At 66.6% G+C, this 370,401-nt stretch carries 329 protein-coding genes, 1 tRNA gene, 2 pseudogenes and 2 riboswitches (2 of these 334 cut by a window edge); of the genes and pseudogenes, 196 read left to right on the forward strand and 136 right to left on the reverse strand.

Going from position 1 to position 370,401, the window contains the following annotated elements:
• From AC1DKR_RS06495 to rpmH, 4 genes are all read right to left on the reverse strand, one after another.
• Positions 1–1,204 carry the 5' portion of a polysaccharide deacetylase family protein gene (locus AC1DKR_RS06495; protein ID WP_478031872.1) on the reverse strand. Its footprint begins 1,466 nt before the window's first position, so the window shows 1,204 of its 2,670 coding nt (coding positions 1–1,204); its start codon is at positions 1,202–1,204; its stop codon lies off the left edge, out of view.
• Positions 1,205–1,333: 129 nt separating this feature from the next.
• Complete coding sequence (yidC, locus tag AC1DKR_RS06500) at positions 1,334–3,049, reverse strand: membrane protein insertase YidC (RefSeq protein ID WP_025875582.1); 1,716 nt, start codon at positions 3,047–3,049, stop codon at positions 1,334–1,336.
• Positions 3,049–3,543, reverse strand: coding sequence for a ribonuclease P protein component (gene rnpA, locus AC1DKR_RS06505; RefSeq protein WP_025875580.1), 495 nt, complete (start codon positions 3,541–3,543; stop codon positions 3,049–3,051). Before rnpA ends, yidC begins: the two co-directional genes overlap by 1 nt.
• 5 nt (positions 3,544–3,548) lie before the next feature.
• Positions 3,549–3,689, reverse strand: coding sequence for a 50S ribosomal protein L34 (gene rpmH, locus AC1DKR_RS06510; protein ID WP_006404565.1), 141 nt, complete (start codon positions 3,687–3,689; stop codon positions 3,549–3,551).
• A gap of 254 nt (positions 3,690–3,943) precedes the next feature.
• On the opposite strand from rpmH, the gene dnaA reads away from it, so the two are divergent.
• The 18 genes from dnaA to AC1DKR_RS06600 all read left to right on the forward strand — a co-directional run bounded on the left by dnaA (position 3,944) and on the right by AC1DKR_RS06600 (position 22,708).
• Positions 3,944–5,275, forward strand: a complete 1,332-nt coding sequence (gene dnaA, locus AC1DKR_RS06515; RefSeq protein WP_025875573.1) for a chromosomal replication initiator protein DnaA — start codon at positions 3,944–3,946, stop codon at positions 5,273–5,275.
• A 276-nt stretch (positions 5,276–5,551) separates the two neighbouring features.
• Entirely contained in the window at positions 5,552–6,652 is a 1,101-nt protein-coding gene (gene dnaN, locus AC1DKR_RS06520) for a DNA polymerase III subunit beta (RefSeq protein ID WP_005411731.1), read from the forward strand.
• A gap of 928 nt (positions 6,653–7,580) precedes the next feature.
• The gene (recF, locus tag AC1DKR_RS06525) at positions 7,581–8,675 is read left to right on the forward strand and encodes a DNA replication/repair protein RecF (RefSeq protein WP_223497362.1); all 1,095 of its coding nucleotides are present in this window, start codon (positions 7,581–7,583) and stop codon (positions 8,673–8,675) included.
• A 112-nt stretch (positions 8,676–8,787) separates the two neighbouring features.
• Entirely contained in the window at positions 8,788–11,247 is a 2,460-nt protein-coding gene (gene gyrB, locus AC1DKR_RS06530) for a DNA topoisomerase (ATP-hydrolyzing) subunit B (protein WP_478031876.1), read from the forward strand.
• A 67-nt stretch (positions 11,248–11,314) separates the two neighbouring features.
• A complete protein-coding gene (locus tag AC1DKR_RS06535) occupies positions 11,315–12,160 on the forward strand; it encodes a CPBP family intramembrane glutamic endopeptidase (RefSeq protein WP_428704854.1) in 846 nt (281 codons plus the stop codon).
• A gap of 71 nt (positions 12,161–12,231) precedes the next feature.
• A complete protein-coding gene (locus AC1DKR_RS06540) occupies positions 12,232–13,038 on the forward strand; it encodes a M48 family metallopeptidase (RefSeq protein WP_478031879.1) in 807 nt (268 codons plus the stop codon).
• 131 nt (positions 13,039–13,169) lie between these two features.
• Entirely contained in the window at positions 13,170–14,357 is a 1,188-nt protein-coding gene (locus tag AC1DKR_RS06545; RefSeq protein ID WP_312786561.1) for a tetratricopeptide repeat protein, read from the forward strand.
• 143 nt (positions 14,358–14,500) lie between these two features.
• On the forward strand, positions 14,501–15,169 hold the full coding sequence (locus AC1DKR_RS06550) for an energy transducer TonB (protein ID WP_089241905.1): 669 nt from the start codon (positions 14,501–14,503) through the stop codon (positions 15,167–15,169).
• A gap of 94 nt (positions 15,170–15,263) precedes the next feature.
• Complete coding sequence (gene exbB, locus AC1DKR_RS06555) at positions 15,264–16,025, forward strand: TonB-system energizer ExbB (RefSeq protein ID WP_025875552.1); 762 nt, start codon at positions 15,264–15,266, stop codon at positions 16,023–16,025.
• 57 nt (positions 16,026–16,082) lie between these two features.
• A complete protein-coding gene (locus AC1DKR_RS06560) occupies positions 16,083–16,508 on the forward strand; it encodes an ExbD/TolR family protein (protein WP_012509603.1) in 426 nt (141 codons plus the stop codon).
• Positions 16,509–16,511: 3 nt separating this feature from the next.
• A complete protein-coding gene (locus tag AC1DKR_RS06565; RefSeq protein WP_004132666.1) occupies positions 16,512–16,925 on the forward strand; it encodes an ExbD/TolR family protein in 414 nt (137 codons plus the stop codon).
• Positions 16,926–17,073: 148 nt separating this feature from the next.
• Entirely contained in the window at positions 17,074–18,534 is a 1,461-nt protein-coding gene (cls, locus tag AC1DKR_RS06570) for a cardiolipin synthase (protein ID WP_312786749.1), read from the forward strand.
• 40 nt (positions 18,535–18,574) lie between these two features.
• Entirely contained in the window at positions 18,575–18,835 is a 261-nt protein-coding gene (locus tag AC1DKR_RS06575) for a membrane protein (protein ID WP_025875543.1), read from the forward strand.
• A gap of 9 nt (positions 18,836–18,844) precedes the next feature.
• Entirely contained in the window at positions 18,845–19,588 is a 744-nt protein-coding gene (locus tag AC1DKR_RS06580) for a pyridoxine 5'-phosphate synthase (protein ID WP_478031886.1), read from the forward strand.
• A gap of 301 nt (positions 19,589–19,889) precedes the next feature.
• Complete coding sequence (locus tag AC1DKR_RS06585) at positions 19,890–21,002, forward strand: PA0069 family radical SAM protein (protein ID WP_478031888.1); 1,113 nt, start codon at positions 19,890–19,892, stop codon at positions 21,000–21,002.
• A gap of 139 nt (positions 21,003–21,141) precedes the next feature.
• Positions 21,142–21,750 (forward strand): hypothetical protein, encoded by a 609-nt coding sequence (locus AC1DKR_RS06590; protein ID WP_133119372.1) that lies wholly within the window; start codon positions 21,142–21,144, stop codon positions 21,748–21,750.
• A gap of 24 nt (positions 21,751–21,774) precedes the next feature.
• Positions 21,775–22,368 (forward strand): hypothetical protein, encoded by a 594-nt coding sequence (locus AC1DKR_RS06595; RefSeq protein ID WP_394197773.1) that lies wholly within the window; start codon positions 21,775–21,777, stop codon positions 22,366–22,368.
• Positions 22,369–22,525: 157 nt separating this feature from the next.
• A complete protein-coding gene (locus tag AC1DKR_RS06600) occupies positions 22,526–22,708 on the forward strand; it encodes a hypothetical protein (protein ID WP_478031891.1) in 183 nt (60 codons plus the stop codon).
• Positions 22,709–22,744: 36 nt separating this feature from the next.
• Here AC1DKR_RS06600 and AC1DKR_RS06605 read toward each other — a convergent pair whose 3' ends face one another.
• From AC1DKR_RS06605 to AC1DKR_RS06615, 3 genes are all read right to left on the reverse strand, one after another.
• Entirely contained in the window at positions 22,745–23,452 is a 708-nt protein-coding gene (locus tag AC1DKR_RS06605; protein ID WP_025875531.1) for a 2OG-Fe(II) oxygenase, read from the reverse strand.
• 108 nt (positions 23,453–23,560) lie between these two features.
• Complete coding sequence (locus tag AC1DKR_RS06610; RefSeq protein WP_478031894.1) at positions 23,561–24,577, reverse strand: class 1 fructose-bisphosphatase; 1,017 nt, start codon at positions 24,575–24,577, stop codon at positions 23,561–23,563.
• A gap of 210 nt (positions 24,578–24,787) precedes the next feature.
• The gene (locus AC1DKR_RS06615; RefSeq protein ID WP_478031897.1) at positions 24,788–25,990 is read right to left on the reverse strand and encodes an amino acid aminotransferase; all 1,203 of its coding nucleotides are present in this window, start codon (positions 25,988–25,990) and stop codon (positions 24,788–24,790) included.
• A 171-nt stretch (positions 25,991–26,161) separates the two neighbouring features.
• Between AC1DKR_RS06615 and AC1DKR_RS06620 the strand changes: the two genes are divergently transcribed.
• Positions 26,162–28,276: a TonB-dependent receptor family protein gene (locus tag AC1DKR_RS06620; RefSeq protein WP_478031899.1), complete on the forward strand. Its 2,115-nt coding sequence runs from the start codon at positions 26,162–26,164 to the stop codon at positions 28,274–28,276.
• Between the two features lie 116 nt (positions 28,277–28,392).
• On the opposite strand, the gene AC1DKR_RS06625 is transcribed toward AC1DKR_RS06620, so the two are convergent.
• Entirely contained in the window at positions 28,393–28,719 is a 327-nt protein-coding gene (locus tag AC1DKR_RS06625; RefSeq protein WP_025875523.1) for a hypothetical protein, read from the reverse strand.
• Between the two features lie 141 nt (positions 28,720–28,860).
• Between AC1DKR_RS06625 and AC1DKR_RS06630 the strand changes: the two genes are divergently transcribed.
• From AC1DKR_RS06630 to ligD, 3 genes are all read left to right on the forward strand, one after another.
• Entirely contained in the window at positions 28,861–29,259 is a 399-nt protein-coding gene (locus tag AC1DKR_RS06630; RefSeq protein ID WP_025875521.1) for a hypothetical protein, read from the forward strand.
• Positions 29,260–29,404: 145 nt separating this feature from the next.
• Complete coding sequence (gene ku / locus AC1DKR_RS06635; protein ID WP_312786830.1) at positions 29,405–30,334, forward strand: non-homologous end joining protein Ku; 930 nt, start codon at positions 29,405–29,407, stop codon at positions 30,332–30,334.
• Between the two features lie 3 nt (positions 30,335–30,337).
• On the forward strand, positions 30,338–32,815 hold the full coding sequence (gene ligD, locus AC1DKR_RS06640) for a DNA ligase D (protein ID WP_478031901.1): 2,478 nt from the start codon (positions 30,338–30,340) through the stop codon (positions 32,813–32,815).
• Positions 32,816–32,886: 71 nt separating this feature from the next.
• On the opposite strand, the gene AC1DKR_RS06645 is transcribed toward ligD, so the two are convergent.
• From AC1DKR_RS06645 to adh, 3 genes are all read right to left on the reverse strand, one after another.
• On the reverse strand, positions 32,887–33,276 hold the full coding sequence (locus tag AC1DKR_RS06645) for a hypothetical protein (RefSeq protein ID WP_394197176.1): 390 nt from the start codon (positions 33,274–33,276) through the stop codon (positions 32,887–32,889).
• 105 nt (positions 33,277–33,381) lie between these two features.
• On the reverse strand, positions 33,382–34,410 hold the full coding sequence (adhP, locus tag AC1DKR_RS06650) for an alcohol dehydrogenase AdhP (protein ID WP_025875513.1): 1,029 nt from the start codon (positions 34,408–34,410) through the stop codon (positions 33,382–33,384).
• A 74-nt stretch (positions 34,411–34,484) separates the two neighbouring features.
• Positions 34,485–36,014, reverse strand: coding sequence for an aldehyde dehydrogenase (gene adh, locus AC1DKR_RS06655; protein WP_025875511.1), 1,530 nt, complete (start codon positions 36,012–36,014; stop codon positions 34,485–34,487).
• Between the two features lie 222 nt (positions 36,015–36,236).
• Here adh and AC1DKR_RS06660 point away from each other — a divergent pair, with 222 nt between their 5' ends.
• Positions 36,237–38,087 carry a sigma-54-dependent Fis family transcriptional regulator gene (locus tag AC1DKR_RS06660; RefSeq protein ID WP_313445722.1) on the forward strand — a complete coding sequence of 617 codons (1,851 nt, stop codon included), beginning with the start codon at positions 36,237–36,239 and terminating at the stop codon, positions 38,085–38,087.
• Positions 38,088–38,138: 51 nt separating this feature from the next.
• Here the strand turns inward: AC1DKR_RS06660 and eda are convergent, their stop codons facing one another.
• Positions 38,139–38,777: a bifunctional 4-hydroxy-2-oxoglutarate aldolase/2-dehydro-3-deoxy-phosphogluconate aldolase gene (eda, locus tag AC1DKR_RS06665; RefSeq protein ID WP_033832654.1), complete on the reverse strand. Its 639-nt coding sequence runs from the start codon at positions 38,775–38,777 to the stop codon at positions 38,139–38,141.
• Positions 38,764–39,783, reverse strand: coding sequence for a sugar kinase (locus AC1DKR_RS06670; RefSeq protein WP_363734144.1), 1,020 nt, complete (start codon positions 39,781–39,783; stop codon positions 38,764–38,766). Before AC1DKR_RS06670 ends, eda begins: the two co-directional genes overlap by 14 nt.
• Before the next feature lie 285 nt (positions 39,784–40,068).
• On the opposite strand from AC1DKR_RS06670, the gene AC1DKR_RS06675 reads away from it, so the two are divergent.
• Positions 40,069–42,831, forward strand: coding sequence for a TonB-dependent receptor (locus tag AC1DKR_RS06675; RefSeq protein WP_478031905.1), 2,763 nt, complete (start codon positions 40,069–40,071; stop codon positions 42,829–42,831).
• A gap of 136 nt (positions 42,832–42,967) precedes the next feature.
• Positions 42,968–46,771 (forward strand): LamG-like jellyroll fold domain-containing protein, encoded by a 3,804-nt coding sequence (locus AC1DKR_RS06680; RefSeq protein WP_478031907.1) that lies wholly within the window; start codon positions 42,968–42,970, stop codon positions 46,769–46,771.
• A gap of 96 nt (positions 46,772–46,867) precedes the next feature.
• On the opposite strand, the gene AC1DKR_RS06685 is transcribed toward AC1DKR_RS06680, so the two are convergent.
• Genes AC1DKR_RS06685 through AC1DKR_RS06695 form a run of 3 tightly spaced genes read right to left on the reverse strand, consistent with a single transcriptional unit; the run spans position 46,868 to position 50,124 of the window.
• Complete coding sequence (locus tag AC1DKR_RS06685; protein WP_080277671.1) at positions 46,868–47,455, reverse strand: cysteine dioxygenase family protein; 588 nt, start codon at positions 47,453–47,455, stop codon at positions 46,868–46,870.
• A 51-nt stretch (positions 47,456–47,506) separates the two neighbouring features.
• Positions 47,507–49,144 (reverse strand): carboxylesterase/lipase family protein, encoded by a 1,638-nt coding sequence (locus AC1DKR_RS06690; protein ID WP_478031913.1) that lies wholly within the window; start codon positions 49,142–49,144, stop codon positions 47,507–47,509.
• The gene (locus AC1DKR_RS06695; RefSeq protein WP_282280378.1) at positions 49,141–50,124 is read right to left on the reverse strand and encodes an alpha/beta hydrolase; all 984 of its coding nucleotides are present in this window, start codon (positions 50,122–50,124) and stop codon (positions 49,141–49,143) included. The genes AC1DKR_RS06690 and AC1DKR_RS06695 overlap by 4 nt, the downstream gene beginning before the upstream one ends.
• 157 nt (positions 50,125–50,281) lie before the next feature.
• Here AC1DKR_RS06695 and AC1DKR_RS06700 point away from each other — a divergent pair, with 157 nt between their 5' ends.
• From AC1DKR_RS06700 to AC1DKR_RS06740, 9 genes are all read left to right on the forward strand, one after another.
• The gene (locus AC1DKR_RS06700; RefSeq protein WP_117309136.1) at positions 50,282–51,109 is read left to right on the forward strand and encodes a 2-keto-4-pentenoate hydratase; all 828 of its coding nucleotides are present in this window, start codon (positions 50,282–50,284) and stop codon (positions 51,107–51,109) included.
• A gap of 39 nt (positions 51,110–51,148) precedes the next feature.
• Entirely contained in the window at positions 51,149–52,153 is a 1,005-nt protein-coding gene (locus AC1DKR_RS06705; RefSeq protein ID WP_025875493.1) for a TRAP transporter substrate-binding protein, read from the forward strand.
• A gap of 10 nt (positions 52,154–52,163) precedes the next feature.
• Positions 52,164–52,697: a TRAP transporter small permease gene (locus tag AC1DKR_RS06710; RefSeq protein ID WP_363734150.1), complete on the forward strand. Its 534-nt coding sequence runs from the start codon at positions 52,164–52,166 to the stop codon at positions 52,695–52,697.
• A 3-nt stretch (positions 52,698–52,700) separates the two neighbouring features.
• Positions 52,701–53,984, forward strand: coding sequence for a TRAP transporter large permease (locus AC1DKR_RS06715; RefSeq protein ID WP_025875489.1), 1,284 nt, complete (start codon positions 52,701–52,703; stop codon positions 53,982–53,984).
• Positions 53,985–54,001: 17 nt separating this feature from the next.
• Positions 54,002–55,591 carry a family 43 glycosylhydrolase gene (locus AC1DKR_RS06720; RefSeq protein WP_442244269.1) on the forward strand — a complete coding sequence of 530 codons (1,590 nt, stop codon included), beginning with the start codon at positions 54,002–54,004 and terminating at the stop codon, positions 55,589–55,591.
• A 38-nt stretch (positions 55,592–55,629) separates the two neighbouring features.
• Positions 55,630–56,688: a LacI family DNA-binding transcriptional regulator gene (locus tag AC1DKR_RS06725; RefSeq protein ID WP_025875485.1), complete on the forward strand. Its 1,059-nt coding sequence runs from the start codon at positions 55,630–55,632 to the stop codon at positions 56,686–56,688.
• A gap of 243 nt (positions 56,689–56,931) precedes the next feature.
• On the forward strand, positions 56,932–57,780 hold the full coding sequence (gene kduI, locus AC1DKR_RS06730; RefSeq protein WP_478031916.1) for a 5-dehydro-4-deoxy-D-glucuronate isomerase: 849 nt from the start codon (positions 56,932–56,934) through the stop codon (positions 57,778–57,780).
• Between the two features lie 82 nt (positions 57,781–57,862).
• Positions 57,863–58,618, forward strand: coding sequence for a 2-dehydro-3-deoxy-D-gluconate 5-dehydrogenase KduD (gene kduD / locus AC1DKR_RS06735; RefSeq protein ID WP_312109515.1), 756 nt, complete (start codon positions 57,863–57,865; stop codon positions 58,616–58,618).
• 102 nt (positions 58,619–58,720) lie between these two features.
• Positions 58,721–59,821: a GDSL-type esterase/lipase family protein gene (locus AC1DKR_RS06740; RefSeq protein ID WP_478032177.1), complete on the forward strand. Its 1,101-nt coding sequence runs from the start codon at positions 58,721–58,723 to the stop codon at positions 59,819–59,821.
• A 25-nt stretch (positions 59,822–59,846) separates the two neighbouring features.
• Here the strand turns inward: AC1DKR_RS06740 and AC1DKR_RS06745 are convergent, their stop codons facing one another.
• Both AC1DKR_RS06745 and phhA read right to left on the reverse strand, forming a co-directional pair.
• Positions 59,847–60,497 carry a DMP19 family protein gene (locus AC1DKR_RS06745; protein WP_363734154.1) on the reverse strand — a complete coding sequence of 217 codons (651 nt, stop codon included), beginning with the start codon at positions 60,495–60,497 and terminating at the stop codon, positions 59,847–59,849.
• A gap of 91 nt (positions 60,498–60,588) precedes the next feature.
• Entirely contained in the window at positions 60,589–61,482 is an 894-nt protein-coding gene (gene phhA, locus AC1DKR_RS06750; RefSeq protein ID WP_025875475.1) for a phenylalanine 4-monooxygenase, read from the reverse strand.
• A gap of 125 nt (positions 61,483–61,607) precedes the next feature.
• Between phhA and AC1DKR_RS06755 the strand changes: the two genes are divergently transcribed.
• Together AC1DKR_RS06755 and AC1DKR_RS06760 are read left to right on the forward strand one after the other, a co-directional pair.
• Positions 61,608–62,090: an Lrp/AsnC family transcriptional regulator gene (locus AC1DKR_RS06755; protein ID WP_025875473.1), complete on the forward strand. Its 483-nt coding sequence runs from the start codon at positions 61,608–61,610 to the stop codon at positions 62,088–62,090.
• Between the two features lie 104 nt (positions 62,091–62,194).
• On the forward strand, positions 62,195–64,201 hold the full coding sequence (locus AC1DKR_RS06760; RefSeq protein WP_363734156.1) for a hypothetical protein: 2,007 nt from the start codon (positions 62,195–62,197) through the stop codon (positions 64,199–64,201).
• A gap of 35 nt (positions 64,202–64,236) precedes the next feature.
• Here the strand turns inward: AC1DKR_RS06760 and AC1DKR_RS06765 are convergent, their stop codons facing one another.
• Positions 64,237–65,229, reverse strand: a complete 993-nt coding sequence (locus AC1DKR_RS06765; protein WP_478031920.1) for a patatin-like phospholipase family protein — start codon at positions 65,227–65,229, stop codon at positions 64,237–64,239.
• A 144-nt stretch (positions 65,230–65,373) separates the two neighbouring features.
• On the reverse strand, positions 65,374–66,378 hold the full coding sequence (locus AC1DKR_RS06770; protein ID WP_363734158.1) for a TIGR00266 family protein: 1,005 nt from the start codon (positions 66,376–66,378) through the stop codon (positions 65,374–65,376).
• 159 nt (positions 66,379–66,537) lie between these two features.
• Here AC1DKR_RS06770 and AC1DKR_RS06775 point away from each other — a divergent pair, with 159 nt between their 5' ends.
• Positions 66,538–68,808, forward strand: a complete 2,271-nt coding sequence (locus AC1DKR_RS06775) for a TonB-dependent receptor (RefSeq protein WP_478031925.1) — start codon at positions 66,538–66,540, stop codon at positions 68,806–68,808.
• A 113-nt stretch (positions 68,809–68,921) separates the two neighbouring features.
• Here the strand turns inward: AC1DKR_RS06775 and AC1DKR_RS06780 are convergent, their stop codons facing one another.
• Complete coding sequence (locus AC1DKR_RS06780) at positions 68,922–69,761, reverse strand: acid phosphatase (protein WP_478031927.1); 840 nt, start codon at positions 69,759–69,761, stop codon at positions 68,922–68,924.
• A 233-nt stretch (positions 69,762–69,994) separates the two neighbouring features.
• On the opposite strand from AC1DKR_RS06780, the gene AC1DKR_RS06785 reads away from it, so the two are divergent.
• Both AC1DKR_RS06785 and AC1DKR_RS06790 read left to right on the forward strand, forming a co-directional pair.
• On the forward strand, positions 69,995–70,873 hold the full coding sequence (locus AC1DKR_RS06785) for a hypothetical protein (protein WP_478031929.1): 879 nt from the start codon (positions 69,995–69,997) through the stop codon (positions 70,871–70,873).
• An 11-nt stretch (positions 70,874–70,884) separates the two neighbouring features.
• On the forward strand, positions 70,885–72,084 hold the full coding sequence (locus AC1DKR_RS06790; protein ID WP_478031931.1) for a DUF4785 domain-containing protein: 1,200 nt from the start codon (positions 70,885–70,887) through the stop codon (positions 72,082–72,084).
• Positions 72,085–72,130: 46 nt separating this feature from the next.
• On the opposite strand, the gene AC1DKR_RS06795 is transcribed toward AC1DKR_RS06790, so the two are convergent.
• Positions 72,131–72,925 (reverse strand): ABC transporter ATP-binding protein, encoded by a 795-nt coding sequence (locus AC1DKR_RS06795; protein ID WP_363734361.1) that lies wholly within the window; start codon positions 72,923–72,925, stop codon positions 72,131–72,133.
• Between the two features lie 179 nt (positions 72,926–73,104).
• Here AC1DKR_RS06795 and AC1DKR_RS06800 point away from each other — a divergent pair, with 179 nt between their 5' ends.
• The 7 genes from AC1DKR_RS06800 (at position 73,105) to AC1DKR_RS06830 (ending at position 81,351) form a co-directional block, all read left to right on the forward strand.
• Positions 73,105–74,307: a DesA family fatty acid desaturase gene (locus AC1DKR_RS06800; RefSeq protein ID WP_191078303.1), complete on the forward strand. Its 1,203-nt coding sequence runs from the start codon at positions 73,105–73,107 to the stop codon at positions 74,305–74,307.
• Positions 74,304–74,639, forward strand: coding sequence for an EF-hand domain-containing protein (locus AC1DKR_RS06805; protein WP_025875455.1), 336 nt, complete (start codon positions 74,304–74,306; stop codon positions 74,637–74,639). Before AC1DKR_RS06800 ends, AC1DKR_RS06805 begins: the two co-directional genes overlap by 4 nt.
• A 228-nt stretch (positions 74,640–74,867) precedes the next feature.
• The gene (locus tag AC1DKR_RS06810) at positions 74,868–75,686 is read left to right on the forward strand and encodes a hypothetical protein (protein WP_478031934.1); all 819 of its coding nucleotides are present in this window, start codon (positions 74,868–74,870) and stop codon (positions 75,684–75,686) included.
• 82 nt (positions 75,687–75,768) lie between these two features.
• Positions 75,769–76,581 carry a bifunctional DNA-formamidopyrimidine glycosylase/DNA-(apurinic or apyrimidinic site) lyase gene (gene mutM / locus AC1DKR_RS06815; protein WP_478031936.1) on the forward strand — a complete coding sequence of 271 codons (813 nt, stop codon included), beginning with the start codon at positions 75,769–75,771 and terminating at the stop codon, positions 76,579–76,581.
• A 69-nt stretch (positions 76,582–76,650) separates the two neighbouring features.
• Complete coding sequence (locus AC1DKR_RS06820) at positions 76,651–77,214, forward strand: ECF-type sigma factor (RefSeq protein WP_478031938.1); 564 nt, start codon at positions 76,651–76,653, stop codon at positions 77,212–77,214.
• An 18-nt stretch (positions 77,215–77,232) separates the two neighbouring features.
• The gene (locus tag AC1DKR_RS06825; protein WP_478031942.1) at positions 77,233–79,698 is read left to right on the forward strand and encodes a serine/threonine-protein kinase; all 2,466 of its coding nucleotides are present in this window, start codon (positions 77,233–77,235) and stop codon (positions 79,696–79,698) included.
• Positions 79,699–79,746: 48 nt separating this feature from the next.
• Positions 79,747–81,351 (forward strand): OpgD/OpgG family glucan biosynthesis protein, encoded by a 1,605-nt coding sequence (locus tag AC1DKR_RS06830; protein WP_478031944.1) that lies wholly within the window; start codon positions 79,747–79,749, stop codon positions 81,349–81,351.
• Positions 81,352–81,388: 37 nt separating this feature from the next.
• Here AC1DKR_RS06830 and AC1DKR_RS06835 read toward each other — a convergent pair whose 3' ends face one another.
• Positions 81,389–82,093 (reverse strand): SEL1-like repeat protein, encoded by a 705-nt coding sequence (locus AC1DKR_RS06835; RefSeq protein WP_312112400.1) that lies wholly within the window; start codon positions 82,091–82,093, stop codon positions 81,389–81,391.
• A gap of 98 nt (positions 82,094–82,191) precedes the next feature.
• The gene (locus AC1DKR_RS06840; protein WP_099819678.1) at positions 82,192–82,812 is read right to left on the reverse strand and encodes a thymidine kinase; all 621 of its coding nucleotides are present in this window, start codon (positions 82,810–82,812) and stop codon (positions 82,192–82,194) included.
• A gap of 102 nt (positions 82,813–82,914) precedes the next feature.
• On the opposite strand from AC1DKR_RS06840, the gene AC1DKR_RS06845 reads away from it, so the two are divergent.
• Positions 82,915–84,891 (forward strand): UvrD-helicase domain-containing protein, encoded by a 1,977-nt coding sequence (locus tag AC1DKR_RS06845; protein ID WP_025875440.1) that lies wholly within the window; start codon positions 82,915–82,917, stop codon positions 84,889–84,891.
• A gap of 262 nt (positions 84,892–85,153) precedes the next feature.
• Positions 85,154–85,681 carry a GNAT family N-acetyltransferase gene (locus tag AC1DKR_RS06850; RefSeq protein ID WP_478031952.1) on the forward strand — a complete coding sequence of 176 codons (528 nt, stop codon included), beginning with the start codon at positions 85,154–85,156 and terminating at the stop codon, positions 85,679–85,681.
• Between the two features lie 26 nt (positions 85,682–85,707).
• Here the strand turns inward: AC1DKR_RS06850 and AC1DKR_RS06855 are convergent, their stop codons facing one another.
• Complete coding sequence (locus AC1DKR_RS06855) at positions 85,708–86,358, reverse strand: YceH family protein (RefSeq protein WP_478031954.1); 651 nt, start codon at positions 86,356–86,358, stop codon at positions 85,708–85,710.
• 102 nt (positions 86,359–86,460) lie between these two features.
• Between AC1DKR_RS06855 and AC1DKR_RS06860 the strand changes: the two genes are divergently transcribed.
• From AC1DKR_RS06860 to AC1DKR_RS06880, 5 genes are all read left to right on the forward strand, one after another.
• Positions 86,461–87,384: a 5'-nucleotidase, lipoprotein e(P4) family gene (locus AC1DKR_RS06860; RefSeq protein WP_428709476.1), complete on the forward strand. Its 924-nt coding sequence runs from the start codon at positions 86,461–86,463 to the stop codon at positions 87,382–87,384.
• On the forward strand, positions 87,381–88,106 hold the full coding sequence (pyrF, locus tag AC1DKR_RS06865; RefSeq protein ID WP_478031956.1) for an orotidine-5'-phosphate decarboxylase: 726 nt from the start codon (positions 87,381–87,383) through the stop codon (positions 88,104–88,106). Before AC1DKR_RS06860 ends, pyrF begins: the two co-directional genes overlap by 4 nt.
• A 514-nt stretch (positions 88,107–88,620) precedes the next feature.
• Positions 88,621–89,574 (forward strand): hypothetical protein, encoded by a 954-nt coding sequence (locus AC1DKR_RS06870; protein ID WP_363734180.1) that lies wholly within the window; start codon positions 88,621–88,623, stop codon positions 89,572–89,574.
• The gene (gene plsB, locus AC1DKR_RS06875) at positions 89,574–92,210 is read left to right on the forward strand and encodes a glycerol-3-phosphate 1-O-acyltransferase PlsB (RefSeq protein ID WP_025875424.1); all 2,637 of its coding nucleotides are present in this window, start codon (positions 89,574–89,576) and stop codon (positions 92,208–92,210) included. Before AC1DKR_RS06870 ends, plsB begins: the two co-directional genes overlap by 1 nt.
• On the forward strand, positions 92,207–92,557 hold the full coding sequence (locus AC1DKR_RS06880; RefSeq protein WP_478031959.1) for a hypothetical protein: 351 nt from the start codon (positions 92,207–92,209) through the stop codon (positions 92,555–92,557). The genes plsB and AC1DKR_RS06880 overlap by 4 nt, the downstream gene beginning before the upstream one ends.
• A gap of 109 nt (positions 92,558–92,666) precedes the next feature.
• On the opposite strand, the gene AC1DKR_RS06885 is transcribed toward AC1DKR_RS06880, so the two are convergent.
• Positions 92,667–92,870 (reverse strand): YdcH family protein, encoded by a 204-nt coding sequence (locus tag AC1DKR_RS06885; protein WP_478031961.1) that lies wholly within the window; start codon positions 92,868–92,870, stop codon positions 92,667–92,669.
• A gap of 90 nt (positions 92,871–92,960) precedes the next feature.
• On the opposite strand from AC1DKR_RS06885, the gene ttcA reads away from it, so the two are divergent.
• The 3 genes from ttcA to AC1DKR_RS06900 are packed head-to-tail and all read left to right on the forward strand — an operon-like array spanning position 92,961 to position 95,638.
• Positions 92,961–93,857 (forward strand): tRNA 2-thiocytidine(32) synthetase TtcA, encoded by an 897-nt coding sequence (ttcA, locus tag AC1DKR_RS06890; RefSeq protein ID WP_025875419.1) that lies wholly within the window; start codon positions 92,961–92,963, stop codon positions 93,855–93,857.
• 36 nt (positions 93,858–93,893) lie between these two features.
• A complete protein-coding gene (locus tag AC1DKR_RS06895) occupies positions 93,894–94,799 on the forward strand; it encodes a recombination-associated protein RdgC (RefSeq protein WP_025875418.1) in 906 nt (301 codons plus the stop codon).
• A 59-nt stretch (positions 94,800–94,858) separates the two neighbouring features.
• A complete protein-coding gene (locus AC1DKR_RS06900) occupies positions 94,859–95,638 on the forward strand; it encodes a M48 family metallopeptidase (protein ID WP_025875417.1) in 780 nt (259 codons plus the stop codon).
• Between the two features lie 413 nt (positions 95,639–96,051).
• Here AC1DKR_RS06900 and AC1DKR_RS06905 read toward each other — a convergent pair whose 3' ends face one another.
• Positions 96,052–96,921 (reverse strand): methylglyoxal synthase, encoded by an 870-nt coding sequence (locus tag AC1DKR_RS06905; protein ID WP_312787034.1) that lies wholly within the window; start codon positions 96,919–96,921, stop codon positions 96,052–96,054.
• A 154-nt stretch (positions 96,922–97,075) separates the two neighbouring features.
• Between AC1DKR_RS06905 and AC1DKR_RS06910 the strand changes: the two genes are divergently transcribed.
• Entirely contained in the window at positions 97,076–99,508 is a 2,433-nt protein-coding gene (locus AC1DKR_RS06910) for an ATP-binding protein (protein ID WP_414716112.1), read from the forward strand.
• Here AC1DKR_RS06910 and AC1DKR_RS06915 read toward each other — a convergent pair.
• The 3 genes from AC1DKR_RS06915 to AC1DKR_RS06925 all read right to left on the reverse strand — a co-directional run bounded on the left by AC1DKR_RS06915 (position 99,494) and on the right by AC1DKR_RS06925 (position 106,245).
• Positions 99,494–100,939 (reverse strand): FAD-dependent oxidoreductase, encoded by a 1,446-nt coding sequence (locus tag AC1DKR_RS06915; RefSeq protein WP_312786732.1) that lies wholly within the window; start codon positions 100,937–100,939, stop codon positions 99,494–99,496. The genes AC1DKR_RS06910 and AC1DKR_RS06915 overlap by 15 nt on opposite strands.
• Before the next feature lie 103 nt (positions 100,940–101,042).
• Positions 101,043–105,497 carry a glutamate synthase large subunit gene (gene gltB, locus AC1DKR_RS06920; protein WP_442243942.1) on the reverse strand — a complete coding sequence of 1,485 codons (4,455 nt, stop codon included), beginning with the start codon at positions 105,495–105,497 and terminating at the stop codon, positions 101,043–101,045.
• A gap of 358 nt (positions 105,498–105,855) precedes the next feature.
• Positions 105,856–106,245: an I78 family peptidase inhibitor gene (locus AC1DKR_RS06925; protein ID WP_223497403.1), complete on the reverse strand. Its 390-nt coding sequence runs from the start codon at positions 106,243–106,245 to the stop codon at positions 105,856–105,858.
• Positions 106,246–106,361: 116 nt separating this feature from the next.
• Here AC1DKR_RS06925 and AC1DKR_RS06930 point away from each other — a divergent pair, with 116 nt between their 5' ends.
• On the forward strand, positions 106,362–107,420 hold the full coding sequence (locus AC1DKR_RS06930) for a DNA topoisomerase IB (RefSeq protein ID WP_363734190.1): 1,059 nt from the start codon (positions 106,362–106,364) through the stop codon (positions 107,418–107,420).
• 3 nt (positions 107,421–107,423) lie between these two features.
• Here AC1DKR_RS06930 and AC1DKR_RS06935 read toward each other — a convergent pair whose 3' ends face one another.
• Entirely contained in the window at positions 107,424–107,732 is a 309-nt protein-coding gene (locus AC1DKR_RS06935; RefSeq protein ID WP_478031967.1) for a hypothetical protein, read from the reverse strand.
• 217 nt (positions 107,733–107,949) lie between these two features.
• Here AC1DKR_RS06935 and AC1DKR_RS06940 point away from each other — a divergent pair, with 217 nt between their 5' ends.
• Positions 107,950–109,068, forward strand: a complete 1,119-nt coding sequence (locus AC1DKR_RS06940) for an SDR family oxidoreductase (protein WP_478031970.1) — start codon at positions 107,950–107,952, stop codon at positions 109,066–109,068.
• On the opposite strand, the gene AC1DKR_RS06945 is transcribed toward AC1DKR_RS06940, so the two are convergent.
• Positions 109,065–110,144, reverse strand: a complete 1,080-nt coding sequence (locus tag AC1DKR_RS06945; protein ID WP_478031972.1) for a serine hydrolase domain-containing protein — start codon at positions 110,142–110,144, stop codon at positions 109,065–109,067. The two genes, AC1DKR_RS06940 and AC1DKR_RS06945, sit on opposite strands and share 4 nt — an antisense overlap.
• A gap of 229 nt (positions 110,145–110,373) precedes the next feature.
• On the opposite strand from AC1DKR_RS06945, the gene AC1DKR_RS06950 reads away from it, so the two are divergent.
• Together AC1DKR_RS06950 and AC1DKR_RS06955 are read left to right on the forward strand one after the other, a co-directional pair.
• A complete protein-coding gene (locus tag AC1DKR_RS06950) occupies positions 110,374–110,760 on the forward strand; it encodes a BlaI/MecI/CopY family transcriptional regulator (RefSeq protein WP_025876036.1) in 387 nt (128 codons plus the stop codon).
• A gap of 3 nt (positions 110,761–110,763) precedes the next feature.
• Positions 110,764–112,707 (forward strand): M56 family metallopeptidase, encoded by a 1,944-nt coding sequence (locus AC1DKR_RS06955; RefSeq protein WP_478031975.1) that lies wholly within the window; start codon positions 110,764–110,766, stop codon positions 112,705–112,707.
• 86 nt (positions 112,708–112,793) lie between these two features.
• Here the strand turns inward: AC1DKR_RS06955 and AC1DKR_RS06960 are convergent, their stop codons facing one another.
• The 4 genes from AC1DKR_RS06960 to AC1DKR_RS06975 all read right to left on the reverse strand — a co-directional run bounded on the left by AC1DKR_RS06960 (position 112,794) and on the right by AC1DKR_RS06975 (position 118,016).
• Positions 112,794–113,117: an I78 family peptidase inhibitor gene (locus AC1DKR_RS06960; protein ID WP_025876032.1), complete on the reverse strand. Its 324-nt coding sequence runs from the start codon at positions 113,115–113,117 to the stop codon at positions 112,794–112,796.
• Positions 113,118–113,206: 89 nt separating this feature from the next.
• The gene (locus tag AC1DKR_RS06965; RefSeq protein WP_363734197.1) at positions 113,207–114,226 is read right to left on the reverse strand and encodes a ribonuclease H-like domain-containing protein; all 1,020 of its coding nucleotides are present in this window, start codon (positions 114,224–114,226) and stop codon (positions 113,207–113,209) included.
• The gene (locus AC1DKR_RS06970; RefSeq protein ID WP_099786314.1) at positions 114,223–116,712 is read right to left on the reverse strand and encodes a DEAD/DEAH box helicase; all 2,490 of its coding nucleotides are present in this window, start codon (positions 116,710–116,712) and stop codon (positions 114,223–114,225) included. Before AC1DKR_RS06970 ends, AC1DKR_RS06965 begins: the two co-directional genes overlap by 4 nt.
• A gap of 83 nt (positions 116,713–116,795) precedes the next feature.
• Complete coding sequence (locus AC1DKR_RS06975) at positions 116,796–118,016, reverse strand: hypothetical protein (protein ID WP_363734199.1); 1,221 nt, start codon at positions 118,014–118,016, stop codon at positions 116,796–116,798.
• Between the two features lie 249 nt (positions 118,017–118,265).
• Here AC1DKR_RS06975 and AC1DKR_RS06980 point away from each other — a divergent pair, with 249 nt between their 5' ends.
• On the forward strand, positions 118,266–118,781 hold the full coding sequence (locus AC1DKR_RS06980; protein WP_363734200.1) for a hypothetical protein: 516 nt from the start codon (positions 118,266–118,268) through the stop codon (positions 118,779–118,781).
• Positions 118,782–118,818: 37 nt separating this feature from the next.
• Positions 118,819–119,484 carry a hypothetical protein gene (locus AC1DKR_RS06985; RefSeq protein WP_312787229.1) on the forward strand — a complete coding sequence of 222 codons (666 nt, stop codon included), beginning with the start codon at positions 118,819–118,821 and terminating at the stop codon, positions 119,482–119,484.
• A gap of 164 nt (positions 119,485–119,648) precedes the next feature.
• Here the strand turns inward: AC1DKR_RS06985 and AC1DKR_RS06990 are convergent, their stop codons facing one another.
• The 9 genes from AC1DKR_RS06990 to AC1DKR_RS07030 are packed head-to-tail and all read right to left on the reverse strand — an operon-like array spanning position 119,649 to position 131,987.
• Positions 119,649–121,454, reverse strand: a complete 1,806-nt coding sequence (locus AC1DKR_RS06990; protein WP_478031981.1) for a hypothetical protein — start codon at positions 121,452–121,454, stop codon at positions 119,649–119,651.
• Positions 121,451–123,616: a hypothetical protein gene (locus AC1DKR_RS06995; protein ID WP_428704901.1), complete on the reverse strand. Its 2,166-nt coding sequence runs from the start codon at positions 123,614–123,616 to the stop codon at positions 121,451–121,453. The genes AC1DKR_RS06990 and AC1DKR_RS06995 overlap by 4 nt, the downstream gene beginning before the upstream one ends.
• Positions 123,613–124,734, reverse strand: a complete 1,122-nt coding sequence (locus AC1DKR_RS07000) for a BatA domain-containing protein (RefSeq protein ID WP_478031983.1) — start codon at positions 124,732–124,734, stop codon at positions 123,613–123,615. Before AC1DKR_RS07000 ends, AC1DKR_RS06995 begins: the two co-directional genes overlap by 4 nt.
• Positions 124,731–125,627 carry a DUF58 domain-containing protein gene (locus AC1DKR_RS07005; protein WP_428704903.1) on the reverse strand — a complete coding sequence of 299 codons (897 nt, stop codon included), beginning with the start codon at positions 125,625–125,627 and terminating at the stop codon, positions 124,731–124,733. Before AC1DKR_RS07005 ends, AC1DKR_RS07000 begins: the two co-directional genes overlap by 4 nt.
• Before the next feature lie 7 nt (positions 125,628–125,634).
• Positions 125,635–126,618, reverse strand: coding sequence for an AAA family ATPase (locus AC1DKR_RS07010; RefSeq protein WP_336023091.1), 984 nt, complete (start codon positions 126,616–126,618; stop codon positions 125,635–125,637).
• A 13-nt stretch (positions 126,619–126,631) separates the two neighbouring features.
• Positions 126,632–127,339 carry a DUF4159 domain-containing protein gene (locus AC1DKR_RS07015; protein ID WP_164280074.1) on the reverse strand — a complete coding sequence of 236 codons (708 nt, stop codon included), beginning with the start codon at positions 127,337–127,339 and terminating at the stop codon, positions 126,632–126,634.
• On the reverse strand, positions 127,339–128,673 hold the full coding sequence (locus AC1DKR_RS07020) for a TldD/PmbA family protein (RefSeq protein WP_312786490.1): 1,335 nt from the start codon (positions 128,671–128,673) through the stop codon (positions 127,339–127,341). Before AC1DKR_RS07020 ends, AC1DKR_RS07015 begins: the two co-directional genes overlap by 1 nt.
• Positions 128,674–128,693: 20 nt before the next feature.
• The gene (locus AC1DKR_RS07025; RefSeq protein ID WP_478031988.1) at positions 128,694–130,328 is read right to left on the reverse strand and encodes a TldD/PmbA family protein; all 1,635 of its coding nucleotides are present in this window, start codon (positions 130,326–130,328) and stop codon (positions 128,694–128,696) included.
• 27 nt (positions 130,329–130,355) lie between these two features.
• Positions 130,356–131,987 (reverse strand): TldD/PmbA family protein, encoded by a 1,632-nt coding sequence (locus AC1DKR_RS07030; RefSeq protein ID WP_363734209.1) that lies wholly within the window; start codon positions 131,985–131,987, stop codon positions 130,356–130,358.
• A gap of 692 nt (positions 131,988–132,679) precedes the next feature.
• Here AC1DKR_RS07030 and AC1DKR_RS07035 point away from each other — a divergent pair.
• Complete coding sequence (locus tag AC1DKR_RS07035; RefSeq protein WP_312786494.1) at positions 132,680–133,294, forward strand: DUF938 domain-containing protein; 615 nt, start codon at positions 132,680–132,682, stop codon at positions 133,292–133,294.
• 88 nt (positions 133,295–133,382) lie between these two features.
• Here AC1DKR_RS07035 and AC1DKR_RS07040 read toward each other — a convergent pair whose 3' ends face one another.
• Positions 133,383–137,069, reverse strand: a complete 3,687-nt coding sequence (locus tag AC1DKR_RS07040) for an indolepyruvate ferredoxin oxidoreductase family protein (protein WP_478031991.1) — start codon at positions 137,067–137,069, stop codon at positions 133,383–133,385.
• Positions 137,070–137,240: 171 nt separating this feature from the next.
• Here AC1DKR_RS07040 and AC1DKR_RS07045 point away from each other — a divergent pair, with 171 nt between their 5' ends.
• Positions 137,241–137,876 (forward strand): tetratricopeptide repeat protein, encoded by a 636-nt coding sequence (locus tag AC1DKR_RS07045; protein WP_033832697.1) that lies wholly within the window; start codon positions 137,241–137,243, stop codon positions 137,874–137,876.
• A 585-nt stretch (positions 137,877–138,461) separates the two neighbouring features.
• Here the strand turns inward: AC1DKR_RS07045 and AC1DKR_RS07050 are convergent.
• Positions 138,462–139,946 (reverse strand): AAA family ATPase, encoded by a 1,485-nt coding sequence (locus AC1DKR_RS07050; protein ID WP_140227952.1) that lies wholly within the window; start codon positions 139,944–139,946, stop codon positions 138,462–138,464.
• A 123-nt stretch (positions 139,947–140,069) separates the two neighbouring features.
• Here AC1DKR_RS07050 and AC1DKR_RS07055 point away from each other — a divergent pair, with 123 nt between their 5' ends.
• From AC1DKR_RS07055 to AC1DKR_RS07095, 9 genes are all read left to right on the forward strand, one after another.
• Positions 140,070–140,699, forward strand: coding sequence for a ParA family protein (locus tag AC1DKR_RS07055; protein ID WP_025875994.1), 630 nt, complete (start codon positions 140,070–140,072; stop codon positions 140,697–140,699).
• Positions 140,700–140,736: 37 nt separating this feature from the next.
• Positions 140,737–141,213, forward strand: coding sequence for a SixA phosphatase family protein (locus tag AC1DKR_RS07060; protein ID WP_032977995.1), 477 nt, complete (start codon positions 140,737–140,739; stop codon positions 141,211–141,213).
• Between the two features lie 4 nt (positions 141,214–141,217).
• Positions 141,218–141,835 carry a YceI family protein gene (locus tag AC1DKR_RS07065; RefSeq protein ID WP_033832699.1) on the forward strand — a complete coding sequence of 206 codons (618 nt, stop codon included), beginning with the start codon at positions 141,218–141,220 and terminating at the stop codon, positions 141,833–141,835.
• Positions 141,832–143,889: a phospholipase D family protein gene (locus AC1DKR_RS07070; RefSeq protein ID WP_025875988.1), complete on the forward strand. Its 2,058-nt coding sequence runs from the start codon at positions 141,832–141,834 to the stop codon at positions 143,887–143,889. Before AC1DKR_RS07065 ends, AC1DKR_RS07070 begins: the two co-directional genes overlap by 4 nt.
• 10 nt (positions 143,890–143,899) lie before the next feature.
• The gene (locus tag AC1DKR_RS07075) at positions 143,900–144,334 is read left to right on the forward strand and encodes a hotdog fold thioesterase (protein WP_025875986.1); all 435 of its coding nucleotides are present in this window, start codon (positions 143,900–143,902) and stop codon (positions 144,332–144,334) included.
• A 119-nt stretch (positions 144,335–144,453) separates the two neighbouring features.
• A complete protein-coding gene (locus tag AC1DKR_RS07080) occupies positions 144,454–145,245 on the forward strand; it encodes a lysophospholipid acyltransferase family protein (protein ID WP_312110958.1) in 792 nt (263 codons plus the stop codon).
• Between the two features lie 7 nt (positions 145,246–145,252).
• A complete protein-coding gene (locus tag AC1DKR_RS07085; protein ID WP_100554514.1) occupies positions 145,253–146,287 on the forward strand; it encodes a YheT family hydrolase in 1,035 nt (344 codons plus the stop codon).
• 56 nt (positions 146,288–146,343) lie between these two features.
• Positions 146,344–148,422, forward strand: coding sequence for a tetratricopeptide repeat protein (locus AC1DKR_RS07090; protein WP_478031995.1), 2,079 nt, complete (start codon positions 146,344–146,346; stop codon positions 148,420–148,422).
• Positions 148,423–148,432: 10 nt separating this feature from the next.
• Entirely contained in the window at positions 148,433–149,044 is a 612-nt protein-coding gene (locus tag AC1DKR_RS07095; RefSeq protein ID WP_312108258.1) for a YbhB/YbcL family Raf kinase inhibitor-like protein, read from the forward strand.
• Positions 149,045–149,154: 110 nt separating this feature from the next.
• Here the strand turns inward: AC1DKR_RS07095 and AC1DKR_RS07100 are convergent, their stop codons facing one another.
• From AC1DKR_RS07100 to AC1DKR_RS07110, 3 genes are all read right to left on the reverse strand, one after another.
• Entirely contained in the window at positions 149,155–149,625 is a 471-nt protein-coding gene (locus AC1DKR_RS07100) for an META domain-containing protein (RefSeq protein WP_309909205.1), read from the reverse strand.
• A gap of 140 nt (positions 149,626–149,765) precedes the next feature.
• Positions 149,766–150,593: a DUF4377 domain-containing protein gene (locus AC1DKR_RS07105; protein WP_478031998.1), complete on the reverse strand. Its 828-nt coding sequence runs from the start codon at positions 150,591–150,593 to the stop codon at positions 149,766–149,768.
• A 73-nt stretch (positions 150,594–150,666) separates the two neighbouring features.
• Entirely contained in the window at positions 150,667–151,461 is a 795-nt protein-coding gene (locus tag AC1DKR_RS07110) for an undecaprenyl-diphosphate phosphatase (protein WP_033832703.1), read from the reverse strand.
• Between the two features lie 219 nt (positions 151,462–151,680).
• Between AC1DKR_RS07110 and glnA the strand changes: the two genes are divergently transcribed.
• The 11 genes from glnA (at position 151,681) to AC1DKR_RS07165 (ending at position 163,931) form a co-directional block, all read left to right on the forward strand.
• Positions 151,681–153,090 (forward strand): type I glutamate--ammonia ligase, encoded by a 1,410-nt coding sequence (gene glnA / locus AC1DKR_RS07115; protein WP_059063220.1) that lies wholly within the window; start codon positions 151,681–151,683, stop codon positions 153,088–153,090.
• A gap of 347 nt (positions 153,091–153,437) precedes the next feature.
• Positions 153,438–153,776: a P-II family nitrogen regulator gene (locus AC1DKR_RS07120; protein WP_004134334.1), complete on the forward strand. Its 339-nt coding sequence runs from the start codon at positions 153,438–153,440 to the stop codon at positions 153,774–153,776.
• A gap of 22 nt (positions 153,777–153,798) precedes the next feature.
• A complete protein-coding gene (locus tag AC1DKR_RS07125) occupies positions 153,799–155,229 on the forward strand; it encodes an ammonium transporter (RefSeq protein ID WP_312786329.1) in 1,431 nt (476 codons plus the stop codon).
• A 233-nt stretch (positions 155,230–155,462) separates the two neighbouring features.
• Positions 155,463–156,209 carry an N-acetylmuramoyl-L-alanine amidase gene (locus AC1DKR_RS07130; protein WP_478032002.1) on the forward strand — a complete coding sequence of 249 codons (747 nt, stop codon included), beginning with the start codon at positions 155,463–155,465 and terminating at the stop codon, positions 156,207–156,209.
• A 116-nt stretch (positions 156,210–156,325) separates the two neighbouring features.
• On the forward strand, positions 156,326–157,480 hold the full coding sequence (gene mltA / locus AC1DKR_RS07135) for a murein transglycosylase A (RefSeq protein WP_478032004.1): 1,155 nt from the start codon (positions 156,326–156,328) through the stop codon (positions 157,478–157,480).
• Between the two features lie 109 nt (positions 157,481–157,589).
• Positions 157,590–157,892 carry a hypothetical protein gene (locus AC1DKR_RS07140; RefSeq protein WP_033832709.1) on the forward strand — a complete coding sequence of 101 codons (303 nt, stop codon included), beginning with the start codon at positions 157,590–157,592 and terminating at the stop codon, positions 157,890–157,892.
• 82 nt (positions 157,893–157,974) lie between these two features.
• Positions 157,975–160,020: a TonB-dependent receptor gene (locus AC1DKR_RS07145; protein ID WP_478032006.1), complete on the forward strand. Its 2,046-nt coding sequence runs from the start codon at positions 157,975–157,977 to the stop codon at positions 160,018–160,020.
• A 76-nt stretch (positions 160,021–160,096) separates the two neighbouring features.
• Positions 160,097–161,158 (forward strand): two-component system sensor histidine kinase NtrB, encoded by a 1,062-nt coding sequence (locus AC1DKR_RS07150; protein WP_033832857.1) that lies wholly within the window; start codon positions 160,097–160,099, stop codon positions 161,156–161,158.
• Positions 161,151–162,599, forward strand: a complete 1,449-nt coding sequence (gene ntrC / locus AC1DKR_RS07155; RefSeq protein ID WP_223497434.1) for a nitrogen regulation protein NR(I) — start codon at positions 161,151–161,153, stop codon at positions 162,597–162,599. Before AC1DKR_RS07150 ends, ntrC begins: the two co-directional genes overlap by 8 nt.
• Before the next feature lie 93 nt (positions 162,600–162,692).
• Positions 162,693–163,265: a superoxide dismutase family protein gene (locus AC1DKR_RS07160; RefSeq protein WP_447944449.1), complete on the forward strand. Its 573-nt coding sequence runs from the start codon at positions 162,693–162,695 to the stop codon at positions 163,263–163,265.
• Between the two features lie 33 nt (positions 163,266–163,298).
• A complete protein-coding gene (locus AC1DKR_RS07165) occupies positions 163,299–163,931 on the forward strand; it encodes a superoxide dismutase family protein (protein ID WP_208081703.1) in 633 nt (210 codons plus the stop codon).
• 54 nt (positions 163,932–163,985) lie between these two features.
• On the opposite strand, the gene AC1DKR_RS07170 is transcribed toward AC1DKR_RS07165, so the two are convergent.
• A complete protein-coding gene (locus AC1DKR_RS07170; protein WP_312111439.1) occupies positions 163,986–164,426 on the reverse strand; it encodes a hypothetical protein in 441 nt (146 codons plus the stop codon).
• Between the two features lie 152 nt (positions 164,427–164,578).
• Complete coding sequence (locus tag AC1DKR_RS07175) at positions 164,579–165,466, reverse strand: hypothetical protein (protein ID WP_025875947.1); 888 nt, start codon at positions 165,464–165,466, stop codon at positions 164,579–164,581.
• 93 nt (positions 165,467–165,559) lie between these two features.
• Here AC1DKR_RS07175 and AC1DKR_RS07180 point away from each other — a divergent pair, with 93 nt between their 5' ends.
• A complete protein-coding gene (locus AC1DKR_RS07180; RefSeq protein WP_088100805.1) occupies positions 165,560–166,855 on the forward strand; it encodes an acetyl-CoA C-acetyltransferase in 1,296 nt (431 codons plus the stop codon).
• A gap of 127 nt (positions 166,856–166,982) precedes the next feature.
• Here the strand turns inward: AC1DKR_RS07180 and AC1DKR_RS07185 are convergent, their stop codons facing one another.
• The 3 genes from AC1DKR_RS07185 to AC1DKR_RS07195 form a co-directional block, all read right to left on the reverse strand.
• Positions 166,983–168,290: a heme biosynthesis HemY N-terminal domain-containing protein gene (locus AC1DKR_RS07185; protein ID WP_442243971.1), complete on the reverse strand. Its 1,308-nt coding sequence runs from the start codon at positions 168,288–168,290 to the stop codon at positions 166,983–166,985.
• Positions 168,291–168,296: 6 nt separating this feature from the next.
• Entirely contained in the window at positions 168,297–169,277 is a 981-nt protein-coding gene (locus AC1DKR_RS07190; protein ID WP_428704921.1) for a uroporphyrinogen-III C-methyltransferase, read from the reverse strand.
• 104 nt (positions 169,278–169,381) lie between these two features.
• A complete protein-coding gene (locus AC1DKR_RS07195; protein ID WP_442243973.1) occupies positions 169,382–170,170 on the reverse strand; it encodes a uroporphyrinogen-III synthase in 789 nt (262 codons plus the stop codon).
• A 33-nt stretch (positions 170,171–170,203) separates the two neighbouring features.
• Here AC1DKR_RS07195 and AC1DKR_RS07200 point away from each other — a divergent pair, with 33 nt between their 5' ends.
• The 5 genes from AC1DKR_RS07200 to AC1DKR_RS07220 all read left to right on the forward strand — a co-directional run bounded on the left by AC1DKR_RS07200 (position 170,204) and on the right by AC1DKR_RS07220 (position 173,294).
• A complete protein-coding gene (locus AC1DKR_RS07200) occupies positions 170,204–170,671 on the forward strand; it encodes a YiiD C-terminal domain-containing protein (protein WP_089242022.1) in 468 nt (155 codons plus the stop codon).
• Between the two features lie 32 nt (positions 170,672–170,703).
• Positions 170,704–171,135 carry a hypothetical protein gene (locus AC1DKR_RS07205; protein WP_312107391.1) on the forward strand — a complete coding sequence of 144 codons (432 nt, stop codon included), beginning with the start codon at positions 170,704–170,706 and terminating at the stop codon, positions 171,133–171,135.
• Between the two features lie 57 nt (positions 171,136–171,192).
• A complete protein-coding gene (locus AC1DKR_RS07210) occupies positions 171,193–171,630 on the forward strand; it encodes a rhodanese-like domain-containing protein (protein ID WP_025875933.1) in 438 nt (145 codons plus the stop codon).
• Between the two features lie 99 nt (positions 171,631–171,729).
• Complete coding sequence (secB, locus tag AC1DKR_RS07215) at positions 171,730–172,248, forward strand: protein-export chaperone SecB (protein WP_025875931.1); 519 nt, start codon at positions 171,730–171,732, stop codon at positions 172,246–172,248.
• Between the two features lie 20 nt (positions 172,249–172,268).
• Positions 172,269–173,294 carry an NAD(P)H-dependent glycerol-3-phosphate dehydrogenase gene (locus AC1DKR_RS07220; protein WP_312787535.1) on the forward strand — a complete coding sequence of 342 codons (1,026 nt, stop codon included), beginning with the start codon at positions 172,269–172,271 and terminating at the stop codon, positions 173,292–173,294.
• A gap of 96 nt (positions 173,295–173,390) precedes the next feature.
• Here AC1DKR_RS07220 and AC1DKR_RS07225 read toward each other — a convergent pair whose 3' ends face one another.
• Positions 173,391–173,867 (reverse strand): YybH family protein, encoded by a 477-nt coding sequence (locus AC1DKR_RS07225; RefSeq protein ID WP_312787534.1) that lies wholly within the window; start codon positions 173,865–173,867, stop codon positions 173,391–173,393.
• Positions 173,868–173,975: 108 nt separating this feature from the next.
• Here AC1DKR_RS07225 and AC1DKR_RS07230 point away from each other — a divergent pair, with 108 nt between their 5' ends.
• Positions 173,976–174,662 (forward strand): hypothetical protein, encoded by a 687-nt coding sequence (locus tag AC1DKR_RS07230; protein WP_478032012.1) that lies wholly within the window; start codon positions 173,976–173,978, stop codon positions 174,660–174,662.
• Between the two features lie 30 nt (positions 174,663–174,692).
• Here AC1DKR_RS07230 and AC1DKR_RS07235 read toward each other — a convergent pair whose 3' ends face one another.
• Positions 174,693–175,061 (reverse strand): hypothetical protein, encoded by a 369-nt coding sequence (locus AC1DKR_RS07235; RefSeq protein WP_312786275.1) that lies wholly within the window; start codon positions 175,059–175,061, stop codon positions 174,693–174,695.
• 506 nt (positions 175,062–175,567) lie between these two features.
• Between AC1DKR_RS07235 and AC1DKR_RS07240 the strand changes: the two genes are divergently transcribed.
• Positions 175,568–175,909 (forward strand): hypothetical protein, encoded by a 342-nt coding sequence (locus AC1DKR_RS07240; protein WP_478032014.1) that lies wholly within the window; start codon positions 175,568–175,570, stop codon positions 175,907–175,909.
• A 196-nt stretch (positions 175,910–176,105) separates the two neighbouring features.
• Here AC1DKR_RS07240 and AC1DKR_RS07245 read toward each other — a convergent pair whose 3' ends face one another.
• Positions 176,106–176,693 carry a CPBP family glutamic-type intramembrane protease gene (locus tag AC1DKR_RS07245; RefSeq protein WP_478032016.1) on the reverse strand — a complete coding sequence of 196 codons (588 nt, stop codon included), beginning with the start codon at positions 176,691–176,693 and terminating at the stop codon, positions 176,106–176,108.
• A 361-nt stretch (positions 176,694–177,054) separates the two neighbouring features.
• Here AC1DKR_RS07245 and AC1DKR_RS07250 point away from each other — a divergent pair, with 361 nt between their 5' ends.
• Together AC1DKR_RS07250 and AC1DKR_RS07255 are read left to right on the forward strand one after the other, a co-directional pair.
• The gene (locus AC1DKR_RS07250) at positions 177,055–178,830 is read left to right on the forward strand and encodes a hypothetical protein (protein ID WP_478032018.1); all 1,776 of its coding nucleotides are present in this window, start codon (positions 177,055–177,057) and stop codon (positions 178,828–178,830) included.
• A gap of 179 nt (positions 178,831–179,009) precedes the next feature.
• Positions 179,010–180,206: a GAF domain-containing sensor histidine kinase gene (locus AC1DKR_RS07255; protein ID WP_478032021.1), complete on the forward strand. Its 1,197-nt coding sequence runs from the start codon at positions 179,010–179,012 to the stop codon at positions 180,204–180,206.
• A 39-nt stretch (positions 180,207–180,245) separates the two neighbouring features.
• On the opposite strand, the gene AC1DKR_RS07260 is transcribed toward AC1DKR_RS07255, so the two are convergent.
• Positions 180,246–180,944: a hypothetical protein gene (locus AC1DKR_RS07260; RefSeq protein WP_154881298.1), complete on the reverse strand. Its 699-nt coding sequence runs from the start codon at positions 180,942–180,944 to the stop codon at positions 180,246–180,248.
• Between the two features lie 156 nt (positions 180,945–181,100).
• Positions 181,101–181,370 carry a hypothetical protein gene (locus AC1DKR_RS07265; protein WP_025875897.1) on the reverse strand — a complete coding sequence of 90 codons (270 nt, stop codon included), beginning with the start codon at positions 181,368–181,370 and terminating at the stop codon, positions 181,101–181,103.
• Between the two features lie 525 nt (positions 181,371–181,895).
• On the opposite strand from AC1DKR_RS07265, the gene AC1DKR_RS07270 reads away from it, so the two are divergent.
• The 7 genes from AC1DKR_RS07270 (at position 181,896) to AC1DKR_RS07300 (ending at position 186,074) form a co-directional block, all read left to right on the forward strand.
• On the forward strand, positions 181,896–182,468 hold the full coding sequence (locus AC1DKR_RS07270) for an OmpO family porin (RefSeq protein WP_025875896.1): 573 nt from the start codon (positions 181,896–181,898) through the stop codon (positions 182,466–182,468).
• A 115-nt stretch (positions 182,469–182,583) separates the two neighbouring features.
• A complete protein-coding gene (locus AC1DKR_RS07275) occupies positions 182,584–183,351 on the forward strand; it encodes a helix-turn-helix domain-containing protein (RefSeq protein ID WP_394197305.1) in 768 nt (255 codons plus the stop codon).
• Positions 183,352–183,420: 69 nt separating this feature from the next.
• A complete protein-coding gene (locus AC1DKR_RS07280; protein ID WP_478032023.1) occupies positions 183,421–183,789 on the forward strand; it encodes a VOC family protein in 369 nt (122 codons plus the stop codon).
• Positions 183,790–183,813: 24 nt separating this feature from the next.
• Positions 183,814–184,140: a hypothetical protein gene (locus AC1DKR_RS07285; RefSeq protein WP_312786270.1), complete on the forward strand. Its 327-nt coding sequence runs from the start codon at positions 183,814–183,816 to the stop codon at positions 184,138–184,140.
• A gap of 13 nt (positions 184,141–184,153) precedes the next feature.
• Positions 184,154–184,417 carry a hypothetical protein gene (locus AC1DKR_RS07290; RefSeq protein WP_478032025.1) on the forward strand — a complete coding sequence of 88 codons (264 nt, stop codon included), beginning with the start codon at positions 184,154–184,156 and terminating at the stop codon, positions 184,415–184,417.
• Positions 184,418–184,522: 105 nt separating this feature from the next.
• Positions 184,523–185,497, forward strand: a complete 975-nt coding sequence (locus AC1DKR_RS07295; protein ID WP_059063175.1) for a Dyp-type peroxidase — start codon at positions 184,523–184,525, stop codon at positions 185,495–185,497.
• 160 nt (positions 185,498–185,657) lie between these two features.
• Positions 185,658–186,074 carry a TonB C-terminal domain-containing protein gene (locus AC1DKR_RS07300; protein ID WP_478032027.1) on the forward strand — a complete coding sequence of 139 codons (417 nt, stop codon included), beginning with the start codon at positions 185,658–185,660 and terminating at the stop codon, positions 186,072–186,074.
• A gap of 108 nt (positions 186,075–186,182) precedes the next feature.
• On the opposite strand, the gene pnuC is transcribed toward AC1DKR_RS07300, so the two are convergent.
• The 7 genes from pnuC to AC1DKR_RS07335 all read right to left on the reverse strand — a co-directional run bounded on the left by pnuC (position 186,183) and on the right by AC1DKR_RS07335 (position 195,096).
• Positions 186,183–186,767 (reverse strand): nicotinamide riboside transporter PnuC, encoded by a 585-nt coding sequence (gene pnuC, locus AC1DKR_RS07305; protein ID WP_025875884.1) that lies wholly within the window; start codon positions 186,765–186,767, stop codon positions 186,183–186,185.
• Complete coding sequence (locus tag AC1DKR_RS07310) at positions 186,764–188,941, reverse strand: TonB-dependent siderophore receptor (RefSeq protein WP_478032029.1); 2,178 nt, start codon at positions 188,939–188,941, stop codon at positions 186,764–186,766. The genes pnuC and AC1DKR_RS07310 overlap by 4 nt, the downstream gene beginning before the upstream one ends.
• Before the next feature lie 70 nt (positions 188,942–189,011).
• Positions 189,012–189,107, reverse strand: a riboswitch (TPP riboswitch).
• Positions 189,108–189,262: 155 nt separating this feature from the next.
• Complete coding sequence (locus tag AC1DKR_RS07315; protein WP_478032032.1) at positions 189,263–190,390, reverse strand: phosphotransferase enzyme family protein; 1,128 nt, start codon at positions 190,388–190,390, stop codon at positions 189,263–189,265.
• A 129-nt stretch (positions 190,391–190,519) separates the two neighbouring features.
• Entirely contained in the window at positions 190,520–190,930 is a 411-nt protein-coding gene (locus tag AC1DKR_RS07320) for a glycine zipper 2TM domain-containing protein (RefSeq protein WP_059063181.1), read from the reverse strand.
• Positions 190,931–191,174: 244 nt separating this feature from the next.
• On the reverse strand, positions 191,175–193,208 hold the full coding sequence (locus AC1DKR_RS07325; RefSeq protein ID WP_478032035.1) for an XVIPCD domain-containing protein: 2,034 nt from the start codon (positions 193,206–193,208) through the stop codon (positions 191,175–191,177).
• A 107-nt stretch (positions 193,209–193,315) separates the two neighbouring features.
• Positions 193,316–194,251 carry a hypothetical protein gene (locus tag AC1DKR_RS07330; RefSeq protein ID WP_032978087.1) on the reverse strand — a complete coding sequence of 312 codons (936 nt, stop codon included), beginning with the start codon at positions 194,249–194,251 and terminating at the stop codon, positions 193,316–193,318.
• A 206-nt stretch (positions 194,252–194,457) separates the two neighbouring features.
• Positions 194,458–195,096 (reverse strand): response regulator, encoded by a 639-nt coding sequence (locus AC1DKR_RS07335; protein WP_282280333.1) that lies wholly within the window; start codon positions 195,094–195,096, stop codon positions 194,458–194,460.
• Positions 195,097–195,171: 75 nt separating this feature from the next.
• On the opposite strand from AC1DKR_RS07335, the gene AC1DKR_RS07340 reads away from it, so the two are divergent.
• On the forward strand, positions 195,172–198,786 hold the full coding sequence (locus AC1DKR_RS07340) for an ATP-binding protein (protein WP_478032038.1): 3,615 nt from the start codon (positions 195,172–195,174) through the stop codon (positions 198,784–198,786).
• Here AC1DKR_RS07340 and AC1DKR_RS07345 read toward each other — a convergent pair.
• On the reverse strand, positions 198,780–199,181 hold the full coding sequence (locus AC1DKR_RS07345; protein ID WP_478032039.1) for a c-type cytochrome: 402 nt from the start codon (positions 199,179–199,181) through the stop codon (positions 198,780–198,782). The genes AC1DKR_RS07340 and AC1DKR_RS07345 overlap by 7 nt on opposite strands.
• Positions 199,182–199,247: 66 nt before the next feature.
• Positions 199,248–200,924 carry an electron transfer flavoprotein-ubiquinone oxidoreductase gene (locus AC1DKR_RS07350; protein ID WP_478032042.1) on the reverse strand — a complete coding sequence of 559 codons (1,677 nt, stop codon included), beginning with the start codon at positions 200,922–200,924 and terminating at the stop codon, positions 199,248–199,250.
• A 307-nt stretch (positions 200,925–201,231) separates the two neighbouring features.
• On the opposite strand from AC1DKR_RS07350, the gene AC1DKR_RS07355 reads away from it, so the two are divergent.
• Complete coding sequence (locus AC1DKR_RS07355; RefSeq protein ID WP_099844637.1) at positions 201,232–202,395, forward strand: acyl-CoA dehydrogenase family protein; 1,164 nt, start codon at positions 201,232–201,234, stop codon at positions 202,393–202,395.
• A 118-nt stretch (positions 202,396–202,513) separates the two neighbouring features.
• On the opposite strand, the gene AC1DKR_RS07360 is transcribed toward AC1DKR_RS07355, so the two are convergent.
• Complete coding sequence (locus tag AC1DKR_RS07360) at positions 202,514–202,993, reverse strand: tRNA (cytidine(34)-2'-O)-methyltransferase (protein WP_100461853.1); 480 nt, start codon at positions 202,991–202,993, stop codon at positions 202,514–202,516.
• Positions 202,994–203,063: 70 nt separating this feature from the next.
• On the reverse strand, positions 203,064–203,540 hold the full coding sequence (locus AC1DKR_RS07365; protein WP_313251988.1) for an XAC0231 family protein: 477 nt from the start codon (positions 203,538–203,540) through the stop codon (positions 203,064–203,066).
• A 404-nt stretch (positions 203,541–203,944) separates the two neighbouring features.
• Between AC1DKR_RS07365 and AC1DKR_RS07370 the strand changes: the two genes are divergently transcribed.
• From AC1DKR_RS07370 to AC1DKR_RS07385, 4 genes are all read left to right on the forward strand, one after another.
• Positions 203,945–206,794: a M16 family metallopeptidase gene (locus tag AC1DKR_RS07370; protein WP_478032046.1), complete on the forward strand. Its 2,850-nt coding sequence runs from the start codon at positions 203,945–203,947 to the stop codon at positions 206,792–206,794.
• A 144-nt stretch (positions 206,795–206,938) separates the two neighbouring features.
• A complete protein-coding gene (locus AC1DKR_RS07375; protein ID WP_025875855.1) occupies positions 206,939–207,256 on the forward strand; it encodes a DUF4156 domain-containing protein in 318 nt (105 codons plus the stop codon).
• 102 nt (positions 207,257–207,358) lie between these two features.
• On the forward strand, positions 207,359–208,375 hold the full coding sequence (locus tag AC1DKR_RS07380; RefSeq protein ID WP_025875853.1) for a 3-oxoacyl-ACP synthase III: 1,017 nt from the start codon (positions 207,359–207,361) through the stop codon (positions 208,373–208,375).
• Between the two features lie 125 nt (positions 208,376–208,500).
• Positions 208,501–209,391 carry an alpha/beta fold hydrolase gene (locus AC1DKR_RS07385; RefSeq protein ID WP_117309258.1) on the forward strand — a complete coding sequence of 297 codons (891 nt, stop codon included), beginning with the start codon at positions 208,501–208,503 and terminating at the stop codon, positions 209,389–209,391.
• A gap of 117 nt (positions 209,392–209,508) precedes the next feature.
• Here AC1DKR_RS07385 and AC1DKR_RS07390 read toward each other — a convergent pair whose 3' ends face one another.
• Complete coding sequence (locus AC1DKR_RS07390) at positions 209,509–209,934, reverse strand: YkgJ family cysteine cluster protein (protein WP_025875849.1); 426 nt, start codon at positions 209,932–209,934, stop codon at positions 209,509–209,511.
• A 102-nt stretch (positions 209,935–210,036) separates the two neighbouring features.
• Between AC1DKR_RS07390 and oleC the strand changes: the two genes are divergently transcribed.
• The 3 genes from oleC to AC1DKR_RS07405 all read left to right on the forward strand — a co-directional run bounded on the left by oleC (position 210,037) and on the right by AC1DKR_RS07405 (position 212,955).
• Positions 210,037–211,695, forward strand: coding sequence for an olefin beta-lactone synthetase (gene oleC, locus AC1DKR_RS07395; protein ID WP_478032048.1), 1,659 nt, complete (start codon positions 210,037–210,039; stop codon positions 211,693–211,695).
• On the forward strand, positions 211,692–212,678 hold the full coding sequence (oleD, locus tag AC1DKR_RS07400; RefSeq protein WP_025875844.1) for a 2-alkyl-3-oxoalkanoate reductase: 987 nt from the start codon (positions 211,692–211,694) through the stop codon (positions 212,676–212,678). Before oleC ends, oleD begins: the two co-directional genes overlap by 4 nt.
• A gap of 121 nt (positions 212,679–212,799) precedes the next feature.
• The gene (locus AC1DKR_RS07405; RefSeq protein WP_025875842.1) at positions 212,800–212,955 is read left to right on the forward strand and encodes a DUF1328 domain-containing protein; all 156 of its coding nucleotides are present in this window, start codon (positions 212,800–212,802) and stop codon (positions 212,953–212,955) included.
• A gap of 85 nt (positions 212,956–213,040) precedes the next feature.
• Here AC1DKR_RS07405 and ddlA read toward each other — a convergent pair whose 3' ends face one another.
• Positions 213,041–214,138 (reverse strand): D-alanine--D-alanine ligase, encoded by a 1,098-nt coding sequence (gene ddlA / locus AC1DKR_RS07410; protein ID WP_478032050.1) that lies wholly within the window; start codon positions 214,136–214,138, stop codon positions 213,041–213,043.
• Positions 214,139–214,631: 493 nt separating this feature from the next.
• Here ddlA and AC1DKR_RS07415 point away from each other — a divergent pair, with 493 nt between their 5' ends.
• The gene (locus AC1DKR_RS07415; RefSeq protein ID WP_478032052.1) at positions 214,632–215,267 is read left to right on the forward strand and encodes a ubiquinone biosynthesis accessory factor UbiJ; all 636 of its coding nucleotides are present in this window, start codon (positions 214,632–214,634) and stop codon (positions 215,265–215,267) included.
• Positions 215,264–216,919: a ubiquinone biosynthesis regulatory protein kinase UbiB gene (ubiB, locus tag AC1DKR_RS07420; RefSeq protein WP_363734272.1), complete on the forward strand. Its 1,656-nt coding sequence runs from the start codon at positions 215,264–215,266 to the stop codon at positions 216,917–216,919. Before AC1DKR_RS07415 ends, ubiB begins: the two co-directional genes overlap by 4 nt.
• 50 nt (positions 216,920–216,969) lie before the next feature.
• On the opposite strand, the gene AC1DKR_RS07425 is transcribed toward ubiB, so the two are convergent.
• The 4 genes from AC1DKR_RS07425 to AC1DKR_RS07440 are packed head-to-tail and all read right to left on the reverse strand — an operon-like array spanning position 216,970 to position 220,103.
• Complete coding sequence (locus tag AC1DKR_RS07425) at positions 216,970–217,755, reverse strand: YaiO family outer membrane beta-barrel protein (protein ID WP_312786675.1); 786 nt, start codon at positions 217,753–217,755, stop codon at positions 216,970–216,972.
• Between the two features lie 5 nt (positions 217,756–217,760).
• Positions 217,761–218,366, reverse strand: coding sequence for an LbetaH domain-containing protein (locus AC1DKR_RS07430; protein ID WP_394196925.1), 606 nt, complete (start codon positions 218,364–218,366; stop codon positions 217,761–217,763).
• On the reverse strand, positions 218,353–219,492 hold the full coding sequence (locus AC1DKR_RS07435) for a glycosyltransferase family 2 protein (RefSeq protein WP_223487170.1): 1,140 nt from the start codon (positions 219,490–219,492) through the stop codon (positions 218,353–218,355). The genes AC1DKR_RS07430 and AC1DKR_RS07435 overlap by 14 nt, the downstream gene beginning before the upstream one ends.
• On the reverse strand, positions 219,492–220,103 hold the full coding sequence (locus AC1DKR_RS07440) for a PIG-L deacetylase family protein (RefSeq protein WP_312786673.1): 612 nt from the start codon (positions 220,101–220,103) through the stop codon (positions 219,492–219,494). Before AC1DKR_RS07440 ends, AC1DKR_RS07435 begins: the two co-directional genes overlap by 1 nt.
• 309 nt (positions 220,104–220,412) lie before the next feature.
• Between AC1DKR_RS07440 and AC1DKR_RS07445 the strand changes: the two genes are divergently transcribed.
• Positions 220,413–220,994, forward strand: a complete 582-nt coding sequence (locus AC1DKR_RS07445; RefSeq protein ID WP_363734364.1) for an O-methyltransferase — start codon at positions 220,413–220,415, stop codon at positions 220,992–220,994.
• Positions 220,995–221,146: 152 nt separating this feature from the next.
• On the forward strand, positions 221,147–221,890 hold the full coding sequence (locus tag AC1DKR_RS07450) for a pseudouridine synthase (protein WP_478032056.1): 744 nt from the start codon (positions 221,147–221,149) through the stop codon (positions 221,888–221,890).
• 76 nt (positions 221,891–221,966) lie between these two features.
• Here AC1DKR_RS07450 and AC1DKR_RS07455 read toward each other — a convergent pair whose 3' ends face one another.
• The gene (locus AC1DKR_RS07455; protein ID WP_032978115.1) at positions 221,967–222,485 is read right to left on the reverse strand and encodes a DUF2059 domain-containing protein; all 519 of its coding nucleotides are present in this window, start codon (positions 222,483–222,485) and stop codon (positions 221,967–221,969) included.
• Positions 222,486–222,619: 134 nt separating this feature from the next.
• Between AC1DKR_RS07455 and arfB the strand changes: the two genes are divergently transcribed.
• The 3 genes from arfB to dcp all read left to right on the forward strand — a co-directional run bounded on the left by arfB (position 222,620) and on the right by dcp (position 225,926).
• Positions 222,620–223,051 carry an alternative ribosome rescue aminoacyl-tRNA hydrolase ArfB gene (gene arfB / locus AC1DKR_RS07460; protein ID WP_025875829.1) on the forward strand — a complete coding sequence of 144 codons (432 nt, stop codon included), beginning with the start codon at positions 222,620–222,622 and terminating at the stop codon, positions 223,049–223,051.
• A gap of 4 nt (positions 223,052–223,055) precedes the next feature.
• Positions 223,056–223,658 (forward strand): lysophospholipid acyltransferase family protein, encoded by a 603-nt coding sequence (locus tag AC1DKR_RS07465; protein WP_025875827.1) that lies wholly within the window; start codon positions 223,056–223,058, stop codon positions 223,656–223,658.
• 111 nt (positions 223,659–223,769) lie between these two features.
• Positions 223,770–225,926, forward strand: a complete 2,157-nt coding sequence (dcp, locus tag AC1DKR_RS07470) for a peptidyl-dipeptidase Dcp (RefSeq protein ID WP_025875824.1) — start codon at positions 223,770–223,772, stop codon at positions 225,924–225,926.
• 125 nt (positions 225,927–226,051) lie between these two features.
• Here dcp and AC1DKR_RS07475 read toward each other — a convergent pair whose 3' ends face one another.
• Both AC1DKR_RS07475 and AC1DKR_RS07480 read right to left on the reverse strand, forming a co-directional pair.
• Positions 226,052–226,498, reverse strand: coding sequence for a hypothetical protein (locus AC1DKR_RS07475; protein ID WP_025875822.1), 447 nt, complete (start codon positions 226,496–226,498; stop codon positions 226,052–226,054).
• A 3-nt stretch (positions 226,499–226,501) separates the two neighbouring features.
• Positions 226,502–226,903: a hypothetical protein gene (locus AC1DKR_RS07480; RefSeq protein ID WP_032978120.1), complete on the reverse strand. Its 402-nt coding sequence runs from the start codon at positions 226,901–226,903 to the stop codon at positions 226,502–226,504.
• Positions 226,904–227,136: 233 nt separating this feature from the next.
• Between AC1DKR_RS07480 and lepB the strand changes: the two genes are divergently transcribed.
• The gene (gene lepB, locus AC1DKR_RS07485; RefSeq protein WP_478032058.1) at positions 227,137–227,763 is read left to right on the forward strand and encodes a signal peptidase I; all 627 of its coding nucleotides are present in this window, start codon (positions 227,137–227,139) and stop codon (positions 227,761–227,763) included.
• A gap of 120 nt (positions 227,764–227,883) precedes the next feature.
• The gene (locus AC1DKR_RS07490) at positions 227,884–229,140 is read left to right on the forward strand and encodes an MFS transporter (protein ID WP_478032060.1); all 1,257 of its coding nucleotides are present in this window, start codon (positions 227,884–227,886) and stop codon (positions 229,138–229,140) included.
• A gap of 104 nt (positions 229,141–229,244) precedes the next feature.
• Here the strand turns inward: AC1DKR_RS07490 and AC1DKR_RS07495 are convergent, their stop codons facing one another.
• Both AC1DKR_RS07495 and AC1DKR_RS07500 read right to left on the reverse strand, forming a co-directional pair.
• Complete coding sequence (locus AC1DKR_RS07495) at positions 229,245–230,153, reverse strand: LysR family transcriptional regulator (RefSeq protein ID WP_033832746.1); 909 nt, start codon at positions 230,151–230,153, stop codon at positions 229,245–229,247.
• Between the two features lie 334 nt (positions 230,154–230,487).
• The gene (locus AC1DKR_RS07500) at positions 230,488–231,456 is read right to left on the reverse strand and encodes a LysR family transcriptional regulator (protein WP_363734279.1); all 969 of its coding nucleotides are present in this window, start codon (positions 231,454–231,456) and stop codon (positions 230,488–230,490) included.
• 109 nt (positions 231,457–231,565) lie between these two features.
• Between AC1DKR_RS07500 and aceB the strand changes: the two genes are divergently transcribed.
• The 4 genes from aceB to AC1DKR_RS07520 all read left to right on the forward strand — a co-directional run bounded on the left by aceB (position 231,566) and on the right by AC1DKR_RS07520 (position 238,476).
• Entirely contained in the window at positions 231,566–233,188 is a 1,623-nt protein-coding gene (aceB, locus tag AC1DKR_RS07505) for a malate synthase A (RefSeq protein WP_363734280.1), read from the forward strand.
• 69 nt (positions 233,189–233,257) lie between these two features.
• Positions 233,258–234,559, forward strand: coding sequence for an isocitrate lyase (aceA, locus tag AC1DKR_RS07510; RefSeq protein WP_180164504.1), 1,302 nt, complete (start codon positions 233,258–233,260; stop codon positions 234,557–234,559).
• A gap of 362 nt (positions 234,560–234,921) precedes the next feature.
• Complete coding sequence (locus AC1DKR_RS07515) at positions 234,922–235,962, forward strand: GGDEF domain-containing protein (RefSeq protein ID WP_478032064.1); 1,041 nt, start codon at positions 234,922–234,924, stop codon at positions 235,960–235,962.
• A 15-nt stretch (positions 235,963–235,977) separates the two neighbouring features.
• On the forward strand, positions 235,978–238,476 hold the full coding sequence (locus AC1DKR_RS07520) for a putative peptide modification system cyclase (RefSeq protein WP_442243994.1): 2,499 nt from the start codon (positions 235,978–235,980) through the stop codon (positions 238,474–238,476).
• 7 nt (positions 238,477–238,483) lie between these two features.
• On the opposite strand, the gene AC1DKR_RS07525 is transcribed toward AC1DKR_RS07520, so the two are convergent.
• Entirely contained in the window at positions 238,484–238,768 is a 285-nt protein-coding gene (locus tag AC1DKR_RS07525; protein WP_080277674.1) for an NHLP-related RiPP peptide, read from the reverse strand.
• On the opposite strand from AC1DKR_RS07525, the gene AC1DKR_RS07530 reads away from it, so the two are divergent.
• Positions 238,767–238,892, forward strand: a complete 126-nt coding sequence (locus AC1DKR_RS07530; RefSeq protein WP_258223209.1) for a hypothetical protein — start codon at positions 238,767–238,769, stop codon at positions 238,890–238,892. The two genes, AC1DKR_RS07525 and AC1DKR_RS07530, sit on opposite strands and share 2 nt — an antisense overlap.
• Positions 238,889–240,052: a putative peptide maturation dehydrogenase gene (locus tag AC1DKR_RS07535; protein WP_478032067.1), complete on the forward strand. Its 1,164-nt coding sequence runs from the start codon at positions 238,889–238,891 to the stop codon at positions 240,050–240,052. Before AC1DKR_RS07530 ends, AC1DKR_RS07535 begins: the two co-directional genes overlap by 4 nt.
• Positions 240,053–240,076: 24 nt before the next feature.
• Here AC1DKR_RS07535 and AC1DKR_RS07540 read toward each other — a convergent pair whose 3' ends face one another.
• Genes AC1DKR_RS07540 through AC1DKR_RS07550 form a run of 3 tightly spaced genes read right to left on the reverse strand, consistent with a single transcriptional unit; the run spans position 240,077 to position 244,868 of the window.
• Positions 240,077–242,059: an acetyl/propionyl/methylcrotonyl-CoA carboxylase subunit alpha gene (locus tag AC1DKR_RS07540; protein WP_478032069.1), complete on the reverse strand. Its 1,983-nt coding sequence runs from the start codon at positions 242,057–242,059 to the stop codon at positions 240,077–240,079.
• 26 nt (positions 242,060–242,085) lie between these two features.
• Entirely contained in the window at positions 242,086–243,696 is a 1,611-nt protein-coding gene (locus AC1DKR_RS07545) for a carboxyl transferase domain-containing protein (RefSeq protein WP_478032072.1), read from the reverse strand.
• An 8-nt stretch (positions 243,697–243,704) separates the two neighbouring features.
• Positions 243,705–244,868: an isovaleryl-CoA dehydrogenase gene (locus AC1DKR_RS07550; RefSeq protein ID WP_025875795.1), complete on the reverse strand. Its 1,164-nt coding sequence runs from the start codon at positions 244,866–244,868 to the stop codon at positions 243,705–243,707.
• 159 nt (positions 244,869–245,027) lie between these two features.
• On the opposite strand from AC1DKR_RS07550, the gene AC1DKR_RS07555 reads away from it, so the two are divergent.
• From AC1DKR_RS07555 to AC1DKR_RS07565, 3 genes are all read left to right on the forward strand, one after another.
• Complete coding sequence (locus AC1DKR_RS07555; protein ID WP_025875794.1) at positions 245,028–245,636, forward strand: TetR/AcrR family transcriptional regulator; 609 nt, start codon at positions 245,028–245,030, stop codon at positions 245,634–245,636.
• A 151-nt stretch (positions 245,637–245,787) separates the two neighbouring features.
• Positions 245,788–246,306: a c-type cytochrome gene (locus AC1DKR_RS07560; RefSeq protein WP_088100772.1), complete on the forward strand. Its 519-nt coding sequence runs from the start codon at positions 245,788–245,790 to the stop codon at positions 246,304–246,306.
• 228 nt (positions 246,307–246,534) lie between these two features.
• Positions 246,535–247,974 carry an ExeM/NucH family extracellular endonuclease gene (locus tag AC1DKR_RS07565; RefSeq protein ID WP_478032075.1) on the forward strand — a complete coding sequence of 480 codons (1,440 nt, stop codon included), beginning with the start codon at positions 246,535–246,537 and terminating at the stop codon, positions 247,972–247,974.
• A gap of 56 nt (positions 247,975–248,030) precedes the next feature.
• Here AC1DKR_RS07565 and AC1DKR_RS07570 read toward each other — a convergent pair whose 3' ends face one another.
• Positions 248,031–248,888 carry an EamA family transporter gene (locus tag AC1DKR_RS07570; protein WP_478032077.1) on the reverse strand — a complete coding sequence of 286 codons (858 nt, stop codon included), beginning with the start codon at positions 248,886–248,888 and terminating at the stop codon, positions 248,031–248,033.
• 43 nt (positions 248,889–248,931) lie between these two features.
• Between AC1DKR_RS07570 and AC1DKR_RS07575 the strand changes: the two genes are divergently transcribed.
• The 8 genes from AC1DKR_RS07575 (at position 248,932) to AC1DKR_RS07610 (ending at position 258,717) form a co-directional block, all read left to right on the forward strand.
• Positions 248,932–249,603, forward strand: a complete 672-nt coding sequence (locus AC1DKR_RS07575; protein WP_447944485.1) for an alpha/beta hydrolase — start codon at positions 248,932–248,934, stop codon at positions 249,601–249,603.
• On the forward strand, positions 249,600–250,700 hold the full coding sequence (gene zapE, locus AC1DKR_RS07580) for a cell division protein ZapE (protein ID WP_059064012.1): 1,101 nt from the start codon (positions 249,600–249,602) through the stop codon (positions 250,698–250,700). The genes AC1DKR_RS07575 and zapE overlap by 4 nt, the downstream gene beginning before the upstream one ends.
• A 588-nt stretch (positions 250,701–251,288) precedes the next feature.
• Complete coding sequence (locus AC1DKR_RS07585; RefSeq protein ID WP_478032080.1) at positions 251,289–253,700, forward strand: ribonucleoside-diphosphate reductase subunit alpha; 2,412 nt, start codon at positions 251,289–251,291, stop codon at positions 253,698–253,700.
• A 539-nt stretch (positions 253,701–254,239) separates the two neighbouring features.
• Positions 254,240–254,923, forward strand: coding sequence for a hypothetical protein (locus AC1DKR_RS07590; protein WP_165375997.1), 684 nt, complete (start codon positions 254,240–254,242; stop codon positions 254,921–254,923).
• A 66-nt stretch (positions 254,924–254,989) separates the two neighbouring features.
• A complete protein-coding gene (locus AC1DKR_RS07595) occupies positions 254,990–256,012 on the forward strand; it encodes a ribonucleotide-diphosphate reductase subunit beta (RefSeq protein ID WP_478032082.1) in 1,023 nt (340 codons plus the stop codon).
• A 431-nt stretch (positions 256,013–256,443) separates the two neighbouring features.
• Positions 256,444–256,695: a hypothetical protein gene (locus AC1DKR_RS07600; RefSeq protein ID WP_447944487.1), complete on the forward strand. Its 252-nt coding sequence runs from the start codon at positions 256,444–256,446 to the stop codon at positions 256,693–256,695.
• 446 nt (positions 256,696–257,141) lie between these two features.
• Positions 257,142–257,546, forward strand: a complete 405-nt coding sequence (locus tag AC1DKR_RS07605) for a hypothetical protein (protein WP_312786613.1) — start codon at positions 257,142–257,144, stop codon at positions 257,544–257,546.
• A gap of 28 nt (positions 257,547–257,574) precedes the next feature.
• Positions 257,575–258,717 (forward strand): XVIPCD domain-containing protein, encoded by a 1,143-nt coding sequence (locus AC1DKR_RS07610; protein ID WP_478032085.1) that lies wholly within the window; start codon positions 257,575–257,577, stop codon positions 258,715–258,717.
• Positions 258,718–258,745: 28 nt separating this feature from the next.
• Here AC1DKR_RS07610 and AC1DKR_RS07615 read toward each other — a convergent pair whose 3' ends face one another.
• The gene (locus AC1DKR_RS07615) at positions 258,746–259,381 is read right to left on the reverse strand and encodes a LysE family translocator (RefSeq protein ID WP_447944489.1); all 636 of its coding nucleotides are present in this window, start codon (positions 259,379–259,381) and stop codon (positions 258,746–258,748) included.
• A 92-nt stretch (positions 259,382–259,473) separates the two neighbouring features.
• Between AC1DKR_RS07615 and AC1DKR_RS07620 the strand changes: the two genes are divergently transcribed.
• The 3 genes from AC1DKR_RS07620 (at position 259,474) to AC1DKR_RS07630 (ending at position 261,935) form a co-directional block, all read left to right on the forward strand.
• Positions 259,474–259,884, forward strand: coding sequence for an acyl-CoA thioesterase (locus AC1DKR_RS07620; protein WP_025875773.1), 411 nt, complete (start codon positions 259,474–259,476; stop codon positions 259,882–259,884).
• Between the two features lie 43 nt (positions 259,885–259,927).
• Positions 259,928–260,731 carry an NAD-dependent protein deacetylase gene (locus AC1DKR_RS07625; RefSeq protein WP_478032088.1) on the forward strand — a complete coding sequence of 268 codons (804 nt, stop codon included), beginning with the start codon at positions 259,928–259,930 and terminating at the stop codon, positions 260,729–260,731.
• 100 nt (positions 260,732–260,831) lie between these two features.
• On the forward strand, positions 260,832–261,935 hold the full coding sequence (locus AC1DKR_RS07630) for an NADH:flavin oxidoreductase/NADH oxidase (RefSeq protein WP_478032090.1): 1,104 nt from the start codon (positions 260,832–260,834) through the stop codon (positions 261,933–261,935).
• A 3-nt stretch (positions 261,936–261,938) separates the two neighbouring features.
• On the opposite strand, the gene AC1DKR_RS07635 is transcribed toward AC1DKR_RS07630, so the two are convergent.
• A complete protein-coding gene (locus AC1DKR_RS07635) occupies positions 261,939–262,850 on the reverse strand; it encodes a LysR family transcriptional regulator (RefSeq protein WP_478032092.1) in 912 nt (303 codons plus the stop codon).
• A gap of 194 nt (positions 262,851–263,044) precedes the next feature.
• Between AC1DKR_RS07635 and AC1DKR_RS07640 the strand changes: the two genes are divergently transcribed.
• Genes AC1DKR_RS07640 through purU form a run of 3 tightly spaced genes read left to right on the forward strand, consistent with a single transcriptional unit; the run spans position 263,045 to position 265,365 of the window.
• Positions 263,045–263,578, forward strand: a complete 534-nt coding sequence (locus tag AC1DKR_RS07640; protein ID WP_478032094.1) for a hypothetical protein — start codon at positions 263,045–263,047, stop codon at positions 263,576–263,578.
• Between the two features lie 6 nt (positions 263,579–263,584).
• Positions 263,585–264,457, forward strand: a complete 873-nt coding sequence (locus AC1DKR_RS07645; protein ID WP_447944492.1) for a hypothetical protein — start codon at positions 263,585–263,587, stop codon at positions 264,455–264,457.
• A gap of 56 nt (positions 264,458–264,513) precedes the next feature.
• Positions 264,514–265,365 (forward strand): formyltetrahydrofolate deformylase, encoded by an 852-nt coding sequence (gene purU / locus AC1DKR_RS07650; RefSeq protein WP_478032181.1) that lies wholly within the window; start codon positions 264,514–264,516, stop codon positions 265,363–265,365.
• A gap of 121 nt (positions 265,366–265,486) precedes the next feature.
• Here purU and pncA read toward each other — a convergent pair whose 3' ends face one another.
• Together pncA and AC1DKR_RS07660 are read right to left on the reverse strand one after the other, a co-directional pair.
• Positions 265,487–266,113, reverse strand: a complete 627-nt coding sequence (gene pncA / locus AC1DKR_RS07655) for a bifunctional nicotinamidase/pyrazinamidase (protein ID WP_442244002.1) — start codon at positions 266,111–266,113, stop codon at positions 265,487–265,489.
• 57 nt (positions 266,114–266,170) lie between these two features.
• Entirely contained in the window at positions 266,171–266,842 is a 672-nt protein-coding gene (locus AC1DKR_RS07660; protein ID WP_312786999.1) for an epoxyqueuosine reductase QueH, read from the reverse strand.
• 141 nt (positions 266,843–266,983) lie between these two features.
• A riboswitch (cobalamin riboswitch) is annotated at positions 266,984–267,214 on the reverse strand.
• A 142-nt stretch (positions 267,215–267,356) separates the two neighbouring features.
• Between AC1DKR_RS07660 and AC1DKR_RS07665 the strand changes: the two genes are divergently transcribed.
• Positions 267,357–269,207 (forward strand): RpoH suppressor, encoded by a 1,851-nt coding sequence (locus tag AC1DKR_RS07665; RefSeq protein ID WP_478032096.1) that lies wholly within the window; start codon positions 267,357–267,359, stop codon positions 269,205–269,207.
• Positions 269,208–269,256: 49 nt separating this feature from the next.
• Here the strand turns inward: AC1DKR_RS07665 and AC1DKR_RS07670 are convergent, their stop codons facing one another.
• A complete protein-coding gene (locus AC1DKR_RS07670; RefSeq protein ID WP_394196892.1) occupies positions 269,257–270,210 on the reverse strand; it encodes a DUF1028 domain-containing protein in 954 nt (317 codons plus the stop codon).
• A 115-nt stretch (positions 270,211–270,325) separates the two neighbouring features.
• Here AC1DKR_RS07670 and AC1DKR_RS07675 point away from each other — a divergent pair, with 115 nt between their 5' ends.
• Entirely contained in the window at positions 270,326–270,763 is a 438-nt protein-coding gene (locus AC1DKR_RS07675; protein ID WP_099844655.1) for a hypothetical protein, read from the forward strand.
• A 338-nt stretch (positions 270,764–271,101) separates the two neighbouring features.
• On the opposite strand, the gene AC1DKR_RS07680 is transcribed toward AC1DKR_RS07675, so the two are convergent.
• Positions 271,102–272,469, reverse strand: coding sequence for a helix-turn-helix domain-containing protein (locus AC1DKR_RS07680; RefSeq protein ID WP_447944496.1), 1,368 nt, complete (start codon positions 272,467–272,469; stop codon positions 271,102–271,104).
• Between the two features lie 114 nt (positions 272,470–272,583).
• On the opposite strand from AC1DKR_RS07680, the gene AC1DKR_RS07685 reads away from it, so the two are divergent.
• The 5 genes from AC1DKR_RS07685 to mmsB are packed head-to-tail and all read left to right on the forward strand — an operon-like array spanning position 272,584 to position 278,124.
• On the forward strand, positions 272,584–274,089 hold the full coding sequence (locus tag AC1DKR_RS07685) for a CoA-acylating methylmalonate-semialdehyde dehydrogenase (protein ID WP_025875748.1): 1,506 nt from the start codon (positions 272,584–272,586) through the stop codon (positions 274,087–274,089).
• Positions 274,090–274,104: 15 nt separating this feature from the next.
• Positions 274,105–275,271, forward strand: a complete 1,167-nt coding sequence (locus AC1DKR_RS07690) for an acyl-CoA dehydrogenase family protein (RefSeq protein ID WP_363734302.1) — start codon at positions 274,105–274,107, stop codon at positions 275,269–275,271.
• Positions 275,268–276,065, forward strand: a complete 798-nt coding sequence (locus AC1DKR_RS07695) for an enoyl-CoA hydratase (protein WP_363734303.1) — start codon at positions 275,268–275,270, stop codon at positions 276,063–276,065. Before AC1DKR_RS07690 ends, AC1DKR_RS07695 begins: the two co-directional genes overlap by 4 nt.
• A complete protein-coding gene (locus AC1DKR_RS07700; protein ID WP_478032098.1) occupies positions 276,062–277,237 on the forward strand; it encodes an enoyl-CoA hydratase/isomerase family protein in 1,176 nt (391 codons plus the stop codon). The genes AC1DKR_RS07695 and AC1DKR_RS07700 overlap by 4 nt, the downstream gene beginning before the upstream one ends.
• Entirely contained in the window at positions 277,234–278,124 is an 891-nt protein-coding gene (gene mmsB / locus AC1DKR_RS07705) for a 3-hydroxyisobutyrate dehydrogenase (RefSeq protein WP_004136647.1), read from the forward strand. Before AC1DKR_RS07700 ends, mmsB begins: the two co-directional genes overlap by 4 nt.
• Before the next feature lie 208 nt (positions 278,125–278,332).
• Here mmsB and AC1DKR_RS07710 read toward each other — a convergent pair whose 3' ends face one another.
• Together AC1DKR_RS07710 and AC1DKR_RS07715 are read right to left on the reverse strand one after the other, a co-directional pair.
• Positions 278,333–278,758, reverse strand: coding sequence for an organic hydroperoxide resistance protein (locus AC1DKR_RS07710; protein WP_478032101.1), 426 nt, complete (start codon positions 278,756–278,758; stop codon positions 278,333–278,335).
• Between the two features lie 111 nt (positions 278,759–278,869).
• A complete protein-coding gene (locus AC1DKR_RS07715; RefSeq protein WP_223497492.1) occupies positions 278,870–279,850 on the reverse strand; it encodes a cation diffusion facilitator family transporter in 981 nt (326 codons plus the stop codon).
• 210 nt (positions 279,851–280,060) lie between these two features.
• On the opposite strand from AC1DKR_RS07715, the gene AC1DKR_RS07720 reads away from it, so the two are divergent.
• From AC1DKR_RS07720 to AC1DKR_RS07730, 3 genes are all read left to right on the forward strand, one after another.
• Complete coding sequence (locus tag AC1DKR_RS07720) at positions 280,061–281,515, forward strand: SulP family inorganic anion transporter (protein WP_478032103.1); 1,455 nt, start codon at positions 280,061–280,063, stop codon at positions 281,513–281,515.
• Positions 281,516–281,707: 192 nt separating this feature from the next.
• Positions 281,708–282,577 (forward strand): lysozyme inhibitor LprI family protein, encoded by an 870-nt coding sequence (locus AC1DKR_RS07725; protein WP_478032106.1) that lies wholly within the window; start codon positions 281,708–281,710, stop codon positions 282,575–282,577.
• Between the two features lie 63 nt (positions 282,578–282,640).
• Positions 282,641–285,406 carry a peptidoglycan-binding protein gene (locus tag AC1DKR_RS07730; protein WP_478032108.1) on the forward strand — a complete coding sequence of 922 codons (2,766 nt, stop codon included), beginning with the start codon at positions 282,641–282,643 and terminating at the stop codon, positions 285,404–285,406.
• Between the two features lie 54 nt (positions 285,407–285,460).
• On the opposite strand, the gene AC1DKR_RS07735 is transcribed toward AC1DKR_RS07730, so the two are convergent.
• Positions 285,461–286,039 (reverse strand): hypothetical protein, encoded by a 579-nt coding sequence (locus AC1DKR_RS07735; protein ID WP_312787150.1) that lies wholly within the window; start codon positions 286,037–286,039, stop codon positions 285,461–285,463.
• Positions 286,040–286,184: 145 nt separating this feature from the next.
• Between AC1DKR_RS07735 and dusA the strand changes: the two genes are divergently transcribed.
• The 4 genes from dusA to AC1DKR_RS07755 all read left to right on the forward strand — a co-directional run bounded on the left by dusA (position 286,185) and on the right by AC1DKR_RS07755 (position 290,000).
• The gene (gene dusA, locus AC1DKR_RS07740) at positions 286,185–287,216 is read left to right on the forward strand and encodes a tRNA dihydrouridine(20/20a) synthase DusA (RefSeq protein ID WP_223497497.1); all 1,032 of its coding nucleotides are present in this window, start codon (positions 286,185–286,187) and stop codon (positions 287,214–287,216) included.
• A gap of 212 nt (positions 287,217–287,428) precedes the next feature.
• Positions 287,429–287,797 (forward strand): hypothetical protein, encoded by a 369-nt coding sequence (locus tag AC1DKR_RS07745; protein WP_025878314.1) that lies wholly within the window; start codon positions 287,429–287,431, stop codon positions 287,795–287,797.
• Between the two features lie 72 nt (positions 287,798–287,869).
• Positions 287,870–288,553: a response regulator transcription factor gene (locus AC1DKR_RS07750; protein WP_004136763.1), complete on the forward strand. Its 684-nt coding sequence runs from the start codon at positions 287,870–287,872 to the stop codon at positions 288,551–288,553.
• A 22-nt stretch (positions 288,554–288,575) separates the two neighbouring features.
• Positions 288,576–290,000, forward strand: coding sequence for an ATP-binding protein (locus tag AC1DKR_RS07755; protein ID WP_032978238.1), 1,425 nt, complete (start codon positions 288,576–288,578; stop codon positions 289,998–290,000).
• A gap of 85 nt (positions 290,001–290,085) precedes the next feature.
• On the opposite strand, the gene AC1DKR_RS07760 is transcribed toward AC1DKR_RS07755, so the two are convergent.
• Entirely contained in the window at positions 290,086–290,877 is a 792-nt protein-coding gene (locus AC1DKR_RS07760; RefSeq protein ID WP_312787152.1) for a M90 family metallopeptidase, read from the reverse strand.
• Positions 290,844–291,119, reverse strand: coding sequence for a hypothetical protein (locus AC1DKR_RS07765; RefSeq protein ID WP_088100739.1), 276 nt, complete (start codon positions 291,117–291,119; stop codon positions 290,844–290,846). The genes AC1DKR_RS07760 and AC1DKR_RS07765 overlap by 34 nt, the downstream gene beginning before the upstream one ends.
• Before the next feature lie 143 nt (positions 291,120–291,262).
• On the opposite strand from AC1DKR_RS07765, the gene birA reads away from it, so the two are divergent.
• From birA to AC1DKR_RS07805, 8 genes are all read left to right on the forward strand, one after another.
• On the forward strand, positions 291,263–292,228 hold the full coding sequence (birA, locus tag AC1DKR_RS07770; protein ID WP_363734318.1) for a bifunctional biotin--[acetyl-CoA-carboxylase] ligase/biotin operon repressor BirA: 966 nt from the start codon (positions 291,263–291,265) through the stop codon (positions 292,226–292,228).
• Entirely contained in the window at positions 292,225–292,956 is a 732-nt protein-coding gene (locus tag AC1DKR_RS07775) for a type III pantothenate kinase (RefSeq protein ID WP_025878323.1), read from the forward strand. The genes birA and AC1DKR_RS07775 overlap by 4 nt, the downstream gene beginning before the upstream one ends.
• Positions 292,957–292,965: 9 nt before the next feature.
• Complete coding sequence (locus tag AC1DKR_RS07780; protein WP_105163274.1) at positions 292,966–293,799, forward strand: SPOR domain-containing protein; 834 nt, start codon at positions 292,966–292,968, stop codon at positions 293,797–293,799.
• A gap of 41 nt (positions 293,800–293,840) precedes the next feature.
• Positions 293,841–293,916: transfer RNA gene (locus AC1DKR_RS07785), tRNA-Thr, on the forward strand.
• Positions 293,917–294,210: 294 nt separating this feature from the next.
• A complete protein-coding gene (locus AC1DKR_RS07790; protein ID WP_478032111.1) occupies positions 294,211–294,522 on the forward strand; it encodes a hypothetical protein in 312 nt (103 codons plus the stop codon).
• A gap of 261 nt (positions 294,523–294,783) precedes the next feature.
• Positions 294,784–295,236, forward strand: coding sequence for a CPBP family glutamic-type intramembrane protease (locus tag AC1DKR_RS07795; protein WP_478032114.1), 453 nt, complete (start codon positions 294,784–294,786; stop codon positions 295,234–295,236).
• Between the two features lie 302 nt (positions 295,237–295,538).
• Positions 295,539–296,480: a tape measure protein gene (locus AC1DKR_RS07800; protein WP_478032183.1), complete on the forward strand. Its 942-nt coding sequence runs from the start codon at positions 295,539–295,541 to the stop codon at positions 296,478–296,480.
• 2 nt (positions 296,481–296,482) lie between these two features.
• Positions 296,483–297,034, forward strand: coding sequence for a DUF4376 domain-containing protein (locus tag AC1DKR_RS07805; RefSeq protein ID WP_478032116.1), 552 nt, complete (start codon positions 296,483–296,485; stop codon positions 297,032–297,034).
• Positions 297,035–298,015: 981 nt separating this feature from the next.
• On the opposite strand, the gene AC1DKR_RS07810 is transcribed toward AC1DKR_RS07805, so the two are convergent.
• Positions 298,016–298,879, reverse strand: a complete 864-nt coding sequence (locus AC1DKR_RS07810; RefSeq protein WP_478032118.1) for an SEL1-like repeat protein — start codon at positions 298,877–298,879, stop codon at positions 298,016–298,018.
• Positions 298,880–300,954: 2,075 nt separating this feature from the next.
• Here AC1DKR_RS07810 and AC1DKR_RS07815 point away from each other — a divergent pair.
• The 5 genes and pseudogenes from AC1DKR_RS07815 to AC1DKR_RS07835 all read left to right on the forward strand — a co-directional run bounded on the left by AC1DKR_RS07815 (position 300,955) and on the right by AC1DKR_RS07835 (position 304,878).
• Entirely contained in the window at positions 300,955–301,497 is a 543-nt protein-coding gene (locus AC1DKR_RS07815; RefSeq protein ID WP_478032120.1) for a hypothetical protein, read from the forward strand.
• A 558-nt stretch (positions 301,498–302,055) separates the two neighbouring features.
• On the forward strand, positions 302,056–302,376 hold the full coding sequence (locus tag AC1DKR_RS07820) for a hypothetical protein (protein WP_478032122.1): 321 nt from the start codon (positions 302,056–302,058) through the stop codon (positions 302,374–302,376).
• Positions 302,363–303,521, forward strand: a pseudogene (locus AC1DKR_RS07825) (IS3 family transposase). Before AC1DKR_RS07820 ends, AC1DKR_RS07825 begins: the two are co-directional and overlap by 14 nt.
• 132 nt (positions 303,522–303,653) lie before the next feature.
• Positions 303,654–304,574: an arginase gene (gene rocF / locus AC1DKR_RS07830; protein WP_478032124.1), complete on the forward strand. Its 921-nt coding sequence runs from the start codon at positions 303,654–303,656 to the stop codon at positions 304,572–304,574.
• A 166-nt stretch (positions 304,575–304,740) separates the two neighbouring features.
• Positions 304,741–304,878, forward strand: coding sequence for an entericidin A/B family lipoprotein (locus AC1DKR_RS07835; RefSeq protein WP_019661832.1), 138 nt, complete (start codon positions 304,741–304,743; stop codon positions 304,876–304,878).
• Positions 304,879–304,954: 76 nt separating this feature from the next.
• On the opposite strand, the gene AC1DKR_RS07840 is transcribed toward AC1DKR_RS07835, so the two are convergent.
• Positions 304,955–305,518 carry a hypothetical protein gene (locus AC1DKR_RS07840; RefSeq protein ID WP_478032126.1) on the reverse strand — a complete coding sequence of 188 codons (564 nt, stop codon included), beginning with the start codon at positions 305,516–305,518 and terminating at the stop codon, positions 304,955–304,957.
• Positions 305,519–305,712: 194 nt separating this feature from the next.
• On the opposite strand from AC1DKR_RS07840, the gene AC1DKR_RS07845 reads away from it, so the two are divergent.
• On the forward strand, positions 305,713–305,934 hold the full coding sequence (locus AC1DKR_RS07845) for a CsbD family protein (RefSeq protein WP_089241428.1): 222 nt from the start codon (positions 305,713–305,715) through the stop codon (positions 305,932–305,934).
• A gap of 78 nt (positions 305,935–306,012) precedes the next feature.
• Here the strand turns inward: AC1DKR_RS07845 and AC1DKR_RS07850 are convergent, their stop codons facing one another.
• Positions 306,013–306,819, reverse strand: coding sequence for a hypothetical protein (locus AC1DKR_RS07850; RefSeq protein WP_229979091.1), 807 nt, complete (start codon positions 306,817–306,819; stop codon positions 306,013–306,015).
• A gap of 108 nt (positions 306,820–306,927) precedes the next feature.
• On the opposite strand from AC1DKR_RS07850, the gene AC1DKR_RS07855 reads away from it, so the two are divergent.
• The 4 genes from AC1DKR_RS07855 (at position 306,928) to AC1DKR_RS07870 (ending at position 311,573) form a co-directional block, all read left to right on the forward strand.
• Positions 306,928–308,223, forward strand: a complete 1,296-nt coding sequence (locus AC1DKR_RS07855; protein ID WP_478032128.1) for a tryptophan--tRNA ligase — start codon at positions 306,928–306,930, stop codon at positions 308,221–308,223.
• Between the two features lie 135 nt (positions 308,224–308,358).
• Positions 308,359–308,655, forward strand: coding sequence for a hypothetical protein (locus AC1DKR_RS07860; RefSeq protein WP_100461916.1), 297 nt, complete (start codon positions 308,359–308,361; stop codon positions 308,653–308,655).
• A 183-nt stretch (positions 308,656–308,838) separates the two neighbouring features.
• Entirely contained in the window at positions 308,839–309,771 is a 933-nt protein-coding gene (locus tag AC1DKR_RS07865) for an MBL fold metallo-hydrolase (protein WP_478032132.1), read from the forward strand.
• 149 nt (positions 309,772–309,920) lie between these two features.
• A complete protein-coding gene (locus AC1DKR_RS07870; protein ID WP_478032185.1) occupies positions 309,921–311,573 on the forward strand; it encodes a M28 family metallopeptidase in 1,653 nt (550 codons plus the stop codon).
• A gap of 243 nt (positions 311,574–311,816) precedes the next feature.
• Here the strand turns inward: AC1DKR_RS07870 and AC1DKR_RS07875 are convergent.
• Together AC1DKR_RS07875 and AC1DKR_RS07880 are read right to left on the reverse strand one after the other, a co-directional pair.
• Positions 311,817–312,151: pseudogene (locus AC1DKR_RS07875) on the reverse strand (hypothetical protein).
• A gap of 31 nt (positions 312,152–312,182) precedes the next feature.
• The gene (locus AC1DKR_RS07880; RefSeq protein WP_025878340.1) at positions 312,183–313,517 is read right to left on the reverse strand and encodes an MFS transporter; all 1,335 of its coding nucleotides are present in this window, start codon (positions 313,515–313,517) and stop codon (positions 312,183–312,185) included.
• 220 nt (positions 313,518–313,737) lie between these two features.
• Here AC1DKR_RS07880 and yedA point away from each other — a divergent pair, with 220 nt between their 5' ends.
• On the forward strand, positions 313,738–314,643 hold the full coding sequence (gene yedA / locus AC1DKR_RS07885) for a drug/metabolite exporter YedA (protein ID WP_025878341.1): 906 nt from the start codon (positions 313,738–313,740) through the stop codon (positions 314,641–314,643).
• The gene (gene rarD, locus AC1DKR_RS07890; protein ID WP_025878342.1) at positions 314,640–315,539 is read left to right on the forward strand and encodes an EamA family transporter RarD; all 900 of its coding nucleotides are present in this window, start codon (positions 314,640–314,642) and stop codon (positions 315,537–315,539) included. The genes yedA and rarD overlap by 4 nt, the downstream gene beginning before the upstream one ends.
• Before the next feature lie 135 nt (positions 315,540–315,674).
• Here the strand turns inward: rarD and AC1DKR_RS07895 are convergent, their stop codons facing one another.
• The 5 genes from AC1DKR_RS07895 to AC1DKR_RS07915 all read right to left on the reverse strand — a co-directional run bounded on the left by AC1DKR_RS07895 (position 315,675) and on the right by AC1DKR_RS07915 (position 323,515).
• A complete protein-coding gene (locus tag AC1DKR_RS07895) occupies positions 315,675–318,533 on the reverse strand; it encodes a TonB-dependent receptor plug domain-containing protein (RefSeq protein ID WP_154879137.1) in 2,859 nt (952 codons plus the stop codon).
• A gap of 425 nt (positions 318,534–318,958) precedes the next feature.
• Positions 318,959–320,275: an ABC transporter permease gene (locus tag AC1DKR_RS07900; protein ID WP_223497510.1), complete on the reverse strand. Its 1,317-nt coding sequence runs from the start codon at positions 320,273–320,275 to the stop codon at positions 318,959–318,961.
• A 13-nt stretch (positions 320,276–320,288) separates the two neighbouring features.
• On the reverse strand, positions 320,289–321,446 hold the full coding sequence (locus tag AC1DKR_RS07905; RefSeq protein ID WP_032978283.1) for an ABC transporter permease: 1,158 nt from the start codon (positions 321,444–321,446) through the stop codon (positions 320,289–320,291).
• A gap of 14 nt (positions 321,447–321,460) precedes the next feature.
• Positions 321,461–322,150: an ABC transporter ATP-binding protein gene (locus tag AC1DKR_RS07910; RefSeq protein WP_025878346.1), complete on the reverse strand. Its 690-nt coding sequence runs from the start codon at positions 322,148–322,150 to the stop codon at positions 321,461–321,463.
• 117 nt (positions 322,151–322,267) lie between these two features.
• Positions 322,268–323,515 carry an efflux RND transporter periplasmic adaptor subunit gene (locus AC1DKR_RS07915; RefSeq protein ID WP_032978286.1) on the reverse strand — a complete coding sequence of 416 codons (1,248 nt, stop codon included), beginning with the start codon at positions 323,513–323,515 and terminating at the stop codon, positions 322,268–322,270.
• 202 nt (positions 323,516–323,717) lie between these two features.
• On the opposite strand from AC1DKR_RS07915, the gene AC1DKR_RS07920 reads away from it, so the two are divergent.
• The 4 genes from AC1DKR_RS07920 to AC1DKR_RS07935 are packed head-to-tail and all read left to right on the forward strand — an operon-like array spanning position 323,718 to position 327,210.
• Positions 323,718–324,614: an ABC transporter ATP-binding protein gene (locus tag AC1DKR_RS07920; protein WP_312786185.1), complete on the forward strand. Its 897-nt coding sequence runs from the start codon at positions 323,718–323,720 to the stop codon at positions 324,612–324,614.
• On the forward strand, positions 324,611–325,390 hold the full coding sequence (locus tag AC1DKR_RS07925; RefSeq protein WP_447944509.1) for an ABC transporter permease: 780 nt from the start codon (positions 324,611–324,613) through the stop codon (positions 325,388–325,390). Before AC1DKR_RS07920 ends, AC1DKR_RS07925 begins: the two co-directional genes overlap by 4 nt.
• Positions 325,391–325,396: 6 nt before the next feature.
• Positions 325,397–326,611 carry a sensor histidine kinase gene (locus AC1DKR_RS07930; RefSeq protein ID WP_478032141.1) on the forward strand — a complete coding sequence of 405 codons (1,215 nt, stop codon included), beginning with the start codon at positions 325,397–325,399 and terminating at the stop codon, positions 326,609–326,611.
• A complete protein-coding gene (locus AC1DKR_RS07935; RefSeq protein ID WP_025878350.1) occupies positions 326,608–327,210 on the forward strand; it encodes a response regulator transcription factor in 603 nt (200 codons plus the stop codon). The genes AC1DKR_RS07930 and AC1DKR_RS07935 overlap by 4 nt, the downstream gene beginning before the upstream one ends.
• A gap of 512 nt (positions 327,211–327,722) precedes the next feature.
• Here the strand turns inward: AC1DKR_RS07935 and AC1DKR_RS07940 are convergent.
• The 10 genes from AC1DKR_RS07940 to AC1DKR_RS07985 form a co-directional block, all read right to left on the reverse strand.
• Positions 327,723–328,259, reverse strand: coding sequence for a cytochrome b (locus AC1DKR_RS07940; protein ID WP_312107335.1), 537 nt, complete (start codon positions 328,257–328,259; stop codon positions 327,723–327,725).
• Complete coding sequence (locus AC1DKR_RS07945; protein ID WP_478032144.1) at positions 328,256–329,362, reverse strand: catalase family peroxidase; 1,107 nt, start codon at positions 329,360–329,362, stop codon at positions 328,256–328,258. The genes AC1DKR_RS07940 and AC1DKR_RS07945 overlap by 4 nt, the downstream gene beginning before the upstream one ends.
• Before the next feature lie 168 nt (positions 329,363–329,530).
• Positions 329,531–330,898: a leucyl aminopeptidase family protein gene (locus AC1DKR_RS07950; protein ID WP_223483447.1), complete on the reverse strand. Its 1,368-nt coding sequence runs from the start codon at positions 330,896–330,898 to the stop codon at positions 329,531–329,533.
• Positions 330,899–330,901: 3 nt separating this feature from the next.
• Positions 330,902–331,630: an HAD family hydrolase gene (locus AC1DKR_RS07955; RefSeq protein ID WP_478032147.1), complete on the reverse strand. Its 729-nt coding sequence runs from the start codon at positions 331,628–331,630 to the stop codon at positions 330,902–330,904.
• Positions 331,631–331,692: 62 nt separating this feature from the next.
• The gene (locus AC1DKR_RS07960; protein ID WP_032978295.1) at positions 331,693–332,163 is read right to left on the reverse strand and encodes a hypothetical protein; all 471 of its coding nucleotides are present in this window, start codon (positions 332,161–332,163) and stop codon (positions 331,693–331,695) included.
• 97 nt (positions 332,164–332,260) lie between these two features.
• Positions 332,261–333,367: an AI-2E family transporter gene (locus tag AC1DKR_RS07965; protein ID WP_025878356.1), complete on the reverse strand. Its 1,107-nt coding sequence runs from the start codon at positions 333,365–333,367 to the stop codon at positions 332,261–332,263.
• A gap of 67 nt (positions 333,368–333,434) precedes the next feature.
• The gene (locus AC1DKR_RS07970) at positions 333,435–333,872 is read right to left on the reverse strand and encodes a protein sip-5 (protein WP_363734339.1); all 438 of its coding nucleotides are present in this window, start codon (positions 333,870–333,872) and stop codon (positions 333,435–333,437) included.
• On the reverse strand, positions 333,869–334,339 hold the full coding sequence (locus tag AC1DKR_RS07975; protein WP_025878358.1) for a phage holin family protein: 471 nt from the start codon (positions 334,337–334,339) through the stop codon (positions 333,869–333,871). Before AC1DKR_RS07975 ends, AC1DKR_RS07970 begins: the two co-directional genes overlap by 4 nt.
• Positions 334,340–334,347: 8 nt before the next feature.
• Positions 334,348–334,710 (reverse strand): hypothetical protein, encoded by a 363-nt coding sequence (locus tag AC1DKR_RS07980; RefSeq protein ID WP_025878359.1) that lies wholly within the window; start codon positions 334,708–334,710, stop codon positions 334,348–334,350.
• 104 nt (positions 334,711–334,814) lie between these two features.
• Positions 334,815–336,248: a Do family serine endopeptidase gene (locus AC1DKR_RS07985; protein ID WP_025878360.1), complete on the reverse strand. Its 1,434-nt coding sequence runs from the start codon at positions 336,246–336,248 to the stop codon at positions 334,815–334,817.
• Between the two features lie 489 nt (positions 336,249–336,737).
• Here AC1DKR_RS07985 and AC1DKR_RS07990 point away from each other — a divergent pair, with 489 nt between their 5' ends.
• Together AC1DKR_RS07990 and AC1DKR_RS07995 are read left to right on the forward strand one after the other, a co-directional pair.
• Positions 336,738–337,652 (forward strand): histone, encoded by a 915-nt coding sequence (locus AC1DKR_RS07990; RefSeq protein ID WP_363734342.1) that lies wholly within the window; start codon positions 336,738–336,740, stop codon positions 337,650–337,652.
• A gap of 137 nt (positions 337,653–337,789) precedes the next feature.
• Positions 337,790–338,479: a hypothetical protein gene (locus AC1DKR_RS07995; protein ID WP_312108962.1), complete on the forward strand. Its 690-nt coding sequence runs from the start codon at positions 337,790–337,792 to the stop codon at positions 338,477–338,479.
• Between the two features lie 15 nt (positions 338,480–338,494).
• Here the strand turns inward: AC1DKR_RS07995 and AC1DKR_RS08000 are convergent, their stop codons facing one another.
• The gene (locus tag AC1DKR_RS08000) at positions 338,495–338,854 is read right to left on the reverse strand and encodes a DUF1428 domain-containing protein (RefSeq protein ID WP_223497518.1); all 360 of its coding nucleotides are present in this window, start codon (positions 338,852–338,854) and stop codon (positions 338,495–338,497) included.
• A gap of 279 nt (positions 338,855–339,133) precedes the next feature.
• On the opposite strand from AC1DKR_RS08000, the gene AC1DKR_RS08005 reads away from it, so the two are divergent.
• Positions 339,134–339,706, forward strand: coding sequence for an OmpO family porin (locus AC1DKR_RS08005; protein ID WP_025878364.1), 573 nt, complete (start codon positions 339,134–339,136; stop codon positions 339,704–339,706).
• 191 nt (positions 339,707–339,897) lie between these two features.
• A complete protein-coding gene (locus tag AC1DKR_RS08010) occupies positions 339,898–340,575 on the forward strand; it encodes a response regulator (protein WP_312786448.1) in 678 nt (225 codons plus the stop codon).
• 5 nt (positions 340,576–340,580) lie between these two features.
• Here AC1DKR_RS08010 and AC1DKR_RS08015 read toward each other — a convergent pair whose 3' ends face one another.
• Positions 340,581–340,970 carry a DUF6165 family protein gene (locus AC1DKR_RS08015; protein ID WP_223497520.1) on the reverse strand — a complete coding sequence of 130 codons (390 nt, stop codon included), beginning with the start codon at positions 340,968–340,970 and terminating at the stop codon, positions 340,581–340,583.
• A 165-nt stretch (positions 340,971–341,135) separates the two neighbouring features.
• Between AC1DKR_RS08015 and AC1DKR_RS08020 the strand changes: the two genes are divergently transcribed.
• Positions 341,136–341,834, forward strand: coding sequence for a TorF family putative porin (locus AC1DKR_RS08020; RefSeq protein ID WP_223497521.1), 699 nt, complete (start codon positions 341,136–341,138; stop codon positions 341,832–341,834).
• On the opposite strand, the gene AC1DKR_RS08025 is transcribed toward AC1DKR_RS08020, so the two are convergent.
• Positions 341,831–342,979: an MFS transporter gene (locus AC1DKR_RS08025; protein ID WP_478032187.1), complete on the reverse strand. Its 1,149-nt coding sequence runs from the start codon at positions 342,977–342,979 to the stop codon at positions 341,831–341,833. The two genes, AC1DKR_RS08020 and AC1DKR_RS08025, sit on opposite strands and share 4 nt — an antisense overlap.
• Before the next feature lie 144 nt (positions 342,980–343,123).
• Here AC1DKR_RS08025 and AC1DKR_RS08030 point away from each other — a divergent pair, with 144 nt between their 5' ends.
• Positions 343,124–344,011: a LysR family transcriptional regulator gene (locus AC1DKR_RS08030; protein ID WP_363734347.1), complete on the forward strand. Its 888-nt coding sequence runs from the start codon at positions 343,124–343,126 to the stop codon at positions 344,009–344,011.
• Here AC1DKR_RS08030 and AC1DKR_RS08035 read toward each other — a convergent pair.
• Complete coding sequence (locus AC1DKR_RS08035) at positions 343,980–344,447, reverse strand: YehS family protein (RefSeq protein ID WP_033832824.1); 468 nt, start codon at positions 344,445–344,447, stop codon at positions 343,980–343,982. The genes AC1DKR_RS08030 and AC1DKR_RS08035 overlap by 32 nt on opposite strands.
• Positions 344,448–344,532: 85 nt before the next feature.
• On the opposite strand from AC1DKR_RS08035, the gene AC1DKR_RS08040 reads away from it, so the two are divergent.
• Together AC1DKR_RS08040 and AC1DKR_RS08045 are read left to right on the forward strand one after the other, a co-directional pair.
• Positions 344,533–345,027 carry a hypothetical protein gene (locus AC1DKR_RS08040; protein WP_313251602.1) on the forward strand — a complete coding sequence of 165 codons (495 nt, stop codon included), beginning with the start codon at positions 344,533–344,535 and terminating at the stop codon, positions 345,025–345,027.
• An 88-nt stretch (positions 345,028–345,115) separates the two neighbouring features.
• Complete coding sequence (locus tag AC1DKR_RS08045) at positions 345,116–345,868, forward strand: SDR family NAD(P)-dependent oxidoreductase (RefSeq protein ID WP_025878372.1); 753 nt, start codon at positions 345,116–345,118, stop codon at positions 345,866–345,868.
• Between the two features lie 86 nt (positions 345,869–345,954).
• Here AC1DKR_RS08045 and AC1DKR_RS08050 read toward each other — a convergent pair whose 3' ends face one another.
• The 4 genes from AC1DKR_RS08050 to AC1DKR_RS08065 all read right to left on the reverse strand — a co-directional run bounded on the left by AC1DKR_RS08050 (position 345,955) and on the right by AC1DKR_RS08065 (position 350,075).
• Positions 345,955–346,848: an SPOR domain-containing protein gene (locus tag AC1DKR_RS08050; protein WP_428704063.1), complete on the reverse strand. Its 894-nt coding sequence runs from the start codon at positions 346,846–346,848 to the stop codon at positions 345,955–345,957.
• Between the two features lie 21 nt (positions 346,849–346,869).
• Positions 346,870–348,558 (reverse strand): arginine--tRNA ligase, encoded by a 1,689-nt coding sequence (gene argS, locus AC1DKR_RS08055; RefSeq protein ID WP_312787502.1) that lies wholly within the window; start codon positions 348,556–348,558, stop codon positions 346,870–346,872.
• A 114-nt stretch (positions 348,559–348,672) separates the two neighbouring features.
• A complete protein-coding gene (radC, locus tag AC1DKR_RS08060; RefSeq protein WP_312111696.1) occupies positions 348,673–349,377 on the reverse strand; it encodes a RadC family protein in 705 nt (234 codons plus the stop codon).
• Between the two features lie 71 nt (positions 349,378–349,448).
• Entirely contained in the window at positions 349,449–350,075 is a 627-nt protein-coding gene (locus AC1DKR_RS08065) for a response regulator (RefSeq protein WP_428704062.1), read from the reverse strand.
• Between the two features lie 225 nt (positions 350,076–350,300).
• Between AC1DKR_RS08065 and coaBC the strand changes: the two genes are divergently transcribed.
• From coaBC to AC1DKR_RS08080, 3 genes are read left to right on the forward strand one after another with little or no spacing between them, the layout of a single operon-like run.
• Positions 350,301–351,566, forward strand: coding sequence for a bifunctional phosphopantothenoylcysteine decarboxylase/phosphopantothenate--cysteine ligase CoaBC (coaBC, locus tag AC1DKR_RS08070; RefSeq protein ID WP_313251261.1), 1,266 nt, complete (start codon positions 350,301–350,303; stop codon positions 351,564–351,566).
• Positions 351,563–352,051 carry a dUTP diphosphatase gene (gene dut, locus AC1DKR_RS08075; protein WP_442244035.1) on the forward strand — a complete coding sequence of 163 codons (489 nt, stop codon included), beginning with the start codon at positions 351,563–351,565 and terminating at the stop codon, positions 352,049–352,051. The genes coaBC and dut overlap by 4 nt, the downstream gene beginning before the upstream one ends.
• A 12-nt stretch (positions 352,052–352,063) precedes the next feature.
• Positions 352,064–354,412, forward strand: coding sequence for a phosphomannomutase/phosphoglucomutase (locus tag AC1DKR_RS08080; RefSeq protein WP_478032154.1), 2,349 nt, complete (start codon positions 352,064–352,066; stop codon positions 354,410–354,412).
• Positions 354,413–354,607: 195 nt separating this feature from the next.
• Here AC1DKR_RS08080 and AC1DKR_RS08085 read toward each other — a convergent pair whose 3' ends face one another.
• The 8 genes from AC1DKR_RS08085 to pyrE all read right to left on the reverse strand — a co-directional run bounded on the left by AC1DKR_RS08085 (position 354,608) and on the right by pyrE (position 364,067).
• On the reverse strand, positions 354,608–355,321 hold the full coding sequence (locus tag AC1DKR_RS08085) for a response regulator transcription factor (RefSeq protein ID WP_478032156.1): 714 nt from the start codon (positions 355,319–355,321) through the stop codon (positions 354,608–354,610).
• Complete coding sequence (locus tag AC1DKR_RS08090; RefSeq protein ID WP_478032158.1) at positions 355,302–357,962, reverse strand: ATP-binding protein; 2,661 nt, start codon at positions 357,960–357,962, stop codon at positions 355,302–355,304. Before AC1DKR_RS08090 ends, AC1DKR_RS08085 begins: the two co-directional genes overlap by 20 nt.
• 51 nt (positions 357,963–358,013) lie before the next feature.
• Positions 358,014–358,658, reverse strand: coding sequence for a potassium-transporting ATPase subunit KdpC (kdpC, locus tag AC1DKR_RS08095; RefSeq protein WP_223497533.1), 645 nt, complete (start codon positions 358,656–358,658; stop codon positions 358,014–358,016).
• Positions 358,655–360,715 carry a potassium-transporting ATPase subunit KdpB gene (gene kdpB, locus AC1DKR_RS08100; RefSeq protein ID WP_025879421.1) on the reverse strand — a complete coding sequence of 687 codons (2,061 nt, stop codon included), beginning with the start codon at positions 360,713–360,715 and terminating at the stop codon, positions 358,655–358,657. Before kdpB ends, kdpC begins: the two co-directional genes overlap by 4 nt.
• 9 nt (positions 360,716–360,724) lie before the next feature.
• Complete coding sequence (gene kdpA / locus AC1DKR_RS08105) at positions 360,725–362,434, reverse strand: potassium-transporting ATPase subunit KdpA (protein ID WP_223497535.1); 1,710 nt, start codon at positions 362,432–362,434, stop codon at positions 360,725–360,727.
• Between the two features lie 12 nt (positions 362,435–362,446).
• Positions 362,447–362,539 (reverse strand): potassium-transporting ATPase subunit F, encoded by a 93-nt coding sequence (locus AC1DKR_RS08110; RefSeq protein WP_005407770.1) that lies wholly within the window; start codon positions 362,537–362,539, stop codon positions 362,447–362,449.
• Positions 362,540–362,713: 174 nt separating this feature from the next.
• Positions 362,714–363,388, reverse strand: coding sequence for a hypothetical protein (locus tag AC1DKR_RS08115; protein ID WP_223497536.1), 675 nt, complete (start codon positions 363,386–363,388; stop codon positions 362,714–362,716).
• 19 nt (positions 363,389–363,407) lie between these two features.
• Positions 363,408–364,067 (reverse strand): orotate phosphoribosyltransferase, encoded by a 660-nt coding sequence (gene pyrE, locus AC1DKR_RS08120; RefSeq protein WP_089241329.1) that lies wholly within the window; start codon positions 364,065–364,067, stop codon positions 363,408–363,410.
• 163 nt (positions 364,068–364,230) lie between these two features.
• Here pyrE and AC1DKR_RS08125 point away from each other — a divergent pair, with 163 nt between their 5' ends.
• The 3 genes from AC1DKR_RS08125 (at position 364,231) to AC1DKR_RS08135 (ending at position 366,640) form a co-directional block, all read left to right on the forward strand.
• Positions 364,231–365,031 (forward strand): exodeoxyribonuclease III, encoded by an 801-nt coding sequence (locus tag AC1DKR_RS08125; protein ID WP_312108738.1) that lies wholly within the window; start codon positions 364,231–364,233, stop codon positions 365,029–365,031.
• Entirely contained in the window at positions 365,028–366,332 is a 1,305-nt protein-coding gene (locus AC1DKR_RS08130; protein ID WP_428704059.1) for an AmpG family muropeptide MFS transporter, read from the forward strand. The genes AC1DKR_RS08125 and AC1DKR_RS08130 overlap by 4 nt, the downstream gene beginning before the upstream one ends.
• Positions 366,333–366,409: 77 nt before the next feature.
• Entirely contained in the window at positions 366,410–366,640 is a 231-nt protein-coding gene (locus AC1DKR_RS08135) for a hypothetical protein (protein ID WP_223497538.1), read from the forward strand.
• 89 nt (positions 366,641–366,729) lie between these two features.
• On the opposite strand, the gene AC1DKR_RS08140 is transcribed toward AC1DKR_RS08135, so the two are convergent.
• Positions 366,730–367,857, reverse strand: coding sequence for an anhydro-N-acetylmuramic acid kinase (locus AC1DKR_RS08140; RefSeq protein WP_478032170.1), 1,128 nt, complete (start codon positions 367,855–367,857; stop codon positions 366,730–366,732).
• Positions 367,858–367,921: 64 nt separating this feature from the next.
• A complete protein-coding gene (locus tag AC1DKR_RS08145; protein WP_478032172.1) occupies positions 367,922–369,391 on the reverse strand; it encodes a peptidoglycan DD-metalloendopeptidase family protein in 1,470 nt (489 codons plus the stop codon).
• Positions 369,392–369,558: 167 nt separating this feature from the next.
• On the opposite strand from AC1DKR_RS08145, the gene tyrS reads away from it, so the two are divergent.
• Positions 369,559–370,401, forward strand: the 5' portion of a protein-coding gene (tyrS, locus tag AC1DKR_RS08150; RefSeq protein ID WP_312108731.1) for a tyrosine--tRNA ligase. The gene runs 366 nt beyond the window's last position; only the first 843 of its 1,209 coding nucleotides appear in the window; it begins with the start codon at positions 369,559–369,561; the stop codon falls past the right edge of the window.

Below are 370,401 nucleotides of genomic sequence, written 5' to 3' on the forward strand. Positions count from 1 at the left end.
GCACGCGCTGCACGATCGATTCGGGCACCGGGTCGGCCCAGTCCATCGAATCGATGTTCCACATGATCGACTTCAGGCCCGCCTCGTTGAGCAGCTGCAGGCCTTCGGCGTTCCGTGCGCCATACGGGAAGCGGAACAGCGGCGCGCGCTTGCTGTCCACGTCCTTCAGCAGGGTATCGGTGTCCAGCACCTGCTGGCGCAGCGCATCACCGGTGGTGCGCGACAGCTGCGCATGGGTCAGGCTGTGGTTGCCGACGGCGTAGCCCTCTTCCATCAGGTTGCGGCTGATCTTCGCCATCGGGCCGAGGCTGACCTTGCCGTCGGTGTCGACCTTGCCCAGGTTGCGACCGACCTCGAAGAACACGCCCGGTACGTCGTAGCGCTTGAGGATGGCCACCACTTCATCGGTATAGGCCTTGTGCGGGCCATCGTCGAAGGTCAGCACCACCGTCTTCGGCGGCAGATCGCGGCCGAAGATCTCGCGGTCGCTGTCCTTCATCGACATCGGGTACGGCTCGATCACGCCGTAGTCGCGCAGGATCGCTTCGCGGCTGTAGTCCTTGTGCAGGTGCGCGATGTAGTCGTCCCACTTCTCGCGCTTCAGTTCGATGGCACGGGTGCGCTCGAAGCGGCTGAAGATGCGGGTCAGTTCCTGGTTGTAGTTGCGCTCGATCTCGTCCAGCGCCTCCAGATCTTCGCCGATGCGCTGGTGCAGCTTCACCGCCGGCAACGAGGAGTCAGCGCCGATGCGTTCGTGCAGGTCACGCAGCACCTCGCGGAACGCCAAGCGATCGGCATCGAACAGTTCCGGTGCCGACTCGATGTAATCCAGCACCGTGCCCAGGGTTGCGAAGCGCTGCGGGCTGGTGCCGCGCAGCAGCGTGTCGAACTGCGCGGCAATGGCGCTGCGCTGTTCCAGGCCATCGTGGAACAGCTGCTGGCCGATGCGGGTGGAGGTGGTGCGATCGGCCTCGGACTGCTGTTCCTCATCGGCCAGCAGCACGATGATCCGTCGATAGCCGTCGAGCTGCTTCTGCAATGCGCCCAGCAACGGCGCGGCGGCCGGGTCGGCGGCGGCAGCGGCCTGTGCGCTCGGCTGGGTGACTGCCGCCGGTGCCTGCGCGTCCTTGTCGCTGCAGCCGGCCACGAGCAGGGTCAACAGCAGGCTGGGCAGGAACAGGCGGAACGACGGCGCACGCAGCATGGCGGACTCGAACAAAGGGGAATGGTGTGCCGGCGATTCTAACGCCGCATGCGAAAAGCCCGCCTTGCGGCGGGCCTTTGCTGGGCCAGCCGGCCAGCGGCCGGCTCTACCCGTCGGCGCAGACGCGCCTTACTTTTTCTTGGCCGGAGCGGTAGCTGCCGTGGCCGGCACCGGATCGCTGCCGTGGCGCTTGGTCATCCACCACTGCTGCAGCAGGCCCAGGCCACCATTGACCACCCAGTACAGCACCAGGCCGGACGGCATGAAGGCCATCATGACGCCGAACACCAGCGGCATGAACTGCATCATCTTCTGCTGCATCGGGTCCATGCCCGGTGCTGGCGTCAGCTTCTGGGTGAACCACATCACCGCCACGTTGATCACCGGCAGGATGAAGTACGGGTCACGGGCGGTCAGGTCCTGGATCCAGCCGAACCAGGGCGCCTGGCGCAGTTCGACCGATTCCACCAGCACCCAGTACAGGGCGAAGAAGATCGGCATCTGGATGAGGATCGGCAGGCAGCCGCCCATCGGATTGATCTTTTCCTTCTTGTACAGCTCCATCATCGCGGTCTGGAACTTCTGGCGGTCATCGCCATAGCGTTCCTTCAGCTGTGCGATGCGCGGCTGGAAGCGACGCATCTTGGCGCCACTCTTGTACTGCGTCGCCGACAGCGGGTACAGCACGATCTTCAGCAGCACCACCAGACCGACGATGGCCCAGCCCCAGTTGCCCACCAGCTTGTGCACCTGGTTAAGCACCCAGAACAGGCCCTGGCCGATCACCGCCATCATCGAGAAGCGGCTGTAGTCGACCACACGGTCCAGACCCGGCACGTCTTCCTTGGCGATCAGGTTGACCAGCTTCGGGCCGACCCACAGGCGGGCCTCGGTGCTGGTGGACTGGCCCGGGGCCACGGTGAAGGCCGGGCCACGTGCTTCGATCAGGTCACGACCGGCCACCTGCGACAGCACGTAGTGTGCGGTCTGGTCCTTCTGCGGGATCCAGGCGGTGAAGAAGTGGTGCTGCAGCATCGCCAGCCAGCCGCCGGTGATGTTCTGGTTCAGCGCGCCATCGTCCAGATAATCCTTGAACGCACGACGCTGGTACTTCTTGTCGTTGTCGTACCAGGTGGCACCGTTGAAGCTGAACGAGTCCGGGTTGGTCATGCTCCGCGACAGGATCGTCGGGCTGCGGTCCAGGGTGCGGTAGACGTAGCCGTTCCACGGTGCGGCGCCGGCATTGCTGACTTCATCCTTGAAGCGGATCGCATACTCGTTGCGGCCCACGATCAGGGTGCGCTTGATGGTCACGCCGTTGTCGGCGGTCCATACGAACGGAACCTGCAGTTCGTTCTGGCCCTTGGCCAGCACGAAGTCGCGGGTGTCACCGACCAGCTTGAAACCGTCGGCACCCGGCACCGGGGTGTTCTTGTCTTCGCTGGCCCAGCCGCTGATCGCGCTGTAGGGATGCGCGGGATCTTCGGTCAGCAGGCGCACCGGCGGGCTGCCTTCGTCCTTGCTCTGCGGGAACTGCAGCAGTTCGGCGTCGAGCACGCGGCCGCCATCGAGCTTCAGGCGCAGCACGTCGGTGGTGATGGTCACGGTCTGTGCGGACGGGGTGGCGCTGGCCTGGGCCTGTGCAGCGGCCTGACCCGGGGCACCGGGAACCTGCGCGCTGGGGATGCTGCCCGGGGACGCACCGGGGACGCTCTGGGCGGCGGCCGGGGCCGAGCTGGTCGTCGGCGCCGGGGTCGGGGCGGACTTCTCACGGCTCCACTCCATCCACAGCAGCACGGCCACCATCAGCCAGGCAAAGATCAGGAAAACACGGGTCTGGTTCATCAGCAGGCAGGCTCAGCGGGGCCGGGACGCGGTGCCGGCTCGGTGACGGAGGAAATGGCAATGCCATCAGGCGGCGGCATTGTGCCGTCCACGCCCGGCGCGGGCAATGCGCGCAGGCGCCGCAGCAGGCGCAGGAAGGCCTGGCGGATATCTTCGTTGCTGGCATGACGCGCAGCAGTACGAGCCACGACGACGAAGTCGCCTGGCTGTATGTCGGTTCGTGTCTGACGCAAGGCGTCGCGCAGGACGCGCTTGATCCGGTTACGCCCAACGGCGTGAGGATCGACCTTGCGGGAAACCGCCAGACCCAGCCTGGCCGGCCGGTCAGCCGGTAGCCAGTGCAGGGTCATCAGCGGATCGGACACACGGCGGGCGCCGTTGAAGACCGTTGAATATTCGGCACGCGTGCGAACCCGCGCAGAGCGAGGGAATCGCTTGCGCGGGTCTGCAGTATTCACTGTCGAATGGATTGCGTCTGCCGCTGGATGCGGCATGGCAATCAGGCGCTCAGGACTTTGCGGCCCTTGGCGCGGCGACGCGACAGGATCTTGCGGCCGTCAGCGGTCTTCATACGGGCACGGAAGCCGTGGTCGCGCTTACGCTTGAGGTTGCTGGGCTGGAAGGTGCGCTTGGTGGCCATGTGGGCCTCTCGTATGAATGGGACGGAAAGAACCGGAAATTTTAGAGAGGTGTCCCCCCTCCCGTCAACCCCTGTCTGCTACGCCAATTCACCGGGCTGTGCAATAGCTGTGGATCTTTTTGTGAATAAGTAGGGGACAAGCATTCCGAAGGCGGGCGCTCGGTGGTAGGCTGAGCCATCCATTTCCCCCCTTTCAGGCCTGTGTTTGGGCGCCTTTTCGCGCCTATGCATCGGCCACCGGACAATTATTGCTGATGGATGCCTGGTCACGTAGTCTCGAGCGACTCGAGGCGGAGTTCCCGCCCGAGGATGTTCACACCTGGTTGAAGCCGCTGCAGGCAGATCTGCGCGCTGACAGCCTGGTGCTGTATGCACCGAATGCCTTCATTGTCGATCAGGTGCGCGAACTGTACCTGCCGCGGATCCGCGAGCTGGTTACCCACTTTGCCGGTTTCGGCGACGTATTTCTTGAAATCGGCTCGCGTCCGCGGCCCGTGGACGCGCAGATCGCGCCGGTTTCCAGCCATTCGGCGCAGGCGCCAGTGCAGCCGCAGGTTCCCTTTGCCGGCAACCTGGACAACCACTACACCTTCGCCAACTTCGTGGAAGGCCGCAGCAACCAGCTGGGTCTGGCCGCAGCATTCCAGGCGGCGCAGAAGCCGGGCGACCGCGCGCACAATCCGCTGCTGCTGTACGGGGGCACCGGCCTGGGCAAGACCCACCTGATGTTCGCCGCAGGCAACGCGATGCGTCAGGCCAATCCGGCCGCCAAGGTGCTGTACCTGCGTTCGGAACAGTTCTTCAGCGCGATGATCCGGGCCTTGCAGGAAAAGACCATGGACCAGTTCAAGCGCCAGTTCCAGCAGGTCGACGCGCTGCTGATCGATGACATCCAGTTCTTCGCCGGCAAGGATCGCACCCAGGAAGAGTTTTTCCACACCTTCAACGCGCTGTTCGATGGCAAGCAGCAGATCATCCTGACCTGCGACCGCTATCCGCGCGAAGTCGAAGGCCTGGAAGCGCGCCTGAAGTCGCGGCTTGCCTGGGGCCTGTCGGTCGCCATCGAGCCGCCGGACTTCGAGACCCGCGCGGCGATCGTGCTGGCCAAGGCCCGCGAGCGTGGTGCCGAGATTCCCGATGACGTTGCGTTCCTGATTGCCAAGAAGATGCGCTCCAATGTGCGCGACCTCGAGGGTGCGCTGAATACCCTGACCGCCCGCGCCAATTTCACCGGCCGTGCGATCACCACCGAATTCGCCCAGGAAACCCTGCGCGACCTGCTGCGCGCCCAGCAGCAGGCGATCAGCATTCCCAACATCCAGAAAACCGTTGCCGATTACTACGGGCTGCAGATCAAGGATCTGCTGTCCAAGCGTCGGACCCGGTCGCTGGCCCGTCCGCGCCAGGTTGCCATGGCGCTGACCAAGGAACTGACCGAACACAGCCTGCCCGAAATCGGCGACGCCTTTGCCGGTCGCGATCACACCACGGTGCTGCATGCCTGCCGGCAGATCCGCACCCTGATGGAAGCCGACGGCAAGCTCCGCGAGGACTGGGACAAGCTGATCCGGAAGCTGAGCGAATGATGCACGTACGCCGATAAGGCGTCACCGCATAAAACGGTGCAGAATCCGGTAGCAAGCGCGGGACAGGGTGTGGATAAAAACGCCGTTGGATTTCCCGGAAGATTTATCCACAGCTTTCCCCACCCCTTGGGGGCTGGTAATGCAGAGGGTTTCGAAGCCTGAAACCCTTTTGTTTACAAAGACTTAGCTGTGTTTTCCAGCGATTCTGGCTCTACCAGCACCACCAAGCTTTTGATTTATTCCACATTTTTTTAAAGCATAGGGGCACGGAACCACATGCGTTTCACACTGCAGCGCGAAGCCTTTCTCAAGCCGTTGGCACAGGTCGTCAACGTGGTCGAACGCCGCCAGACCCTTCCGGTTCTGGCCAATTTCCTGGTGCAGGTGCAGAACGGCCAGCTGTCGCTGACCGGTACCGACCTGGAAGTGGAAATGGTGTCGCGGATCGCGGTTGAAGATGCCCAGGACGGCGAAACCACCATTCCCGCCCGCAAGCTGTTCGAGATCATCCGCGCCCTGCCTGATGGCAGCCGGATCACCGTCTCGCAGACCGGTGACAAGATCACCGTGCAGGCAGGACGCAGCCGCTTCACCCTGGCCACCCTGCCCTCCAACGACTTCCCGTCGGTGGACGAAGTGGAAGCCACCGAGCGTGTCGCGATCGGCGAAGCCACGCTGAAGGAGCTGATCGAGCGCACTGCGTTCGCGATGGCCCAGCAGGACGTCCGCTATTACCTCAACGGCCTGCTGTTCGACCTGCGCGGTGATGCGCTGCGCACCGTCGCCACCGACGGCCATCGCCTGGCCCTGTGCGAAACCGATCTGGCCAAGCCCAGCGGTTCCAAGCGCCAGATCATCGTGCCACGCAAGGGCGTGACCGAACTGCAGCGCCTGCTGGAAAGCGGTGATCGCGAGATCGAATTGGAAGTCGGCCGCAGCCACGTTCGCGTGAAGCGCGACGATGTCACCTTCACGTCGAAGCTGATCGACGGTCGCTTCCCGGATTACGAGGCAGTGATTCCGATTGGTGCCGACCGCGAGGTGAAGGTTGATCGCGAAGCACTGCGTGCCTCGCTGCAGCGTGCTGCGATCCTCTCCAACGAGAAGTACCGCGGCATCCGCGTGGAAGTTTCGCCGGGCAACCTGAAGATCAGCGCGCACAACCCGGAGCAGGAAGAAGCCCAAGAAGAGATCGAAGCCGACACCACGGTCAGCGACCTGGCCATCGGCTTCAACGTGAACTACCTGCTGGATGCCCTCTCCGCCCTGCGCGACGAGGAAGTGATCATCCAGCTGCGCGACTCCAACTCCTCGGCGCTGGTGCGTGAATCGAGCAGCGAGAAGTCGCGTCATGTGGTGATGCCGTTGCGTCTCTGACAGCTTCGCCGTTCCACGTGGAACACATGGACGCCCGGGAGATCCGGGCGTCTTTTTTTTTGTTCCACGTGGAGCATCGTTGCGAATGCCACCGCCGCCCTCGTGGCTCCTGCCGATGAGAGCATCCGCGTTGCCCTGATTGATTGTCGGCGCATGGAACCCATGGTCCGGCGAATCCAGTTGTGGAATCCACGTGCTGAGATGACGAGACACGTTGGATATGAGCACGCAGCGGAATCCGATGCAGCAGCTTCCGCCTGAGTGCTGACCTCTCTGTCCACAGGCCTCATTCGTGGGAATTCGGAGCTTCCCTAGCTTCTAAATCTGGGTATAAATCAAAAGCTTGGTGGTGATGGTAGGGCCAGATTTTATGTAAAATTAGGCTATGTTGATGATTTAGAAGGATTTTATAGGGCTGAAACCCCCTGTATATAGGCCATCAAGCCTGGGTGGGAACCTGTGGATAGTTTTGCAGCCGAGGAAATATGTCTTTTTTATCCACAGTTCGCCCACACCTTGTGTATAAGTCATACAGGCCCGCTGTGGATGGCGTGGAACTGCCGCTTTGAATTTCTTGAAATCTGTGGAACCTGGCAGGGGCGTTGGTCGCAGATTTCAAGGAATTTGAGCAGCACTGGCTGCGACCTCGGTGCGAAGTCAGGCCGTGAGCCGGAGCCATGGTCTTCGGAATGGCGAAATCTGGACGCCTTGAGCCTTGGCTTCCTGCTGGATTTGAACGATTTCGGCCACTGTCTCCGGTGGCCTCCACACCGGCAGGCCCCCGCCACGTGGAACCCGTGTTCTCCAAGGCTGCAACCAGCCGCTGATGTCGGTCCACATCCATCCACGATGGCTGGCTTGACCAATGCAGTAAGCTGGGTGATTCCCCGCCCCTCTACCGCCATGTGCGGATGGTCTGTCGCATCCCATGCAGATTCGTCGTCTTGCCCTCCACCAGTTGCGTCGTTTCGATGCGGTGGAGCTGTCGCCCCAGCCAGGGGTGAATCTGCTGACCGGTGACAACGGCGCTGGCAAGACCAGCGTCCTTGAAGCGTTGCATCTGATGGCCTATGGGCGGAGTTTCCGCGGGCGGGTACGCGATGGCCTGGTGCGTCAGGGCCATGAAGCCCTGGAAGTCTTCGTGGAATGGGACGAGCAACGCGGTGATCTGCCCGCGCAGAGGCGAAAAGCAGGGTTGCGGCATAGTGGGCAGGAGTGGAAGGGGCGGCTGGATGGCGAAGACGTCGCCCAACTCGGAAACCTGTGTGCCGCCCTGGCGGTGGTGACCTTCGAACCGGGCAGTCACGCCCTGGTGAGTGGTGGTGGCGAACCGCGTCGGCGCTTTCTGGATTGGGGCCTGTTCCACGTGGAACCAGACTTTCTCTCCTTGTGGAGACGCTATTCGCGGGCGTTGAAGCAGCGCAATGCCCTGCTCAAGCAGGGCGGGCCGTCGCGGATGCTCGATACTTGGGATCACGAGCTGGCCGAGGCGGGAGAACCGCTGACCAGTCGTCGGCAGCACTACCTGGAGCGGCTGCAGTCTCGAACGATCGCATTGGCCGAGGCATTGGCTCCGCAACTCGGAATCGTCGGCCTGAATCTGAGCCCCGGCTGGCGCCGACACGAGGTTCCGCTGGCAGATGCGCTTCTGCTGGCGCGCGATCGCGACCGTCAGGCGGGTTACACATCGCTTGGCCCGCACCGGGCGGACTGGAGCGTCGCGTTCCAGAGCATCCCAGGGCGCGATGCGCTGTCACGCGGCCAGGCCAAGCTCACCGCCCTCGCCTGTCTGCTGGCGCAGGCGGAGGATTACGCCGAGCAGCGTGGCGAGTGGCCCGTCATCGCGCTCGACGATCTGGCCTCGGAGCTGGATCGCACCCACCAGGCCCGGGTATTGCACCGCCTGTTGGCAGCGCCGGCGCAGATATTCATCACCGCAACAGAAACGCCCGCAGCACTGGAGACTCTGAGCAACATCACCCGGTTCCACGTGGAACATGCACAGATCGTGGCTGTGCCATAGTGGGCACGGCAAGGCCGCTCAGCCCCGGCTGGTATAATTCAGGCTGCTATCCCTTCATTCTCGGCACATCGCTAAAAGCGGTGTCCGACCTGCGGAGCCTACGGCAAGCGCAATGACCGACGAACAGAACACCCCGGCAAACAACGGCAACTACGACGCCAACAGCATTACGGCCCTGGAAGGCCTGGAGGCTGTCCGCAAGCGCCCAGGCATGTACATCGGCGACGTCCATGACGGCACCGGCCTGCATCACATGGTGTTCGAGGTCGTCGACAACTCGATCGACGAAGCCCTCGCTGGCCATGCTGACCACGTGTCGGTGACGATCCATGCCGACGGCTCGGTTGGAGTGTCCGACAACGGTCGCGGCATTCCGACGGGCAAGCACGAGCAGATGAGCAAGAAGCTCGACCGCGACGTGTCTGCTGCCGAAGTCGTGATGACGGTCCTGCACGCAGGCGGCAAGTTCGACGACAACAGCTACAAGGTTTCCGGCGGCCTGCACGGAGTGGGTGTCAGCGTGGTCAACGCGCTGTCGCAGAAGCTGGTCCTGGATATCTACCAGGGCGGTTTCCACTACCAGCAGGAATACGCAGACGGCGCAGCGCTGCACCCGCTCAAGCAGGTCGGCCCCAGCACCAAGCGCGGTACCACCCTGCGCTTCTGGCCGTCGGTAAAGGCTTTCCACGACAACGTGGAATTCCACTACGACATCCTGGCCCGTCGCCTGCGCGAATTGTCCTTCCTCAATTCCGGCGTCAAGATCGTGCTGGTGGACGAGCGTGGTGATGGCCGCCGCGACGACTTCCATTACGAGGGCGGCATCCGCAGCTTCGTGGAGCATCTGGCGCAGTTGAAGACGCCGTTGCATCCGAACGTGATCTCGGTAACCGGCGAATCCAACGGCATCACCGTGGAAGTGGCGTTGCAGTGGACCGACTCCTACCAGGAGACGATGTACTGCTTCACCAACAACATTCCGCAGAAGGACGGCGGTACCCACCTGGCCGGCTTCCGTGGCGCGTTGACCCGCGTGCTCAACAATTACATCGAGCAGAACGGCATCGCCAAGCAGGCCAAGATCAACCTGACCGGCGATGACATGCGCGAAGGCATGATCGCGGTGCTGTCGGTCAAGGTGCCGGACCCGAGCTTCTCCAGCCAGACCAAGGAAAAGCTGGTCAGCTCGGATGTGCGCCCGGCCGTGGAAAGCGCATTCGGCCAGCGCCTGGAAGAGTTCCTGCAGGAAAACCCGAACGAAGCCAAGGCCATCGCCGGCAAGATCGTCGACGCTGCCCGTGCCCGCGAAGCCGCGCGCAAGGCGCGTGACCTGACCCGCCGCAAGGGTGCGCTGGATATCGCCGGCCTGCCGGGCAAGCTGGCCGACTGCCAGGAAAAGGATCCGGCGCTGTCCGAACTGTTCATCGTCGAGGGTGACTCGGCAGGTGGTTCGGCCAAGCAGGGCCGCAACCGCAAGAACCAGGCGGTGCTGCCGCTGCGCGGCAAGATCCTCAACGTGGAACGTGCACGCTTCGACCGCATGCTGGCGTCCGACCAGGTGGGTACGCTGATCACCGCGCTGGGCACCGGCATCGGTCGCGACGAGTACAACCCGGACAAGCTGCGTTACCACAAGATCATCATCATGACCGACGCCGACGTCGACGGCGCGCACATCCGTACCCTGCTGCTGACGTTCTTCTACCGTCAGATGCCGGAGCTGATCGAGCGCGGTTATGTCTATATCGGCCTGCCGCCGCTGTACAAGATCAAGCAGGGCAAGCAGGAGCTGTACCTGAAGGACGACCCGGCGCTGGACAGCTATCTGGCCAGCAGCGCGGTGGAGAACGCTGGGCTGGTGCCGGCCGGCGGCGAGCCGCCGATCGATGGCGTGGCGCTGGAAAAGCTGCTGCTCGCCTACGCTGCCGCGCAGGATACGATCAACCGCAATACCCACCGTTACGATCGCAACCTGCTCGAAGCGCTGGTCGACTTCATGCCATTGGAACTGGAAAACCTGCGCAATGCAGGTCCTGGCGAAGGCCTGGACGCGCTGGCCAAGCACCTTAACCAGGGCAACCTCGGCAGCGCCCGTTTCACCCTGGAACTGCAGGAACCCAACGAGCAGCGTCCGGCTGCAGTGCTGGTCACGCGCAGCCACATGGGCGAACAGCACATCCAGGTGCTGCCGCTGTCCGCGCTGGAAAGCGGCGAACTGCGCGGCATCCACCAGGCAGCGCAGCTGTTGCACGGTCTGGTCCGCGAAGGCGCGGTCATCACCCGTGGCGCCAAGTCGATCGAGGTCGAATCGTTTGCGCAGGCCCGCAACTGGCTGCTGGACGAAGCCAAGCGCGGCCGTCAGATCCAGCGATTCAAGGGTCTGGGTGAAATGAATCCGGAACAGCTGTGGGATACCACCGTGAATCCCGATACCCGTCGCCTGCTTCAGGTGCGCATCGAAGATGCGGTCGCCGCTGACCAGATCTTCAGCACCCTGATGGGTGATGTGGTCGAACCGCGTCGTGACTTCATCGAAGACAACGCGCTGAAGGTCGCCAACCTGGATATCTGACACAATCGGATGGTGGCCGGCGCGCGGGGAGGCGCGCCGGCTTTTGTCCCTTGATCACAGGTAATCGATGTCCGCTTCCGCCCCGGTTTCCGCTCCGCCGCCGGTTCCACCGGCTACTGTCACGCCCCGCGCCTCCTCGCCGCTGGCGGGCTTCTTCATCGATCTGGGAATCGCCGCCGTCACCCTGTTCGGGTTGAGCCTGGTCAGTGGCCTGATCTGGGGGCTCTACCGCGGCATCGTTGTGGGATACGCCAGCGGCAAATCCGGCGGTGGCACGCCTGACCCGGCAGCGGTCACCCAGCAGCTCGGCCAGCCCGGTGCTCTTGGGCAGATCCTGATGGCATTGGTCGCTACCGGCGGCGCAGCACTGCTGGTGTATTTCTGGCGCCGACCGGCCAACGCCGCGGAACGCCAGCGTTCGCGCGACGCGCTCCGTCGCCCCTCCACCTGGGGTTGGACCCTGCTGGTGGCCAGCGCGATCGTGATCGGCAGTAACGGTATCGCCTTCGTGGCCAAGCAGATGGGCATCGAGCCGGTGCCGACGAATCTCGAACTGATGCAGAACGCGGTTGCCCGTTTTCCGCTGTTCCTGACGTTGTTCGCCGTGGTACTGGCACCTGCCTACGAGGAACTGCTGTTCCGCCGGGTTCTGTTCGGCCGCCTGTGGCAGGCCGGCCGGCCGTGGCTGGGCATGATACTGAGCAGCCTGGCGTTCGCGCTCATCCATGAAATTCCCGGTACCAGCGCCAATGGCCCGGCCGAGATCGCCCAGCTCTGGCTGGTCTATGGCGGCATGGGTGCTGCATTCTGCTGGCTGTACCGCCGCACCGGCACCTTGTGGGCGGCCATCGCCGCACATGCACTGAACAATGCCGTGGCGCTTGCGGCCCTGGTGTTTTTCGGGGCAACGTAAGGCGCTGTCCGCTTGACGAAAGATTAAGCAGGCCCGTTAGACACTGGGCTTCTGAACACGGGGGTGGGTCCATGAAACTACTGCTGTTGGCCATCGTCATCACCACTCTGGTCAGCGCCTGCGCGACCACCACCTCGCCCACCGGCCGTCGGCAGATGGTGGGCGGTGTGTCGCAGGCACAGCTGGACCAGCTGGGTGCGCAGGCATTCGCTGAAACCAAGCAGAAAGAGAAGATCAGCAGCGACGGCCGCCAGAACGGCTACGTGCAATGCGTGGTCAACGCGCTCGTCGCACAGCTGCCGCCTCAGTACCGTGGCGTACGGTGGGAGACGGCGGTGTTCGTCGACAAGGAACCGAACGCTTTCGCCCTGCCCGGCGGCAAGGTCGGGGTCAACACCGGCATCTTCAGCGTCGCAAAGAACCAGGATCAGCTGGCGGCGGTGATCGGCCATGAAATCGGCCACGTGATCGCTCGCCACCATGAAGAACGCATCACCCGGCAGATGGGCGCGCAGACCGGATTGGCGGTGCTCGGGGCGCTGGCCGGCGCCTATGGCGGAGAGGGTGCGGCCAGCACGGTCAACCAGCTGGGCGGGATGGGGGCGCAGACCGCGTTCCTGTTGCCCGGCTCACGCACCCAGGAGAGCGAGGCTGACGTGATCGGTCAGCGGTTGATGGCCGAGGCCGGATTCAACCCCGCCCAGGCCGTCGATCTGTGGCAGAACATGATGGCCGCCAGTGGCGGCCGCAGCCCGCAATGGTTGTCCACCCATCCCGATCCAGCCAATCGGATCAGGGAGTTGCAGCGTGATGTGCCGGCGCTGGGCCCCGTCTATCAGCAGGCGCAGGCGGCCGGACGCCGGCCAAAGTGTGGCTGAGTGCGCAGATTCATGCTGTATTGCAGCACATAAAACGATTTCTCACGCCATCTGTTTCTGATACGTTTGGCGGCTCAGATTTTTCTGACAGTCCGACTTTGCCGCTACCGGCGGTTCGATCGAGGTGAACGATGATTTTCCGTAACCACAAAGCTGTGCTTTCCGTCCTCATCGCCACTGCCCTGACCGGCGCCGTGGTCACTGACGCGTTCGCGCAGTCCTCGCGTTCGTCCGAGCGTGGCAACCGCGGCGGCAAGCAGGCCAAGGCCGAAGTGCTGTTCCCGAACGCGACCCGCCAGGAACCGGCAGCGAAGTCGTCGGCCAAGCTGGGCAGCAAGCTGCAGAAGATGATTGACAGCTACAACAAGGAAAAGTTCCCGGAGACCCGCACGCTGGCCGACGAGATCCTGGCCGCCGAGGGCGCCAACGAGTACGACAAGTCGCTGGCCGCGCAGCTCGCCTCCCAGGCCGCCTACCAGACTGACGACACCGCAGCCGCCATTGCTTACCTGAAGCAGGTGCTGCAGTTCAACGGCCTGGACAACAACGGCCACTTCCAGTCGATGCTGATGCTGGGCCAGCTGCAGATCCAGGAAGACAAGACCGCTGAAGGCCTGGCGACCCTGGACAAGTACTTCGCCGAGAGCAAGTCGACCAAGCCGGAAGAGCTGATCATCAAGGGCCAGGCGCTTTACCAGCTGGAGCGCTACCAGGAAGCGATCCCGGTGCTGAAGCAGGCCATCGCCGGCGCTGCCGAGCCGAAGGACAACTGGAACCAGCTGCTGATGGCCGCGCTGTCCGAAGCAGGCCAGACCGGTGAGGCCGTGCAGGCCGCCGAAGCACTGGCGGCCAAGAACCCGAATGACAAGAAAGCGCAGCTGAACCTGGCCAACATGTACATGCAGGCCGATCAGATGCCGAAGGCCGCCGCGGTGATGGACAAGCTGCGCAGCAGCGGCCAGCTCACCGAAGAGCGCGAGTACAAGCAGCTGTACTCGATCTATGCCAACACCGAGAACAAGGAAAAGGACGTCATCGCGGTCATCAACGAGGGGTTGCAGAAGGGCATCCTGAAGCCGGATTACCAGGTCTACCTGGCGCTGGCCCAGTCCTACTACTACTCCGACCAGGTGCCGCAGGCGATCGACGCGTGGCAGAAGGCCGCCCCGCTCTCCAAGGACGGTGAGACCTACCTGAATCTGGCACGTGTTTTGCACAGTGAAGGTCGTGTCCCGGAGGCCAAGCAGGCCGCCCAGCAGGCGCTGGCGAAGGGCGTGAAGAACCAGGCTGATGCCAAGAAAATCATCAACCTGAAGTAAGTAGGAATAACGCCTGAACGCCTGCCCAGTTGATGCGCAAGCGCTCAGGATTGGTATAAGCTTGGAGGTTCCTGCGGTGTCATGCACCGCTGATCAGGGATCCCGCCCCCGGGATTCCGGCCCCACTATTGAGCTCTTGGCGCATGACGGAACAACTAGTCGTTCACCGGTACGAACAACCCGATGACTCGGGGCTGAGCTGGCCTCGCATCGTCGGTATCGCGTTTGTAATCGCCCTGCATCTGGCGGCCTTCATGATGCTCCTGATTCCCGCCGTGGCTCCCAAGGCCGTGACGGAGAAGGAGCGCAACGTCATGGTGACCATCGTCGACGCACCGCCGCCGCCGCCGCCACCGCCGCCGCCGCCGCCGCCGCAGGACACCCCGCCGCCGCCGGTGAAGAATCTGTCGCCGCCGAAGCCGTCGCCCGTCCCGCCGCCGCCGCAGGCGCCGGTCGTCGACGTGCCGGAACCGCGCGCGAACGATATCGTCACCCCGCCGTCGCCGCCGTCGCCGCCGGCACCGCCGACCTCGATCGAGGCCAGCGTGGACATCTCGTCGAAGGCCATGAATCCGCCGCGCTATCCGCCGGCCGCCTTCCGCGCTGGTATCCAGGGCGAAGTGATCCTGATCATTGATGTCGATGCCCAGGGCAACGTCACCAATGTCACGGTGGAAAAGTCCAGCCGTAACCGCGATCTGGACCGTGCTGCGATGGAAGCTGCCCGCAAGTGGCGTTTCAACGCCGCCGAAGCTGGCGGTAAGAAGGCTGCTGGCCGCGTCCGCGTCCCGGTCAACTTTGCGCTGAACTGATGCGCCCGGGTGGCCGCCTGGCCACCCTCGCCTCCAGTTCGATTGTTTAGCTTAGCTACACCCTTTATCACCACACACAACAAAGGTAAGCGTCATGCTGCAGGAAATTTTCATCGCCGCTGCTGCCGGGGGCAATCCGTCCAACGCCCTGTCGCAGATGGGCTTCGAGCATCTGATCCACGAAATGACCACCAAGCCGGGTGATTTCGCGGTTTCCTGGGTCGTGCTGCTGACCCTGGTCGTCATGTCCGCCATGTCCTGGTACTGGACTGTCATCAACATCTTCCGTGCTACCCGCCTGAAGAGCGCCGCTGATCGCGTCGTCAGCCTGTTCTGGGATACCCCGAACGCGCAGGACGCCATCCGTGCAATGGAAGAGCAGCCGGCTTCCGAGCCGTTCTCGAAGATCGCACTGGACGCTGCACAGGCTGCTGCGCACCACCAGCGTGCTGAAGGCGGCGCTGTCGGCGGCGTGGGTGAGAACCTGAGCCGTTCGGAGTTCGTCGACCGCGCTCTGCGCCAGGCCGTGACCCGCGAAAGCAACAAGCTGCAGTCCGGCATGACCCTGCTGGCCACCGTCGGTGCAACCGCTCCGTTCGTCGGTCTGCTGGGTACCGTGTGGGGCATCTACGGCGCGCTGATCAAGATCGGTGCCACCGGCTCCGCTTCGATCGACGCCGTTGCCGGCCCGGTGGGTGAAGCACTGATCATGACCGCCATCGGTCTGTTCGTCGCGATCCCGGCCGTGTTCGCCTTCAACTTCTTCAGCAAGATCAACAGCGCGACCATCAGCAAGTTCGATACCTTCGCGCACGACCTGCACGACTTCTTCGCCACCGGTTCGCGCGTCCGCTAATTGCGACGCGCTGTACCCAGCGAGAACGTAGTCACCAAGATCTAGACGGAGCCCGTTATGGCTTTCAGTAGTGGTAACAGCGGCGGCCCCATGGCCGACATCAACGTTACGCCCCTCGTGGACGTGATGCTGGTGCTGCTGATCATCTTCATCATCACGGCGCCGCTGATGTCCCACAAGGTCAAGGTGGATCTGCCGGAGGCCAACCTGGTCCAGAAGCCGGACGACACCAACGACCGCAAGGGTCCCATCACCCTGGCAGTCAAGGAAGACGGTTCGATCTACTGGAACGACGAAGAGATCAACAAGCAGACTCTCGAGTCGCGCTTGGCGACCGCCGCCCAGCAGACCCCGCAGCCGCCGTTGAACCTGCGTGGTGATCGCACCACCAAGATGCGCGTCATCAACGAGATGACCAAGATCGCGCAGGAACAGGGCATGCTGGACGTCGGCTTCGTGGCGACCAAAGAGAAGGGGCAATAAGCCATGGCATTCAGTAGTGGTGGTGGCAAAGGCCCCATGGCAGACATCAACGTCACGCCCCTCGTGGACGTGATGCTGGTGCTGCTGATCATCTTCATCGTCACCGCGCCGATCATGACGTACCCGATCGCCGTGGACCTGCCGCAGCGCGTGCTCAACCCACCGCCGCAGCTGGTCGAACCGCCGCCGCCGATCGAGTTGAAGATCGACGCCAGCAACCAGGTCTCGTGGAACAACAGCCCGATCAACGCAAGCGAGCTGCAGCAGCGGATGGAGCAGGAGGTCCAGCGTGACCCGACCAACCAGCCGGAACTGCGGATCGATGCAAGCCCGGATTCGGAGTACGACGTGATGGCCAAGGTTCTGGCCGCCGCGAAGAATGCTCAGATGAAGAAGATCGGCTTCGTGCAGCAGTAAATCGCTACACCGCAATACATCAGTCATGACGCGACTGCAGACGCCCCTGGAAACAGGGGCGTCTTTTTTGTGCGTGCATGCATCTTCCTGGCAATGCCGTTGGCAATGAATGCCTCTGGCCGGTGCCTGTCCCCGCTATGATCTGCGGATGCTCGCCCTCTTCGATTCCGTGCGCCATTGGCTTGATGGCATCGCCCACCTGGGAACGATCCTGGCCGTGGCCTATCTGCTGTATCTGCTGGCGTTGACGGGCTGGATCATGCTGCAGAAGCGCGAGCCGGTGGCCACGCTGAGCTGGATCCTGTCGCTGGCGCTGCTGCCCTACCTCGGCCTCTTCATCTACTACCTGCTGGGCCCACAGAAGGTGAAGCGGCAACGGCTGCGGCGCGGTCGCGCGCGCTCGGGCATGGAGCACTACAGCGATGTCTGCCCGCCCGATGCCGACTGCACCGAACTGGCCAAGATCGCGCAGGCGACCACCGGGCTGGCGCCAAGCACGGCCACCGAAGTGACCTGGCTGGTCGATGGCGCGGCCACCTATGCCGCGCTGCTGGAAGCGGTGGCGCAGGCGCAGGACCATGTACATCTGGAGTACTACATCTTCAATCCCGACCACGCCGGCACCGCGTTGCGGGATGCGTTGGTGGAACGGGCCAGCGGCGGCGTGCAGGTGCGGCTGCTGCTGGACGCGGTAGGTTCTTCGGCCGTGCGCCAGCGCTTCCTGCAGCCTTTGCTGGATGTGGGAGCGGAGGTGATCTGGTTCCATCCGCGGCAGCTGTTGAAACCATTCAAGCGACCCTGGTTGAACCTGCGAACGCACCGCAAGCTGGTGATCGTCGATGGCCGGCTGGCGTTCACCGGCGGCATCAACATCACCGACGACGAAGACGAAAGCCGCAACCCTAATGCCTACCGCGATCTACACATGCGCCTGCGCGGGCACGTGGTGCGCAGCCTGCAGCTGGTGTTCGCCGAGGACTGGCTGTACGCCAGCGGCCAGGACCACTCGCGGTTCGATATCGCCCGGCTGTGGCCCAGCGACATGCCCCTGCGCGGCGACGGCGCGATCAACGCGCAGGTGCTGGTGTCCGGCCCGGATTCGGGATGGGAGACCATCCATCGCCTTCATGTGGCGGCCATCCAGGAAGCACGTGAGCGGGTCTGGCTGGTCACCCCCTACTTCGTACCCGGCGAGGCGGCGCGGATGGCGCTGACCTCGGCCGCACTCGGTGGCCTGGACGTGCGCATGCTGGTGCCGAAGATGAGCGACTCCTGGTTCGTGACCCAGGCCGCACGTTCCTATTTCGACGAACTGCTGCATGCGGGAGTGAAGATCTACGAGTACGGCCCGCGCATGCTGCATACCAAGGCGTTCATCGCCGACGACGATGTCTGCATCGTCGGCAGCGCCAACTTTGATCACCGCAGCTTCCGCCTGAATTTCGAGCTGTCGATGATGATCAGCGACCGTGGCCGGGTGGCGGAACTGTCTACGTTGCTGCAGTCCGAATTCGAGCGTGCCACCCGCGTACACGACCAGGCAGGACGCTCGCTGTGGCTGCACCGGTTGCCCGAAGCCTTCGCGCGATTGGCCTCGCCGCTGCTGTGAGGCAGCGCTACACTGCGGCGGTGGCCCGGGGAGACTGACAATGTACTGGCTGTACCTGCTGCTGGCGCTGGGCTGCTTCGCCTTTGCGCTGAAAACACCGAACATGGGCCTGATGTCACTGGCCCTGCTGGGCACCCTCGCCTTCCTGCTGGCATGGGTGCGCGGTCGATACGCGGCACGCTTCGGCGACCTTCAGCGTGATCCGGCGACACTGGTGGACAGCGATGAACTCAGGCGTCTGCGCGAGCAGGCCAAGGTTGCTCCGGCCGACGGCAGCGACCCTCCCTCTCACTCCCCGTAGTCCCGTTCCATGACCCAGCTCAGCGTCAACGTCAACAAGATCGCCGTCCTGCGCAATTCGCGTGGCGGTGCCGAACCGGACGTGGTGCGTGCCGCCCAGGCCTGCCTGGATGCCGGCGCGCATGGCATTACCGTGCACCCGCGGCCCGACCGCCGCCACATCACCGCCGAGGACGTGCTGGCGCTGTCGGCGCTGACCCGTGCCCGTGGTGTGGAGTTCAACATCGAAGGCAACCCGTTCGCGCCGCCGCGTGAGGGCTACCCCGGGTTGCTGCCGCTGTGCGCGCAGACGCGCCCGGCGCAGGCCACGCTGGTTCCCGATGGCGATGGCCAGATCACCTCCGACCATGGCTTCGACTTCGAACGCGATGCGCAGCGGTTGCGCCCGCTGGTGGCCGAGCTGAAAGCGATGGGATGCCGGGTGAGCCTGTTCGTGGATGCCGGCAACCCGCTGCTGGAGCACGCCGCCGATGTCGGCGCCGACCGCGTCGAGCTGTACACCGGCCCCTACGCCGAGGCCCATGCTGCCGGCGACGCCCGCGCCATGCTGGAACTGTTCGCCACCGCCGCGCGCCGTGCACAGGCCGTCGGCCTCGGTGTGAATGCAGGGCACGATCTGTCGCAGGACAACCTGCGTGACTTCCTGGCGGCCGTGCCGGAGGTGCTGGAGGTGTCGATCGGCCACGCGCTGATCGGCGAGGCGCTGTACGACGGCCTGGATGCCACGGTGAAGGGCTACCTGGCACTGCTGTAGGAGTGCATGGGACTTCCCCGGCAGATTGAAGCCCGAAGACGTGCGGCAGGTCCCGTGTTTCGGCCTGGCAAGCGCCCCTGTAGCCGATCTTCCCATCGCAGTTGCTGAGACACCCGTGGCCCATGCTGGCCTGCCGCGGCGATGGCGCGCGCCCGGGCCCAAGCCAGACGACCCTGTGGACAAGTCTGGGGTCAACGTGTCGCCCCATGCGCCTGCGCGCCTACAGCTACGTGAATCCTGGCCGCTTGCGCTGCCTGTGGTTAGCAATAATACTAATAGCCCGTAACGGCCGGAGGGCAATATGCAGCACCCCCCTCGCAACACCCAGGCCGCCATCAAGGGCCGGGGTTCCACGTCCCATCTCGCGGGGCGTTTTGAAAGCACCGTCAGCGAAGCGGTGGACGACGGCTGGGCAGTGGACGACAGCGAGGAGTTCCTCGCCCCGCGCCTGCGCACCGAAGTACGCGCGGAGACCGCCCGCAGCATCATCAGCCGCAACAGCTCCCCGGACGTCGGCTTCAGCCAATCGGTGAATCCGTATCGCGGCTGCGAGCATGGCTGCTCCTATTGCTTCGCCCGCCCCTCGCATGCCTATCTGAACCTGTCGCCTGGCCTGGACTTCGAGACCAAGCTGTTTGCCAAGACCAACGCGCCACAGCTGCTGCGCAAGGAACTGTCGAAGCCGGGCTACGTGCCGCAACCGATCGCGCTGGGCATCAACACCGACGCGTACCAGCCGATTGAACGCAAGTTCAAGCTGACCCGCCAGCTGATCGAAGTGATGCTGGAGACGAAGCATCCGTTCTCGCTGATCACCAAGAATGCGCTGGTCGAGCGCGACATCGATCTGCTCTCACCACTGGCGGCGGAGAACCTGGTCAGCGTGCATTTCTCGGTGACATCGCTGGATCCGCATCTGTCGGCGAAGCTGGAGCCGCGCGCCTCGGCACCCCATGCGCGGCTGCGTGCGATGAAGCGCCTACACGAGGCGGGCATTCCGGTGGGCGTGATGGTTGCGCCGGTGATTCCGTGGATCAACGACAGCGAACTGGAAGCCGTGCTGGAAGCCGCGCACGACGCCGGCGCCAGCACTGCAGGCTACGTGCTGCTGCGCCTGCCGCTGGAAGTGGCACCGCTGTTCCGCGACTGGCTCGAAACCCATCATCCCGATCGCGCCGCGCATGTGATGAGCACCATCCAGCAGCTGCGCGGCGGCAAGGATTACGACAGTCAGTTCGGCACGCGCATGCGCGGCCAGGGTGTTTACGCAGATCTGTTGAACAACCGCTTCAAGCTGGCGCGCAAGCGGCTGGGCTTCAACGCGCAGAACAGCCATTGGCCGAAGCTGGATTGCAGCCGGTTCGAGAAGCCGTTGCCGCCGAAGGTGGATACGCCGCAGGGTTCGCTGTTCTAGAGCACTGGACCGCTGTGCGATCTACCGGCAACAATCTGCACTTGGCCGGAGGGCCTGCAAACCAGGGAAGGGAGCAGATGGGTTACCTACGATCGGCGATGGCGCGATTCGGTCCGCATGGCGACGAATCGATTTGTCCATGAAGCGTCTACCTGCCCTGGGCTGTGGTGCGTTTCTGTTTGCCTGCAACGCCGATGCGGAAGCTGCCCGTGCGTTTGTGGTTGAAGACGCTGCCATGCGTGACCTCGCCTGCCTCGGAGTGGAGCCCCGCCAGCTGCTCTTTTCCTGTCACCAGATCGTTGCCGGCAACAATCGTGTGGTCGGGCTTAGACGATTCCGGTCTTCGTGGCGGATCGACCATTCCACATTCAGCAAGCTCACGATCCAGCTCCCTGCTGATGCGAAGGCAGGAGACCGATTCGCTGCCGCAGGCGATCGAGTACGGATGTTCCATAGCAGCGGTTCCAGCGCATTCGCCGGAAAGACCGGCTGCTACGGAGTACCCGTCGCAGGGCAGATCACCGTGGTCTCCACCGGAGATTTCGGCATCGAGATCCAGATCGACGCAACGTTCCGCGCCACAAGCCCACTGCAATGGCCGGGAGAGTGCGACGCACCGACGACGGTGTCAGAGCGTTTGAGAGCCTTGCCGCTGTCGCTGCAGCATCTTGATGCATGGACGGGAGCGCATGATCCGGACGCATCACCCTTCGATCAGGCACACCCCTCCAATCGCTTGCATGACTGAACTCAGATCAGCAGTTTCTACACGATGAAACGTACTTGCTGCCTTCCGGCCAGCGCTCTCATGCTCTGCCTTGTGGCCCTGCAGGCGCAGGCCCGCGACATCCACGAATGCATCGTCGTTCCGCAGGCCACGATCGTAACTGACATGCCGGCTGGCCTGGACGAGTTCGAACAGCGACTGTGGATGGCGAATACAGGTCAGAGGGTGCGCAAGGGCACGGACACCCTCCTCCTGCTGCGCCTCTTCTCGGAGTCGCCGGGCGTGATCGATTCCCAGCAGTACATCAAGATCACGGGCAGCCTGAAGCGATACGCGCCTTCGTCGAAAGGGACGCCGGAGGTGGTGGATGCGCGCTTGACAAGTGGCGGCGCGGGCTTCGCGCACAAGGGAGACTACTGGCTGTCCGATTCAGCGGACGTCGAACTACATCAGCCGCACAAGGGCGATAGTCAGATCGAAGTCAAAGTGACGGCTGTTGGGTGGAACAGCTATCGAAAAGAAGACCGTTCCTTCTATCTCCAGTTCACCTGTCAACTGAAGGAAATCCCTGTCGAGAAGCTCAGTGCCTGGCAAGGAGGAAACGACGATCTCTGGGGATCCTTTGGACCCGCCAGATAGCTGAGCGTCATCAATCTGTACCCAGCAACCACTGCACGCTATGAAACAGACAAGCGCCAGCTACGGGGACTGGAGAGAGGAGAGTTCAGCATCGTGGATGCGGAACAGCTCCGCCTACTGGTTCAAGTCCATTTTTCCGGACCCATAAGCGCATGGCGTGAAGATCATCTACTGGCTCGGCATCGCGTTCCTGTGGATGCTTCCGTTGAACGTTCTGCTGCTGACGGCCGGCACGCTGATGTCGGGTGAGGCGCTTGGAGAACAAGAGTTCGTCGGCCTGGGTGTGGCCGTGTTCGGTACCATGGCGGGCGCGATTCTCTATCGCCGCCGCCCGCGGTAGCGCCGAGCAAGCGAGCGTTAGCAGCACGCGCGACCCTTACCCTCCAAACAACTTCTGCGCGCTCTGGAACAGGATCCAGCTGGTGGCGATGAACTTGTCGCCGCCCTGCGGCCGGTTGCCGCGATGGGTATGGGTGAATGCAGTCGGCGCGATCAGCAGGCTGCCGGTGCGCGGGGCGATCTTCCTCCCCTGGAACAGGAACTCGGTTTCGCCTTCTTCGAAGTCGTCGTTGAGGTACAGCGTCCACAGCACATGCCGGTGCAGCGTCTCGGCCTGCGCGTCCTTGGGGTACAGCTCGCAGTGCCAGTACGGGTAGCCGCCCTCGCCCGCCGCGTACCATTGGAGGTTGATTGCGCCCGGGCGCAGGCAGGTGCGCGCCAGATCCGCCAGCTGCTCCGGCGCCATGTCGGGGAAATCCTCGGCCGACAGGCGTCGCGGCTGGCCGTTGCTGTCCTGGATCTGCAACATCAACGGCGCGATCAACGCCTGTGGATAACGGCGTAGATAAGTCTGCAGACCCGCAAATACCGCCTGTTGCAGCTGCTGGTCCACATCCTGCCAGCCGTCCACACCGCTGATCCGCAGATCCTTGCTGTGCTTGAGTTCCGGGAACACACCGCTGCCCACCGCGCCGGGTTTCAGGCCCTGGCTTGCACGCATGCGCGCGACGATCGCAGCGCACACGTCGCTGGGGACGGCGTTGTGGATGACCTCGATGAAATCGACAGGGCCCGGCTCGTGCATGCGTGCATTCCTTCGACGGCAAGGGCTTGATGGTGCCGTTTGCAGCTGCTGCTGTCACCCTGCGGTCATGTCATCAATCTGCCATGACCGCTGTAGGGATGGCCGCTGTCAGACGCTCTTCGCGTCATGCTCCTGGTGATAACGCACGGCCTCGGCGACCTCTTCGCGCGAACCGAGGAATACCGGCACGCGCTGGTGCAGCTGGTCGGGTTGCACATCGATGATGCGCTCGCGACCGGTCCAGGCAGCGCCGCCCGCCTGCTCCACCAGCAGGCCCATCGGGTTGGCTTCGTACATCAGGCGCAGCTTGCCGGCCTTGCCCGGCTCCTTCTTGTCCCACGGGTAGATGAAGATGCCGCCGCGGGTCAGGATGCGATGCACGTCGGCGACCATGCTGGCGATCCAGCGCATGTTGAAGTTCTTGCCGCGCGGGCCTTCCTTGCCGGCCAGCAGATCTTCCACGTAGGCCTGCATCGGCGCTTCCCAGTGCCGCTGGTTGGACATGTTGATGGCGAACTCCTGGGTGGCCGCCGGGATCTGCATGTTCTCGGTGGTCAGCAGGAACTCGCCGGTTTCGCGGTCGAGGGTGAAGGCGTGGGTACCGTGGCCGACGGTCAGCACCAGCTGCGTGCTGGGCCCGTAGATGCAGTAGCCGGCGGCGATCTGCTTGCTGCCCGGCTGCAGGAAGGCGTCATCGCCCGGCAGTTCGACGTTGGTCGGGCAACGCAGCACCGAGAAGATGGTGCCGACGGAGACGTTGACGTCGATGTTGGAGCTGCCATCGAGGGGATCGAACAGCAGCAGGAAATCGCCACGCGGGTAGATGTCCGGCACCGGCTGGCTGTGGTCCATCTCCTCCGATGCGCAGGCGGCGAGGTGACCGCCCCAGGCGTTGGCTTCCAGCAGGATCTCGTTGCTGATGACATCCAGCTTCTTCTGCGCTTCGCCCTGCACGTTGCCGGTACCGGCGTCGCCGAGCACGCCACCGAGGGCGCCCTTGCTGACGGCGATGGAGATGCTGGTGCAGGCGCGGGCGACGACCGCGATCAGCTGGCGCAGGTCGGCGTTGATGCGACCGGCGTGCTGCTGCTGGATCAGGAAGCGGGTCAACGAGGTACGGGACATGGGCGGGCAGGTCTCGGCAACGGGAAAACGCCTATTGTCGCTGGTCTGACTTGCGCGTGGGTGAGCGGGGGTAGGCGTAATCGTTTCCAGAGGCATTGCGGTCGTGGCGCCTTCCCTTCGTCGAGGCGCGCGGGAGGGCGAGACAAGGCAGGAGCAAAAACAAAGGCGCCTTTCGGCGCCTTTGTTTCCACAGCTTGCTGGAGCGGTCGATCAGCTCTTGGCGACGGTGGCCACGGCTTTGGCAACGTATTCCAGGTTGTTCTGGTTCAGCGCGGCCACGCAGATGCGGCCGGTGCCGACGGCGTAGATGCCGAACTCGTCGCGCAGGCGCTCGACCTGTTCGCGGCTCAGGCCGGAGTACGAGAACATGCCGGCCTGCTCGTTGATGAAACCGAACTGCGGGGCACCGGCGGCGGCCAGCTTCTCGACCAGGCCCTGGCGCAGGGCGTGGATGCGCTCGCGCATCTCGGTCAGTTCCTGCTCCCACATCGCGCGCAGTTCCGGGTTGGTCAGCACGCCGGCAACCAGTGCAGCACCGTGCGTGGACGGGCTGGAGTAGATCGTGCGGATCACGCGCTTGACCTGCGACTGCACGGCCTTGGCGTCAGCGGCGGTCGGCGCCACCATCGACAGCGCACCCACGCGCTCGCCATACAGCGAGAACGACTTGGAGTACGAGTTGGTGACGATGAAGCTGTCGATGCCGGCCTCGGCGATGATGCGCACCGCGGCGCCGTCCTGCTCGATGCCCTTGTCGAAGCCCTGGTAGGCCATGTCGATGAAGGGGAACAGCTGGCGGTCCTTCAGCAGCTGCGCGACCTGCTTCCACTGGCTGACGGTGAGGTCGGCGCCGGTGGGGTTGTGGCAGCAGGCGTGCAGCAGCACCACGGTGCCCGCTTCCAGCTTGCCCAGGTCGGCCAGCAGGCCGTCGAAGTTGACGCCATGGGTGGCCGGGTCGAAGTAGGTGTAATCGACCACCTCGAAACCAGCGGCGCTGAACACGGCGCGGTGGTTTTCCCAGCTCGGGTTGCTCAGCGCGACGGTGGCGTGCGGCAGCAGCTTCTTCAGCACGTCGGCGCCGACGCGCAGCGCACCGCTGCCACCGACGGTCTGCGCGGTGGTGACGCGGCCGGCAGCCAGCAGCGGCGAATCTTTTCCGAACACCAGCTCACGGGTAGCCTGGGTGTACGCCGGCAGGCCATCGATCGGCAGGTAGCCGCGCGGTTTGGCTTCGTTGGCGAGCTGCTGCTCGATCTGCTTGACGGCGCGCAGCAGCGGAATGCGGCCGCTCTCGTCGTAGTAGATGCCCACACCCAGGTTGACCTTGGTCGGGCGGCTGTCGGCGTTGTACGCCTCGGTCAGGCCCAGGATCGGGTCGCCTGGGACCAGTTCCACGTTTGCAAAGAAGGACACGGCGGTACTCGTTCGGTAGACGGAAAGGGGGAGGAATTGCGCCACGCGGCTTGCGGCTTTTCGGCCGGAAACAGCCCATCGTAACAAAGCCTGCCGGGGCTGGCCGCCGCCATCGTCATCCGCCTGCCCGTACCATGGCGTGCGTTGCCGCCCGATCCATCAACCTGAATCATGAATTCCGCCGCACGACGTCATTGCCTGCCGCTGTCCGCCCTGCTGCTGTCGCCTTTTTCGGTGGCGGCCGCGCCCTCGCCCACCTCACTGCCGGCGGTGCAGGTGCAGGCCGCGCGGGTGCCGGGCGTGGATCCCTTCGCCCTGCCCGCCAGCCTGGATACGGTGTGGATCGATGCCGACCGTACCGGCCCCAACACGCAGCTGTCCGAGGCGCTGGGCGGGGTGCCGGGCCTGCTGGCCCGCGACCGGCAGAACTTCGCGCAGGACACCCAGCTGTCGATCCGTGGCTTCGGCGCCCGTTCGACCTTTGGCGTGCGCGGGGTGCGGGTGCTGATTGATGGGGTGCCGGCGACCATGCCCGACGGCCAGGGCCAGCTGTCGCACGCCAGCCTGCTCGGTGCCGAGCGCATCGAGGTGCTGCGTGGGCCGTTCTCGGCGCTGTACGGCAACTCGTCCGGGGGCGTGCTGCAGGTGTGGAGCGCGCAGGGCCAGGCCGGTGACCCGTGGCGGCTGCGGGTGAATGCCGGTGCCAACAACACGCTCAGCGTCGGCGCGCAGCTGCGTGGGGCAGGCAAGGGCATCGATTACAACGTGGCCGCCAACCATTTCAGTACCGACGGTTGGCGTGACCACAGCCGTGCGCGCCGCGAATCGTTGAACGCGCGGTTGGGCACCGAGCTCGCTGGCGGCCGCCTGGAACTGCTGCTCAACGCGCTGCATGCGCCCAACGCGCAGGACCCGCTGGGCCTGACCCGCGCGCAGGTGGCGGCCGATCCGCGCCAGGCCACGGCGGTGGCTGAGCAGTACAACACCCGCAAATCGGTGCGCCAGCAGCAGGCAGGCCTGCGCTGGACCCGGGAAGCCGGTGCGCAGCGCTGGCAGCTGATGGGCTATGCCGGGCAGCGCGCGGTGACCCAGTACCTGCCGATTCCGCCGGGACCGCAGGCCAACCCATTGCACGCCGGTGGCGTGATCGACCTGGATGGCGGCTACGGCGGGCTGGACGCGCGCTGGGGCTGGAACGGCGATCTGTGGGGGCGACCGCTGGATCTGGTGGTGGGCGTGAATGCCGATCGCCAGCGCCAGCACCGCACCGGCTACGAGAACTTCGTCGGCACCATCGTGGGGGTACGCGGCCGCCTGCGTCGCGACCAGATCGACATCGTGCAGAACGTGGACCAGTTCGCCCAGGCGTGGTGGCGATGGAGTCCGCGCTGGTCGCTGCTGGCCGGGGTGCGCCACAGCGCGGTGCGCTTCGAATCGGATGATCGCTACATCGTCGGGCGCAATCCGGACGACAGTGGTCGCCGTCGCTACCAGGCCACCACGCCAGTGGCGGGTGTCAGCTTCGAGGCAAGCCCGCAGTGGCGCCTGCACGCGGCGATCGGACGTGGTTTTGAAACCCCGACGTTCAACGAGCTGGGCTACCGCGCCGACGGCCAGGCCGGGCTGGCGCTGGATCTGGCGGCCGCCCGCAGCCGCAGCCTGGAAGTGGGCAGCAAGTGGCACGCGCAGGATGGAAGACAGCTCGATGTGAGCCTGTTCCGTGCAGATACTGACGATGAACTGGCCGTTGCCAGCAGCACCAATGGTCGCAGCACGTACCGCAACATCGGCCGTACCCGCCGCCAGGGTGTGGAGCTGCAGTACCGGCAGCCGTTGGCCGAGCAGCTGGAGCTGCAGCTGGCCTGGACCTGGCTGCAGGCGCAGGTGCGTTCGCCCTATCTGGCCTGTGCGGCCAGCAACTGCGCAGTGCCCGACACCGTGGTTGCCGCTGGCAGCCGCCTGCCCGGCGTGCCCCGGCAGCAGGCGCATGCCCGCCTGCAGTGGTCGCCGGGGGACTGGCAGTGGGCGCTGGAAGCTGCCGCCAGCAGCGATGTGGTGGTGAATGACATCGCAACCGAGCGCGCACCGGGATACGCGCTGCTGAACCTGGACGCCGGTCGCCGCTGGACGCTGCAGGCGGGTGACCTGCGTGCATTCGCACGTATCGACAACGTGCTGGACCAGCGCTACATCGGCTCGGTGATCGTCAACGACGGCAACGGCCGGTTCTTCGAACCGGGGCCGGACCGCCGCGCCAGCGTGGGCCTGCAGTGGTCATGGCGCTGAAGCGGTAGCGCCGGCCGTTGGCCGGCATCGCTCCGTGCAGGACGTCAGGAGGTTGCCGGCCAGCGGCCGGCACTACCCATCAATCCATCGATCGGCGGCCTTGGCCGGCATCGCGATCAATCCGGGGCCTTGGCGGGTACGAACGGCGAGGTTGGATCGCTGGCCGGGAAGGTCTCTTCCAGCGCCTCGTCCTGGTTGTCGCTGGCGTGCTGCTTGCGCTCGCGCCGCTTCAGCGGACTTTCCTGGCCACCGCGATTGCGGTCACCGCAGTCCTTGCGGTCCTGGGCGGCCTGTTCAGGCCGGCGCACGACGGGCAGTACGCCTTCGTCCGGTGTCGACATGCCGGCGCCACGGTCCTCGGCGTCGGCCAGATCGTGTTTGCCGCGCTGCTCGCCCGGCTCGGGGGTGTGGTTCTCACGCAGGGGGTCACGGGTGGTGGTCATGGGGCGTTCCTCCGGTAGGCCTCCACTAGAGCGCGGACGAAGTAAAGCCACTGCGAACCTGGCGTCATGAACATCTTTGTCACGACTGGATAACGGCGGCGCGCGTATTCCTGCCCACCCGCCCTGCTGCAGGAGCCGGCCATGCCCCGTCTTGAACGCCCCGCCCCGTCCGTGTTCAACGCCCTGCTGGATCCCCTTGGCCAGCGCAGCACGCAGCGCCGCACGCGCCGCCTGGAGGATCCGCAGGCGGTGGCGCAGGATTACCTGCAGTACATGCTGAGCGACTACGAGGAACGCCGCGGGCAGGGGCATCGCAACTGGCGCGATCTGTGCCCGGTGTACGCCTTCGCGTTGACCACCCATGCCGCTGACTGGCCGCGTGGCGGTGAGGCCGATACGAGTGGCGAACTGGCCGAGCACTGGGACCAGATGCGCGGACAGTCGCGCCTGAACTGGGCACAGGCGCAGCCGGTGGTGGAAGATGCCTGGCGCGCGCTGGACCATATCCCCGCCGCTGCGGTGAGGCCGCTGCTGCAGTAGTGCCGGTCGCTGGCAGGCATCGCCTGGATTCAAGGAGCTGCCGGCCAGCGGCCGGCACTACCGCATGGTCTGCACGTAGCCGACACGGTTGTTTCACGGTAGCCGGCTGAAGCTGGCTACCCCTGCTGAAACACAGGTGCGCATCATGGCCCGCCCGATCTGGACCGGTACGCTTTCGTTCGGCCTGCTCAACGTACCGGTCTCGCTGATGTCCGGCGAGCGCAAGGTCGACCTGCACTTCCGCATGCTCGATTCGCGCGATCGCAAACCGATCCGCTTCGAACGGGTCAACGCCGACACCGGCGAGGAAGTGCCATGGAAGGACATCGTCAAAGCCTACGAGTACGACAAGGGCAGCTATGTCGTGCTGGAGGAAGACGATATCCGTTCGGCGGCCCCGGAGAGCCATGAAACGGTGGAGGTGGAGACCTTCGTCGACGCCACGCAGATCGATCCACGCTACTACGAAAAACCCTATCTGCTGGTGCCGGGTAAAAAAGCCGAGAAAGGCTACGTGCTGCTGCGGGAAACACTGCGCAGCACCGGCAAGGTCGGTATCGCACGGGTGGTGGTGCGCACGCGCGAGTACCTGTGCGCGGTGATGCCCAACGACGACGCACTGGTGCTGATGATCCTGCGTTATCCACAGGAACTGGTCGAGCCTGACGACTACAAGCTGCCCAGTGGAAAGCTCGCTGACTACCGCATCACCAGCAAGGAAACGGCGATGGCCGAGCAGCTGATCGAGTCGATGGCCGGCGACTGGGATCCCTCGCAGTACCACGACGAATTCCGCGAGCGCCTGCAGCAGGTGCTGAACAAGCGCATCAAGTCCAAGGGTGGCACCACCAAGGTGGAGGACGAGCCGGCACCGCGCGAGGACGCCAGCACCAACGTGGTGGACTTCATGGCATTGCTGCAGAAGAGCCTGGATGCCAACAAGCGCACGCCGGCCAAGAAGGCAGCAGAGCGCAAAGCACCGGCCAAGAAGACAGCGGCGAAGAAGGCACCGGCAAAAAAAGCCCCTCCGAAGAAGGCTGCAAAGAAAACCGCCGCGCGACGCAAGGCAGGTTGAGCCATGTCGTTGCATCAGTACCGGCGCAAGCGTCGGCTGGGCGGAGGCAGCGGGCAGACCCCCGAGCCGGATGAAGCGCCCGCACAGGGGAACCCGAAGCGACGGCCGATCTTCGTGGTTCAACTGCACCACGCCAGCAGCCGCCACTACGATTTCCGCCTGGAAATGGATGGCGTGCTGAAGAGCTGGGCGGTGCCGAAAGGGCCGTCGCTGCGGGTGGGTGAGAAGCGCCTGGCGGTGGAGGTGGAAGACCACCCTCTTTCCTATGCCGGCTTCGAAGGTGACATTCCGGAAGGACACTACGGCGCCGGTCACGTCGATGTGTTCGACCACGGCAGCTGGGCCTGCGAAGGTGATCCGCTGCAAGCACTGGCTGCGGGCAAGATCGACTTCGTGCTGCACGGGCAGCGCCTGGCCGGTGGCTGGAAACTGGTACGCACGGCGATGAAGGGCCGCCAGGTGCAGTGGCTGCTGATCAAGCGCGATGACGCGCAGGCACGGGATGCGGAGGCGGACGATCTGCTGGACACGCCAGCGCGAACATCCGCGAAGAGGTCCCGGGTTTCAGCGAAGAAGACGGCTCCAGCGCCACGTGCCGCACACCCACGCAAGGCCGATGCACGCTGGCATGCGCGCGCGCTGCAGCTGGACGGGGCACGCGACAAAAGCTACCCGCACCAGTTCAAGCCACAGCTCACCGATCACCGCGACACCGCGCCCGATGGCGAGCGTTGGCTGCATGAGATCAAGTGGGATGGTTACCGGTTGCTGGCCGATCTGCACGAAGGTGAGGTGACGCTGCGCTCGCGCAATGGCCTGGACTGGACGGCTGACTTTCCCGACGTGGTGCAGGCCGTACAGGCGCTGCCGGTGCGCGATGCGCGCCTGGATGGAGAACTGGTGGTGCTGGACGACAACGGCCGCAGCGACTTCGCCGCGCTGCAGCGGGTGATCGACGGTAGTTCGAAACAACCGCTGCGCTTCATCGTGTTCGATCTGCCGGGCGTGGCCGGGGTCGACATCAGCCGCGCGCCGCTGCTGCAACGCAAGGCACTGCTGAAGGAACTGATCGGCGATGCAGTTGGCACGCTCGCCTTCAGCGAGCACGTCATCGACCATGGCCCTGCCGTGTTCGAGGCCAGCGGCAAGGCGGGTTTCGAAGGTATCGTCAGCAAGCAGGTCGATGCGCCTTACGTGAACACCCGCGCACGCAGCTGGGTGAAAGTGAAGCACGAGGACACCGATGAATTCCTGATCATCGGCCACACCGCACCCAAAGGCTCGCGGGTGGGATTCGGTTCGCTGCTGCTGGCCACGCCGGACAAGGGCGGCCTGCGCTATGTCGGCCGCGTCGGTACTGGCTTCGACGATGAGGGGCTGCGCGCGCTGGCGGCCACGCTCGCGCCGCTGGCGGTGAAGGAGGCGGTGCTGGAGCTGCCGGCGCACGTGCCGTTCCGTGCGGCCAGCGTGCGCTGGGTCAAGCCGGTAACGGTGGCCGAGGTCGCGTTCCGCGGCTGGGGCAAGGAAGGGTTGCTGCGCCAGGCCAGCTTCAAGCGGCTGCGCAGTGACAAGAAGAAGGAGGACCTGGCGATGAGTGCAACACCGGCCGATGACGGCGACGACGTTGCCATCACCCATCCCCAGCGCGTGGTGTTTGCGAAGAAGAAGCTCAGCAAGGGTGATGTCGCCGACTACTACCGGCAGATGGCACGCTGGATCCTGCCGGAAATCAGTGGACGGCCGCTGTCGCTGCTGCGCTGTCCCGACGGCGTCGGCAAGGCCTGTTTCTTCCAGAAGCACCACGGCCAGGGCCTGGGCGACGCCGTGCATGCAGTGCCGCTGCAGCAGAAGAGCGGGCGCGAGGACTACGTCTATATCGATGACGAACGCGGGCTGCTGCAATTGGTGCAGATGAACACCCTGGAGCTGCATCCCTGGGGGGCGACGGTGGCCGACCCCGAGCATCCCGACCGGCTGGTGTTCGATCTTGATCCGGGTGAGGGCGTGAGCTGGGCCGACGTCAAGCGCGGCGCGCGCGATGTGCGCGATCGACTGCAGGAGACCGGGCTGCAGAGCTTCGTGCGGTTGTCCGGTGGCAAGGGCGTGCATGTGGTGGTACCACTGCAACCTGCGGCCGACTGGGAGGACGCGAAAGCGTTTTGCGAAGCCTTCGCGCAGGCGATGGCCGAACAGGCGCCGGACCGCTACGTGGCGACGATGAGCAAGGCCAAGCGCAGCGGCGTGATCTTCATCGACTGGCTGCGCAATACACGCGGTGCGACCAGCGTGTGTTCGTGGTCGCTGCGTGCGCGGGATAGCGCGGGCGTGGCGGTGCCACTGCGCTGGGAGGAGCTGGCGCGGGTGAGTGCTGCCGATGCGTTTCCGATGGACAAGGCGTTGGCACGGGTGAAGCGATTGAAAGCGGATCCGTGGCAGGGTATCGACGCGTTGAAGCAGACGCTGCCGACGCTGCAGCGGTAGTGCCGGCCGCTGGCCGGCARCTGCAGGATCATCGAGGTTGCCGGCCAGCGGCCGGCACTACCGGTATCCGCTCAGCGCCGATCGCGCGATGCGCGGCGGCCGAACCACCAGCCCAGCAGCAACTGCACCGGCAGCGAAACCAGCAGGCCGATGACGAACCAGTGCGGGAAGTCGCCGCCCATCACCCACAGGCCATAGCCCGTGCCGAGCACCAGCAGTGACCAGATCGAGGTGCCATGCGCGCGTGGCCAGCACGGCGCGTAATAGGTGGCGAAGGCAACGGCGGCGATGCCACCCAGCACGGTGAATGCCAGGTCCCAGCCGAGCTGGGCCTCACTTCCCGGCGTCATGCGCAGCAGCGATGGCAGCCAGCCCGCGGCACTGCTGACAAGGGCCAGCGCGAGCAGCGCGCCGATCAGCGCGAGCAGGGAGAGAAAGACGGTCTTGAGCGTGCCGGGCATGCGCGCATTGTACGACCGCCGGGGTGCGCGGCGCTGCCGGCAGATCGGCATGGCCGCCGCGCCCGTGGGAGAGGGAGACGGGCACGGCGGCCATGCACAGGGGGGTCAGGCAGCGAAGTCGATCACCACGCGGCCTTCGATGGTGCCGGCGTGCATGCGCGCGAACACCTCGTTGACGTTCTCCAGGCGGTCGGTGCTGACCGTGGCGGCAACCTTGCCTTCGGCGGCGAACTGCAGCGATTCCTGCAGGTCCAGGCGGGTGCCGACGATCGAACCGCGCACGGTGACGCCGTTGAGCACCATGCCGAAGATATCCAGCGGGAAGTTGCCCGGTGGCAGGCCGTTGAGCGAGACCGTACCGCCGCGCCGCACCATTCCCAGCGCCTGTTCAAACGCCTTGGGCGAAACCGCGGTGACCAGCGCACCATGCGCGCCACCGATCTCCTTCTTCAGGAACGCAGCCGGATCGGTGGTGCGCGCGTTGACGGTGACCTGTGCGCCCAGGCGCCTGGCCAGGGCCAGCTTGGCGTCGTCCACATCCACCGCTGCCACGTTCAGGCCCATCGCGCGGGCGTACTGCACGGCCATGTGGCCGAGGCCGCCGATACCGGAAATGGCCACCCAGTCACCGGGCTTGGTGTCGGTGACCTTCAGGCCCTTGTACACGGTGACGCCGGCGCACAGCACCGGTGCGATCTCCACAAAGCCCACTTCCTTCGGAAGCAGGCCGACATAGTTGGCATCGGCCAATGCGTACTCGGCGAAGCCGCCGTTGACCGAGTAGCCGGTATTGCGCTGCGTTTCGCACAGCGTTTCCCAGCCGCCCAGACAGTGTTCGCAATGGCCACACGCCGAGTACAACCAGGGGATGCCGACCCTGTCACCTTCCTTGATGTGCCCTACCCCGCCTCCCACGGCCACGACGTGCCCCACGCCCTCGTGGCCGGGGATGAACGGCGGGTTCGGTTTCACCGGCCAGTCGCCCTCGGCGGCGTGCAGGTCGGTGTGGCAGACGCCACAGGCCTCGATCTTGACCAGCACCTCGCCCGCCCCCGGGCGCGGTACCACGACTTCCTCGATGACCAGCGGCTTGCCGAACTCACGGACGACGGCGGCCTTCATGGTTCTGTTCATGCGTGCTTCTCCGTAGTGCGCTTGCAGACAGGATGGCGCCGGCCCCATGCCCGCGCCTTGATCCCGATCAATCCTCAGAAGAAGCCGAGCTTCTTCGGTGCGTAGCTGACCAGCAGGTTCTTGGTCTGCTGGTAATGGTCGAGCATCATCCGGTGGTTCTCGCGGCCGATGCCCGACTGCTTGTAGCCACCGAACGCGGCGTGCGCCGGGTAGGCGTGATAGCAGTTGGTCCATACCCGCCCGGCCTGGATCGCGCGGCCCACGCGGTACAGTCGCGCGGCATCGCGGCTCCAGACGCCGGCACCCAGCCCGTACAGCGTGTCGTTGGCGATCTGCAGTGCTTCTTCTTCGGTCCTGAACGTGGTCACCGACACCACCGGCCCGAAGATCTCCTCCTGGAACACGCGCATGCCGTTGTGGCCCTTGAACACGGTCGGCTGCACATAGAAGCCGCCGGCCAGGTCGCCACCGAGCGCGGCTCTGTCACCGCCAATCAGCACCTCGGCGCCTTCCTCGCGGCCGATGGCGATGTAGGACAGGATCTTCTCCAGCTGTTCGCCCGATGCCTGCGCGCCCACCATGGTGTTCGGGTCCAACGGATTGCCTTGGCGGATCGCCGCCACGCGTTCGAGCACACGCTCCATGAAGCGTTCGTAGATCGATTCCTGCACCAGTGCGCGCGACGGGCAGGTGCACACCTCGCCCTGGTTGAAGGCGAACATGACGAAACCTTCCACTGCCTTATCGAGGAAATCATCGTCCTCGGCCATTACGTCGGCGAAGAACAGGTTCGGCGATTTGCCGCCCAGCTCCAGCGTCACCGGAATCAGGTTCTGGCTGGCGTACTGCATGATCAGGCGGCCGGTGGAGGTTTCACCGGTGAAGGCGATCTTGGCGATGCGCGGGCTGCTGGCCAGCGGCTTGCCCGCCTCCAGGCCGAAGCCGTTGACCACGTTGAGCACGCCCGGCGGCAGCAGGTCGCCGATCACCTCCATCAGCACCAGGATCGACGCCGGGGTCTGCTCGGCAGGCTTGAGCACCACGCAGTTGCCGGCGGCCAGCGCCGGCGCCAGCTTCCAGGCCGCCATCAGCAGCGGGAAGTTCCACGGGATGATCTGCCCGACCACGCCCAGCGGTTCGTGGAAATGGTAGGCCACGGTGTCGTCGTCGATCTGCGACAGGCTGCCCTCCTGCGCACGCAGGCAACCGGCGAAGTAGCGGAAGTGGTCGGCCATCAACGGCACGTCGGCGTTGAGCGTCTCGCGGATCGGCTTGCCGTTGTCCCAGGTCTCGGCGTGGGCCAGCAGTTCCAGGTTCTGTTCGATGCGATCGGCGATGCGGTTGAGCAGCAGCGCACGGTGGGCGGCCGATGTGCGGCCCCAGGCGTCCTTTGCGGCGTGCGCGGCATCGAGTGCGGCGTCGATGTCCTCGGCGTTGGAGCGGGCAACTTCAGTGAACACCTGGCCGTTCACCGGCGAGATGTTGTCGAAGTACTGGCCGCTGCGCGGGGCGATCCATTCGCCACCGATGTAGTTGCCATAGCGCGGCTTGAACAGGGAGCGCGGATCGGTGGCATGCGGGCGGGTGGACGGTACGGCGTTCATGACGGCTCCTGCGATGGACGTGGTGCATCCACAGCCGCAAAGACGATGCCAACTGTGGCCTGCTGCGCTGCATCACGCCTTCATCGCCCGGCTCTCGGCCATCCTGTCGCGCACCCTGCGGCAGCGCAGCAGGCGCGGCCGTTGCAGGCCGACGCGGGGTGTGCTGTTAATCGGGACAGGTCCCGCAACAACTGTCGCAATGTGCGACACAGGAGGCTGTCGGTGTCCCCGCTTGCTCCCGATCCCCGCCTGGGAAGTGCCCGGCGCAGTTTCTTCGAGCGCGGCGCTGCTCCCGTCGGCGCGGTGCCCGAGGCGATCCTGCATTCCTGGCAACGCTGCCAACGGCACGGCCTGCTGGTGGATGCGCAGCCGGCCGCCGAACCATTGACCGACAACCGCCTGCGCGAACTGCGCCAGCGCCGCGAGCGCCTGTGGCGACAAGCGCGCCCGGAGCTGGATGGACTGGCTGCGGAAATGACCCACAGCGGCAGCATCGTGCTGCTGACCGATGAAGACGGCTGGATCCTCGACGCCGAAGGCAGTGCCGGTTTCCTCGACAAGGCGGGTCGTGTCGCGCTGATGCCGGGCATGCGCTGGGACGAGGGCACGGTCGGCACCAACGCGATCGGCACCGCGCTGGTCGACGGGCGCGCGCTGCAGGTGCGTGGCGGCGAGCACTACTTCGCCCCGCACGGCATCCTCACCTGTTCGGCCGTGCCGATCCTGGATCCCTACGGGCAATGCCTGGGTGTGCTCGATGTGTCCGGCGACGCGCGGTTGCCACACGTGCACGCGCTGGCGCTGGTGCGGCAGGCGGTAGCGCAGATCGAGCACCGCGGTTTCGCCGACGGCCTGGCCGACTGCGAGCTGCTGCGCCTGCATCATCAACCCGCGCTGCTGGGCAGTGCGCGCGAAGGCGTGCTCGGCTTCCGCGGCGGTCGCCTGGTCGCGGCCAATCGTGCCGGCCTTGCCTTGTTCGGGCTGGATCGCCAGGACATCGGACGCACGCCGTACGAAGCGCTGTTCGAACAACCGCTGTCGCGGCTGGCAGATGACGGCGTACTGCTTGATCGCCAGGGCCGTCGTCTGTACGGCGTGCGCGAGGCCCGTGCGTCGCGACGCAGTGTGGCTACGCCTGGACCGACCGCGCCGTTGCCGGCGAGTGCGCAGGGCCCACTGTTCGATAGCGGGCAGCAACAACAACTGGCCACCGCAGGACGCGTGCTGCAGGCCGGGTTGCCGGTGCTGCTGCAGGGCGAGACCGGCACCGGCAAGGAAGTCTTCGCGCGGGAACTGCACGCACGCAGCACGCGTGCGGGAAAGCCCTTCGTCGCGGTGAACTGCGCGGCGCTGCCGGAAGGCCTGATCGAAGCAGAGCTGTTCGGCTACGAGGAGGGTGCCTTTACCGGTGCGCGCCGGCAGGGCAGCCCGGGCCTGCTGCGGCAGGCCGAGGGCGGTACGTTGTTCCTCGATGAGATCGGCGACATGCCGCTGGCGCTGCAACCGCGCCTGCTGCGCGTGCTGCAGGAACGCGAGCTGTCACCGCTGGGCGGCGGCAAGCCGGTGAAACTGGATTTCGCACTGGTCTGCGCCAGCCACTGCGAACTGCCGCAGGCGGTGGATGCCGGCCGCTTCCGTGCGGATCTGTATTACCGCATCGCCGACCACGTGGTGACCCTGGCGCCGTTGCGGCAGCACCCCGATCGCGCTGCCGTGGTGGATGCCCTGTGGCAGCAGCTGGGACAGGGCCATGCGTTGTCGTCGCAGGCCCGCGCGGCGCTGGCCGCCCATGCCTGGCCCGGCAACCTGCGCCAGCTGAGTGCCTGCCTGCGCACGCTGGCCGCACTGGCTGAGCCGGGGCAACCGGTGGGCCCGCAGCTGCTGCCCGCGGACGTACGTGCTGACACGCCCACCGCGCCAGCAGTGCCTGCCAGCGGGGCATTGGAGGAAATCGCCGAGGCGGCCATGCGCCAGGCGCTGGCCGAGTGCCAGGGCAACGTCAGCGCGGCCGCCAAGCGGCTGGGGATCAACCGCAGCACCCTGTACCGCCGGCTGGGTACACCACGCGGCTGAGCGGATGCGCTGGCGCCGGGTCTGTGCCCGGCTCCAGCAGGGGCCGAGGGATCAGCCCGCCAGCACCGCGGCCTCGCGTGCCAGGCGCTCGACGCTGTCCCAGTCGCGGGTCTGCATCAGCGCGGCGGTGGTCAGCCACGAACCGCCCACGCACAGCACGTTGGGCAGATGCAGGAACTGGCTGGCGGTCTGCGCACTGATGCCGCCGGTCGGGCAGAAGCGCACATCGCCGAACGGGCCGTGCCACGCCGACAGCATCGCGGCACCGCCGGCCTGCACCGCAGGGAAGAACTTGAAGGTATCCAGGCCATGTTCCAGGCCGACGATCAGCTCCGAACCGGTGGCCACGCCAGGCAGGTAGGGCAGATCGGCATCACGCGCGGCGGCATACAGCCGCGGGGTCGCCCCGGGCGACACCGCAAAGCGACCGCCGGCCTGTTTCACCGCCTGCATCTGCGCGGCATCGAGCACGGTGCCGGCACCAATCACCGCATCCGGCACGGCGTCGACCATCGCCTTGATGGCTTCCAGCGCCCGCGGCGTGCGCAGGGTCACCTCGATCACCGGCAGGCCGCCACGGAACAGCGCCTGCGCGACCTGTACCGCATCGTCGATGTCATCGGGGGTGAACACCGGAATCACCGGTGCCAGTTTCAGTACCGCACGAACGCGTGGATCAGCGCCGGACATCGAATCGCTCCTCGCCCATCAGGGCCAACACATCAGCTTCGCTGACGGGATTGAAATCGCCGGGAATGGAATGCTTCAGGCCCCCGGCGGCCAAGCCGAAGCGCACGGTGGCGTCGGCATCGAAGGTCGACAGGATGCCATGCAGGATGCCTGCCGCGAAGGCATCACCGCCGCCGATGCGGTCGACGATGCCCTGCAGCTGGCGTACCGGGGCCTGTGCGCGGGTGCCATCGCGGCCGAGCAGCAGCGCGCCCAGCGCATGGTGGTCCACGCTCAACGTCTGGCGCTGGGTGCAGGCCATCCACTGCAGCTGCGGGAACGCTTCGAACGCGGCCGCTGCCGCCGCTTCCACACGCGCGACCACGTCGGCCTGTTCGAAACGCTGGCCGAGGATGACTTCGATATCGCGGTAGTCGGCGAAGACGATGTCGGCCTGCGCGAACAGTTCGTGCAGGATCGCCCGCGCATCGCCCCCCCAGCGCTGCCACAGCTTCGGCCGGAAGTTGCCATCGAAGGACACGCGCACGCCCAGTGCACGCGCAGCGCGCGCTGCGGCCAGGGTGGCCTGCGCCACGTCCGCGCCCAGCGCCGGGCTGACCCCGGACAGGTGCAGCCACTGCGCGCCCTGCAGCAATGCGGGCCAGTCGTAGTCGGCGGCGGTGCTGTTGGCGAATGCCGAATCGGCACGGTCGTAGACCACTTCGCTGGCCCGTTGCACCGCGCCGGTGGTCAGGAAATACAGACCCATGCGGCCTTCGGCATCTTCGCGCACGCCGCGCGTGTCGACCCCATGCCGGCGCAGTTCGGCCAGCGCATGCGCGCCGAGCGCGTTGCCGGCAACGGTGCTGACCATGGCCACGTCATGTCCAAAGCGGGACAGCGAGACAGCCACGTTCGCCTCGGCGCCGCCGACATGCACCTGCAGCTGCGGCGACTGCAGCAGCAGTTCGCGACCGGGCGCACCCAGGCGCAGCAGCAGTTCCCCGAAACACACGATACGACCCATTTCTGCTCCTTCACGCGTGCCGCCCGCATGTGACACTGGGCGGCGTGGTAGTGGACCACGCGTGGGGCGTGGAATTGGCTAGCGGTGTCATTTCAATCCCGCCCATCCTTGCCCTTAGCCTACCAAACTGTTGGAGCCATTGTCCTGCAAGCGTCTTGGAGACATTTCAGATCTGTTGCGGTGCAAGATGCCGGATCGGGAACGTGCTGTTAACGTCCGGCCTGACCAGCGGTGTCATTCCGCTGAAACAGCCGCGATACCAGACCTTTGGGAGAGGGGAAAGGCATGCATTCTCGGAACCATGAAAAAAAGACACCGGTTACCTTGCTCGCGTTGGCCGTCGCACTGGCCCTGGCAGGCAACGCCGGCGCGCAGCAGCAGAGCGTCAACCCGAACGCCACCGACCTGGATACGGTCACCGTCACCGGCTACCGCGCCAGCGTGGAGAAGGCGCTGGACATCAAGCGCGGCGAAGCCGGCGTGGTCGATGCCATCGTTGCCGAGGACATCGGCAAGTTCCCGGACCTGAACCTGGCCGAGTCGCTGCAGCGCATCCCGGGCGTGGTCATCACCCGCGAGGCCGGCGAAGGCCGCAACATCTCGGTGCGTGGCCTCGGCCCGGAATTCACGCGCGTGCGCATCAATGGCATGGAAGCGCTGACCACGGTCGGCGCCGGTGACCAGAGCGGCGGCACCAACCGCGGCCGTGGCTTCGACTTCAACGTGTTCGCCTCGGACCTGTTCTCGCAGCTGCTGGTGCGCAAGACCGCCTCGGCCGACGTCGAGGAAGGCTCGCTGGGCGCCACCGTCGATCTGCGCACCGCGCGCCCGTTCGACTACGACGGGTTCACCTTCGCCGCCAGTGGCCAGGCCAGCTACAACGCGATGGCCGAAAAGGCCGATCCGCGCATTGCCGCGCTGGTCTCCAACACCTTCGCCGATGGCACCTTCGGCGCGCTGCTGTCGGTGGCCTATTCCGAGCGCCAAGCGCTGGAGGAAGGCTCCAACACCGGTCGCTGGGCCAACGGCCCGAGCAACGGCAACTTCGCCGCGTCCTCGCCGTTCGCCGCCGCGCGTGGCGCCGATGTGTTCCATCCGCGCTTCCCGCGCTACGTGCAGATGGAGCATGAGCAGAAGCGTCTGGGCGTGACCGGTTCGTTGCAGTGGAAGCCGAACGACGCCACCGAGATCTCGCTGGATGCGCTGTACTCGAAGATCGACGCAACGCGCGACGAGCACTACATCGAGGCGATTTCCTTCAGCCGTGGCGCCAATGCGAGCGCACGCCTGTCGGGCAAGCCGACCACCATCGTCAAGAACGGCGAGATCCGCGACAACGCACTGCTCTACGGCGAATTCGACAACGTCGACATCCGCACCGAGAACCGCCACGACGAGTGGAGCACCGAGTTCAAGCAGATCGCGCTGAACGGCCAGCACCGCTTCGGTGATGACTTCACCCTGTCCGGCAAGATCGGCATCTCGCGCTCCAAGCACGAGAACCCGGTGCAGACCACCGTCATCATGGACAAGTACGACGTCAAGGGCTACAGCTACGACTACCGCGGCAACAGCCGTGCGCCGATCCTCAACTACGGCATCGACCCGACCAATCCCAACGGCTGGGAACTGGCCGAGATCCGCCTGCGTCCGCAGTACGTGGACAACGACTTCGACACCGGCCAGATCGACTTCAACTGGAACATCAGCCCGGGCTTCCGCCTGAAGGGCGGCGTGCTGGCCAAGGACTACACGTTCAAGACCGTCGAACTGCGCCGCGCCAGCGAACTGGCCGTGCCCAACTTCGCCGGCGGCAACAAGATCGTGCCGGTGAACCTGACCGAGCAGGCCGGACTGAAGGGCATCAGCGGCAGTCCGTCGAACTGGGTCGTGCCGGACCTGGATGCGATCGCCGAACAGCTCGACATCTACAGCAACAGCGGCACTTTCGCCGTCGCCCCGCGCGCCAACAACGTGCGCAGCGTCGAAGAGAAGGACCGAGGCGCCTACCTGATGGGTGAGTTCTCCACCGAACTGGGCTCGCTGCCGTTGTCGGGCAATTTCGGTGTGCGCTACGTGCGCACCAAGCAGTCGGCCACCGGGCAGTCGACGCTGGCCAACGGCACCGTCGAAACCACGGTCAGCCGTACCTACGATGACACCCTGCCCTCGTTCAACCTGGTGGCGGAAGTCACCCCGGACTTCCTGATCCGGCTGGGTGCGGCCAAGGTGATGAGCCGTCCGGGGCTGGGCAGCCTGACCCCGGGCGCGACGGTGGCCGTGGCCGGTGGTGCACGCACCATCTCCAGCGGCAACCCGATGCTGGATCCGATCCGCGCAACCAATGTCGACCTTGGTTTCGAGTGGTACTTCGCCGAGGGCGCAATGGCCGGCATCGGCCTGTTCTACAAGGACATCGAGAGCTTCGTACAGACCACCCGCGAAGTGCGTCCGTACAGTGACAGCGGCCTGCCGGCTTCGCTGCTGGTCGGCACCGGCGCCTCGGCCACCGATGACTTCACCTACAGCAAGCCGGTCAACACCCCGGGCGGCGAACTGCACGGCGTGGAGGCCAACTACACCCAACCCTTCACCTTCCTGCCGGGCAAGTGGGCCAACCTGGGCATGCAGTTGAACTACACCTGGGTGGAATCGAAGATCCAGTACATCAACGCGGCCGGGCAGCCGGTGATGAAGACCGACCTGACCGGCCTGTCGAAGTCGTCGTGGAACGCCACGCTGTTCTATGAAGGCGAGAAGTTCGCCGGGCGCATCTCGGCCACCAACCGCGATGACTACCTGACCCAGGCACCGGGCCAGGAAACCGGCTTCAACCTTGATGGCTACCATGGCATGACCGGTACCACGGTGTTCGATGCATCCATCCGCTACAAGATCAGCGACCAGCTGGAACTGAGCCTGGAAGGCATCAACCTGACCAACGAAGCGTCCGACGAGTGGGTGTACTCGCCGCTGACCGGTCGCCTGCCGCTGCAGTACACCGAGACCGGCCGCCAGTACCTGCTGGGGCTGCGCTACAAGTTCTGAGCAACGCCGACGGCGTGCCACCCGGCACGCCGTCGTTCGCCACGACCGCTGCTGCGCCGCAAGGTGCCGTCGCGGCGTGGCCTTGCTACGGTCCGGCGGCCCTCGCCGGCCGTCGCCCGTTGAAAGGAAACGCCTGATGCCGCACCGCTCGACCCTGTCCCGCTGCCTGTTGCTGGCGGTGGCCCTGGCTGCCGGCCCCGCGATGGCCGCCGCCGATGCGCCCACGCTGCTGTTCCATGTCGATGCCGGCAAAGGCCTTGAGGCCGTGGTGGCGCAGGGTGAGGCGGTGCCGAACTTCCGCGACAAGGTCGACATCGTCGATGACGGAGCGCGCGGCAAGGCCATCCAGTGGCAGGACGACGGCGTGCTGGCCTGGGATGCACCCGGCAACATCCTCGCCCAGCGTGGCACCCTCGCCTTCGACTGGCGCGCGCGCTACGCGGTGGGTGAAGCACCGTTCGTAATCTTCCGCGTCGGCTATGCCGACCACAGCAGCTGGGACATGGCCTGGCTGCGCATCGACTGGAACGGGCATGGTTTCGATGCGTTCGTCACCGATGCCAACCTCGCCCGCACGCGCGTGTCGTTCCGCATGGACACGCCGCCACGTGCGGACCAGTGGCTGCACCTGGCCTTCGCCTGGGACGAAGACCAGGGTGTACGCCTGTTCGTCGATGGCCGCGAGGTGGCGCGTGTGCAGGCCAGCGGCGATTACGATGCCGCGCTGGACCAGCTCGGCCTGGCCGGGCGGGTGATGGCGCCCTACCAGGTGCAGAGCCGCTACAACTTCCTGCGTGGCAGCGATTTCCAGCACATCCGCGTGTATGACCGCATGCTCGATGCTGCGGCCGTCAGTGCGCTCGCGCGCGGCAAGGCCGCCGAAAGCGCCGTTGCCAGCGCTGCCGATGACCGTGCCTGGCGCCATCGCTTCGGCTGGGAAGGCGCGTCGCCACCGCCATTGACCGCAGCCAGCACGCGCATCCGCAAGATCGAATTCGACGATGCCCGCGACCTCAAGGCGTGGATGTGGAAGGCCACCGACGGCATCGCCGAGACCACCTGGCCCGGTGTCTACAACCGCTCGCGCCTGCCCGGCCGCAACGACTATTTCCAGTTGCCGGACTGGAACACGTATGTGGAAAGCGGCCAGCATCTGGACCTGACCGTGCCGGCCGGCGAGACCGTCAACCGGGTGGAGATCCGTGGCGCGGCCTTCGGCACGCTGGCCCATGGCCGCGATGCCGCGCACGCCACCCAGGTGCTGGCGACGCGTCCGCAGGGTGTGGTGCGCAGCGTGGACGACATCCCCGCACAGACCGGTGGCGTGCTGCGCTTCAGCAACGTTGAACAGGAAACGCCGATCCAGGAGATCTGGGCGTATGGCGTAAGCGAAGGTGCCGAGCCCGACGGCACGGTCAAGCAGACCTATGTCATCGACAGCCAAGCACTGCCGGACTACACCAACCTGGACACACTGCGCCGCTACATCGAAGGCCGCTACCCGGCGGCCGAACGCAGCACGGTGATGGCGCTGCCCAAGGGGGCGGGCTCGCGCCGGCGCCCGGCCGATTCGTTGCCAACGCAGCCCAAGCCCATCGTGCACGTGCTGATTCCCTCCGGCGTGGGCGATGCGCCGGCCAACCAGCCGTTGATCCGCAGCTGGGCCTACAGCTGGGAGAACATGCATGACGGCCTGGATGGCGTGGCCATCGATATTCCCGCGCTCGACCTGCCGGCCACGCACGATGGCCTGATCCCGCTGAACCTCCGCATCAAGGATCCGATCTGGCCGGCGCGCGACATGATCGATGTATCGGTCTCGGTGCAGCCGGGGCAGAAGCGCACGCTGTGGCTGGACCTGCGCGACCGCATCCTCACCGCCGACAGCCTGTGGTTGAGCATCGCCTCGGCTGCGCCCGGCTTCGACGCCAAGGCACTGGACGGTGCGCAGGTGCGGCTGGTGTTCAAGCCACGCGCCGATGCGCTCAAGGAGCATGTGGCCGACCGCTTCAACCAGGTGCGCGACAACTGGGGCTTCCTCGTGGAGGAACACACCACCTCCAAGCGCCAGCGCCTGTACGCGCGCGTCTACGCGGACCTGAGCGATCTGCTGCGGGTCGACCCGGACCATGAGCTGGGCCGGTTGTACTGGAACTACATCAGCTACAACAGCCAGGGCCGCCCGCCGTACACCGCGCCGGAGGTGCCCAAGGGCGTACCGGCGTGGGCCTTCCACCAGGTGCAGGACCTGGCGCAGGTGCGGCAGTTCGTCGACTGGTGGATCGATCAGCGGCAGGTGGCCTACGGCGATTTCGGTGGTGGCATCTCCGATGATTCCGACCTGACCCAGCAGTGGCCCGGCCTTGCCCTGATGGGCGTGCAGCCGGACCGCCTGAATGCCTCGCTGACCGCATTGTCCGACGCGGTGTACCGCAACGGCATGTTCAGCAATGGCCTGAGCACCATCGAGACCGACGAGCTGCATGCCTACGAGGAAGGCATCAACACCAACAGCGCGATGCTGTACCTCAACTGGGGCGATCCGCTGACCCTGGAACGGCTGATGGAAACGGTGAAGGCGTTCGACGAGTGCATCATCCTGCGCAACCCGCAGGGCCATGTGCTGTTTTCCAGCAACTGGTTCGGTGGCAACAAGGTCTACCGTGAACCCAACTGGCAGTGGCAGAAGCCGTACTCGTTCCCGGTGCTGCACCCGGCTTTCCTGCTGGGCCAGTACAACGCCGACCCGACCGGGCGCCGGCTGGTGATCGGCCTGGCCGATGGCTATCTGGCCCACGCCGGCACCGACGACAAGGGCCGCTTCACCCTGCCCAACGAGATCAACTGGGCGACGGGTGAGACCCGTGGTGGCGAACTCAACAACGGTTCCGGCAGCGGTGACACGATGCACACCTTCTGGGCGGCATGGCGCTGGACCGGTGATGCGAAGTACCTGCAGGCACTGGACTATCGTGTGCAGCGCGGCGGCCCCGGCGCGCTGGCCAACCTTGGCGAGAACTATGTAGAGGCACTTGGCCGGCAGCAGGACTGGTACCCGCTGCTGACCGCCGAGGCAGATGCCGGAAAGACCGGTTTCGCCAGCCTGATGGCATGGCAGGCCAGCGGCGACCGGAAGTACATCGACGCGCTGCATGCCGAGGGCCTGCAAGCCAAGGCACAACGCGCGTACATGAACACCGAAGGCCATTGGTGGTCCGACCGGGTGGAAGCACCGAGCGAGTTCCTGCAGCGTGCGCGGCTGGGCGGCATCGCCCTGAAGCGCAACCAGAGCTGGCCCGGGCACACCGTCAGCTGGCGCTTCGATCGTGAGGGCGCCGCGGAACAGGTGGCACTGCTGGTGCATGCTCCCTCGCGTGAGCGCTTCACGATCACCAGCCACAACCTCGGTGCGCGCGTCATCGCCGCCGACATGACCGGCTGGAACGTGGGCAGCGGGACCTGGCGCGTGCGCAGTGGCGTGGACGCCGATGGCGATGGCCGCATCGACGGTACGCCGCGCCAGCGCACGGTGCAGCTGGAGACGAGTGCGTCGGTACCGATGCAGTTCCAGCCCGGTCGCACCGAGGTCTTCGAATTCGAGCGTGTGTCTGCGGGCACGCCGGTGGAAATGCGTCCGGACCTGGGTGTGGGCCGTGGCGATGTGCGGGTGGACGGGCGCCAGGTACACGTGACCGTGCACGGCCTTGGGCATGTGGCCAGCGGTGTGGGCGTGGCGATACTGGAAGATGCGCGGGGCCGCGAGATCGCACGCACCGAAGTGCCGGCGATCACAGCACCAACCGATCTGCTGCCGAAGACGGCGGTGGTGTCGTTGCCATTGCCGGCAGGGGGGCGCGGTGGCCTGCGCGTGCGTGTTGCGCTGGCCGATGGCGGAGAGGAAGTCACGCGGCTCAACAATGTGGTGGATGTGCCGCGATGAATTCCGCGTTCCGCCGGGCATGGCCCGGCGCTACCGATGAATCGGTGGGACACAAGCCCTGATAGATAGCGCCGGGCCATGCCCGGCGCAACGCAATCAGGACGCCTCGGTCTCCATCACCTTCACCCGGCGCTGGTACCAGCCGTCATCCAGCGGATCGAACACCGCGCTGCGCTCCATCACGCCCTGGTAGACGTGCACGGACACTGCCACGTCCTCGTCGCTGGCGTTGCGCAGCGTGTGGTACTCGTGCGGCGGAATCAGGCTGCCGGCGCTGCCACGGTGCCCGTACAGCGTGTCCTGCGCAGCGAAGCGGTGACGCTCGCCACGCTGTTCCAGCAGCGCGTACGGGGTCACGATCAGCTCGCCCTGCCAGACGCCTTCCACGCACCACATCGCATCGTGGTCGTGCAGTGGCGTGCCCTGCCCCGGGCCCCAGCACATCGCGATCACGCTGTAGCCCAGCGTGGCGCTTCGGTACAGTTCACGGCGCGCGTAATGACCATCCACGGGGCGACGTACGCAGGGCGGCAGCTCGATCAGCGGATCGACGATGGCTTCACGCAGCACCCGTTGCAGCGCACCGGTGATCGCCTGCGGATCGACCAGGCAGACGGCGGCATCAATCCCTGCAATCAAGCGCTCGCGGCCGGTGAACGGCGGTGGCGTGAACATCGCTTCCATGAACCGACTCTAGCCGAGGCGGGTTAACAGAATGTTTGCACCGCGGTGTCATCACTGCGTGCCGCGCTGCACGAACGGCACTTTTGCATAGAGCGCGCGCTCTCCCGCGCGTGGATCGTCAACCATGCGGCTGTGACTCATGCGGCTGTGACTATCGAACAGCATCGTCTGCCGGTATGGCAATGAATACGGGGCCCATTGCGACATTCCTGCGTGATTCGGATCACCGGAGCGCGCAAACGCAATCAGGGCATCGCTCATCGTCGCCGCCAGTGCCTTGGCGTCTTCACCACCGCCAGTGCGTGCACCGGGCAGACCGGCGTTGTCGAACACCAGCGGAATATCCAGCGTGTGGAACGCGCGCAGGCGTCCCTCTTCCACCGGTGATGGCCAATCGAGCTGGTAGGCCCAGGTGGGTGCGGCCCCGGTTGCCTGCCGAGCGCGTGCTTCCAGTTCCTCCACCGCACCACGCCACGAGCGGCCGGCGGTGGTGGCCGCGAAGAACACCTCTGAGGGCGTGTAGTGCGGATACAGGCGTCGATACTCTGCGATCACCACCGAGGGCAGCAGATCGACGAACTGCTGCTTCTCCAGCTGCGCCGGCAGATCCTCCCAGGTCAGCCTGAAGTTGGCCGGGTCGTTGCCAAGGAACGCGCGCGTCTCATCGCGGGTGTTGCCGATCACCATCGGAATCGACGCGGACTGCGCCGGTGCCTGTGGCCAGAACGGGTGCACCGGCAGCACCACCTCATCCAGTACCGGGCCGAAGTACAGCGCGCTGCTTTCCACCCGCGAAGGATCACGTGCGCGGGTGGCGGCCAGCAGCTCGGTCGCCGGCAGTCGCAGCAACGCCTGCAGGTCGCGCGCGTCCACGGCTTCCATCGCAATCGAAGCCCGTTGCGCCGCCGCACGTGGACCGGCGGCGGTCACCTGCTGCCCGCTCATCGTCCACGCGCGCTGGAACAGGCCTTTCGCTGCGGGCATCGCCATCAGTGTGGCGATCTTGGCGCCGCCACCGGATTGCCCGAACACGGTGATGTTGCCGGCGTCGCCGCCGATCACCGCCGCATGCTCGCGCACCCACTGCAGCGCCTGCACCAGGTCGAGCTGGCCGACGTTGCCGGAGGCCGCATAGCGCGGATCGCCGAGCGCGCCCAGGTACAGGTAGCCGAAGGTGTTCAGGCGATGATTGACGGTGACCACCACCACGTCGCCGCGTCGGCACAGCGCGCTGCCGTCGTACAGCGGATCGCTGCCAGAGCCGTTGTTGAAGCCACCGCCATGGATGTAGACCAGGATCGGCCGCTTGCCGCCGTCGCCCAGTGCCGGCGTCCAGACGTTGAGGAACAGGCAATCTTCGCTGCCCGGCCCGTCCGCCCCGGTCTGTGGCGCGGATGCGGCATATTCCAGGGCGTCGGCGATACCACGCCAGCCCGTCTCGCGCCGTGGCGGCTGGAAACGGTAGGCGGAGGTGTCAGCGCCATAACGCAGACCGCGGAACACGTGCACGCCGTGCTCGCGCTGGCCACGCACGCGGCCGCCACGCAGGCGTGCCACCACCTGTGTGTCATCACGTGGCCCAGGCACCGCGGCGGCAGGAAGCGCTGCGAGGGTGGCCGTGGCCAGCGCCCAGCGTGCACTGTCGCGCAGGAAACGACGGCGCTGCAGGTTGGCATCCGCCTGGTTCAATGTGCCGCCTCCGTCGCCTGCAGCCAGCGTTGTGCCAGCAGCGGCCACACGGCCAGCGTTGAATCAGGCGGCATGCGCATGCCGAAGCCATGGCCGCCATGGGCGAACAGGTGCAGTTCGTGTTCGACACCCGCCTTGGCCAGTGCCTGCGCCATCACCTCGCTGTTGTGCACGTTGACCACCCGATCGTCGTTGGCATGGATCAGCAGCGTCGGCGGCATGTCCGCGCGTACGTGCTGCTGCATCGAATACTGCGCGGCCAACGCCGCATCGGGCTGCTCGCCCAGCAGGCGTCCGCGTGAGCCGCTGTGTGCATGCGCGCCCATGTCGATCACGGGATACACCAGCACCGCGCGTGCGGGACGCGCGCTGAGGCGATCGATGGCATCGCGTGGCGGGTAGACCGGCGCATCGAAACCGGTGGCCAGCCGTGCGGCCACATGGCCGCCGGCGGAGAAGCCCATCACCGACACGCTGTCGGCATCCAGCCTGCGCCGTGCGGCCTGGTCGCGCACCACGCGCAGTGCGCGCTGCGCGTCGGCCAGTGCCGCCTGGCGGTCGCGGCCGGCCTGCGGCAGGCGGTAGCGCAGCACGAACAGGGTGTAGCCGGCACGGTCCACCCACTCCGGCACCAGCGCGCTGTCCTCCTTGTCGATCACCACGCGCTGGTAGCCGCCACCGGGAATCACCAGCAGCGCGCGGCCGTTGGCACGGGCGGGCGTGTGCACCAGCAGGTAGGGCGCATCGACCTGGTCGATGAAGCGATCGGGGTGGGCCGGATCATCGCTGCGCTCGACCACGCGCGCCGGCCGCGCCGTGCCCGTTTCACCGGGGACCTGCCCCGCCGGCCACAGCGGCAGCTGCTCGCCAGCAAGCTCCCGGCCCAGGTGTTCGCCTGCGCGCAACGGCACATCGGCCGCGGATGCGGGGACGGTCAGCAGCAGGCCTGACAGCAACAACAGCACACGGGAAAAACGCATGGTGGAAAGGGCTCCAACGGGGAGACAACAGAGTGGCCGAGGTCACCCGCAAGCGCTCGTGATGCGCTGCGGCTTGCACGATGACACCGGTTTACCATATACACCTCCTGCAGACGCTGTCGATGGGCAGTGCAACAACGCCAGAGGGAGACCGTTCTTGAGCAACGAACACGGCATACATGGGCAGACGCCGGCGCCGGACGATGCGGCCGCGATCGCCCACGCTTTCACCACCGCGCGCCGCGGCGGCCAGGCCCTGCCCGGCTTCCCGGGCCTTGTCCCGCCTGACCTGGTGGCTGCCTACCAGGTGCAGGATCTGGCCATTGCCAGCTGGGATGACCAGGTGGTGGGCTGGAAGGTCGGCTACATCGCCGCCGAGCGCCGCGATGCGTCCGGGGACGACCGCCTGCTGGGCCCGGTTTTCTCGCGTCAGCTGAAAAATGCTACCGGTGGAACAGTGGACATTCCGGTGTTCGTCGGCGGCTTCGGCGCGGTCGAGGCGGAGTACGTGCTGGAGCTGTTGGAGGACGCTCCCGCCGCACAGCTGCACTGGACGCCCGAGCAGGCTGAAGCGCTGCCGGCGCGCCTGTACATCGGCGTGGAAGTGGCCAGCAGCCCGCTGGCGACGATCAACGAACTCGGCCCGCGCGTGGTGGTGTCCGACTTCGGCAACAACAACGGCCTGGTGCTGGGGCCGGAGATTGCCGATTGGACCGCCCGCGACGAAACCGACCTGCGCGCCGAAACCCTGATCGAGGGCGAGGTGGTCGGCACGGGTGGTGCCACCCGGCTGCCCGGCGGCCTGCGCGCGGCGTATGCGTTCGCGTTGTCCCGTTCGGCGCTGCGTGGCCGGCCGTTGCGACGGGGCGACCTGATCGCCACCGGCAACGCCACCGGCATCCATGACATCACCGTGGGGCAGACGGCGCTGGTGCGGTTTGCCGGCTTCGGCGAAATTGCCTGCAGGGCCGTGCCGGCCGGGTAACCGCCGCACGATCCGGTGAACACGCGCGGGAGGGCGCAGATGATCACACGACGACATTTCCTGGCCGGCGGCGCTGCTGCGCTGGCCACTCCGATGCTCGCGGCCTGTGGCCGTGGGCCCGCCGATGCCATTGACGGCGGCCAGCTGCTGACGGCCACCGACGTGCACGTGGCCGACTATCCCACCGTGACCGCGGTGAAGTGGATCGGCGAAACCCTGCAGCGCGAAAGCAACGGTCGCCTGCGCCTGCGGCAATACCATTCCGGCCAGCTCGGTCGCGAATCGGAAGCGATCGACATGGCCCGTTTCGGTGCCATCGACATCACCCGCGTGTATGCCGGTGCATTGAACAACGCCTTTCCGCTCACCCAGGCGCTGTGCCTGCCGTACGTGTTCGAGTCGGTGGCGCACCAGCGCGCCGCACTGGATGGCGGCATTGCCGATGCGGTGCTGCGTGGCTTCGAGAGCCGCGATCTGGTCGGCCTGGCCATCTATGACTCCGGCGCACGGTGCTTCTACAACACCAAGCATCCGATCGTGCAGCCCGGTGATCTGCACGGGCTGAAACTGCGTGTGGCGTCCTCGGACATCTTCATCCAGCTGATGCGCCTGCTCGGCGCCAACCCGACGCCGATGTCGCTGGGCGATACGTTCTCCGGCATGGAGACGCACATGATCGATGGCGCCGAGAACAACATGCGCAGCTTCCACTCCAGCCGCCACTTCGAGGCCGCGCACTACTGGTCGCAGAGCGATCACTCGTATGCGCCGGACGTTCTGTTGATGTCGCGCGCCAGTTTCGAGCGCCTGCAGCCGGCCGACCGCCAGCTGCTGCTGGAGACCGCGCGCGCCTCGGTGAAGGTGATGCGCGAGCAATGGGATGCGTCCGAAGATGCCGCGCGCCGCGCGGTGCTGGCCTCGGGCGTGAAAGCCAACGAGGTGGACCTGCCCGCCTTCCGCGCCGCCGCCCAGCCGCTGCTGCAGCAGTACCTGCAGCAACCCGAGCTGGCTGCGCTGGTCGCCCGCATCCGTGCCGCCGCCTGAGGACACTGCCATGACCGAGACGACGATTTCCACCGGATCCGGCCCCGGCCAACGCCTGCTGGACCGCATCGCCGACATCGCCATCCATGTTGCCGTGGCCGCGCTGCTGGGGCTGGTGGTGGTGCAGGGCTGGCAGGTGTTCGCCCGCTACGTGATCAACGATTCGCCCAGCTGGACCGAGCCGGTGACCCTGCTGCTGCTGGCCACCGCAATGAGCCTGGGCGCGGCCTGCGGCGTGCATACCAATCGCCACTTCGGCTTCTTCCTGCTGCACGCCTACATGGGCGCCGGCCTGCGTCGGGTGGTGGATGTGTTCACCCAGCTGGTGGTGGCCGTGCTGGGCGGCTTCATCGCGTTCTGGTCGGCCGACCTGCTGCTCGATGGAATGGACATCAAGACCGCAGGCGCCAACCTGCCGCAGAGCATCAACTACCTGCCGCTGGCCGTGGGCGGTGCGCTGATGCTGTTGTTCGCGCTGAACCGTGCGTGGAAAGCGCTGCATGCCACGGCAGCCGATGCCGACGACGCTGAAGGAGATCGTTGATCCATGGGCATCACCATCCTGTTCTCTGTTTTTGCCGCGCTGCTGCTGTTGGGCGTGCCGGTGGCCTACGCGCTGGCCGCCGCCGCGCTGGCCACCCTGCTCTACCTGGACATTCCCAGCATCGTGCTGGTCCAGCAGATCTCCGCAGGTACCGGTTCGGCCTCGCTGATCGCCATTCCACTGTTCATCTTCGCTGGCGAGATCATGATGCGCGGCGGCATCTCCGAACGCCTGATCGCCCTGGCGTCATCGCTGGTCGGGCGCATGCGCGGCGGCCTGGGCCAGGTCTCGATCCTGTCCTCGCTGTTCTTCGGCGGTGTATCCGGCTCGGCCATCGCCGATGTGTCGGCGGTGGGCGGCACGATGATTCCGCAGATGGTCAAGCGTGGCTACGACCGCGATTTCGCGGTCAACGTCAGCATCACCGCTGCGCTGGTGGCGCTGCTGGTGCCGCCGTCGCACAACCTGATCCTGTTCTCGGCTGCGGCCGGTGGTGGCCTGTCGATCGCCGACCTGTTCGCCGCCGGCATCGTGCCGGCGCTGCTGATGACCCTGGCGTTGATGATCACCGGCTACGTGGTCGCGCGTCGCCGTGGCTATGGCGTGGAAGTGTTCCCGGGCTGGCGCGCGGTACTGCTGCGCATCGTCTCTGCCTTGCCCGGCCTGGGCCTGGTGGCGCTGATCTTCGTGGGTATCCGCGCCGGCATCTTCACTGCGGTGGAAAGCGCGGCCATCGCCGTGGTCTACGCCCTGCTGGTCACCACCGTGCTGTACCGGCAGCTGCGCTGGCGCGAGTTCTTCGACACCGTCATCCATGCCGCGCGCAGCACCGGCGTGATCCTGTTCGTGATCGCCACCGCGGCGGTGTTCGGATGGCTGCTGGCCTACCTGCAGGTGCCTGCGGCGGCGGTGGACTTCCTGCAGTCGTTCGCGCACAGCCAGTTCATGGTGCTGCTGATGATCGTGGTGATGCTGCTGCTGCTGGGCACCTTCATGGACCTGGCACCGATGATCCTGATCTGCACGCCGATCTTCCTGCCGGTGGCCAAGGCCTATGGCATCGATCCGATCCACTTCGGCCTGGTGCTGGTGCTGACCGGTGGCCTCGGCCTGGTCACGCCGCCGGTGGGCTCGGTGCTGTTCATCGGTACCGCCATCGGCAAGATCAGCGTCGGCCAGAGCATGCGCACGATCTGGCCGTTCTGGTTCGCCGCGCTGGGCGTGCTGCTGATCGTCACCTTCTTCCCGTCGCTGTCGCTGTGGCTGCCCGCCGCGCTGCGCGCCTGATGAGCGGAGGCGATCACATGACATCGACGCTGCACCGCGCTGCTGCAACCGCCCTGCTCGGCCTGCTGCTGGCCGCGTTGCCTGCCCTGGCTGCCGACCCCGCGCCCGCGCAGTGGAAGCGCGGCATCGAGCACCAGCGCCAGGGCGACCTTGGCAACGGTACCTTCCTCAACCCGGTGCTGGCCGGTGACAGGCCCGATCCGTCGGTGCTGAAGGACGGCGAGGATTACTACCTCACCCTGTCTTCGTTCGACGCCTATCCTGGCCTGCCGATCTGGCACTCGCGCGACCTGGTCAACTGGCAGCCGCTCGGCCATGCGATCACGCAGAACGTCGGTGCGATCTGGGCGCCGGACATCGTCAAGCACCAGGGCCGCTACTTCATCTACTTCCCGGCGCGCACCGGTGAGCGCCGCAGCAACTTCGTGGTCTGGGCCGATGACATCAAGGGCCCGTGGAGTGCGCCGATCGACATCGGCCTGGGCGGCTACATCGACCCCGGCCACGCGGTTGGCGAGGACGGCAAGCGCTACCTGTTCCTCAGCGGCGGCGACTACGTGCAGCTGGCCGATGACGGCCTGAGCGTGGTGGGTACGCCCAAGCATGTGTACGACGGCTGGCGCTACCCGGAAAGCTGGGACGTGGAGGCCTACGCGCAGGAAGGCCCGAAGATCCACTTCCGCGATGGCTGGTACTACATGACCACCGCAGTGGGCGGCACCGCCGGCCCACCGACCGGGCACATGGTGATCACCGCGCGCTCGCGCTCGATCCACGGCCCGTGGGTGAACGCGCCGAACAACCCGATCATGCGCACCCGGTCGGCCGCTGAACCATGGTGGTCGCGTGGCCACGCCACGGTGATCGAAGGCACCGATGGCCGCTGGTGGATGATGTACCACGGCTACGAGAACGGCTTCTGGACGCTGGGCCGGCAGGCGCTGCTGGAACCCATCGAATGGACCGCCGATGGCTGGTTCGTGGCCAAGGGCGGCGATCTCGGGCAGCCGCTGCGCAAGCCATCGGGCAGCGCGCTGGCACCGCACGGCATGGCCCTGTCCGATGCTTTCACCGGCCGTACGCTGGGCCCGCAGTGGGCGTTCTTCAACCCGGCGCTGGATGAATACCGGCGCCTGCACTTCAGCGGCGACGGCCTGGTGCTGCAGGGCAAGGGCAGCACGCCGCGCGATGCCTCGCCGCTGACCACCATTGCCGGTGACCCGGCCTACCAGTTCGAGGTGCAGATGGAGATCGCCCCCGGCGCGGTGGGCGGTGCCCTGCTGTTCTACAGCGACCGCTTGTACGTGGGCGTGGGCAGCAACGGCGAGCAGTTCGTCATGCACCGCTACGGCGAGGAGCGCCCCACCCGGCTGGCGGCCAGCGCCAAGGGCGGCCGGCTCTGGCTGCGGGTGACCAACAACCGCCACATCGTCACCATCCATTCCAGCGCCGATGGCCAGACCTGGCAGAAGTATCCGGTTCAGATGGAAGTGTCCGGTTACCATCACAATGTGGCCGGCAAGTTCCTGGCACTGAAACCGGCCCTGTATGCGGCCGGCAACGGTGCGGTAACCTTCCGCAGCTTCCGCTATCGCGCGCTGGACTGAGCGCGCGCTGGAATCCCCAGGCTTATCGGGTTCACTACATGTCAGTGCGCAACAAGAACGATGCCGCTACGCCGGCATTGGCAAAGGGCAAGGCCGCCACGATCAATGACATCGCGCGACTGTCGGGTGTATCCAAGAAAACGGTTTCAAGGATCATCAACAACTCGCCGCTGGTGCGCAAGGACACGCGCGACAAGGTGGAAGCGTTGATGCGCGAAGTCGGCTACACCCCCGACCCGCTGGCCCGTGGCCTGGCCTTCCGCCGCTCGTTCCTGATCGGCATGGTCTACGACAACCCCACCGCGCAGTACATCGTGGACATGCAGTACGGCGCGCTGGATGCGCTGCGTGGCTCCAGCTTCGAACTGGTGGTGCACCCCTGCGACAGCCGTAGCCCGGGCTACATCGACGGCGTGCGCCGCTTCGCCCAGCAGCAGAAGCTGCATGGGGTGATCCTGGTGCCACGCGCGTCCGAAGACCAGGCGCTGGCGGACATGCTGGACGAGATCGGCTGCCGCTTCACCCGCGTGGCTGCGCTGCCGCTGGATGAAACCTCGCAGATGGTGGTCACCCACGACCGCGACGGTGCCGCCGAAGCGGCCGACTACCTGCTTTCGCTGGGCCACCGTGACATCGCCCTGGTGACCGGCCCCAGTGCATACCGCTCGGCGCACGAACGCACCGCCGGCTTCATCGAGGCGCTGTCGCAGCGTGGCATCGAGCTGCCGAAGGATCGCATCATCGAGGCCGGCTACACCTTCGAATCGGGTGTGGCCGCCGCCGAGAAGCTGCTGCTGGGCAAGCGCCGGCCCACCGCCATCTTCACCGGCAACGATGAAATGGCCGCCGGTATCTACAAGGTCGCGCTGCGTGCGGGCATCAACATTCCGCGCCAGCTGTCGATCGTCGGTTACGACGACAGCCCGCTGGCCTCGCGCCTGTGGCCGTCGCTGACCTCGGTGCGCCGGCATACCCGCGACACCGGCCGCACCGCTGCGGCCATGCTGATCCAGCCTGAAGGCCAGCCTGCGCTGCAGATCGCCAGCGTGCGCCCGCACCTGATCGTGCGCGATTCCTGCCAACCGCCCGAGGATTGATCCCGCAGGGATCAATCCTGTAGGTCACGACCGTTGGTCGTGACACCTTCACGGATCAGTCCGGTAGGTCACGACCGTTGGTCGTGACACTCCACCCGCCCTCCCCCCATCGATCGCACCCTGCCGATGCCGTCCAACCGCCATCGTGCAGCGCAAAATGACACCGGTTTCCTGTCTGGCTAGAATCGACCGTGAACCGTGCCGGGGCCGAACCATCGGCCCGCCCCCTGCTCTGGAGAAGCCATGTACTGCAAGACCCATTACGCCACCCATCCCGACGCCATCAAGGGCGCCAGCAACGATCAGCTGCGCGAGCTGTACCTCCTCGATGGCCTGTTCAACGCCGATGCGGTGACCCTGAAGTACACCCACTACGAGCGCTTCGTGCTGGGCGGTGCGGCGCCGATCAACGGCCCGCTGTCGCTGCCGGCGCAGACCGAACCGGCGTCGGCCGCTGGCCATCCGCTCCTGGAGCGTCGCGAGCTGGGCATCATCAACGTCGGCAGCGGCACCGGTACGGTCACCGTCGATGGCACCGTGTACACGCTGGGGCCGAAGGATGGCCTGTACGTGGCGATGGGCAGCAAGGACGTCGTCTTCGCTTCGCAGGACGCCGCCAACCCGGCGCAGTTCTACCTGGCCTCGACCCCGGCGCATGCGCGCTTTGAAACCAAGCAGTTGTCGATCAAGGACGCAGTGGCACTGGATCGCGGCGCGCTGGAAACCAGCAACGAGCGCACCATCTACCAGTACATCGTGCCGGCCACCTGCCAGTCCTCGCAGCTGCTGCTGGGCCTGACCGTGCTCAAGCCGGGCAGCGTCTGGAACACCATGCCGCCGCACCTGCACGACCGCCGCAGCGAGGTCTATTTCTACTTCGACCTGGGCGACAGCGACCGCGTCTACCACTTCATGGGCGAGCCGGACGCACAGCGCCACATCGTCATCCAGAACAACGAAGCGGTGGTGTCGCCGCCGTGGTCGATCCACATGGGCGCCGGCACCAGCAACTACGCCTTCATCTGGGCGATGGGTGGCGAGAACCTGGACTACACCGACATGCACGTGCTGGACATCTGCCAGCTCAAGTAAGCGCCGGGCGGCCACCGCGCACGCCGTGCCGGTGGCCACCTGCCCCGCATCACGCACGCCTCTACCAAGGAACGCATACGCAATGACCAACCCCTTCAGCCTGGAAGGAAAAGTCGCTCTGGTAACCGGTGGCAATACCGGCCTGGGCCAGGGCATCGCAGTGGCGCTGGCTGCCGCAGGCGCCGATGTCGCCGTGGCCGGCATCGCCCCGCCCACCGAAACCATCGAGAAGATCACCGCGCTGGGCCGCCGCTGCCTGGCGGTGGAAGCCAACCTGATCAGCATCGAGCCGGTCGAGCGCGTGGTGCGCGAAACGCTCGAAGGCCTGGGCGGGCTGGACATCCTGGTCAACAACGCCGGCCTGATCCGCCGCGCCGACGCCGTGGACTTCAGCGAGCAGGACTGGGACGACGTGATGAACGTCAACATCAAGTCGGCCTTCTTCATCTCGCAGGCTGCCGGCCGCCACTTCATCGCCCAGGGCAGCGGCAAGATCATCAACATCGCCTCGATGCTGTCGTTCCAGGGCGGCATCCGCGTACCGTCGTACACCGCCAGCAAGAGCGGCATCGCCGGCATCACCCGCCTGCTGGCCAACGAGTGGGCGGGCAAGGGCGTGAACATCAACGCCATTGCGCCGGGCTACATGGCCACCGACAACACCGCCGCGCTGCGCGCCGATGCAGACCGCAACAAGGCGATCCTTGAGCGCATTCCGGCCGGCCGCTGGGGCAAGCCCGAAGATCTGGCTGGTGCGGCAGTGTTCCTGGCCTCGTCGGCGTCGGATTACATCAACGGTGCGGTGCTGCCGGTCGATGGTGGCTGGCTGGCGCGGTAATGCTTGGCTTTCGGTAGTGCCGGCCACTGGCCGGCATTTCCACCGATGTGCAACGCATCCATGAGGTTGCCGGCCAGCGGCCGGCACTACCAGGGCCCGGCCATGCGGAAACTGTTGTTGCTGTTGCTGCTGTCGAGCGCCGCCGCGCATGCGGCGCCGGTGCGATTGTTCATTGCCGGTGACTCCACTGCGGCCGAATACGGGCCCGAGCGTGCGCCGCAGGCGGGGTGGGGCCAAGCGCTGCAGAGCTACCTGGATCCGGCGCGCTTCGAAGTGCGAAACCACGCCAAGGGTGGGCGCAGCACGCGCAGCTTCATCGACGAAGGACGCCTGGATGCCATTGGGCGCGAACTGCGTCGTGGCGATGTGCTGCTGATCCAGTTCGGCCACAACGATGCGAAGTTCGAAGACCGCACACGCTACACCGATCCGGACAGTGATTACCCGCGGATGCTGATGCGCTACGTGCAGGTGGCGCGTGACCACGGTGCCACGCCGGTGCTGGTCACGCCGGTGGCACGGCTGCTGTACGACTTCGGTTCGCTGCTGGATACGCACGCGCGTTACACGTTGGCGATGCAGCAGCTGGCCACACGCGAGCACGTTGCACTGATCGACCTCAACGACCGCAGCATGCGCTGGATCCGGGCGCTGGGCGAGCAGGGTGCACGCCCGTACTTCCTGTTCGTGCCGGAACAGCACAAGGCCGACGGCACCCACTTCAGCGTAGCCGGTGCCAACGCGGTGGCGTGCCTGGTGCTGCGCGAGGCGGTGCAGGTTCTGCCGGCGCTGCAGCCTGCACTGGTGCGCGATATCGACTGCGACGTTATGGGGGTGGGGCAGGGCGGCGATCCTGCGCGTGCCTCACAGGTGGTGCACGAAGACACGCTGGCGCGCGCACAGCCGGGCCCGCATGGCGGCGCCGGGCCGACCACGGCGTACCCGTTCTTCGCCGATGCGCAGGGCCTGCCGTTCGTGCTGCGCAAGCGGGTGCTGCACAAGGGCGCGGGCATCGGCCTGCATCCGCAGCACAAGGATGAGATCTACTACATCGTGAGCGGGCAGGGCAGCTATGTGCTGGATGGAAAACAGCACGACGTGCGTGAGGGGCATGCGTTGCTGACGCGCAAGGGCAGCAGCCATGCGCTGCAGCAGGTGGGCGAAGAGGATCTGGTGGTGCTGTTGGCGTATCCGCGTAACTGAAAAAGCAGCCGAGCATGGCTCGGCGCTACAAGGGCTCAGGACCGAATTGCTGCAGGCCAAGCCGCGCCAGATCTTCGGGACGCTCGAAGTAGGCTTCGTCGAAGGCATGCAGCGCCTCCTGCTCCTGTTCGGTCATCGCGCCGTACAAGTCGGTCAGTTCCTTGATCGCAGGATCATCTTCCAGTCGATCGAGCAGCCCGCGCATGCCGGCCAGGATCGCGTGCGTCTGCACTGCCCCCATCGCCTGCAATGCGCGCAGCGCCAGCTGGCAGGTCGGGTCGCCCCAGTTGCACAGGAACTGCATGAAGCCGCCGTTGTTGATGTCCGCTTCCATCCGCCACAGCGCCACCAGCTGCTGGTCTTCATCGGACAGCGCATCGAGCGACCATGCGGCCGCCTTCAGGCGCGCCAGCGCGGCTTCATAGCGGTCATCCCACACTTGGTTCGGAACATCGACCAAGCCGCGTTCCTGCGCCGGCAGCAGCGCGGGCCAGTTCACGCCCAGCCCATCGGTCGTGAGCAGCCACTGCGCGCGCTGTTCAGCCGTGGCCTCGAACAGCGCAGGCACCCAGCGCAACGGCTGCCGGGTGCGGCGGCCGTCGGCCAGGGTCAACAGGATGAAGTCGTCATCGAAGGCGACGTCGGTCGCGCGCAGGGTGGCAAACACATCAGTCATGCCGTGCAGGATAGCGGAGACCCAGGATTGGCCCCCTAATCTTCAAAAGCTGCAGACGCTTTTGAAGTTTAGCCGGACCTCGGCTGTCGCCTCACACATCCCCACCATCAGCCCAGCCTTCGCCCGTGCCGGCCTGGAACACGCGGTCGTCGGCCTGCACGTCGCCCGCCGGCAGGTGCGCCTGGTCGGCCAGCGCGGCATAGATCGGGGTGAAGTCCGGCGACGTCGCCTGCATCAGCTGCTCGAAGCTGTCGATGACGAAGTAGGTCTTCTGGAAGGTGTCGATGCGGTAGCGCGTGCGCATGATCCGCTGCAGGTCGAAACCGATGCGGTTCGGTGCGGCGGACTCAAGCGAGTACAGCGATTCGCCCTTCGACGAGACGATGCCGGCACCGTAGATGCGCATGCCTTCGGGCGTGTCGATCAGGCCGAACTCCACCGTGTACCAGTACAGGCGGGTCAGGTTCTGCAGCGCCTCCGGGCCGATCGCATGTGCTTTGACGCCGCCGCGGCCGTAGGCCTCCATGTAGTTGGCGAACACCGGGTTCATCAGCAGCGGCACGTGGCCGAACAGGTCGTGGAACAGGTCCGGTTCGGCGATGTAGTCGATCTGGTCGGGGCGGCGGATCCACCACGTCACCGGGAAGCGGCGGTTGGCCAGATGGTCGAAGAAATCCAGTTCCGGCAGCAGGCCTTCCACGCCGACCAGGGTCCAGCCGGTGGCCGCGCCCAGCACTTCATTGAGCTGGTCGAAGCGCGGGATCATGTGCGCGCTCATGCCCATCTCGTCCTGCGCATCCAGGAACTCCTGGCAGGCGCGGCCGACCAGCAGTTCGCGCTGGCGCTGGTACAGCGTGCTCCAGGTGGCGTGGTCGTCGGCGGTATAGGTGTCCCACGGCTGCTCGACGAGCGCGGTGGTGTACACCGGCACGTAGCCCTTGTCGGTCTGCTGGTGTTCGACGCGGCGGGGCTGGGCGAGGTCCATGGAAGACTCCTTGACGGGATACCCACGATGCTAGGGCAGGGGGCGCGCAACAGGGTTGCAAAAGTTGCGCGGATTGACCTTGTTGGCGCAATATCCTTGCGTACTCACCATGTTGCGGGGCAACAATGGCCGGAGAAGTCCAGTTCGATCGCACGGATATACGTCTGCTGGCTGAAATCCAGCGTGATGGTCGCGCCACCAACGCGGAGCTGGCGACGCGGGTGAACCTGTCGCCGTCGGCCTGCCTGCGCCGCCTGCAGCGGCTGGAAAGCGAAGGGGTGATCGTCGGCTATGGCGCGCGCCTGGAGCCCCGCCGGCTCGGCCTGGGGCTGCAGGCGTTCGTGCGCGTGCAGCTGGAAAAGCATGACCAGGCTGCGATCGGGCACTTCGTCGACAGCGTGCAGGCCTGGGATGAAGTGGTGGCCTGCCACGCCCTGACCGGCGACATGGACTATCTGCTGCATGTGTATGTGCGCGATCTGGAGCACTTCTCGCGTTTCCTGCTGGACAGGCTGCTCAACGCCGGTGGCGTGGCCGATGCCAATTCCAGCTTCGTGCTGCGCACGGTGAAGGGTTTCCAGGCATTGCCGTTGTCGCAGTTGGAATGAACCGGCTGCCGGGCGATTTGACGGCGGCGGACGGGTAGTCGAGCATCGCTGCCTTGCGGCGCGTGCACGCGCAGGTGCCGCCGTGTTCTTCTTCGATTGCAGGCATGTCCGATACTCCGCACCCGGTGCTCCACACCCTTTTCCTGCCGCTGCAGCGCAAGACGCTGGCGCGTTTCATCGGCCATGGCACGGCGCCGCAGACGGCGCTGGAACAGGCCGGCCTGATGGCTGCGCTGCTGTGCCGCCAGCGCCTGCATTCACCGGCGCAGGTCGAACGCCTGCTGCACGATGCCTGTGCGCTGTTTGCCGCCGACAGCAGCGCTGCGACCACGCATCTGGCGGGGCAGGGCGGCGGCGCGCAGCCGGAACTGGATGCTTGGCTGTCCGACCTTGCTGCCAACGGCGTGCTGCTGGCACCGGCGGAGATCGCCCAGGCCTTCCTCGCCAGTTCACCGCAGCACTACCCGGGATTGGCGCTGCAGCAGGCCTGCCAGGAGACGCTGAGCGAGCATTCCATTCGTTTTCCCGCAGCCTTTGGCAGCGAGGAGGACGTCGCCGATGACGCTGTCGAGGCGGCAGATGCCGATACGCACGCGATCGAGCGCAACGGCCTGTACACCTCCGAACAGGCGCGAGTGCTCCGCACGATCGCCGCCAATCCGGACGAGCTGATCGACCTCGACGGCTACGCCGGCACCGGCAAGGGGCACCTGGTGTTGGCGCTGATGGATGCGCGACCGGGCCGCTATACCTACGTGGCGCCCATGCGGGGGCAGGTGGAGGCGTTCCGTGCCCGCGTACGCGGCGAGACCGCCAAGCGCCTGCTGACCCAGATTGAGTTTGCCAACCTGCTTGCGCAGCACGCAGCCCGCACTGGCAGGACCGGCGGCTTCGTGGCGACCTACCGTATCAGTACCTTGTCGGCACGCGAAATCGCGGCCCGGATAGGCCTGCAGGGCGTCGGCAGCAGAACGCCGGAACAGATGCTGAGGACCGCACTCGATGCCATCACCCTGTGGTGTGCATCGTCGGCCACCAGCCTGCAGCCCTGGCACTTCAAGCGCACGGTGCACTGGTCGATGATCAACGCCGAGCCCTATATCGCCGCCGCCGAACACGTCTGGCGTTGCATGTTCGACAGCGCCACCCAGCGCGGCGGCTGCCTGAGCCTGACCACGGGCCACATCGGCAAGTGGTTGGCGCTGCGTGGCGTTGCCCCGCCAGTGGAAATGGGGATGCTGCTGATCGACGAGGCGCATGACCTCAGCCCGTCATGGCGGCAGTTGCTGGCCGCGCATGCGCCGGGCGTGGTCAGTCTGGGAGATCCGCACCAACGCCTGAGCGGAAGCGTGCCACGCTGGAACGCGGCCAAGGTGGTGGAGATGCACCAGTCGGTGCGGCAGGGCAGCCAGGTCGACGGTCTGGTCAACCAGGCGCTGGCGATGGACTACCTCGGGCGCGACAGCGGGCCGTTCATGGGCGCGACCGACCGCGCCACCGGCGTGCTGCACTATGCAGACTGGTCGCAGGTGCCCGACGGCGGCATCCGCATCTACGGTGACCTGCTGCGGCTGATGCAGGACGCGGCGCGGCTGCACGTGCGTGGCGCGCGGGTGCACATCCATCCGTCCACGCTGCGACTCCTGAACGCGGCCCTGCGCAAGCCGATCGAGGCATGGAACACGGTCCGCGAAGGTGGCTCCCTGCGCGACTGGGAGCGCGTGGTCGAACAGTTCCAGGAGCGCGGCGAAGGCGCACTGGCTGACCTGTTCAGTCGCAGCGACAGCCCGCAGACGATCATGCAGACGCTGCAGGCCCTGGTCCCGGCCGAGGAAAGCCAGCTGGTGCTGTGCCTGGCCGAACATGCGAAGAATCTGCAGTTTGAAGTTGTTTCGATGTCCGACTGCTGCTTCAGGGCGAAGCCGGCCGAGCGCTCCAGGCACAGTCCGGTGCGTGCCGCCTATGTCGCGATGACCCGTGCCAGTCGACAGCTGTGGGTACCGGAAGGGGCGATGGAACACCTGCAGACGAGCGCTGCCCAGCATGAATCGGCCAAGCAGGAACAGCAGCTCGAACGCCAGCACGCCGCCGGGCATCGCCCGCGGCGTTGACCACGGCGCCGCTCAGCGGCGGCGCCCTGCAGCCCTCAGCACTTTTCCTTGCGGCCCATCAGCTTGCCCAGGCGCGAAGGCTCGTCGCACTTGGGCGCCGCCACCGGTGCCGGTGCCAACGCCGCGGCACGGGCCTTCTGCAGCTGCTGGATCTTGGCGCGGATCTGCGGCATCGCCGCCATCGCGGCCTTCTCGCCTTCCAGGATGGCCGTGCCACGCTGGCTGAAATCGGCAGCACCGATGTCCAGCACCTTCGGCCGGATCACGATGTCGGCGCGCGCCAGTTCCTGCTCGCCCAGACGCTGGCCCATGATCGAGATCGACTGGTTGACGATGCCGAGCATGCCGGTCGGTGCCTTGCCGCTGGCCTTGCTGGAGATGTCCACGGCGATCACGAACTCGGCACCGAGCTGCCGTGCGGCATCCACCGGCACTGGGCTGACCACGCCGCCGTCGATGTAGTTGCGGCCACCGATCTTCACCGGCTCGAACACGCCGGGGATGCTGCTGGACGCGCGCACCGCCTGGCCGACGTTGCCGCGCACGAAGATCGAACGCTCGCCGGTTTCCAGTTGGGTGGCGACGGCGGCGAACGGCTTCTTCAGGCGCTCGGTCGGGCGGTTGGCCACCTGTTCGTTGACGTAGTCCTGCAGCTTCTGGCCCTGCACCAGGCCACCGGAGAACAGGCGCACGTCGCGGATGCTGGCTTCATCCAGCGCCACCGCCTTGCTCTGCATCTGGAAGGCATCCATGCCGCTGGCATACAGGGCGCCGACCACGCTGCCGGCGCTGGTGCCGGACACCACCACCGGTTCGAAGCCGTTGGCCTCGAGCATCTTGATCACGCCGATGTGCGCAAAGCCCTTGGCCGCGCCGCCGCCGAGCGCGATGCCGATCTTCACCGGCTTGGCCTGCGGAACCACGGTGGGCTGCGCGGGCGGGGTGGGGCGGACCTCTTCACCACCACAACCGGCCAGCAGGCCAATCAGGGCGACGGACAGCAGCACGCGGGGGCGGAACAGGCTCATCGGCAGTGCGCTCGCGGCGCCGGATTCAGGAAAGGGCGCCAGCATACCGAAGGCGTGGCGGAGCGGGCAGGGTGGGGGGATTCCCCATTCATGAAATCACCTGCCGCCGACTGGGTAGTGCCGGCCGTCCAGCCTCCGGGGCACTCAGCCCAGCAGCGAACTCTCGCCGCGGCTCTTGCCGCCGCCCTGCGGCGCGGCCATCCACATGCGGCCGGCCAGGCGCGAGAACGGCAGCGACTGCAGCCAGACCTTGCCCGGCCCGGTCAGCGTGGCCAGGAACACGCCTTCGCCGCCGAACAGCACGCTTCGGATGCCTTTGACCCGGCGCACGTCCATGTCCACGGTCGGGTGGTAGGCGACGATGCAGCCGGTATCGACATCCAGGCGTTCGCCAGCGGCCAGCTCACGCTCGACCACGCAGCCGCCGGCATGGATGAACACCCAGCCGTCGCCTTCCAGCTTCTGCATGATGAAACCTTCGCCGCCGAACAGGCCGGTCATGATCTTGCGCTGGAACTGCACACCGATCTGCACGCCGCGCGCGCCGGCCAGGAAGCTGTCCTTCTGGCAGATCAGGCGCCCGCCGTGCTGGTCCAGCTTCATCGCCAGCACGGTGCCGGGATAGGGCGCGGCGAAGGCGACCTTGCCGCGGCCCGGGCCGGTCTGCGTGTAGACGGTGGCAAACAGGCTCTCACCGGTCAGCACGCGCTTGCCTGCGGCCATCACCTTGTCCATGAAACCGCTGCCCTGGCCACCGCGTGCGCCTCCGCCGAAGACGGTATCCATCTGCACCGAAGCGTCCTTGAACATCAACGCGCCGGCCTCCGCCACCGCACCTTCGCCAGGGTCCAGTTCGATTTCCACGAACTGCATTTCATGGCCGACGATGCGGAAGTCGATGCGGTCGGCACGGCTGCCGGTTGACGCAGTTGTCACTGCGGGCGTGACTGCAGGCATCGGCGGCGGCGCTGTTGTGGCGGTGCTGGCCTGCTGCAGGGCAACGATTTCGGACACCGGTGTCCACCCTGTCATGCCCTGGCACCAGGCCAGCGCGCGCGGATTGGCCTGGGCAAAGCGGCGCGCGGCCTCCTCGTCGAACGGACCGACACGGTCGGCCTGGCCGGGAGCATGGAAGTACCACTGGGTCATCGCAGCAGGTCCGTTGCGGGGGAAAACCCCGAGTCTAGCGGCAGCTTCCGGCGGCGCGCGAGGCGGCCATGAACGATCGGCATTTGCGAGGCAGGTGCTGTATTGCAACAATTATCTGGTAGCGCCGTTTTACCACCCCTCCAAACACAGCCTACCGCCATGTCCCCGACCCGTACTTCCCGTGGCCGCTCTCCGGTCGCGCGCCCGCTCGTTGTCGCTCTTTCCGCCCTGCTGCCGCTGGTAGCAGCCGCCCAGGAAACCCCCGCCGCCAAGGATCCGGTCGCCCTCGATGCGCTGCAGGTGACTGCACAGCGTCGCGTCGAGAACGCCAAGGACGTGCCGGTTGCGATCAGCGCGATCCAGGGCGAAAAGCTCGACGTGCTCGGTTCGGCGGGCGATGACATCCGCTTCCTTGCTGCGCGCGTGCCGAGCCTCAACATCGAGTCTTCCTACGGCCGTGCCTTCCCGCGCTTCTACATCCGCGGCCTGGGCAACACCGATTTCGACCTCAACGCTTCGCAGCCGGTCTCGCTGGTGTACGACGATGTGGTGCAGGAAAGCCCGCTGCTGAAGGGCTTCCCGCTGTTCGACCTGGCCGGTGTGGAAGTGCTGCGCGGTCCGCAGGGCACCCTGTTCGGGCGCAACACCCCGGCCGGCGTGGTCAAGTTCGATTCGGCGCGTCCGTCGCAGGATGCCGATGGCTACGTGCGCGTGGGCTATGGCACCTACAACAGCTGGAACGTGCAGGGCGCCTACGGCGGCCCGCTGACCGACCGCTGGTCCGCACGCGTGTCGGCCATCTACCAGCGTCGCGACGACTGGGTCGACAACACCCGTGCCGGTGCGCCCAACAGTGGTTTCGAGGGCTATGACGAAGCCGCCGGCCGCGTGCAGTTCCTGTACGAAGGCGATGATTTCGAAGCGCTGTTCAACCTGCACAAGCGCAAGCTCAACGGCACCGCCCGCCTGTTCCGCGCCAACATCATCGAGAAGGGCGGCAATTCGCTGGTCGAGAACTTCGACCGCGACAAGGTCGCCAACGATGGCGTCAATTTCTCCGACCTGGAAACCTGGGGCGGCAGCGCGCGCCTGCAGTGGAACCTCGGTTCGGTGACCCTGCATTCGATCACCGGCTATGAGACCGCCGAATCGCTCAACCGCGGCGACATCGACGGTGGCTACGGCGCCGCGTTCCTCGGTGCCGGCAACTCCGGCCCGGGCCTGATTCCGTTCTCGTCCGAGTCGGCCGACGGCCTGCCGCACCACCGCCAGTGGACCCAGGAATTCCGCGTGGAATCCAACGAATGGGGTCGCTTCGACTGGCAGGCCGGCGTCTTCTACTTCGATGAAGACGTCACCATCAACAACTTCAACTACGACTCGCTGACCCCGGGCAACCCGCAGACCGGCCACGTCGTGCAGCAGCAGCGCAACAAGGCGTGGGCGGTATTCGCCTCGGGCGACTTCGATGTCACCGACCGCTTCAAGCTGCGTGCCGGTGTGCGCTACACGCAGGACAAGAAGGACTTCAGCGCCAGCGTGCTGCAGGCCGTGCCGTTCGGTACCCCGGTCAGTGGCCCGTACCTGGCCAACACCGACGTCAATGACGTCAGCTGGGATGTCAGCGGCGTGTACAAGCTGACCGACAACGTCAATGCCTATGCCCGCGTGGCCAAGGGCTTCCGTGCACCGTCGATCCAGGGCCGCCTGGCGTTCGCGCCCGGTCTGTCGCAGGCCGATTCGGAGAAGGTGATTTCGTACGAAGCCGGCATCAAGGCCGATCTGTTCGAGCGTCGCGCGCGCCTGGGCTTCAGCGTGTTCCGCTACGACGTGGACGGCCAGCAGCTGATCGCCGTCGGCGGCGGCAACAACACCGCTACCCTGCTCAACGCCGACAAGACCATCGGCCAGGGCGTGGAGCTGGACCTGGAGGCCTACTTGGCCGACAACGTCCTGCTGACCTTCGGCAGCAGCTACAACGACACCGAGATCAAGGACAAGAACCTCGCGGTGGCGGTCTGTGGCGGCGGCTGCACCATCACCGACCCGACCACCATCATCAATGGTGGCACCTACGCCCTGGTCAACGGCAATCCGCTGCCGCAGGCGCCGAAGTGGATCCACAACGCGACCCTGCGCGTGGGCTTCCCGCTCAGCGATGGCAGCGAGCTGTATGCCTACACCGACTGGGCCTACCGCAGCGCGGTCAACTTCTTCATCTACGAGTCGCCGGAATTCCGCGGCCGTAGTTCGCTGGAAGGTGGCCTGCGGCTGGGTTACAACTGGGACTACGGCCAGTACGACGTGGCCGTGTTCGGCCGCAACCTGACCAACCAGACCCGTGTGGTGGGTGCGATCGACTTCAACAACCTGACCGGCTTCCTCAACGAGCCGCGTACCTGGGGCGTGGAGTTCACCGCGAAGTTCTGATGCGGTTGCTGCAGTGATGCAATGAAGAAGGGCCGGCGCAATGCCGGCCCTTCTGTTTTCACCGCAACCGGTAGCGCCGGTCGCTGGCCGGCAACGATCAATCCGGCGCGCGCTTACAGCGCGCTCTGCGGGCGCACCTTCAGCACCGCGTTTTCGGTGGTGCAATCACGGCTGGAATGCAGGCCGGCCTTGCGCGCGGCAGCGATTTCCTTGCGTGCGGCCAGCAGATCCTTGTTGAACGCGGCGTTGTCATGCAGGCGGGCAACGGCGGTTGCGCCCATGAAGCGGCCTTCGAGGATGTCGCTCTGCCAGTGCACGTTGCACACCAGGCGGCTCTCGCCGTAGTTGCGGCCACGGGCCTGGATGGCATCGGCGCGGTCCGGTGCGATCTCCGACAGGATCAATGCCCATGCCCAGCCGATCGAGGTGTGGCCGGACGGGTAGGAGCCGTTGCTGCGCAGGCCCTCCTCATCCTTCGGCGAGCAGGTCGGCTCGCCGTTGACCATGAAAGGACGCGGGCGCTGGTACTTGTTCTTGGCGGCCTTGGTGGCAGCACTGGCGTCGATGCGGCTGCGCTCCAGCAGGCGGTACAGGGCCGGGGTCTTCACTGCATCGACGTCGATGTCGGCGGCGCAGGAAAAGTGGTTGGCGCCTTCCGGGAAGCCGAGTTCGGCATCGACACTTGCCTGGGCGAAGCGCGGGCTGCCGCGCAGCGCACGTGCCTCGCGGCTGACCTGCTCATCCAGTGCGAAGGCAGCCGAGCCGGCCGCCGGTGGTGCCGGCACGAGATCGATGCTGGCCGGCACTGCGGTCTTGTCCAGGTAGCCCACGGCCTTGGTGGTGATGTTGGCTTCGACGGCGGTCGGCTTGCTGGTGGTGGCGGCACAGCCGGCCAACGACAGCGCGATGGCCAAGCCGAGCAGCGGACGGGCAGGGGAAAGGATCGACGACATGGGCAGACTCGGGAAGGGAACTCGCCGGCCATGATCGCAGCCTCGATTGTCGGCCGCAGCGTCCATCGGTCATACGGCCAGACCCGGCATGGTCCGCCGCTGGGCGGTGAAAACCGTCATCAAGTGTCGGCAATCTCCTGAATCCGGGCGCAGCGCACGGACTTTCACACGCTGCCGCCATGAGCATCAGCTCACAGCCGGGCCGGGGGGATCCGCTGAAAGGGAGAGAAGCGATGCGCAGCACCGCAACAGGAAGTACCGTTCTGGCCGTCGTTCTCGCGTTGGCGACCGCCCCGGCGCAGGCCGCCGAGGTCTACGGCGTCGCCTTCGTGCACGGCACCGGCGCGCAGACCAATGCCACACAGGATTACTGGCAGCCGGCGATCATCGACACCGTCCGCCAGGGCCTGCCGAACAGCAGCAACTATGTGGTCATCAACTGCGACTTCACCCAGTACATGTGGAAGCCGGAAGCGGCCGGTTGCCTGGCCAACCAGCTCACCAGCTTCATCGACAGCCGTGGCATCACCCAGCTGGTAGTCATCACCCATTCCAACGGCGGCAACGTGATGCGCTGGATCCTGTCCAACCCCACCTACGACAGTCGCTACCCGAAGATCATCAACCGGGTGCGCAAGGTCACTGCGCTGGCGCCCTCGTCGGCAGGTACGCCGCTGGCCGACGCCGTGCTCAACGGCAACACGTTCGAAACCTCGCTGGGCTGGCTGCTGGGCTACAAGAGCGACGCGGTGCGCATGCAGCAGGTGGGACACATGGCCACCTACAACGCGCAGAACCTGTACGGCACCGCCGGCCGCCCGGCCCTGCCCAAGCCGTTCCGCGCAGTGGTTGGCAGCGATGTCGAATCGGCGGTGTGGGACAGCAACAGCTACTGCGGTGGCTACGCCGCCAACGTCGGCCTGGAGTTCACCCAGAACTGGCTGTCGTCGTGCTCGGACGGTTTCCTTGAATGCAGCAGCCAGAAGGCGGCCGGCACCCTGTGGTTCACCGACAAGGCGCGCACCCAGGGCGCCGAGCCGCTCAGCCACAACCAGAGCCGCCGCGAGTGCTTCGGCCTCGGCAGCATCCTGCGCAACGACCTGACCCAGTGAGGGAGATGACCATGACGATCCATTCCACCTTGCTGGCTACCGCCGTGCTGGCAGTCCTTTCCAGCGCATCGGCGCAGGCCGCGCAGCCGCTGCGCGTCGCCGCTGGCGACCAGATTCCCGCTGGCTTGGTTGCCGCGCCGCTGCCGGCCGATGAAAGCGAGCACGCGCCGCTGGCCTTCGCCTGGGCGCTGGACCCGACGCAACCACTGCAGGCCCCGGGCCCCCAGGCCGCCATCAGCCGCAGCTACTGGCAGCAGGTCGACGGTGCCGAGCTGCAGCGCGGCCTGGAACTGCCGCTGAGCGCACCCGATGCGGTGATCCAGCTCAGCCCGGCACCGGGCGCCCGCGCGCTGCCGGCCAGCGCGCTGCAGGTACGTGATCCGGCGGGGCGCAGCAGCGTCGCGCGCAGTGTCGATGCACGCCAGCTGCAGGATGCGGGCATGCCGGTCAACGATGGCAGCAGCATGCTGCGTACCGGTACTGCCAGCGCAGCTGGCGCTTACCGCCTGCAGAGCGCGCAGGCACAGGGCCGCTACGTGGTGCAGGTACTGGAGCCCAACAGCCCGCTGCGGTTGGAAGTGCAGGCCAGCCAGGCGCAGGTGCTGGCCGGTGGCAACGTGCAGCTGCAGGCGCGTCTGCTGGAAGACGGTGCCAGCGCAGCGACGTTGCGTGCACGGCGCGGCAGCCTCGGCGGTGAAGCGCTGCTGGTTGCACCCGATGGCCGCAGCTGGCCGCAGCGGCTGCTGCGTACCACCGATGGCAGCCTGCGTGCACAGGTGAGGATTCCGGCCGAGGCCAGCAACGCACAGGGCCTGTGGGAGCTGCAGGTGTTCGCCCAGGCCGACGGCGTACTGCGCGACGGCAAGGTCGCCTTCGCGGTGGCCAGACCGACCGCCCGCTTCGTCGGCCAGGCCACGCCCGATCCGGCCAGCCGCCAGGTCAGCCTGCCGCTGCAGGTGGCCGCTGCCGGCCGCTACGAGGCGCGCGGCACCCTGTATGCCACCGCAGCCAACGGCCAGTTGCAGCCGGTGGCGCAGGCCCATGCCGCAGCGTGGTTCGATGGCCCGGGTCGCGGCGCGCTGGTGCTGCCTTTCGACCAGGCTGCGCTGCCTGCCGGCTTCGGTGCGCCCTATGAACTGCGCGACCTGCAGCTGCAGGACCAGAGCCGGATGGCACCGATCGAGTCACGCGCGCTGGCATTGCGGTTTTGAAGCAGCGTGTGGCGGGCCGGACATCCGGCCCGCCACCGATGCGCTGTCACTCCGCGTACGCGGTCAGCCGCCCTTCCTGTTCCAGCACCGTGATTGAGCCGCCGAACACGGCTGACAACGGTTCGTCGCGCAGCAGCTCGGCGCGCGCCCCATCGGCCAGCACGCGACCGTCGCGCAGCAGCACCACGCGCTCGATCTCGGGAATCACTTCCTCGATGTGGTGGGTGACCAGCACCAGGGTGATGCCCTGCTGCGCAAGCACGCGCATGGTGGCGATCAACTGCTGGCGGGCCACCAGGTCCAGCCCGGTGGAGGGTTCATCCAGCAGCAGCGCCTGTGGTCGATTGACCAGTGCGCGGGCGATCAGCACGCGGCGGGTCTCGCCGGCCGACAACTCGGCATAGGCACGTTCACGCAGGGCCGATGCGCCGGTCATCGCCAGGGTCTCGCCGACCCGGATGCGCATGTCCGCGGTGACCTCGCGGAAGGCCGGCACCACGTAACTGGCGAAGAACCCCGACAGCACCGCCTGCTCCACCGTCAGCCCAGGCATGTCGGCCAGGTTGCTGCTGAGGTCGCCGGTGACGATGCCCAGCTGCGAACGCAGCCTGTCGACCTGCCAGCGGCTCTGCCCCAGCACTTTCACCGCCACCGTGCCGTCGGCCTGTGCCAGCGGGTACAGCTCGCGGGTGATCAGCTTGATGAAGGTGGACTTGCCACAGCCATTGGGACCGAGCAGCGCGGTGTGCTGGCCCTGGGCGATGCGCAGGCTCAGCGCGTGCAGGACCTTCACCTGGCCGCGCATCACGCTGGCGCGGTCCAGTTCGATCAAGGGCGGCAGGTCCCCGGCGGGCGGGGCAGGGGGTGTGGCGCGGGTGCGCGGATCAAGGCTCGACAACACGGGTCCCCAACTGTGAACGAAGCCACGGAATGGCGCTGCCAATCCAGCGGTGCAAGGTGCAGTTTGCAACGCAAGCGCCCATGATGTCTTCCATACCTGTGTCGCTCTGGAGAGCCGCCATGCCTGATGCCCTGATGTCCCTGCTGACCGGTGGCGTGCTGGGCCTGGGCTGGTGGCAGCTGGCCCTGGTGCTGCTGGTCTTCACCCAGCTCACGATCTTCTCGGTCACCCTCTACCTGCACCGCAGCCAGGCGCATCGGGGCGTGGACTTCCACCCGGTGGTCGCGCACTTCTTCCGCTTCTGGACCTGGCTGACCACCTCGATGATCACCAAGGAGTGGGTGGCGATCCATCGCAAGCACCACGCCAAGGTGGAAACCGAGGACGACCCGCACAGCCCGGTCACCCGTGGCATCGGCCAGGTGTTCTGGCGCGGCGTGGAACTCTACCGCGAAGCGCGCGGCATGCGCGCGGACATCGAACAGTACGGTCGCGGCACGCCGGACGACGCGATCGAGCGCCGCCTGTACACCCCCTATGCCACGTTCGGCCCGGTGCTGCTGTTTGCGATCAACACGGTGCTGTTCGGCCTGCCGGGCATCGCCCTGTGGGCGATCCAGATGGCCTGGATCCCGTTCTGGGCCGCTGGCGTGGTCAATGGCCTGGGCCACTGGTGGGGCTACCGCAACTACGAGTCGGCCGACACCTCCACCAACCTGACGCCGTGGGCGTTCTGGATTGGTGGCGAGGAACTGCACAACAACCACCATGCGTTCCCCAGTTCGGCGCGCTTTGCGATGCGGCGCTGGGAATTCGACATCGGCTGGAGTGCGATCCGCCTGCTGCAGGCATTGCGCCTGGCCAAGGTCCTGCGTGTCGCGCCGGCCATGGACGTGCGCCCGAACATCGCCGTGCCCGACGCCGATACCCTGAAGGCACTGCTGTCGCATCGCTTCCAGGCGATGACCGACTACCAGCGCAACGTGTTCATGCCGGCATTGCGCGAGGAAGCACGACACGCGGGTGCCAAGCTGCGCCGGTTGCTGCCGCGCCGGCTGCGTCGCGGCCTGGTCAACGACGGCCGCTGGTTGAAGCCGGACAGCCGCGCCCAGCTCAGCGAATGGGTCGCCCAGCGCCCGCGCATCCGCACCCTGGTGGAATATCGCGCGCGCCTGGCAACGCTGCTGGAAGCACGCGGCCACGATGCCGCCGAGCGCCTGCGTCAACTGCAGGCCTGGTGCCGCGAGGCCGAGGAAAGCGGCATCGCCGCGCTGCAGGCCTATGCCGCGCGACTGAAGGGCTACACCCTGGTGGGCGGATGAGGGCTGCGCTGACGGCATTGCTGCTGGCCGCCGTGTGCGCACCTGCCGTGCAGGCCCAGGTCAGCGACACTGCCAGTTACCTGCAGCGCATGGACAGCGATGGCGACGGCAAGGTCAGTGAAGCCGAGTACCTGCAGTGGATGCTGTATGCCTTCGATCGCATGGACCGCAACGGCGATGGCGTGCTGACCGCCGACGAGCTGCCCGGTGGCAAAGGCAGGGCCATCACCCGCGAACAGCAGCGGCAGGTGATCGTGCAGCGCTTCCACAAGCAGGACGCCAACGGTGACGGATTCCTGGATGCACGGGAACTGGCTGCACCGCCGCGCTGAGCGGCGCCAGTCGTAGCGTGCCCGGCTAAAGTTCGTCGGCGCGCTGCCGATGGTCTCTACGACTCGAACCCGGCGTACCGGTCGATCAGCAGAGACAGTGCGGGCTTGGCATGTCGACCGTGATGGAACGCGGTTGTGGGGACATGGAGGTTGGAGCAGTGCCGTTGCGATGATCGCTGCGCGTTGGGATCGCCCGCACTGACCTGACCGATGCCCAAGACCCCCCCAATGAATGCCAAACCTACCCTTCTCACCGCCATTCTGCTTGGCGGCGTCGCCTGGGCTGCACCGGCACTGGCCGACGAGCCGGCTATAGCCGTGGCGGCCGACGCCGAACCGCAGCAGGCCTCGGATACCGCACCGGCAGCACCTGCCTGGGAACATCGGGTTCCGACCAGTACCAAACTGGAGACCAATGCCGATGGCCAGCCGATCGGCGACCGGACGCTGCGTCTGGTGCAGCGTTCCACCACCGGCAAGGTCATCGCAGCACAGGCTGCCGTATCGCTGTTCGCCGGTGTCATAGGCGGCAGCGGTTTCAGGAAGGACCAGCTGAAAGGTACCCGTGTGGACACCGTGCCGAACCCGGCCTTCAGTTCGATGGAGCAGCAGGCACGTGCGGCCTTGGCGGCCTACTTCAGCGCCCATCCCGGCGCCATCCCCGAGCAGTCGCGGCCGGTGCAGGTCACCGTGGGGGACTTCACCCTGATCTACAAGGAGCTCGGCAATGCCGGGACCGAATACGAACTGCGCCAGAACGTGGACCTGGGCTTTCCATACCGACGCAAGCTGCCGACCATGCGCCTGACCGGTGGCGAAGGCGCGCATTGCCGCATTGCCGAACCGGTCTCGGCGTCGCTGGAAGCGTGGCAGGCCGATGACTACGCGTTGGCCCGGCAGACTGCCGAGCGCTACGCCGAAGCGTGCGTGGCCAGCTTCGCCGCCACACTGCCGACCCTGTTCCCGGACGGCACCCCGGCGGCGACCGTGGCGCCGCCGCCAGAGGCCACCGACGCGGCCTCGGCCGAAGTGGGCCAGCAGGCCTGATGGCGGCACGCCGCCGGGGTGCGTTGCACCCAGGCAGTGATGGCCGCGCTGCCCGCAGGGCAGGAGGGCATAGAATCGTCCCATGCCTGAACTGCCCGAAGTAGAAACCACCCGCCGCGGCCTGGCGCCGCATCTGGAAGGCCGCCGCGTCCATGGCGTGATCCTGCGCCGTGCCGACCTGCGTTGGCCGATCCCGCCGGAAGTGGCCGAGCTGCTGCCCGGCCAGCGCATCGAAGAGGTGCGCCGCCGCGCCAAGTACCTGCTGCTGGATACCGCCATCGGCAGCGCCGTGCTGCACCTGGGCATGTCCGGCAGCCTGCGCGTGCTGCCCGGCGACACCCCGTTGCGCGCGCATGACCATGTGGACATCAGCCTGGACAACGGCCGCCTGCTGCGTTTCAACGACCCGCGCCGCTTCGGCAGCCTGCTCTGGCAGCCGGCTGGCGAGATCCACCCGCTGCTGCAGGGGCTGGGCCCGGAGCCGCTGGACGACGCCTTCGACGGCGACTACCTGTTCGCCCGCAGCCGCGGCCGCAGCGCGCCGGTGAAGACCTTCCTGATGGACCAGGCGGTGGTGGTCGGGGTGGGCAACATCTATGCCGCCGAGAGCCTGTACAAGGCGGGGATCAGCCCGCTGCGCGAGGCCGGCAAGGTCACCCGCGAGCGCTATCGGCGGCTGGCCACGGCAGTGAAGGAAACGCTGGACTACGCCATCACCCGCGGCGGCACCACCCTGCGCGATTTCATCAGCCCCGACGGCGCGCCGGGCTACTTCGAGCAGGAGCTGCTGGTCTATGGCCGCGATGGCCTGCCGTGCCCCGGCTGCGGCCGCCCGCTCAAGCACGCCATGATCGGCCAGCGGTCAAGCGTGTGGTGCAGTCGCTGCCAGCGCTGAACGTCTTCATGCGCTGCACACGCGCAGCGCTATAGTCCAGCCGACATCCGCTGCGGGGGAGCGTTGGCGATGGACGAAGGCCCGGATATCACCGTCTGGCTGGATGCTGCGCGCGGTGGCGACCGTGCCGCGCTCGACCGCGTGCTGACCACCCTGTACCAGGAACTGCACAGCATGGCGCGGCGGCAGCTGGCCGGGCAGCAGGGACGCACCCTGGACGCGACCTCGCTGGTCCACGAGTCCTACCTGAAACTGCTGGGCAGCCGCGGTGCGGCACGCTTCGAGGACCGTGCGCACTTCTTCGCCTATGCAGCGTCGGCGATGCGCAGCGTGGTCGTCGATTACGCGCGCAACCGCTTGGCGCGCAAGCGCGGGGGCGATCTCAAGCGGGTGGCCGAGATTCCCGAGAACAGCAGCAGCGGCGTGCGCCTGGACGAGGACCTGCTGGCTCTCGATGTTGCGTTGGAGCGCCTGCAGGCCGTCGATGCGCACCTGGCCAAGGTCGTGGAGCTGCGTTATTTCGCGGGCTTGTCCGAGCTGGAGATCGCCGAGTTGAGCCAGCGCTCGGAACGCAGCATCCGCCGTGACTGGCAGAAAGCGCGGCTGTTCCTGCTGGCCGCGATGCGCGACTGAGTCGCCGCCACCCACATCATGGATACCGCCCGCTGGCAGCAACTGTCGTCCTGGCTGGATCAGCTGCTGGAGCTTGCGCCAGAGGCCCGGCAGCTGCGCCTGCAGCGCGTAAGCGCGCAGGACCCGACGCTGGGCCGCGAGCTGGAATACCTGCTGCAGCAGGAGGCCGACAGCCACGAGTTCATGGCCCAGCCGCTGTGGACGGCCACATCGCCGGGCCGTGCCGGAAGCGAGATCGGCCCCTATCGCCTGCTGCGCCCGCTCGGCGAAGGCGGCATGGGCGAGGTCTGGCTGGCCGAGCGCTGCGATGGCCTGTACCAGCGCCAGGTCGCACTGAAGCTGCTGCGCAGTGGCGTCGCCGATCCGGGCCTGCGCCAGCGCTTCGGCCGCGAGCGGCAGATCCTGGCCCGCCTGCAGCACCCGCATCTGGCACAACTGCTGGACGCCGGGGTGGACCAGCATGGGCAGCCCTACCTGGCGCTGGATTACGTGGAAGGCGAGCCGATCAGCGACTACTGCCGGCGCCTGCAACCGCCGCTGGAAACGCGGCTGCAGCTGATGCTGCAGGTCTGCGCGGTGGTCAGCCATGCGCATGCGAACCTGGTGGTGCACCGCGACCTGAAGCCCTCCAACATCCTGGTACGCGCCGATGGCACGGTGAAACTGCTCGACTTCGGCATCGCCAAGCTGCTCGACCACGACGATCCGAACGCGGCCCATCCGGCTACCGAAATCCGCGCGTTTACCCTGCACTACGCCGCGCCGGAGCAGGTGCGTGGCGAGGCGGTGACGACCCTGACCGACGTCTATTCGCTGGGCGTGGTGCTGTTCGAGGTGGTCACCGGGCACAAGCCGTATCGGTTGCGCCGGCACAGTGACGCGGAATGGGAGCGCTCGATCCTGGATGTGCAGGCACCGCGTGCCTCGGCGCTGCTGCAACGGCTGGCCGCCGAGCCGGGAGCACCGAGACGGGCGCTGCTGCGGCAGGCCAAGCGACTGCGTGGCGATCTGGACGTGCTGCTGGAAAAGGCCCTGCAGAAAGACCCGCAGCAGCGCTACAGCTCGGCCGAAGCACTGGCCGGCGACCTGCGCCGCTACCTGCAGGGGCAGCCGATCCAGGCGCGTCCGCCGGGCGTGGGTTACCGGGTGCGAAAGTACGTGGGCCGCCATCGCTGGGGCGTGGCGCTGGCCGGGCTGGCCGCGCTGGCCCTGTTGGGGACCACGTCCTTCGCCCTGTGGCAGTTGCGCCAGGCGCGGGCGGAAATGGCGCGTGCGCAGGCCATGCAGGATTTCACTGTTGGCCTGTTCGACAAGGCGGCCAGCCAGCGCCACGGCCATTTCGACGTGCCGCAGCTGCTGGCCACCGGCCAGCAACGGGGCGAAGCCGAACTGGCTGACCAGCCGCTGGCGCTGGCCGAGCTGCAAGGGGTGATCGGCCGCCTGCGTATCGGCCTGGGCGACTACCAGCTGGCGCTGCAGACCCTGGACCAGCAGCGCCGGCTGCTGCAGGAGGTGGGCGAGGTGCCGCCGGCGCTGCAGATCGAGGCGGTTACCCAGCGCGGGCGTGCACTGCGCATGCTCGGCCGAGGGCGCGAGTGCCTGGCGCACCTGCAGCCGCTGCAAGCATTGGCGGCCAGCCAGGCGGCGGCATTGCCGGCGGCGGTGGCCGAGTTCCACAGCCAGCTTGGGCGTTGCCAGGCCCAACTGGGTGACGCCGATGCGGCGCGACGTTCGTTCCAGCAGGCGCTTGCGCTGCGCCACCAGGGGATGGTCGAGCGCTTCGGGCGTGCTGAATCACTGGCCGATCTGGCCGCCCTGGACGCCACCGCCGGACGCCTGCCGGCCGCGCTGGCGGGGTACCGGCAGGCGCTGGCCCTGCTCGGCCAACGCGCCGACGCCAGCAGCCCGCAGGTGATCAGCCTGCATCGCCAGCTGGGCGATGTGCTGGCCCGGCAGGGCGACACGCAGGCCGCAGCGGCCGAGCTGGAGCTGGCCTGGCAGGCGGCACAGGAGGCATGGGGACCGCGCCACCCGGAGGCACTGGTGGTCCGCCGTGCACGCGCGCTGCTGGCCCTGCAGCGTGGCCAGCACGCGCTGGCCGGCCAGGAACTGCGGCAGGTGCAGGCCCAGCTGCTCGGCGCCCTGGGCCCGGACCATCGCGAGATCGGCTACGGCGAGTTCGCGCTGGGGAAGTGGGCCAGCGCCAGCGGCGACCCCTCGGCGGCGGCAGCGCACTATGCCCGCGCGGTGGCGATCTGGCGCCAACCGGATCACGTCGCCCTGCTGCCGCAGGCGCTGCTGGCACAGGGGCAGGTCCTGCAGCAGGCCGGCCAGATCGCGCAGGCCCGTACCGTGCTGGCCGAGGCACGGCAGCTGCTGCTGGCCCAGCGCGGTCCGCAGGCACCGGCCCTGCAGGAGCTTGATGCCCGCCTTGCGGCATTGGCACAGGCTGAACAGGGTATCGAGTCCACCGCTGCCCGTTAACGTTTGTCTGCCTATGATGGCCGACCTTTCCTTTGCTCCCGCGCCTGCATGCAACGACGCGACTTCATCCGCAATGCCTCCCTGGCCCTGGCCGCCTTCGGCCTGCCGTCACTGCCGGCCTGCGCGGCCAGCAGGAGTGGCCAGCTTGGGCTGCGCCGGCTTGGCCAGCCGCAGCCGTTCGATTTCGCCACCCTGAAGGGCCAGGCGCGCGCGCTGGCACAGGCGCCCTACCAGAGCCACAAGCGGGTGCTGCCGGGCAAGCTGGAGGCGCTGGACTGGGATCAGTACCAGTCGATCGGCTATCGCCAGGACCACGCCCTGTGGGCCGACCAGCCGGGTAAGTTCCAGGCCAAGTTCTTCCACCTGGGTCTGTACTTCCATTCGCCCGTGCGCATGTACGACGTGGTCGACGGCAAGGCGCAGGAACTGGCCTATGACGGCGCCGCGTTCAACTACGGCAAGAGCGGGTTGAAGAATGGCGAGCTGCCGGCCGACCTCGGCTTTGCCGGGTTCCGGCTGAACACGCGCAAGGACACCGACCGCGATTTCGCCGCGTTCCTGGGTGCCAGCTACTTCCGCGCAGTGGGTAAGGAAGGCCAGTACGGCCAGTCCGCGCGGGGCCTGGCCATCGACACCGGCATGGGCAAGCCGGAGGAATTCCCCGACTTCATCGCCTATTACCTGGAACAGCCTGCGGCCGACTCGGACACCATCATCGTCTATGCGCTGCTGGATTCGCCCAGCGTGGCCGGTGCCTACCGCTTCGCCGTCACCAACGGCGACGTGCTGCTGATGGACATCGACAGCGCGTTGTACCCGCGCAAGGCGATCGAGCGCCTCGGCATCGCCCCCTGCACCAGCATGTACCAGGTGGGCGAGAACGACCGCCGCATGGGCTGGGACTGGCGCCCGGAGATCCACGATACCGACGGCCTGTCGCTGTGGACCGGCGCTGGTGAATGGATCTGGCGGCCGCTGCTGAACCCGCGCAACCTGCGCTTCAACATGTTCGTCGACCGCAACCCGCGTGGCTTCGGCCTGCTGCAGCGTGACCGCAACTTCGACCATTACCAGGACGACGGCGTGTTCTACGAGAAGCGTCCGTGCCTGTGGGTGGAGCCGAAGGGCGACTGGGGCGAGGGCTCGGTGCAGCTGGTGGAGATTCCTACCGTCGATGAAACCTTCGACAACATCGTGGCCTTCTGGAACCCGAAGGAAAAGCCGCAGCCGGGCCAGGAACTGCTGGTCGGCTACCGCCTGTACTGGGGCGCACAGCCGCCGGCGCATACGCCGCTGGCCCATTGCGTGGCCAGCCGCACCGGCCTGGGCGGGGTGATCGGCAAGAAGCGCGAGTATTTCTCGTGGCGCTTTGCGGTCGACTTCGAAGGCGGCGAACTGGCCAGCCTGATCGACAAAGCCGATGTCGAAGCAGTTGTCGAAACCAGCCGTGGCCGGGTGGAGATCGTCTCGGCGCGGCCGTTGCGCGAGATCAAGGGCTACCGCGCGATGTTCGACCTGGTGCCGCCGGAGGGCAGCAGCGAGCAGATCGACATCCGCCTGTACCTGCGCAGTGGCGGCAAGACCCTCACCGAAACCTGGCTGTACCAGTACACCCCGCCGCCGGCTGGTGCGCCGGAGCGCACGCTGTACTGATGCATTGCGGTGCCGGGCAAGTCCCGGCATCGTCGTTTCAGGGCTTGCTGTCGGTCGCGTGCGACTGGGTCGGCACGCCCACCTCCACCGTGCCACGGCGGATCTTCATCCAGGTCTCGTCCTGCCAGCGCTCGTACTGCTTCGGATCCCAGTACTTGGGGTCATACAGGCGGTCGGCCTTGATCGTGCGGGATATGCCGCCGTCCATGTACACGATGTCCACATTGTTGGACATCGAGCCTACGCGGCTGCCGGTCATCTCGCGGCGCCCCTTCCTCAGTACTTCGGCCATGCGCGGGCGGGCGACCTCGTCGCCATACTCTGCTCGCAGCGCACTCGCCTGCGCCCGCGCGGCGTCGTGCTGTTCCAGCGGCAGGGTCGCCCAGTACTCGTTGCGCAGGTCCACGAACAGCGGGTAGCCGCGCTCGGCTGCCACTTCCATCCATGCATAGGCCATGACGGGATTGCGCGGCTGTTCAACGCCATACCAGTACATCTCGCCCAGGTAGCCCTGCGCGGGTTTGTCGGCATAGCGTGCGGCCAGCCGGAAGTTGTCCATCGCGCCGTTGATGTCGTTGCGGCGCAGGGCGTTGACACCCCACTGCCGGTACATCATGTCCGGATGACTGTCCATGAAACCCGCGCCCATCACGGCCGCGTCCTCTTCACCAGACGGGCGCTCGGCCGCAGTGGCGAACAGGGGCAGGAACAACACGGGAAGCAACAGCAGGGCCGGGCGCATGACGGACATCCAGTTCGGCAGCAGGTAGTGCCGCAGCCTAGGCCCGACCACGCGCCCTTGTAAACCGCAGGACGTCATGGCCCGTGAAGCGCCAAGCACTACAGCGGCAGCGGTGCCTGCGCAGGATCGATCCGCCCCTCGCCACGGGTGATCTTCTTGAACTCGGCGCGGCTGACCGACACGTAGCGCTCGTTGCCGCCGATCTCCACCTGCGGGCCGTCCTGCACGGCATGGCCATGTTCGTCCACGCGCACGGTCATGGTCGCCTTCTTGCCACTGTGGCAGATCGTCTTGATCTCCTGCATCTCGTCGGCCCAGGCCAGCAGGTACTGGCTGCCCTCGAACAACTCGCCGCGGAAATCGGTGCGCAGGCCGTAGCACAGCACCGGGATGCGCAGCTGGTCGACCACTTCGCTGAGCTGCCAGACCTGGCTGCGGCTGAGGAACTGCGCCTCGTCCACCAGCACGCAGCCCAGCGGCCCATTGGCCTGCAGATCCTGCGTGACCCACTGCTGCAGGTCGGTGTCGCGTTCGAAGGCCATGCCGTCGGCGCGCAGGCCGATCCGCGAGGCGACCACGCCCGCGCCGGCACGGTCGTCCAGGCGCGGGGTCAGGATCGCCACGCGCATGCCGCGCTCGCGGTAGTTGTGCGCGCTCTGCAGCAGGGTGGTGGTCTTGCCGGCGTTCATCGCCGAATAGTAGAAATAGAGCTTGGCCATCGGCCGATTGTACGACGCCACCCGGCGCCGGCCGAAGCCGTTCAGCAAGCCCACCGGCCGGCGGCTGTGGCCGCCACCAACGCCCGCTACAATCGCACCCCAATGCACGGTCTCAATCCCCCCCAAGCTGCCGCCGTCCTCCACATCGAAGGACCGCTGCTGGTGCTCGCCGGCGCCGGCAGCGGCAAGACGCGCGTGATCGTGGAAAAGATCGCCCACCTGATCGGCTGTGGCCGCTACCCGGCCAAGCGCATCGCCGCGATCACCTTCACCAACAAGTCGGCCAAGGAAATGCGCGAGCGCGTGGCCAAGCGCCTGCGCGAGCAGGATGCCGATGAAGTGACCATCTGCACCTTCCATGCGCTGGGCCTGAAGTTCCTGCAGATCGAGCATGCCGCCGTCGGGCTCAAGCGCGGTTTCTCTATCTTCGATGCCGATGACGCGGCCGCGCAGATCAAGGACCTGATGTACGGCGCCAAGCCGGACGACATCGAGGACATGAAGAACCTGGTGTCGCGCGCCAAGAACGCCGGCCTGTCGCCGGAGCAGGCGATGGCCGCTGCGCGCAGCAACCGCGAGAAGGAAGCGGCCGGCATCTACGAGCGCTACCAGTTGCGCCTGAGCGCGTTCAACGCAGTGGACTTCGACGACCTGATCCGGTTGCCGGTGCAGATCCTGGAAGAGAACCCGGAGATCGCGCTGGCCTGGCGCGAGCGCATCGGCTACCTGCTGGTCGACGAATGCCAGGACACCAACGATGCGCAGTACCGCCTGCTCAAGCAGCTGGCCGGTGACAAGGGCAACTTCACCTGCGTGGGCGATGACGACCAGTCGATCTACGCCTGGCGCGGTGCCAACCCGGAAAACCTGCAGCAGATGGGGCGCGATTACCCGGCGCTGGAAATCATCAAGCTGGAGCAGAACTACCGGTGTTCCAACCGCGTGCTGCGTGCGGCCAACGCGCTGATCGCCAACAATCCGCACGAACACCTGAAGAAGCTGTGGAGCGACCAGGCCGACGGCGAGCGCATCCGTGTGTGGGAGTGCCGCAACAGCGAACACGAGGCCGAGAAGGTCGCCGCCGAGATCGCGTTCGTAGCGCAGACGCGCAACGTGCCGTGGAGCGATTTCTGCATCCTGTTCCGCGGCAACTTCCAGTCGCGTCCGCTGGAAAAGGCCATGCAGCTGCTGCGCATCCCCTACCACCTGACCGGCGGCACCATGTTCCTGGAGCGCCAGGAAGTGAAGGACACGCTGGCCTGGCTGCGGCTGCTGGTGAACCCGGACGACGACACCGCGTTCCTGCGTGCGGTGCAGTCGCCCAAGCGCGAAGTCGGCGCCGGCACCCTGGCCAAGCTGGCCGAACTGGCCTCGGAAAAGGACATGCCGATGGCGCAGGCCGCCGAGGCGATCGGCGCGCTGCAGCAGCTGCCACCGCGCGCGGCCAACAGCCTGGCGCGCTTCACCGACATCCTGCGTGACCTGCGCGCGCAGACGCGGCAGATCAGCTCCGGCGACATGATCCGCAAGGTCGCCAAGGAATCGGGCCTGCTCAGCGAGCTGCGGCAGCAGGCCAAGGAAGAGGCCAGCTACCAGCGTCGCGCCAACAACATCGAAGAACTGGCGCAGTGGTTCGAGGGTGGCCCGCGTGGTGCCACCGCTGCCGATCTGGCCGGCCAGTTGGCGCTGTTGTCGCGCAGCGACAAGGACGAGGGGGGCAACCAGGTGCGGATGATGACCATGCACGCTTCCAAGGGCCTGGAATTCCCCTACGTGTTCATCGTCGGCTGCGAGGACGGCGTGCTGCCGCACCAGGTCAGCCTGGACGAGGGCAATCTGCAGGAAGAGCGGCGCCTGCTGTACGTGGGCATCACCCGCGCCAAGATCCAGCTGTGGATGAGCTACAGCAAGCTGACGCGCAAGTTCGGCGAGCACGTGCGGCTGAAGCCGAGCCGTTTCTTCGAGGAGATCCCGGCCGAGGAGATCCAGCGCGATGGCGCTGATCCGGTGGCGGATGCGGCGCGGAAGAAGGAGCGGGCGACGGCGGGGTTGGCGGCGATCGAGGCGTTGTTCGACTAAGGCGCTCCAACGGCGCCCCCCTCCGTGGTGGAGCGCGCGTTGGCTACGCGGTGTGGCTGGTCGGGGTGGGTTCGCGGGGGACGCCGTGAACCCGTCCCTGGGGGCTTAGCCGCGCCATCCATGGCGCGGATACCCCCGCGAACCCACCCCGACCGGCCTCTGACAGATTCCGGGCGCGTCCTGCCACGGAAAAGAAAAAAGAAAATCAAAATCAACAGCCGGGCGTTGAGGCAGAATCGGGGTTTCGGCTGGAGGTCTGCGCGTGCATCCCATTGAAAGCGAACGCCTGCGGCTGCGGGCCATTGAACCGGACCGTGATGCGGTGCCGATGCTGGCGCTGCTCAACGATCCGGGCTTCGTCCGTTTCATCGGTGACCGCAACGTGCGCGACGAAGAGCAGGCGCGGGAGTACATCGCGCTGCGGGTGCTGCACAGCTATGCGTTGAATGGCTTCGGCATGTATGCGATCGAGCGGCTGTCCGATGGTGCGTGGCTGGGCAACGCCGGGCTGGTACGCCGTGAGGGGCTACCGGCACCGGATATCGGCTACGCGGTGCTGTCGGAATTCGCCGGGCAGGGCTATGCCAGCGAGGCGGCGCGGGCGGTGTTCAATCACGCACGCACGGCGCTGGGCCTGCAGGATCTGTATGGCATCACCGATCTGGACAACGACGTCTCGGCGAAGGTGTTGCTGGGTCTCGGCATGCGCGAGCGCGGGGTCATCCAGCTGCCGGGCATTGAAACACCCAGCCGGTTGTTCGCTACCTTGGGTGCGGCCGACGTCCAGTAGTGCCGGGCCATGCCCTGCGGGCTGCTTCAGCCGCGCAGCTCCGCCAGCTGCGCCTGCAGCTCGGCCACGGCCGCTTCCAGCTGGGCCACACGCTCAGCCAGGCCGGGGTCGGCAGACTCTGCACCGCCGCCACTGCTGGCGTACTTCGCCGCCAACGCAGCGCCGTCCACTTCACCGCACAGCAGGTGCATGTAGCGGTCTTCGCGTTGGCCGCTGGCGCGCGGCAGCACCACCAGCAACCCGCGCTGCTGCAGCCGCTCGATGGCGTGGCGGGCTTCGTCGGTATCGGCGAAGCGGTGCAGGCGTTCGCTGCGTGTGACCAGCTCGCCCAGGGTCTGCGGCCCGCGCAGCAGCAGCTGCGCCAGCAGCACGGTCTGCTGCCGGGTCAGGTCCAGCGCGGCCTGCAGGCGGTGTTCGTAGCGATCGGCGCGCGAGGAGAAGTGCTGGCGGGCCAGGCCCAGCGTCTCCAGCTGGCGCAGCGCATGCTGCACGCTACCGGCATCGACGTTCATCACCGGCTCGCGGGCGGTCTTCTGGTTGGCGGCCGACTGCGCGGCGTTGACCGTCAGCGGATAGGTGTCCGGGGTGGTCGCTTCCTTCTCCACCAGGCAGCCCAGCAGGCGGGCCTGCACGGCGTCGAGCAGGGGAACGTCGGGGGTCGGGGTGGAATCGGTCATGGCGGCCTTCGCAGGGACAACGGGTCAACCATCAAGCATAGCCGTCCCGGGGCCGCCTTTGCCGGTAAAATGGGCCGGTATATCTGATTGCCGGTGATCTTCATGCGTCGTCCCGTTTCCCTGTCCCTGACCCTGCTCGCCACCGCGGCGCTGGGCTTGTCCGCCTGCAAGCGCGTGGACGCGCCTGCCGCCGACGCCGCTGCGCCGGAGGCTCCGGCCGCCGCTGCCAAGGCTGAAGGCACGTCCGATCTGACCGCCAACGACAACCTCAACGCGGTGCTGTGGATGCAGCGCGCGCAGGAGTACAAGGCGATCACCGAGCAGACCTACCGTGCTGCCGCCGACCACCTCGATGTGGCGCTGAAGGAAGCCCATTGGGACGCGCTGGTGCCGGAAGAACGCGGCAACGAGGCCAAGGGCCTGAAGCCGGCGGTGGTGCTGGACGTGGACGAGACCGTGCTGGACAACTCGCCCTACCAGGCGCGCCTGGTCCGCGACGGCAAGGAATACGATGAAATGACCTGGGACCAGTGGGTGGCCGAAAAGAAGGCCAAGGCGATCCCGGGCGTGGTCGATTTCGCCAAGGCCGCTAACGCCAAGGGCGTGACCCTGCTGTACATCTCCAACCGCGCCGTGCACCTGAAGGACGCGACCCTGGCCAACCTGCGCGAGCAGGGCCTGCCGGTGGCCGACGACAGCGTGTTCCTCGGCCTGGGCACCGTGGTTGAAGGCTGCGAGCAGGCCGGCAGCGAGAAGAACTGCCGCCGCCGCCTGGCCGGGCAGAAGTACCGCGTGCTGATGCAGTTCGGCGACCAGCTGGGTGACTTCGTCGAAGTGACCGCCAACACCAACGACGGCCGCGATGCGCTGCTGCAGCAGTACCACGACTGGTTCGGCGAGCGCTGGTGGATGCTGCCGAACCCGACCTACGGCGGCTTCGAACCGGCGCAGTTCAACAACGACTACAGCCAGTCGCGCCAGGCCCGCCACGACGCCAAGCGCGCTGCCCTGGACTATGCACCGTGAGCTGCGCGCCGCTGCCGCTGCGCGATGAAGAGCGCCTGATCTTCGCGCTGGACGTGCCTGACCGCGTGCAGGCGCTGGACTGGGTCGAGCGCCTCGGCGACAGCGTGGCGTTCTACAAGATCGGCATGGAACTGCTGGCCTCCGGCGAGTACTTCCAGGTGCTGGACGAGCTGGCTCGCCGTAACAAGCGCGTGTTCGTCGACCTGAAGTTCTTCGACATCCCGGCCACTGCCGCTGCGGTGATCAAGCGCCTGTCGCAGTGGCCGGTCAGCTACGCCACCATCCATGGCTGGCACCCGGCGATGATGGAAGCCTGCGCGGCCGCCAACAGCGGCGACATGCGCCTGCTGGCGGTGACCGTGCTGACCTCGATGGGCCGCCCGGACCTGGCGCAGATGGGCATCGACCGCGAGCCGGTGGAGGTCGTGGTCGAGCGCGCGTTGGCCGCACAGGCCGCTGGTATCGACGGTGTGATCGCCTCCGGCCAGGAAGCGGGTCCGATCCGCGCCGCGACCGGCGCCGGTTTCTCGATCGTGTGCCCGGGCATCCGCCCCGGTGGCCCGGTCGGCGATGACCAGAAGCGTACCGTGGGGGTGGCGCAGGCCTTTGCCGATGGCGCCGATGCCATCGTGGTCGGTCGTCCGATCCGCCTGGCATCTGATCCGCAGGCCGCCGCACGCGCGATCCAGCAGGAAATCGCGACGGCGTTGGCCACGCGCTGAGCACCGCCGCGAAGGCGGCCACGGCGGCACCACGAACGCCATCCCGTCGAATGCGGGGTGGCGTTCTCGTTTATGCCTGTTGCCCTGACGCACCCGGCCCGGGCCGGGGAAACGGTGTGCCGGCGACCGCGACGTTTATGCCCGAATCGCCGGAAAACATGCCGTAGATTTCATTGAAGGGATCTGGTGACGCGACCGATCCAATAAAATCAATGAGTTGAATGTTGTTTTGTCATGTGTTGCGTTAACTTTGTGGGCAGCGTAGGATCGCCGCCATCCGGTCTTCGGACCGGACATGCGCCACAACACTGTCCACCGGCCTTGCGCCGGTTTGAAGAGTCTGCGATCCCTGTGATCCGGGCTCTTTTTTTTGTCCGCCCGGTACGGAGAGGCCCGTCGGCGCGCGGCATGGAGCCACCGCGCAGTCGGGTCATGGCAGAAACCGTGACGGCCCGGCTTGCCGCTGTCACGTCGCAGGCCGCAAGATGCGGACCGGTCCGGGGAGTCCGATTGCATGAGCGTTGTAGTGCGAGGAAGGTCTGCGCGGGGATGGGGGCTGGCGGCCATGCTGCTGCTGGCCATCGCCGCGTGCCGTGAATCCGGCAGTGATCCGGCCGCCGCGCCGGCCGAACCTGTCGCCGCAGTACAGGCGATGGCGCGACGGCTGGCCGAGGACGATCTGGTCGGCTATGCGAAGCTGTCGGTGCCCCCCAGCCAGTATCAGCGCCTGCAGCAGGCATGGGCCGACGGCCACAGCCAGTGGCCGCTGACCGGACTGCCGCTCGGCGACCAGTTGCTGCCGATGCTGGCGGCGCTGCGTGAGCCCGGTGCCAGCGTGCAGCTGCAGCGCAGTTTCGACCGCCAGCTGGCTGGCCAGGCCCGCGCCGTACGTCAGGCCGCGCAGTCGATGGGCAACTTCGGTGTGCAGTACCTGCGGCACCAGAAGGGTTATACGCCCGGCCAGCAGGCGCACTACATCCAATTGGTACAGACCCTGGCGGCCTGGGCACAGGACGCGCCCATCAGCGACCGTGCCAGGGCCCGCAGCAGCATCGCCGCCCTCGTAGGCGCCGCGGCCAAGGTCGGTTTCCATGACGACGCCGGCCTGCAGGCCGCGGGCATGGAAGGCAGCCTGCAGCAGCTGGCGCCGTTCATCCAGACGGTGAAGGCCGTGCTGGCCAGCTACGGGCTGGGCGTGGACGAGGCGCTGCGCAGCGTGCGTGGTGAGCTGTTGTCGGTGGAAGGCGACAATGCCCTGGTGCGCCTTCAGTACGAGCTCGCCGGCCGCGCGATGACCGTGCAGGTGCCGCTGAGCCGGCGTGAGGGCCACTGGTACCTGACCCGCACCTTGGCCGATACCGACGCCCTGCTGCGTCAGGCTGATGCGGCGCGCGCCGCCGCTGCTCCGGACCCTGTCACCCCCCCGGCAACCGATGGGGAAGCGGCAACGCCATCGGCTAAGCCATAATGACGTCGATGTCGAAACAGAACCCGCTGCCGTTCCCCGGCGAAGAATCCCAGCCGACGCCCGCCGACACGGCGCCGGCGTCCCCCTCGACCGACGCCGGCACGCCGCCGGCGGCGACGCCCGTGCACGCGCGTCCTGCCGGCCGCCGCCCACTGTGGGCGCGCCTGCTCGGGCGCCTGGTGGAGCCATGGTTGTCGCTGAAGATCGAGCCGGAAGACCCGGGACAGTACAACGATGGCCGCCCGGTCATGTACGTGCTGGAAGATTACGGCCTGTCCAACGCGCTGATCCTGGACAAGGCCTGTCGCCAGGCCGGTCTACCGTCGCCGCTGGTACCGCTGGCCGGTGACCCCACCGGCCGCAAGCGCGCCTATCTGGCCCTGTCGCGCCGCAGCTCCAGCAACTCGCTGATTCCCGAGCAGCGCGGCGCCAAGACCCATTCCGATTCGCTGGCCAAGGTCCTGCAGGCCCATCGCGTGCGCGACGACCTGGATGTGCACCTGGTGCCGGTGTCGATCTTCGTCGGCCGCGCCCCGGACAAGCAGAGCGGCTGGTTCGCCGTGTTGTTCTCGGAAAACTGGGCGCTGGTCGGCCGCTTCCGCCGCCTGCTCGGCCTGCTGCTGAACGGCCGCAACACCATCGTCCGCTTCGCACCGCCGATCTCGCTGCGCAGCACCGTCGACGAGGGCCTGGAGCCCGAGCGTACGGTGCGCAAGCTGCAGCGCGTGCTGCGTACCCATTTCCGCCGCATCCGCGAGTCGGTGATCGGTCCTGACCTGTCGACCCGGCGCCTGCTGGTGGACCAGGTGCTGGCCGCCGAGACGGTGCGCGAGGCGATCGCCTCGCAGGCCAAGCGCGACAACAGCAAAACCAGCGATGCCTGGAAGAAGGCGCACGCCTACGCCTGGGAAATCGCCGCGGACTATTCCAGCCCGGTGGTGCGCTCGGCCAGCTTCATGCTCAGCCATGTGTGGAACCGCATCTACGCCGGCGTGCTGGTGCACCACCTGGACAAGTTCAAGGCCGCAGCGCCGGGCCACGAAGTGGTCTACGTGCCCAGCCACCGCAGCCACATGGACTACCTGCTGCTGTCCTACCTGCTGTACGACCGCGGCATCGTGCCGCCGCACATCGTGGCCGGCATCAACCTGAACCTGCCGGTGGTGGGCACCCTGCTGCGCAAGGGCGGTGCGTTCTTCATCCGTCGCTCGATCCGCGGCAACGCGCTGTATTCGGCGGTGCTCAGCGAGTACGTGGCGCAGCTGGTCGCCGGCGGCTATTCCATCGAGTACTTCGTCGAGGGCGGGCGCTCGCGTACCGGCCGGTTGCTGCAGCCCAAGGGCGGCATGATCTCGATGACCCTGCGCGCGTTCCTGCGCCAGCCGCGCAAGCCGGTGCTGTTCCAGCCCATCTACATCGGCTACGAGAAGCTGATGGAGGGCGGCAGCTACCTGGATGAACTGTCCGGGCGGCCCAAGGAGAAGGAATCGATCTGGCAGCTGCTGTGGGGCATCCCCAAGGTGCTCAAGCAGAACTACGGCCAGGTGGTGGTGAACTTCGGCGAACCCATCGCGCTGAACGATGTGCTGGCCGAGAAGGCTCCGGAGTGGGGTGGCGAGGCGGTGTCCGAGGACGAGAAGCCCTCGTGGCTGTCGACCACCGTCGACACCCTGGCCGAGCGCATCCAGGTGCGCATCAACGGCGCCGCCGACGTCAATCCGATCAACCTGCTGGCGCTGGCGCTGCTGTCCACGCCCAAGCATGCGATGGGCGAGGCCGACCTGATCGCGCAGATCGAGCTGTGCAAGACCCTGCTGGTGGAGATGCCGTATTCGGGCCGGGTGACGGTGACCCCGCACTCTCCGGAGCGGATCATCGCCCACGCCGAAGAGATCAACGTCCTCACCCGCATCAAGCACCCGCTGGGCGACGTGCTCAGCGTCAGCGGCGATACCGCGGTGCTGCTGAGCTACTTCCGCAACAACGTGGTGCACCTGTTCACCGCGTCGTCGTGGGTGGCCTGCTGCTTCCAGAACAACCGCCGCATGAGCCGCACCGGCCTGGTCCAGCTGGGCCGCACGGTGTACCCGTTCCTGCAGGCCGAACTGTTCCTGCCGTGGACCGAGGACGAGTTCGCCCAGCGCATCGACCAGACCATCGACGTGTTCGTGCGTGAGGGCCTGCTGCAGAACGTCAACGAAGACGACGGCGGCATCCTTGCGCGCAACACCGGGCAGACCGACGAAGTGTTCCGCCTGCGCGCGATCGGCCATTCGCTGCAGCAGGCGTTCGAGCGCTATTACATCGCCATTTCGGTGCTGGTGAAGAACGGCCCGGGCACGCTCGGCGCCGCCGAGCTGGAGAGCCTGTGCCAGCAGGCTGCACAGCGCCTGAGCCTGCTCTATGCGCCGGCCGCACCGGAGTTCTTCGACAAGTCGCTGTTCCGCGGCTTCATCCAGAAGCTGCGCGAGCTGCGCCTGGTGTGGCCGGACGAGAACAGCAAGCTGCTGTTCGACGAGCGCCTGGATGCCTGGGCCAAGGATGCCAAGTTCATCCTCGGCCGCGAACTGCGCCACACCATCGAACGGGTCAGCCCGGAAGCGGCGCGCCCGGACGAACCGGCACCGCAGGATTGAACCTGCGGCGCCTGTCGGGCCTGGCCGCGTTGATCGCGGCCGGAGGCCTTGCGGCTACTTCGGCGCAGGCTGCAGAAGCCTGCGTGGACGACAACCTGCCCGGGCGCTTGGCCGATGCGCCGGTGCGCCTGTGTATCGAGGCCGGGCAACCGGTGCGCTACCGCTTATGGTTGGCCGGCGAGGTGCGCATCAGCGGTGATGAATCCGCCGCTCGCCAGAGTCTTGCCGGTGACTGGTACGGGCACCCGCTGGGTCTGCGCTGTTCCGGTGCCGACAACGTGCGCCACTGCGACCTGACCGTGGACGGTGAGGCGGCCTGGAGTGCGGAGCTGGCCCTGCCGCGTTGATGCAGAGCCCCATCCACGCATGGCGTGGATCCATAAGCTGCCGCTGTGCCATCGGCGTTCGGGGCGGCGTAGGCCAGTAGATCCACGCCATGCGTGGATGGGCCACCGGTTACGCCGGTTCGTCCGGAATCTGCAGGCTTTCCAGCTTGGTGATGCAGTCCTTCAGCTGCAGCTTGCGCCGCTTCAGGCGCTTGAACTCCAGCTCATCTTCGCCGTTGGCGGCCATGCGCGCGATCTGTTCATCCAGCGACCGGTGCTCGGCGCGCAGGGCGACGAGGTGTTCGATGATTTCGGCGGGGTTGTAGGTGTCCACGGTCTCCGAGCATACACAGCGACGATGACTGCCGGGAGAGGGGAATCCCGACCCCGGGTCCGGGCTGCCACAAGCCGGTAGAATGGCACCATGTCCGCCGTGATCTCCCTGCCCGATCCCCCGCAGCGCGTTCCGCGCGATCCGCGCGTGGACGGGCTCGGGGCGGACAAGCTGGGCAAGCGCCTGCGCCGCCAGGTCGGCCAGGCCATCGCCGACTTCGGAATGATCGAAGCAGGCGACAAGGTCATGGTCTGCCTGTCCGGCGGCAAGGACAGCTACACCCTGCTGGACATGCTGCTGCAGCTGCAGAAAAAGGCGCCGGTGCCGTTCGAACTGGTGGCGGTGAACCTGGACCAGAAACAGCCGGGTTTCCCCGCGCACGTCCTGCCGGAGTACCTGGCCGGGCTGGGCGTGCCGTACCAGATCATCGAGCAGGACACGTATTCAGTGGTCAGCCGGGTCATCCCGGAAGGCCGCACGATGTGTTCGCTGTGCTCGCGCCTGCGCCGTGGCGCGCTGTACAACCACGCCAAGGCACATGGCTTCAGCAAGATCGCACTGGGCCACCATTGCGATGATGTGGTGGCCACGTTCTTCCTGAACCTGTTCCACCACGCCAAGCTGGCCGCCATGCCACCGAAGCTGCTCAGCGACGATGGCCAGCACGTGGTGATCCGCCCGTTGGCGTACGTGCGCGAGCACGACATCGCGCAGTACGCGCAGGCGCGCCGTTTCCCGATCATTCCCTGCACCCTGTGTGGCAGCCAGGAAAACCTGCAGCGTCGGCAGGTCGGCCTGATGCTCAAGCAGTGGGACCAGGACCATCCGGGGCGCATTGAACAGATCGCACGTGCAATGGCCGACGTGCGACCTGCGCAGCTGGCCGATGCCGCCCTGTTCGATTTCATGGCCCTGGGCCGCCGTGGCGATGCGGCGCATGCCGATGCCTGGCCGGCCGACGCAGTTCCCGAGACGCCTGCCGTTTAAGGTCGGGCGCCCTTCTTCTTCAGACACCGGAATTCCATGTTCTTTCGCAACCTGACGTTCTTCCGCTTCCCGACTGCCACTGATTTTTCCGAAGTCGACACCCTGCTGCCGCACGCCCTGCTCAAGCCGGTGGGCGCACTGGAAATGAACTCGCGTGGTTTCATCTCGCCATTCGGCCGCGAAGAGAAGGAAGTGCTCTCGCACCGCATTGCCGAACACCTGTGGCTGACCGTCGGTGGCGAGGACAAGATCCTGCCCGGCGCGGTGGTCAATGACCTGCTCGAGCGCAAGCTGGAGGAGATCGAAGAGAAGGAAGGCCGCCGCCCCGGTGGCCGCGAGCGCAAGCGCATGAAGGACGACCTGCTGCATGAACTGCTGCCGCGCGCCTTCGTGAAGTCCTCGCGCAACGATGCCTTCATCGACCAGCTGCACGGCTATGTGGCGGTGGACACCTCCAGCCGCAAGACCGGCGAATACTTCATGTCCGACATCCGCGGCCTGCTCGGCAGCTTCCCGGCGATGCCGCTGAACGCCGAAGTCGCGCCGCGTTCGATCCTGACCGGCTGGATCGCCGGCGAGCCCCTGCCCACCGGCTTCAGCCTGGGCGAGGAGTGCGAGATGAAGGACCCGGTGGAAGGCGGCGCGGTGGTCAAGTGCCAGCACCAGGAACTGCGCTGCGACGAGATCGACAAGCACCTGGATGCCGGCAAGCAGGTCACCAAGCTGGCCCTGGTGTTCGAGGACAACCTGTCCTTCGTGCTGGGCGACGACCTGATCGTGCGCAAGCTGAAGTTCCTGGACGGCGCGCTGGACCAGCTGGAACATGCCGACGAAGACGGCCGCCGTGCCGAGTTCGACGCCCGCTTCGCCCTGCAGAGCGCGGAGATCCGTCGCCTGTTCCTCCTGCTTGAAGAAGCCTTCAAGCTCAGCAAGGCTGACTGAACAGGCAGGCCGTCGGCCGCCGGTCATCCGGCGGCCTCGCACGGCGCTATGCTGGGACCATGAGCCGTCTGCTGCGCCGCCTGATCTCGCCGGTCCCACCCGCCACCGTGCAGCGCGATACCGTTCGCCTGCGCCTGGAGGATGTCGAGATCGAGATACTGCGCGTGCGTGATCCACGCGCGCGCCGGATCAAGCTCAGCGTCGATGAGCGCGGCGCACGACTGACGTTGCCGCCGCGTGCCAGCCTGGTGATGGGCGAGCGCTTCCTCGAACTGCATCGCGAATGGCTGGGGCTGCAGCTGCGCCACTACCAGGGGCATGGTCTGCCCGCCGCGTTGCAGCCCGGCGTTGAAGGGGTGCTGCCGCTGCGCGGCGAGTTGTTGCCACTGCGCTGGCAGGAAGGCCGCTACGCACGGCTGGAAATCGACGAACACGGTGCCTGCGTGCAATGGCCGAGCCGGGGCGGCGATGCGACCCTGCGCCGCCTGCTGCGCGAATTCTATGAAGCACAGACCCGCGCCGATGTCGGCCGCTGGTTGCCGAAGTACCTGCCCGGCCTGCCGCGCGCGCCCAGCCGCCTGCGGTTGAAGGTGATGTCCTCGCAATGGGGCTCGCTGGCCCCTGACGGCAGCATGGCGCTGGACCTGGCACTGGTACTGGGCCGTCCCGCCGCCTTCGAGTACGTGCTGGTGCACGAACTCTGCCACCTGATCCAGGCCAACCACTCGCCCGCGTTCTGGCACGAAGTGGAACAACGCTTCCCCGACTGGCGCGAGCAGCGCGACTACTTCCAGCTGGAAGGGCGACGCCTCAAGGCCATGCTCCGGCAACTGCTGTAGTGCTGTGATTTTGTAGAGCCGAGCCATGCTCGGCTATCGCGCACGGCGTGGATATTCAGCCATCGCGACCAAGAGCAGCCGAGCATGGCTATGCCGGTCGTCCTGACCGGCACCCTCCGGGCCGTCGCAAGCGACGTTGGCAGCGGCTCCTGCCGCTACCTTCGGCACTACAGAAGCGCGCACAGCGCGCGACCCGCTTTGCTCCTGCTCTTCCTCTTCTCTTCCGTGGTCAGCACGGAAACCATCCGTGGCCGGGCGGGGTGGGTTGCGCAGGGGCGTAAGCGCCATGGATGGCGCGCCCGAGCCTACAAGGACGTATTCACGGCGACCCCTGCGCAATCCACCCCGCCCGGCCAAGCACGGCTTTTGATCTGCACGGCCACCACGAGGGGCTCAGCCGTTGGCCGCAAACCTCATCGACCCGCACGCAGGGCCGCAGCCTCCGCCCACCGCGCCGCCACGCGCGGTGCAGTGATGCATACCGCCTGATCGGTCACCGTGGTCACCGCCCGCTCCAGCAGCTGGATGTCCGCTTCATGCTGGCGCGCCACATGCGGATCCTCGAAGAAGATCGCACGCTGGCAACGACCTTCCAGCACGCGGTCGGCAATCTGCGCATCGCCCCCCATCGGACCGCTCTGGTAGCGCGTCACCCATGCCGTATCCGCGGGCCAGCCGCGGCTCCAGGCCAGCTCGTTCAAGCGCTGGCCGGTGGTACCGGTGGCTACACGTTCGCCGAAACGCGCCAGCACGTCGAAGTGTTCATCGGCGAACGCCAGCATCGCCGGCTTCATCGCATCGTGTGCGATCAACGCCAGCGTCTGCCCTTCGAACGCATGCAGGTCGTCGGCGCCGGCATCGGCGGCCAGGCCAGCATGGACGCGCTCCACCTCGATCCAGTCGCGGGCGGTGGCCACGGTGGAAATGAAAGGCTTGCCGTGGATCACGCACTGGCGCTTGAGCGCGGTCGCCTCGGGGAACACCGAGGAAGGATCCACCGGATCCATCAGATAGACCGCACCGTCCAGCGTACGCTCGGCGCCCATGCCCACCACTTCGGCCACCAGCTTCATCAACCCGCCTTCGCGACCGTACGGATAGCGCTGCAGGCCGTCGTAACCGGCAAGGAAACCGTTGCGCTGGATCGCATCGTGGGTACGTCCGACCGCACACAGCGTCACGCCCAGTTCGCGCAGCCCGGGTTCGCTGGCGCGCAGCCAGCGGAACAGTGCCGCGCGCGCGTCGTTGTGATGGAGACGGTTGGCGGCCAGGCCGATGCGCATCGAAAGCTCCGGGATCGGTAGAAGCGGCAGTGTATGTCGCTATTGACGGTTTCGGAGGGTTTTACAAATTTCCTCATTGTTGCTGGGAAGCGCGTCGCTAGCGTGACGGGAGGTCGTACCGCGATGCGGCCATGCCCCTGCATGCGACATGAGGATGTCCACCGTGAATGTCGCTGGCCCGTTGGCCCGCATCGTCGCCCTGTCGCTGTTGTCAGCACAGGCCTGGGCCGGACAGTGCGAAGGCCCCATCCTGCTTGCCTACCCCGCTGACCGTGCACCGTTGTCATCCAGTCTGGACGACACGCCACAGGGCCTGGTGGCCGTCTACCTGGCGCTGCTGCAGGAGCAGTACCCCACGCTGCGCGCCACACCGGTCGCGGCGCCGGCGCTGGCCGCCGGCGCGCTGCCTGCCGGGACCCAGGCCGTGCTTGGCTGGCCGCGTGCGCAGAAGCCGAAAGGCTGGATGGCCAGCGTGCCCTACCTGCAGGTGCCGCAGGTGATCGTGCGACGCCCCGACGCGCTGCCGATCATCGGCCTCGACGGACTGCACGGCCGCGGCGTGGCCAGCCCCGACATCGTGCCACTTGCCCGGATGCTGGAGGAGTCGGGTGCGGCCGTGCCGCTGCTGCAGGTGGCGACATTGGACACGGCACTGCGGCTGCTGAGCAGCGGCCAGGTCGATGCGGTGGTGGGCAACCTGGTGGACGTGGAAGCCACGCTGCGCAATCAGCCGGGCGACGCGCTGGACGTGGCAGCGCCGGCCGGCTTCAGCGATGCACTGGTATTGGCCGCACTGCCGGCGTGCGCGCATCTGGTGGCCCGCTTCAACCAGCTGCAGGCAGGCATGACACAGGAGCAGCGCGAGGCATTGCGGGCACGCTGGATCGTGACGTCCCCTCGTCGCGGCCACGCGCCGGTGTCGCCCCTGCGCGGGTCGATCGCTGTGCTGCTGGTGCTGCTGACGATGGGCCTGGTGTATGCGTTCGGCTACTGGCGGCTGCACCGCGAAGGCCTGCGCAGGCAGGCCCTGGAACAGCGCCTGCAGGACGTCACCGCCAACCTGCCGGCGGTGGTGTACCGGGCGCGGCGCAGCAGCACCGGCGAGTACAGCGTTCCCCATATTGCCGGCGACGTGCACGCGCTGTTCGGGATCAGCGTGGATACCGCGCGGGTCGACCATGGCAGTCTGCTGGCCGCAGTCCATCCGCAGGACCGCCGCTCGGTGCTGGCCTGCGTCGACGCCGCCGCACTGGTGCGCGGGCCCATCGACATCACTTTCCGCACGCGCGGCCCCAACGGCTGGCGCTGGGTACGTTCGCACGGGCGACCGATTGCCTGCAGCGACAGCGGCGTGGAATGGAGCGGATACTGGATGGATGTCACCGAGGCGCGCGCACGTACGCAGGCGTTGAACGATGCCCGGCGTGACGCGGAGCAGGATGCCGCCGCGAAGACCCATTTCCTGGCCACCATGAGCCACGAGATCCGCACGCCGATGAGCACGCTGCTGGGGATGCTGGAGTGCCTGGGCAGCGGCGCACTGGATGCGCGCCAGCGCCAGGTACTGGCGACCATCGATGATGCCGCGCAGATGCTGCGACAGATCCTCGATGACGTGCTGCACAGCCAACGCCTGCAGTCGGGGCCACGGTCACCGCAGTGCCTGCCCACCGATCTGGCCGGACTGCTGCGGGCGGTGCAGCGCCTGCTGGCTCCGGTGGCGGCAAGCAAAGGTCTGCATCTGCGCTGCGAGGTGGATCCCGCGCTTCAGCGTGGGTCGTTGGCGGATGCGCTGCACCTGCGCCAGATCCTGTTCAACCTGGCGGGCAACGCGCTGAAATTCACCTTGCAGGGTGGGGTGGACCTGCAGGTGCGGGTGCTGCACCAGCGCGAGCATGGCCAGCAGCTGCGGCTGCAGGTGACCGACACCGGCGTGGGCATCAGCCGCGAGCGCCAGCGGGCGGTGTTCGCAGCGTTTACCCAGGCCGATGCCTCCACCACCCGGCGCTTCGGCGGCAGCGGCCTGGGCCTTGCGATCTGCCGGGAACTGGCGGCGTCGATGGGCGGGCAACTGCACCTGTGCAGCACGCCGGGCGCGGGCACCACGGTGTGGCTGGACCTGTACCTGCCGGCCTGCGACGCGCCATCGGCGGAGCATCGTGGCGAGGCCGCTGACCTGCCAACGCTGCCGCCGGTGCGGGTACTGGTTGCCGAAGACCATCCCACCAACCTGCAGCTGCTGGTCCGGCGCCTGCGGGAACTGGGCCTGCAGGTGCATGCCACCGCCAATGGCGAGCAAGCCTGGCAGGCGTGGCAGACACAACGGTTCGCGTTGGTCATCACCGACTGCCACATGCCGGGCATGGACGGCTTTGCCCTGGCCCGCGCCATCCGCGCCGATCCACGGGACGATGCAGCACGGGTACCGATCATCGCGTTGACCGCCAGCGTCCTCGACAGTACCCGCCAGGCCTGTCACGACGCCGGCATCGATCGCTTCATCGCCAAGCCGGCCGACCGCCCAGCACTGCATGCCACCCTTGCCGCAGTACTGATGCCGCCGGTCGGTCTGTCAGTGCGCCAGTAGCCGCGCGATGCTGGCAGCGGCGTCGCGACCTTCGGCCACCGCGGTCACCACCAGGTCGGCACCGCGCACCGCGTCACCCCCGGCGAACAGGCGCGGATGGGCGGTCTGGAAGGGCAGCTTGCCCTTGCCTCCGGCGAGGATGCGGCCGTTGGCCTGGCCCTCCACGCCATGCTCGGCCAGCCACGACGGCACGCTGGGCGAGAAGCCGAACGCGATGATCACCACGTCCGCTTCCAGCAGCGACTCGCTGCCCTCGATCTGTACCGCGTTCTGGCGGCCGTTGGCATCGGGTTCGCCCAGGCGCGTCTCGATGACGGTGACGCCGATCACTTCGTCATCGGCGCCGGCTTCGATCGACAGCGGCTGGCGGTTGAACAGAAAGCGCACGCCTTCCTCGCGCGCGTTGGCCACTTCGCGCGCGCTGCCTGGCATGTTGGCTTCGTCGCGGCGGTAGGCACAGGTGACCTTGGCCGCACCCAGTCGCACCGCGCTGCGCACGCAGTCCATGCCGGTGTCGCCACCGCCGAGGACCACCACGCGCTTGCCATTGAGGTCGGGCAGGGCGATCTGGTCTTCCCAGCCGGCGATCGGGCGGCCCTGCGGGTCATCACCGCCGACGATGCGGCTGTTCTGCACCAGGAACGGCAATGCCGGCAGCACGCCCTTCAGGTCCTGGCCGTCGAGGCCACCATCGGTGTAGCGGTAGGCGCCGGTACCGACGAACACCGCATCATGGGTGTCCAGCAGCTGCTGCAGGCTGATGTCGCGGCCGATCTCCACGCCGAGGCGGAACTGCACGCCCATGCCTTCAAGCACGTCGCGACGACGACGGATCACGTCCTTGTCCAGCTTGAAACTCGGGATGCCGAACTGCAGCAGGCCGCCGACCTGTTCGTAACGGTCGTAGACCACTGCGGTGATGCCGGCATGCGCCAGGCGGTCGGCACAGGCCAGGCCTGCGGGGCCGGCACCGATCACGGCCACCGTGTGGCCGGTGGGCTGCACCGCCGTCATGTCCGGCCGCCAGCCGGTGGCCAGTGCAGTGTCTACGATGTACTTCTCCACCGCGCCGATGGTCACTGCACCAAACTCTTCCAGCGTGCAGCTGCCCTCGCACAGGCGATCCTGCGGGCACACCCGGCCGCACACTTCCGGCAGCGGGTTGGTGCTGTGGCACAGCGTGGCCGCTTCATGGATGCGGTTCTCCTGCACCAGCTGCAGCCATTGCGGAATGGCGTTGTGCACGGGGCACTTCCAGCTGCAGTACGGGTTGCCGCAGTCCAGGCAGCGGCCTGCCTGGTACTGCGCCTCTTCCTTGCCGAACTTTCCGTACAGCTCACCCCAGTCGCCGGAGGTGCGCAGTTCGACCGGGATGCGCTGCGGCATGGTCCGGGGCAGGTCGAGGAACTGGAAGGCGTGCTTGCGGCTCATGGCGGACTCTGTGGATTTCCGGATGCCGGCCAGCGGCCGGCACTACAGCGGTGGGGAGGCCGGTGCGCCCAGTGCATGCGGCGCATCCGTCACGTGCGGTGTGTCACGCCGCGCGGCGAAGGGTTTCGGTCAGCGACTCGATGCTGGCGGCCTTGGGTTTGACCAGCCAGAACTTGCCGATGTAATCGCGGAACTCGTCCATGATCTGCTGCGCCCAGATGCTGCCGGTCAGTTCGCGATGACGGCCGATCAGGCGGTGCAGGTGCTGGCGGTAGTTCTCGAACCCTTCGGCGGAGACGCGATGGATGTCGATCAGCTCGTGGTTGTAGCGGTCGACGAAATCGCGGTCCACGTCCAGCACGTAGGCCAGGCCACCGGTGAAGCCGGCACCGAAGTTGAGGCCGACTTTGCCCAGCACCAGCACCACGCCGTCGGTCATGTACTCGCAGCAGTGATCGCCTGCGCCTTCCACTACAGCCAGTGCGCCGGAGTTGCGCACGGCGAATCGTTCACCGGCACGGCCAGCGGCGAACAGCTCGCCACCGGTTGCGCCGTACAGACAGGTGTTGCCGATGATGGCGGTGCTGCGTGCCTCGAAGCGTGCGCCACGCGGCGGACGCACCACCAGGCGGCCGCCGGCCATGCCCTTGCCGACGTAGTCGTTGGCTTCACCCTCCACTTCCAGGTGCAGGCCGCCGACGTTGAAGGCGCCGAAGCTCTGTCCGGCGCTGCCACGGAAGCGCAGTTCCAGCGGCGATTCGGCCATGCCCTGGTTGCCGTGCGTGCGTGCGACGGCGCCGGCCAGGCGGGTGCCGATGCTGCGGTCGGTGTTGTGGATCAGGAAGCGATGCTCGCCACCGCGCTTGTGTTCGATGGCCTCGGCCAGCAGGCCGTCCATCTGCGTGGCCAGGCTGTCCGGAGATTCATACAGGCGCTGTGCGGCGCAGTGGCTGCCCGGGTAACTGGCGTCGGCCAGCAGCCGCGACAGGTCCACGCGCACGTCTTCGCGCGGCGAGACCTCAAGCTGGCGCAGCAGGTCGGTGCGGCCGACGATTTCCTGCAGCGAACGTGCGCCCAGCACCGACAGCCAGCCGCGTACTTCCTCGGCCAGCAGGCGGAAGAAGTTCTCCACGCGCTCGGGTTGGCCGGTGAAGTGGTTCTCGCGCAGGCGTTCGTCCTGGGTGGCCACGCCGGTGGCGCAGTTGTTGAGGTGGCAGATGCGCAGGTACTTGCAGCCCAGCACGATCATCGGCGCGGTGCCGAAGCCGAAGCTGTCCGCGCCCAGCAGCGCAGCCTTGACCACGTCCAGGCCGGTCTTCAGGCCGCCATCGGTCTGCAGCAGGGTGCGCCCGCGCAGGTCGTTGGCCACCAGCGCTTGGTGCGCCTCGGCGATGCCCAGTTCCCACGGCACGCCGGCGTAGCGGATCGAGCTGACCGGCGAAGCACCCGTACCGCCGTCGTGGCCGGAAATGGTGATCAGGTCAGCACCGGCCTTGACCACGCCCGCCGCGATCGTGCCGACGCCGGCATGGCTGACCAGCTTCACCGACACCAGCGCGGTCGGGTTGACCTGCTTGAGGTCGTAGATCAGCTGCGCCAGGTCTTCGATGGAGTAGATGTCGTGGTGCGGCGGCGGCGAGATCAGGCCGATGCCCGGCCTGGCATAGCGCAGGCGTGCGATCAGTTCATTGACCTTGTGCCCGGGCAGCTGGCCGCCCTCGCCGGGCTTTGCGCCCTGGGCGACCTTGATCTGCAGCACTTCGGCGTTGACCAGGTATTCGGCGGTGACGCCGAAGCGGCCCGAGGCCACCTGCTTGATCTTGCTCCGCTTGTCGGTGCCATAGCGCGCCGGGTCTTCGCCACCTTCGCCGGAATTGCTGCGGCCGCCGAGGCGGTTCATCGCAATGGCCAGCGCTTCATGCGCCTCGGGCGAGAGCGCACCGAGGCTGATCGCGGCGGTATCGAAACGCGGGAACAGATCGCTGGCCGGTGCCACTTCGTCCAGCGGTGTCGGCGTTGCCGCCGGCACCAGCTGCAGCAGATCGCGCAGCGCCGACGGCGGGCGCGCATGCACGGCATCGCAGTACTGCTGCCACGCACGCGGGTCACCGCTGCGCGCTGCGCGCTGCAGGGTGGTCACCACGTCCGGGTTGTACATGTGGTACTCGCCGCCGTGCACGTACTTCAGCAGGCCGCCGACATCCACGCCCTGCTGGGCGTCCCAGGCCTGCGCGCATAGTTCACGCGCGTCGGTATCCAGCCGCGCGAAGCCGGCGCCACCGATGCGCGAAGCGGTATCGGGGAAGCACAGCTCCACGACCTCAGGCTCCAGGCCGATGATCTCGAACAGCTGCGCACCGCGGTAGCTGGCCACGGTACAGATGCCCATCTTCGAGATGATCTTGGACAGGCCCTTGTAGATGCCCTTGCGGTAGCGGCGGCCGATCTGCGACTGCTCGCCGCCCTTGCTGAGCTTGAGGATGCCGCGACGACCCAGGTCGAACAGGGTCTGGTAGGCCAGGTACGGGTACACCGCCGTGGCACCGAAGCCGAGCAGGCAGGCCATGTGATGCGCGTCGCGCGCGGTGCCGGTCTCGACGATCAGGTTGACGTCGCAGCGCAGGCCCAGCCGTGACAGGTGGTGGTGGATGGCGCTGGTGGCCAGCAGCGCATGCACCATCGGCCGCCCGGCCACCGGGTAGCGGTCGGACAGCAGCAGCATCACCATGCCGTCGCGCGCAGCCTGTTCGGCTTCGACGCAGATGCGTTCGATGCCGGCACGCAGGCCTTCCTCTTCGCTGTAGGACAGGTCGAGCAGGCGGTTGGCCTGCACGTACTGGTCCATCTTCAGCAGCTGGCGCAGCTTGCGCTGGCTCAGCACCGGCGAGTTGAGGATGACGTGGTTCACCGTCTCCGGGCCGGCATGGAAGATGTTGGTCTCCTTGCCGAGCTGGGTGGACAGCGACATCGCGCAGTCTTCGCGCAGCGGGTCGATCGGCGGGTTGGTGACCTGCGCGAAGGCCTGGCGGAAGTAGTCGTACAGCGGACGGCTGCGCTGGCTGAGCACGGCCATCGGCGTGTCATCGCCCATCGAGCCGGTGGCTTCCTGCTCGGTCTCGGCCAGCGGCCGCAGCACCTGTTCCACTTCCTCGCTGCTGAGCTGGTACAGCTTGTGGTAACTGCGCAGCGTGCCTTCGTCGAATGGCTCTTCCACCAGCGACGGATCGATCAGTTCGGTCTGCAGGTAGGTGACGCCCTGCTGCAGCCACTGCTTGTACGGTGCACGGCCGCGGTTGATGCGGTCGATGGCCTCCGAATCGAGCAGGTCACCGCGCTTGAGGTCGATGGCGATCATCTCGCCCGGGCCGAGCTTGCCCTTGCGCACCACGCGCTCGGTCGGTACTTCCCAGACGCCTGCTTCAGAGGCGACCAGGAAGTGGCGATCAGCGGTCAGCATCCAGCGCGCCGGGCGCAGGCCGTTGCGGTCGAGGGTGCACACCGCGTAGCGGCTGTCGCAGGCGACGATGCCGGCCGGGCCGTCCCAGGGTTCGCTGTTGAGGCCGTGGAACTCGTAGAACGCGGCCAGGTCCGGGTCCTTGAACTCCAGCGACTGCGTTGCCGGCGGTACCAGGATGCGCAGCGCCTGGATCAGCTCCATGCCGGCGGACACCATCAGTTCCAGCATGTTGTCCAGGCTCTGCGAATCGGAGCCGTGCATGGAGATGACCGGATCGAACTCGCCGATGTCGAAACGGGGCGTCTTCCACACCTTGCTGCGCGCCTGCGCCCAGCGCCGGTTGCCTTCGATGGTGTTGATCTCGCCGTTGTGGGCGAGCATCCGGAACGGGTGCGCCAGCGGCCAGCGCGGCAGCGTATTGGTGGAGAAGCGCTGGTGGAACACGATGGCGCTGGAGGCCAGTTCGCGCCGTTGCAGGTCCGGGAAGAAGCGGCTGAGCTTGTCCGGCAGCACCATGCCCTTGTAGCTGATGGCGTTGGGGCTGAGCGTGGTGACGTAGTAGTCGGCATGCGCGCGCAGCAGCTGCTCGCTGCGGCGTCGGGCCAGGAACAGGGCCAGGCCGAAGCCGGCGTCATCCTGGCCGACGCCCGCATCGACAAACACCTGTTCGATGCGCGGCAGGGTGTCGCGTGCCAGTTGGCCGCAGACGCTGTCGTCGGTGGGTACTTCGCGCCAGCCGGCCACCCTGCAGCCCACCGCCTCGATCTGCTGCTGCAGCTGTACGCGGCAGGCCTGCGCGGCGTCGGCATCGTGCGGCAGGAACACCAGGCCCGCAGTGAAGCGCGCGCCGACGGCGATGCCGGCTTCGCTGGCCAGCAGTTTCAGGAAGGCATCGGGGCGGCGCAGCAACAGGCCGCAGCCGTCACCGGTGAGGCCGTCGGCAGCGACACCACCACGGTGGGTCATGCGCGAGAGCGCAGCGATGGCGGTATCGACCAGCAGGCGCGAAGGCTGGTCGTCGAGCTGGGCGACCATGCCAAATCCACAGGCATCGCGCTCGGAGCGCGGGTCGTAAAGCCCTTGGCGGTTGCGGGGGGCCATCTCTACCTCGATGCAGATTGAAATGAACGGGGACACTCCTGCCCGCTCTGTAGAGCACGCCCTGTACGTCATGGTGGAGTGTGCCGCGCATGGCGCGGCCCGTCGGGAAGCCGCTTGGCGCACGCCCATACGGCGTTGCTCACCTTGCGCAGGCACTCGCCTGCGCGGCGGCGCGCGCCTTGTCTGGCCGCACGCCAAGTGTCTTCACACTCACCCTGACGCACACGCCGTGCTCTTCCTGGAGCGCATCATGAGGCCACCGGATGCCTCGACTAGATCACAGGTTGCTGCAACGCCGCAATACACGGTTGCAGGCGCAACCAAAGCGCCGGCAAATGCTTTGCCGGCGCGGGGTTCCTCAGCCGCAGCGGACGCCGCTGACCACGTCCTTTGCGTCCACTTCGATGTTCAGGCGGTCGCCCAGGAACTCCATCGTGGTGACGTCATTGGGGTGCAGCACGCGCAGCTGCTTGGCCGCGGCATCTTCCTGGGCCTGCTTGCCGAGCGTCTCGGTATAGGGCTGGCCGACCAGGCTCTGCACCTGGCTGGCGTCACAGTTGCCGACCGGCGGTGCTTCGGTGGCCTTGCCGGCTTCGTCGGCCGGGGCCTTGGCGGCCTCGGCGGCCTGCTGTGCGTGGGCGGTGGCCGAATCCTGCTCATCCAGCGACGGCGCCTGGCAGGCGGTCAGGGCCAGCACGGCCGGCAGCAGCAGGGCGGAGAGGGAACGGGCGCGGATCGGGAACGACATCATGACTCCGGAATGGAAGGGACGGTGAAAGGCCGAGCATAGCGGCGAACCCGCCCTCACGTGTTTGTCTTGCGTTATTGACGTGGCCACGCCGCGCCGATCGGCAGACTGCAGGCATGCCAGCAACCTCCTCACCCGAACGCACCGCCGCGCGCGCCGCCGGCCTGCGCTACGTCGATGACACCCAGCCTGGTTTCAGCCGCGTCCGCGCCGGTAAAGGCTTCTCCTATCGCGATGCCGATGGGCACGCCGTGCGCGATGCCGCCACGCTGCAGCGCATCCGTTCGCTGGCCGTGCCCCCGGCCTACACCGCCGTGTGGATCTGCGCGCATGCCAACGGCCATCTGCAGGCGACCGGCCGCGACGCACGGGGGCGAAAGCAGTACCGCTACCACCCCGATTGGGCGGCCGTTCGCGATGCGGGCAAGTTCGACCGCACCATCGCCTTCGGGGAAGGGTTGCCGAGCCTGCGCCGGCGGCTCAGCCGCGACCTCAAGCGCAGTGGCTTCCCTCGTGAGAAGGTACTCGCGGTGGTGGTGGCGCTGCTGGCCGACACGCTGGTGCGGGTGGGCAACGAGACCTATGCCAAGGAAAACAAATCCTACGGCCTGACCACCCTGCGCAACCGGCACCTGGACCTGCTGCGCGGCGGCCGCGTGCGGATGCGTTTCCGGGGCAAATCAGGACAACTGCATGAGGTGACAGTGGGCGACCGCAAGCTCGGCGCTCTGGTGCGCGGCGTGCAGCAGCTGCCGGGGCAGGCGCTGTTCCAGTACCGCGACGACGAGGGTGTCGTGCAGCCGGTGGATTCAGGGGCGGTGAACGATTATCTGCGCGAAGTGATGGGCGAAGACTTCACCGCCAAGGACTTCCGTACCTGGGGCGGAACGCTGGCGGCCGTGCAGACCTTCGCCGCTACCGGGCTGCCAGAACCGGCCAGCCAGCGCGCGCTGGCCAAGGCGCAACGCGAGGTGGTGTGCCAAGTGGCTGCGCGGCTGGGCAATACGCCAGCGGTATGCCGCAAGGCCTACATCGATCCGTGCGTGTTTGCCGGTTGGGAAAGGGGCGAGCTGACTGCACTGGCGGGCCTGCGCGGCCCGCGGCAGTGGGAGCAGGCGACATTGAAGGTCCTGCGCCGTGCGCGCCGCCTGGCCAAGCGCGCCGGCGCGTCGTAACGGTCAGCCGCAGTAGATGGCAGTGATGTTGTTGGTGCGGCCCTTCTCGATGGTGAGTCGTTCACCGCCTTCGCTGGCGGGCGGCACACGCGGACCGTCGTGACGCAGCACCTGCACGTGCAGGCTGTCGCTGTCGACGCGGGCGCGCTCGACGGTCGCATCCGATGCCGCCAGGCCCACCGCGCCGCGCACCATATCGGAATGGCACTGGCCGGAAATCACGCCATCGATGGGCTGGATCTGGGCGATGGGGCTGCTGCTGCAGGCGGCGAGGGCGAAGCAGACGGCGGCGGTGGCAATGGCATGTTTCATGGGGGGCGTTCCTCGTGTTGTGGCCTGCAGGGTGCGACGACACGCGTGGTGGCGGAATGAATGCCGTGCACGCGATGGACACAATGCGCTCACTGCCGCCAACAGCCTGCGTGGAGACACTGCACGAGCGGCGCACGCCGCCCCCGGTACTGCGGCGCACGCGCCCCGGTAGTGCCGGCCGCTGGCCGGCAACCCCCATCCTCCCGAGGAGACCTGCATGGCCACCACCAAGAAGACCCCCGCCCGCCGCAAGGCATCGCCGAAGGTACGCAAAGGCACCCAGGCAGCGCCAGCCGCCGCCGAAGCCACCACGTCCGAGCGCCCGCGCGTGGTGAAGACCGCCACCCGCAAGGCCGCCGCTTCCGATCCGCGCGCGGCGCGTGTTGCAGCACGGCAGCGGCGCCTGCAGGACCAGGAAAAAGCGAAGGATGTACGCGTAGCGAAGAAGGCGGCAAAAAAGAAGACCGCCACCCAGGCCGGGCCGCGCCATCAGCCGGAGAAGATGCCGGCGCAGCAGCTGGCCAAGCCCGGCCACGAGCACGCACTGGAACTGGCCCCGCGCTTCCTGGCCCCGGACTACATTGGCAGCGGCAAGCTGCAAGGGATGCGGGCGATCGTCACCGGTGGTGATTCCGGCATCGGCCGTGCGGTGGCGGTACTGTTCGCCCGCGAAGGCGCCGACGTTGCCGTGCTGCATCTGGACGAAGCCAAGGACGCCGAGTTGACCCGCCAGTATGTGGAAAAAGAGGGCGGTCGCTGCGTGGTGATCGCTGGCGACGTACGCGACCCCCGCTTCTGCAACAAGGCCGTCAAGCAGGTGGCCAAGGCGTTTGGCGGCATCGACATCCTGGTCAACAACGCGGCGTTCCAGCTGCACTGCGAACGGCTGGAAGACCTGGAAGATGCGCATCTGCAGGAAACCCTGCAGACCAACATCGGCGGCTACATCCAGATGGCGCGCGCAGTGCTGCCACACCTGGGCGAGGGCGCCAGCATCATCAACACCGGTTCGGAAACCGGTCTGTTCGGCAGCAAGGCATTGATTGATTACTCGGCCACCAAGGGCGCGATCCATGCGTTCACCAAGGCGCTGGCCAGCCAGTTGCTGCCGCGTGGCATCCGGGTCAACTGTGTGGCGCCCGGCCCGGTGTGGACGCCGTTGAACCCGGCCGACAAGCAGGCGAAGGATGTGGCCGAGTTCGGCAAGGACAGTGACATGGGCCGGCCGGCACAGCCCGAAGAACTGTCGCCGGCCTATGTGTTCCTGGCCTCGCCGGCCTGCGCCAGCTACATCAGCGGGGTGATCCTGCCGGTGATGGGCGGGCCGCGCGGCTAGCGCGCGGCAGCAACACCCTTGGGCGCGGCAGTGTAGAAGCCGGCGATGCGCGGTATGAACTGCTGCGGATTGGCACCGACCAGATTGGTCAGTACGACAACGGCGAGGTCGCGCTCGGGATAGACGATGAAGGCCGAGCGCGCACCGCCCATGCCACCCACCTGCAGGTCGGGTGCGGTGTTGAACACCGGCCAGCCTGCGGCCCAGTCACCGGCGCTGCCGTCGTTGAGGCGCTCGGCCGTCCACATCTGCTGCACCGCGCGCTGCTCCAGCAGGCGTCCCTCCTGCAATGCAGCCAACCAGCGCGCGGTGTCATCGGCCGTGGTGAGGATGCCGCCCCCGGCCCACAGGCTGGGCGGCATGTCGTAGAACCAGTGCGACAGGCGTGGCGTCGCATCCTTTGCATCGGTGGCGCGTGGCAGGTAGCTGTACATCGTCGCCGCATCCGGGATCAGGTCGTAGCTGTCGCCAAAGGTGGTGCGTGCCATGCGCGCGGTGGAGAACTGGCCGGTGGCCAGAAAGCGTTCGTAGGGCATGCCGGATTGCCGCGCGATGATCCGCGCCAGCAGCAGGTAGTTGGTCTGGTTGTACTGGAAGCGCTCGCCGGCCCTGGCCTCTGCCGGCAGCGCGCGGACCGCCTGCCATGCATCCTGTTCCGAGCCACCGCCCAGCAATCCCTCTGCATCGAGGATGTCGGGCAGGCCGGAGGTGTGGGCGAGCAACTGGCGCACCCGCACTGCCCGCCAGCTTTCGGGCAGGTCGTCGAGATAGCGCGAGATGGATGCGTCCAGATCCAGCCGCCCATCCTGTGCAAGCTGCGCCAACGCGACCCCAGTGAAGGATTTGGTGGCCGAGTTGAGCGGGAACCGGGTGCTGCGGGTGGCGACCACACCGTTCTCGACGTTGGCCAGTCCGTAGGTTTCCGACAGCACCACCTGGCCATCCTTGACCACGGCGATCTGCAGGCCCGGGATGCGCTGTTCCTGCATGGTCTGGCGGATGAAACGACGGGTCTGGTCGTTGGCCTGGTCCTGGTTCGCGGAGACGGCGGCGAAGGGCAGCAGGCTGATGATCATGAGCAGGGTTCGTAGCGTCTGGCGAGGCATGCGGGGTCCCGGAGGGCGTAAGGATCGGCGGCGATGACGGCTGCCGCAGGCGACAGGCCATGGGGCGGATGCGCGCCCGGCGTGAAAGGTTTAAGCCGGCCGCGCGCCCTACCGTTCGTCGGCCCATGACTTCCGGGGGGTTGACTACAGGTGTCGTCATGGCAACAGTAGCGACACGTGTAGTCAAGGGAGTGTTGTCATGCGTGGCAAGACCATCGGGGACCAGGAACTGGCCCTGCTGCAGTATGTGGATGAGCAGGCACCGGCCAGCGTCGGCGAGGTCGCCAGCGGCTATGGCGAACCGCGCGGACTGGCCCGGTCCACGGTGTTGACGATGATGGAGCGCCTGCGCGCCAAGGGTTACCTGCAGCGCAGGCAGCAGCAGGGTGTCTACCGTTACCAGCCCACCCGTGGCCCGGAGAGCGTGCTGCAGGGCGCCGTTGCCCAGTTCGTCGACAACACGCTGCAGGGCTCGGTGTCGCCATTCGTGGCGTACCTGTCGCAGCGGCAGAAGGTCAGCGACAACGAACTGGCCGAACTGGAAGCGCTGGTGGCCGAACTGCAGTCGCGTCGCCAGGAGGACTGAGCCATGGATACCTCGATGTTGATTCCGATGCTGGAACGGCTGGGTTGGACCAGCCTGCAGACCGTGCTGCTGGTGGCGCTGGTGTACCTGCTGTGCCGCGCGCTGCCGGCACTGTCGGCGGCCACCCGCTGCCGCTTGTGGTGGCTGGTATCGCTGCAGGCCGTGGTCGGCCTGTTGTGGAGCCAACCGCTGCAGCTGGCCTGGTTGCCCGCACCCGATGCGATGGCAATGACGACCGTGGATCTTGCGGCGGACGCGATATATACGATGGCACCGGAGGCATCGGCGCACCTGCTGGCGAACACGCCGATGGGTGATGCCGGCAGCACCCCGGTGGCCTGGTGGGCGTTGGCACTGGCCGCGCTGTGGATGTCCGGCGTACTGCTGATGGCGTTGCGGACCTTTGGCGAATGGCGCCGTTGCCGCGCGCTGCTGGCGTCGTCGTATCCGTGCGAGGACCAGGCGCTGGTGCAGGCGCTGCAGCTGGCCTCGGATGCGCACGGCCTGCGCCGCGCGCCGCGCCTGTGGATGAGCGACCAGGTGGACGCGCCGCAGCTGGTCGGGCCGTTCCGTCCGGTGCTGCTGCTGCCGGCGGGAATGAACGCGCTGCAGGGCGATGCGCTGGACCTGGCGCTGACCCACGAGCTGCAGCACCTGCAGCGTCGTGACCTGCAGTGGGGGCTGCTGCCTGCCTTGGCCCAGCATCTGTTCTTCTTCCATCCGCTGCTGCGCCTGGCCGTGCGCGAATACGCCCAGGCCCGCGAGGAAGCCGTGGATGCGGCGGTGGTCGGCCAGCACGGTGCCAGCCGCCATGCCTATGGCCGGTTGCTGCTGCAGCTGGGTGTGGCGCCGCAGCCACACCTCGGCGTGGCCAGCGCAGCGCCCAGCACCACCAGCCTCAAGCGCCGCCTGCTGTCGCTGCAATCGCACCGGGCGTGCCCACGCCTGCTGGCCGTCGGCTTGACGCTGGTTGTGTTGGCCGTGGGCGTGGCGCCGATGCGGCTGGTGGCCGCGCCGGTCCCGCCTGCACCGCCGGCACCGCCGCGCGCTGTGCCCGCGCCGCCGCCGCCGCCCGCAGCACCCCCGGCACCGGCAGCGCCGCCTGCCGCAGCGGTACCGGCAGAGCCGGCCGACTGGGCCGAGCCGGCAGAACCCGCCGAGCCTGAGGAACCTGCCGACGTCAATGAAGACGAGGAGCAGGACGCAGGCACCCATGCGCACTCGCAGACCACCATCGTCACCCATGGCCAGCTGGATCTGGGTACGCCGCCACAGCAGGCCTTCGTCCTCGTTGATCACGGCCAGGCGTTCGCCAATGCCGGCATGGACGATGTGATGCAGGCGCGCAGCCGGCTTGGTGACGGCCCCGCCCTGTGGTTCCGCCAGGGCGACAAGCGCTACGTCGTGCGCGATCCGATGCTGATCCAGTCGTTGCAGCGTGCCTATGCCGGCGCCGTCGACCTGAGCCGCCAGCAGAGTGAACTGGGGCGCCAGCAGAGTGTGCTGGGTCGTCAGCAGGGCCAGCTCGGCCGCGAGCAGGGCGAGCTGGGCAGGCTGCAGGGCGAAGAGGCGCGTGAAATCGCCCTCGCAGCCGCACGGGCTGCACGCAGTGCGATCAACGATCGCGACATCAATCGCGAAGCGGCAGCCGAAGCGGCGCGGGCCACCCGTGGCGCGGTGGACGATGCGAAGATTGCGCGCCAGGCCGCGGCTGAAGCACAGCGCGCATCACAGGTTGCCCGCAACCAGGCGCTGCAGTCCGAGCGTAGCCGCGAGATGAGCCGACTCGCCAGCCAGCAGGCCGCGCTGGGAAGCCAGCAGGCGGCACTGGGCAGTCAACAGGCCGCGTTGGGTGAGCGTCAGGCACGGCTGCAGGCACAGGCAGCGAAGCAGGCAGAGCAGGTCATCGCGCGTGCCCTGGCCAGCGGCAAGGCCGAGCGGCTCTGACAGAGCGGTAGCGCCGGGCCATGCCCGGCGAGCGCAGCGGCGCGTATGCGAATGGAATCCGCCGGGCATGGCCCGGCGCTACCCCATCAACCGCAGCTGGCGCGCTCGATACGGTTCTGTGCGTCCACCTGCACGGTCACCCGGTCCTGGCGGAAGTCCATGGTCACCGCCATCCCCGGTTTGACCACGCGTGCGTTGCGCGCGCCACTGTCGGCCACCAGCTTCTTGATCGTCGCTTCGTCGGCGGTCTTGCCGGTGAATGCGTCCAGCGCCTCGGGGCGGCACTCCTGCGGACCATCGGACACCTTGGCCGGCAGGCTGCCGGCATCGGCAGAGGCGTTGCCACCGGCATGGCTGCAGGCGGCCAGCGGCAGGATGGCCGCAAGCAGCAACAGGGGGGATCGACGCATGGCAGTACTCCTGGGTGGTGTTCAGTAGCGGCAGTGTCGCCGAGCCCTGTGTCAGTGATGTCAACGCGGCCTGGATCCGCCCTCTCCGTTCATCCGCTTACCAGCGCCAGGGTCTCCCGTTCGCGCTGCTCTTCCCGCACCAACCGCTGCAGCAGCAGCGCCAGGGTCACCACGTCCTGGTGGTTGTGGTCGGCCACCCGGCGCAGATTCAGCGCATCGCCGCCGCGCAGGAAGCGCAGCCATGCGGCGGGGGCTTCCGAGCCGGGCAGGTCATCTTCGCGCACCACGCGCAGCAGTTGCCGCTCGATGGTGGACAGCTTGCAGTTCTCCCACGTACCGCGGTAACGGCGGCGGGTGGGATACAGCAGGTCGACGTGGTCCAGCGCGGTGATGGGATCGGCCTGCCGGGCCAGCCGGTAGCGCGTCTTCAGCAGTGGGGCGTCGTAGCTGCGGCCGTTGTAGCTGCAGAACACGGTATGCGGCTGCAGCCAGCTGGCGAAGGCGGCCAGCATCGCTTCCTCGGCAGCCATCGTCGACATCAGCAGCTGGCGGATGCGCAGGCCTTCGCCATGCTGCGGGCACACATGCCAGTCGGCCGCGCCGATCATGAAGGCGCGGGTGCCGGTGCCGCCGGCCAGGCCGGTGGTCTCGGTATCGAAGAACAGCAGGTCACGCGCAGCCACGTGCTCACCCTCGCGCTTGGCGAAGGCCAGCGACAGCGGCATGGCGGGAATCGGCTGCGGCAGCAGTGACTCGATCAGGAACAAGCCGGGCGCGATCTCGTTGCCGGGCAGCTGACGGTCCTGCGCGCTGGCGCGGACCGGCGCGGGGCCACCCCGCGAGCGCATGCCAAGCAGGCGATGCAGGCCGCCGACCTCGGGCCGTCGCAGTGCTGGCGGCGCAGGTGCGGTGGTGGCAGTGCCGGTCGGCTTGTGGCGGATCTCCTGTTCCACCCAGGCAAACACCGAACGCTCGGCCGGTGGCTGCCGCGCATCGTTGGCGGCCACCCGTGCCGGCGGCGTCTGCTGCGCCGGCGCGGCAGGCGTGGCTGCTTTCGGGTCACCCGCCTGCTTCCGCAGCAGGCGCAGCTTGTCCAGGCTCAGGCTCACGGGGCGATCAGCTCCATCGGGTCGCGCGTGCTCACCACCACATCGGCCACCTGCTGGCAGGCCTGCGCATCGAACAGGTCGAGCACGCGCAGCGCCAGCGCACGTGGCGAGGTTTCATCCTGTTCCTGCGCGGCCAGCACCGGACCGACGCAGGCCGGGCAACCCGCCTTGCAGTCGCAGCGCTGTACCAGTTCGCGCGCGCGCTGCACCAGCTCGGCCTGGCGCTGCCACAGCGGCTCGCTCAGGCCGACGCCACCGGGGAAATTGTCGTACAGGTATACGGTCGGCACGAATTCCTGCAGCAGTTCCACCGCGCCAGGCTCGCCATCGCTGCCCCGCAGCTGGCCGCGCCCGCTCTGGTCGGCAATCGCGATCCAGGTGCCATCGCCGTTGCCCACCGACTTCTGCAGGTCGCGCGCATCGGCCATCACCGCCACCGTGGCTACGATGTGCAGTGCATAGGCGGCGCCGAGGAACCCATCCAGCGCATCCTGCTTGCTGGCGAAGGCGCGCAGCAGCAGCGCCTGCGGCAGCTGCCACCACACCGCGGTGGTGTGCAGTTCCTGGTCGGGCAGGTTGACCGGGCCGTAGCCGATGTTCTCGTGGGTGTAGTAGCGGATCTTCTTGTAACCGGCCACGCGGCGCACCACGTGCACTTCGCCATGGTGCGAATCACCACGGCCGGCCACGCCGCCATCGAAACGGTCCAGCACCTTGAGCTTGGTGAAGTCGATGCTGTCGGTGTAGTAGTCCACGTGGGTGCGGGTGACGTAGGCCTTGCGGCCTTCCCAGTCCAGCGTTTCCACCTGGTAGGGCGTGGACTGCACCATGTGGATGGCGCCCTCGTACAGGGTCAGCGCGGCAGCGGAGTAGTCCACCTCGGCGATGATCTGCTGGCGGCCATCGCTGCGGTCGACCACGACGAAGTTGCCATCGGCCACGGCGCGCAGGCTGACTGCGTTGGCCGGATAGCTGTCGGCGATCCACTCCCAGCGTTCGCCTTCGCGGTGGATCACTTCGGTTTCGGCCAGTGCTTCAAGGAACACCTCCGGATCGATCGGGCCGAAGCCATCGCCGACCCGGAACGGCAGTTCGAACGCCGCGCAGCGGATGTGATCGAACAGGATCAACGGCTGGTCGGGCGCGATGCGTGCGTGTTCCGGCGACGCCTCGGCGAAGAAGTCCGGATGGCGCACCACGTACTGGTCCAGCGGCTGCGAACTGGCCACCATCACTCCGAGTGCTGGCTGCTGGCGGCGTCCGGCGCGGCCGAAGCGCTGCCAGGTGGCAGCCACGCTGCCGGGATAACCGTTGAGGATCACCACGTCCAGGCTGCCGATATCCACGCCCAGTTCCAGCGCCGAGGTGCTGACGATACCGTCGATGTTGCCCGCCCGCATCGCACGCTCGGTCTCGCGGCGCTCGGTGGGCAGGTAGCCGCCGCGGTAGGCGCGGATGCGTGGTGGCTTGCGCGGGTCGTGGTCGAAGATGTCCTTCAGGTACTTGGTCAGCACCTCCACCATCAGCCGGGTCTGCGCGAACACCAGCGTTTTCAGGCCGGACTTGATCGCGATGCGGGCGATGCGGTTGCTCTGCGAGCGCGCCGAGGCACGCAGGCCCAGGTCGGGGTTGATCACCGGCGGATTCCACAGCAGCACCTGCTTCGGCCCGCTGGGTGCACCGGATTCGGTGATGGCGGTGACCGGTGCTTCGATCAGCGCCTCGGCATGCGCCTGCGGGTTGCCGATGGTGGCCGAGCACAGGATGAACTGCGGTTGCACCCCGTAGAACGCGCAGATGCGCTTGAGCCGGCGCAGCACGTTGGTGACATGGCTGCCGAACACGCCGCGATAGGTGTGCACTTCGTCGATGACGATGTAGCGCAGGTTCTCGAAGAACTGCGCCCACTTGGTGTGATGCGGCAGGATCGCCTGGTGCAGCATGTCCGGGTTGGAGACCACGATGTCGCCATGCAGGCGGATCGCCTGCCGCGCGTCGCCCGGGGTGTCGCCGTCGAAGGTGAAGGCCTTCACCCCGAGGTCGCCGGCGCGGTTGAGCTCCAGCAGTTCGGCCACCTGGTCCTGGGCCAGTGCCTTGGTCGGGAACAGGTACAGCGCCTTGGCCTTGTCCTGCATGGCGGCGCTGACCACCGGCAGGGTGTAGCACAGCGACTTGCCGCTGGCGGTGGGGGTAACGATGGCGACGTGGTCGCCACGCTGGCTGGCCTCCCATGCCTCGGCCTGGTGACTGTAGAGCTGCTCGATGCCGCGTGCCTTCAGCGCGGCGGCCAGCGCCGGTGGCACGGAATCGGGAATCGGCGCATAGCGGCCTTCGCGGCCGGGAATGGCGAAGCTGCCGGTGATGCGATCCTGGTAGCGGCGCTGCAGGCGTGCACTGAGCAGTGCGCCATCGCGTGCGGGCAGGCCATCACGGGTGGCGAGCTGCTGCTCCGCATCGGCGGTGCGCTTGGCGAGTTCGTAGGCCATGGGAAGTGGATTTTCAGGGGATCACATGGCACCACAAATGGGTCTCACGATGTGAGACATCCGCAGCGGGCGGCGTGAACCATTCAGCGCGTTGGTGGCATGCGTGCAGCCAGTGCCGCGCTGCGCCGTGCGTGGCACCGCAGGTGCCGGCGCCACCGATGGATGGCCTGCACCAGATGCCACAGCCCGGTGGCGGCGGTGAGCGGCCACCACACTCCATGCATCAGCCTGAGCGCATCACGGGTGTGCTGCCGGGAGATGCCCGCCGGCAGTTCGACGAACATTCCGCCGAACAGCAGTACGCACAGCATCAACCCCAGCCATGCCAGGCTCCACGTCGCCCCAGCGGAGGAAAACCGGACACGGTCCTCGGCCAGGGACCACTCCCGGCCCGCGCCCAGGACCATGCCATCGCATTGGCGGATATCCAGTGTGAGGTGCTGCCCACTACGGAAACGCTTGGACGCCAGCCACTCCGCAGGCAGCTGCACGCGGTGGTCGCTGCCCAGTAGCCAGCAGGGCGGATGGTGTGGGTGCAGCATGAGCTTGTTGAGCCTGCCGCTGAGCTGCAGAACCGGTTGCGGCGCACCTGGGCCACGCTGGCGTGGCCATGCCATCCACACGGCGGTGCCGGCCACGGCGCACAGCGGAAGACCCAGCAACAGCCGCCACCACAGCGCGACGTCGATCTGCAGCGCGGGCAGCGCCGCCAGCGCAAGCAGCGCGATGACAATGCCCGGCCAGCGAACGCCATCACCCCGGCGCATCGCCACTTCGGCCGCCGTCTCCAGCCGCTGTCCGTGGACCGCGCACGCAGCAATTGGCCGCACGATGCGCCGTTTGCGTTGCAGTGGTCCCTCAAAGGCGGCCGCATGCTCGGCTTCCTCGGCAGCCACCCGGTGCCGGGCACCGACAATGTGGAATCCATTCAAGCGGACTACCAGAGCGGCGTCGCCAGCCAGGACGACCTCTGCGTGATTGTCTACGGCAACATGCTGCCAGGCATCGAATGGCAGCAGCACGGCAACGTCACCGAGCCAGGCCGAATGGAAGGGGCGGTTGCCGAAGCCAGACGGCCCGCTGAAAGCCCCCGACAGCACGCGCACCTGTGTGTCGTGCGTCCGCCCGCTGAGCGCACGCAGCGTGGCAAGTGCAGCATCTTCATCTTCGGTGAGCGGACGTGAGGGGGGATTGCGCCGCAGCAGGTGCAGGGCATCGCGTGCATCCGACGCCCACTGCAGGTAGCAGGCCACCAGCATCGCCAGCAGCACCGCAAGCAGGAGGAGGGTCGCAGCGGGCGACATCAGCAGCATCCCAGCAGGCGTGAGTGATCGCAGCAGCGGGGCGGTGGCAGGCTCATCGGCGTGCAGGTGCTCAGAGGGGCCTGCAGGCTCATGGCATGCTTCGGCGTGCGCAATGCAAATCATTGCAAGGTGCGTGGCGGCTGCGCGGAACCGTGAGGACGGGCACAAGCTGAACGCCGGCGGCGCTTCCAACGAAATCTGAAGCCCGCATCCGTATCCTCGACACTTGGACGCAACAGGCAAGGGCGGATGGCTGTGGCAAAACGCGCAACGCAGGGAGCACTTCTGGCCAGCCTGCTGCTGGCCGGCATCGCGCAGGCGCAGCAGGCGCCGGTGGCAGTGCCCGATCCTGCCCCTGCAGCCGCCGCAGACGCACCGGTGGCAACCACGCCGGTTTCCAGCACCCTGCCGCAGGACACCGTCACCACGCTGGGCGAAGTGCGCGCGCTCAAGCCCGAAGACGACCAGCCGCTGGACCTGTACCGCTTCAAGAACCCGATGCGCGCGGAGAACAACCGCTTCAGCCGCGACTGGAGTGAGCCGCCCTCGCCCGAGCAGGTCAGCATGGGCGGCGGTTACATCATGATGGGCGTGGTCAAGGGCGTGATGGCTGCGGCCAAGGGCCTGAACAAGATCACTGGCGGCCCGGACCAGATCCAGTCGGCCATCGCCCGGCCGCCACCGGAACTGAGCGCCGAGCAGCAACGGCGCGCGCTGCAGTTCTGCGCCCAGCAGGATGGTTGCGGCGCACCGCCGGAGAAGTAGGCGTTATCCTGCGGGCCTTCCCTTCGAGGCTGCCTGGATGCTGCTGCGTACCCTGTTCCTGCTTGCAACGCTGAGCCCGCTTGCCGCGTTCGCCAGCGACCTGACCGATGGCGGTTCGTGCCGCAATGGCGCGTTCCCTTCGGAACAATCGGGCTTTGCCCTGGCCAAGGTGGTGGGCACGCCGCGCCTGTACCTGCTGGGCGACATGGACGGCTGCCCGGCCAAGGGCGAACCCGCCTGCAGCCAGCGCAGCTACGTGGTGAGTGGTGACACGGTGGTGACCGGGCGTGATCTTGGTCGCTACCGCTGCGCGTTCTTCCCGAACAAGGTGGGTGGCAGCGCAGGCTGGGTGGATCGCAGCAAGCTGCAGGCGTTGCCGGTACCCGCGCCGACGCTGCAGGCCTGGTCCGGAGACTGGAAGGACAGTGACAACGGCCTGCGCATCCGCGTGCGTGACGGCCAGCTGCACGTGGAAGGCGATGCCTACTGGCCCTCGGCCAACCCGACACCGGCAGAACGCCCGGGCGGCCCGAACATCGGCGCGGTAAGCGCACAGGCAGTACCGCGTGGTGCCCAGGTCGACTTCGTGGAGGACACCTGCACGGTGCACGCGCAGCTGCTGGGCGATGTGCTGATCGTGGCCGACAACAGCGAGTGCGGCGGCATGAACGTGCGCTTCAACGGTGTGTATCGGCGCAAGTAGAGCCACGCCTTGCGTGGATGAAACGCGCGGACGGCCCGGCGCCAACCAAGGCGGGCATCTACCCTGCACGGCATCAGTAGATCCACGCCATGCGTGGATGGTGTTCGCGACTCAATCGGTGGGGTCAGAGCCCTTTCGCAGGCGAAAGGGATCCGACCCCGGGATCAGCGTCGGCGCTCCAGCCACCACAGCAGCGATGCGCACAGTACGAACGCCAACCACCACGGCCAGCGCGGCCCTGGTACACGCTGGCTCGCCTGCGCGGTTGCCGGCGCCGCAGTGGCCAGCCGCTGCGCGGTGGCATCCATCATCGCCTGCCGGTGCAGGGCAGGGGCCTGCTTCGGATCGAACACGTAGCGCCACTGCGTGCGGTCGCCGTGCTGCAGGCGCTGCCAACCGGCCTGGCGCGGCCACCAGCCCGCGCATCGTGCTGTGCTGGTGGTGCTGTCGACGATCAGCGGCACGCCATCGCCGCGTCCGTCGAAGGCCCGCAGCGGTGCCTGCACGCCGCACAGTGACTGCCGCTCGCCGGCCCAGGCCAGTGCCTGTGGCGACCACGGTCCTTCGGTACCGGGCTGCGCGCGAGCGAGGGAGGTGAACACCGTGCTCCACAACTCACCGTGGCGATCCTCGCGACCGGCCAGTACCCAGCGCCAGCTGTCAGTGATCGGCAGCAGCCCGATGCGTCCCTTGCCAACGGCGCGCCACCCACCGATGGGCTTGCTGTCGCGATCCTGCAGCAGGGGGCGGCTGTCGGCTGCCTGCAGCGCCAGGTACTCCAGCGCCTGCAGCGCCGCGGCGTGCGACGCGCGGTCGGCGTCTTCGCCATCAGCGGTGGGCAGAGTGCCGGCGGCAAGCGGCCCGCGACGTGCCTGCAGCATCGTTGCGTCACCCTCGCCGGGCATTGCCGCAACCTGGCTGCCGGCATCGCCCTGCACGGGCAGGCCGAGATCGCGCAGGCGTTGCCGTGCGCTGGCTGATGGCGCGCCGGTACTGCGCACCAGCAGGCCCAGGCCATCGCGCAGGGCCTGGCGCACGGCCGCCAGCTGAGCAGCACCGAGCGCGGCCAGGCTGCGTTCGTCGAGCAGCAGCAGATCGCTGCGCGCCAGCGTGGAGGCGTCCAACGCCACGTTGCCGTCGCCCAGGCTGAGGCCTGCGCCGGTCTCGGCCTGCACCTGTACGCGGATGCCGGCATCGGTGGCCCAGCGCCGCAGGTACTTCAGTTCGGCGCCGGGGGCAGCCGAGCGCACCAGCACGCGCAGCGGAGCGGCGGCCAGTGTCTGCTGCGGCACCGGCACGCTGTCGGCCACATGGCCCTGCGCATCCAGCAGGCGCAGCTGGAACACGCTGCGGCCCTCGGCGCGGGCGATGCCGCTGAGCTGTACACGGCCATCCTCTGCCAGCGTTGCACGATCGACCACCGCACCGGCCGGGTCCAGCAGTTCGGCCTGCGCTCGGTCTACGCCGCGTGCCTGTGCGTGTACGTCGAAGCGCGCACCGGGAGCGGTGTCCACGGGCGGCTGCAGGGCGATCCAGCCGTTGGCTGCAGGGGGTGCCTGCCAGCGCGTGTCAGCGGGCAGTGCGGCATCGCGGTCACGCGCGGCCAGGCCGGCACCGATCAGTGTCACTGTGGAGGACGGATAGCGGCGCAGTGCGGTGGCCAGGTCCGGCACGCGCGCTGCACCGGCCATATCGGTTGCTTCCGGCAGCAGCACCCGGGTGCTGCCGGTGGGCAGTGCACCGGTCCTGTCGGCCCCGGCGCCGATCACCACCAGGCCGGCCAGGGAAGCGCGCTGTGAGGGCGGCAGCAGGCAGACGTACAGCAGCGCAGCGGCGGCCGCCTGCAGCGTGAGCACGGCGATAAGACGGCCGCGCCTCTGCGTGGGCGAACGCAGCTGGCGTGCACTGGCGACGAGCACGATCAGCGCCAGCGCCACTGCGACCCACACGTTCAATGGCGATGTGCTCATGGCTGTGCTTCCAGAGCGTCGAGGTAGCGCTGCCCCATGGCATCGGCCGCACGGCGTCGCATCACCTGCGGCAGTGGCCGCTGCAGTGCGCGCCACAGCTGCGCGCGCAGGCGCTGCCGGCACTCGGTGCAGCCGGGGTCGATGCGTAGTTGTTCGATGGCGGCGGCCAGGTCCAGTGCATCGGGCAGGAACGCGTTGTTGCGCTGCTGCCAGGTGGCCAGCATGTCCAGATCGGGCGTGCCGTCCTCGTCGCCCAATCGCTGCCAGGCCTCGACGACGGCCGGATCGGGCGGCGTGCGCGCGGTCAGCGGCAGGTCGCCGCTGGCCAGCCCGGCACGGTCGCCGCTCAGGCGCCGGCTCTCGTCGATCGGCGGCAGCTCCGGGCCGACGCGCGCCAGATAGATGCGCTCGGCCTGCTGCACCTGCTTGATGAACGCCAGCGCCTTGTAGGCAAACGGCAGGGCCTGCTCGGGGCGGCCCTGGCGCAGCTCGCCTTCGGCCGACCACATCTGGTCCAGCGCGGCCTTCAAGGTGGCGCGTGTCTGCGGGTCAAGCAGCGTCGCCGCCTCGGCGTGGTCGTGGGTATGCCCGTACTCGGACAGCACGTCGGTGGCGCTGCCGAACACCGGTGGCGTGTCATTGCCGCTGGCTGCGCCACCGTGGTCGTGGCCGTGCTCGTCGTGTGCGCCGGCCTCGGCGCCGTGACCTTGCTCATGATCGTCATCGTGTGCGTCTGCCGCCGGCGTATCGCTGGTGGGCAGGTCGCTGGTCGGCGGTGGCTTCGGTGCGCCCTCGCTTTCTTCGCCCAGGAACTGGCCGTAGCGCAGGCGCAGGATGCGCTGGTCGACGCCGATCGCATCGCTGCGCTTGACGAAGGTATCGGCGGCTACGCTCCGGCGTTCGCGGATCAACGCCTCGGCGTCGATGATGATCTGCCGCTGGCTGCGGAAGTACGCGGGCAGGGTCTTCTTGATGCGGCCTTCCAGTTCGGCACCGAGCACGGCCTCGGCGCTGGGCAGGCGCAGGATCACGCTGCTGCTGCGGCCGACCTGTGCTGCCGGCGCGTGGTTGTCGCGCACTTCCAGTTGGGCGATCACATCGTTGCCGGGCTGTGCGCCCAGCGCGGCCAGATCAAGGGTATGGGCAAAGCGCCGTGCCTTCGCCTCGCCACTGCCGCTGAGCGTCACGCTGCGGCGTACGAAGGTGATGTTCTCGCCGCTGCCCTGAGTGATGGTGATCGACAGCGTCGCCTGCGCGGAGACGCCATGATCGTCGCTGGCCTCGAAGCGCAGCGTCCACTGCCGTTGCCCGGGGGTGCCCAGCACCAGGCTGGTGCCAGGCTCGATCACGCGCACCGTCGGCGCACGGTCGGCGACCACGTCGAGCCGATGCAGGCGGGTGTCGGCCAGCGCCGGTTCGCTGACCACGCGATACAGCACCGGGGTACGCGCTACGTCCTGCGCCTGCCATTCACCATTGCGCTCGCGCAACGGAAGGCGTCGACCGTCGTGGAACTGCAGCCAGGCGTTGCTGGGTGCACGGTCGAAGCGCAGTGACCAGGACAGGCGACTGTCGGCGGCGACCTTGGCGTCGAGTGCGTTCTGCGTACGCGTGGGTTGGCCGGTGTAGGCCGGTGCGTCGATGCGCAGTCGAGTGGACTGCAGGCGCAATGGACCGGCCTTGGCGCTGCTTTGCGGCGAGGCAGGCGCCGTTGGGCGCGGTGCGCCGCTGCGCGGCCAGCCCAGTGCCAGCACAGCGACGGCGATGCCGCCAATCCAGCACAGCGCCACTGCCCTGCGTGGCCAGCGTGGTCGCAGCTCGGGGAGGTTGTGTTCAAGCGCAGCCAGCACGTGCGTGCGCTGGCGCTGCTGCAGTGGGTTGAGCGCAGCGCCATCGGCAAACAGCAGATCGGCGCTGTCTTCGCTGGCGCCACTGGCATCGAGCCTGCGCTGCAACCAGCGTCGGTCCAGCTGCCGGGCGCGCATCGTCGCTGCGGCCGCAATGATCAGCAGGGCCACGGTTGCCACGACGCAGGCGATATCGAAACCGGACACGCGCAGCGCGAGTGCCGCTGACGCCAGCGCCCACGGCAGGCCCAGCAGCAGGGTGATCGCCGCGCGGCGCCGACGTGCGCGCTGCCATGCCTGTTGCAGCGCCTTCATGGTGCAGCCCTGCGTCGCGCGCTGCTCGCCATCCAGCGCTCAAGCGCGAACAGCAGCACGATCACCAGCAGCAGCCAGGCGGTGGGTTCGCGCACGGGCGGCGTTGCGGCAGGCAGGGGCGCCTGGCGTGGTGCCTGGTCCTGCGCATCTCCCAGCCGCGGCGTTGATGGCGGTTGCAGGGCCTGCAGCAGGTCGCGCGGCAGGCCGTCATCGCGCAGTGCACTGTTGCGGGCCACGTTCCATTCGCCGGGCAGATGCAGCAGGCGGCCCTGGCCGATGCGCTGCTGCCACAGCAGCGGTGCATTGTCTGCATCGCGCAGCAGTACGGGTGCACCCGCTGGCGGTTTCGCAGCGGTCAGCACCGTGCCGCCCTGCCGCAGCCAGCGCTGCCAGGTGCCAGGCAGCGCATCGGTGGCGGTCCATACGCCGATCTCGCCGCGGGCAGGCAAGGCGTCGTCGGCCAGGGGGGCCGCCAATGGTTGCGTGCCCCACGCGTGCTGCAACGCGCCCAGCCATTGCAGCGCAGCGGCCGGTGCATCGCTGCGCGTACGCAGGCGTGGTGCCGGGGAAGCGTGTGGCGGCGCGGTGATGGCCAGCGCGTGTGGCTGCCACTGCACCTCGCGCGACAGCTGCAGGCGGGCACCGTCAAGGCCGGGCAAGGGGTCGGGTACGTGTACGGTCAGCGCGGTGCCGGCCGGCAACTGCGCGTCCAGCTCGCGCAGCAGGCTGGGCAGGGCAGCAGTGTCTGCCGGCGCGGGCTGGTCGATGGTGGGAAAGCCCGGCGCCAGCCAATGCCAGTTGCGCGCATCGGTGCTGCCGCGCAGCGCGGTCGCGTCCAGGCCCGGTGCCACCACCGTCCACGCTGCCGGCACGGGCGCAGGACCGGTCAGCGCCGGGCGCGCCAGCAGCAGGGCCAGTGCGGCCAGCAACAGCAGGCGCACCAGCAACAGCGGCCAATCATCGAAGCGGATGCGCTGGCGCGGTCGCACCTGGGCGCGCAGCCAGCGCAGCGCAGCGAAATCCAGCGGCGTGTAGGGATGACGGCGGGCGAGGTGGATCAGCAGTGGCAGCAGCCATGCGGCCAGCGCGGCCAGGCCCAGCGGGAACAGCAGGCTCATGCGCCGCCCCTGCGGCCGAACAGCGCCTGCAGCGGCTGGTCCAGCGGCTGATCCAGCCAACCGGTCGCGCAGGCGATGCCACTGGCCTGCAGGCGCGACTGCAGCGCGGCGCGCGCCTGGGTGAAGCGCTGCAGGTAGTCGGCGCGGATCGCAGCGCCATCGCCGAGAAGTTCATCGCCCGTTTCCGGATCGCGGAAACGATGGCCTGCGTCGAAGGGGAAATCGCGCTCGTCGGCCGTCAGCACCTGCAGCAGCATCACCTCGCGGCGGGCGCTGGCCAACTGCTCCAGCAGCACGATGCCCGCGTCGTCGAAGCCATCGCCGATGGCCAGCAGCAGATCGCCGGGGCGCACGCGCTCCCACAGCGGTCGCAGCCGCTCTGCGGCCGGCCATGCGCCGCGCGCCTGCAGGGCATGCAGCTGCAGATGCACGCGGTCGCGCTGGCGCGCGCCATGCGCGGCCGGCACCAGCTGCAGGCCTTCGCCGTTGATCGCCAGCAGGCCGAAGCGATCACCCTGCTGCAGCGCCAGCTCGACCACGCAGGCAGCCAGCTGCCGCATGTGATCCAGGCGGCTGCGTCCGGGCGCTGTACGGTCGGACTGGCCAGCCGAGGCCGTGGCATCGAGCAGCAGCCAGACGGTGATCGGGCTTTCGCGCTCGGATTCGCGCACGAAGAAGCGGTCCGAGCGCGCATACAGCTTCCAGTCGATCTGGCGCAGTTCGTCACCGGGCTCGTAGGCGCGGTACTGGGCGAACTCCAGGCCGGCGCCGCGGCTGCGGCTGGCATGTTGGCCGATGCCGCTTGCGCCGCTGGCCAGGCGTGGCCACAGCCGCAGCGCACGCAGTCGCGCACGCAGGTCGGGTGGCAGCAGCAGCGGCGTGCCTGCGGTCACCAGTGCATCAACCCGGGAAGGGAACGGCCTGCAACAGTGCGGCGACCACATCGTCGGCGCGCTTCTGCTCGGCTTCGGCCGCGAAGGACAGCAGCAGGCGATGACGCATCACCGGTGCGGCCAGTGCCTGCACATCCTCTCGGGTGGCGGCGAAGCGTCCCTGCAGCAGTGCGCGCGCCTTGGCGGCCAGCACCAGCGACTGCCCGGCACGCGGACCTGCGCCCCATTTCACCCACTGGTTGATCGCCGCCGGTGCGCCCTCGCCGGGACGGCTGGCGCGGACCAGGCGGGTGATCCAGGCCAGCACGTCGGGGCTGACATGCACCTGGCGCACCGCCGCCTGCAGCGAGATCACCGCTTCGGCATCCATCACCTTCGGCACGCTTTCCGTGGCACCGCCGGTGGTCTGTTCGAGGATCTGCCGCTCTTCTTCCTCGCTGGGGTAATCGACCAGCACATGCAGCAGGAAGCGGTCCAGCTGTGCTTCGGGCAAGGGGTAGGTACCGGCCTGTTCGATCGGATTCTGCGTGGCCAGCACGAAGAACGGCGCCGGCAACGTGTAGGTCGTGCCGGCGTAGCTGACCGTACGCTCCTGCATCGCTTCCAGCAGCGCCGCCTGGGTCTTGGGCGGGGTGCGGTTGAGCTCGTCGGCCAGCAGCAGGTTGGTGAAGATCGGGCCCTGCTGGAAGCGGAAATGGCGATGACCGGTGCCGTGGTCTTCTTCCAGCAGTTCGGTGCCCAGGATGTCGCTGGGCATCAGGTCCGGGGTGAACTGCACGCGCCTGAACTGCAGTTCCAGTGCCTGCCCCAGCGAGCGCACCAGCAGGGTCTTGCCCAGCCCCGGCGCGCCTTCCAGCAGGCAGTGGCCGCCGGCCAGCAGGCCGATCAGCAGCTGCTCGACCACGGTGTGCTGGCCGACCACGGCGTGGGCCAGGGCGCTGCGCAGCGCGTGCAGGCGCGGCAGCAGGGAATCGAGGTCGGGGGAGGTCATGGGCGTGGTCCGTTCAATTGTTCAATGCGTACATCACGATGTTGACGCCGAAGCGGGTGTTGTCTTCGGCCAGGAAACGCTTGTTGCGCCAGTCGTAGTCCCACTCGCAGCCGTAGTCCTTGTTGCTGTAGAGCAGACCCAGCCGGCCATCGACCTCGATGCCTTTCAGGTAGTCGTGCACCAGGTCATCGCCCCAGCCGTTGAGCTCGAAGCTGGTCGCGGGCGGGCCGTCGGGGAAGCGGAAGAAGCTGCGGTACAGCGCGTGGCTGTTGGGCAGTTTCTGCAGCGCCTTCGGCCCGAACAGCCGGCCCATCTGCGCTTCGAACGAGGTGGCGAACAGGCCGTCGATGTCGTGGTTGCAGTCGTCGACGAAAACAAAGCCACCATTGCGCACGTAGCGCACGAAGTTCTGCCGTTCGGCGGCGTTGAACTCGACCAGGGTGTGCCCGGCCAGGTAGCAGAAAGGCGCTTCCAGCATGCGCGGGTCGGCCAACGCCACCACGCGTTCCTGCGGGTCCACCCGCAGGGAGGTGTAGTCGATCAGCGAGGTGATCAGGTTGGACGGCATGCGCGCGTCCACGTCCCAGTCACCGGAGTCGTACTGCAGGCGGGTGAACCAGAAGTCGTAGCGCGAACTGCGCGGGCCTGCCTGCGCCCATGCCGGCAGCGCCGCCGCCGAAGCGGCAGCAACCAACCAGCGCAGGCAGGCCCGCCGATCCATCAGACCGCGTCGGACAACGAGGTAAAGGTGAAATCGCGCAGCTTCATCGGCGGAATCATCATCACGAAGTTGGATTCGTCACCGGCCACGCGCACCGGCTTGCCCAGCTCTTCGATGTTGTTGAGCATGATCACCGGCGATTCGTTGAAGCGGAAGTTCTTCACCGGGTACTTGATCTGCCCGTTCTCGATGTAGAAGGTGCCATCGCGGGTCAGGCCGGTCAGCAGCACGGTCTGCGGATCGACCATGCGGATGTACCAGGTACGGGTGACCAGGATGCCCTTCTGGGTGCCGCGCACGAGATCGGCGGTGCTCTTGTCGCCACCGCTCATCAGCAGGTTGCCGGGCGTGGCCTTGGCGGTCTTGCCCTGCTTCTGCGCCCAGAAGCGCGAATAGTCGAGGTTGGCGATCTTGCCGTTCTCGATGATGGCGATGCGCTCGCGCGGCATGCCTTCGCCATCCCACGGCAGCACCGGCGCCTCGGCGTGCCACGGGTCGGCATGCATGTTCACGCGCGGATCGTAGACCTGCTCGCCCAGCTTGTTGCCACCGCCCTTCTTCGACAGGAAGCTGCGCCCTTCATCGGCCGAGCGCGCGCTGAAGAAGTTCATCATGAAGCTGATCAGGCCCGCAGCCGCCGCCGGCTCCAGGATCACCGTGTACTTGCCGGGCTCCAGTGCCTTGGCTTCCTGCGACTCGGTCGCCTTGCGCATCGCGATGCGGATGTCCTGGTCGGCCTTGAAGTCGGCCGCATCCTTCAGGTTGCGACCCACCCAGCCCGAGCCACGGCCATCCTCGGTGCGCACGGTGCAGGTGTAGTCGAAGTTGGTGCTGCGCTGGTAGCCGAAGTTGCCGTTGCTGTTGGCCGTGGCGTAGAAGCCTTGGCCGTCTTCGAGGAAGCCTGCAGCGATCAGCCCGTTGCCACGGCACGGCGCGATCGAATCGGCGGCAACCTTGGCGCGGAAGGCCGGATCAATGGCGGCGGTGGATTCGCTGAAGGTCGGGCTGGGGCGGTAGGTCTGCTTGCCGATGGCCGGCATGAACTCCGGGTTTTCCGGGGCCAGGCGGGCCAGGTCTTCGGCGCGGCGCACCACGCGCTGCAGCGCGGCGTCGTCGAACTCGTTGATCGAGGCAGTGCCCACGCGCTTGCCGAAGGCCACGGTGACGGCCAGCTCGGTGTTGTCGACGATGCCACTGGTGGACACGTTGTTCAGGGCGAACCGGATGTTGCCGTTGATGGAACCGGCCAGTACGGCCGTGCACTCATCGGCCTTGGACAGGGCGATGACCTTGTCGAGGATGGCCTTGGCCTGGGCTTCGGTGAAGATACTCATGTGTAAGGGCTCCTGACCGGTCAGCCGAGGCTGCGTGCGGTGTTGATGACGTTGATGCCGTTGAAGCGCGCGGTCGAGGAACCGTGCGAGACCGCCGAGACCTGGCCGGGCTGGCCCTTGCCATCGAAGAACGAACCGCCCAGGCGGTAGTCGCGTTCATCGGCCACGGCGCTGCAGGCATTCCAGAATTCCGGTGTACGGATCTGGTAGGCCACGTCTTCGAGCATGCGGGTGATCTTTCCGTTCTTGATCTCGTAGAACAGCTGGCCGCCGAACTGCGCGTTGTAGCGCTGCTGGTCGATCGAGAACGAACCATCCCCGATGATGTAGATGCCGTTCTCCACGTCCTTGATCATGTCCGACACGCTCAGCGGCGACTTGCCCGGCGCCATCGACACGTTGGCCATGCGCTGGAACTGCACGCTGGACCACGAGTCGGCATAGCAGCAGCCATCGGATTCGGTCTTGCCGAGGATGTGGGCCTGGTCGCGGATGGTCTGGTAGTCGACCAGCTTGCCGTTGCTGATCAGGTCCCAGCGCTTGCACTTCACGCCTTCATCGTCGTACGCGACCGCGCCGAGGCTGCCCGGCTGGGTCTTGTCGGCAAAGATGTTCACGCGCTCGCTGCCGTACTGGAAATGCTGCTCGCGCTTGTCCAGGGTGGCGAAGCTGGTGCCGGCGTAGTTGGCTTCGTAGCCGAGCACGCGGTCCAGTTCCAGCGGGTGGCCGATCGACTCGTGGATGGTCAGCCAGGTGTGCGACGGATCCAGGATCAGGTCGTACTTGCCGGGCTTCACCGACGGCGCCTTCAGCTTCTCCTGCGCCTGCTTGGCCGCCGCGATGGCATCTTCCTTCATGTCGTAGGACGAGCCGTAGTTGACCACGCCATTGGGCGTGAGCACCTTGCCGGCAGCTGCGCCATCGAGGTACTCGTAGCCCAGGCCCATCGGTGCGGACAGGCCTTCGCGGGTGCGGAACTTGCCGCTGGCCTTGTCGATGGCGGTGATCGTCATCGGTGCCCAGATGCGGTGCACGTCCTGGTCGATGTAGGAACCGTCGGTGGAGGCGAAGTACTTCTGCTCGTTCACCAGGAACAGCATCGAGTTGACGAAGCTGGCGCCGGCGCCCATCGCCGCGGCGTTGACGTCCAGCAGCAGGTCGACCTTCTCCTTGATCGGCACCTCCATCGCATTCTTGCGGATCGGCGTCTTCCAGCTGACCTCGCCCACGCCCGGCGCCTTGGCCAGCTGCACCGGCGCGGTCTGCACGCCCGCGTTGGCCTTGGCGATCGCCGCCGCCTGCTGCGCGGCACGGGCCACGTCGGCGGTGCTGAGCGCATTGGTGGCGGCAAAGCCCCAGGCGCCGTTGACGATCACGCGGATGCCCACACCGGTGGACTCGGTGTTGACCACGTTCTGCACCTTGTCCTCGCGGGTGATCACGAACTGCCGCAGGTAGCGGCCGATGCGCACGTCGCAGTAGGTGGCGCCGGCGCTGCGCGCAGCCTGCAGGGCGGCGTCGGCCAGGCGCTTCTTCAGCGCAGGGTCGAGGCTGGACTGCAGTTGCTCGGCGGCGATCGCCTTGCCGAAGAACGACGGCACGATCAGGCCGCCAGCGGTAAGCCCGGTCAGGGCCAGGAAGTCACGTCTGTGCAAGGCTGCTCTCCATGAAGGACGGGTGGCTCAAGCGCCGAGACTGCGCGCGGTGTTGATGATGTTGATGCCGTTGAAACGGGTGGTGGACGAACCGTGCGAGACCGCCGACACCTGGCCGGGCTGGCCCTTGCCGTCGAAGAACGAACCGCCAAGGCGGAAGTCGCGTTCATCGCAGATGGCGCTGCAGGCGTTCCAGAACTCCGGCGTGCGGATCTGGTAGGCCGCATCCTCGACCATGCCGGTGATCTTTCCGTTCCTGATCTGGTAGTACAGCTGGCCGCCGAACTGCGCGTTGTAGCGCTGCTGATCGATGGAGTACGAGCCGCGGCCGTGGATGTAGATGCCGTTCTCCACGTCCTTGATCATGTCCTCCACGCTGAGCGGCGTCCTGCCCGGCGCCAGCGAGACATTGGCCATGCGCTGGAACTGCACGCTGGACCACGAGTCGGCATAGCTGCAGCCATGCGAGGCGTCGCGGCCGAGGATGTGCGCCTCATCGCGGGTGGCCTGGTAGTCGACCAGGATGCCGTCGCGCACCAGGTCCCAGCGCTGGGTCTTCACCCCTTCGTCGTCGTAGCCGACCGCGCCGAGGCTGCCCGGCTGGGTCTTGTCGGCGAAGAAGGTGACGATGTCGCTGCCCCAGCGGAAACCGGCATCGCGCTTGTCCAGGGTGGCGAAGCTGGTGCCGGCGTAGTTGGCCTCGTAGCCGAGCACGCGGTCCAGTTCCAGCGGGTGGCCGACATTCTCGTGGATGGTGAGGAACAGGTTGGACGGATCCAGCACCAGGTCGTACTTGCCGGGCTTCACCGAGGGCGCCTTCAGCTTCTCGCGCGCCTGGCGGGCGGCGGCGATGGCGTCCTCGACCGGGTCATAGGAATCGCGGTACGCAGTGATGCCACCGGGCAGCTGCACCTTGCCGCGTGCATCGCCATCAAGGAACTCGTAGCCCATGCCCATCGGCGAAGACAGGCCGGCGCGGGTGCGGAACTTGCCGCTGGCCTTGTCGATGGCGGTGGCGGTGAACGGCAGCCAGATACGGTGGATGTCCTGGTCGATGAACGAACCGTCGCTGGAAGCGAAGTACTTCTGCTCGTTGACCAGGAACAGGGTGGAATTGATGAAGTCGGCACCCGCATTCAGTGCGGCCGCATTGAGCGCCAGCAGCAGCTCGACCTTGTCCTGGATGGGCACTTCCATCGCATTGCGGCGGATGGGCGTCTGCCAACGCACCTCGCCGACCGGCGGGGTGGGCGCCAGCTGCACCGGGCGGGTCTGGATGCTGGCATTGGCGCGGGCGATGGCGGTGGCCTGTTCGACGGCGGTGCGCACCGCCGCTTCGGTCTGCTGGTGGGTAGCGGCGAAACCCCAGGCACCGTTGACGATCACCCGCACGCCCACACCGGATGATTCGCGGTTGGTCACGTTGCCGACCTGGTGCTCGCGGGTGATCACCGACTGGTTGAGGTAGCGGCCGATGCGCACGTCGCAGTAGCTGGCCTTGGCCGAACGCGCGGCGGCGAGGGCGACCTCGGCCAGGCGCCGGCGCTTGGCCGGGTCGACCGGGGCCAGCAACTGCTCGGCGGCGATCAGCCGCGAATGCGGCAGGACCAGGCCCGCCAGGCCCAGACCGGAAAATGCCAGGAACTCACGTCGTTGCACTGCGTCTCTCTCTCACTTCCGTGCGGCCGGCAAAGGACCGATCCGATCACGTCAACTCCTCGACTTTCGCCAGCGGCGGACATTCGGGCAAGTGACTGCAGTCATGGTCGGGGAGGGTTTCGGCAGGGCTTGCAGCCCTGCACCTGCTGTAGTGCCGGCCGCTGGCCGGCAACCTCAGCAGCAACGTCAACGTCAAAAGCGGGCATTCCGTGGGTGGGCGGGGCGGTGTCGGAGTGCGGGGACGCCGTGAATCCGTCCCTGGAGGCTTGGCAGCCGCATCCATGCGGCTGACACCCCACACCGCCCCACCTCTGACAGATCTCCGCGGCTGTTGGTAGGTGTCGACCTTGGTCGACACATCTGTCAGGTATCGAAATAAATCTGGGGTCAGATCTGTTTTCCGCAGGAAAACGGATCTGACCCCAAGAGCCGTTCCAGCAGATCGCGGAAAACTGTCGAAGGCGGGAGGGGTCCGGTGGCGGGGGTGTCCGCGGCATGGATGCCGCGGCCAAGCCCCCAAGGATGGGTTTACGGCGTCCCCCGCCACCGGACCCAACCCGCCATCCCACAGGAAGCCAGCTTCTGCTGTTGCTCTGGCAGTTGCCGCGGCCTCTGCAGGTGCAGGGCGCAGCCCTGCCGAGCAATACCCCCCTCGTGCACAATGAGGCCGACCCCGCCTGGACGCCGTCTCGATGTCGAGCAAGCCGTATTCAGAAGCCTGCGAACGCAACCGCGAACCGATCGCCGCTGCGCTCGACCCGTGGATGGGAGATCGCCACCGGGTGCTGGAGATCGGTAGCGGCACCGGCCAGCATGCCGCTTTCTTCGCCGAGCGCTGGCCATGGCTACGCTGGCAGCCCAGCGACCATCCGGATCATCTGCCCGGCATCGAGTCCTGGCGCGCGGAGGCGGCGCTGCTGAACCTGCTGCCGCCGGTGGTGCTGCAGGTGGAACTGCCGCCAGCGCCCGGCCTGAGCTTGCCGGAAGGCAGCATGTTCGACGCCGCATTCAGTGCCAACACGCTGCACATCATGAGCTGGCAGCACGTGCAGGCGCTGTTCGCCGCGTTGCCGCCCCTGCTGCGCCACGGCACGTTGCTGGCGGTGTACGGCCCGTTCAACTACGGCGGTCGCTACACCAGCGACAGCAATGCGCAGTTCGATGCGTGGCTGAAGGCGCGTGATCCGCGCAGCGGCATCCGCGATAGCGAAGCGGTGCAGGCGCTGGCCGCAGACAACGGCTTTACCCGCTTGGGGGACGTGGCGATGCCGGCCAACAACCGCCTGCTGCTGTGGCGGCTGGGCTGAACCACCGGTAGCGCCAGCCGCTGGCCGGCAACACATTGTCCGGGAAGGGCAGATGCCGGCCAGCGGCCGGCACTACCACCTGCCGCTATTACGCCACCTGCACGATATGCAGCGCCTTCGGGTTGCGCCACTGCGCCAGCAGCACCGCTTCGCGCGCCTTGGCCTTCTCGAAGTGCGCTTCCTTGACGTGACCGAAGCCGCGGATGTGCTCGGGAATGCTGGCGATCTCCACCGCCAGCGCCAGGCGGTCGTCATCCAGCCCGTCCAGCAACACCTGCAGGGTCGCCTCGTAATCGGTGATCAGCTGGCGCTCCATGCGACGCTCTTCGGTGCGGCCAAACACATCCAGGCGACCGCCACGCAGGAACTTCAGCTTCGCCAGCAGGCCGAACGCCTTGAACATCCACGGGCCGTATTCCTTCTTCTGCAACCGGCCCTGTTCGTCCTTCTTGGCGAACAGCGGCGGTGCCAGATGGAAGCGCAGCTGGTAATCGCCTTCGAACTGCTGCTGCAGGCGGCGCTGGAAATCGCCGCTGGTGTACAGGCGCGCCACTTCGTACTCGTCCTTGTACGCCATCAGCTTGAACAGGTAGCGGGCCACGGTTTCGGTCAACGCGGTGGAACCGCCGATGCGCTCGGCTTCGGCCGCGCGTACGCGCTCGACCAGGCTGCGGTAGCGGTTGGCGTAGGCCGCATCCTGGTAGTCGGTCAGGAAGGCCGAGCGGCGCTCGATCATCTCGTCCAGCGAGCGCGACAGGCGCGCGTCGTCCAGCGGCAGGAAGGCGACATCACCACCGTGCGTCGGCAGTCCACGCAGCTCGCGCTCGTCACCGGTGTTGCGCGGTGCGGCGGTGGCGCCCCACTCGTTGCCTTCCCATTCGCCCGGCGGCAGCGCATGCAGCGGCCCGGGCGTGTTCTCGGTGTCGGTGTGGCGGTTGCGCACCAGGCCGGCGGCCTGCTGTACGGCCTGCGGATCGACCACGGCCAGGCGGCCCCACGCGAAGGCCTGCTGGTTCATCGCCACGGCCGCGCCGTTGAGTTCGATGGCACGCATCAGCGACTCGAACGACAGCGGCACCAGGCCCTGCTGCCAGGCGTAGCCGAGGATGAACAGGTTGGCGGCAATCGCATCACCGAGCAACGCGGTGGCCAGCTGGGTTGCGTCCAGCAGCAGCGGCTCCTCGCCACCCAGGGCCACGCGCACGCCGGCGATGATGTCGGCGGCGGGGAACTGCATGTCCGGGCGGGTGGTGAAGGTGCCCGGCATCGCTTCGTAGGTATTGAGCACCACCTGCGAACGGCCGGCGCGTACCTTCGACAGTGCCCAGTAGTCGTTGACCACCACCATGTCGCAGCCCAGCACCAGATCGGCTTCACCAGCGGCGATGCGCACCGCATGGATGTCGTCCGGGCGGCGGGCGATGCGGATGTGCGTGGTCACTGCGCCACCCTTCTGCGCCAGGCCGGTCTGGTCGAGCACCGAGGCGCCCTTGCCTTCAAGGTGACCGGCCATGCCCAGCAGGGCGCCGATGGTCACCACGCCGGTACCGCCAACGCCGGTGATCAGGATGTTCCAGGGTTGCTCCAGGGTGCCGCGCACCACCGGTGCCGGCAGGTTGTCCAGCAGCGTGGAGGCATCGCGCTTGCTGCCCTTGCGCGGTTGCCCACCGTGCACGGTGACGAAGCTCGGGCAGAACCCGTTCACGCAGGAATAGTCCTTGTTGCAATTGGACTGGTCGATGTCGCGCTTGCGACCGAACTCGGTCTCCTTCGGCAGCACCGACACGCAGAAACTCTTCTTGCCGCAGTCGCCGCAGCCTTCGCAGACCAGCGAGTTGATCATCACCCGCTTGGCCGGATCTTCCAGCTTGCCGCGCTTGCGGCGACGGCGCTTCTCGGTGGCGCAGGTCTGTTCGTAGATCAGGATCGAAACACCCTTCACTTCGCGCAGGCGCTTCTGCACCGCATCCAGCTCGCTGCGGTCGTGGAATTCCACGTCGCTGGGGAAATGCTCGCGCTGGCGCGTCCACTTGGCGATGTTGTCCGACAACACCATGATGGTGTGGATGCCCTCGGCCCGCATCTGCTTTGCGATGTCCGGCACGCTCAACGGGCCGTCCACCGGCTGCCCGCCGGTCATCGCCACCGCGTCGTTGTAGAGGATCTTGTAGGTGATGTTGACGCCGGCGGCGATCGCCTGGCGGATGGCCAGCGAACCGCTATGGAAATAGGTGCCGTCGCCCAGATTCTGGAACACGTGCTGGGTATCGGTGAACGCGGCCTGCCCGGCCCACGTCACGCCTTCGCCACCCATGTGGGTGAAGGTGTCGGTGCTGCGGTCCATCCAGGTCACCATGTAATGGCAACCGATGCCGGCCAGCGCACGCGAGCCGTCCGGCACGGTGGTGGAGGTGTTGTGCGGGCAGCCGGAGCAGTAGTGCGGCACGCGCGGGAAGCTGGCGCGCGGCAACGCAAGCTCGGCTTCCTTCTCCTGCATCCACTGCAGGCGCTGCTCGATGGATTCGTTGTTGAAGAACTTCTGGATGCGGCGACCGATCACGCCGGCGATGGTGGCCGGGGTCAGTTCGCCGGTGGACGGCAGGATCCACTCGCCGGCCTCGTCGTACTTGCCGACGATGGACGGGCGCTGGCCCCAGCTGGCCGGCCAGTTGAAGAACTGCTCCTTCATCTGGCGCTCGATGAAGGCACGCTTCTCCTCCACCACGATGATGTCTTCCAGGCCCTGCGCAAAGCGCGCGATGCCTTCCGGTTCCAGCGGCCAGGTCATGCCGACCTTGTACACGCGGATGCCGATGTCGGCGCAGGCATGCTCGTCCAGGCCCAGGTATTCCAGTGCCTGCAGCACGTCCAGGTAGCTCTTGCCGGTGGTGACGATGCCCAGCCGCGCACGCGGCGCGTCCATCACCACCTTGTCGATGCCGTTGGCACGCGCGAAGGCCTGCGCGGCTTTCACCGCATAGCGGTGCAGGCGCATCTCCTGGTCCAGCGGCGGATCGGGCCAGCGGATGTTGAGGCCGCCGGCGGGCATGTCGAAGTCCTCCGGCAGCACGATGCGCCGGGCCAGCGGATCAACCTCGACCGAGGCCGACGATTCCACCGTCTCGGCGATCGTCTTGAAGCCGACCCAACGCCCGGTGTAACGGCTCATCGCCCAGCCGAGCAGGCCCATGTCGAGGATGTCCTGCACGCCGGCCGGGTTCAGCACCGGCATCATCGCGCTGACGAATTCGTCCTCGCTGCCATGCGGCAGCGTCGAGCTGCGGCAGGCGTGGTCATCGGCGGCCAGTGCCAGCACACCACCATGGCGCGAGGTGCCGGCGGCATTGGCGTGCTTGAACACGTCGCCGCAGCGGTCCACGCCCGGGCCCTTGCCGTACCACATGCCGAACACGCCCTGCACGTTGGCGCCGGGGAACAGGTTGGTCTGCTGGGTACCCCACACCATGGTGGCACCCAGGTCCTCGTTGAGGCCCGGGGTGAACTTCACCTTGGCCGTTTCCAGGTGCTTGCGCGCGCGCCACAGTTCCAGGTCGAAGCCGCCCAGCGGGCTGCCGCGATAGCCGCTGATGAAGCCAGCGCTGTCGATGCCCGCAGCCTCGTCGCGCAGGCGCTGCATCAGCGGCAGCCGCACCAGCGCCTGCACGCCACTCAGGTAGATCCGCCCTTCGTTGCGGGTGTACTTGTGGTCGAGCGTGTAATCACGGTCGAGCAGGTCGGCGGAAGCGGGCGAGGTGAGTTGCGCGGTACTGGTCATGGCTGGCCTGTCAGGATCGGCTGGCACCGGCCGCGCAGGTGCACGCGGCGGGAAAGGCGCGAATTGTAACAGTGGGGGGCCAGGGCCCCCGGCACTCGCGCCGGGGCCGTGCTGGGGTTAGGATCGGGGAGAGAGAGGGAGGGTTGGTGTTTCAACCTTGGGGGAATTGGGATGTCAGTTGCAGGACAGTTCCTGGCCGGCGTGTTGCTGGTTTCGGGAGCGGCCACTGTGTGGGCCGCGCCGGCATTGCCGGCACCGCAGGAGTTCTATTTCGACAGCGACGCCGCTGCCGCGCCGATCACGGTGGTGCAGGGTGAAGGCGAAGACCTGGTGGCACAGCTGCTGAAGCATCGCGAGCGTGGCCGCAAGGGGCTGGAAGCCACGGCGCAGCTGGCGTCGGTGGCCATCGCGCAGGGGCGCGCGGAACTGGGCGACAAGCTCTATCGCGAGGCACTGGCCGAGGCGCCGGTGCAGAGCGCGCTGGGCCGCAGCGTACGCTGGAACTATGGCTGGGACCTGTTGCGGCAGGGCCAGGCGCTGGCCGCGCTGGAACAGTGGCAGGCCGCTGCCAGCACCCTGCGCAGCAATCCGGGCTGGGTACCGCCGAGCTATGCGTTGGCGCTGTGGCGGGCCGGCCAGCAGCAGGAGGCGGTGAAGTGGTATGCCGCCGCCGTACGGACCGAGCCGGGGCAATGGCGCGACAGCAGTCATTACGCGCAGCTGTTGCCGCAATGGCGCGATGACGAACGCGCGACCTTGGCCGAAGTACAGCAGGCCTGGGCGGCCGCACCTCCAGCCTGGCCCTGAGGGTGGGGGTTCGGCCGGGTTGCACCCGGCACCCGCAGAGGCAACGGCCGAAGCAACAGCAACAGCCGAAGCAACAACGGGCTTCCTGCGGGATGGCGGGGCACTGTGGGTTTGCGGGGCCGCCGTAAACCCATCCATGGGGGCTTGGTCGCGGCATCCATGCCGCTCACACCCCGCAAACCCACAGTGCCCCGCCTTCGACAGATTCCCGCTGCTGTTGGTAGGTGTCGACCTTGGTCGACACGTAGATCCACGCCATGCGTGGATGAATCTGCATCGGAGTCGAATTATCGATATCTGATCGAAATGCAGCCGAGCGTGGGCTCGGCGCTACAAAAAGCGGCCAGCCAACCGCTTTTGTTTTTGCTCTTCTTTTTTCTTTTCCGTGGCTGATCGCCCCCGGAAACTGTCAGAGGTCGGGCGGGGKGGGTTCGCGGGGGTGTCCGCGGCATGGATGCCGCGGCCAAGCCTCCAGGGACGGATTCACGGCGTCCCCCGCGAATCCACCCCGCCCGACCAAGCGCGGCTTTTGATTCTTGCGGCCAACCAGCAGCCACGAGGGGCTGCGCCGTTCGCAGGAAACCCTCAGTCGTCCGCGGACACCGTGCGCCCCGACGCCCACTCCCGCAATGCCGCCACCTGCTCGGCCATCAGCACCGACAACGGCCGTGTCGTGCGGATCTCGCCCATCAGCAGTTCGGTATCCAGCGGCCGGCCTTCGGCATGCGCCGAATACAGCCCGGCCACGATCGCCTGCTCGATCTCCGCACCGGAAAACCCGTTGGACGCTGCGGCCAGTGCCGGCAGCGCGAAGTCGTCGGCATTGAGCTGGCGCCGTCCCAGGTGCAGCCGCAGCAGTTCCACGCGCACATCGGCCGAGGGCAGGTCGACGAAGAAGATCTCGTCGAAGCGGCCCTTGCGCAGCAGCTCGGCCGGCAGCTCGTGCACCTGGTTGGCGGTGGCCACGATGAACACCGGCGCCTTGCGCTCGGCCATCCAGGTCAGCAAGTAGCCGAGCACGCGGCGCGACACGCCGCCATCCTCGGTGCCTGTGGCCAGGCCCTTCTCGATCTCATCCATCCACAGGACGCACGGCGCCAGCTGCTCGGCCGAGGCCAGCGCCTGGCGCAGGTTGGCTTCGGTCTCGCCGTGGTACTTGTTGTACAGCGCGCCCACGTCCAGGCGCAGCAGCGGCACGCCGAAGCCGGCGGCGGTGGCCTTGGCCAGCATCGACTTGCCGCAGCCCTGCACGCCCAGCAGCAGCATGCCGCGCGGCGGGTCCAGCCCGGCCGGTGCCGAGCCGGCGATGAAGGCGACGCGACGCTGGTTGATCCAGCGCTTGAGCCGGTTGGCGCCGGCCACATCGCCGAAGCGCGCGCTGTCATGTTCAAAGAACAGGTGGCCGCTGCGGTTGAGCAGCTCGAACTTCAGCCGCGCCAACTGTGGCAGGTCATCGTCGCGCAGCGCGCCATCGGCATAGATCAGCTGCCGCGCGATGCGCCGCGCATCGACCAGGCTCAGGCCCTGCAGGTTCTTCAGGATCTTCTTGACCGCCTCGCTGTCCACTTCCACCCGGCGCCCGCCGTGTTCGCGTGCATAGGCATCGGCTTCCTCGCGCAGCATCTTCAACAGCGCATTGGCGTCGGGCAGGCGCGGGTTGAAGCGCACCGCCAAGGCTTCCAGTTCGGCCGGCAGTTCCACCTTGGCGCCGATCAGCACCAGTACGTGCGGTTCGCTGTGGCGGCGCTGGATCAGGTCGCGCAGGGCGCGCTGGTGGCTGGCGTAGCCCAGGTAGGGGTGGAAATCGAGCAGCAGGTACACGCCGCGCTGGTCGGCCTGGCGGATCATCTGCAGTGCGGCGCTGGCATCGGGCGGGCCGACCGGCTCGTCCTCGCGCTCCAGGTCGATGCGACGCAGGCCCTCGGTGATCGACCAGCGGTGCAGGGCCCGCCAGACATGCATCAGCGTCTGCCGGAACAGCTCGACGATGCGACCCTCATCCTGGGTCTCGACCACGATCAACGGCGTGTTGGCGCGGATCAGCGCGCTCAGGTCCTGCAGTTCGCTCATGGCGGTTCGATCCTTCGGGGGCGCCACGATAGCAAAGGCCGAGGGCACTGGTTCAGCACGGCTCTACCTTCCGTCACCATCGGCGGTGTACGCTCGGGGCACGTACCCGGAAGCGAGGCTGGCATGAAGACGATCCTGGTGGCCGGTTCCAAAGGCGGGGTGGGCAAGACCACCATCGCCACCCACCTGGCCGCGTACGCGGCATTGCAAGGCAAGGCCACGGTGATCGCCGATGCCGACCCGCAGGGCTCCAGCACCCGCTGGGCACAGCGCCGGGCCGGGCTGGAAAGCGCGGTGCTGCCGATCGACGTGTACCGCAAGAAGCAATGGGCGCAGAAGCTGCCCGACGGTACCGATACCGTGGTGATCGATGCACCGGCCGGCGCGCTGGCCGACGATATCCCGCATTTCCTCGACGCTGCCGATGCCGTGGTGGTGCCGGTGCTGCCCTCGGCACTGGACATCGAAGCCATCGTCGGCTTCCTCAACAGCCTGGCCCAGGTGCCCCGCGTGCACAGCCGCAAGCTGCCGGTCGGGCTGGTGCTGAACCGCACCAAGCCCTGGACCCAGACCTCGCAGCAGGCCCTGCAGATGCTGGCTGACTGGCCCTATCCGGTGGTCGCCCAGCTGCGCGACAGCCAGAGCTATGTGGTCATGACCGGCCTGGGCCGCAGTCTTTTCGATTACCGCTCCGCCCAGGTGCGCGAGCACCAGGCCGACTGGGAACCCCTGTTGTCCTGGCTGAAGCTGTAACAGCCGTAGGTCTCCATCCCTTCATTGGAATCCCGCAATGCGCGAACTGATCCTGCTCCGCCACGCTCACGCCGAACCGGCCACCACCGGCCAGGCCGACCTCGACCGGCCGTTGTCGCCGGTGGGGCTCGCTGAAGCCGAAGCCGCCGGCAAGTGGCTGAAGGAGAACAACCTGCTGCCGGACTGCGTGCTGTGTTCACCGTCGCGGCGGACCCGCGAAACCCTGGAAGCGGTGATGGCAGCCATCGGCTATGTCGAAAAGCGCCTGGAAGACCGCATCTACGAGGCCACCCCCGGCACCCTGGCCGCGCTGGTGGACGAGCGCCGTGACCTGGATCGGGTGCTGATTGTCGGCCACAACCCCGGGCTGGAGCAGCTGGTGGCGCTGATGACCGATGGCACCAGCAGTGACTACCGTGGCATGCCGCCGGGCGGCGTGGCCGTGCTCGGTTTCGCCCGCGAGGCGACGATCGAGCCGGGCGTGGCCAGCCTGAACGCCTTCTGGTGGCCGTGAGCCGATGAGGTTGGCGTTGCCGGGCCGCTGCCTGCTGCCAGTCGTTCTGGCGATCGGCCCGGCCTGGGCTGCCACACCGCCACCGACCGCGCTGCCGGCGGTCGTGGCCGAACCGCCGCGTACGCTGCAGCTGGATGTGGTGCGCTCGCAGATCGGTTTCGAAGTCCGCACCCGCTTCGGCCAGCGCATCGAGGGCGTGTTCCCCCGTTTCGAGGGGCGTATCGAGGTGCTGTCCGATGGCCGCCACCAGGTCCACCTGAAGATGTTCACCCGCACCGTGGAGATTCCCGGCAAGGACCGCTATACCGGCTGGATGCGCGGCCCCGAGTTCTTCGACGCCGGTCGTTACCCGTTCGTGGAGTTCGACTCGCTGCCGTACTGGCCGGAGACGGTTGCCGAGGGCGGCGGTATCGACGGCCGGTTGACCCTGCGCGGGGTCAGCCATCCGGAGACGCTCAAGGTCGAGAAGGCGGAATGTGCCCGACCCGGCTATGATTGCGACGTCGTCAGCCGCGGTACCGTGCAACGAGGTCGGTATGGCATGGACAGCTGGCAGCTTGCCTTGAGTGACCGAGTGACTTTCGTATTGCGTGCGCGCCTCAGCGAGGCGCCGAAACCGTGAATCCCTTGCTGCGTGTATTGGCGCTGGCAACCGTGTTGCTGGGCAGCGGCTGCGCGTCGCTGTCGCATGCCCAGCGTGATCGCGCCGAGGCGATTGCCGTGCAGGCGCGCTCGACCCAGGTCGATTGCCAGCAGGCCGACCGCTGCGCGCTGGATTCGCCCCTGCGGGCACTGGCCGGCCGGGCGTTCAGCGAATCGACCCCGGACCAGCCGCGGCACTACGCCACCCTGCTGGACGAGGGCGAAGGTGCGCTGGTCGCGCGCCTGAACCTGCTGCGCAGCGCCACCCGCAGCATCGACCTGCAGACCTACATCTTCGACAAGGACGACAGCGCCCGCCTGGTCATCGACGAGCTGCTGGCGGCATCGCGGCGCGGGGTGAAGGTGCGGTTGCTGATCGACCAGCTTTCGGCGATCTCCGACCTGCAGATCCTCGGCGCACTGGCCGGTGCCCACGAGAACTTCCAGCTGCGGGTCTACAACCCGACCTTCGGCAAGGCCCGTCTGAACTACTTCGACTATGCCGGCAGCGTGCTGTGCTGCTTCCGCCGCTTCAACCAGCGCATGCACAACAAGCTGCTGGTGGTTGACGATGCGATCGGCGTGGTCGGTGGGCGCAACTACCAGGACGACTATTACGACTGGGACCGCGAATACAACTTCCGCGACCGTGACGTGCTGATCGCCGGCCCCGAAGCACGCGCGATGGCGGCCAACTTCGATGCCTTCTGGCGCGCGCAGCGCAGCGTGCCGGCCGAGCGCCTGAACGATGTCGGCCGTACCCTGCTCAAGCAGGGCGTGCCGCTGCTGCCGCCGGCGCAGTTCCGCAGGCCCGAGCGGGTGGAGCGGGTCAGCGAGGAAGCCAACGACGTCGCCTTCGTCACCCGTTCGTTCGTCGATACCGCCCTGCCGGTCGCCTCGGTGCGCTATGTGGCCGATCTGCCGCGCAAGCACCGGCGTGAGCGCGCCGACGCCCCACTGGCCGGGCAGCATGTCACCGAGCCGCAGCTGGACGCACTGATTTCCAGTGCGCAGCACGAAGTGATCCTGCAGACGCCCTACCTGGTGCTGTCCAAGCCGGCACAGAAACTGTTCCGCGAGCTGCGCAAGCGCCCGCAGCCGCCGCGCGTGGTGGTATCCAGCAACAGCTTGGCCGCCACCGACAACCCGATCGTGTATGCGCTGTCCTACAAGTACAAGCGGCGCAACATGCGCGAGCTGGGCTTCAACATCTTCGAATTCAAGCCGTTCCCGCTGGATGCCCCGGTCGATTACCGCAACCTGCTGCCCGACCCGATCGCAGCGCCGGGCAGCGATACCGGCCGCAATCCGCTGCTCGGTGGCAGCGCGGCGGGCAGCAATGCCGGTGGCGGTAGTGGTGGTGATGCGGTGGCCGCTGCGGATGTGGACGACCGGCCGGCGCGGGTGATCCATCCGCGTACCGGCAGTGCGTATGAGAATGCCCGTGCGCGCCGGCGTGCTGCCGGCAGCGAAGTCGAGACCCGCCTGCTGCGTACCGAAACGCGCCCCTCGTTCCTGGGCAGCAAGGCGGTCAACAAGCCGCTGCCGGTCACCCGCAAGGGCGCGCGCATGGGCCTGCATGCGAAGTCGCTGGTGGTCGACCGCCGCATCGGCGTGGTCGGCACCCACAACTTCGATCCGCGCAGCGAGAACTACAACACCGAAGGCGCGGTGATCATCGACGATCCGGCCTTCGCCGAGCAGCTGGCCCAGAGCATCCTGCGCGATACCCACCCGCAGAACTCCTGGACGGTGGCGCCGCGTGCCAAGCCGCCGGTCCTGTCCGGCCTGAACTACAGCGTCGGCAAGGCCTCCGAGGCGCTGCCGATCCTCGACTTCTGGCCGTGGCGCTACGCCACCGACTACGAGTTCAAGCCCGGCCCGGACTGCCCGCAGCCACTGCCGCGGCAGAGCGCCGATTTCCACCGCTGCTATGTCGCGGTGGGCGACTTCCCCGAGGTCAACGTCGGGCCGAAGTGGCTGCTGGTGCGCATGCTGACCGCATTCGGCGCCGGCCTCGTTCCCATCCTCTGAAGGTAGCCGCATGACCCAGGTATTCCGCGAAGCCGTTTCCATCGAGCAGCTCAACGCACTCAGCCGCAATACCGCCATCGATACCCTTGGCATCGTCTTCAGCGCCGCTGGCGAGGACTGGCTGCAGGCGACCATGCCGGTGGATGAGCGCACCCGCCAGCCGTACGGCATCCTGCACGGTGGCGCCTCGGTGGTGCTGGCCGAAACCCTCGGCAGCAGCGCCGGCAATCTCTGCGTGGATACCGCCAAGCAGGTCTGCGTGGGCCTGGAGATCAACGCCAACCACGTCCGCGCCGTGCGTTCGGGTACGGTCACCGGCACCGCGCGCGCGGTGCACGTGGGCCGCAGCACCCAGCTGTGGGAAATCCGCATCGAGGACGAGCAGGGCCGGCTGGTCTGCATCTCGCGGCTGACCCTGGCCGTGGTGGCGGCCGGGCACGGTTGAGCCGTCGCGGCATCGGTGACGGCGGCGGAACCCAGCGTTCCCCGCCGATGGCCGCCGTCAATGAGACTTATGGCCGAATTCGGCTGGCAGCGATGGCAGCCCTCCGGTATCGTGCGTGGATGACTTCCCCCACTCCGGCCCCCCGCGGCGGCGTGGCGCGTGTGTGCCGTTACCTGTACCGCGTACCGCTGCTGTTGGTCCACATCACCGTGTTCCTGCCGCTGATCCTGATCGGCATGCTTCCGCCATGGGGCGAGCTGCGCGTGGGCGACGATACCTTCGGCGCCAAGGTGGTGAACTGGTGGCAGGGCGGGCTGATGTGGATCTTTGGCTTCCGCCTGTCGCGCGTCGGCCAGCCGCTGCCGGGCGCAGTGCTGTTCGTCGCCAACCATGTCAGCTGGGTCGATATCTCCATCCTGCACAGCCAGCGCATGATGGGCTTTGTCGCCAAGCGCGAGATCGCCAGCTGGCCGGTGGTCGGTTGGCTTGCCGGGCGCGGCCAGACCATTTTCCACCAGCGTGGCAACACTGAATCGCTCGGTGGGGTGATGCAGGTGATGGCCGACCGCCTGCGCGCCGGCAAGGCGGTAGGCGTGTTCCCGGAAGGGCGTACCCGCGGTGGCCACGACGTTGGCCCGTTCCATGCGCGCATCTTCCAGGCGGCGGTCGAAACCAGCGTGCCGGTACAGCCGGTGGCGCTGGTCTATGGCGTGCGCGGGAATGCACAGACCATCGTGGCCTTCGGCCCGGGCGAGAGTTTCTTTGCCAATTTCCTGCGCCTGCTCGGTGAGCCGGCGCGGCCTACCGAAGTGCATTTCCTGGAGCCGATCGGCACCCAGGACCTGGAAGGCCGTCGGCGCATCGCGGAAACTTCGCGCGCGCGCATCGTGGCGGCCATGAGCGGGGATTGAGGCCATGGTGGCCGTGTTTCCGCCACCGACCCTCGACGCTGATGCGCCGATGCTCACCGCGTCCGACTATCAGCCGCCGCGCTGGCTGCGCAATCCGCATCTGCAGTCGATGCTCAGCTCCAGCCGCATGCGCCTGCAACGTGGCCTGCTGCTGCTGGCCGCCACCGGCGCTGTCAGCGAGGAGTTGATCCTCGATGGTGGTGAGGGTGTGCGCCTGCAGGGCTGGCACAGCCATGTAGAAGGGCGCGAACCGCGCGGCATCGCCCTGCTGCTGCACGGCTGGGAAGGCAGCGCCGAATCCAGCTACATGCGCATGGCTGCTGCCCGCATGCTGGAGCAGGGGTTCGACGTAGTGCGGCTGAACTTCCGCGACCACGGCAACACCCATCATCTCAATCCCGGCATCTTCCACTCCAACCTCATCGACGAAGTGGTGCACGCCGCAGGCGATGTCGCCCAGCGCTGGCCCGATCTGCCGCTGGTTGCGGCCGGCTATTCTCTGGGGGGCAACTTCGTGCTGCGGCTGGCCCTGCGCGCGCCGGCCGCCGGTGTACCGCTGCAGCACGTGGCCGCGGTCTGCCCGGTGCTCGACCCCGGGCTGACCATGGAGAACATCGAGAACGGCCCGGCGATGTACGACTGGTATTTCCGCCGCAAGTGGGCCGGCTCGCTGCGTCGCAAGCGCGATCTGTTCCCCGAACTGAGCGACTGCGACGACCGTGTGCTGAACATGGACATCCGTTCGCTGACCGCCTGGCTGGTCGAACGGCACACCACGTTTGGTTCGTTGCAGGCCTATTTCGATGGTTACTCCATCGCCGGCAACCGCCTGTCCACGCTGCAGGTGCCTGCTGACATCCTGATGGCGCAGGACGATCCGGTGATCCCCTACGCGACCTTCCGCGATTGGCAGCTGCCGCAGCAGGCGCGGCTGGAAACCGCCTGCTGGGGCGGTCACTGTGGCTTCCTGGAAAACTGGCGCGGCGATGGGTTCTCCGAGCGCTGGGTCGCACAGCGCCTGCGGCGGGTCCTGCCGGGCTGAACCGGCACCGGCGCGCGGCCCGCTACAATGCGGGTTTGACCTTGAACCGGACGGCCATGCAAGACCAGATCCTCCAAGCGTTGCGCCAGAACGATGCCGGCCAGGCCGTGCAGCTGGCCCAGGCGTGGACCCGTGACGAACCCGGCAAGGCCGAGGCCCACCGCTGGCTGGCGCTTGCGCTGCAGCAGCAGGGCCAGGCCGAGGCCGCGATGGAGGCGTTGCAGCAGGCGCTGCAGCTGGCGCCCGATGATGCGCAGCTGCACCTGCAGCACGCCGGCCTGCTGCTGGCGCTGCGCCAGTTCGACGGGGCCGATGAAGCCCTGCTGCGCACCACCGGGCTGGACCCCAACGCCTTCCCCGCCTACCTGATGCAGGCGCACCTGGCCGTGGGCCGCAACGATTTCGACGAGGCCCAGCGCCTGTCGACCCTGGCATCGCGGCTGGAGCCGGACCATCCGGAACTGCTGACCATCGATGGCATGGTCGCGCTGCGCCGTGGCGATGCCGACCGCGCGCTGGCCCTGCTGTCGGCGGCCAGCCAGGCGCTGCCGGACGATACCCGCGTGCTGTACGCACTGGGCTTTGCCTATCTGGGCAAGGACATGCTGGCGTTCGCCGAGCAGGCGTTCCGTCGCGTACTCGCGTTGAACCCGAAGATGTCTTCGCTGCACGGCATGGTGGTACAGCTGGCCTCGCGCCAGGGCAACGTGGAGGCCGCCGCCGAGGCAATGCAGCTTGCGCTGCAGCAGCCGGAGCTGGACGTGCCGCCGATGCGCCGCCTGGCCGGCGAACTGGCTCTGCGCAGTGGCCAGCCGCTGCAGGCGCTGGAGCACCTGCTGCCGCTGCTGGAATCGCTGCAGGGTGACCGCCAGGTGCTGCAGCTGCTGCTGATGTCCTGGCAGCGCCTGGGCCGCGAAGATGAAGCTCGCACACGCCTGGATGACGCTCTGGAAAGCAATGACCAGCTGCATGACCTGTGGCTGGCACGACTGGCCGTGGAAGACGTCGGCAGTGCCGGCGCCGTAGCCGTCGTGGAGCGCTGGATGGCAGCGATGCCCGGCCACCTGCCGGCGCTGGAAGCGCGCATGCGCCTGCATGACATGGCCGGCGAGCATGAGCAGGGCGAAGCCATCGCCGAGCGCATCACCACCCTGGAACCGGGCCGCGTCAGCGGTGAAAGCCGTCGCGTCGAGGGGCTGCTGCAGCGTGACCCGGCCGCCGCCGTGGAGCGCGTGCAGGCCCTGATCGCACAGGCACCGGAGGGACACCGCGCTGATCTGCGGACCTGGCTGGGCGAGATCCAGGATCGCGCCGGGCAGCCGGAAGAAGCGCTGCGTACGTGGATGGCGCTGCAGACCGACCAGGCTTCGCAGCGGCTGCCGCTGCCGCCGCAGGCCAAGGCACCGCCGAGCTGGCCGGAGATGGCCAGCATCGACGAAGCGACGCGCGACAGCGGCTCGGCGCCGATCTTCCTGTGGGGCGCCCCGGGTTCGGGCGTGGAGCGGGTGGCAACCGGCCTGGCCGCTGCCAGCCCGGTGCTGCGCAGTGATCGTTACACCGCCACGCCACCGGACGATGCCTTCCAGAACTACAACACGCTGCAGGACCTGGCGTCGGGCGTGCTGAGCCCGGAACGCCTGGTCGAGCGTTGGCGCGAGCACCTGCCCGCCCGCGGCCTGGAAAGTGACACCGTGATCGACTGGCTGCTGTGGTGGGACAACGCGCTGTTGTGGGCATTGCGCCCGCAGCTGCCGCAGGGTCGCCTGCTGCTGGTGCTGCGCGACCCGCGCGACATGCTGCTGGACTGGATCGCCTATGGTGCCGCCGCGCCGCTGGCGATGACCTCGATGGCCGAAGCCAGCCAGTGGCTGGTGCGTTCGCTGACCCAGATCGCCGCGCTGCACGAGGAAGATCTGTATCCGCACGTGCTGCTGCGCATCGACGACATCGGCAACGATGCGCATGCGATGGCCGACCTGCTGGGCCGCGTGTTCGGGCGTCCGATGCCGCCGGCTGCACAGCTGGGTGCACCGCGCCTTCCTGCTGGCCACTGGCGCAGGTATCGCGACGTGATGGGCGCCGCGTTCGCCCAGCTCACCCCGGTCGCGGTGCGGTTGGGTTACCCGGAAGAGTGAGGAGCATCTGATGCAACTGAGCAGTCACAGCCTGGTCAACGGTGCGCCGATCGACCGTGAGTTCGCCGCCGGCGATGCCGCCGGCTTCGCCCCCGACCGCAACCCGCACCTGGCCTGGAGCGGCGTGCCCGATGGCACCCGCTCGTTCCTGCTGGTGTGCGTGGACCCGGACGTGCCAACGGTACCGGAGACGGTCGGCCGCGATGACATGAGCGTGCCGCGCGATCAGCCGCGCGGCGATTTCGTGCACTGGGTGATGGCCGACATCCCGGCCTCGGTGCAGGAGATCGCCGCTGGCAGCTGCAGCGATGGCTTCGTGGTGAAGGGCAAGACCGCGCCGGCCGGCCCGGCCGGCAGCCGTCAGGGCCTGAACGATTTCACCGGCTGGTTCGCCGGCAATCCGGACATGGCCGGTGATTACCTCGGCTACGACGGCCCGTACCCGCCGTTCAACGACGAGCGCGTGCACCGCTACTTCTTCCGTGTGTTCGCGCTGGATGTGACCACGCTGTCGTTGCCGGAACGCTTCACCGCCGCCGATGCGTACCGTGCAATGCACGGCCACGTACTGGCCGAAGCGGCGCTGCACGGCACCTACACGTTGAACCCGGCGTTGGCCTGATAACAGCCTTCGGGTAGTGCCGGCCGCTGGCCGGCATCCGCTGTACGTGGCAGCCGGCCAGCGGCCGGCTCTACCCACCAGCGAAGAAGGGCGGCCAGTGGCCGCCCTCTTCATTTCGCCGGCTGCGGCGCGGGTTTGAACACCAGCACTTCGCCCTTGGCATTGCGCACGACCAATGCACCGGTGTCGTCCAACGCGAGGGTGGGTGCGGTATCGCGACCGTGAAACAGCGTTTCGGCTCGCCGTTCCTGCGCATCCACCTTGGGATTGATGCACAGCGCGGTGGTCCGGATGCCGCTCTCCAGGATCAGCCGGTCGTCCTGCAGGTGGTAATGACTGCTGGCCTGGTTGCACAGGTTCAACTCGCTCATGTAGCCGGGCTGGAAGCGCAGCGTGTACGGCGCCCGGCCCCTGACGAACAACGCGTCGATACGCTTGCCCTGCGCGTCGGTGGCGCGCGTGAGCTGCCACGGATGGGCTTCAAGCTGGTCGGTGGTGGGTGTGCTGGCGGCGCGTGCACTGCTGCCAATGCCAATGCCGATGGCCAGCCAGGCCAGTGTGAGCATGTACGTCCGTTTCATGCCGATCTCCCTGATGCATGTGGGTAGTGCCGGCCGCTGGCCGGCATGTTCCGCAGGTCGCCTGAGCTGTGTGCAGCCGCCGGCCAGCGGCCGGCCCTACCCACAACGAAGAAGGGCGACCTCGCGGCCGCCCTTCTGCATTACTTCTTCTCGATGGCCGACTCGACCACCATGTCCAGCACGTACGCCTGCGACGGCGCATCGGCCGGCGGGTTCTTCACTTCGTAGCGCTTCACACGCACCACGTTGCGCACGCCGTCTTCGTGGGTGTAACCCTCGATGTTGCCGTAGAAGTTCTCGAACTTGCCCGGCTCGCCCTGCTTCAGGCCCTTGTCGTCGAACTTCACTTCGCGCACCTGCAGGCACTGGTAATCCGGGATCAGCGGGTGCGAGCACTTCTCGGTCTTCGCAGCCACTTCCAGGAACACGGTTTCGCCGGCGCCGCCATAGCGCGTTTCAGCGGTCGGTTCCGGGTTGAACACCAGCACGTCGCCCTTGGCGGTGGTCAGGGTCAGCACGCCGTTGGCATCCTGTTCGGCCTTCAGTTCGCCCTGCAGACGGCTGGAGACGGCTTCGTCCAGCGCCATCAGCGCCTTGTCGGTGCAGGCCATCATGGTCGAGGCCATGGCGCTGACGCTCAGCTTGCCGTCGGCCAGGGTGTAGCCGCCGCCCATGCGGTTGCAGGTGTTGCTGACCGACAGGCGGCCATCAGCGAAGTCCAGGGTGACCGGCTTGTCTTCGCGGGCGAACAGCGCATCGATGCGCTTGCCATCGGCCGCGGTGGCCTGCTGCAGCAGCCAGTGCTGGCTCTGCAGGCGCTGCGCATCCAGGTGTGCCAGCGCCTTCTGGTCGCCGGCCTTGGCCGCGGCCGGGGCCAGATCGTCACCGCCGGTTCCGGCCGGGGCAGGGGTCTGGCTGCAGGCGGCCAGCAGGGCCAGCGGGAGGAGCAGGGTGAGCTTGCGGTTCATGGTGATTCTCCTTGGGGAACCGAGGGGGAAACGGACCGGGGCCGGCAACGGGGTTCCCGTGCCCCGGCGCTGTTCAGCTGCCGGATGGCAACCACAGCAGCAATGCAGCGCCCAGGGCGATGCGGTAAATCGCGAAGGCCGTGAAGCGATGCGACTTGATGTAGCCCATCAGCCACTTCACTACGACGAAGCCGGTGATGGCTGCGGCAAGGAAGGCCACGCCAACGTCGGTCCAGTTCTCGCTGCCCAGGTTCCCTTCCTTGGCCAGTTCCAGGAAGGTGTAGGCGCTGGCGGCGAACATGGTGGGAATGCCGACCAGGAACACGAACTCGGCAGCGGCCGCGCGGCGGCTCAGGCCCAGCAGCATGGCCAGGAAGATCGCCGAGGCCGAGCGCGAGGTACCGGGGAACACGCCGGCCAGCACCTGCGCCAGGCCAACACCGATGGCCACCGTCCAGGTCACCTGGTCGCGATCGGGCAGGCGCGCGGTATAGGCCTCCACCAGCAGCATCCAGATGCCGCCGATGATCAGCGCCCAGGCCACCGGGCTGACGGTTTCCGGCAGCGACCAGCCGGCCTTGCGCACCACCAGGCCGACCACGGCGGTTACCAGGAAGGCCGCGCCGAGCTTGAACACGTACTCGCGGTTCTCGCGCTGGCCGAAGCCGGTGGCCAGCTGCAGCAGGCGCTGGCGGAACACCAGCACCACGGCCAGGATCGCACCGGCCTGGATGATGATGTTGAAGAAGTCCGATCGCGCGCCCAGCCAGTGCTGGGCGATCAGCAGGTGGCCGGTGCTGGAGATCGGCAGGAATTCGGTCAAGCCTTCGAGGATGCCCAGCAGCAGGGCGGAGAGCAGGTCGGACATGGACGGTGCGGGCGCGGGCGGCGGAAGAAGCCCGAGAGAATAGACGATCCATGCCGCACCAAACGGGTGCGTGCGGTAATCCGCGCACCCGTTTGGTGCATGTGCTTCTGCACCGCCCTGGGGCAGGCGCTTTGAAATCAACAACTTGTGAAGGCCGAAAAGTTGGCACGGTCGTTGCTGTACCTCAGCAGGCATTCATTCCCATCCGAGGTCGTACCGATGTCCGTGGAAAACGTTGAGAAGCTGATCAAGGACAACCAGATCGAGTTCGTCGATCTGCGTTTCGTCGACATGCGTGGCGTCGAGCAGCACGTCACCTTCCCGGTCAGCATCATCGAGCCGTCGCTGTTCGAAGAAGGCAAGATGTTCGATGGCAGCTCGATCGCCGGCTGGAAGGGCATCAACGAATCGGACATGGTGCTGCTGCCCGATACCGCCAGCGCCTACGTCGACCCGTTCTATGCCGATCCGACCATCGTGATCAGCTGCGACATCCTCGACCCGGCCACCATGCAGCCGTACGGCCGCTGCCCGCGCGGCATCGCCAAGCGCGCCGAGGCCTACCTGAAGTCTTCGGGCATCGCCGAAACCGCGTTCTTCGGTCCGGAGCCGGAATTCTTCATCTTCGATTCGGTCCGTTTCGCCAATGAAATGGGCAACACCTTCTTCAAGGTCGATTCGGAAGAAGCCGCCTGGAACAGCGGCGCCAAGTACGACGGCGCCAACAGCGGCTACCGTCCGGGCGTGAAGGGCGGTTACTTCCCCGTTCCGCCGACCGACACCCTGCACGACCTGCGTGCGGAGATGTGCAAGACCCTGGAACAGGTCGGCATCGAAGTGGAAGTGCAGCACCACGAAGTGGCCACCGCCGGCCAGTGCGAGATCGGCACCAAGTTCAGCACCCTGGTGCAGAAGGCCGACGAACTGCTGCGGATGAAGTACGTCATCAAGAACGTCGCCCACCGCAACGGCAAGACCGTCACCTTCATGCCCAAGCCGATCGTCGGCGACAACGGCAGCGGCATGCACGTGCACCAGTCGCTGTCCAAGGGCGGCACCAACCTGTTCTCCGGCGACGGCTACGGCGGCCTGAGCCAGCTGGCGCTGTGGTACATCGGCGGCATCTTCAAGCACGCCAAGGCGATCAACGCCTTCGCCAACTCGGGCACCAACAGCTACAAGCGCCTGGTGCCGGGCTACGAAGCCCCGGTGATGCTGGCCTACTCGGCGCGCAACCGTTCGGCCTCGTGCCGCATTCCGTGGGTGTCCAACCCGAAGGCGCGCCGCATTGAAATGCGCTTCCCCGATCCGATCCAGTCGGGCTACCTGACCTTCACCGCGCTGATGATGGCCGGCCTGGACGGCATCAAGAACCAGATCGACCCGGGCGCACCGAGCGACAAGGATCTGTACGACCTGCCGCCGGAAGAAGAGAAGCTGATCCCGCAGGTCTGCTCCTCGCTGGACCAGGCGCTGGAAGCGCTGGACAAGGACCGCGAGTTCCTCAAGGCCGGTGGCGTGATGAGCGATGACTTCATCGATGGCTACATCGCGCTGAAGATGCAGGAAGTGACCAAGTTCCGCGCGGCGACCCACCCGCTGGAATACCAGCTGTACTACGCCAGCTGACCGGCTGCGATGGCGGTGGGTAACCCCTCCCACCCGCCGCCATCGCATCCGTCTTTGCGGCTGGGGAGCCGCAGGGCGGGCTCCGGCCCGCCGTGGTAGAGCGGACCATTGGTCCGCTGCATTGGAAACGCGGGCCCTTGGCCCGCAGATCCAGGGGCAAGAGAGAGACCGGACACGCGACATGGGCCGCCCTCCCTCCCGCGTCGGCCGTGCAAGGAGAGAGGCACGGCTGTCCCGGCCCGGTTCGTGTCCGGTGCAACAGCCACGGCCATCACCACGATGGCCCGTGGTTGCCTGATGCCATCGCGCGTTCGCGCGCTGGCCCCATCCACCATCGGGACATGCGCATGAAACTGATCTCCGCCATCATCCGACCGTTCAAGCTCGACGAGGTCCGAGAGGCCCTGTCCGATGCCGGCGTGTCGGGCATCACCGTGACCGAAGTGAAAGGCTTCGGCCGCCAGAAGGGCCACACCGAGCTGTATCGCGGTGCCGAGTACGTGGTCGACTTCCTGCCCAAGATCAAGATCGAAACCGTGGTCACCGACGAACGTGCCGATGCAGTGATCGAAGCGATCCAGTCATCTGCAGGCACCGGCAAGATCGGCGACGGCAAGATCTTCGTGACCGCTGTCGAGCAGGTCATCCGCATCCGCACCGGCGAAATCGGCGCCGACGCGCTGTAAGCCCCCTTCCGGAGACTCCCCCATGAAGATGCGCCTTCTCACCGGGTGGCAAGCCCGGTTCCATCTGGTGTGCCTGCTGATGCTGTTCAGTGCGCTGGCCGCCGGTGTCTGGCCAGGCAGTGCACATGCCCAGGCCCAGGTCACGCCGCTGCAGAGCGAAGCCGTGGCCGTCGAGCCCTTGCAGGACCCGACCGCCGCTGCGCCTGCGGCTGCCGAAGCGGTGGCCGCGCCCGCCTATGACCACGGCGACGTCGCCTGGATGCTCACCTCCACCCTGCTGGTGCTGCTGATGGTGGTACCGGGCCTGGCCCTGTTCTATGGCGGCCTGGTGCGTTCAAAAAACGTGCTGTCGGTGCTCAGCCAGATCCTGGTGGTGTTCTCGCTGGTGCTGCTGTTGTGGGTGGCCTATGGCTACAGCGCAGTGTTCAGCGCCGGCAATCCGTTCTTCGGCTCGTTCACCGAATTCGCCTTCCTCAAGGGCTTCACCCCGGAGTCGGTGGGCAACACGCCGATCAAGGGGCTGCCGGACTACCTGTTCGTCGCCTTCCAGTCGACCTTCGCCGGCATCACCACCGCGCTGATCGTCGGTGCCTTCGCCGAGCGCATCAAGTTCCGCGCAGTGCTGCTGTTCTCGGCGCTGTGGTTCACCCTCAGCTACATCCCGATGGCGCACATCGTCTGGGGTGGTGGTTACCTGGGTGAGATGGGCGCTATCGATTTCGCCGGTGGCACCGTGGTGCACATCAACGCCGGTGTGGCCGGTCTGGTGGCTGCATGGTTCGTCGGCAAGCGCCTGGGCTACGGGCAGACCGCGTTGAAGCCGCACAACGTGCCGTTCACCTATATCGGCGCGATGCTGCTGTGGGTCGGCTGGTTCGGCTTCAATGCCGGTTCCGCCGCTGCCGCCGACACCGTCGCCTCGCTGGCCTTCCTCAACACTGTGCTGGCGACTGCTGCAGCGGTGCTGGGCTGGACGCTGGTTGAAGCGATCAGCAAGGGCAAGCCGTCGGCACTGGGCGCGGCCTCGGGTGCGGTGGCAGGCCTGGTTGGCATCACCCCGGCGTGCGGTACCGTCGGCCCGCTCGGCGCGATCGTCATCGGCCTGGTTGCCGGCGTGGTCTGCGTGTGGGGCGTGACCGGCCTCAAGCGTCTGCTGAAGGTGGACGACACCGCCGACGTGTTCGGTGTGCATGGCGTGGGCGGTATCGTCGGCGCGATCCTCACCGGTGTGTTCAGCGCGCAATCGCTGGGCGGCACCAAGGCCGATCTGGATATCGGCCATCAGGTATGGGTGCAGGTGGTCAGCGTCGGCCTCACCGTGCTGTGGTCGGCCGTGGTGACCGCAGCCATCCTGCTGCTGGTCAAGGTGGTGGTCGGCCTGCGGGTGACCGAGGAGGCCGAGCGTACCGGCCTGGATGTCACCTCGCATGGTGAATCGGCCTACGAGGCCTGATGCATCTACATGGTGGGTGCCGACGGTTGGTCGGCACTGCACCTGCTCTGGTAGGTGCCAAGCTTGCTCGGCACTGCTCCTGCTCTGGTAGTTGCCAAGCTTGCTTGGCACTGCACCTGCTATGGACTGCTCTGCTCTGGTGGGTGCCGACCGTTGGTCGGCACGCTCGGTGGCCCAGCCAAGCATGGCGTGGCTCTACTGCATCGTCCGGGCTTATCGCGCACAATCGGGGCATGCACCCGATCCGCACTTCCCTGATGCTCTCGGCCTGCCTGCTGCTGGCCGCCTGTGCCTCCACGCCGCAGGAAACCCGCAACCCGCTTGCCACCTGGGTGCCGTCGCCGAACCAGAACGCGCGCACGCCGGTCATCATCGTCATCCACCACACCGAGCAGAAATCGGTGCAGCAGAGCCTGCACACGCTGCGTACCGCCAACAGCGGCGGGCGGGTCAGTGCGCATTATCTGATCGGCGCCGATGGCCATCGCTACCAGCTGGTGGCCGATGAGCGCCGCGCCTGGCACGCCGGCTCCGGGCGCTGGGGCACCATCACCGACCTCAACTCCGCGTCCATCGGCATCGAGCTGGACAATGACGGCCGTACGCCCTTCAGCCCCGCGCAGATCGAAGCGCTGATCGTGCTGCTGCGCGATCTCACTGAACGGCTGAACATCCCTCCGCGGCAGGTGATCGGTCACGCCGACCTGGCGCCGACGCGCAAGGAAGATCCCAGTCGCTTCTTCCCGTGGCAGCAGTTGGCCGAAGCCGGCTTCGGCGTGTGGCCGCGCGCTGCCGATGGTGCTGCGCCGGAAGGCTTCGATGCATGGGCCGCGCTGGCGCGCTTCGGCTATCCGCTCGACAACCGCGAAGCAACGGTACGGGCGTTCCACCGCCGTTTCCGTGGCAGCGACACCCTGCCGAAAGCCCTCGACGCCGAAGACGCGCGCATCCTGCATTCGCTGTTGCTGCAGACCCCGTAGCCGGTAGCGCCGGGCCATGCCCGGCGAGCGCACCGCGCGGGATCCGCTTCTCGCCGGGCATGGCCCGGCGCTACCCAAGGTTGCCGCGCCACCATCGGCCCCACTACATTGCGACGATGATCACTGTTACGTCGCCGCGCGCGCTCCTCACTTTCTTGGCCGTTGCCCTGCTTGCCGGCTGCGCCACCACGGGCACCCGGCCTGAAGCGCCGGCCGCTGCCAAGCCCGCTGCCGCCACCTACGCCAAGGTCGACTGGAAGGCTCTCCCGGCCGTATCCGATACCGACCTGCAGGCCGGCTTCGCCGCTTGGCGCAGCAGCTGCACCCGCCTGAAGAACGATGCGACCTGGGCCAAGCCCTGCGCGACCGCCAGCACCGTGTCCGACAAGGACGCTGCTGCGATCCGCGCATTCCTGCAGCGCGATCTCGATGTCTATTCCCTGCGCGCCGGCGGCCATCGCGCCGACGGCCTGATCACCGGCTATTACGAGCCCATCTATCCGGGCAGCCTCACCCGTACCGACACCGCCACCGTGCCGGTGTACGGCACACCCGATGATCTGGTGGTGGTGCAGCTGGACAGCGTCTATCCCGAACTGAAGGGCAAGCGCCTGCGCGGTCGCGTGGAGGGCAAGGTGCTCAAGCCCTACGACGATGCCGGCAGCATCGCCAGCAGGGGGGCCAAGGCGCCGGTGCTGGCCTGGCTGACCGATCCGATGGACCTGCAGCTGCTGCAGATCCAGGGTTCGGGGCGGGTGCGCCTGGCCGATGGCAAGCAGGTGCGGCTGGCCTATGCCGAACAGAACGGCCATCCCTATCGCGCGATCGGCCGCTGGCTGGTGGAGCAGGGCGAGCTGAAGAAGGAGGACGTCACCATGGACGCGATCCGCGCGTGGGCGAAGGCACATCCGACGCGGGTACCGGAACTGCTGCGCAGCAATCCCAGCTACGTGTTCTTCGTGCGCAGCGCGGACAGCCCGGAAGGTCCGCGCGGTTCGTTGAACGTGCCGCTGACCGCCGGCTACAGCGTGGCGGTGGATCGCACCGTGGTGCCGCTGGGCAGCCTGCTGTGGCTGTCCACCACGCGCCCGGACGGCACGCCGGTGGTACGCCCGGTGGCCGCGCAGGACACCGGTGGCGCCATTGCCGGCGAGGTACGTGCCGATCTGTACTGGGGCAGCGGCGATGCCGCCGGCAAGCTGGCCGGCGACATGAAGCAGAAGGGCAACCTGTGGCTGCTGTGGCCGAAGGGTGTGGCGTTGCCGCAGTAGGTCAGCAGGGGTCAGATCCCCTTCCGCAGGAAAGGGATCTGACCCCCATATGCCTGATAATGGCGCCATTCCGAACTTTCCGGTCGCGCATGCGGCCAGGACCCATGCAATGAAATACGCAAAGAACAACGCAAAATCCAACACGAAGAAGTACTACAAGCACTGGGCCGAATCGGGCCTGGGCAAGGGCAACGTGCTGATGGAAGCCCGTGGCGAGAAGATCGTGCGCCAGGTGGAGATCTACGGGGCCAAGGTCGTGTGGGCCGATGAAACCGGCCAGAGCGATGACCGCTTCGTGCTGGCCGACCAGCCGGTGTCGTTCATGGATTTCGACGAAGACGACGAGATCAGCGCGCGCGAGTTTGAAATTGCCTGGAAGAAGGCCCGGGAAGCCACCGGCTACCCCGTTTAAGGGCGAGGGGCCCGCAATCATCGGATGGCTGGCGGAATCGAAATGTTATAAAGTTTCATTTCCAGCCTCCCGCCCGCCCCTGATGAAGACTCCCACGCTGGTGGCCGCGCTCGCGGCCGCCCCGTTCGCCCCTGAAGCATTCGCCCAGTCCGCCGACGCCGCGCTCACCCTGGGCAAGGTCGATGTGCACCAGCACAGCGAGGGACAACTGAGCGCGCACCAGGTGCTGACCTCGGTGGACGTGCTGGTCGCGGACCAGATCGAAAGCCGCAATGTGTCGCACAGCTGGGAACTGCTCGGGCAGATGCCCGGCATCCAGCTGACCGAAACCCGGCAGGGCGCCGAATCGGGCAAGGTCAGCTTCCGCGCCTTCAACGGCGAGGGCTACCTCAATGCGATCAAGACGCTGATCGACGGTATCCCCAGCAACGTCAACAGTGGCAACCAGCGCTTCATCGACATGCTGTTTCCGCTGGAAATCAGCTACATCGAAGTGGTGCGCGGTACCAACGATCCTCGCTACGGCCTGCACAACATCGGCGGCAACGTGAACTTCGGCACGCGCCAGGGCGGCACCTACACTGACGCGCGGCTGGCCTATGGCAGCTACAACACCCGCGATGTGCAGCTGGCGGTGGGCCGCGAAGCCGACGGCTTCGCGCAGAACTACTTCGTCGGCACCCAGGCCAGCGACGGTTACCGCGACCACGACAGCTCGAAGAAATACGCGCTGGGCGGCAAGTGGTTCTTCGGCTCGCTGGAGGAGGGGCTGCGCATCGGCCTGACCGCGCGCGCCTACCATCACGAGGCCGACGAACCCGGTTTCATGACCGCGGAAGAGCTGCATGCGGGCCGCCGCCGCAGCGACCTGCGCAACGCCAATGACGGCGATGACCGCGACATGCGCCAGTTCGCCGCGCACCTGGACATGAAGCTGTCCGACGCGCTCACCTTCGGCACGCGGCTGTACTACAACCGCTATGAAGACGACCGTCGTGTGACCTTCAGTGACCTGCCCAGCGGCAACCTACCGCGCCAGCGTCGTGTCTGGGACGAGCGCCAGACGGGCCTGCTCGGCACGCTCACCTGGCAGGCCAGCCCCATGCTTACCGTGGAAGGCGGGCTGAACTACGAGCAGCAGGACAACGGCTACCGTCGCGAGCGCTACGCCTACGCCGAGCCCACCGATTTCAGCCAGGCACCGGCACGCGTGCAGAACAACGACCGCCACAGTTTCGACAACTGGGGCGCTTACGTGCAGGCCATCTACCAGCCGGTCGAAGCGTGGAAGATCGTGCCGGCCTACCGCGTGGACCGTTTCAGCGGCCAAACCCGGCTGATGAACGGCGCCACCGGCCGCCTGCAGGACTACGGCAGCATCGGCCAGCCCAAACTGAGTGTCATCCACAGCCTGGGTGAGCACACCCACGTCTACGCCAACTGGGGCCGTACCTTCCAGGTGCTGACCGGTTCCACCGCGCCGGCCTACCTCACCCCGGGGCAGGCACCGATGCAGCCCTCCACCAACACCGGCATGGAGCTGGGCCTGAAATTCCAGCCCTTCGCCGGCAGCCAGGCCCGGCTGGCGGTATGGCAGCAGGACGCGGAAAACGAAGTGTCCAACATGCCGGCCACCGGCACCACGGTCATGCTGGGCAAGACCCGCCGCCGCGGCGTGGATGCGCAGATCAGCGCGCAGCTGGGTGACGCGTGGACGCTGTGGGCCTCGCATGCCTACCAGGAGGCGAAGATCACCCGCGACGACCGCGCCGCCGACGTGACCCTGCAGGGACGCGAAGTGGCCGCCACCCCGCGCCACATCAGCAACCTCGGCCTGGACTACCAGGCCAGCGATGCGCTGCAGCTGGGCCTGCAGGCACGCGCGCAGGGCGATTACTACCTGGAAGAGCGCAACGTCACCGGCAAGTTCGGCGGCTTCGCCGTGCTCGACCTCAGCGCGAAGTATCAGATCACCCCGGCCTGGAGCGTGGACCTGCAGCTGAAGAACGTCACCGGCCGCGACTATGCCTACGCGTGGTACGACAGCTTCTTCTGGGACAGCGCCCGGCCGATGTTCTCGCCCGCCCCGGGCCGCGCGGTCTTCGTTGGGCTCAACATGAAGCTGTAACCCGCAAGGGGTCAGAGCCCTTTCCGCGAGGAAAGGGCTCTGACCCCACACCCACGTTTTGCACTACATTGGTGCAATGTCCGACCCCGCGCCCCCGCCGTCCCTCGATGCCCTCGGCACGCCGCTGGCCTGGGCCGGGCCCGATGGCCGCATCGCCGGCTGCAACCCGGCCTTCGCGCGCTGGCTGGGCGTCAGCGGCCGGCGCCTGCTCGGTCAACCCTTGGCCGCGCTGGAAGTGCAGGGCGAGGCGCTGGCCCATTTCCTGGCCCGCGACGAGCGCGACAGCCTGCGCCTGAACCGGCTGGCGTTGGCGCTGCCGGGCGAAGCCGCGCGTTTTGCCGAAGGCTGGATGAGCCGCCGCGACGATGGCGGCTGGCTGCTGGAGGCGCATCCGGTCGATGAGTTCCCCGGGCTCGACCCGACCCAGGCCCTGCCCAGCGCGCTCAGCGCAGCGCTGAAGGGCCTGGCGCACGAACTGCGCAATCCGCTGGCCGGGTTGAAGGGCGCCGCACAGCTGCTGGCCCGCCGCGCGGCGCAGCGCGATGCCAGCGAACGCGAACTGATCGACCTGATCGGCTCGGAGATCGAGCGGCTCAATGGCCTGCTGGAGCAGCTGCTGTCACCGGCGCCGGCCGCGCCGCATGCGGCGCTGAACATCCACGCCGCGTTGGAGCGGGTGCTGCGCCTGGCCGAGAACGAGGCCGGCTGGGCGGTGCGCCTGCAGCGCGACTACGACCCCAGCATCCCCGAATTCGATGGCGACGCCGATCGCCTCACCCAGGCGGTATGGAACCTGGTGCGCAATGCCATCCAGGCCGGTGCCGGCAACATCACCCTGCGCACCCGCGTTGAACACGGTGTGCGCATCGCCGAGCAGCTGCACACCCTGGCGTTGCGGCTGGAAATCGCCGACGACGGCCGTGGCGTGCCCGAAGAACTGGCCGAACACCTGTTCCTGCCCCTGGTCAGCGGTCGCGCCGAAGGCACCGGCCTGGGCCTGGCGCTGGCCCAGCAGGTCGCGCGCGAGCATCGCGGCACGCTGACCTACCGGTCGCGCCCGGGCCATACCGTATTTACCTTGCTGCTGCCGATCGGCAACGGCACCGCCGCCGCCGAGGAGGCCCCGCGCGATGTCTGAGTCTTCCGCGTCCCCGCCGTGCATCTGGGTGGTCGACGATGACCGCGCCGTGCGCTTTGTGCTGTGCACCGCGCTGCGCGAGGCCGGCTACCAGGTGGTCGACTTCGACAGCGCCGCTCCCGCATTGCAGGCACTGGCTGATAGCCCGCCGCCTGCGCTGCTGTTCACCGACGTGCGCATGCCCGGCGACGATGGCCTGGTACTGCTGGACAAGCTGAAAGCCGCGCTGCCGCAGCTGCCGGTGGTGGTGATGTCGGCCTACACCGACGTCGCCAGTACCGCCGGTGCGTTCCGCGGCGGCGCGCACGAGTTCCTGTCCAAACCGTTCGACCTCGACGATGCGGTGGCGTTGGCCCAGCGCGTGCTGCCTGCCGTGGCGCCGGCGATGGCCGCGCCCACGCCTGCTGCAGAAGGCGCCAGCGACCAGCCGCCGCAACTGGTGGGCGATACGCCACCGATGCGCGCGCTGTTCCGCGCCATCGGCCGCCTCGCGCAGGCGCCATTGGCGGTGCTGATCATCGGCGAAACCGGTACCGGCAAGGAGCTGGTGGCCAATGCGCTGCACCGCGAATCACCGCGTGCGCAGCATCCGTTCGTCGCGCTGAACACCGCCGCCATTCCCGCCGAGCTGCTGGAAAGCGAGCTGTTCGGTCATGAAGCGGGTGCGTTCACCGGCGCGCAGCGGCGCCACATCGGCCGCTTCGAGCAGGCCAACGGCGGCACCCTGTTCCTCGATGAAATCGGCGACATGCCGTTGCCGTTGCAGACACGCCTGCTGCGCGTGCTCGCCCAGGGCGAATTCTTCCGCGTGGGCGGACGCGAACTGATCCGTGTCGATGTGCGCGTGGTCGCCGCCACCCACCAGGATCTGGAAGGGCTGGTCGCGCAGGGAAAATTCCGAGCCGACCTGCTGCACCGCCTGGACGTGGTGCGCCTGCAGCTGCCGCCTCTGCGCGAGCGCCGCGAGGACATCGCGCAACTCGCCACCACCTTCCTGGCTGCTGCCGCGCGCAGGCTCGATACGCCGCCCAAGCGGCTGACCGCCGCCGCCCTGCAGGCGCTGCGCGAGCACGACTGGCCGGGCAACGTCCGCGAACTGGAAAACGTGTGCTGGCGCATGGCCGCACTGGCTGCCGCCGATACCATCGGTGTGGCTGATGTTGATACCGCGCTCAACCGCGCCCGCAGCCGGCGCAGCAGCACGGCCGCCGGTGACCCGGGCCAATGGGAAGCGCTGCTGTCCGAATGGGCACGCCGGCAGCTGGCCGAGGGCACCGAGGGCCTGCACGCGCAGGTGCGCGAACGGGTCGACCACGCGCTGTTGGAGGCCGCCCTGCAGATCACCCACGGTCGTCGTGCCGAAGCCGCCGCGCGCCTGGGCCTCGGCCGCAATACGCTTACCCGCAAGCTGGGCGCCGGTCGCCGCCGCGGCGGCCATTGAACGGTGCCTGCACGCGATCCTCGCACCCGCTTGCCGAACTGTTGATCCTCCATGGACGATGCCGTCCGTAGTGTTACCTGCAAGGAGTCCTCGATGCGTTTGTCCTTCGCCCTTCTGCCGCTGTCCGCTGCCGTGCTCCTGTCTGCCTGTGGCAGCGCACCGAAGAAGAAGCCGCAGCCCACACCGCCGCCGGTGGTCACCACGCCCGTGGCCCAGCTCGCCGAAGCCAACCTGGCGCCAGCCTCAGCCAGCATCGTCAGCGGCCGTCTGGTGTTGAAGACCGAAAGCGGTGGCGTGCATTTGACCGGCCTGGTCGGCGGCCTGCAGCCGATGCAGCAGGCCGGTTTCCACATCCACGAGCGCGGCGACTGCAGCGCGGTTGACGCCAGCAGCGCCGGCAACCACTTCAATCCCGCCGGCGTCGCCCACGGTCGTGCCGGCAGCGGCAAGCACCACCTGGGTGACATCGACAACCTGCAGGCCGACGCGCAGGGCCGCGCCAACATCGATGTGCATCTGAAGGGCGTTACCCTGGGCGGAGGCGCCGCCACGGATATCGCCGGGCGTGCACTGGTCGTGCATGCCAGGGCCGACGACTATCGCAGCCAGCCCGCCGGCAATGCCGGCGTCCGCATCGCCTGCGGCGTGATCCGGGTAACCCGCTGATCACACCACCGGCATTTCCCAAGGAGAGTTTCCATGCGTCTGATCCACACTTCGCTGTTCGCGGCCATCGCTGCACTGGGCCTTGCCGCCTGCAACCAGCAGCCGGCAGCACCGGCAGCCGAAGCCCCGGCCACCACCCCGGCCGAAGGTTCGGCAGCGCCGGCCGACCCGGCCACTGCACCGGCTACCGCAGCGGCCCCGGCAGCCGATGCCTCGGCCACTGCCGAACTGGCACCGACCCAGGGCAATGAAACCAAGGGCTCGATCACCTTCAAGCTGGTCGACGGCAAGGTGCACGCATCCGGCCAGATCAGTGGCCTGAAGCCGGGCAGCGAGCACGGCTTCCACATCCACGAGAAGGGTGACTGCAGCGCGCCGGACGGTATGAGCGCCGGCGGCCACTTCAATCCGGGCAAGCAGGACCACGGCAACGTGGCCACTGATCCGCACCACGGTGGCGACATGCCCAACATCAAGGCCGACGACAAGGGCGTAGCCACCATTGATGGTCCGGTGTCGAGCAACGTCAACATCGGCAAGGGTGATGATTTCGACATCATCGGCCGCGGCCTGATCGTCCACGCCGACGCGGACGACTACAAGACCCAGCCGACCGGCAACGCCGGCGCGCGACTGGCGTGCGCGGTGATCAAGAAGGCCCCGTAAGAAAACGAAAACGCCGGCGCAAGCCGGCGTTTTCTCTCTCACTGCACCGTCTTCCTACAACGGCGCCGCAGCCAATCGCTTGGCCTGCGTCGCCAACGCATCACAGGTTGCCGCGTTGCCTTCGCAGAGCGTGGATATCTTCCGGGTGCGCCGGAACGGATGCTCCCGGTCCCAGCCGATCGCCGTGCGCATGCGCACCACCGAAGGCGCCAGCGCATGTGGCGCGGTGAACAGCACCCAGGTGGTGGCAGTGTAGTCTGGATCGTTCTCGACGCTCTTCTTGCTGGTTTGCAGCAGGCTCATGCCGGGGGGCGTCGGCAACGGCAGTCGCTCGACATCCTTGCGCTTGGGCAGCTGTTCAACGAATGCGGCCACGTTGGCGTATTCCAGCGGCTGGCTGTCATCGCCGCCGCGCACCGGAGCAACCGCATGGGTGAGGCCCGACAGTGCAAGGCCCAACAGGCAGAAGGCACCGCGGCAAACAGCAAGGGTCATCCGGAAATCTCCTGAGGTAGCCGGCAGCCGCACTTCCGCGCAGTCGAGCCACGCACGGCCGCGCTTCGGTCGTACTGAGCCGAGCATTGCCCGGCTCTATAAACAGGTATCGACGCCGGACACGCATCGCCCGGCGGATGGGTATCGACAGATCAGCGCGCCAGCAGCTCGCGCGCGTCCTGCCCGGCTTCGCAATGCACGAACAGCACCGGCACACCGTGCGCTTCCAGCACTGCGGCCATCTGCCGCTGGCGCATCAGGAACTGCTCGTAGATGCCCTGCAGTCGCTCGCAGTCGCCCTTGCCGTGGTTGTAATGCGCGCACCAGCCGGCCGGGTCGAACAGCGCCATGCGCGCTTCGCCCTGCGTATAGCGCAGCAACGGCTCGGGCGCGTCACTCAGCCACTCGTCCTGGCCCGGGGCCATGATCGCGGTTTCAATCAGCGGCCACAGTGCGGCCAGGCCTTGGTTGTCGTACTGCATCGACATCATCGCGGCCAGGTCGTTCACGGTGAAATAGCGTGCGTGCTCCACGCGCGCACCGAACGTGTTCTGTGCCATCAGCGCGGTATCGGCATGGGCCATGCCATTGGCCAGCAGCACCTCTTCCAGCGCATCGGCCACGGCCGTCGTGGTGGCCACGTCGGTACCGGTCAGCAGGAACGGCACCACCCGCAGGCCACCGCCTACCAGGGTAGCGTCGGCCTGGAACGGCAGCGGCACATCACCGCTGGCGTCGGCGCCGAAGGCCAGCACGCGCGGGCCCTGGTTGCTGCCGGGCGCGCGCATCTGCAGTTCTTCCAGGCGGCGATGGATCGGCCAGCCCGGGCGAAGCACTTCGGCCGGATCGAAATGGGCGGCGGCGAACACCAGGTCCAGCTCGGCCACCTGTGGCACCAGCTTGGACAGGTCGCGGCCGACGCGTTCGGCCAGTTCACCGGCCTGTTCAGCGCTGAGCACCGCCTGGCGGGGGATTTCGCCGCCGGCCAGTTCCAGGGCCAGCACGCCAAGGGCATTCATCGCAGGGTCGGGTTTGCTCATGGTTCCACGGTTGGCCCATCACAGGGCGGCAGCTACACTTGGCCCCATTATGCCTGCTCTGTCGTGCAGGCCATGTTGCAGACACCCTCATCCATGCCAGGTATCTCCATGCCCAACGCTCGTCCCGTCGCCATCCTCGGTGGCGTCCGCATTCCGTTCTGCCGGCAGAACACCGCGTATTCGGATGTCGGCAACCTCGGCATGTCGGTGCGTACGCTGGGAGCGCTGGTCGAGCGCTTCGGCCTGCACGGCCAGCAGCTGGGCGAAGTAGCGATGGGTGCGGTCATCAAGCACTCCAGCGACTGGAACCTGGGCCGCGAAGCCACGCTGTCCTCGGGCCTGTCGCCGTTGACCCCCGGCATCACCCTGCAGCGCGCCTGCGGCACCTCGCTGGACAGCATCATCACCGTTGCCAACAAGATCGCCCTGGGCCAGATCGAGTCCGGCATCGGCGGTGGTTCGGACACCACGTCCGACGTGCCGATCGTCTACGGCAAGAAGCTGCGCGCGCGCCTGCTGGCGGCCAACCGTGCCAAGAGCACTGGCGACAAGATCCGCGCACTGACCTCCGGCTTCAAGTTCGCCGAGCTCAAGCCGGAGTTTCCGGGCGTGGCCGAGCCGCGTACCGGCAAGAGCATGGGCGACCACTGCGAGGACATGGCCAAGGAGTGGAACATCTCGCGCGACTCGCAGGACGAGTGGGCGGTGTCTTCGCACAAGAAGCTGGCCGCAGCCTATGAGCGCGGCTTCTTCAATGACCTGATCGCACCGTTCCGCGGCGTCGAGCGCGACAACATCCTGCGTGCCGACACCTCGCTGGAGAAGCTGGCCACGCTGAAGCCGGCCTTCGACAAGGTGTCCGGCCGTGGCACCCTGACCGCAGCCAACTCCACCCCGCTGACCGATGGCGCCGCCGCCGTGCTGCTGGCCAGCGAAGAGTGGGCACGCGCACATGGCCACGAGCCGCAGGCCTACCTGCGCGACGCACACGTGTCGGCCGTCGATTTCGTGCACGGCGAAGGCCTGTTGATGGCGCCGACCGTGGCCGTGCCGGAGATGCTCAAGCGCAACGGCCTGACCCTGCAGGACTTCGACATCTACGAGATCCACGAAGCCTTCGCCGCACAGGTGCTGTGCACCTTGCGTGCGTGGGAGAGCGAGGATTACTGCCGCAACCGCCTCGGCCTGGATGCGCCGATGGGCCGCATCGACCCGGACAAGATCAACCTGCTGGGTTCGTCGCTGGCCACCGGTCACCCTTTCGCCGCCACCGGTGCACGCGTGATCGCCACGGCGGCCAAGCAGCTGGCCGAGCGCGGCGGTGGCCGTGCGCTGGTGTCGATCTGCACCGCCGGCGGCATGGGCGTGGTGGCGATCGTCGAACGTTGAACGCCACGGTAGTGCCGGCCGCTGGCCGGCAACGTTGGAATTGAAAACGCCGCCCGATGGGCGGCGTTTTCGTTGATTGCATCCCCTGGTGGGTGCCGACCGTTGGTCGGCACACCTTCAGCCAGGGTCACGGCATCCGCGGGTTGCCGAACGCGTCGCGCTCCTCATTGGCGTCGTACACCGGCGGCAGCGGTGCAATCGACTGCTCCTCGACGGTCGCATGCAGTGGCGGGTCAACTACCGCTGCCGGTGCACGCACCAGCGCCACGCTGTCTTCGCCACGCTGCAGGCGCAGCGCGTTGGCCAGGCACTGCGCGGCCAGCACGTGTTCGCCACGTTGCGCGAAGGCTTCGCCCAGCGCTTCCCACGCAGGGGCGCCGGCACCCGCGGCGATGGCTTCATGCAGGAACGCATCGGCCGCGTCCCACTGTTGCTGCGCCAGCGCGATGCGGCCCTGGGCCAGGCGCAGGGCGGCCGAGTCGTCGTGCACGTTGCGCCAGCGCTGCAGGTTGGCCTGGCGCGTGGCCAGACGTTTGGCCGGCAGACGGCCATACACGGCCACCAGTTCGTCATCCCAGCGGTGGTCCAGCGCCTGCTCAAGCGCCAGCAGTGCCGGTTCGTCCCAGTCCAGTGAAACCGCACGGGTGGCGTAGGCGGCAACCACGTCCGGTGTCGGTCGCAGCGCCTTCGGCGTGGCTTCCCACTGCGCAGCAAGGGCGTTGACGTCGCCCGCTTCCAGCAGCGCTTGTGCGGCCAGGCGTGCTTCCAGCTCGCTGCTGGCCTCGGCCGGCAGCACCTTGGTCTGGCGCAGCGCGCCCAGCTGGCCGTAAGCCTCGTGCGCGCGGCCAGCACGTGCCAGCGCTTCGGTACGCAGCCACAGACCACGCGGCGGCAGCGGCTGGATCGCGGCCACATCCAATGCGTTGATCGCATCCACCGGCAGATCGTTGGCCAGCAGCTGTTCGGCACGCAGCAGTGCCTGCAAGGTCGCATCGCTTTCGCCCAGGCGCTGCAGCAGCGCCTCGGCAGCGGGTGCATCGGCCCGCACCTGCGCGCTGCGCACGGCATTGGCCAGGGCAACCCCGCTCACTTCCGGATCCTTGGCGGCGCCATCCAGCAGCTTCTCGGCGCGCTGCCACTGGCCATGCTCGTAGGCCAGCAGACCATCGATCAGGCGCACCCGGCCCTGCTTGCGGCGGTAGCGGCCCCAGGCACGGAACGGTGCGGCGATCAGGCTCCACAGCAGCCACAGCACCAGCACGCCGATCACCGACAGCAGCGCTACCTTCGGCAGGTTGCTGTGGTAGTCGTAGCCGCCATAGCGCAGGGTCACTTCGCCGTAGCGGTTCAGGTCATCGGTACCGAGCCATTGCGCGGCAACTACGCCAATGGCCACTGCCAGCAACAGCACGACCAGTGATTGCAGGGGTTTCATACGGGCTTACCTCCGGTCGGTCTGGGTACGCAGTTGTTGCAGAGTGCTGCCAAGCACGGTGTCATCGGCCTGCAATGGCAGCGAGCGCAGGGCATGGAGTTCAGCACGTTGCGCGCGCAGGTCCGGTGAATCCGGCCAGCGCCGCTGCGCCCAGAGATCGATTCTGTTCAGCGCGGCATCGCGGCCGCTGCCATCGCCGCGCTCGATCGCTGCGCGGGCCAGGGTCAGTTCCAGCTGCAGCGCCGTGTCGATGGTGGTGCGCTCGGCTGAGGTCAGCGGGCCGTTCAGACGGCTCGGAGTGATGTCCACGAAGGGCGCCAGCGCAGCCTGCCACCACGGTTTTGCGGCGTTGTCGGCCGGCGTCTGCGCGATCTGCGAAGGCAGGCCCTGCAGGGCCTTGCCCAGCGCGTCCAGGCGTTGCAGTGACAGCACGCGCGGGCCAGCGCCCAACGCATCCAGCGCGTTGCGTTCCTGCACCAGTGCCTGGCGCAGGTTCAGGCCATCGCTGTCGGGCAGATCGGCCAATGCAGTGGCGGCCAGCGCATACAGCCGGCGTGAGCCCTCCACGTCATCGGCGAAGGCCAGCCGCTGTGCGGCCTGGGTCAGCAGCAGTTCGGCCTCATCGCGCTGCACGGCCTGACGGCCCTGGTTGGCGCTGTCGGCCAGCTTGGCCAGATTCTCTTCCAGCAGGGCACTGCGTTGCGACAGGCCCAGCACTTCGTCGCGCAGCACCCGGTTGGTGGTGGCCGCATCCTGCAAGCGCTGGCTGGCAGCGCGCTGGTCGCGGCGCAGGGCCTCGACCGTGCCCTCCAGCCCCTTCAGCTGCACGGCGGTGGTCTGCGCCTGCGCCAGCTGGTCGCTCTGCTGCTTCTGCCAATAGTGGTAGCCGGCATAGCCGCCCGCGCCCAGCACCGCCAGCACGGCAAGCGGCAGCAGCCAGCGCAGGGGGCGATGGGGCGATGGAGCGGGCGGCAGAGTGTCGTTCATCGGGCTTCCTTGTCGGCGGCAATGCCGGAACAGATCCGGCAGGCAGCGTTGCGCACAGCATCACTGTTGCCGACGACACCGGCAAGCCGCTGCCGGGTGCCTGTTCAGGTCGCTGCCGGGCCGGTGAGCGCAGTGTGTGCAGCGGCCATCAACTGAGCGCTGGTAGGGCCCTCGCTGCGCACCACCCGGGTCAGCCCCAAGGCCTGCGCCTGCATGCCCAGCCGGTCGCTGGCAACCAGCGCGATCGCGTTCGACCGCAGCCGCTGCTGCCAGTGCGCAGGCAGCTGCTGCCAGAAACGCTGCAATGCCTCGCCGCTGCTGATGGCCAGCAGCCAGGGTGTCGGAGAACGGGCCAAACGCGCCAGCATGCGCCGTGACAAGCGCAGCGGCAGCCGTCGGTAGACATCGGCGCGGGTGATCTGCGCGCCAGCGGCCTGCAACTCAGCGGCAATCAGGCCCCGGCCTCCCGGTGCGGTCACCAGCCCGATCTGCATGCCCCGCACATCGCCCAGCACCGGCATCGCCAGCAGGCCCTCGCTGTCCATCCGCTGGGGCGCATGGACGTCAGCGACGCCATGCGCCAGCAGGGCACGCGCGGTGCCTTCACCCACCGTCAGCCACGGGCTGCACTGCGCCGCCGCCAGCGGCAGCAGGCTGGCGGCCGCCGCGACGGCCGCCGGGCTGGTGAAAACTACCCGATCGCTGGTCAGCGCCCGTTGTAATTGCTGCAATGCGGCAATGTTCTGCAGACGTTGCAGCCGCCAGGGCGAAAGCGCGACGGTACGGCCTCCCAGCGCTGCTGCGGCGTGGCGCAGCGCCGCTTGCTGACCCTGCGGGCGCAGTGAGATCAGGGTCCAGCCAGTGGGTATCGTATGGTTGGCCATTCCCGTCATTATGCGGGCCCTTTGTTGTCGTGGTTGCTGCTGATGGCTGTTGATGCCCTGACCTCTTCGCTGGCTGCCCTGCAGGACGTGCTGGACTGCATGCCGGCGGTCCGCGCGATGCAGATCCGCCTGGATGGCTATGCCGACGGCGTGCTGCGCATCACCGCGCCGCTGGTGGCCAACGTCAACGACAAGGGCAACGCGTTCGGCGGCAGCCTGGCCTCGGTGCTGACCCTGTCCGGCTGGGCACTGGTCAGCCTGCGCCTGCGCCTGGCCGGCCACGACGCCGAGGTCTACGTGGCCGACAGCAACCTGCGCTACCTGGCGCCGGTCTATGAAGACCTGCATGCCCACGCAGAAGCCACCGGAAGCGGCGCCTGGGACACCTTCCTGGCCACGTTCCGCCAGCGCGGCAAGGCCCGCATCAGCATTGTCGCGACCCAGCCCGGCGCCGATGGCAAGGCCGCGGCCGAATTCAGTGGTCGTTTCGTTGCCTTCGCCAAAGGGTAGGATGGCAGGCTGACGCCCTGCGGAACCCACCGATGCGCCGCCTCATCCAGATCCTCCTGTGTTCCCTGCTGCTGCTCAGCGCCGCCGCCGGTGCTGCCGCCGACGACCTCAGCCGCAAGCAGCGCAAGCTGCTGGAAGAGACCCAGATCGCCTACGGCGCCACCATCCGCTGGGGCAGCATGGACGATGCCATCGGTTACTTGGACCCGCAGCTGCGCAAGACCAAACCGCCGACCGAGTTCGAACTCAATCGCTATGCGCAGCTGCGCGTGTCGTCCTACCGCGAGCGCAGCACGGCAGCGCTGGAGGGCGGCCTGGTCGAGCGCCGGGTCGAGATCGGGGTGATCAACCAGAACACCCAAGCCGAGCGCACCGTGGTAGTAACCGAGCGCTGGCGCTGGGATCCGGAAGCCAAGCGCTGGTGGCAAAGCGCAGGCCTGCCGGACCTCTGGCAGGGGCAGTGACGGGTCGCGTCCGGCTTGTGCGACAATCGGCGCCCGCTTAATCGACCCGTGACCTGAGTGAATTACGAAGAGTTGCTGGCCTTCGCAGGCCGAAACCCGATGCTGTCCGCGGCCCTGGTCGGCCTGACCGTGGCCCTCATCGTCACCGAAATCCGCCGCCTGTTCCGGGGCTTCAAGGGCATCAAGCCCGCCGAACTGACCCAGCTGATCAACGCGGGCGGCACGGTGGTGGTTGATCTGTCGCCCAGCGCCGATTTCGAAAAGGGCCACATCGCCGGCAGCCGCAGTGCCCAGGCCAGCGCGTTCGGCCCCGAGCACAAGCTGGTGGCCAACGCCAAGCAGGCCCCGGTGGTACTGGTGTGCCGCAGCGGCAACGCGTCCGAGACCGCCGCCAAGGCGCTGAAGAAGGCCGGCTTCGAGAAGGTCTTCGTGCTCGACGGCGGCATCCCCGCGTGGCAGCAGGCAGAACTGCCGCTGGTCAAGGGCCGCAACTGATAGCAGGCGGTGGCGGATGTGGCCTTGTTTGCGCCCTCCGCCGCCCCCATCGCAGTAATTCGACCATCGTTTTCATTGCATTCACTGGAGTTACTGGAAATGTCCGAAGAGACCACCAACGGCGCTGTCGCGCCGGTCGATGCCGCCACCGGCCCCGCGTTCACCGTCGAGAAGATCTACGTCAAGGACGTTTCCTTCGAGTCGCCGAATGCCCCGTCGATCTTCAACGACCAGGTGCAGCCGGAACTGCAGCTCAACCTGAACCAGCAAGTCCAGCGTCTGGGCGAGAATGCCTTTGAAGTCGTGCTGGCCGTGACCCTGACCTGCCAGGCCGGCGAGCGCACCGCGTACGTGGCCGAAGTGAAGCAGGCTGGCGTGTTCGGCCTGGTCGGCCTGGACCCGCAGTCGATCGACGTGCTGCTCGGCACCCAGTGCCCGAACATCCTGTTCCCGTACGTGCGCCAGCTGGTCAGCGACCTGATCCAGGCCGGCGGCTTCCCGCCCTTCTTCCTGCAGCCGATCAACTTCGAAGGCCTGTACGCAGAAACCCTGCGCCAGCGCCAGGAGCAGGGCGACGCACCGTCGCTGGCTGACTCCGAGCCGGCCGGCAACGCCTGATCCCGGCCGCGACGTCACGGATGAGCACTACCGCTGACAAGATTGCCGTACTCGGCGCCGGTTCCTGGGGAACCGCGCTGGCGACGCTGCTCGCCCGCCACGGTCGCCAGACCGTGCTGTGGGGGCGCGATGCCTCCGTGGTCGAGGCCATCGACCAGCGCCACGAGAATCCGCGCTACCTGCCGGGCATTCCGTTGCCGGAATCGCTGCGCGCCACCACCGACCTCGCGTCGGCGGTGGAAGGTGCCGCCTGGATCCTGGTGGTGACCCCGTCGCATGCATTCGGTGAAACCGTGCGCGCGCTGGCACCGCTGCGTCCGGCTGGTGCTGGCGTGGCCTGGGCAACCAAGGGCTTCGAGCCCGGCTCCGGCCGCTTCCTGCATGAAGTGGCGCGTGAAGTGCTGGGTGAGGACGTGCCGCTGGCCGTTGTCACCGGGCCGTCATTCGCCAAGGAAGTAACCCTGGGCCTGCCGACCGCGATCACCGTGCACGGCGACGTGCCCGAGTTCGCGCAGACGGTGGCCGAGGCGATGCATGGTCCGGCGTTCCGCGCCTATACCGGCGACGACATGGTCGGTGCCGAGCTGGGCGGTGCGATGAAGAACGTGCTGGCCGTGGCCACCGGCGTCGCCGATGGCATGCAGCTGGGCCTGAACGCCCGTGCCGGCCTGATCACCCGTGGCCTCAACGAGATGCTGCGCCTGGCGGCAGCGATCGGCGCCAAGCCGGAAACGCTGATGGGCCTGGCGGGGCTGGGCGACCTGGTGCTGACCTGCACCGGCGACCTGTCGCGTAATCGCCGCCTGGGCTTGGCCCTGGGCCGCGGGCAGACGCTGCAGGACGCCATCCGTGAAATCGGTCAGGTGGTCGAGTCGGTGCAGACCGCAGACGAAGTGATGCGACAGGCGCGCCGTCATGGTATCGACCTGCCCATCTCTGACCGCGTGCGCGCCGTGCTGCATGGCGAGCAGACCCCGGAAGAAGGATTGCGTGCGCTGTTGGCACGCGAACAGAAGCCGGAGTATCCGGATACGCTGTTCAAGTGAATCGAAAACCCCGGCCCAGTGCCGGGGTTTTTTTCTGTGCGTGCGCGAAACCCATCCACGCATGGCGTGGATCTACTGCGGAACCCGCAGCGCCCATCACCGCGACCGCGGCGGCGTGTTGGTGTTGTCCATGTCCGAAAAAATCATCCACGGCCCACCCGCCACGCGCTTCAACGTCAGCGTGAACTTTCCGGCATCACCCACGTTGCTGCCGTAGGTGTAGGCACCAATGATGTAACCGGTGGATTCCTCTGCGGCATAGGCCAGCGCACGCAGCCGCAACGGGCTGCTTCCCTGGCCGGCATACGCTGCCTCGATTGCCGCGCGCCCGCGCACAGGCGGCTGGTTGCTCTGCAGGATGAAACCGTCCTCGGAGAAAAGCCCTGCCAATGCCTTCGCATCACCCGTGCGCCACGCCTGTTCGTAATCGCGCAGCACCCGATCCAGCGCAGCGGGCAGGGCGACATCGGCAAGGTGTGCGGCGGGCGAGGGCGCAGCGGCCTCCTGCGCAACGACAGGCGCGGCCACCAACAGGCCACTGATGAGAATCACGGCAAGTCTTGAACGGCACATGCGTCTGCATCCTGGCGGTGATGGAAGGCGTGACTGCCAGAGTATCCGTCTTGGCTGGCGGGTAGAATCACGCGGGCGCCAGCTGGGCGAATGCATACAGGACAGGGAATGACGTCTCGAATGATTGGAATGGCGGCGATGGTCGCGTTGCTGGCCGCGTGCACGCAGACGCCGGCACCCGCACCGGACGTAGGCACCGCTGCCGCGCCCGCCGCTACCGCCGCACCGGCGACCGAAGCTCCAGCCGCCACCGCTACGGTGGTCGAGAACGAGCCGTCCATCGAAGACGGCGTGGACCCTTCGGTGTGGGACAACGAAGGTGAGCCGGAAGGAGAGACCCCCGGCGCGGAGCTCACCTGCAAGGACAATCCGCTGGCCACCTATTTCTTCACCCTGGTCGGCGGCAACACCGTGGACGACTGCGGCCGCAAGGACCCGAAGGTGCTGGCCGCGTTCAATGCCCTGATGAAGAACACTGTGGCGGCCGAATCGCCCGACAAGAGCATCCCCTCCCTGCGCGAACGCCTGCTGAGCGGTCCCAGCGGGCCTGGCGAACTGATGGTGCTGCAGGGCGAGCCGTGGTGGCTCTACACCGCTTGCCAGGCGCACCAGTGCCCGACCACCGCGTTGGCGATGCTGTACTCACCGAGCCAATCGAAGATGGTCGGTCGCCTTACCGCCCGCTGCAAAGTGTGGTGGCTGGGCGAGCCGACTGCGGAGCAGCGTGCCCTGATCGATCGCGAGCGGCCGGTGGACGAGGCGATGCTGAAGGAAGAAGGCGATCCCTGCGAATGATGGGCGGTAACGCCGGAAGATTTTCCGGCGTTACTCTTCCGGCCGCATCCGTGCGCTGACCTGCGCGGTCAGCGCCAGGCACGCCATCATCAAACCCTCCATCACCCGATCGCCCACGTATTCGCCGTCCGGGCCGTTCTGGCGGACCCGCTCGGCCGCCAGCAGCATCTCCAGCGCGATGCGCAGGCCTGCCAGTGCGCAGTCCGCATCGGCCAGTGCCATGCGCCGGCCGGGCATCTGGTGACGCTCCGGCCAGGGTTGGCCATCGGCAGCTGCGCCTTTGCCAATCCGCGTCAGGGTGGCGATGAAAGCCGTGGGGTCGAGCGCAGGCGTTTGTTCCGGTGCCCCATCGTCCGCAGCGCGATAGGGGTGGGGGCGGGGGAATTCCGGTGTGGTCATGGCTCGAGCTCCGTGCAGGACAGACGGTAGCCGCCACACAAAGGTGGCGGGCGGAGACGTGGCTCGAAAACCGGGCTTCTGTTGAACCGGCAGGCACAAGGCCTCCACGCTCCGCCCGCCATAGCCGGCAGACGGATTGCCGGCCGGCGCCACACGGGGTGACGCCGGCCGGCAAGCGTAATCAAACAGAAGCACGGGTTTTCGAGGCCCGGCCATCTTTTCTTGATGGCCCGTCATCTGTACCGCTGCCACTGCGTAGCGCCAATCAGAAGAGTTGCATTCAACGCTTGATGCAAGACGCTTTCGGCATTCTTGCATGCTGTTAAGCCGCCCCAGACGCCGATGGCGCAAGGGCCCTGAGCGATAGAGGGATATGCGACATGCGTCGTGGTTGTCAGCGTAGTGCGCTGTCACCTCAGCGAGGCAATGACGACAGAGCCGCCAAAAAGCGGGCGCAACTGGACTAAGCTCCTGTCGTGCTGCAGGAGGTCGTTTTGCAAAAACCCTTGATCATCACCCTGGAAGCGGCCTTTGCAGGATTCACCTTCCTTCCCTGGTTCGCGTGGGCGAGCAACAGCCTCAATCCGAAGCTGATTCTCCATGCAGATCATGTGGAGTATCGCGTTCTTCGGACGCGCACCCGGCCCTACAGCGAGATCGCCAGGGTGGACTATCGGAAAGCCCCCGGAACCGAGAATGTTGTGCTGGAGTTCCACGCAGCGAAGATGACTTTCATCGCCAATACCGGATTGGTTGGGCGGACCAGGGAAGCCATCACGCTGCTGCACCAGCAGGGCTGCCCGCTTTCAGAGCGCGCGCAGGCGTTGTTGTTGCCTACCGGCCCGTAGATCCGACATCTGCCCAGCCCTCCCTTGCTCAAGCGTCTCATCAGTGACCAAAACAGCGCGCACTTCGGGAGTTGTCGTAATTTTTTTGCCCGAAGACAGATTTGGCGCAGCCAATAGAAGCTTTCCCCTTTCTTTCTGCAGCTTTCGACGTTCGGACATGCATTCAATGGCAATCGTAGTGTTGCCCGATGTCCAATTAGAAAACGCTCAGTCCGAAAGCACCCGTGAAGTACCAAGAGGTAATGATGACGTTACATAGCCCGTGACTAACTGCCCTCTGGGTCGTTGTCATCCGAAGCTTGATGGCCGTCATGCATAGGATCATGGACGCCAGGAATGCCCAGAGGAATGCCCCTTTATGCGCAAACGCAAAGAGGGCGGAAACCATGACGGAAGAGGCGATGTAGTGTAGCCCGCCGAGGCCGCGCAACAGCAAATGGCGGGCCACCTTCTCTTCGAAAAGCGGCGCGGTCAGCGCGGTCGAGAGTAGACCCTGCAGCAGCGGCAAGACGGGCACATCGGTCAGATCCTTGAACTCTGTTCTTTGAATCGATGGGTATGCAAAGAACAACACCCACAGACTTGCCAAAAGGATGCCAAGCGCAACGCACGAGACGGTTGATCGCGGCCCCCACTTCATTCCCTTCTGATCTGGGAAAGTGAAATGAAGGAACAGGAAGATCATCAATTCCACTGTCGGCCTGGAGAACGGCACATCCAAGTGCCTCCCTAACGCAGACAGGATCCCGGCCAGCAAAACTGCGCCAATGCCCGCGACCAGCATCGCAGATCGTTCATCCAATCCTGCGCCTTCTAGAATCCTCCTCATCTGATACTAGTTGTGCAGACCGCCAGAGGCAGCTCAGACGGGGCTCCTGGCTTAGCCAATTGCCTTGAGAGCCAGATCCAAAACGCCGAGGTCATTGACCGGCGCGACTTCAATACATTCCTGCTCACAAGCGCAATCCGCCGCAGTCAAGCCAATCCATCCTCTTGGCCTCCAAAACTTTGGCGCGAAATAGCTCTCGTGACATGTCGCATCCTTGCCCCATTCATCCTTCGTCTAAATTGATATCAGCGGGGCGCCACGAGTGTCAACGATTATGAAAATGCAGGCTCCCTGAGCCACAGGAGCACTCGCCGAAATGGCCCATCTGCATGCTACGGTGTCGGCTCGACAACAGGCTGGCCGGTGCATCTTGACGCGCGCTCTTGAGTATCTCTTCGCCTGTATCCTGGCGTGCTTCAGCGTCGACGTGCTGGCGTCGAATGACGGGCCGTTGCCTGAATCGCTGAATGCCGGCGACCTGAGCGGCACAAGCAGCGAGCAGGGGCCGTTCACGCACCCCATCAACCGGCAGGCGGATGCGCCGCTGGTTGCGATGGGAAACGACGGCAAGCGCTTGCAATACGGTCTTTACCGCGAACGCGGTGCCAGCAGCGCACGCAATATCGTTCCGGATTTTTCCCGCGCAGGTTATCGGGGAGGTGGCGTCAGTCTGCCCGACCGAGCGAGCATTCCTGTGATCGAAGTTGTCGAGCCAAACACTAATGGTGACGACTACCCGCGCATCCAGGCCGCAATCGACGCGGTCGCCGCACGGTCCAGTGACCACCGCGGCCTGCGCGGTGCAGTCCTGCTGCTGCGCGGCCGCTATACGCTGAGTCAGACGCTGGTCATTCGATCCAGCGGCGTGGTGCTACGCGGCGAAGGTCGCGGTGCCGACGGCACAGTGATCCGCTCCGGGGTCCGCGAGCAGCAGGGCAGAATCATTGATCTGGGCGAGAAGGAATCGGCGGCGCCGCGCGCAGCCCGCGACGCGCGCCGAACCGCGATCACCATGGACTACGTGCCCGTGGGGGCAATGCGGATCACTGTGAGGTCCGCAGCGGGCTATCGCGTTGGTGACACTGTGGCCATCGTCAGGGAGCCCAATGCCCGATGGCTCGGCCCCGAAGGTATCGATACTGCGCGCTACCGCTGGACTCCCAGTGATTACGCGGTGTACAGCGAACGGGTTGTTACCGCGGTGAAGCATGACACGCTGACCCTCGATGCACCGATCATGGATGCCATCGAGACGCGCTTCGGTGGGGGCCGCATCTATCGCACGAACCCCAGCCGCATCTCCGAGGTTGGCGTCGAAGATCTGCGCGTTGAGGGCAATCCTGAAACCAGTACGGTCAACGGCACCGCCGATACCGGCCCGTTCACTGCCATCCGTCTCGGCGCGATTCGCGATTCGTGGGTACGCAATGTCACCGTGCGCTATGTGTCACATGGGTTCGTTACCCGAAGCGGCGCCTACTTCAATACCCTCCAGGATATTGCCTATCTCGACCCGCGCTACGGCGAAACCCAAGGCGCGCGCCGCTATGTATTCCTGTATGAGGGAAACTCCGCCTTCAACCTCATCCAGCGCTGCTACAACCAAGGTGGTAGACATACTTTCGTCATCGGCGCGCGGGTGCCTGGCCCCAACGTATTTCTGGACTGCCTCGCTGTAGGCGACAGCAACGACAGTGGTCCGCATCACCGCTGGTCCACCGGCACCCTGTACGACAACACCAAGGGTTACATGCTGCGGGCACAGAACCGGCGGTACAGCGGAACGGGTCACGGTTGGGCGGGCGCACAGCAAATGTTCTGGAACACCGAGCACGACATCTACGTCGTCCAGGCGCCGCCGTTCGCGATGAACTGGAGTGTGGGACAGGTCGGCTCTATCGCCGCGGGCAAGTTCCCGCCAGAGGAGCCGGCCGGCATCGTGCAATCGATGGGGCAGGTCGTTACGCCACGCAGCTTGTATCTGCAGCAGTTGCGTGATCGCTTGGGCGAACAGGCGGTGGTCAACGTCACCACTGAAGAGCAACGCAACGGACGCATCTGGGATAGCCTGTCAGCTGGTGCGGGGGAATAGCGCTCGTTTCAAAGAAAGGCCCCTGAAGTAAATGTCCAGTACCGGCCAGAACCGGTCGTTTACCTAAGGCAGGGGCTCATCGGCCCTCCACGGCTTAGCCTGAAAAGGCCGCAACCGCCCTCGAATCAGCCTTCACCCGGGTTCCATGGGATGATGCGCTGCCCACCGGACGAACGACCATGCAGAAGCTGACGGACCCCCATCTGCTGGACGACATCGCCGAGATTGGTCGAATCCAGGCCGTGCCGCGTATCCTGGAGACCGTAGCCCACATCACGGGCTCACGCTTCACCGCCATTGCCCGCGTGACCCAGACCACCTGGACCGCCTGCGCCACGTTCGACACCCTGGGGTTTGGGCTTGTTCCCGGTGGCCAACTGGTGCTCGAAACAACCATCTGCGATGAGATCAGGCAGTCGGCGACGTCGGTGGTATTTGCGCATGCGAGCAAGCACCCGGTTTACGCCACGCATCACACGCCGCGGATCTACGGGCTCGAGAGTTATGCGTCCGTTCCCATCCATCGGCCGGACGGAAGTTTCTTCGGCACACTCTGCGCGATTGACTCGGCACCGGCCAGCTTCGACGTCGCCCACGTGCAGAGATCCATGGAGCTGCTGGCCGATCTGGTAGGAAGCTACCTCGACAAGGAAGATCGCCTCGAGCGAGCGGAAACTGCGCTCTCCGACGCGCACCGCGTCGCCGACCTGCGCGACCAGTTCATCGCCGTGCTGGGTCATGACCTGCGCAGTCCTCTGCAGGCAATCAGCATCGCCGCGGAGTCGCTGGCATCTGAGCTGAACGCTGAGGGTCAGCAACGAATGCTCGCGCACATCGCCTCAGGCGTTGCCAGAATGGATGGACTGATCAACGACGTGCTTGATTTCGCCAGGGGGCGTCTGGGCGGCGGCATTCCCATCGCGCTGCAGCTGACAAGCACGCTGGAAGAAGACCTGAAACGGGTTGTGGAAGAGGTGGCAATCGCCACTGGCCGCCAGGACATCAAGGTCCACATAAAGATAGACGACGACGTGGTCTGCGACCCGAGCAGATTGGCACAGCTCCTGGCCAACCTGCTCACCAATGCAGCGGTACACGGAGAGCGCTCGTCCCCGATTACGCTGACCGTTCACTCCGAGCCGGAAATGCTCACGCTCGACGTACACAACGAGGGACACATTCCATCAGCGAGGTTGGACGCGATTTTCAGCCCATTCTCACGTGAAAAGAGTGAGCGTCCGCGGCCGGGTCTCGGCCTCGGCATCTACATTGCGTCGGAGATCGCGCGGTCCCATGGCGGCACGCTGGAGGTGGAGTCCAGTGCGGCCGCCGGCACCTTGTTCACGTTCAAGATGCCCAGGCTGGAGCTTCCGTAACGGTCTGCCGCGACCAGGTCCGCAGCCTTCAACGGGGTTTCATTTGCGGGCGTGTCGCTCGTCTTTTTCATCCACGTCCTTCGCAGCCGCGCGACTCTGCGCGAACTCCGGGAACGTTTCTTCGATCGAGTCCTTGTCCGGCAGCACGTAGAACACGCCGCCTTTCTCAAACGTGGGATGCACGATCTGCTCGTAGAACCCGGGCGAGACATTGATGCAGCCGTGGGTGACACGGTTGTCGTCCGGTGTGGCGGATGCCAGTCGTTCGCTGCGCTTCTCTTTCGGGGTGCCCGGGGGAAGCGGGTGCATTGAAACGGCGGAATCGTAGTCCACCCACAGCACGCGTCCGGCGTCCTCGGACGGGCCATAGGCGCCAATGAAACGACCCGCCGGGGTGGTGCGGTCGTGGCCGGGAATCGCGCTCAGTGCGAGCTTGGCGACGCCGGGTGCCGAGTGATCGCCGATGGCCGAACCAAACAGCGCTGGCGCTGCGCCGCGCAGCTTGCCGTCACCGCCGAAGACCAGGACCTGCGCAGCCGCCTTGTCCATGATCGCGAACGGATAGCCCTGGTTGTCCTTGCTGGCCACGACCCAGCCGGCCAGTTCAATCACCGTATCGGACACTTCCTGGCCCTGCGGAAGTTCATCGGCGGCGGTCGCCGTTTCCGTGGGTGCGTCCTTGGCTTCCTTGGCGTTCCTGGCGCTGGCTGCGCCGGTTCCTGCCAGTGCCAGCGCGATGGCCAGCGTGGCCGATACGGCCCGACGTGCAGGGAGTGAGTACGTACGAATGGGACGGCTCCTTCGGATGACGACCGAGAGGCTGAAAGACACCAGTGGCCGGTGAAGGCCACTGGTGTCTGGTTCAAGCGTTCATCAAAGTGGGTGGGAGAGCGGTTACCCGCGCGGCTTGCGGCCGGGGACCCTTTCGAGCTGCTGCACGCGGCCTTCGATCTGATCCAGACGCTGGTTGGCCTGCTGTGCAGACTGGTTGGCGGATTCGGCGCTCTGCGCCGCGCCCTGCACCTTCACGTCGAGCTGGTCGAGACGCGAGTTGATCGTTGCAAATTCGTCTTTGTAGGTGGCGCAAGCACCGAGGCTTACGGTAGCAACGATGGCTACGGTGACGGCACGTGCCGCGTTGATTTGCTGCTTGGTCAGGAACATTCCACTCCCTCCTTCGTCTGGGGAGTCTGGAATATAGCGGCGTTTGTTCCCGCCGCTGCGAAGTGCTTTCAGCTGCAGTTGGAAGACGTGGATGGCCTGTGAAGGTCGCGCAATCAGCAATCCTTAACAAGCGGGAACAAGCGAGCTCTGCTGCATCGGTTGATGTCCTTGTGCCACTTCAATCTCTCCAATTCATCAGCCTGAAGCCGACTCATGTTGTTCCTCTCAATGGCTGCAGATGAGCGTGGCGCACAACATCGACGCGCGCACCGCGCTTCCGTGCGTGCAGACCCCCGTGCGATCAATGACCGAAGCGGCTCGGGAGGTCGGCGTGCATCCAGCGAGCTACTACACGGCGCATCGAGAGTTCCCTGAACAGGAACCTCATTCATGTACCGGTCAGTTCAATATTCAGGGCCGATTTCATCAACAAACGGATAATTCACACCTGTCGAACGCCTCTTCTCTCTCCCCCTCCCGAGGGGCGTTCGACGAAACCAAAATAATTAAAGGTGTATCCCGATGATCAAGAATTCGCTGCTTGCCCTGGGTCTGTTGGCCGCGCTGCCGTTCGCCGCATCGGCTGCCGATGGCCTGTCGTACAACTACGTTGAAGGCGGCTATGTGAACACCGATGCCAAGGGCGGCGACGCTGATGGCTGGGGCGTGAAGGGCTCGGTTGCCGTGCACCCGAACTTCCACATCTTCGGTGATTACAGCAAGCAGGAAACCGACACTTTCAAGAACGATGTCGACCAGTGGCGCATCGGTGCCGGCTACAACTACGGCATCGCACCGAACACCGACCTGGTGGCTCGTGTTGCATACCAGAAGTTCGACATGAAGCACGGCCTGGACTTCAACGGCTACTCCACTGAAGTGGGCGTGCGCACCGCGTTCAACCCGTACCTGGAAGGCTATGCGCTGGCCGGTTACGAGGATTACAGCAAGAAGCACGGCATCAACCCGGACGGCGAGTTCTACGGCCGCGTCGGCGCCACCGCCAAGTTCAACCAGAACTGGGGCCTGAGTGGTGAAGTGAAGCTGGCCAAGGCCGGCGACCGCGAGTGGTTCGTGGGCCCGCGCTTCAGCTGGTAACAAACGCCTGTCGTTAGTGCGTGTAACTGGCGTGTGATCTCTCTCCCACACGCCAGCGAAGCCCGGCCTCGTGCCGGGCTTCTCTTTTTCCGGCATCGCTTTGCCACAATGGGGCATGGGCGATCCCTCCACTCCCGCTGGCACCGGCTCGGCCTACCAGGAACACCTGGCGCCTGCGCCGCTGCGTGGCCAGTTCGGCCAGCTCTGGCAGAGCCAGTTGCCTGCTGACGCCAGTGGCAACATCACCGTGCTGCCCGATGGCTGCGTGGACATTCTCTGGCGTGACGGTGCGCTGTTCGTGGTGGGGCCGGACCGTACCGCCGCACACCCGCAACTGGCCCCCGGGGCACAGGTGCTGGGCGCGCGGTTCCGGCCAGGCCAGGCATCGGCTGCGCTCGGCATCGACTTGTCCGGCATCGTCGGCCAAGCCGTGCCCCTGATCGAATTCAATGCCCGCTGGGCGACTCAGGCTGCGACCTGGATCGGTGACGCCGCGCCCGACCAGCGCCTGCAGCGCCTGGCTGACAGCCTGCAGCGGAACATGCCGGCGGCCGTGCTGGACGAACACACCCGCCGCGCGCATGCGCTGTTCGCGCACGCTGCCAGAGGCGATGCCAGCATCGACGCACTCGCCGCACATCTGGCCATGAGCCCGCGCACCCTGCGTCGCTTCAGCCAGACGCAGTTCGGTTACGGAGCAAAGTCGCTGGAGCGGATCCTGCGTCTGCAGCGGTTCCTGCGCCGCAGCCAGGCCCAACCGGCGCATAGTCTGGCGATGCTGGCCGTGGAGGCGGGCTATGCCGACCAGGCCCACCTCAGCCGCGACGCCCGCGAGCTTGCCGGCCTGACGGCAAGCGCGCTGCGCCAGCAGTGGGGACGTTGATGGCCGTTTCGTTCAAGACCCGGGCCCGACCCTGACCGATGCTGGGCGCTCCAACCACGGAGCCGCACCATGAGCCACGCAGACACCACCACTGCCGAACGCCGCATCGACAACGTCGAATTCAACGTCGCCGACATCGCCCGCAGCAAGCAGTTCTATGGGCAGGTCTTCGGCTGGTCCTTCACCGACTACGGCCCGGCCTATACCGAGTTCGATGACGGCCGCCTCAAAGGTGGCTTTGTCGCCGACGAGGCAGTGACGCCCTCAGGAGGCGCGCTGGTCATCGTGTACTGCGCGGACCTTGCCGACGCGCAGCAGCGCATCCTCGCAGCGGGCGGCGAGATCGTGCAGGCGGTGTTTGCCTTTCCCGGCGGCCGTCGCTTCCATTTCCGCGATCTGGACGGCTACGTGCTGGCGGTGTGGAGCGACGCCAGCTGATCCGTCTGCCTCTACAATCCGCCAATGGAAACGCACATCGACGCCTATGTAAGGCAGGCCGACGGCAACTGCATCAAGGTGGTGCTGTTCAATGGCCGCTCGCGGGCCTCGCTGCAGGCGCTGGGCTTCACCGCTGGCGAAGAAGACACCCTCACCCTGCCGGTCCCCGACGATGCAGCCAAGGCCGCCGTCTTCCGCCGCCTGCGTGATCTCGGCGTCGCCTTCTCGGCGGGCAGGGAGTGGTGCCCGGCCGACGTGTTCGAGCATCTCCGCGATGGCGGTGTGCTGGAGGGACCCTACCAGCGGGTTGCGTGGCGCACGCCTCGGCAGTTCACCGTGACCACGGCGTAGCCACAGCATGGACGTGATCGAGATCGATGGAGCGAATCTGCTGCGCGATGCTGCGGACGGCTGGCAGCTGCAGGTGTCCGTGGTCTCGCAGGACCGCACGCGGCTGGCCTGCATCCTTCGTGTCGGGCAGCGCTTTCGCGTCGAGCGGTTCCTGCGCGGACACATGCGGCCGCAGTGGCACGGGGAGTGGTGGTTGCAGCAGCCGCAGCACTCGATCACCGACAGCGGGCTGCAGGCACAGGTGCTTGCCGACGAGTGGCTGGCGCCCGTCGGCTGACCACCGCGAACTGAGAACCGCTCCGTCGCCGGCAAGGTCGTTCCGCTATGATCGCCCGCACATTGCCGCAGGCGATGTGCCCGCCTCAAGCCAGCAGGAACCATCGTGAACGCCCAGCCCGCACCCATCACCGCCCTCAACCACACGCTCGACAACGAGCCGCAGCAGATCACCGCGCCGCTGACCCATTCGGCCGCGTTCCTGGTGCTGACGGTGAAGGACGATGCGGCATCGCTGGCGAAAGTGCGCGAGGTGCTGGCCAGCACCGATGACCTGATCAAGAACACTGCCATCCGCGAGATCGAGCGCACCTTCACCTGCAACGTGGCCATCGGCCACCGCGTGTGGGCGCCGCTGGTGGGCAGTACGCCGCCGCGCGAGTTGAAGCCGTTCCAGGAAGTGAAGGGTGCGACCCACACGGCAGTCTCCACGCCGGGCGACCTGCTGTACCACATCCGTGCACGCACGATGGATCTGATCGTGGCCTTCGAGCGCAACCTGATGATGGCCTTCGGCGATGCGGTGGACGCGGTGGATGACGTGGCCGGTTTCCGCTACTTCGACGGCCGCGACCTGCTCGATTTCGTCGACGGCACGGCCAACCCCGAAGGCCTGTCACTGCCGGAGGCGACCATCGTCGGCGACGAGGATCCCGACCATGCCGGTGGCAGCTACGTGGTGGTGCAGAAGTACCTGCACAACCTCGATGCCTGGCGTGCGCAGAAGACCGAGGCGCAGGAGGCGATCATCGGCCGCACCAAGCACGACAACATCGAGCTGGACGACGCACCGGCCGACGCGCAGAAGTCGCACAAGACGCTGTGCACCATCGAGGATGCCGACGGCGAGCACGAGATCCTGCGCGACAACATGCCCTTCGCCAATCCGGGGCGCGGCGAGTACGGCACCTACTTCATCGGCTACACGCGCCGGCTGTGGGTGATCGAGAAGATGCTGGAGCGGATGTTCATCGGCAATCCCGCGCCGCTGCACGACCGCATCCTCGATTTCTCCACCGCGACCACGGGCGTCACCTTCTTTGCGCCCTCGCGCAAGGTGCTGGCCGACCTGGGCGACTGATCACGCCGGGTGGGGCAGCCAGGTGGATCCACGCCATGCGTGGATGGATCAACCGGTTGCCCGGAACAGCCACGCATGGCGTGGCTCTACTGCGCCGCCATCTGCCTGTCATCTACTGCGCCGACCATGACGCGTTGGGATGGACGTGGAGACGTGGGTGATGGCTTCCGCAGGAAACAAGCGCACCTCGCGCCGTGGCTGGCGCCCGTTGGCATGGTTGCTGGGCCTGTTGGCGCTGGGGAGCGCCAGCGTGTCCGCACAGGACGCGCCTGCGCATTGGATGGCCTATGCCGCCTCCGTCAGCGGCGAGTTGCAGCAGCGTCTGCAGCAGGAGCAGGATCCGCACGCGCAGCGCCTGCCGGCCTGGCTGCAGGAACACCCCGATGCGCCGGCGCCGTTGGTGGTGAGCGTGTGGATCGCCGGCGATGGCGCCATCTCGAAACTGGAATTCGACAGCCTGGGTGATGCACGGGTCGATGCCGATCTGCGTGCGGCGCTGCAGGCCACGCCGTTGCCGGCGGCGCCGCCGAAGGACATGCGACAGCCATTGCGATTGGGGCTGACCCTTACCCAGTAGAGCCACGCCATGCGTGGATGCCGGGCATCGGTAGACGCCAACCTTGGTTGGCGCTCACCTGCCGACCAAGGTCGGCATCTACCAAACGCAGCCACGCATGGCGTGGCTCTACTGCGCAGGTACTGCCTGCGGCTCGCGCGCGGCGGCGCGCCATGCCCGCAGCCCGAACAGCGCCAGGCCCAGGAAGAACACGTACAACGCGGCGGTCACGTGCAGCGATTTGAACAGATAGGCGCCCACGTAGACCACGTCCACCACGATCCACACCCACCAGCAGGCCGTGTGCCGGCGTGCCTGCCACCATTGCCCGACCAGGCTCAGTGCAGTCAGCATCGCGTCCAGCCACGGCAACGCTGCATCGGTGAAGGTGTGCATGCCGGCGCCAAGCGCCACGCCGCCACACAGGCCGATGGCCAGGTCGCGCAGCAGCTTGCCGCGCGCCAACGGCACGATGCGGATGCTGCCTTCATCGGCGGCGTGCTGGCGCCAGTTGATCCAGCCGTAGACCAGGAAACCACCAAAGGCGACCTGCAGCAGCGTGTCCGAGTACAGCTTGGCTTCGGCGAACACCGCGCCGTACAGCGCGACCGACAGCAGGCCGACCGGCCACGCGGCCAGCCGTCGCTTTGCCATCAGCCACACCCCGAGGATGCTGAAGAGCGCGGCAGTCCACTCGAGCGCGACGCCGCTCACAGCGCGAACGTCACCGACAGGCGCGCCTGCCGCGGCGCACCCGGGAACAGGTAGTAGTCACCGCCGCTGCTGCCGGTGTCGCGCCAGTAGAAGCGGTTGAACAGGTTGTCCACCGACAGGTTCCAGCTGACCGCACGGTCGTGCAGGCGGTGCTGGAAGCGCAGGCCGGCGTCGAACACCGAGTAGTCCGGTGCGCGCACACCGCCGTCGGCGCGGGCCACGTTGGAGGAGGCATAGCGCCAGCCACCCGTCACATCCAGGCCTTCAACGAACTGCAGCGCGTAGGCCAGGTGCACGCTGGCGCGCACCTTGGGCACGTTCACCAGCTGATGGCCTTCATAGGCCGGGGTGCCGGTATCGCGTGCGCGCGCCTGCAGCACGCTGGCGCTGGCGACGATCTGCAGCGCGTCGGTCAGCTGGCCGTTGGCGGTCAGTTCCAGGCCGGTATGGGTCTGCTGGCCTTCTTCGACGAAGGTGTAGCCGACGTCGCTGCCGTCGGGCTTTGCGTACTGGTAAGGCTGGGAGGTGCGGAACACGGCCGCGCCCAGGGTGAGGGCGTCCACCGGCACGTACTTCACGCCCACTTCCAGCTGCCGCGACTGCATCGACGGCAGGAAGGTATCGGCGTTGGACGTCCAGAACGGTGCTTCCTGGCCCAGCGAAATGCCGCGCACATAGCTGGCGTAAGCATTGAGCTGGTCGGTGGCCTTCCACACCAGCGCGGTCTGCGGCAGGAAGCGCGACAGGCGGCTGTGGCGCTGCGGCGTGCCGCGCTTGTCGTAGGCGCGCTCGTCCAGGCGCACGAAGCGGCCGCCGGCCAGCCACTGCCAGTCATCGCCGAAGCTCATCCGGTCCAGCGCGAAGAACGCGGTCTGCCGGCTGTCCAGGCGCCGTGCCGATGCACCCGGCATCTTCGGCGAGGGCTCGAACACCGGCACCTGCACGTCGTGGATGTTGCTGGTGCCGACGTACTCGTTGACGCTCGGGCGCTTGTCGATGGTGCGGCGGAAGTAGTCAGCGCCGATGCTCAGCTGGTGGCCGACGCTGCCGGTCTCGAAACTGCCGCGCAGTTCGGCACGGGCCTGCTGGTTGCGGCGGGTGTCATCCGGGCTGCGGTAGTCGTAGACGTCGTAGTCGCCGTTGGGGGCGAAGTAGTTGCCCGGCACGCTGCCGTCTGCGCACCCTGCGGTGTAGTAGCAGCCGTAGGCGAAGGCGACGTTGTCATCGATCACCGAACGGCTGTGGCCGACCGAGACGCGCGACTGCCACGCATCGTTGAAGTCATAGGTGTGCAGCGCGGTGATGTTGGTGCTGGCAATGTCCACCGGCCGCTGCCACGGCTGGTAGCCGAGCAGGCGTTCGCGGTCGACGCCGCGTGGCAGGTCGCGCGCGCCCAGCAGCTGGAAGCCGGACACCGAGCGCTGCGAGCTGGTCTGGTAGTTGGCATCCACTTCCAGCTTGCCGTGTTCGCCGATCAGCCAGTCGGTGGCCAGCGAATAGAAGTTGCGGCGACCGTCGGCATGCTCGACGTAGGAATCACTGGCATCCCAGGCGGCGTTCAGACGCACGCCGAAGCGCGGGGTCAGCCAGTGGCCGACATCCACGGCTGCATAGCGCGAGCCTTCCGAGTCGATGCCCAGGGTGACCGTGCGCACTTCCGCCGGGCGCTTGCCCACGTAGTTGATGATGCCGCCGGGTGCCATCACGCCAGCCGCGAGGCCGGCTTCGCCCTTGAGGATCTGCACTTCCTGGATGTTCTCCAGCGCCAGGCGCTGCTCGCCGGCGATGGACATGCCGTTGAAGCGGTAGCCGGTGGCCGCATCCAGCGCGAAGCCGCGGATGGCGATGTTCTGGTAGTAGCCCACCGGCGCATAGGCATCGCCCAGCGAGGCATCATTGCTGGCCAGCTCGGACAGCGAACGCACCTGGCGGCGGTCGAGGTAGTCGCGCTCCAGCACATTCACCGAGGCGGGGGTGTCCTTCCAGGAGCCGCCGCCGAAGGCGTTGACGCGCGAGGTGTCGGCCTTCGGTTTGCCGGCCTGCACGCGCACCGCCGCCAGTTCGGTGGGCGAGGAGGGCGCATCAGCGGCGCCGGTGCCTGCCTCGCTGGCGTACAGCGGCAGGGCGGCGCACAGGGCGAGGGCGAGCAGGGTGGGGCGCAGGCAGCGGTTCATTCGATTCGTCTTCAGACAACAAGGGAGACGAAGCGACGGCGCGCAGGTGCACCGGCCCATGACGGGGGTGTGGCTGCGGCTCAAAGCTCCCTACGCCGGTGCAAACCGGATCAGGTTCCAAGGGACTCTCTCAGCCTGGCAAATCCAGGCACCCCCGCTTCAGGTGACCATTTCACTACAAATGGTACGGATTTGCGAGCTACCGCCCTTCAGCCGGGGTCAGATCCCTTTCCAGCGGAAAGGGATCTGACCCCGGCTGAGCGCATCATCGACGCATGGCGTCGATCTACTGAGTACCCCGCGTGTTGGGTGGCTCGCGGCTCACGCGGCGGCGTGCAGGGCAGCCAGCAGGGCCTGGCCGGGGGCCGTGGTGAACCACGCCGGATGCCCGAGCATGAACGGCTGCCAGGCCACATCGGCGTTCGCGGTCGATCCGGTGACGCCCTCGAAATACTCCACTTCGGACAGAGCGAAGTCGAAATGCACCATCGGCAGCAGGTCGGCCAGCAGGTGCACGCGCGTGGGCGACAGCGGCAGCTCCTGCCGATAGCCGTCCAGCAGGGCCAGGGCGATGTCGATGCGCACAGCATCGGTGCCGCGCTCCAGTTGCAGCCAGGCCACCGCGTTGCGTTCGATCGCCGTGGCCAGGTCGAACAGCGCGCTGGTGGGCGAGGCCAGGCCGAAATCGAGCACCGTGGCAATCGTGCCGTCGTCGTTCCACAGCAGGTTGGAGACGTGCCAGTCGTTGTGCGCCCACAGCCGCGGTTCGTCCTGCAGGCGCGCGGCCAGGCCGTGGTGCCAGGGCAGCACATCGCGGCGCAGCTGTTCTTCCCAGGGAATGCGCGCCAGGTAGCGGGCCAACCCGGGGCGGTTGCCGAGGTCGGCCTTCAGCGCGGCGATCGGGTCATCGGCGCGGATCAGGTCGTCGCGTGCCACCAGCAGATGGGTGCCGCGCTGCGGGGCGTGGTAGCTGGCGGCCGCGCGGTGCAGCGTGGCCAGCATTCTTCCTGCCTGGTGCGCCTGGGCGATGTCGGTCAGTGGTGACCATGACGGCAGTTCGCGATACAGGTCCTTGCCGGCGCCCACCGCATGCAGTTCGTAGGTCCACGGGCCGTGCTCGAGTGCGGTGCGGCCGTCGTTGCTGGCCAGCACCTGCACCACCGGCAGCGCGTGGCGGGCCAGATGCGCGATGAAACGATGTTCTTCTTCCAGGGTTTCAGCGCTGCGCACACTGTGGTGGTGGCGCTTGATGAAGACCGGACCGCCGGTGCCGTCGACGATGGCCGCGGCCGACAATGGACGCGGGCTGTGCCAGCGCAGCGTGCTGTCCGCGCCCAGCTGCGGAAAGTGGCCACGCAGCCAGGTGATCTCCTGTGCGTCGATCGCCGGCCAGTCGGCGGCGACCTCGTCGTTGTTGAGGCCCTGCACGCGATGGGGGGAAGAAGTCATGCCACGGCCGCTGGTGATTAAAGGAACATCCAAGGCTGCGCATTCAACGCCATGGACGCCACAGACGCAAACGGGCGGGTCATCGACCCGCCCGTCAGGGACGCCACGTGCGGCCTGTGGCCGGCGCGCTTACCAGCCGCGATGGCGGCCGCGGTCGTGGTAGTAACGGTTGTCATGGCGCTCGCGCTGCCAGCGACGGTCATCGCGGCGGTCGTAGCCATAACCGCGGTTGTAGCCCCGGTCATAACGGCGGTCGTAGCCACGGTCGTAACGGCGGTCATAGCGCCCGTCGTAGCGTCGATCATGGCGGTCGGAGGTGGTCAGGTTGCCGATGGCGCCGCCGGCAACCGCGCCGCCGACGGTGGCAGCCGGATCGCCGTTGGAGATCAGGTGACCCGCCACGCCGCCGACGACGGCACCGACCACGGTGCGCTTGTCCTTCCTCGACATCGCGCTGGCATCACTGACCACGGCCACGCCGGCAAGAAGTGCCAGGGCCATCGCCAGACCACGGAAGCTGAGTGCGGAAGTGCTGAGCATGTTGGGTTCTCCTGTGAGGTGCATGCCACGGTGGGCAGGGAGGGCGCTGGGCGCCCCGGCTGCCGTAGGGACCACGCTGGTGCCCGGACATTGCCGGAACATTGCGCGCGATCCCCGTGCGGCTTGCGCATTCATCTAGCGTCAGGCGGCATGAAGCGAGGCTGAAAGCGCTGCGGCCGCTCAGCTGCCAGAAAGGAAAAGGGCCGCAGTACGCGGCCCACCCTTGGTCTCCCCCGGGCCTGGCTCAGTGGCCCATGGCGCGCTGAGCCTGCTTCACCTGCTCCTGCTGGGCGTCCTGCTGCTGCAGGACATTCGGTGCACCGTGCACCGCACCACTGCTGAGCGCCATGCTCTGCTCGCTGGCAGCGCGGGTATCCACCGCCGCGCGGCAGGCGGCCGGGTCGCCGGCGGCGCCCTGTACGGCAAACATGCGCTCGCCGTTGGTGCTGGGCACCACCGAATCGATGCGCTGCATGCCGCTGGCCTGTGCTTCCTTGGTCAGTGCGGCGGCGGCGGCCTCCAGTGCATGGCGGTCCTTGAAGGTGCCTGCCGGCAGGCCCTCCATGCCCTTCACGGCCTGGTTGTACATCGGGTTCTGCGGATGGCGCTCGTCATTGAGCAGCGGGCGCTCGCGCGCGTCCTTGATCGCATCCAGCGTCTTCGGGCCGATGATGCCGTCCACCGCCAGGCCGTTGTCCTTCTGCAGTTGGCGCACGGCAGCCTCGGTGTTGCGACCGAACTTTCCATCCTCGACCAGCGGCTTGCCATCAGCACCCACATAGCCCAGGTGGCCCAACTGTTCCTGCGCCCTGCGTACACCTTCGCCGTGCGCACCCTGCTTATGCACTTCGTTGCTGGTCTGCGGCTTTTCCTGCGCTGCCGGCTTCGGCTCGGCCGCACCCTTGGCCTGCGCCTGCGCCTGCTCGTGCGTCTGGCTGCGGTTTTCCAGCAGGTCGCGTGCCTGGTGCAGCGGATCGGAGGCGAACAGCTTCCAGTTCGGGTGGTCCTTCACCTGCTTGAGGTAGTCCTCCACCGGCATGGTATGCACGCCCAGCTTGCCGGTCGACTGGCTGATCAGCAGCTTGTCGGTGTTCGGGTCACGCACCACCATCACGATGTGGTCGATGCCATTCCAGTGCTCGTGCTTGGTCTTGGCCGTATCCAGGCCGATCACCATGCCTTCCTTCAGCGCATCCGGCTTGAGGATGTCGTCGCGCTTGAGCAGCACGCCGGAGTCCTTGTAGGCCTCATGCACGATACCGCCGGAGCCGGCGAAGCCCAGCTTGATCTTGTCGGCGTCGGCGAACACCGCATGGCCGGCTTTCTGGTTGATCTCATCCTGGGTCTTGTTGAGCATCGTGCCGACCCAGCCAGAGCAGTCGATGTAGCCTTGGTCGACGTTCTTGCCGGTGACACCCTTGCCACGGTAGTACTGGCTGGACTCGATGTTGATCGCGTACTTGACGTTGTCGTACTTCACGCCGGCGTTGTAGGCCGCATCCAGCGAAATGCCGGGTGCATCCGGCTTGGCTGCTGCGGCCGTGGCGGTAGCGGCGATGGCTGCGGCACCGGCGGCGACAGCGGCCTGCGCGGCGGGGGTCACGGTCTGCGCCGGTGCGGCCTGCACCGGTGCCGGACGCGCCTGGGCCTCGGTGATCGGTGCGATGTTCTTTTCCGGGATGCTGATCGCGTCGTACTTGCGGTCGTAGTACTGGGCGAAGGTGCTGGCCAGGTCGCGATCATTCATCGTGCGCATCTCGGCGCGCGTATGCCCGGTCAGCGCTTCGACGTCACCGCCGATCTGGCCCATGATGCGCGGGCGCATGTCGATCGGATCGCCATGGCCGTCGCGCACGACGCCGAACGTGCCGGTGGCGATCGCGGTCTGGATCGAACCGTAGCCGGCCGCACCCTGCTGGTGTGCCAGATACAGGTCAAGGCCGCTCGGCTTGTCATCACCGGACAGGTAGGGATGGCCGGTGCGGTCATGGCGCTTTTCCATGTCCACCAGGTTGCGCTTGAACATCTCCGCTGCCGCTTCGGTGTTGCGGGTCGGGTCGTACTCGTGGCCGGTCAGGCCGTACTGCTTGGCCGACGACGGCAGGAACTGGAACAGGCCCTTGGCATCGGTCTTGTCGTTGTGCGCGCGCTCGTTGAAGCGGCCACCGGTCTCGATGTGGGCAAAGCGCAGGAAGTCCTCGCTGGCGATGCCCTTGCGCTGTGCCACCTGCTCGATGATGTCGAGAACTTCCTTTTTGCTGTAGTCACGTTGTGCCATGACACTTCCTCTGGGGTTGATGGAGCGGCCTTTGCCGCGATACGCCAACCGGACTCATCCGTGAGTCTTCAACATGTCGGTCAACAGGTGCTGCGGGGTGGTGCGTCTTACTTTTCGACGTAGGCCTTGCGGGCGGCGTCGTAGTGGTACTGGCGTGCATCGGCCGCACCCAGCGCACGGGTCTGGCCCGGGCCGGAAATGGTGGTGCCGGTGGCGGTGACCGTGATGGTGGGCAGGTCGCTGCCGGCGACGGCGCTGAAGGCCAGTGCGCCCCGGTTGCTGACGCACGGCATCACCTGGCCCTCGTCGCAGGCGGCTGAATTGTCTTCGCCGGTGATCACCGTGCCCGCGCTGGCCCAGACCTGGCCGTCTTCGGACTTCTCGTAGTCCGGGTTGAATACCAGCACGGTGTAGCTTTCGATGCTGGTACCGGTAGCGAAGGTGCTGGTCGGCACCGCCAGCACCAGCTTGCCGGCCGGAGTGCGGTATTCCAGCGGCTTGCGCTTGCTGTCGATGTCCGGCGCGGTGCCATAGGCGCCGACGGTACCGATCCACGGTTCGGCGCCCTTGAACACCCAGGGACGATCCGGCTTGTCGCCGGTCAGGGTGAAGGTGGCCTCGGTCAGGGTGACCTGGCTGTCCGGACCGGCTTCGTCTTCGCCGGGCTTGCCGTACTTCTGCGGTGTGTTCCAGGCAAAGCCGGTGTAATAGCGGGTGCCGGCCAGTTCGAAGGCATGGCCGAACCAGAAGGTGGCGACACTGCCATTGGCTACTTCATACGAAACGGCGCCATCGCCGTCGACGTCGTAGATGAAATACAGCACGCTGCCGGCATCGGGGGGCGTGGCGGTGGCCGTGGTGGCGGGTGTGGCGGAGCTCTGCATCGGGGCAACATCCTGTCGTGGCGCGGTGGCGCCCTGTGGTGACGCGGTCGAAGGCGAGGGGGTGCAGGCGCTGGCAAGCAGCGCAACGAGCAGGCCGGCGAACGTCGCACACAGGCGTGGGCGGACACGGGCCAAGCGGGATTCCGGAAGGATCTTCATGCACCTCTCCATGGTTTGCGGGCGTCGGGCAGGAAGGCCAACGCAGAACACGCCCCGCCCTCGATGAGGGGGAACGTCGTGATGAGCCGGTCGATTCCTTCGACCTCGCATAGGAAAACCCATCGGCGCGGATGATGGCACAGATGCGACGGCGATCACAGGGGGGGCAGGGAGGAGCCTCCCGCCAGAGAACTGCGAACGGTGTCTCAGATCCTGCCGTCGCGCAGGTAGTCGAACAGCTCCGCGTCGCCCTTCAGCCCGAGCTTGAGCATGGCGTCACCCTTCTGGCGGCTGATGGTGCTGACGCTCTTGTGCAGCTGCAGCGAGATTTCCTTGACCGTCATGCCGGTGCCGAGCAGCCGCAGCACCTCCACTTCGCGCGGCGACAACGGCTTGCCATCGCCCTCCCGCATGCGCCAGCTGCCGGCCTCCTCCACCCGCTCGCGCAGGCTGCGGCTGATGTAGGACTGGCCGCGATAGACCGCCTGGATCGCCTGCGGCAGTTCATCCATCGACGAACTCTTGTCGACCAGGCCGAGCACGCCGCTGTCGAGCACCATGCGCAGGATCGCCAGGTTGTTGGAGACGCTGAGCATGAGCACCGGCAGGTCGGGATGGCGGCGGCGGATCATGCCGATCATGGCGAAGCCATCGGCCTGCGGGCTGCCAGGCATCGAGTAGTCGGTGACCAGCAGGTCGCAGGGCTGGGTCGTCAGCAGGGTCATCAGCGCCTGGGCGCTGTCGGCCTCGCCAACGACTCGGCCAACGCCGCTGGATTCGATGACGGCGCGGGTACCGATGCGGACCACGGGGTGATCGTCTGCGATGATGATGCGCAAGGTCATGCTCTAGTATGGCCACCGGCACGCCGGACCGCGACCGTCGCGGTCCCTGGCAGGACTTCCAGGAGATCGTTGCAGATGCGCAGCTGGGCGGCTCGTGGACTGATCCTGTTGACGACCCTGCTGGCGCTGCCGGCGCTGGCCCAGCCTGCGTCCACGCCGGGGCCGTTGCCGCTCAGCCCCCTGCAGCGCGAGTACCTGGCCGCACATCCTGTTGTCGTTGTTGGACAGTATGACAGTGGCTGGCCTCCTTTTGAGTCGATCCAGGACGGGAAGCAGGTGGGCCTGGGCCCGGACTACCTGACGCTTTCGGCCCGGCAGCTTGGCCTGAAGGTGGAGACGCGCCGTTTTGCGGACTGGCCCTCCGTGCTGGATGCGGCATGTCGCGGCGAGATCGACGTGGTAATGAACATCGCGCTCAGCGCCGAGCGTACCCGTTGCATGGTCTACACCGCTGCCTATGCCGAGGCACCGTTGGCCATGGTCGGACGTCCCCAGGACCTGCGTGCATCGGAAGCCCCCGATCTTGATGGCCTGCGCGTTGTGGTCGAGCAGGACTTCATGACCGGACCGCAGGTGCGTGCGCGGTTCCCAAGGGCACGACAACTTGTCGCAGACAACACGCTGACGGCCTTGCGTATGGTCAGAGACGACAAAGCCGACATTTTCATCGGCAATGCCTACGTGGCAACGGAACTGATCGCCGCCAACGGGTTGAAGGGTGTGGCGTTGCTGCGGCCCAGCGATCTGCCGCCGGAGCAGTTGCATTTCGGTGTGCCCAACAGCAAACAGCCGTTGTCCGAGGCACTGGACCTGGCGCTTGCCGCCGTCAGCGAAGCGCAGCGTGACGCCCTGGCGCAGCGCTGGCTGCCACCGCCGCAGTGGTCGGCGTCGGCGCAGCTGGCATTGAGCCAGGCCGAGAAACGCGTGCTGCAGCAACCCTTGAAGATCGGCTTTGCGCCCAACGCCGCGCCGCTGTCGTTCGCCGACAGGAATGGCAAGCCCAGTGGCCTGACCAACGAATACCTGCAGCGCCTGCTGCAGGCCGGCGCCAACCTGCAGGTCGAAAACAGCCATGACTGGTACGAGGTGCGCGAGAAGGCGCGCCGCGGGGAACTGCAGGCGGTGATCGGCATTCCTGCCGATTCGAACTATCTCGGGCCGGAATGGGTGTTCAGCCAACCCTTCATCACCGTGCCCAATGTGATCGTCACCCGCACTGACAGTCCGTCGATGCTGGGTCTGTCGGACCTGGACGGCAAACGCGTGCTGCTGTCCGATCCGGAGCGCATCCGCGGCTATGTGCAGCAACAGGCGCCTTCGGTGAAGATCGTCGCCGCGCGCAGCGCTGAACAGGCCCTGCAACGCCTTGCCGATGGTGAGGCCGATGCCTACGTGGGCAACCTGGCGCTGGTCGACCAGTTGCTGCGCACCCGCTTTCCGGGGCGCCTGCAGCTGGCCGCACCAGCCGGATTCAACGACCAGCTGACACTGGCCGTGGAGCGCCGCCATGCGGCCCTGGCAACGACCTTCGACCGCCTGCTGCTGCAGATGGGCCCCCGCCGCCGCGAAGCCCTGCGCGGCGATTGGCTGTCGGTGGAATACCGTGGGGGGGTGGACTGGGGCACGCTGCTGCGCTGGGGTCTTCCCCTGTTGCTGGTGCTGGCCACTGCGGTGGCGGTGCATGGGCTGGGCCACTGGCGGTTGCGCCGCGAAGTGGCCGGCCGCCGTGAGCTGGAACAGCGCCTCGCCGAGGTGACCGACAACCTGCCAGCCATCGTTTACCAGGCCCGCCGCGAAGCGGATGGCACCCTGAGCTTCCCCTTCATTGCCGGCGATGTGCAGTCGATGTTCGGCATCAGCCGGCAGCAGGCGGAGTCGGATGGACAGGCGCTGCTGGCGTGCATCGATGCCGAGGACCGCGAAAAGGTGCTGCACGCGATGGACCTCGCGGCGCGCAACTTTGCACCGCTTTCCTTCGAGTTCCGTATCCATCGCGACGGAAGCGCGCCCTGCTGGGTGCGCAGCCAGGCACATCCGTATTCAACGGAAGCGGGCGCGGTGACCTGGAGTGGCTACTGGGTGGACGTGAGCCAGGCGCGCGCGCAGGCCGACGCGCTGGCCGCAGCGATGGTCGAAGCCGAGCAGGCTGCAGCAGCGAAATCACGCTTCCTGGCCACCATGAGCCATGAAATCCGCACACCGATGAGCGGTGTGCTGGGTATGTTGGAAGTGCTGGCGCATTCGCCGCTGGACGCCGAACAGCAACGCATCCTCGGCGTGATCGAAGACTCGGCGCAGATGCTGCGGCAGATCCTGGACGACATCCTCGACTATTCGCGGATGGAAGCGGGCGCGCTGCGCCTGGAGCCGGTACCGCTGCCGGTGCGGCCACTGCTGGAAGGGGTCCATCGATTGTTGTTGCCGCAGGCCACGGCGCGCGGGCTGGATCTGCAGCTGGACATCGACGAACAACTGGCCCAGGCCCATGAAGTGGATGGCGTGCGCCTGCGCCAGATCGTGTTCAATCTGCTCAGCAACGCCATCAAATTCACCGTGAAGGGCTCGGTGCGGCTGCAGCTGGAGGTGTTGGGGCCTACTGCCGAGGATGGCAGCCAGCCGCTGCGCCTGAGCGTCACCGACACCGGCATCGGCATCGGCATCGCGCCGGAACAGCTGCCGACCCTGTTCGAACCCTTCACCCAGGCCGGTGCGTACATCCAGCGCGACCATGGGGGCACCGGGCTGGGCCTGAGCATCTGCCGGCGCCTGGTGCAGAAGATGGACGGCGAACTGAAGCTCGAAAGCACGCTGGGCGAAGGGACGCGGGTTGACGTGCTGCTGTCGCTGGTGGAGGCGCGCAGCGAGGATGTGATCGCGCTGCAGGCCGAGCACCAGCAGATCGCGCTGCTGCCCCCTGATCTGCGCCAGGCACGGGTGATGGTCATTGAAGACCATCCCACCAACCAGGCGATGATGGCCTGGCGCCTGCAGCAGCTGGGCGTGCCGCACGTGCTGGTCGATGACGGGCAACAGGCACTGGACCGGCTGGCGGAGGAATCCTTCGATCTGGTCATCACCGATTGCCGCATGCCGGTGCTGGATGGATTCGGCTTCACCCGCCTGCTGCGCGAGCGCGAGGGCCGCAACGGCCAGCCGCGGATGCCGGTGCTGGCGCTGACCGCCAGCGTGCTTGACGATGACGCACGCCGCTGCCGCGAAGCCGGCATGGACGACGTGCTGGCCAAGCCATTGTCGCTGGCGACGCTGCGGCAAGCGCTGCTGCGCTGGTTGCCGCGCGCCGAGGGTGCTGAAGATGACCAGGCCGCGGTGGACAGCGACGATGAGCCCGAGGGCGACGAGGGGCTACCCGACCTGGCGACCCTGCAACGGCGCTTCGGTTCGCGCGAGATCGCCCGGCAGCTGCACGACAGCCTGGTCAAGGCCAGCAACGAGGACATCGCGGCCCTGCAGCGCGCGCTGCACGAAGGCGACCGGCTGACGGCCGCGCTGCACCTGCATCGGCAGGCCGGTGCGCTGGGGGCGGTGGGTGCACGCGGCCTGGCCGATCGCGCCAACGCGCTGGTGGAACGGTTGCAGGCCGCGGGCGATGCAGAGGTCGCATCGGCGGTTGCCGACGCCGGGCAGTTCGTGGCGCATCTGCAGCACCAGCTGCAGCGCCTGGCTCACTGAGCCGCGTGCTCCTGCAGGTAAGCGATCACCAGCGCGCGACGCTCGGCGCTCGGGAAGGCGTTGTACATGCGCGTGCCGGGTACCAGATGGGTGGGCGACTGCAGGAAGGTGTCCAGGGTCTGCGCACTCCACACGAAGTCGGCGCGGCGCATGCCCTGCGAGTATCCGTAGTCGGGCAGGCTGCCCGCACGACGGCCGACCACCCCATGCAGGTTGGGACCGAAGCGGTGGATGCCGCCGGCATTGACGGTATGGCAGCCCGCGCACAGTTCGAACGCGCGCTGCATCGCCTGCTGGCGCGCCTGTTCGGGCGTGCTGGGCGCAGCGGGCGGGCGCTGGCACGCACTGGCGACGAGGATCGTGGCAACAGCGGGAAGCAGGCGAAGGGCACGCATGGGCGAGCAGGATAACGGGCGCACGCGCCGTGGGGCTGCGACCGGCCGTCGCAGCCCCATCGCCGGTCACATGCCGGAGTAGTTCGGGCCGCCGCCGCCCTGCGGGGTCACCCAGACGATGTTCTGGGTCGGATCCTTGATGTCGCAGGTCTTGCAGTGCACGCAGTTCTGCGCGTTGATCTGCAGCCGCGCATCGTTGCCGTCGCCGACGAATTCGTACACGCCCGCCGGGCAGTAGCGCGCTTCCGGACCGGCGTACTCGGTCAGGTTCACCTTCACCGGGATGCTCGCATCCTTCAGCGTCAGGTGGCTGGGCTGGTTCTCGTCGTGGTTGGTGCTGCTGAGGAACACCGAGCTGAGGCGGTCGAAGGTCAGCACGCCATCGGGCTTGGGATAGGCAATGCGCGTGTGCTTGGATGCCGGCTCCAGGCAGGCGTGGTCCGGGATGCTGTGGCGCAGGGTCCACGGCGGGTTGCGCACGCCCAGCTTCGGCAGCAGCCACTGCTCGATGCCGGTCATCAGCGTGGCCACGGTCTGGCCCTTCTTGAACCACTGCTTGAAGTTCTTGGACAGCTTCAGTTCGTCGTGCAGCCAGCTGGTTTCAAAGGCGGCCGGGTAGGCGCTGAGCTCATCGTGCTGGCGATCGGCCACCAGCGCGTCGAAGGCGGCATCGGCGCACAGCATGCCGGTCTTGATCGCGGCGTGGCTGCCCTTGATGCGGCTGACGTTGAGGTAGCCGGCTTCGCAGCCGACCAGCGCGCCGCCCGGGAACACGGTCTTGGGCAGCGACATCAGGCCACCGGCGGTGATCGCACGCGCGCCGTAGCCGATGCGGGTGCCGCCTTCCAGATGCTTGCGGATCGACGGATGGGTCTTGAAGCGCTGGAATTCCTCGAACGGGCTCAACCACGGGTTCTTGTAGTCCAGGCCGACCACGTAGCCGATGGCAACCTTGCCGCCGTCGGCGTGGTACAGGAAGGCACCGCCGTAGGTGTCGGTATCCAGCGGCCAGCCGGCGGCGTGCACCACCAGGCCCGGTTCATGCTTGGCCGGGTCGATCTGCCACAGCTCCTTGATGCCGATGCCGTAGGCCTGCGGATCCTTGCCTTCGTCCAGCTTGAAGCGGCTGATCAGCTGGCGGCCGAGGTGGCCGCGCGCGCCTTCGGAAAACACCGTGTACTTCGCATGCAGGGCCATGCCGCGTTCGAAGGCCGGACCGATCGTGCCGTCCTTTTCGATGCCCATGTCGCCGGTGGCGACGCCGATCACCGCGCCGTCATCGCCGTACAGCACTTCGGCGGCGGCGAAGCCGGGGAAGATCGCCACTTCCAGCGCCTCGGCCTGCTGTGCCAGCCAGCGGGTGACCTCGCCCAGGCTGATGATGTAGTTGCCTTCGTTGTGGAAGCACTCGGGCAGCAGCGCGTGCGGGGTGGTGCGCGCGCCGGTCTCGCTGAGGAACAGGAACTCGTCGCGGGTGACCTTCTGCTTCAGCGGTGCGCCGCGCTCGGACCAGTCCGGGAACAGTTCGGTCAGCGCGCGCGGGTCCATCACCGCGCCGGACAGCACGTGCGCGCCCGGTTCGGAGCCCTTTTCCAGCACGCAGACCGACAGTTCACGGCCCGCTTCGATCGCGCGCTGGCGCAGGCGGATCGCAGTGGCCAGGCCGGCCGGACCGGCACCGACGATCACCACATCGAATTCCATTACTTCACGCGGGGGCAGGGCGTTGGCTTCAGCACTCATCGATTGCATGACTCGTGGGTAGTGCCGGCATCGGGGCCACCGGCGGTTGCCTGGGAATCGCGCGTGCGACCACGGCGAAACGGTTGTTTGAATGTTGTCAGGGTACCGGGCCGCGCGTGATCGAGCTAGATCGACGATGTTCACGCGATGATTGCTGCAATGCAGCGTAATGCGCGGGGTCTGGAACGTGCCGACCTTGGTGGGCGCGAGCGGAAACACCAGCGCCTACCAAGGTCGGCCTCTACCAGCACACCAACTCCGCCCGGATGGCCGACAATGGCGGCAGTCCCGACTGCGTGTGAGTGCCATGGCTTTGGATCCGTACGACCTGTTCGATGTCCGTTCCCTGCTCAGCGAGGAGGAGCGCGCGGTACAGGAGAGCGTGGCCCGCTTCACCAACGAGCGCGTGCTGCCGATCATCGGCGATGCCTTCGATCAGGCACGGTTCCCGTCGGAGCTGGTGCCGGAGATCGCCTCGCTTGGGCTGCTCGGCGCCACGCTGCCGGCCGAGTACGGCGGCGGTGACCTTGGCGCGGTCAGTTACGGGCTGATCTGTCAGGAGCTGGAGCGCGGCGATTCGGGCCTGCGCAGCTTCGTGTCGGTGCAGAGCTCGCTATGCATGTACCCGATCTTTGCTTACGGCAGCGAAGAACAGCGCCGGCAATGGCTGCCGGCGATGGCCCGCGGCGAGTTGATCGGCTGCTTCGGCCTGACCGAGGCACATGGCGGTTCCGACCCGGCCAGCATGAAGACCCGCGCGGTGCGCGATGGCAGCGACTGGCGCATCAACGGCAGCAAGATGTGGATCACCAGCGGACCGGTGGCCGACCTGGCCATCGTCTGGGCACAGACCGAAGACGGCATCCAGGGCTTCGTGCTGGAGAAGGGCATGCCCGGCTTCACCACGCAGGAGATCAAGCACAAGATGAGCCTGCGCGCGTCGCTGACCGGCGCGCTGTTCTTCGACGACGTACGCGTGCCCGACAGCCACCGCCTGCCGAACGTTAAGGGGCTGAAGGGGCCGCTGGGCTGCCTGACGCAGGCGCGTTTCGGCATCAGCTGGGGCCCGATCGGCTCGGCCATCGCCTGCCTGGATGAAGCGCTGGGGTATGCCAAGGAGCGCGTCCTGTTCGGCCGTCCGCTGGCGGCCACGCAGAGCGCGCAGATCAAGCTGGCCGACATGGCCCGGCGCATCACCATGGCGCAGCTGCTGGCGTTGCAGCTCGGCCGACTGAAGGAAGCCGGGCAGGTGCAACCGCAGCAGGTCAGCCTTGCCAAGTGGAACAACTGCCGCATGGCGATCGACATCGCCCGCGAATGCCGCGACCTGCTGGGCGGCGCTGGCATCACCACCGAGCACGTGGCGATCCGCCATGCGCTGAACCTGGAATCGGTGATCACCTATGAAGGCACCGAGACCGTACACCAGCTGGTGATCGGGCGTGAGCTGACCGGCATCAACGCGTTCTGAAATCCATCCACGCATGGCGTGGATCTACCGGGATGGCGGTAGTCGCCAACCTTGGTTGGCGCTCCCGTGCCGACCAAGGTCGGCATCTACCAGACGATCATCCACGCATGGCGTGGATCTACTGGCCGCCGGCAAACCCATGCTGGCGCCACGCCTCGTACATCACCACCGCAACGGTGTTGGACAGGTTGAGGCTGCGGTTGTCCGGCCGCATCGGCAGGCGCAGCCGGCGACCATCGGGCAGGGCATCAAGCACGTCCTGCGGCAGGCCACGACTTTCCGGGCCGAACAGGAAGGCATCACCGTCTTCGAACGCCACGCTGTCATAGCGGACGCTGGCACGCGTACTCAGGGCGAACAACCGCTTCGGTGCGATCCGCGCCAGCGCAGTGTCCAGGTCCGGATGCACCTGCAGGCGCGAGTACTCGTGGTAGTCCAGGCCGGCGCGCTTGAGCTGCTTGTCTTCCAGTGCGAAGCCGAGCGGCTCGACCAGGTGCAGCTGCGCGCCGGTGTTGGCGCAGAGCCGGATCACATTGCCGGTGTTGGGCGGGATTTCCGGTTGGAACAGGATCACGTGGAACTGGGGCGCGGCATTCATCGGCGCAGTGTACCTGCGACGGCGGCCGCCTTTACGACGCACGCCCCGCGCGGGGCAGGGCGGACGTCGCTTACGGGCGCAGCAGGACCTGGGCGGTTTCGGCAGCGAAGGCCTGCAGCTGGGCGGCGCTCGGACGCACCTGCAGGGCCGGCAGGTTGACGATCACCTGGTTGGCGACGCTGGTGGCGGCCGCTGCCAGGGTGGCGGCGTAGCGCTGGGCTTCCTGCTCGGCAGCCAGGGCGACACGCTGCTCCAGGCTCGGGCGCACTTCAACCGAGGCCAGGGTGGTGATCGGCAGTGCGGCGGCGACCGGGCTGGCGATGAAGCCGCCGCGCTCGGCCAGCTGGTCGACACTCGGACGCACTTCGACAGTGGCCAGGGTCGGGATGCCGCTGGCCTGTTCCCAGGCCTGCTGGACCAGCTGGTCGGCGGCCGGGCGGACCTGCACGGTGGACAGGGTCTTGATGGATTCGGAGGCCTGCACCGACGAAACAACCGCGGTGCCGGCGATCAGGGCGATGGCGATGGCAATGGTCTTGGCGTTCATGACGGGGCCTGTTTAGTGTTGGTGAGCGGTGGTGTGGTAGTAAGGTAGAACACCAGTTCTGGGGATGCAAGCGGAATTTTCGATTTCCTGCTTGTGTTCAGTCTTCAGTCAGCTTTCGTCTGAAGCCCTTCCTGGCGCAGGAAGTACAAAGCAATCCCCGTGCCAACTTTTAGTCGTTGATTCATAAGGGTTTTATGGATCGCCGAAAGTGTCCGCAGGGCGGACACCTGTCCATTCCGGGGCTGCGGACACTGTCCGGACGTGAATCACCGCCGTTCGTGACCCGGGAACGGCCAATCACGAAGGCCGATGGGGCCGATCACCCCCAGTGACTGGTGGCCGATACCGGTGGCCGCACGCCCGCGCTAGGATCGGGATTCACCTATGTGACCAAGGACCCGGATATGTCGCTCACCCTGCGCCCGCGCGCCGCGCTGCTCGCTGTTGCTCTCAGTACTGCTCTCGGCACGCTTGCGCCGACCTACGCGCTGGCGGCCAAGCCGGCCGCGACCAGCAAGGTCGATATCCCGTTCGAGCAGTTCACCCTGCCCAACGGCCTGCGGGTGGTGGTGCATACCGATCGCAAGGCACCGATCGTTGCGGTCAACATCTGGTACCACGTCGGCAGCAAGGACGAGCCCGCCGGCCGTACCGGCTTCGCGCATCTGTTTGAACACCTGATGTTCCAGAGCAGCGAGAACCACGACGGCGAGTACTTCGAACCCTTCAAGCAGGTGGGTGCGACCGGCCAGAACGGCACCACCAATACCGACCGCACCAACTATTTCGAGAACGTGCCGACCACCGCGCTGGACATTGCGCTGTGGATGGAATCGGACCGCATGGGCCATCTGGTTGGCGCGATCGACCAGGCTGCGCTCGACGAACAGCGTGGCGTGGTGCAGAACGAGAAGCGCCAGGGCGAGAACCAGCCCTATGGCCAGGTGTGGGAACAGCTCAACCGCGCGCTGTATCCGGTGGGCCACCCGTACCACCACAGCGTGATCGGCTCGATGAACGATCTCAACGCCGCTTCGCTGGACGACGTCAAGACCTGGTTCCGCACCTGGTACGGGCCGAACAACGCGGTGCTGGTGCTGGCCGGTGACATCGATCTGGCCACGGCCAAGGAAAAGGCCGCCAAGTACTTCGGCAGCATCCCGGCCGGCCCGACGATGGCGCAGCCGAAGGTGGACGTGGCCAAGCGCCCGGCCGACACCCGCGAGGTGATGACCGACAAGGTGCCGCAGGCGCGCATCTACCGCGCCTGGAACGTGGCCCAGGTCGGCACCACCGACGTCGACCAGCTGCAGCTGCTGGCCTATGTGCTCGGCGGCGCCAAGTCTTCGCGCCTGAGCCAGCGCCTGCAGCACCAGGACAAGCTGGTCGACAACATCAGCGCTGGCGCCTACGCCTCGCAGCTGGGTTCCAACTTCATGGTGATGGCCACGGTGAAGCAGGGCCAGGACCCGGCCAAGGTCGAAAAGATCATCGATGAGGAAATCGAGCGCCTGCTCAAGGAGGGCCCGACCGCCGAAGAACTGGCACGTGCCAAGACCGGCTCCCGGGCAGGTTTCATCCGCGGCATCGAGCGCATCGGCGGCTTCGGCGGCAAGGCAGACGCGCTGGCCGAATGCACGGTCTACACCGGCGACCCGGGCTGCTTCCGCACCTCGCTGGCCAACATCGACAAGGCCACCGCTGCCGACCTCAAGCGCCTGGGCGCGCAGTGGCTGGACAAGGGCAGCCACACCTTGGTGGTCGAGCCGGGTGAACGCGTTGCGCTGAAGGAAGATCCTTCGCAGGCGCCGAAGCCGTTCAACGTGCCGGCCGTGGACAGCAAGTACAGCACCCTGCCCGAGCAGGTGGACCGCAAGGCCGGCGTGCCTCAGACCCGCGAGTTCCCGCAGTTGAAGTTCCCGGCCCTGCAGCGCGCCACGCTGAAGAACGGCACCCAGGTGGTGCTGGCCGAGCGCCATGAAATTCCGGTGGTGCAGTTCAGCTACCAGTTCCCGGGCGGTTTCACCGCTGACCAGGGCCGCAAGCCGGGCACCGCCAACTTCACCATGAGCCTGATGACCGAAGGCGCCGGCAAGCTGGGGTCGCTGGCCTTCGCCGATGCAGCCGATGCGCTGGGTGCGGACCTTGATGCGTCCGCCGGCCTGGATTCGGTGGATGTGGAACTGTCCGCGCTGAAGGAGAACCTGGTGCCGTCGTTGGCGCTGTATGCCAGCCTGCTGCGCGAGCCGCGCTTCGAGCAGAGCGAGATCGACCGGGTCAAGGCGACCTGGATCGCCGGCATCCAGCAGGAGAAGGTCAATCCGGGTGCGGTGGCGATGCGCGTGCTGCCGCCGCTGCTGTACGGGAAGGGCCATCCGTACGCGATCCCGTTCACCGGCAGCGGTGACGAAGCGGCGATCAGCAGCCTGGGCCGCGAGGACCTGGTCGACTTCCACCGCGACTGGCTGCGTCCGCAGGACGGCACCCTGATCGTGGTTGGCGATACCACCCTGGCCGAGATCGTGCCGCTGCTGGACAAGCAGCTGGGCGACTGGAAGGCCACCGGTGATGCGCCGACGATCAAGGCCACCACCGCCGTGGCGCTGCCGAAGAGCCCGCGCGTGTTCCTGATCGACCAGCCGGGCGCGGTGCAGGCCAACCTGTTCGCCGGCCAGGTCGTGCCGCCGTCCAGCGACGCCAGCTCGACCCGCTTCGACATCGCCAACGGCGTGATCGGTGGTGACTTCACTTCGCGCCTGAACATGAACCTGCGCGAGGACAAGCACTGGTCCTACGGCGCCCGCACCAGCGCCAGCAACACCGTGGGCCAGCGCCCGTGGATGGCGATGGCACCGGTGCAGATCGACAAGACCGGCCCGGCCATGGCGGAAATGCGCAAGGAGATCGCCGAGTTCGCCAACGGCAGCAAGCCGGCGACCGACGCGGAAGTGGCGCGCATCCGCAACATCCAGACGCTGAGCCTGCCCGGCGCCTACGAGACCGCCAGCGCGGTGGCCGCGACCATCGGCACGATCGTGCAGTTCAAGCGTCCGGACGACTACGTGCTGCGCCGCAAGGCCGAGATCGAAGCGATGACCCCGGCACAGGTGCAGCAGGCGGCAGCGGAGATCAAGCCGCAGGCGCTGACCTGGGTGGTGGTGGGTGACCTCAAGCAGACCGAAGCGGCCGTGCGCGCCTTGAACCTGGGCGAAGTGACCGTGATCGATGCCGAAGGCAACCCGGTCAAGAAGTAAGGGATGTGCCTGCCCGCTCCGGCGGGCAGGCCTCCGGTGGTAGTGCCGGCCGCTGGCCGGCAACCTCACGATGGGGGCTCACCGGCTATCCCTGATTCAGACGGTTCAGGCACACTCCTGACATTCCCTTCCAGGATCCTGCCCATGCGCGTTCTGCTGCTGTCGTCCCTGTTGCTCACCGTCACCGCCTGCACCTGGGTGCCGATCGAACCGGCCGGCAAGGCGACCCGCGTGCTGCCGGCAGGCCCGGTACCGGCCGGCTGCATCTCCAAGGGCGAAGTGGTGGTGACCGTGAAGAGCAAGGTCGGCTTCTACAACCGCAACCCGCTGCGCGTGCAGGAAGAGCTGGAAACCCTGGCCCGCAACGAGGCCCCGACCACCGGCGCCAATGCCGTGCAGGCCGCTGCGGCCCCGGCCGATGGCAGCCAGCGCTTCGCCGCCTTCCAGTGCCCGCCGCGCTGAATCCTTCACCATACGGCCAAGGCTGAATTCGTAAAGATGCGGTGAAGGGCCGGGGGGTTATAGAATAGCGCCCCCTTTGCCTGAGCCTTGGCGCTAACCTCGATGCTCTTCAAGAATGTCTCGATTGCCGGCCTGGCTCACGTTGATGCGCCGCACACGCTGACGACCAAGGAAATCAACGAACGCCTGCAGCCGACGCTGGATCGCCTTGGTATCCGTACCGACGTCCTCGGCGACATCGCCGGCATCCACGCGCGCCGCCTGTGGGACAACGGCGTCCTGGCGTCCGATGCGGCCACCATGGCTGGCCGCAAGGCGCTGGAAGACGCAGGCATCGATGCGACGCAGGTCGGCCTGTTGATCAACACCTCGGTCAGCCGTGACTACCTGGAGCCGTCCACCGCTTCCATCGTGTCCGGCAACCTCGGTGTCAGCGACGAGTGCATGACCTTCGACGTCGCCAATGCCTGCCTGGCCTTCATCAACGGCATGGACATCGCTGCGCGCATGCTTGAGCGCGGTGAGATCGACTATGCGCTGGTGGTGGATGGCGAGACCGCCAACCTGGTGTACGAAAAGACCCTGGAGCGGATGACCGCGCCGGACGTCACCGCCGACGACTTCCGCAACGAGCTGGCGGCGCTGACCACCGGTTCCGGTGCAGCCGCGATGGTGATGGCCCGTTCGGAGCTGGTGCCCGACGCGCCGCGCTACAAGGGTGGCGTGACCCGCTCGGCCACCGAGTGGAACCAGCTGTGCCTGGGCAACCTGGACCGCATGGTCACCGATACCCGCATGCTGCTGATCGAGGGCATCAAGCTGGCCCAGAAGACCTTCACCGCCGCCAAGATCGCACTGGGCTGGGCCGTGGAAGAGCTGGACCAGTTCGTCATCCACCAGGTCAGCCAGCCGCACACCGCTGCGTTCATCAAGAATTTCGGCATCGACCCGAAGAAGGTCATGACCATCTTCGGCGAGCACGGCAACATCGGTCCGGCCTCGGTGCCGATCGTGCTGAGCAAGCTCAAGCAGCTGGGCAAGCTGAAGAAGGGCGACCGCATCGCGCTTCTGGGCATCGGCTCGGGCCTGAACTGCTCGATGGCTGAAGTGGTCTGGTAAAAAAGTCACCGCTGACCTGCTGCGCGCCGTCCGCACCTGCCAGCCAATCGCTCGCGACGGACAGCGATGATGTTTCCAAGTGTCCAAGGGCCGGTTCTACCGGCCCTTTCTACAGGTGCGATCCGATGTCCCAGCTTCCCGGTTACCCCGCCCACCCGCAGCGTTTCGAGGTTCGCCCCGGCCTGTCGATGAACTATCTCGACGAAGGCCCGCGCGATGGCGAAGTGGTGGTGATGGTGCACGGCAACCCGTCGTGGAGCTATTACTGGCGCACGCTGGTGGCCGGCCTGTCGGACAGGTACCGCTGCATCGTGCCGGACCATATCGGCATGGGCCTGTCGGACAAGCCCGACGACAGCCGCTACGCGTACACGCTGCAGTCGCGGGTGGATGATCTGGATGCGCTGCTGAAGCATCTGGGCATCACCGGCCCGGTGACGCTGGCCGTGCACGACTGGGGCGGCATGATCGGCTTCGGCTGGGCGCTGTCGCACCACGACCAGGTCAAGCGCCTGGTGGTGCTCAACACCGCCGCATTCCCGATGCCAGCGGCCAAGAAGATGCCGTGGCAGATCGCGCTGGGCCGGCACTGGAAGATCGGCGAGTGGATCATCCGCACCTTCAATGCGTTCTCCTCGGGTGCCTCGTGGCTGGGCGTGGAGCGGAAGATGCCGGCCGATGTGCGCCGCGCCTACGTGTCGCCGTACAACAGCTACGCCAACCGCATCAGCACCATCCGCTTCATGCAGGACATTCCGCTGTCGCCGGCCGACAAGGCGTGGTCACTGCTGGAGCGCGCCGGCAAGGCGCTGCCGTCGTTCGCCGATCGACCGGCCTTCCTCGGCTGGGGCCTGCGTGATTTCGTGTTCGACCATCACTTCCTGAAGGGCTTCCAGGCGGCGTTGCCGAAGGCGCAGGTGCATGCCTTCGAGGATGCCGGCCACTACGTGCTGGAAGACAAGCATGAAGTGCTGGTGCCGGAGATCCGGGCGTTCCTGGACGCGAACCCGATCTGAAGAGTGTGCCGACCAACGGTCGGCACCCACCGGGAGAATGAACGGGTGGGTGCCGGCCGCTGGTCGGCACGCCTGGGGAAGGGATGGGTGGGTGCCGACCGTTGGTCGGCACGCATGTCATGCCGCGATCGGCGCCTGTGGCGAGGGGCTGTTGCCGTTGTCGTCCGGGTGGTCGTCGTCGTTGTCCGCGCCATCGCGCCAGCGCCAGTCGGCCAGGGTCAGCGGATCCAGCCCATAGGCGATGCGGGCCTTGTCGCACTGCGGGCTGGCCTTGCCGTACTCCCACGATGCATCCACCTCGCGGCACACGCTGGGGCGGTTGGGGTGGATCGTGCAGCGCGAATAGACGCCGATCTGCGCGTCCAGCGCGACGCAGCGCACCGGCTTGGAATGGGTGCCGCGCATGCACAGGCGGTGCGGGTCGAGCACCTCGGTGAGCTGGTGCGGCACGCCGCCGGGGGTGACCTCGTCCGATTCCATCCAGTGGAAGGCCACGCGGTACTGGGTGCAGCAGGCGCCGCAGGTCATGCAGGGATGTTGCATGGGCAAGCCGCCTCGGGCGGCATCGGGGAAGGGACGAGGATGCGGATTTTCCACGCTGGCGGCCGCCGCGCAAGAAATTCCGTAAGCGGCGACAATGAACGGATGAACCGATCCTGCAACATCGCCGCGCGGCTGCCCGAGCTGGCGCGTGAACGCCCCGACCAGATCGCCATCCGCTGCCCCGGGCGCCGCGGCGCCGGCAACGGCATGGCGGCCTACGACGTGACCCTGGATTACCGCCAGCTGGACGCCCGCAGCGATGCGATGGCGGCCGGCCTGGCCGGTTACGGGATCGGCCGCGGGGTGCGCACGGTGGTGATGGTGCGGCCGTCGCCGGAGTTCTTCCTGTTGATGTTCGCCCTGTTCAAGCTGGGCGCGGCGCCGGTGCTGGTCGATCCGGGCATCGACAAGCGCGCGCTGAAGCAGTGCCTGGACGAGGCACAGCCGCAGGCCTTCATCGGCATCCCGCTGGCCCACGTGGCGCGGCTGGCGCTGCGCTGGGCGCCTTCGGCGACCCGTCTTGTCACGGTCGGTCGCCGCCTGGGCTGGGGCGGTACCACGCTGGCCGCGCTGGAGCGTGCCGGCGCCAACAGCGGCCCGATGCTGGCCGACACCGATGGCGAGGACACGGCGGCGATCCTGTTCACCAGCGGCTCCACCGGCGTGCCCAAGGGCGTGGTCTACCGCCACCGCCACTTCGTCGGCCAGATCGAGCTGCTGGGCAGCGCCTTCGGCATGGAGGCGGGCGGGGTGGACCTGCCGACCTTCCCGCCGTTTGCGCTGTTCGATCCGGCACTGGGCCTGACCTCGGTGATTCCGGACATGGACCCGACCCGGCCGGCCCAGGCCGACCCGGCGCGCCTGCATGACGCCATCCAGCGTTTCGGCGTGACCCAGCTGTTCGGCTCGCCCGCACTGATGCGGGTGCTGGCGCGGCACGGGCGGCCGTTGCCGACGGTGACCCGGGTGACCTCGGCCGGTGCGCCGGTGCCGCCGGACGTGGTCGCCACCATCCGCAGCCTGCTGCCGGCCGATGCCCAGTTCTGGACACCGTATGGCGCCACCGAGTGCCTGCCGGTGGCCGTGGTCGAGGGGCGCGAGCTGGAGCGTACGCGCGCGGCCACCGAGGGCGGTGCCGGCACCTGCGTCGGCAGCGTGGTCGCACCGAACGAGGTGCGCATCATCGCCATCGACGATGCGCCGCTGCCGGACTGGTCGCAGGCGCGCGTACTGGCCGTGGGCGAGATCGGTGAGATCACCGTGGCCGGGCCGACCGCCACCGACAGTTATTTCAACCGTCCGCAGGCGACGGCGGCGGCGAAGATCAGCGAAACCCTGGCCGATGGCAGCGTCCGCATCGTGCATCGCATGGGCGATGTCGGCTACTTCGATGCGCAGGGACGGCTGTGGTTCTGTGGCCGCAAGACCCATCGCGTGGAAACCGCCCACGGACCGCTGTACACCGAACAGGTCGAGCCGGTGTTCAACATCGTCCCCGGCGTGGCACGCACGGCGCTGGTGGGCGTCGGCGCGGCCGGTGCGCAGGTGCCGGTGCTGTGCGTGGAGCTGCAGCGTGGCCAGTCCGACAGCCCTGCTCTGCGCGAGGCGCTGCATGCCACGGCCGCTGCGCGTCTGCCCGAGATGAAGCTGGAACACGTGCTGATGCATCCGGCGTTCCCCGTCGATATCCGTCACAACGCCAAGATCGGCCGCGAGAAGCTCGCCGTCTGGGCCCGCGCCGAACTGGAGAAGCGCGCATGAAGATCCTGGTCACCGGTGGTGGTGGTTTCCTTGGCCAGGCGCTGTGCCGTGGCCTGGTCGAACGTGGCCACCAGGTGCTGGCATTCAACCGCAGCCACTACCCGCAACTGCAGGCGCTGGGCGTGGGCCAGATCCGCGGTGACCTGGCCGATCCGCAGGCGGTGCTGCATGCGGTGGCCGGCGTCGATGCGGTGTTCCACAACGGTGCCAAGGCGGGTGCGTGGGGCAGCTATGACAGCTACCACCAGGCCAACGTGGTCGGCACCGACAACGTCATCGCCGCCTGCCGTGCGCATGGCATCGGCAGGCTGGTCTACACCTCCACGCCCAGCGTGACCCACCGCGCCACGCACCCGGTGGAAGGACTGGGTGCGGACGAAGTGCCGTATGGCGAGGATTTCCAGGCGCCCTACGCGGCGACCAAGGCGATTGCCGAACAGCGCGTGCTGGCGGCCAATGACGCGACCCTGGCAACCGTGGCGTTGCGTCCGCGGTTGATCTGGGGCCCGGGCGACCAGCAGCTGGTGCCACGCCTGGCCGATCGTGCACGTGCTGGCCGTTTGCGCCTGGTGGGCGACGGCAACAACAAGGTCGATACCACGTACATCGACAACGCCGCGCTGGCGCATTTCCTCGCCTTCGAGGCGCTGGCACCGGGCGCGGCCTGCGCCGGCAAGGCGTACTTCATTTCCAATGGCGAACCGCTGCCGATGCGCGAGCTGGTCAACAAGCTGCTGCAGGCGGTGGGCGCTCCAACCGTGGACAAGGCGATCAGCTTCAAGACGGCGTATCGGATCGGCGCGATCTGCGAGCGGCTGTGGCCGCTGCTGCGCCTGCGTGGCGAGCCGCCGCTGACGCGCTTCCTGGCCGAGCAGCTGTGCACGCCGCACTGGTACAGCATGGAGCCGGCGCGCCGTGATTTCGGCTACGTGCCGCAGGTCAGCATCGAAGAAGGGCTGCGACGACTGAAGGCCGCATCATGACGGCGGCATCACCGCGCTGAAGCCTTCATTACGCGCAGAGATCGCCATCACCGGTTGCACACCGGCAGATGCGCAGGATGGACACAACGCCACCCACGGCCGACCACCTGCGAGGAGCACCATGCTGCATTACGCCGTCATCTTCTTTGTCATCGCCATCATCGCCGCCGTGCTCGGTTTCTCCGGCATCGCCGGTGCCGCCAGCAACATCGCCTGGATCCTGTTCGTGGTGTTCCTGGTGCTGGCGGTGATCTCGATGTTCCGCAAGCGCACATGACCGCTTGAGCAGTAGTGCCGGCCGCTGGCCGGCAACCTCGATTACCCGGGGTTGCCGACCGGCGGCCGGCACTGCCGAAGCGCGGTCAACGCACCGCGCTATGCAATCCGCGATCGGCTTCGTGGCGTTCCAGCGCCAGTTCAATCAGGCGGGTGATCAGCGTGGTGTAGTCGACGCCACTGGCACCCCACAGCTTCGGATACATGCTGATGCGGGTGAAGCCGGGCAGGGTGTTCACTTCGTTGATGACGATCTGGCCATCGGCGGTGAGGAACACATCGACCCGCGCCATGCCGGCGCACTCCAGCGCCTGATAGGCCTGCAACGCGATCTGCTGGATACGCGCCTGCGTTGCCGCATCGATTGCGGCCGGCACCACCACTTCAGCACCGTCTTCGTTGATGTACTTGGTGTCGTAGGCATAGAACTCGTCGTGCAGTACGACCTCGCCACAAATGCTGGCCTGCGGCCGCTCATTGCCGAGCACCGCACATTCGATCTCGCGGCCGACTACGGCCGACTCCACCAGGACCTTGTGGTCGTAGCGCAGCGCGGTCTGCAATGCCGCAGCGAAACCCTCTGCATCCTTGACCTTGCTCACGCCCACCGATGAGCCCTGGTTGGCCGGCTTGACGAACAGCGGCAGGCCAAGCACTTCGATCAGCGCCGCGACATCGACCACATCGGCTTCATGGCGACGGATGCACACCCAAGGCGCCACCTGCAGGCCCGCATCACGCAGCAGGCGCTTGGTCACGTCCTTGTCCATGGCCACCGCAGAGCCCAGCACCGGCGAACCGACGAAGGGCAGGTTGGCCATGCGCAGCAGCCCCTGCAGCGCACCGTCCTCGCCCAGCGGGCCGTGCACGATCGGCAGCACCACATCGATCTGCCCCAGCGCGCTGCCCGCATCGGTCGGCTGCAGCTGCGCCTGCTCGGTGCCGGGCAGAACCGCCAGCGCGGTACCGGAAGGATGCAGGGCGATGCGCGCCGGATCCTCGGCATTGAGCAGGAAGGTGTCCGGCTGGCTCAGGTGCCACTGGCCCTGCTTGTCGATGCCGATCAGCACCGGTTCGAAGCGCTCGCGGTCGAGCGCGTCGAGAATGTTCTTCGCCGACTGCAGCGAAACTTCGTGTTCGGAAGACCTGCCACCGAAGATGATGCCAACCCGTGTCCGTGCCATGGAAATGCGATGTCCTGTGCGTTGCGTGGCTCCATAGCATGAACCTTCGTCGGCCTTCCGCGTGAGGCACAGATGAACCAGAAATCCCTTCGCACGCGTCAATTGCGCATGCCCCTGATCTACCGTGTCGACCAAGGTCGACACCTACCAACCGACTGAGGTTGCCGGCCAGCGGCCGGCACTACCGCAAATGGCTACCGGAAACCTGTCGAAGGCGGGGCGGTGTGGGTTTGCGGGGTGTGAGCCGCATGGATGCGGCGACCAAGCCCCCAAGGGTGAGGGCGCTTTGCTTGCGGAGCACTGCTTCGCAAGTGCCCGAACGCACAGCCGCCAGCGGCTGGGCCGGACCGCGGAGCGGGGTTCACGGCGGCCCCGCAAACCCACACCGCCCCGCCTCCCCACAGGACGTCGGCTTTTGATGTTGCCGTTGCGTCTGCGGGTGCCGGGCGGCAGCCCGGCCCAAGCCCCCCACCCACGCAGGTAGAATGCGCACATGGCTCTTTCCCTGCTCAAGTCCCTCAAGCCGGTCGCTGGCCGTGCCCTGCAGATCGCCCTGAACCGCGCGCTGGCGCTGGATCCGGATACCCGCCACGCACTGGCCAGCCTCGACGGTCGCCATATCGACCTGACCCTGGACGCGCCGCCGCTGGCAATGCGCATCAGCGTTGACGGCGACCAGTTGCGGGTTGGCCCGGTGGATGCGCAGGAAGCGGACCTGGCCGTGCGCAGCAGCCTGTCCGGCGTGCTGGCACAGCTGCCGCTGCTGGCGCGTGCCCGCCAGGGCGCTGACAACGGCAAGGGGCGCGTGCGCGTGGCCGGCGATGCCGAGCTGGCGCGCCGCCTGCAGCAGCTGGCCAAGGGCTTCGATCCCGACTGGCAGCAGCCGTTCGTCAGCGTGTTCGGCGACGTGCTGGGCGTGCAGGTGGCCAACACCCTGCGCAGCGCCCTGCAGCATGCCCGCCAGGGTGCGATCGACCTCGCCCATAGCGCCGCTGAATTCATCACCGAGGAATCGCGCGACGTGGTACCACGTGCCGAGCTGGATGCCTTCCACGATGACGTGGACGTGCTGCGCGACGATGTCGAGCGCCTCGGCGCACGCGTGCAGCGCCTGCGGGGTGCCGCATGAAGGCGCTGCTGCGGGCCAGCCGCATCGGCCGGGTGATCCTGCGTTACCGCCTCGACGACCTGCTGCAGGGCACCCCGGCCGAGCGCTGGCTGCGCCTGGCCAAGCCGTTCGTGCCGCGCGCATCGGCCGCCATCGCGGCACAGTCGCGGGGTGCACGCCTGCGACTGGCGCTGCAGGACCTGGGGCCGATCTTCGTCAAGTTCGGGCAGATCCTGTCCACCCGTCGCGACCTGGTGCCGCCGGACGTGGCCAATGAGCTGACCCTGCTGCAGGACCGGGTCAAGCCCTTCGACGGCGAGACCGCACGCCGCATCGTCGAGGAAGCGCTGGGCCTGCCGGTCAGCGAAGCCTTCGCCAGTTTCGATACCGAGCCACTGGCCTCGGCGTCGATCGCGCAGGTGCACGCGGCCACCCTGGCCGACGGCCGCCAGGTAGTGGTCAAGGTGCTGCGCCCGGGCATCGAAAAACAGATCGACGCCGACATCGCCCTGCTCAACTCGCTGGCGACGCTGGTCGAGCGCGCCCATCCGCGCGCCGACAAGATCCGCCCGCGCGAAGTGGTGGCCGAGGTGGAGAACACCCTGGCCGCCGAGCTGGACCTGCAGCGCGAAGGCGCCAATGCCAGCGTGCTGCGCCGTTTCTGGGAGAACTCCGACGACCTGTACGTACCGGAGGTGATCTGGAGCCATACCGCCGAGCGCGCGCTGACCCTGGAGCGCGTATGGGGCATTCCTTCCGACGACATCGCCGCGCTGGACAAGGCCGGCATCGACCGCAAGGCGCTGGCCGCCAAGGGCGTGCGGGTGTTCTACACCCAGGTGTTCCGCGACAACTTCTTCCATGCCGACGCGCACGCCGGCAACATCTGGGTCGACATCGATCCGATGCGCCGCGACAACCCGCGCTTCATCGCGCTGGACTTCGGCATCATGGGCCAGCTCTCGCAGGAAGATCAGTACTACCTGGCCGAGAATTTCATGGCCATCTTCAACCGCGACTACCGCCGCATCGCCGAATTGCACGTGCAGGCGCGCTGGATGCCTGACAACGTGCGCATCGATGATCTTGAAGCGGCGGTGCGTTCGGTATGCGAGCCGTACTTCACCCGCCCGCTGTCGCAGATCTCGCTGGCCGAGGTGCTGATGAAACTGTTCCGCGTGGCCCAGCGCTATCAGTTGACGTTGCAGCCGCAGTTGATCCTGCTGCAGAAGACCCTGCTCAACATCGAAGGCGTCGGCCGCCAGCTCGATCCGCAGATCGACATCTGGGCCGTGGCCAAGCCGGTGCTGGCGAAGATCCTGCGCGAGCGCTACAGCCCGCGCCGCGTGGTGCGCGAGATCGGCAAGCGCCTGCCGGAAATCATGACCCATGCGCCGGACATGCCGCGCCTGGTGCACGCCTGGCTGACCCAGCAGGTGGAAGGTCGCCATGAGCTGGCGATGCGCTCGCGCGATCTGGTTGCGCTGGATGCCAGCGTGCAGCGCCTGCAGAAGCATGCGGTCGGTGCGATCACCGGCGTCGGCCTGCTGGCGATTGCCGCATTGATGTACGTGCTGCAGCCGCCGGGCTGGTACTGGGGCGACGTACCGGCGTGGAGCTGGGTGTCAGGTACGGTTGGCGCATTCGCATTGGCGCGTGCGTGGTGGCGATGACCGCAGCCTGCTGAAGCAGCGACGACGGCGGACCGTCGTCGCCGATGGGCTTACCAGCGGTAGCCCAGGCCCACCTGCGAATGCAGGCTCTGGAAACGATCCAGGCGCGTCTTGTGCCAGGTCTTGCCCAGCCCGACGTCGAGTACCAGGTGCTCTCCCAGCGGCTGGCTGCGGCGCAGGAACACGCGCCGGGCATCGTGCTCGCGCAGCAACAGCGGATCGGCCTCGGCGCTGTAGCCGGAGGTGCCGCTGCCCAGCCACAGTTGGGTCGAGCCACGCCCCTGGGCATCTTTCAGCCGTAGCGAAACGGTGGTGCCGTACCCGTCGGGGCCGTTGGACTGGCGATGGCGCTCATGCTTGATCGAGGCCATCACCCGCGGAAAGTAGTGCGAAGCACCCACCGACCAGCCGCTCACGTAGCCGCTGCCGTGGTACTCGGCGTACTTGCCGCCCACGCTCAGCACGGTCTGTCCGGCCACCTTCCACAGCATGTCCTGGTTGATCTGGCGGTTGACGAAGACCGGATCGTCGTTGGACGCAATCACCGACGTACGCGTGGCGACGGTGGCTGACCAGTCGTGATGCAACGAACCCTGCACCCGGTTTCCGCTGTAGCGCGAAGTGCCGTAATCGCGCTCGCCGTGGGCCAGGCCCAGGTGCCAGCGGCTGGCGCCGGTGCGACCTGCCACATCCATTGTCTGCACGTCGCGCTTGCCGAAGCCTTCGTTGTAATCGGTGTGGTCCAGCTGCAGGGAAACACGGTCGACGCCGGCATGGGCGCTGGCGGCGGCCAGCAGCAGGGCGCACGGCAGTACGCCACGATTGATGAATCGCATGGTGATTACTCCAGGGGTTGGGAATGCAGGTGTTGCAGCAGGCGATAGCGGCCTGCGGGCAGGTTCCGTTCCACGGTGATCCGCGGACCGAACTGGCTGCCCGGTGCGACGATGCGACCGGGCAGGATGATCACGCCGACGCCCAGCGCCGCGCCTTCGCCAATCCATGCGCCGAGCTTGTCGCGCTGGCTGTCGACGATCTGGCCATCGACATGCACGGCGATCGACGCGCCGTCGAGGCGGTGATTGCTTGTGCGTACGAGAGCGCCAAGATACGCGTCGTCGTCGATGCGGCTGTCACCGATGAAGCACTGCGGACCGATGCTGACCCGCTGGCCGACCACGGCGTTCTTGAGTTCGCTGGCAAAGCCGATGCGGGTGCCATCGCCGATACGCAGCGGACCACGCAGCAGCGCATGATTGCCGATCAGACAGTCGCGTCCGATCAACACCGGACCCTGGATGTGGGCGCCGTGGCAGATGCGGCTGCCGACGCCGACACTCACCGCGCCGCGTACCGTGGCCTGTGGCGATATGTCCGCGCATGGATCGAGGTGGGGCTGTAGCAATGCCAGTTCGCTGGCCATTGCTTCCAGTTCACTCCACCACATGCGGATACCTCGTTGGCTTGTCGCGTGCGGGCTCGCGGCCGGTGAACAGCCCCTTCAGTCCGTGGATCAGCCAGACCGCATAGGCCAGCAGCACATACAGCACGGAGAACGCTGCGGCCGGTACCAGCCATGGACGCCGGTGGTGCACGGCACTGACCACACCCAATGCCATCACGATGCCGATCCAGACCAGCGGCACCATCGCCACTACCAGGCCAGCGGGGCCATGCACCGTAGCGGCGCCAAATCCCACCTGCAGCCCAGCGGCGATCCCCACCAGCGCCAGCAGGATCATCGGCAGGATGCTGAAGAGCCCGAAGCGGGTCAGCAGCAACCGCCGATGCAGGCGCATGCATACGGCGTAGCCGACGATCCAGCGCCGCCAGCGTCGCCATTCCTCCACCAACGTGCTGCATTCCTGCGGGTACACCACGCAGCGGATGCTCTGCCGCACCTTGTAGCCCTGGGCCACCAGCGACCAGGACATGTCCAGGTCTTCGACCCGGGTGCGGTCGGAAAAACCTACCTTGCGCAGCACGCTGGTGCGGAACAGCCCGCAGGAGCCGGAGACAATGAACGGCGCTCCGCCGAGCCACTGCTGGAAGCTGCGCTTGATGACGATCATCGGCAGCTTCAGGCTGGCCCGCACGTGCGGAAGAAAGCCGGCGCCCTGCAGGCAGGACGATGGCACACCACCCACTGCGTCGGCACCCCGTTCGATTTCCGCCAGCAGGTGGCCCAGGCCGGTACTGCGCGGATCGATGCGGGTGTCAGCATCGGTCAGGAACACCTGGGCGGTGGCCACATGCTGCAGCCCGTGCATCAACGCGCCGCCCTTGCCCGTGTTGGACTGGTGCACGGCGAGCAGTCGCCCCGGCCATTGCAGCTGCAGTGCGTCCAACACCTGCGCGGTGGAATCGGTGGAGCCATCGTTCACGCAGATCACCCGCGCGATGTACGGATTCTGCAGCAGATCGGTGAGCGAACGCTGCAGGCATGGTGCTTCGTTGTAGGCCGGCACGATCGCATCGATGCTGCGCAGCTGCCCGCTGGGCCTGCGCGTTGCGTGGACCAGCAGGCGCACGACGATGAAGGCGCACATTGCCAGGAACAGCAGGGTCTTCATCACAGCACCAGCCGATGGGGCAGGAAGCCCTCGCTGGGGCCGATGCCCACCTGCTGGCCGCGGAACTGGGCATGGCAGCGCAGGTGGCTTTCCTGCATGTAATGGCGATCGCCCTGGCTGGCGTGTTCGCGTAGTGCGCGGATCTTCAGCTCCAACTGCACGCTGATGTCTTCAAACACCTGCGGTGCGAACTGCGGCAGCGTGCTTGGGCTTTCGTAGCACAGGATCTGCGGGACGCTGCGACAGGCGACGATCGAGGCTTCATGGACGGTGCGATGATCCTGGTGATGGTCTTCACCGCACATCGTGTAGACGCGTTGCGGTTGGATGGCTTCGCACGCCTGTTCCAGGGCGCTGATGATGGCGTTGCGGCAGGACGGGAAACAGGTATCCGGGAAATCATGCTGCAGCACTTGCCGGGCGCCGAGTTGCCGCAGCGCGCGATGCGACTCGTCGCTGCGATCAGCGCCATCGCGACAACCGCGTCCACCCCGGCTGAGTACCAGGGCATGGATGCGGGCGCCGGCGAAGGCGAGCTTGGCCAAGCTGCCGCCACAGCCCAGTTCGATGTCATCAGGGTGGGCGCCGATTGCCAGGATGTCGTGGGCCATGGCCATGTCCTTGCGGGAATCCAGGGGAAATGCGGCAGATGCGTTGAATGCACTGCTGCGGGCGCGGACTATCGCAATGGCCCGGTGAAACAGGGACTAAGAAAATTACGAAAATGTGTCGACGCTCCCCCCAGGCTTTGCTGCGCAACGAGAAGGACAGGTGCAGCGTCCGCCACCGACTGTTGACGGTGGAGTCCATAGGAGGTGGATGACGTCAATGCGCGGATACGGACACGCGCTGTGGAAGCAGCGAGAATGGTGCTGGCGCATCGCCATCCGGCGATTGCCCGTACCGCGGAGATCGAGCCGATGGACCTGGCTGCACTGAAGGATGAACTGGCCCGCTTCGGCACCAGCAACGATGCGCGCGAAACCGAGCGCGACCGCCGCATGCTCAACATCACCGCCGACACCGGTGAACTGCTGTCGGTGCTGGTGCGTTTCGGCAACGCACGGCGCGTGCTGGAGATCGGCACGTCCAACGGCTATTCCACGTTGTGGCTGGCCGAGGCCGCCGCTGCCATCGACGGCCACGTAACCACGCTGGAGTTCGCCGCCGACAAGGTGGCGATGGCCCGCACGAATTTCGCCCGCAGTGGATTGGGCGAGCGCATCAACCTGGTCCACGGTGATGCCGGGCAGTGGCTGGCGCAGGCCGACGAGGGCTGCATCGACCTGCTGTTCCTGGATTCGGATCGCGGGCAGTACGCGGGCTGGTGGCCGCAACTGCGTCGGGTACTGCGCCCCGGCGGCCTGCTGGTGGTCGACAACGCCACCTCGCATGCCGGTGAGATGGCGCCGCTGCGCGCCCTGCTGGCCGCCGACGCGGCGTTCACCACCAGCCTGGTGCCGGTGGGCAATGGCGAACTGCTGGCGCTGCGCAACACCTGACCGGGCGTCACCCCGGTAGCACGGGTCGCTGGCCTGGTGCGGTAGTGSCGGCCGCTGGCCGGCAACCGCAGTCATCGGGCGACCTCGACGTCGACGTTGCCGGCCAGCAGCCGGCACTACCCTATTCAGCGTGTCATCCGGATAATCGCGCGGTGAGCACCGAACCTGACACCCTCGCCGCGGTCGAGATTGAAACCGCGCCCCTGCAGCTGCTGCACCTGGATGAACGGCTGGCCGTGGTCAACAAGCCGGCCGGGCTGATGGTCCATGACAGCAAGCTGGCCCGTGGCGAAGATGATTTCCTCGCCGATCGCCTGCGCGAGCAGCTGGGCCGGCCGATCTTCCTGGTCCACCGCCTGGATCGCGCCACCAGCGGCTGCCTGTTGCTGGCCTTCGACCGTGATACGGCCAGTGCGCTGGGCAAGTCGCTGATGGGCGGGGAGGTAAGCAAGGATTACCTGGCCGTCTGCCGTGGCTGGCCGGCCGAGGAGGCGTGGCAGGTCGACCACGACCTGGACGGCGGTCCCGGCAAGCCGGTGAAGAAGCCGGCGGTCACCGACTTCCAGCGCCTGGCTACCGGCGAACTGTCGGTACCGGTGGGCGAGTTCACCAGCTCGCGCTATGCGCTGCTGCGCTGCCAGCCGCTGACCGGGCGCTTCCGGCAGATCCGCCGGCATCTGAAGCACCTGTCACATCACCTGATCGGTGATACCAGCCATGGTGATGGCCGGCACAACCGCAACTTCCGCATGCAGGGTGTGCACCGCATGCTGCTGCACGCCGAGCGCCTGCGCTTTCCGCATCCGGATGGTGGCACGGTGGATGTGTGCGCGCCGGTCGACGGTGAATTCCAGAAGGCGCTGGACCTGTTCGGCTGGCAGGTCGTCGACGCCTGAGGGTGGTGCCGGCCGCTGGCCGGCAACTGTGCGATTCCAGAAGTCCAGAGGTTGCCGGCCAGCGGCCGGCACTACCTCACTTCTTTTCCGGCTCGTTGACGATCGCTTCCAGATCCTTCTGCAGATCGGCGAACAGCGGCTGCATGCGCGTCTGGATCGCCACCATCACGTTCTGCATCAGCGCCGGGGTCTTGTCGAGCAGGCTCTGGCCGGCCGGGCTCTCGTAGAACTCGGCCATGGCCAGCACGTCTTCCTTGCTGAAGGTCTTCTTGTACAGGTCCACGTACATCGGCCGCAGCTGCTGCCACGACAGTGCCTGGCGCAGGGTCTGGCTGGTACGGGCCTGGATGCGCTGCAGCTGTTCCTGCTGCTGGGCGTTGAGCTTGCGCTGTGCGGCGACCTGCTGGAACTGCTGCTGCTGCATCGCTTCGATCTGCGGCAGCATGGTGTCGATCATGCTCTGCGCACGCGAGGCCGACAGCAGGCGGTTGATGTCGCCATCGGTGGGGGCTGCGGCCAGCACCGGCGCGCTTGCTGCGGCCAGCACCAGCAGCAGGGTCGCGCGGCGCAACAGGGAGGGAACGAAGCGGATCATGCGGAGCGTCCTGCAGTACACGGGATGGCAAGCATACCCCCGGCAAAGGCGAAGGCGGCGTGTTCGGTGCCTGATCGGCGGCATACGGGGCGTGATGGCAGCCACGGCAACGCGGCTGCCGCTACAATGCGCGGATGGGCAGTGGACCGGTCATCATCAGCGCGCAGCTTGAAATCCCCGACGGCGAGATCGTCGAGCGTTTCGTGCGTGCCAGTGGTGCCGGCGGCCAGAACGTCAACAAGGTCTCCACCGCGGTGGAACTGCGTTTCGACGTGGCCGGTTCGCCCTCGTTGCCCGAGCCGCTGCGCGAGCGCCTGTTGGCGCGGCGCGACCGGCGCATGACCGGCGAAGGCGTGCTGGTCATCGACGCGCAACGTTTCCGCACCCAGGATCGCAATCGCGAGGATGCGCGCGAGCGGCTGGCGGCCTTCATCCAGGCCGGGCTGAGCGTGCCCAAACCACGCAAGGCCACCAAGCCGACCTTCGGGTCGAAACTGCGTCGTCTGGACGCCAAACGCGGGCGCGCGCAGATCAAGCGCGGGCGCTCATCACGTGACTGGGAGTGATTGCTTGAACAACCCGACGCCGTTGCTGCCGGCCATTCCGCCGAACATGCCGCAGGTCAAGCCCAACCGTTTCCTGCGCTGGCTGGCGCGCTGCACGCTGCGCATGGGCGGCTGGAAAGTGACCGGTACGCTGCCGAACGTCCCCAGGCTGGTCTTCATCATCGCTCCGCATTCGTCCAACTGGGACGGGCTGTGGGGCATGGCCGCCAAGATCGCACTGGGCATGAAAGTGAAGGTGCTGGGCAAGGCCTCGCTGTTCTGGTGGCCACTGGGCCCGCTGCTGCACAAGCTGGGCGTGATCCCGCTGGATCGCAGCTCGCCGCAGGGCACTGTCGGCCAGGCCGTGGACCTGCTGCGCAACAACGAGAAGATGTGGTTCGCCATCACCCCCGAGGGCACCCGCAAGGCCGTGAAGGACTGGAAGGCCGGCTTCCTGAAGATTGCGCGGATGGCCGACGTGCCGATTCTGGCCGCGTATTTCCACTACCCGGAAAAGACCATCGGCATCGGCCCGCTGTTCACGCCGACCGGCGATGATGCCGCAGACATGGCGACCATCCGCGAGTTCTACCGGCCCTGGATCGGCAAGACCCGCGGCACGGTCTGAGCCGGCCGCCGCCGGCAGCGTAGACGCCACGTCCGGCACATGCCGGGCGCCCGTGACAGGAGTAGGGTGGACGGCTGCCATCCCGTACCGTCTGCCCAAGGAGCGTTTTACATGTCGCGTACCGTAGTCCTGGCCGCCGCCATCAGCCTGGCGCTGGCGGCCTGTTCCGGCAAGGAGTCCACCCCCGTGTCCGAAGCCCAGAATGCACCGGCCCAGCAGCCGGCCGAAGCCTCCACCAATCCGCTGCTGACCGCCAGCAGCCTGCCGTTCCAGGCACCGCCGTTCGACAAGATCAAGGACAGCGATTACCTGCCGGCCTTCGAAGAAGGCATGCGCCAGCATCTGGCCGACGTGCGCAAGATCGCCGACAGCGCCGAGCCGGCCACCTTCGACAACACCATCGTGGCGATGGAGCGCAGCGGCGAGACCCTGACCCGCGTGTCGCGCATCTTCTTCGGCCTGGTCCAGGCCGACACCAACGATGCCCGCCAGAAGATCCAGGAAGAAGTGGCGCCGAAGCTGGCCGCGCACCAGGACGAGATCAACCTCGATCCGAAGCTGTTCGCGCGCGTGAAGTCGCTGTACGACCAGCGCGAGACGCTGGGCCTGGATCCGGTGCAGAAGCGCCTGGTCGAGCATTACTACGACGGCCTGGTGCGCGCCGGCGCGCAGCTGTCCGACGCCGACAAGGCGAGCCTGCGCAAGCTCAACGTGGAAGAAACCACGCTGTCCACCCAGTTCCACACCCGCCTGGTGGCTGCAACCGCCGCTGCTGCGGTCGTGGTGGACGACAAGGCCAAGCTGGCTGGCCTGGACGAGGGCGCGGTCAACAATGCCGCCGCCGCCGCCAAGGACCGCAAGCTGGATGGCAAGTTCCTGCTGCCGCTGCAGAACACCACCCAGCAGCCGGTGCTCGGTTCGCTGACCGACCGCGACCAGCGCGCCGCCGTGCTGAAGGCTTCGGAAACCCGTGCCGAGCGTGGCGATGCCAACGACACCCGGCAGACCGTGCAGCGCCTGGCCCAGCTGCGTGCGCAGAAGGCCAAGCTGCTCGGCTTCGACACCTTCGCCGACTACCAGCTGGGCGACCAGATGGCCAAGACCCCGGCGGCCGCACTGAAGCTGCTGACCGACACCGTGCCTGCCGCCACCGCCAAGGCGCGTGCCGAAGCCGGTGAGATCCAGAAGGTGATCGACGCCCAGAAGGGTGGTTTCCAGGTGGCCGCCTCGGATTGGGATTTCTACGCCGAGCAGGTGCGCAAGGCCAAGTACGATCTGGACGAGTCGCAGATCAAGCCGTACTTCGAGCTGGACAACGTGCTGCAGAACGGCGTCTTCTACGCCGCCACCCAGCTGTACGGCATCACCTTCAAGCCGCGCACCGACATTCCGACCTACAACCCGGACATGAAGGTGTACGAAGTGTTCGACAAGGACGGCACCTCGCTGGCCCTGTTCTACACCGACTACTTCAAGCGTGACAGCAAGTCCGGTGGCGCCTGGATGGACGTGTTCGTCGAACAGGACGGCCTGACCGGTGCCAAGCCGGTGGTCTACAACGTCTGCAACTTCACCAAGCCGGCCGCTGGCCAGCCTGCGCTGATCAGCTTCGACGACGTCACCACGATGTTCCATGAGTTCGGCCATGCACTGCACGGCATGTTCTCGAACGTGAAGTACCCGTCGATCGCCGGCACCGCCACCTCGCGCGATTTCGTCGAGTTCCCGTCGCAGTTCAACGAGCACTGGGCGCTGGACCCGAAGGTGTTCGCCAACTACGCCAAGCACTACAAGACCGGCGAAGCGATGCCGCAGGAACTGGTCGACAAGATCCTCAAGGCGCGCAGCTTCAACCAGGGCTATGCGACCACCGAGTACCTGTCGGCGGCACTGCTCGACCTGGCCTGGCACACGCAGAAGGCCGATGCCCCGCTGCAGGATGTCGGCGCCTTCGAAGCCAGCGCGCTGAAGAAGTTCAAGGTCGACCTGCCGCAGGTGCCGCCGCGTTACCGCACCACCTACTTCGACCACATCTGGGGTGGCGGTTACTCGGCCGGCTACTACGCCTACTTCTGGGCGGAAGTGCTGGACCATGACGCCTACCAGTGGTTCACCGAACACGGTGGCCTGACCGCCGCCAACGGCCAGGAATTCCGCGACAAGATCCTCTCGCGCGGCAACAGCGTGGAGCTGTCGACCCTGTACCGCGATTTCCGCGGCAAGGACCCGTCGGTGGAGCCGCTGCTGAAGTTCCGCGGCCTGAAGTAAGCGCGGCCTGAAGTACGAAAGAAAAAACGGCGGGGGCAACCCCGCCGTTTTTCGTTGTGCTGCTCATCCACGCATGGCGTGGATCCATGTGTCGACCAAGGTCGACACCCACCAAGAGCAGGCCATCACGTCCCTACATGCACCCGGTTCGCCTGCTCGGCCAACCCCAGGTGATCCAGCGCGATATCCAGCGCCAGTACATAGCTTTGCGCGCCGTACCCGGCGGCGATGCCGAGGCGCTGGCCCACGCCAGCCGGCAGGCACGGCTCGGCCACCGCGCCATCGTCATGCACCTCCACGTACGCGTTGTGCAGGTACGGCAGCAGCCGCTGCAGGCGCAGGCTGTCGGCACATGCGCCCGGATCCAGCAGCGTCACCTCGCCACGGCTGTGATCGGCCACGCGCAGCGCGTCCAGCAGTTCCTGCTCCGAACCGCAGGCGCGGATCGCCACGCTGGTGCCCGCATCGATCGCGCGGTGCACCAGTGATTTCAGTACCGGCGCCGGCAGCGGCGCGGCGGTGCGGATCAACGCGCCAGCCGCTTCCGGGCCACGGATGATGAAGATCGACATGGCTCAGCCCTCCCGTGCCAGGCGACGGCTGACGATGGCCAATGACAGCGGATAACCCGCCTGCTGGCTGCGCTGGTCGACCACCACGGCGGCCGGGCCGTGCTGCAGGCGCAGGCGCGCCTCCAGACCGGGCTGGTGCGGCGACTGCAGTTCGATGTACTCCGCCGGCAGACCGTCCAGCGCTGCCTGCAGCGCACCACCCTCGGCACACCATTGCGCCTCGTCGGCGACGCCGACATCAAGCAGCACCCAGTCCGCGGTGCGCGCCTGCGGCTGGCACAGGCACTGGCGCACATCGGCCAGGCTGGCGCAGTCGGTGCACAGCACCGGATGGCCGGACAACTCGGCCGGCAGCAGCGGACGCGGCACCGACGGCGACGCATGCCGGATCACCAGGAGGGTCATACAACACCTTGCGCAAAGCGCCCTGCGGCGCGGTAGGCACACGATGCGCGTGGGGGCCGTAAAGGTGCGATGCCCGGTGCCCGGCCCGGGCGTAAAACCTTCATAACGTCCGGCCGGAATGCACCCGGTGGATGCCGACCGTTGATCGGCACGGGCATGGAGACCGGCATGATGCCCGGGAACCTCACGCCTTCCCTTGCGGTCTGACGCCCACCCACCACCCGGAGCCTGACATGGATGCTGTAGCCCGTCCGCCGTTCCCAGAGCGCGCGCTCACCTGGCTGAAGAAGGAGGCACTGCCGCTGCTGGTGATGCTGGGCCTGCTCGCTGCCGCCCGCGACACCCTCGCCAATCACTACGTCGTGCCCAGCGGTTCGATGCAGCCGACGCTGCAACCGGGTGACCGGGTGGTGGTGGACATGCGCGCCTACGGCCTGCGCCTGCCGTTCACCAGCCAGGAACTGCTGGCTACCGGCACGCCGCAGCGTGGTGAGGTGGCCGTGTTCGATTCACCGGCCGACGGCACCCGCCTGATCAAGCGCGTGGCCGCAGTAGCCGGCGACCACGTGCAGCTGCGCGATGGCCACCTGAGCATCAACGGCCAGCCGCTGCAGATCGCTGACCTGGCCGACACCGAAGCTTTCGGAGAGCGCCGCGCCAGCCTCGATCTGGACAGCGGCGGTGGCCCGGACATCGCGGACCTGCAGGTGCCCACCGGCAAGGTGCTGGTGCTGGGCGACCATCGTGGCAACAGCTTCGACGGTCGCTTCTTCGGCTTCGTCGATGCGGACAAGATCTATGGCCGCGCGGTGGCGGTGTACTACCGCCGCGGCGACGGCTTGGAGTGGCAGCGGTTGTAAGCTTATCGATATGCCAGAAGTATCAATCATGACCTATCAGGTTATGGATCGACTGGATGGACGGGCCTAGTCTGGGGCCCGTCCCCTCCAATCCGGCCGCCCCCACGGCCCACCGCTCCCATGACTGGCGATACTCCGGCGGCCCTCGCCGACCGTCCCCGTACTGACGACGCTCCCGTCGACACCCGCATCCAGCAGGGAACGCCGGCCTTCCGCCGCACCGCGCTGGCGCTGTTTTTGGCTGGCTTTTCGACCTTCGGGCTGCTGTACACGGTGCAGCCACTGCTGCCCGAGTTCAGTCGCCACTTCGGTGTGTCTGCTGCCGGCAGCGCGATGTCGCTGTCGCTGACCACCGGCACCCTGGCCGTGGCCGTGCTGCTGGCGGGCATGCTGTCCGATGCGGTCGGCCGGCGCCCGCTGATGATCGTTGCGTTGCTGGCGTCGGCCACGCTGTCGCTGTGCACCGCACTGGTCGACGACTGGGCCACGCTGCTGGTGCTGCGCACCCTGCTGGGGCTGGCGTTGAGCGGTGTGCCAGCGGTGGCGATGACCTACCTGGTGGAAGAGATGGACAGCCGCGCGCTGGGCCTGGCGATGGGCCTGTACATCGGCGGCAACGCCATCGGTGGCATGAGCGGGCGCCTGCTGGCCGGCATCATCGCCGACCACTGGGGCTGGCGCTGGGGCATCGGCGTGGTCTCGATCATCGCCATGGCCAGCACCGTGCTGCTGTGGCTGCAGCTGCCGCCGTCGCGCCACTTCCAGGCCAGTCGCAGTGGCCTGCGCCAGCTGCCCGCGCGCTGGCGCACGCTGTTCGCCGATCCCGGCCTGCCGTGGCTGTTCGCCACCTCGTTCGTGCTGATGGGTGTGTTCGTCACCCTCTACAACTACCTCGGTTACCACCTGCTGGCGCCGCCGTACCACCTCAGCCAGACCGTGGTCGGGTTGATCTTCAGCGTGTATCTGGTCGGCACCTTCAGTTCGGCGTGGATGGGCCAGCAGGCCACGCGCCATGGGCGCGGTCGCATCCTGTCGATCTCCTTCGGCCTGATCGCCGCCGGCATCGTGCTGCTGGCGATGCCGTGGCTGCCGGCGATGGCGGTCGGCATCGCGCTGGTGACCTTCGGTTTCTTCGGTGGCCATTCGGTGGCCAGCAGCTGGGTCGGCAGTCGTGCTGGTTCGATGCGTGCGGAAGCGTCGGCGCTGTACCTGTTTGCCTACTACCTGGGCTCGAGCGTGCTGGGCGGCGTGGGTGGTCTGGCCTATGCCGCGTGGGACTGGCTGGGCGTGTGCGCATTCGCCGCGCTGTTGACCCTGATCGGCGGTGGCATCGTGTGGGCGCTGCAGCAGCGCGCGCCGCAGCCGGTGACCGCCTGACTTCCTGCAAAGGGTAGTGCCGGCCGCTGGCCGGCAACCTCGTGACCTGCGCAAGCATCGTGCAGTTGCCGGCCAGCGGCCGGCACTACCGGGCACCGGTCGGGTCAGCTTTCCGCAAACGCCTCGCGCAGCAGCCCGGCGAAATTGCGGATCAACGGCGTCACCCCCTCGCGGCGCCACGCCAACTGCACTTCCGAATGCGCGCCGGCATCGGCCAGCGGCACGAAGCGCGCACCTTCCACCCGGATGTGGTCGCACGACGAAGGCAGGATCGCCGCACCCAGTCCCGCAGCGGCCAAGCTGATCAGCGTCGAAGCCTCACCGGCCTCCTGCACGATGCGCGGCGTGAAGCCCGCCGCCGCACACAGCGCGATCATGTGGTCATGGATGCCTGCTCCGGCGCTGCGGCGGAACGCCACGAAGGGTTCCTGCGCCAGATCACGCAACGCCAGCGTGCCGCCTTTCGACAGGCGACGCAGGGCAGGGTGGTCGGCATGCACGATCAACGCCAGCGGATCGACGAACAGGCTGTGCGCCACCAGCTCGGCCGGCAGCGTGCGCTTGCGGATGATGCCCACATCCAGGCTGCCATCGAGCAGCGCGTCGATCTGCTGCAGGGTGTTCATCTCGCTCAACTGCAGCCGCACCTGCGGATACTGCTGGCGGTACTGCAGGATCGAACGCGGAATCTGCGGTGACAACGGCGTGGCCCGGGTCAGGCCGATACGCAGCTCACCCTGCTCGCCACGCTGCGCGCGCTGCACTTCATCCACCGCCGATTCCACCTGCTGCACGATGCTGCGCGCACGTTCCTGCAACAGTTCCCCCGCAGCCGTCAGCTGCACACGCCGGTGGCTGCGCACGAACAGGCGCGCACCGATCAGTTCCTCCAGCTGCCGGATCTGCTGGCTGAGCGGCGGCTGCGACATCCCCAACCGCTCGGCGGCCTGGCCGAAGTGCAGGGTATCGGCAACGGCGAGGAAGTAACGCAGATGGCGGAGTTCGATGGACATGCATGCAGTCTATCCAGCCCGACCCCACGAGTCCCCATCCACGCATGGCGTGGATCTACCGAAGTTTTCGATCCCTACCAAGCAGGGGTCAGAGCCCGTTGCGCAGCAACGGGATCCGACCCCGACAGATCGCAGGAATCTGTCAGAGGCGGGGTGGTGTGGGTAGGCAGGACCGTTGGCGCCATGGATGGCGCCATCGAGCCCCCAGGGAAGGGTTTACGGCGTGTCCTGCCCACCCACACCACCCCGCCATCCACGGAATGCAGGCCGTTGCCGTTGCCGTTGCAGTTGACGTTGCTTCGGCAGGTGCAGGGCGCAGCCCTGCCGACACCCCTTACCGCTCCGAATGCCCGCTCTGGTCGTAATCGCGCGGACTGAACAGCTCCGGCTGGATCAACTCGACGAACGCCCGCGCCTGCGCCGACAGCGCCTTGCCGCGCCGCACGATCACCCCATAACTCCGCTCCGGGAACCAGCGCTTCATCGACCGTGCGGCCAACCGTTCGCGGTCAGCATCGTTCAGGCACAGCGCCGGCACGATGGAAATGCCCATGCCCATCGCCACGTACTGCTTGATCACTTCCCAGCCGCCCACCTCCAGCGCAACGGTGTAGGCGATGCGGTGACGCTGGAACACCTGGTCCACCAGCCGGTAGGTGATCTGCCGTTTTGGCGGCAGCACCAGCGGGTAACGGGCGATGTCGGCCAGTTCCAGCTCGCCACCGCTGGCCAGTGGATGGTCATGCGGGGCGATCAGGACCTGTTCGAAACGGTAGGCCGGCGCATAGCTGAGGTCGGCCGGCACATCGGTCATCGAGCCGATCGCCAGGTCGGCGGCATCCTCGCGCAGCAGGTCGGTGCCGTCGGCGCTGATGGCGTTGTGCAGGGTCAGGCGTACGTCAGGGTAATGCTGGCGGAAGCGTTCGACGATCTTCGGCAGCAGGTACAGGATGGTCGAACTGTTGGCGGCGATGTTCAGCTCGCCCGCGTCCAGCCCGCGCACCTTGTCGCGGAAGCGCGCTTCCAAGCCGTCCAGGCTCTCCACGAGCGGCTGTGCCATTTCATACAACAGCTGGCCCTCGCGACTGGGGACCAGCCGCCGGCCGCTGCGCTCGAACAGGGGGACTCCCAGCTCGCGCTCCAGCGCCTGCAACTGCAGGCTGATGGCCGGTTGGCTGACGAAAAGTGCCTCAGCCGCCCGTGAGACCGAGCCCAGGCGCACCGTCTGGCAGAACGCGCGCAGCGGCTTCAGCCGATCGGATTTGTAGGAAAAACGAGGACTTGGCGAGGTGCGTGTGGTCATGGCGTCACAAGTATTAGCACAAGTTATGTAAAGCATTGCAAAAACTGTTTTGTCAAATATAGGGCTCCAGCCGCACGGTGGAGTCGTTCCCCCACGCTGGAGTTCTGCCATGTCCGCCGTCGCTTCCGCTGTTCCCTCCACCGCCGCCAAGGCCACGCCGGGCATCGCCCTGGCGACCCAGGTGGCGGGCCAGGCCACCGTGCTGCCGGCGCCGTTGCTGGCCCTGCTGGTGTCCCTGCACCGGGCAGTGGAACCCGGTCGGCAGGCGCGGCTGCAGGCCCGTCGCGAGCGCCAGGCGTTCTTCGACCAGGGCGGCCTGCCGGACTTCCGCCAGGACACCACCGCGATCCGCAGCGGTGACTGGACGGTGGCGCCGCTGCCGGCCGCGCTGCAGGACCGTCGCGTCGAGATCACCGGCCCGACCGACCCGAAGATGGTCATCAACGCGCTGAACTCCGGCGCCAAGGTGTTCATGGCCGACTTCGAGGATTCGACCTCGCCGACCTGGCGCAACCTGCTGGCCGGTCAGCAGTCGCTGGCCGCTGCGGTGCGCGGCGACCTGCAGTACACCGCACCCAATGGCAAGCATTACGCACTGCGCCCCTACGATGAGCAGGCGGTGCTGATCGTGCGTCCGCGCGGCTGGCACCTGGACGAAAAGCATGTGCGCGTGGATGGCCAGTTCCTCGCCGGCGGCCTGTTCGACGCGGCGGTGTTTGCCTTCCACAATGCGCGCGCGCTGCAGTCCAGGGACCGCGGCCCGTATTTCTACCTGCCGAAGCTGCAGAGCATGGAAGAGGCGGCGCTGTGGGAAACCGCGCTGTCGCACATCGAGGGCATGCTCGGCCTGCCGCACGGGCAGATCAAGGTGACCGTGCTGATAGAAACGCTGCCGGCAGTGTTCGAGATGGATGAGATCCTGCACGCCCTGCGCGATCGCATCGTCGGCCTCAACTGCGGGCGCTGGGATTACATCTTCTCGTACCTGAAGACCTTCCGCCGCCACGCTGACCGCGTGCTGCCCGAGCGTGGCCAGGTGACCATGACCCAGCCGTTCCTGAAGGCGTATTCGGAACTGCTGATCCAGACCTGCCATCGCCGCGGTGCACACGCGATGGGCGGCATGGCCGCGCAGATTCCGATCAACAACGATGCCGCCGCCAACGAGCAGGCGATGGCGCGGGTGCGTGCCGACAAGCTGCGCGAAGTGACTGCTGGCCACGACGGCACGTGGGTCGCCCATCCGGCGCTGATTCCGGTGGCGATGGCAATCTTCGACGAGCACATGCCCACGCCCAACCAGCACCACGTGCTGCGCCAGGATGTGCGCGTGGGTCGCGATGAACTGATCGCGCGGCCGCCGGGCACGATCACCCGCGCTGGCTTCGAAGGCAATGTCGAAGTCTGCGTGCGCTACCTGGCCGCATGGCTGGATGGCAACGGCTGCGTGCCGATCCACCACCTGATGGAGGACGCGGCCACCGCCGAAATCAGCCGCAGCCAGCTGTGGCAGTGGCTGCATACCCCGGGCCAGCAGCTGGACGACGGCACTGCCATCGATCTGGCGCTGCTCGATACCACCCTGGCGCAGCTGCCCGCGCGCCTCGGCGACACCTCGGCGCTGCCCGGTGGCGGCCGCATCGAAGAAGCCATCACCCTGCTGGCCGAGTTGAGCCGCAGCAACGAACTGACCGACTTCCTGACCCTGCCGGCGTACGCGCGCATCGACTGACCGCTGCATGCCGGTTTTCCCGCCGCTTCCTTCCCCGCTGCATCCGCACGAACCGAACTGGAGATAGACATGAGCACGCTGCCCACTGCCGAACAGATCCAGCACGACTGGGACACCAATCCGCGCTGGGAAGGCATCCAGCGCAACTACAGCGCCGCCGACGTGGTGCGCCTGCGTGGCACCGTCCATATCGAGCATTCGCTGGCCCGGCTGGGCGCGGAAAAGCTGTGGAAGTCGCTGCATGAGCGTGACTTCGTCAACGCGCTCGGCGCGCTGACCGGCAACCAGGCCATGCAGCAGGTGAAGGCCGGGCTGAAGGCGATCTACCTGTCCGGCTGGCAGGTGGCGGCCGATGCCAACCTGGCCGGGCAGATGTACCCGGACCAGTCGCTGTATCCGGCCGATTCGGTGCCGGCAGTGGTCAAGCGCATCAACAACACGCTGCTGCGTGCCGACCAGCTGCACCATGCCGAAGGCAAGGATGACATCGACTTCCTGCAGCCGATCGTGGCCGATGCCGAAGCCGGCTTCGGCGGCGTGCTCAACGCCTTCGAACTGATGAAGGCGATGATCGAAGCCGGTGCGGCCGGTGTGCACTTCGAAGACCAGCTGGCCTCGGTGAAGAAGTGCGGCCACATGGGCGGCAAGGTGCTGGTGCCGACCCGTGAGGCGATCGAAAAGCTCAACGCCGCGCGCCTGGCCGCCGACGTGCTGGGTGTGCCGACCCTGCTGGTGGCGCGTACCGATGCCGAAGCCGCCGATCTGCTGACCAGCGACATCGATGCGAACGACACCCCGTTCGCCACCGGTGAGCGCACCGTGGAAGGCTTCTACAAGACCCGCAATGGCCTGGACCAGGCCATCAGCCGTGGCCTGGCATACGCGCCCTATGCCGACCTGGTGTGGTGCGAGACCGGCAAGCCGGACCTGGAATTCGCGCGGAAATTCGCCGAGGCGATCCACGCCAAGTTCCCGGGCAAGCTGCTGGCCTACAACTGCTCGCCCAGCTTCAACTGGAAGAAGAACCTGGACGACGCCACCATCGCCAAGTTCCAGAAGGAGCTGGGCAGCTATGGCTACAAGTTCCAGTTCATCACCCTGGCCGGCTTCCATGCACTGAACTACGGCATGTTCAACCTGGCCCACGGCTATGCGCGTCGGCAGATGAGCGCCTTCGTGGAGTTGCAGGAGGCCGAGTTCGAAGCGGCCGAGCGCGGCTTCACCGCGGTCAAGCACCAGCGCGAGGTCGGTACCGGCTACTTCGATGCGGTGACCCAGGCGATCCAGCAGGGGCAGTCCTCGACCACCGCGCTGACCGGCTCGACCGAGGAAGAGCAGTTCCACGGCGAGCGCAGCGAACGCGCCGCGTGATCCGGTAGGGCCGGCCGCTGGCCGGCAACCACACGATGCTCCGGGCGCTGCGTGGCAGCCGGCCAGCGGCCGGCTCTACCAGGGCCGCGGATCCGATCAGGGTGGCCAGGGAAGGGCCAGACGACGCCGGCAGATCGGGGGATCTGCCGGCGTCGTTGTATCTGTGGCCGCTGCGACAATTGGCGTCGCGGCGTCGCCAAGATATTGATATGGCTTGCTTTCCTTCTGCCGCCAACACGCGTGAATGGGGCATTTCCCTGCGGTTGAAGCGGAGCGCTACATCTTCACAAAAATGAGAAGCGGCGCACAGTTTGATTCACTGATATGCTCCGCGGCTCACCAGGGGACGCTGGGTGCAGGGAATGACCGGCAGGGGTGCGGCCGAGAACATCGACATGACAACCGGTATCGCCAAGGTGGCGATGGCCGAGATCGTGCATGCGCTGCTCTCCGAAGAAGAGGTTGCCCTGTTCGCCCGGTTTGCCCAGCCCTGCAGGCTGCAGGCGGGCCAGTGGCTGTTCCAGCGCGGCCATCGCGGCGAGTGCATGTATATCATCCTCGAAGGCCTGATCGAGCTGGATTTCGGCGAGGACCTGGTGCTCAAGACGCTCGGGCGGCATGAGTTCTTCGGTGAGCTCGGCCTGTTGATGGGCGACCATCCCCGCAGCGCCAGCGCGCGGGTGATGGCCGATTGCCACGTGCTGGAACTGGGGCCGGCGGATTTCCACCGCCTGGTCGAGTCCGACCCGGGCCTGGTGGCCTACTTCCTGCGGCGCACGATCCTGCGCGTTCTGACCAACGAGCAGGCTCTGATCAGCCAGCTGCGGCGGCGCAACCATGACCTGGAAGCCGCGTTGGACAACCTGTACATCACCACCCACCAGCTGACCCACACGCGTGAGCTGGTGCGCACCGACGAACTGACCGGCCTGCACAACCGCCGCGGCCTGGCCCTGTACCTGCAGGAATGCCGCACGCAGGAAGAAGGATTGCCGCAGGCGCTGTTGCTGATCGACTGCGACCGGTTCAAGCAGATCAACGACCGCCATGGCCACCAGGCCGGTGACCGGGTGCTGCAGAGCATGGGCAACATCCTGCGCTCGATGGCCGGTGAACATGATTTGGCCTGCCGCTTGGGCGGAGATGAGTTCTGCCTGATCCTGCGCCGGGGCAGTACCGAGATCGTGCAGCACGCTGCCGAGTTCATCCTCAGCGCGGTGCACGGCCTGCTGGAGCGCAGCCATGGCACCCCGCACGTCAGCCTGGCCAGCATCGGGGCCAGCCTGCTGGCCCCTGACGCGGACTGGAGCGAGTGGTACGCTCGCGCCGATCGTGCGCTGTACCAAGCCAAGCGCGCAGGCGGCAACTGCCTGCGGTGGACCGATGGTCCGGATGGACAATGAGCGGAGATCCAGGCGATGAATGGCGACAACGGAACGTCGACCCCGCATAACGCCCAACTGCGGGCGCTGCTTTTTACCGACCTGTGCGATTCGCTGCAGCTGGTGGAGCGTATCGGCGATGTCGCCGCCGCCGAATTCTTCCAGCAGCATGACCGCCTGGTCCTGGGGCTGCAGCAGCACTGGAACGGCCAGCTGATCGATCGGTCCGATGGATTGTTCGTTCTGTTTGAGCGCCCCATCGATGGCATTGGTTTTGCCATTTCCTATCAGAACGCCGTCGACGCGATGGGCCACGAGCGCGGCATCGTGCTGCGCGCGCGCGCCGGCCTGCACGTGGGTGACGTGCTGTTGTGGGACAACAGTGCCGAGGCCGTCGCCCACGGCGCAAAACCGGTGGAAGTCGAGGGTCTGGCCAAGCCCATGGCCGCGCGTTTGATGCAGCTGGCGTGGCCTGGACAGGTGCTGCTGTCCTCAGCGGCCGAACAGATGGCGCGGCGGGCCGGCAGCGAGTTGCCTTGGACGGCGGACGAACTGCGTTGGAAGGATCATGGCCTTTGGCGCTTCAAGGGCATCGGCGAACGCCAGCAGGTGTTCGAAGTCGGCATCCGGGGCCGCGCGCCGCTGCGCCGGCCGCGCTCGGGTGACAAGGCCTGGCGGGATCTGCCGCTGTGGCGTCGCCCCGCTGCGCTGCTGACAGAGGCGACGCTGGCGGTGACGCTGGCCGTGGTGATGTGGGCGCTGTTGCGGCCAGCGCCGGCGATCGCGTTCGCCGAGCGCGACTGGGTGATCCTGGCGGCGGTCAGCAACAGCACGGCCTACCCGCAGCTGGATTCCAGCCTGGAACAGGCGCTCTACATCAGCCTGGGGCAGTCGCGCTTCGTCAATATTCTCAGCGAACTGAAGGTGCGTGACACCCTGCAGTTGATGCAGCGCCCGGCCAATGCACGGCTGGACCGTGCACTGGCGATCGAGGTCGCGTTGCGCGATGGCGCGCGCGCGGTGCTGATGCCCAACGTGCTCGAACTCAACGGCAAGGTGCGGGTGGGTGTGGAGGTCGTGGACCCACGTAGTGGGCAGACGGTGTACACGCATTTCGCCGATGGCAATGGCCTGGATTCGATCCTGGCTTCCACCGATACCGTGGTGAAGGCACTGCGCAGCGACCTGGGTGAGGCGCTGCACGATGTCAGCCGCGAGCAGAAACCACTGCCAACGGTGGCCACCGCCAATCTTGATGCGCTGCATGCCTATGCCAAGGGCAGCGATGCGTTGGCGCAGGAGCGTTTCGACGAAGCGTTGCTGTTCTTCCAGCAGGCCACTCGCCTGGATCCCCAGTTCACCTTTGCCTACATCGGGCAGATGCGGCTGCAGTACGCCATGGGCAACGTGTCGGCGGCTGGCGAACTGTACCGCCAGGCGGTGTCGGGGCGCACGCGCTTGAGCGCGCGCGACCAGCTGTACCTGGACGCCTGGGGTGCGGATTTCAGTGGTGCACCCCCGCAGCGCAGTGCGGAAAAGTGGCGGATGCTGACCCAGCTGTATCCGGACGATCCGGCCGGCTGGATGAATCACGCGATGGCCCTGTTTGCCTATGGCGACTATGACGGCGCGCTGGCCGACATGATGCCGCTGCTGGAACGCCATCAGACGCATCGCGCGCTGGTCCTGTCCTTCGTTGGCCGCACCCAGCTTGCGCGTGGCGAGGTCAAGGCCGCCGTCGCTGCGTTCAAGGAAGCAGGCGCGTTGCCGAACTGGCACGGCGACATGCTGGAGGCGGTCGCGCTGCTGCTGGATGGGGAGGTACAGAAGGCGCACGAACGCAGTGAAGCCATCACGTCGCGCGGGCTCGGCGCACGCATGGAGTACAGCGGGCTCCTCGCCCTGCAGGGGCGGGCCAATGATGCGGCCGCTGAGATGACGCAGGCCGTGAAGCAGTGTGCCGATGTGCCGGAGCTGTGCGACATCCTGGCCCTGCAGTCGCTGGCATGGACTGCACAGGCCGACGGCAGCGGGTCCCGGCTGCAGTACGCACGATTGCTGGACCGCACCCTGGCGGCAGTCGATGAGGGTGTCGGCGCCGCACCGCGCCATCGCGCTTTCATTGCGCTGTCGGTGGCCTACCACTTGCAGCGCGCCGGCCTGGACGCCGAGCTGCGCTCCCGCCGGCCTGCACTGCAGGCGCTGGTTGAACGCAGTACTGACCCGCGGCTGCAGGAACTATGGCTGCTGCTTCGCGCGCGTGGTGAGCTGGATGCCGGCAATGCAGAGGCCGCTTCGGCACTGTTGAAGCCGCTGGCCAACGGCACGCTGTACCAGTGGCATGTACTGCAGCTGGATATCGATCGCGCGCTCGGCCGCGATCTGGCCGTGCAGCGCCGGGAGCGCTGGTTGCGCCAGCGCACGGGCATGGCCTTCGCCGAAGACGCCGGTGCCCTGGTTCTGCTGCCATTGAATGTGGCCGACGCGCGCCGGCTGGCCGATGCGGCCAGCCCGCAGCAGGCAGGAGCACCCTGAGGGGGCGTCAGTCCTGCAGTCCCTTCAGGCCGCTTTCGAACATGAAGGGCACCTTGAACGGTCCCGTGGCGGCCAAGCGCTCGCTCAGCAGCGCCGCCGCCTGGGCAAATTCCTCCTTGCCGCCCAGCGAGTCCAGCGGCGTGTTGCAGGCGGCCACGCTGTCGGCGTCTGCGCCCAGCGTAATCAGGGCCTTCGCCGGGTCGGCGGCAAACGCGCTGCGGAAGGCATCGTCGCTGGCCAGGTGCTTGAGCAGGGTCTGGACCACTTCAGGGGAAAGAGGAGAACGGGACATGGTTCACTACCGGCAGGGAGGGGAAAAAAACAGTATCGGCTGGGCGCAGCGGGAATTGATGGTGCGTATCAGCCACCACGCTATCATCGCCGGCCACCCACGCTTCCGGATGCGCATCGAATGAACTTCCGTCGCTGCAGGACGATGATCGTCGAACCGCTGGAGCGGGCGCGTTTCGACCTGGATGCGCTGCTTGCCGGCGGCAGTGGCGTTGGCTTCGAACAATCCTTGCAGGTACGCGCCGCGCATCTGCCGGAGCCACGCACGGTCGATGCGGTCAGCTGCCTGTGGCTGCTCCAGTGCAGCGCGGAGCAGTGGCAGCCACTACCGGCAGAGCCGCAGGCACGGCAACGCGTGCTGTCGCTGCTGGAGCAGGGCCTGCTGGTCAGCGATGATCCGGTGCATGCCGAGGCAGCAGCGGTCGAACAGCAGGTACGTGACAGCCAATGGTGGCCGCTATCGGCGCTGCACTACCAGCACTCGCGATGGGATGGCGTGGACAGTGTCGGCGACATGGAGCGCAGCCAGCTTATGACCGCGCAGGACCTGGTGCGCAGCTTCGGCCCGCCGCCCGCCGAAGCGCCGGCCCGGCTGCCCGGTGCACGGCCCTTGCCACGCTGTGACGAGGACCCGATGCAGGCGCAGCTGCAGGCGCGTGCGACCTGCCGCAACTTCGACGGTGCGCGCTCCGTGCCGTTGCCGATGCTGGCCCGGCTGCTGCAGCAGGTGCTGATGGCGCAGGCGCAGGTGGAAACCGAACCCGGTGTGCGCTTCCTCAAGAAGAACATTCCATCGGCCGGCAGCCTGCATCCATTGGAAGCGTATGTAGTGGCGCGCAATGTGGAAGGACTGCCGCCGGGCCTCTATCACTACCATGCCACCGCACACGAACTGGGCCCGATAGCGGTGCCGCCCGGCGACCTGGACAGCTTCTGCCAACGCCTGCTGGCCGGTCAGCACTGGTTCGCCAACGCCCCGGTGCAGCTGATCCTGGTGTGCCGCTTCGAGCGCATGTTCTGGAAGTACCGTGGCCACGCCAAAGCCTATCGCGCGATTACCCTGGATGCCGGCCACGTATCGCAAGCGCTCTACAGCGCGGCAACCGTGCAGGGGCTGGGCGCATTCGTCACCGCAGCGATCAACGAGGTCGAGGCCGAGCGGGCGCTGGGCCTGCAGCCGATGGCCGAGGGCGTACTGGCGGTCTGTGGCGTGGGCTGGCGTGCAGCCGAGCGTGTGACGGCCGAACTGGACCCGCTTGGCCAGGTGTGGCCGGTCACGCGTTGATCGACAACGCGTGACCGGACGGCATCACGCCGCTTCGAAATCGACCAGCACCGCACCGTCGCCCACCTGGTCACCCGCCTTGGCGCGATAACCCTTCACCGTACCGTCGGCCGGTGCCTGCAGGGTGTGTTCCATCTTCATCGCTTCCAGCACCACCAGCGGCGTGCCGCGCTTCACCTGCGTGCCTGCCGCCACCAGCGTTGCCACGATCCTGCCGGGCATGGGTGCCAGCAGGCTGCCGGCGTCGGCGCTGGCCTGTTCCGATTCGCCCACCGGGTCGTGCAGGGTGAAGCGGTGCTGGCCATCGCTGCCGAACAGATACAGCTGGTCGCCGTCGCGCTGCAGCTGCAACCGCCAGCGACGGTCGTCCAGTTGCACCAACAGGGTGTGGCCATCGGCATGGCCGACGACCTGTTTCGGCGCGGCGTCATCGCACTGCACGCGCCAGCCATCGGCCGTGGCCCACACCTTCAGCGTGTGCGCCCGCTCTCCCTGCTGCAGTGGCACCACACGCGCGGCAGGGGCGCCCAACCGCCAACCATCCTGTGCCTGCCACGGCGAATGCGGGTCGCGCACATCGGCGGCAGCGGCCGGTGTGCTTGCCACCGCGGCGATCGCTGCCAGTTCCCACAGCGCCTGCTCACCGTCACCGGTGACCGCCAGTGCGGCCTGCTCGCGCTCGATCAGCGCGGTATCCAGCTTGGCGTTGGCGAACGAGTCGGTCTGCACCAGGCGCCGCAGGAAACCGGCATTGGTGGTTACGCCCACCACCTGGCAGTCGGCCAGGGCCTGGCTCATGCGCCGCAGCGCGGCGTCGCGGTCCACGTCCCAGACGATCAGCTTGGCGATCATCGGGTCGTAGTACGGGGTGATGCTGTCGCCTTCTTCCACACCAGTGTCCACCCGCACGTTGGCCGACGGGGTCGGCAGGCGCAGGCGGCGCAGGGTGCCGGTGGAGGGCAGGAAGCCGCGGTCGGCATCTTCGGCATACAGGCGTGCTTCGAGAGCGTGGCCGTGGATGGCCAGTTCGTCCTGGCGCTTGGGCAGCGGCTGGCCAGCGGCCACGCGCAGCTGCCATTCCACCAGGTCGGTGCCGGTGATGAACTCGGTGACCGGGTGTTCGACCTGCAGCCGGGTGTTCATTTCCATGAAGTAGAAATCGCCGTCCGGGCCGGCGATGAACTCCACCGTGCCGGCACCGACGTAGCCCACAGCGCGCGCGGCATCGACGGCGGCCTTGCCCATCGCGGCGCGGCGGTCGGCGCTCATGCCCGGGGCCGGCGCTTCTTCCAGCACCTTCTGGTGGCGTCGCTGCACCGAGCAGTCGCGCTCGAACAGATACACCGCCTCGCCCTGGCCACCGCCGAATACCTGGATTTCGATATGGCGCGGGCGCTCGACATACTTCTCGACCAGCACGTGGTCGTTGCCGAACGCCGAGGCCGCCTCGCGCTGGCAGCTGGCCAGCGCATCGACGAAGTCCTCGCTGCGCTCGACCTTGCGCATGCCCTTGCCGCCGCCGCCGGCGCTGGCCTTGATCAGCACCGGATAGCCGATGCCGTCGGCCTGGGTGCGCAGGAACGCCGGCGCCTGCTGGTCGCCGTGGTAGCCCGGCGTCAGCGGCACGCCGGCCTTGGCCATCAAGGCCTTGGCCGCGCTCTTGTCGCCCATCGCGCGGATCGCACTGGCCGGCGGACCGATGAAGGTGATCCCCGCCGCGACGCAGGCGTCGGCGAAGTCGGCGTTCTCGGAGAGGAAGCCGTAGCCGGGATGGATGGCCTGCGCGCCGGTGCGGCGTGCGGCATCGAGGATGGCATCACTGCGCAGGTAGCTCTCGCGCGCGGCCGCCGGGCCGATGTGGATGGCTTCGTCGGCCAGCCGCACGTGGCGCGCATTGCGGTCGGCATCGGAATACACCGCCACGGTGGCGATGCCGAGGCGGCGGCAGGTGGCGATGACGCGGCAGGCGATCTCGCCGCGGTTGGCGATCAGGACTTTGCTGAACATGGCAACAGACTCGGTCATGGCACAGGTCACATGCGGAACACGCCGAAGCGCGTCTGCTGCGGGGGAGCGTTGAGGCTGGCCGACAGGGCCAGGGCCAGTACCCGGCGGGTATCGACCGGATCGATCACGCCGTCGTCCCACAGGCGCGCACTGGCGTAGTACGGGTGGCCCTGCTGCTCGAACTGGTCGCGGATCGGTGCCTTGAACGCCTCCTCTTCCTCGCCCGGCCACTGCCCACCCTTGGCTTCGATGCCATCGCGCTTGACCGTGGCCAGCACGCTGGCGGCCTGTTCGCCGCCCATCACGCCGATGCGTGCGTTCGGCCACATCCACAGGAAGTTGGGCGAGTACGCGCGGCCGCACATGCCGTAGTTGCCGGCACCGAACGAGCCGCCGATCACCACGGTGAACTTGGGCACCTTGGCGCAGGCCACGGCCATCACCAGCTTGGCGCCGTCCTTGGCGATGCCACCCTGTTCGTACTTGCGGCCGACCATGAAGCCGGTGATGTTCTGCAGGAACACCAGCGGAATGTTGCGCTGGGTGCACAGCTCGATGAAGTGCGCGCCCTTCAGCGCGGACTCGGAGAACAGGATGCCGTTGTTGGCGATGATGCCGATCGGATAGCCGTGCAGATGGGCGAAGCCGGTGACCAGCGTGGCGCCATAGCGCGGCTTGAACTCATCAAAGCGCGAGCCGTCGACCAGTCGCGCGATCACTTCGCGCACGTCGTAGGGCTTGCGCGTATCGGCCGGGATCACCCCGTACAGTTCGTGCGCCGGCAGCAGCGGTTCTTCCACCGGCTGCAGTGCCATCGCGGCTTCGGGCTTGCGCCAGTTGAGCTGGGCGATGATCGCGCGCACCCGTGCCAACGCCTGCAGGTCGTTGTCGGCCATGTGGTCGGCCACGCCGGAAATGCGCGTGTGCACGTCGGCACCGCCCAGTTCTTCGGCCGTCACCACTTCACCGGTGGCCGCCTTCACCAGCGGCGGGCCGCCGAGGAAGATGGTGCCCTGCTCGCGCACGATCACCGTCTCGTCGCTCATCGCCGGCACGTAGGCACCACCGGCGGTGCAGCTGCCCATCACGCAGGCGATCTGCGGGATGCCCTGCGCGGAGAGATTGGCCTGGTTGTAGAAGATGCGGCCGAAATGGTCGCGGTCGGGGAACACCTCGTCCTGCAGCGGCAGGAAAGCACCACCGGAATCGACCAGGTAGATGCACGGCAGGTGGTTCTGCTCGGCGATCTCCTGCGCGCGCAGGTGTTTCTTCACTGTCACCGGGTAATAGGTGCCGCCCTTGACCGTGGCATCGTTGGCCACGATCACGCACTCCACGCCGCTCACCCGGCCAATGCCTGCGACCACGCCGGCGGCGGGCACGGCATCGTCATACATGCCGTGTGCGGCCAGCGGTGCGATCTCCAGGAACGCGCTGCCCGGGTCGAGCAGCGCATCGATGCGGTCACGCACCAGCAGCTTGCCGCGTGCGGTGTGCTTGGCGCGCGCCGCCTCGCTGCCGCCCAGGGCGGTGCGGGCGAGGGTGGCGTGCAGGTCGTCGACCATGGCCTGCATCGCCGCGCGGTTGCTTTCAAACGTTTCGCTGCCCGGTTGCAGCTGGCTGCCTAGGATGCTCATGGGGTGCCTTACAGGGTGCGCTGGAACAGTTCGCGGCCGATCAGCATGCGGCGGATCTCCGAGGTGCCGGCGCCGATTTCATACAGCTTGGCGTCGCGCCACAAGCGGCCGGTCGGATATTCATTGATGTAGCCGTTGCCGCCAAGGATCTGGATCGCCTGGCCGGTCAGCCACGTGGCCTTCTCGGCGGCGTACAGGATCGCGCCGGCCGCATCCTGGCGGGTGGTACGGCCCTGGTCGCAGGCGCGCGCCACGGCATACACATAGGCGCGGCAGGCACCAAGGCCCACGTACATGTCGGCGATCTTGGCCTGGATCAGCTGGAAGCTGCCGATCGGCTCACCGAACTGGTGGCGTTCGTGCACGTACGGCATGACCACGTCCATGGCTGCAGCCATCAGGCCCAGCGGGCCGCCGGACAGCACCACGCGCTCGTAGTCCAGGCCGGACATCAGCACGCGCACCCCGCCGCCGACCGCCCCCAGCACGTTTTCTTCGGGAATCTCGCAGTCCTGGAACACCAGTTCGCAGGTGGGCGAGGAGCGCATGCCCAGCTTGTCCAGCTTCTGCGCGGTGGAGAAACCCTTCATGCCCTTCTCGACCAGGAACGCGGTGATGCCCTTGGCGCCGGCTTCGACATCGGTCTTGGCGTACACCACCAGCACGTCGGCGTCGGGGCCGTTGGTGATCCACATCTTGTTGCCGTTGAGCACGTAGCGGTCGCCGCGCTTGTCCGCGCGCAGCTTCATCGACACCACGTCCGAACCCGCACCCGGTTCGCTCATCGCCAGCGCGCCGACCTTGGCGCCGCTGCACAGGTCCGGCAGGAAGCGCTGCTTCTGCGCTTCGGTGCCGTTCTTGCGCAACTGGTTCACGCACAGGTTCGAGTGCGCGCCGTAGGACAGGGCGATGCCGCCGGAGGCGCGGGAGATTTCTTCCATCGCCACCACGTGGGCCAGGTAGCCCATGCCGGTGCCGCCGTATTCTTCTTCCACGGTCAGGCCCAGCAGGCCCTGTTCGCCCAACTTGGGCCATAGTGCCAACGGGAACTGGTTGGTCGCGTCGGCCTCGGCCGCGAGCGGCGCGATCTCGGCAGCGGCAAAATGGGCCACGCTCTGGCGCAGCAGGTCGATATCTTCGCCGAGGTCGAAGTTCAGGGATGGCACGTGCATTGCGATGGCTCCGCGAGGGAAGGTGGGGAATGGACGCACCCGGAAGGGGAAGCGGGCCGCTGTTCACAGCAGCAGCCCGCGCGGGCGATTGGACCCCAGCGTAGCGGGGTTCGGGTAAGAAGTGAATACAAATTCAAAAATTGAAACCAGACTCAGAACATGGCCTACAAACGCTCAGCATTGATGGAAGAACGCCTGGCCGGGGCCCGTGAACGGATCCTGCTGGCCACCCGCGAACTGGTCGCCACCGGCGGCTGGCGCAACGCGCCGGTAACCGCCGTGGCCACCCAGGCCGGGGTCTCCACCGGCTTGATCTACCGCCACTTCCCGTCCAAGGCCGAGTTGTTCGTGGAGGTGCTCAATGCTGCCGTGGCCCACGAGGTGGCGATCATGGAACGCATCGCCAGTGCGCCGCAGCCGGCCAGCGTGCGCCTGCGCCAGGCCATCACCGCCTTCGTCCGCCGCGCCCTGGCCGGCCCGGGCCTGGCCCATGCCTTCATCGTCGAGCCGGTGGATCCGGATGTGGAAGCCGAGCGCATGCGCGGCCGCCGTGCCTTCGGTGACGTGTTCCTGCGCCTGGTGGAAGAGGGCGTGGCCGCCGGTGAACTGCCGGCGCAGGACGCGCATGCTGCCGCCGCCTGCTTGGTGGGTGCCTTCACCGAAGCGATGGTCGGCCCGACCGCGCCCAGCCGCGAAGCGCACCGCGACGAAGACGCGCTGGTCGAGGCCATCTGCAGTTTCTGCCTGCGGGCTGTTGGCGCAGGGTGATGCCGCTGTTGCGCGTTCGTCGGGGTGCCGCCGCATGCTGCGCCGCACCAGCCCTGACGCCTGTTGTCGTGCGCGGCGTGCGTTCTATACTCGGCCCATCACGCAGTCGCTCAGCCGTGGTCCAACGACTATCAGCCAGGGGTAACGAAGAGTGCGGAATTACGATCTGGAGTTCCTGAAACGCTTCTCCATGGTGATCGCGCTGTTGATGGCCATCACCCTCGGTCTGATCCTCCTGGCCGCGTTCATCCACACCCGGATTCCGCCCGAGGTGTCGCCCACCGCCGCCAAACGCACCGAACAGCGCATTTCGCCTACCGGTGCGGTGTACGCCGGCAGCACCGGCGCGGCCGCGCAGGCTGCTGCGCATGCCGCCGCGCTGGCCAAGGCCGCCTCGCAGGTGGCCTACGGGGGTACCAAGGACGGCAAGGTGATCTTCGACAACCTGTGCACCGCCTGCCATACCACCGGCGTGGGCATGGCGCCGACGCTGGACCACTCGCACTGGGACAAGCGCCTGGCGCAGGGCAAGGACACCCTCTACAAGCACGCCATCGAGGGCTACACCGGCCCCGACGGCGGCATCATGCCGCCCAAGGGCGGCAACCCGGCGCTCACCGAGGAGCAGATCCACGCCACCGTGGACTGGATGCTGGGCAATCTGAAGTAGCGGACGCCGCCGCGTCCGCTGGTAGTGCCGGCCGCTGGCCGGCAGCCTCATGATCTTTGGTAGTGCCGGCCGCTGGCCGGCAGCCACGCATCGCATGAAGGTCATGAGGTTGCCGGCCAGCGGCCGGCACTTCCCGGCTTTGCCCACCAAGGCCGGAACCCCGCCGCCCAGGCGGGGTTTCGCATTTCAGGGTTAGTCTGTGCGCCTCTTTCGTGGAGTCGTCTGTCGATGCGTCGCCGTTCCCTCGCCCTTGCCCTGTCCCTGCTGATGCCGGCATCCGCTTTCGCCCAGGCCCAGCCGCAGGTTGCGCCGACCTCGGCGCCTGCGCCACGCAGCCCCGCCACCGTCACCCTGGCCGCCGCGCCGGCCGACTGGCGTGCACTGGATGGGCAGCACGTGCGCATCGCCGCGCCGCTCACCCTGGCCGGCACTGATGGCCTGGAACGCTTCGGCCAGCTCACCGTCGCCTTCGATGGCCGCCTGTGGCAGCCGACCGAAGTGGCCGCGCCCGGCAGCGCTGGTATCGAACAGGTGATGGCCGACAACCAGCGCCGCCGCCTGCTGCTGGACGATGGCAGCGATGCGCGTGATCCGGCCAGCGTCGGTTACCTGCCGGGCAATCCGGTGCTGCGTACCGGCATGCAGCTGCGCAACGTGGAAGGCACCGTGCGCGTAGATGCACAGGGTCGCCCCAGCCTGCAGGTCGACGGTGTACTGAAGCTGCCGGAACTGCAGCGCCCGGCCGTGCCGACCGTGCCCGGCCGCCTGCACATCGCCGCCTTCAACCTGGAGAACTTCTTCAACGGCGACGGTCAGGGCGGTGGATTCCCGACCCTGCGCGGCGCGCGCACGCTGGACGAGCACAAGGCGCAGGTCGGCAAGCTGGTCGCCACCGTCAACGCGCTGGGTGCCGATATCGCCGCGCTGATGGAACTGGAGAACGATGGTTACGGACCGCAGTCGGCCATCGCCGAACTGGTGGATGCACTCAATGCCGGTCTCGCGGCGGACAAGCAGTGGGCATTCGTTGATGCGGGGCAAGGCCCCGGCAGCAATCCGATCCGCGTCGGCATCATCTACCGCAAGAGCGAATTCAAGCCGCTCGGCACGCCGCTGACCAAGCTCGACGGTCCCTTCGTCGAACACAGCCGTGCGCCGCTGGCACAGGCCTTCCAGGGCAAGGGCGCACCGTTCATGGTGGTCGCCAACCACTTCAAGTCCAAGGGCTGCCGTGATGCCAGTGGCGCCGACGCCGACCGCAATGACGGGCAGGGCTGCTGGAACGCCACCCGCGTGGAATCGGCCAGGCAGCTCCACACCTGGGTGCAGGCCGAAGCCGCGCGCCTGAAGGTGAAGGACGTGGTGCTGATGGGCGACTTCAACGCCTACGCGATGGAAGATCCGATCCGTACCCTGCACGACCTGGGCTGGCAAGATGCCTTCAAGGTGGCCAAGGTCGAACAGCCCTACAGCTACGTCTACAACGGCTACACCGGCCGCCTCGATCACGCGCTGCTCAGCCCGACCATGGCCAAGCGCCTCGCCGGCGCCGCCGAGTGGCACAGCAATGCCGACGAGCAGGACGCCAGCGGCTACCAGGGCCGCAACGTGCAGGGCCCGTGGCGCAGCTCCGACCACGACCCGCTGCTGCTGGGCTTCGACAAGTAAGTCCTCGCCGGGGTCGGATCCCATTCCCACGGAATGGCTCTGACCCCGGGCATCACTTACCCCCAGGCGATCAACCCGATCGCCAGCACCGCCAGCGCCAGGCCGGCCCGGTTCCAGCGCGTGGTCGGCTCGCCGAAGGCGAACACACCCACCAGCGCACCCAGCACCACCACGCCGATGTTCATGCCGGCGAACACGGTGGCCGGGCTGTCCGGCATCGACTGGTGCGCATGCACGTAGAACAGGATGTTGCCGCCATTGAGCAGGCCCAGCAGTGCACCCGCACCCAGGTTGCGCCAGGCCAGGCGGCTGCGCCCACTGAAATGCCGCCACAACTGCAGCGCCAGCATCAGCATGAAGGCCACGCTGAAACTGGCCAGCACCGCGGCCATCGACGGCGTGCCCGACAGCGCCACCTGCTTCAGCAGCACATCCACCACCGCAAAGCCGGCCCACACGCCCAGCAACCAGCCCCAGCCGCCGGCTGAAGCGGCCACCGCGGGACCGCGCGGGCGCAGGCTGATGGCCACCATCGCCAGCAGGCCCAGGCCCAGCCCGACCAGCTTCCACGGCGTTGCGGTCTGCCCGAAGAACAGGAACGCCGCCGCCAGCGACAGCAGCAGCGACAAGCGCTGCGCCACGTCACTGCGGACGATGCCGGCCACCGCCACCGCGCGGCCCAGCACCAGGAAGATCGAGGGCAGCACCACCGCCAGTGCCAGCAGCGAAACCCACGGCGCATGCGGGGCGCGCAAGGCGTCCAGCGGCGGCTGCAACACCACTGCTGTCATCGTCGCGGCGACCAGATAGTTCCAGGTCACCATCTGTGCAACATCCAGCTGGCGACGGCCAGCCAGCTTCAACAACACCGAAACCAGCACACTGCAGATCACGGCCAGGGACAGGTAGAACATGGGGCGGGCACAGGGCTGGGGCGGGGGACGTTATCATGGTGCCATGCACAAGCCCTCGTTCCCTGTCGCCGCTGGCGAAACCGCATGCCTGGTGCTGGATGGCCCGGTTGGTCCGCTGGAAGTGGTCGTCGACCTGCCCAAGGCCGATGTGCCGATGCAGCCGATCGTGGCCGTCATCTGCCATCCGCTGTCCACCGAAGGCGGCACCCTGCACAACAAGGTGGTCACCATGACCGCCACTACCCTGCGCGAGCTGGGTATCGCCACGGTGCGCTTCAACTTCCGCAGCGTCGGCGGTTCTGCCGGTGAATTCGACCATGGCCTGGGCGAGCAGGAGGATTTGAAGGCTGTTACCGCCTGGGTCCGCCAGCAGCGTCCCGACGACCGACTGTGGCTGGCCGGCTTCAGCTTCGGTGCGTTCGTTTCACTGAAGGCCGCCGCCGAGCTGCAGCCCGAAGCGCTGATCTCGATCGCGCCGCCGGCGGGCCGGTGGGACTTCGGCGGCATTGCGCCGCCGGCCCGCTGGCTGGTGATCCAGGGCGAGCAGGATGAAATTGTCGACCCGCAGGCCGTCTACCAGTGGTTGGACACCCTCGATGCGCCGCATGAGCTGGTGCGCATGCCGGACACCAGTCACTTCTTCCACCGCAAGTTGATCGACCTGCGCGGCGCGCTCACCCACGGCGTCAAGCATTGGCTGGGCACGGCGGCATGAGCGAGGTGGAACTGACCCCGACGCAGCGCTACGCGGCCGGGGTGGAACGCGGCGATTGGCAGAACGACCCGGCCCAGCATGCGGCGTTGGCCGAGCTGGACCGGATCCACCTGGCCCTGGTGGACAGCGCCGAGGACGGCTGGCTGGACCGCCTGTCCTCGTTCTGGAAGAAACCCGAGCCGGTCAAGGGCCTGTACTTCTGGGGCGGAGTCGGCCGCGGCAAGACCTTCCTGGTCGACCTGTTCTACGACGGCCTGCCGATCAAGCAGAAGTACCGCACCCACTTCCATCGGTTCATGCGCAACGTTCACGAGCGCCTGCGCGAGCACCAGGGCCAGAGCGATCCGCTGGCGAAGATCGCCCAGGAATGGCGCAGCAACCTGCGCGTGCTGGTGCTGGACGAATTCTTCGTCACCGACATCGGCGATGCCATGCTGCTGGCGCGCCTGCTGGAGCGGATGTTCGCCGAGGGCGTGACCCTGGTCACCACCTCCAACACGGCGGTGGAAAACCTGTACCTCAACGGCCTGCAGCGCGAGAGCTTCATGCCGGCCATCGGCCTGCTGCAGCGCTACTGCGTGGAGCTGTACGCCGAAGGCACCGAGGACTACCGCATGCGCGCGCTGACCCGTTCGCCGGTGTACCGCGCGCCGCTGGCCGCCGACAGTGACACCTGGCTGGCCACGCGCTGGGGCGAACTGAGCGGCGGCCAACCGGCCAAGGCGGGCAACATCGAGATCGAGAGCCGCAAGATCCCGGTGCGTGCGCGTGGCAAGAGCATTGCCTGGTTCGACTTCGCCGCGCTGTGTGAAGGCCCGCGTGGGCCGTCGGATTACATCGAGATCGCGCACGAGTTCAACACCGTGCTGCTGGGCGGCATTCCGGCCTTTGATCGCCTGAACGAGGATGCCGCGCGCCGCTTCGTCAACCTGATCGACGAGCTGTACGACCGCCACGTCAATCTGGTCTGCACCGCCAGTACTTCACCGGTCGAGCTGTACACCGGTACCCGGCTGCAGGGCGCGTTCGAGCGCACGGCCTCGCGCCTGATCGAAATGCAGAGCGCCGAGTACCTGGGTACCCCGCACCGGGCGTGAGGGATAGTGCCGGCCGCTGGCCGGCATCTGCTCGATGTTTCCAATGGGCATGATGTTGCCGGCCAGCGGCCGGCACTACCTGATGCCGCCCCGTCCACCGGCTGCCCACTGTCTGCCCACCACCTATCCACAGACTTGTCCCTCGCCTGCGTGGTCCTGTCATGTGAAGCTGGCATTGTTCTGCTGGTGGGGTGCTGATTACCGCTACCACGACGCTTTTCGGGCTTGACTGCGCAGCCCGTTCCAGCAGGTCCAAAGCGTCCAAACCGGGCGCCGCTGGCACGATCCTTGCGGCGCAAGGGATTGCCGAATTTCACTACATTTGGCGTTGACGGACCCAGCTACCCCCACTATCTTGTGGCTGTCGGCGTTGGGGACCCCAAGCCGCCGGGTCCACGGAATGGATCGCCGGAGCCTCCGGTGATGCCCCTCCACGCCCGCAGCGGCACCGGTCAGCACTGCCAGCAGCAGCCACAGGCGCAGGTCTCAATTCCTGCGACACCGGTCTGCCACTCTGGGGTGTCACGTCCCGGGCCGCGTCATCCGATGCACCGAGCCACCATCCATCACGCCAAGAGGACACACGCCGTGACCACCGAGACCAGCGCCACCATCGAGAAGGAAAGCGAATTCCTGTTGACGTCGCCGCCGACGTCCAACGCGATGAGTGTGACCAAGCGCAATGGCACGACCGAGCTGGTGGATCTGAACAAGATCGTCCGCGCGGTGCAGCGTTCCTCCGAAGGCCTGCACGCCGTCGATCCGATGCGTGTGGCCACCCGCACCATTTCCGGCCTGTACAACGGCGCCACCACGCAGGAGCTGGACGAACTGTCCATCCGCACTGCGGCGCTGCTGATCGGTGAAGAACCCGAGTACGGCCGCCTGGCCGCGCGCCTGCTGGCCAACTTCATCGCCAAGGAAGTGTCCAACCAGGAAATCCACGCGTTCTCGCAGTCGGTGGGTCGTGGCCACGAAGTGGGCCTGATCAACGACCGCCTGCTGAACTTCGTGCAGACCAACGCACGCAAGCTCAACGATGCCATCGATATCTCGCTGGACCTGAACTTCGATTACTTCGGCCTGCGTACCCTGTACGACCGCTACCTGCTGCGTCATCCGCACACCCGCAAGGTGATCGAGACCCCGCAGCAGTTCTTCCTGCGCATCGCCAGCGCGCTGAGCGAGGACGTGCCGGAAACCCTGGCGCTGTACAAGCGCATGGGCAACCTGGACTACCTGCCGTCCAGCCCGACCCTGTTCAACTCCGGCACCACCCACGAGCAGCTGTCCTCGTGCTTCCTGCTGGACTCGCCGCAGGATTCGCTGGAATCGATCTATTCCAAGTACGGCGACATCGCCCAGCTGTCCAAGTTCTCCGGCGGCATCGGCGTCAGCTACACCCGCGTGCGTTCGCGTGGCTCGCTGATCAAGTCGACCAATGGCCACTCCAACGGCATCGTGCCGTGGCTGAAAACCATGGATTCGTCGGTGGCTGCGGTGAACCAGGGTGGCAAGCGCAAGGGCGCGGCCTGTGTGTACCTGGAAACCTGGCATGCCGACATCGAGGACTTCCTCGAGCTGCGTGACAACACCGGCGACGAATCGCGCCGTGCGCACAACCTGAACCTGGCCAACTGGATCCCGGACCTGTTCATGAAGCGTGTCGAATCGGACCAGGAATGGTCGCTGTTCGATCCGCGCGTGGTGCCCGAGTTCACCGACCTGTTCGGCGAAGCCTTCGAGGCCGCCTACCTGCAGGCCGAAGCACAGGGCAAGGCCAATCGCACCATCTCCGCACGCAAGCTGTACTCGCGGATGATGCGCACCCTGGCCGAGACCGGCAACGGTTGGATGACCTTCAAGGACAAGTGCAACCGCGCCAGCAACCAGACCCTGCGCGCTGGCAACGTGATCCACCTGTCCAACCTGTGCACCGAAATCCTGGAAGTCACCTCGGCTGAAGAGACCGCGGTGTGCAACCTGGGGTCGATCAACCTGGGCAACCACTTCGACGGCAACGGCGAGTTCGATTTCGACAAGCTGGCCGACACCGTGCGCCTGGCTGTGCGCCAGCTGGACCGCGTGATCGACCTGAACTTCTACCCGATCGAATCGGCACGTCGCGGCAACCTGCGCTGGCGTCCGGTCGGCCTGGGCTGCATGGGCCTGCAGGACGTGTTCTTCCGCAAGCGCCTGCCGTTCGATGGCGCCGAAGCCCGCGCGCTGTCGAAGAAGATTGCCGAGACCATCTACTTCCACGCGCTGGAAACCTCGGTCGAACTGGCCCAGGAACGCGGCAAGCACCCGTCCTTCGCCGACACCCGTGCGGCCAGCGGCGAGCTGCAGTTCGATGCCTGGAACGTGGTGCCGGAAGACTCCGCGCGCTGGGATGCCCTGCGTGAGCGCATCAAGGAACACGGCCTGCGCAACTCGCTGATGATCGCGATTGCCCCGACCGCCACCATCGCCTCCATCGCCGGTTGCTACGAGTGCGTGGAACCGCAGGTGTCCAACCTGTTCAAGCGCGAGACGCTGTCCGGTGACTTCCTGCAGGTGAACCGTTACCTGGTGAACGAGCTGAAGAAGCTGGGCCACTGGACCCCGGAAATGCGCGATGCGATCAAGCTGGCCGACGGCTCGATCCAGGCCATCACCCAGATTCCGGAAACGCTGCGCCACGTCTACCGCACTGCATGGGAACTGCCGATGCGTTCGCTGATCGACATGGCCGCCGACCGTGGCGCCTTCATCGACCAGTCCGCCTCGCTCAACCTGTTCATGGAAAGCCCGAGCATCGGCGCGATGTCCTCCATGTACATGTACGCCTGGAAGCAGGGCATCAAGACCACCTACTACCTGCGTTCGCGTCCGGCCACCAAGATCGCCAAGACCACCGTCAGCCACACGGCCAGCGTTGCGCCGGAAAAGGTGTTCAGCCCGGAGGAGGCCATCGCCTGCTCGCTGGAGAACCCGGAAGCCTGCGAAGCCTGCCAGTAAAAAAGAAGGGCCCCGAGCGGTAACTCGGGGCCCTTCTGATGCTTCACAAAACATCCAACGTTTGGTCAGGGTGTTCTTGCTCTGCTACTTCGTCTAGGAAGTTCGACAACTATACCTTTTCTGCAATTCGAAAAGGTTAGACGCAGATCAAGATTCGAGACCAAGCCCCCTGAATCGTTAAGAGGCTTGATCATGAGTAGAAATACTAAAACTAGCTCCGCTTCGGCTGCCTCGTTGGCGGCACGGACTCTCAACAATGGAAGCTCGTCCGGACTTGAGCGATCTCTCGCTGCCTCGGTGTTGGCTCAGCGTGGGACTGCCAGTCAAACCGGAGCTCGAATGGAAGAGCGTGCAGGCCGCGCATTGAACAACGATCGATCGTCTGCCACCACGCGTACATTGGCAGCAAGCTTGGTGTCACAGTCGAACAAGGCTCGATAGCAGGACCTAGCTGGGCTACTTCAAGTAGCCCAGCCCTTCTAGATAGCTTAGTCATCGGTTGTACAAACAATCTCAGCACGATTCCAAGGAGTTAGCTAATGCAAGATCCTCGAATCAGTTTGAATAAGCTTGGTGAATACATGACGGCGCCGACCCCGTCGCGACGTAAACGTATTGTTTCAGATCAACGGACACCGCAGCCCTTTATTGCTGCGCGCTACAAAGATGCTCGAGAGGCGATTGTTGATTTCGTCGTCTCCGGTATGAGTGATCGTGCCGGGTTGTTATCCGTGGCTTCTCGGCTTCGCAAGAGCCGCGAGGGTTCTGAGTTCGCGATCAATGATCGAATCGCCTCGGCCGACGCCATTGAGAGCTTTATTGAGGCTGTTGGTGACATTGATCTCGGTGACTGCATTGCTGTGTCTATGCCAGGTACGACTTCCCAAGGTATGACGATCTCTGGTGTGTACGTATCTGTCCGGCCTGATATCTATCTGCGGAACTGGATGACTGGCGAGATTGAAGGGGCTCTCAAGCTTCATTTTCCCAAGACTTCGCCTTTGACCTCAGCTGGCGCGGAGTACGTTGCTACGGCGATGCGTGTTTACATGGAACTCGAGAAAGGTAACTCGCATGTGGATCACCGCAAGTGTTACGTCGTTGATGTGCCGACCTCATCCGTGACCGTTGCGCCGAAGGCGCACGTCAGGAAGATGAAGGACATTGAGGCGGCATGCGAGGAGATCGCGATCCGGTGGTTTAGCGGATCAGCCGCAGCGTAGTTTTGGACTAATATTGGACCAGTCGCCGGGCCACCTTGGCCCGGCAGAAATTGAAGAGATATAGAAATGACATCAGCCACCCGCAAGCAGATGCTGCTCGATCCCGGTTTTGAACTGACCCTGCGCCCGATGCGCTACCCGCAGTTCTATGACATGTACCGGAACGCGATCAAGAACACCTGGACGGTGGAAGAGATCAACTTCCAGATCGACATCAGCGACCTGCACAGCAAGATGTCGCCGGGCGAGCGTCACCTGATCCACCGCCTGGTCGCCTTCTTCGCCACCGGTGATTCGATCGTGTCCAACAACCTGGTGCTGAACCTGTACCAGCACTTGAACGCGCCCGAAGCGCGCATGTACCTGTCGCGCCAGCTGTATGAAGAAGCGTTGCACGTGCAGTTCTACCTGACCCTGCTGGACAACTATCTGCCGGATCCGGACGAGCGCGTCAAAGCCTTCGCCGCGGTGGAGAACATCGACTCGATCAAGAAGAAGGCCGATTTCTGCTTCAAGTGGATCGACTCGATCCAGGACCTGAAGCGCATCGAGACCCGCGACGAGCGCCGCCAGTTCCTGCTCAACCAGATCTGTTTCGCTGCGTGCATCGAAGGCCTGTTCTTCTTCGCTGCGTTCGCCTACGTGTACTACTTCCGTTCGCGCGGCCTGCTCAATGGCCTGGCCTCGGGCACCAACTGGGTGTTCCGCGACGAAAGCGCGCACATGGATTTCGCCTTCGAGTGCGTGGACGTGATCCGCGAGGAAGAGCCGGATCTGTTCGACGATAAGATGAAGCAGGATGTCTACGACATGCTGGCCGAAGCCATCGAGTGTGAAGTGCAGTTCGCCGAGGACGTGCTGTCCGGTGGCGTGGCAGGCATCTCCACCCGTGACATGCGCCAGTACCTGCAGCATTGCGCCGACAACCATTTCCATCGCCTGGGCATGGAGCGCAAGTACAACGTGCGCAACCCGCTGAGCTTCATGGAACTGCAGGACGTGCAGGAACTGACCAACTTCTTCGAACGCCGCGCCTCGGCCTACCAGGTGGGCGTGAAGGGCGAAGTCGCCTTCGACATGAACTTCTGATCGAACCGGTCAGGTGTGTTGCGTCGAAAGACCCCGGCCACCGCCGGGGTTTTTTGTATTTACGGTCGTGCGACGCGCGCAATGACGTAATCCGCATCGATGGTTGATAACGACCCTGCGCGTCGGCTCCGCCCGCAACGTGCAGGCATGTCGCGTAAGCCACTGGAAACACGCTGTTTCCGCTGCACATCATGGCGCGCTGCTGGCGTACCAGCAGCCGGGACTGCAATCCCGTGAAAGAAGTCAGAGTTAGGCTCATCAACCGTCGCCGGCATTGTCCGGTGGCGGTTGGTGGACCGTCGCACGCCTATGGCGGGCGATGCGTTGGAGGGCGAGAGCCCACCGGTTCTTCACTGACTTCTTTCCGGGATTGCAGCCACGCATCGTCCGCCACCCTCACCGGTGGCCTGATCCGTAGTGGAGGCACCACCATGAGCACCGATCCGACGAACGCGCATGAACTCAACCACCTGCTGCTGCGTCTGCAGCGCCTCATGCAGGGCATTGAAGGCACGGCGCTGCTGCTGTGCGATCACCAGCTGGCGCAGGCCAACGGCGAAACCTCGCCGCTACAGGGCAAGCGACTGGCCGATGCCACGCACGCGATGCTGTGTCTGGCCGTCAACGGCCGCCGCTGCGCCGAAACGATGGCGCAACTGGTCGCCGAACCGACCGTGCACTGAAGGTAGCGCCGGGCCACGCCCGGCGAGCGCGCAGCGCGGGAGGTTCTCGTAGTGCGGCAGGCAGTGCGCCGGGCGCGGCCCGGCGTTACCGCCGCCCATCCACCGCCATGCGCACCGCCAGCCCGGCAGAGGGCTTCGATATACCGAGCCGACGTGTCACATCGGCGCTTGAGTGCCCACGGCCAGTGACCTGCTTGACTCCGACGTCGTGCTAGATTCGCGAAAGTGGGACTCCCGCGAGAGGTACTTTCATGGATGCATCGGTCGAGAAATGCACTTCTTCATCAAAAGGTGGACTTCGGCGCCGCCCCTGGGTAGCAGGGTATCGCTGCCTCACAATCACTATTGCAGCGTTGGTACTGTCAGCGTGTTCGAGCGGTGCACGCCCAACCCCCTCGCATCATTTGAATCAAAGACAGTCCGTCAAATCAGGGAGTGAAATTGGTATGGAGCGATTCAAGTACGACATCGAGCGTTTGGCAGGCGTGCGTTTTGATGATGTCGACGCATTGAATGAACAACTTCACACGCACCTGGGTGCACCGACGCGACAGGGCCTGCGGGACGAGCGGGTCGCAGAACGCGGAAGGTTGGGCGACCTTGAGGTCCGGAACATCACCCTGAGAAGTGTTCCCGACGATCCTGCGCATGCGAAGCTGACATTTGATGTCGCGCCACCCAGCATTCTGCTCGAGGAGATCATCTGGGAGGACTCCACCCTATACCCCCCTCACCCCGATGCGCCTGGCTCCCGCCCTTACTGGTCCGCGAAGGTGAACGGTGCTGAGGTCGTCCTCAGTCTCGCCCCAGACAACGTGACACTGACCCGCGTACTGATCAGTCACCGCTGATCCCCTGTCATTGCGAAGGAGCCGCGCCATGGAGCGTACTGAAGAAGTTGGACTGCCACAGTCGCAGGAGGGGGGGCGCCCTGGCGCCGCACGTCGTCCAGCATCGCCATCGGCCGACCCCTCGTTGGCGCCGCTTCTGGCGAAATCCCCAACACTCCGAGCGGGTCTCGCACAGGCCGAACGCGACGATCTTGATAACGTCTGGGGACAAGCCGGTATGGGCACCTATCTTGTTCCCCGTGAGAAGATCGTTATTGACGAAAACGCGATTGGGCAAGGCTCCCGAATCGCACGTTCACTTTCTCACGAAGTTGGACACCATCTCTTCACCGAAGGCCCGGATCGGACTTCCAAGCAATCCTATGTAAACAGCATGTTGCGAGGAGAAGCCGCCGCGACGCTCAGCAATGTCCAGATCCAGCGCGAAATTGTCGCCGCTGGTGGTCCGGACATTGGCGTTTCCGGCACAGGTAACCGGCCACAACAATATGGAGCCATTGCGGCGGAACTCCAGGCCGGACGGATCAACCGTAGCCAAGCACTGGATCAGATCGCCGAGGTTTTCAAGACGGAGACTCCGTCTGTTGGTCCTCATGCGAACTACGAGCTTTACTACGGCGCATATTATGACCAGCACATAGCGCCCTCGCAGCGGCAGCGACGACGCAGGCCAGAGCCAGAACTTGACGCCGAGCGCACCGCAGTTGCGGAGAGAGTTGGCACTCCCGCCGACGACTCACCGTCGCTACATCGAGTGTCTTCTTCAACAGCTGAACTTGGCGATGCAGACCGTGCTCTCTATATGCAGATCAGGGCTGGTGTGGAACGCTTGGACACCGAGCATGGGAAGCCGTGGGACGAGTCGAGTCAGCGCATGTCCGCAAGCCTGCTGGTACTGGCGAAGGAGCAGGGGCTTTCGCGGGTTGACCATGTTGTGCTCAACAACCCGACAGAAAGCCTGGCTCGTGGGGAGAGGGTCTTCATAGTGGAGGGGGCAATGGATGATCCTGCCCATCGCCGAGGACACATGAATACGATGGATGCGCTTCGTGCGCCTGAAGCGGAGTCGCTTCATCGTGCTGATGCATTGAGTCAATCGCAAGCAGCGATCCTTGAACAACAGCCGGCACAGCTTGTCCATACGCAGGAAAGTCCATCGTTCTTGAGATAGGAGTATCGCTGCGGTATCGGAAGGGTCATCACCGCCGCCCATCCACCGCCATGCGCACGGCCAGGCCGGCCAGCACCGTGCCCATGAACCACCGTTGCACCGCCTGCCAAATGGGGCGGGCGGCCAGGAAGCCGGCGATGCTGCCTGCCATTATCGCGATCACCGCGTTCACGCTCACGCTGACCAGCAGCTGGGTGGAGCCCAGCACCAGCGACTGCATCAGCACTCTGCCCTCGCTGTCCGGGTGCAGGAACTGCGGCAGCAGGGACAGGTACATCACCGCGACCTTGGGGTTCAGCACGTTGGTCAGGAAACCCATCGCGAACAGCTTGCGTGGGCCGTCCACCGGCAGGTCACGCACCGCGAACGGCGAGCGGCCGCCGGGCTTCAGCGCCTGCCACGCCAGGTACAGCAGGTACAGCGCGCCGCCGATGCGCAGCGCGTCGTAGGCAAACGGCACGGTCATCAGCAGCGCGGTGATGCCCAGCGCCGCGCACAGCATGTAGAACACGAAGCCCAGCGCCACCCCGCCCAGCGAGATCAGCCCGGCCATGCGGCCCTGGCAGATCGAGCGCGAGATCACGTAGATCATGTTCGGCCCGGGTGTCAGCACCATGGCCAGCGAGACAAGGGCGAAGGCCAGCAGGTCGGACGTGGCGGGCATGGTGGGTTCACACAGTGGGGGTGCCGAAGTGTAGCGCCGCCTGCATGCTACCTGCCTTAAAATCCGTCTCACCCCACACCCGAACCGCCCCCATGACCCCCATCCCCGAGACCGTGCCGCCGACCGAAGTGCGCATGGCCGAAATCGTCTTTCCCAACCACACCAACCACATGGGCACCCTGTTCGGCGGCCAGGCGCTGGCATGGATGGACAAGGCCGCCTTCCTGGCCGCCGCCCGCTACTCGCGCCGCACCGTGGTGACCGCGCGCAGCGACCAGGTCGATTTCAAGCTGCCGATCCGCATCGGCCAGATGGTGGAGACGATCGGCCGCATCGTCGAGGTTGGCCGCAGCTCGATGAAGGTCGAGGTGGAGCTGATCGCCGAGGACCTGCACAGCGGCGAGCGCAAGCTGTGCACCCGCGGCCACTTCGTGATGATCGCCCTGGGCGACGATGGCCACCCGGTGACCGTGCCGCAGCTGCCCGGCGCGCCGGCGGCCTGAGCCGATGCTTGCGGGGGCGCCGATGCGCCCCCATCTGGCTGTCATGACCCCGCCGCTGACCGACTTCATCGACCGCGCCCAGCGCCTGTTCGTGCTGACCGGGGCCGGCTGCAGCACCGCCTCGGGCATCCCCGATTACCGCGATGCCGATGGCCAGTGGAAGCGCACGCCGCCGGTGACCTACCAGGCCTTCATGGGCGAGGCCGCCACCCGCCAGCGCTACTGGGCGCGCAGCCTGCTGGGCTGGCCGCGCTTCGGCCAGGCCCGGCCCAACGGCACCCACCAGGCGCTGGCCGCACTGGAGGACAGCGGCAAGCTGCAGGTGCTGCTGACCCAGAACGTGGATGGCCTGCACCAGCGCGCGGGCAGCCAGAACGTGATCGACCTGCATGGCCGCCTGGACCTGGTGCGCTGCATGGGCTGCGAACGCCGCAGCGAGCGTGAGGCGTTGCAGCAGCGGCTGCTGCAGGCCAACCCCGGCTGGGAATCGCTGCAGGCCGGTATCGCGCCCGACGGCGATGCCGATCTGGAAACCGACTTCTCCGCGTTTGCTGTGCCGGACTGCCTGCACTGCGGTGGCCTGCTGAAGCCGGACGTGGTGTTCTTCGGCGAAAACGTGCCGCGTGAGCGCGTGGCTGCGGTGCACGACCACCTGCAGCAGGCGGATGCGGTGCTGGTGGTGGGCTCCTCGCTGATGGTCTATTCCGGCTTCCGCTTCGTGCAGGCCGCGGCCAAGGCGGGTCTGCCGGTGGCCGCGCTGAACCGTGGCCGCACCCGTGCCGACGATCTGCTGCAGTTCAAGGACGAGCGCGACTGCGCCGAGGCGTTGGCCGGCTGGGTGCGCTGACCGTCTGTGGCTTCCCACGAAACAGCGATCCACCCACACGGTTGATCTATCGGCCGCACAGCGGTGCAATACGCACCCCCTTTGGTACACCCCCACTGCCGTGAGCCAGCTGTTTTCGCCGATTTCCTTCGGCCCCCTGACCCTGTCCAACCGCATCGTCGTCGCGCCGATGTGCCAGTACTCTGCCGAAGACGGCCGCGCCAGCGACTGGCACGCCATGCATCTGGGCAACCTGGCGCAGTCCGGTGCGGGCCTGTTGATCCTGGAGGCCACCGCGGTCGAAGCGCGCGGCCGCATCAGCTGGGCCGATCTGGGCCTGTGGGACGACGGCACCGAAGCGGCCCTGGCGCAGGTGCTGGCCAGCGTTCGCCGCTGGTCGCCGATGCCGCTGGGCGTGCAGCTGGGCCATGCGGGCCGCAAGGCGTCGGTGAATCGTCCCTGGGACGGCGGTGGCCAGCTGCCGGCCGATGATGCACTCGGCTGGACCACGGTTGCGCCGTCGCCGCTGCCGTTCCATGCCGCCGACCCGGCACCGCAGGAACTGGACGAGGCCGGTATTGCCGAAGTCGTTGCCGCTTTCGCCGCCAGTGCGGTGCGCGCCGAGCGCCTGGGCTTCGAGCTGATCGAGATCCATGCTGCACACGGCTACCTGCTGCATCAGTTCCTGTCGCCGCTGAGCAACCGCCGCACCGATGGCTACGGCGGCTCGCTGCCGAACCGCCTGCGGATGCTGGTGGAAGTGTTCGACGCGGTGCGTGCCGCAGTGTCGGACAAGGTCGCCGTAGGCGTGCGCATCTCCGCCAGCGATTGGGTCGAGGGTGGCTGGGACATCGTGCAGAGCGAGGCGCTGGCACAGGTGCTGGACGCGCGCGGCTGCAATTTCCTGCATGTGTCCAGCGGCGGCCTGCACGAGCGCCAGAAGATCAGTGTTGGCCCGGGCTACCAGGTGCCGTTCGCGGCGGCGATCAAGGCCAAGAAGGTGCGCATGCCGGTGATCGCGGTGGGCATGATCACCGAGCCGGAGCAGGCCGAATCGATCCTGCGCCACAACCAGGCCGATGCCATCGCACTGGCCCGCGGCATCCTGTACGACCCGCGCTGGCCGTGGCACGCCGCTGCTGCACTGGGCGACAGCGTGGTGCCGGCACCGCAGTACCTGCGCTGCGAACCGCGCGACGCACGCGGCGTGTTCAGCCCGCGCTGAGTACTACACTTGCCAGGCCGGCGGCAGGCCGGCCTGCAGGTGCTCGAACAGCGCGCGGATCTTGGCGGTGAAATCGCGGCGGTCGCTCACGCAGAAGTAGACGTCCATCGGTTCCGGCTGCCAGTCGGTGCCGCAACCGAACACGCACTGCAGGCGACCATCGCGCAGGTAGGGCTCGGCCACGAACGCCGCCAGCCGGGTGATGCCGGCACCGGCGGCGGCCAGCTCGGCCAGCGCATCGATGTCATCGCAGACCATGCTCGGCGGCAGCGCGGCATCCACCCGCTCGCCGTTCTTCAGCAGGCCCCAGCGCAGCGGCCGGCCATCGGTGGGAAAGCGATGCAGCAGGCCGCGATGGGCGGCCAGCTGCGCCGGTTGCAGCGGCGTGCCGTGTGCCTGCAGGTACGCCGGCGAGGCGCAGAACACGAACGGGATGCGTGCCAGTGGACGTGCCACCAGCCCGTCCTCCAGCTGCGCACCGATGCGGATGCTGGCATCCACCGCCTCGGCACCGTGCTGCACAGCGCGATCGGTCAGGCGCAGTTCCAGCTGCAGCTGCGGGCACCGCTGCTGCAGTGAGGGCAGCAGCGGTGCCAGCACGTGCCGGCCGAACGCGCTGCTGCTGGCGATGCGCAGGGGCCCGGCCGGTTCCACGTCGCCGGCGGTGACCATCGCCTGCGCGCGCGCCAGGTCGGCTTCGATATGCCGCACCTGCGCCAGATACACCGTGCCGGCCTCGCTCAGCGCCAGCTGGCGCGTACTGCGGTTCAGCAGCCGCACGCCCAGGTGGGCCTCCAGCCGGTTGATGTTCTGGCCCACGGCGGTGGCGCTGATGCCAAGGGTGCGCGCCGCAGCGGCAATGCTGCCGGTCTCTGCGGTGCGGGTGAAGCTGCGAATGAGCTGCAACAGGTTCATGACCGACCAGCTTGCCATGCGGAAGGCCAAGTATCGCTTGGGTCTGTCCCAAGCGCCGCTTTGCCCGCGAACCCCGGCGGCCGGTGGCATAGGAATTGTTGCAATGCAGGCGTTGCGAGACCGGACGCACAATCCTGCCGCAACGCCCCGCACTACGCTGACCACGGCACGTTCGCCGCATACAGGAGTTCATCATGCAGAGCTGCACGCGCTTCTCTTTGTTTGCACTGGTGCTTGCCTACTCCGCTGCCGCTGCCGCTGCCGCTGCCGCTGCCGCTTCCGCCCAGACGGGCGATGGTGTGCGGGAATCACTACGTGAGCAGGTGCTCGTCGCGCAGAAGAACGCGCAGATATCCAGCGCAGCGCGCCTGGACAGCTACCTCGCCGTGATCCCCGTGGATTCGCCGCTGACGCTCCTGTCCGTGGACGGGCTGGAGCAGTTCCTGACCTCGCTGTCATTCAACGAGAACGGCCTGGTTGGCTACTCGACGGAAGCCATCGCCAGCGAGCTGAGCTACAGTCAAGCCCACCGGCTGCTGTCGCTGTTCGGTGCCGAACGCACACTCCGGCTGATGCCAGGGTTGCGTGTCGAGAATGAGGTTGATCTCGATATCCACCGCTCGTATGTCCAATCCGGTGAGCTCGTGGAGGATCACATGGGATATCGATGTGTCGCCCGTGCAACGTGCAGAGAGTCCACAGAGTACGTCTGCATGGCGGGTTGTTGAGCGCGCATGCTGCTCCTCGAATGGATGCTTGTTCTAGGAGCTGCGTCCAGTATCAGCCCTGTATCCATATGTAAGGTCGATACCTACACACAGCTGTTGAAGGCGGAGGCGACAACGCTGAATGCACCTGCACGTGATCGCATCGAGGCGCTGTCGCACATCTACGTTGCGGGTCGCCGGGCATCACGTGCGGTCGGCTGCAGAAACAAGGACCGCGTCATCGAGGACCAGTTCAAGGCTGCGGCGCTGTTCGCCAACTACGTACCGGATGCCGAACCGCTGCGCAATGCGTTGGCACAGTACGGCCTGTTGGTCGAGCGCGGCACCGCCGGCGCTGAGCATCATCGCAGGCTGATAGGACTACATGTGGCAAGGGGCGATTTTGCCCAAGCAGAACGGCTGCGTCGGCAGTGGCTCAGCAATCTCCCGGCGCTTCCTCGGGTTCTTCCGGGCCGCTTCCCGCCCGGCCTGCCCGTGTACGCTGTCCAGGCTGACGGTTCCCTCGTTCGTGATTCGATACGGCTGAGCGGAGACCAGGTTGTTGCCATCGTTCATCCGCGTTGTGGCCACTCACGAAGAGCCCTGCAGAGCATTGTCGCCCAACCTGCCTATCAGGGGCTCCGCGCCAAGCTGGTGTTGGTAGTGCCCAATGGCCCGCACTGGGCCGGCGATAGCATCGCCGAATGGAATGGACTTCATCCTGAGCTGCCGATGAGCGCGATGTACATGGACAAGAGGTGGGCGGCTTTCGACCGTCAGCAGACTCCGGTCTTTCACCTTGTTCGCGAGGGTAGGATCATTGAAACTGGAACCGGTTGGCGAGGTGCGGGGGAGGAAGTTGCTCCAATCATGCGCGCTCTTCGCCTTGCCTTTGACTGATGGTTGCATTTGACATGATCGTGCACCACGGGAGTGCGCTGCCCTACACTCCGGCGATGCGCCCCGATTCCATCCTCACTCTCTCCTGTCCCGACCGTACCGGCATCGTCTACCGCGTGTCGGGCCTGTTGTTCGACCACGGCTGCAACATCCTCGACGCCCAGCAGTTCGGCGACGAGGAGAGCGGTCGCTTCTTCCTGCGCGTGCACTTCGACCGCGATGCGGGCCTGCCGCTGGACACCGTGCACACGGCGATGGCCGCAGTGGCAGCGGACTTCGGCATGGACTGGCAGCTGCATGATGGCCGCCGCCGGCCGCGCCTGCTGGTACTGGTCAGCAAGCAGGGCCATTGCCTGAACGATCTGCTGTTCCGTGCGCACAGCGGCCAGTTGAAGGTGGACATCGCTGCGGTGGCCTCCAACCATGCCGACTTCGCAGCACTGGCAGCGTCCTACCAGGTGCCGTTCCACCACCTGCCGGTGAACGCCGACACGCGCGCGGCGCAGGAACAGCAGATCATCGATCTGGTCGAGCGCGAGCGCATCGACCTGGTGGTGCTGGCGCGCTACATGCAGATTCTCTCGCCCACGCTGTGCCGTGCGCTGGCGGGCAGGGCGATCAACATCCACCACAGCTTCCTGCCCAGCTTCAAGGGCGCGCAGCCGTACCACCAGGCGCACGCGCGCGGGGTCAAGATCATCGGCGCCACCGCGCACTACGTCACCGAAGACCTGGACGAAGGCCCGATCATCGAACAGGACGTGGCCCGCGTGGACCACGCGATGACCCCGCGCGAACTGGTACGGCTGGGCAGCGATACCGAATCGCAGGTGCTGGCGCGGGCGGTACGCCGGCATGTGGAGCACCGCATCCTGCTCAACGGGCACCGCACGGTGGTGTTCCGATAGTTCCGACAGGAATACCAGCGCACGCGCGCCCGGGTAGTGCCGGCCGTTGGCCGGCAGCCACGGAACCTGTGCAGATGCCGGCCAGCGGCCGGCACTACCATCGGTCCCTGCAGGGGCGAAATTACAGAATCGCGATCCTCGCCTTCGCCAGGGCATCGCGCACCATGACGTCATTGGCCTCGGTCACCGGGCGGGTCAGCTCCCACAGGAATTTCACCCGGAACCCCGACTTCACCGCGTCCTGCGCGCTCCACAGCACGCAGTAGTCGCGTGCCAACCCGCACACGTGCACCTCGCGGATGCCGCGTTCGTGCAGCCAGCCGGCCAGTCCGGTAGCCGGACGCGTGCCATCGGGGCCGTGGTTCTCGCGGAAGGCGCTGTACGAATCCACCTGCTGGCGGGTGCCCTTGCGCAGGATCAGGTCGGCCACGGTCCAGTCCACGCCGGGGTGCAGGGCGGCGCCGGTGCTGCCCTGCACGCAGTGGTCCGGCCACAGGGTCTGCGGCTGCGCGTGCAGCAGGATCGCTTCAAAGGGCAGATGCCCCGGATGCTGGCTGGCAAACGAGGCATGGTCGCCTGGGTGCCAGTCCTGGGTGGCCACCACGGTGCGGTAGCGGCGCTCGGCCAGCAGCGCGTTGATCGGTGCCACCAGCGCATCGCCCTGTTCGCAGGCGAGGGCGCCACCGGGCATGAAGTCCGGCTGCAGGTCGATCACCAGCAGGGCGACATCAGCGGGCAGGGTGGTCATGGCAGGTCCGGTACAACGCAGGAGGGGCGAACAGCGTGGCCGCCCCTCGCGTGCACGTCAATCGCCGCTGGCGGCGTCATTGTCCTGCCCGTAATACAGCAGGCCGATCCTGATGCGTTCGCGGCCGTTCTCGCGACGATGACGGTTGGCGTCGCGCAGCGAGTAGACGCAGCCACAGTATTCCTGCTGGTAGAACTGCTCGCGTTTGCTGATCTCGACCATGCGGCTGGCACCGCCGCCCTTGCGCCAGTTGTAGTCCCAGTACTGCAGGCCCTCGTAGCGCGAGGCGGCGCGCACACCGCAGTCGTTGATCTGCGCCATGTTCTTCCAGCGCGAGATGCCCAACGATGAGCTGATGGTGTCGTAACCATGTTCGTGCGCGTACAGCGCGGTGCGCTCGAAGCGCATGTCGAAGCACATCGTGCAGCGGATGCCACGCTCGGGTTCGTTCTCCATGCCACGCGCACGGCTGAACCAGTTGTCGGTGTCGTAGTCGCAGTCGATGAAGGGGATGCCGTGCTGTTCGGCGAAGCGGATGTTCTCCTGCTTGCGCAGCTCGTATTCCTTCACCGGATGGATGTTGGGGTTGTAGAAGAAGATCGCGTAGTCGATCCCGGAGGCAGTGATCGCCTCCATCACTTCGCCCGAGCATGGCGCACAGCACGAGTGCAGCAACAGGCGCTGGCCGTTGTCGGGAAGGGTCAGGGTGGGGCGTTGGAGCTCGGTCATCGTCGGGTGCATCTGGGCGTGGGCAGCAGGTCTGGACGGAAACCGTGAACAGGACGCGCGCGGCCACACCGCCTGCACGCGCAGGACGACGATGGCCCCGGCAACCTCCCCGCGGAGATTCCAGGTCGAGTCAGGGGACGGTCGCGTCCCCCGGCCGGGGCCGGTATTCGGGCTGATGGACACGGGCCGGCTGGCCCACCTACTACCTGCCGCTTCCCAGGCGCGAGCCCAGTGCTGTTGGCAGGATTCGTTTCCATTCACCGCTGCGGGGCAGCTCCGGAATGGGCGCGCGAAGCGCCTTCACCGGATTCCCGTTTAAATCCATCCCCTCGCATGAACGCCAGGATGGATACCTTCGGCAGGTGCAAGGTGGACCCGTTGGCAGTCTTGGTCAAGGGACACCATCACGCGCCGAAGCTGTGGCTGCCTTCTCAGGCTGTGAGAGCGTGTCTTGCCATACTGGGCACCGACAGACGGGAGGTGGCTCGTGGCGGCGAAGTACTGCGATCTGGTCATGAAAGGTGGCATCACCAGTGGCATCGTGTATCCCAATGCGGTGCTCGCGCTGGCCCGCGAATACCGTTTCAAGAGCATCGGTGGCACCTCGGCCGGTGCGATCGCCGCTGCCGTGGCGGCCGCTGCGGCATACGGCGACCGGCGCCAGCAGGCCGGCGAAACCCTGCCCGGTGACGCCGGGTACGGTGGCCTGTCGGCGGTGTCGGCACAGTTGTCGCGGCGCGGGTTCATCTACAGCCTGTTCCAACCGGCCAGTGGCGCGCGCGCGGCATATCGACTGCTGGTGGTGCTGACCGGCAACGCAGGCTGGCCGCGCAAGCTGCTGTGCCTGGCCATCGCGGTGTTCCAGATCGCGCCATTGGAAGTGCTGGTGTCGCTGGCACTGTTGCTCGGCCTGGGCTGGTGGGGCGGCGGCTGGAGCGGCGTCGCGGCGACCCTGCTGCCTTCGCTGCTGTGTGCCTATGGCGCAGGCGTGGCCGCCGCTGCGCTAAGGGTGGCACGGGTGGCGCGGCGCAACCTGCTGGGCCTGTGCAGCGGGCTGAGCCGCAGTGCGGACAAGCCCGCGCTGACCGAGTGGCTGCATGAAAGCCTGCAGCAGCTGTCGGGCAAGCCGATGGATGCGCCGCTGACCTTTGCCGACCTGCACGACGCGCCCCGTTACGCAGACGAGCCAGACAGCCCGCATGCCATCACCCTGCAGATGATCACCACCTGCGTGTCGCACAATGAACCGCGCACATTGCCGTTGGGCGGCGCGCAGTTCTGGTTCCTGCGCGAGGAATTCGAGCAGCTGTTCCCGGTCGGCGTGGTGCAGTGGATGGTCGACCATGCCGGTCCACCGCGCGAGGTTGAAGGGCGCAACTACTACCACCTGCCGCAGGGTGCATCGCTGCCGGTACTGGTGGCCACGCGCATGAGCCTCAGCTTCCCGCTGCTGATCAGCGCGGTGCCGCTGCATGAGCCCTCGCGTCGCGAACGTCGCTGCGAGCCGACGTCGACGGCTGCAGGTGAGGCCGGGCACAACGTGGCCGACAGCATGGAAGGGCTGACCAGCGCGGGCCAGGCCTGTGGTCCGGTGATCACCGCGTTCCGGGTGTGCTGGTTCTCCGATGGCGGCATCAGCAGCAACTTCCCGATCCACCTGTTCGATGCCGCACTGCCGCGCTGGCCGACCTTCGCCATCAACCTGGTCTATCCGCAACGCCCCGAGCCGGTGGTGCGCGAGAGCGACAGCCGCCAGGCGCTGGAGCGCTCGGTGTTCCTGCCCACCGAGAACCGGCATGGATGGCAGCGGCATTACCAGTCCATCGCCACGCCGTTGGCGGCCGGCGAACTGGGCCGTTTCCTGTTCGCGGTGGTGGCCACCATGCAGAACTGGCGCGACCTGCTGCAGGCGCGTGCGCCGGGGTATCGCGACCGCATCGTGCATGTGAGCCTGCAGGGCGACGAGGGTGGCATGAACCTGGACATGCCACAGGAGGTGCTGACCCGCATCGCCGACAAGGGCAGCCTGGCTGGTGCACGCTTCTGTTCGTTCTCGTTCGAGAACCATTACTGGATCCGTTGGCGCAACCTGGCCTCGGCCTACCAGCGCTACACGCTGGAGATATCGCGCACCGATGATCCGGCGCAGCAGGTGCTGGCCTATCGCGCGGCCTATGCGATGGTGGCCACCGGAGCACCGCCGCCGCCCTCGTACAAGCTGGGTTCGGAAGACAAGCGGCTGGCGTCGCAGCAGCTGTGGGGGTTGATGGTGGAGCAGGGCCGCAGCTGGGATGACCTTGGTCCCGACCTCACCGACGACTCGCCACGGCCGTTGCCACAGATGAAGGTGACGCCGATCTATTGATCGCGGTGCGCTGCTGCGCTCGCCGGGCATGGCCCGGCGCTACCGTTGGTTATCGCCACGCCTTGACCACCGCATCGCCGCGCAATGGCGCATACAACGGCAAGGCCAATTCCTGCTTCACCCATCCCGGATTGAGCGCGCGCAATCCCGCCAGGTATTCGCGGGCCAATGCGGTTTCACCCTGCGACATCGCCAGCCGCGCCGCGCGTGCCCACGTCCGGTCCCAGCCATGCGCCAGCGCCAGCGAGGTGGCCAGCGACGCGCGTGCGCCGGCCACGTCGCCCTTTTCCCACTGCTGCTCGGCGCGGATGATCGCTTCATTTGAAAGCCGCATGTCGTACAGCTCGCGCAGGCGCGGCACGGCACGCGGATCGGCATCCACGCGCAGGTCGGTGTCCTGCCAGTCGCCGCCAGGCGTGCGCACCAGCAATGCCGCCGACCATTGCCCGCTGCGTTGTCCACCCGCCGCTTGTCCCGCTTCCAGTGCTGCCAACAGGCGCGCGGCAAGCGCACCGTGGGTGGCCGCGAATGTGCGTTGCATGGCGGCCAGTACCTCTGGCCCTGCCAATCCATTGCCCTGCACGCTGACGTTGCCTTCGCCCTGGGCGCCGGCCCAATCGGCCTGCTGGGCGGTCGCGCCGGTGTACTGCGCGTTGCCACCGCGCGCGCTGACCAGGCCTATCTGGCGCTCGGCGATGCTGGTGCCATCGAAATCGCCGTCCTCATCCAGCAGTTGCTTCAGCACCTGCGTGGGCGAGCGACCCGTAGCCAGTAGTTCCAGACCCTTCGACCCATAGGTCGGGTTGGTTTCGAACTGGCTGGCGACCGCGCCGACCTTCGCCTGCGCCCACGGCACGCCCACTCCTCCGACAGCGAGGTTGTGCGTGGCCACCGCCACGCCGCAGTCGCCGGCCTCGTTGCAGGCAGCAATGGAAAAGGTCGCCCACGCCGGTGTCGCGACAGCAGCAAGCAGCAGGGCCAGGCAGGGGCGCAGCACGTACATGGTCGTCTCCGGTGATGGGGTTGGACTGGGATGCAACGAACCTGCGGAAGGTTTAATGCAGGCAGCGGCGGGCGCCCTAGAATGTCCGGCTCTTCATGCATGCAAGGAATGCCCGATGTCCGCCCGCCAGGAACTGCTGGACCTGCTTGAACGCCTCGATGCCCGTGACGCGGACCACTTCCCGGTGGTGCCGCTGGCGGCGTACTTCGAAGGCAACGACCAGGAAGAGAGCATCGCACCGAACCAGTGGGGCTATGGCCGTCCGCCGATTGCCGAACTGTACGCCCGCTTCGCCGCCATTGCCGCGCGCCCGGAGGTGGAAGGTGTGTACGTGGGCCTGCACCAGGACTGGGGCAGCGCACTGGAGGATGACAGCGAATGGCCAGCGGCCGAGAACGTGCACCTGCTGACCAGCGCCGATGCGGCGACCGTTGAAGAGTGGCTGCAGGGGCTGGAATGCGATGGCGTAGGCGAGGGCTGGCCGTATGGACAGCACGTCGATGCGCCGCTGCCCTCCGCCGGCCATCGCGTGCTGACCGTGTTCTGGGACTAGTAGCGCCACGCCATGCTTGGATGCGTTTCGCCTACCGACGGATTGTGCCGACCAAGGTCGGCATCCGACGGAGCCAACGGATCGTCCGGATTGGGTCAAAGCCCGTTGCGCAGCAACGGGATCCGACGCCGACAAATTGCAGAGATCTGTCGAAGGTGGGGTGGGCCCGGTTGCGGGGGTGTAAGCGCCATGGATGGCGCGCCCAAGCCCCCAGGGATGGGTTTACGGCGTCCCCCGCAATCGGACCCACCCCGCCACCCACGGATAACCAGCTTTTGACGTTGACGTTGACGTTGCCTCTGCAGGTGCAGGGCGCAGCCCTGCCGAACCCCCAACCCCTACCGCCCCGGCAACTGCGCGAACGCGCGCTGCATGCAGTCCTCGCGCGGGCACACCCGGCAGCCCGGCCCGATCGACACCGAATTGCCCGGGCTCTGCACGTCCAGCCCCAGTGAATACACCAGCCGATCCGCATGCTGCAGGTCACACCCCAGTGCCACCGCGAAGGTCTTGCGTGGCTGGCCGTGTCCCACCGGGCCGCTGCTCACCTGCCGTGCCAGCCAGAAATGGCGGCGGCCATCGGGCATGCGCGCGGTCTGGGTGAGGATGCGCCCGGGCTGGTTGAACGCCTCATAGACGATCCACAAAGGGCAGGAACCGCCCACCTGCGAGAAGTGGAAATCGGTGGCCGAGTGGCGCTTGGACACGTTGCCGGCGCGGTCCACGCGGATGAAGAAGAACGGCAGCCCCGGCGCACTGCGGCGTGCCAGCGTACTCAATCGATGGCAGACCGCCTCGAATCCCACACCGAACTGATGCGCCAGCAGCTCGATGTCATAACCGCTGGCCTCGGCCGCGCGCAGGAAACGCATGTACGGCATCACCAGCGCACCGGCGAAATAGTTGGACAGGCCGATACGCGCCTGTGCGATGCGGGCCTCGTCGGTGAAGCCGGTGCGCGCGATCACCGCATCGATCTGCGGCAGGTAGCCACGCAGCGCCAGCTCGACCGCCATCTGGAACGCCTGCTGGCCCGGCTCCAGGTAGTCGGGCAGCCACAGCGTACGGCTGCCGGCATCGTACTGGCGCTTCTCGCGCCCGGCCTGCAGCGCGGCCACTTCCACCAGCACCCCGTGGCGGTCGGCCAGCAGCTGGCGCAGCCGTGGCGCCACGTGTCCCGGCGCCAGCCCCCATTCGGCGAACAACTGCTCGGCCAGTTCGTCCAGCTCGGGGATGTGGTTGTGCATGCGGTTGAAGAACTCGCGCACCTGGTCACCCGCCGGCAACGTGCTGCCCGCACCCGGCTCGCCCAATTGGAACTCCAGCGCGGCGGCATGCTCGCGCAATGCCAGGTGGCGGCGGTGCAGGTCCAGCAGCGCGCGGCTGACCTGCGGCAGGTTGCCGGCCAGCGCGCGCAGTTCGGTGGCGCTGACGTCGGCCAGGCCCAGATCGCGCAGGGTCTCGCCCAGCGACTCCTGCAGCGCGGCGGGCTCATCGTCGTCGAACAGGGGGGAAACATCGCCCAACACCTCGCCCAGCTTCTTCTGCACCGCAGGCGTCAGCGGGCGCTTGTTGCGCTCGATCTGGTTCAGGTAGCTGGCCGACAGCCCCAGGGCGCGGGCAAGGTCGGCCTGGCTGTAGCCGCGCTGCTCGCGCAGGCGCAGCAGTCGCAGGCCGAGCTGGCGCTGGGGGGCTGAATAATTCACAGAATTAACAGGAATCGTGGCGGGCATTGGCCAGATTAAGCGGATTCAGGCCGGAAATCGAGGCGTGGCCTGTGAATAATGCCAAGCATCTTTCGCACCCCGTGGATTGTCGTCATGACTGTTGCAGCGCCCCGTATCCGCATGCTGATCGATGGCCAGTTCGTTGAATCGGCCACCTCCCACTGGCAGGACGTGATCAACCCGGCCACCCAGGACGTGCTGGCCCAGGTGCCGTTCGCCACCACCGGTGAAGTCGATGCCGCCGTGGCTGCCGCCAAGGAGGCCTTCAAGACCTGGCGCAAGACCCCGATCGGTACCCGTGCGCGCATCTTCCTGAAGTACCAGCAGCTCATCCGCGAAAACATGAGCGAGCTGGCGCACATCCTCACCGCCGAACAGGGCAAGACCCTGCCGGACGCCGAAGGCGATGTGTTCCGCGGCCTGGAAGTGGTCGAGCATGCGGCCGCCATCGGCAACCTGCAGCTGGGCGAACTGGCCAACAACGTGGCCAACGGCGTGGACACCTACTCGATCATGCAGCCGCTGGGCGTGTGCGCAGGCATCACTCCGTTCAACTTCCCGGCGATGATTCCGCTGTGGATGTTCCCGATGGCCATTGCCACCGGCAACACCTTCATCCTCAAGCCGTCCGAGCAGGACCCGATGGTCACCATGCGCCTGGTCGAACTGGCGCTGGAAGCGGGCATTCCCAAGGGCGTGCTGAACGTGGTCCACGGCGGTGAGGAAGTGGTCAACGCCATCTGCGACCACCCGGACATCAAGGCGGTGTCGTTCGTCGGTTCCACCCGTGTCGGCACCCACGTGTACAACCGCGCCTCGCTGGCCGGCAAGCGCGTGCAGTGCATGATGGGCGCCAAGAACCACGCCGTGGTGCTGCCGGACGCCAACAAGGAGCAGACCCTCAATGCGATGGTCGGCGCGGCCTTCGGTGCGGCGGGCCAGCGCTGCATGGCCGCCTCCACCCTGGTGCTGGTCGGTGAAGCACGCGGTTGGGTGCAGGACCTGGTCGAAAAGGCCAAGACCCTGAAGGTCAGCGGTGGCACGGTCGCCGGCACCGACGTCGGCCCGGTCATTTCCTGCAGCGCCCGTGATCGCGTCGAAGGCCTGATCGCTTCGGGCGTGGAGCAGGGTGCCAAGCTGGTGCTCGATGGCCGCAAGCCGCAGGTCGATGGTTTCGAGAAGGGCAACTTCGTCGGCCCGACCATCTTTGCCGGTGTCACCACCGACATGCGCATCTACCAGGAAGAAATCTTCGGGCCGGTGCTGGTCATCCTCGAAGCGGAAACGCTGGATGAGGCCATCGCCATGGTCAACAGCAACCCGAACGGCAACGGCACCGCGCTGTTCACCCAGTCCGGCGCCGCAGCACGCCGGTTCCAGGAAGACATCGACGTCGGCCAGGTCGGCATCAACGTGCCGATCCCGGTGCCGGTGCCGCTGTTCTCGTTCACCGGTTCGCGCGCTTCCAAGCTGGGCGACCTGGGTCCGTACGGCAAGCAGGTGGTGCTGTTCTACACGCAGACCAAGACCGTCACCGCGCGCTGGTTCGACGACGAGACGCTGAGCCACGGCGTCAACACCACGATCAGCCTGAAGTAACAGCAGGGAGCAGCCATGAGCCACTCGATGACGACGGAACAGGAAGAAGCGCAGCAGGCCTACCGCGAAGCGGCGCGTGACTTCGCACAGGCCGAACTGGCGCCGCACGCCGCGCGATGGGATGCGGAGGGCATCTTTCCGCGCGAGGCGATCGCCAAGGCCGGTGAACTGGGCTTCTGCGGTCTGTACATGGACCCGGAAGTGGGCGGCAGCGGCCTGAGCCGACTGGACGCCGCCGTCGTCATCGAGGAGCTCGCCAACGTCGACCCGTCGACCGCGGCCTACATCAGCATCCACAACATGGCCTCGTGGATGGTGTCCAAGTGGGGCCAACCGGCCCTGCGTGATGCCTGGGGCAATGACCTGTCTTCGGGCAGCAAGCTGGCCTCGTACTGCCTGACCGAGCCGGGCGCCGGTTCGGATGCAGCCTCGCTGAAGACCACCGCCGTGCGCGATGGCGAGTTCTACGTGTTGAATGGCTCCAAGGCCTTCATTTCCGGCGCCGGTGCCACCGAGCTGCTGGTGGTGATGGCACGTACCGGCGGTGCCGGTGCAGGCGGGGTCAGCGCGATCGCGGTGCCGGCCGACCTGCCGGGCATCAGCTATGGCCGCAAGGAAGAGAAGATGGGCTGGAACAGCCAGCCCACCCGCGGCATCACCTTCGAAAACGTCCGCGTACCGGTCAGCCACCTTCTGGGAGAGGAAGGTGGCGGCTTCAAGCTGGCGATGAAGGGGCTCGATGGCGGCCGCATCAACATCGCCGCGTGCTCGCTGGGTGCTGCGCAGGGCGCGCTGGATGCCGCACGCCGCTACATGGGCGAGCGCCGCCAGTTCGGCAAGGCGTTGTCCGAATTCCAGGCGCTGCAGTTCAAGTTGGCCGACATGGCCATCGAGCTGGTTGCCGCGCGGCAGATGGTGCATACCGCCGCGCGCAAGCTCGATGCCGGCGCCAACGATGCCAACGTGTGGTGCGCGATGGCCAAGCGTTTCGCTACCGATGCCGGCTTCAACATCTGCAACGAAGCGCTGCAGATCCACGGCGGCTACGGCTACATCCGCGAGTATCCGATCGAGCGCCTGCTGCGCGATTCGCGCGTGCACCAGATCCTGGAAGGCACCAACGAGATCATGCGGGTGATCGTTGCCCGTCACCTGCTCAACACCGAAGAGGAACTGCGATGAAGGATTGGCGTACCCAGGAACACGTGGGCCTGAAGGTCGAGGCCGATGGCCACACCGCGGTCATCACCCTGCACAACCCGCCGGCGCATACCTGGACCGTGCACAGCCTGTCGGCGCTGCGCGACCTGGTGGGCGCGCTCAACGCAGACCGCGACATCTACGCGCTGGTGATCACCGGTGACGGCGAGAAGTTCTTCTCTGCCGGCGCCGACCTCAACCAGTTCGCCTCCGGCGACAAGGCTGCCGCACGCGAAGCGGCGCGCCGTTTCGGCGAAGCCTTCGAAGCACTGTCCGCGTTCCGTGGCGTGTCGATCGCTGCAATCAACGGCTACGCCATGGGCGGCGGCCTGGAATGCGCGCTGGCCTGCGACCTGCGCATCATCGAAGAGCACGCCCAGGTAGCGTTGCCCGAAGCGACCGTCGGCCTGCTGCCGTGCGCCGGTGGCACCCAGAACCTGCCGCGCCTGGTCGGCGAGGGCTGGGCCAAGCGCATGATCCTGCTCGGCGAGCGCATCAACGCCGAAACCGCCGTGCGGATTGGTCTTGCCGAAGAAAAGGTTGGCAAGGGCGAAGCCAAGGCGCTGGCACTGGAATGGGCGAAGAAGGCCGGCAAGCAGAGCCCGACCAGCATTGCCGCCTGCAAGACGTTGGTGCAGTCCACGCGCACCGGCACCCATGCGTCGGCGCTTGTCGCCGAGCGCGAGGCCTTCGTCGATCTGTTCGACACCGCCGACCAGGTCGAGGGCGTCAGTGCCTTCCTTGAAAAGCGCGCCGCGCAGTGGAAGAACGCATGACCACCGACACCGTTGCCGAACAAGCACCGGTGCTGTTCGATGAGCGCGTGGCCGGCAACGGTACGCGCATCGGCATCGCCACGCTGAACGCACCGCGCACGCTCAATGGTTTCTCGCTGCCGATGGCGCACCTGTTGTTGCAGCAGTTGAACGCCTGGGCCGACGACGACGGCATCGCCATGGTGGTGCTGCAGGGCGCCGGTGAGAAGGCGTTCTGCGCCGGCGGTGACCTGCACAGCCTGTACCAGAGCATGCGTGCCTACCGCGACGCCGGCCATGGCGATATCCGAGAGAACGACTACGCCGCCGAATTCTTCGACGTCGAATACCGCGTCGACTACCTGATCCACACCTACGCCAAGCCGATCCTGTGCTGGGGCCACGGCATCGTGATGGGCGGCGGCATCGGCCTGATGTCCGGCGCCAGCCACCGCGTGGTCAGCGAGCGTTCCAAGCTGGCCTTCCCGGAAATCACTGTGGGCCTGTTCCCTGACGTGGGTGGTAGCTGGCTGCTGCCGCGCGTGCCGGGCAACGGTGGCCTGTTCCTGGCGCTGACAGGTGCGCTGCTCAACCCGGGCGACGCGATCTATGCCGGCCTGGCCGACGTGCATGTGACCGAGGAACGCCGCAGTGCGGTGTTCGACGCGCTGCTGCAGGTCGCGTGGTCGGCCGATGCCGCACGCAACCACGAGCGCCTGTCACAGCTGCTGCTGTCGTTTGCCAGCGATGCGGCTACCGGCCCGCTGCTGGCCAATGCCGCGCAGGTCGATGCGCTGTGCGCAGGCGATGACCTGGCCGCCATCGTCGAACGCATCAGCACCCTGCAGACCGATGACGCGTGGCTGCAGGGCGCACAGAAGACCCTTGCGGCCGGTGCACCCGGTTCGGCACGGTTGGCCTTCGAGCTGCAGCGTCGCAGCGCCGGCCAGGATCTGGCCAGCGTTTACCGGCTGGAATACATCACCGCCCTGCATTGCGCTGCGCATGGTGATTTTGCTGAAGGCATCCGCGCGCTGCTGATCGACAAGGACCGCAATCCCTCGTGGAACCCGGCCACGCTGGCCGATGCCGACCGCGCATGGGCCGATACGTTCTTCGCTTCTCCCTGGGCCGATGCCGCGCATCCGCTGGCCGACCTGGGTACCCCTCTCGCTGAAAGGAGCCTGGCATGAGCCGCATTGCATTCATTGGGTTGGGCAACATGGGTGGCCCGATGGCCGCCAATCTGGTCAAGAACGGCCACACCGTACGTGTGTTCGATCTGGTGCCTGCCGCGGTGCAGGCGGCGGTCGACGCGGGTGCCAGCGCAGCGGCATCGGCACGCGAGACCTTGGCCGATGCCGAGGTGGTGATCTCGATGCTGCCGGCCAGCCGCCACGTCGAAGGCGTGTACCTGGGCGACGACGGCATCCTTGCCGCGATTCCCGCCGGGGCGCTGGTCATCGACTGCAGCACGATTGCCCCGGCCAGCGCGCGCAAGGTATCCGAAGCGGCTGCCGCACGTGGCCTGCAGATGATCGACGCGCCGGTGTCCGGTGGCACTGCCGGCGCACAGGCCGGCACCCTCACCTTCATCGTCGGTGGCGAAGAGGACGCGCTTGAACGCGCCCGCCCGGTACTGCAGGCGATGGGCAAGAACATCTTCCATGTGGGCGCCAGTGGTGCCGGCCAGGTCGCCAAGCTGTGCAACAACATGGCGCTGGGCGTGATCATGGCCGTCACCGGCGAGGCCATCGCCCTGGGCGTGGCACACGGGCTGGATCCGAAGGTGCTGTCGCAGATGATGGCGGTCAGCACCGGCCGCAGCTGGGCCACCGAAGTGTGCAACCCGTGGCCGGGCGTGCTGGAAAACGCGCCGGCGTCGCGCGGTTACAGCGGCGGCTTCGGCAGCGACCTGATGCTGAAGGACATGGGCCTGGCGGTGGAAGCAGCGATGAGCGTCGGCGCCTCGATCCCGCTGGGCGAAGTGGCCCGCAACCTGTACTCGATGAACCACCAGGCCGGGCGCGGCAAGCTGGATTTCTCCAGCGTCGTGCAGCTCATCACGAGCGAAAAGTGACCTGGTAATGCCGGCCGCTGGCCGGCAACCTCATGCCCCCTTGCGGGACAACGAAGGTGGGATGGGCGGATGCCCGGTTTCGACCGGCATCCGCCCATTTTTTTGGGGGTCGGATCCCTTTCGCAACGCGAAAGGGCTCTGACCCCGAATACTCCGCGATGGGGTCAGAGCCCTTTGCCCATGGCAAAGGGATCCGACCCCGGCCGCATCAGGCAACGATCAGCGTCACGTCGATGTTGCCGCGGGTAGCGTTGGAGTACGGGCAGACGATGTGCGCCTTCTGCACCAGCTCTTCCACCTGCTCGCGCGGCACGCCCGGCACGTTGATGGTCAGCTCGGCTTCGATGCCGAAACCGGTCGGGATCTGGCCGATGCCGACCTCGCCGGTGACGGTGGTGTCGGCCGGCAGCGCGACCTTGGCCTGGCCGGCGACGAACTTCAGTGCGCCCAGGAAGCAGGCCGAATAGCCGGCCGCGAACAGCTGTTCCGGATTGGTGCCGGGGCCGCCAGCGCCGCCCAGCTCGCGCGGGGTCGACAGCTGGATGTCCAGCACGTTGTCGGAGGACACGGAACGGCCTTCACGGCCGCCGGTGGAGGTGGCCTGGGCGGTGTACAGAACCTTTTCGATGGACATCGGGATGCTCCTGGTCAGTGGGTGGGTGGTGCGTTGGAGCCTACTTTGCCCGGATTCTGCAGACGGTGGGTGACATTTCGTCTGCAAAACTTGACGGATCGTCCGCCGGGCCTAGATCGTCCATTCCCGGTCAGTGGTGAACATGATGGTCAGCCAGCGGTCCGGCGAGGATTCGCCCAGCGCATCGCCGATTTCGTCGCGCAGGTGATCCCACTCCAGCAGGGGCCGCGGCGGGTCGTCCTCGCGCACCACGAAGAACAGCTCGATCTGTTCGCCACGGCCGACCTGCGCCACATAGCTGCGGTGTTCGACGAAGCCGTGTCGGGCGACGATATCGCGCGCCACCGCATCCACGTGCGCCTGCAGCTCCGGCGGGGTGACCAGCAGGATGCCGGCCAGTGCGCGGCGGACCGTGCCCAGTGGCGCGATCATCACCAGCACGCAGACGAAGGCGAGGATGGCCGGATCGATGTACGGCCCGACCCAGGCCAACGATGTACCGCGCACCAGCACGCCACCGAGGAAGGCGGCCAGGTAGCAGGCCGACATGCTGGCGGCGATCACCCAGTTCTTTGCGTCCAGGGCGATGAACTCCGAGCCGATACGGCGATTGGCGCGCAGCACGAACCAGGCCAACACACTCTCGGCAACGATCGACAGGCCAGCGAAGATGATCGCCGGACCCAGCGCGATCTGGCGGCCACCGGACATCAGCGCATCCACGGCGTTGACCAGCGCATACAGCGCGGCGCCGATCATCAACGTACCGCTGACCCCCAGCACGATCGGTTCCAGATGCCAGAAGCCCATGGTGAAGCGTTGGTTGAGGCGCGACTGCACGGCATCGGTCTGCGTGGACAGGGCGATCAGCCGCGCGACCAGCAGCGACAACCAGGTCATCACCACATCGATCAGCCCGTAGATGCCGTCGAAGATGATCAGCGAAGAATTGGCCAGCAAGCCGAACACCACCGCGGCAGCCGCCAGCAGCAGCGAGCCGGCGATGGAAAGACGCAGCACGCCCTGTTCGGTCGCCGGGTCGAAGAAGTGCGGTCGGTCGGTGGTCATGCTCCGATTGTAGAGCGGAGCCATGCTCCGCCGCTTTCAGAAGGCGCCATCGCTACCCCGGCGGCGGATGTTCCCGTAGACTCCGCCCCTCCCACGCTACCCGACGACACACTGCAGTGATCACGCCACCCTGACCCTTGCCGCCCATCGGCAGCCGGCCCATCCGGCTCAGGAATCCGTGTCTTTCCACTGCAGCGCCACGTGGCCTCGCCCGCGTGTGCGCGGAGCTTTTCCATGCAAACGTCCTATCCCCTGCGCCAGCAATGGCTCGGCAACCTCCGTGGTGATCTGTTGTCCGGCGCCGTTGTTGCCCTGGCGCTGATTCCCGAAGCAATCGCCTTCTCGCTTATCGCCGGCGTCGATCCCAAGGTCGGCCTGTACGCCGCGTTCTCCATCGCGGTGATCACTGCCATCGCCGGTGGCCGTCCGGGCATGATCTCCGCCGCCACCGGTGCGATGGCGCTGGTGATGGTCGATCTCGTTCGTGATCACGGCCTGCAGTACCTGTTCGCCGCCAGCATCCTGGCCGGCCTGCTGCAGGTAGTGGCTGGCCTGTTCAAGCTTGGCTCGCTGATGCGTTTTGTTTCGCGCTCGGTCATCACCGGCTTCGTCAATGCGCTGGCCATCCTGATCTTCCTGGCCCAGATGCCCGAGCTGATCGGTCGCGGTCCTGCGGTCTACGTACTGTGTGCTGCCGCGCTGGCCATCATCTACCTGCTGCCACGCGTCACCCGTGCCGTGCCATCGCCTCTGGTGGCGATCATCGTGCTCACCGCCGTGGTCATCGGCTTCGGCATCGATGTGCGCACGGTGGGCGACATGGGCCAGCTGCCCGACAGCCTGCCGTACTTCCTCATCCCGGATGTGCCCTTCACCTGGGAAACGCTGCGCATCCTGCTGCCCGTGTCGGCCACGCTGGCGGTGGTCGGCCTGCTCGAATCGATGATGACCCTGCAGATTGTCGAAGACATCACCGAGACGCCCAGTGAGCGCAACCGCGAGTGCGTCGGCCAGGGCGTGGCGAACACGGTCACCGGCTTCCTCGGTGGCATGGCCGGCTGCGCGATGATTGGTCAGTCGGTCATCAACGTGACCTCCGGTGGCCGCGGGCGCCTGTCCTGCCTGGTGGCCGGCGTACTGCTGCTGGTGCTGGTGGTGTACGGCAGCGACCTGGTGCGGCAGATCCCGATGGCCGCACTGGTGGCGGTGATGATCATGGTCAGCATCGGCACCTTCAGCTGGCGCTCGCTGCGCGACCTGCGCACGCATCCACGCAGCTCCTCGGCAGTGATGCTGCTGACCGTGGTGGTCACCGTGGCCACCCATGATCTGGCCAAGGGTGTCCTCAGCGGCGTGCTGCTGTCGGCGCTGTTCTTCGCCCGCAAGGTCGGCCACATGCTCGACGTGCAGCGCGAAGACGTTGCGGACATGCAGGTCTACCGCGTGCGCGGCCAGGTGTTCTTCGCCTCCGCCGGGCAGCTGGGTGCGGCGTTCGACTACCAGCACGTGGCGCCGAAGGTGCAGATCGACCTGCGCGACGCCCATCTATGGGACCTGACCGCCGTCGCCGCGCTGGAACGCGCAGGGGAAAAGCTGGCCGCGCACGGCGCCGAAGTCAGTGTTGTCGGCCTCAACGCCGCCAGCCAGACGCTGATCGAACAGGTGGGAGGGCGCGGCGGCGCGCATTGACCGCGCGCTCGCGGCTCCATGCCTCGGACTGGCCAGGCAGTTTCTGCGACGCCGTCCGCGCAAGCTGAATTCAGTCAGCCATCTGAAACCGCAGCTGTCGTAGGATCTGCACCGTGATCGGGGCCGATGGACGGCCCCTCCCCGCCGGCACCCGCTGGCGACACGCAAGGGAGATACAGGCTGATGCAGGCAATGGATGCCCGTCGGGGCAATGAACAGATCGTCTCCGGGCGTCGGTGCTGGAAGGTGCTGGCCCTGTGCCTGGCGCTCGCCGCGTGCCAGGCACCTTCTTCCCCTGCATCGGCCGAAGCGGCGGCCACCCCGGCACCGCTCGCCGCGGCATCGCCGGCAACCGCCCCCAACCCAGCGACCGGTGATTCCTCTGGGTACCCTGATGCCTCCTACACAGATGGTCGCCTGCGCCCAGCTTATGGCTGGTGCGTGGATGGTGTGGAGGATGCGGGCAAGCTGCAGGCCTGCGGCAAGGATGAACTGGCCTACCAGGAGGGGCGCCTGGAAGAAGGTGCCAGCAAAGCCGTGACCGGGCTCGACGCTGCTGCCAAGCATGCGTTCCTGGCTACCCAGGCGACCTGGCGCAGCGATACCGATCGCCATTGCGCCGCTCCGGCCAATGCCGGTGTGGATGACCTGCAGAAGGCACAGGAGTGCCGCCTGTTCCGTGTGGCCAACCGCGCCGACGCATTGCTGGCGCAGAGCGGCCCGCCCGATACCTCCTACACCCAGGCAACGCTTCGCCCGGAATTCATCCGCTGTGTGCAGCAAGCCCGTGGCATGAACGACCATATCCGGGCTTGCGGCGATACCGAGCTGGCCTACCACCAGACGCAGGTACAGGCCGAAGTGGCGCGCCTGATGAACGGCCCCGACGGTCCGGCCAAGGACCGCTGGATGGACGAACAGGCCCACTGGGCCGAAGACACCGACAAGCGCTGTGCAACGACCAGTGACCGCATCGGGCCGATGATGGACGCGCAGTTGTGCCGCCTCAACCGTTACGCCAACCGCGCCGCCGAGCTGCACGCGCGCGAGCTGGCCCCCTGATCCACAGATCGCACCGCAGGCAACCGCACCCCGGTCATCCCTCCAAGGACAAGGAAGAGAGCCATGCCGAACAACATCGATACCCGTAACCTGGACGCCACGGCCGGCGCCGTGTTCTTTACCGTGGGACGTGGCACCGAAGGTGGTGGATCGTCGTATCACCTGTCGATCGCCGGTATCACCCGAGGGCTGCGCGAGCCGGAGTGGGGCACCGTCAGCGCGGTGAGAGACAACAGTGGCTATTCTCTGGGCACCATCCAGGTCGATCTGGGCCAGCGTGGCACGTGGCCGCTGGGCGAGACCACAGGTCGTGCGTTGTGGCCAGGCGAAACAACGTATGTCGATGGCGTCATCGACCAGGCCAGTGCCTACGCCAAGGCACACAAGCTGCCGTTCACGCATGACCTCGCCGACCTGCGTGCGGACCTGCTCAGCCACGGCAATGGCGAGGGAAAGCGCTCGTCCATCCGCTTCATCGATGCCCCGACCCGCGACAGCATCAATGCCTGGGCCGGATCGCCGGAAGGCAAGCAGTGGATCCATACGCATATCGATTACCCGCAGGTGCGCAATGCCACGGAGGTTGCCATGACCATGCTGGACAAGCATGGCAACGGTATTGCCGAGGACAAGCGTTTCGAGGCCATCGCGTTGATCGCCAAGACCGCCAACCAGCTGCCGGGCCGGTTGGATAACCTGGAAGCGGTGCTCAAGCGCGGTGGTGACTACCAGGACCTGCGTGACCAGGCCGCTGCCATCCGCCAGCGCACCCCTTCCTATGCCGGGCTGGCCGCCGCCGATGTCGCCGCCGGTTACGAGGATGCGTATGCCAGGCACTCCACCGAAATGGATCGCGCGCACCTGAAGGTGGGTCGCCGTGACTTCGCGCCGGCCAACGAAGCAAGCGACCCGGACATCCGCGTGGCGCTGGAACAGGCACGCTCGCACCACGCTGGCGGCGGCTCGCAGGTGCTGAAGGAAGGCAGTAGCGGCCGCGCGGTGGAAAAGCTGGAGCACAACCTGCATGCCTTGGGTTACGGCGGCGCAGGCGCACAGGCGATCCACCCCGACCGCCAGTTCGATGCCAGCACCCGCCAGGCCGTCGAGGCCTTCCAGCGCGACCACCGTCTGAATCCGGTCGATGGCAAGGTGGGGCCTGCGACGCTGGGTGCGATCGACCGCGAGGCACGCGCGCTGCAGCGTGACATGGCCGCGCTGGGCCTGACCGATGCACAGGGCAAAGCGATTACCGCCGATGGCTACCTGGGGGCCGGCAGCCAGCACGCCATCAATGTGTTCCAGCAGCAGCACCATCTGCCGGCCACCGGCATGGCCGACGCACAGACGCGCCGCGCGATCAATGCCGAGGCCGCACAGCATCGCCCTGCCGCACCTTCGCCTGCTACCCCCACCGCGCCGGCTGCGCCGACAGCCCCGGCGAGGGCTGCGCCACCCGCAGCGCAGCAGCACACCGCGCCTGCCGGCGCTGCTGCGCCCGGTGGCGGGCGCATTTCCGTGGTGGAACCCTTCGGCAACGGCAGCAGCAACCGCGTCCTTCGCCACGGCATCAGCGGCGAGGACGCGTTCCGTGAGTTGAAGATCCACCATCCCAAAACGAATGCCGCCGCTGTGCGCGCTGGCGATGCCAGCAAGGTTGACCGCACCGCGGACATGGTCGACGGTGAACTGGAGGCCGTGCGCAAGCGTGGCGACACCAACGGCATTCCGCTGGTGCAGAAGGACCTGATCCTGACCGACCGTGCCGGCGGGCGCAGCCTGATGATTCCCAGTCCGGTGGCTGGCTACGTCCAGCTCAACAAGGACGGCACCAATTCCATCAGCATCTTCAGCCACCCGGCCGGCGACACCCGCCGCGAACTGGTGGGCCAGGTATTGCACGGCGCCGTCGGCTCCATCCCGTACAAGACCGGCGATTTCGTCGAGTACGGTGCGCCGCTGGTGCGCCAGTCCGATGTGGGGTCACCCGGCGCGGTGCACGCGCATATCGAAGTAGAGCCAGCGCAGTTCCGCCGCTACCTCGGCGACATGCTCAACGACCGCATCACCCTCGGCGGCAAGGTACACGCGCAGGGGCCCGAAGCCGCGCAGGCCGCACGTGCCACGCAGCAGGCGCCGATGGCTGATGGCATGCTGGTGAAGGGCGAACGCGGTGACGAGGTCAAAGCGCTGCAGGGCAAGCTGGCGGCACTGGGCCACGTGGGCGCCGACTGCAAGCCGCTGGCGACCGATGGCATCTACGGCAAGGACACCTTTGCGGCGGTCAAGCAGTTCCAGGCCAACAACGGCCTGGAGCAGGATGGCAAGGCTGGCCGCCAAACCCTGGGCCGATTGGACGACCCGGCCGCAGTGAAGGCCGGCGCGCAGACCGCCGCCGCCCCGGCGCGCACCGAACCGACCGCACCGGCAGCGCCCAGCATGCGCGATCCTTCGCATGCCGAGAATCCGCGCTTCAACCAGGCCCTGGAGAAACTGCAGGAGCTGCAGCAGCAGCGTGTGCAGGCCGGGCTGTGCCCGCTGTTCGCCAACGCGCAGGAAACCGAACGCGCCGCTGGACAGCTCGCCTACGAAAGCAAGGTCGCCGGCATGCACCAGATCGATCATGTGGTCGCACGCCCGGATGGCAGCGGCTTGTTCGCCGTGCAGGGCAATGTCGGCGACCCGGCCGCGCAGCGCACCTTCGTCGACAGCCGACAGGCCGTGTCGCAGTCGGTCGAGGCCAGCACCCGCCAGAGCGAGGAACTGGATGTCCAGTTCAACCAGCGCGTGCACGAACAGCAGCAGGAGCAGGTGCGCAACCGCGGCCTGTAAGACTGCCGCACTGTGGGCAAGGGCTCCGGGTCCAACCCGGAGCCTTTTGCGGATTCACTCTGCAGGACCGACCCGCCGGTACACCCCGAACTGGGTACTGCGCTGGCCCATCGGGATGATCAGGGCCAGCAGGACTGCGCCTCTGCCCACCTGCTTCACCACCAGATCGTTTTCCACAGTGCAGGACAGTTCCACGCGCGACCAGACGCAGCCGGCGCCGGCTTCGCCCGGTTTGCACGATGACCACCGGTTGATGACCAGCTGTTCTCCTTGGGTGCTGTAGCTCCTGCTGGAAGCGCTGCCTGCAGCCTCGATGCCGGTGCCGTCGGCGGCATGGAAGCGGGCCACCAGCCGGCTCGCCTCCTGGTGGATCGTGACCTGGTGGATGTCCTTGTTGTAGTCGCCAAAGAGCCTGGAAAGCGCACCGATGGGTGCATTTTCCTGCCCCGCCGACAGGTAGGCCGGCCGGTTGTCGAAGGTGGCGCCTTCGGTGAAGTCGCATCGTGGGCCCGGCCTGATTTCGGTGAGGCGTGCGTCGCGGACGCTGCTGCAACCACTGCCCAGGGCCAGTCCCGCCAGCAGGGTGAGGCAGGCGAGGCCAGAGCCCGCCAGCGAGGATGCAGTTGGTTTCATTGTGGCTTCCCTTCCAACAGGCGCGGTGCAACAGGAACTCGCGTGCCGAGTATCCCCACGCAACGGCGGCAGCGGCAACCCGGCCTGCAACCCGGCTGCCCGTCGCCATTCATCCGCCCGGTGTAAACTATTGATCTCACTGGCAATGCCAGTCTCCACGATCAACCGCCCGATGACGTCCGCCACCGCCCGTTACGCTGATTCCCTGCGTCTGTCCGTCGCCCCGATGATGGACTGGACCGACCGCCATTGCCGGGTGTTCCACCGCCTGCTGGCACCGGGTGTGCGGCTGTACACCGAAATGGTGCACGCCAATGCGGTCATCCATGGCGATCGCCAGCGCCTGCTCGGTTTCGATGCCAGCGAACAACCGCTGGCACTGCAGCTCGGTGGCAGCGATCCGGCCCTGCTGGCGCAGGCCGCGCGCATCGCCGCCGATTGGGGCTACGACGAGGTCAACCTCAACTGCGGCTGCCCGTCCGATCGCGTGCAGGCCGGGCGTTTCGGCGCCTGCCTGATGCGCGAGCCGGTGCTGGTGGCCGAATGCGTGTCGGCCATGGTCGAGGCAGTGGACATCCCGGTGACGGTGAAATGCCGCTTGGGCGTGGACGAAGACGACAACTACGAGGTATTCGCCAGTTTCGTCGACCGCCAGGTCGAGGCCGGCGCCGCGATGGTGGTGGTGCACGCCCGCAATGCCTGGCTGAAGGGCCTGTCGCCGAAGGAGAACCGCGAGGTTCCGCCGTTGAAGTACGACTGGGCCTACCGGCTGAAGCAGGAGCGCCCGGCACTGCCGGTGGTGCTCAATGGTGGCCTGGCCAGCATCGAGGCGGTGCAGGCGCAGGCCGCGCACGTCGATGGCGTGATGCTCGGTCGCGCGGCCTACCACGACCCCTACCTGCTGCATCAGCTGGAAGCGCTGCAGACCGGCGCGCCGCTGCGTCCGCGCGGTGAGCTGCTGCGCGCTCTGCGCCCGTACATCGAAGCCCGCCTGGGCGAGGGCCTGGCCCTCAAGCACATCACCCGCCACATCCTCGGCCTGTTCCACGGCCAGCCCGGCGGCCGCGCATTCCGCCAGGTGCTGAGCGAGGGTGCCCATCGCCCCGGTGCCGACTGGGCACTGGTCGAGCAGGCGCTGGCAGTCACCGAACGCGAAGCCGACCGCGCCGCTGCGTGACGTCAGTCACATTCCTGACTTGACAAGGGCGGCCGTTTCGTCCCGAATGTTCACTTAGCTGAACAACGGTCTGGAGCATCTGGAAAAGTTCAGACCGGATTCACTGCCCGAAACCAAGAATTTGCAAAAGATTTGTAAAACGCCGGGTTCCATTCCGGTGCCCGGATTTACGACTTTTGAACGAATCGCCGTGCTCGGCTAGGATCGCATCGATGTCTTCCGCTCCCTTCCACCGCTGTATTGCCCTGGCCACCTGCGTGGTCCTGGCGGCTGCCCCGCTGTCTTCGGCGCTGGCGCAGGACCCGCAGCGGGAACAGGGGCGCGCAGAAATGATGGAGCGTGGAGGCCGTGGCGCCAGCAACGAGCGCTCGCTGTCCGATGCCGTGCGCCGCGTGCAGCGCACCACCGGTGGCCACATCCTGGGCGCCGAGCGTGTGCCGTTCGATGGTCGTGACATCAACCGGGTCAAATACATGGACGACCGCGGTCGGGTCCGCTACATGGACGACCCCGCTCCGGCACGTTCACAGCCGCGCACGCCGCGGTCGGATATGTCATCACTACGCGGCGATAACCCCTGAACAGGGATAGTTGTCGCTATCAACCCGTACCCACAGGCCTCCGGGCCGCACCCAGCACACTAGGGAGAGTTCATGCGTATCCTTCTGGTCGAAGACGAAGCCCCGCTGCGTGAGACCCTGGCAGCCCGGCTCAAGCGCGAAGGTTTTGCCGTCGATGCAGCGCAGGACGGCGAAGAAGGCCTGTACATGGGCCGCGAAGTGCCGTTCGACGTCGGCATCATCGACCTTGGCCTGCCCAAGATGTCGGGCATGGAGCTGATCAAGGCCCTGCGCGACGAAGGCAAGAAGTTCCCGGTGTTGATCCTGACCGCGCGTTCGAGCTGGCAGGACAAGGTCGAGGGCCTGAAGCAGGGCGCCGACGATTACCTGGTCAAGCCGTTCCATGTGGAAGAGCTGCTGGCCCGCGTCAACGCGCTGCTGCGCCGCGCCGCAGGCTGGAGCAAGCCGACCCTGGAATGCGGCCCGGTTGCTTTGGATCTGGCAGCGCAGACCGTCAGCGTGGCCGGCAGCAATGTCGACCTCACCAGCTACGAGTACAAGGTGCTGGAGTACCTGATGATGCATGCCGGAGAACTGGTCTCCAAGGCCGACCTCACCGAGCACATCTACCAGCAGGACTTCGATCGTGATTCGAACGTGCTGGAAGTGTTCATCGGCCGCCTGCGCAAGAAGCTGGACCCGGATGGCGAACTGAAGCCGATCGAGACCGTACGCGGTCGTGGCTACCGCTTCGCGATTCCGCGCAACGAGGGCTGAGGCCTTCAGCAGGCGATAAACGATGTCCGGCCGTCTGTGGTTCTTCCGACGCTGGCGGCCGCGCTCTCTGCAGGCGCGCCAGATGTTCGCCGCGTCCGTGGGTCTGGTCGCGTTCCTGGCCCTGGCCGGTTACGCGCTTGATGCCGCCTTCGCCGATACGGCGAAGGCGAACCTGCGCGAGCGCCTGAAGAACTATGCCACCGCCTATGCGGCCGGGATCGACTTCACCCGCGACCGCTCGCTGTACATCCGCGAGCAGCCGCCGGATCCGCGTTTCGACGTGCCCGGCAGCGGCCTGTACCTGCAGGTCGTCATGCCCGACGGCAAGGGCAATTCGATGTCCGCCGAAGGCCCGATGCTGCCCACGGTCGGCGGTGGCCTGCTGGCCCCGCGCCAGGAAGTCTTCGAAGGCCCGCTGCCGATGATCCAGATCGACGGCAGCCAGGGCTCGGTGTACCGCTACGGCCTGGGCCTGGTGTGGGATGCCGACGCCGACCCGGCCACCGAATTCCCGTACACCATCTACGTGATGGAAGACTCGCGCGCGCTGGGTGCGCAGCTGCGCGTTTTCCGCAGCCGGGTCTGGTTCTACCTGGGCGGCATCGGCCTGATTCTGCTGCTGCTGCAGACGGTCATCCTGCAGTGGAGCCTGCGCCCGTTGCGGCGGGTGATCACCGAACTGACCAAGGTCCAGCGCGGCGAGACCGAGCGCATGAGCGAACGCCACCCGCGCGAGCTGGAGCCGTTGACCGACAGCATCAATGCCTTCATCGAGGGCGAGCGTGAGAACCTGGAACGCCAGCGCAATACCCTGGCCGACCTGGCGCACAGCCTGAAGACGCCGATTGCGGTGCTGCGTACGCAGATGGACAGCGGCGCCGGCGATGGCGCCCTGCGCGAAGAGCTGGACGTGCAGCTGCAGCGCATGAACAACCTGGTGTCCTACCAGCTGGCACGCGCGGCCTCGTCGGGCCACAAGCTGTTCTCGGCACCGCTGCCGATCGAATCCAACGCCGAAGAGATCGTGCGTGGCCTGGAAAAGGTCTATGCGTCCAAGGGCGTGCTGTGCGAATTCGATATCGACCCGGCCGCGCGCTTCCACGGCGAACCGGGTGACCTGCAGGAACTGCTGGGCAACCTGCTGGAGAACGCGTTCAAGTGGGCCAAGCGCCGCGTGCTGCTGACCGCGCAGCCGTTGCCGGCGCCGAATGCGCGTCGCGCCGGTCTGCTGCTGGCGGTGGATGACGATGGCCCGGGTATTGCTCCGGAGGACATCGGCAAGGTGCTGCAGCGTGGCGTGCGCGGCGATGAGCGCGTACAGGGCCACGGCATCGGCCTGTCGATCGTGCAGGACCTGATCAAGGACTACCGCGGCGAGCTGCAGGTGTCCCGCTCCAGCGAACTGGGCGGCGCCCGTTTCGAAGTGCGGCTGCCGCCGGGGCCGTAAGCCTCCGCACTCGGTAGTGCCGGCCGCTGGCCGGCAACCTCATGATCTTCGATGGCATTGCCAGGTTTCCGGCCAGCGGCCGGCGCTACCGTATTTCTATCCTCGGCGGCTCGCCGTAGAACCGCCTGAGATGCGCAGCCACCTCCGGCAACGCTTCGGACAGCAGGTCCGGCGCAGAGAAGTGGTACTCACTGGCCACCGCGAAGAACTCTTCCGGCGCCTCTGCCGCATACGGATCGATCAGTGTTTCCACGCCGGCATCCACCTGCGCACAGAACGCGTCGTACGATCTCTGGAAGTCAGCTGCCCACTCGCGTTGCCACGCACGCGGCAACGGTGGCGTGCCGTCCATCGCACCGTCGAGCGCATCCAGCTTGTGCACCATCTCATGCACGGCCACGCAGTAACCCTCATGCGGTGCCGCCAGATCGGCCTGCACATCGGCCCACGAAAGAATCAGCGGACCGCTGTCCCACGACTCGCCGATCAGCTCGTCATCCCACTCGTGCAGTACCCCGGCGGCATCCATGTGGCTGCGATGCACGCGGAACGCATCGGGGTAGACGATCAGCTGCGACCAGCCTTCCAGCCCCACCTCGCCGAACTCCAGCAGCGGCAGGCAGCACAGCGCGGCCAGCAGCACGCCATCGGCCGGCTGCAGCTGCAGGTCGCCGATCGGGGAGATGGTCTTCTCATGCAGGAAACGCGTGGTCAGCGCGCGCAGGCGTCTACGTCGTTCGTCGTCCAGGCCGCGCAACCACGCTGCGCGGTGGCAGGCATCGTTCCAGTGTGCGTCTTCGATCGGTCGCGGCGCGGGCCGCAACCACTGCAGCAACGACTTGATCAGCGGAACATACCCGGCAAGTAGCTGTGCCACTTCGGCGCGCGGATGCGCTGCAGTACATCGTCGTCACCGCCACCGCCGCTGCTGGTCGCGGCGGCCGGACGTACCGGTGCCGGCTTGGCGGCCGTCGCTGTCGGCGTGTTGGTCGGTGTGCGCTGCGAGGCTGCATCGCTGGCCGAGTAGACGCAGGCGCCACGGCTGTCATCAAGCGCTGCTGTTGCAGACGCCGCGAAGGGCATCGTCAGCAGGATCAGGCAATGGGCATAACGGCGCATTGACGACATCCACGTTAAGGGAAGGTGAGTTCCCGATTCTAGCCCGAACCCGGCGCCAGATTGGAAGCCCGCCGGAACCGGGGCTGGCGGGCGTCGCTGGCGGGTTTCCCGCATAATTCCGTCCTGACCTTGTGGAAGCTGCCGTGGACGATCGCCAATTGCTGGCCAAACTCGCTGCCGGTCGCCTGTCCGGCGACGCCCTGGCCCGTGAGCTGGGCCAGACCCGGGCCGCCATTTGGAAGCGTATTCAAGGGCTTAGGGCCGCCGGCGTTGAGGTTGAAGGGCGTGCAGGCGAGGGTTACGGGCTGACCCGGCCGGTCGACCTGCTGGAAGCCGGAGCCATCCGCGCCGGCCTGCCCAAGGAGGCCGCAACACTGTTGCACGACCTGCAGGTGGTCTGGACGGTGGATTCCACCAACGCCGAATTGCTGCGCTGCAGCGCGCCCCAGCGCGGTGTCAGCGTCCTGTTGGCCGAGCGCCAGACCGGCGGCCGTGGCCGTCGCGGGCGCACCTGGGCGTCGCCGCTGGCCGCGCATGTGTATCTGTCGGTGCTGCGCCTGTTCGAGGGTGGCCTGGGCCGCTTGGCCGGGCTGAGCCTGGTCGCCGGCGTCGCCGTGGCCGAAGCCCTGCACGACCTGGGCTACACGCAGGCGCAGCTGAAGTGGCCGAACGACGTGCTGGTCGATGGCCGCAAGCTGGTGGGCCTGCTGGCCGAGGGTGGTGGCGAATACGCCGGCCCGGCGCGTGCAGTGATCGGCATCGGCATCAACGTGCACATGCCGCCGGCGTTCGCCGAACAGATCACCCAGCCGTGGGTGGACCTGGACACGCTGGCCGGCGCATCGGTGGATCGCAACACGGTGGTGGCCGCGGTGCTGGCACGCCTACTACCGGCGCTGGAGGAATTCGACCGGGAAGGGCTGGCGCCGTTCCTGCCGCGTTACGCAGCGTTCGACATGCTGGCCGGGCGCGAAGTGCGCGTGCAGCTGGATGGCGAATGGCAGCACGGTACCGCGCTCGGCTTGGCTGACGATGGCGCGTTGCGCGTGCGTATCGATGGCCGCGAGCGCCTGCTGCATGCCGGCGAAGTCAGTGTGAGAAAAGCATGAGCGACTGGTTGTTCGATCTGGGCAATTCGCGCTTCAAGTTCGCGCCGTTGCAGGGTGACCGTGCCGGTGATGTGCAGGCCTGGGCGCATGGCGCCGAGGGCATGGCCGGGCAACCGCCGCACAGCCTTCCCAGTGGCGGCACCGCGTTTGTGGCCAGCGTCGCCGCGCCGTCGCTGACCAGCGCGATGCTCGATCAGCTGCAGCGCCGCTTCGAGCACGTGCATGTGGTGCGTACCAGCGCCCAGTGTGCGGGTGTACGCATTGCCTACGCCAAGCCGGAAAAATTCGGTGTCGACCGCTTCCTGGCGCTGCTGGCTGCCGCCAAGGCACAGCGGCCGGTGCTGGTGGTCGGTGTCGGCACCGCGTTGACCATCGACCTGCTTGATGCCAACGGCCAGCATCACGGTGGACGCATTTCCGCCTCGCCGACCACCATGCGCGAGGCGCTGCACGCGCGCGCGGTGCAGCTGCCGGCCAGCGGCGGTGACTACAGCGAATTCGCCAACGACACCGCCGACGCGCTGGCCTCCGGCTGCGATGGTGCCGCCGTGGCGCTGGTTGAACGCAGCGCCCGCCAGGCACAGGCGCTGCTGGGCGTCATGCCGTCGCTGCTGGTGCATGGCGGTGGCGCACCCGCGCTGATGCCGCTGCTGGACGGCGCCGACTATCACCCCTCGCTGGTGCTGGATGGCCTCGCCCGCTGGGCGGTGCACCAGCCCGCAGGCTAGTATCGGCGCATGCTGACCCGTGCCCTGATCGTCGTGCTGGCGATCCTCAATCTTGGTGTTGCCACCTGGTGGCTGTTGCGCGATGAACCCGCGCGCGCGCCGTTGCCACCGCCCCCGACCGGCGTGGCCGAGCTGCGCTGGTTGCCCGGTGGCACCGATGCGGCTGTGGCCGCGCAGGCCTCGGCAGCGGCACCCACTGAAGCACTGGTGGAGCGTGAGGCAGCGCCGGCTACCGCAGTGGCCGCTGCACCCGCACCGGCAGCGGCGACACCTGCAGCACCCAGCAAGCCCGCCGAACCAGTGAAGGCGCCTGAGCCGGTGGCCGCCGTCGCCAAGCCAGCGCCGGAACCGGTGGCCGAGAAACCCGCAGGCCCTGCAGCACCGCCGCGCTGCCTGGCGCTGGGCCCGTTCGCCGACCGCGCCGCTGCCACCGCTGCGCAGAGCCGTGCGGGCAACCTGTTGAGCCAGGTGCGCCTGCGCGAGCAGCCCGCCGCCAGCGGCAGCGCCCGTTACCGCGTGCTGCTGCCCGCCGCCGCCAGCCGCGATGACGCGCAGGCCACGGTCAAGCGCATCGTCGCTGCCGGGCTGAGCGACTACTACATCATCAGCCAGGGCGACGAGACCAACGCCATTGCGCTGGGCCAGTACCGCAACCGCGAGGGCGCCGAACGGCGCATGGCCGCGGTGCAGGCCGCCGGCTTCCAGCCACGTCTGGTGGCCAGCGGCGATGCCGGCCAATGGTGGCTGGAAGGGCAGCTGGCCACCGGCAGCGAACCGGCCCAGGCGCAGCAGCGCAGCGGTGCCGCGCAGCAACGGTCGCTGGAATGCACGCGACTGCGCTAGAATTCCCCAACCACGGCGCTGCCGTAGGCGTTTCACCCCGTGCCGCTTTAGCTCAGTTGGTAGAGCAACTGTCTTGTAAACAGTAGGTCATCCGTTCGATTCGGATAAGCGGCACCATCTTCCGATCCACTGGCATCCGCAGATGTTCACGGTGCACAATCAACCCGCTGAAATAGCGGGTTTTTTTGTGCTTTTTGTCCCCGGTCGTCCATGAGCATCCACCCGCCTAGGGGGTGCAATTGGGGGTACATGGGGAACTAAGCTAGATCGATAGGAGGATGTACCCCCAATGGCCGCTAAGTCGTTGACGGATATGGCTGCAAGGAACGCAAAGGGAAAGGAGAAGCCCTACAGCCTTGCAGCAGGAGCAGGGCTCTATCTGCAGGTCATGCCCAATGGAAATCGCTACTGGTGAATGAAGTACCGCCATGCGGGCAAGGAGAAGTTGCTCTCCATCGGGTCTACCCGGAGGTGACCCTGAAGGAGGCGTGTGACAAGCGCGATGCCGCGCGCGCGCAGTTGCGTGATTTGAATGAACTTGAAGTTGCAGAAATTTCGGGTGGAACGGGCGGAATTAAGTTCCAGATTGGTCCGAGCAACGGTACGCACATCAGCGGAACCATCCACGATCTAGGTCAAGCCGCCTACATGTACGGAAGAGCCGCGCCATTCAGCGGAATCGGCGCTGCGGGCATGATTTACAAGCACATCATGCTTAACTAAGGCGCTGGCTCGGGCCTAGGCTCAAACTAGGGCCTAGGCCCCTAGGAGAACGAAGCTTGTGACTGATAAAATTGCGCTCTGGAGGCGGAGGCCTCGCCCCATCGCGGAAAACAAAATATTCGTCGCAGCAATTGCGACGATAGCGATCGCAGCAGCCCAAGGGATTCTAAACACATTCGACGTTTTCGGATCAAAGGCAATGACCGAACTCCTCGCCTTCCTTGTTTGCGTCTGGCTGTTCCCCGATGAACCCCGGAGAGAATGGACGTTCGGGCTTGGGTCGTTCTGTTGGGCATCGGACTCTTGTCCGGAGCACTATGGATAATATTCATCGGCCTCCCCGCGAGATACGAAACCAACTACATTCCCTTTGGTGAAATCCCAGTAAATTTCTATATCCTCGGCCTTATTACCAGTTGCGTCGTCGCCCCATTGTTTGAAGAGAAGGTGGTTAGACACCTCCTTCTGGATGGCGTCTCCCACTATTTCGGTCGTGTGTTGAGCATCATCATGGTTAGCGTTGTATTTGCTGAAGTTCACGTCGGCGCGGTAACCTCATCTTTTTTCTACTCAATACTCCTCTGCATTTGCGTTCACTCGTTCAGGCTGGGTACGGTTCAGCGATCAATAATCCACGGCGCAATAAATCTTGCGATAACGCAGTGGGTTATTTTCTACCCAACGCCCAGGGACTATTACGGAAGCTATCCTTGATTAGGGGCGCCCGCACCCGTCCATGCGTCGACAGGTATGCGTGCTAACTTCCCGCACAGCTCATCGTGAATATTGAATGATCTAAATTCGTGACCGAAATTGATCAAATTCACTATTTTTTCTAGTTCGCCAAAATCGTTAATTCAGGCAGAATGCTTCATTCGAGAGCTGGTTCTCGATGCATCCCTAGAGGCCCCAGTAAATAATTATCTGTCTAGGACGAATTCGCCCTTAGAACTTCTGTTCCGGGGGGGGGGGGGCGAAAAGATATCGCCGTGTGGAGAGATTAGCCTATTGACGCCATAGCCAATTCGGAGGCCGCCGAATGCGGACTTGCATGCGTTGCCATGGTTGTGTCACATCATGGCAACAAGATTGGAATCCGAGAACTCCGTCGTCGCCATGCCCTTTCGCTCAAAGGGGCAACGCTTGCTCAAATTAAAGCAACGCGTCAGCCGTTGGGGGCAACCGCCGAGCTCTACCAGCGCATCGCGATGAACCAGGAGGCCACCGGTTTGTCTGGGGCCGTGCTGGCACGTGTCGTAGAGACCATCAGCAAGACGATGGTCATAAGTGGCTCAACTTCTGCTAGTGCAGTGGCGGCGCTGGTACAGCTTGGCCAAGCATTTGCTTCGGGCACTCTGCGTGGCGAAGAGCTGAACTCGGTGATGGAGCAGGCGCAGGCGCTGACCACTGTGCCGACGCGCTACAGCGTTACTTGCGATTTGCCTGCCGTAGATGGCGCAAACGTAGGTACAAATATGGACGGCTACATCCGTGTCCTGTTTGAGCTCTGCGGGGGGCAGGCCGGAGTCCAGAACGGGCAATTCGCCTTCCGTGATTTCAAGGTTGAACGCGGTGATACCGCTACCGCATTTGTGGATGAAGATCCTGCCACGCTGTTGGCTCGTTGCTATCGCTACTGCGAACCCGTTGAATTCGTGCAGTTGACCGGCATCACATTCACGACGAACGGTGATAGCCGAGCTGGCCGACCACTCAAGGTTCGCAAGCGAGTCAATCCCTCCCTGACGTACACCGGCACCATGAACGTGATCGCGTCTGGGTCGGCGGGCCATGTTCTAAACATTGACCTTGGGGCATTGCAACTTGGCGCTGATACCGACGTGGTCGTGTTGGTCGGAATCGGAAACCCTGGCGGCCTTGCTCCGGCCGGCGCTGTGGTGTCTTGGGGCGACAACGGTTCCGGGCGGTGCACTGTTCTTGCTGATCCGGAGTTTTGACTATGACCTATAAGCTGACAACTGATCTGGATCGAGTCTTCTGCGTTGATACGGGCACGTCCATTCCGCGCGGCCATTGGATGTGGGTCGACTACCAGCGCTGGCTGGATGATGGCAACACGCCGCTGCCGGTGGAACCGATACGTACATTGGATGAAGTGAAAGCTGATCGGGTTGCTGCGGTCACGGCCGAACGTTGGAATCGGGAGACTGGCGGCATCGAACCCAACGGCGTTCGCGTGGGTACTTGCCTTGATGACCAGAATCGTCTGAGCGGCGTTCTGTCGGCCATCCAACTCGGCGGGCTGGAATCGGTGGATTTCAAGGCGCAAAGCGGCTGGGTGCAGCTGACCGCGCCGGAGCTGCAGGGTATCGCCCTGGCCATCTCCGCTCACGTGCAGGCCTGCTTCACCGCCGAGCACGCGCACCATGAGGCAATCGAGCAGTTGCAGACGCAGGCTGACGTGGACGCCTACGACGTGATGGCGGGCTGGCCGCCGGGATCCGGCCTCGGACACGAAAGCCCCCCTGTCGCTGGATTGGGCGCGGACTGACTCCTGCCGCACCCATCACGCTGCCACAACGCGGCCTGCGGCCAGATTGCGGCCATGTGCTATTCCGCCCAAATCGAAGCCGCGTATCAGAGGCTGGTCCGCATGACCGGCGCAATTGCTTTTCAGAGAGCGGGTCTATCGCTTAAGTTTGGCGACAGTGAATGAAATTATCGCAGCGGGTAGAGCGAACAGCAGTGCAAAGACTGAAACTCTGTAGAGGCCGAACCAATCCGGAAAGCCATTCTCAACAATGAATGCTACGAACCCAGAAACGAATGCCACCACTGCGCCCATGGAAGATGCCTTCCAAGGAGTTGCACCCATGAATCCAGCTATCAATGCGATTGTGGTACAAAAAATGGCGAGGTTCATGGATAATTATGTGTCTGCTAGGTGGATGATGAAGGTTGTTTTTGGTTCGTTATGAATGGAATTTTGAAGCTGTAAAAAGGCGGCCTAGCAAGGCCGCCTTTAGTGTTTCATGGCGCTAGATTTCTTGTGAACCCTTAGGTAGTTTCGGAAGCGGTCCGCTGGGGCCGACCGTTACGGAGCCCGTCCTTCCACCGCCACCGCCACCAACGGTAACAGTGCCAGTGCGGCCACCGCCCCCAGAAATTGGCCCTGTGGATGGAGTGCGGCCGCCTGTTTGAGCGCCGCCGCTCCCAGTCCCTCCGCCTGGATTGCCCTGAGTCATCGGTCTAACAGGGCCTCCTTCGAAGTTACGGTAATCGGTCCTAGTGTATGAAACGCATGCGGAAGGGCCGCAGATGGTAATGACGTTTCCGTTTCTCATTCCGGAGAATGCGCGATGCCCAAGTATGAATGATAGTGTCGCGGCATCAGGTTGCGGCGTTTGCAACAGGCACGTATTGCATGTAAATGGGCCGTAGCGATCTGTCAATATTCCGGCCTTCGCTATCGCGATGGCTGACAGTCCAGCGAAAATCAATGATGCGACTGCTGCTTTGTTATAAATTGCAATCATTGCAGCGCCCCCGCATCTTTGGTGACATCGGTAAAGAATTTCTTGCTCAACTCTTGAGCTCTATGAATCTGCGCGGGGCTTAGTTCCTTGGCGATTTCACGCCGATAATTTTCGCTGGAGAAGTTGGGGTTTATTTCATTGAGCGCGAGCTGGCTCGCATATGCGCGGATAGGATCTCGTGACGTGATGACCCCAGCCATGTACGAGTTCGATAGGTTTGCTAGCGCATCGATGCTTCCTTTCAGCATTGCTTCCTGCAGATAGGCGATTGCGTTGCCTTGCCATTCGCGAAACTGTTCGGATTTTTCGTCCGGTTCTGTGCCCAGTATTCTGTTTGGGCTTGTCGCGTATGCGACTTGTGCTTCAATTGAGCCTTGGCTTGCTGCCCTGGTTAGCCAGACGCCAATTTGGTTCATTTCAGACGCGTCTAGAGATGCGCATTCGGTGAGCTTCCGTAGCACCGTTTGTTCATACTGGGGCGCAACACCAAGAGACTGGGATTGTTGGAGCTCTTCAGGTGAGCTGGCCTTGAGGTACATCTCACAGTCCATAAGTGCAAGATAGATGCTGTAAGACGCCTCGGCGTCACCTCTTTCGGCAGCACCCTTGAGCGAATCGATCCATACTCTAGGGTCCCCAGGAGGCCTCAGTTCCGGCCCTCTTATGAAGGTGAATGATTTGCCTACTTCCCGGCGGACGTTGTTCGGCAGTGAATGAGCACTGACGGTCTTAGCGTCGGCTGGATTAGTGCTCTCTTGTGCTGTGGTCGGTAGCTCGAGTGCAGCGGATCTTCCAAATCCAAAGAACCATCTCAGCCCGACCGTGGCGGCCCCGAGGAAGACGAAGGCCACAAGGATCATGGAGATAGTTTTAACTCTGCTCATAGTTCAGCCCTTGTCGTGGTTCGTATCGGCTTTTCCATCGTGAAGAACAGCTATGTGATGTCTGGAGTGAACACTGGTTCGCGCAGTGTGGTCACGCTCATCTTCGCTTTGCCGAGGTGCTGCTAGTTCAATATGTGACCAGGGGCAGGCGCAACACGACTGAGCGCGCTTGTTACGATGTAACATTCGGTGCCAATGTGGACAGCTGTCTCTGCTGTCACGTTGGCTGCAGTTGACCTGGTGCGTCGTACCTGATCTTTGAGGACAAGCGCCCGCTCTACGAGCACCGGCTGGCTGCATAGGCGAAACCTGAGCGAGCGTCGCCCGGCTCATGGGTCATCCTCATATCTTGTTTAGGAAAGCACTGGTGACGATGTCGGAAATCGCTAATTGGCATGCCCCTCGAGCTCGGACAGTCCTATGTTCAACAGGAGTATTCTGGTTCTTACGGGTGTCCGCCCGTAGGTGGTGCCGGAGGAAGTGGGGCTGGGGGAAGCGCGACGATCTAGCGAGCTGGCAATGGGGCGGAAGTTTCGGATTTAGTCTCTGCGCTGACATCCTTTTTGGGATTGATTTCATTCGTGTATAGAATTGAAATTAGAGCAAATGCTGTAATTGCAATGAGCCATTTGATTAGTTCTCCTTTTCGCACTTCCTTCTCCGTTTGAATTGCTAGATTTCCGAGTTCGCTTGATGGCGGTCGATCGGGCCGAGTTTTTATTTGTATAGAAGAGGAAGAGTTTGCCGTATTTTTCCCTGGGAGTATTCGAATATGTGATTGGATGCGTGCGCAATAAGCCTGATGGCACTTGCCGCAATTATCATGTTGTGTTGTTGTGATGGTTGTCTCAGTTTTTGTCGATAAATCATCGAGCGTTCTGAAAATATCTCTGAGGTGTCGAGTGAGCGCGATATACGAGGCTGAAAAGCAACACCTAATGAAATGAAGCTCGGTCGGCTGGTGATTGCGCAGGTAGGGCAAGGAAACCTAGCTCGCCGGATTCAGGGCAGCATGCCGATCAGCCGATCAGCCGATCAGCCGATTTCGACTGAGCAGCGCTGCGCCAGTTGCGTACCAAAACGTCTCCGCGCGCGGCCGACACGGAAGGCCCTCATTGAAGGCGCGCGCGCCGGCTTGGGCGAGCGCCGCACCAGATCTTTGACGATATGCGACGCCCGCTCTAAACAAGCACCCGCCAGTGGCATAGGCGAACTGATGGGGGTCTGCCGGCGCCAAGAAAGTTCTTGTTCTTCGTGCGCACACTTGTATTTGGATGATCGCATCTGCCAAATTAGTAGGGCGATTTAATTTTTGCAGGATCCAATTGCGCTAGCTCCTCGACTTCATGGCCACCAAGCATGCAGCATCACCGCCACACTTTGCCTTATGTAAAAGTTATCGCTGCCTTTGTCGGCTTGATCGGTACTAGCCCGGTACAAGCTTGGCCTTCAGATGAGGTTTTTGCATCTCGAAATCGCCGTGTTGAAATGACGGCCCAGCAGCTCAATCGGTATCCAAGTCATGGCTTGATTGAGTTCGAACTCACTGCAACGTCACCGGAGCCGCCGCCCACAGCAACGTTGGTCAGCATTCGCTACTCCGCTACCGACTCGCGCTCGCAATGGGGGTGGTTGGATACCCGGGAGATCTCCCGGTCGGGAAATATCGTTTCAGTTCGAATTCCACGGCTGGAAGGATCGATTCCGCAGTGGGCCCATATTCTAGTTAGGCACGGAGACACGTACCTTGGCTCAGCGCGCGTAATTGTGTCTCTAGTCTCCGACCCCCACCACAGAGAGATGTCAGTGAACAACCAAGCTATCCAAATCTACGGCAAGGATGGCGTTTCGATTCGAGCGACGCCGCGACTGTCCGATGACTGGCGATGGCGGTTCAGTGGTGAATTCCTGGAAGACGGCGCCTGGTTGGAGCGGACATTCTGACGAGGGGTATTGGCCGTCCCGTGTTCATAGCAGACGGCGTGGACTGACACTCTCGACCAATGACGCCTCTACAGCGCCCTGTAGATCATCTCCAAAGCGAGAAAATGATGATCAAGAGATGTAGGCTCCCTAAGCCACAACAAGACTTCAACTCATCAAAAATGCCGATGCCCGCCAATCTTCATGTGCTGCTTGCCATCTCAGCATCCATGCTTCCGCTCTCCTTGGCGGTCGCGGCCCCATCAGATCCTATTGCCTCCACTGCTCCTGCAAGCAGTTGCTATGGCGCGAACGGCTGCCCAGCGTGGATGCCCTCGCAGGCTGATATGCGAAGCACTATCGTCGACTATTTCTGCGAGCTTTCCGACCAAGGTGACATTCAGCCCCGGGTAGAGCGAGTTGTTCGCGCGGAATCTTCACCGCTGACTTGTTCCTCACTGGGGGAGGAGCCTGGGTCCAACTTCGTCTGTGGCGGGGAAATGCGCTTCTTTGGCTCGGGCAACGACATCGACGCGATCACCTTCAGTCCCACCATGCGCCGCGAGAAAGATGGGCGCTTCGCGATCTATGAGGGTGATGACGAGGAAGGCGCGGAAGTCTGGCGGGTTCCTGCCTCATGGCTCACCTCGAAAACCTGTGCCTCGCGTTGAGAGCCACTCCGCGTTTGATCTTGCTCTAACTGAATACCGGGTTGAGCTACGCTCGATCGTCTGCATTGCCCCCGACATCTGAGCGGTTGCAGCAGGCCCGACGCTTGGCTGAGGCGGGGACAGTGGAGCTGGAGCGGGTCAAGGAAGTCCTGCGGCCGCGCCGGCCTAAGCGCCTTCGACGTGCTGGCTGACGTGTTCCGCGTCTCATCTCCATCGGGCGGTCGGCGTACCGAGTACAGCGATGGTCACTGGCGGTGTTACGACGAGAGCGGCGTCATGCGCGCTCGCTTCGGCGTGTGGGGTTGATTGGATCGGGGCGACCTCGCGGGGTCGCCCCTCATCACCCAGCGCACAGATCCGCATCGCCGGCAGCGGCCAATACGTAGCGGTGAGGGCACCTATGCTTCATTCGGCAACCCGGCACCGGCACCGGCACCGGTGGGCAACGGGATGGATGTGATGGTCTAGACGTGAGCGGCCTGTAACCATCACGCCGCGCCAGCTGCGGCCATCTGCTATTCCGCCCAAATCGAAGCCGACTACCAGAAGCTGGTCTGCATGACCGGTGCCACCGTGTCGCTGCGGGATTTCGCCGCGCTCTTCGCCCACGACCCTGGCAAGAAGCGGCCCAAGACCCCGAAGGCGATGAATGATGCGTTCCGCGCCGGCACCAGCCCGGCAGAGCGGGCGGTGTGGGCGGAGATCCAGCAGTGGAACCAGACCGAGGCTGCCATCCTTGAGCAGGAGCTTTTCGCCAACCGGAAGCGCCTGGCCGATGCGGCGCGATCGTTACAGGCCAAGGGGGGGTCACCCCCGTTTTCACGGACACTTATGAGAAGGCCGATCCAGGCCATCAGGAGTGTTCATGTCAAAGCGTAGGAAGTTCAGTGCCGAGTTCAAGCGCGGAGCGGTTGCGCAGGCGAGCCAGCCCGGCGTCACCTGCGCCCAGGTGGCCCGGGAGCTGGGGATCCGCGACACCCTGCTGACGCGCTGGAAGCGCGAGGCACAGAGCCCGGGGGCTATCGCCTTCGGGGGCGCCGGGACACCTCGGGATGAGGAGTTGGCACGCCTCAAGCGTTAGCTGGCGCGGGTAAAGAAGGAACGGGATTTTTTGCGAGAAGCGGCGACGTTCTTTGCAAAGGGATCATCCTGAGGTATCAGGTGATCGAACGTTGCCGCGATGATTTTCCGATCCGGCTGATGTGCCGGTGCCTGAAGGTATCGGCCAGCGGCTACTACGCGTGGAGCAAGCGCCCTGCGAGCGCCCGGCAGGTCGACAATGAGCGCCTGGTGGTACGGATGCGCGAACTGCACGAAGACAGCCGCGGTACGTTGGGGGGCTGGTCGCATGCGCGAAGACCTGGCTGAGGAGGGCGAAAGTGCCAGCTTGAACCGGGTCGCGCGCCTGATGGCGGCCGACGGCCTGCAGGGCTGGCCCCGGCGGAAGCGTCGCGGGACGCGTGGCAGCCCGGCCGTAACGCCGCCGGGCGTGGTCAACCTGCTTGAACGCGATTTTCTCGCGCTGGAGCCGGAAACCAAGTGGGTGACCGATATCACCGAGATCAAGACCCAGCAAGGCAAGCTGTATCTGTGCATCGTGCTGGATCTGTACGACCAGCGCATTGTGGGCTGGTCAATGCACGCTCGGCAGGACCGTCAGATGGTGATCCGGGCTGTGCAGATGGCGGTGTGGCAGCGGCAAGGAAGCAATGAGGTGATCCTGCATTCGGATCGTGGCAGTCAGTTCCGCAGCGGCGACTACCAGGGGTATCTCGCCGCTAACGGGCTGATCTGCTCAATGAGCGCTGTGGGGCATTGCGGCGACAACGCGGCCTGCGAAGGCTTTTTTTGGGCTACTGAAGCGCGAGCGGATCTATCGAACGAGCTACCCCACACTGGATGCAGCAAGAGCGGATGTGTTTGACTACATTGAGCGACGCCACAACCCAAGGATGCGGCGAAGGATCGCCAGGCAGGATCAGAAGGTTGCAACTCCTTTAGAACCGTCCGTGATATCGGGGTAGAACCCACCTTGAGCACAGCGTGGTTGCCGGCCAACGGCCAGCACTACCAGTGGTGGTCCTGCTGCACCGCCGCGAGTGGTGTCACATGCGTCTGGCTAGACTGTGCTTCTTTTTCGTTCGCAGGAGGCACCCATGGCCCATCATCCCGCCGTTACCCTGATCGGCGTCCCCACCGACATCGGGGCGGGCCATCGCGGCGCCCGGCTGGGGCCGGAAGCCCTGCGCGTGGCTGGCCTGCCTGAAGCACTGGAAGCGCGCGGCGTGGACGTGCGCGACCTCGGCAACCTGGACGGCCCGCGCAACCCGTGGACCGCGCCGGTGCAGGGCTACCGCCACCTGGACGAGGTGGTGGCGTGGAACCACGCACTGATGGAAGCCAGCTATGCCGAACTGCAGGCCGGGCGCATGCCGATCATGCTCGGTGGCGACCACTGCCTGGGCATCGGTTCGATCACCGCGGTCGCGCGTTGGTGCCGTGAGCAGGGCAAGGACCTGCGCGTGCTGTGGCTGGATGCGCATTCGGACTTCAACACCAGCGATGTGACCCCGTCGGGCAACATCCACGGCATGCCGGTGGCGTGCCTGTGCGGCCTCGGCCCGGATGCGCTGACCAGGCTGGGCGGCAGCTCGCCGGCAATCAAGCCTTCGCAGATGCACCAGATCGGCATCCGTTCGGTGGACCCGGACGAGAAGCGCCTGATCAAAACCCACAAGGTCGACGTCTACGACATGCGCTACATCGACGAGAACGGCATGAAGCGCACCGTGGAAGCGGCGCTGGCCGGCATCGATGAGAACACCCACCTGCACGTCAGCTTCGATGTTGATTTCCTCGACCCGAGCATCGCCCCGGGTGTGGGCACCACGGTGCCGGGCGGGGTGAACTACCGTGAAGCGCAGCTGGTGATGGAGATGATCGCCGACAGCGGCCGCATGGGCTCGCTGGATATCGTCGAACTCAATCCGTTGCTGGACAACCACAACAGCACCGCCGAACTGGCCGTGGACCTGGTGGAAAGCCTGTTCGGAAAATCGACCCTGATGCGCGACTGAGAGGGTCCAGTCTGAACGGTTGGACGAACCGTTCACACGCGCTCCACGCCCCTGCCGCCAGATTGCACCTCACGCGGCAGTGTTGGCTTCAACCAGCCTGCCGCCCCGATCAATACAACCGAACCCCGTGATTGAGCGGTGTAGCGGCAAACCCAAGGAGAAGCCCATGAAGCGCGTAGTTGCCCTGATGCTGTTGTCGATGTTCTCGGTGGCCCTGCTGGCCGGTTGCAACACCGTTGCCGGTGCCGGCAAGGACGTGCAGAAGGCTGGTGAGAAGGTTGAGGATGCTGCCAAGGGCAACTGAGCCTGAGGTGGTGCGCAGCACGGAAAAGGCCGGGATCTTCCCGGCCTTTTTTGTGCACAGGTGATGTGAGGTGCCGTCAGTGAAGTGGGGATGACCGTCTGTTGTGGATATCAGTGAAAACGAAATTGTGGAGTTTTCCGTAAATTGCGGTGAGAACCAGATACAGCAGTTCGCTCTCAGTCAGCGCGTCCCCAGAGGCAATCGACTTCCCATTGGAGAGACGAAGTTCGGCAAGCTTCGACCCCGGGCTGCCAAGCTTGTCGGCTTGCTCGCCCAGCTTCATTAGATCCCTTGTGGCCCAAGGCTTCCTGTCGATCTTGTGGGCAAGCTGATTGCGCTCGTTGTTGATCTGATCAAGGATCTGGAAAAGATCCTTGGGGAAGCCCAGATTCTTGGCGAGATAGAGCTTGTTGTGGAAACCAATTTTCTCTATTCCGCGGAACACCGAATTTCCGTCATTGACCGCATAGTCAATCCACTTTTCGATGAGGAACTCAAAGATCAGGTGATATGCGATGACTTGGAGCAAAGGCCTGGATGCCTCATTGACCTTCTGCAGAGGTTGGCTGCGCACCATCGTCGCAAGTTCGTCGTTGAATTTCTTCAGGACAGCAGAATCCTTTTCGGCAACGCTCCGCATCAGCCTCTCCATGGGGGTGATTTCATCTGAAGATGAGTTCATGAATTATATGGAAACGCGCGGAGCATGGGGTTGAGTGAACCATTCAAGCAGGTGAGCAGCGTTTTCATGGTCGGTTGACCGTGCTTCAACAGCCGTTGCGGGAAGCTGCATGCACGGTAACAACGCCGTTGCATTCCAAGGAAGCCTCAGCAATGAACAAAGACATCATTTCCGGCAAGTGGTCCCAGCTCAAGGGCAAGGCCCAGGCGAAGTGGGGCGATCTGACCAATGACGATTTCGATGTGGCCGAGGGCAATGCCGAATATCTGGCAGGCCGCCTGCAGGAGCGCTATGGCTGGGCCAAGGACCGCGCTGAGAAAGAAGTCCGCGACTTCCAGGACAGCGTGAGCAAGGACTATCCGGACTACAAGTAACCGGGCGACGCACGCCCACGTTCTGCCTCCACAGACAACGCCCGCGCCGGAAGGTGCGGGCGTTGCGCTGTGTGACGATCAACGTGCCGGCGGGTCGGGCACGTAGCGGTTCGGGAACGCCTGCGGCTGGCGGTCCAGGCGCGACGGCGAATCGAGCAGGATGCCGCGTGCGCGCAGGTTGCGGGCGCTGTCGTAGCGCAGCTGCAGCACCTGTGCCGGGCCGCGGGTGGCGCGTTCGAAATCGGTATCGCGCACCGAGGAACTCTCACGTGCGCCATGGCCGGTGCCCAGCGCAGGTGCCCGCGACTTGGCCGAGTAACCTTCGATGCGGCTGGCACTGGCATCGGCGGCCGCCGAGGCTTCGGCTGCCTCTGGTGCCGGCCCGGCGCGATCACGCAGGATCGGCTGCGGACGCGGGTACCAGCGGCGTGCCTCTTCGAACACCGCTACGCCAACCACGCCGACGTTGTCGGGGCGGCCGGTGCGGCTGGCGTAGCTGCCGCTGGGGCTGCTGAAGACGAACTGGGCCACTTCATCCTGGGTCTTGCGCCAGCCGGTGATGTCCGCGCGCTGGCCGGGGTTGAGCACGTAACCGGTCTGCGAGGGATCGGCATCTTCGCCGGAGATGGCGTTGACCCCGTCCACCGACAGCACCACCAGCACCCGGCGCGGGCTGTCGTTGTACAGGCGCACCGCATAGCGATGGCCGCGCTCACCAGCCACCCAGCGCTGGCCGTCGGCCGGGTAGCTGCGCAACTCGGTGCCGCGGTCGCGGTCGACCAGGGCCACGCGCACCGGGCCGTCCTGCGGCATCGGCGGGGGCAGCGGGGCCGGGCGGAAGCCGGCCAGGGGCAGGATCAGCAGCAGGGGCAGCAGGCGTTTCATCGGGCGTCTCCAGCGGGGTTGGGTGAATGAACGTGCCGGGGGCCCTGACGGGGTTGACCGTGTGCACGGTAAACTGGCTCCGTTCATAGAAGGTTTCCGCACGCAGTCATGACGACCCGAGTCCTTACCGGCATCACCCCCTCCGGCACGCCCCACCTGGGCAACTACGTTGGCGCCATCCGTCCGGCCATTGCGGCCAGCCGCACGCCGGACATCGAGAGCTTCTTCTTCCTGGCCGATCTGCACAGCCTGATCAAGTCGCAGGACCCGCAGCGCACCCAGCGCGCGACCCTGGAGATCGCCGCCAGCTGGCTGGCCTGTGGCCTGGACCCGGAACACGTGTGGTTCTACCGCCAGAGCGACATCCGCGAGACCACCGAGCTGATGTGGTTCCTGACCGCCATCGCCAGCAAGGGCATCCTCAACCGCGCCCATGCCTACAAGGCGGCGGTGGACAAGAACCGTGAGGAAGGCCAGGACGAGGACGCAGGTGTCAGCGCCGGCCTGTTCATGTACCCGGTGCTGATGGCTGCCGACATCCTGATCTTCAAGGCCAACCAGGTACCGGTGGGCCGTGACCAGATCCAGCACATCGAGATGGCGCGCGACTTCGCGCAGCGCTTCAACCATGTGTACGGCAAGGAGTATTTCCCGCTGCCGGACGTGGTGATCGACGAGCAGGTGGCAACGCTGGCGGGCCTGGATGGCCGCAAGATGAGCAAGAGTTACCACAACACCATCCCGCTGTTCGTGCCGCGCGAGGAGCTGAAGAAGCTGGTGTTCTCGATCCTGACCGACTCGCGTGCACCGGGCGAGCCGAAGGACACCGAAGGTTCTGCGCTGTTCCAGATGTACCAGGCATTCGCCACCCCGGAACAGACCGCCGCATTCGCCAAGGCCTTCGCCGACGGCATCAGCTGGGGCGATGCCAAGCAGCAGCTGTTCGAGCGCATCGACAGCGAACTGTCACCGCTGCGCGAGCGCTACAACGCGCTGATGGCCGAGCCGGAAAAGATCGAAGCGCTGCTCAAGCGCCGTGGCCAGCAGCTGCGTGAGCAGCTGGCGGCACCGCTGCTGGAAGAACTGCGCCATGCGGTGGGCCTGCGTGATCTGTCCGATGCAGGCGACATCGCCAGCGAAGATGCCGGTGAAGCCCGCGCCGCGCCGCCGCTGTTCAAGCAGTACCGCGAGAAGGATGGCCGTTTCTACTTCAAGCTGACCGCAGGCGACGGCACGCTGCTGATCCAGAGCGAAGGCTTCGACTCGCCGCGCGATGCCGGCCAGCTGATCGCCGTGCTGAAGCAGGCCGAGCAGGGCGACCAGCTGCAGAGCGAGCTGTTCAAGCTGGAAGCCGAGGTCGATGCGGTGCTGGCGGCGCTGGCCGTGCTGCGCGAAGCGGCCTGACCTGCACCACCTTTGTAGAGCCGAGCCCACGCTCGGCTTGGCGGAAAAGCAGCCGAGCATCGGCTCGGCTCTACAGTGCATTGCGGCCATGGCATGATGTCCGCGCGCCTCAGGCGCGATGACATGGAGTCTGCGATGGCCTGGTTGTCGCTGCTGCTGTTCCTGCCCTGGTTCATCCTGCTGGGCAGCCTCTACTGGCTGTTTCCGCGCCAGCCGCGTACCGCGCGGCGACGCCTGTTCGATGGCGCCACCCTGGCGCTGGCGCTCGCCCTGAGCATCATGGCGATGCTGTGGGGCCACCACATCGGTCTGGTACAGCCGGGCGCCGGACCGATCTGGCCGCAGGTGCTGGCGGTGCTGTATGCCTATGGCGCGTTCCTGGCGGTGCTGGTGATGGCCCTGTTGCTGCGCCCGCGCTGGTTGCGCCTCTGATGTAGCGCCCCGCGTGTGCCCTATGTAGAGCCGAGCCCATGCTCGGCTGATGTCTGGCAGAAAGGCAGCCGAGCGTGGGCTCGGCTCTACAGAATTGCCCCCTCCGACCAAAGCCGCATCGATCACGCCATGCCGGCGGGCCTACCATGGGCATCTGTTCCCGATCCTGCCAGGTGCGCGTCGATGACCGCCGATCCCAGCATCCACACCATCGATACCGGTTTCCAACGGCCGGATTTCGATGCCGCTTACCTGATCATCGAAAACGGTCGTGCCGCGTTCGTCGACTGCGGTACCGGCCTGTCGGTGCCGGCGATGCTGCAGGCCTTGACCGACAACGGGCTGGGCGTGGAGGCGGTGGACTGGCTGCTGCTGACCCACGTGCACCTGGATCATGCCGGTGGCGCTGGCCTGCTGATGCAGCAGCTGCCGAATGCGCGTGCAGTGCTGCATCCGCGCGGCGCACCGCACATGATCGATCCGACCCGATTGATCGCCGGGGCCACCGCCGTCTATGGCGCCGAGGAAATCGCGCGCAGCTATGGCCGCATCGAAGCGATTCCCGAGCAGCGCGTGGTGGTGGCTGACGACGGCCAGCGCATCGACCTGGCCGGCCGCGAGCTGGTGCTGCTGCATACCCCGGGGCACGCGCTGCACCACTACTGCGTGTGGGATGGGCGCAGCCGCAGCTGGTTCACCGGCGATACCTTCGGTATCTCCTACCGCGAGCTGGACAGCGCGCAGGGCGCTTTCATCTTCCCCACCTCATCGCCGGTGCAGTTCGACCCGGAAGCGATGAAGGCGTCGATCCAGCGCATGCTCGGTTACGCACCGCAGGCGATGTACCTGACCCATTACGGTCGTGTCGAACAGGTCGAAAAGCTGGCCGAGGATCTGTTCGAACAGATCGATGCGATGGCGGCAATCGGCCGCCAGTGCGACGGTCGCCCCGATCGTCATCGCTGCCTGCTGGCCGCGCTGCAGGCGCTGTACCTGGAGCGTGCACAGCAGCATGGATGCGCGCTGGACCAGGCTGCAGTGAGCGAAGTACTGGCGATGGATATCGAACTCAACGCGCAGGGCCTGGCTTGCTGGCTGGACCGTGTATCGCGCTGACTTGCGCACGCCCTGGCGGCGGAGATCCGCTGCGCCCCTGGTAGATCCACGCCATGCGTGGATGACACGGTCCCGGGCCGCGCCGCGATGTCACGACCACGTTACACTCTGGTGACTTTCAAGCTAGCCGTGGTACTGCCGTGAACCCGATGCGCGTGTTGCTGCTGTCGTCCTGCCTGTTCGTCGGTGGCCTGGCCCATGCGGCCAATGACCTGCCCGGCGGCGGCATCGATCCGCAGGCGCTGTCGCGTCATGTGCGCGTGCTGGCATCGGACGAATTCGAGGGCCGTGCACCGGCCACCGAAGGCGAAGAACGCACCGTGCAGTACCTGATCGAGCAGTTCCGCAGCTACGGCCTGCAACCGGGTGGTGTGGACGGCAGCTGGGTGCAGCCGGTGCCGCTGGTGCGCGCGCAGCTGGATGGCCCGGCCAAGGCCAGTCTTGCCCTGAAGGGCGGCAAGCGGGCGCTGGCCAATGGCGTGGACGTGACCCTGCAGAGCCTGCAGCCACGCAAGCGCGTGCAGATCAAGGATGCGCCGTTGGTGTTCGTGGGCTACGGCATCGATGCGCCCGAGCGCCATTGGAACGACTACAAGGACGTGGACCTGCACGGCAAGATCGCCGTGATGCTGATCAACGACGCCGATTTTGAAGCCGACGCGCCGGGTGCGTTCGATGGCAAGGCGGTGACCTACTACGGCCGCTGGACCTACAAGTTCGAAGAAGCCGCGCGCCGTGGTGCCGAAGGCGTGCTGATCGTGCATGAGACCGCACCGGCCGCCTACGGCTGGGCCACGGTGAAGAGTTCGGGCACCTCGCCGCTGTTCGATATCGAGCGCGGCCAGGCCGAAGCGATGGCCCAGCACACGCCACTGCGTGGCTGGATGCAGCGTGAGCTGGCCGAACAGATCTTTGCCGACGCCGGCCTGGATTTCGATGCCGAGAAGCGCAAGGCGATGAGCGCGGACTTCCGTCCGGTTGCGCTGGACAACGCGAGGCTGAGCGTCGATTTCGCGCTCAAGCGCGAGCAAGTGGTGACCCGCAACGTGGTGGCCAAGCTGCCCGGCGGCGAGCACGCCGATGAGGCGGTGATCTTCTCGGCGCACTGGGATGCCTTCGGTATCGGCCAGGCCGACGCCAAGGGCGACCGCATCCGCCGCGGTGCGATCGACAACGCCACCGGTGTGGCCACCGTGCTGGAACTGGGCCGGGTGTTCGCCGCCGGCCCGCAGCCGCAGCGCACCCTGTACTTCGTCGCCCTGACCGCCGAAGAGAAAGGCCTGCTGGGCGCCAGCTACTACGCCGCGCACCCGCTGGCGCCGCTGGACAAGACTGCTGCGGTACTGAACATCGAGATGTTCAGCCCGGATGGTGCCACCCGTGACATCGCGTCGTGGGGCAAGGGCCGGGTGTCGCTGGAAGGCGACCTGGAACGCGTGGCCAAGGCCCGTGGCCGCAGCTACAGCCCGGACCCGAATCTGGAAGCCGGCTTCTTCTACCGTGCCGACCACTTCGCCTTCGCCCGCCTGGGCGTGCCGGCGATCACCATCGGCCCGGGCCTGGACAAGCTGGACGGCGGCGTCGACGCAGGCCGCGCGCTGCGCGAGAAGTACTTCGCCGACTGCTACCACCAGGCCTGCGATGCATGGACGCCGAGCTGGGATCCGGCGGGTCACGCGGCCGATACCCTGCTGGTCTATGACCTGGGCGCAGAGCTGGCCAACAGCCGTCGCTGGCCGCAGTGGGAAAAGGAATCGGAATTCCACGGCGCCCGCGAAAAGAGCGAAGCCGCCCGCCGGTAAGTGCACGGCAATGCCGGCCGCTGGCCGGCGATCCCCAAACGCACGGCAATGCCGGCCGCTGGCCGGTAATCTCCAAACGCATGGTAGTGCCGGCCGTTGGCCGGCAACCCCCAAACGCACGGCAATGCCGGCCGCTGGCCGGCGATCTCCAAACGCACGGTAGTGCCGGCCGCTGGCCGGCAACCTCATGAACCTTCCGAACGGATGTGCAGTTGCCGGCCAGCGGCCGGCACTACCGCATCTTCAGCCGCGTGGCCGCAGCAGCTTCCACGCGCCCAACCGGCGAAGGCAAGCGCGCCCAGGTAACAGGCCACCATCGTGCGCAGACCGGCCACCGGTGCGGGGTTGATGCCCCGGCTCAGGCGCAGATGCAGGGTGCTGGTACCGTTGCCCAGATCCACTGCCAGCTGCAGCATCAGTGCAGCGCAGAACGCCAGCAGGGCAATGCCGAAGCCGATACGTGGCCAACTCGCTTGGGCGCCGGGCCGGCGGATCATCCATGCCAGCAGGGTTGCCGCGCCCAGACCCAGTGCGAGCCATACCAGCGGCGTGGCAGGAGACGCGGCGGCCACCGGCATTGCACCGGTGGCCGCGATCACTACGGCGCGTTTACTTGCGCGTGCCGTCGAGCCAGTTGGGGCCCTTGTTGGTGAGGAAGAACACATAGACCACCAACGATACCGCGATCGTCGCGGTGACGTAGATGGCGAACCAGTCCACGTGGCCGGTCTTCAATGCGCCCTGGTACAGCAGCGGCGCGGTGCCGCCGAACAGCGAGTTGGCCAATGCATAGCCGAAGCCCACGCCCAGCGCACGAATGTGGGTGGGGAACAGCTCTGCCTTCACCACGGCGTTGATGGAGGTGTAGCCGGTGAGGATGACAAAGCCCAGTGCCAGGGTGAGGAAGGCGAGGGTGGCATCGTGCTGGTGCGGCAGCTGGGTGATCAGGTACCAGCTGTACAGCACGCCGCCCACACCGAAGAACACCAGCAAGCTCTTGCGGCCGATGATGTCCGACAGCCAGCCGCCCACCGGCTGCAGCACCATCAGGAAGGCCAGCACACCCAGGTTGATCAGGGTGCCGGTCATCGGATCGTTGCCGGCGAAGGCGCTCTGGATCATCTTCGGGCCGTTCACCGAGTAGGTGTAGAAGGCGATGGTGCCACCGGCGGTGATCAGGAAGCACAGCAGCAGCGGGCGCCACTGGTGCACGAACAGCTCGTACATCGAGCCGGACTTTTTGTCCTTGCCTTCGCGCGCGGCCTCGATGGAGGATTCCGACAGCGACTCGTCCATGCCACGGCGCAGCCAGAACACGACCACGGCGGCGATGCCACCGATGCCGAAGGCGATGCGCCAGCCCCACTCGGAGATTTCCGGCTTGGCCCAGAACGTCAGCATCACGAACAGGGTCAGCTGGGCCAGCACATGGCCGCCCACCAGGGTGACGTAGTGGAACGAGGACAGGAAACCGCGGCGGCCCGGAATGGCGGCCTCGGACATGTAGGTGGCGCTGGCACCGTACTCGCCACCGGTGGCGAAGCCCTGCAGCAGGCGCGCGAACAGCAGGATGATCGCCGCCCAGATGCCGATGCTGGCAGCGGTGGGGGTGATGGCGATGATGAACGAGCAGAAGGCCATCAGCGTGACCGACACGGTCAACGCAAGGCGACGGCCATGACGGTCGGCGAAGCGACCGAAGAACCATGCGCCGATCGGGCGCATCAGGAAGGTCGCGGCGAAGATCGCCCACACGTACATGGTGGAGTTCTTGTCTTCGGGCGAGAAGAACTGCGATTCGAAGTACACGGCGAACACCGAGTACACGTAGACGTCGTACCACTCCACCAGGTTGCCGGCGGAGCCCTTGAGGGTGTTGGAGATGGAACGCCGCAGGGCGGCGCCGTCGGTGCTGGGGACAGCGGATTGGGACGTAGTGCTCATCCGGGTGGGGATCCTCGATGCGGTGCGTCCATGCGGGAAATTGCGCTGCCAGGCGCGCGGTGCGCTGCCGGCCAGCCTCCTTGGTACTGCAACCCACGTCAACGCCGGGTGCCGGAAGGGCGGGCGGGGCATGGATGGATGACAGCGTGCCACTACATGGGCTGCCGGACCATAACCAAAACGTCCTAAAATCCGTGTTCCCCCAGCTCCCTGGTGTGTCATGTCGGCTCCCCCCGTTCCGTCTGCGGCTGCCCCACGGGGCGGCCTTGTCGTGCTGGCACTGCTGCTGGTCTACGTGGTCTGGGGCTCGACCTACCTGGGTATCGCCAAGGCCCTGCATGGCGGCGCGCTGCCACTGACGATGGTCTCCGGCAGCCGGTTCATCATTGCCGGCGGCCTGATGTACCTGGCGCTGCGCCTGTTCTGGAAGATGCCCAGACCCACCCTGCGGCAGTGGCGCAACCTGGTCATCATGGGCGTGACCATGCTGGTGCTGGGCAACGGCATGGTGGTGCTGGCCGAACGCGAGGTGTCATCCGGCCTGGCCGCCACCGCGGTGGCCTCGGTGCCGTTGTGGATGGCGCTGTTCTCGGCCCTGCGCGGGCAGCATGCCAGCAAGGGCGAATGGCTGGGCATCGCCGTTGGCTTCGTCGGCGTGGTCTGGCTCAACGCCGGCAGCAGCCTGACCGCATCGCCCACCGGGCTGGTGCTGCTGCTGATCGCGCCGGTCGGCTGGGCGTTCGGCTCGGTGTGGGCACGCGGGCAGGACCTGCCGGGCCCATTCATGACGGCGGCCGGGCAGATGATCTGCGGTGGCGTGCTGCTGGTGCTGATCGGCCTGGTCGTCGGCGAGCGCCCCACCACCCTGCCCGACAGCGGAGGCCTGCTGGCGATGGCCTACCTGTGCGTGTTCGGTTCGATCGTGGCGTTCACCGCTTACGTCTGGCTGCTGCAGAACGTACGCCCGGCGCTGGCCGGCAGCTATGCCTACGTCAATCCGGTGATTGCTGTCCTGTTGGGGGCTGCATTGAATGGTGAACGCTTTGGTTGGCGCGACTTCCTGGCCATGGCGGTGATACTTCTGGGTGTGGTGGTACTGACGATGGCAAGGACACGCAAGCGATGAGCATGGACGAGAAAGAACAGCGACGGGGCCTGTTGATCACTGCCTCCACCTTCGTGCTGTGGGGGTTGGTGCCGGTCTATTGGCATCTGCTGAACGAAGTGCCGTCGTTCCAGATCATCGCCCACCGCATCATCTGGAGCACCGTGCTGGTGGTGGCCTGGCTGCTGATCGCATCACGGCTGGGCTGGTGGAAGAAGATCGCCGCGCAACCGCGCGCGCTGCCGATCCTGGCGGTATCGAGCCTGACCATCGCCTTCAACTGGGGCCTGTACATCTGGGCGATCAACGCAGGGCATGTGATCGAAACCAGCCTGGGCTACTTCATCAACCCGCTGGTGAACGTGCTGCTGGGCGTGCTGGTGCTGAAGGAGCGCCTGCGCCGCGTGCAGTGGCTGGCGGTAGCCATCGCAGCGGTGGGCGTGGCCTGGCTGACCATCGATGCGGGCACGCCGCCGTGGATTGCACTGGGCCTGGCGTGCTCGTTCGGCCTGTACGGCCTGCTGCGCAAGCTGGTGTCGGTCGATCCGGTGGCCGGGCTGGGCGTGGAAAGCCTGTACCTGTTCCTGCCCGCGCTGGGCTTCGCGCTTTGGTCGGAAAACGGCCATGGCGGTGGCTTCTTCGGTGGCTGGGGCTGGGCCAACGACCTGATGCTGATCTTCGGCGGGGTGATCACGGCGGTGCCGCTGATCGGCTTCGCCTACGGAGTGAAGCGCATTCCGCTGTCGCTGGTCGGCATCCTGCAGTACATCGCGCCCAGCCTGCAGCTGCTGCTGGGCGTGTTCTTCTTCCACGAGGCCTTCGACACCGGCAAGGCGATTGGCTTTGCGGCGATCTGGGCCGGGTTGGTCCTGTACGTCGGTGACAACGTACGGGCGATGCGCGGCGCGAAACGATAGCGCCTCCGGGGTCAGAGCCCTCCGCGATGCAAATGGAGCCGACCCTGTAAAAAAGAACGGCGCCCCGAGGGGCGCCGTTCTGCTTCCATCCACGGCCAGGAGAGAGTTGGCCGGGGCGGGAACGCGGTTGCAGGCTTAGAAGCGCTGCTGGTACTTCATGTACATGAAACGACCGATGTCGAAGCCACCGTAGTAGGTGAAGCTGCTGTTCGGCTGGCTGTACATGATCGGACCTTGGTGGTCGAACACGTTGTTCAGGCCCAGCGACACGGTGCCATCCCACGGCAGGCTGTAACGCACCTGCAGGTCGTGGAAGGTGTTGGAACCCACCTTGCGGCTCGGCTGTGCATCGGTATACGGCGAAACGAAGTCGGCCATGTTGCAGTCCGGGCCACCGCCCAGATCGTACGAGCAGGCTTCCTTCATGCCCGAGTAGTAACGGGCGGTCCAGCCGATGCCCAGATTGCCGTACTGCCAATCCAGGTTGAAGGTCGAACGTACGCGGAAGTCACCGGCCCAGCCCACGCGCTGCTCCACCGGGGTGGTGGCGGCGCTGTCGTTGCGCTGCTCCAGGTAGTCGGTGTAGGTGGTGTTCCAGTTGATGGCGAACTTGCCGTATGCGGTTTCCGGCAGGCGGTAACGCACACCGATGTCATAGCCGGCGGTTTCGCGGTAGCCGGCGTTGACCAGCGAACGATCCAGCGCCGAAACCTGGCCGCGGGTGGCCGCAGCAGTGGAACGGGTGAAGCGACCGCATGCCGAATCCACGCCCTGCACGTAGCACTGGTTGAGGATGTCGGTAGCCGACTCGCCCACGATGGCGTTGTCGATGCGGATCTTCCACCAGTCCAGGCTGACGTCCAGGCCCTGCACGAATTCCGGGCTGTAGACCAGGCCGACGGTCCAGGTCTTGGCGGTTTCCGGCTTCAGTTCCGGGTTGGAACCGGAGTTGAAATCAGAGGTGGCCTGCTGGCCCGGGCGGTTGGCAAGGTTGCCGTCCGAACCGGTCTGCTGACGGAAGTTGGCAGGCACGTTCAGCGCCTGGCAGCGTGCTGCCACGGTCGGGCTGCTGGCGGCGATGCCGAACTTCGTGTCGCACGGATCGGTGAACGAATCGCGGCTGGAAACCGCGCCGCCGTAGAGGTCGTCCACGGTCGGTGCACGGAAGCCGGTGCCGTAGGTGGCGCGCACCAGCAGGCTGTCGATCGGCTTCCACTTCAGGCCGAACTTGCTGTTGGTGGTCGAACCGAAGGTGTTGTAATCGGTGTAGCGACCGGCCAGGTCCAGCGACAGCTCGCGGGCGAAGGCCATGTCGGCCAGCAGCGGCACCTGCATTTCCAGGTAGACCTCGTTGAGCGAGTAGTCGCCACGGGTCGGCTGGCCGGTGGTGCCGGCGATCTGGCCCTTCTGCACCATCAGGTCCGGGGTGTAGCTGGCTTCTTCGCTGCGGTGCTCAAAGCCCATCGCGCCCATGATGTCGCCGGCCGGCAGGGTGAACAGCGAGCCGGAGATGTTGGCGCTGGCGACCTTGGTGGTGCTGCGCATCTTGTCGACGAAGCGGGTGAACAGGTAGTCCTGCACGTCCTGGTTGCCCAGCGAGCCCGGGCCGGTGTAGCCCATCGGTGCAGCCGGATTCCACGGCACGCAGCCAGCGATCACCGCACCCGGCGTACCGCAGCGGGCCACGTCGCCGTCCATGAAGGACGGGCCGACGGCGAGGTTGACGTTCGGCTGGTACATGCTGCCGGTGCCAACGCGCTCGCCTTCATTGCGGTTGTACATGTAGCTGACGTTCCAGTCCCAGTAGCGCGAACCGGTTTCGAAGCTGCCTTCCAGGCCGAGGCTGGCACGCTTGGTTTCCAGCGTGTTCTCGGTACCGCGCGGCAGCTCTTCGGTGCGGTGCGAGAACAGCACGTCCTGGCCCCACTTGTTGAAGGTGCTGTCCTTGGACAGCGCAGCGCGCGTGCCGTTGCGCGACTGCGCAGCCGAGACCGAGTACGGGTAGCCGGCCAGGTGCTTGGTCGACTCGCGCTTGCTGTACAGCGCGTCGGCGACGATGCGCAGGTTGTCGGTGATCGAGAAGCCGCCGTTGGCGAACACCGAGGTGCGCTCCAGGCCGCTCAGCAGGCTCATGTTGGTCTTGGCGTTGGCGCCGTCAGCCGGATCCGGCGTGTGGAAGTTGCCGGCGTTGCTCGGGTCGCCGCCCGGGCCCACGGTCAGCGGCTTGCCACCGACGGTGACCGTGCCCCACTGGGTGGTCGGGCTCAGCGCGTCGACGTCGTCGGCATGGCGCGGGCCACCCGGGTAGCGGCTGAACTCGCGCGCATCGCCAAGGATTTCGTCTTCCTTGGTGCGCTCGGCGCCGACGCTGAACCAGCCGCGGTCGAAGGTCTTGCCGAAGGTGGCGCTGTAGGAGCGCTTCTGGCCGTCGCCTTCACCGTACTGGCCGACATAGACGCTGGCTTCGCCACCGTCGAAGTTCTTGCGGGTGATGATGTTGACCACGCCGGCGATGGCGTCCGAGCCGTACAGCGCCGAGGCGCCATCGGTCAGCACTTCCACGCGTTCGACGATCGCCGACGGAATCGAGGCCAGGTCGGAGTAACCGCCGGCGCTGACGCCCATGCGGCGGCCGTCGATCAGCACCAGGCTGCGTTCCGGGCCGAGGTTGCGCAGGCTGACATACATGCCGCCGAAATCGCGCGAGGAGCTCAGCGAGGACGAACGGCTCAGGCTCGGTGCGCCGGCTGCAGTGACGTCCTGCAGGATGTCGGCGACGTTGACGTAGCCCTTCTTCTCGATGTCGGCGCGGTTGAGTGCCACCACCGGCTGCGCGGTCTCGACACTGGCCTGGCGGATGCGCGAGCCGGTGATCTCGATGCGGTCGAGGTTGGTGGGGGTATCGCCGGCTTCCTGTGCGAAGGCGGGCGTGGTGCAACTGGCGGCCAGCGCGATGACGATCGCGTTGCGCAGCGGGGTGGTCTTCAGGGACATCCGTGAAATCTCGTGTTTCAGAAAAAACATGCGTCCGTTCTATGGACGCGTGGGGTGCTGCAAACCAACGTGGGGGCCGGATTCTAGAGTGTTTTCATCGGTAACTGTTTGTCCGCGCGCGCTGTAACGCCGCGAAAATGAATCGCAACCAACAATCCACAGGTGTGCTGTGCGCGGCGTCACGCGCGCTGCGTTTGCGATGGGCAGAGGCACCGATAGCGGCAGTGTTTGCGCAATCTGTAATCGTTGTTGCGTGCGTACACGCGCCCATCCACGCATGGCGTGGATCTACCGCAACAACGTCGGCATCCACGCCATGCGGATGGGCCAGTAGATCCACGCCATGCGTGGATGACGTGCAAAGAAAAAGGGACGGAGCCTTCGCTCCGTCCCTGCAGGGTGCGCGTTGTATCGCTGCGTGATGCTCAGGTCTCGCGCAGCGCCGTGGTGATCGGCAGCCGCGCGGCGCGCAGCGCCGGGAACAACCCACCCACCAGGCCGATGCCCAGCGCCCACTTCAACCCACTCCACAGCAGTTCCGGCGATACATGGAACTTGAACACCACCGCGCTGAAGTTGCTGCCGATGGTGGACACGCTGTAGCCGTTGAACAGCAGCCACGCCACCGCACATCCCAGCAGTCCACCGAGCAGCGCCAGCAGCATGGTTTCCAGCATCACTGCAGTCACCACCGGCAGGCCACGGAAGCCGATCGCACGCATGGTGGCGATCTCGCGTGCGCGTGTGGCCACGGCGGCATACATGGTGTTGAGCGCACCGAACACGGCGCCCACTGCCATGATGGTGCCGATCACCTTGCCGAGGATGTCGATCAGCTTGGTCAACCCGCCACCCTGCTTGCTGTAGTAGACGCGGGTGGTTTCCACGTCCAGCTTCAGGCGTGGATCGGCGGCGACAGCGGCCTTGAACTGCTCGAAGCCGGCCTTGCCGTCGGTGCGCACGCTGATCGACTGCCAGGCACTGCGCTGATAGGTGGTGGCCAGCGTGTCGGCATCGGTCCACAGTTCCGAGTCATGCGCATCGCCGGTAGCGAACACGCCCACGACGGTCCAGGTCTGGTTGCCCAGGGTGAGCGTCTTGCCAACGTCCATGTCGCGGAACTGGCTTTTGGCGCCCTGGCCGACCACGATCTCGCGCAGACCGGCGGCGAACCGGCGGCCTTCGACGATCTTGACCTTGTCATGCACAGCCCACGCCTGCGGGCCGACACCGCGGAACTGCGCGTTGACGTCGGTGCCATCGGCCTTGGACACCAGGTTGACCACCTGCGAGAGCTCCGGTGACAGCAGCGGCCGCCCCTGCGCATCGCGGGTGATGCCGGGCAGGGTGGACAGCGTGGGCACCTGTTCGCGGGTGATGACCGAGTTGGTCTCGGCCTGCGAACCGCCGCGCAGCACTATCGCGGTGGTGTCATCGCCAGTGTTGTTGAGCGTGGCCTGGAAGCCTTCGCCCATCGCCAGCATCGCCACCAGCACACCGACCACGCCGGCGATGCCGACCACGATCACCGAGGAGGCACCCCAGCGCTGCGGCAGGCTGGCAATGCCGATGCGGGTGGCGGCCAGCGCCAGCCGTCCACTGCGGGTGAGTGCCAGCCACAGCCCCACCAGCACCGCGATGGCCAGCACGCCGATCCACGGCAGGCCGATCCAGACGGCCAGGCCGGCGGCCAGCAACAGCACGGTCACCGCGTTTCCCAGCCATTTCTTGAGCTTGTTCATGTCGGTGTCCTCTTCAGCGGCCGGCGAGCGCGTCAACGATCTTCAGGCGCTTGGCACGCAGTGCGGGCAGCAGCCCGACCACGATGCCGATCACCACGATCAGGACGATGCCCACCAGCCAGGTCGGCGTCGGTACGTGCGGCGGCAGCATGCCCATGCTCTTGGGGCTGATGGCCGGCAGGATCAGCGCCGCCAGGCCCATGCCGATCAGCCCACCAAGGCCGATCAGCAGCACCGATTCGACCATCACCAGGGTCAGTACCGTGCTGTCCTTGAAGCCCAGCGTCTTCAGCGTGGCCAGTTCCGGAACGCGCTCGCGCACCGCCTGGGCCATGGTGTTGCCGGTCAACAGCAGCAGGGTGAAGAACACCGCGCCCATGATCGAGGTGACGATCATGCCGATGTCGGCGAACTGTTTCACGAACGCCTGCTGGAACGCCGATTCGGTCTGGGTCTTGGTTTCGTGGTCGGAGTTGGCCGAGATCGCATCGATGGCCTGCGCCACCCTTGATGACTGCTCCGGGTTGTCCAGCGTCACCGTGTACCAGCTGACCTGGTTCTTGATGTAGTCGTTGGACTCATCGAAGTACTTCCAGTTCATCATCAACTGGCGTTCTTCATTGGCCGCCAGTGCGCGATCCTTCGAGCGGTAGATGCCCTTCAGTTCCAGCGGCCAGTCGTTGCTGCCGCCACGTGGGAAGATGGTGGCTTGCAGCGGGATGGTGTCGCCGATCTTCCAGCCGAACTGCTTGGCCAGCGTCTCGCCGACGATCGCGCCGGTACGGGTCTGCTGCCAGTCCTGCAGCTGCGCCGGGTCGATCTGCAGCTCGCGGTAGACATCGAAGTAGTTGGGCGCCACCGAGAAGTTGGGGAAGAAGTTCTTCGGGTCCTGGTAGATGCCGCCGAACCACATGCCGTAGGTGACATCGCGCACGCCGCTGACCTGGCGGATCTGCGTTTCCAGGCGGATCGGCAGCGACTGGGTGATCGACAGGCGCGAAGCCACCACCAACCGGTTGGCACCTTCCACACTGCCACCGGACGAGAACGCCACGCGCACCGAGTCGAGCATGCCGAACAGCAGGAACGCGGCCACCACCGACAGCAGGGTCAACAGGGTGCGGGTGCGGCTGCGGAACAGCTGCGCCCAGACCAACGAGAAGTATTTCATCGCTGTGGCCTCCGTCAGTGGGCCAGCGGCGCGTCGGCCAGCTCGCCCTTGTCCAGGTGCACCGTGTGGGTGGCGTACTCGGCGGCCTTCGGGTCATGGGTGACCATGATGATGGTCTTGCCGTGTTCGCGGTTGAGCTGCTGCAGCAGGCCCAGGATCTCTTCGGCGGACTGGCGGTCAAGATCGCCGGTAGGTTCGTCGCAGATCAGGAAGGTCGGGTCGGAGACGATCGCGCGGGCGATCGCCACGCGCTGCTGCTGGCCGCCGGACAGTTCGTTGGGGCGATGGCTGCGGCGGTCTGCCAGGCCGACCAGGGTCAGCGCGATCTCGGCATTGCGCTTGCGCTGCGCCGCGCTGAGGTGGGTCAGCAGCAACGGCAGTTCCACGTTCTTCTGCGCGGTCAGCATCGGCATCAGGTTGTAGAACTGGAACACGAAGCCGACATGGTGGCTGCGCCACGTCGACAGCTGGCCGCCGCTCATCTGGTCGATGCGCTCGCCTTCGATGCTGATCTCGCCGCCGGTGGGGTTGTCCAGGCCGCCGATCAGGTTGAGCAGGGTGGTCTTGCCGGAACCGGACGGGCCCATCAGCGCGACGAAATCGCCGCTGGCGATATCCAGGTCGATGCCGTGCAGCACCTGCACCTTTTCGGGGCCACGCTGGTAGGTCTTGGTGATGTTGCGCAGTGAAACCAGGGTCGACATGGGTGGTTCTCCACGAAAGGCGGGAAACGGGGATGCGTCCCGGCCGACGGCCGGCACGCGTCGAACAGTGGTGCTTTCCAGCGGTACTGCCGGTGGCGCCACGTGGGCGCCGGGCCGTTACTGCGCTTGCTTCTGCTTGACCCTGGTGCCGTCGCGCAGGGTGTCCGGCGGGTTGACCACCACCGACTCCCCCGCGCTCACGCCCTTGAGGATCTGGCGGTCCTTGCCCATCGCCTGGCCCGCCTCGACCGTGCGTTGCTGCACACGGTTGTCATCGCCCAGTGCGAAGGCCACCGACGCGCCCTCACGCTCGACCACCGCAGTGGCCGGAACGCGCACGCCCTGTGGCTTGGCTTCGGTCTGCGGCTTGGCCTGTTCCAGGAAGCTGACCCGCACGCCCATCTCCGGCACGATGCGCGGGTCTTTCACTTTCAGTGCCACCCGCACCTTCACCGTGGCCTTGCCGCGGTCAGCGGTGGGAACGATGGCGATCACCTCGGCCGGGATCTTCCAGTCCGGGTAGGCGTTGAGCGTGGCTTCCACCGGCATCTTCGGCTGCACGCGGCCAATGAAGGCTTCGCCGACCTCGACTTCGATCTCCAGCGATTCCATGTCGACGATGGTGCCGATGCCGGTACGGGTGAAGCCACCACCGGCCGACAGCGGCGAGACGATTTCGCCGGGCTGCGCGGCCTTGGCGGTGACCACGCCGGAGAACGGCGCGCGCACGATGTTGTTGTCCACGCCAAGGTCGGCGATGGACAGCTGGTCGTTGGCAACCTTGACGTTGCGTCGTGCGGTTTCCAGCTGAGCACGCAGGCTGTCACGCTGGGCCACTGCCTGGTCGTACTGCGAACGCGAGACCAGCTGCTGGCCGACCAGTGCCTGCAGGCGGCTGGCTTCAGCGGCGGCCTGCTTCTGCTGGGCTTCCAGGCCGACCACCTGGCTGCGTGCGGCCTGCAGCTGCGAGGCGTACAGGTTGCGCTGCGCGTCGGCATCGATCGGGTCCAGGGTGGCCATGATCTGCCCCTGTTCCACCCGCATGCCTTCTTCGATCATCACCTCGCGCACCTTGCCGGTGATCTTGGCCGACACCGTGGCCATGCGCCGGGCGACCACGTAGCCGCTGGCGTCGAGCACCGAGCTGCTGGCGCTGCCCTGCTGGATGGCCACCGCCGGCGCGGTGTCCACTTCCACGGTGGGCGCGCGGCCGAACAGTGCGAATGCACCACCGGCCAGCAGCACGATGATCACGGCCACGGCGATCCACAGCCAGCGGCGGCCACCACTGCCGCCACTGGAGGCGGGCGGCGGCGACTTGCGGTCGATACGGAGTTCCTTCAACAGCTCGGCAGAAGCGTTCATTCGTTCCATCACAGGCGTTCGGGCGGGTGTGACCGGAAGGGTAGGCAGCGGCGGTTCCGGCGGTGGAGCGTGCGGCACAGCATGAAGGCAGGTGCATCGGCGATGGCAGTGACAGCTGTCATCCGATGTCATTGACGGCGGCAACTGCGAAATGTGACCACGGCGGCACAGGATGGCAATGTCCCCGCTACCGGTACCGCACATGGATACGATCGCCCCGTCGCTGGCCCGCCTGCAGCAGGTGCAGGTGCGTTACCGCGACCATACCGCCCTGCACGGCATCGACCTGCAGGTGCGCGCTGGCCAGGTATTGGCCCTGCTGGGCCGCAACGGTGCCGGCAAGAGTACCGCGATCAGCGTGCTGTTGGGCCTGCGCCGTGCCGACGCCGGCCAGGTCGAGCTGCTGGGTGGTGATCCGCAGCAGCGCGATCATCGGCTCGGCCTCGGCGTGATGCTGCAGAGCACCAGCCTGCCGCCGATGCTGCAGGTGGATGAACTGGTGGCGCAGGCCAGCGCCTGCTATCCAGACCCGCTGCCGCTGGCCGACGTACTGCAGCGTGTGGGCCTGCAGAAACTTGCCCGGCGCCGCTATGGCCAGCTGTCCGGCGGTCAGCTGCGCTGCGTGCAGTTCGCCATTGCCATCTGTGGCCGCCCGCGCGTGCTCTTCCTCGATGAGCCCACCACGGGCCTGGACATCCAGGCGCGGCAGGCGATGTGGCAGGCGATCCGGCAGCTGGTGAGCGAAGGCTGCGGTGTGCTGCTGACCACCCACTACTTGGAAGAAGCCGAGGCGCTGGCGCAACGGGTGGTGGTGCTGGAGCAGGGCAGGGTGCTGGCCGATGCGCCGCTGTCCGAATTGCGCCTGGCCGACCGCCCGCGACGCATCCGCTGCCGCAGCACGCTGGCCGCCGATGAGGTGCAGCGCTGGCCCGGCGTCCAGCACGTGCAGCGCGACGGTGAGCACCTGCAGGTGTTGGCCAGTCCGGCCGAGCCGGTGGTGGCCCGCCTGCTGGCCACCGATGCGCAGCTGCGAGAACTGGAAGTACAGGGCGCGGCACTGGCCGACGCCTTCCTCGACCTGACCCGGGAGGCCGCATGAACACCTTGACCCGTACCACCGCCGCCGGTGCCGCGCCCTCGGTCTGGCGTGCCCTGCGTCCGTATCGCGCCGAACTGCTGTCCGAGCTGCGTCGTGCCTGGCGCTCGCCGTCGTTCGTGCTGCCTTCGCTGTTGTTCCCGGTGCTGTTCTACCTGTTGTTCGGCGTACTGCTGGGTCGTGGCCACGCGCCGGTCTATCTGCTGGCGACCTACTGCGTGTTCGGCGCGATGGCGCCTGCGCTGTTTGGATTTGGCGTGCAGTTGGCACTGGACCGCGAAGGTGGACTGCTGACCCTCAAGCGCGCACTGCCGATGCCTGGCGCAGCGCCGCTGCTGGCACGGTTGGCGATGGCCCTGCTGTTCGCGGTGCTGATCGCGGCGATGCTGATGGCGGTGGCGTGCCTCTTCGGCGGCGTGCAGCTGCAAGCGGTGCAGGTGCTGCAGCTGCTGGCCGTGGCCGCGTTTGCGGCATTGCCGCTGGGGTCGATCGGCCTGCTGATCGGCAGCCATGTCGGCGCCAGCGCGGCACCGGCCATCGTCAACCTGGTCTACCTGCCGCTGGCCCTGCTGTCAGGGCTGTGGCTGCCGTTGTCGGCGCTGCCGCAGGTGTTCTCGACGATGGCACCGCTGTGGCCGACCTGGCACCTGGCGCAGCTGGCCCTGCCGGTGGTCGGGTTGCCGGCAGTGGGCAGCTTCGCCGGTCATCTGCTGGTGTTGCTGGGCGTAAGTGCGGCGGCGCTGCTGCTGGCGCGCCGCCGCCTGCGCCGGGTCGGCTGAACTGGCATGATCGGCAGCGATCGTCCCCGCCTGGAATCTTCCATGCCACCGAGCTGGCTTGCGTCCCTGTTGCGCCCTGCCCCGGATTCGGCGGTGGCCGAACTGCTGCGGCGTGGCAAGTCGCCCTGGAGTGGTGCGATCCACCTGCTGTGGTCGGTCTGGATCTTCCTCACCCCGGTGCTCGGGAATGGCTTCACGCTGCGCTGGTTGTTGCTGACGCTGGCCAGCTATCCGTTGTTCCTGCTGTTCTATGCCAGGGTGATGCTGGCGCCACGGCACCACGCCTGGCGCTACGCCCTGGGCATGATCGTGATGGCCCTGGTGCTGCTGCCGTGGTATCCGTCGGGACTGAGCTACTTCGTGTTCGGCTGCGTGATGATCCGCATGAGCAGCCGCGGCGGCTGGTGGGTGTACCTGTTGCAGCTCACTGGCCTGAATCTCCTGTTCTGCAGCACCGCGCTCTACTTCGGTTATCCGTGGCAGGCCATGGTGTGGATGCCGGCGGTGTCGTTCATTGTCGGGCTGGTGGTGAACGTGGAGGCCTTGAGCCATCAGCGCGACGTCGCCCTGCAGCTGTCCCAGGATGAGGTGCGGCGCCTGGCAACCACCGCCGAGCGCGAGCGCATTGGCCGTGATCTGCATGACCTGCTGGGGCATACGCTGTCATTGATCACGCTGAAGCTGGAACTGGCGCGCAAGCTGTACGACCGCGATGACGCGGGTGCCCGGCAGGAAATCGGCGAGGCCGAGGACATTGCCCGCGAGGCGCTGGCGCAGGTACGCAGTGCGGTCACCGGCATCCGCGCCAGCGACCTGGCCGGCGAACTGGCCTCGGCACGCCTGCTGCTGGAATGCCAACAGGTACACCTGCAGTACATGCCGCCGCCGCCGATGCCAGTGGAGGTAGAGCGTGGGCTGGCACTGGTGCTGCGCGAGGCGGCGACCAACATCGTGCGCCACGCGCAGGCGACCCGGGTGCAGGTGGATTTCATGCTTGAGGACCGACAGTTGGTAATGCAGATACGCGATGACGGCCGTGGTGGCGTGCAGGCCGAGGGCAACGGATTGTGTGGCATGCGTGAGCGGGCAGCAGCGCTGGGTGGCCAGTTGACGCTGCAGTCGCCGCGCGGGGAAGGCACGCTGCTGACCGTGCGCGTGCCCCTGGTGGCCGCGACTACGCCGCTGTCGCCGGCATCGCTGGCACAGGGAGGCGCGGCATGATCCGCATACTGCTGGCCGAGGATCAGGCGATGGTGCGTGGCGCATTGTCGGCGCTGCTGGGCCTGGAACCGGATATCGAGGTACTGGGCAGTGCTGCCGACGGCGAAGCCGCCTGGCGCATGCTGCAGCAGCTGCAGCCGGACATCCTGGTCACCGACATTGAGATGCCGGGGCTGAGCGGGCTGGAACTCGCCCAGCGCATCGCCCGTCATGAACTGCCGATCAAGGTGGTGATCGTGACCACCTTCGCCCGTGCCGGTTTCCTGCGCCGCGCGCTGGAAGCGGGCGTACTGGGCTATCTGTTGAAGGATGCACCGGCCGAGAACCTGGCCGAAGCGCTGCGCAAGGTGAAACAGGGCATCCGTGCGATCGATCCGCAGCTGGCGCTGGATGCGTGGTCGCAGGCCGACCCGCTGACCGACCGCGAGCGCCGCGTACTGCGCCTGGCGGGCGAGGGCCGCACCGCCAGCGAGATCGCCGAGCAGCTGGGGCTGTCGCACGGCACAGTGCGCAATTACCTGTCCGAATGCATCGGCAAGCTGGGCGTGGCCAACCGGATCGAGGCGTATCGGCTGGCGCGGCAGAAGGGGTGGTTGTAGGGGGGTGTCACTTTTCTTTTCGCGCGAAAAGAAAAGTAACCAAAAGAAACGCGCCGCCAGCCGCGAGCCGGTGCTGCGCACCGGTGCCCTGTGCTCCTCGGTCCGTCGAGGGAGGGCGCGGGAACTCGCTGCGCTCAGACACCCGCGCCTCTTCGCCCTCGCCGGACCTGTGGTGCTCGGCTCGCTCAAGGCGGAATGGAAGGTCACGATCAACGGCAAAGGCATCCACGCATGGCGTGGATCTACTGGGTGCAGCTGCGGCTTTTGACGTTGGGTCCGCCTTATAGCGAGCCGAGCATCGCAGGGGAATCAGGGGCGAAGAGGCGCCGATGTCTGAGCGCAGCGAGTTCGGCGCCGTCCCCTGATTCACCGAGAAGCGCAGGGTACCGGTGCGCAGCACCGGCTCGCGGCTGGCGGCGTGTTTCTTTGGTTACTTTCTTTGCACGAGCAAAGAAAGTGACACCCCTCCGCAGTCGCGGAAAAGGGCAGCCGGGAACCCCCGGCGAACCCATTCAATCCTTCCCGCGTGCCATCGCCTGGAACACGCCATCGCGGCGCACCCACAGGTGGAACAGCGCCGCACCCACGTGCATCAGCACCGTGGCGAACAGCACGTAGGCCAGCAGGCTGTGCGCATTGCGCAGCGCGGCGTACAGCGCCGGGGTGTGCGGCACGATCGGCGGCAGGTGCAGGCCACCGCCCAGCACGATCGGGTAGCCGCCGGCCGACAGCATCGCCCAGCCGATCAGCGGCATCGCCAGCATCAACGCGTACAGCATCCAGTGCGAAGCCTTCGCCGCCAGCACCTGCCACGCGGGAAGGTCCGCTGGCAGCGGCGGTGGGCGATGGCGCAGGCGGTTGTACAGGCGCAGCACCGCCAGCAGCAGGATGGCGATACCCAGCGGCCGGTGCAGGTCGATCAGCATGGGGCGCAGGTGCAGCGAGGCGACCATGGTCACGCCGGTGAACAGCATGGCGATGATCATCAGCGCCATGGACCAGTGCAGCACCCGGGCGAGCAGGTTGAAGTGGCCGTTGCCGGTGCTCATCGTGCCTCCCCCTTCGTTTGTGCCGCCGCACCGCTGGCGCGCTCGCGCTCGCGGCGGTTGAACGACTGCGAATACACCGCCGAGCGCGCAGCCAGGATCGGGTCATCGCTGCCGCGTACGCCGCTGGGCACGATCAGCGGATCGAAGTTGAGCTGGCCGCAGGCGCCTTCTTCCTGCGACTGCATGCGGTCGAGGCTGAGCACGCCGGCCACCACCTGTTCGCGCGATTCAGGCCACGGCACCGAGGGATCATCGATGGCATCGCCCGGCGCGGCCAGGCTGACCACCAGGTTCCAGCGCACCGGGCCGGTGGCCAGGCGCTGCTGCAGTTCCTGGCTGAGGAAATCGACATTGGCCTGCTTGCGTGCCTCTGCATCCATCTCCACCAGCGGCGCCTGCGGCTGCCAGCGCCAGCGCACCGCGCGTTTCTGTCCCTGCGCGTTGGTGAACCAGAAACTGTTGACGCTGTTGAACGTGGTGTTGGCCCAGCTGCTGGTCCACGGTGCGCTCTTGGCCCATTGCTGGAAAGCCTGTGCGCTGGGGTACCTGGCCAGCACGGCCGCCATCTTCTGCGGGTCGGGCTTGCCGGTGGCCGGATCCGGAATCTGCGCGCGGGTCTGCTCGTAGAACGCCTCGGCGGTGGGCACGGCGAAGAACGGGAAGCTGTTCATCGCCATCCGCCATTCCTGCCCGTCATCGCCCACCAGCTGCACGGCGATGCTGCGCACCTGCGCGCTGCCATCGGCGCCGTGCGGATCACCACCGCCGATCGACAGCCGGCCCAGCACCGGAACCTTCGCCTGCGAGAACACCCGCGCGCTGGACAGCGTGGGCGCCTGCGCGCTGGGTTCGAACCAGCCGCTCACGCACACGCCTTTGCTGTGCGCGCGGCGGAAGCCGGGATGCGCAGGGCCGGTGGCCTCGATGGTGTCGGTGAAACGCTGTGCGGTCAGCCGGTCGCGCCCGATCCAGCCGGCCAGCCAGGCGAAGGCGAGGGAGACGATGCCCAGGATCAGTGCGATCAGCGCGATCCAGGGCAAGGGTGAATGCCGGCGCGGCGCGCCCGGCTCCTGGCCGGCGCGGGTGTAGCGGAAGAGCGACATGGTCGGATTCCTGCCTTCACGGATGTGTGGGTGGGCGACCACCACATCCTCGCAGAACCCGACCGGGGCCGAAATTCAATTTTTCGTCAGATTTGCAGGGTGATGCAGTGCCGACCAAGGTCGGCACCCACTGGCATGGGTGGCGCCGGGCCATGCCCGGCAGCTCCATCAGCTGTAACGTGCCTTCAGCATCGTCCAGGCCGAACGCAGGGCCAGGGCTTCGCCACCGGCCGGGCGGCCCGGGCGCTCGCCATCGTTCCAGGCATACACGTCCAGATGTGCCCAGCGCTGTCCGTCTTCCAGGAAGCGTTCCAGGTACAGCGCGGCGGTGACCGAGCCGGCCATGCGCGAACCGGCATTGGCCAGGTCGGCGATACCGCTGCTCAGGTAACGCAGGTACGGACGCCACAGCGGCATGCGCCACACCGGATCACGGGTGGCATCGCCGGCCTGCAGCCACTGCTGGGCCACCGTGTCATCGTTGCTGAACAGCGCCGGCAGATCCGGACCCAGCGCGATGCGCGCCGCGCCCGTCAGGGTAGCGAAGTCCAGCACAAGGTCCGGCTTCTGCTCACCGGCGAACGTCAGCGCGTCGCACAGGATCACCCGACCTTCGGCATCGGTGTTGTCGATCTCCACGCTCAGGCCCTTGCGGGTGGCGATCACTTCGCCCGGACGGAAGGCATCCGGGCCGATCGCATTTTCCACGGCCGGTACCAGCAGGGTCAGGCGCACCGGCAGCTGCTGGGCCATCACCAGCCCGGCCAGGGCCAGCGCGTGGGCGGCGCCGCCCATGTCCTTCTTCATGTTGCGCATGCCATCGGCCGGCTTGATGTCCAGGCCGCCGGTATCGAAGCACACGCCCTTGCCGACCAGCGCCAGCGCCGGGTCGGTCTCCTTGCCCCAGCGCAGCACGATCAGCCGCGGCGCACGGTGCGAGGCACGGCCCACCGCATGGATGGCCGGGAAGTTCTGCGCCAGCAGTTCGTCGCCGGTGATGGCTTCAACCTGCGCACCATGCGCTTCAGCCAGGGCACGCGCGGCGTCTTCCAGCTGCTGCGGGCCCATGTCTTCGGTCGGCGTGTTGACCCAGTCACGCACGCGCAGGCTGGCGGCGATCAGGTCGGCCACCTCACCGGTCGGTGCGGCAACAAGCTGGGCCGGCGCGCGGTTGCGCTTGCGGTAGCGGTCGAAGCGGTAGCTGCCCAGGCCCCAGCCCAGCTGCAGCAGTGCCTGCTCGGCGGCCGGCAGTTCGCTGGCCAACTGCCACACGCTGCCTTCCGGCAGGGCATGCGGTGCATGGGCGTAGCTGTAGGCATCGGCACGATCGCCAACGCCGATCACCGCGCCAGCCAAGCCATCGGCGCCGGGCAGCAGCGCAACCGAATGCGCGCCCGCAGTGAAGCCCTGCGACTTCAACCACGCCTGGGTGGCAGCGGATTGGTTGTTCTTCCACGCCTCGAACTGGCTGCGGTCCAGCACGTGCAGCGGCAGTGCGGCGGTGGTGTCGGCGGTGAAGCCAGTGATCTCGCTCATGCGTCAGGTACTCCGGGATGCGTCAGCGTCGGCGGCGTCGAGGTTGGCATCGAGCCAATCGGCCAGGCCGGTGAGGGTGTCGAACTGCAGGTCAGGCTGCAGCTGCGGATGGTTCCAGGTGGCCGCTTCACGGTTGATCCAGCAGCCGCGCAGGCCGGCAGCCATCGCGCCGGCCACGTCCATCTCGACGTGGTCGCCCACGTGCAGCACCTGCGCCGGGGCGACGCCCAAGCGGTCGCAGGCAGCGTGGAAAATGCTCGCTTCCGGCTTGGCCGCGCCATGCTCGCGCGCGCCCAGCTGGAAGCTGAAGTGATGGGCCAGGCCGATCCGTTCCAGATCGGCGTTGCCGTTGCTCAACGCGACCACCGGCACCCGCGCGGCGATACGCGCCAGTGCGTCGAGCGCATCGGGGTAGCACTCCACCTGGTTGCGCGCGGCGTAGAACACTTCATACGCCGGTTCCAGAAGATCCAGGCTGGCGCCACTGTTTTCCAGCGCCTCCTGGATCGTCAGCCGGCGCAGCGCGCTCAGGTCGAAATGCAGGTGGGGGTTGTCGCGGAACGAGCGCTCGCGCAGTTCGCGCAGGGCCGCCACCGGATACATCGCGGCGGTGGCGGGGCTGTGTTCGCGCATCCAGTTGAACAGGACCTGGTCGATGCGGGCGCCGATCGGAGCGAACGGCCACAGCGTATCGTCGAGGTCGAGGGTGATGGCAAGGACAGGGAATTTCACCCCGCCATTCTACGCCTGCCCGCGCGGGCTTTCATGCGCGCGGCGGGCAGGCGCTGCCGCCGTCAGTGGCTGCGCAGGTCGTAGGAGCAGTACAGGACGGTCTGGCCATCGACGCGATCCACGCTCAGATCATGCCTGCCCACTTCGCGCCGGTAGCCACCGGCCACCGGCGGCGGCATCTTCGCCAAGGCGGCGACCTTGCTGATTTCCGCGCTGCCGAAGTACGCCGTGTAGCTGTCCACGCCATCCTCGCCGCTGGAGCCGTCGTAGGAGGTCACATGGGTCACCGGCAGGCCAAGCACCATCAGCGGCGAGGCCAGTGTGTAGCCGTCGTCGTACTCGTCCCTGGTCTTGGCCCCGGCGGGCATCAGCACCTTGGCCATGGCATCGAACTGTTCGGGCGTGAGATGGCGCTGGCAGGTAATGGCCTCCACCAGCTGGGTGCGGGCCACTTCCGCGCTGGGCGGGGCCGCGGCGAAGGCGGGGGCGGCCAGGCAGGTCAGGGCGAGGCATCGACGCGCGAAAGAGAACATGGGGAGGGTTCCATCCTGGGAAAAAGCGGGCGCATATTCTGCCAGCCTTCGCCGTCCCACCGTTCCTCTCCCCGCACGCCCGTGGATGGAGCGCGCCTCACTCCAGCAGCCGCGCCCAGCCGTGCATGCCGTCCAGCCGCGCCAGCACCAGCTTGATGCAGACCAGCAGCGGCACCGCCAGCAGCAGGCCGATCATGCCCCAGGCCCAACCGAACACCATCAGCGCCAGGATCAGCACCAGCGGTGACAGTTTCATCTGCCGGCCAAGCACGATCGGCGTCACCAGCTGCCCTTCCAGGGTATGCAGGGCCAGGTAGGCGGCCGCAGGCAGCAGTGCCTGCAGCGGGTCGCGGAACTCGACGAAGCCCATCAGCAGCATCAACGCGACGCCGAGCAGCGGGCCGACATAGGGAGCGAAATTCAGCAGCGCCGCCACGGTTCCCCACAGCAGCGCCTCCTGCAGGCCGATGCCCAGCAGCATCAGCACCCCGGCCAACAGCAGGCCGACCACCGTGTTGATCACGCTGATGGTCAATACGTAGCGCGACACCTCATGCTCGATCGAGCGCAGGATGTCACTGGTGAAGCGCTGCTGCTGCCGGTTCGGGAACAGCGCGATCGCTGCACGCTGCAGGCTCTGGCCGTAGATCATGAAGAACAGCGTCAGCAGCACGACGGCCAGCACCGAGGCGGCCAAGCGCGGCGCACGGGTGAGCATGCGGTAGGGGTCGTCCAGCTGGGTGCGGATCACCTGCACCTTGCGGTTACCGTCGCCGCCGGCCACGCGCGCGAAATTCTCTGCGGCCTGGTTGGCCTGCTGCACCGGCTTGGTCAGGTCCTGCACTTGGCGGGCGACTTTGCGTAGCTGCTGCGGTGCTTCCTGTGCCCAGTCCATCGCCGGGCCGATCAGCTGCACCGCCAGCGCACCGGTCACGCCCAAGCCGGCGCCCAGCACCAGCAGGGCGCCGAGCGCGCGCGGAATCCACAGTTTCTGCAGCAGGCGCAGGATGGGGTTGCCGACCAGGGCGAAGAACATCGCCAGCAGGACCGGCAGGATGATGTCCTGCGCCGCCCACAGGGTGAACGCCACGGCCAAGGTCGCCAGGATCACCAGCGACATCGGGCCACGTGGGCGCGAGGGGGGCGGCAGGGGTGCGGACTCGTCCGGCGCAGGCGACGACGGGGACAACAGGGACTCGCTCATCGACGCACCGACCAGAAAGAGAAGCCCATTATCGGCCCGCCGCGATCAACGCGGCGGGTAAGGTTCGTCAACGTTCGGACAACTCGGTCGCCGCTTCGGCGGGACGGGGCTCATGCAGCTCGGGCTCGGCCACCGGGCGTGCTGCCGGTCGTGCCGCGGCAGCGGATGGCGGCCCGGCCGCTTCATCCACCTGGTCGGCGGCATCGTCTGCGGTTTCCGCCGCCTGCGCCGCCACCACCGAAGCAAACGCGGCCTGGGCGCTGGCGAACAGGCTGGACACCGAACCGACCATCTGCAGCCAACGCGCTCCGTTGACCTTGCCCGGAACCTCCAGCTTGCCGGCGATGAACCCGCCGGCCAGACCCACCACCACGATGCGCAGCGGTGACCAGCCCTGTCGCCAGACCTGGCTGAGCACGTTCCAGTGGTCCTGGGTCTCGCCAAGGCGCACGGCCATCACCTGTTCGCAACGTTTCACACGCCGCTGCAGCGCACCGAACTTCATGGCTTGCCCTCCGGAATCTGCACGCCGGCATCGGGATCATCATCGGTGGGCTCATCGAACAGGCCCAACCGGGACAACTGACGCCGGGTGGCGTGCATGCCGGTGTGGTGGAAGAAGTACGAAACGCGCCAGATCGCATAGCCGGTGACGGCCAGACTCAGCAACGAGGTGATCAGCAGGGCCTGCAGCCAGCTCAGGCCGAAGCTCTGCAGCAGGGCGATGAGGGTAGCGGCCAGCAGCAGCCAAGCCGACGCACCGAACACGATGGCGACGCCGGCCCAGGCCAATGCACGCCCGAATGCGCTGCGCGCCAGCGCGAAGTCCGCCGACGCCAACCGGCGCAGCGAACGCAGCGAGTGCTTGGCCGAATCGGCAGTCGCCCGGCCGGCTGCGCCGACCTGGCGGATGCTTTCGTCCAACGGCGGCGTGGCCGCCGGATCAGGACGTTGCGTGGTGTCTTCGCTCACGCCGCAGCTTACTTGTCGCTGCCGCGGGCCAGCTTGGCGATGATCCAGCCGGTAGCGAAGGCCACGCCGAAAGAGGCCAGCGGACGTTCGCGGATCAGCTCAGCAGCGCTGTCGATCAGGTCCTTGCCCTTGTCCATCAGTGCGTCGACCTGTTCCTTGGCGGCGGCACCACCGAACTCGGCAGCAGCCAGGCCCGACAGCGCGCTGTCGGAAAGTTCAGCCTTGACGTTGGCCTTGCCGATGCGCAGTTCATCGGTCGCGGCGCCGGTAGCGCCCTTGATCGCACCGCCGGCAGCGCTGGCGGCCTGCTTCAGGTGGGAACCGGCTTCACCCAGGTGGTCCTTCAGGTTCTCGGTATTGGTGGGGCTCATCGAATCACTCCTGTTGCGATGGGGGAACGGGCGATCGGCGCTTGGCCGACCTGGACGTACAGCAATAGCATCACGTGGGTATAGGGGGCGTTACGGCCAGGCGATCAGCGCATCACCAACTGGCCCTGCTGCTGCCCATTGTTGCGCAGCACGCGCAGCACCAGGGTGGGCGGGCGCTGCTGGAAATTGGCGCGCCAGCTGGCCAGGTCGGCGAACTCGCCCACCGTGGCATCGGTGATGATGTCGCCCTGCTGCAGGCCGTTGGTCGCAGCGCGGCTGCCGCGCTTGACCTCGCTGACCAGCACGCCGCCCACCCCGGACTGGCGCAGCGATTCCGGCAGGTCGACGAAGCTGGCACCGGTCAGGCGCGGGTCCAGGCTCTCGCCGCTGACCACGCGCGCCTGTTCCTTCAGCGTCGCCTTGATCTGCAGCGGCTTGCCTTCGCGGCGAACGTCCAGGGTCAGCACGCTGCCCACCGCCGCCAGGCCTTCCACGTTGTGCAGTGCTTCGGCACTGTCCACACGCTGGCCGTTGGCCGAGACCACCACGTCGCCCGGTTTCAATCCCGCAGCGGCACCGGCCGAACCGGCCAGCACGCGGGTTACCAGGGCGCCACGGGTTTCGCCCAGGCCCAGGCCCTGCGCGATCTGCGCGCTCAGGTTCTGGCTTTCGATGCCCAGCGTGCCGCGCACCACCACGCCATGCTTGACCAGCTGGTCCACCACGCTGCGGGCCAGGTTCGAGGGAATGGCCAGGCCCAGGCCGATGTTGCCGGCCATGCTGCCCTGCGGATTGAAGCTGGCGGTGTTGATGCCCACCAGCTGGCCCTGCAGGTTGACCAGCGCGCCACCGGAATTTCCCGGGTTGATCGATGCATCGGTCTGGATGAAGTTCTGGTAGCCCAGCCCGCGGATGCCACTGCGGCCCACCGCCGAGACGATGCCCGAGGTGACCGTCTGGCTGAAACCGAACGGATTGCCGATCGCAACCACGAAGTCGCCCACCCGCAGCTGGTCGCTGTTGCCCAGCTTGATGTCGGTCAGGTTCTGCGCCGGAATGCGGATCAGCGCGATGTCGGTGTCGCGGTCCGAGCCGAGGAACTCTGCCTTTACCGTGCGCCCATCCGCCAGTGTCACCTGCACGTCATCGGCATTGTCGATGACATGGTGGTTGGTCAGCACCAGCCCTTCGGTGGCATCGATGATGACGCCCGAACCGAGTGACTCGTTGATCCGCTCCTGCGGGATGTCCGGGAACAGGCGTCGGAAGAACGGGTCGTTGAAGAACGGGTTGCGTACCCGCACCACCTGCTTGGTGTTGACGCTGACCACCGCCGGCATCGCTTTTTCCAGCATCGGTGCAAGCGAAGGCACCGCCTGCCCGGCGACTGCGGCCGGCAGCGCTGCGGAGGTGGGCAGTACCGCCGGCAGCGGAGCGGCGTCGGCACGGTTGTCCAGGTGCGCATTGAGGCCGGTGGCAACGAAGCCGCCGAAGGCAGCGGCGATTGCGAGCGTAAGCAGGGTGGGAAGCGGTCGCATGGGAGTCGGTTCGCAGGCTGAGGTAGGGGCCATTGACGCATACGGTAGAACAAGCTGAATGAGTGTGTCGCGATCTGGATAAATGCCCCATGAAAATCCGACCCGCGCCGAGGGCGCCGGAAAGCCGACGCGCGCACCAAAACGCTGTTCGCGACAGCCGCGAGCGAGCGCCGCAAGGCATGCCGGCAGCGCCTTGATACACCGTGACACTTGCGCAGTTCCGCGCATCCCGACCTTGCGATGACGCTCAGTGCTACGCGGATGTGTGGCTGCCGCCAGTGCCTGCATCGGTACCCCAGCAACCGGCAGGCTGTGCAGCACACTGCTTAAAAAAAGGGATTTCCTGACTGCGGGGCGCGTCAGCGGCCGCCATCGCTTACATCAGTTGCGTCGCACCGGATGCGATTGACCAGGCGTGCCCGTTCCACGATAGCCATTGTCGGTATAGCATCGCCCCGTTTTGACAATCCAGGCCCCTAGGAGGGCAACATGAGCAACGGTAATGGTGTGTCGGTCGTGACCGACGCCGTCGAGAACGTGAAAGAAACCGCCACCAACGTCGGCGAGACCATCGCCCACGCCGCCGAAGACGCAGTGAAGTCGGTCAAGAAGACCGTCAAGCGCGCCCGCAAGGCTGCCACCACCCGCGTCGCCAAGGCCAAGAAGGTCGTGGCCAAGGTCGAGAAGACCGTTGCCAAGAAGGCCGAGAAGGCCGCCAAGTCGGTCGGCAAGACCGTCGCCAACGCCAAGAAGAAGCTGGAAGCGGCCAAGAAGAACGCCAAGGCCGAAGCTGCTGCCCTGAAGAAGGAAGTGGCCAAGAAGAAGGCGGCTGCCGGCAAGACCGTGACCAAGAAGGCTGCTGCTGCCAAGAAGACCACCAAGGCTGCCGGCAAGAAGGTCGCCACCGTGAAGAAGGCCGCCACCAAGAAGGTTGCGACCGCCAAGAAGGCTGTGGCCAAGAAGACCGCTGCTGCCAAGAAGGTTGTCGGCAAGAAGGTCGCTACCGCCAAGAAGGCTGTAGCCAAGAAGACCGTGGCCGCCAAGAAGGTTGCCGGCAAGAAGGTCGCTACCGCCAAGAAGGCTGTGGCCAAGAAGACTGTCGCTGCCAAGAAGGTCGTCGGCAAGAAGACCGCTGCTGCCAAGAAGGTTGTCGGCAAGAAGACCGTCGCTGCCAAGAAGGTTGTCGGCAAGAAGACCGTCGCTGCCAAGAAGGTCGTCGGCAAGAAGACCGCCGCTGCCAAGAAGGTTGTCGGCAAGAAGACCGCCGTCGCCAAGAAGGTTGTCGGCAAGAAGGTCGCCGCTACCCGCAAGACCGTCGCCAAGAAGGCTGCACCGCTGAAGAAGGCTGTGGCCAAGAAGGCTCCGGCCAAGAAGGCCGTGCGCAAGGCTGCCAAGCGCAAGTAATCGCGCGTGGTTCGAAGGCCCTTCCGCTCATCGGGCGGGAGGGCCTTCTGCGTTTTCGGGGGCGCTCATCCGCGCCTGACGTGGATCTGCGGCAGCAGGCTGGGGCAAGATGAAGGTCTTCCGCAGGAGCTGTAACCATGCGCGGTATCGATTTCAGTTCCTGGCAGGGCGTGCTGTCCACCCTGGCCGGGTTGGTCCTGATCACCCTGCTCGGCGTGGGTATCCGCCTGCTGGTGATGCAGACCCTGCAGCAGCGCCGCGAACGCGAGAACCGCCAGATCAACGAGCGGCTGCGTACCTTGATGGCGGCCTACAAGACGCTGGGCGGCTCCTTCACCGGTGAGCTGGGGGTCGATCCAACCCACCTGCGCGACCTGCGCCAGCGGGCCCACGAAGAAGGCATCGCCGAGCCGGGCTCGGATCGGGCCCGGCGCATCCGCGATGCGGTCGAAGCGGCCTTGTCGGACATCCTGCTGCTGGGCACCGACGAGCAGGTACGGCTGGCCGCGCGCGCTGCCAGTGAACTGGCACAGGGGCGTGCGGTGCACACATACGAACTGGTGATCTCGCTGCGCGACTTCGTCCGCGAGGCGCTGGACCTTGCGCCGGTACCGGCCGACCTGGAGATCCCGCGCCAGGGGCCTACCCGCCCTGCGGGCAGCGGTGGCGGAAGTGGCAAGGGCCGCAACGAGGGCGAAGCCAAGGGCGGTCGCACCGGTGGAGGTGGCGGCGGCATGGGTGCCGGAATGGGCGGGCTGGGTGTTGGTGCAGGTGCTGCGCTGGGTGCCGGCCACGCGGCCGGTGAGGATGAAGCGGGCGCCCGCTGAGGACGCCCGCGCGGGTCAGCGCTTGAGTTCGAAGATCGGTTCGAATCCGCCGTAGATCATCCGTGCACCGTCGAACGGCATGGGATTCTTCGACGGGTCCAACCGCGGGTCTTCCATCATTTTCTGCATGCCTGCATCGCGGGTGGCCTTGTCCGGCCACTCGATCCAGGAAAACACCACTGTTTCCTCCGCCGTGGCTTTCACCGCGCCGAAGAAGTCGGTGGTCTTGCCGTGCGGCACGTCATCGCCCCAGCACTCGACCACGCGCAGTGCCCCATATTCCAGGAACACCACGTCGCCGGTACGGGCGTGGGCGAGGAATTTCTCCTTGTTGGCGGTCGGCACCGCCAGTACGAAACCATCGATGTAGCTCATCGCTTGCCTCCGGAATGGACCGTGCCAGGTGCACGGCCTTCATTGAGTCGACGCTTCACGGTGCGGCAAATCGACATCGGCTGCCGTCTCGTTGATATCGAAGCGCGTGCGCGTACCGCGCGCGTATGCCTGAGCCTTGCTGAATCAATGCAAAAAATTCAGCAATGCGAAGACTGCTGTTTTCAGGGAGCGTTGTGGCGAATAACGGAGAATTTACATTCCCGATGCGATGGCGCCCTGGCGCTGCTGCACACCATAAGAAAGTAAAGGTGTACCCCCATGAAGAATTCGCTGATTGCTCTGGCTCTGGCCGCTGCCCTGCCGTTCACCGCTTCGGCCGCCGAGAACCTGTCCTACAACTACGCCGAGGCCGACTACGCCAAGACCGACGTTGACGGCATCAAGGCTGATGGCTGGGGCGTGAAGGGTTCCTACGGCTTCCTGCCGAACTTCCACGCTTTCGGCGAATACAGCCGTCAGGAAGTCGACCACACCAACATCAAGGTTGACCAGTGGAAGGTCGGTGCCGGCTACAACGTCGAAATCGCTCCGTCGACCGACTTCGTTGCCCGCGTCGCCTACCAGAAGTTCGACCAGAAGCACGGCCTGGATTTCAACGGCTACAGCGCTGAAGCCGGTATCCGTACCGCGTTCGGTGCCCACGCTGAGGTCTACGGCTTGGTCGGTTACGAAGATTATTCGAAGAAGCACGGCGTCGACATCGACAGCCAGTGGTACGGCCGTCTGGGTGGTCAGGTCAAGCTGAACCAGAACTGGGGCCTGAACGGCGAGCTGAAGATGAACCGCCACGGCGACAAGGAATACACCGTCGGCCCGCGCTTCAGCTGGTAATCGCACCGCGGCGCAGTCCTGCGCTGCTTGTGCCTCGACAGGCCCGGCTCATGCCGGGCCTGTTTCGTTGTGGGGAACTGGAACGCCATCTGACTGCCCGGTGCGGAAAGATGTTGCGTTGCAATAAATTGGATTCCGCTGCCTGCGATCCCGACCTACGGTGGGCTTTCCGTACATCCGGATCTGCCGCAATGCCGCTTGTCGTTCCCGCTCTGCTCCCTGACCAGCCTTGCCGCCTGGCACTGCTGGCCCCGCATCCGGTACTGCGATTGGGCGTGGAAGTGGTGCTGCGCCAGCACGGCGGCGTGCAGGTCTGCGGCAGCGTTGCCGACGAACGCGCGCTGCTGGACCTGCTGCAACGCAACCTGGGCGGCATCGACCTGCTGTTGATCGATGCACTGCTGCCCGGCGATGCCGGCGATGGGCTGGCCCTGCTGCGCAGGCTGTCGCAGCGCTGGCCGCTGCTGCCGGTGCTGGTGCTGTCCGGGCATTGCAACGCCAGCACGGTTACCACGGCAATGCAGGCCGGTGCGCGCGGATTCCTGTCCAAGGCGACATCGGCAGAGATGTTGTTGCGCGCGGTCGATGTCGTGGCAAGTGGAAGGCGCTTCGTGCCACCGGAATTGCGCGCGCAATTGAACAGGCCGCGCATGCGGCGCACGCCGGCACCCGTGCTGGCGCCGTTGAGCCGGCGCGAGCGCGAGGTACTCAGGCTGGTCCTGCAGGGCTGCAGTACCGGTGAAGTCGCATTGCGGTTCGGCCGTTCGGCCAGCACTGTCAGCACGCAGAAGCGCACGGCCTACCGGAAGCTCGGCATCCACAGCGATGGCGAGCTGTTCCGCATCCGCCACCTGCTTGAATGCGGCTGAGCGGTCTACTCGCCCTGATACTGCTTTTCTTCCACCAGCGCCGAACCGGCGACGCGGTTGATCTCGTTCTTCACCTGCACGCGTTCGCCGTTGGTGCCGTACACGCCGCGCGCCAGCTGGATGAACGCTTCGTCGAACACCTGCGCCGCTTCCTTGTCGCGCAGCTGGTCCTGGATCTCCCACATGCGCTCGTTGATGGCCTTCAGCTGCGTCTTCATCGCGGCCAGTGCCGGCTGCGCGTCAAGCTGCTGCTGCAGCAGCGGCAGCAGGCCGTCAAGCTCGGTGCGCACGTTGGCCAGCTTGGTCGCATCGTCGATGCGCTCGGCCTTGATCTCGAGAATGGTGATCTTGTCGATCAGCTCGCCGATCGATACCGGGGTCAGGATGGCGTCCACGTGGTTGGTTCCTGGAAATAGGCCCGCATGATACCGCGCTCACCGTAGCGCGGATTTACGCTGAATTTGCGCTGGCACGGCAGCATCGCCATCGAACCGTTACGGCCATGCCATCGACACTGCCGTCCCGGCGGACAGACCGCCTTCGACGAGGAAGTGAGTGCAGTGAAGAGCAAGGGGATGATCGTGGCCAGCGCGGCCGCACTGGCGGGGCTGCTGTGCGCCGGCAGCGTGCAGGCGCAGGTGCAGGTGAGTGGCACGGCGGCATTGACCAGCGACTATGTCTGGCGTGGCAGCTCGCAGAGCGAGGGCGATCCGGCCGCGCAGGTGGGGGCAAAGGTGACGGTGGGTTCGGGCTGGTATGCCAGCGCCTGGGGCTCGAATGTCTCGTTCACGCCGGACAGCGGGGCACGCAGCGAGTTCGATCTCGTCGCCGGCTGGTCGGGCGCGCTGTCGCCGGACTGGAGCCTGGATGCGAACCTCACCCGGTATGTCTATCCGGGCACCGGCCGCGCACTGGACTGGACCGAACTCAATGTCACCACCACCTGGAAGCAACGCGCCTGGCTGCAGGTTGCCCACTCCAACGATGCGCTTGCCGGCGGCCGTCGCGGCACCTACGCGCAGCTGGGCGTGCGGGTGCCGTTGAGCGAGCGCGTGCGGTTGGAAGCGGCGGTGGGGCAGTACTGGCTGGCTACCGCGCAGGGGCCGGACTACCTGCATGGCCAGCTCAGTGCCATCGCCACGCTGACGCCGGCCTGGGAACTGCGCGCCACCGTGCATGACACCGACAGCGCCGCCAAGCGGCTGTTCCCGGGCAATGCCGGTGGACGCTGGGAACTGGCGCTGCAGGGCAGCTTCTAGTCGGCCGATGTTGCCTGGCGTGTGCGCCAGGCACTGGGCAGCCACACCAGCAGGGCCAGTACCGCCACCGCGGTACCGGCCACGCACACGCCGGTCCAGCCGCAACGCTGGTAGACCTGCGCCGACAGCAGCGAGCCCAGCGAGCCACCGATGAAATAGCCGGTCATGTAACCGGCATTGAGGCGGTTGCGTGCCTCCGGCTGCAGCGCGTAGATCAGGTTCTGGTTGCTGACATGCAGCAGCTGCGCGGCCAGGTCCAGCACCACCACGCCGACCAGCAGTGCCAGCAGCGAATGCGCCGACAGCCCCAGAGGCAGCCAGGACAGCAGCAACAGCACCAGCGCAATGGCCGTGGCCCGGCCGGTCTGGCCACGATCCGACATGCGCCCGGCCAGGCCGGCGGCCAGCGTACCGGCGGCACCGACCAGCCCGAACAGGCCGATGGTGGCGTCGCTGTAGGCATACGGCGGCTGCGCCAGCAGGAATGCCAGTGGCGTCCAGAAGATCGCGAACATCGCAAAGCTGCACGCGCCGAGCAGTGTGCGTTGGCGCAGCACCGGTTCCTGCAGGAACAGCGTGCCGATCGAGCGCAGCAACGCGAAGTAGCCGAGCCCGGCAGTGTGGTGGAAACGCGGCAGGCCGCGCTGCAGGGCCAGTGCGGTCAGCACCAGCGTACCTGCAGCGATCGCGTAGACCAGGCGCCAGTCGCCCAGGCTCGACAGCAGCCCGGCCACGGTGCGTGCCAGCAGGATGCCCAGCAGCAGCCCGCTCATCAGCGTGCCGACCACGCGGCCGCGATGCTCCGGTGCGGCCAGGGTGGCGGCGAACGGCACCAGTACCTGCGCCACCACCGAGAACAACCCGGTGATCGCGGTACCGGCCAGCAGCCATGGCAACGACGGCGCGCACGCGCTGATCACCAGTCCGCTGGCTGACAACAAGGTCATCACCACGATCAGCCGGCGGCGCTCGAACAGATCACCCAACGGCACCAGCAGGATCAGGCCAGCTGCGTAGCTCAACTGCGCAGCGGTCACCACCATGCCGACCTGGCCGAAAGGCACGCCGAAGGCATCGGCGATGGTATGCAGCAACGGCTGCGCGTAGTAATTGCTGGCCACCGCGACGCCGGTGGCGACCGACATCAACAGGATCTGCCAGCGCTGCAGGGGAGGAAGGGAAGGAGACACGCGATGTTCCGTGAAGCAGGGCAACACAGTGTCTGCCTGCTGCGGTCATGATGGAAATGAATCATCATCATCCCTGTCATCTGAAATTGAGATACCGGTGTGAACCTCAAGCAGCTTGAGTTCGCCGTGGCCCTGGCTGAAGAGGGCAACTTCACCCGTGCGGCCGCGCGCTGCCACGTCGTGCAGTCGGCCTTGAGCCACCAGATCGCCCATCTGGAGCAGGAGCTGGGCACGACGTTGTTCGAGCGGCTGCCGCGCCAGGTGCGCGCTACGGCCGCGGGCGAAGCGTTGCTGGTGCACGCCCGGCAGGTACTGGCCAGCCTGCGCCACCTGCGTGCCGACGTCGCTGCCGTCAGTGGTGAAGTGCGCGGCCTGCTGGCGATCGGGCAGATCTCGTCGCTGACCGGCGTCGACGTGGTGGCCATGCTGGCTGCCTTCCAGCAGCAGCACCCGCAGGTGGAGTTCCAGTTGCGGGTGGACAAGAGCGAGACCCTGCTGGAGCAGGTGCAGTCGCGTGCACTGGACGTGGCGCTGGTGGGGCTGGCGCCGTCGGCCGATCTTGAGGGCGTCTGCCACCAGATGCTGCAGGAAGAGGATCTGGTGGCCGTGCTGGCGCCGCAGCATCGGCTGGCCACGCGCCAGCGGCTGCCGTTGGCGGCGCTGCAGGATGAGGCCCTGGTCGATTTCCCGCGGGGGACCGGCGCGCGCCGGCAGACCGATGATGCGTTCGCCGCAGCGGGCCTGCCGCATCAGGTGCGTTTCGAGGTCAACCTGATGGAACTGGTCGAGCGCTTCGTCCGCCACGGCCTGGCGGTGGGCATCGTGCCGGTGCTGATCGCCGACGGTTTCAAAGGGGTGGTGCAGGTGCCGCTGCAACCGACCCCGACCCGGCGCGTACATCTGGTCTGGCAGCGCCTGCCGACGCCGGCCGCACGCGCCTTCGTCGATGCCGTTCTCAGCCGCGCAGGCGCAGGCTCAGGCCCTTGAGGAAGTTGCGCAGCATCTGGTCCAGGCAGCGCCGATAGTTCTTGTGGCCGGGCTGGCGGAACAGCGCGCCGAGTTCGGATTTGGAGACATTGAAGCCGATGCTGGTGAAGATCTCCATCATGTCGACATCGCGCAGCTGGAAGGCCACGCGCAGCTTCTTCAACACCAGGTTGTTGTCGATGCGGGTTTCCACCGCGCGCGGCGCCTGGCCCTCATCGTGACCGCGCAGGTGCAGGATCAGGCCATCGAGGAAGTGCGCCAGCGCACTGTCGCTCATCGGCTGGAAACCCGGCTCGTCTTCACGCAGCAACCAGGCCTTGGCCTGGTCGACATCCACTTCGAACGCCGGATCGGCCATCTGGCACAGGGTGACCACGTGGTGGTCGCCGAGGTCCAGGGAGTAGCGCACGCTGCGCAGTACATCATTATTGATCATGGCCCATTGTACCGGCCCTGCGGCTGTAACCGGACTGTCACCGGATTGCAGCATCGTGAGCGCTGTTCTGCAGGGATTCCCTCTGATGCGCCGGTACCTTCTCTCCATTCTGCTGGTCGCCAGCAGCTTCGCCGCCACCGCCCAGGACCGTTTCGTGCCCGTGGAGCAGCGTCTCAGCGCGGCCCAGCTGGCCGAAGTGGGCCTGGACGCGACCCAGCTGCAGACCCTGAACCGTGTGCTGCGCGAGGCCGAGGCGTCGATGCCTGCCCCCGCCCGGCCGCCCGTCGCCGCGAGCACCGGCGCGCCGTTGCCGGCCAACGTTCCCGCCCCGGCGGCGATGCACCTGGGCCTGGAAGAGGGCCCGGTCAGCGCCCGCGTGGTCGGCGACGTTGCCGGCTGGGAGCCGGGCACGGTGTTCACCCTCGACAACGGCCAGCAGTGGCAGGTGATGAAGGGCCAGATGAAGCTGCGCAAGACCCTGCAGGCACCGCAGATCGAGGTGATTCCGGGTATCGCCGGACGTTGGTTCCTGCAGGTCGACGAAGACCTGCCGAAGGCACGCGTGTTCCGCCTGCGCTGACCGCGCGCATCGCAGCAGGCCGATCAGGCAACGCAGCCGCGGACCGACGGTGCCAGAATGGCGGTCTGGTTTCCCACGGAGTTGTCTGATGACCCGAACCGTCCTGATTACCGGTGCCACTTCCGGCTTCGGCGCCGCTGCCGTACACCGCTTTGCCCAGGCGGGCTGGAAAGTGATCGCCACCGGCCGTCGCAGCGAACGCCTGCAGCCGCTGGTCGAGCGTTATGGCAAGGAGGTGGTGCACGCGGCCGTGTTCGACGTGCGTGATCCAGTCGCGATGGAAGCGGCACTGCTGGCGCTGCCGCCGGCTTTCGGCGACATCGACCTGCTGGTCAACAATGCCGGTCTCGCCCAGGGCACCGCGCCGGCGCAAAGCGCCAGCCTGAAGGACTGGACGACGATGATCGACACCAACATCACCGCGCTGGTCACCCTGACCCATCGCCTGTTGCCGCAGCTGGTGGAGCGCAAGGGCGCCATCATCAACATTTCGTCGGTGGCCGGTGTCTATCCGTATCCGGGCGGCAACGCCTATGGCGGCACCAAGGCCTTCGTCAGCCAGTTCTCGCTGGGCCTGCGTTCGGACCTGCACGGTACCGGTGTACGCGTGACCACCATCGAACCGGGCATGGCCGAAACCGAGTTCACCGTGGTCCGCACCCATGGCGACCAGGTTGCGTCCGACAAGCTGTACACCGGCGCCAACCCGATGACCGCCGAAGACATCGCCGAGCAGATCTTCTGGGTGGCGAGCCTGCCCCCGCACCTGAACATCAATCGCCTGGAACTGATGCCGGTCAGCCAGTCGTTCGCCGGTTTCCAGGTTGCCCGCGAGAGCTGATCCGCTGTCTGCAGCGTCGAGCCCGGCGCTGCACGGGCAAAAAAAAAGCCGGGCAATGCCCGGCTTTTTTCATCATGCCCGCACGCTTACTGCGCCTTGATCGCCATCGCCTGCAGGCCGGTGCCATCCAGCTTTTGCTTGGCTTCGGAAAGCTCACCGGCGGTGCCATAGGGCCCCATGCGTACGCGGTACACGGTCTTGCCGTTGATCTGCGCCGACTCCACGCGTGCTGCCAGGCCCATCATCGCCAGCTTGGCCTTGGTCGCTTCGGCATCGCCGGAAGCGCCGAATGCACCTGCCTGCAGGATGTAGCGGGCATTGTCGGCCGGTGCCGGGGCTGCTGCAGCGCTGGCGGTGGCCGGCGCGGTTTCGCTGCGTGCCGCAGGAGCGGCGGCAACGGTGCTGGCGCTGGCCGGCGCGGTGGTGGCGGCCGCTGGCGTGGCGGTCGTCGGACGTTCACTCACCGGCGTCGGCAGCGGACGGCTGGTGGCGGTCACCGGGGCGGTGCTGGCAACGCTTGCAGTCGCCGCAGGTGCCGTGGCCGCAGCCGCCGGCACCGGCTTGCCTTCCAGTGCTGCCTGCGCGCGTTGCGCTTCGGCCTTGCTCCGGCGCTGTTCCTCGGCGCGCGCGCTGGCGGCCAGTTCGGCGTCGGACATCTCCACTTCCTTGCCAGGCAGCAGGGTGTAGAAATCGTACTGGGTGGCCGCCGGCTTTTCCGGCTCAGCCGGCTTCGGCGTGGCCGGCTGTGCAGCCGGCTGGGTGCCGACATCGCTTTCGCCATCGGCTACCGGCGCCGGCTGCGCGTTCGGGTTCGGCTGCGGACCGGCGCGCAGGAAGCCATCGCCCTCGCCCTTGAACAGGTTCGGCGCCGCCAGGAACACCACGGCGGCGATCGCCACGCCGGCAACCAGCCACACCCATCCGGGCGTGCCTTGGCTGCTGTTGCGCCGAGCCTGTGTCTTGCCGCGTCGTGCTGCCATGTCTACTGCGTCTCCTGAGACTTACATTTTTTCCGGGGCGGAAACGCCCAGGAGGTCGAGGCCATTGGCCAGTACCTGGCGCGCCGCGCAGGCCAGGGTCAACTTGGCATTGCGATCGGTCGCGTCATCCACCAGCACCGGTGTCCCGTGATACCACGTGTGGAACGCGTGCGCCAATTCGCGCAGGTACTGCGCGACCTGGTGCGGTTCCAGCGCCACACCGGCCGCTTCCACCACTTCCGGATAACGCGAGATCTCGTTCATCAGGGCCAGCGATGCGTCATCGGCCAGGCGGCCCAGGTTGGACAGACCGGTGCCCTGTTCGTAGACCAGGCCCTTCTCCTGCGCCTGGCGCAGCAGGCTGCAGACACGGGCATGCGCGTACTGCACGTAGAACACCGGGTTGTCGTTGCTCTGCTGACGGGCCAGATCGATGTCGAAGGTCAGCTGCGAATCGGGCTTGCGCGCGATCAGGAACCAGCGGGTCGCGTCGCGGCCGGCTTCTTCGATGAGGTCGCGCAGGGTGAAGTAGCTGCCGGCACGCTTGGACAGCTTCACTTCCTCGCCGCCGCGCATGACGGTGACCATCTGGTGCAGCACGTACTCCGGCCAGCCCTGCGGGATGCCCACTTCCATGGCCTGCAGGCCGGCACGCACGCGCGCCAGCGAACCGTGGTGGTCCGCGCCCAGCTCGGTGATCGCACGCTCATAGCCGCGCTGCCACTTCGACAGGTGGTAGGCCACGTCCGGCACGAAGTAGGTGAAGGTGCCGTCGGACTTGCGCATGACGCGGTCCTTGTCGTCACCGAAGTCGGTGCTGCGCAGCCACAGCGCACCGCCTTCTTCATAGGTATGGCCCGACGCCTGCAGCTTGGCCACCGCCTCGGCCACCTTGCCATCGGCGTACAGCGAGCTTTCCAGGAAGTAGATGTCGAAATCCACGCCGAACGCGGCCAGGTCCAGATTCTGCTCGTTGCGCAGGTAGGCCACGGCGAAGCGACGGATCGCCTGCATGTCGTCCGGGTCCTTGGCGCCGACCACGAGGGTGCCTTCCAGGTCGACGCTGGCGCCGGTCATGTAGGCACGTGCCACATCGGCGATGTAGTCGCCGCGGTAGCCGCCTTCCGGCCAGCCTTCCTGGTCCGGAGCGATGCCCTTCACTCGTGCCTGGGTCGACAGCGCCAGGTTCTCGATCTGCACGCCGGCATCGTTGTAGTAGAACTCGCGCTTGGCGTTCCAGCCATTGGCATCGAGTACGCGTGCCACGCAGTCGCCGATGGCCGCTGCGCGGCCGTGGCCGACATGCAACGGACCGGTCGGGTTGGCCGACACATACTCCACGCCCACCGTGCGGCCATTGCCGGACAGGTTGCGGCCGTAATCGGCGCCTTCCTTGATCACGGTGACGGCTTCACGCTGGTACGCGGCCGGTGCCAGGTGGAAATTGATGAAGCCCGGGCCGGCGATCTCGACCTTGCTGACGTCTTCGCTGCGCGGCAGCGCCTCGACAAGCGCCTGTGCCAATGCGCGCGGATTGCTGCGCGCGGCTTTGGCCAGCAGCATCGCGGCGTTGGTAGCGAAGTCGCCATGGTCGCGGGTCTTCGGGCGCTCGACCACGAAGTCCGGCGGCAGGGAGTCGACGGGCAGGGTGCCATTGGCGCGCAAGGCTTCGATGCCTTGGCTGATCAGGGCGCGGAGGAGATTTTTCACGAGGCCTGCTGTGAGAATGAGCGGCGGAATCGCCCATTTTAGCGCAGATGCCGGCCGCAACGCTGACCGAGGCCTGCCTGCCAGGGCACGCGGAGCCGCCTGCTGCTGCGGGGCTCATCGCATCGGTCGGGCTCGAAGCGGCGGTAGAAGACCCCGTTCAGCAAACGAAACGGGACGCCCCTCGCCCACCACGAAGTGGTCCAGCAGGCGGACGTCGACCAGTGCGAGGGCCCGTTGCAGCTCCTCGGTGATCTGCGCGTCGGCCGTCGACGGTTCCGGGTCGCCGGAGGGATGGTTATGGCTGAGGATGACCGCGGCGGCGTTGTGCAGCAGCGCTCTGCGCACCACTTCGCGGGGATAGACCGGGGCTGCGTTTATCGTTCCGGCGAACAGTTCCTCGCAGGCGATCAGGCGGTGGCGGTTGTCCAGGAACAGCACCACGAACAGTTCGCGTGCCTGCCCGCGCAGGCGGTGCTGCAGGTAGCGGCCAACGGCGGCAGGGTTGTCGCCGACGGCTTCGCCCTGCTGCAGTTCAGCGGCCAGATAGCGGTGGGCCAGTTCCAGCCCCGCAGCCAGCGTGCAGCTGCGCGCCGGCCCCAAACCGGGAAGTCTCGACAGTTCGCGGGCGGGGCGGTCCAGCAGCACCCGCAGTGGACCGTGGGCGAGCAACAGGTCGCGCGCAGTCTGTACCGCGTCCCGGCCGCCAATGCCGGAACCCAGGAACAGGGCCAGCAGTTCGGCGTCGGACAGTGACGCGGGACCCCGGGCCAGCAGCTTCTCGCGGGGGCGCTCTTCTTCGGGCCATTCATGGATGGGCATGGCTCCCATCATGGCGATCCTCGCCGGCCGGCCCCATAAGCCCTTGCCGTGCCCGTGGGTCGGTCAAGTCCTCAGTCGCGGCGGGTCTGCAGGTAGTCGTAGAGCTCCTGGTTCGTCTGCAGGCCCAGTTTGCGCATGGCTTCGGCTTTCTGCCGGCTGATCGTCTTCGGGCTGCGCCCGCTGCGGTCGGCGATGGCATTGATGCTCAGGCCGTCGGTCAGCAGTTGAAGCACTTCCAGTTCGCGTGTCGACAAGGCGGTCGGCGGGTGCGGAAACAGCAGATCGCGCGCCTGCAGGTGGCGCCGCAGGTGATGGGAGACGAATACCTGGCCTGCCATGGCCGCATGCAGAGCCTGGGCCAGCTCGGGGAAGTCGGCGCTCTTGTCGACCAGGCCGTGTACGCCATCGCGTAGCAGGCCATCGAGCAGCCCCGGGTGCCTGGCCCCGGTCAGCACCACCACGGGAAGGCCGGGGTGGCGTTCGCGCAGCACGGCCAGCAGTTCGGGACCATCCGGGCCGGGGCCGGGCATGGACAGGTCGGTGAGTACGGCATGGCAGGGCTCCTGTACCAGCAGCTGCAGCAGCCCGGCGCCGTCAGCGGCGGCTCCGGCTACATCCATCTGGTGACGCTCAAGCACGATTCGGATGCCGTGCAGGACGACCGGATGGTCGTCGGCAATGATGATGCGCGGTTGCACGGGGAACTCCTCGGAAATCGAACGGCACACCAGGGTGGCCAGTGACGATTCTGCAAAGCGGGGACGGGAAGAGGTATAGGAAAGTTCCGAAACGGTGTGCCGCAAACGCGGAAAACTCCCCGGACCACCGCCCATGTGCTGATAGCCGCCCGCTATGTGCTGCGTGCACCAGGACGTTGCTGGCCTTCGGGTAAGCTAACGCCCTCGTTTGCACAGGAATTCCAGGTGGCTGATTCTCCCAACGCTTCCCCGACGCGGATCCGCGCGCTGGAAGGCCAGAAACTGCTCTTGTGTGTCGGCGGCGGGATCGCGGCGTACAAGGCCCTGGAACTGGTCCGGCGCCTGCGTGATGCCGGTGCGCTGGTTCAGGTGGCGATGACGGCCGGCGCCCAGCAGTTCGTCACGCCGCTCAGCTTCCAGGCCCTTTCCGGCCAGCCGACCCGCACCACGTTGTGGGACAGCGCTGCCGAACAGGCCATGGGCCACATTGAACTGGCACGCTGGGCCGATCGCATCGTGATCGCGCCGGGCACGGCCGATCTGCTGGCACGCCTGGCCCAGGGCCACGCCGACGACCTCGTCAGCACTTTGTGCCTGGCCAGCACCGCGCCGCTGACCGTGTGCCCGGCGATGAACCATCGGATGTGGCTGCATCCGGCCACCCAGGCCAATATCGCCCTGCTGCGCCAGCGTGGCGCGCAGGTGATCGGTCCGGTCGATGGGCCGCTGGCCGAAGGCGAGTCCGGCCCTGGCCGTTTGGCCGAACCGGGCGACATCGTCGCCGCCCTGGTTGCCAACGGCAGCGCTGGACCGGCTGCTGGAGCGGCACCGGAAACGCGCGCCCTGCAGGGCCTGCGCCTGCTGATCAGCGCTGGCCCGACCTATGAAGACATCGATCCGGTGCGTTATGTGGGCAACCGCAGCAGCGGCAAGATGGGTTACGCCCTGGCCGCCGCCGCCGCCGGGCTGGGTGCCCAGGTGGTGCTGGTCAGTGGCCCGGTGCAGTTGCCGACGCCGGCCGGCGTGCAACGCATTGATGTGCGCTCTGCCGCGCAGATGCGCGAAGCGGTGCTGAATGCGCTGCCGGCCGACATCTATATTGGTGCTGCCGCCGTTTCCGATTACACCCCGCGCCAGGTCGCCGCGCAGAAGTTGAAGAAGACCGCCGACAGCCAGTCGCTGGTGATCGAGCTGGTGCGCACCCCGGACATCCTGGCCGAGGTTGCCGCGCAGACGCAGTCGTTGAAGCTGGTGGTCGGCTTTGCCGCCGAGACCCACGATGTGGAGAAGTACGCGCGCGGCAAACTGGTCGACAAGCGCCTGGATCTGGTGATCGCCAACCAGGTGGGCATCAGCGGCGGTGGTTTCGAAAGCGACAACAACGCCGCCACGGCCTTCTGGCAGGATGGCGAACAGGTATTCCCGGCTACTTCCAAGCGTGAGCTGGCCGAACAACTGCTGGCGCTGATCGCGCGGAGACTTCAGGCATGACCGAGGCAAACAACACCCACGGATTCTTCCCGCAACCGTTGCAGGTCAAGCTGCTCGACCCGCGCTTCGGCGACAGCTGGCCGCTGCCGGCCTATGCCACCGAAGCCAGCGCCGGCATGGATCTGCGCGCGGCGCTGGAAACCGCGCTGACCCTGCAGCCGGGCGATACCGCACTGGTCCCCAGCGGGCTGGCCATCCATATCGCCGACCCGCATCTGTGTGCGGTGATCCTGCCGCGTTCGGGCCTGGGCCACCGCCATGGCATCGTGCTTGGCAATGGCACCGGCCTGATCGACGCCGACTACCAGGGGCCGCTGCTGATCAGTGTCTGGAACCGTGGCCGCGAGGTCTTCACCATCGAGCCGGGCGATCGCATCGCGCAGTTGGTGGTCGTGCCGATTGCCCGCGTCAGCCTGCAGGTGGTGGATACTTTCACCGACAGCGTGCGGGGAACGGGTGGATTCGGCCATACCGGGGTGCGTTGACAGGGGACATCGATGAGCGGCATCGGGGAAGCACAGCGGGGAAAGTCGTTGGGACGGAGCGCGCCATTGCTGGGTGTGCTGCTGGTACTGCTGGCCGCTTGGTTCGGCTGGAGCGCGGTACAGCAGTGGCGGCAGGCGGCCAGCGGGGAAGCGCTGGAACAGGCGCGCGACCAGGCCGTGCAAGGGCTGCAGCAGGCTGCCGCTGGCCAGCTGCAGCAGCTGCAGCAGCAGTTGAAGGGCGACCGCGTCCAGCAGGCGCTGCAGGCCGGTGATGCGGCCGGTGCCGCGCTGGCGCTGCGGGAAAGCTGGACCGGCGTCGAACAAGTGGAAGTGCTGGGCGCTGACCTGGCCGCAGGCTATGCCGATGCGGCCACCTTTGGATACGCACGCCTGGCCCTGCTGGAATCGGCGCTGGCAGATGGCAAGCCGGCGCTGCGGGTGATCCGCGATGGCGGCGGCAACCGCCTGGGTCTGGCCGCGCCGGTACAGCTGGCTGGCGTCGGACCGGCGGTGGTCTATGTCCGCCAGCCGCTGCTGCGGTTGACCGCGCCGCTGGATCAGGTACACGCCCCCGGCAATGGTTTCCTGGCGCTGCGCCAGGGAGCGCACAACATCGTGGCGCAGGGTGATAGCGGCCTGTCCGAGAGCGCCGAGGCAATGGCGCGCCCGGTGGCCGGCACCCCGCTGCGACTGACCGCCGGGGTACCCAACGTGGAACCCGGTCCGCTGGGGCTGGGAGCCCTCGCCAGCGCGATTGTCGCCCTGCTGCTGGCTTTCATCGCGGTACTGCTGGTGGTGGGGCGTGGCCGATTGCCAACGTCGCTGCCGCTGCCCAGCCGCCGCAGCGCAGTGACCGACGCCGATCACGGCCCGACCCTGCGTGAAAGCCTGCAGATGGTCCCGCCGACGTTGCCCAGCGAGGCGCTGTCCGAGGCGGCGCCGCCTCCGCCGCCACCCGTCCCCGCCGAGCAGCTGGCTGCAGGCATCTTCCGCGCGTACGACATCCGCGGCGTGGTCGGCAGTGAGCTGACCGCGCGCACCGCCGCGCTGATCGGCCAGGCGATCGGCACCGTCGCCCTTGAGCAGGGCCTGCGCGAGGTGGTGATCGGCCGTGATGGCCGCCTGTCTGGTCCCGAGCTGTCAGCCGGGCTGGCCGAAGGCCTGCGGCGTGCCGGCTGTGCGGTCATCGATATCGGCCTGGCGCCGACCCCGGTGGTGTATTTCGCCGCCTTCCATCTGCGCACCGGTACCTGCGTAGCGGTCACCGGCAGCCACAATCCGCCGGGCTACAACGGTTTCAAGATCGTCATCGGTGGTGAGACCTTGTCTGGTGATGCGATCACCGACCTCTACCAGCGCATTGTCGAAGGCCGTCTGGTGCAGGCTGCGGAACCGGGTGACTACCAGCAGCGCGAGGTCAGCGCCGACTACATCCAGCGTATTGCCGATGACGTGCAGCTGGACCGCCCACTGAAGGTCGTCGCCGATGCAGGCAACGGCGTGGCGGGTGCCTTCGCACCGCAGCTGCTGGAAGCGATCGGCGCCGAAGTCATTCCGTTGTACTGCGATGTCGACGGCACCTTCCCCAACCATCACCCCGATCCCAGCGAACCGGCCAACCTGGAAGACCTGGTGCAGACGGTCAAGCGCTTTGGCGCCGACCTCGGTGTGGCGTTCGATGGTGACGGTGATCGCCTTGGCGTGGTCACCGGTGAGGGCAAGATCATTTATGCCGACCGCCTGCTGATGCTGTTCGCCGCCGATGTGCTGATGCGCAACCCGGGCGCGATGGTGATCTACGACGTGAAGTGCACCGGCAAGTTGTCCGATCACGTGCTGCGCAATGGCGGCAGTCCGTTGATGTGGAAGACCGGGCACTCGCTGATGAAGGCGAAGATGCGCGAGACCGACGCCGAACTGGCGGGCGAGATGAGCGGCCACTTCTTCTTCAAGGAACGCTGGTTCGGCTTCGACGATGGCCTGTACGCCGCTGCGCGCCTGCTGGAGATCCTCGCCCAGCGCGAGGAAACGCCGGACGAGGTGCTGGCCAAGCTGCCGGAAATGGTAGCCACGCCGGAGCTGAAGGTGCCGGTGGCCGAGGGCACCCCGCATGCGTTGGTGGCGATGCTGGTGGCCGCTGCGCAGTCGCCTGACAACCCGTATGTCGGCGGTCGCCTGTCGACCATCGACGGCCTGCGGGTGGACTTCGCCGACGGCTGGGGCCTGGTTCGCGCGTCCAACACCACGCCGGTGCTGGTGCTGCGTTTCGAAGGCAACGACGAAGCAGCACTGGAGCGTATCCAGGCGCTGTTCCGCAGCCAGCTGCAGCCGGTGCTGGGCGACATCCCGCTGGGATTCTGAGGTGGCGCGCGGCTGCGCCCGGCACGCCCTGCTCGGCTGCTCTCGGTAGGTGTCGACCTTGGTCGACACGGTAGATCCACGCCATGCGTGGATGTTCTTCGATGAATTGTCGAAATTTTCGATTTCGATGGATGTCCATCCACGCATGGCGTGGATCTACTTGTCTGGTGGGTGCCGACCGTTGGTCGGCACGCCTCACCCCTTGAACCGCAATCCCACGCCCGGTTCGGTGAACAGGTAGCGTGAATCCAGTGCCGAGTCGCCCAGCTTGTGCCGCAGCTTGCCGACCAGGATGCGCAGGTAGTGGGTGTCGTGCTGGTGGGTGGGTCCCCAGATTTCCTGCAGGATCTGCGGTTGCGTCACCACCCGCCCGGCATTGCGCAGCAGCAGCGACAACAGCGCGTACTCCTTGCGGGTCAACGCCACCAGCTCGCCGTCGATCGCCACTTCACGGCGCACCAGATCCACGTGCAGGTGGTCATCGTCGAACACCGGCGGCGTGCCATCGGTCGGCACGCTGCGTGTGCGCAGCAGCGCCCGCACCCGCGCCATCAGCTCCTGGGTACCGAAGGGTTTGGTCACGTAGTCGTTGGCGCCGTTGTCCAGTGCACGCACCTTCTCGGTTTCGCCGGCACGCACGGTCAGCATGATCACCGGCACCTGGCTCCACTGCCGCAGCTGTTCCAGCACCTCGTGGCCTTCCATGTCCGGCAGGCCGATGTCCAGGATCACCAGGTCCATGTCCTCGCTGGCGGCCATCTGCAGGCCTTCCTGGCCGGTCGCGGCCTGGCGCACCTGGTAGCCCTGCGCGCGCAGGCTGATGTCCAGGAACCGGCGGATCTGGGTTTCATCGTCGATCACCAGCACGCGCGGGGCCGGCGTGCTGGCATCAGTCGGGGTCGGACTCATCGTGGGAGGCTGGCTTGAGCAGGGGCAGGGTGATGCGGATCAGGGTACCGCGACCGTCGCGCCCGGGCAGCGCCTGCACGCTGCCGCCGTGTGCGCCGATCATGCCCTGGCAGATGGTCAGGCCCAGGCCGGTGCCGTGGCGGCCGCGGTCGCCGCGTTCGACGCTGTAGAACATGTCGAAGATGCGCGCGCGCTCGTCGTCGGGAATGCCGGGGCCGGCATCGATCACGTCGATGCGCAGCTGACCGTCCAGTTCGCGCGCCAGCACCTGCACGGCGGCATCGGCTGGCGAGAACTTGGCGGCGTTCTCCATCACGTTGAACACCGCCTGTTCCACCAGCGCCGGATGCACCCAGATCGGTGCCAGCGTTGCCGGAATATCCAGCTCCAGCCGTACCTTCGGCTGGTAGCGCTGCAGGCGACGGGCGGCCGAACCGATCAGCTCGTCCACGCCTATCCAGTCGCGGTTGATCTTCAGGCCCTCGTGGCCCAACCGGGTCATGTCCAGCAGGTTCTGGATGTAGCGGTCCAGGCGCTCGCCTTCGACCAGGATGGTGTCCAGCAACGCGCGGCGGTCGGCCAGATCCATCGCCGTACCGTAGCTGGCCAGGCTGTCGGCCGAGCCGATCATCGCTGCCAGCGGCGAACGCAGGTCGTGCGACACCGAAGAAAGCAGGGCAGAGCGCAGCCGCTCGGTCTCGTTGCTCACATGCGCCTGTTCCAGCTCGGCCACCAGGCGCGTGCGCAACGCGGCCTGGGCGATGTCGTCGACCATCGCTTCGGCCAGCTGGCGCTGTTCGGGCAGCAGCCGCGCCTGCGCAACCGGCAGGTACAGGCCGGCCACGCCGATTGCACGGTCTTCGCCGTCCAGCAGCGGCAGGAACCACCACTGCGCACCTGCCAGGGTATCGGTGAAACGGCCACTGGGCTGGCCATGGCGCAGGGCCCAGTCGGCCGCCGCCAGATCGGTGTCACCGGGCAGGTGACGGCCACCGGCCGCGATATCGGCGCCGATCCGCAGCCATGCCGGAACATCCATGGCCTGTTCCAATGCCTGCCGCCCGGCCTGCGCCACTTCACCGTTGCCAGCCGCACTGGCCAGTTGCCGGCCCAACTGTTGACGCGCGCGCGCATGGCGGTTGGCCGCCCGCAGGGCGATCACCTGCATGCGCAGGCGCGAGGCCAGACGCCCGGCCACCAGCGCCGCCGCCAGGAACAGGAACACGGTGATCACGCCCTGTCGCGCGCCGATGGCGAAGGTGAAGCGCGGCGCGATGAACAGGAAGTTGTAGGCAAGGAAACACAGGATCGCCGCCATCACCGCGACGCTGGCACGGGTACGTGCAGCCACCAGCACCACCGCCACGATGAACACCATCGACAGATCGGCCATGCCCACCCAGCGTTCGACCAGCCATGCCACCGCGCAGGCGAGGGCGGTGGCGATCAGGGCCTGCAACGGTTCGTGGCTGACCCCGCGCATCGGTGGCAGCAGGCCCTCTCGACGGGAACGCGCACGCGCCTGCGGCGTGCTGATGATGGTGATCTCGTAGTGCGCGCCGCGCTGGATCAGCTGCTGGGTCAGGGTGCGGTTGAACATCCGCGCCAGCGGCCGTTCGCGGGTACGGCCCAGTACCAGCGTCGATACGCCGTTGTGCGCGGCGTGGTCGAGCAATGCATCGGCGATGCTTGAACCGTGCAGCAGCTCGGCTTCGCCGCCGAGGCGGCGGGCCAGCGCGAACGCAGCATCGATCTCGCGCCGGGTCGCTTCGTCCTGGCGGCGTCCCTGCACCGTCACTACCGTCCACGGTGCATCGCGGCGTTCGGCGATGCGTCGCGCCACCCGCACCAGATATTCACTCTGGCCACCGCCATCAATCGCTACCAGCACGCCACGCCGCAGCGGCAGGTTGCTCTCGCCGCGCGCGGCGCGTGCTTCGCGCAGGCTGCTGTCGACGCGGTCGGCGGCCTCCTGCATCGCCAGCTCGCGCAATGCAGTCAGGTTGGCCGGCGAGAAGAACGCCTGCAGCGCCTGCGCGGCCTGCTCGGGCACGTACACCTTGCCCTGCTGCAGGCGCGCGATCAGTTCGCGCGGCGGCAGGTCGACCAGCACGATGTCATGCAGGCGGTCGAGCACGCCATCGGGCACGGTCTCGCTGACACGCACGCCGGTGATGCGCATCACCACATCGTTGAGGCTTTCCAGATGCTGGATGTTGACCGTGGTCCAGACGTCGATGCCGGCGTCCAGCAGTTCCATCACGTCCTGCCAGCGCCGTTCGTGGCGGCTGCCCGGCGCATTGCGATGGGCCAGCTCGTCCACCAGCACCAGCGCTGGCTTCCTCGCCAGCACGGCGTCCAGGTCCATCTCCTGCAGGTCGTGGCCATGGTAGGCCACGTCCTTCAGCGGCAGCCGTGGCAGGCCTTCCAGCAGGGCCTGGGTATCGGCACGGCCGTGGGTCTCCACCAGCCCGACCACCAGGTCCACGCCACGGCGCAGCTGTTCCTGCGCGCGGGTCAGCATGGCGTAGGTCTTGCCGACGCCGGGCGCAGCGCCCAGGAACACGGTGAGCTTGCCACCGGCTTCGCGTTGCAGTCCTTCCACCAGGGCGTTGGCCTGGCGGGTCCGCAGATCAGTCATGGGAGCCGCTGTCATGGCCGCCATTGTGCGCGCAGCGGGTGCAGCCCTGCATCACGGCGCGCGTGCCGCGTGGTCCAGCGCGAAGTTCAGCGTCACCACGTTCACCCGTGGCTGGCCGAATACGCCCCATTGCCGGCCCTGCGTGTTGGCCTTCACCAATGCCTGTACCTGCTCGACGGGCAGGCCACGTGCACGCGCCACCCGGGCCACCTGCAGCTGCGCTGCCGCCGGCGACAACTGCGGATCCAGGCCGCCGCCGGACTGGGTGACCAGATCGGCAGGAACCTGCGCGGGCGTTACGCCTTCGCGCGCGGCCACTGCTGCGGTGCTCGCCGCCACACGCTCGGCCAGCGCCGGGTTGCTGCGGGCCAGGTTGGAACCGGCCGCCGCCATCGGGTCGTAGTTGGCGGCCGACGGTCGCGCCTGGAAGTAGCCATCGCCGGTGAAGGGCTGCGACAGCCATGCCGACGCACGCACCTGGCCGCTGCCATCGCGCAGCAGGCTGCCTTCGGCCTGCGCCGGGAAGGACAGGCCGGCAAAACCGGTGGCGATGCCGGCGTAGACCGCACCGGCCAGCAGCAGGGTGGCCACGCCCAGGCCGATGGCCGGGCGCCAGTTGGCGCCATCCTGCAGCGTGGCCACGCGTGCCTCGCGCTTCAGCTCGCGGGAAAGGGAAGGGGAGTCAGAACGGTTCATGCGCCGAATACCAGGACAAGAAGAAGGTCGATCAACTTGATCGCCGCGAACGGCAGCAGCACGCCACCCAGGCCGTACACCAGCATGTTCCGGCGCAGCAGCGCCGTTGCCGTGGCCGGGCGGAAGCGCACACCGCGCAGTGCCAGCGGGATCAGGGCGGGAATCACCAGGGCATTGAAGATCAGCGCCGCCAGTACCGCGTTGCGCGGGCTCGACAGCTGCATCACGTTCAGCGCGGCCATCGCAGGCACGGTGGCGGCAAACAACGCCGGCAGGATCGCGAAGTACTTGGACACATCGTTGGCCAGTGAGAACGTGGTCAGCGCGCCGCGGGTGATCAGCTGCTGCTTGCCCACCTCCACCACCGCCAGCAGCTTGGCCGGATCCGAATCCAGATCGACCATGTTGCCGGCTTCCTTGGCCGCCTGCGTGCCCGAATTCATCGCCAGGCCGATGTCAGCCTGGGCCAGCGCCGGCGCATCGTTGGTACCGTCGCCGACCATCGCCACCAGGCGGCCACCGGCCTGCTCGGCACGGATGCGGGCCAGCTTGTCCTCGGGCCGTGCCTCGGCGATGTAGTCATCCACGCCGGCTTCGGCGGCGATCGCAGCAGCCGTCAGTGGGTTGTCGCCGGTGATCATCACCGTGCGGATGCCCATCGCCCGCAGCTGTGCGAACTTCTCGCGCATGCCGTGCTTGACCACGTCCGACAGCTCGATCACGCCCAGCACATGGCGACCCTCGGCCACCACCAGCGGCGTGGCACCGTTGCGTGCGACCTGGTCCACGCGCCCGGCCAGTTCGGCCGGTACGGTGCCGCCAAGTGCCTGCACATGGGCGCGGATCGCATCGGCAGCGCCCTTGCGGATCTGCCGGCCGTGCATCAGGTCGACACCGGACATGCGGGTCTGCGCACTGAAGGCCAGGTAGTCGGCCTGGTCCGGCTCGGCGGTGGTGCAGCCCTGCTCGCGGGCCAGGCGCACGATCGACTTGCCTTCCGGGGTCGGGTCGGCCAGCGATGACAGCAGTGCCGCCTCACGCAGCTGGTCGGCGTCGATCCCGGCCAATGCATGGAAGTGGCTGGCCTGGCGGTCGCCGTAGGTGATGGTGCCGGTCTTGTCGAGCAGCAGCACGTCGACGTCACCAGCCACTTCCACCGCCTTGCCCGACTTGGCCAGCACGTTGGCGGCCAGCGCACGGTTCATGCCAGCGATGCCGATGGCCGGCAGCAGGCCACCAATGGTGGTCGGGATCAGGCACACCAGCAGCGCGATCAGCAGCAGCGGATCCACCTTGACGCCCACCGAGGCACCGATCGCCGGCAGCGTCGCCACCACTACCAGGAAGGTCAGCGTCATTGCCGCCAGCAGCAGGGTCAGCGCGATCTCATTCGGCGTTTTCTGCCGGTTGGCGCCTTCCACCAGCGCGATCATGCGGTCCAGGAAGCTGTGCCCCGGCTCGGCGGTGATGCGTACGACGATCTGGTCGGACAGCACCTTGGTGCCGCCGATCACGCCGGAGCGATCAGTACCCGCCTCGCGCAGCACCGGTGCCGACTCGCCGGTTACCGCCGCTTCGTTGATGGTGGCCAGGCCCTGCACGATCTCGCCGTCGGCCGGCACCAGTTCGCCAGCACTGACGATCACGTGGTCACCGGGGCGCAGTTCCGCAGCGGGCACCTGGGTTTCGCTGGCACCGGCCTGCGCCGACGCCAGACGACGCGCCACCAGGTCCTGGCGGGCGCGGCGCAGCGAGGCGGCCTGGCCACGGCCACGTGCTTCGGCCACGGCCTCGGCGAAGTTGCCGAACAGCACGGTGACCAGCAGGATCGCGGTCACCGCCAGGCCGAAGCCCAGCGGCGCATTGCCGGTCAGGGTGATGATCGCGGCGACGATCGTGCCGGCCATCACCACCGCCATCACCGGGCTGCGCACCAGATGCATCGGCGACAGCTTGCGTACGGCCTCGATGAGCGCGCGGCGCAGGCCGGCGGCATCGAGCAGGGCCGGGCGGGAAGCCACGGAAGAGGAACGGTTTGCGGTTGCGTGACTACTCATGGGGTGTCCTCAGTGCAGTCCCAGGCTCAGGTGGTCGGCGATCGGGCCGAGTACCAGCGCCGGCATGAACTGCAGCACGGTCAGGATGACGATCACCGAGACCAGGGTCAGGGCGAACGTCGGGGTTTCGATCTGCAGGCTGCCGGCCGACTCAGGGGCCTGCCGCTTGGCGGCCAGCTGTGCGGCCACCACCAGCGGGATGATCAGCAGCGGGAAGCGGCCCAGCAGCAGCACCAGCGAGCAGCTCAGGTTCCACCAGGGCGTGGCGTCACCCAGTCCCTCGAAGCCCGAGCCGTTGTTGGCGTAGGCCGAGACGTACTCGTAGAACACCTGGCTGATGCCGTGGAAGCCGGGATTGGAGGTGCCGGCCAGACCGGGCACGGCCAGCGTGATCGCGGTGAACAGCAGCAGCGTGATCGGCTGCAGCAGCACCAGCAGGGCCAGCAGGCGCACCTGCGGCGTTTCCAGCTTGCGGCCGAACAGTTCCGGTGTACGGCCGGTCATCAGCCCGGCCAGGAACACACCCAGCAGCAGGTACACGATGAACTGCTGCAGGCCGCAGCCGATGCCGCCCCAGATCGCGCTGACCAGCATGTTGACCATCGCCAGGCCGCCAGACAGCGGGCTCAGCGAATCGTGCATGCCGTTGACCGAACCGTTGGAGACCTGGGTGGTCACCGCCGCCCACAGCGCGGTGCCATCGGCGCCGAAGCGTACTTCCTTGCCTTCCATCAGCAGCGGCGTGGCCGCGCTGGCGCTATGGCCCTCGCTCCACACCATCGCACCGGTGGACAGCAGCGACATGCCGAGCATGCAGCTGAACACCAGCGCGCCGAAACGACGGCGCCCGGTGAACGCGCCGATCATGAAGATCACCGCCATCGGCACCAGCAGGATGCCGATCACTTCCAGCATGTTCGACACCGGGGTCGGGTTCTCCAGCGGGAAGCTGCTGTTCGGGCCATACCAGCCGCCACCATTGGCACCCAACTGTTTGGCCGCGACCATCGCCGCAACCGGGCCCAGCGGCAGCTTCTGCTGCGCCATGCCGGCACTGGCATCGATCGGCGTGGCCTGCGGGCCACCGGCCATCGTGGAGGGCACGCCCTGGCTGGTCAGCAGCAGCGTCCAGACCAGGCACAGCGGCAGCAGGAAGCGCACGCACAGGCGCACGACGTCCGCGTAGTAATTGCCCACCGCCACCTGGCGGTCATCACCCGCAGCGGGCGCGGTGACGGACTTCGGTGCACGCGAGAACAATGCACGCAACGTGGCCACGGCCAGCGCCAGGCCCATCATCGGCGTCACTACCTGCAGGCCGGTGATGCCGGTCATCTGCGAGAAGTAGGACAGCTGTGCCTGGCCGGAATAGTGCTGCTGGTTGGTGTTGGTCAGGAACGAGATCATCGTGTGCAGCGCCGTATCCCAGCGCATGTTTGGGATCTGGTCCGGGTTCAACGGCAACCACGCCTGGGTCATGAATACGGCCTGGGTCAGCACCGCGATCACCACGTTGCTGAGCACGAACGCCAGCACGTAACCCCGCCAGGACATCGAACGTGACGGATCAACGCCGAGCACCTTGTACAGCGGCTTTTCGATCCAGTGGAACAGCACGTCGACCTTCATCGGCGTGCCGCGCATCACCCGGGCAAGGTACAGGCCCAGTGGCCATGCCAGCACCAGGCTGGCGGCAAGAATGATAAGAATTTCAGTCATGGCAGGCTCCGCTCAGAACGACTCGGGCCGCAGCACGACATAAAGAAGATAGGCGGCGGCAACCAGCACCAGCACGCCACACAGCAACGACAGCCAGGGGGACATGGAATTGAGACCTGGTGGAACCCCTCCACCTCAGGGCGTCATCGTCGTCCCCACCCCCATAAACGCACTACGCGACGGACAGGGCCGACGCGTAAAGAGTGCATAAATTTCAGGGTCCAGGCCGTAACCCGGCATGCGGTAGCGCCGGGCCATGCCCGGCGAGCAGCGCGCCTCTCAACCCGCCGGGGTCTGTGCCGGCACGTCCACCGGCGCCAATCCCTTCAGCTGCCGATAGCGTTGCAGGCTGCTTTCGATCTCGACTTTCAATGCCTGCTGCTGCTGTTCGAAACTGGCCAGCAGCCGTTGCTGCGACTGCAGCTGCGCATGGCGCTGGGCGATCGCCTGGGCCTGCTTGTCGGCCACCTTGCCGCCCGCCAGTTCGCGGTCGCCGGCGGCAGCAAGCAGGGCCACCAGCGATTCGCGCAGGCTGGCAACGTTGTACTGGGCGGTCTTGAGGTTGTTGTCGAGCACCTCCTGGCGCTCGGCGAACACGCGCCGCAGCGCATTCTCATCACCGTAGGTGGTCAGCATCGCCTGTTCGGTACGCTGCCGGGTCTCTTTGGCCATCTGGTCCAGCTGGACCTGCGCTGCCGCCGTGCTGGCGGCAGCGCGTTCCTCATCGCTCAACGCGCGCTGCACCTGCGCGTTGCGCAGGCCGCTGTTGGCGCTGAACTCATCGCGGGCGTGGTTGACCGCATCGGCCGGCAGCGCATCGCTGCAGATCCGCTCCTTGCCCTCGTTCCAGCAGTACAGCTTCTTGTCTGCGGCCTTGCCGCCGGACTGTGCCAGCAGCGTCTGCGGCATCACCAGCAGCAGGCTGGCAGCAACGATGGCAGGAACTCGGAACATGCGACCTTCCCCCTGGTGGTCAGCGCGTGGAACGGACGCCGTACTGGGCGCGATAGGCCTCCAGCGGCTGCCGGTAGCCTACAAGTTCCGGATTTCCGGAAGCGAAATCAAGCAGGTCGGCCAGCGTCGCCACGGCGATCACCGGGATGCCGGCTTCTTCGGCCACGGCCTGTGCGGCGGAGCGATGGTCGGTGTCCGAGGCGATCTCCTGGCGGTCCAGGGCCACCACGATGCCGGCCGGAATACCGCCCGCAGCGCGGATGATCGCCAGCGCCTCGCGGATGGCGGTGCCGGCGGTGATCACGTCGTCGACGATCAGCACGCGCTTGCCGGTCATGTCGGCGCCGATCAGCTGGCCGCCTTCACCATGGTCCTTCACTTCCTTGCGGTTGAACGACAGCGGCAGGTCGCGGCCACGCTGGGCCAGCTCGCAGGCCATTGCGGTGGCCAGCGGAATGCCCTTGTAGGCCGGGCCGAACACCACGTCGTACTTGATCCCGGTGGCGTCGATGGCGTCGGAATAGCACGCCCCCAGCTGCGACAGCAGGGAACCGGAGTCGAAACGGCCGGCGTTGAAGAAATAGGGGCTCAGCCGGCCGGACTTGAGGGTGAACTGGCCGAAGCGCAGGGCATCGGCGGTCAGGGCCAGCTGCAGGAAACGGTGACGGTGGTCGCTCATCAAAACTCGATTCATCTTCATTTGGAGCGCAAATCCTAATCCAGCTGGGCTTTCTGCGCTCGTCCAGCCCCTTCACGCGGGTATCCGTGGCTGCCCCCGCGGGCTGCTCAGCCCGGCAGGCAACCGGTATGCTTGCCCGGTTTCCCGCCGTAGGTTCTTCCGCATGCGCATCATCAGTTTCAACGCCAATGGCATCCGCTCGGCCGCCACCAAGGGCTTCCTCGACTGGTTCCGTGGCCAGGACGCCGACGTCCTCTGCATCCAGGAGACCAAGGCCCAGGAAGACCAGCTGACCGACCCGATGTTCCGCCCGGACGGCCACCATTGCTTCTACCGCGATGCCATCACCAAGAAGGGCTACAGCGGCGTGGCGATCTACAGCAGGCGCGAACCGGACCAGGTCATCACCTCGCTGGGCTGGGCCCCGTTCGACGACGAAGGCCGTTACATCGAGGCCCGCTTCGGCAACCTCAGCGTGGTCTCCTTCTATATCCCGTCCGGCAGTTCGGGCGACCTGCGCCAGGGCTTCAAGTTCGAAGTGATGGAGTGGCTGCGGCCGATCCTCGAGGAATGGGCGCGCAGCGGCCGCGACTACGTGCTGTGTGGCGACTGGAACATCGTCCGCTCGGCACTGGACATCAAGAACTGGAAGTCCAACCAGAAGAACTCCGGCTGCCTGCCCGAGGAGCGCGACTGGCTCAATGCCCTGTGTGCCGACCACGGCCAGGCCACCGACGTGGCCACCGGTCGCGGCTGGGCCGACGCCTACCGCCTGCTCAACCCGACCGGCGAGGACTACACCTGGTGGAGCAACCGTGGCGCCGCTCGCGCCAACAACGTTGGTTGGCGCATCGACTACCAGTTCATCACCCCGGGCCTGCGTGACCGCCTGCGCAGCTGCTCGATCTACCGCGACCAGCGCTTCTCCGACCACGCGCCGTTCATCGTGGACTACGACCTGTGACCGAGGCTGCCAAGCCGGCCGGCTACAAGGGCTGGGCCGGCATCAAGCGTGCGTTCGGCACGCCCTCTGCGCTCACCATGGCCCTGCTGGGCTTCGGCAGCGGCCTGCCGTTCCTGCTGATCGCCTCGCAGACCCTGTCTACCCGCCTGCGCGATGTCGGCCTCGATCTGGGCAGCATCGGCCTGATCAGCCTGGCCAGCTTCTTCTACCTGCTCAAATTTGTCTGGGCGCCCCTGCTGGATCGCTACGCGTTTCCGTTGCTGGGATTCCTTGGCCGTCGCCGCTCGTGGCTGCTGGTCTCGCAGATCCTGGTACTGGTGGGCCTGGTGGCACTGGCGTTCGTGCGACCAGAGCAGGGCGTGTGGCCGCTGGTGGCATGGGTACTGGTGGCGTCGTTTGCAGGTGCCACCCAGGATTCGGTGGTCGACGCCTACCGCATCGAGATCGCCCCGCAGACCGCGCAGGCCGCGTTGGCCGCCACGTACACGCTGGGCTATCGCATCGGCCTGATCCTGGCCGGTGCCGGCGCCCTGTATCTCGCACAGTTCGAAGGCTGGATCATTGCCTACCTGGCCATGGCCGCACTGATGATCCTGCCGATCATCACCACCCTGTTCTGCCGCGAACCGGAGCGCCCGGCCAACGCCGTGCAGCGCCGCATCGACATTGCCGAAGCGTTCGTACAGCCGATCACCAGCTTCTTCACCCGCAACGGCATGGCACTGGCGCTGGCGTTGCTGGCGTTCGTCGGGTTCTTCAAGTTTCCCGACCAGGTCATCGGCGTGATGGCCGGACCTTTCTATCTGGATTCGGGCTTCGACAAGGCCGACATTGCCACCGTATCGAAGCTGTTCGGTGTGTGGATGGGCATTGGCGGCGCATTCCTCGGTGGTATCGCTGTCGCCGCTTTCGGTTTCCGCCGGATGCTGCTTGTCGCGGCGCTGGGCGTGGCTCTGTCGAACCTGGCGTTCCTGCTGATGGCGCACAACCCGGGGCAGTTGTGGGCGTTCTACGCCGCGCTCAGTGCCGACAACCTGTTCCAGGGCTTTGCCGGCACGGTGCTGGTGGCTTTCATGTCTTCGCTGACCGATCGCAATTTCACTGCTACCCAGTACGCCCTGCTGGTATCGCTGGCCAACCTGCCGGGCAAGTTCGTCGGCGGCGTTTCCGGTTACATCGTGGAGGCCACCTCGTACAGCACCTTCTTCATGCTCAGCGCCGTCACGGTGGTGCCCACCATGCTGCTGCTGGCCTGGCTGTGGCCACGCATCCTTGATCGTGGGCCGTCACCCGCCGCCTGATTGCCTGTGCGCGCTTACTGCGGGATGATCGCCCCGACGCGCCGAGGGGGCGGTGCCTTGCGAACGGGGAAGTGAGCATGGCCGACGTAGTGCTGCGGGACCTGGACCCGCTGCTGCTGGAACGCATCAAACGGGTTGCGGTTGCCCGTGGCTGGACCCACGAACAGACCTGCGAGGCGCTGCTGGAGCAGGGCCTGTTCAGCAGTGAACTGGAGGTCCGCTCCGGCTTCGGCGATCCCGAAGTCGACGCCCTGTCCGACGCGATCGCCGCACTGCAGGCCCTCCCTGCCGGCCAGGGCTTCGATTAGCCCCGCAGGGCCGACTGCCCAGTAGATCCACGCCATGCGTGGATAAGCAGGCCTGGTAGATCCACGCCATGCGTGGATGGCGCCACCCCTCACGCCAGATGAATCGCTCCGAGAATCCGCGGCCCCTTCGCCCCGGTCACGCTCGGCAGGTTGCCCGGCAGCCCGTCCATCGTCCGTTGCGCCAGCCAGGCAAACCCCATCGCCTCCACATACTCCGGGTCCAGCCCGTGCAGCGCCGTGGACTCGACCACCACGCCCGGCAGGCGCGCCGCCAACCGCCGCATCAACTGCGCGTTGCGCACACCACCGCCACACACCAGAACGCGCCGGGTGTCGGGCTGCTGGGCCAGCAGCGCATCCACCACCGTCGCCGCGGTCAGCTCCAGCAGCGTCGCCTGAACATCGGCGGCGGCGAACTGTCCTTCCTCCATGTGTGCTTCGGCCCACGGCAGGTGGAACTGCTCGCGCCCGGTACTCTTGGGCGGTGGCAGCGCAAACCAAGGATCCGCGCGCCAGCCGGCCAGCAGGCTGTCATCCACCGCACCGCTGGCCGCGTAGGCGCCGTCAGCGTCGAAGCTGCGACCGGTGTGGCGTTGGCACCAGGCATCCATCAGTGCGTTGGCTGGGCCGGTATCGAAGCCACGCACGACGCCTTCGCGGGGAATCAGGGTCAGGTTGGCGATCCCGCCCAGGTTCAGCACCGCACGGTCCTCATCGGCCGCACCCAGCATGTCCAGGTGGAAAGCCGGCATCAGCGGTGCCCCATGGCCGCCGGCGGCAACGTCGCGGCGGCGGAAATCGCACACGGTGGTGATCCCGGTCAGCTCGGCGATGCGGTTGCCGTCACCCAGCTGCACGGTGAAGGCCGGGTCGGCCAACGGTCGATGGCGTACCGTCTGACCGTGCGAGCCAATGGCTCGTACCTGCGAACGGTCGACGCCGGCTTCTTCCAGCAGCTGGTTGGCGGCGGCGGCGAAGCTGATCGCAATCCGCGCGTCCAGCTCGCCCAACTCTTCCAGCGACTGCAACGGGCCGCCTTCGCCAAGGGTTACCAGCCTTGCCCGCAGCATCGGCTCCCAGCGGGCGGTCAGCCCATGCACGAAGCGGCATCCCCCGTCGGCCGGGAACTGCACCAGCGCGGCATCGATGCCGTCAGCGCTGGTGCCTGACATCAGGCCCAGGTAGAGGGGAAGGGACGGATCGGCAGTGACGTTCATGGCGGGCATAAAAAAAGGACACGGCAAGCTTGTGCTGCCGTGTCCTCCTTCGTCAACGCAGGGCTCAGCCGCGCTTGCGGCCTGCCGGCACCTTGTCCTTGGCGCTGGCCACCTCGGTGCTCGCGCTTTCGGCAGCCGGCGCGGGGCTGGCGTCGGCGTAGATCAGCTTCTCCATGCCCTGGATGCGGGCCATCGCCGGCGCGGTCTGCGCCCGGAAGGCCACCAGCTCGGCGCCCTTCAGCGGCTCCGGCGGCGGCATCGTCACCGTCAGCGGGTTGCGGTGCTCGCCATTGACCCGGAATTCGTAGTGCAGGTGCGGGCCGGTCGCCAGGCCGGTCGAGCCGACGTAGCCGATCACCGTGCCCTGGGCCACGCGCTGGCCATTCTTGATCCCGGCAAAGCGCGACATATGGCCGTACAGGGTGGTGTGGCCACGGCCGTGGTCGAGGATCACCACGTTGCCATAACCGCGTTGCACGCCGACGAACTGCACCCGCGCGTCGCCGGCGGCCATGATCGGGGTACCGGTGCGCGCGGCGTAATCCACGCCCTTGTGCATGCGCATCTTGCCCAGCACCGGGTGCTTGCGCGCGCCGAAGGTCGAACTCAGCCGCGCGAACGGGATCGGCATGCGGATGAAGCTCTTCTTCAGCGAACGGCCGCTGATGTCGTAGTACTCGGACTTGCCGTTGCGGTCGAAGCGGAAGCCGGAGTAGGTCTTGCCGCCGGTGGTGAAGGTGGCCGCCAGGATCTTGCTGGTGTCGACCTTCTCGCCCTCGCGCCAGGTCTCATCCATCACCACGCTGAAGCGGTCGCCCGGCTGCAGGTCCTTGGAGAAGTCGATGTCGTACTTGAAGATGTCGTCGGTCATCGTCGCGATTGCCGATGGCGACAGTCCTGCACGGCTTGCAGCCGCATACAGCGAACTGGTGATCTCGCCGCTGGTGACCACCGTCCGCGTGGACGTCTCGCGCTTGGTCACCGTTTCCTTGATGTCATCACCGCTCAGGCTCAGTTCGACCCGGTTGTCGGCGTCGCGGTCGAAGCGGATGCTGCGCAGGTCACCGGACAGCGGCATGTCGAAGGCGATCTCGGCGCCCGGGCGCAACTTGGTCAGCGATTCGCGCGCACCCGGATGGTCCAGCACCCGGTGCAGGGTGGTCGCCGAGATGCCGGCCTTGTCGAACAGATCGCTCAGGGTCTGCCCGCGCTGTACCCGCAGCACCTGCCAGCTGTCACCGGGGATCTGCTGCTGGCGGGCCATTGCCAACGGGGGCAACGGCAGTGCCAGGCTGGTGTGGCTGTCGGCGTAGGGGGCATCGATGGTGTGCGAGAAGCCCGGCACGATCGTGGCCACCAATGCGCCGATGGTCACAAACAGGCTGGCGTGCATCCAATGGCGGCGCGTCCAGCGCTCATTGAACGCAGCGGGAAGGTGTTGCCTCAGCTTCCGGTGCAGGGCGTTGTCGTGCAGGACGTGGAGTCGTTCCTGGAAGCGCTGCTTGCGTGCGCGGCCTTGATCGGAATTGAGCATCAGATGTCGGTCTCTGGCTGACCCGGGAACGCGGGCCCAAACGCCGGTAACATAGACACCTAACAAATTCGCGTCAAACCCTTGTGCCTATTGGCTTTTGTGAAGCCGATCGGGTTAACTTCGCTTTAACACCCCACATAAGAAACGGCGTTGCCGGGAGTAGTCACGTGTCCTCGATTGAAGAAGCCCTTGCCCTGATCGGCCGCGGTGCCGACGAGATCCTCAAGCTCGAGGATCTGCGCGCGCGCCTGCAGGAAGGCCGCCCGCTGCGCATCAAGGCCGGCTTCGACCCCACCGCGCCTGACCTGCACCTGGGCCACACGGTGCTGCTGAACAAGATGCGTCAGTTCCAGGACCTTGGCCACCAGGTCATTTTCCTGATCGGCGACTTCACCGGCATGATCGGCGACCCCTCCGGCAAGAGCCTGACCCGCAGGCCGCTCAGCCGCGACGACGTGCTGGCCAACGCCCGTACCTACGAGGAACAGGTGTTCAAGGTGCTGGACCGCAGCCGCACCGAGGTCCGCTTCAATTCGGAGTGGTTCGGCAAGATGAGCGCGGCCGACATGATCCGCCTGGCCGGCCAGCACACCGTGGCACGCATGCTCGAGCGCGACGACTTCGCCAAGCGCTATGCCGCCCAGCAGTCCATCGCCATCCACGAATTCCTGTACCCGCTGGTGCAGGGCTACGACTCGGTGGCCCTGGAAGCGGACGTCGAGCTGGGTGGTACCGACCAGAAGTTCAACCTGCTGATGGGCCGAGGCCTGCAGGAACACCACGGTCAGAAGCCGCAGGTGGTGCTGACCATGCCGCTGCTGGAAGGCCTGGATGGCGTCAACAAGATGTCCAAGTCGCTGGGCAACTACATCGGCATCAGCGAGCCGGCCATCGACATCGTCACCAAGACCATGAAGGTCGATGACGCCCTGATGTGGCGTTGGATCGAGCTGCTGTCCTTCGATATCAGCCAGGCCGAAGCGGCCTCCCTGCGCGAGCAGATCGCCGCG

Source organism: Stenotrophomonas sp. 01N47 (assembly GCF_056399165.1).

Excerpts from the sequence above, each read along its gene's own strand:
- AC1DKR_RS08010 (WP_312786448.1), top strand. The coding sequence starts at position 339,898 with ATGCCGCTTGTCGTTCCCGCTCTGCTCCCTGACCAGCCTTGCCGCCTG.
- AC1DKR_RS07700 (WP_478032098.1), top strand. The coding sequence starts at position 276,062 with ATGACCACCGACACCGTTGCCGAACAAGCACCGGTGCTGTTCGATGAG.
- AC1DKR_RS07870 (WP_478032185.1), top strand. The coding sequence starts at position 309,921 with ATGCGCGTGTTGCTGCTGTCGTCCTGCCTGTTCGTCGGTGGCCTGGCC.
- AC1DKR_RS07950 (WP_223483447.1), bottom strand. The coding sequence starts at position 330,898 with ATGAGCGAGATCACTGGCTTCACCGCCGACACCACCGCCGCACTGCCG.
- AC1DKR_RS07675 (WP_099844655.1), top strand. The coding sequence starts at position 270,326 with ATGTCCGCCCGCCAGGAACTGCTGGACCTGCTTGAACGCCTCGATGCC.
- AC1DKR_RS06560 (WP_012509603.1), top strand. The coding sequence starts at position 16,083 with ATGGCTTTCAGTAGTGGTAACAGCGGCGGCCCCATGGCCGACATCAAC.
- AC1DKR_RS06805 (WP_025875455.1), top strand. The coding sequence starts at position 74,304 with ATGAGGGCTGCGCTGACGGCATTGCTGCTGGCCGCCGTGTGCGCACCT.
- AC1DKR_RS07860 (WP_100461916.1), top strand. The coding sequence starts at position 308,359 with ATGGCCTGGTTGTCGCTGCTGCTGTTCCTGCCCTGGTTCATCCTGCTG.
- AC1DKR_RS07865 (WP_478032132.1), top strand. The coding sequence starts at position 308,839 with ATGACCGCCGATCCCAGCATCCACACCATCGATACCGGTTTCCAACGG.
- AC1DKR_RS08085 (WP_478032156.1), bottom strand. The coding sequence starts at position 355,321 with ATGAGTCCGACCCCGACTGATGCCAGCACGCCGGCCCCGCGCGTGCTG.
- AC1DKR_RS08090 (WP_478032158.1), bottom strand. The coding sequence starts at position 357,962 with ATGACTGATCTGCGGACCCGCCAGGCCAACGCCCTGGTGGAAGGACTG.
- AC1DKR_RS07735 (WP_312787150.1), bottom strand. The coding sequence starts at position 286,039 with ATGAAACCAACTGCATCCTCGCTGGCGGGCTCTGGCCTCGCCTGCCTC.
- AC1DKR_RS07285 (WP_312786270.1), top strand. The coding sequence starts at position 183,814 with ATGGAAACGCACATCGACGCCTATGTAAGGCAGGCCGACGGCAACTGC.
- ddlA (WP_478032050.1), bottom strand. The coding sequence starts at position 214,138 with ATGGCACGGACACGGGTTGGCATCATCTTCGGTGGCAGGTCTTCCGAA.
- AC1DKR_RS06590 (WP_133119372.1), top strand. The coding sequence starts at position 21,142 with ATGAAGCGTCTACCTGCCCTGGGCTGTGGTGCGTTTCTGTTTGCCTGC.
- AC1DKR_RS07945 (WP_478032144.1), bottom strand. The coding sequence starts at position 329,362 with ATGTCGCTCTTCCGCTACACCCGCGCCGGCCAGGAGCCGGGCGCGCCG.
- AC1DKR_RS07425 (WP_312786675.1), bottom strand. The coding sequence starts at position 217,755 with ATGCGATTCATCAATCGTGGCGTACTGCCGTGCGCCCTGCTGCTGGCC.
- AC1DKR_RS07550 (WP_025875795.1), bottom strand. The coding sequence starts at position 244,868 with ATGCACGTGCCATCCCTGAACTTCGACCTCGGCGAAGATATCGACCTG.
- AC1DKR_RS06995 (WP_428704901.1), bottom strand. The coding sequence starts at position 123,616 with ATGAAGGCGCTGCAACAGGCATGGCAGCGCGCACGTCGGCGCCGCGCG.
- AC1DKR_RS07570 (WP_478032077.1), bottom strand. The coding sequence starts at position 248,888 with ATGTTCTACCTGTCCCTGGCCGTGATCTGCAGTGTGCTGGTTTCGGTG.
- oleC (WP_478032048.1), top strand. The coding sequence starts at position 210,037 with ATGAACCGATCCTGCAACATCGCCGCGCGGCTGCCCGAGCTGGCGCGT.
- rpmH (WP_006404565.1), bottom strand. The coding sequence starts at position 3,689 with ATGGCCACCAAGCGCACCTTCCAGCCCAGCAACCTCAAGCGTAAGCGC.
- AC1DKR_RS07000 (WP_478031983.1), bottom strand. The coding sequence starts at position 124,734 with ATGAGCCTGCTGTTCCCGCTGGGCCTGGCCGCGCTGGCCGCATGGCTG.
- AC1DKR_RS07690 (WP_363734302.1), top strand. The coding sequence starts at position 274,105 with ATGAGCCACTCGATGACGACGGAACAGGAAGAAGCGCAGCAGGCCTAC.
- aceA (WP_180164504.1), top strand. The coding sequence starts at position 233,258 with ATGAGCACGCTGCCCACTGCCGAACAGATCCAGCACGACTGGGACACC.
- aceB (WP_363734280.1), top strand. The coding sequence starts at position 231,566 with ATGTCCGCCGTCGCTTCCGCTGTTCCCTCCACCGCCGCCAAGGCCACG.
- kdpB (WP_025879421.1), bottom strand. The coding sequence starts at position 360,715 with ATGAGTAGTCACGCAACCGCAAACCGTTCCTCTTCCGTGGCTTCCCGC.
- AC1DKR_RS06540 (WP_478031879.1), top strand. The coding sequence starts at position 12,232 with ATGAAACTACTGCTGTTGGCCATCGTCATCACCACTCTGGTCAGCGCC.
- dnaN (WP_005411731.1), top strand. The coding sequence starts at position 5,552 with ATGCGTTTCACACTGCAGCGCGAAGCCTTTCTCAAGCCGTTGGCACAG.
- AC1DKR_RS06845 (WP_025875440.1), top strand. The coding sequence starts at position 82,915 with ATGCACGGTCTCAATCCCCCCCAAGCTGCCGCCGTCCTCCACATCGAA.
- AC1DKR_RS07315 (WP_478032032.1), bottom strand. The coding sequence starts at position 190,390 with ATGACTTCTTCCCCCCATCGCGTGCAGGGCCTCAACAACGACGAGGTC.
- AC1DKR_RS07145 (WP_478032006.1), top strand. The coding sequence starts at position 157,975 with ATGAAGACTCCCACGCTGGTGGCCGCGCTCGCGGCCGCCCCGTTCGCC.
- AC1DKR_RS06840 (WP_099819678.1), bottom strand. The coding sequence starts at position 82,812 with ATGGCCAAGCTCTATTTCTACTATTCGGCGATGAACGCCGGCAAGACC.
- AC1DKR_RS06645 (WP_394197176.1), bottom strand. The coding sequence starts at position 33,276 with ATGCCCGGCACGCTCAAGACCGTCTTTCTCTCCCTGCTCGCGCTGATC.
- AC1DKR_RS07350 (WP_478032042.1), bottom strand. The coding sequence starts at position 200,924 with ATGAGTGCTGAAGCCAACGCCCTGCCCCCGCGTGAAGTAATGGAATTC.
- AC1DKR_RS07250 (WP_478032018.1), top strand. The coding sequence starts at position 177,055 with ATGGCCCATCTGCATGCTACGGTGTCGGCTCGACAACAGGCTGGCCGG.
- AC1DKR_RS06550 (WP_089241905.1), top strand. The coding sequence starts at position 14,501 with ATGACGGAACAACTAGTCGTTCACCGGTACGAACAACCCGATGACTCG.
- exbB (WP_025875552.1), top strand. The coding sequence starts at position 15,264 with ATGCTGCAGGAAATTTTCATCGCCGCTGCTGCCGGGGGCAATCCGTCC.
- AC1DKR_RS06955 (WP_478031975.1), top strand. The coding sequence starts at position 110,764 with ATGGATACCTCGATGTTGATTCCGATGCTGGAACGGCTGGGTTGGACC.
- ntrC (WP_223497434.1), top strand. The coding sequence starts at position 161,151 with ATGTCTGAGTCTTCCGCGTCCCCGCCGTGCATCTGGGTGGTCGACGAT.
- dusA (WP_223497497.1), top strand. The coding sequence starts at position 286,185 with ATGCCAGTCTCCACGATCAACCGCCCGATGACGTCCGCCACCGCCCGT.
- AC1DKR_RS07500 (WP_363734279.1), bottom strand. The coding sequence starts at position 231,456 with ATGACCACACGCACCTCGCCAAGTCCTCGTTTTTCCTACAAATCCGAT.
- AC1DKR_RS07930 (WP_478032141.1), top strand. The coding sequence starts at position 325,397 with ATGATCGGCAGCGATCGTCCCCGCCTGGAATCTTCCATGCCACCGAGC.
- AC1DKR_RS07110 (WP_033832703.1), bottom strand. The coding sequence starts at position 151,461 with ATGTCCGACCTGCTCTCCGCCCTGCTGCTGGGCATCCTCGAAGGCTTG.
- mmsB (WP_004136647.1), top strand. The coding sequence starts at position 277,234 with ATGAGCCGCATTGCATTCATTGGGTTGGGCAACATGGGTGGCCCGATG.
- AC1DKR_RS07730 (WP_478032108.1), top strand. The coding sequence starts at position 282,641 with ATGCCGAACAACATCGATACCCGTAACCTGGACGCCACGGCCGGCGCC.
- AC1DKR_RS07385 (WP_117309258.1), top strand. The coding sequence starts at position 208,501 with ATGTCCCAGCTTCCCGGTTACCCCGCCCACCCGCAGCGTTTCGAGGTT.
- AC1DKR_RS06625 (WP_025875523.1), bottom strand. The coding sequence starts at position 28,719 with ATGACCACCACCCGTGACCCCCTGCGTGAGAACCACACCCCCGAGCCG.
- pncA (WP_442244002.1), bottom strand. The coding sequence starts at position 266,113 with ATGACCACCCTGCCCGCTGATGTCGCCCTGCTGGTGATCGACCTGCAG.
- AC1DKR_RS07190 (WP_428704921.1), bottom strand. The coding sequence starts at position 169,277 with ATGAACGACACTCTGCCGCCCGCTCCATCGCCCCATCGCCCCCTGCGC.
- mutM (WP_478031936.1), top strand. The coding sequence starts at position 75,769 with ATGCCTGAACTGCCCGAAGTAGAAACCACCCGCCGCGGCCTGGCGCCG.
- AC1DKR_RS06535 (WP_428704854.1), top strand. The coding sequence starts at position 11,315 with ATGTCCGCTTCCGCCCCGGTTTCCGCTCCGCCGCCGGTTCCACCGGCT.
- AC1DKR_RS06905 (WP_312787034.1), bottom strand. The coding sequence starts at position 96,921 with ATGCGCATCGGCCTGGCCGCCAACCGTCTCCATCACAACGACGCGCGC.
- AC1DKR_RS07475 (WP_025875822.1), bottom strand. The coding sequence starts at position 226,498 with ATGTCGATCTTCATCATCCGTGGCCCGGAAGCGGCTGGCGCGTTGATC.
- AC1DKR_RS07840 (WP_478032126.1), bottom strand. The coding sequence starts at position 305,518 with ATGCGGAGCGTTGCCGAAAAGGATTCTGCTGTCCTGAAGAAATTCAAC.
- AC1DKR_RS07815 (WP_478032120.1), top strand. The coding sequence starts at position 300,955 with ATGATCAAGAGATGTAGGCTCCCTAAGCCACAACAAGACTTCAACTCA.
- AC1DKR_RS07205 (WP_312107391.1), top strand. The coding sequence starts at position 170,704 with ATGCGCCGCCTCATCCAGATCCTCCTGTGTTCCCTGCTGCTGCTCAGC.
- AC1DKR_RS06985 (WP_312787229.1), top strand. The coding sequence starts at position 118,819 with ATGCTGCTGCGTACCCTGTTCCTGCTTGCAACGCTGAGCCCGCTTGCC.
- AC1DKR_RS07900 (WP_223497510.1), bottom strand. The coding sequence starts at position 320,275 with ATGAACAAGCTCAAGAAATGGCTGGGAAACGCGGTGACCGTGCTGTTG.
- AC1DKR_RS07380 (WP_025875853.1), top strand. The coding sequence starts at position 207,359 with ATGCTCTTCAAGAATGTCTCGATTGCCGGCCTGGCTCACGTTGATGCG.
- eda (WP_033832654.1), bottom strand. The coding sequence starts at position 38,777 with ATGTCCGGCGCTGATCCACGCGTTCGTGCGGTACTGAAACTGGCACCG.
- AC1DKR_RS07310 (WP_478032029.1), bottom strand. The coding sequence starts at position 188,941 with ATGAACCGCTGCCTGCGCCCCACCCTGCTCGCCCTCGCCCTGTGCGCC.
- AC1DKR_RS07835 (WP_019661832.1), top strand. The coding sequence starts at position 304,741 with ATGAAGCGCGTAGTTGCCCTGATGCTGTTGTCGATGTTCTCGGTGGCC.
- AC1DKR_RS07415 (WP_478032052.1), top strand. The coding sequence starts at position 214,632 with ATGGCTCTTTCCCTGCTCAAGTCCCTCAAGCCGGTCGCTGGCCGTGCC.
- AC1DKR_RS07600 (WP_447944487.1), top strand. The coding sequence starts at position 256,444 with ATGAGCACCGATCCGACGAACGCGCATGAACTCAACCACCTGCTGCTG.
- oleD (WP_025875844.1), top strand. The coding sequence starts at position 211,692 with ATGAAGATCCTGGTCACCGGTGGTGGTGGTTTCCTTGGCCAGGCGCTG.
- AC1DKR_RS07535 (WP_478032067.1), top strand. The coding sequence starts at position 238,889 with ATGAACTTCCGTCGCTGCAGGACGATGATCGTCGAACCGCTGGAGCGG.
- AC1DKR_RS08125 (WP_312108738.1), top strand. The coding sequence starts at position 364,231 with ATGCGCATCATCAGTTTCAACGCCAATGGCATCCGCTCGGCCGCCACC.
- AC1DKR_RS06780 (WP_478031927.1), bottom strand. The coding sequence starts at position 69,761 with ATGTCGTCGATCCTTTCCCCTGCCCGTCCGCTGCTCGGCTTGGCCATC.
- zapE (WP_059064012.1), top strand. The coding sequence starts at position 249,600 with ATGAGCGAGGTGGAACTGACCCCGACGCAGCGCTACGCGGCCGGGGTG.
- AC1DKR_RS07990 (WP_363734342.1), top strand. The coding sequence starts at position 336,738 with ATGAGCAACGGTAATGGTGTGTCGGTCGTGACCGACGCCGTCGAGAAC.
- AC1DKR_RS06810 (WP_478031934.1), top strand. The coding sequence starts at position 74,868 with ATGAATGCCAAACCTACCCTTCTCACCGCCATTCTGCTTGGCGGCGTC.
- AC1DKR_RS06980 (WP_363734200.1), top strand. The coding sequence starts at position 118,266 with ATGGCTGTGGCAAAACGCGCAACGCAGGGAGCACTTCTGGCCAGCCTG.
- AC1DKR_RS07985 (WP_025878360.1), bottom strand. The coding sequence starts at position 336,248 with ATGCGACCGCTTCCCACCCTGCTTACGCTCGCAATCGCCGCTGCCTTC.
- AC1DKR_RS07255 (WP_478032021.1), top strand. The coding sequence starts at position 179,010 with ATGCAGAAGCTGACGGACCCCCATCTGCTGGACGACATCGCCGAGATT.
- AC1DKR_RS07595 (WP_478032082.1), top strand. The coding sequence starts at position 254,990 with ATGACATCAGCCACCCGCAAGCAGATGCTGCTCGATCCCGGTTTTGAA.
- AC1DKR_RS07520 (WP_442243994.1), top strand. The coding sequence starts at position 235,978 with ATGAATGGCGACAACGGAACGTCGACCCCGCATAACGCCCAACTGCGG.
- AC1DKR_RS07565 (WP_478032075.1), top strand. The coding sequence starts at position 246,535 with ATGCGTCGCCGTTCCCTCGCCCTTGCCCTGTCCCTGCTGATGCCGGCA.
- AC1DKR_RS07360 (WP_100461853.1), bottom strand. The coding sequence starts at position 202,993 with ATGAATGCCGCGCCCCAGTTCCACGTGATCCTGTTCCAACCGGAAATC.
- AC1DKR_RS06800 (WP_191078303.1), top strand. The coding sequence starts at position 73,105 with ATGCCTGATGCCCTGATGTCCCTGCTGACCGGTGGCGTGCTGGGCCTG.
- AC1DKR_RS06915 (WP_312786732.1), bottom strand. The coding sequence starts at position 100,939 with ATGAGCCGCAAGCACGCCTTCCAGTTCCTCGACCTGCCCCGGACCATG.
- AC1DKR_RS07120 (WP_004134334.1), top strand. The coding sequence starts at position 153,438 with ATGAAACTGATCTCCGCCATCATCCGACCGTTCAAGCTCGACGAGGTC.
- AC1DKR_RS07515 (WP_478032064.1), top strand. The coding sequence starts at position 234,922 with ATGACCGGCAGGGGTGCGGCCGAGAACATCGACATGACAACCGGTATC.
- AC1DKR_RS07225 (WP_312787534.1), bottom strand. The coding sequence starts at position 173,867 with ATGTGCCGTTCAAGACTTGCCGTGATTCTCATCAGTGGCCTGTTGGTG.
- AC1DKR_RS07855 (WP_478032128.1), top strand. The coding sequence starts at position 306,928 with ATGACGACCCGAGTCCTTACCGGCATCACCCCCTCCGGCACGCCCCAC.
- AC1DKR_RS06675 (WP_478031905.1), top strand. The coding sequence starts at position 40,069 with ATGCATTCTCGGAACCATGAAAAAAAGACACCGGTTACCTTGCTCGCG.
- kdpC (WP_223497533.1), bottom strand. The coding sequence starts at position 358,658 with ATGAACCGTTCTGACTCCCCTTCCCTTTCCCGCGAGCTGAAGCGCGAG.
- AC1DKR_RS07160 (WP_447944449.1), top strand. The coding sequence starts at position 162,693 with ATGCGTTTGTCCTTCGCCCTTCTGCCGCTGTCCGCTGCCGTGCTCCTG.
- AC1DKR_RS07430 (WP_394196925.1), bottom strand. The coding sequence starts at position 218,366 with ATGTGGTGGAGTGAACTGGAAGCAATGGCCAGCGAACTGGCATTGCTA.
- AC1DKR_RS07040 (WP_478031991.1), bottom strand. The coding sequence starts at position 137,069 with ATGACCAGTACCGCGCAACTCACCTCGCCCGCTTCCGCCGACCTGCTC.
- AC1DKR_RS08115 (WP_223497536.1), bottom strand. The coding sequence starts at position 363,388 with ATGTTCCGAGTTCCTGCCATCGTTGCTGCCAGCCTGCTGCTGGTGATG.
- AC1DKR_RS07910 (WP_025878346.1), bottom strand. The coding sequence starts at position 322,150 with ATGTCGACCCTGGTTTCACTGCGCAACATCACCAAGACCTACCAGCGT.
- AC1DKR_RS07670 (WP_394196892.1), bottom strand. The coding sequence starts at position 270,210 with ATGTACGTGCTGCGCCCCTGCCTGGCCCTGCTGCTTGCTGCTGTCGCG.
- AC1DKR_RS07055 (WP_025875994.1), top strand. The coding sequence starts at position 140,070 with ATGAAGACGATCCTGGTGGCCGGTTCCAAAGGCGGGGTGGGCAAGACC.
- AC1DKR_RS07235 (WP_312786275.1), bottom strand. The coding sequence starts at position 175,061 with ATGACCACACCGGAATTCCCCCGCCCCCACCCCTATCGCGCTGCGGAC.
- AC1DKR_RS07340 (WP_478032038.1), top strand. The coding sequence starts at position 195,172 with ATGCGCAGCTGGGCGGCTCGTGGACTGATCCTGTTGACGACCCTGCTG.
- AC1DKR_RS08025 (WP_478032187.1), bottom strand. The coding sequence starts at position 342,979 with ATGTCGGTCGCCACCGGCGTCGCGGTGGCCAGCAATTACTACGCGCAG.
- AC1DKR_RS06765 (WP_478031920.1), bottom strand. The coding sequence starts at position 65,229 with ATGAGCCTGTTCCGCCCCCGCGTGCTGCTGTCCGTCGCCCTGATTGGC.
- AC1DKR_RS07060 (WP_032977995.1), top strand. The coding sequence starts at position 140,737 with ATGCGCGAACTGATCCTGCTCCGCCACGCTCACGCCGAACCGGCCACC.
- AC1DKR_RS08005 (WP_025878364.1), top strand. The coding sequence starts at position 339,134 with ATGAAGAATTCGCTGATTGCTCTGGCTCTGGCCGCTGCCCTGCCGTTC.
- AC1DKR_RS07620 (WP_025875773.1), top strand. The coding sequence starts at position 259,474 with ATGACCCCCATCCCCGAGACCGTGCCGCCGACCGAAGTGCGCATGGCC.
- AC1DKR_RS08145 (WP_478032172.1), bottom strand. The coding sequence starts at position 369,391 with ATGCTCAATTCCGATCAAGGCCGCGCACGCAAGCAGCGCTTCCAGGAA.
- ligD (WP_478031901.1), top strand. The coding sequence starts at position 30,338 with ATGTCGTTGCATCAGTACCGGCGCAAGCGTCGGCTGGGCGGAGGCAGC.
- AC1DKR_RS07750 (WP_004136763.1), top strand. The coding sequence starts at position 287,870 with ATGCGTATCCTTCTGGTCGAAGACGAAGCCCCGCTGCGTGAGACCCTG.
- AC1DKR_RS07050 (WP_140227952.1), bottom strand. The coding sequence starts at position 139,946 with ATGAGCGAACTGCAGGACCTGAGCGCGCTGATCCGCGCCAACACGCCG.
- purU (WP_478032181.1), top strand. The coding sequence starts at position 264,514 with ATGCGCCCCGATTCCATCCTCACTCTCTCCTGTCCCGACCGTACCGGC.
- AC1DKR_RS06705 (WP_025875493.1), top strand. The coding sequence starts at position 51,149 with ATGATCACACGACGACATTTCCTGGCCGGCGGCGCTGCTGCGCTGGCC.
- AC1DKR_RS06740 (WP_478032177.1), top strand. The coding sequence starts at position 58,721 with ATGCGGAAACTGTTGTTGCTGTTGCTGCTGTCGAGCGCCGCCGCGCAT.
- kduD (WP_312109515.1), top strand. The coding sequence starts at position 57,863 with ATGACCAACCCCTTCAGCCTGGAAGGAAAAGTCGCTCTGGTAACCGGT.
- AC1DKR_RS07755 (WP_032978238.1), top strand. The coding sequence starts at position 288,576 with ATGTCCGGCCGTCTGTGGTTCTTCCGACGCTGGCGGCCGCGCTCTCTG.
- AC1DKR_RS06545 (WP_312786561.1), top strand. The coding sequence starts at position 13,170 with ATGATTTTCCGTAACCACAAAGCTGTGCTTTCCGTCCTCATCGCCACT.
- lepB (WP_478032058.1), top strand. The coding sequence starts at position 227,137 with ATGGATGCTGTAGCCCGTCCGCCGTTCCCAGAGCGCGCGCTCACCTGG.
- AC1DKR_RS06775 (WP_478031925.1), top strand. The coding sequence starts at position 66,538 with ATGTCCCCGACCCGTACTTCCCGTGGCCGCTCTCCGGTCGCGCGCCCG.
- AC1DKR_RS06950 (WP_025876036.1), top strand. The coding sequence starts at position 110,374 with ATGCGTGGCAAGACCATCGGGGACCAGGAACTGGCCCTGCTGCAGTAT.
- AC1DKR_RS08135 (WP_223497538.1), top strand. The coding sequence starts at position 366,410 with ATGGCCGACGTAGTGCTGCGGGACCTGGACCCGCTGCTGCTGGAACGC.
- AC1DKR_RS07405 (WP_025875842.1), top strand. The coding sequence starts at position 212,800 with ATGCTGCATTACGCCGTCATCTTCTTTGTCATCGCCATCATCGCCGCC.
- AC1DKR_RS07960 (WP_032978295.1), bottom strand. The coding sequence starts at position 332,163 with ATGTTCTCTTTCGCGCGTCGATGCCTCGCCCTGACCTGCCTGGCCGCC.
- AC1DKR_RS07075 (WP_025875986.1), top strand. The coding sequence starts at position 143,900 with ATGACCCAGGTATTCCGCGAAGCCGTTTCCATCGAGCAGCTCAACGCA.
- AC1DKR_RS07230 (WP_478032012.1), top strand. The coding sequence starts at position 173,976 with ATGACGTCTCGAATGATTGGAATGGCGGCGATGGTCGCGTTGCTGGCC.
- AC1DKR_RS06565 (WP_004132666.1), top strand. The coding sequence starts at position 16,512 with ATGGCATTCAGTAGTGGTGGTGGCAAAGGCCCCATGGCAGACATCAAC.
- AC1DKR_RS07445 (WP_363734364.1), top strand. The coding sequence starts at position 220,413 with ATGGACCTGGCTGCACTGAAGGATGAACTGGCCCGCTTCGGCACCAGC.
- AC1DKR_RS07080 (WP_312110958.1), top strand. The coding sequence starts at position 144,454 with ATGACTTCCCCCACTCCGGCCCCCCGCGGCGGCGTGGCGCGTGTGTGC.
- AC1DKR_RS07265 (WP_025875897.1), bottom strand. The coding sequence starts at position 181,370 with ATGTTCCTGACCAAGCAGCAAATCAACGCGGCACGTGCCGTCACCGTA.
- cls (WP_312786749.1), top strand. The coding sequence starts at position 17,074 with ATGCTCGCCCTCTTCGATTCCGTGCGCCATTGGCTTGATGGCATCGCC.
- AC1DKR_RS06935 (WP_478031967.1), bottom strand. The coding sequence starts at position 107,732 with ATGAAACATGCCATTGCCACCGCCGCCGTCTGCTTCGCCCTCGCCGCC.
- plsB (WP_025875424.1), top strand. The coding sequence starts at position 89,574 with ATGACGTCGATGTCGAAACAGAACCCGCTGCCGTTCCCCGGCGAAGAA.
- AC1DKR_RS07780 (WP_105163274.1), top strand. The coding sequence starts at position 292,966 with ATGCTGACCCGTGCCCTGATCGTCGTGCTGGCGATCCTCAATCTTGGT.
- AC1DKR_RS07195 (WP_442243973.1), bottom strand. The coding sequence starts at position 170,170 with ATGACGGGAATGGCCAACCATACGATACCCACTGGCTGGACCCTGATC.
- dnaA (WP_025875573.1), top strand. The coding sequence starts at position 3,944 with ATGGATGCCTGGTCACGTAGTCTCGAGCGACTCGAGGCGGAGTTCCCG.
- AC1DKR_RS07180 (WP_088100805.1), top strand. The coding sequence starts at position 165,560 with ATGCCAGGTATCTCCATGCCCAACGCTCGTCCCGTCGCCATCCTCGGT.
- rocF (WP_478032124.1), top strand. The coding sequence starts at position 303,654 with ATGGCCCATCATCCCGCCGTTACCCTGATCGGCGTCCCCACCGACATC.
- AC1DKR_RS07720 (WP_478032103.1), top strand. The coding sequence starts at position 280,061 with ATGCAAACGTCCTATCCCCTGCGCCAGCAATGGCTCGGCAACCTCCGT.
- AC1DKR_RS06945 (WP_478031972.1), bottom strand. The coding sequence starts at position 110,144 with ATGATCATCAGCCTGCTGCCCTTCGCCGCCGTCTCCGCGAACCAGGAC.
- AC1DKR_RS07665 (WP_478032096.1), top strand. The coding sequence starts at position 267,357 with ATGAAAGGTGGCATCACCAGTGGCATCGTGTATCCCAATGCGGTGCTC.
- AC1DKR_RS06870 (WP_363734180.1), top strand. The coding sequence starts at position 88,621 with ATGAGCGTTGTAGTGCGAGGAAGGTCTGCGCGGGGATGGGGGCTGGCG.
- AC1DKR_RS07905 (WP_032978283.1), bottom strand. The coding sequence starts at position 321,446 with ATGAAATACTTCTCGTTGGTCTGGGCGCAGCTGTTCCGCAGCCGCACC.
- AC1DKR_RS06895 (WP_025875418.1), top strand. The coding sequence starts at position 93,894 with ATGTTCTTTCGCAACCTGACGTTCTTCCGCTTCCCGACTGCCACTGAT.
- ttcA (WP_025875419.1), top strand. The coding sequence starts at position 92,961 with ATGTCCGCCGTGATCTCCCTGCCCGATCCCCCGCAGCGCGTTCCGCGC.
- gyrB (WP_478031876.1), top strand. The coding sequence starts at position 8,788 with ATGACCGACGAACAGAACACCCCGGCAAACAACGGCAACTACGACGCC.
- ku (WP_312786830.1), top strand. The coding sequence starts at position 29,405 with ATGGCCCGCCCGATCTGGACCGGTACGCTTTCGTTCGGCCTGCTCAAC.
- AC1DKR_RS06585 (WP_478031888.1), top strand. The coding sequence starts at position 19,890 with ATGCAGCACCCCCCTCGCAACACCCAGGCCGCCATCAAGGGCCGGGGT.
- AC1DKR_RS06620 (WP_478031899.1), top strand. The coding sequence starts at position 26,162 with ATGAATTCCGCCGCACGACGTCATTGCCTGCCGCTGTCCGCCCTGCTG.
- AC1DKR_RS07495 (WP_033832746.1), bottom strand. The coding sequence starts at position 230,153 with ATGTCCATCGAACTCCGCCATCTGCGTTACTTCCTCGCCGTTGCCGAT.
- AC1DKR_RS06940 (WP_478031970.1), top strand. The coding sequence starts at position 107,950 with ATGGCCACCACCAAGAAGACCCCCGCCCGCCGCAAGGCATCGCCGAAG.
- AC1DKR_RS08110 (WP_005407770.1), bottom strand. The coding sequence starts at position 362,539 with ATGTCCCCCTGGCTGTCGTTGCTGTGTGGCGTGCTGGTGCTGGTTGCC.
- AC1DKR_RS07635 (WP_478032092.1), bottom strand. The coding sequence starts at position 262,850 with ATGAACCTGTTGCAGCTCATTCGCAGCTTCACCCGCACCGCAGAGACC.
- AC1DKR_RS06900 (WP_025875417.1), top strand. The coding sequence starts at position 94,859 with ATGAGCCGTCTGCTGCGCCGCCTGATCTCGCCGGTCCCACCCGCCACC.
- kdpA (WP_223497535.1), bottom strand. The coding sequence starts at position 362,434 with ATGACTGAAATTCTTATCATTCTTGCCGCCAGCCTGGTGCTGGCATGG.
- AC1DKR_RS08080 (WP_478032154.1), top strand. The coding sequence starts at position 352,064 with ATGAGCGGCATCGGGGAAGCACAGCGGGGAAAGTCGTTGGGACGGAGC.
- AC1DKR_RS07390 (WP_025875849.1), bottom strand. The coding sequence starts at position 209,934 with ATGCAACATCCCTGCATGACCTGCGGCGCCTGCTGCACCCAGTACCGC.
- AC1DKR_RS07530 (WP_258223209.1), top strand. The coding sequence starts at position 238,767 with ATGGTTCACTACCGGCAGGGAGGGGAAAAAAACAGTATCGGCTGGGCG.
- AC1DKR_RS07805 (WP_478032116.1), top strand. The coding sequence starts at position 296,483 with ATGACCTATAAGCTGACAACTGATCTGGATCGAGTCTTCTGCGTTGAT.
- AC1DKR_RS07980 (WP_025878359.1), bottom strand. The coding sequence starts at position 334,710 with ATGAGCCCCACCAATACCGAGAACCTGAAGGACCACCTGGGTGAAGCC.
- rarD (WP_025878342.1), top strand. The coding sequence starts at position 314,640 with ATGAGCATGGACGAGAAAGAACAGCGACGGGGCCTGTTGATCACTGCC.
- AC1DKR_RS07765 (WP_088100739.1), bottom strand. The coding sequence starts at position 291,119 with ATGCGCCGTTATGCCCATTGCCTGATCCTGCTGACGATGCCCTTCGCG.
- AC1DKR_RS06990 (WP_478031981.1), bottom strand. The coding sequence starts at position 121,454 with ATGAGCACATCGCCATTGAACGTGTGGGTCGCAGTGGCGCTGGCGCTG.
- AC1DKR_RS07915 (WP_032978286.1), bottom strand. The coding sequence starts at position 323,515 with ATGAACGCTTCTGCCGAGCTGTTGAAGGAACTCCGTATCGACCGCAAG.
- AC1DKR_RS07275 (WP_394197305.1), top strand. The coding sequence starts at position 182,584 with ATGGGCGATCCCTCCACTCCCGCTGGCACCGGCTCGGCCTACCAGGAA.
- gltB (WP_442243942.1), bottom strand. The coding sequence starts at position 105,497 with ATGGCCCCCCGCAACCGCCAAGGGCTTTACGACCCGCGCTCCGAGCGC.
- AC1DKR_RS07130 (WP_478032002.1), top strand. The coding sequence starts at position 155,463 with ATGCACCCGATCCGCACTTCCCTGATGCTCTCGGCCTGCCTGCTGCTG.
- AC1DKR_RS07490 (WP_478032060.1), top strand. The coding sequence starts at position 227,884 with ATGACTGGCGATACTCCGGCGGCCCTCGCCGACCGTCCCCGTACTGAC.
- AC1DKR_RS07140 (WP_033832709.1), top strand. The coding sequence starts at position 157,590 with ATGAAATACGCAAAGAACAACGCAAAATCCAACACGAAGAAGTACTAC.
- AC1DKR_RS06820 (WP_478031938.1), top strand. The coding sequence starts at position 76,651 with ATGGACGAAGGCCCGGATATCACCGTCTGGCTGGATGCTGCGCGCGGT.
- AC1DKR_RS06670 (WP_363734144.1), bottom strand. The coding sequence starts at position 39,783 with ATGGGTCGTATCGTGTGTTTCGGGGAACTGCTGCTGCGCCTGGGTGCG.
- AC1DKR_RS07660 (WP_312786999.1), bottom strand. The coding sequence starts at position 266,842 with ATGACCGAGCTCCAACGCCCCACCCTGACCCTTCCCGACAACGGCCAG.
- AC1DKR_RS07165 (WP_208081703.1), top strand. The coding sequence starts at position 163,299 with ATGCGTCTGATCCACACTTCGCTGTTCGCGGCCATCGCTGCACTGGGC.
- AC1DKR_RS07935 (WP_025878350.1), top strand. The coding sequence starts at position 326,608 with ATGATCCGCATACTGCTGGCCGAGGATCAGGCGATGGTGCGTGGCGCA.
- radC (WP_312111696.1), bottom strand. The coding sequence starts at position 349,377 with ATGCCCATCCATGAATGGCCCGAAGAAGAGCGCCCCCGCGAGAAGCTG.
- AC1DKR_RS07965 (WP_025878356.1), bottom strand. The coding sequence starts at position 333,367 with ATGAGCGAGTCCCTGTTGTCCCCGTCGTCGCCTGCGCCGGACGAGTCC.
- AC1DKR_RS07185 (WP_442243971.1), bottom strand. The coding sequence starts at position 168,290 with ATGAAACCCCTGCAATCACTGGTCGTGCTGTTGCTGGCAGTGGCCATT.
- AC1DKR_RS07440 (WP_312786673.1), bottom strand. The coding sequence starts at position 220,103 with ATGGCCCACGACATCCTGGCAATCGGCGCCCACCCTGATGACATCGAA.
- dut (WP_442244035.1), top strand. The coding sequence starts at position 351,563 with ATGACCGAGGCAAACAACACCCACGGATTCTTCCCGCAACCGTTGCAG.
- AC1DKR_RS06710 (WP_363734150.1), top strand. The coding sequence starts at position 52,164 with ATGACCGAGACGACGATTTCCACCGGATCCGGCCCCGGCCAACGCCTG.
- AC1DKR_RS07725 (WP_478032106.1), top strand. The coding sequence starts at position 281,708 with ATGGATGCCCGTCGGGGCAATGAACAGATCGTCTCCGGGCGTCGGTGC.
- dcp (WP_025875824.1), top strand. The coding sequence starts at position 223,770 with ATGTCGCGTACCGTAGTCCTGGCCGCCGCCATCAGCCTGGCGCTGGCG.
- AC1DKR_RS07375 (WP_025875855.1), top strand. The coding sequence starts at position 206,939 with ATGCGCGTTCTGCTGCTGTCGTCCCTGTTGCTCACCGTCACCGCCTGC.
- yidC (WP_025875582.1), bottom strand. The coding sequence starts at position 3,049 with ATGAACCAGACCCGTGTTTTCCTGATCTTTGCCTGGCTGATGGTGGCC.
- AC1DKR_RS07625 (WP_478032088.1), top strand. The coding sequence starts at position 259,928 with ATGACCCCGCCGCTGACCGACTTCATCGACCGCGCCCAGCGCCTGTTC.
- AC1DKR_RS07895 (WP_154879137.1), bottom strand. The coding sequence starts at position 318,533 with ATGTCCCTGAAGACCACCCCGCTGCGCAACGCGATCGTCATCGCGCTG.
- recF (WP_223497362.1), top strand. The coding sequence starts at position 7,581 with ATGCAGATTCGTCGTCTTGCCCTCCACCAGTTGCGTCGTTTCGATGCG.
- AC1DKR_RS07810 (WP_478032118.1), bottom strand. The coding sequence starts at position 298,879 with ATGATCCTTGTGGCCTTCGTCTTCCTCGGGGCCGCCACGGTCGGGCTG.
- AC1DKR_RS07280 (WP_478032023.1), top strand. The coding sequence starts at position 183,421 with ATGAGCCACGCAGACACCACCACTGCCGAACGCCGCATCGACAACGTC.
- AC1DKR_RS06685 (WP_080277671.1), bottom strand. The coding sequence starts at position 47,455 with ATGGAAGCGATGTTCACGCCACCGCCGTTCACCGGCCGCGAGCGCTTG.
- AC1DKR_RS06925 (WP_223497403.1), bottom strand. The coding sequence starts at position 106,245 with ATGTCGTTCCCGATCCGCGCCCGTTCCCTCTCCGCCCTGCTGCTGCCG.
- AC1DKR_RS07455 (WP_032978115.1), bottom strand. The coding sequence starts at position 222,485 with ATGATCCGCTTCGTTCCCTCCCTGTTGCGCCGCGCGACCCTGCTGCTG.
- pyrE (WP_089241329.1), bottom strand. The coding sequence starts at position 364,067 with ATGAGCGACCACCGTCACCGTTTCCTGCAGCTGGCCCTGACCGCCGAT.
- AC1DKR_RS06790 (WP_478031931.1), top strand. The coding sequence starts at position 70,885 with ATGACGATCCATTCCACCTTGCTGGCTACCGCCGTGCTGGCAGTCCTT.
- AC1DKR_RS07605 (WP_312786613.1), top strand. The coding sequence starts at position 257,142 with ATGGAGCGATTCAAGTACGACATCGAGCGTTTGGCAGGCGTGCGTTTT.
- AC1DKR_RS06595 (WP_394197773.1), top strand. The coding sequence starts at position 21,775 with ATGAAACGTACTTGCTGCCTTCCGGCCAGCGCTCTCATGCTCTGCCTT.
- AC1DKR_RS07995 (WP_312108962.1), top strand. The coding sequence starts at position 337,790 with ATGCGCGGTATCGATTTCAGTTCCTGGCAGGGCGTGCTGTCCACCCTG.
- AC1DKR_RS07105 (WP_478031998.1), bottom strand. The coding sequence starts at position 150,593 with ATGAACCGCAAGCTCACCCTGCTCCTCCCGCTGGCCCTGCTGGCCGCC.
- AC1DKR_RS08000 (WP_223497518.1), bottom strand. The coding sequence starts at position 338,854 with ATGAGCTACATCGATGGTTTCGTACTGGCGGTGCCGACCGCCAACAAG.
- AC1DKR_RS06830 (WP_478031944.1), top strand. The coding sequence starts at position 79,747 with ATGCAACGACGCGACTTCATCCGCAATGCCTCCCTGGCCCTGGCCGCC.
- AC1DKR_RS07365 (WP_313251988.1), bottom strand. The coding sequence starts at position 203,540 with ATGAACGCCAAGACCATTGCCATCGCCATCGCCCTGATCGCCGGCACC.
- yedA (WP_025878341.1), top strand. The coding sequence starts at position 313,738 with ATGTCGGCTCCCCCCGTTCCGTCTGCGGCTGCCCCACGGGGCGGCCTT.
- AC1DKR_RS06825 (WP_478031942.1), top strand. The coding sequence starts at position 77,233 with ATGGATACCGCCCGCTGGCAGCAACTGTCGTCCTGGCTGGATCAGCTG.
- AC1DKR_RS08140 (WP_478032170.1), bottom strand. The coding sequence starts at position 367,857 with ATGAACGTCACTGCCGATCCGTCCCTTCCCCTCTACCTGGGCCTGATG.
- AC1DKR_RS07940 (WP_312107335.1), bottom strand. The coding sequence starts at position 328,259 with ATGAGCACCGGCAACGGCCACTTCAACCTGCTCGCCCGGGTGCTGCAC.
- AC1DKR_RS07020 (WP_312786490.1), bottom strand. The coding sequence starts at position 128,673 with ATGAGTATCTTCACCGAAGCCCAGGCCAAGGCCATCCTCGACAAGGTC.
- AC1DKR_RS06680 (WP_478031907.1), top strand. The coding sequence starts at position 42,968 with ATGCCGCACCGCTCGACCCTGTCCCGCTGCCTGTTGCTGGCGGTGGCC.
- AC1DKR_RS07200 (WP_089242022.1), top strand. The coding sequence starts at position 170,204 with ATGGCTGTTGATGCCCTGACCTCTTCGCTGGCTGCCCTGCAGGACGTG.
- AC1DKR_RS07100 (WP_309909205.1), bottom strand. The coding sequence starts at position 149,625 with ATGAAACGGACGTACATGCTCACACTGGCCTGGCTGGCCATCGGCATT.
- AC1DKR_RS08045 (WP_025878372.1), top strand. The coding sequence starts at position 345,116 with ATGACCCGAACCGTCCTGATTACCGGTGCCACTTCCGGCTTCGGCGCC.
- AC1DKR_RS07345 (WP_478032039.1), bottom strand. The coding sequence starts at position 199,181 with ATGCGTGCCCTTCGCCTGCTTCCCGCTGTTGCCACGATCCTCGTCGCC.
- rnpA (WP_025875580.1), bottom strand. The coding sequence starts at position 3,543 with ATGCCGCATCCAGCGGCAGACGCAATCCATTCGACAGTGAATACTGCA.
- secB (WP_025875931.1), top strand. The coding sequence starts at position 171,730 with ATGTCCGAAGAGACCACCAACGGCGCTGTCGCGCCGGTCGATGCCGCC.
- AC1DKR_RS07540 (WP_478032069.1), bottom strand. The coding sequence starts at position 242,059 with ATGTTCAGCAAAGTCCTGATCGCCAACCGCGGCGAGATCGCCTGCCGC.
- kduI (WP_478031916.1), top strand. The coding sequence starts at position 56,932 with ATGTACTGCAAGACCCATTACGCCACCCATCCCGACGCCATCAAGGGC.
- mltA (WP_478032004.1), top strand. The coding sequence starts at position 156,326 with ATGATCACTGTTACGTCGCCGCGCGCGCTCCTCACTTTCTTGGCCGTT.
- adhP (WP_025875513.1), bottom strand. The coding sequence starts at position 34,410 with ATGAACAGAACCATGAAGGCCGCCGTCGTCCGTGAGTTCGGCAAGCCG.
- AC1DKR_RS07920 (WP_312786185.1), top strand. The coding sequence starts at position 323,718 with ATGGATACGATCGCCCCGTCGCTGGCCCGCCTGCAGCAGGTGCAGGTG.
- adh (WP_025875511.1), bottom strand. The coding sequence starts at position 36,014 with ATGAACGCCGTACCGTCCACCCGCCCGCATGCCACCGATCCGCGCTCC.
- AC1DKR_RS07150 (WP_033832857.1), top strand. The coding sequence starts at position 160,097 with ATGTCCGACCCCGCGCCCCCGCCGTCCCTCGATGCCCTCGGCACGCCG.
- AC1DKR_RS06770 (WP_363734158.1), bottom strand. The coding sequence starts at position 66,378 with ATGACCCAGTGGTACTTCCATGCTCCCGGCCAGGCCGACCGTGTCGGT.
- glnA (WP_059063220.1), top strand. The coding sequence starts at position 151,681 with ATGTCCGTGGAAAACGTTGAGAAGCTGATCAAGGACAACCAGATCGAG.
- AC1DKR_RS07590 (WP_165375997.1), top strand. The coding sequence starts at position 254,240 with ATGCAAGATCCTCGAATCAGTTTGAATAAGCTTGGTGAATACATGACG.
- AC1DKR_RS06975 (WP_363734199.1), bottom strand. The coding sequence starts at position 118,016 with ATGTCGCCCGCTGCGACCCTCCTCCTGCTTGCGGTGCTGCTGGCGATG.
- AC1DKR_RS07775 (WP_025878323.1), top strand. The coding sequence starts at position 292,225 with ATGAGCGACTGGTTGTTCGATCTGGGCAATTCGCGCTTCAAGTTCGCG.
- AC1DKR_RS07125 (WP_312786329.1), top strand. The coding sequence starts at position 153,799 with ATGAAGATGCGCCTTCTCACCGGGTGGCAAGCCCGGTTCCATCTGGTG.
- AC1DKR_RS07355 (WP_099844637.1), top strand. The coding sequence starts at position 201,232 with ATGGCTTTGGATCCGTACGACCTGTTCGATGTCCGTTCCCTGCTCAGC.
- AC1DKR_RS06835 (WP_312112400.1), bottom strand. The coding sequence starts at position 82,093 with ATGCGCCCGGCCCTGCTGTTGCTTCCCGTGTTGTTCCTGCCCCTGTTC.
- AC1DKR_RS07715 (WP_223497492.1), bottom strand. The coding sequence starts at position 279,850 with ATGGCTCCGCTCTACAATCGGAGCATGACCACCGACCGACCGCACTTC.
- AC1DKR_RS06605 (WP_025875531.1), bottom strand. The coding sequence starts at position 23,452 with ATGCACGAGCCGGGCCCTGTCGATTTCATCGAGGTCATCCACAACGCC.
- AC1DKR_RS06930 (WP_363734190.1), top strand. The coding sequence starts at position 106,362 with ATGCCAGCAACCTCCTCACCCGAACGCACCGCCGCGCGCGCCGCCGGC.
- AC1DKR_RS07820 (WP_478032122.1), top strand. The coding sequence starts at position 302,056 with ATGACCGGTGCCACCGTGTCGCTGCGGGATTTCGCCGCGCTCTTCGCC.
- AC1DKR_RS07175 (WP_025875947.1), bottom strand. The coding sequence starts at position 165,466 with ATGAGCAAACCCGACCCTGCGATGAATGCCCTTGGCGTGCTGGCCCTG.
- AC1DKR_RS06910 (WP_414716112.1), top strand. The coding sequence starts at position 97,076 with ATGTCCACCGTGAATGTCGCTGGCCCGTTGGCCCGCATCGTCGCCCTG.
- arfB (WP_025875829.1), top strand. The coding sequence starts at position 222,620 with ATGGGCAGTGGACCGGTCATCATCAGCGCGCAGCTTGAAATCCCCGAC.
- AC1DKR_RS07925 (WP_447944509.1), top strand. The coding sequence starts at position 324,611 with ATGAACACCTTGACCCGTACCACCGCCGCCGGTGCCGCGCCCTCGGTC.
- AC1DKR_RS06970 (WP_099786314.1), bottom strand. The coding sequence starts at position 116,712 with ATGGCCTACGAACTCGCCAAGCGCACCGCCGATGCGGAGCAGCAGCTC.
- AC1DKR_RS07610 (WP_478032085.1), top strand. The coding sequence starts at position 257,575 with ATGGAGCGTACTGAAGAAGTTGGACTGCCACAGTCGCAGGAGGGGGGG.
- AC1DKR_RS07480 (WP_032978120.1), bottom strand. The coding sequence starts at position 226,903 with ATGACCCTCCTGGTGATCCGGCATGCGTCGCCGTCGGTGCCGCGTCCG.
- AC1DKR_RS07850 (WP_229979091.1), bottom strand. The coding sequence starts at position 306,819 with ATGAAACGCCTGCTGCCCCTGCTGCTGATCCTGCCCCTGGCCGGCTTC.
- AC1DKR_RS07010 (WP_336023091.1), bottom strand. The coding sequence starts at position 126,618 with ATGACCTCCCCCGACCTCGATTCCCTGCTGCCGCGCCTGCACGCGCTG.
- AC1DKR_RS07640 (WP_478032094.1), top strand. The coding sequence starts at position 263,045 with ATGCAGAGCTGCACGCGCTTCTCTTTGTTTGCACTGGTGCTTGCCTAC.
- AC1DKR_RS08040 (WP_313251602.1), top strand. The coding sequence starts at position 344,533 with ATGCGCCGGTACCTTCTCTCCATTCTGCTGGTCGCCAGCAGCTTCGCC.
- AC1DKR_RS07300 (WP_478032027.1), top strand. The coding sequence starts at position 185,658 with ATGGCTTCCGCAGGAAACAAGCGCACCTCGCGCCGTGGCTGGCGCCCG.
- AC1DKR_RS07745 (WP_025878314.1), top strand. The coding sequence starts at position 287,429 with ATGTCTTCCGCTCCCTTCCACCGCTGTATTGCCCTGGCCACCTGCGTG.
- AC1DKR_RS07220 (WP_312787535.1), top strand. The coding sequence starts at position 172,269 with ATGAGCACTACCGCTGACAAGATTGCCGTACTCGGCGCCGGTTCCTGG.
- AC1DKR_RS07970 (WP_363734339.1), bottom strand. The coding sequence starts at position 333,872 with ATGAAGTTCGGTGCGCTGCAGCGGCGTGTGAAACGTTGCGAACAGGTG.
- AC1DKR_RS07370 (WP_478032046.1), top strand. The coding sequence starts at position 203,945 with ATGTCGCTCACCCTGCGCCCGCGCGCCGCGCTGCTCGCTGTTGCTCTC.
- AC1DKR_RS06745 (WP_363734154.1), bottom strand. The coding sequence starts at position 60,497 with ATGACTGATGTGTTTGCCACCCTGCGCGCGACCGACGTCGCCTTCGAT.
- AC1DKR_RS06610 (WP_478031894.1), bottom strand. The coding sequence starts at position 24,577 with ATGTCCCGTACCTCGTTGACCCGCTTCCTGATCCAGCAGCAGCACGCC.
- AC1DKR_RS07245 (WP_478032016.1), bottom strand. The coding sequence starts at position 176,693 with ATGCTGGTCGCGGGCATTGGCGCAGTTTTGCTGGCCGGGATCCTGTCT.
- AC1DKR_RS07065 (WP_033832699.1), top strand. The coding sequence starts at position 141,218 with ATGAGGTTGGCGTTGCCGGGCCGCTGCCTGCTGCCAGTCGTTCTGGCG.
- AC1DKR_RS07575 (WP_447944485.1), top strand. The coding sequence starts at position 248,932 with ATGCACAAGCCCTCGTTCCCTGTCGCCGCTGGCGAAACCGCATGCCTG.
- AC1DKR_RS06785 (WP_478031929.1), top strand. The coding sequence starts at position 69,995 with ATGCGCAGCACCGCAACAGGAAGTACCGTTCTGGCCGTCGTTCTCGCG.
- AC1DKR_RS07525 (WP_080277674.1), bottom strand. The coding sequence starts at position 238,768 with ATGTCCCGTTCTCCTCTTTCCCCTGAAGTGGTCCAGACCCTGCTCAAG.
- AC1DKR_RS06725 (WP_025875485.1), top strand. The coding sequence starts at position 55,630 with ATGTCAGTGCGCAACAAGAACGATGCCGCTACGCCGGCATTGGCAAAG.
- AC1DKR_RS07645 (WP_447944492.1), top strand. The coding sequence starts at position 263,585 with ATGCTGCTCCTCGAATGGATGCTTGTTCTAGGAGCTGCGTCCAGTATC.
- AC1DKR_RS06630 (WP_025875521.1), top strand. The coding sequence starts at position 28,861 with ATGCCCCGTCTTGAACGCCCCGCCCCGTCCGTGTTCAACGCCCTGCTG.
- AC1DKR_RS06860 (WP_428709476.1), top strand. The coding sequence starts at position 86,461 with ATGCGTCGTCCCGTTTCCCTGTCCCTGACCCTGCTCGCCACCGCGGCG.
- AC1DKR_RS07555 (WP_025875794.1), top strand. The coding sequence starts at position 245,028 with ATGGCCTACAAACGCTCAGCATTGATGGAAGAACGCCTGGCCGGGGCC.
- AC1DKR_RS06715 (WP_025875489.1), top strand. The coding sequence starts at position 52,701 with ATGGGCATCACCATCCTGTTCTCTGTTTTTGCCGCGCTGCTGCTGTTG.
- AC1DKR_RS06960 (WP_025876032.1), bottom strand. The coding sequence starts at position 113,117 with ATGCGTCGATCCCCCCTGTTGCTGCTTGCGGCCATCCTGCCGCTGGCC.
- AC1DKR_RS07880 (WP_025878340.1), bottom strand. The coding sequence starts at position 313,517 with ATGAGCACTACGTCCCAATCCGCTGTCCCCAGCACCGACGGCGCCGCC.
- AC1DKR_RS07035 (WP_312786494.1), top strand. The coding sequence starts at position 132,680 with ATGTCGAGCAAGCCGTATTCAGAAGCCTGCGAACGCAACCGCGAACCG.
- AC1DKR_RS06755 (WP_025875473.1), top strand. The coding sequence starts at position 61,608 with ATGGCCGGAGAAGTCCAGTTCGATCGCACGGATATACGTCTGCTGGCT.
- AC1DKR_RS06580 (WP_478031886.1), top strand. The coding sequence starts at position 18,845 with ATGACCCAGCTCAGCGTCAACGTCAACAAGATCGCCGTCCTGCGCAAT.
- AC1DKR_RS07015 (WP_164280074.1), bottom strand. The coding sequence starts at position 127,339 with ATGGATCGGCGGGCCTGCCTGCGCTGGTTGGTTGCTGCCGCTTCGGCG.
- ubiB (WP_363734272.1), top strand. The coding sequence starts at position 215,264 with ATGAAGGCGCTGCTGCGGGCCAGCCGCATCGGCCGGGTGATCCTGCGT.
- AC1DKR_RS07335 (WP_282280333.1), bottom strand. The coding sequence starts at position 195,096 with ATGACCTTGCGCATCATCATCGCAGACGATCACCCCGTGGTCCGCATC.
- AC1DKR_RS07095 (WP_312108258.1), top strand. The coding sequence starts at position 148,433 with ATGCAACTGAGCAGTCACAGCCTGGTCAACGGTGCGCCGATCGACCGT.
- AC1DKR_RS06695 (WP_282280378.1), bottom strand. The coding sequence starts at position 50,124 with ATGCGTTTTTCCCGTGTGCTGTTGTTGCTGTCAGGCCTGCTGCTGACC.
- AC1DKR_RS07435 (WP_223487170.1), bottom strand. The coding sequence starts at position 219,492 with ATGAAGACCCTGCTGTTCCTGGCAATGTGCGCCTTCATCGTCGTGCGC.
- AC1DKR_RS08035 (WP_033832824.1), bottom strand. The coding sequence starts at position 344,447 with ATGATCAATAATGATGTACTGCGCAGCGTGCGCTACTCCCTGGACCTC.
- AC1DKR_RS06575 (WP_025875543.1), top strand. The coding sequence starts at position 18,575 with ATGTACTGGCTGTACCTGCTGCTGGCGCTGGGCTGCTTCGCCTTTGCG.
- phhA (WP_025875475.1), bottom strand. The coding sequence starts at position 61,482 with ATGGACCTCGCCCAGCCCCGCCGCGTCGAACACCAGCAGACCGACAAG.
- AC1DKR_RS07710 (WP_478032101.1), bottom strand. The coding sequence starts at position 278,758 with ATGTCCATCGAAAAGGTTCTGTACACCGCCCAGGCCACCTCCACCGGC.
- AC1DKR_RS07545 (WP_478032072.1), bottom strand. The coding sequence starts at position 243,696 with ATGAGCATCCTAGGCAGCCAGCTGCAACCGGGCAGCGAAACGTTTGAA.
- AC1DKR_RS07045 (WP_033832697.1), top strand. The coding sequence starts at position 137,241 with ATGTCAGTTGCAGGACAGTTCCTGGCCGGCGTGTTGCTGGTTTCGGGA.
- AC1DKR_RS06720 (WP_442244269.1), top strand. The coding sequence starts at position 54,002 with ATGACATCGACGCTGCACCGCGCTGCTGCAACCGCCCTGCTCGGCCTG.
- AC1DKR_RS07615 (WP_447944489.1), bottom strand. The coding sequence starts at position 259,381 with ATGCCCGCCACGTCCGACCTGCTGGCCTTCGCCCTTGTCTCGCTGGCC.
- AC1DKR_RS07320 (WP_059063181.1), bottom strand. The coding sequence starts at position 190,930 with ATGCTCAGCACTTCCGCACTCAGCTTCCGTGGTCTGGCGATGGCCCTG.
- AC1DKR_RS07090 (WP_478031995.1), top strand. The coding sequence starts at position 146,344 with ATGCAAGACCAGATCCTCCAAGCGTTGCGCCAGAACGATGCCGGCCAG.
- AC1DKR_RS07685 (WP_025875748.1), top strand. The coding sequence starts at position 272,584 with ATGACTGTTGCAGCGCCCCGTATCCGCATGCTGATCGATGGCCAGTTC.
- AC1DKR_RS07845 (WP_089241428.1), top strand. The coding sequence starts at position 305,713 with ATGAACAAAGACATCATTTCCGGCAAGTGGTCCCAGCTCAAGGGCAAG.
- AC1DKR_RS06855 (WP_478031954.1), bottom strand. The coding sequence starts at position 86,358 with ATGACCGATTCCACCCCGACCCCCGACGTTCCCCTGCTCGACGCCGTG.
- AC1DKR_RS06760 (WP_363734156.1), top strand. The coding sequence starts at position 62,195 with ATGTCCGATACTCCGCACCCGGTGCTCCACACCCTTTTCCTGCCGCTG.
- AC1DKR_RS07795 (WP_478032114.1), top strand. The coding sequence starts at position 294,784 with ATGGACGTTCGGGCTTGGGTCGTTCTGTTGGGCATCGGACTCTTGTCC.
- AC1DKR_RS07325 (WP_478032035.1), bottom strand. The coding sequence starts at position 193,208 with ATGGCACAACGTGACTACAGCAAAAAGGAAGTTCTCGACATCATCGAG.
- AC1DKR_RS07170 (WP_312111439.1), bottom strand. The coding sequence starts at position 164,426 with ATGACCCTTGCTGTTTGCCGCGGTGCCTTCTGCCTGTTGGGCCTTGCA.
- AC1DKR_RS08050 (WP_428704063.1), bottom strand. The coding sequence starts at position 346,848 with ATGGCAGCACGACGCGGCAAGACACAGGCTCGGCGCAACAGCAGCCAA.
- AC1DKR_RS07695 (WP_363734303.1), top strand. The coding sequence starts at position 275,268 with ATGAAGGATTGGCGTACCCAGGAACACGTGGGCCTGAAGGTCGAGGCC.
- AC1DKR_RS07330 (WP_032978087.1), bottom strand. The coding sequence starts at position 194,251 with ATGAAGATCCTTCCGGAATCCCGCTTGGCCCGTGTCCGCCCACGCCTG.